This window comes from Xenorhabdus sp. XBWT (assembly GCF_059072735.1).
Genome location: NZ_CM180990.1, coordinates 3287277 through 3748649 on the forward strand (window position 1 = coordinate 3287277; position 461373 = coordinate 3748649).

Annotated in this window: 375 protein-coding genes, 6 tRNA genes, 3 rRNA genes, 14 pseudogenes and 1 other annotated feature (2 of these 399 running past the window's edge); of the genes and pseudogenes, 179 read left to right on the forward strand and 219 right to left on the reverse strand. The window is 44.0% G+C overall.

The genetic code is table 11. From position 1 onward, the window contains the following. The 19 genes and pseudogenes from ftsA to leuO form a co-directional block, all read right to left on the reverse strand. Positions 1 to 951, reverse strand: partial view of a cell division protein FtsA gene (ftsA, locus tag AC5JQI_RS14345; protein ID WP_323854706.1) — the 5' portion only. The gene continues 306 nt to the left of window position 1, outside the view; the window shows 951 of its 1257 coding nt (coding positions 1-951); it begins with the start codon at positions 949 to 951; its stop codon lies off the left edge, out of view. 32 nt (positions 952 to 983) lie between these two features. Then, positions 984 to 1799 carry a cell division protein FtsQ gene (ftsQ, locus tag AC5JQI_RS14350; protein ID WP_493912659.1) on the reverse strand — a complete coding sequence of 272 codons (816 nt, stop codon included), beginning with the start codon at positions 1797 to 1799 and terminating at the stop codon, positions 984 to 986. A gap of 1 nt (position 1800) precedes the next feature. After that, complete coding sequence (locus AC5JQI_RS14355; protein WP_493912660.1) at positions 1801 to 2721, reverse strand: D-alanine--D-alanine ligase; 921 nt, start codon at positions 2719 to 2721, stop codon at positions 1801 to 1803. Continuing rightward, positions 2714 to 4189 (reverse strand): UDP-N-acetylmuramate--L-alanine ligase, encoded by a 1476-nt coding sequence (gene murC / locus AC5JQI_RS14360; protein ID WP_493912661.1) that lies wholly within the window; start codon positions 4187 to 4189, stop codon positions 2714 to 2716. Before murC ends, AC5JQI_RS14355 begins: the two co-directional genes overlap by 8 nt. Positions 4190 to 4247: 58 nt before the next feature. Continuing rightward, a complete protein-coding gene (gene murG, locus AC5JQI_RS14365; protein WP_493912662.1) occupies positions 4248 to 5339 on the reverse strand; it encodes an undecaprenyldiphospho-muramoylpentapeptide beta-N-acetylglucosaminyltransferase in 1092 nt (363 codons plus the stop codon). Continuing rightward, entirely contained in the window at positions 5336 to 6529 is a 1194-nt protein-coding gene (ftsW, locus tag AC5JQI_RS14370; RefSeq protein WP_493912663.1) for a cell division protein FtsW, read from the reverse strand. The genes murG and ftsW overlap by 4 nt, the downstream gene beginning before the upstream one ends. After that, positions 6529 to 7839, reverse strand: a complete 1311-nt coding sequence (gene murD / locus AC5JQI_RS14375; protein ID WP_493914692.1) for a UDP-N-acetylmuramoyl-L-alanine--D-glutamate ligase — start codon at positions 7837 to 7839, stop codon at positions 6529 to 6531. The genes ftsW and murD overlap by 1 nt, the downstream gene beginning before the upstream one ends. A 17-nt stretch (positions 7840 to 7856) precedes the next feature. Then, positions 7857 to 8939: a phospho-N-acetylmuramoyl-pentapeptide-transferase gene (gene mraY, locus AC5JQI_RS14380; protein ID WP_323854699.1), complete on the reverse strand. Its 1083-nt coding sequence runs from the start codon at positions 8937 to 8939 to the stop codon at positions 7857 to 7859. Further along, entirely contained in the window at positions 8933 to 10315 is a 1383-nt protein-coding gene (murF, locus tag AC5JQI_RS14385; protein ID WP_493912664.1) for a UDP-N-acetylmuramoyl-tripeptide--D-alanyl-D-alanine ligase, read from the reverse strand. The genes mraY and murF overlap by 7 nt, the downstream gene beginning before the upstream one ends. Beyond that, positions 10312 to 11799: a UDP-N-acetylmuramoyl-L-alanyl-D-glutamate--2,6-diaminopimelate ligase gene (gene murE, locus AC5JQI_RS14390; RefSeq protein ID WP_493912665.1), complete on the reverse strand. Its 1488-nt coding sequence runs from the start codon at positions 11797 to 11799 to the stop codon at positions 10312 to 10314. Before murE ends, murF begins: the two co-directional genes overlap by 4 nt. Beyond that, positions 11786 to 13568 (reverse strand): annotated as a pseudogene (locus AC5JQI_RS14395) (peptidoglycan glycosyltransferase FtsI). Before AC5JQI_RS14395 ends, murE begins: the two are co-directional and overlap by 14 nt. 27 nt (positions 13569 to 13595) lie before the next feature. Beyond that, positions 13596 to 13913: a cell division protein FtsL gene (ftsL, locus tag AC5JQI_RS14400; protein WP_323854695.1), complete on the reverse strand. Its 318-nt coding sequence runs from the start codon at positions 13911 to 13913 to the stop codon at positions 13596 to 13598. Next, positions 13913 to 14857 (reverse strand): 16S rRNA (cytosine(1402)-N(4))-methyltransferase RsmH, encoded by a 945-nt coding sequence (rsmH, locus tag AC5JQI_RS14405; protein ID WP_493912666.1) that lies wholly within the window; start codon positions 14855 to 14857, stop codon positions 13913 to 13915. Before rsmH ends, ftsL begins: the two co-directional genes overlap by 1 nt. A 2-nt stretch (positions 14858 to 14859) precedes the next feature. Next, positions 14860 to 15318: a division/cell wall cluster transcriptional repressor MraZ gene (gene mraZ / locus AC5JQI_RS14410; protein ID WP_493912667.1), complete on the reverse strand. Its 459-nt coding sequence runs from the start codon at positions 15316 to 15318 to the stop codon at positions 14860 to 14862. Between the two features lie 648 nt (positions 15319 to 15966). After that, entirely contained in the window at positions 15967 to 16974 is a 1008-nt protein-coding gene (cra, locus tag AC5JQI_RS14415; RefSeq protein WP_493912668.1) for a catabolite repressor/activator, read from the reverse strand. An 88-nt stretch (positions 16975 to 17062) separates the two neighbouring features. After that, the gene (ilvN, locus tag AC5JQI_RS14420; RefSeq protein WP_323854691.1) at positions 17063 to 17554 is read right to left on the reverse strand and encodes an acetolactate synthase small subunit; all 492 of its coding nucleotides are present in this window, start codon (positions 17552 to 17554) and stop codon (positions 17063 to 17065) included. Positions 17555 to 17556: 2 nt separating this feature from the next. After that, positions 17557 to 19284, reverse strand: coding sequence for an acetolactate synthase 3 large subunit (gene ilvI, locus AC5JQI_RS14425; RefSeq protein WP_493912669.1), 1728 nt, complete (start codon positions 19282 to 19284; stop codon positions 17557 to 17559). Positions 19285 to 19503: 219 nt separating this feature from the next. Next, a complete protein-coding gene (locus tag AC5JQI_RS14430; protein ID WP_493914693.1) occupies positions 19504 to 21303 on the reverse strand; it encodes an AMP-dependent synthetase/ligase in 1800 nt (599 codons plus the stop codon). A 314-nt stretch (positions 21304 to 21617) separates the two neighbouring features. Next, entirely contained in the window at positions 21618 to 22565 is a 948-nt protein-coding gene (gene leuO, locus AC5JQI_RS14435) for a transcriptional regulator LeuO (protein WP_493912670.1), read from the reverse strand. Between the two features lie 1094 nt (positions 22566 to 23659). Here leuO and leuA point away from each other — a divergent pair. From leuA to AC5JQI_RS14460, 5 genes and pseudogenes are all read left to right on the forward strand, one after another. After that, positions 23660 to 25261 carry a 2-isopropylmalate synthase gene (leuA, locus tag AC5JQI_RS14440; RefSeq protein WP_493912671.1) on the forward strand — a complete coding sequence of 534 codons (1602 nt, stop codon included), beginning with the start codon at positions 23660 to 23662 and terminating at the stop codon, positions 25259 to 25261. Between the two features lie 35 nt (positions 25262 to 25296). Continuing rightward, positions 25297 to 26403, forward strand: coding sequence for a 3-isopropylmalate dehydrogenase (gene leuB / locus AC5JQI_RS14445; RefSeq protein WP_493914694.1), 1107 nt, complete (start codon positions 25297 to 25299; stop codon positions 26401 to 26403). A gap of 224 nt (positions 26404 to 26627) precedes the next feature. Continuing rightward, positions 26628 to 26735 (forward strand): annotated as a pseudogene (locus tag AC5JQI_RS14450) (SgrR family transcriptional regulator); the annotation flags it as partial. 675 nt (positions 26736 to 27410) lie between these two features. After that, positions 27411 to 28091, forward strand: coding sequence for a DNA mismatch repair endonuclease MutH (mutH, locus tag AC5JQI_RS14455; RefSeq protein WP_493912672.1), 681 nt, complete (start codon positions 27411 to 27413; stop codon positions 28089 to 28091). Between the two features lie 26 nt (positions 28092 to 28117). After that, positions 28118 to 28264, forward strand: coding sequence for a hypothetical protein (locus AC5JQI_RS14460; protein ID WP_493914695.1), 147 nt, complete (start codon positions 28118 to 28120; stop codon positions 28262 to 28264). Between the two features lie 9 nt (positions 28265 to 28273). Here the strand turns inward: AC5JQI_RS14460 and AC5JQI_RS14465 are convergent, their stop codons facing one another. The 4 genes from AC5JQI_RS14465 to AC5JQI_RS14480 form a co-directional block, all read right to left on the reverse strand. Further along, positions 28274 to 28681, reverse strand: coding sequence for a hypothetical protein (locus AC5JQI_RS14465; protein WP_237385678.1), 408 nt, complete (start codon positions 28679 to 28681; stop codon positions 28274 to 28276). A gap of 221 nt (positions 28682 to 28902) precedes the next feature. After that, positions 28903 to 29409, reverse strand: coding sequence for a peptide deformylase (gene def, locus AC5JQI_RS14470; RefSeq protein WP_493912673.1), 507 nt, complete (start codon positions 29407 to 29409; stop codon positions 28903 to 28905). A gap of 493 nt (positions 29410 to 29902) precedes the next feature. After that, positions 29903 to 31087 carry a trans-sulfuration enzyme family protein gene (locus tag AC5JQI_RS14475; protein ID WP_493912674.1) on the reverse strand — a complete coding sequence of 395 codons (1185 nt, stop codon included), beginning with the start codon at positions 31085 to 31087 and terminating at the stop codon, positions 29903 to 29905. Positions 31088 to 31108: 21 nt separating this feature from the next. Further along, positions 31109 to 32479 (reverse strand): pyridoxal-phosphate dependent enzyme, encoded by a 1371-nt coding sequence (locus AC5JQI_RS14480; RefSeq protein ID WP_493912675.1) that lies wholly within the window; start codon positions 32477 to 32479, stop codon positions 31109 to 31111. Positions 32480 to 32858: 379 nt separating this feature from the next. On the opposite strand from AC5JQI_RS14480, the gene AC5JQI_RS14485 reads away from it, so the two are divergent. Both AC5JQI_RS14485 and AC5JQI_RS14490 read left to right on the forward strand, forming a co-directional pair. Continuing rightward, on the forward strand, positions 32859 to 33719 hold the full coding sequence (locus AC5JQI_RS14485; protein WP_493912676.1) for a lipase family protein: 861 nt from the start codon (positions 32859 to 32861) through the stop codon (positions 33717 to 33719). A gap of 100 nt (positions 33720 to 33819) precedes the next feature. Beyond that, positions 33820 to 34314 (forward strand): membrane-associated Zn-dependent protease 1, encoded by a 495-nt coding sequence (locus tag AC5JQI_RS14490; protein ID WP_493912677.1) that lies wholly within the window; start codon positions 33820 to 33822, stop codon positions 34312 to 34314. 280 nt (positions 34315 to 34594) lie between these two features. On the opposite strand, the gene galE is transcribed toward AC5JQI_RS14490, so the two are convergent. Continuing rightward, positions 34595 to 35614: a UDP-glucose 4-epimerase GalE gene (gene galE, locus AC5JQI_RS14495; RefSeq protein WP_493912678.1), complete on the reverse strand. Its 1020-nt coding sequence runs from the start codon at positions 35612 to 35614 to the stop codon at positions 34595 to 34597. 150 nt (positions 35615 to 35764) lie between these two features. Between galE and AC5JQI_RS14500 the strand changes: the two genes are divergently transcribed. After that, entirely contained in the window at positions 35765 to 36505 is a 741-nt protein-coding gene (locus tag AC5JQI_RS14500) for a 4'-phosphopantetheinyl transferase family protein (protein WP_493912679.1), read from the forward strand. An 87-nt stretch (positions 36506 to 36592) separates the two neighbouring features. On the opposite strand, the gene speB is transcribed toward AC5JQI_RS14500, so the two are convergent. Continuing rightward, positions 36593 to 37519, reverse strand: a complete 927-nt coding sequence (gene speB / locus AC5JQI_RS14505) for an agmatinase (protein WP_493912680.1) — start codon at positions 37517 to 37519, stop codon at positions 36593 to 36595. A 717-nt stretch (positions 37520 to 38236) separates the two neighbouring features. Here speB and AC5JQI_RS14510 point away from each other — a divergent pair. Continuing rightward, the gene (locus AC5JQI_RS14510) at positions 38237 to 39154 is read left to right on the forward strand and encodes a tail fiber protein (RefSeq protein ID WP_493912681.1); all 918 of its coding nucleotides are present in this window, start codon (positions 38237 to 38239) and stop codon (positions 39152 to 39154) included. 124 nt (positions 39155 to 39278) lie between these two features. Here the strand turns inward: AC5JQI_RS14510 and speA are convergent, their stop codons facing one another. Continuing rightward, positions 39279 to 41198: a biosynthetic arginine decarboxylase gene (gene speA, locus AC5JQI_RS14515; RefSeq protein WP_493912682.1), complete on the reverse strand. Its 1920-nt coding sequence runs from the start codon at positions 41196 to 41198 to the stop codon at positions 39279 to 39281. 763 nt (positions 41199 to 41961) lie between these two features. Between speA and metK the strand changes: the two genes are divergently transcribed. Together metK and AC5JQI_RS14525 are read left to right on the forward strand one after the other, a co-directional pair. After that, positions 41962 to 43116: a methionine adenosyltransferase gene (gene metK, locus AC5JQI_RS14520; protein ID WP_237385689.1), complete on the forward strand. Its 1155-nt coding sequence runs from the start codon at positions 41962 to 41964 to the stop codon at positions 43114 to 43116. A 178-nt stretch (positions 43117 to 43294) separates the two neighbouring features. After that, positions 43295 to 43795 (forward strand): SprT family zinc-dependent metalloprotease, encoded by a 501-nt coding sequence (locus AC5JQI_RS14525; protein ID WP_493912683.1) that lies wholly within the window; start codon positions 43295 to 43297, stop codon positions 43793 to 43795. Between the two features lie 115 nt (positions 43796 to 43910). Here the strand turns inward: AC5JQI_RS14525 and AC5JQI_RS14530 are convergent, their stop codons facing one another. Then, positions 43911 to 44258, reverse strand: coding sequence for a DUF6694 family lipoprotein (locus AC5JQI_RS14530; RefSeq protein WP_493912684.1), 348 nt, complete (start codon positions 44256 to 44258; stop codon positions 43911 to 43913). A 366-nt stretch (positions 44259 to 44624) separates the two neighbouring features. On the opposite strand from AC5JQI_RS14530, the gene AC5JQI_RS14535 reads away from it, so the two are divergent. Further along, complete coding sequence (locus tag AC5JQI_RS14535) at positions 44625 to 46109, forward strand: aldehyde dehydrogenase family protein (protein WP_493912685.1); 1485 nt, start codon at positions 44625 to 44627, stop codon at positions 46107 to 46109. A gap of 133 nt (positions 46110 to 46242) precedes the next feature. Here the strand turns inward: AC5JQI_RS14535 and AC5JQI_RS14540 are convergent, their stop codons facing one another. The 6 genes from AC5JQI_RS14540 to rlmD all read right to left on the reverse strand — a co-directional run bounded on the left by AC5JQI_RS14540 (position 46243) and on the right by rlmD (position 55740). Beyond that, a complete protein-coding gene (locus AC5JQI_RS14540; protein WP_493912686.1) occupies positions 46243 to 47628 on the reverse strand; it encodes an SLC13 family permease in 1386 nt (461 codons plus the stop codon). 350 nt (positions 47629 to 47978) lie between these two features. Next, positions 47979 to 49280 carry a phosphopyruvate hydratase gene (gene eno / locus AC5JQI_RS14545; RefSeq protein WP_493912687.1) on the reverse strand — a complete coding sequence of 434 codons (1302 nt, stop codon included), beginning with the start codon at positions 49278 to 49280 and terminating at the stop codon, positions 47979 to 47981. Positions 49281 to 49383: 103 nt separating this feature from the next. Next, the gene (gene pyrG / locus AC5JQI_RS14550; protein ID WP_493912688.1) at positions 49384 to 51021 is read right to left on the reverse strand and encodes a glutamine hydrolyzing CTP synthase; all 1638 of its coding nucleotides are present in this window, start codon (positions 51019 to 51021) and stop codon (positions 49384 to 49386) included. 261 nt (positions 51022 to 51282) lie between these two features. Further along, complete coding sequence (gene mazG / locus AC5JQI_RS14555; protein WP_493912689.1) at positions 51283 to 52083, reverse strand: nucleoside triphosphate pyrophosphohydrolase; 801 nt, start codon at positions 52081 to 52083, stop codon at positions 51283 to 51285. Positions 52084 to 52087: 4 nt separating this feature from the next. Then, positions 52088 to 54325: a GTP diphosphokinase gene (gene relA / locus AC5JQI_RS14560; protein ID WP_237385699.1), complete on the reverse strand. Its 2238-nt coding sequence runs from the start codon at positions 54323 to 54325 to the stop codon at positions 52088 to 52090. Between the two features lie 92 nt (positions 54326 to 54417). Further along, positions 54418 to 55740 carry a 23S rRNA (uracil(1939)-C(5))-methyltransferase RlmD gene (gene rlmD, locus AC5JQI_RS14565; RefSeq protein WP_493912690.1) on the reverse strand — a complete coding sequence of 441 codons (1323 nt, stop codon included), beginning with the start codon at positions 55738 to 55740 and terminating at the stop codon, positions 54418 to 54420. A 53-nt stretch (positions 55741 to 55793) separates the two neighbouring features. On the opposite strand from rlmD, the gene AC5JQI_RS14570 reads away from it, so the two are divergent. Next, positions 55794 to 58133, forward strand: coding sequence for an ATP-binding protein (locus tag AC5JQI_RS14570; protein ID WP_493912691.1), 2340 nt, complete (start codon positions 55794 to 55796; stop codon positions 58131 to 58133). Here the strand turns inward: AC5JQI_RS14570 and dgt are convergent. Then, positions 58126 to 59652, reverse strand: coding sequence for a dGTPase (dgt, locus tag AC5JQI_RS14575; RefSeq protein WP_493912692.1), 1527 nt, complete (start codon positions 59650 to 59652; stop codon positions 58126 to 58128). The genes AC5JQI_RS14570 and dgt overlap by 8 nt on opposite strands. 114 nt (positions 59653 to 59766) lie before the next feature. Between dgt and mtnN the strand changes: the two genes are divergently transcribed. The 3 genes from mtnN to AC5JQI_RS14590 are packed head-to-tail and all read left to right on the forward strand — an operon-like array spanning position 59767 to position 62308. Then, positions 59767 to 60465 (forward strand): 5'-methylthioadenosine/S-adenosylhomocysteine nucleosidase, encoded by a 699-nt coding sequence (mtnN, locus tag AC5JQI_RS14580; RefSeq protein ID WP_275384449.1) that lies wholly within the window; start codon positions 59767 to 59769, stop codon positions 60463 to 60465. A 27-nt stretch (positions 60466 to 60492) separates the two neighbouring features. Then, the gene (btuF, locus tag AC5JQI_RS14585) at positions 60493 to 61362 is read left to right on the forward strand and encodes a vitamin B12 ABC transporter substrate-binding protein BtuF (protein WP_493912693.1); all 870 of its coding nucleotides are present in this window, start codon (positions 60493 to 60495) and stop codon (positions 61360 to 61362) included. Positions 61363 to 61408: 46 nt separating this feature from the next. Beyond that, on the forward strand, positions 61409 to 62308 hold the full coding sequence (locus AC5JQI_RS14590; protein ID WP_323855813.1) for a DMT family transporter: 900 nt from the start codon (positions 61409 to 61411) through the stop codon (positions 62306 to 62308). A 122-nt stretch (positions 62309 to 62430) separates the two neighbouring features. Here AC5JQI_RS14590 and erpA read toward each other — a convergent pair whose 3' ends face one another. Next, the gene (erpA, locus tag AC5JQI_RS14595; RefSeq protein WP_237385706.1) at positions 62431 to 62775 is read right to left on the reverse strand and encodes an iron-sulfur cluster insertion protein ErpA; all 345 of its coding nucleotides are present in this window, start codon (positions 62773 to 62775) and stop codon (positions 62431 to 62433) included. Positions 62776 to 62993: 218 nt separating this feature from the next. On the opposite strand from erpA, the gene hemL reads away from it, so the two are divergent. Further along, the gene (hemL, locus tag AC5JQI_RS14600) at positions 62994 to 64277 is read left to right on the forward strand and encodes a glutamate-1-semialdehyde 2,1-aminomutase (RefSeq protein WP_493912694.1); all 1284 of its coding nucleotides are present in this window, start codon (positions 62994 to 62996) and stop codon (positions 64275 to 64277) included. A gap of 142 nt (positions 64278 to 64419) precedes the next feature. Here hemL and loiP read toward each other — a convergent pair whose 3' ends face one another. Beyond that, a complete protein-coding gene (gene loiP / locus AC5JQI_RS14605; protein WP_493912695.1) occupies positions 64420 to 65172 on the reverse strand; it encodes a metalloprotease LoiP in 753 nt (250 codons plus the stop codon). Positions 65173 to 65661: 489 nt separating this feature from the next. On the opposite strand from loiP, the gene AC5JQI_RS14610 reads away from it, so the two are divergent. Both AC5JQI_RS14610 and AC5JQI_RS14615 read left to right on the forward strand, forming a co-directional pair. Then, a complete protein-coding gene (locus tag AC5JQI_RS14610) occupies positions 65662 to 65796 on the forward strand; it encodes a hypothetical protein (protein WP_493912696.1) in 135 nt (44 codons plus the stop codon). A 467-nt stretch (positions 65797 to 66263) separates the two neighbouring features. After that, entirely contained in the window at positions 66264 to 68216 is a 1953-nt protein-coding gene (locus AC5JQI_RS14615; RefSeq protein WP_493912697.1) for a thioesterase domain-containing protein, read from the forward strand. 155 nt (positions 68217 to 68371) lie between these two features. Here AC5JQI_RS14615 and mrcB read toward each other — a convergent pair whose 3' ends face one another. Together mrcB and hrpB are read right to left on the reverse strand one after the other, a co-directional pair. Next, positions 68372 to 70846 carry a bifunctional glycosyl transferase/transpeptidase gene (gene mrcB / locus AC5JQI_RS14620; protein WP_493912698.1) on the reverse strand — a complete coding sequence of 825 codons (2475 nt, stop codon included), beginning with the start codon at positions 70844 to 70846 and terminating at the stop codon, positions 68372 to 68374. A 51-nt stretch (positions 70847 to 70897) separates the two neighbouring features. Beyond that, positions 70898 to 73393 carry an ATP-dependent helicase HrpB gene (hrpB, locus tag AC5JQI_RS14625; RefSeq protein WP_493912699.1) on the reverse strand — a complete coding sequence of 832 codons (2496 nt, stop codon included), beginning with the start codon at positions 73391 to 73393 and terminating at the stop codon, positions 70898 to 70900. 135 nt (positions 73394 to 73528) lie between these two features. Here hrpB and sfsA point away from each other — a divergent pair, with 135 nt between their 5' ends. From sfsA to panC, 7 genes are all read left to right on the forward strand, one after another. Continuing rightward, a complete protein-coding gene (gene sfsA, locus AC5JQI_RS14630; RefSeq protein WP_493912700.1) occupies positions 73529 to 74239 on the forward strand; it encodes a DNA/RNA nuclease SfsA in 711 nt (236 codons plus the stop codon). Positions 74240 to 74436: 197 nt separating this feature from the next. Continuing rightward, entirely contained in the window at positions 74437 to 74892 is a 456-nt protein-coding gene (gene dksA / locus AC5JQI_RS14635) for an RNA polymerase-binding protein DksA (RefSeq protein ID WP_047963537.1), read from the forward strand. 25 nt (positions 74893 to 74917) lie between these two features. Continuing rightward, positions 74918 to 75838 carry a tRNA glutamyl-Q(34) synthetase GluQRS gene (gene gluQRS, locus AC5JQI_RS14640; protein WP_493912701.1) on the forward strand — a complete coding sequence of 307 codons (921 nt, stop codon included), beginning with the start codon at positions 74918 to 74920 and terminating at the stop codon, positions 75836 to 75838. Between the two features lie 300 nt (positions 75839 to 76138). Beyond that, a complete protein-coding gene (gene pcnB, locus AC5JQI_RS14645) occupies positions 76139 to 77497 on the forward strand; it encodes a polynucleotide adenylyltransferase PcnB (RefSeq protein WP_237385729.1) in 1359 nt (452 codons plus the stop codon). 1 nt (position 77498) lies between these two features. Beyond that, on the forward strand, positions 77499 to 77990 hold the full coding sequence (gene folK, locus AC5JQI_RS14650; protein ID WP_493912702.1) for a 2-amino-4-hydroxy-6-hydroxymethyldihydropteridine diphosphokinase: 492 nt from the start codon (positions 77499 to 77501) through the stop codon (positions 77988 to 77990). 90 nt (positions 77991 to 78080) lie between these two features. Continuing rightward, positions 78081 to 78872, forward strand: coding sequence for a 3-methyl-2-oxobutanoate hydroxymethyltransferase (panB, locus tag AC5JQI_RS14655; RefSeq protein WP_493912703.1), 792 nt, complete (start codon positions 78081 to 78083; stop codon positions 78870 to 78872). 38 nt (positions 78873 to 78910) lie between these two features. Continuing rightward, positions 78911 to 79768, forward strand: coding sequence for a pantoate--beta-alanine ligase (panC, locus tag AC5JQI_RS14660; RefSeq protein ID WP_493912704.1), 858 nt, complete (start codon positions 78911 to 78913; stop codon positions 79766 to 79768). A 195-nt stretch (positions 79769 to 79963) separates the two neighbouring features. Here the strand turns inward: panC and AC5JQI_RS14665 are convergent, their stop codons facing one another. Both AC5JQI_RS14665 and AC5JQI_RS14670 read right to left on the reverse strand, forming a co-directional pair. After that, complete coding sequence (locus AC5JQI_RS14665; RefSeq protein ID WP_237385717.1) at positions 79964 to 80734, reverse strand: ABC transporter permease; 771 nt, start codon at positions 80732 to 80734, stop codon at positions 79964 to 79966. Then, on the reverse strand, positions 80731 to 81657 hold the full coding sequence (locus tag AC5JQI_RS14670; RefSeq protein WP_493912705.1) for an ABC transporter ATP-binding protein: 927 nt from the start codon (positions 81655 to 81657) through the stop codon (positions 80731 to 80733). Before AC5JQI_RS14670 ends, AC5JQI_RS14665 begins: the two co-directional genes overlap by 4 nt. Positions 81658 to 81838: 181 nt before the next feature. Between AC5JQI_RS14670 and can the strand changes: the two genes are divergently transcribed. Continuing rightward, positions 81839 to 82492 (forward strand): carbonate dehydratase, encoded by a 654-nt coding sequence (can, locus tag AC5JQI_RS14675; RefSeq protein WP_323856249.1) that lies wholly within the window; start codon positions 81839 to 81841, stop codon positions 82490 to 82492. Positions 82493 to 82755: 263 nt separating this feature from the next. Here can and hpt read toward each other — a convergent pair whose 3' ends face one another. Together hpt and AC5JQI_RS14685 are read right to left on the reverse strand one after the other, a co-directional pair. After that, entirely contained in the window at positions 82756 to 83301 is a 546-nt protein-coding gene (hpt, locus tag AC5JQI_RS14680) for a hypoxanthine phosphoribosyltransferase (RefSeq protein WP_237385720.1), read from the reverse strand. A 382-nt stretch (positions 83302 to 83683) separates the two neighbouring features. Next, positions 83684 to 83920, reverse strand: a complete 237-nt coding sequence (locus AC5JQI_RS14685; RefSeq protein ID WP_493914696.1) for a helix-turn-helix domain-containing protein — start codon at positions 83918 to 83920, stop codon at positions 83684 to 83686. On the opposite strand from AC5JQI_RS14685, the gene AC5JQI_RS14690 reads away from it, so the two are divergent. Next, complete coding sequence (locus AC5JQI_RS14690; RefSeq protein ID WP_493912706.1) at positions 83826 to 84023, forward strand: hypothetical protein; 198 nt, start codon at positions 83826 to 83828, stop codon at positions 84021 to 84023. The two genes, AC5JQI_RS14685 and AC5JQI_RS14690, sit on opposite strands and share 95 nt — an antisense overlap. Before the next feature lie 187 nt (positions 84024 to 84210). On the opposite strand, the gene AC5JQI_RS14695 is transcribed toward AC5JQI_RS14690, so the two are convergent. Together AC5JQI_RS14695 and AC5JQI_RS14700 are read right to left on the reverse strand one after the other, a co-directional pair. Then, positions 84211 to 84855 carry a tail fiber assembly protein gene (locus AC5JQI_RS14695; protein WP_493912707.1) on the reverse strand — a complete coding sequence of 215 codons (645 nt, stop codon included), beginning with the start codon at positions 84853 to 84855 and terminating at the stop codon, positions 84211 to 84213. Then, the gene (locus tag AC5JQI_RS14700; protein WP_493912708.1) at positions 84855 to 85814 is read right to left on the reverse strand and encodes a tail fiber protein; all 960 of its coding nucleotides are present in this window, start codon (positions 85812 to 85814) and stop codon (positions 84855 to 84857) included. The genes AC5JQI_RS14695 and AC5JQI_RS14700 overlap by 1 nt, the downstream gene beginning before the upstream one ends. A gap of 506 nt (positions 85815 to 86320) precedes the next feature. Here AC5JQI_RS14700 and AC5JQI_RS14705 point away from each other — a divergent pair. Then, complete coding sequence (locus AC5JQI_RS14705) at positions 86321 to 86668, forward strand: YacC family pilotin-like protein (protein WP_237385723.1); 348 nt, start codon at positions 86321 to 86323, stop codon at positions 86666 to 86668. A gap of 324 nt (positions 86669 to 86992) precedes the next feature. Here AC5JQI_RS14705 and AC5JQI_RS14710 read toward each other — a convergent pair whose 3' ends face one another. Next, entirely contained in the window at positions 86993 to 87541 is a 549-nt protein-coding gene (locus AC5JQI_RS14710) for a cysteine hydrolase family protein (RefSeq protein ID WP_275384573.1), read from the reverse strand. Positions 87542 to 87827: 286 nt separating this feature from the next. Beyond that, positions 87828 to 88664 carry a GNAT family protein gene (locus tag AC5JQI_RS14715; protein WP_493912709.1) on the reverse strand — a complete coding sequence of 279 codons (837 nt, stop codon included), beginning with the start codon at positions 88662 to 88664 and terminating at the stop codon, positions 87828 to 87830. Between the two features lie 364 nt (positions 88665 to 89028). On the opposite strand from AC5JQI_RS14715, the gene AC5JQI_RS14720 reads away from it, so the two are divergent. The 8 genes from AC5JQI_RS14720 (at position 89029) to AC5JQI_RS14755 (ending at position 99704) form a co-directional block, all read left to right on the forward strand. Beyond that, positions 89029 to 89658, forward strand: a complete 630-nt coding sequence (locus AC5JQI_RS14720) for a response regulator (RefSeq protein ID WP_493912710.1) — start codon at positions 89029 to 89031, stop codon at positions 89656 to 89658. A 3-nt stretch (positions 89659 to 89661) separates the two neighbouring features. Next, entirely contained in the window at positions 89662 to 91242 is a 1581-nt protein-coding gene (locus AC5JQI_RS14725) for an MASE1 domain-containing sensor histidine kinase (RefSeq protein ID WP_493912711.1), read from the forward strand. Between the two features lie 45 nt (positions 91243 to 91287). Then, positions 91288 to 92580: an MFS transporter gene (locus tag AC5JQI_RS14730; protein WP_493912712.1), complete on the forward strand. Its 1293-nt coding sequence runs from the start codon at positions 91288 to 91290 to the stop codon at positions 92578 to 92580. A gap of 859 nt (positions 92581 to 93439) precedes the next feature. Then, complete coding sequence (locus AC5JQI_RS14735) at positions 93440 to 94471, forward strand: ABC transporter substrate-binding protein (RefSeq protein WP_493912713.1); 1032 nt, start codon at positions 93440 to 93442, stop codon at positions 94469 to 94471. Positions 94472 to 94577: 106 nt separating this feature from the next. Continuing rightward, a complete protein-coding gene (locus AC5JQI_RS14740; protein WP_493912714.1) occupies positions 94578 to 96656 on the forward strand; it encodes an ABC transporter permease in 2079 nt (692 codons plus the stop codon). 15 nt (positions 96657 to 96671) lie between these two features. Then, a complete protein-coding gene (gene fbpC, locus AC5JQI_RS14745; protein WP_493912715.1) occupies positions 96672 to 97721 on the forward strand; it encodes a ferric ABC transporter ATP-binding protein in 1050 nt (349 codons plus the stop codon). A 33-nt stretch (positions 97722 to 97754) separates the two neighbouring features. Then, a complete protein-coding gene (locus AC5JQI_RS14750; protein WP_493914697.1) occupies positions 97755 to 97961 on the forward strand; it encodes a hypothetical protein in 207 nt (68 codons plus the stop codon). A 402-nt stretch (positions 97962 to 98363) separates the two neighbouring features. Further along, the gene (locus AC5JQI_RS14755; RefSeq protein ID WP_237386853.1) at positions 98364 to 99704 is read left to right on the forward strand and encodes an MATE family efflux transporter; all 1341 of its coding nucleotides are present in this window, start codon (positions 98364 to 98366) and stop codon (positions 99702 to 99704) included. 64 nt (positions 99705 to 99768) lie between these two features. Here the strand turns inward: AC5JQI_RS14755 and AC5JQI_RS14760 are convergent, their stop codons facing one another. The 3 genes from AC5JQI_RS14760 to AC5JQI_RS14770 are packed head-to-tail and all read right to left on the reverse strand — an operon-like array spanning position 99769 to position 101479. Further along, positions 99769 to 100428 (reverse strand): DUF799 domain-containing protein, encoded by a 660-nt coding sequence (locus tag AC5JQI_RS14760; RefSeq protein ID WP_493912716.1) that lies wholly within the window; start codon positions 100426 to 100428, stop codon positions 99769 to 99771. Next, a complete protein-coding gene (locus AC5JQI_RS14765) occupies positions 100428 to 100784 on the reverse strand; it encodes a DUF4810 domain-containing protein (protein WP_493912717.1) in 357 nt (118 codons plus the stop codon). The genes AC5JQI_RS14760 and AC5JQI_RS14765 overlap by 1 nt, the downstream gene beginning before the upstream one ends. 23 nt (positions 100785 to 100807) lie before the next feature. Next, positions 100808 to 101479, reverse strand: a complete 672-nt coding sequence (locus tag AC5JQI_RS14770; protein ID WP_237386856.1) for a CsgG/HfaB family protein — start codon at positions 101477 to 101479, stop codon at positions 100808 to 100810. A gap of 1251 nt (positions 101480 to 102730) precedes the next feature. Here AC5JQI_RS14770 and AC5JQI_RS14775 point away from each other — a divergent pair. Both AC5JQI_RS14775 and AC5JQI_RS14780 read left to right on the forward strand, forming a co-directional pair. Continuing rightward, positions 102731 to 104056 carry an SLC5/6 family protein gene (locus AC5JQI_RS14775; RefSeq protein ID WP_493912718.1) on the forward strand — a complete coding sequence of 442 codons (1326 nt, stop codon included), beginning with the start codon at positions 102731 to 102733 and terminating at the stop codon, positions 104054 to 104056. 1008 nt (positions 104057 to 105064) lie between these two features. Continuing rightward, positions 105065 to 105631, forward strand: a pseudogene (locus tag AC5JQI_RS14780) (tyrosine-type DNA invertase); the annotation flags it as partial. A 353-nt stretch (positions 105632 to 105984) separates the two neighbouring features. Here AC5JQI_RS14780 and yjiA read toward each other — a convergent pair. From yjiA to map, 5 genes are all read right to left on the reverse strand, one after another. Next, positions 105985 to 106947 (reverse strand): GTPase, encoded by a 963-nt coding sequence (yjiA, locus tag AC5JQI_RS14785; RefSeq protein ID WP_493912719.1) that lies wholly within the window; start codon positions 106945 to 106947, stop codon positions 105985 to 105987. Between the two features lie 57 nt (positions 106948 to 107004). Next, positions 107005 to 107208, reverse strand: a complete 204-nt coding sequence (locus tag AC5JQI_RS14790) for a YbdD/YjiX family protein (protein ID WP_047962587.1) — start codon at positions 107206 to 107208, stop codon at positions 107005 to 107007. A 157-nt stretch (positions 107209 to 107365) separates the two neighbouring features. Beyond that, positions 107366 to 109519 carry a carbon starvation CstA family protein gene (locus AC5JQI_RS14795; RefSeq protein ID WP_493912720.1) on the reverse strand — a complete coding sequence of 718 codons (2154 nt, stop codon included), beginning with the start codon at positions 109517 to 109519 and terminating at the stop codon, positions 107366 to 107368. A 269-nt stretch (positions 109520 to 109788) separates the two neighbouring features. Beyond that, a complete protein-coding gene (locus AC5JQI_RS14800) occupies positions 109789 to 111213 on the reverse strand; it encodes a phosphoethanolamine transferase (RefSeq protein ID WP_493912721.1) in 1425 nt (474 codons plus the stop codon). 416 nt (positions 111214 to 111629) lie between these two features. Beyond that, entirely contained in the window at positions 111630 to 112421 is a 792-nt protein-coding gene (gene map, locus AC5JQI_RS14805) for a type I methionyl aminopeptidase (RefSeq protein WP_493912722.1), read from the reverse strand. Between the two features lie 544 nt (positions 112422 to 112965). Here map and mutS point away from each other — a divergent pair. Together mutS and miaE are read left to right on the forward strand one after the other, a co-directional pair. Beyond that, a complete protein-coding gene (gene mutS, locus AC5JQI_RS14810) occupies positions 112966 to 115527 on the forward strand; it encodes a DNA mismatch repair protein MutS (RefSeq protein WP_493914698.1) in 2562 nt (853 codons plus the stop codon). Between the two features lie 63 nt (positions 115528 to 115590). Further along, a pseudogene (miaE, locus tag AC5JQI_RS14815) lies at positions 115591 to 116040 on the forward strand (tRNA isopentenyl-2-thiomethyl-A-37 hydroxylase MiaE); the annotation flags it as partial. A gap of 238 nt (positions 116041 to 116278) precedes the next feature. On the opposite strand, the gene rpoS reads toward miaE, so the two are convergent. The 5 genes from rpoS to AC5JQI_RS14840 all read right to left on the reverse strand — a co-directional run bounded on the left by rpoS (position 116279) and on the right by AC5JQI_RS14840 (position 121052). Continuing rightward, positions 116279 to 117274, reverse strand: a complete 996-nt coding sequence (rpoS, locus tag AC5JQI_RS14820) for an RNA polymerase sigma factor RpoS (RefSeq protein ID WP_493912723.1) — start codon at positions 117272 to 117274, stop codon at positions 116279 to 116281. Between the two features lie 53 nt (positions 117275 to 117327). Then, positions 117328 to 118401 (reverse strand): murein hydrolase activator NlpD, encoded by a 1074-nt coding sequence (gene nlpD / locus AC5JQI_RS14825; protein ID WP_493912724.1) that lies wholly within the window; start codon positions 118399 to 118401, stop codon positions 117328 to 117330. Between the two features lie 152 nt (positions 118402 to 118553). Then, positions 118554 to 119180 carry a protein-L-isoaspartate(D-aspartate) O-methyltransferase gene (locus AC5JQI_RS14830; protein ID WP_493912725.1) on the reverse strand — a complete coding sequence of 209 codons (627 nt, stop codon included), beginning with the start codon at positions 119178 to 119180 and terminating at the stop codon, positions 118554 to 118556. Then, positions 119174 to 119938, reverse strand: a complete 765-nt coding sequence (surE, locus tag AC5JQI_RS14835; RefSeq protein ID WP_323853378.1) for a 5'/3'-nucleotidase SurE — start codon at positions 119936 to 119938, stop codon at positions 119174 to 119176. The genes AC5JQI_RS14830 and surE overlap by 7 nt, the downstream gene beginning before the upstream one ends. A gap of 832 nt (positions 119939 to 120770) precedes the next feature. Then, positions 120771 to 121052: a gp53-like domain-containing protein gene (locus tag AC5JQI_RS14840; RefSeq protein WP_275368504.1), complete on the reverse strand. Its 282-nt coding sequence runs from the start codon at positions 121050 to 121052 to the stop codon at positions 120771 to 120773. A 427-nt stretch (positions 121053 to 121479) separates the two neighbouring features. Between AC5JQI_RS14840 and rhuM the strand changes: the two genes are divergently transcribed. After that, positions 121480 to 122487, forward strand: coding sequence for a RhuM family protein (gene rhuM, locus AC5JQI_RS14845; protein ID WP_493912726.1), 1008 nt, complete (start codon positions 121480 to 121482; stop codon positions 122485 to 122487). A 244-nt stretch (positions 122488 to 122731) separates the two neighbouring features. On the opposite strand, the gene AC5JQI_RS14850 is transcribed toward rhuM, so the two are convergent. From AC5JQI_RS14850 to AC5JQI_RS14885, 8 genes are all read right to left on the reverse strand, one after another. Next, entirely contained in the window at positions 122732 to 123154 is a 423-nt protein-coding gene (locus tag AC5JQI_RS14850; RefSeq protein WP_493912727.1) for a tail fiber assembly protein, read from the reverse strand. Position 123155: 1 nt separating this feature from the next. Continuing rightward, complete coding sequence (locus tag AC5JQI_RS14855; RefSeq protein ID WP_493912728.1) at positions 123156 to 124424, reverse strand: phage tail protein; 1269 nt, start codon at positions 124422 to 124424, stop codon at positions 123156 to 123158. Continuing rightward, positions 124424 to 125017, reverse strand: a complete 594-nt coding sequence (locus AC5JQI_RS14860; RefSeq protein ID WP_275374777.1) for a DUF2612 domain-containing protein — start codon at positions 125015 to 125017, stop codon at positions 124424 to 124426. Before AC5JQI_RS14860 ends, AC5JQI_RS14855 begins: the two co-directional genes overlap by 1 nt. 1 nt (position 125018) lies before the next feature. Next, complete coding sequence (locus AC5JQI_RS14865; protein ID WP_275374778.1) at positions 125019 to 126260, reverse strand: baseplate J/gp47 family protein; 1242 nt, start codon at positions 126258 to 126260, stop codon at positions 125019 to 125021. Further along, the gene (locus tag AC5JQI_RS14870; RefSeq protein ID WP_493912729.1) at positions 126257 to 126613 is read right to left on the reverse strand and encodes a contractile injection system sheath initiator; all 357 of its coding nucleotides are present in this window, start codon (positions 126611 to 126613) and stop codon (positions 126257 to 126259) included. The genes AC5JQI_RS14865 and AC5JQI_RS14870 overlap by 4 nt, the downstream gene beginning before the upstream one ends. Positions 126614 to 127516: 903 nt before the next feature. After that, positions 127517 to 128380 (reverse strand): DNA adenine methylase, encoded by an 864-nt coding sequence (locus AC5JQI_RS14875; protein ID WP_493914699.1) that lies wholly within the window; start codon positions 128378 to 128380, stop codon positions 127517 to 127519. Between the two features lie 66 nt (positions 128381 to 128446). Next, positions 128447 to 130189, reverse strand: a complete 1743-nt coding sequence (locus AC5JQI_RS14880; RefSeq protein ID WP_493912730.1) for an AAA family ATPase — start codon at positions 130187 to 130189, stop codon at positions 128447 to 128449. 51 nt (positions 130190 to 130240) lie between these two features. Then, positions 130241 to 130486, reverse strand: a complete 246-nt coding sequence (locus AC5JQI_RS14885; protein ID WP_493912731.1) for an Arc family DNA-binding protein — start codon at positions 130484 to 130486, stop codon at positions 130241 to 130243. A gap of 112 nt (positions 130487 to 130598) precedes the next feature. On the opposite strand from AC5JQI_RS14885, the gene AC5JQI_RS14890 reads away from it, so the two are divergent. Together AC5JQI_RS14890 and AC5JQI_RS14895 are read left to right on the forward strand one after the other, a co-directional pair. Beyond that, positions 130599 to 130754, forward strand: a complete 156-nt coding sequence (locus AC5JQI_RS14890; protein ID WP_493912732.1) for an Arc family DNA-binding protein — start codon at positions 130599 to 130601, stop codon at positions 130752 to 130754. 75 nt (positions 130755 to 130829) lie between these two features. Then, positions 130830 to 131225: pseudogene (locus AC5JQI_RS14895) on the forward strand (BRO-N domain-containing protein); the annotation flags it as partial. A gap of 480 nt (positions 131226 to 131705) precedes the next feature. Here AC5JQI_RS14895 and AC5JQI_RS14900 read toward each other — a convergent pair. The 3 genes from AC5JQI_RS14900 to AC5JQI_RS14910 are packed head-to-tail and all read right to left on the reverse strand — an operon-like array spanning position 131706 to position 133329. Further along, entirely contained in the window at positions 131706 to 132458 is a 753-nt protein-coding gene (locus tag AC5JQI_RS14900; RefSeq protein WP_493912733.1) for a hypothetical protein, read from the reverse strand. 5 nt (positions 132459 to 132463) lie between these two features. Then, a complete protein-coding gene (locus tag AC5JQI_RS14905) occupies positions 132464 to 133156 on the reverse strand; it encodes an oxidoreductase (protein ID WP_493912734.1) in 693 nt (230 codons plus the stop codon). Further along, positions 133156 to 133329 carry a hypothetical protein gene (locus tag AC5JQI_RS14910; protein WP_493912735.1) on the reverse strand — a complete coding sequence of 58 codons (174 nt, stop codon included), beginning with the start codon at positions 133327 to 133329 and terminating at the stop codon, positions 133156 to 133158. The genes AC5JQI_RS14905 and AC5JQI_RS14910 overlap by 1 nt, the downstream gene beginning before the upstream one ends. Positions 133330 to 133516: 187 nt before the next feature. Between AC5JQI_RS14910 and AC5JQI_RS14915 the strand changes: the two genes are divergently transcribed. Next, the gene (locus tag AC5JQI_RS14915) at positions 133517 to 133735 is read left to right on the forward strand and encodes a helix-turn-helix transcriptional regulator (RefSeq protein ID WP_493912736.1); all 219 of its coding nucleotides are present in this window, start codon (positions 133517 to 133519) and stop codon (positions 133733 to 133735) included. Here the strand turns inward: AC5JQI_RS14915 and AC5JQI_RS14920 are convergent. The 12 genes from AC5JQI_RS14920 to cysJ form a co-directional block, all read right to left on the reverse strand. Further along, on the reverse strand, positions 133703 to 134905 hold the full coding sequence (locus tag AC5JQI_RS14920) for a tyrosine-type recombinase/integrase (RefSeq protein WP_493912737.1): 1203 nt from the start codon (positions 134903 to 134905) through the stop codon (positions 133703 to 133705). The genes AC5JQI_RS14915 and AC5JQI_RS14920 overlap by 33 nt on opposite strands. A 164-nt stretch (positions 134906 to 135069) precedes the next feature. Then, complete coding sequence (gene truD, locus AC5JQI_RS14925) at positions 135070 to 136119, reverse strand: tRNA pseudouridine(13) synthase TruD (protein ID WP_493912738.1); 1050 nt, start codon at positions 136117 to 136119, stop codon at positions 135070 to 135072. A 2-nt stretch (positions 136120 to 136121) separates the two neighbouring features. After that, a complete protein-coding gene (gene ispF / locus AC5JQI_RS14930) occupies positions 136122 to 136595 on the reverse strand; it encodes a 2-C-methyl-D-erythritol 2,4-cyclodiphosphate synthase (RefSeq protein WP_323853374.1) in 474 nt (157 codons plus the stop codon). Then, positions 136592 to 137416 (reverse strand): 2-C-methyl-D-erythritol 4-phosphate cytidylyltransferase, encoded by an 825-nt coding sequence (gene ispD / locus AC5JQI_RS14935; protein ID WP_493912739.1) that lies wholly within the window; start codon positions 137414 to 137416, stop codon positions 136592 to 136594. Before ispD ends, ispF begins: the two co-directional genes overlap by 4 nt. Before the next feature lie 30 nt (positions 137417 to 137446). Continuing rightward, positions 137447 to 137740 (reverse strand): cell division protein FtsB, encoded by a 294-nt coding sequence (gene ftsB / locus AC5JQI_RS14940; RefSeq protein ID WP_493912740.1) that lies wholly within the window; start codon positions 137738 to 137740, stop codon positions 137447 to 137449. A 381-nt stretch (positions 137741 to 138121) separates the two neighbouring features. After that, positions 138122 to 138763, reverse strand: coding sequence for an adenylyl-sulfate kinase (gene cysC, locus AC5JQI_RS14945; protein ID WP_493912741.1), 642 nt, complete (start codon positions 138761 to 138763; stop codon positions 138122 to 138124). After that, a complete protein-coding gene (cysN, locus tag AC5JQI_RS14950) occupies positions 138764 to 140206 on the reverse strand; it encodes a sulfate adenylyltransferase subunit CysN (RefSeq protein ID WP_237386870.1) in 1443 nt (480 codons plus the stop codon). It abuts the gene before it with no gap. 11 nt (positions 140207 to 140217) lie between these two features. Further along, the gene (gene cysD, locus AC5JQI_RS14955) at positions 140218 to 141126 is read right to left on the reverse strand and encodes a sulfate adenylyltransferase subunit CysD (RefSeq protein ID WP_493912742.1); all 909 of its coding nucleotides are present in this window, start codon (positions 141124 to 141126) and stop codon (positions 140218 to 140220) included. 10 nt (positions 141127 to 141136) lie between these two features. After that, the gene (gene cysG / locus AC5JQI_RS14960) at positions 141137 to 142591 is read right to left on the reverse strand and encodes a siroheme synthase CysG (protein WP_493914700.1); all 1455 of its coding nucleotides are present in this window, start codon (positions 142589 to 142591) and stop codon (positions 141137 to 141139) included. Between the two features lie 266 nt (positions 142592 to 142857). Then, positions 142858 to 143592: a phosphoadenylyl-sulfate reductase gene (locus AC5JQI_RS14965; protein WP_493912743.1), complete on the reverse strand. Its 735-nt coding sequence runs from the start codon at positions 143590 to 143592 to the stop codon at positions 142858 to 142860. Then, positions 143589 to 145337: an assimilatory sulfite reductase (NADPH) hemoprotein subunit gene (cysI, locus tag AC5JQI_RS14970; RefSeq protein ID WP_493912744.1), complete on the reverse strand. Its 1749-nt coding sequence runs from the start codon at positions 145335 to 145337 to the stop codon at positions 143589 to 143591. The genes AC5JQI_RS14965 and cysI overlap by 4 nt, the downstream gene beginning before the upstream one ends. Before the next feature lies 1 nt (position 145338). Further along, positions 145339 to 147162, reverse strand: coding sequence for an NADPH-dependent assimilatory sulfite reductase flavoprotein subunit (cysJ, locus tag AC5JQI_RS14975; RefSeq protein ID WP_493912745.1), 1824 nt, complete (start codon positions 147160 to 147162; stop codon positions 145339 to 145341). Between the two features lie 279 nt (positions 147163 to 147441). On the opposite strand from cysJ, the gene queD reads away from it, so the two are divergent. Beyond that, a complete protein-coding gene (queD, locus tag AC5JQI_RS14980; protein WP_493912746.1) occupies positions 147442 to 147804 on the forward strand; it encodes a 6-carboxytetrahydropterin synthase QueD in 363 nt (120 codons plus the stop codon). Positions 147805 to 147838: 34 nt separating this feature from the next. On the opposite strand, the gene queE is transcribed toward queD, so the two are convergent. Beyond that, positions 147839 to 148510 (reverse strand): 7-carboxy-7-deazaguanine synthase QueE, encoded by a 672-nt coding sequence (gene queE, locus AC5JQI_RS14985; RefSeq protein WP_237386876.1) that lies wholly within the window; start codon positions 148508 to 148510, stop codon positions 147839 to 147841. A gap of 169 nt (positions 148511 to 148679) precedes the next feature. Between queE and AC5JQI_RS14990 the strand changes: the two genes are divergently transcribed. Further along, entirely contained in the window at positions 148680 to 150065 is a 1386-nt protein-coding gene (locus AC5JQI_RS14990) for an amino acid permease (RefSeq protein ID WP_493912747.1), read from the forward strand. A gap of 92 nt (positions 150066 to 150157) precedes the next feature. Here AC5JQI_RS14990 and AC5JQI_RS14995 read toward each other — a convergent pair whose 3' ends face one another. From AC5JQI_RS14995 to pepQ, 11 genes are all read right to left on the reverse strand, one after another. Next, complete coding sequence (locus AC5JQI_RS14995) at positions 150158 to 150997, reverse strand: endonuclease/exonuclease/phosphatase family protein (RefSeq protein ID WP_493912748.1); 840 nt, start codon at positions 150995 to 150997, stop codon at positions 150158 to 150160. A gap of 538 nt (positions 150998 to 151535) precedes the next feature. Beyond that, positions 151536 to 151612: transfer RNA gene (locus AC5JQI_RS15000), tRNA-Asp, on the reverse strand. 55 nt (positions 151613 to 151667) lie between these two features. Beyond that, a 5S ribosomal RNA gene (gene rrf / locus AC5JQI_RS15005) occupies positions 151668 to 151783 on the reverse strand. A gap of 92 nt (positions 151784 to 151875) precedes the next feature. Then, positions 151876 to 154785: ribosomal RNA gene (locus AC5JQI_RS15010) — 23S ribosomal RNA — on the reverse strand. Positions 154786 to 154957: 172 nt separating this feature from the next. Continuing rightward, a tRNA-Ala gene (locus AC5JQI_RS15015) sits at positions 154958 to 155033 on the reverse strand. A gap of 104 nt (positions 155034 to 155137) precedes the next feature. Further along, positions 155138 to 155214 (reverse strand) — tRNA-Ile (locus AC5JQI_RS15020). A 68-nt stretch (positions 155215 to 155282) separates the two neighbouring features. After that, positions 155283 to 156825: ribosomal RNA gene (locus AC5JQI_RS15025) — 16S ribosomal RNA — on the reverse strand. The 16S, 23S and 5S rRNA genes sit together here with 3 tRNA genes alongside, the layout of an rRNA operon. A gap of 411 nt (positions 156826 to 157236) precedes the next feature. Next, entirely contained in the window at positions 157237 to 157761 is a 525-nt protein-coding gene (gene hemG / locus AC5JQI_RS15030) for a menaquinone-dependent protoporphyrinogen IX dehydrogenase (protein ID WP_237388179.1), read from the reverse strand. 141 nt (positions 157762 to 157902) lie between these two features. Further along, the gene (trkH, locus tag AC5JQI_RS15035; protein WP_493912749.1) at positions 157903 to 159354 is read right to left on the reverse strand and encodes a Trk system potassium transporter TrkH; all 1452 of its coding nucleotides are present in this window, start codon (positions 159352 to 159354) and stop codon (positions 157903 to 157905) included. 36 nt (positions 159355 to 159390) lie between these two features. Then, on the reverse strand, positions 159391 to 160002 hold the full coding sequence (locus tag AC5JQI_RS15040) for an IMPACT family protein (RefSeq protein ID WP_493912750.1): 612 nt from the start codon (positions 160000 to 160002) through the stop codon (positions 159391 to 159393). Then, positions 160002 to 161336, reverse strand: coding sequence for a Xaa-Pro dipeptidase (gene pepQ, locus AC5JQI_RS15045; RefSeq protein ID WP_493912751.1), 1335 nt, complete (start codon positions 161334 to 161336; stop codon positions 160002 to 160004). The genes AC5JQI_RS15040 and pepQ overlap by 1 nt, the downstream gene beginning before the upstream one ends. A gap of 271 nt (positions 161337 to 161607) precedes the next feature. Here pepQ and fadB point away from each other — a divergent pair, with 271 nt between their 5' ends. Further along, positions 161608 to 163794, forward strand: coding sequence for a fatty acid oxidation complex subunit alpha FadB (gene fadB, locus AC5JQI_RS15050; RefSeq protein ID WP_493912752.1), 2187 nt, complete (start codon positions 161608 to 161610; stop codon positions 163792 to 163794). Positions 163795 to 163805: 11 nt separating this feature from the next. After that, a complete protein-coding gene (fadA, locus tag AC5JQI_RS15055; protein ID WP_493912753.1) occupies positions 163806 to 164969 on the forward strand; it encodes an acetyl-CoA C-acyltransferase FadA in 1164 nt (387 codons plus the stop codon). A gap of 151 nt (positions 164970 to 165120) precedes the next feature. Here the strand turns inward: fadA and fre are convergent, their stop codons facing one another. After that, on the reverse strand, positions 165121 to 165822 hold the full coding sequence (fre, locus tag AC5JQI_RS15060; protein ID WP_493912754.1) for an NAD(P)H-flavin reductase: 702 nt from the start codon (positions 165820 to 165822) through the stop codon (positions 165121 to 165123). Between the two features lie 10 nt (positions 165823 to 165832). Then, a complete protein-coding gene (gene ubiD, locus AC5JQI_RS15065) occupies positions 165833 to 167305 on the reverse strand; it encodes a 4-hydroxy-3-polyprenylbenzoate decarboxylase (protein WP_493912755.1) in 1473 nt (490 codons plus the stop codon). 694 nt (positions 167306 to 167999) lie between these two features. On the opposite strand from ubiD, the gene rfaH reads away from it, so the two are divergent. Then, positions 168000 to 168488 carry a transcription/translation regulatory transformer protein RfaH gene (rfaH, locus tag AC5JQI_RS15070; protein WP_493912756.1) on the forward strand — a complete coding sequence of 163 codons (489 nt, stop codon included), beginning with the start codon at positions 168000 to 168002 and terminating at the stop codon, positions 168486 to 168488. Between the two features lie 82 nt (positions 168489 to 168570). Here rfaH and hemB read toward each other — a convergent pair whose 3' ends face one another. The 13 genes and pseudogenes from hemB to AC5JQI_RS15135 form a co-directional block, all read right to left on the reverse strand. Beyond that, complete coding sequence (gene hemB / locus AC5JQI_RS15075) at positions 168571 to 169587, reverse strand: porphobilinogen synthase (protein ID WP_493912757.1); 1017 nt, start codon at positions 169585 to 169587, stop codon at positions 168571 to 168573. Positions 169588 to 169704: 117 nt separating this feature from the next. Then, the gene (tatC, locus tag AC5JQI_RS15080; protein ID WP_493912758.1) at positions 169705 to 170493 is read right to left on the reverse strand and encodes a Sec-independent protein translocase subunit TatC; all 789 of its coding nucleotides are present in this window, start codon (positions 170491 to 170493) and stop codon (positions 169705 to 169707) included. Positions 170494 to 170496: 3 nt separating this feature from the next. Further along, complete coding sequence (gene tatB / locus AC5JQI_RS15085) at positions 170497 to 170964, reverse strand: Sec-independent protein translocase protein TatB (RefSeq protein ID WP_493912759.1); 468 nt, start codon at positions 170962 to 170964, stop codon at positions 170497 to 170499. Between the two features lie 3 nt (positions 170965 to 170967). After that, positions 170968 to 171240, reverse strand: coding sequence for a Sec-independent protein translocase subunit TatA (tatA, locus tag AC5JQI_RS15090; RefSeq protein WP_493912760.1), 273 nt, complete (start codon positions 171238 to 171240; stop codon positions 170968 to 170970). 161 nt (positions 171241 to 171401) lie between these two features. After that, complete coding sequence (gene ubiB / locus AC5JQI_RS15095; protein ID WP_493912761.1) at positions 171402 to 173039, reverse strand: ubiquinone biosynthesis regulatory protein kinase UbiB; 1638 nt, start codon at positions 173037 to 173039, stop codon at positions 171402 to 171404. Further along, the gene (locus AC5JQI_RS15100) at positions 173026 to 173709 is read right to left on the reverse strand and encodes a ubiquinone biosynthesis accessory factor UbiJ (protein ID WP_493912762.1); all 684 of its coding nucleotides are present in this window, start codon (positions 173707 to 173709) and stop codon (positions 173026 to 173028) included. Before AC5JQI_RS15100 ends, ubiB begins: the two co-directional genes overlap by 14 nt. A 1-nt stretch (position 173710) precedes the next feature. Next, positions 173711 to 174466, reverse strand: a complete 756-nt coding sequence (gene ubiE, locus AC5JQI_RS15105; protein WP_493912763.1) for a bifunctional demethylmenaquinone methyltransferase/2-methoxy-6-polyprenyl-1,4-benzoquinol methylase UbiE — start codon at positions 174464 to 174466, stop codon at positions 173711 to 173713. A gap of 75 nt (positions 174467 to 174541) precedes the next feature. After that, a complete protein-coding gene (gene rmuC / locus AC5JQI_RS15110) occupies positions 174542 to 175897 on the reverse strand; it encodes a DNA recombination protein RmuC (RefSeq protein ID WP_493912764.1) in 1356 nt (451 codons plus the stop codon). Between the two features lie 246 nt (positions 175898 to 176143). Beyond that, positions 176144 to 176707 carry a DedA family protein gene (locus AC5JQI_RS15115; RefSeq protein WP_493912765.1) on the reverse strand — a complete coding sequence of 188 codons (564 nt, stop codon included), beginning with the start codon at positions 176705 to 176707 and terminating at the stop codon, positions 176144 to 176146. A 42-nt stretch (positions 176708 to 176749) separates the two neighbouring features. Next, a complete protein-coding gene (locus AC5JQI_RS15120; RefSeq protein WP_493912766.1) occupies positions 176750 to 177532 on the reverse strand; it encodes a tyrosine-protein phosphatase in 783 nt (260 codons plus the stop codon). A 221-nt stretch (positions 177533 to 177753) separates the two neighbouring features. Continuing rightward, positions 177754 to 178509 (reverse strand): uridine phosphorylase, encoded by a 756-nt coding sequence (gene udp / locus AC5JQI_RS15125; RefSeq protein ID WP_493912767.1) that lies wholly within the window; start codon positions 178507 to 178509, stop codon positions 177754 to 177756. A 252-nt stretch (positions 178510 to 178761) separates the two neighbouring features. Next, complete coding sequence (locus AC5JQI_RS15130) at positions 178762 to 180147, reverse strand: GntP family permease (protein ID WP_493914701.1); 1386 nt, start codon at positions 180145 to 180147, stop codon at positions 178762 to 178764. Positions 180148 to 180481: 334 nt separating this feature from the next. After that, positions 180482 to 180975: pseudogene (locus tag AC5JQI_RS15135) on the reverse strand (NAD(P)-binding domain-containing protein). A 369-nt stretch (positions 180976 to 181344) separates the two neighbouring features. Between AC5JQI_RS15135 and AC5JQI_RS15140 the strand changes: the two are divergent. Further along, complete coding sequence (locus AC5JQI_RS15140) at positions 181345 to 181533, forward strand: hypothetical protein (protein ID WP_493912768.1); 189 nt, start codon at positions 181345 to 181347, stop codon at positions 181531 to 181533. Positions 181534 to 181593: 60 nt separating this feature from the next. Here the strand turns inward: AC5JQI_RS15140 and metE are convergent, their stop codons facing one another. Further along, positions 181594 to 183876 carry a 5-methyltetrahydropteroyltriglutamate--homocysteine S-methyltransferase gene (gene metE / locus AC5JQI_RS15145; protein WP_493912769.1) on the reverse strand — a complete coding sequence of 761 codons (2283 nt, stop codon included), beginning with the start codon at positions 183874 to 183876 and terminating at the stop codon, positions 181594 to 181596. A gap of 108 nt (positions 183877 to 183984) precedes the next feature. On the opposite strand from metE, the gene metR reads away from it, so the two are divergent. Beyond that, complete coding sequence (metR, locus tag AC5JQI_RS15150) at positions 183985 to 184941, forward strand: HTH-type transcriptional regulator MetR (RefSeq protein ID WP_493912770.1); 957 nt, start codon at positions 183985 to 183987, stop codon at positions 184939 to 184941. Here the strand turns inward: metR and AC5JQI_RS15155 are convergent. The 3 genes from AC5JQI_RS15155 to AC5JQI_RS15165 all read right to left on the reverse strand — a co-directional run bounded on the left by AC5JQI_RS15155 (position 184826) and on the right by AC5JQI_RS15165 (position 189074). Beyond that, positions 184826 to 185725 (reverse strand): carboxylate/amino acid/amine transporter, encoded by a 900-nt coding sequence (locus AC5JQI_RS15155; protein WP_237388058.1) that lies wholly within the window; start codon positions 185723 to 185725, stop codon positions 184826 to 184828. The two genes, metR and AC5JQI_RS15155, sit on opposite strands and share 116 nt — an antisense overlap. Positions 185726 to 185748: 23 nt before the next feature. Further along, a complete protein-coding gene (locus tag AC5JQI_RS15160; RefSeq protein WP_493912771.1) occupies positions 185749 to 187398 on the reverse strand; it encodes a Na+/H+ antiporter in 1650 nt (549 codons plus the stop codon). A 329-nt stretch (positions 187399 to 187727) separates the two neighbouring features. Further along, complete coding sequence (locus tag AC5JQI_RS15165) at positions 187728 to 189074, reverse strand: NCS2 family permease (RefSeq protein ID WP_493912772.1); 1347 nt, start codon at positions 189072 to 189074, stop codon at positions 187728 to 187730. Between the two features lie 752 nt (positions 189075 to 189826). Here AC5JQI_RS15165 and AC5JQI_RS15170 point away from each other — a divergent pair. The 4 genes from AC5JQI_RS15170 (at position 189827) to glk (ending at position 193766) form a co-directional block, all read left to right on the forward strand. Then, complete coding sequence (locus AC5JQI_RS15170) at positions 189827 to 190582, forward strand: hypothetical protein (RefSeq protein ID WP_493912773.1); 756 nt, start codon at positions 189827 to 189829, stop codon at positions 190580 to 190582. Next, positions 190563 to 191213 carry an RES family NAD+ phosphorylase gene (locus AC5JQI_RS15175; RefSeq protein ID WP_493912774.1) on the forward strand — a complete coding sequence of 217 codons (651 nt, stop codon included), beginning with the start codon at positions 190563 to 190565 and terminating at the stop codon, positions 191211 to 191213. Before AC5JQI_RS15170 ends, AC5JQI_RS15175 begins: the two co-directional genes overlap by 20 nt. 93 nt (positions 191214 to 191306) lie before the next feature. After that, positions 191307 to 192569: a YbiU family protein gene (locus AC5JQI_RS15180; protein WP_493912775.1), complete on the forward strand. Its 1263-nt coding sequence runs from the start codon at positions 191307 to 191309 to the stop codon at positions 192567 to 192569. 228 nt (positions 192570 to 192797) lie between these two features. Beyond that, entirely contained in the window at positions 192798 to 193766 is a 969-nt protein-coding gene (gene glk, locus AC5JQI_RS15185) for a glucokinase (RefSeq protein WP_493912776.1), read from the forward strand. A 79-nt stretch (positions 193767 to 193845) separates the two neighbouring features. Here glk and AC5JQI_RS15190 read toward each other — a convergent pair whose 3' ends face one another. The 3 genes from AC5JQI_RS15190 to ssb1 form a co-directional block, all read right to left on the reverse strand. Continuing rightward, positions 193846 to 195036: an MFS transporter gene (locus AC5JQI_RS15190; RefSeq protein WP_493912777.1), complete on the reverse strand. Its 1191-nt coding sequence runs from the start codon at positions 195034 to 195036 to the stop codon at positions 193846 to 193848. 160 nt (positions 195037 to 195196) lie between these two features. Next, positions 195197 to 196408 carry an L-tyrosine/L-tryptophan isonitrile synthase family protein gene (locus AC5JQI_RS15195; RefSeq protein ID WP_493912778.1) on the reverse strand — a complete coding sequence of 404 codons (1212 nt, stop codon included), beginning with the start codon at positions 196406 to 196408 and terminating at the stop codon, positions 195197 to 195199. Positions 196409 to 197233: 825 nt separating this feature from the next. Further along, on the reverse strand, positions 197234 to 197767 hold the full coding sequence (ssb1, locus tag AC5JQI_RS15200) for a single-stranded DNA-binding protein SSB1 (protein WP_493912779.1): 534 nt from the start codon (positions 197765 to 197767) through the stop codon (positions 197234 to 197236). Between the two features lie 250 nt (positions 197768 to 198017). Here ssb1 and uvrA point away from each other — a divergent pair, with 250 nt between their 5' ends. From uvrA to AC5JQI_RS15215, 3 genes are all read left to right on the forward strand, one after another. Further along, a complete protein-coding gene (gene uvrA / locus AC5JQI_RS15205) occupies positions 198018 to 200849 on the forward strand; it encodes an excinuclease ABC subunit UvrA (RefSeq protein WP_493912780.1) in 2832 nt (943 codons plus the stop codon). A 268-nt stretch (positions 200850 to 201117) separates the two neighbouring features. Next, a complete protein-coding gene (locus tag AC5JQI_RS15210) occupies positions 201118 to 201270 on the forward strand; it encodes a DUF5993 family protein (RefSeq protein WP_493914702.1) in 153 nt (50 codons plus the stop codon). Positions 201271 to 201282: 12 nt separating this feature from the next. Next, positions 201283 to 201849, forward strand: a complete 567-nt coding sequence (locus tag AC5JQI_RS15215; protein WP_237388126.1) for a disulfide bond formation protein B — start codon at positions 201283 to 201285, stop codon at positions 201847 to 201849. A 90-nt stretch (positions 201850 to 201939) separates the two neighbouring features. Here AC5JQI_RS15215 and AC5JQI_RS15220 read toward each other — a convergent pair whose 3' ends face one another. Together AC5JQI_RS15220 and tnpC (AC5JQI_RS15225) are read right to left on the reverse strand one after the other, a co-directional pair. Next, complete coding sequence (locus tag AC5JQI_RS15220; protein WP_493912781.1) at positions 201940 to 202170, reverse strand: ATP-binding protein; 231 nt, start codon at positions 202168 to 202170, stop codon at positions 201940 to 201942. Further along, positions 202146 to 202862 (reverse strand): annotated as a pseudogene (gene tnpC / locus AC5JQI_RS15225) (IS66 family transposase); the annotation flags it as partial. The gene AC5JQI_RS15220 and the pseudogene tnpC (AC5JQI_RS15225), both read right to left, overlap by 25 nt. Before the next feature lie 59 nt (positions 202863 to 202921). On the opposite strand from tnpC (AC5JQI_RS15225), the gene AC5JQI_RS15230 reads away from it, so the two are divergent. After that, the gene (locus AC5JQI_RS15230) at positions 202922 to 204043 is read left to right on the forward strand and encodes an ISAs1 family transposase (RefSeq protein ID WP_493912134.1); all 1122 of its coding nucleotides are present in this window, start codon (positions 202922 to 202924) and stop codon (positions 204041 to 204043) included. Between the two features lie 28 nt (positions 204044 to 204071). On the opposite strand, the pseudogene tnpC (AC5JQI_RS15235) reads toward AC5JQI_RS15230, so the two are convergent. The 6 genes and pseudogenes from tnpC (AC5JQI_RS15235) to dnaB all read right to left on the reverse strand — a co-directional run. Continuing rightward, a pseudogene (gene tnpC, locus AC5JQI_RS15235) lies at positions 204072 to 204866 on the reverse strand (IS66 family transposase); the annotation flags it as partial. A 70-nt stretch (positions 204867 to 204936) separates the two neighbouring features. After that, on the reverse strand, positions 204937 to 205290 hold the full coding sequence (gene tnpB / locus AC5JQI_RS15240; RefSeq protein ID WP_275358884.1) for an IS66 family insertion sequence element accessory protein TnpB: 354 nt from the start codon (positions 205288 to 205290) through the stop codon (positions 204937 to 204939). Beyond that, positions 205287 to 205616 (reverse strand): IS66 family insertion sequence element accessory protein TnpA, encoded by a 330-nt coding sequence (gene tnpA, locus AC5JQI_RS15245; RefSeq protein WP_493912782.1) that lies wholly within the window; start codon positions 205614 to 205616, stop codon positions 205287 to 205289. Before tnpA (AC5JQI_RS15245) ends, tnpB (AC5JQI_RS15240) begins: the two co-directional genes overlap by 4 nt. Positions 205617 to 205903: 287 nt before the next feature. Then, positions 205904 to 207097, reverse strand: coding sequence for an amino acid aminotransferase (locus tag AC5JQI_RS15250; protein WP_493912783.1), 1194 nt, complete (start codon positions 207095 to 207097; stop codon positions 205904 to 205906). 65 nt (positions 207098 to 207162) lie between these two features. Beyond that, complete coding sequence (alr, locus tag AC5JQI_RS15255) at positions 207163 to 208242, reverse strand: alanine racemase (RefSeq protein WP_493912784.1); 1080 nt, start codon at positions 208240 to 208242, stop codon at positions 207163 to 207165. 108 nt (positions 208243 to 208350) lie between these two features. Next, positions 208351 to 209760 carry a replicative DNA helicase gene (gene dnaB / locus AC5JQI_RS15260; RefSeq protein ID WP_237388121.1) on the reverse strand — a complete coding sequence of 470 codons (1410 nt, stop codon included), beginning with the start codon at positions 209758 to 209760 and terminating at the stop codon, positions 208351 to 208353. 182 nt (positions 209761 to 209942) lie between these two features. On the opposite strand from dnaB, the gene AC5JQI_RS15265 reads away from it, so the two are divergent. Then, the gene (locus AC5JQI_RS15265) at positions 209943 to 210926 is read left to right on the forward strand and encodes a quinone oxidoreductase (RefSeq protein ID WP_493912785.1); all 984 of its coding nucleotides are present in this window, start codon (positions 209943 to 209945) and stop codon (positions 210924 to 210926) included. Positions 210927 to 210946: 20 nt separating this feature from the next. Here the strand turns inward: AC5JQI_RS15265 and dusA are convergent, their stop codons facing one another. Beyond that, positions 210947 to 211984, reverse strand: a complete 1038-nt coding sequence (gene dusA / locus AC5JQI_RS15270) for a tRNA dihydrouridine(20/20a) synthase DusA (RefSeq protein WP_493912786.1) — start codon at positions 211982 to 211984, stop codon at positions 210947 to 210949. Positions 211985 to 212071: 87 nt separating this feature from the next. Between dusA and AC5JQI_RS15275 the strand changes: the two are divergent. Further along, positions 212072 to 213162, forward strand: a pseudogene (locus AC5JQI_RS15275) (tyrosine-type recombinase/integrase). 478 nt (positions 213163 to 213640) lie between these two features. Here the strand turns inward: AC5JQI_RS15275 and AC5JQI_RS15280 are convergent. Beyond that, positions 213641 to 213928: a gp53-like domain-containing protein gene (locus AC5JQI_RS15280; protein WP_493912787.1), complete on the reverse strand. Its 288-nt coding sequence runs from the start codon at positions 213926 to 213928 to the stop codon at positions 213641 to 213643. 563 nt (positions 213929 to 214491) lie between these two features. Here AC5JQI_RS15280 and AC5JQI_RS15285 point away from each other — a divergent pair. After that, positions 214492 to 215529 carry an IS630 family transposase gene (locus AC5JQI_RS15285; protein WP_493912788.1) on the forward strand — a complete coding sequence of 346 codons (1038 nt, stop codon included), beginning with the start codon at positions 214492 to 214494 and terminating at the stop codon, positions 215527 to 215529. Here AC5JQI_RS15285 and AC5JQI_RS15290 read toward each other — a convergent pair. Further along, the gene (locus AC5JQI_RS15290; protein WP_493912789.1) at positions 215526 to 215906 is read right to left on the reverse strand and encodes a beta-ketoacyl synthase N-terminal-like domain-containing protein; all 381 of its coding nucleotides are present in this window, start codon (positions 215904 to 215906) and stop codon (positions 215526 to 215528) included. The genes AC5JQI_RS15285 and AC5JQI_RS15290 overlap by 4 nt on opposite strands. A gap of 136 nt (positions 215907 to 216042) precedes the next feature. Between AC5JQI_RS15290 and AC5JQI_RS15295 the strand changes: the two genes are divergently transcribed. After that, on the forward strand, positions 216043 to 216366 hold the full coding sequence (locus AC5JQI_RS15295) for an IS630 transposase-related protein (protein ID WP_493912790.1): 324 nt from the start codon (positions 216043 to 216045) through the stop codon (positions 216364 to 216366). 28 nt (positions 216367 to 216394) lie between these two features. Further along, positions 216395 to 216883, forward strand: a pseudogene (locus tag AC5JQI_RS15300) (IS630 family transposase); the annotation flags it as partial. A 124-nt stretch (positions 216884 to 217007) separates the two neighbouring features. Here AC5JQI_RS15300 and AC5JQI_RS15305 read toward each other — a convergent pair. Beyond that, positions 217008 to 218384, reverse strand: coding sequence for an IS4 family transposase (locus tag AC5JQI_RS15305; RefSeq protein WP_493914703.1), 1377 nt, complete (start codon positions 218382 to 218384; stop codon positions 217008 to 217010). A gap of 87 nt (positions 218385 to 218471) precedes the next feature. Here AC5JQI_RS15305 and AC5JQI_RS15310 point away from each other — a divergent pair, with 87 nt between their 5' ends. Genes AC5JQI_RS15310 through AC5JQI_RS15325 form a run of 4 tightly spaced genes read left to right on the forward strand, consistent with a single transcriptional unit; the run spans position 218472 to position 220060 of the window. Next, positions 218472 to 218783 (forward strand): ISAs1 family transposase, encoded by a 312-nt coding sequence (locus AC5JQI_RS15310; RefSeq protein WP_493912791.1) that lies wholly within the window; start codon positions 218472 to 218474, stop codon positions 218781 to 218783. Between the two features lie 32 nt (positions 218784 to 218815). Then, positions 218816 to 218950, forward strand: coding sequence for a hypothetical protein (locus AC5JQI_RS15315; protein WP_493912792.1), 135 nt, complete (start codon positions 218816 to 218818; stop codon positions 218948 to 218950). 38 nt (positions 218951 to 218988) lie between these two features. Next, positions 218989 to 219204: an Ig-like domain-containing protein gene (locus AC5JQI_RS15320; RefSeq protein WP_493912793.1), complete on the forward strand. Its 216-nt coding sequence runs from the start codon at positions 218989 to 218991 to the stop codon at positions 219202 to 219204. Between the two features lie 4 nt (positions 219205 to 219208). Continuing rightward, positions 219209 to 220060, forward strand: coding sequence for an Ig-like domain-containing protein (locus AC5JQI_RS15325; RefSeq protein ID WP_493912794.1), 852 nt, complete (start codon positions 219209 to 219211; stop codon positions 220058 to 220060). A gap of 338 nt (positions 220061 to 220398) precedes the next feature. On the opposite strand, the pseudogene tnpC (AC5JQI_RS15330) reads toward AC5JQI_RS15325, so the two are convergent. From tnpC (AC5JQI_RS15330) to AC5JQI_RS15405, 16 genes and pseudogenes are all read right to left on the reverse strand, one after another. Then, positions 220399 to 221655 (reverse strand): annotated as a pseudogene (tnpC, locus tag AC5JQI_RS15330) (IS66 family transposase); the annotation flags it as partial. A gap of 70 nt (positions 221656 to 221725) precedes the next feature. Further along, a complete protein-coding gene (gene tnpB / locus AC5JQI_RS15335; RefSeq protein WP_275358884.1) occupies positions 221726 to 222079 on the reverse strand; it encodes an IS66 family insertion sequence element accessory protein TnpB in 354 nt (117 codons plus the stop codon). Beyond that, a complete protein-coding gene (tnpA, locus tag AC5JQI_RS15340) occupies positions 222076 to 222405 on the reverse strand; it encodes an IS66 family insertion sequence element accessory protein TnpA (RefSeq protein WP_493912782.1) in 330 nt (109 codons plus the stop codon). The genes tnpB (AC5JQI_RS15335) and tnpA (AC5JQI_RS15340) overlap by 4 nt, the downstream gene beginning before the upstream one ends. An 893-nt stretch (positions 222406 to 223298) precedes the next feature. Beyond that, positions 223299 to 223817, reverse strand: a complete 519-nt coding sequence (locus AC5JQI_RS15345) for a GNAT family N-acetyltransferase (RefSeq protein ID WP_493907575.1) — start codon at positions 223815 to 223817, stop codon at positions 223299 to 223301. A gap of 120 nt (positions 223818 to 223937) precedes the next feature. Then, positions 223938 to 224705: a thioesterase II family protein gene (locus AC5JQI_RS15350; RefSeq protein WP_493907576.1), complete on the reverse strand. Its 768-nt coding sequence runs from the start codon at positions 224703 to 224705 to the stop codon at positions 223938 to 223940. A gap of 16 nt (positions 224706 to 224721) precedes the next feature. Beyond that, complete coding sequence (locus tag AC5JQI_RS15355) at positions 224722 to 225591, reverse strand: alpha/beta hydrolase (RefSeq protein ID WP_493912795.1); 870 nt, start codon at positions 225589 to 225591, stop codon at positions 224722 to 224724. Between the two features lie 5 nt (positions 225592 to 225596). Continuing rightward, on the reverse strand, positions 225597 to 235187 hold the full coding sequence (locus AC5JQI_RS15360; protein WP_493912796.1) for an amino acid adenylation domain-containing protein: 9591 nt from the start codon (positions 235185 to 235187) through the stop codon (positions 225597 to 225599). A 52-nt stretch (positions 235188 to 235239) separates the two neighbouring features. After that, the gene (locus AC5JQI_RS15365; protein ID WP_493912797.1) at positions 235240 to 236457 is read right to left on the reverse strand and encodes an MFS transporter; all 1218 of its coding nucleotides are present in this window, start codon (positions 236455 to 236457) and stop codon (positions 235240 to 235242) included. A gap of 45 nt (positions 236458 to 236502) precedes the next feature. Beyond that, a complete protein-coding gene (locus tag AC5JQI_RS15370) occupies positions 236503 to 237711 on the reverse strand; it encodes a MupA/Atu3671 family FMN-dependent luciferase-like monooxygenase (RefSeq protein WP_493912798.1) in 1209 nt (402 codons plus the stop codon). 37 nt (positions 237712 to 237748) lie between these two features. Further along, the gene (locus AC5JQI_RS15375) at positions 237749 to 238276 is read right to left on the reverse strand and encodes a sterol desaturase family protein (protein WP_493907581.1); all 528 of its coding nucleotides are present in this window, start codon (positions 238274 to 238276) and stop codon (positions 237749 to 237751) included. A gap of 17 nt (positions 238277 to 238293) precedes the next feature. Further along, the gene (locus AC5JQI_RS15380; protein ID WP_493912799.1) at positions 238294 to 242307 is read right to left on the reverse strand and encodes a non-ribosomal peptide synthetase; all 4014 of its coding nucleotides are present in this window, start codon (positions 242305 to 242307) and stop codon (positions 238294 to 238296) included. 53 nt (positions 242308 to 242360) lie between these two features. Next, positions 242361 to 245438, reverse strand: a complete 3078-nt coding sequence (locus tag AC5JQI_RS15385) for a type I polyketide synthase (RefSeq protein ID WP_493912800.1) — start codon at positions 245436 to 245438, stop codon at positions 242361 to 242363. 801 nt (positions 245439 to 246239) lie between these two features. After that, positions 246240 to 248018, reverse strand: a complete 1779-nt coding sequence (locus AC5JQI_RS15390; protein WP_493914704.1) for a toprim domain-containing protein — start codon at positions 248016 to 248018, stop codon at positions 246240 to 246242. A gap of 18 nt (positions 248019 to 248036) precedes the next feature. Then, positions 248037 to 248678 (reverse strand): primase-helicase zinc-binding domain-containing protein, encoded by a 642-nt coding sequence (locus tag AC5JQI_RS15395; RefSeq protein WP_493912801.1) that lies wholly within the window; start codon positions 248676 to 248678, stop codon positions 248037 to 248039. A gap of 233 nt (positions 248679 to 248911) precedes the next feature. Further along, positions 248912 to 249118, reverse strand: coding sequence for a helix-turn-helix transcriptional regulator (locus AC5JQI_RS15400; protein ID WP_493912802.1), 207 nt, complete (start codon positions 249116 to 249118; stop codon positions 248912 to 248914). Between the two features lie 142 nt (positions 249119 to 249260). Continuing rightward, positions 249261 to 250529 (reverse strand): tyrosine-type recombinase/integrase, encoded by a 1269-nt coding sequence (locus AC5JQI_RS15405; protein ID WP_493912803.1) that lies wholly within the window; start codon positions 250527 to 250529, stop codon positions 249261 to 249263. A gap of 283 nt (positions 250530 to 250812) precedes the next feature. Here AC5JQI_RS15405 and AC5JQI_RS15410 point away from each other — a divergent pair, with 283 nt between their 5' ends. From AC5JQI_RS15410 to ssb, 14 genes are all read left to right on the forward strand, one after another. Continuing rightward, positions 250813 to 251700, forward strand: coding sequence for a ParA family protein (locus tag AC5JQI_RS15410; protein ID WP_493912804.1), 888 nt, complete (start codon positions 250813 to 250815; stop codon positions 251698 to 251700). Beyond that, positions 251697 to 252086, forward strand: coding sequence for a hypothetical protein (locus AC5JQI_RS15415; protein ID WP_493912805.1), 390 nt, complete (start codon positions 251697 to 251699; stop codon positions 252084 to 252086). Before AC5JQI_RS15410 ends, AC5JQI_RS15415 begins: the two co-directional genes overlap by 4 nt. After that, positions 252070 to 253446 carry an SPI-7-type island replicative DNA helicase gene (gene dnaB-PI, locus AC5JQI_RS15420; protein ID WP_493912806.1) on the forward strand — a complete coding sequence of 459 codons (1377 nt, stop codon included), beginning with the start codon at positions 252070 to 252072 and terminating at the stop codon, positions 253444 to 253446. Before AC5JQI_RS15415 ends, dnaB-PI begins: the two co-directional genes overlap by 17 nt. A gap of 3 nt (positions 253447 to 253449) precedes the next feature. Continuing rightward, the gene (locus tag AC5JQI_RS15425; protein ID WP_493914705.1) at positions 253450 to 255030 is read left to right on the forward strand and encodes a ParB family protein; all 1581 of its coding nucleotides are present in this window, start codon (positions 253450 to 253452) and stop codon (positions 255028 to 255030) included. A gap of 80 nt (positions 255031 to 255110) precedes the next feature. Beyond that, positions 255111 to 255692, forward strand: a complete 582-nt coding sequence (locus tag AC5JQI_RS15430; RefSeq protein ID WP_493912807.1) for a DUF2857 domain-containing protein — start codon at positions 255111 to 255113, stop codon at positions 255690 to 255692. 20 nt (positions 255693 to 255712) lie between these two features. After that, on the forward strand, positions 255713 to 255970 hold the full coding sequence (locus tag AC5JQI_RS15435; protein ID WP_012988060.1) for a ParE family toxin-like protein: 258 nt from the start codon (positions 255713 to 255715) through the stop codon (positions 255968 to 255970). A 95-nt stretch (positions 255971 to 256065) separates the two neighbouring features. Next, entirely contained in the window at positions 256066 to 257289 is a 1224-nt protein-coding gene (locus AC5JQI_RS15440; protein ID WP_493912808.1) for an STY4528 family pathogenicity island replication protein, read from the forward strand. A 669-nt stretch (positions 257290 to 257958) separates the two neighbouring features. Continuing rightward, positions 257959 to 258684: a PFL_4669 family integrating conjugative element protein gene (locus tag AC5JQI_RS15445; protein ID WP_493912809.1), complete on the forward strand. Its 726-nt coding sequence runs from the start codon at positions 257959 to 257961 to the stop codon at positions 258682 to 258684. 1 nt (position 258685) lies between these two features. Beyond that, positions 258686 to 260680 carry a DNA topoisomerase III gene (locus AC5JQI_RS15450; protein WP_493912810.1) on the forward strand — a complete coding sequence of 665 codons (1995 nt, stop codon included), beginning with the start codon at positions 258686 to 258688 and terminating at the stop codon, positions 260678 to 260680. Positions 260681 to 260768: 88 nt separating this feature from the next. Further along, the gene (locus tag AC5JQI_RS15455) at positions 260769 to 261065 is read left to right on the forward strand and encodes a hypothetical protein (protein ID WP_493912811.1); all 297 of its coding nucleotides are present in this window, start codon (positions 260769 to 260771) and stop codon (positions 261063 to 261065) included. 84 nt (positions 261066 to 261149) lie between these two features. Beyond that, the gene (locus AC5JQI_RS15460) at positions 261150 to 261614 is read left to right on the forward strand and encodes an STY4534 family ICE replication protein (RefSeq protein WP_275365610.1); all 465 of its coding nucleotides are present in this window, start codon (positions 261150 to 261152) and stop codon (positions 261612 to 261614) included. Positions 261615 to 261773: 159 nt separating this feature from the next. Further along, complete coding sequence (locus AC5JQI_RS15465; RefSeq protein ID WP_493912134.1) at positions 261774 to 262895, forward strand: ISAs1 family transposase; 1122 nt, start codon at positions 261774 to 261776, stop codon at positions 262893 to 262895. Between the two features lie 14 nt (positions 262896 to 262909). Beyond that, positions 262910 to 263113, forward strand: a complete 204-nt coding sequence (locus tag AC5JQI_RS15470; RefSeq protein ID WP_493912812.1) for a hypothetical protein — start codon at positions 262910 to 262912, stop codon at positions 263111 to 263113. A gap of 17 nt (positions 263114 to 263130) precedes the next feature. After that, on the forward strand, positions 263131 to 263643 hold the full coding sequence (ssb, locus tag AC5JQI_RS15475) for a single-stranded DNA-binding protein (protein WP_493914706.1): 513 nt from the start codon (positions 263131 to 263133) through the stop codon (positions 263641 to 263643). A gap of 282 nt (positions 263644 to 263925) precedes the next feature. On the opposite strand, the gene AC5JQI_RS15480 is transcribed toward ssb, so the two are convergent. Next, on the reverse strand, positions 263926 to 264975 hold the full coding sequence (locus AC5JQI_RS15480; RefSeq protein ID WP_493912813.1) for an Abi family protein: 1050 nt from the start codon (positions 264973 to 264975) through the stop codon (positions 263926 to 263928). 626 nt (positions 264976 to 265601) lie between these two features. Between AC5JQI_RS15480 and AC5JQI_RS15485 the strand changes: the two genes are divergently transcribed. The 6 genes from AC5JQI_RS15485 (at position 265602) to AC5JQI_RS15510 (ending at position 270569) form a co-directional block, all read left to right on the forward strand. Beyond that, positions 265602 to 265886, forward strand: coding sequence for a helix-turn-helix domain-containing protein (locus tag AC5JQI_RS15485; RefSeq protein WP_493912814.1), 285 nt, complete (start codon positions 265602 to 265604; stop codon positions 265884 to 265886). A gap of 105 nt (positions 265887 to 265991) precedes the next feature. Continuing rightward, a complete protein-coding gene (gene pilL2, locus AC5JQI_RS15490; protein WP_493912815.1) occupies positions 265992 to 266528 on the forward strand; it encodes a PFGI-1 class ICE element type IV pilus protein PilL2 in 537 nt (178 codons plus the stop codon). Next, positions 266525 to 267223, forward strand: a complete 699-nt coding sequence (locus AC5JQI_RS15495; protein ID WP_493912816.1) for a TIGR03759 family integrating conjugative element protein — start codon at positions 266525 to 266527, stop codon at positions 267221 to 267223. Before pilL2 ends, AC5JQI_RS15495 begins: the two co-directional genes overlap by 4 nt. Further along, positions 267202 to 267741, forward strand: coding sequence for an integrating conjugative element protein (locus AC5JQI_RS15500; protein ID WP_493912817.1), 540 nt, complete (start codon positions 267202 to 267204; stop codon positions 267739 to 267741). The genes AC5JQI_RS15495 and AC5JQI_RS15500 overlap by 22 nt, the downstream gene beginning before the upstream one ends. Next, positions 267738 to 269801, forward strand: a complete 2064-nt coding sequence (traD, locus tag AC5JQI_RS15505) for a type IV conjugative transfer system coupling protein TraD (RefSeq protein ID WP_493912818.1) — start codon at positions 267738 to 267740, stop codon at positions 269799 to 269801. The genes AC5JQI_RS15500 and traD overlap by 4 nt, the downstream gene beginning before the upstream one ends. Before the next feature lie 9 nt (positions 269802 to 269810). After that, positions 269811 to 270569 carry a TIGR03747 family integrating conjugative element membrane protein gene (locus AC5JQI_RS15510; RefSeq protein WP_493912819.1) on the forward strand — a complete coding sequence of 253 codons (759 nt, stop codon included), beginning with the start codon at positions 269811 to 269813 and terminating at the stop codon, positions 270567 to 270569. Positions 270570 to 270656: 87 nt separating this feature from the next. Here the strand turns inward: AC5JQI_RS15510 and AC5JQI_RS15515 are convergent, their stop codons facing one another. Next, a complete protein-coding gene (locus AC5JQI_RS15515) occupies positions 270657 to 271349 on the reverse strand; it encodes a DUF5710 domain-containing protein (RefSeq protein ID WP_493912820.1) in 693 nt (230 codons plus the stop codon). 273 nt (positions 271350 to 271622) lie between these two features. On the opposite strand from AC5JQI_RS15515, the gene AC5JQI_RS15520 reads away from it, so the two are divergent. The 12 genes from AC5JQI_RS15520 (at position 271623) to AC5JQI_RS15575 (ending at position 283326) form a co-directional block, all read left to right on the forward strand. Continuing rightward, positions 271623 to 271952, forward strand: coding sequence for an integrative conjugative element protein, RAQPRD family (locus AC5JQI_RS15520; protein ID WP_013185220.1), 330 nt, complete (start codon positions 271623 to 271625; stop codon positions 271950 to 271952). Further along, a complete protein-coding gene (locus AC5JQI_RS15525; RefSeq protein WP_012988041.1) occupies positions 271949 to 272185 on the forward strand; it encodes a TIGR03758 family integrating conjugative element protein in 237 nt (78 codons plus the stop codon). Before AC5JQI_RS15520 ends, AC5JQI_RS15525 begins: the two co-directional genes overlap by 4 nt. A gap of 71 nt (positions 272186 to 272256) precedes the next feature. Further along, positions 272257 to 272598, forward strand: coding sequence for a TIGR03745 family integrating conjugative element membrane protein (locus tag AC5JQI_RS15530; protein ID WP_167335072.1), 342 nt, complete (start codon positions 272257 to 272259; stop codon positions 272596 to 272598). A gap of 10 nt (positions 272599 to 272608) precedes the next feature. Beyond that, positions 272609 to 272983, forward strand: a complete 375-nt coding sequence (locus AC5JQI_RS15535) for a TIGR03750 family conjugal transfer protein (RefSeq protein ID WP_041981913.1) — start codon at positions 272609 to 272611, stop codon at positions 272981 to 272983. Beyond that, positions 272980 to 273636, forward strand: a complete 657-nt coding sequence (locus AC5JQI_RS15540) for a PFL_4703 family integrating conjugative element protein (protein WP_493912821.1) — start codon at positions 272980 to 272982, stop codon at positions 273634 to 273636. Before AC5JQI_RS15535 ends, AC5JQI_RS15540 begins: the two co-directional genes overlap by 4 nt. After that, positions 273633 to 274469 carry a TIGR03749 family integrating conjugative element protein gene (locus AC5JQI_RS15545; protein WP_493912822.1) on the forward strand — a complete coding sequence of 279 codons (837 nt, stop codon included), beginning with the start codon at positions 273633 to 273635 and terminating at the stop codon, positions 274467 to 274469. The genes AC5JQI_RS15540 and AC5JQI_RS15545 overlap by 4 nt, the downstream gene beginning before the upstream one ends. Beyond that, positions 274459 to 275889, forward strand: a complete 1431-nt coding sequence (locus tag AC5JQI_RS15550; RefSeq protein ID WP_493912823.1) for a TIGR03752 family integrating conjugative element protein — start codon at positions 274459 to 274461, stop codon at positions 275887 to 275889. Before AC5JQI_RS15545 ends, AC5JQI_RS15550 begins: the two co-directional genes overlap by 11 nt. Continuing rightward, entirely contained in the window at positions 275889 to 276245 is a 357-nt protein-coding gene (locus AC5JQI_RS15555; RefSeq protein WP_013185146.1) for a hypothetical protein, read from the forward strand. Before AC5JQI_RS15550 ends, AC5JQI_RS15555 begins: the two co-directional genes overlap by 1 nt. Beyond that, positions 276233 to 276634: a TIGR03751 family conjugal transfer lipoprotein gene (locus tag AC5JQI_RS15560; RefSeq protein WP_012988034.1), complete on the forward strand. Its 402-nt coding sequence runs from the start codon at positions 276233 to 276235 to the stop codon at positions 276632 to 276634. Before AC5JQI_RS15555 ends, AC5JQI_RS15560 begins: the two co-directional genes overlap by 13 nt. After that, a complete protein-coding gene (locus AC5JQI_RS15565) occupies positions 276634 to 279399 on the forward strand; it encodes a conjugative transfer ATPase (protein ID WP_493912824.1) in 2766 nt (921 codons plus the stop codon). Before AC5JQI_RS15560 ends, AC5JQI_RS15565 begins: the two co-directional genes overlap by 1 nt. A gap of 99 nt (positions 279400 to 279498) precedes the next feature. Next, complete coding sequence (locus AC5JQI_RS15570; protein WP_041981917.1) at positions 279499 to 279972, forward strand: hypothetical protein; 474 nt, start codon at positions 279499 to 279501, stop codon at positions 279970 to 279972. Positions 279973 to 280068: 96 nt separating this feature from the next. Further along, entirely contained in the window at positions 280069 to 283326 is a 3258-nt protein-coding gene (locus tag AC5JQI_RS15575; protein ID WP_493912825.1) for an Ig-like domain-containing protein, read from the forward strand. Positions 283327 to 283541: 215 nt separating this feature from the next. On the opposite strand, the gene AC5JQI_RS15580 is transcribed toward AC5JQI_RS15575, so the two are convergent. From AC5JQI_RS15580 to AC5JQI_RS15600, 5 genes are all read right to left on the reverse strand, one after another. Next, positions 283542 to 284333, reverse strand: coding sequence for a hypothetical protein (locus tag AC5JQI_RS15580; RefSeq protein WP_493912826.1), 792 nt, complete (start codon positions 284331 to 284333; stop codon positions 283542 to 283544). 172 nt (positions 284334 to 284505) lie between these two features. Continuing rightward, positions 284506 to 285042 (reverse strand): hypothetical protein, encoded by a 537-nt coding sequence (locus AC5JQI_RS15585; RefSeq protein ID WP_155270955.1) that lies wholly within the window; start codon positions 285040 to 285042, stop codon positions 284506 to 284508. Next, positions 285042 to 289460 (reverse strand): AHH domain-containing protein, encoded by a 4419-nt coding sequence (locus AC5JQI_RS15590; protein WP_493912827.1) that lies wholly within the window; start codon positions 289458 to 289460, stop codon positions 285042 to 285044. Before AC5JQI_RS15590 ends, AC5JQI_RS15585 begins: the two co-directional genes overlap by 1 nt. A 12-nt stretch (positions 289461 to 289472) precedes the next feature. Continuing rightward, positions 289473 to 289892, reverse strand: coding sequence for a DUF1795 domain-containing protein (locus AC5JQI_RS15595; protein ID WP_493912828.1), 420 nt, complete (start codon positions 289890 to 289892; stop codon positions 289473 to 289475). 98 nt (positions 289893 to 289990) lie between these two features. Beyond that, on the reverse strand, positions 289991 to 292078 hold the full coding sequence (locus AC5JQI_RS15600; RefSeq protein ID WP_493912829.1) for a type VI secretion system Vgr family protein: 2088 nt from the start codon (positions 292076 to 292078) through the stop codon (positions 289991 to 289993). Positions 292079 to 292481: 403 nt separating this feature from the next. Between AC5JQI_RS15600 and AC5JQI_RS15605 the strand changes: the two genes are divergently transcribed. The 8 genes from AC5JQI_RS15605 to AC5JQI_RS15640 all read left to right on the forward strand — a co-directional run bounded on the left by AC5JQI_RS15605 (position 292482) and on the right by AC5JQI_RS15640 (position 299873). Then, positions 292482 to 292880, forward strand: a complete 399-nt coding sequence (locus AC5JQI_RS15605; RefSeq protein ID WP_493914707.1) for a TIGR03757 family integrating conjugative element protein — start codon at positions 292482 to 292484, stop codon at positions 292878 to 292880. After that, positions 292877 to 293833 (forward strand): TIGR03756 family integrating conjugative element protein, encoded by a 957-nt coding sequence (locus tag AC5JQI_RS15610; RefSeq protein WP_493912830.1) that lies wholly within the window; start codon positions 292877 to 292879, stop codon positions 293831 to 293833. The genes AC5JQI_RS15605 and AC5JQI_RS15610 overlap by 4 nt, the downstream gene beginning before the upstream one ends. Before the next feature lie 12 nt (positions 293834 to 293845). Continuing rightward, positions 293846 to 295279: an integrating conjugative element protein gene (locus AC5JQI_RS15615; protein ID WP_493912831.1), complete on the forward strand. Its 1434-nt coding sequence runs from the start codon at positions 293846 to 293848 to the stop codon at positions 295277 to 295279. A gap of 8 nt (positions 295280 to 295287) precedes the next feature. After that, positions 295288 to 295623, forward strand: coding sequence for a hypothetical protein (locus AC5JQI_RS15620; protein ID WP_493912832.1), 336 nt, complete (start codon positions 295288 to 295290; stop codon positions 295621 to 295623). Next, positions 295620 to 297134, forward strand: coding sequence for a conjugal transfer protein TraG N-terminal domain-containing protein (locus tag AC5JQI_RS15625; RefSeq protein WP_493912833.1), 1515 nt, complete (start codon positions 295620 to 295622; stop codon positions 297132 to 297134). Before AC5JQI_RS15620 ends, AC5JQI_RS15625 begins: the two co-directional genes overlap by 4 nt. Positions 297135 to 297704: 570 nt before the next feature. Continuing rightward, positions 297705 to 298127 (forward strand): hypothetical protein, encoded by a 423-nt coding sequence (locus AC5JQI_RS15630; RefSeq protein WP_010846570.1) that lies wholly within the window; start codon positions 297705 to 297707, stop codon positions 298125 to 298127. Between the two features lie 146 nt (positions 298128 to 298273). Next, on the forward strand, positions 298274 to 298471 hold the full coding sequence (locus AC5JQI_RS15635; protein WP_147299001.1) for a hypothetical protein: 198 nt from the start codon (positions 298274 to 298276) through the stop codon (positions 298469 to 298471). Between the two features lie 484 nt (positions 298472 to 298955). Continuing rightward, positions 298956 to 299873: an integrase domain-containing protein gene (locus AC5JQI_RS15640; protein WP_493914708.1), complete on the forward strand. Its 918-nt coding sequence runs from the start codon at positions 298956 to 298958 to the stop codon at positions 299871 to 299873. 363 nt (positions 299874 to 300236) lie between these two features. Here the strand turns inward: AC5JQI_RS15640 and AC5JQI_RS15645 are convergent, their stop codons facing one another. Next, positions 300237 to 300821 carry a hypothetical protein gene (locus tag AC5JQI_RS15645; RefSeq protein WP_493912834.1) on the reverse strand — a complete coding sequence of 195 codons (585 nt, stop codon included), beginning with the start codon at positions 300819 to 300821 and terminating at the stop codon, positions 300237 to 300239. Positions 300822 to 301341: 520 nt separating this feature from the next. Here AC5JQI_RS15645 and AC5JQI_RS15650 point away from each other — a divergent pair. Then, on the forward strand, positions 301342 to 301476 hold the full coding sequence (locus AC5JQI_RS15650; RefSeq protein WP_493912835.1) for a hypothetical protein: 135 nt from the start codon (positions 301342 to 301344) through the stop codon (positions 301474 to 301476). Between the two features lie 238 nt (positions 301477 to 301714). Here the strand turns inward: AC5JQI_RS15650 and AC5JQI_RS15655 are convergent, their stop codons facing one another. Beyond that, positions 301715 to 301981 carry a helix-turn-helix domain-containing protein gene (locus AC5JQI_RS15655; protein ID WP_493907573.1) on the reverse strand — a complete coding sequence of 89 codons (267 nt, stop codon included), beginning with the start codon at positions 301979 to 301981 and terminating at the stop codon, positions 301715 to 301717. Between the two features lie 687 nt (positions 301982 to 302668). Here AC5JQI_RS15655 and AC5JQI_RS15660 point away from each other — a divergent pair. The 6 genes from AC5JQI_RS15660 to AC5JQI_RS15685 all read left to right on the forward strand — a co-directional run bounded on the left by AC5JQI_RS15660 (position 302669) and on the right by AC5JQI_RS15685 (position 310601). After that, positions 302669 to 302854, forward strand: a complete 186-nt coding sequence (locus tag AC5JQI_RS15660; protein ID WP_162781333.1) for a hypothetical protein — start codon at positions 302669 to 302671, stop codon at positions 302852 to 302854. A 553-nt stretch (positions 302855 to 303407) separates the two neighbouring features. After that, entirely contained in the window at positions 303408 to 305159 is a 1752-nt protein-coding gene (gene tssF, locus AC5JQI_RS15665; RefSeq protein WP_493912836.1) for a type VI secretion system baseplate subunit TssF, read from the forward strand. A 33-nt stretch (positions 305160 to 305192) separates the two neighbouring features. Next, positions 305193 to 307220, forward strand: a complete 2028-nt coding sequence (gene tssI / locus AC5JQI_RS15670; protein WP_493912837.1) for a type VI secretion system tip protein TssI/VgrG — start codon at positions 305193 to 305195, stop codon at positions 307218 to 307220. After that, on the forward strand, positions 307217 to 308014 hold the full coding sequence (locus AC5JQI_RS15675; RefSeq protein ID WP_493912838.1) for a DUF4123 domain-containing protein: 798 nt from the start codon (positions 307217 to 307219) through the stop codon (positions 308012 to 308014). Before tssI ends, AC5JQI_RS15675 begins: the two co-directional genes overlap by 4 nt. A gap of 5 nt (positions 308015 to 308019) precedes the next feature. Further along, a complete protein-coding gene (locus AC5JQI_RS15680) occupies positions 308020 to 309969 on the forward strand; it encodes a T6SS phospholipase effector Tle1-like catalytic domain-containing protein (RefSeq protein ID WP_162781413.1) in 1950 nt (649 codons plus the stop codon). Then, entirely contained in the window at positions 309969 to 310601 is a 633-nt protein-coding gene (locus AC5JQI_RS15685; protein ID WP_162781414.1) for a DUF2931 family protein, read from the forward strand. Before AC5JQI_RS15680 ends, AC5JQI_RS15685 begins: the two co-directional genes overlap by 1 nt. Before the next feature lie 415 nt (positions 310602 to 311016). Here AC5JQI_RS15685 and AC5JQI_RS15690 read toward each other — a convergent pair whose 3' ends face one another. The 10 genes from AC5JQI_RS15690 to aspA all read right to left on the reverse strand — a co-directional run bounded on the left by AC5JQI_RS15690 (position 311017) and on the right by aspA (position 323183). Beyond that, positions 311017 to 313122, reverse strand: a complete 2106-nt coding sequence (locus AC5JQI_RS15690) for an AAA family ATPase (RefSeq protein ID WP_493912839.1) — start codon at positions 313120 to 313122, stop codon at positions 311017 to 311019. 111 nt (positions 313123 to 313233) lie between these two features. After that, positions 313234 to 313440 (reverse strand): helix-turn-helix transcriptional regulator, encoded by a 207-nt coding sequence (locus tag AC5JQI_RS15695; RefSeq protein ID WP_493912840.1) that lies wholly within the window; start codon positions 313438 to 313440, stop codon positions 313234 to 313236. Positions 313441 to 313582: 142 nt separating this feature from the next. Further along, entirely contained in the window at positions 313583 to 314851 is a 1269-nt protein-coding gene (locus tag AC5JQI_RS15700; protein WP_493912841.1) for a tyrosine-type recombinase/integrase, read from the reverse strand. A 165-nt stretch (positions 314852 to 315016) separates the two neighbouring features. Beyond that, a tRNA-Phe gene (locus tag AC5JQI_RS15705) sits at positions 315017 to 315092 on the reverse strand. A 129-nt stretch (positions 315093 to 315221) separates the two neighbouring features. After that, a complete protein-coding gene (gene dicD, locus AC5JQI_RS15710) occupies positions 315222 to 315794 on the reverse strand; it encodes a division control transcriptional repressor DicD (RefSeq protein WP_237385390.1) in 573 nt (190 codons plus the stop codon). 18 nt (positions 315795 to 315812) lie between these two features. Further along, entirely contained in the window at positions 315813 to 317597 is a 1785-nt protein-coding gene (locus tag AC5JQI_RS15715; RefSeq protein WP_493912842.1) for a protein-disulfide reductase DsbD, read from the reverse strand. A 209-nt stretch (positions 317598 to 317806) separates the two neighbouring features. Further along, positions 317807 to 319108, reverse strand: coding sequence for an anaerobic C4-dicarboxylate transporter (locus AC5JQI_RS15720; protein WP_237385388.1), 1302 nt, complete (start codon positions 319106 to 319108; stop codon positions 317807 to 317809). Between the two features lie 435 nt (positions 319109 to 319543). Next, positions 319544 to 320455, reverse strand: a complete 912-nt coding sequence (locus AC5JQI_RS15725) for an AEC family transporter (RefSeq protein WP_493912843.1) — start codon at positions 320453 to 320455, stop codon at positions 319544 to 319546. A 56-nt stretch (positions 320456 to 320511) separates the two neighbouring features. After that, complete coding sequence (locus AC5JQI_RS15730) at positions 320512 to 321414, reverse strand: TauD/TfdA family dioxygenase (RefSeq protein ID WP_493912844.1); 903 nt, start codon at positions 321412 to 321414, stop codon at positions 320512 to 320514. 344 nt (positions 321415 to 321758) lie between these two features. Further along, positions 321759 to 323183, reverse strand: coding sequence for an aspartate ammonia-lyase (aspA, locus tag AC5JQI_RS15735; protein ID WP_493912845.1), 1425 nt, complete (start codon positions 323181 to 323183; stop codon positions 321759 to 321761). A gap of 354 nt (positions 323184 to 323537) precedes the next feature. On the opposite strand from aspA, the gene AC5JQI_RS15740 reads away from it, so the two are divergent. The 4 genes from AC5JQI_RS15740 (at position 323538) to AC5JQI_RS15755 (ending at position 326739) form a co-directional block, all read left to right on the forward strand. Continuing rightward, entirely contained in the window at positions 323538 to 324068 is a 531-nt protein-coding gene (locus AC5JQI_RS15740) for an FxsA family protein (protein WP_237385384.1), read from the forward strand. Between the two features lie 175 nt (positions 324069 to 324243). After that, positions 324244 to 324537 (forward strand): co-chaperone GroES, encoded by a 294-nt coding sequence (locus AC5JQI_RS15745; protein WP_323855783.1) that lies wholly within the window; start codon positions 324244 to 324246, stop codon positions 324535 to 324537. Positions 324538 to 324592: 55 nt separating this feature from the next. After that, positions 324593 to 326239: a chaperonin GroEL gene (gene groL, locus AC5JQI_RS15750; protein ID WP_323855782.1), complete on the forward strand. Its 1647-nt coding sequence runs from the start codon at positions 324593 to 324595 to the stop codon at positions 326237 to 326239. Positions 326240 to 326397: 158 nt separating this feature from the next. Next, a complete protein-coding gene (locus tag AC5JQI_RS15755; protein ID WP_237385382.1) occupies positions 326398 to 326739 on the forward strand; it encodes a DUF4156 domain-containing protein in 342 nt (113 codons plus the stop codon). A 254-nt stretch (positions 326740 to 326993) separates the two neighbouring features. On the opposite strand, the gene epmB is transcribed toward AC5JQI_RS15755, so the two are convergent. After that, on the reverse strand, positions 326994 to 328025 hold the full coding sequence (epmB, locus tag AC5JQI_RS15760; protein WP_493912846.1) for an EF-P beta-lysylation protein EpmB: 1032 nt from the start codon (positions 328023 to 328025) through the stop codon (positions 326994 to 326996). A gap of 40 nt (positions 328026 to 328065) precedes the next feature. Between epmB and efp the strand changes: the two genes are divergently transcribed. Together efp and sugE are read left to right on the forward strand one after the other, a co-directional pair. Beyond that, positions 328066 to 328632: an elongation factor P gene (gene efp / locus AC5JQI_RS15765; protein ID WP_237385380.1), complete on the forward strand. Its 567-nt coding sequence runs from the start codon at positions 328066 to 328068 to the stop codon at positions 328630 to 328632. Between the two features lie 204 nt (positions 328633 to 328836). Continuing rightward, positions 328837 to 329151 carry a quaternary ammonium compound efflux SMR transporter SugE gene (gene sugE / locus AC5JQI_RS15770; protein WP_092551336.1) on the forward strand — a complete coding sequence of 105 codons (315 nt, stop codon included), beginning with the start codon at positions 328837 to 328839 and terminating at the stop codon, positions 329149 to 329151. A gap of 44 nt (positions 329152 to 329195) precedes the next feature. Here sugE and AC5JQI_RS15775 read toward each other — a convergent pair whose 3' ends face one another. After that, positions 329196 to 329408 carry a helix-turn-helix domain-containing protein gene (locus AC5JQI_RS15775; protein WP_092551339.1) on the reverse strand — a complete coding sequence of 71 codons (213 nt, stop codon included), beginning with the start codon at positions 329406 to 329408 and terminating at the stop codon, positions 329196 to 329198. A 218-nt stretch (positions 329409 to 329626) separates the two neighbouring features. On the opposite strand from AC5JQI_RS15775, the gene AC5JQI_RS15780 reads away from it, so the two are divergent. Further along, the gene (locus AC5JQI_RS15780) at positions 329627 to 329797 is read left to right on the forward strand and encodes a helix-turn-helix domain-containing protein (protein WP_323855777.1); all 171 of its coding nucleotides are present in this window, start codon (positions 329627 to 329629) and stop codon (positions 329795 to 329797) included. Positions 329798 to 330088: 291 nt separating this feature from the next. Then, on the forward strand, positions 330089 to 330874 hold the full coding sequence (locus tag AC5JQI_RS15785; RefSeq protein ID WP_493914709.1) for a sulfite exporter TauE/SafE family protein: 786 nt from the start codon (positions 330089 to 330091) through the stop codon (positions 330872 to 330874). A gap of 95 nt (positions 330875 to 330969) precedes the next feature. On the opposite strand, the gene uriH is transcribed toward AC5JQI_RS15785, so the two are convergent. Beyond that, positions 330970 to 331920: a uridine-preferring nucleoside hydrolase UriH gene (uriH, locus tag AC5JQI_RS15790; RefSeq protein ID WP_493912847.1), complete on the reverse strand. Its 951-nt coding sequence runs from the start codon at positions 331918 to 331920 to the stop codon at positions 330970 to 330972. Between the two features lie 480 nt (positions 331921 to 332400). Here uriH and AC5JQI_RS15795 point away from each other — a divergent pair, with 480 nt between their 5' ends. The 5 genes from AC5JQI_RS15795 to AC5JQI_RS15815 all read left to right on the forward strand — a co-directional run bounded on the left by AC5JQI_RS15795 (position 332401) and on the right by AC5JQI_RS15815 (position 337772). Continuing rightward, positions 332401 to 333702, forward strand: coding sequence for an NAD(P)/FAD-dependent oxidoreductase (locus tag AC5JQI_RS15795; RefSeq protein ID WP_493912848.1), 1302 nt, complete (start codon positions 332401 to 332403; stop codon positions 333700 to 333702). Between the two features lie 66 nt (positions 333703 to 333768). Then, positions 333769 to 334149, forward strand: a complete 381-nt coding sequence (locus AC5JQI_RS15800) for a cupin domain-containing protein (protein ID WP_237385376.1) — start codon at positions 333769 to 333771, stop codon at positions 334147 to 334149. A 15-nt stretch (positions 334150 to 334164) separates the two neighbouring features. Continuing rightward, the gene (locus tag AC5JQI_RS15805; protein WP_493912849.1) at positions 334165 to 335658 is read left to right on the forward strand and encodes an aldehyde dehydrogenase family protein; all 1494 of its coding nucleotides are present in this window, start codon (positions 334165 to 334167) and stop codon (positions 335656 to 335658) included. 194 nt (positions 335659 to 335852) lie between these two features. Beyond that, on the forward strand, positions 335853 to 337289 hold the full coding sequence (gene phoA, locus AC5JQI_RS15810) for an alkaline phosphatase (protein WP_237385374.1): 1437 nt from the start codon (positions 335853 to 335855) through the stop codon (positions 337287 to 337289). 246 nt (positions 337290 to 337535) lie between these two features. Further along, positions 337536 to 337772: a DUF1435 family protein gene (locus tag AC5JQI_RS15815; RefSeq protein WP_493912850.1), complete on the forward strand. Its 237-nt coding sequence runs from the start codon at positions 337536 to 337538 to the stop codon at positions 337770 to 337772. Between the two features lie 91 nt (positions 337773 to 337863). Here the strand turns inward: AC5JQI_RS15815 and AC5JQI_RS15820 are convergent. The 3 genes from AC5JQI_RS15820 to rsmC all read right to left on the reverse strand — a co-directional run bounded on the left by AC5JQI_RS15820 (position 337864) and on the right by rsmC (position 339323). After that, positions 337864 to 337950, reverse strand: a tRNA-Leu gene (locus AC5JQI_RS15820). A gap of 46 nt (positions 337951 to 337996) precedes the next feature. Next, a tRNA-Leu gene (locus AC5JQI_RS15825) sits at positions 337997 to 338083 on the reverse strand. A 226-nt stretch (positions 338084 to 338309) separates the two neighbouring features. After that, positions 338310 to 339323 (reverse strand): 16S rRNA (guanine(1207)-N(2))-methyltransferase RsmC, encoded by a 1014-nt coding sequence (gene rsmC, locus AC5JQI_RS15830; RefSeq protein WP_493912851.1) that lies wholly within the window; start codon positions 339321 to 339323, stop codon positions 338310 to 338312. Positions 339324 to 339465: 142 nt separating this feature from the next. Here rsmC and AC5JQI_RS15835 point away from each other — a divergent pair, with 142 nt between their 5' ends. The 18 genes from AC5JQI_RS15835 to AC5JQI_RS15920 all read left to right on the forward strand — a co-directional run bounded on the left by AC5JQI_RS15835 (position 339466) and on the right by AC5JQI_RS15920 (position 358936). After that, positions 339466 to 339876, forward strand: a complete 411-nt coding sequence (locus AC5JQI_RS15835; protein WP_493912852.1) for a DNA polymerase III subunit psi — start codon at positions 339466 to 339468, stop codon at positions 339874 to 339876. Continuing rightward, entirely contained in the window at positions 339845 to 340297 is a 453-nt protein-coding gene (rimI, locus tag AC5JQI_RS15840) for a ribosomal protein S18-alanine N-acetyltransferase (protein ID WP_493912853.1), read from the forward strand. Before AC5JQI_RS15835 ends, rimI begins: the two co-directional genes overlap by 32 nt. A gap of 392 nt (positions 340298 to 340689) precedes the next feature. Continuing rightward, the gene (gene prfC / locus AC5JQI_RS15845) at positions 340690 to 342279 is read left to right on the forward strand and encodes a peptide chain release factor 3 (protein WP_493912854.1); all 1590 of its coding nucleotides are present in this window, start codon (positions 340690 to 340692) and stop codon (positions 342277 to 342279) included. A gap of 193 nt (positions 342280 to 342472) precedes the next feature. Continuing rightward, on the forward strand, positions 342473 to 342874 hold the full coding sequence (locus AC5JQI_RS15850) for a BON domain-containing protein (protein ID WP_493912855.1): 402 nt from the start codon (positions 342473 to 342475) through the stop codon (positions 342872 to 342874). 224 nt (positions 342875 to 343098) lie between these two features. Then, entirely contained in the window at positions 343099 to 343248 is a 150-nt protein-coding gene (locus AC5JQI_RS15855; protein ID WP_493912856.1) for a hypothetical protein, read from the forward strand. 116 nt (positions 343249 to 343364) lie between these two features. Then, complete coding sequence (locus AC5JQI_RS15860; RefSeq protein WP_493912857.1) at positions 343365 to 344477, forward strand: patatin-like phospholipase family protein; 1113 nt, start codon at positions 343365 to 343367, stop codon at positions 344475 to 344477. A gap of 22 nt (positions 344478 to 344499) precedes the next feature. Then, complete coding sequence (locus AC5JQI_RS15865; RefSeq protein WP_493912858.1) at positions 344500 to 345270, forward strand: TatD family hydrolase; 771 nt, start codon at positions 344500 to 344502, stop codon at positions 345268 to 345270. A gap of 350 nt (positions 345271 to 345620) precedes the next feature. After that, positions 345621 to 346886, forward strand: a complete 1266-nt coding sequence (locus tag AC5JQI_RS15870; RefSeq protein WP_493914710.1) for a NupC/NupG family nucleoside CNT transporter — start codon at positions 345621 to 345623, stop codon at positions 346884 to 346886. Positions 346887 to 347365: 479 nt separating this feature from the next. Then, positions 347366 to 348145, forward strand: coding sequence for a deoxyribose-phosphate aldolase (gene deoC, locus AC5JQI_RS15875; RefSeq protein ID WP_493912859.1), 780 nt, complete (start codon positions 347366 to 347368; stop codon positions 348143 to 348145). Between the two features lie 84 nt (positions 348146 to 348229). Further along, positions 348230 to 349570: a thymidine phosphorylase gene (gene deoA, locus AC5JQI_RS15880; protein ID WP_493912860.1), complete on the forward strand. Its 1341-nt coding sequence runs from the start codon at positions 348230 to 348232 to the stop codon at positions 349568 to 349570. Positions 349571 to 349648: 78 nt separating this feature from the next. Then, positions 349649 to 350872, forward strand: coding sequence for a phosphopentomutase (deoB, locus tag AC5JQI_RS15885; protein WP_493912861.1), 1224 nt, complete (start codon positions 349649 to 349651; stop codon positions 350870 to 350872). 76 nt (positions 350873 to 350948) lie between these two features. Beyond that, entirely contained in the window at positions 350949 to 351665 is a 717-nt protein-coding gene (deoD, locus tag AC5JQI_RS15890; RefSeq protein ID WP_493912862.1) for a purine-nucleoside phosphorylase, read from the forward strand. A 728-nt stretch (positions 351666 to 352393) separates the two neighbouring features. Then, on the forward strand, positions 352394 to 352936 hold the full coding sequence (locus AC5JQI_RS15895; RefSeq protein ID WP_493912863.1) for a fimbrial protein: 543 nt from the start codon (positions 352394 to 352396) through the stop codon (positions 352934 to 352936). Positions 352937 to 353484: 548 nt separating this feature from the next. Next, a complete protein-coding gene (locus AC5JQI_RS15900; RefSeq protein ID WP_493914711.1) occupies positions 353485 to 356187 on the forward strand; it encodes an outer membrane usher protein in 2703 nt (900 codons plus the stop codon). 129 nt (positions 356188 to 356316) lie between these two features. After that, on the forward strand, positions 356317 to 357075 hold the full coding sequence (locus AC5JQI_RS15905) for a fimbria/pilus periplasmic chaperone (protein ID WP_493912864.1): 759 nt from the start codon (positions 356317 to 356319) through the stop codon (positions 357073 to 357075). A gap of 117 nt (positions 357076 to 357192) precedes the next feature. Then, on the forward strand, positions 357193 to 357744 hold the full coding sequence (locus tag AC5JQI_RS15910; protein ID WP_493912865.1) for a fimbrial protein: 552 nt from the start codon (positions 357193 to 357195) through the stop codon (positions 357742 to 357744). Between the two features lie 65 nt (positions 357745 to 357809). After that, positions 357810 to 358643, forward strand: a complete 834-nt coding sequence (locus AC5JQI_RS15915; protein WP_493912866.1) for an MrpH family fimbial adhesin — start codon at positions 357810 to 357812, stop codon at positions 358641 to 358643. 29 nt (positions 358644 to 358672) lie between these two features. Next, positions 358673 to 358936, forward strand: coding sequence for a helix-turn-helix domain-containing protein (locus AC5JQI_RS15920; protein ID WP_493914712.1), 264 nt, complete (start codon positions 358673 to 358675; stop codon positions 358934 to 358936). A gap of 368 nt (positions 358937 to 359304) precedes the next feature. Here the strand turns inward: AC5JQI_RS15920 and AC5JQI_RS15925 are convergent, their stop codons facing one another. The 4 genes from AC5JQI_RS15925 to dapB all read right to left on the reverse strand — a co-directional run bounded on the left by AC5JQI_RS15925 (position 359305) and on the right by dapB (position 365902). Continuing rightward, positions 359305 to 359982 carry a tyrosine-type DNA invertase gene (locus tag AC5JQI_RS15925; protein WP_493914713.1) on the reverse strand — a complete coding sequence of 226 codons (678 nt, stop codon included), beginning with the start codon at positions 359980 to 359982 and terminating at the stop codon, positions 359305 to 359307. Positions 359983 to 360236: 254 nt separating this feature from the next. Continuing rightward, a complete protein-coding gene (carB, locus tag AC5JQI_RS15930; RefSeq protein ID WP_493912867.1) occupies positions 360237 to 363461 on the reverse strand; it encodes a carbamoyl-phosphate synthase large subunit in 3225 nt (1074 codons plus the stop codon). Between the two features lie 16 nt (positions 363462 to 363477). Beyond that, positions 363478 to 364644: a glutamine-hydrolyzing carbamoyl-phosphate synthase small subunit gene (gene carA, locus AC5JQI_RS15935; protein WP_493912868.1), complete on the reverse strand. Its 1167-nt coding sequence runs from the start codon at positions 364642 to 364644 to the stop codon at positions 363478 to 363480. A gap of 436 nt (positions 364645 to 365080) precedes the next feature. Beyond that, positions 365081 to 365902 (reverse strand): 4-hydroxy-tetrahydrodipicolinate reductase, encoded by an 822-nt coding sequence (dapB, locus tag AC5JQI_RS15940; protein WP_493912869.1) that lies wholly within the window; start codon positions 365900 to 365902, stop codon positions 365081 to 365083. 442 nt (positions 365903 to 366344) lie between these two features. Here dapB and AC5JQI_RS15945 point away from each other — a divergent pair, with 442 nt between their 5' ends. The 4 genes from AC5JQI_RS15945 (at position 366345) to AC5JQI_RS15960 (ending at position 369551) form a co-directional block, all read left to right on the forward strand. After that, a complete protein-coding gene (locus AC5JQI_RS15945; protein WP_493912870.1) occupies positions 366345 to 367190 on the forward strand; it encodes an AraC family transcriptional regulator in 846 nt (281 codons plus the stop codon). Positions 367191 to 367411: 221 nt separating this feature from the next. After that, positions 367412 to 368065 carry an AzlC family ABC transporter permease gene (locus AC5JQI_RS15950; RefSeq protein ID WP_493914714.1) on the forward strand — a complete coding sequence of 218 codons (654 nt, stop codon included), beginning with the start codon at positions 367412 to 367414 and terminating at the stop codon, positions 368063 to 368065. Positions 368066 to 368122: 57 nt separating this feature from the next. Then, on the forward strand, positions 368123 to 368380 hold the full coding sequence (locus tag AC5JQI_RS15955; RefSeq protein ID WP_493914715.1) for an AzlD domain-containing protein: 258 nt from the start codon (positions 368123 to 368125) through the stop codon (positions 368378 to 368380). Positions 368381 to 368393: 13 nt separating this feature from the next. Continuing rightward, on the forward strand, positions 368394 to 369551 hold the full coding sequence (locus AC5JQI_RS15960; RefSeq protein ID WP_493912871.1) for a hypothetical protein: 1158 nt from the start codon (positions 368394 to 368396) through the stop codon (positions 369549 to 369551). Positions 369552 to 369946: 395 nt separating this feature from the next. Here AC5JQI_RS15960 and ispH read toward each other — a convergent pair whose 3' ends face one another. From ispH to ribF, 5 genes are all read right to left on the reverse strand, one after another. Next, positions 369947 to 370900, reverse strand: a complete 954-nt coding sequence (ispH, locus tag AC5JQI_RS15965) for a 4-hydroxy-3-methylbut-2-enyl diphosphate reductase (RefSeq protein ID WP_493912872.1) — start codon at positions 370898 to 370900, stop codon at positions 369947 to 369949. Continuing rightward, a complete protein-coding gene (fkpB, locus tag AC5JQI_RS15970; RefSeq protein ID WP_237385349.1) occupies positions 370881 to 371351 on the reverse strand; it encodes an FKBP-type peptidyl-prolyl cis-trans isomerase in 471 nt (156 codons plus the stop codon). Before fkpB ends, ispH begins: the two co-directional genes overlap by 20 nt. A 290-nt stretch (positions 371352 to 371641) precedes the next feature. After that, positions 371642 to 372148 carry a signal peptidase II gene (lspA, locus tag AC5JQI_RS15975; RefSeq protein WP_237385348.1) on the reverse strand — a complete coding sequence of 169 codons (507 nt, stop codon included), beginning with the start codon at positions 372146 to 372148 and terminating at the stop codon, positions 371642 to 371644. Continuing rightward, positions 372148 to 374961 (reverse strand): isoleucine--tRNA ligase, encoded by a 2814-nt coding sequence (ileS, locus tag AC5JQI_RS15980; RefSeq protein ID WP_493912873.1) that lies wholly within the window; start codon positions 374959 to 374961, stop codon positions 372148 to 372150. Before ileS ends, lspA begins: the two co-directional genes overlap by 1 nt. Before the next feature lie 92 nt (positions 374962 to 375053). Then, positions 375054 to 375998 carry a bifunctional riboflavin kinase/FAD synthetase gene (gene ribF / locus AC5JQI_RS15985; protein WP_493912874.1) on the reverse strand — a complete coding sequence of 315 codons (945 nt, stop codon included), beginning with the start codon at positions 375996 to 375998 and terminating at the stop codon, positions 375054 to 375056. Between the two features lie 349 nt (positions 375999 to 376347). On the opposite strand from ribF, the gene rpsT reads away from it, so the two are divergent. Beyond that, entirely contained in the window at positions 376348 to 376608 is a 261-nt protein-coding gene (gene rpsT / locus AC5JQI_RS15990; RefSeq protein ID WP_237385345.1) for a 30S ribosomal protein S20, read from the forward strand. Positions 376609 to 376701: 93 nt separating this feature from the next. On the opposite strand, the gene nhaR is transcribed toward rpsT, so the two are convergent. Both nhaR and nhaA read right to left on the reverse strand, forming a co-directional pair. Next, on the reverse strand, positions 376702 to 377628 hold the full coding sequence (nhaR, locus tag AC5JQI_RS15995) for a transcriptional activator NhaR (RefSeq protein ID WP_237385344.1): 927 nt from the start codon (positions 377626 to 377628) through the stop codon (positions 376702 to 376704). 213 nt (positions 377629 to 377841) lie between these two features. Further along, positions 377842 to 379020 (reverse strand): Na+/H+ antiporter NhaA, encoded by a 1179-nt coding sequence (gene nhaA / locus AC5JQI_RS16000; protein ID WP_493912875.1) that lies wholly within the window; start codon positions 379018 to 379020, stop codon positions 377842 to 377844. Positions 379021 to 379227: 207 nt separating this feature from the next. Here nhaA and AC5JQI_RS16005 point away from each other — a divergent pair, with 207 nt between their 5' ends. Continuing rightward, the gene (locus AC5JQI_RS16005) at positions 379228 to 380073 is read left to right on the forward strand and encodes a DMT family transporter (protein WP_493912876.1); all 846 of its coding nucleotides are present in this window, start codon (positions 379228 to 379230) and stop codon (positions 380071 to 380073) included. Positions 380074 to 380322: 249 nt separating this feature from the next. Here the strand turns inward: AC5JQI_RS16005 and AC5JQI_RS16010 are convergent, their stop codons facing one another. The 5 genes from AC5JQI_RS16010 to dnaK form a co-directional block, all read right to left on the reverse strand. Next, positions 380323 to 380859: a hypothetical protein gene (locus AC5JQI_RS16010; protein ID WP_493912877.1), complete on the reverse strand. Its 537-nt coding sequence runs from the start codon at positions 380857 to 380859 to the stop codon at positions 380323 to 380325. Then, positions 380859 to 381140 carry a hypothetical protein gene (locus AC5JQI_RS16015; protein ID WP_493912878.1) on the reverse strand — a complete coding sequence of 94 codons (282 nt, stop codon included), beginning with the start codon at positions 381138 to 381140 and terminating at the stop codon, positions 380859 to 380861. The genes AC5JQI_RS16010 and AC5JQI_RS16015 overlap by 1 nt, the downstream gene beginning before the upstream one ends. A 102-nt stretch (positions 381141 to 381242) precedes the next feature. After that, entirely contained in the window at positions 381243 to 382280 is a 1038-nt protein-coding gene (locus AC5JQI_RS16020; protein ID WP_493912879.1) for an IS630 family transposase, read from the reverse strand. A gap of 233 nt (positions 382281 to 382513) precedes the next feature. Next, a complete protein-coding gene (gene dnaJ / locus AC5JQI_RS16025) occupies positions 382514 to 383650 on the reverse strand; it encodes a molecular chaperone DnaJ (protein WP_493912880.1) in 1137 nt (378 codons plus the stop codon). A gap of 104 nt (positions 383651 to 383754) precedes the next feature. Further along, entirely contained in the window at positions 383755 to 385665 is a 1911-nt protein-coding gene (dnaK, locus tag AC5JQI_RS16030; protein ID WP_493912881.1) for a molecular chaperone DnaK, read from the reverse strand. A 349-nt stretch (positions 385666 to 386014) separates the two neighbouring features. On the opposite strand from dnaK, the gene satP reads away from it, so the two are divergent. After that, entirely contained in the window at positions 386015 to 386587 is a 573-nt protein-coding gene (gene satP, locus AC5JQI_RS16035; RefSeq protein WP_493912882.1) for an acetate uptake transporter, read from the forward strand. Between the two features lie 90 nt (positions 386588 to 386677). On the opposite strand, the gene AC5JQI_RS16040 is transcribed toward satP, so the two are convergent. The 10 genes from AC5JQI_RS16040 to AC5JQI_RS16085 form a co-directional block, all read right to left on the reverse strand. After that, a complete protein-coding gene (locus AC5JQI_RS16040) occupies positions 386678 to 387949 on the reverse strand; it encodes an MFS transporter (RefSeq protein WP_493912883.1) in 1272 nt (423 codons plus the stop codon). Positions 387950 to 388229: 280 nt separating this feature from the next. Further along, positions 388230 to 388805: a flavoprotein gene (locus AC5JQI_RS16045; RefSeq protein ID WP_237386814.1), complete on the reverse strand. Its 576-nt coding sequence runs from the start codon at positions 388803 to 388805 to the stop codon at positions 388230 to 388232. A gap of 68 nt (positions 388806 to 388873) precedes the next feature. Then, on the reverse strand, positions 388874 to 389716 hold the full coding sequence (locus AC5JQI_RS16050; protein ID WP_493912884.1) for a metallophosphoesterase family protein: 843 nt from the start codon (positions 389714 to 389716) through the stop codon (positions 388874 to 388876). 49 nt (positions 389717 to 389765) lie between these two features. Continuing rightward, positions 389766 to 390230, reverse strand: coding sequence for a group II truncated hemoglobin (locus tag AC5JQI_RS16055; protein WP_092548403.1), 465 nt, complete (start codon positions 390228 to 390230; stop codon positions 389766 to 389768). Positions 390231 to 390308: 78 nt separating this feature from the next. After that, complete coding sequence (locus AC5JQI_RS16060; protein ID WP_493912885.1) at positions 390309 to 391178, reverse strand: GNAT family N-acetyltransferase; 870 nt, start codon at positions 391176 to 391178, stop codon at positions 390309 to 390311. 140 nt (positions 391179 to 391318) lie between these two features. After that, positions 391319 to 392455, reverse strand: coding sequence for an acyl-CoA dehydrogenase family protein (locus AC5JQI_RS16065; protein ID WP_493912886.1), 1137 nt, complete (start codon positions 392453 to 392455; stop codon positions 391319 to 391321). 2 nt (positions 392456 to 392457) lie between these two features. Beyond that, positions 392458 to 393189 (reverse strand): thioesterase II family protein, encoded by a 732-nt coding sequence (locus AC5JQI_RS16070; RefSeq protein WP_493912887.1) that lies wholly within the window; start codon positions 393187 to 393189, stop codon positions 392458 to 392460. Then, positions 393179 to 394837, reverse strand: a complete 1659-nt coding sequence (locus AC5JQI_RS16075) for a GMC family oxidoreductase (RefSeq protein ID WP_493912888.1) — start codon at positions 394835 to 394837, stop codon at positions 393179 to 393181. The genes AC5JQI_RS16070 and AC5JQI_RS16075 overlap by 11 nt, the downstream gene beginning before the upstream one ends. Next, positions 394834 to 398226 (reverse strand): non-ribosomal peptide synthetase, encoded by a 3393-nt coding sequence (locus AC5JQI_RS16080; protein ID WP_493912889.1) that lies wholly within the window; start codon positions 398224 to 398226, stop codon positions 394834 to 394836. Before AC5JQI_RS16080 ends, AC5JQI_RS16075 begins: the two co-directional genes overlap by 4 nt. 554 nt (positions 398227 to 398780) lie before the next feature. Further along, positions 398781 to 399959, reverse strand: coding sequence for a Cmx/CmrA family chloramphenicol efflux MFS transporter (locus tag AC5JQI_RS16085; RefSeq protein ID WP_493912890.1), 1179 nt, complete (start codon positions 399957 to 399959; stop codon positions 398781 to 398783). Between the two features lie 292 nt (positions 399960 to 400251). Between AC5JQI_RS16085 and AC5JQI_RS16090 the strand changes: the two genes are divergently transcribed. Both AC5JQI_RS16090 and AC5JQI_RS16095 read left to right on the forward strand, forming a co-directional pair. Further along, a complete protein-coding gene (locus AC5JQI_RS16090; RefSeq protein ID WP_493912891.1) occupies positions 400252 to 401142 on the forward strand; it encodes a GNAT family N-acetyltransferase in 891 nt (296 codons plus the stop codon). 72 nt (positions 401143 to 401214) lie between these two features. Then, on the forward strand, positions 401215 to 402762 hold the full coding sequence (locus tag AC5JQI_RS16095; RefSeq protein ID WP_493912892.1) for an AMP-binding protein: 1548 nt from the start codon (positions 401215 to 401217) through the stop codon (positions 402760 to 402762). 719 nt (positions 402763 to 403481) lie between these two features. Here AC5JQI_RS16095 and AC5JQI_RS16100 read toward each other — a convergent pair. After that, a complete protein-coding gene (locus tag AC5JQI_RS16100) occupies positions 403482 to 403700 on the reverse strand; it encodes a plasmid pRiA4b ORF-3 family protein (protein ID WP_493912893.1) in 219 nt (72 codons plus the stop codon). Between the two features lie 74 nt (positions 403701 to 403774). Between AC5JQI_RS16100 and AC5JQI_RS16105 the strand changes: the two genes are divergently transcribed. Further along, the gene (locus AC5JQI_RS16105) at positions 403775 to 403927 is read left to right on the forward strand and encodes a hypothetical protein (protein WP_493912894.1); all 153 of its coding nucleotides are present in this window, start codon (positions 403775 to 403777) and stop codon (positions 403925 to 403927) included. Positions 403928 to 404051: 124 nt separating this feature from the next. Here AC5JQI_RS16105 and AC5JQI_RS16110 read toward each other — a convergent pair whose 3' ends face one another. Then, on the reverse strand, positions 404052 to 404549 hold the full coding sequence (locus AC5JQI_RS16110; RefSeq protein WP_493912895.1) for a DUF2938 domain-containing protein: 498 nt from the start codon (positions 404547 to 404549) through the stop codon (positions 404052 to 404054). A 240-nt stretch (positions 404550 to 404789) separates the two neighbouring features. Between AC5JQI_RS16110 and AC5JQI_RS16115 the strand changes: the two genes are divergently transcribed. From AC5JQI_RS16115 to AC5JQI_RS16125, 3 genes and pseudogenes are all read left to right on the forward strand, one after another. After that, positions 404790 to 405437 (forward strand): ArsR/SmtB family transcription factor, encoded by a 648-nt coding sequence (locus tag AC5JQI_RS16115; protein WP_493912896.1) that lies wholly within the window; start codon positions 404790 to 404792, stop codon positions 405435 to 405437. Between the two features lie 249 nt (positions 405438 to 405686). Then, a pseudogene (locus tag AC5JQI_RS16120) lies at positions 405687 to 407188 on the forward strand (PTS transporter subunit EIIC). A 69-nt stretch (positions 407189 to 407257) separates the two neighbouring features. Then, entirely contained in the window at positions 407258 to 408658 is a 1401-nt protein-coding gene (locus tag AC5JQI_RS16125) for a glycoside hydrolase family 1 protein (RefSeq protein ID WP_493912897.1), read from the forward strand. Between the two features lie 102 nt (positions 408659 to 408760). Here AC5JQI_RS16125 and mog read toward each other — a convergent pair whose 3' ends face one another. Both mog and tal read right to left on the reverse strand, forming a co-directional pair. Then, positions 408761 to 409336: a molybdopterin adenylyltransferase gene (gene mog / locus AC5JQI_RS16130; RefSeq protein ID WP_493912898.1), complete on the reverse strand. Its 576-nt coding sequence runs from the start codon at positions 409334 to 409336 to the stop codon at positions 408761 to 408763. Between the two features lie 73 nt (positions 409337 to 409409). Continuing rightward, positions 409410 to 410363, reverse strand: a complete 954-nt coding sequence (gene tal, locus AC5JQI_RS16135) for a transaldolase (protein WP_493912899.1) — start codon at positions 410361 to 410363, stop codon at positions 409410 to 409412. A gap of 183 nt (positions 410364 to 410546) precedes the next feature. Between tal and yaaA the strand changes: the two genes are divergently transcribed. Beyond that, a complete protein-coding gene (gene yaaA / locus AC5JQI_RS16140) occupies positions 410547 to 411323 on the forward strand; it encodes a peroxide stress protein YaaA (protein ID WP_493912900.1) in 777 nt (258 codons plus the stop codon). Positions 411324 to 411378: 55 nt separating this feature from the next. On the opposite strand, the gene thrC is transcribed toward yaaA, so the two are convergent. The 3 genes from thrC to thrA are packed head-to-tail and all read right to left on the reverse strand — an operon-like array spanning position 411379 to position 416065. Beyond that, positions 411379 to 412671, reverse strand: a complete 1293-nt coding sequence (gene thrC / locus AC5JQI_RS16145) for a threonine synthase (protein ID WP_493912901.1) — start codon at positions 412669 to 412671, stop codon at positions 411379 to 411381. 2 nt (positions 412672 to 412673) lie between these two features. Continuing rightward, positions 412674 to 413606, reverse strand: coding sequence for a homoserine kinase (gene thrB, locus AC5JQI_RS16150; protein ID WP_493912902.1), 933 nt, complete (start codon positions 413604 to 413606; stop codon positions 412674 to 412676). Then, positions 413606 to 416065: a bifunctional aspartate kinase/homoserine dehydrogenase I gene (gene thrA / locus AC5JQI_RS16155; protein ID WP_493912903.1), complete on the reverse strand. Its 2460-nt coding sequence runs from the start codon at positions 416063 to 416065 to the stop codon at positions 413606 to 413608. Before thrA ends, thrB begins: the two co-directional genes overlap by 1 nt. Before the next feature lie 30 nt (positions 416066 to 416095). Beyond that, positions 416096 to 416211, reverse strand: a sequence feature (Thr leader region). Between the two features lie 688 nt (positions 416212 to 416899). On the opposite strand from thrA, the gene arcA reads away from it, so the two are divergent. Beyond that, positions 416900 to 417616, forward strand: a complete 717-nt coding sequence (gene arcA / locus AC5JQI_RS16160) for a two-component system response regulator ArcA (RefSeq protein ID WP_092553118.1) — start codon at positions 416900 to 416902, stop codon at positions 417614 to 417616. A gap of 102 nt (positions 417617 to 417718) precedes the next feature. Here arcA and creA read toward each other — a convergent pair whose 3' ends face one another. Further along, on the reverse strand, positions 417719 to 418195 hold the full coding sequence (gene creA, locus AC5JQI_RS16165) for a protein CreA (protein ID WP_237386831.1): 477 nt from the start codon (positions 418193 to 418195) through the stop codon (positions 417719 to 417721). Positions 418196 to 418948: 753 nt separating this feature from the next. On the opposite strand from creA, the gene robA reads away from it, so the two are divergent. Beyond that, positions 418949 to 419830, forward strand: coding sequence for an MDR efflux pump AcrAB transcriptional activator RobA (gene robA / locus AC5JQI_RS16170; RefSeq protein ID WP_493912904.1), 882 nt, complete (start codon positions 418949 to 418951; stop codon positions 419828 to 419830). Here robA and gpmB read toward each other — a convergent pair. Continuing rightward, on the reverse strand, positions 419827 to 420474 hold the full coding sequence (gene gpmB / locus AC5JQI_RS16175; RefSeq protein ID WP_493912905.1) for a 2,3-diphosphoglycerate-dependent phosphoglycerate mutase GpmB: 648 nt from the start codon (positions 420472 to 420474) through the stop codon (positions 419827 to 419829). The two genes, robA and gpmB, sit on opposite strands and share 4 nt — an antisense overlap. 55 nt (positions 420475 to 420529) lie before the next feature. Between gpmB and yjjX the strand changes: the two genes are divergently transcribed. Continuing rightward, entirely contained in the window at positions 420530 to 421063 is a 534-nt protein-coding gene (yjjX, locus tag AC5JQI_RS16180; RefSeq protein ID WP_237386834.1) for an inosine/xanthosine triphosphatase, read from the forward strand. Positions 421064 to 421235: 172 nt separating this feature from the next. Here yjjX and trpR read toward each other — a convergent pair whose 3' ends face one another. After that, entirely contained in the window at positions 421236 to 421556 is a 321-nt protein-coding gene (trpR, locus tag AC5JQI_RS16185) for a trp operon repressor (RefSeq protein WP_323853341.1), read from the reverse strand. Between the two features lie 57 nt (positions 421557 to 421613). After that, a complete protein-coding gene (gene sltY / locus AC5JQI_RS16190; protein WP_493912906.1) occupies positions 421614 to 423533 on the reverse strand; it encodes a murein transglycosylase in 1920 nt (639 codons plus the stop codon). A gap of 420 nt (positions 423534 to 423953) precedes the next feature. On the opposite strand from sltY, the gene ettA reads away from it, so the two are divergent. Continuing rightward, a complete protein-coding gene (gene ettA, locus AC5JQI_RS16195) occupies positions 423954 to 425621 on the forward strand; it encodes an energy-dependent translational throttle protein EttA (RefSeq protein WP_493912907.1) in 1668 nt (555 codons plus the stop codon). Positions 425622 to 425672: 51 nt separating this feature from the next. Here ettA and AC5JQI_RS16200 read toward each other — a convergent pair whose 3' ends face one another. The 4 genes from AC5JQI_RS16200 to serB all read right to left on the reverse strand — a co-directional run bounded on the left by AC5JQI_RS16200 (position 425673) and on the right by serB (position 431138). Further along, positions 425673 to 426404, reverse strand: a complete 732-nt coding sequence (locus AC5JQI_RS16200) for an ATP-binding cassette domain-containing protein (RefSeq protein ID WP_493912908.1) — start codon at positions 426402 to 426404, stop codon at positions 425673 to 425675. A gap of 681 nt (positions 426405 to 427085) precedes the next feature. Continuing rightward, complete coding sequence (gene nadR / locus AC5JQI_RS16205) at positions 427086 to 428312, reverse strand: multifunctional transcriptional regulator/nicotinamide-nucleotide adenylyltransferase/ribosylnicotinamide kinase NadR (RefSeq protein ID WP_493912909.1); 1227 nt, start codon at positions 428310 to 428312, stop codon at positions 427086 to 427088. Positions 428313 to 428708: 396 nt separating this feature from the next. Next, positions 428709 to 430094 (reverse strand): DNA repair protein RadA, encoded by a 1386-nt coding sequence (gene radA / locus AC5JQI_RS16210; protein ID WP_493912910.1) that lies wholly within the window; start codon positions 430092 to 430094, stop codon positions 428709 to 428711. Between the two features lie 66 nt (positions 430095 to 430160). Further along, the gene (gene serB / locus AC5JQI_RS16215; protein ID WP_323853346.1) at positions 430161 to 431138 is read right to left on the reverse strand and encodes a phosphoserine phosphatase; all 978 of its coding nucleotides are present in this window, start codon (positions 431136 to 431138) and stop codon (positions 430161 to 430163) included. Between the two features lie 115 nt (positions 431139 to 431253). On the opposite strand from serB, the gene AC5JQI_RS16220 reads away from it, so the two are divergent. Further along, positions 431254 to 431913 (forward strand): YtjB family periplasmic protein, encoded by a 660-nt coding sequence (locus AC5JQI_RS16220; RefSeq protein WP_493912911.1) that lies wholly within the window; start codon positions 431254 to 431256, stop codon positions 431911 to 431913. Positions 431914 to 432615: 702 nt separating this feature from the next. Here the strand turns inward: AC5JQI_RS16220 and dkgA are convergent. From dkgA to metC, 4 genes and pseudogenes are all read right to left on the reverse strand, one after another. Beyond that, positions 432616 to 433446, reverse strand: a complete 831-nt coding sequence (gene dkgA / locus AC5JQI_RS16225; RefSeq protein WP_493912912.1) for a 2,5-didehydrogluconate reductase DkgA — start codon at positions 433444 to 433446, stop codon at positions 432616 to 432618. Between the two features lie 25 nt (positions 433447 to 433471). Then, positions 433472 to 433696 (reverse strand): annotated as a pseudogene (locus AC5JQI_RS16230) (NADH-dependent alcohol dehydrogenase); the annotation flags it as partial. 327 nt (positions 433697 to 434023) lie between these two features. Continuing rightward, the gene (locus AC5JQI_RS16235; protein WP_493914716.1) at positions 434024 to 434695 is read right to left on the reverse strand and encodes a DedA family protein; all 672 of its coding nucleotides are present in this window, start codon (positions 434693 to 434695) and stop codon (positions 434024 to 434026) included. 168 nt (positions 434696 to 434863) lie between these two features. Then, positions 434864 to 436057, reverse strand: coding sequence for a cystathionine beta-lyase (metC, locus tag AC5JQI_RS16240; protein WP_493912913.1), 1194 nt, complete (start codon positions 436055 to 436057; stop codon positions 434864 to 434866). Positions 436058 to 436465: 408 nt separating this feature from the next. Here metC and exbB point away from each other — a divergent pair, with 408 nt between their 5' ends. The 4 genes from exbB to AC5JQI_RS16260 all read left to right on the forward strand — a co-directional run bounded on the left by exbB (position 436466) and on the right by AC5JQI_RS16260 (position 440789). Next, positions 436466 to 437476 (forward strand): tonB-system energizer ExbB, encoded by a 1011-nt coding sequence (gene exbB, locus AC5JQI_RS16245; protein WP_493912914.1) that lies wholly within the window; start codon positions 436466 to 436468, stop codon positions 437474 to 437476. 6 nt (positions 437477 to 437482) lie between these two features. Continuing rightward, the gene (gene exbD / locus AC5JQI_RS16250; protein WP_237387813.1) at positions 437483 to 437908 is read left to right on the forward strand and encodes a TonB system transport protein ExbD; all 426 of its coding nucleotides are present in this window, start codon (positions 437483 to 437485) and stop codon (positions 437906 to 437908) included. 566 nt (positions 437909 to 438474) lie between these two features. After that, positions 438475 to 439701 (forward strand): alpha-xenorhabdolysin family binary toxin subunit A, encoded by a 1227-nt coding sequence (locus AC5JQI_RS16255; protein ID WP_493912915.1) that lies wholly within the window; start codon positions 438475 to 438477, stop codon positions 439699 to 439701. Positions 439702 to 439742: 41 nt separating this feature from the next. After that, positions 439743 to 440789: an alpha-xenorhabdolysin family binary toxin subunit B gene (locus AC5JQI_RS16260; RefSeq protein ID WP_493912916.1), complete on the forward strand. Its 1047-nt coding sequence runs from the start codon at positions 439743 to 439745 to the stop codon at positions 440787 to 440789. 98 nt (positions 440790 to 440887) lie between these two features. Here AC5JQI_RS16260 and AC5JQI_RS16265 read toward each other — a convergent pair whose 3' ends face one another. Beyond that, positions 440888 to 441526 carry a TetR/AcrR family transcriptional regulator gene (locus AC5JQI_RS16265; protein ID WP_493912917.1) on the reverse strand — a complete coding sequence of 213 codons (639 nt, stop codon included), beginning with the start codon at positions 441524 to 441526 and terminating at the stop codon, positions 440888 to 440890. A gap of 539 nt (positions 441527 to 442065) precedes the next feature. Between AC5JQI_RS16265 and AC5JQI_RS16270 the strand changes: the two genes are divergently transcribed. Beyond that, the gene (locus AC5JQI_RS16270) at positions 442066 to 443214 is read left to right on the forward strand and encodes a porin (RefSeq protein WP_493912918.1); all 1149 of its coding nucleotides are present in this window, start codon (positions 442066 to 442068) and stop codon (positions 443212 to 443214) included. A gap of 103 nt (positions 443215 to 443317) precedes the next feature. Here the strand turns inward: AC5JQI_RS16270 and rdgC are convergent, their stop codons facing one another. Next, positions 443318 to 444229, reverse strand: coding sequence for a recombination-associated protein RdgC (rdgC, locus tag AC5JQI_RS16275; RefSeq protein ID WP_493912919.1), 912 nt, complete (start codon positions 444227 to 444229; stop codon positions 443318 to 443320). Between the two features lie 192 nt (positions 444230 to 444421). Between rdgC and mak the strand changes: the two genes are divergently transcribed. From mak to AC5JQI_RS16315, 8 genes are all read left to right on the forward strand, one after another. Further along, positions 444422 to 445330: a fructokinase gene (gene mak, locus AC5JQI_RS16280; protein ID WP_493912920.1), complete on the forward strand. Its 909-nt coding sequence runs from the start codon at positions 444422 to 444424 to the stop codon at positions 445328 to 445330. 988 nt (positions 445331 to 446318) lie between these two features. Continuing rightward, the gene (locus AC5JQI_RS16285; RefSeq protein WP_493912921.1) at positions 446319 to 447503 is read left to right on the forward strand and encodes a porin; all 1185 of its coding nucleotides are present in this window, start codon (positions 446319 to 446321) and stop codon (positions 447501 to 447503) included. 69 nt (positions 447504 to 447572) lie between these two features. Beyond that, positions 447573 to 449528, forward strand: coding sequence for a bifunctional 2',3'-cyclic-nucleotide 2'-phosphodiesterase/3'-nucleotidase (locus AC5JQI_RS16290; RefSeq protein ID WP_493912922.1), 1956 nt, complete (start codon positions 447573 to 447575; stop codon positions 449526 to 449528). A gap of 76 nt (positions 449529 to 449604) precedes the next feature. Then, positions 449605 to 450402: a ribonuclease T2 family protein gene (locus AC5JQI_RS16295; RefSeq protein WP_493912923.1), complete on the forward strand. Its 798-nt coding sequence runs from the start codon at positions 449605 to 449607 to the stop codon at positions 450400 to 450402. Positions 450403 to 450406: 4 nt separating this feature from the next. After that, on the forward strand, positions 450407 to 452044 hold the full coding sequence (locus AC5JQI_RS16300) for a bifunctional metallophosphatase/5'-nucleotidase (protein WP_493912924.1): 1638 nt from the start codon (positions 450407 to 450409) through the stop codon (positions 452042 to 452044). Positions 452045 to 452302: 258 nt separating this feature from the next. Next, positions 452303 to 453952 carry an ABC transporter substrate-binding protein gene (locus AC5JQI_RS16305; protein ID WP_493912925.1) on the forward strand — a complete coding sequence of 550 codons (1650 nt, stop codon included), beginning with the start codon at positions 452303 to 452305 and terminating at the stop codon, positions 453950 to 453952. A 124-nt stretch (positions 453953 to 454076) separates the two neighbouring features. After that, positions 454077 to 455711: an ABC transporter substrate-binding protein gene (locus AC5JQI_RS16310; protein ID WP_493912926.1), complete on the forward strand. Its 1635-nt coding sequence runs from the start codon at positions 454077 to 454079 to the stop codon at positions 455709 to 455711. A 301-nt stretch (positions 455712 to 456012) separates the two neighbouring features. After that, entirely contained in the window at positions 456013 to 457641 is a 1629-nt protein-coding gene (locus AC5JQI_RS16315) for an ABC transporter substrate-binding protein (protein ID WP_493912927.1), read from the forward strand. A gap of 127 nt (positions 457642 to 457768) precedes the next feature. Here the strand turns inward: AC5JQI_RS16315 and AC5JQI_RS16320 are convergent, their stop codons facing one another. The 3 genes and pseudogenes from AC5JQI_RS16320 to AC5JQI_RS16330 form a co-directional block, all read right to left on the reverse strand. Further along, on the reverse strand, positions 457769 to 458206 hold the full coding sequence (locus tag AC5JQI_RS16320; RefSeq protein ID WP_493912928.1) for a VapA/VapB family virulence-associated protein: 438 nt from the start codon (positions 458204 to 458206) through the stop codon (positions 457769 to 457771). 344 nt (positions 458207 to 458550) lie between these two features. Further along, a pseudogene (locus tag AC5JQI_RS16325) lies at positions 458551 to 458648 on the reverse strand (IS1595 family transposase); the annotation flags it as partial. 263 nt (positions 458649 to 458911) lie between these two features. Then, positions 458912 to 461373, reverse strand: the 3' portion of a protein-coding gene (locus AC5JQI_RS16330) for an AAA family ATPase (RefSeq protein ID WP_493912929.1). 1225 nt of this gene lie beyond the right edge of the window; only the last 2462 of its 3687 coding nucleotides appear in the window; its start codon lies beyond the right edge, outside the window; its stop codon occupies positions 458912 to 458914.

Consider the following 461373-nt stretch of genomic DNA (forward strand, 5'->3'; position numbering starts at 1 on the left):
TTCCTGCAATCGCAAAATTTCATCATTCACTAAATTCAGCAGTTCGGTATAACGGGGTTCTATTACTTCCGCCAGTGTCTGACGCTGCAAGCTACGGGGAGGCCGTCCTCCCACACTTGGGACTTCCACGCTCTCATCTTTGCTCACTATTGAACCCAATGCGCATCCATGACGAACCTTGATGGTTTCAGCATCACTTGGGGGGGTACCAAACGCATAGGCGATATCACTGGTAACAACATTTCCTGCATAAGGAATAACCTTGGTATGACGCAATGCACCGCCGGTATATACAGCGATATCCATCGTTCCACCGCCGATATCAACAACACATACCCCAAGTTCTTTTTCGTCTTCCGTTAATACAGCATAACTTGCTGCCAGTCCGGCAAAAATAAGTTGGTCAACTTTCAGCCCACAACGTTCAACAGCTTTTACAATATTTTTTGCCATGTCGTTATGACAGGTAATCAAGTGAACTTTCGCCTGCATACGCACACCAGAAAGCCCAACTGGATTTTTAATCCCTTCCTGATAGTCGATCGCGTATTCCTGTGGGATTACATGCAAAATACGGTGCTCATCACGAACACGAACCGATTTGGCTGTATGGACAACACTGTCCACATCATCTTGTGTCACTTCTTCTTCCGAAATCGGCACCATACCAATTTCGTTCTGACAACTAATATGCTTGCCGGAAAGCGCCAAATAGACCGACGAGATCTGGCAATCTGCCATCAGTTCAGCCTGATCTATTGCACGTTGGACGCACTTAACAACCGATTCAAGATCGTTGACACCACCTTTATCCATGCCACGGGATGGGCAACTTCCTACTCCGATAATATTAACCATACCATCGGGCAGAATTTCACCAACCAGGGCAGATACTTTTGCTGTCCCGATTTCAAGACCAACTACCAATTTTCTGTCCGTTGATTTGATCATCGTTATTCTGCCTGTCTCTGTATTATTACCAGTCACTGTTTGTTTTCTTGCCCGTTCATTGAAACTGGCGTATCAGTTAATAAAGGAGCCCAACCAACCGCAGCACCGCTGTCATAACGTAAATCGATATAAGTCACGCGTTTTTCCGTGTTTTTCAACAACACAGGATAAAGTTCAATAAAACGTTTTATTCGCTCCATATTATCTCGATTTCCTAACTCTAACCGGATATCGTTATCCAGTATCAATTGCCAGGAATTACGCGCTGTCATGATCACCGTTTTCAATTTTATTTGATGCGTTGAAAGGAAAGCTGTCATTGTGCTATATCCTTCCAATACATCTTTTTCTTTGCTTTCAGGACCATACAGCATCGGGTATTGCCCATTAATACTGCGTTCCATGGGCAAACTAAACACCCGACCTTCTGCATCCAGCATTTGCGTATCGTTCCAGCGCGCATAAGGCACGTATTCTACCAGATGTATTTTCAGTTCATCAGGCCATTGTTTACGCACAGTAACTTGCCGAATCCATGGCAGTTGTTCAATATTTTCCTGAATGACATTGACATCCTGTGTCATAAATGTTCCTGGGGTTCCCAGAGACAAAATAGCCTGCCTGACATCATCATTCGTGGTGTAATGGCGTTCACCGGTTAACACCAGTTTTGAAAGCGGTAATCGACTAGAGTCTTTCATCCAGTCCAGTGTCATCCAACCCCCCCATATGATGGTGCCGATTACCATCAGGAAGAAGATAATCCCTATCAGATGATAACCATTACTGGGGCGTATCCCCTGAGCTTCGATCTCCCGCTCCCGGATATTCCGGGCTGCCTGTGACATATCAATCAGCCAATTCCAAAATTCTCGCTACAAGTTGGGAAAAACTGAGTCCGGCCTGACGCGCAGCAATTGGTACCAAACTATGACTGGTCATGCCCGGAGAGGTATTTGCCTCTAACAGATAGAAATTACCCTTGCCATCATCCATGATATCAACGCGTCCCCAGCCACTGCATCCCAGCGCTTTATATGCCCTTGATGCGATATCTATCAATTCCTGCTCTTTTTCGATACTCAAGCCACTTGGACAAAAGTATTGTGTTTCGTTGGAAATATATTTCGCATCGTAGTCATAAAACACATCCGGAGCCTGAATCCGGATAGAAGGAAGAGCTTCATCACCCAAAAAACCCACGGTATATTCAGGGCCAAACAACCATTCCTCAATCAATATATTGCTGTCATATTTGAATGCCAGTTCTAATGCATCACGCAGCTCGGAATAGTCATTCACTTTGGTCATGCCCACACTGGAACCTTCCAGATTTGGTTTGACCATTAACGGTAGACCTAATTCTCGGACATAATCTTTGAGTTGAAAATCACTAAGTTGTTTAAAATTTTGAAAATTAATCGCAACATAAGAAGAAATAGGCAGTTTTGCTCCCTGCCATAGCTGTTTTGTACGCAATTTGTCCATTGACAAAGCTGATGCCATCACACCACTGCCTGTGTAAGGAAGCTGTAAAAACTCCAGTAAACCTTGCAGAGTACCATCTTCACCACCACGGCCATGCAAAGCGATAAAAACTTTACTGAACCCCTCTTCTTTGAGTTTAGTCACATCAAAGTCTTTTGTATCGACTGAATAAGCATTAATGCCCGCTTCTTTCAGCCCAGCCAAAACTGACTGCCCTGATTGCAGTGAAACTTCACGTTCAGCAGACGTTCCGCCCAACAAAACTGCGACTTTATCAACCATGATGCTCTCCCTCATTAAAAGATGGCTGCAATTTTGTTTCAGCCAGATTGCGCGCTATTTTACCGATATTACCGGCACCCTGAACCAAAACTAAGTCATTGTTTTCCATCACCCGTGACAGTATGGATGAAATTTGCTCTGAATCTGACACAAAAATTGGTTCCAATTTCCCACGGCTACGGATAGTCCGGCATAAAGAACGACTATCTGCCCCTGGGATCGGGGTTTCACCTGCGGTATATACATCCAGCATCAATAGAACATCTACCTGACTTAAAACATTAGCGAAATCATCATATAAATCACGGGTTCTCGTATAACGATGTGGCTGAAATACCATCACAATACGTTTATCCGTCCAGCCAGCCCGTGCAGCTTTGATCGTGGCATCAACTTCGGTTGGGTGATGGCCATAATCATCAACCAACATCACGCCACCTTCTTTGTTATTGATATGTTTGAGGGCAAATTCCCCCAGAAAATCAAATCGGCGTCCCGTTCCCTGAAACTCTGCCAGCGCTGTCAGAATTGCGGCATCATTAATGCCTTCTTCTGTTGCTACTGCTACCGCTGCCGTCGCATTCAATGCGTTGTGGCGTCCCGGGGCATTTAACACTACATGCAGGTCTGGCAGGTCGTTACGGCTGATAGTGAAAAATCCCTGAGCGCCTTTCTGTTCATAATGGGTAATACGGACATCCGCTTCTTCACTGAACCCGTAAGTCGTAATATAACGCCCAATACGGGGAATCAATTCCTTCACGACAGGATCATCAATGCACATCACTGCACGACCATAAAACGGCAGGTTATGCAGAAAATTAACGAACGTCTGTTTCAGATTTTCGAAATTTCCCTGATAGGTGTCCATGTGATCAGCTTCAATATTGGTGACAACCGCCATCATAGGCTGCAAATGCAGGAATGAAGCGTCGCTTTCATCTGCTTCCGCTATCAGGTAACGGCTGCTGCCTAAACGTGCATGTGTACCCGCCGCTTTTACCAAACCGCCATTGACGAATGTCGGATCAAGACCCGCCTGTGCATAGATGCCCGCAATCATTGCGGTTGTCGTGGTTTTTCCATGTGTTCCCGCGATAGCAATACCGTGGCGGTAACGCATCAGCTCTGCCAGCATTTCTGCGCGGCGGATTACCGGAATGCGGGCTTCACGAGCCGCCATAATCTCAGGGTTATCCGCAGGAATGGCAGTGGATGCAACCACAACACTGGCACCCCGTACATTTTCCGGACGGTGATTAAAATAAATGTTTGCACCCAGTGCAATCAGCTGTTGTGTGACTGGGTTGGGTGCCAGATCAGAACCGCTTATCTGATAACCTTCATTAGCCAACACCTCGGCGATGCCACCCATGCCAGCACCACCAATGCCGACAAAGTGGATATGCCTGACTTTTCTCATCTCAGGCACTGAAGCTCTTAATTTCGCCAACTGTTGTGTATTCACGTTTTAATCTTCACTCGTTATGTTTACGTCACCGTTCTACTTTCTACTTACTAGAACGCTATTTAGAACTAGAACGGCTTGAATGATTTTCAACAGCATCAATCAGCGCTGCTGCCACACGCTCAGTTGCATTGATAATGGCGACTGAGCGTGACTTTTCTGCCATCTCCAGTAATTGCGGGCGTTGCCACTGCATTAACAGTTCTGCTACGGCATCTGCCGTAAATGTAGGCTGCTCGAGTATCTTCGCGGCTCCCACTTTTTCCAATGGCAAAGCATTCCAATACTGCTGGCGATCTTTATGTTGAAATGGAACAAAGATCGCGGGTAAACCCGCAGCAGAAATTTCGCTGACCGTCAGAGCGCCAGAACGGCACACCACAATATCTGCCCACGCATAAGCCTGCGCCATATCATCAATAAATTCAGTCACTTTGAATTCAGATTTAACTGAATTTTCATATTTTTTCTGTGTTTCTTCCTGAGCACCTTTTCCGGCCTGATGCCATAGTGTGATTTTATTCCCCAAACGAGCTGCTACTTCTGGCATGATTTGGTTCAAAATCCTTGCACCCTGACTTCCCCCGACAACCAGAACCCGCACAGGGCCTTCACGTCCGGTCAAACGCTGCTCAGGTACGGGTAGAGCCAGTACATCTTCCCGTACAGGGTTACCGACAACCGGTGCGTTAGGAAATGCGCCCGGAAAGGCCTGTAAAACCGTTTTTGCGATTTTAGCCAACCAGCGATTGGTCAGCCCCGCAATACCATTTTGTTCATGTAATACAACCGGAATGCCACATAACCATGCGGCTATTCCACCCGGCCCAGAAACATATCCGCCCATTCCCAGTACAACATCCGGCTGGTAACGTTGCATAATGGCTTTTGCCTGCCGGATTGCCTTAAAAATTCTTATAGGAGCGGCCAGCAATGCTTTGATTCCTTTGCCCCTCAATCCTGAAATTTGAATAAATTCGATATCAATACCATGTTTCGGCACTAAATCGGCTTCCATGCGATCAGAGGTTCCCAACCAGCGGATTTCCCACCCCTGCTCTTTTAAATGATGGGCAACCGCCAGTCCCGGAAACACATGACCGCCCGTACCACCTGCCATCACCATTAATCGCCGGTTTTTGCCACTCATTTAGGGCTCCTTACGAACGCCTGTGCTTTCGCCAGACGTACTTCATAATCAATTCGCAATAACAACACGATAGCCGTTGACATCACAATCAGACTCGAACCACCGTAACTCACCAGAGGCAAAGTCAGACCTTTTGTTGGCAATATACCCGCCGCTGCCCCTACATTGATGAATGCCTGAAAGCTGAACCAGATACCGATTGCACAAGCCAGAAAACCAGAAAACCGTTGATCAAGCTGTAATGCCCGGTGACCAATCATCATTGCGCGGAAAGCGACGAAGAATACCATTGCCAACACTAAAACCACACCGAAATAACCTAATTCCTCAGCAATAATTGAGAAAATAAAATCAGTATGCGCTTCAGGCAGATACTCCAATTTCTGAACTGAATTTCCCAAGCCTTGCCCGAAGAAATCTCCGCGACCAAATGCCATTAATGACTGGGTTAACTGATAACCGCTACCGAACGGATCCTCCCACGGATTCAGAAAAGAGGTCACCCTGCGTATACGGTAAGGCTCAGCGATAATCAGTACGCAAACGGCAAATATTCCGCAACCAATGATGGCAAGGAATTGCCACAACTTCGCACCCGCCAGAAACAGTAATGTCAGTGTTGTGACAAACAATACAATCACGGTTCCCAAATCAGGCTGAGCCAGCAGTAAAATAGCCAATGCAATCATGACCCCCATCGGCTTGCAGAATCCCCAGAAATTGTTTCTCACTTCCTCTACTTTTCTGACCAGATAGCTGGAAAGGTAACAAAAAAGCGATAATTTCGATAATTCAGCAGGCTGAATACGCAATGGGCCTATCGCTACCCAACGTGATGCGCCATTAACTGAGCTACCGACAAAGAGCACCACAACTAACATCATGATTGTGCCGAACAACATGACATAGCTGTAACGTTGCCAGAACGCCATTGGAATGCGCAGTGTGATCAAAGACAAGAAAAAGCACAGCCCCAAGTAAATCGCATCACGTTGCGCAAAGATAAACGGATCTTTAGCAAGACGTTGACCAACAGGCATTGAGGCTGATGTCACCATGATAAAACCGATCACAGTCAACCCCAATATCATCCAGACCAGGGTACGATCATACATGACGATATCTGTGGTATCGGCTTCCACATTTCCCGCCAGCCAATTTTTAAATTTACCGAAGCCTGGAGTGGTCATCAGCCTAGCTCCTCTGCCAAACGGGCAAATTCATGGCCACGATGTTCGAACCCACTGAATTGATCAAAACTCGCACAGGCGGGAGACAGCAGTACCATATCGCCAGCGACCAGCCTGGATGCGATTTCTCTCATTGCCTGTTCCATCGTTTCTATCAGTGTTGCGATTTCAGGACGCAGTTGCGCCAGCTGCATCCCATCACGGCCGAAACAGTAAAGACGAATATTATTCGCCGATATGTAGGGCTTAAGCGGAGCAAAATCAGCCGCTTTTCCATCTCCACCGACTAAAAGATAGAGCGTACCTTCTACTTTCAATCCACTGAGAGCGGCTTGTGTGCTACCGACATTGGTTGCCTTGGAGTCATTGACCCAGCGAACGCCATTTCTCATATGGACGACCTGAAAACGGTGTTCCAGACCTGAAAATGCACGCAATGCCTGAATACTGGCTTCACGAGGAATACCTACAGCATCTGCCAGTACCAATGCCGCCAGCCCGTTAGCATAATTATGTTGCCCGGCCAACTGCATTTCACGGGTTACCAGAACGGGACATTGATTGACCACCAATTGTTGATGCTCACTATCAAGCTGATAATCACCGCTATCCACACCAAAGCTGATATAGCCGCTACTCTTGCTTTCTATCGGCCAGGTCAGTTCATCCAGCGCATTCACTACGCATACTTTTGCTTGATCATAGATACGCAGTTTCGCCGCACGGTATTGTGATACCCCTTTAGGGTAACGAACCATATGGTCTTCAGTCACATTCAGCACGGTTGCGGCTGCGGCTTTGAGACTGTAAGTGGTTTCGAGCTGAAAACTGGAAAGCTCCAATACATACAATTGGCAAGGTTTTTTCAGTAATTCCAGTGCAGGAACCCCGATATTTCCGCCCACACCAACTTGCCATCCGGCTTCTTTTGCCATCGCACCCACTAACATGGTCACGGTGCTTTTACCGTTTGAACCCGTTATGGCAACAATCGGTGCCGTTGCCACACGACAAAACAGCTCAATATCACCGATAATTTCAACACCAGCATCCGCCGCTGCTTGTAATTCAGGGGTTGCCAACGCAATCCCCGGGCTGATAACAATTAAATCAGCATTCATCAGCCATTGGGCATTTAAACTTCCAGTGTGACACTCAACGTCATCAGGCAGCCTATCGCTGCCCGGGGGTACTATACGGGTATCCATCACGCGCGGAATCACACCACGTGTGATGAAAAAATCAACGCAGGAAAGGCCCGTAAGGCCCAACCCGACGATAACGATTTTTTTATCCCCGTATTTAGTCATGAATAACTCAGCCATGATTAACGTACCTTCAGCGTTGCCAGACCAATCAGTACCAGCATCAAAGAAATAATCCAAAAGCGCACAATAACACGTGGTTCCGGCCAGCCTTTCAATTCATAATGATGGTGAATAGGTGCCATGCGGAAAATCCGTTGTCCACGCAGTTTGAACGATCCAACCTGCAAAATGACAGACAGTGTTTCTACCACAAACACTCCGCCCATGATGACCAGCAGGAATTCCTGACGCAGCAAAACTGCGATGGTTCCCAACGCACCGCCAAGAGCCAATGAGCCAACATCACCCATGAAGACTTGGGCTGGATAGGTGTTGAACCATAAGAAGCCCAATCCAGCACCAACAATTGCAGTACAGACAATTACCAACTCACCCGCATGATTCAGGTAAGGAATATGCAAATAGTTGGCAAAATTCACATTGCCTGTTGCCCATGCCACTAATGCAAAACCCGCTGCGACCAAGACAGTAGGCATGATAGCCAGACCATCCAGACCATCGGTCAAATTCACTGCATTACTGGTTCCCACTATCACGAAATAGGCCAGCAAAATGTAAAGCAATCCGAGTTGTGGCATGACTTCTTTGAAGAACGGCACGACTAATTGTGTCGCTGGAGTACCTTTGCCAATGCTGTACATTACAAACGCCACACCCAATGCCAATACGGATTGCCAGAAATACTTCCAACGGGCAATCAGCCCCTTGGTATCTTTGCGAACAACTTTCCGATAGTCGTCCACAAACCCCACAATGCCGTAACCTACCAACACCACTAGTACGCACCAAACATATGGGTTATCCAGACGTGCCCACAACAAAATAGAAATGGTGATGGAAAACAGGATCAGCAATCCTCCCATCGTTGGCGTTCCACGCTTGCTGAAGTGGGATTCTGGGCCGTTGTCACGTACAACCTGGCCTATCTGCAATTTTTGCAGATAAGAAATCAAGGTTGGCCCCATCCACAATGCGATAAACAGTGCTGTAAGCAAGCCGACGATAGCTCTGAACGTCAGATAGGAAAAGACGTTAAAACCGGTATGATACTGAACCAGATACTCGGCTAGCCAAACTAACATTGGAAGTTCTCCTTCAGTGTGTTCACTACCTCTTCCATTGCGGTACTGCGTGAACCTTTGATTAGTATTGAAATCATTTCGTGTTGTTCCAGTAAAGAGAGCAACGTTGCAATTAATTCAGCCTTACTTGCGAAATGCTGCCCTCGACCACTTGAGGCGCTAATATGGGAGCTGAGAGTACCGACGCTAAATACCTTATCGATATCTGTCGATGCCACCGCTTCTCCCACCTCACGGTGACATTCAATTGCCTGCTCCCCAAGCTCTCCCATATCGCCAACAACCATGACGCGGTAACCGGACATCTGTGATAACACATTCGCAGCGGCAATCATGGAGCCTGTATTGGCGTTATAGGTATCATCCAGCACCACTTTTCCCGCTGCAAGATGGGTGGGGAATAAACGCCCCGAAACAGCCTTAAGCTCCGATAACCCGACACGAATATCCTCCAGCGATGCACCAACAGAAATTGCCAGAGCACTGGCAGCCAGCGCATTGGCAATATTATGCCTTCCCGGCAATGGCAATATCAGGTTGATATTTCCGACTGGGGTATGGAGACAAAAATGCGTTGCCAGTGGTTGTTCCGAAATTTCTGTCGCGTAAAAATCAGCGTCAGCTGTAGGGGCAACGGAGAAACACCACACTCTCTGCTGTTTATTGATGCTGTGCTGCCAATTATCCCAATCATTACTCTCCAGATTGATTATGGCTGTCCCGCCTGGATCAAGGCCTTCAAAAATCTCGCCTTTTGCTTTTGCAACGCCAGAAAGAGAACCGAATCCCTCAAGATGAGCAGAAAACAGATTATTGACCAACGCACTTTCAGGACGAGTCATTTCAGTGGTATAAGCAATCTCACCAATATGGTTGGCACCTAGCTCAATGACGGCAAATTGGTGGTCGTCAGTGAGTCTGAACAGCGTCAATGGCACGCCAATATCATTATTGAAGTTACCAGAGGTATAAAGCGTATTACCGCATTGACGCAGAATAGCCGCTGTCATCTCTTTTACGGATGTTTTTCCTGATGATCCAGTCAAAGCCACAACTCGTGCCTTACTTTGCTGACGAACCCAACCCGCCAGTTTTCCCATCGCCAGACGAGTGTCTTTCACCACCACCTGCGGGCAGCCAATATCAAGACGACGACTGACTAATAAGGCTCCTGCGCCCTGCTTAACTACATCGGCAGCGAAATCATGGGCATCAAATTTTTCGCCTTTTAAGGCAATAAACAAACCTCCACTTACGATTTTGCGGCTATCAGTTTCTACTGTATTAATTCGGAGAACAGCAGATTGTTGTTCAGTTACGTGGTGTAAAGTGCCATCAGTTAATTGTGCCAGTTGCTGGAGTGTCAGTGGGATCATGCGATTACCCCCAGCAAACGAGATACGGTCAGGCGATCTGAGTAATCCAAACGGCGATTGCCGATCAGTTGGTAATCTTCATGGCCTTTACCTGCAACCAGAACAACATCGTCTTCGGTTGCCTGCATAATGGCACTGGTAACAGCCTCAACACGCCCATAAATTGCCATCGCCCGTCCCGGATCGATAAATCCAGCCAGAATATCCGCTACAATTGCTTGTGGTTCCTCACTGCGGGGATTGTCATCAGTAACAACCACACGATCCGCCCCCTGTTCTGCAACCCCTCCCATCAGCGGACGCTTGCCTTTGTCACGATCACCGCCACAACCAAATACGCACCAGAGTTGCCCTTTACAGTGCAGCCGAGCAGCAGACAATGCTTTTTCCAAAGCATCCGGTGTATGGGCGTAATCGACAACAACAGTAGGGCGACCCGCAGCAGTAAAAACTTCCATGCGACCACAAACGGGTTCCAGACAAGATGCGGTTGCCAGTAATTTGTCCAAGGGATATTCCAATGACAGCAAAGTAGCCAGTGCCAATAACAAATTACTGACATTGAATGCGCCCATTAAAGGACTACTCAGCGTTCCATTTCCCCAACTTGAGCTAAACGCAATGGATGCGCCTTTGTCGTGATAATTCACCTCTTCGGCTGATAACCAACGCCCAAGCCAATTTTCAGGCAAACGGTTTTCCATCGTAACGGCAACAGCCTCAGGTAAGCGAGACAACCACTTCTGCCCTACCCCATCATCAGCATTGATGATTTTCTGTTTCACATCATAGCGGCTAAACAGCATCCATTTAGCATTTTCGTAATTTTCCATATCACCATGATAATCAAGGTGATCTCGGCTTAAATTAGTGAAAATGGCAGCTTGAAATGGCAATGCAGCCACCCTTCCCTGAATCAGTCCATGTGAAGAAACTTCCATCGCGGCAAAAGTTGCGTTTTGATTAACGAGTTGCTGTAAATCAAGCTGAATATCAACAGCAGAACCGGTAGTATTTTCGCTTAGCACAACCATGCCCAGCAGGCCATTTCCCACCGTCCCCATCACAGCGCTGGTTTCTCCAAGCCCCTGGCTCCATTGCGCCAGCAATTGTGTTGTTGTCGTTTTCCCGTTGGTTCCGGTAACACCCACCAATTTTAGTTTATTACCAGGATGTTGATAAAATTCACCAGCCAGTTTTGACAATTTATTATTTAAATCATTCAAATAGATAACAGGCACACCATGCATTTTCTGTATCGTGCCGTTATCCATTTTTCCTTTCGCTTCTGCAATCACCGCAGCAACACCTTGAGCGATGGCTTGAGGAATATATTTTCGACCATCTGTCTGATGCCCCTGAACGGCAACAAACAGATCTCCGGCAGCCGCCTTACGGCTGTCTAATGTCATTTCGCGCAGCGGAAGCCCCGGTGTATCAACACCCCATGGAGCCAGTAAATCGCGTAAATTACGATCTGCCACTTTTATCCTCTTTATTTATTAATCACAAATTCGTTTTTATCACCTACAGGCAATGCATCTGGTTCAACATTCATCGTACGCAGAACACTACTCATGATGGAGCCGAAGATAGGCGCTGCAACCGCACCGCCATAATATTTACCTGCTTGTGGCTCATTAATAATCACAACCAGTGAAAACCGTGGATTACTCGCAGGTGCAACCCCCGCAGTATAAGAAATATGTTTATTATTTAGATAATTGCCATCCGGCCCGACTTTTCTTGCCGTACCGGTTTTAATTGCAATGCGATAGCCTTTTATTGCCGCCCGTACACCACCGCCGCCTGGTAATGCGACGCTTTCCATCATGTGCACTACTGTTCGCATAATGTGCTCAGGAAATACCCGGATTCCCGGTACAGGAGGATCAACTTTGGTAATTGACAATGGGCGATAAACGCCCAAGCTACCTATCGTTGCATAGACACGCGCTAACTGTAACGGAGTTACCATTAGCCCATAGCCGAAAGAAAAGGTGGCCCTATCAAGATCAGACCACCGTTGTTTATTTATTGGAAATAAGCCACTACTTTCTCCGACCAGCCCCAAATTGGTCGGCTTTCCCATTCCAAAGCGTGAATAGACATCTACCAGCTCTGAAGCGGGCATCGCTAACGCCAGTTTAGAGACACCAACGTTACTCGATTTCTGTAGAATTCCGGTGATGGTTAATTCAGAACGTGGGGCAACGTCTTTAATCTCGTGTCCTCTAGAACCATACGTTAATCGATAGGGTCTGGTATCCAACACCGTATTTTCTTTGACAATTCCACTATTCAGTGCACTCATCACCACCAGAGGTTTGATCGTGGAGCCCGGCTCAAAAGTATCGGTGATAGCGCGATTACGCATCGCATCTTTCGGTGTTCCGGCTAAATTATTCGGGTTATAAGAAGGGCTGTTTGCCATCGCCAATACTTCACCCGTATTAACATCAACCAGCACGGCCGTACCAGATTCAGCTTTGTTCAATGCAACAGCCTTAGTCAGCTCACGATAGACCAAAGTCTGAAGGCGTTCGTCAATGCTAAGCATCAGATCATGAGCCGCCCTGCTATCTGTAGATGCAATATCTTCAATCACCCGCCCCGTACGATCTTTACGAACAGTCCGGCTTCCCGGCATACCTGTCAGCCAGCTATCAAAGCTTTTTTCAATCCCCTCAATTCCCTTCCCGTCAATGTTAGTTACCCCAATAATATGCGCCGTGACCTGACCTGCCGGATAATAACGGCGAGATTCCTGACGCAAATAGATACCGGATAATTTCAATTTCTGAATATAATCACCGATGGAGGGGTTAACTTGTCGGGCAAGATAAACAAAGCGCCCATTGGGATAGTCACTGATTTTTCGGGTTAATTGTTCCAAAGGAATAGAAAGTGCATCAGCCAGTGCCTTCCAGCGGGAATCGTCTGTAATTCCGCCTTTTTCAAACACCTCTTTGGGATCTGCCCAGATAGCATCAACGGGTACACTGACAGCCAGTGGACGCCCATTGCGATCGTTTATCATGCCCCGGGCGGTCGGAATAGATTGGACTCGCAAAGAACGCGAGTCACCTTCTTTTACCAAACGATCTGGATTGATGATCTGCAAATAAGCAACACGAATCAAAAGCCCGATTAAAGCAAACCCAATGCCCCAACACAGCAAGGCAAAACGCCAGCTTACAAAACTTGCTTTATCTTCTTGCTTTTTCGACTTTAAAGAGCGTGCAGCTTTCATCGCCTACCTTTTGGTTGTCAACTGGACTCAATGAGTAATCACAATGTTTTCTTTTGCTGGATCAACGTGTTGCATCTGCAAATTTTGAGTTGCAATTCTTTCAACCCGACTGTGATCACCCAGAGCATTCTCTTCAAGGAGCAGGTTACGCCATTCAATATCCTGAGCATCAAGCTGAATTACCTGACGCTCCTTTTCCGCAGTCAATAAACGGGTTTCATGTGCGACCGTCACAACACCAATGGCTGAAACTACAACAGACACCAGTAAAACTAGTGGGAGCTTGGCATTACGAAGTAAATCTTTGCCAATAACCCCGACTAGGCCATGACGTTCACCAACCATTATTCACCCGCCTTTTCAGCAAACCGCAAAACCGAGCTTCGCGCTCTTGGATTTGCAGCCACTTCATCCTCTGAAGGCTTCATTTTGCCAATCGATTTCAAGCTTCGTCCTCCCAGCGCTTTTAATTGTGCATCAGTGAGAGGCAAACCGACTGGAACTTGTGGTCCTTGACTGTTTTGCCGGATAAAACGCTTCACCATGCGATCTTCCAACGAGTGGAAACTGATGACAGATAATCGCCCCTGTGGTGCCAGAACGCGCAATGCACCATCCAATGCACGTTCAATCTCTTCCAGTTCACTGTTTATGTAAATCCTAATAGCCTGAAAGCTGCGTGTTGCCGGATGTTTGTGCTTTTCCTTAACAGGGCTTGCCTGAGCGATAAGTTCTGCCAGTTCCCGTGTTCGCGTAATCGGTTGTTCCTGATTGCGTGTCACGATAGCCTTTGCAATACGCTTGGCAAAACGTTCTTCACCAAATGTTTTCAGCACCCAAGCGATGTCTTCTGCTTCCGCTTTCATCAGCCACTCTGAGGCAGATAGCCCGCGTGTAGGGTCCATTCGCATATCCAATGGCCCATCACGCATAAATGAAAAGCCGCGCTCAGGATCATCCAGTTGTGGGGAAGAAACCCCTAAATCCAACAATACGCCATTAATTTTTCCAACCAAACCTGCGTTTTCCACATAAGTTGCCAATTCAGAAAATGGCCCGTGTGTGATAGAAAAGCGTTCGTCTGTAATGGTCTTTGAAGCTTCAATGGCTTGTGGGTCACGATCAATCGCCATTAAACGCCCATTTGGTCCCAAGTTAGATAAAATCAGACGAGAATGTCCCCCCCGCCCGAATGTTCCATCTATATAAATTCCATCTTCTTGAATATTCAGTCCATTGACAGCTTCATCCAGTAATACACTGGTATGCTTAAAATGACTATTTGCCATGTTTATAGTGATAAATCCTGTAGCCTTGCAGATAAAGGTTCTTGTGTGGACTGCTCAGCCGCAATATCACTTTGTATTTGCTGATACCAAACTTGCTCATCCCACAATTCAAATTTATTAAATTGCCCAACCAGCATGACTTCTTTTGTTAGCCTTGCATGCTGACGCAATGTATTAGCTAATAAAAGACGCCCTGCATTGTCCATTTGACATTCACTGGCATGTCCCAATAACAAACGTTGAACACGACGTTCGGTTGGATTCATGCTGGATAAGCGAGATAATTTTTCTTCGATGATTTCCCATTCGGGTAATGTATAAAGCAACAAGCACGGCTGATGGAGATCAATGGTACAAACCATTTGACCTACAGACTCCTCATTCAGCGTTTCTCTATATCGGGCAGGTACAGTGAGCCGCCCTTTATTATCGAGATTAACCAGCGTTGCTCCACGAAACATACTCAGGTTACCCCTTGATGGCCGAAATCTCCACATTATCCCACAAATCACCACTATTAAGAGTTTACGGATGGTATGAAAACCTTGTCAAGCCAGAGCCGGTGCGCTTTAGCTAGATTTACAGAAAGATTCAGGAGAAAAAAAGAAGGATTTTTCGGTTATAACTATATTAAGAATGTATAACACCATGATAATTTTGAATAATTTAATAAGCCTGAAGAAAGCCTTCTTAGACTGTGAGCTTAGAACAAAAAATTACCACTTAAATTAATTTATGCAAGTCACATCTCATCGATGATCAATTGTTAACCGCATAAAATCTATCAATAACAGAGATATATTTAGATAATAATAACATTAAAAATAATAATAATATGAAACTTAATGCTCGAAATTGGATTAAAAGCCATTAAATATCAAACGAATAATGAGAAACACTAAAATAAAAAGTAAACCACATAAATGGAATGGTATTTAGTGAGCAATTTTTCGCTTTGTTAATTTTAATAATGTGTTATCAGTTATAGTGGTCACTATACTCTATTTAGGAAAATTTTAGTCAGAATAGTCTCAAAATTACATCAACACATGTATTTTAGTAATTTAGATAGAGCAAATAGTACCCTCATCTTCAATGAGGGTACTCAATCAGGCTTTACGGCTCAACTTACCACGACGGCATAAATGACGGCGCATTCTGGTTATTCCGGGAGTTGGGCGTTGTTTTTCATCCAAACTGGCCAATACCAATTCAAGGGCACGCTCAGCCACGTCACGATGACGCTGTGCCACAGACAAGACCGGACATTCAAGAAAATCGAGCAGCTCATGATCACCAAATGTAGCAATAACCAACTGGCTCGGTAAGCGACCGCTGCGCTTGAGAATGGTATCCATGACTCCCTGAAGCAACGCAAACGAAGTAGTATACAGCGCCTGAGGAACCGGGTTGGCTTCCAGCCATAAAGCAAAGGCTTCAGCCGCCGCTTCACGCTCATAACTATTCGCATACAAATAATTTACTTCACGTGGGTCATGCTGCCATGATTCACGAAAACCCTGTTCACGCAAAAAACTGACTGATAATTCAGGCAATGCCCCCAAATAAAGTACAGATTCTGCCGGAAATTGTCGCAATTCCTGTGCCAGCATTTTTGCATCTTCAAGATCATCCCCAACAACACTGATAAAATGCTCACTGTCCAATGCACGGTCAAGCGCGATGATAGGCAATGAACGGTTTGCCCAGCGCTGGTAGAAAGGATGTTCGGGGGGCAAGGCCGTGGAAACAATAATAGCATCAACCTGACGTTGCAGAAGGTGCTCAACGCAGCGCATTTCATTATCAGATTGGTCTTCAGAACATGCAATCAAGAGCTGATATCCACGCTGGCGCGCCTGACGTTCAAGATAATTGGCAATCCGAGTGTAACTCGTATTTTCCAAATCGGGTATGACTAAACCAATTGAACGGGTGCGCCCTGCCCTAAGACCAGCTGCTACAGCATTAGGATGATAATTGTGCTCTCTGACCACCACCATCACTTTTTCTACTGTTTTATCACTGACCCGATACTGCTTGGCTTTGCCATTTATAACATAACTGGCCGTAGTACGTGAAACACCTGCTAAGCGGGCGATCTCATCCAGTTTCACATTAACCCCTCAGTAATATGATGAAAAAGCCCTACTTTACAGTAGGGCTCAGTAAATATCTGTATTTTAACCCGCAGATTACGATTTTTCATCGCATAATTTTATCTCCACGGGAGACACCAACAATACCTGAACGCGCAACTTCCACAATTTCAGCCACATCCCTCACCGAATCAAGGAATGCATCCAATTTCTCACTCGTGCCAACTAATTGGACGGTATATAGCGTTGATGTGACATCAACAATCTGCCCGCGAAAAATGTCCGTACTGCGCTTAACCTCTTCCCGACCATATCCGCTGGCTTGTAGCTTCACCAGCATAATTTCACGCTCAACATGAGGCCCTGCCGTTAATTCATTAACTCGCAGCACATCCACCAATTTATGCAGTTGCTTCTCAATTTGTTCCAGTACCTTAGCATCACCTTTGGTCTGGATCGTCATACGTGACAATGTTGGGTCTTCAGTCGGCGCGACTGTCAGACTTTCGATATTATAACCCCGCTGAGAAAACAAACCAATCACGCGGGATAATGCTCCCGATTCGTTTTCAAGTAATACAGACAAAATCCGGCGCATGATCAGGTCCTCTCTGTTTTGCTTAACCACATTTCATCCATCGCTCCTCCACGGATTTGCATTGGATAAACGTGCTCTGTTTCATCAACGGTCACATCCACAAAGACCAGACGCTGGTTTGCCGTGACTTCAGTTAGTGCTTCGGCTAGTTTCGTTTCTAACTCGTCGTAAGTTTGGATAGCAATGCCAATATGACCGTAAGCTTCCGCCAATTTGACGAAATCCGGCAAAGATTCCATATAAGATTGAGAATGACGACCCGCATATATTATATCCTGCCACTGTTTTACCATTCCCAAGAAACGGTTATTCAGGTTCAGCACCAAAACAGGCAGGCCATATTGCAAAGCGGTGGACAATTCCTGAATATTCATCTGGATACTGCCATCACCAGTCACACATACCACTGTAGCATCAGGTTTTGCCAACTTCACACCGAGCGCGGCAGGCAGGCCAAATCCCATGGTTCCCAAACCACCGGAATTGATCCACTGTCTCGGTTTGTCAAATGGATAATGCAGGGCTGCAAACATCTGGTGCTGACCAACATCTGACGCGATATATGCTTTCCCGTCAGTTAGGCGGTAAAGCGTTTGAATTACAGCTTGCGGTTTGATCTTCACAGTAGTGCGATCATAATCAAGACACTTGCGGGTACGCCACTGATCGATGGAAAGCCACCAGTCTTTCAGAGCATCCGGATCCTGGGTATCTTCTGTGGAATCCAGTAACTCCAACATTTGGCCGAGTACCTGTTTGGCATCCCCGACGATAGGGATATCCGCCCTCACCGTTTTCGAAATTGAAGTCGGGTCGATATCAATGTGTAACACAGTGGCCTCTGGGCAATATTTGTCCAGATTATTGGTTGTACGATCATCGAAACGTACTCCCACCGCAAAAATCACATCGGAATTGTGCATGGCTTTATTCGCTTCAAAAGTACCGTGCATTCCCAACATTCCCAGATTTTGCCGATGAGTTGCGGGAAATGCCCCCAATCCCATTAATGAACTAACGACGGGAATATGAAAATGCTCAGCCAGCTTCATCAATTCCGCTGAACATTCCGAATTGATGGCGCCTCCCCCCACATAAATCACGGGTTTCTTCGCATCCAACAAGGTTTTCAATACACGCTTAATCTGTCTTTTATGCCCCTGTACAGTGGGATTGTAAGAGCGCATTTTGATTTTTTCAGGGTACACATACGGGAATTTCAATGCAGGATTAACGGTATCTTTGGGAAAGTCGATAACAACAGGCCCGGGTCGGCCAGTCGCAGCCAGATAGAAAGCTTTTTTAATTGTGCTTGGGATATCTTCTGCTTTTTTCACCAGAAAACTGTGTTTTACAATCGGGCGGGAAATTCCCACCATATCGCATTCCTGAAAAGCATCATTGCCTATCAGGGAACTGGCAACCTGACCAGACAGAACCACCATGGGAATTGAATCCATGTATGCCGTTGCGATTCCCGTGATGGCATTTGTTGCTCCTGGCCCGGATGTTACCAAAACAACCCCGACTTTTCCGGTAGAACGAGTATACCCATCCGCCATATGGACAGCACCCTGTTCATGGCGAACCAGAATATGCTCGATTCCTCCAACCGTATGCAGGGCATCGTAGATATCCAAGACCGCCCCGCCCGGATAACCGAACACATGTTCGACACCCTGATCGATTAACGATCTGACGACCATTTCGGCTCCTGACAACATCTCCATTGAGTTTGCCTCCAGGCTCTGTTTGCAAGTTAATTGTCGGAATTTCATAAAGTTATTACTAAAAGTAGCCTTACTTATTCCATTTCTATTTATATGAGTTTCTAACGCTATCCTATAACGTTAAGTCAACTAACATAACGTTAGATACAAACCTTAGCAAACATGAATTCACATACTGAAAACATTTTTTTAATGGAAAGCCGGTTTTTTTATCTGTCTTCAACTCCGATACATAGACTCAATTTCGCGCTGATAACGTTGTGAAATAACCTTGCGACGTAATTTCAATGTCGGCGTTAATTCCCCTTTCTCCATAGAAAAAGCTTCTGGCAAAAGAATGAATTGTTTAACTTGATGGAACTTAGCGATATTTTTCTGTTTTTCCTTCAAACGCTTTTCAAACAGTTCAATAATTTGATGATTACGCAATAATTCCAGCCGATCCCGATAATGGAGATGAATAGATTTTGCGTACTCTTCCAGCGTTTCATAGCTGGGGACAATCAGTGCAGAAACAAATTGGCGGGCATCGGCAATAACTGCAATATGCTCAATAAAGCGATCTTGTCCCAACATTCCTTCAATCATTTGTGGGGCGATATATTTACCTGTTGATGTCTTCATTAAATCTTTCAGACGTTCAGTGATAAACAGATTGCCGTCCTCATCTAATCCGCCGGCATCGCCTGTACGCAACCAGCCATCTTCAGTAAAAGTATGGACAGTCTCTTCGGGACGATTGAAATAGCCTTTCATCACAATAGGGCCGCGTACCTGAATTTCTCCTCCGGTACTGATACGGACATCAACACCGGGTAATGGGGTGCCAATTGAGCCTAAAAAATAAGATTTTTCTTCCCAGCAAGACACCGTGGCGCAGGTTTCGGTCATGCCATAGCCATATTTAATGTTAAGTCCAAGGGACAGAAAGAAACGGGCAATTTCATCGTCGAGGCGAGCACCCGCCACAGGCAGAAAACGTATTCGTCCGCCCAACAAATTACGCAGTTTGTTCAACACCAGTCTGTCAGCTAATTGGTAACTACAACGAGTGAATGGACACCCTTTTTTATTCTGCTGTTGACGCATCCAGCGGCTTTCTCCCCGTTTCAAAGCCCAATTGAAAATCATCCTGCTTATAAAAGGTGCTCGGGAGACTTTCTCCGAGATAGCGCTGTACACTTTTTCATAAAAACGGGGAACAGAGCACATGACCGTTGGACGCACATCAGTCATTGCCTCACGCACAAAATTTGTATCAGTCAAATAGACATTCAGGGCACCAGTGTGCATGACATAGTAACTCCATGCACGTTCAAAGATATGAGATAAAGGCAGAAAACAGAGTGACACATCCTGTTTGGTTAATGTCAATCTTTGGTCATGCAGGTAAAGTTGTGCGGCAATATTGTGATAGTCCAGCATCACTCCCTTTGGCTCTCCCGTTGTACCGGAGGTATAGATCAAAGTGAAAAGATCATTGAGGTTTTGATCTTTAATACGGCGCTCAAGCTCTGGCTGAAATTGTGCATTATCATTGGCTATAAAGGTAGATAAATACTGTGCCTGCGGACACGCTTTCAAATCCACAGATTCATCCATAACAATAAGATGAGTGAGTTTGGGACACAGTTCTATCAGTGTCACTGCGATATCATATTGCTCTTGCCCACCAATAAATAGTACACGTGCTTCCGCATCATTAAGAATGAATGCTGCCTGTTCTCGGGTACTGGTTGAGTAAAGCGGAACTGTCACAGCCCGAAGCTTGAGGATGGCTAAATCACTCAATGACCACGCCATACAATTATTCGCAAATATACCGACTTTTCCCTGTACTTCCACATCCAGAAATAATAATGCTTTTGCTATAGCTTCAGTGGTATGTTTGACCTCCCGCCAACTCATTTCAAGTTGTTTCGATGGAGACCATTGCTGAAAAGCAATTTTTTCCGGATATTCATTGGCTTGCTGCTGCAATCGATTAACCAAATGATAGGAATGCAGAGAATCTGTTATCACAATATATTCCTGTATAAATATTTCAGTTCAGCATATTCAGCAAGCATACCGCCTACTTTTCAGCTTACAGATGTTAGCTATTTCTGCGCAGTCTACCCATTCCCAGTAAAAGGGGAAAGCGTATTTTCAATATCTTCTCCCTCAGAAGGGGAAAATATTTACAGAATTTACCGAACAAGTATGGATAATCAGAGATAAATATTGCGGCAAAGGCGCAACTTGGAAGAGGACAGATATATTCCACCAAAGAAAATGTTGGCCAAGAGCCCTACCCCGACAACATCTTGGGATAGGCTCTAGCGTGTTTTATTTTATTCTCGTTCACCAAGATGGCTCAGTAGCGATTTCATCCACTGATGACCTTTATCCCGATCTGTTGAGCTATGCCAAATCAAATAGCAAGGACGAGAAATTTGACCATTAGGTAAAGGAACCGAACAAATATTTAACTGTTCGGAATAATGTTCAACCATCCATTTTGGCACGATAGCCACTAAATAAGTCTGAGAGACAATATTCAATACACTATTTAAGTCCGTTCCTTGATAAGAAACAGAACGCAATAATTCATTACCTTCATAGTAAGGTTTACTGAATGAATCTACATTATCCAATGCAACAATGGCATGTCTTTCTTCCAACAATTGTTGCTGAGTAATTAGCTTCCCAATTCTTGGGTGATGTTTAGAAACTGCCAGAACCAATTCATCATTAAACAACGGATAATTATTGAAATCAGACTGTTCTAATTGGGTATAACTGAGAACGAATTCTATTTCCTGATATTTTAATTGTTTCTCTATATCATCACTAATTTGTGTTCTAATGACAACTTCGATATTTGAAGAATGTTTTTTAATTTTCCCGACGATTTGAGCAGCCAAGCGAATATCAAGAGGGCTACAAATAGAAAGATTAAACACCCTTGTACTGTTATTGGGATCAAATCCTACCCCGGGCAATTCATTATGAACGATTTGAAGTGCCTGTCTGAGTGGCCCGAAAAGCTGTTTTGCTCTAGCAGTTGGCTGAATGCCCCGACCGTAACGGACAAATAATTCATCATCAAACATCGTCTTCAAACGTGCCACAGCATTACTGACAGCCGGCTGTGACATTCCCAACACCTGAGCTGCGCGCGTGATATTCTGCATCTGCATTACAGCATCAAAAACAGTAAGCAAATTAAGATCAACACTACGCAGTTGAACATCGCATGATTCTTTTCTTCCTGTAGTTACTAAATTGTATTCAGTCATTATTTCACTCCACTAAACTTATAGCAGTGATCTCATTAAATAATGGCAGATTGACCGTTCGAAAACGCAACATTTTGACATCAAAAACAGTCCTACCAATTAATAAGATCAATTACCTCAATTCTTGTAAATTAAATTGAGATTCATCCTTGTACAAAAAAATAAATATGTATAACCAATGTTTTATTATTTACGTATTCGTAATATTTTTAGAAGCATGAATATCAATGCGTTATATATGAATAGAAATAACTCATCTTACATTAACAACTTACGTTCAAAACGTTCAGTCAATAATGACAAAATGAGTGTCAGAAAAAAATTCATAATAAAATTACTGTATTACAACTATTTATCAGAACTTTCTATTAATATTATCTATTGGGAAAATGCTCTGAAGTATTAATCAGAAATTCGCTTTTCCAATATATTGATATACGACTTATTAATATTCTATATAGTTATGATTTCTTAATCTAGACACACTATGGTGAACATTCATCTTATCCTTGTTCCTTAGAACCTCGTATCTGCATTTAGACAATCATATTTAATCAATTGATTTAAACTCTAGGTTTAAAAGCGATCAGATTAAAAACGGCAATCGCATAAAAATCACATAAAAACGACTGTACAAAACAACAGATACTACATTTAGTATCCATCAGAGCCGGATTTTACTCCATATATAGATATGAAAAATAGATAAAAACATCGCTAAAAATGTAAAAAATAGTCACCAAGCCCAAAATATACCCAATTAGGAATCAACAACGAACAGGATTCACACTAAATCTCTACTCATATAGCTTGACATTATTTTTAAAATAAAGTATCTATAAAAAATGCACTGATAATTAAAAGTCAATTAACAAATTTATAAAGGTTAGCTTACATGATTCACTTAATTCGCCTACTCAGCCTACTACTAATCGCCTTTAATGTGCGCGGTGTGCTGGTAGGTGAAAAACAAAGTTAAGTTAACCTCCATCAGAAAGCAAAAAACCCGCGCACCGCGCGGGTTTTTTTTACCTGCTCGGCGCCTGAAAAAACAAAACATCATCGCTTAACCTATTTGACAGGAGCACAACAACATGAGCCAGCAAGTTATCATCTTCGATACCACATTGCGTGATGGAGAACAGGCATTACAAGCCAGCCTGAGTGTAAAAGAGAAACTTCAAATCGCTTATGCGTTGGAAAGGTTGGGAGTCGATATTATTGAAGCTGGTTTTCCTGTTTCTTCTCCGGGAGATTTTCAATCCGTTCAAACAATCGCACGTGAAATTAAAAATAGCCGTATCTGTGCTTTATCCCGTTGTGTTGACAATGATATTGATGTCGCCGCCGAAGCCTTGAAAGTCGCCGAAGCCTTTCGTCTGCACATGGTATTGGCTACCTCCAGTCTGCATGTTGAACATAAATTAAAAAGAACTTTTGATGATGTTGTTGAAATGGCAGTTCGCTCCATCAAACGGGCACGTAATTACACCGATGACGTCGAATTTTCCTGTGAAGATGCTGGTCGCACAAATATCGACAACTTATGCAGAATTGTCGAACAGGCAATCAAGGCAGGTGCAACCACAGTCAATATTCCCGACACCGTGGGTTACACCACGCCTTATCAATTCGGCGGGATTATCCGTACCTTATTTGAGCGTGTACCCAATATTGATAAAGCGATTATTTCTGTTCATTGCCATGATGATTTGGGCATGTCCGCAGCTAACTCAATTACCGCAGTTCAGGCTGGTGCCCGACAGATCGAAGGCACGATCAATGGGTTGGGGGAACGCGCCGGTAACTGTTCGCTGGAAGAGGTGATCATGACGATCAAAACACGCCAGCAAATGTTAGGAGTTCATACCAATATCAACCATCAAGAAATCTACCGTACCAGCCAATTGGTTAGCCAAATTTGCAATACCCCTATCCCTGCCCATAAAGCCGTTGTTGGTAGTAATGCGTTTGCCCACTCTTCTGGCATCCATCAGGATGGTGTTCTGAAAAATCGTGAAACTTATGAGATCATGACACCAGAATCCATCGGACTGAAAGATACTCAATTAAATCTGACCTCACGTTCTGGACGGGCGGCAGTGAAACACCGCATGTCAGAAATGGGCTATCTGGAAAATGATTATGATCTGGACTCCTTGTATCAAGCGTTCTTAAAATTGGCAGACAAAAAAGGACAAGTGTTTGATTACGATTTGGAAGCATTGGTGTTCATCAATCAACAACAGCAAACACATGAACATTACCGACTGGATTATTTCAGCATCCAGTCCGGAACCAATGTCGTACCTACGGCAACCGTACGCCTGGCCTGCGGTGATAAAGTCAAATCTGAAGCCTCTACGGGTAACGGTACTGTTGATGCTATTTATCAGGCCATCGGCCGCATTACGGATTATCCGTTTAAATTAATCTCCTACCAATTATCCGGCAAGGGGCATGGGAAAGATGCCCTCGGTCAAGTTGATATTATCGTGGAATGTTTTGGGCGTCGCTTCCACGGAATGGGGCTGGAAACAGATATCATTGAATCTTCAGCCAGAGCCATGATCCACGTCTTGAACAGCATCTGGCAGGCAGAACAAGTAGAAAAAGAGAAGCTGCGTATATCTCAGTGTAATACTCAAAATAACAACTCTAACGATACTCAAGACAACTCTAAGGAAACTGCATAATCATGTCTTCAAGCCAATCTATTTCAAATAATGTTATGTCAAACAAGCAAGATACAAATCACTATCATATTGCTGTTTTGCCCGGTGATGGCATTGGCCCCGAAGTCATGAAGCAAGCCTATAAGGTGTTGGATGCAATCCGCCATCGCTTCAATATTCGCATTACAACCAGTGAATATGATGTAGGAGGGATCGCCATTGATCGCCATGGCACTCCCTTACCTCAAGAAACTATCGATGGTTGTGAAAAATCTGATTCCATCCTGTTTGGTTCTGTGGGAGGCCCGAAATGGGAGCATTTACCGCCCTCAAAACAACCTGAACGTGGTGCATTATTGTCATTACGCAAGCATTTTAAATTGTTCAGTAACTTACGCCCGGCGCGTTTATACACTGGGTTAGAATCATTTTGCCCGCTTCGTCAGGATATCGCCGCAAAAGGCTTTGATATTTTATGCGTCCGAGAATTGACTGGCGGCATTTACTTCGGTCAACCCAAAGGACGTGAAGGCGAAGGAAAATATGAGCGCGCTTTTGATACTGAGATCTACCATCGTTTTGAAATAGAGCGAATCGCACGCATTGCGTTTGAATCTGCTCGTAAACGCCGCCATAAAATCACGTCAATTGATAAAGCGAATGTTCTGCAAAGTTCTGTGTTATGGCGTGAAATCGTCAGTGAAATCGCTAAAAATTATCCCGATGTTGAGATCAATCATATGTATATTGATAACGCTACCATGCAATTGATCAAAGATCCGGCACAGTTTGATGTCTTGCTATGCTCCAATATATTTGGCGATATTTTATCCGATGAATGCGCCATGATCACGGGTTCAATGGGAATGCTGCCCTCTGCCAGCCTGAATGAAAAAGGCTTCGGCTTATATGAGCCAGCAGGTGGATCAGCGCCTGATATTGCGGGTAAAAATATTGCTAACCCGATAGCCCAAATTTTATCTCTGGCACTTTTGCTGCGTTATAGTTTTGGGCGCAATGATGCCGCAGATACCATTGAACAAGCTATCAATCAGGCTTTGGAACAGAATTATCGCACCGCAGATTTAGCGGGTAATGACAAAACCATTGGTACCGATGAAATGGGCGATATCATTGCAAATTTGATTGCAGAGAAAATGTAAAGACATGCCACTTTTTCTTCGCTAACGTAGCCTCCCTTCTCTGTATAATACACCCATTAAAAAAGGCCAGTAAGACAACTTACTGGCTGGCAAAATACCATTATTCAAAAAATCGGGAGTCAGGAAGAGAAGTTCGCTCTTCTGAACTACTTTAATTCCTATTCATTATCCGTTTAATATAAGAAAACAACATTTGATGAAAAAATCAGCAGAGTTCCTCTTTTATGTCGAACACTTGCTTACAACAACCATTCATTCGGCTATGGCGTCACTACCAAGGCAAAAAGAGCGAAACGACCTTTCAATCTCTGGCAGAAATTCTGCATTACCCACGTCAACGAAGAATGAGAGAGGTGAAAATGAATGCCTTTGGGTGGTTTGATTTCAAATCTGCCTGGTTTAGGCTTTCGGAAGGATAATTCACAGAAAAAACTAAAGTTATAAACATTATTTGTCTGGCAACAACCATTTTATTCACTTTTTCTGTGGATATGTATGTGAAAAAGTGAGGGGTAAAACGGGTATACTTTTATTGAGTGTTTTATCACCCTTCTTAAGGGTAAATAAATAACTATTATTTTTCATTATGTTAATAGATTTTACGCCCCTTTTTACAATACATATCATTCATCAGAAATTTCAATCTTTCTCACACTGAGTAAATTTCAACCAATGATGATTTTATCCACAGGATATGCCTTTTAGTTAAACAAAAATCGACTATTTTTGTAGAAAAAGCCATTCATTAGAGCTGTAAATCAAACCAGTGATCTCACTTTTTATCACTTATCCCATAAATCTGTGGATAACATGGTGTAAGATCCTGTTTATTATCACTGGGAATAGGTGAACAATCATAACAAGCTTATTTTTAATACTGAGAACATAAATGAAAAGATCTTTTATATCATGCTATTATCAAAAACATTAGTGTAATGATAAATTAATAATGATTTACAATAATCCTCATGGACATTTTTTAACCAGAAAAAAATATACTCAATAACATGTACTTTACATCCCCGATACCACCTGAAAACGAACAGCAATTACTCGAACGGGCTCACGCTTTGGCAGGTTTATCCATGGGTGAACTGGCTGAATTCGCTAAACTGCCTATACCTCCTAATTTAAAGCGTGATAAAGGTTGGGTAGGTATGTTACTTGAATATTATTTAGGCGCAAATGCAGGCAGCAGGCCCGAACAGGATTTTCAACATATTGGTATTGAATTGAAAACGATCCCTGTGGACAGCAAAGGTACTCCATTGGAAACAACCTTTGTCTGTATCGCCCCTTTAACGGGTAACAGTGGTATTACATGGGAAAATTGTCATGTCAGACGCAAACTATCCCGCGTCTTATGGATACCTGTTGAGGGAGAAAGAAGTATCCCGCTTTCTGAACGCCATGTAGGTTCACCCCTGCTTTGGAACCCAAGTGCCATAGAAGAAGAGTTGCTGCGAAACGATTGGGAAGAGCTGATGGATCTTATTGTATTGGGCAAAGTCGAGAGCATTACAGCCCGTCATGGTGAAGTATTGCAATTACGCCCCAAAGCGGCTAACAGCCGGGTACTGACCGAAGCAATTGGAGAATATGGTCAACCAATAATGACACTGCCCAGAGGCTTTTATCTGAAGAAAAATTTTACAGCACCATTATTGGCTCGCCATTTTTTCTTGTAGCACAGTATAAAATTCCAGCCCTAACGATCTGGTTTTTTGATAGAAATAACCATAAATCTAACCATGCTGGAACACTTACTCAGTCAGGTGCAACTCCCGGTTATTTGGAAACTACCCATAATCCGTTTGGCCTTATTCGGTGGCCAACCAAGTGGCCACCTTACTCACTTTGATGCGGGTAACTAATTGCTCTGTTTTGTTTTCAGTTTAAAATCAAATTTAGTACTATTAACTCTATCTATAGCAAGGTCTAACTGAGATTCAGGAGAGACTTTCATTGAAGTAATGTCAACAAACCCAGATGACGGATGGTAACTAAGATAAATAGTGCCAACCAGTGGATAACTGCGATTGCCCCTGTTTTTGATATAAAAGGCACAGGCAATCTCATTACTGCTGGCAGTTGATGGAATATTGACATATTCCATTTTGCTGCCAATTTTAACTGAGGAAATTTCAGCGTCTCTGATCCCCTCCGCATCCAATATCATCAAATAAGTACCTGTTTCAGCATCAGTCGTATCTATCAGGTTCAAATCTATGGAAAAATTAGGTAGTTGGTAATATGTAATATCACTTTTTAAGATCACAATAATTCCCCTGATTATATGATGACTATCAAATTATTCAAATTCCATCAGATATACTTTTTAACTTTAAAACTCACTATTGTATTCAAAATGGAATTTTAAACTTTATTATTCATATTTATCATTAATAATTTAAATAACAGCAATATATAAAATCACAATTTCTAATCATGTGACAATTTCGTTATGAAATCATCACACCTTTTCAATACCATTATCCACTAATTCTTTCTGCTAATTATATATTTTTTCACTTTTTTCAGTGCCATTTGTCTCTTTAATGGCGACAAATAATCAGTAAAAATAATGCCATGCAAATGATCGATTTCATGCTGCATAACAATTGCTAAAAAATCCCCGCTTTCTATCGTAATCGTTTTACCGTGTCGGTCGAATGCTTCTACCTTCACTTTTTCAAAACGCTCAACATCTGCGTAATACCCCGGTATCGATAAGCAGCCCTCTTGATTCACCACGCGACGCTCTTTTTCAACAATCTTGGGATTAACCAAAACCATCGGCTGATCTCGGTTTGGAGAGAGATCAATGATCAATACTGCTTCTTTTCGTCCAACCTGCGGTGCCGCCAAGCCAATTCCATTGTCCGTGTTATACATAGTCTCCAACATGTCATCGATCAGTGTTTGAACACTATCAAAATCAGTGACATCAACACATTTTTGCCTCAGCCTTTCATCTGGGATTGTGAGTATATCTAGAATTGCCATAACTTATTATCCTCTTCTGACACCTTTGCTCATCTATACTCCATGAATTTCAAAATACAGCACGACGATAAGGGAACAAATCCCCAGAAACATAGTCTAACTATCGTGGCTGAGATGAGTAGGCACAGCCAACAAAGCTGCAATTTGAAAAACGAAGTGTATAGACATATACATCTGGTTGATTCAAATATATCTGATCCTCAATAAGATATCATCAATTATTTAAATAGCTTTCCCCAAAAAACAAAATAAACAAATACAATATTTTATCTATAGCCCTAAATATATTTATTCTTTATCATAATCAATTTACTTCATCACCTTACTTTAAGATAAAAGAAACCCTAACTTATTCTAAACATTAGAGGGAACTTATTTTTAAGGGAATCTATCCGTAATAAAATAATAAAAAATGCCAACTGATAAAAATCGGCTGGCACACTGTTTTTGATTACGCTCGTGGTTATTTATTTGGTTTTTAATCAGTTGGATATTATAAATCTGCTTTTTCAAACGCCTGAACTAAATCAGCAATCAAATCATCAACATTCTCAATGCCTACAGAAATGCGGATCAACTGAGGTGTAATACCTGATGCCAGACGTCTTTCCAGTGGAATGGATGCATGAGTCATATTAAACGGCTGACCTATAAGGCTTTCCACGCCCCCCAAACTTTCTGCCAGTGTGAATAGCTGTAATTCTTTAATAACTCGGCGTGTATAATCTTCATCGCCTCTCAGAACAACAGAGATCATGCCGCCAAAGCCTCGCATCTGGCGTTTTGCCAGCTCATGCTGAGGATGAGAAGTCAGGCCGGGATAGTACACTTTCTCGATTTGCGGCTGCTGCTCCAGCCAATGTGCTATTTTCTCTGCGCTGGAAATATGACGTTCCATGCGCAATGCCAATGTCCGAATGCCACGCAGGACAAGAAAGCTACTGAACGGATCAAGAATGCCACCAATGGAATTTTGCAAAAACGCGACCTGTTCTGCCAATTCAGCATTGTTGCCCACGACAGCCAGACCAGCGACTACATCGGAATGACCATTCAGATATTTAGTTGCAGAGTGAACAACAATATCAAAACCCAAATCAAGTGGGCGCTGGATATAAGGGGATGCAAAGGTATTATCCGCAACACTGATAATATTATGGCGCTGTGCAATCTGCGCAATGGCTGCCAAATCCGCTAATTTCAACAACGGATTGGTCGGAGTTTCTACCCAAATCATTTTAGTATCAGGCTGGATCGCGGCTTCCAGAGCGGCGGTATCCCCTGCCTGAACATAAGTGACACGCAAGCCGGCCGTGCGGCAGCGCACTTTCTCCAATAATCGGTAAGTTCCGCCATAGAGATCATCCACGGCAATCATATGGCTATCTTTATCAAGTAACTCCAGAATGGTTGAACTGGCGGCAAGACCAGAACCAAACGCATAACCACGAGTCCCATTCTCTAATTCAGCAATCGCACTTTCCAGCGCATCACGTGTCGGGTTTCCACTGCGGGAATATTCATACCCTGTATGCTGCCCCGGTGCAGGTTGGGCATAAGTGGATGTGGCATAGATTGCAGGCATGACAGCTCCCGTATGGTCAGGAGAATAACCTACGTGAACGCTTTTTGTATCAAATTTAATCTTATTAAACTTAGTCCTATCAAACTTAGTCATTAATTTATTCCTGAAAAGAGATTAATTGAGTTGTTGACGCCATGCGTTCAGCACATCGGTACGAGTAACAAGACCAAGGAATTGACTATTATCATCAACAATCAAAGCGACATGGCCTGCATCAAAGGTTGCGATCAATTGATCCAATGGTGCTTTTTTATTAAGTGTATGAATCTGACTGGTCATCGCTTGAGTGACAGGCAGTGAGAAATTGTGAGAGTCAGCTTGAATAGTGTGCATGAGATCCCATTCATCAATAATTCCAACAACCTGGTCATTTTCAATCACTGGCAACTGTGAAATATCATATAAACGCATACGACCATAAGTGACTTGCAAAGTATCTTGTGGTGAAACTGAAACTGTTGCCCCTTCCCGATAACGATAAGTGATGTAATCACTCAAATCATTTTCTTGTGGCTGTGAACGCAGTCCTTGTTCTAATAACCAGTAATCATTGAACATTTTCGACAGATATTTGTTGCCACTGTCACAGGCAAGCGTTACTACACGTTTCGGTGTTGTCTGTGCCCGGCAGTAGCGCAGTGCGGCAGCAAGCAGAGTTCCTGAAGAGGAGCCTGCCAAAATCCCTTCGGTCAGTAACAAATCACGGGCGCTGGAAAAAGCTTCTGAATCGCTAATACGATAGGCATGATGGATTTGGGAAAAATCGCCAAGCGGTGGAACAAAATCCTCTCCGATACCTTCGACAAACCAGCTACCCGCTTCGTCATAATGACCGTGCTCAACATAATCGGCAAGAATAGAACCTTTAGGATCGGCGAGGACAAATTCGGTCTGGGGAGAAATTTCTTTAAAATACTGACTTAACCCTCCCAGAGTACCGCCGGAGCCGACACCAACGACCACAGCATCCACATTCTGTTCCATTTGTTGCCAAATTTCTGGGCCGGTACTCATGACATGAGCAGCGGAATTGGCAGGATTGTTGAATTGGTCAATATAATACGCACCACTAATTTCTTTCGACAGACGCAGCGCGTAATCCTGATAATACTCTGGATGCCCTTTTCCCACATCAGAGCGTGTCAGGCGAACATCGGTTCCCAGTGCTCGCAGATGATAAATTTTCTCCCTGCTCATTTTATCGGGCACGACCAGAATCAGTTTATAGCCTTTCATCGCAGCAACCAGTGCCAACCCAATGCCTGTATTACCCGCCGTAGCTTCAATGATAGTCCCTCCCGGCTTCAACACTCCTTGTTTTTCAGCTTGCTCAATCATTGAAAGCGCAACACGATCTTTAATCGATCCCCCCGGATTTTGATTCTCTAACTTAATAAATAACTGGCATGGTCCCGTATCCAGATGAGTGAGTTCCAGTAATGGAGTATTCCCTATAAGTTCAAGAACCGAACGTGATGCTGCCATATTAGCCTCTTGAGAATCGGTAAAATTTACAAATAAAACGTTCAGATTGGGAGAGAATACCGCTGCATAGCAATTGATTTGAAAGAACAAATAAAAACTACATATAATAAAAAGTAATTAGTTAATTCAATATTGATAGATCAAACATGAACTACAGATTATTTTTCTGATCATCTGATAATATTCAGTGTCTGAAAAATACGGCTGACGAAATTCACATCACTGTCATTTCAATCAATTATTTAAAAACATAATCTCAATAACTTCCTCTTCAGCCTATGTGTCCCCTTTATTTTAGCAAACCCATAAAAATGACATACAATCAGATCAAATAATGCAAACAATTTATTAACAACAAGAATAAACAAAAGAGGCGATTATGTATACATATCGGGAAGCCGCCAATCTTGCAGCATTAGTGTTATATGCTGCTGAAATGAATGATCAATATTACAATAATCCTGTACCACCAGCCGACCCGCGCATTAAAGAAGACGGATGGAAAGTGATAGCGTATATTTCGGCCGATGATACTTCATTCTCAGTAAAGACCCGCCAAGGGATGTTACCGAAGCATGTCTGCTACGGTTACGTTGCAAAAAAAAATAAATTCCTGAATGAATATGTTGTTGCCATACGCGGGACAGACCCCACCATTTTGCTGGAAGATATTCATGACGGACTGATTGACCACACTTCTCCGTGGGCCAAGTTTCCGACAATAGAAGTAAGCAGAGGATTTTTCAGCATTTACGACTCAATGAAATTGATAACTGTTGATCCTGAGTTTCCCGGTGATTACAGCAATCTCAATCTGGCAAAGGCAATGACACAATTGGTAGGAATCAATGGCCGATTTACAATAACAGCTCACAGTCTTGGCTCCGCTATAGCATCCTATCTCATGTATGAGATTGGCTCCAGCATCCCCAATCATTCAGCCTGTTTATTCGCCTGCCCAAGGCCCGGAAATAGTGAGTTTTCCCAGCATATTACCAGGAATTTCAGCAAGTTTGATGTATTCAACTATGTAGACGATGTTATTCCTCATTTACCCCCTGAAATATTAGGATATTCATCACTGGCGCACATTCAGGAGTTTAACACCCAAACCAATATAGATATTTCCGATGGCCCATTATGCAGCCACTATTTAATCAATTACATTGCCAGACTGGATTTTGATGTATTCAAAAGAGTCATAAAAAACGGTGATATTGATTCTTGTATCAACCTATAACTACCGTTCTGGCTAAGTCAGAGAACTTGATTTTTTTGCCAACCACTGCAATACCTATCCCAGTTAGGAAATATCAGCAACTGATAATAGGAGCATAAAGATGAAGTGGTATGGTAATACATTGCGTAGACATACATTGCGTAGTTATGCATATGGTGCAATGTTAGTAGCAGGCAGCCTGTTCACACCGGCATTATGGGCAAAAGGGGAAGTGCATCTGTTGTTTCATATGGGATTGGGGGCCAATGGCAAATCCTTTGTGGGCGGTACACTGCAAAACAAAGGTGATCAACCTGTGGCAGGCGGGTATATCAACGTGTTGTTCTATAAAGAGAAATGCGAACCAGATACACCAATATTGTATTCATTTGAGTCATTGGCTCCGGGAGAAAAAAAAGAGTTTCGCATCCCAATGAATAGCCCGCTGAGTGGCTATCGTGTAATTGGTTTTGGCGCTTATGATGATATGGGATTTCCTCTTCCTGCCGTAGATGAAACAGCAAAAATCATTCAAGAACGTGAACCCAGCGAGCGGAAGGCATGCCAGACAGCACGAAAAAACATACCTGATCCTAACAACGACACCAGCAAATAAGGCAGAAACCCCAAAATCATAATATTGGCTTTTTTGGACGCTCATCAGGATGGTTTATTTTTATAAACCATCCTTTTTGTTAACTCATATTTCTGCGATTTAAAAATTTATTGGTTAAATTTTCTTTCCGTATTTATGCGTAAAAATGCAAATCCATCCCTGCCTTTATGTGGAAAATTAACAGGATTGAATTGCATCTTTGGCATAATGGGATTCTTTCTATTTTCACCATATCCATCAAAGGATTAAAAAGTGCTTATTATTTCACTTGATAACCATTTTATTTCACTTGATAACCATTGGGATTCTGAGATTGCCAGCGCCACGCATCGGTGGTCATTTCCACTACCGTGCGATTTGCCTTCCAGCCCAATTCACGCTCTGCCTTTTCTGGGCTTGACCAACATTCGGCAATATCTCCCGGACGGCGGGGACATATTTCATAAGGAATAAGTTTGCCACAAGCATGACTGAAAGCGTTCACCATTTCTAATACACTTGTGCCTTTCCCTGTACCCAAATTGTAAATATGCAGACCTGATTTTTTGCCAACGGCATTCAATGCAGCAATATGCCCGTCGGCTAAATCCATAACATGGATATAATCACGTACCCCCGTCCCATCAGGTGTCGGATAATCATTACCATAAACTGACAGTTTTTCCCGGCGGCCCACCGCAACCTGAGCAATATAAGGCATCAGATTGTTGGGAATACCTTGTGGATCTTCCCCCAGAGAGCCTGAAGGGTGAGCGCCAACCGGATTGAAATAACGCAGCAGCACAACAGACCAATCACTTTCTGCATGATGGAGATCAGACAAGCAGCGCTCAACCATATATTTACTGGTGCCATAAGGGTTGGTGGTATTACCTACCATCGACTGTTCGGTAATGGGTACTACTTCCGGATCGCCATATACTGTCGCAGAAGAACTAAAAATGATACTTTTTACACCCGCTTTATGCATGCTGCGTACTAACACCAATGTACCGTTGACATTGTTGTCATAATATTCGATAGGTTTGTCGACAGATTCTCCGACCGCTTTTAAACCAGCGAAATGAATAACTGACTGAATTTGATGGCGGGAGAAAATCGCATCAAGGAATGATTCATCACGAATGTCCCCTTCATAAAACAGTGGCTTCACGCCAGTTAATGCCTCAATGCGAGCCAACACTTCACGATTGGCATTACACAGGTTATCAATGATAATCGGTGTCATTCCTGCTTCAATCATTTGAACACAAGTATGACTACCAATATACCCCATGCCACCTGTCACTAATATTTCCACATTAACCTCTTTTTAAAAATGATTACAACTGAGAGTATAAAAAGAGTCAGCACATTAGTGAACTAAAACTAAAATATGGCAGAATCAGGCAATAATCGTTTTTGAATAGCTCGCTACCCAATAATCACAATCAGTAATAAAATACCGATAATGAAAACAATCAACTTTACCTCTACTCAAGCCACTGCCGAAAATATGCGTTTTTTCAAAGAGCTAAAAATAGGTTCACTGCCTGAGCATCCTAAAACTCATGTTATGCTGGCCTATTTTGATCAAGCTTCCTATCAAGATACATTATTTGACGAACATAACATCACGTTCCCGGATCAATTACAAAATGCTGTTAATAAACGACGGGCAGAATATCTGGCGGCGCGGTACTGTACACAGCAATTATTGAATAACTTAGGCTACTTTGGCTTTCAGGTAACAAATGCCAAAGATCGTTCCCCAATCTGGCCTGACAATATTTGCGGCTCTATTTCCCATTCAGTTAACTGTGCCATTGCCTTCATCGCTTTTTATGATGATTATCAGATAATTGGCGTGGATATTGAGCAAGAGATCAAATCAGATACTGTCGAAAGTGTTTCAGCCAGCATCATCAATAATGCCGAAGTTGCATTATTGAAAAATTGTGCATTAACTTTCGAGCAGGCATTCACTCTTGCCTTTTCCATCAAAGAGAGCTTGTTCAAAGCACTTTATCCCCATGTAAAATGCTTTTTTGATTTTCATGCGGCTGAAATTACATCAATTGATTGCAATACTCACACGATGAGCATCAAACTGCTGCAAACATTATCCGATAAGTATCGAAACGGCTCGCAATTTAACGGACAGTTCGTTCTCATGCCGCAACAGCAAGTTCTGACGTATATTGTGGAGTAACAGATTTCGCTTGCAAAAAAGAGGGCCTTTTAAATAAAGGCTCACCTTTAGATGAGCCTTTAAAAAAACATTTACAAAATTAGTGCATTAGAAATCTTTCTTAGAAGCCTGCAAATACAGCAATTCCAATCCAATTGTCGCCGCTGCCAGCGCCGTGATCTCAGATTGATCATACGCAGGAGCCACTTCCACTACGTCCATTCCGACAATATTCAACGGTTGTAAGGCTCGTACTATTTTCAATGCACGATCTGAAGTCAATCCCCCAATGACTGGCGTCCCTGTGCCCGGTGCAAATGCCGGATCAAGGCAATCAATATCGAAAGTCAGGTAAATCGGCAAATCACCAACCACAGCTTTAATCTGCTCAACAATGTCATTAACACCGCGATCATTGACCTGCCCGGCATCCAGTACAGTGAAACCATTATCAGTATCGTGTTCAGTGCGGATACCTATTTGTACTGAATGATGAGGATCTATCAACCCTTCATTTGGTGCATGATGAAACATCGTACCATGATCAAATTTGCTGCCATTTGGATAAGTATCCGTATGGGCATCAAAATGGATCAGCGCCATTTTGCCGAAATGTTTCGCATGGGCACGCAACAATGGCAACGTGACAAAATGATCACCGCCAAAAGACAGCATACGCTTGCCCGATGCCAGTACCTTTTCAGCATGTGCCTGCAACTTATCGCTCATATCCTCGGCATCACCGAAGTTAAATACCAGATCACCGCAATCCACCACTTTCAGGCGTTTACGTAAGCTAAAGTTCCATGGCCAACGGCTGCTTTCCCATGCCAGATTAGTCGATACCTGACGAATGGCAGCTGGCCCGTGGCGGCTACCCGCGCGTCCCGATGTTGCCATATCGAAAGGTACTCCAGTAATTACCCATTCAGCATCACTGGAATAAGGTTGAAAATTCAATGGGAAACGTAAGAAACCGAAAGCATTTGAAACCAAAGAGTTATCAACTTGGTTTCCTAAGGAGCTAATACTCATGACATATCCTCAAAAGTCCCATACTGACTTATTACCAACATCCAATATTGACAATACTCAATGATTGGCAGTAACCAGTGACACAAAGCTTATTTATACTAGAAGATCAATCTTCCAAATACGCTAGCATTTTAAATTTAAAATAAAATGTTAGCAATCAACCCGAAACTGAAGAAACGAATGGATACACACTCTTATACAAACAAGGATAAGTCTCCAAAGAATCTCAGTTCAGCAAATTATCATAGATTAATCATATAGTATTAGACATGTTTTCTTCTTACCAGAACTTTAAGAAAGTTTATTTCAAGAAAATAGCAAATAAATAGGTAAACCATCTGTGAAGATGACCAATTATTTTAAGATGAAGAATGAACAACAAACTTAACCAGGATAATAATTATCACAAAAAACAGAAAGAAAGTTGGCAAATATTATTATTAATTGTGTCAAACTTTATCGGTAGTCAGAAATAGATTTTAATAATGTTCAACCCATCATTTTATGCCATCCTAACGTTGGAGTAAGCAACTCACTCAGTTTAATAAAATAATTAAATGTATTTTACTAATGCATAATCTCAATTATTGATGAATCTATTTTATTGATATTCACAAACAGAAAGTAATACCACATTTATATTACTAAGGAAATTTTCAGTTCGATTTCCTTCACCAAACTCGCAATGTGCATTGTTGATAAAATGAGGGATTAATTATGAATTCTCAAAATAATAAGCCTGATATAATATCTTCAGAAGAAGATGAATTTGTGATAGTACCGACACGTAAGTATATTGAAGCATCAATTGAAGAACATGCCAAAAGCAGAAATCATCCAGATGCAACACTGACAGCAAAAGGATTTGTTATCCTGAGTAGTGCCGTGGATAGCGATAATGAAATTTATGCCGCAACCCCCAAGGCAATAAAAACAGCTTATGATCAAGCAAATATTGCCAATCAGAACGCTATCAATGCAAATAACAACGTTAATACCCGATTAGAAAAAAGTCAGAATGGCGCAGACATTCCTGATAAAACGGAATTCGTAAAAAATATTGGGTTAACAGAAACAGTAGGGCGGGCAAAAAATGCCGCCACTATTGACACAATATATCCTGTCGGCATTGTTTTATGGTTTGCCCAAAATCAAGATCCAAATAAACTATTTTCTGGTACAACATGGAAATATATTGGTGAAAACAAAACGATCAGATTAGCCTCTCCAGATGGTTCCAATATCTTATCAACCGGAGGAAATGATTCTATCACTCTGACTGCGGCACAAATACCCGCTCATAGCCATACATTCTCTGCAACAACCAGTTCATTTGATTATGGAACTAAAGTCACGAATATTGCCGGTGATCATGACCATGATAGTGGATGGGGAGAATCAAAAAACAGTCGTTATGGACATTATGACAGCACCAATGATAATTACGGTTCCGGTGACTCAGACTGGGATAATTACAAATTTAACACCAGTACAAATGGTGCTCACCAGCACAAAATTCATATTGGCAGCCATGCTCATACGGTATCAGGCACAACATCAAGCGTGGGCAATGGGGAAGTTATCAATATTACCAACTCCTATGTCATGTTGATGGGATGGTATAGAACAGCATAAAAACCTACATGAACAAGGATGTTCAGTAAACATAGTCTCAATACGTCTATATTCCCTATCAATATAAAAAATAGTCATTCTAAATCAAATAACTATCTTGACTCAGAATGACTATTAATGAAGGTCAATGACTAATCAGGGCTATATCTTCTAAATAAGTGTAACCATAAAGGCCACTTTCAAACTCTTGCAGGAATTGCGCTTGCAAACCTTCATCCAAGTCAGTTGATTTCACCTGATCACGGAAGCGGGTCAGCAATACCTGCGGCTCCAATTTGACATATTGGAGCATATTGGCAACAGAATCACCCTCTTCGCTCTGCTGATAAGTCACTTCACCATTTTCTGAAACGTAAACATCAATGGCTGCTGTATCACCAAACAGATTGTGCATATTGCCCAGAATTTCCTGATATGCGCCTACCATAAAGAAGCCAATCAATGGCGGATTATCCGGATCATAAGCCGGCATTGGCATTGTTGTTGCCACACCATCTCCATCGACATAATGATCAATAGTACCATCTGAATCACAGGTGATATCCAACAGAACAGCGCGACGATCCAGCGGCTTATCCAGCCCTTCAATTGGCAGGACAGGGAATAGCTGATCAATCCCCCACGCATCGGGCATAGACTGGAACAACGAGAAATTCACGTAGAGTTTATCCGCCATACGTTCCTGCAATTCATCAATGATAGGACGATGAGCACGGTTGCTTGGGTCAAGATTCTGCTGAATGTGGCGACAGATATTTAAGTACAGTTCTTCTGCCCATGCCCGTTCTGACAGATTCAGTATGCCATGGGAATATTGGGTATGAACATCATGCAGATCAAACTGGCTGTCATGGAGCCATTCACGCAGTGAGCGGCGGCTACCGTCAGACTGCATTTCCAGCCATGTATTCCATAAACTGGTCAATGGACGTGGAGCATCTTTTGCCGGCGGTGTTGTTTCGGTGAACTCGTTACGTTCCACCCCAATGACATTGGAAACCAGAACCGTATGATGAGCTGTCAATGCACGACCGGATTCAGTAATAACCGTTGGATGGGGAAGTCCGTGCTCTTCACAAGCATCGCCAATACCCCATATAACGTTATTTGCGTACTCATTCAAACCATAGTTAACTGAGCATTCTGACTGGGAGCGTGTACCTTCATAATCAACACCCAATCCGCCACCAACGTCAAAACACTGAATATTGACACCCAATTTAGACAGCTCGACATAAAAATGGGCAGACTCACGTACCCCTGTTGCTATATCTCGGATATTTGCCAACTGGGAACCCAAATGGAAATGTAACAATTGCAGGCTGTCCAACCGACCCGAAGAGCGCAGAATTTCAATCAATTGCAATACTTGTGACGCAGCCAGACCAAACTTGGATTTTTCACCACCGCTGGCCTGCCATTTGCCTGAACCCTGACATGCCAGACGCGCCCGTACCCCTAAACGTGGGATCACGTTGAGTCGTTTGGCTTCTTCCAACACTAGCTCAATTTCAGACATTTTCTCGATAACCAGATACACTTTATGTCCCAGTTTTTCACCGATCAGAGCCAGACGAATATATTCACGATCTTTGTAGCCGTTACAGACAATTACAGTACCTGTCATGCCAGCATGAGCCAACACCGCCATAAGCTCTGCCTTAGAGCCTGCTTCCAACCCAACGGGTTCATCAGCATTTGCCAGTGTTTCAATAACACGACGCTGCTGATTAACCTTAATTGGATAAACCAGAAAATAATCCCCTTTATAGCCATAAGATTCACGGGCACGCTTAAACGCCGCATTGATAGAACGTAGGCGGTGCTGCAAGATCTGGGGAAAACAAAACAGTGCAGGTAAACGCAATTGTTCTTTTTCTTCCTGAACTTTCTTCACCAGATCGGCAAGTTCAACTTGGGTTTCCGGTAAATCAGGATTTGGACAAACACTGACATTACCCAGATCATTGACATAGTAATAGTTGCCGCCCCAGTATGCGATGTTGTAAGTCTGTCGCATTTTGCGTGCGATATTATCTTTCATGGCAGTCTCCTTTATGGAGTCGAGGTTTGCCTTCACCTGTAGTCAATAACCCAAGGCACTATTTTATCGTGCGTATCTTGCGCATTAAAAAATGTCAGGGAACAGCATTCTCTTAAATTATAGAAACGTTTAGAGGGAACTAAACAATATATTTACTGTGTGAAAATATGATTGCCAACTCGATATTGCCTGCTTATCTATATGCGACGGGTAACATCGAAATGATTTCATATTTGAAAGAAAGGAACAGGATGTGGATACATCAATGGCATAATGTGGCTGTTGGCCGTTAACAATCAGCAGATAATGGTTCATAACCCCATTCACCCCACATGGTTTACTTATCGCAAACCGTTTCTCAATTGAGAAGCAGGACATAGGCTCATATCCTGCAAATGCCTGTAACCTGAAATGAATAAACTGATTCAGTTACGCGCGCAGTTTATACCTGTAATCCAATCAAATTGCAAAATGAAATTTATCTATGTTCTTCATCTTTTAAGCAGCGGCTTTATTGACTCTGTTCCCGATTCCAGTCACATACAAGGATAGTATAAGGATAGTTATACCCATCACCTTTCAAATTGCAGCTTTGTTGGCTGCATTCACCCCCATTTTCAGAAAAGAAAATTAAGATGTCACATAATGAAAGACATTTAAAACTAAAAAGACTGGTAACCTTAGTAAGAGTGCCTTAAAATAGCCATCTAGATGGTAAAACATCCGCCCTTAAACCAAAATTATATTTAAGGTATAAAATATAATGACTACACATCTTTTCACTTCTGAGTCTGTTTCAGAAGGACATCCAGATAAAATTGCCGATCAAATTTCCGATGCCGTCCTTGATGCGATTTTAGAACAAGATCCCAAGGCTCGTGTTGCCTGTGAAACTTATGTTAAAACTGGCATGGTCATGGTTGGTGGCGAAATCACTACTAGTGCATGGGTTGATATTGAAGAAATTACTCGTCGTACAGTCCGCGAAATAGGCTATACCAGTTCTGATATGGGCTTTGATGCCAGCTCATGTGCGGTTATAAGCGCGATTGGTAAACAATCACCTGATATTAACCAAGGTGTTGACCGGGCCGATCCACTGGAGCAAGGCGCAGGTGATCAGGGCTTGATGTTTGGTTATGCCACTAACGAAACTGATGTTTTAATGCCAGCACCTATTACATATGCACACCGTTTGGTTGAACGTCAGGCTGAAGTCCGTAAAAACGGCACCCTGCCGTGGTTGCGTCCTGATGCGAAAAGTCAGGTTACATTCCAGTATGATAACGGTAAAATTGTTGGTATTGATGCTGTCGTGCTTTCTACCCAGCACTCCGAAGACATCAATCAAAAAGCACTGCAAGAAGCCGTGATGGATGAAATCATCAAGCCGGTACTGCCGACTGAATGGCTCACTCCGATGACCAAATACTTCATAAACCCAACAGGCCGTTTCGTCATTGGTGGCCCGATGGGTGACTGTGGTCTGACTGGGCGTAAAATCATCGTAGATACCTACGGTGGTATGGCCCGTCATGGTGGTGGGGCATTCTCAGGTAAAGATCCATCTAAAGTTGACCGTTCTGCTGCCTATGCTGCTCGTTACGTTGCCAAAAACATCGTTGCAGCAGGTTTGGCTGATCGCTGTGAAATCCAAGTTTCTTACGCCATCGGAGTGGCAGAGCCAACCTCTATCATGGTGGAAACATTCGGCACTGAGAAAGTTCCAACGTCAACACTGATTCAATTAGTGCGTGAGTTCTTTGATCTACGTCCTTACGGCCTGATCAAGATGCTGGATCTGCTGCATCCGATCTATCGCGATACTGCGGCATACGGTCATTTTGGTCGTGAGCAGTTCCCGTGGGAAGCAACAGATAAAGCTGAAATTTTACGCTCATCAGCAGGTTTGAAATAATCCTTTGCTAATCAATGAAGCCCGCTTCATCCTTGCGGGCTTTGTTATTATCAATCAGCTCATTATGAAAGTTTGAAATATAATCATCCTCTTTTAAGTTGCAAAACAGCAAGTTGAAAGATAAGAGATAAATCCTGAAAAGTAAGATAAAAAATTAAAAATACAATATGCAGCCGTGATGAAACCTGTCAGAGTTCCCCTCTTCTTACAGCAAGCCGTTATGCGCACCATACGACAAAAACTGGCACAGGCAAGCAATTTTTTTCAAGAAACCTTTCCTGAGCCTAGCGTCACCTACCGCCAGCGAGGCACGATAGCGGGCTGTGCCCGATTACAAGATTGGGAAATCCGCCTGAATCCGATTTTGCTGATCGAAAACCAGCAAGCATTCATTGATGAAGTTCTCCCTCATGAACTTGCTCATTTGTTGGCTTATCATCAGTTTGGTCAAGTAGCTCCACACGGGAAAGAGTGGCGTTTTATCATGGAAACAGTGCTTAAAGTATCAGCTAATCGGACACATCAGTTCTCTGTTAATTCTGTGCGCAGCCAAATATTCACTTATTATTGTCGCTGTCGGCAACATGAGCTAACAATCAGACAACACAATAAAATCCTCAGAGGAAAAAGTTGCTATATTTGTCGCCAATGTGGAGAAAAATTAAAACTCCCCAAATAATAAAATCAGTAAGATGCTCCAGCATCAGGGCATCTTATTTATATCCAATCAATTTCAAAATGCTGCTTTATTGATTGCACTGCAACTTGCAATCCATTGGATATAACTTTCTAATTCATTCAGTAGCAATGTTCGTTACTTTGAGTTCTTCAGCTTCCGCTATAATTTGATCTGCTGATTTCCCATGAAGTGATCGGTAGAATTTTTGTTCTAAATTTTCAATATCACTATGATGAATATTTCCGCTCTTATCATTCTTAAATAATTCATCAAAATCAATACTGTTAATCATAGTAATATTCAATGAATCATCAAATTTTAGTTTTTTATCTTCTGATAAAGTATCTCTGATTTTTTCAATCGATGTCTTTACCGCTATTTCGTTCGAACCGTCAATCTTAGGATGATTATCACACCCCGTTAATGCAAAACCCAGTAAACAAGTTAACAACAATTTTTTCATGATCACCCCCACCTGATACGAATAAGACAATCATAGCAGAAGATGACTATATACGCTTCCCTAATAAAAACTTATCTTATATAAACAGTTTAATTTATAATTTTATTATTTATTTATTGAATTACCTCTGCATTATTAACGAATTAAATTTATTAATTTGTTAGGTTGATATATTTCTAATTTTTAATTTAACTTATATTCCCAATAGATTTCGATATAACAATAAGTTAAGATTTGTAAACCTCATTTATTGATAAGCCTCTTTTACATTTAGATTCATTTTTGTTAGAAAATTAAGACTTAATCCGATAATCACTTTTGAATATATGTCCTAGCATATAAGAAACAAAGTACCCGGAGAATATAATGAAAAAGTTACATGATATCGCAAAAGAACTGTTACCCGCTAAATCTTACAAGATGTTGATTAACGGTCAGTGGGTTGATAGCCTTTCGAAAAATACGATGAAAAGCTATAATCCGGCAACAGGTGAATTACTGACAGAATATGCAGCGGGTAATGCCGATGATATTGAACTTGCCGTTAAAGCTGCCCAAAAAGCCTTACCTGAATGGAGCAAAATCTCTCCCGTAGAAAGGCAATCTCTGTTACTGAAAATTGCTGATCTGCTGGAAGCTGAAGCCGAACGCTTTATTGCTCTTGAAACACTGGATGGCGGTAAAACACAAGCGTTATGTCGTAATTTTGATATTCCTTTCTCTATTGATCATTTCCGCTATTTTGCAGGCGTGATCCGAGCGCATTCTGATGCCTCCGATATTATCGATAAAGATACTCTTAGCCTGGTGATTAGAGAACCCATTGGGGTCGTCGGGCAAATTATTCCATGGAACTTCCCATTATTAATGGCAGCCTGGAAAATTGCCCCTGCTCTTGCCGCAGGTAATACTATTATCATCAATCCCGCAAGCCTAACTCCAATCACTCTGCTTGAACTGGGACGTATCCTGAATGAAGTTCTGCCTGCGGGCGTTGTCAATATCGTCACAGGACGTGGCTCAGTCGTCGGCCAAGCAATCCTAGACCATGAAGGCATTAGCAAAGTAGCCTTTACCGGATCAACAGAAGTCGGATACAACGTTGCTGCCGCAGCGGCAAAAAAACTTATTCCTGCGACTCTAGAATTAGGGGGTAAGTCTGCCAATATCGTCTTCCCTGATGCCAATATGAAAAAAGCAGTTAAATATGCTGCTAACGCGATTTTGCTCAATCAAGGGCAAGCCTGTGAATCCGGTGCTCGCCTGTTCTTGCATAAAGATATTCACGATGAATTCCTGAAATCACTGAAAACAGTGTTCGAATCAGTCAATGTGGGTGATCCCATGCTGTTAGAAACTGAAATGGGTAGCCAAGTCAGTGAAGAACAGATGAACACTATTTTAGCTTACATCGACCTTGCAAAACAGGAAGGTGCAACCGTTCTGACTGGTGGAAAGCGCATAACAGGTGAAGGATATGATGATGGCTTTTTTATCCAGCCAACGATCCTCACTAATGTGACCAATAATATGCGGGTTGCGCAGGAAGAAATTTTCGGGCCTGTGCTGTGTGTTATGCCATTCAGTGATGAAGAGGAAGTCATCGACATGGCCAATGACTCCGAATATGGTCTGGCGGGAGCTGTATGGACACAGGATATTAACCGCGCCCTGCGTGTTGCTAAGGCAGTGAAAACGGGTCGTATGTGGATTAATACCTATCACGAGCTGCCCGCCCATACTCCGTTTGGGGGTTATAAAAAATCAGGGCTTGGGCGTGAAACTCACAAAATGATATTGGATGCTTACACTGAAGTGAAAAATATCTATATCAGCACAAAAGAAGAGTAATGGGCTAACAATAAGAATAACTGAAAAAAATCGCCATCTGTGAAGATGGCGATTCAATATCACTAATTTATTAATTAAAATATAGAGAACAACTAAAACCTCTTTGATATTATTTACATTACTTATTGAGTGATTAAACCCAGAAGAACCAGGCAACCACAGAAATAATGGCAATACATGCCACGTTCAGCACCATGCCCACTTTGACCATTTCCACTTGCTTGATATAACCAGAGCCGTAAACAATCGCGTTAGGCGGTGTCGCTACAGGCAGCATAAATGCACAGGATGCACCGATACCAATAATCATGGTCAAGACCATGACTGGCATTCCCAATGCTTCTGCAACCGTGGCAAAAATAGGTACAAGTAATGCAGCACTCGCCGTATTACTGGAAAATTCTGTCAGAATGATAATAAACGTAGTAACGGCAACGATGATCACAAACCATGGGCTTGCACCGAAAGTCGTCGCTATGCTATTCGCCATCACTTCACTGGCTCCAGAGTCTTTCAAGACAGCACTCAACGTCAAACCGCCACCGAACAGCATCAACACGCCCCATTCAGTATTGTTTTGAATCTGTGACCACGTTGAGACACCGGTGATACCAATCAGGATAGCCGCGCTTACTGCAATAATTGTATCCAGCTCTTTCACACCACCAAGTGCGTCGCTGATAAATGAACTGAAAATCCAGCACACAACGGTCAGCAGGAAAATGATCATGGCGATAATACGCTTACCTTTCCATTCCAACTGTTCCAGTTCCAGATCAAATTTGTGGTTCAGATTTGGGCGCAACATGATGTACATCACCCCAACCATAACAGGCATCAGAATAATGACCATTGGCACACCGTATTTCATCCACGTGATGAAATCCATGCCCAATTGTGCAGCAGCGATAGCATTGGGTGGGCTACCTACCAATGTACCCAATCCACCGATACTAGCACTATATGCCACTCCTAACAGTACAAACACAAAGGTATTACGCTCAGAGCGTACATCCAGATTTGCCAGAATACCGAGAACCAGTGGCAGCATCATCGCAGCAGTTGCAGTATTACTGATCCACATTGAAAGTAGTGCTGTAATACCAAATATCAGCATTACCGCCACAGACAAACGTCCACGGGCAATCATCAGCAGGCGGTTAGCAATCAATCTGTCCAGACCTTGGATATGTAGCGCCGTTGCTAATGCAAAACCACCGAAAAACAAAAAGATAATCGGGTTTGCAAAAGATTTCAGCGCGTCATTGGTCCCCATCAACCCCATACCAACGGCCAGAATTGGAATACACAATGCAGTAATCGTGACGTGAATGGCTTCAGTCAGCCATAACACACCAACAAATGCCATCAATGCCAGACCTGCGTTTGCTTTCTCTCCATAAGGCAAAAACTTAAGCAGCACTACAAGCAAGATGATATCCAGCGCAAGTATAATTAAACCTCTTTTATTTAAAGGGGTAGGCCCAACCGCTGGGGTTAAAGATTCAGAAGCGTCCATGAAGACTCCATAAAACAATGAAACATTACTCAGTAATGTAAAAAGATAATTGATGAATCATTGCCATAAATGTTAAAGAATTACATTACATGTGAAATAATAAGGAGTATCAACAAGGAATAAAATACGAGTTGTGTGATTTTGGGATCTATTACGCGGGATTTGTCTAATTACCGAATGGATGATCAAAAAATAAACTTAATTTTTGCTTTTATGTTAATTTTTTATATCTTAATTGTGCATAAAATCCTATTTTAAATAAAATTTTCTTTCTTTAAAAAGGCGAAAGGGTTTTAACCTCTTTCGCCGAAATATAAATAATATTTAACTTTATTGGACTAAGCTGGCAATTATGCTTGACCTTTTACTTCTTTCAGACCGTTGAAAGGTGCACGGTTACCCAGAGCTTCTTCAATCCGGATCAGCTGATTATATTTAGCAACACGGTCAGAGCGGCTCATAGAACCTGTTTTAATTTGACCTGCTGCGGTACCTACTGCCAAGTCAGCAATAGTTGCATCTTCAGTTTCACCAGAGCGGTGAGAGATGACCGCAGTATAACCAGCATTTTTTGCCATCTTGATTGCAGCCAGAGTTTCAGTCAGAGAACCGATCTGGTTGAATTTGATCAGGATAGAGTTTGCAATGCCTTTTTCGATACCTTCTTTCAGGATCTTGGTGTTGGTTACAAACAGATCGTCACCGACCAACTGGATTTTGTCGCCCAGTATTTTAGTTTGGTAAGCAAAACCCTCCCAATCAGATTCATTCAGACCATCTTCGATGGAAACGATTGGGTATTCTTTAGTCAAACCTTCCAGATAATGGGTAAATTCCTGAGAAGTGAACGTCTTGCCTTCGCCCTTCAGTTCATAGTTACCTGTTTCTTCGTTATAGAATTCAGAAGCGGCGCAATCCATTGCCAGAGTAATGTCTTTACCCAGCACATAACCTGCTTTCTCAACTGCTTCTTTAATCGCTGCCAGCGCTGCTGCGTTAGATTCCAGGTTTGGCGCATAGCCACCTTCATCACCCACCGCAGTGTTCATGCCTTTCGCTTTCAATACTTTTGCCAGATTGTGGAATACTTCAGAACCTATACGTACAGCTTCTTTCAGAGAGCTTGCACCAACTGGCTGAATCATGAATTCCTGGATATCGACATTGTTGTCAGCATGCTCACCACCGTTGATGATATTCATCATTGGCAGAGGCATAGAGAATTTCCCCGGAGTACCGTTCAGCTCGGCAATGTGCTCGTACAGAGGCATACCTTTCGCTGCTGCTGCTGCTTTGGCGTTCGCGAGAGAAACAGCCAAAATCGCGTTAGCACCGAAGTTAGATTTATTTTCAGTACCATCCAGCTCAATCATGATCTTGTCGATGTTAGCCTGATCTTTCGCATCTTGACCAACCAGAGCCTGTGCAATTGGACCGTTGACCGCAGAGATAGCTTTCAAGACACCTTTACCCATGAAGCGAGATTTATCGCCATCACGCAGTTCCAACGCTTCGCGCGAACCTGTTGATGCACCTGATGGCGCAGCAGCCAGACCAACAAAACCACCTTCCAGATGCACTTCTGCTTCTACAGTTGGGTTACCACGGGAGTCGATAATTTCACGGCCAAGCACTTTAACGATTTTGGACATTAGGTTTTCCTCAAGTCACAAGTTAAATTCCGGGCAACAGATTGAAACCAAAAAGCCATTAACCTACAGCATTCGATTTAAAACCAACCAATTGCCCCATATCTTATTTCAACAGGCCTTTCTGATATTTGCCTGCGGCTTCAACAAAACCAGCAAATAACGGATGGCCATCGCGAGGCGTTGAAGTGAATTCTGGGTGGAACTGGCACGCTACAAACCACGGGTGCGCTGGGTTCTCAATAATTTCTACCAGTTTGTTGTCAATTGAACGGCCAGCCACACGCAAGCCTGCATCTTCAATACGTTTCAACAACAAATTGTTCACTTCATAGCGATGACGGTGACGTTCAATGATGTCATCCTGACCATAAAGTTTACGTACCAGACTACCTTCAGTCAGATGGCACAACTGACCACCAACACGCATCGTCCCACCGAGATCGCCCTCTTCACTACGTAATTCTAGATTGCCGTTCTCATCACGCCATTCGGTGATCAGACCAACAACAGGTAACTTACATTCAGGCTCGAATTCAGTCGAGTTAGCGCCTGCCAATCCCGCAACATTGCGAGAAAACTCAATCAGGGCAACCTGCATTCCCAGACAAATTCCCAAATATGGAACCTTGTTTTCACGGGCATAACGTGCAGTCATGATCTTGCCTTCGATACCACGACCACCGAATCCGCCTGGTACCAGAATCGCATCCAAGCCTTTCAGAATATCAACACCACGAGTTTCAACATCCTGTGAATCGATCAACTTGATGTTGACGGTCAGGCGGTTTTTCAGCCCGCCATGTTTCAGTGCTTCAATCACTGATTTATAAGCATCTGGCAATTCAACGTATTTACCTACCATCCCAATGGTTACTTCGCCCGATGGATTGGCTTCCTCATAAATGACCTGTTCCCATTCGGACAGATCAGCTTCCGGGCGTTCGAGGCTGAATCGTTTACAAATATAATCATCTAAGCCCTGAGATTTCAAGAGGGCTGGGATTTTATAAATGGAATCAACATCTTTTAAAGAGATAACCGCTTTCTCCGGGACGTTACAGAAAAGCGCAATTTTTGCACGCTCATTGGCAGGGATAACGCGGTCTGAACGGCAGATCAGCACGTCTGGCTGAATACCAATGGACAGCAATTCCTTAACGGAATGCTGGGTCGGCTTAGTTTTCACTTCACCCGCTGCCGCCATGTAAGGCACCAGAGTCAGATGCATGAATAGGGTATTTTCGCGGCCTACTTCCACTGCCATCTGGCGAATAGCTTCAAGGAATGGCAGAGATTCGATATCACCAACAGTACCGCCGATTTCCACCAGCACAACGTCATGACCTTCTGCGCCACGGATGATGCGGTCTTTGATTTCATTGGTAATGTGAGGGATAACCTGGATGGTTGCACCCAGATAATCGCCGCGGCGTTCTTTGCGCAGAACTTCGGAATAGACACGGCCAGTCGTGAAGTTATTGCGGCGTGTCATTTTGGTTCGGATGAAACGTTCGTAATGACCTAAATCGAGATCAGTTTCAGCGCCATCTTCGGTTACGAAAACTTCCCCGTGTTGGGTTGGACTCATTGTACCCGGATCAACGTTGATGTACGGGTCCAGTTTCATAATGGTGACATTGAGTCCACGGGCTTCGAGTATAGCCGCCAAAGAGGCTGCGGCAATGCCTTTACCCAGAGAGGATACGACCCCGCCGGTCACAAAAATATAATTAGTTTTCATGCTGAACCTGAAAGTTTAGGTTTAAAAGGATGATGAATATAACAGGACGGGAAAGCAGTATACCCTAACCTTAAATGCGCTACAAACCATCTGAACAGGCTAAAGTGCCCCGAAATGAGTAACACCACAAAACGAATGCACTACTTTCTATTTAAATTCAGCAAGTTATTAGTATGAAATTTTTTCACCCGACTCAGGTTATTCAGCTATTCATTCGACATCCTTTTCGCTTTTCACTCGTTATTTGCCGTTATCGCTGCCTTATGACTGCTGCTTTTTGACTCGTTGCCACATTTCTTCCATCTCATCCAGTGTCGCTGTTTCCAGTGACAATCCTTTGTCTAGGATCAGTTTTTCGACGTTGCGGAAACGATTTTCAAATTTATGGCAGGCTTTTTGTAGTGCCATTTCCGGCTTATGCCCCAAATGACGGGATAAATTGACCACTGAAAACAGCAAATCTCCCAGCTCTTCTTCCAGTCGGGATTCATCAACCACGACCTGTTTCGCTTCATCCATGACTTCATCAATTTCTTCATAGACTTTGCCCAGTACCGGGCCAAGGGTATCCCAATCAAAACCGACCGAAGCACAGCGTTTCTGAATTTTATAGGCTTTCATTAACGCCGGCAGACTGGCGGGAATATCATCCAGCACCGAATGCTGATTTTTCTCCGACCTTTCTGCGGTTTTGCGCTGTTCCCAGCTTCCTATCGCTTCTTCGCTGCTGATCCCCGTTTGTTGATGGAAAATATGGGGATGGCGGCGCTCCAGTTTGTCACATACTGCCTCGCAGAGATCATCGAAATCAAACTGTTGCTGTTCTTGAGCCATCTGAGCATAAAATACAATATGGAACAGCAAATCCCCCAACTCTTCTTTTAGGGCATTACTGTCATTGCGCTCAATCGCATCAAGCACTTCATACGTTTCTTCCAGCGTATAAGGGGCAATCGTCGCAGAAGTTTGCGCTTTGTCCCAAGGGCAGCCATTCTGGGGATGGCGCAATTGCGCCATAATCCCCTTAAGTCGTTCTATAGTTTCTGTTTTCATGTTGTCCATATCATCAATTACCGTGTAAACGTCTGGCTTCAATCACATCAGGCAATTGATTAAGTTTCGCCAATACCCGCCCGAGTACTTGTAAGTTATAAATTTCAATGTTCATATCAATGGTGGCAAGCTGCTGCTTAACATCACTACGGCTGCTGACACCCAATACATTGACTTTTTCATTGGCAAGGATAGTTGTGATATCACGCAATAATCCGCTGCGATCATTGGCAAGCACCCGAACCACAAGGGAATAGCCACTGGAGTAACTTTCTCCCCATACCGCATCAACAATCCGCTCTGGTGAACTGGCTTCCAATTCTGTCAGTTGGTCACAATCAGAACGATGGATGGAAATCCCGCGCCCACGGGTGATAAACCCGATGATCTCATCACCGGGGATAGGCTGGCAGCAACGGGCAATGTGATGCATTAAGTTACCCACCCCTTCTACGACAATACGGCCATTGTCTCTGGTTGTATTGTGCGGTGTATAGGATTTGTTTTCCAGATTGCGAAGCGCTTCGCGATCCTCTTCTTCCGCCGTGATTTTATTGAATTTACTTTGCAGAAAATTCATCAACTGGTGGATACGGATGTCACCAACACCAATGCCTGCCAGCACTTCTTCCAACGAATGGACGTTATAACGGGCAATCAGTTCTTTCTCAGCTTCCTTAACCGTGATCCCTAAATGCGCCAGCTCATTGTCCAGCATTTGCCTACCGGCAATAATATTCTTATCGCGATCCTGCTTACGGAACCAGTTATGGATTTTCGCCCGACCACGGCTGGTAGTGACATAGCCAAGGTTAGGATTAAGCCAATCACGGCTTGGGTTAGGCTGTTTCTGGGTGATGATTTCTATCTGATCGCCCATCTGGAGCTGATAACTGAACGGTACAATGCGTCCCCCGATTTTCGCCCCGATACAACGATGCCCGACATCACTGTGGATATGGTAGGCAAAATCCAACGGCGTAGAGCCGATTGGCAGGTCAATCACATCACCTTTTGGCGTAAAGACATAAACGCGATCATCAAATACCTGACTGCGCACTTCATCCAGCATCTCGCCGGTATCCGCCATTTCTTCCTGCCATGCGATCAGTTTACGCAACCACGCAATGCGGCTTTCATAACTGCCAGATTTGCCACCGCCAATCGCAGCGCCTTCTTTGTATTTCCAATGGGCAGCTACCCCAAGTTCAGAATCGTCATGCATCTGACGGGTTCGGATTTGGATTTCAAGGGTTTTTCCATTTGGCCCCAAGACGACAGTATGAATGGACTGATAACCATTCGGTTTCGGGTTAGCAACGTAATCGTCAAATTCATCCGGCAAATGACGGTAGTGAGTATGTACTATCCCCAAAGCCGCGTAGCAATCTTGCAAACGTTCGACAACAATCCGAACAGCACGTACATCAAACAGCTCATCAAAAGAGAGGGATTTCTTCTGCATTTTTCTCCAGATGCTGTAAATATGCTTGGGACGGCCATATATCTCACCGCGGACTCCCTCTTTCAGCATGTACTTACGCAGAGTTGTAATGAATTTCTCGATATATTGTTCGCGATCAATCCGGCGTTCATGCAGCAGTTTGGCAATTTTTTTATATTCATCAGGATGCAAATAACGGAAACAAAAATCTTCCAGCTCCCATTTCAACTGCCCAATCCCCAGACGATTGGCGAGAGGTGCATAGATATTGGAACACTCTTTAGCCGCCAGTACTCTCTCATCTTCACTGGCATCCTTTACCTCCCGCAAATGGGCAATGCGTTCTGCCAGCTTGATAATGACACAGCGAAAATCTTCTACCATTGCCAACAGCATCCGGCGAACATTATCGACCTGTGCTGAACAAGTAGAGTCAGTATGTGTCGCTTTTAGCTGACGAATGGCGTCCATTTCCAGTACACCATTGACCAGATTCGTAATGGACTTACCAAAAGTCTCCGTCACTGTTTCGCTATCGATCAGCTTAGAATTAAGGATGGGAAAAAGTAGCGCGGCGCGCATACTGTCATTGTCCATACTCAATGTGGACAAAATTTCCACCATTTCCACACCGCGCCACAACAGCAATTCCGCATCGGGGTGATTTTGGACTTTTTCGTGACAGTAATGCCATGTTTCAGCCAATTTTTCACTGGATTGTGGGTTAGTAATATTTAAACTTGCGATCCACTTATCGACAGCAAATTCACCTGCCGGTGTGAGATGCGCACTTCTTACCGCAACCATAATTTCTCCCTACTCGATAGCCCTTGGCTCACGACTGACAATTAGCTCACAACTAACTCAACTAAGACTAACGCGACTAATGACTAATAAAACTAATAATTAATAAATAGCGCCATGGACTCCAAATGACCGGTGTGCGGAAACATATCCAGCATCCGCACACTGACAAGCTGATAACCCGCCTCCAACATAACCTTGCTGTCCCGCGCCAGTGTTGTGGGGTTACAGGAAACGTAAACCACTTTTTCGGGAGCCAGTTTTACAATATGTGACATGACGCCAGCGGCACCTGCGCGGGCTGGGTCTAACAACACTTTATTGAATCCCAGCGCTGCCCAAGGCTGCTGGTGAATATCTGACTCCAGATTTTCATGAAAAAAATCGACATTGTTAAGTTCATTAAGCTGAGCATTATATTGCCCACTCGAAACCAGAGCAGCAACACCTTCTACACCAACCACAGCCTGTACTTTAGTAGCCATTGGCAGGGTAAAGTTCCCCATACCACAAAACAGATCCAATACTCTGTCCGTTGGCTGCAAATCCAGCCACGCCAATGCCTGCGCTACCATTTGTTGATTAACTTCATCATTAACCTGAATAAAGTCCCGCGGGCTGAACACCAATTTCAGTCCATCGACCTGATACCACGGCTCAGCCTGCTCTGCTATCAATGGTTCAAGCTGCTTTTCATCACCTGCCAAATAGACTTTTACATTATTCTGCACCGAAAAAGTGCGCAGGGCGTCCTTATCTTCGTACTTTAGGGGATCAAGATGACGCAATACAATTAATGGGCCGTTATCCGCCAGCACCAACTCAACGTGTCCCAACCGCTTAACTGCGTTCAGGCTATTCAGGCATTGAGATAAAGGCAGCAATAATTGTTCCAATTCAGGGCGCATGACAGGGCAGTGGTTAATATTCACTAAATCATTGGTCTGATTTTGGCGAAATCCCATCAATAAAGTGCGTTGTTTGACGTTATATTGCAGGCCGAGCCGGGCACGGCGCCGATAACCATATTCAGGGCTGTGGATGATGGGATGTGCACTGATATTAATACCCGTCTCCCGCCGGATAAGGTGTTCCAACACACTGGCCTTGGTACTGGCTTGCAGTTCTGTGGCAATATGTTGCTGCTGGCATCCGCCACACACTTTAAAATGCGGGCAGTGAGGTGCCACACGATACGGGCTGTCTGATATCCGTTTCACTACTTTAGCTTTGGCAAACTGGCGTTTTTCCTCTGTCAGTTGGATCTGAGCCTGCTCACCCGGCAATAACCCTGAAATAAAAATAGTTTTTCCCTGATGATGGGCAATGCCTTGCCCTTGAGCATCAAGGTTATCTGCGGCAACGGAGATAATGCCTCGGTTTACGGAACGACGATTTGGGGAGTAAAATTGCACCATGATTCTGACTGACGTTGAAAAATTGAGTTATGATTTTCCCACAATGGACGCCTATGACCAAATATAGCCTACGCACCCGTATGATGAGCCTGATATTGGTTCCTGTTTTACTGGTCGGAACGCTTGTGAGTATATCATTTATCTCATACCGCTATTACGAGTTGAAGATCCTGATAGTCCGAAGTGGGATCAGCATTATTGAACCCCTATCTATCGCCAGCGAAGTTGGCATTAATCTGGACAATCACAGGCGCGTCAAGTCATTGATAAACAGCCTGCACCGCCGTAACTCTGAAATTGTCAGGGCAATTGCGATTTTCGATGAACACCATAAATTATTTGATATTTCGAATAACAAATATAATGTCAATTACCTGAGACTCACACCCGATGAACTGATCCCAACGACATTATCCAAGACAGAGTATGGCAATAGCATCATCCTGAAGATGCCGATTATCTCAGAAATACAGCCTTCTAATCAGCAGGACAATCCCTCCAGCAATACTCAGCCCATCGGTTATATCGCGATTGATTTGGATTTACGCGTCGCCCAGCTTCAGCAATACAAAGAGATTGCCACCGCCATTATCCTGTTGATTCTGTGTCTGGGAGGAACAGCCCTGTTTGCTCATGTTCTGGTGCGCAAAGTAACCCAACCCCTGAACTGCATGGTCAAAGCCGTGGATCGCATTCGACAAGGGCAGTTGAACAGCCGTGTGACAGGTGCTATGCCGGGAGAATTGGCCGCGCTTCAAAATGGTATCAATACCGTGGCTGAATCGCTTTCGAAGTATAAAAACGAGATGCAGCTCCATATTGATCAAGCTACTTCTGATCTGCAAATCACAATGGAACAGTTGGAAATCCAGAATGTGGAACTGACCATCGCCAAAAAGCGGGCACAAGAGGCCGTCAGGATCAAAACCGAATTTTTGGCCAATATGTCCCATGAATTGCGCACACCACTCAACGGTGTCATTGGCTTTACCCGCCAAATGTTAAAGACCCCCATAACCTCCCGACAGATGGAATATCTGTATGTTATTGATCGTTCAGCAAACAACCTGCTGAAAATCATCAATGACATTTTGGATTTCTCACGGCTGGAATCCAATAAATTGGTGCTGGATCAAGTCCCTTTTCTGCTGCGCGATACCGTCAATGAAGTTATTGAATTACTTACTCCCGCTGCCAGTGTGAAAAATTTGCTATTGAATCATCATATTGATGAAAAACTGCCTAATCTGATGATTGGCGATCCCATTCGCCTACAACAAATACTCACAAATCTTATTGGCAATGCGATTAAATTTACCGATAAAGGCTACGTAGCACTGAATATCAAATTACGCCAGCAACAGCACCACCTTGTACAGATTGATTTTTCCATAGCGGACACAGGTATCGGCATAAAACCGGAATACCGTCCGATTTTGTTCCAAGCCTTCAATCAGGCAGATGCCAGTATTACCCGCCATTATGGAGGAACGGGACTAGGCCTGAGCATTACCAAGAAACTCGTCAATGAGATGAAGGGTGAGATTGATTTCACCAGTGAAATTGCCAAAGGCACAGTGTTCTATTTTGATATCTGGTTGGAAAAAGAAGAATGCTTATTCGGATCACTACCGAAGCTTGTGCCCGTTCCTTCAATAGTAACGCGTTTACCGATAACTGTAATGGCTGTGGATGACAATCCCGCAAACTTAAAATTGATTGGCACTCTATTAAATGAGCAAGTTGAGAATACCCTACTGTGCAGCAGTGGCATGGAAGCGTTGGAAACAGCAAAAAAACACGCTCTGGATCTGATTTTGATGGATATTCAAATGGCTGATATGGACGGTATTCAAGCTTCTGAACAGATCCATCAATTGCCTCAGCATAGAGAAACACCGATTATCGCCGTCACCGCCTTTGCTTGTAGTGAGGCAAAAAATGCGCCGTTTATTGACTGCCTTTCTAAGCCGTTGGATGAAAACCGTCTGAAAGCCTTGCTGAATCAACACAGCCAGCAGAAAAAGCCACCCGTCATTGATTGGGGTATAGCGTTACAACAAGCCGCCGGCAAGGAATCATTGGCACGAGAGATGCTGGAAATACTGGTACAATCTTTGCCTGAGATGAAAAGCATGATTGAACGGGCTTTATCTAACGATGGCGAATTGCCTCGCAAACACTTTCAGCACTGCGTTCATCAATTACACGGTAGCTGTTGCTATAACGGTGTCCCAAAACTAAAAGCGATTTGCGAATTCGTCGAAAAGCAACTTCAACAAGATATTGCTTTGGCCGATCTTGAGCCGGAATTGCTGGAGTTTATGGATGAAATTAATCACGTAATTGCCGCAGCCCCTGATATATTCAGAGCCACCAAACCCCTTATTTAGTTACCATAAACTTGCGGTATTCTTCGTAGGCATAATGGTCTGTCATACCACTGATATAATCTTGAATCAGACGCGCCCGATAATAAAATTCGAGTATATCTTTTTCAGTTTCATCAGTGGCAACAATTCCTTCTACCGATTCGCTATAAGCCAGACGATGCTTCGCAGAAAGTTTGTGCAACAAGCGCGTTTCAATAAAATATTTTTTGTGGAAATTATTCTGATTCAGTTCGATAAAGTCTTGCCGGGACAGCTCCAGCAAAGGGCTATATACATCCAGTAATCCGTTAATAATCCGGTAACCCTGCAATTCCAGCTCTTCCACTTCAGGATGATTGAAAACCCGTTTACGCGTAACATTTTTCAAGGTTTTCAACAAACGGTGTTCATCTCCCTTCCCTTCCAACAAGGCGTGGTTAAATGTACCTGCATAAATTTCGGGTAAATTTTCAATAAACAATCTGGCAGTATAAGGAACCAGTTTCCCCGTGATAAATACCCGCAGGTACATAAAAAACTGTTCGTGAATATTGCGACGAGCTTCGTTATTGGTTGTTTTTTTGTGGGCTTGCATTACCGTGGCTTCGAATAAGTCACCTTTCCTGTGTCCCCCCTGTTCATCCCACTCTTTTTTCAGGTATTCCAGTAATTGATCAACGTTAAAGATGCCCTTTTCAACAGCATCATCTAAATCCGCAATGCAATAGGAGATATCATCTGCGGCTTCCATAATGTATGTCAGGGGAAAGCGGCAAAAATCCCCCATTTGCAGCTCTTTTCTCAGCTCACGAATAAAACTATCTTCCGACCAGTAATAACCCGGTTTCTTCATGAGGTAACTGAATTCAAGAGGGTTCCTTTCCAGACTGTATGCCGGGCCGGTATATTTCAGGATACAGCCTATTTGGGCATAAGTGAGATTCATCCGGAGCAGATTATGCGCCAGACGGATAGCCTGAGCATTGCCTTCAAACTGGCATAAGTCTTTGCGCAATTGCCGACGGAATAAGTCTTTTTTCTCGTCACCGCTCAGGAGCAATGCCGCGACGTTACAACCATCCTGCCGATCTTTCATTTTGAGTGAATAATCAGGGTCTAATCGGCGGGAAAACCAATCTTTAATCGCCGCTTCACCAAAATGGCCGAATGGGGGATTACCAATATCGTGCATCAGGCAGGCCATTTCTATCAGACTTTCAAAGGCAAGTAACCGCTCACTCAACCCATATTTTTTCAGCAAATTTTGTTTTGTCAGCTCCGAAATAATCGTTTTTGAGATATAACGTCCTATTTGCTGAACTTCGAGAGAATGCGTCAACCGACTACGCACGGCAGCATTACGCTCAAGTGGAAATACCTGCGTTTTCTGCTGCAATCGCCGAATAGCGGCTGAGTTGATAATCCGCCCCCGATCACTTTCAAATTGGCGAGTTACATGTTCCTCATCATCAGGGTGGATAGAAGCGTTGCTGAACTTACGCTGGTAATTCAGCTTCTGTTTGAAATCAATCTTAGACATTAATCCCCCCATGCCGAATGAAACGATTATTTAGAATAGGAATCTCCGGTAAATCACTATTCAATGATACACTTCCCGACTCAAATCAGCCCATTAATAAGCGAGTATGACACAATGAAAGTAGGCGTAATAGGTGCAATGGAACAAGAAGTGACTCTATTGCGTGACCAGATTGAAGGTCTGCAAATATTGTCACGAGGCGGTTGTGAAATCTATACCGGCAAACTGAATGGCGTTGATATCGCCTTACTGAAATCCGGTATCGGTAAAGTCTCAGCGGCACTTGGAACCACTTTGTTGATTGAACATTGCCAGCCAGATATCGTGATCAACACAGGTTCAGCAGGCGGCCTTGACCCTAAGTTGAAAGTGGGGGATATCGTAATTTCCGAAGAAGTCCGCTACCACGATGCTGATCTTACCGCTTTTGGTTATGAATCAGGACAGATGGCACAATGTCCACCCGCTTTTATTGCTGATAAACAATTAATCACTCTGGCAGAAAAGTGTATCCAATCCCTTGAGCTGAATGCCATTCGTGGTCTGGTTTGCAGCGGTGATGCCTTTATCAATGGCTCAGAACCACTGGCACGTATTCGAGCAACTTTCCCGAAAGTCGCTGCGGTTGAAATGGAGGCAGCAGCGATTGGTCATGTTTGCCACCAATATAAAGTCCCGTTTGTTGTCGTCCGTGCCATCTCTGATGTTGCCGATCAAGAATCCCATATCAGCTTTGATGAGTTTTTGGCTATCGCCGCCCGTGAATCCACACGGATGGTCAACGCCATGCTGTCCGAACTCAGCAAGCAGTAAATCATCATTTAAAGTGGAGCATGAATAATGAAATCATTTTTGAACATTGCCCCTCACCGATCTATTTGGCTGGCCTTTTCATTTCTTCTATATGGTTTTTTATATAGCTTTTTATATGGTTTCAGTGCTCCACTTTATGCCGCCGCTTCCCGCGTTATCAGCCTTGCGCCATCAACAACAGAGCTTGCTTACGCGGCAGGGCTGGGCGATCAGCTTATTGCAGTCAGTGCTTACTCCGATTATCCCGAAGCAGCCAAAAACCTGGAACAAGTCGCGGATTGGCAAGGCATTAATGTAGAACGGATTATCGCACTGAAACCTGACCTGATTCTGGCATGGCGTGGTGGCAATCCCCAGCGTCCGCTGGAACAACTGGCCGCTTTGGGTATTCCGATTTTTTATTCTGATGTGAAAAAAGTAGAAGATGTCGCGGCAGAGCTGGAGCGTCTTGCTGACTATAGCCCAAGTCCCGATATAGCCAAGAAATCCGCTTCAGATATTCGTCAGGCGTTCAATCAATTAAAACAGGATTATGCCAACCAGTCCCCTAAACGGGTATTTTTACAGTTTGGCATGAATCCTATTTTTACGTCATCTGATCACACTATTCAAAGTGAGATTGTCTCCACATGCGGTGGCAAAAATATTTTTGCTGACAGCCCTGTTCCGTGGCCACAGGTTAATCGTGAGCAAGTACTTACCCGCAAACCGGAAGTAATAGTAATGGGCGGTACGGAAGAGCATAAACAACGGATCGCAGATTTCTGGCAACCACAAATGAATATCAAAATCATCGCACTCAATGATGACTGGTTTAGCCGTGCAGGGCCAAGGGTTATTCTAGCCACAGAGCAACTTTGTAAGCAGTTAAGTTATTCCAACAATCAAGCAAAATAGGACAATATTCGGTTGTCCTGCTTCTTATTTGGATGGACTCAAAAATATGAATAACGCTTTTTACCAGAGGGCTGAATTTTATGCTCTCACTGCCGCTGCGCTTAATGGCACTATCGGCGTGCTGACTCATTTCGGCCTGAATTCAGGGATCAGCCACCATCAGGTCGCATTCTGGAAATGTTTTATTGCCTTCCTGATCCTGCTGGTATACTGCTTAATTAAGCCCTCTGAACGACGTACATTTTTTGCTTTACGCCATAAGAGCCTGCAATTTGCCATCCTCGCCTTCTTTGGCATTTTTTGCCTGTATTTTTTCGAAACCTGGGCGTTTAAAGAAGCACCCGTTCCATTAGTCTCTTTTCTGGTCTATGCGGCCGGTGGTATTACACTCATTCTTTCATCTCTGTTTTTAGGTGAAAAAATTGGACTCAATAAATGTTTATCATTTGTGTTCATCATCATCGGTGTTTACTGCCTGTTTAATTTCGCGGAACAAACTTCCAGTAGTTATCTCGGCATTGTGCTGGCCCTGTTGGGTGGATTGGGATACGCCCTCTTCATTTTTCTCTCAAAACTGATGAACATCGGCAGCGGGATATCAGTACTGCTCTGGCTGTTTGGTTTCGGTACTGTCTTCCTTGCTATTCCTGCAATATATGAAGGATTGCAAATTCCTTCGGGTATTGCTCTGCTGATGATTTTGGGGCTGGTATTTTTGCCATCAATTGGCGGATTTTACTTTACAACCAAAGCAGTAGAGAAAGGAGAAGCGAGTAGCGTACAGATTACGGAAACCAGCGAGCCGCTGTTTTCAACCCTGTTCGCATTTGTATTCATTGGGGAAACATTAGGATGGATGGGCACACTAGGGGCGTTTTTCATTATGTCCGGTTTAGTGGTCAGTATTCTTAAAAAATCCCACCAACCACAATTGCTTTCGTCGTAGATATACACGACAAATTTCGAATTATGGATCGAAAAAAAGAATAGGTATCAAGATACTGAAAATACTTTGCAAAATAGCCGCCTGTAAAGGAGGCTATTTATTGCAATGGAAAACAATTTCAATTAGACACTGAAAGAGGAGCCACAGCCACAAGTTGTTTTTGCATTTGGATTAGTGACGATAAAACGAGAACCTTCCAGCCCTTCCGTATAATCCACACAACCGCCTACCAGGTATTGCAGGCTCATCGGGTCAATCACCAGTTCAACCCCTTGTTTCTGAATTGTCATATCACCTTCGTTAATTTGGTCATCGAAAGTGAAACCATACTGGAAACCACTACAGCCCCCACCTGTAATATAGACCCGCAGGCGCAGATTCGGGTTATCTTCATCGGCAACCAGTACTTTGACTTTATTGGCTGCAGCATCAGTAAACTGCAAAGGCAATCCAGCATCATCGCTCATATTTTTGCTCCAGTCCGGTTTTCCGGTAAAAATTCTCGAAAGTTCATTTTACACTTTCTGATCAATTGTCGGCAATTATCCAATACCTGACTCATTCGTTCAAGTTTTGCCACACGAATGCAACAAGGTAAATCCTTCTCATTATTTGGCTTCCCCATTAGGGTGCTTTAGAATGGCATACCCCTATCTGTACCGTTATCTTTCAGGAGCTTTAATTAATGAGCCAGTCCGAAACACTTTACTCTCAGGCAAAACATGTGATCCCCGGCGGTGTCAATTCACCTGTACGTGCTTTTAATGGTGTTGGCGGTACGCCTGTCTTTATTGAGCGTGCCGATGGTGCCTACCTTTATGATGTCGATAACAACGCTTATATCGATTATGTCGGTTCATGGGGACCGATGGTGCTCGGACATAACCATCCGGCTATCCGCAATGCTGTCATTGAAGCCGCTGAACATGGATTAAGTTTTGGCGCGCCAACCGCTGCCGAAGTAGAAATGGCAAAACGGGTAACAGAACTTGTACCTTCCATGGATATGGTTCGCATGGTGAACTCAGGTACAGAAGCCACCATGAGTGCCATCCGTCTGGCTCGCGGTTATACCCAACGTGATAAAATCATTAAATTTGAAGGTTGTTACCATGGTCACGCTGATTGTCTGCTGGTAAAAGCAGGATCTGGCGCCCTGACTATTGGTCAGCCTAACTCTCCGGGCGTTCCTGCTGATTTTGCTAAGCATACCCTGACTTGTGTCTACAATGACCTGAATTCCGTCCGCGAAGCCTTCGAAAAATATCCAGAAGAAATTGCGTGTATCATCGTAGAACCTGTCGCAGGTAACATGAATTGTATTCCACCAATGCCGGAATTTCTGCCGGGTCTGCGTAAGCTGTGTGATGAGTTCGGTGCCCTGCTGATTATTGATGAAGTCATGACAGGCTTCCGTGTCGCTCTGGGCGGGGCACAAGAATATTACGATGTTAAGCCGGATCTCACTTCTCTTGGTAAAATCATTGGTGGCGGGATGCCTGTCGGTGCTTTTGGTGGTCGTCTGGCGATCATGGAAAAGCTGGCACCAACCGGCCCTGTTTATCAGGCAGGAACCCTTTCTGGTAACCCAATCGCAATGGCTGCGGGTCTGGCTTGCCTGAAAGAAGTTGCTCAAGCGGGCGTTCATCAGCGTTTGAGCGAACTGACCGGAAAATTGGCTTCTGGATTTAAAAACACAGCATCAGAAGCCGGCATTCCACTGGTTGTTAATCACGTTGGTGGCATGTTCGGTATTTTCTTTACCGATGCGGAGAGTGTCACCTGCTACCAGGATGTCATGAAATGTGATGTTGAACGCTTTAAGCAGTTCTTCCACCTAATGCTGGATGAGGGGGTTTATCTGGCTCCTTCCGCGTTTGAAGCAGGCTTTATGTCCATCGCTCATTCCGATGAAGATATCCAGAGTACCATTGACGCGGCAGCACGCTGCTTTGCTAAATTGAAGTAAATTATCCTATTGTTCATATAGTTAAAATCTGAATAAGATTTCAGGACAATAGAGCACCTAAAGAGAACTCAGTCCGATTTTTGCGATCTGATCAATTGCCAAATCCAAACAGATCACTAACCGGACTGAGTAATCAAACATTTTATTTCTTGTCTGCTACGATACGCTCACGAATGTGTTTAGCACGTTCCTGTGAAGGTGGGTGTGAATCAAACATGCTGCTTTTACCACTGCCCAGTTTAGCCAGTTTCTCGAAGCCGGTTGCTAAACCTTCAGTTTTGACACCGCGTTTTTTCATCAGATCATAAGAGAAGTCATCAGCCTGACTTTCCTGATGCTGTGAGAACTGCGAGTTGATCAGTTTTTGACCCATGGCGGCAAATTGAGAGTTGCTCAGCTGCCCTGCCACACCACCGGCTGATGCAGCTGCGGTACGTGCTGCAACTGCTGCATAAGCAACCTGCATTGCTTTACGAGAGTGGCCCAGTGCAACGTGACCCATTTCATGACCCAGAACGCCTTCGACTTCGTTGTCATTCATCATGTCCATCAGGCCGCTGTATACACGCACACAACCGTTAGCCATTGCCCAAGCGTTCACATCCTTAGTCAGATAAACTTTATAGTTAACCGGTGTACCGCCAACTTCGTTACCTAATGCTTTGGCAATTTTGTTCAGACGTTTAGTATACTGGCTGGATGCTGGTGCAATTTTATTCTGTGCATCCATTTCTTTACATGTTTGGTTAGTTAACTGTTTGACATCTGAATCACTCAGCGTCGCAGCCTGGAATAATTGCATTCCAGATTTAGCCAGCATTCCCTGATCAATATTCTTACAACCCGTCAGAATTACAGCAGAAACTGCTACTGCAACAAGAGTTTTAATTTTCATAAAATTGTTTTTTCCTTTGCAATACATGCAACTATTATATGTAAAAGCATTAAATAGTCTTCCAAAATTGTAGATGACTTCCTTACTCCCCGCATCGAGATGAGTAAGAATCTTCATAAATTGAGTGTATAACTATTATGACAATTTATTTAAAAGACTATAAATTTTGCTAAAAATAATAACAAAAATAAACCCTAATATTTATAATTATGTGAATTTGATAACATTTTAAATAAAAAAATCAATGAATGAATCGAGTGATTCAATCTAAATTTACTTAACCAAATAATTTTTCGTCTGTCTGATTAATTATTTTGACATTATTCTGTACGATCGACTAAGAACCTATCCCAAAAGGAATTGTCAGTCTGTAATGGGCTGTTTCTGAAAAGACAGGCATATAGCAAGCAATAAATGGTTCCATTTTCTTTGTGTTCAGTCATCGCTGTGAACCGAACATTCAGTCGTGCAAAAAAGAAGAGATAATAGATGAATATACAATTCAAAGTTTATCGCTCGGTTGTGAAAAAGATGTATAGCGGGATGTACCGATTCCAACTACTTGTACAGATTCGTTGGGAGAAAAAAGTTGAAAACCATGAAGAAATGTTGCATCTGGTATGAAACATTATTGTCTTTCTAAAAGTCTATTTAAATAGACTTTTAGAAAGACAATAACAATTACTTCAAAGAAAAACACCTTACAAAATATCTATAGTCCAAAATTGAAAATGTAAATAGAAAATTAATTACAACCAATCATCAACAAACTCATTATAACCAAAAAGAATAAAAGAAATCTACCCATAAAAAAATTGTTAACAATCATATGAATATATTTTATTTATTATAAAATCCACGTTCACTAAGACTATTTAACACTTAATACTTATTCGACATGTAAAAATAATTAAATTAATTTAGCGTTGTCTATTTTGCACACTATTTTATTGGCGTTTATTACTTTTGCAATTCATTGAAAGTTCATTTTTTACGCATCACACAAGTTAAAGTTAATCAAAGTTAATAATTCTCGTCTTTCCAAACCGAATATCGGACTGGGTTTAAACTATTACACAGGAGAAATGAGTATGTTACCCAATAACAACAATAACCATCCTCTGAAAATTTCCCCAACGATTGATAACGATAACTCTTTTCCTTTGAATGCATTGGGGGAGATTGAGTCTTGCCTCACCCTCTGCCCCGATATGCGTGAAGCTATGGTGCTGATTCGTACAGACGAAGAGGATCAAAAATGTCTCATCGCCTATCAACTACTGACTCGTATGCAGGAGCAAAATATGGAAACTCCATTGGCAACATTGTTAACTTATTCAACACTGATTGAACCAGCCTTAGCCGTGGGTGAGCGGACATCCTCGCCAAGCGACATTTTTGATGCTAATCCTGTGCCATTAAGCCCTAAAGGGAATTTACTGCCACTATTTTTCGTACACGAGTCATCCGGTGATCCGCTGGTCTATTCACCTTTGGCAACTTTGCTTCCTCCTGAACTTCCTGTTTACGCCTTGCAGGCGCTTGGTCTCCACACACTTTCCAATCCGCCAACATCTATTGAAGCGCTGGCTAGCTGCCATATTCAAGCTATTCGCCGTGTTCAGCCCCATGGCCCTTATCACCTCGCAGGATGGTCAATGGGAGGCGTCATCGCCTATGAAATCGCTCAACAGTTAATCAACAGCAAGGAAGACGTGGCATTTATCGGCATAATCGATGCAGTCAATCCCGCCCAGCAAAAAACAGCCCTTGATGACACAATGGATAAAACCCAAAAACGCATTCATATAATGGCAGAGTTCCTGCACAAACTTATGGCACCGACCGATGCATTAGAATCAGAGGAACTTCGCCATCTCGAGGATATCGAACAATTTTTTGAACTGTGCGTTGAACGAAAATGGCTACCTGCTGGTATTACACGAGAAGATTTCTTCCTACGTGTATACACAACCGAGCTGCTAATGCAGCTTAAAACAGCTTATGTTCCATCAGCATCACCGTTGCCCATTCATCTCTATACAACTGACAGCACGGTTAATGGAGATAAATGGCGAGGTTGGAAGGGTATTGTGAGTAATACATCGGTCATTCATCCTATCGGGGGTACACATTACACGATCATGCAATTTCCTTTGCGCAATCAAATAGCTGATTCGATCACCGGAATTCTGTTGCCGGCTCTCACTTACGATCCCCTCGTGATCATCCAAGGTGATAAAAATGATACTCAAATATATTCACCGCTGTTCTGTCTTCCTGGTGCCGGCGCCAGCGCTTCCTGCTTCCTTGAGCTAGCGCTATCATTCCCGTCATCCCTGCCCGTCTATGCCTTACAGGCGCGCGGACTGACTACTCCCGAACTGCCGCCTTATACCAGCATTGAAGGGGCTGCCAATGATTACATTAAGAAGATCCGACAAACACAGCCAACAGGCCCTTATCACCTATTAGGCCACTCTTTTGGGGGCTGGATTGCCTTTGAAATCGCGTTACAACTACAGGCTCAAGGGGAACAGGTCGCTAATTTGATTCTTCTCGATACCAATGCACCTGCTCCACAAAACTGCCATTTCAGGTCATACAATCGTATTGAAACATTGATAAAGTTAATTAAACTCTACAACATGATGATAAGCCAACCACTGCCGCTTACGAAGCAGGATTTAGAAGGGTTAACTCATAATGAACAGATTCTCTGTCTGCACCAAGCTCTGGTACATGCTCGGTTATTCACGACCAACTCTCCCGTTTCATTGCTAGAGGGGGTTGTTCAGGTTATGCAAGCCAATCTGAATACATGTTATACACCTCGTGCCCAATATGATGGCTGTGTTCATTTCATCAACGCAAAAGAGAAAAACATAGATGAAATTCAAGACAGTGTGAGCCAGTGGGAAAATTATGCCTCTCAGTTAGATACAATGCTGGCATCCGGTAACCATATGACCATGTTGTCTATGCCACACGTCAGACAGCTTGCCCCAGAACTATGGCAAAATTTAAATGGCATGGAAGACTGAAATGTTATTTCTATGACCAGAAAAGCAAAGCATTTTATCTGGCAGACGATTAATGTCCTTGCTGACTACTTTCGAAATTGTCTACTGCATGACCGAAGGTATAAGTTCCCCACCAAAAATTAGGAGGGGAACTTATTTTCTTACGGATTCAATGATTACTGACTAAACATTTCCCGCAACCAACCCGGAGCTTCTTCTCCATTCTCCTCTATCGGCTGTTGCACCGACTGCTGGCATAAGCCCTCTGGATTGTCTGTCCAAACCGGCAATATCCTGATGCCATTACCAGCGCAGTTGAAACTTCCATCTTCATTGACCGACATATCCACAATACCTTCCGGTGGACGGTTGTTCAGCATCAGTGGCGTTTCATTTTCCAAGTAACGGCGGTAAATCGTCATCGCCCCCGTCGCGCCCGTCAAATTGGTTGGGCCATTGTTATCGCGCCCTGTCCAGACAATTGTGACTTCTTTGCCATCAATTCCCGTAAACCAACTGTCACGAAGATCATTGGTAGTACCGGTTTTCCCCGCCAAATTATATTTGCCGTATTTTCCGGTCAGTGAACGGCCTGTACCCCGAGCCACGACTTGCTGCATACCATATAGTGTCAGATAAGCAGCCTGTGGCGGCACAGCTCGCTCAGCCTGTGGATAGCTCTGGTAAACCACGGTACCGTCTTCAGTAATGATAGAACGCAGTGCAGAGAGTTTAGCCCGATTACCGCCACTGCCAATGGTCTGGAACTCTTGCGCCATTTCCATTGGCGTCAGGTTAATCGCGCCCAGCAACATGGCAGGAACCTGCTGGATCTCTTTCGCCGGAATACCCAGTGAAATTAAGGTGCTGGTAATGCGATCCAATCCAACATCCAGCCCCAGATTCACTGTTGAGATATTTATCGAACGTGCCAACGCATCAACCAACATCACCCGTCCGCTGAAGGTACGGCTAAAGTTCCTTGGTTCCCAGGATTTCCCCCCCGTCAGAGGGACAGAAATGGGTTCATCCGCCAGCCAGGTATTCAGGCGATATTTATCTGGCTGGCTCAATGCTGCCAGATAAGTCGCAGGCTTAGCTAAAGAACCAATCAAGCGGCGGGCATCCAACGCCCGGTTAAATCCTGCATATTGGGGTTGGGAACCACCAACCATCGCGCGAACTTCGCCGCTGAAGCGATCCACAACAACCATCGCACCTTCAAGGTCTTTGATCTTTCGCGTTTTTCGCAGAGCGGCGACACCTTCTTCCACCGATTTTTCTGCCGCATCCTGTGAAACAGGGTCTAAGGTAGTAAAAATTTTTACACCTGATAAATCATTAATTTTATCACCTAACTTTTCCTGCAATTCCTGACGAACTAACTGCATAAAAGCAGGTTGTGGTGTAAGCCCCTCATTTTTCGGTTTTACCCCGAGTGGGCGGGCACTCAAAAGATCATACAATTCCTGATCGATAATATTTCGATTCTGGAGTATTTTCAGAACAATATTGCGGCGTTCCAGTGCTCTTTTCGGATTGCGCCACGGATTATATACCGATGCTCCTTTCACCATACCCACCAGCAATGCCAGCTGATCCAAACCTAGTTCATCAATCGGGCGCCCGAAATAGTACTGACTCGCTAAAGGGAAACCACGGATCTGTTCATCACCGCTTTGCCCCAAATAGATTTCGTTCAAGTACAATTCAAGAATGCGATCCTTGTTATAACGTGCATCCATCAGTAAAGCCATAAGCGCTTCATTCGCTTTTCGAGTCAGAGTTCGCTCATTGGAAAGGAACAGGTTTTTTACCAATTGCTGCGTCAGAGTACTCCCCCCCTGTACCGCACGTCCCGCTGTCAGGTTAGCCAATATAGCGCGAGCGATGGAAAGTGGTCTGACTCCATCGTGTTCATAAAAATAACGATCTTCTGTTTCCAATAAAGTCTGAACCAGTAAATCGGGAAAGCCTGAACGCGGGACAAACAGACGTTGTTCACCGTTCGGCGATTGCATCATTGTAATTAATTTTGGATCAAGGCGGAAAAAACCAAACTGACGCTGGTTTTCCATATTTTCAATACTGGTAAGATGGTTATTATCAAAGGATAACCGAGCCTGAATCTGTCCCTCTTTACCATCAGGGAAATCAAATGGCCGACGCAACATTTCAATGCTGTTTCCCGTGACAACAAACTCACCGGCACGGGTCGCTTTTGTTACTTTCCGGTACTGCATACCTTCCAGCAAATGAATCATTTCGTCCCTGCTGTAATTCATACCCGGTTCAAGATTGACCATCCGACCATATACTGCTGCGGGTAAATCCCAGACTTTACCATCAATGCGCTGGCGAATTTTGTTATCCAGATAGAAGCCATAAATAACAATAATTACCGCCAGCACAATAAAAACTTTTAGCAGAAACCACAAAATCCAGTTTCCCCGATTCTTGGAAGGCCGGCTCTTCGGTGGGCGGGTATTCCTCCCTTTTTTCGTCATGACTTCATCCTCATCGTCGTCAAAATCATCATTTTCATAATCATCATAGTTATCCCGCCGATTGCGCTTTTTTGATGTTCGCCCACGACGAAGTCCTGATTTTTTACCCTTGCGTCCGATTGGCTGACGATCATCATCAGACATACCGAATTCTCCACATATTTATTTAAGGCAGTTGTATGAATAAAAATTCGATTACATATATTTTTTCACGCGCCTTGTTGGCGCAGTATTGGCAGGATCATCTGGCCATAAGTGTTTAGGATAGCGCCCTTTCATCTCTTTTTGCACTTCACGGTAGGCTCCCCGCCAAAATGCAGCAAGATCTTGTGTTATCTGCAATGGCCGATGGGCAGGGGACAACAACTCAATGACAACCAGAATTCGTCCTTTCGCCAATACTGGATTTTGCTGCTCCCCATACATTTCCTGCATCCTGACGGACAAAACAGGCGGCTTATCACTAAAATACTGGATAGTGATCCTGCTTCCAGTTGGCACAGTGTAATTAGTAGGCAATTCATTATCCAGCATTTGCCGTTGCTGCCAGTCAAGTAACCCCATCAGACAAGTTGATAATTCAATCTGACGTAATCCTTTCAAGTCAATAACGCCTCCCAGAGCAGGAAGCAGCCACTGTTCGAGGGAATTCAGCAAAGCGGTGTCATCAACCGCAGGCCATTCTACTTCTGGCAGCCATTCTGTTGCCCTTTGTAAGCGTGTGCGCAACTGTAATGCTTCTGATGACCAATTCAATGCCGACACACCTTCCTGCCGAATCCAATTCAGCAAAGCATCATGTAATTCTGCTTCCGACGGTTTTGCCAAAGGCTGTGCTCTGACGATTAAACGTCCGCACTGCAAACGCCGCCATGCACGCAGCGAACCTTTACTATCATCCCACTCGACGGCTGTATGTTCAGTAAACAGAGACGGCGATTGCCGTACAATCTGTTCGATATTTAATGAACAGGCAAGTAAAACTCGGGCATCGGGGCTTTTACTGCCCTGCTGTAATAAAGGAGCAATCAACCAAGCCTCTCCCGAAAGGAGTTCTTCACGTTCCAGTGCGATCCCCAATCCATTGGCTAACTGAAAACGCCCAAGATTATCACGGTTTTTGGCTATCCGATCTGGAAATCCCTGCACCAATAATTCAGGTACCAGCCTGAGGTTAATATTTTCATCACAACCATCAAAGCGCGGCTTTTCATCTTTGTCCGCAACATTTCTGATCAGTTGGTTAGCCCGTTGCCGCCAGTGACGCTGGTTTGATGTCATCCAATAAATAAGATCAGGTTGCCCGTGACGCGGCGGTTCTTCCAAAATAGCAACCAATTTTGCTGCGGTTGCCAGCACTGCGCTGTTCTGTTCTTTATCCGCATACTCTTTACCAGCAGACAGAATAGCCGCCAAACGCGGCTCACTGCCGGATTCCGCCATTTGCCGACCACGGGCAGTCAATTGTTGTTTCTCATCCAATGCCCCCAATTTTAGCAGCAAGGATTGCGCAACGGCCAAAGCCGGTTGCGGCGGATTATCCAGCCAATGAAGCTGAGAACTGTCACGGCATCCCCATTGCAATAAAGAAAGCAACAGACTGCTCAGATCTGAATGCAGGATCTCCGGCTCGCTGTATTCTGTAGCTCTTTCCGCCTGCTCCTGACTAAATAAATGCCAGCAGATACCAGACTCTAATCGGCCGGCCCGCCCTGCCCGCTGAACCATTGATGCCTGGCTGATTCTCTGGGTAATCAAACGAGTCAGGCCATGTTTTGGTTCAAATCGGCTGGTACGCTCAAGACCGCTATCGACCACCAGACGAATGCCTTCAATCGTTAAACTGGTTTCAGCAATGTTGGTTGCCAGCACAACTTTACGCATTCCCGCTGGAGCCGGAGCTATTGCCTTGTGTTGGTCTGATAACGATAGCGCGCCGTATAGCGGACACAATAACGTATCGTCATTGATCTTACCTTCCAAGTGTGAAAAAACACGCTGAATCTCCCCAACACCAGGCAAAAACAGCAACAATGAACCCGCCTCTTGCTGCAATAAACGTAATACCACCGACGCAACAGATTGCTCAAAAGACTGATGGGCAGAAATCGGATGATATGATCTCTCGACCGGGTAACTGCGTCCTTCTGACACAATCACTGGTGCGTCCGGCAATAAAGAAGAAAGACGCTGATTATCCAATGTCGCTGACATCACTAAGATACGCAGATCGTCGCGCAATCCTTCCTGCACATCCAGCAACAACGCCAGTGCCAGATCGGCCTGTAAACTGCGTTCATGAAATTCATCAAGGATCACGAGAGAGACATCACTCAATTCGGGATCTTGCTGAAGCATTCGCGTTAAAATCCCCTCCGTCACAACTTCAAGCCGTGTAGAAGCACTGACTTTAGTGTCTGAACGCATCCGATAACCCACAGTCATCCCAACAGGTTCATTCAGTTGTTCAGCAAGGCGTTCAGCGACACTGCGTGCGGCAATGCGCCGTGGTTCCAACATAATAATACGACCGGGCAATTGTGCCTGATTTAAAATCGCCAGTGGCAATCCTGTCGATTTTCCGGCTCCTGTTGGCGCATGTAACAGCACCTGTTTCGACGTTTGCAATTCATCAATAACTGATTCCACTACATCATAAACGGGTAATGAGTTATAAGTTGGTAATAACAAAGAATCACCATAATGGATTAACTTTCAATAAGTGCCATTGTAGCATTGGCACATTTGATTTCATTTCATTGAATTTCAGCTCATTGAAGTTATCGACTCTTTATAATGTCGGCCACTGGTTATGAAGGAAGGTTTATGGAATTTTCACCCGCTCTAAAGTCCGCTATTTTAATTCGCCGTTATAAACGCTTTCTTGCGGATGTCCTTACGCCAGAAGGAGAAACGCTCACTATACATTGTGCCAATACTGGCGCAATGACAGGCTGTGCTACACCGGGAGATACCGTGTGGTATTCCACATCGGACAATCCCAAACGCAAATATCCGAATAGCTGGGAGCTGACTCAGACTCAAACTGGACACTGGATCTGTGTCAATACGCTCAGAGCCAATGAGTTGGCCTATCAGGCCATTGAAAATAATGTAATTTCGGAATTATCCGGTTATGAGCACATCAATCGTGAAGTGGGCTATGGAAAAGAGAAAAGCCGCATAGATTTATTGTTACAGTCAAAACAAAGAGTTAATTGTTATATTGAAGTAAAGTCAGTGACATTATTAGAGGGGAATTATGGTTTTTTCCCCGATACCGTAACAATTCGAGGGCAAAAACATTTACGTGAGCTATCATTGATAGCACAACAAGGTCAGCGTGCTGTCCTGTTATTTGTCGTTTTACACTCTGGAGTCAGTCAGGTTACGGTAGCAAAACATATTGACCATGATTATGCTTTTCTTTTGGAACAAGCGTGTAATTCTGGAGTCGAAATAATTTGTTATAAGGCCAATATGACAGAAAACAGGATGGTTATAAGTGACAAATTACCTTTTTTATCAATAGGATAATTTGTAAACAGATCATACTGGCGAGAGTGGTTTTGCAATATATTTAAGCAGTAAACATGTCTGTCTTCACACCATTGCAAAACTAATGGCAGGAACAATTGCCAACCTCGCAGTCATCTGTTATTTATAGCGGCCTATTTTTTTCCCCCCTGCTGTTGGGGGGGCCGTTTGATAGTGCGTGTGTAAGGAGAAGCATTATGCAAGAAGGGCAAAAACGCAAAACCTCGTCCTTGAGCATTCTCGCCATCGCTGGGGTAGAACCTTACCAGGAAAAGCCAGGCGAAGAATACATGAACGATGCCCAGTTAGAGCATTTCAAGCTGATTCTGGAAGCATGGCGCAATCAACTCAGGGATGAAGTAGACCGTACTGTATCTCATATGCAAGATGAGGCAGCGAACTTCCCTGATCCAGTTGACCGTGCAGCGCAAGAAGAAGAGTTCAGTCTTGAATTACGTAATCGGGATCGTGAGCGTAAATTGATCAAAAAGATCGAGAAAACGCTGAAAAAAGTTGAAGAAGACGACTTCGGCTATTGTGAATCCTGTGGGGTTGAAATCGGCATCCGCCGTTTAGAAGCTCGCCCAACAGCCGATTTATGTATTGACTGTAAAACGTTAGCCGAAATTCGCGAAAAGCAAATGGCTGGCTAACCAATAGGGCTAAATACGGCGCCCAATGGCGCCGTATGCTCCCTATAATGATCCTGATATGACTCAATCTGAACATTCTTCGTTATATGTTGGGCGATTCGCCCCATCTCCTTCAGGTGATCTTCATTTCGGTTCCCTCGTCACAGCTTTGGGCAGTTATCTGCAAGCCCGTGCCTGTCACGGAAAATGGCTGATGCGTATTGATGATATCGATCCTCCCAGAGAAATTTCCGGAGCAGCCTGTCGGATATTGAAATCCCTTGAACATTATGGGTTCTGCTGGGATGGGGATGTTCTTTATCAATCCCAACGCCATGAAGCCTACCGTGCCATCCTTAATCAATTAAAACAGCAGCAAAAGAGCTATTGCTGTGCTTGTAGCCGCCAGCGCATTCAGCAATTGGGCGGTTTTTATGATGGTCACTGCCAACATTTGCATCTATCCGAGCACCATGCCGCAATCCGCCTGAAGCAGCACCATCCGGTATATGGTTTTCGCGATAAATTACAGGGTTACATCACCGTTCCCGCAGCGATGGCGAAAGAAGATTTCATCATTCATCGCAAAGATAGTTTATTCGCCTATAATCTTGTCGTTGTTATTGATGATAACTATCAGGGCATCACTGAAATTGTCAGGGGAGCCGATTTAATTGAACCAACAGTCCGCCAGCTTTCTCTGTATCAGCATTTGAATTTTAAAACGCCAGATTATGTACATTTGCCTCTCGTACTTAATAAAGAGGGAATTAAACTCTCTAAGCAAAATCATGCCCAACCGATTCCTTTGGGTGATCCAAGGCCATTGCTTATTGATGCGCTATCATTTTTAAATCAACCCATTATCGCGGGCTGGCAAGACCTCACCACATATCAATTGCTACAGCAGGCTATCGTTGGTTGGAATATAAATGTGGTTCCGCCTAAAAACATAACCAATCGCTAATTTAAATAAAGTGTTTCTATTGGCATTGTAAGCATTCTCAAAAAATGTCCAGTAAGTTATGATTGGCGGCTGTTTTTTGTTTTAATTGATTAGTCACTATCGAGGTGTACCATTTTTAACCGAGTAGCAACTTTCTGCCGTAATCTGTTGATCCGTGATAACGGGGTAAAAAGCAACACACAGGTAGTCAGTGAAAGGCCAGTCACCGTATCTGACCGTTCTGCTCAAACAGAGAGCAGTTCTCCGCGCAAACGCCGCAGAGAAAATAATTCATCTTCATCACATGCCTATAAAGACAAAATGAAGAAAAAATCCGTAAAGGCAAAGCCTTCGGACTCCCCGATCACTGTGATCCCGCGGGAGCAGCATCCAATCTCACGCAAGGATATCAGTGATAATGCACTGAAGGTTCTGTATCGCCTGAATAAATCAGGTTTTCAAGCTTATCTGGTCGGTGGCGGGGTTCGTGACTTACTGCTGCATAAAAAGCCCAAAGATTTCGATATAGCGACCAATGCTACGCCAGAGCAAGTTCGTAAGCTATTCCGTAACTGCCGCCTTGTCGGACGGCGCTTTCGACTTGCCCATATCATGTTTGGGCCTGATGTGATTGAAGTAGCCACCTTCCGCGGGCCTCACGATCAAGTTGAAAGCAACGACCGGAATCAATCACATAAAGCACAGAGCGGCATGTTACTACGCGATAATATCTTCGGTTCAGTCGAAGAGGATGCCGTTCGTCGCGATTTTACGATCAATAGTCTCTACTATGGCATTGAAGATTTCGCCCTGCGGGATTATGTCGGCGGGATAGCAGATATGGAAGCAGGCATCATTCGCCTTATTGGTGATCCTGAAACACGGTATCGGGAAGATCCTGTCCGTATGCTGCGTGCCGTCCGTTTCGCCAGCAAGCTGAACATGACTATCGAGCCGGCGACTGCTGAACCGATCTCTCGCCTTGCGTTCCTGTTGAGCGATATTCCATCAGCGCGCCTGTTCGAAGAGTCTCTTAAGTTATTACAGTCAGGGCAAGGCTACAGCACCTATAAACTGCTTTGTGAATATCATTTGTTCCAACCATTGTTTCCTTTGATTCAACGTGGTTTCAGCCACGGTGGTCATTCACCAATGGAAAAATTGCTGGTGCAGGTGCTGAAAAATACTGACCACCGCATCCAGAACGATCAACGAGTTAATCCCGCTTTCTTATTCGCAGCCATGCTGTGGTATCCGTTGATTGAGCATGCAGAGAAACTGTCACAGGAAGGCGGCTTACAGTATTATGATGCTTTTGCGCTAGCAATGAATGACATACTTGATGAACAGTGTCGCTCGATTGCTATTCCAAAACGCTATACCACAACCATGCGCGATATTTGGTTACTCCAGCTTCGCCTGCCGCGTCGTCAAGGAAAGCGGGCAAATAAACTAATGGAACATCCAAAATTCCGTGCTGCATATGATTTACTGGAATTGCGTGCCAGCATTGAGCCGCGCTATGAACTGAAAGAACTGGTACATTGGTGGGCAGAATTTCAACAGTCAACGCCTCCCCAACAACGCTCAATGATCTCAGCGCTGGGCAGTGAACTCATTCGCCGCAAAACACGTCCCCGCCGTGTTGGACGCATTCGCCAGAATAGGAACAATAGCTAATATGACGCGTGTTTATATCGCTATTGGCAGCAATCTGTCCTCTCCTTTGCAGCAAGTCGATAACGCTCTTGCTGCTCTGGCAATGATCCCTGACACTACTTTTGTTGCCCGATCATCTTATTATCGAACCAAACCAATGGGACCACAGGATCAACCAGATTTCCTCAACCTTGCCGTCGCACTGGATACTCAATTGCCAGCAGAAACATTGCTTGATCACATGCAGGCAATCGAACTGGCACAGGGCCGGGTTCGCAAAGATGAGCGTTGGGGACCAAGAACTCTCGATCTGGATATCATGTTGTTTGGTGACCATATAATCAACACTGAACGCCTGATTATTCCCCATTATGGTTTAAAACAGCGCGAATTTATGCTTTATCCACTCGCAGAAATTGCTCCAGACCTTGTATTCCCCGATGGAGAAATATTGGCAGAACGATTAAAGCAAGTTCCAGAAAATGACCTGACTTTTTGGTTGGATACCCAATAAATTTCGAATAGCAGCACAACCAACAACAAAGCAACAACTTGAAAAATAATGGGGATAACTATTCAGGGGATAACAACTCAGGAGAATATAATGAAACCAACAACTCTGGCTGACCTGCGCCAGCTAAAAAAAGAAAAACACAAGTTTGCGACTATCACCGCTTACGATGCCAGTTTCGCCCAGCTTTTCGCCGAACAGGGCATTAATGTCATGCTCATTGGTGATTCACTCGGTATGACTGTACAAGGATTTGACTCTACCTTGCCTGTCACCGTTGAAGATATCTCTTACCACACCCGAAGCGTTCGCACTGGTGTCTCTCACGCTTTTCTTATCGCAGATATGCCCTTCATGAGTTATGCCACCCCAGAACAAAGTTTTGACAATGCAGCAGTATTAATGCGGGCAGGAGCCAATATGGTCAAAATTGAGGGTGGAGACTGGCTGTGTGATACCGTTAAGATGCTGACCGAGCGTGCCGTTCCAGTCTGTGGACACTTGGGGCTGACACCACAATCGGTCAATGTACTTGGTGGTTATAAAGTTCAGGGACGTAGTGAAGATTCTGCCCAGAAATTACTTAATGATGCCATTGCATTGGAAAAAGCGGGTATGCAGTTACTCGTACTGGAATGCGTTCCAATCGAATTGGCAAGACGTGTTACCGAAGCGCTGGAAATTCCGGTCATTGGCATTGGAGCCGGTAACCTGACTGACGGACAAATTTTAGTTATGCACGATGCTCTGGGTATCACTGCAAGAGCACCTAAATTTGCCAAAGATTTCCTCAAAGAAACAGGTAATATACGGGATGCCATCCGTCTGTATATCGAACAGGTAGAAAGCGGTATCTATCCCAGCGAAGAACACTCATTCAAGTAATTATTCCCAGCATGACTGCTAATTAAAGGAGTACAGCAATGCTGATTATAGAAACCATCCCTCTTTTGCGTCGTGAAATCCGCCGTTGGCATCAGGCAGGCAAACGCATAGCCTTTGTTCCTACTATGGGTAATCTGCATGATGGCCACATGGCACTGGTTGATACCGCCAAAGCACAAGCCGATGTCGTTATTGTCAGTATCTTCGTCAATCCGATGCAATTTGAGCGAAAAGACGATCTGGTCAATTACCCACGAACTTTACAGGAAGATTGCGAAAAATTGAACCTTCGCAAGGTTGAACTTGTTTTCGCTCCCGGTGCCAGTGAAATGTATCCCAATGACTTAAATGACAACCAGACTTTTGTCGAAGTGCCGGAGCTTTCTTATATGCTCGAAGGCACCAACCGCCCGGGTCATTTCCGCGGTGTCACCACGGTTGTCAGTAAATTGTTTAATCTGATCCAACCTGATCTCGTTTATTTCGGTGAAAAAGACTTTCAGCAATTAAAAATTATCCGCCAAATGATTGCAGATATGGCTTACGACATTACGCTGGTTCCCGTGCCTATTGTCCGTGATAAAAACGGATTGGCATTGAGTTCACGTAATAATCTCCTGTCTGATGAGGAGAAAAAAATTGCACCTTTGCTGAATAAAATTATGCAGTCTATCGCAGAAAAATTGCAGCATGGTGAACAAAATACAGAACAATTAATTGAATTGGCATCTGCACACCTGCGGGAAGCAGGTTTTATGCCGGATGAGTTGTTTATCCGCGATGCAGAAAATCTGGCTCCACTGACAACACAAAGCAAAAAAGCCGTGATCCTGATGGCCGCATGGTTAGGGCAAACACGATTGATTGATAATCAGCAAGTTGATTTGGCTATCTGATTTTTCATTGTGGAATATGTGTATACCCAATGTGTTTCGAGATACAACGCAACGGTAAGAGAGCGACAAATTCGTCGGGAACGAATTTGCCCAGCCAAAGGCTGGTCTCTGGTAAGAGGCAGGAGCCTCTCATTAATCCCCAGTCAAATAGCTAACTATGTGACTGGGGTGGATCGGAATATTACATTTTTATTGTTAAGTTCTCAAACCCCGGCCTGATTCAATTAAATACCAAGCCAACCCATAGAATCCGATAATAAATGCGCCCAACATTCCTAACGTCATCCCCAGTGAAACATCAGCAATACCGAGAAAACCATAACGAAAGCCACTGACCATATAGACTATCGGGTTCAGCTTCGATACAACCTGCCAAAAGGCAGGCAACAGGGTAAGCGAATAAAATACACCACCCAAGTAAGTCAGAGGGGTCAGAACAAAGGTAGGGATAATGCTGATATCATCGAAAGTCTTCGCAAAAATAGCATTTAACAACCCAGCCAACGAAAATAGAATGGATGTTGCCAACAAGGTAATGACAATCATTCCCCATGAATGCATCTGTAGCGGTATAAACAATAAGGAAACCAGTGTCACCAGTATTCCAACACAAATACCACGCGCTACTCCGCCGCCAACAAACCCAGCAATAATAATATGGGTTGGAACCGGCGCAACCAGCAGTTCTTCAATACTGCGCTGGAACTTAGCACCAAAGAACGAAGAAGAGACATTTGAGTAGGAGTTGGTGATCACTGACATCATAATCAACCCCGGCACAATAAACTGCATATAATCAACTCCACCCATTTCACCAATACGGGAACCAACCAAATTACCGAAGATGACAAAATAAAGGGACATGGTGATCACAGGCGGCAGTAATGTCTGTACCCAGATACGCCCAAAGCGAGTAATTTCTTTAATCCAGATGGTTTTCAGAGCCACCCAATACAGTTGGATCATGCTCTCTCTCCTTGATTATTATTGGTCAAACCAACAAACAGTTCTTCAAGGCGATTCGCCTTATTACGCATACTGCTGATTTGAATACCCTGCGTATTCAGTTGGGAGAAAATATCATTCAATCCCTGCCCACATTTTACATCCACTTCCAGTGTTTCGGTATCGACCAAACGATAATCGTAACCTTCAATGACAGGCATTGTTCCTTTCTCTGCTAAATCAAACAAGAACGTCTCCACTTCGAGTTGGCTGAGCAGATCTTTCATGCTGGTATTCTCGACCAATTCACCATGCTGAATAATGCCGATATTTCGGCACAGCATTTCGGCTTCTTCCAGATAATGAGTCGTCAGAATGATAGTGGTTCCCTGCGCATTCAGATCTTTCAAATACTCCCACATAGATCTGCGCAGTTCGATATCGACCCCCGCCGTAGGTTCATCAAGGATCAGCAACTTCGGTTGGTGCATAAGAGCACGGGCAATCATCAGGCGCCGTTTCATGCCGCCAGACAAACGGATGGCCCGTACGTTACGCTTCTCCCATAAATCCAGTTGAGTAAGGTAAGTTTTAGCCCGATCCTGTGCCACATGACGCGGAACACCATAATATCCCGCCTGATTCAGTACAATTTGAATCACTGTCTCGAATGGATTGAAATTAAATTCTTGTGGAACAAGACCAAGTTGCCGTTTGGCATTAACGAGATTTGCATCAATATCGTAGCCAAATACTTTGGCCTGACCGCTGCTCTTATTAACCAATGAACTGATAATACCAATTGTGGTGGATTTCCCAGCGCCATTTGGCCCCAAGAGCGCGTAGAAATCTCCCGCTTCGACATGCAAATCAATTCCCCGCAGTGCTTTCACCCCCCCTTCATAGGTCTTCGTGAGCTGCGTTAATTCCAGTGCATAAACCATAAGTAAAAGACACCTTTATTCTTTACTATTTTTGAGTGTAAGATGGAAATTATGCCATTATTTTTCCTGTATTTCTTTGCAATGACAGGGATCAAATAAAAAACATTCTTCAATTAAATATTAAATTCTCAATTAATGTTGTATATGATTCTATCTCAAAACCGTTGCCAGGCTATTAATTATGATGAGAAAAATTGAAGAGCTTTTTGCCAGGAACAAACAGTGGTCACAATCCGTAAATGAAGAAAACCCTCATTTTTTCAAGGAATTATCAAAAGCACAAAAACCTCATTTTCTATGGATAGGCTGTTCTGATAGCCGAGTTCCTGCTGAAAAATTGATAGATGCCGCACCTGGTGATCTTTTTGTTCACCGAAATGTCGCTAATCTGGTTATCCATACCGATTTAAACTGTTTATCAGTTGTACAATATGCTGTTGATGCTTTGCAGGTTGAACACATCATCATTTGTGGCCACTACGGCTGCGGTGGGATTGAAGCTGCTGTGAATGGCACTGAATTAGGTTTAATCAATAACTGGCTGCTCCACATTCGCGATTTATGGTACAAGCATAGCTCTATGCTTGGTGAACTACCACCCAACGAACGATTGAATCGCTTGTGCGAATTAAATGTGATTGAACAAGTTTATAACCTCGGTCACTCAACCATTATGCAATCTGCGTGGAAACGTGGGCAGAAAGTAATGATTCACGGGTGGGTATATGGTTTAAAAGATGGCGAGCTGCATGATCTGGATATTACAGCTGACAGCCGTGAAAAACTGGAACTCAATTATCGTCAGGCTATTTCCAAACTTTCTCAAATCAAATGACAACCTATACCCATTGGATTTCAAGATGCAGCGCGACGGCAAGGAACGAATCCCCTGGAGCATAGATAACTATGTGACCGGGGTGAGTGAGCGCAGCCAACAAAGCTGCAACTTGAAAGATGTAAGGTATATACCCTTCATCTTTCAGGTTGTAATTCAAAATCCCTTGGTTATGGAATAGTAGGTTAGTTTAAAAAAACAAATGGCAGCTCTCCGCTGCCATTTGCTCACCACTTTAAAAATGATTTCTGCTTACTACAAAATCAATCTTCCAGCAGAGTAACGTGCCCAATATAAGGCAGATGACGGTAATGCTGTGCATAATCAATACCGTAACCGATTACAAACTTATCTTCAATCGAATAACCAACCCACTCAACTGGAACATCGACTTCACGACGAGATGGTTTATTCAGCAAAGTACAAATTGCCAGTGAGTTTGGCCCACGCAGTTCCAAAATCTCACGGATTTTTTTCAGTGTATTGCCTGAATCGATAATGTCTTCAACAATCAACACATCTTTACCACGAATATCTTCATCCAAATCTTTGAGGATTTTCACATCGCGGGTAGAACTCATCTCATTGCCATAGCTGGATGCAGTCATAAAATCCACTTCATGAGGAACCTGTATTTCACGGCATAAATCTGCCATAAAGATAAACGATCCTCTCAACAGACCAACCAGCACGAGTTCACGATCGCTATTGCGATAGTGTTCTGTAATTTGTTGTCCCAGCTCAGCAATACGCTGCTTAATCTCCTGTTCGGAGATCATAACTTCTACAATATGTTTTAGTTCACTCATAACTATTTATTTTTAAACAAAAATTAAAATAAAATCATGTGTCTTTTTACGAAAAGTGATACACCGATTGATATACCTTTCATCACACAAAGACGCACATACACAAAAACATGAGAACAAAATATTTGCAAAGCATATCAGAATTTACCACCTACAGTAAAAGAGGGGTTGAATCTATGACGACCTACAAATATTGTTGCCAATGAGTAGATCAGAACACTAAACGTTCTGGCCTTGTGATAGGAAGTTGCGATGAATTTCGTCGGAAGGTATTAAAGATTGCGGTTACAGATAGCCAATTGTGCCACCTCATCAAACAAATAACACAGTAGGTAATTAGATGAGATGACTATTTCCCTGATGTTTTCCGGTATTAGAATAATTATTTTGATGATTTATCGCGAACTTTACGCTCAATAAGATTACCGTCCATATCAAAATAACGGCCAGGACAGATTTCAGATGGATGAATGTTGAGATAATTAGCGATAATCCATTCGCCTTTAGGCCAAGGACGTAACAACGTGCTGGCTAATGTGGAAGAACTCAGTCCTATTTCACGGGATACTGCCGCTAAGGTTGTATCACGTTTACGTAATGCAGCAATAGGTAGAAAAATCCTACCAGTGGGTAGCTATATACAAGGCTGCGAAACCTTACCATCGGATTTTGCCAATGGCGGGGCTACTTTAATGAATTGGTTTATCAAATTCAATAAGTGAACCAGTAAAACAGCTTAACTTTTTCGTTATCTTCCGTTAAATGTGTTAAGGTGCTGCTGCTATTGTGCACTTAAAATAAATGCAAACTCTTCATTCTCAATCTGCTATGTGCCAAAACGCATCAGGAATTTTTGATATTTCCGAAAGGTATCGGTTAGACATCCATGTCCAGATTGGCATGAGTTCATCAGTAATGATGTCTGAGGTTAAATATTCTGTCATCAGGTGGCTCCGGCCAGATGACATCAGGAGCAGTGGAACAGTCGACCCGGTTGAGCAACACTCGGTATTTACGCCATGCAATGAGTGCAGATTTTTCGGCATTAGTGGCAATACCTAAATAAACGGCATCCTGTAGTGGAGCAATTCGATGGAACACCTCAATTAGCAATTGCCGTTTCTGAGATTCTGTCTGTTGTATTTCGTGCTGATTTTGTGCTTCAACATCCGTCACCCATTGTGTTCCATTCCATTTATCAAAAGGAGTTTTCGGCTCCAGTAGCGTTAGTTCTGTGGGAATATCCCCAATTTCTGTTATCACAATGTGCTTACGCGTCTGAGTATAGTATGCTGTTTTACCCCGGTAATCTGGCACATACTCCCATGATTTGTGGGCAATTGTTCGACAAATCACCTTATTCGGAATTTTGAGCAGTTTGGGTTCATCCAGATACGATCCTGCAGATAAAGTAACACCAACAAAGGTTCGTTCCAGTTTTGTTCCAATATATTCCCAGTTTACCATACTCGAGCAATAAACCTGTATCCAGCCGTAGAACAAAGCAAATCCATTTTTATCAAATTGTATCGGTGGTTCTGTAAGATGAACCATTACCTTCCCCTTACTAAAAATAGTACCGCAACGTTTTTCATCCTATTTTCAGCCGATGTCGGAACAACATAAGATGCACGAAATTCCCGATCCTCATAAATGTAGCCGTTATCCCCAAATGCATCAGAGTAAACGTGGCTTCCCCGACCTTCCTCAATGGTGGAGAATACTCCGGTTGTATTATCGGAAACCTCATCTGTTTTGCGACCACCTGTTCTAATTACTCCTGTAATATCTCTGATAGCATCGGCCTGAAATGATCCCAACGCCCTCCCCGCTTCCGAATCAACTCCTCCGGTTTTATCCCAGCCACGAGGCACATAACCCCGCCAGTCTGGCAGACAGCCCGAAGGATAGTGTTTGAGTAATTCAGGATATTTATCAGGGTCAATTTGTCCGCCTTCCATCGGTAAGAAGTTATTCGGATGTGGTAGGTCACTGCACCACATTAAAATGCCACCGATGGGAACTGCCAATAACTCAGCATCTTCTTTTTTGATGTGCTGACTAATCAGCATAGTTGTCACATTTTGGCTCATCACAACGTCATTAGATGATCCTACTTGTTGAACAATAGCTGATTTTTGCAAGGCATTTTCCGCCTGATTAACTGTATTTCGTAATCCGAGATTGTTTACAAAAGCATCTTTGCTCGGGATGTCTGCTCCATTCTGCTTTTTCTCCAAATAGTGATTGGAATTATTATTGAGGGCATTTTGATTGGCAGTATTAGCTAGATCATATGCCACTTTCACTGCTTTTGGTGTTGCCGCCATAGTTTCACTATCACTACCTACCTCATTGCTCAGGATAACAAATCCTTTATCTTGTAGTGTTGCATCTGGATGGTTTCGGCTCTGAGCGTGCTCTTCTATTACTTCTTTGGTATATGCCGGTGTTGTAACGAGCACAAGGCTGTTATCGTCTAATACCTTTGGTTCAGATTTTTTATCTTGCATAGTTATTCCCTCATTTAATCAACAATAAATATTGCTAAATAATATGAAGACGATGGGATACTTCTCCGACTGTGAACATCAATAAAATAGGCTCATCAATACCGGAAAATACAGCTTGACTAAATTCAGCTGGTGAATTGCATGTTTTGATGACAGGATGGCATAAAATAACAGATGATAAATTAATTAAATTTATAAATTGGATGATAAGGCTTGGTGTATTCAAAAGTGAAATACTTCACATTGAAAATGGTTGAAATATCAACCATTATAATTCCTTAGAGTATTAATAATGCTCAATATTTCACCATCAGCAATCATAGTCGGAGAATCCTTTTTAACGCTCTATCCTATCAGAACAAATCACATTCATTAATGCACCGTTAAATTTTTTAATGATATAAAAAATGGTAATTTTCCCAACTTTAAGGAAATAAAGTTTGGCTAACTGAGATATTAATATGTTAATTTAGGCAAAACGGTAGAAAATCAGTATAATAGAAATTATGCAAAAAATTGCCTTACTCACATACATTCTGGTTTTGTTTGGTTTTGCGCAACCCGCACACGCCCTGACCGAAAATGAAGCTGAAGATCTAGCAGATCTGACAGCGGTCTATATGTACCTGAAATATGACTGTGGCTATAGCCAAATCCCAGATCGTGAGATCAGACGCACAATTATCTATTTTGCCCAACGTAAAAAGCTGGATCTCAGTAATTATGATGGTCAGTTAATGGAAAAACTGAATCAATTAGGATACAACGATTTGAAGGGAATAAACCTGCCCCATGAGGTTAAATGTCGTTCGCTTGCACGGCACTCTCTCAGTCTACTCGCCTATGTAAAATAGCTCCCTTTTAAGGGCATTTCAGATAAATTCTGCGATGCAACTAAATTAATATAGCTGGCTATTATGTATTCCCAATCCCGGTGAACGTCATAATGGAGGAAAATCGTAACATGCCACAGAAAGAAATTTGGTATGAAACATTGCATTCCAATTTCGGCCAGTATTTCCAAGATATACCCAATAAATTTCAAATACAGGGCTATCTCCTTCATCTTTCAAGAGTAGTTTTTGATCGACACCCCTGCTACACACTTAAACATGTTCCCGAGGATTCGTTTCCTTACCTTCGTGCTACATCTTGCCATCCATCAGGTACAGCACTTTTTATTCTGACGGGACACCCAATACCGTACTCGTGATGATTTCAGCATCATAAATAGTTTTCAAATAATCAAGAGCGGCTTCTTCGTCGACTCCCGAGAAGGCACAAACAGCATCGGACAAAATTTTGATGTCATAACCCCGAATAAATGCACTATAGGCCGTATGCCGGACACAGCAATGGGTATGTTGCCCCGTCAGAACAACTTCTGTAACACCATATTTATCAAAAATCTCTTCCAGATCAGTTCCGTCAAAAGCGCTATAAAAACGCTTGGGAGAAATAATTTCACGCTCTAAACCAATGGGTGCCAGTGCTTCGACAACTTCAGCACCCCACGTTCCCTCTAAGGCATGTTTTCCCCAAATATCTATTTCCCGATCACCCACATGATGTGCATCATTGGAGTAGACTATCAACCAATCGGGTCTATTTCTGACATATTCGAGCGTCCGCTGGATCACAGGAATAATTTTCATGACCTTCTCTTCATTGGCGATAACTCCTGTTACAAAATCATTTAACATGTCAATTATGATAAGCCCTTTCATTTGTAAAACCTTCTTTATTTCTATATTAGGATTTTTTGACAAACACAATAAAAAAGAACAATACCTATGTTAGATTAAATACAAATCACTAAAATATAAAAACATTTGTTATACTTTCATTCAAGTAAAAAAAGAGCGAACATTAAATTCGTCAAATAAGTTATAAATATAATAATTTATTTCCAATAATTCCTATAAAGACGTTGACTAGGGTGAGTAAACATAGTCAACAAATCCACAACTTGAAAGATAACGGGTATAACTACTAATCATTATTGAATGTTATTCAGCAATATCCTTTATATAAATAACCGCCATGGCTAGGTGAAAATAGCCATAAGTGACTTTCGCTAGGTTTCAATTTCATATCAACAGCTTGATCATTAGTAAATTTAGTGAATCCCATCCTCGCATAAACATTATCGGAAAGTATTTTACTATTATTTTTCACTGGGACTCTCAGGTTTCCTGAACATCCAAATTCATAAGATTTATTAACTGCTTGTTCTACTAATAAAGAAGCACAATTCTGGATCCCCGGATGAGTAACCAATAAATGTATTTCAGGATATAGCGGCTCATTCTCTTGAAAAGTATCATCTTTATCATAATAAAAGAGGGTTAATAGTAACATACCGATAGGTACACTGCCTATATAGCATACAAAATAATTATATCTATCAGGATGATTCATGATCATTGGCGATTTCTTTAATGTCACAGCCATACCCGATGCAACCTCCTTTGTAAAATTGCATCGTATTTCCCATAATTTTTGTTTATCCATTTCTTCTGTTTTATTTTTTTCTCTCTGTTCTTCTTCTGTTTTCTCATATAGTACATCTTCTTCCTCATACATTACTTCCTTAGATTTAGATGTATTACAAAACCACCCTTCAGTCTGAAGTGAACACATGAAATTATCAATACATTGTAACGCTTGTTGTTTACTAACTTCTTTAACAACAGGAATATATCCATTAATCAATCTAGGATTCTGGTAAGCTACATTCGTATTCAATACCTCTTCTGGAGGTAAGGTACTAAATGATCTCCGACGAGATAATTTTTTGTGCGAAACAAAAGGCATGTAGCTATTGAATGAATTATTTCTCTTTAACATAACTTCCTCTCCCAAAAAACATTTTGAAAACACTAACTTTATAAATAAGATAATTATAATAACCCCCTCCTATAAATAAAATGTAATTTAACTTATTAAAACCAAAAAACTCAATTAAAAAAATTAAAATAATTTTAACAAGATCATTAAAATACATTGATAAATTTAAACAAAATAAATTCATTCACACTCACATCTATACAGATAACTAAAAACAATTAAAATCAATATAATTTAGCCACTTTACAATTAAATTTGTTATCTGACCAACAAATTTAATTGATTTATTTGAATAGATTTTATTTTGTGAACATTATGATATATAACTTAACTTATAATAATCACTCTACAATATATAATAAAAATGAAGATAAAAATTGCTCTCATTGATGATCATGTTGTGGTTCGTTCAGGCTTTGCACAATTATTGACACTTGAAGACGATATTTCAATCGTCGGTCAATACAGTAGTACCAGTGAAGCTTGGCCCGACTTGTTAAAAAAGAGGATCGATATCGTCATCATGGATATCTCTATGCCGGATGAAAGTGGCTTACAACTCCTCGCCCGGCTGCGCCCAAAGTATCCGGAGTTTCGCACAATTATGCTCAGTATTTATGACACTGCCGCTCTTGTACAAAGTGCGTTAGATTCAGGTGCTCGTGGTTATCTGACAAAATGCTGTGGACCAGAAGAATTAATCGAAGCAGTACGAACAGTTCATAAAGGCGAAATTTACCTCTGCGCCGATGCAATGAAAGCATTACGCCAAAAACCTCAAGAGACGAGGGTATTACAAACGCTAACATCACGGGAACGGGAAATTTTTAACCTATTGATCAATGGTATTAGCGTAAAAAAAATTGCCGAACAACTTGAACTGAGTCCCAAAACAGTGCATGTTCACCGTGCTAATATTCTTGGCAAACTACGGTGTGATTCTACTATTGAACTTGTCCATTATGCATTACAACATCAAATCATTACAGGTTAATAGATGAATTGGAAAACACGTTTCGGTTTGCAGTCTCTATTTTTATTTATTTTTTACTCACTTGCTTGGATTTCTCTATGGGCCATTAGTTTTTATTTGCACGAGGACGGACAACAAGCAGTGCTTTTGTTGCCACAAGGATTGAGACTGGTGCTTATGATCCTGCTATGGCGGCGTTACTTACCATTCCTTATTATCAGTGAAACCTGTATATTGTCATGGTTAAATAACGAACAGTTAATTACAAACTCAGTTATACTATTTTCACCCATCATTAGTTTAATCACTGTTTTTATGATTCAACAAATATGGAAACGTTATTCTCTTTATTGGCAACAACTTTCTATCCTGCTAATTGGCGTTATTATTAATAGTTTGCTACAAACTTTCTTCCTGAGTTTTTCACTATCATCTAAAGTAAATCTTTTTTTTCTCGCTTCAATCACTGGAGGAGTTCTCTTATCCCCATTTGTTTATCTGATTTATATCTACCTGTATGAACAAAGTTTAGAAAACAATCAATTCACGGATAATTCACTCTATCCACAACTGCAATCTTCTTTTTTTATGTGGTGTTTTTTATTTAGCTTACTAGGGATCAGTGGACACTTTTTTTTGTCACCGAAAATTGAAGGACTTTTATCAATTCTGGTCTTTATTCCTAATGTTTTCATGGCCTATCGCTATGGCTGGCAAGGAGGTGTCTTTTCTGCATTATTAGGCAGTTTGATAGTTACCTTTGCTCGTCAATCCAGTGGCTCATTTAGTGAACTTCAAGAATTGGAAATATTTTTGACTACTCAAGCATTATTAGGAATCGGACTTGGCATCGCTATCAGTCGTCAGCAACAGCTGGCAAGTAATCTGAATCACTATCGTGGACGATTGGAAAAAGAATTAATAGCACGCTATACCTTAATGCAAAATTTAGTACATATTGAAGAAGATATCCGTAAAAATATTGCCAGAGAATTACATGATGAAATAGGGCAAAATATTACTGCAATTCAGATTCAATCAACTTTAGTAAAACGTACAGCCACCTCACCACTGATAATAAAATCAGCGGAACAAATCAAATACCTATCTCAACAAATTCATCAAGCCACCCGTCAACTGCTACGTGAACTACGCCCACCAGCTTTAGATGAAATGTCATTTGAACAAGCTATTCGCCATCTGGTAAACGAATTTGCTTTTGAGGAACAAAACATTATTTGCCAATTTGATTATCAACTTTCACAAGAGCCGAAAAACAGTACCATCACTTTAACTCTTTATCGACTTGTTCAAGAACTACTGAACAATATCAGCAAACATGCCAATGCCAGTGCCATTACGATCACATTAAGGCAAAAAGAAAACTTAATTCAACTCCAGATTAGTGATAATGGAATTGGTATCATAGATGATAAGAAAAATACAGGGTTTGGCTTGAAAGGTATTGAAGAACGAGTTCGCGTATTTGGTGGAAATTGGAGCTTAGATACTCAACAAGGAACGCATATTATTGTTAATCTTCCCATAAACTCAGATGAGTGCATTCAATCATCAAGAATTATTTCTAACGTACTAAAACTATAGCCTAAGTCTTTTATTACCATTTATTTATTTTCATGGAGATTTATTATGCAATCCAATAGCAATGACCAGATTTCTCATAATTATAGCTATTGGAGAAACTATCTATTGATATCAATGATTGTTGGTTATGCTGCGTTTCAACTAACACGTAAAAGTTTGAATATTGCTATGCCTGAAATGCAAGTAGAGCTAACTCTAAATAAGGATGATATCGGTTGGATAGCAAGTCTATTTTATCTTGCTTATGGTTGTTCAAAATTTGTATCAGGCGTTTTTCATGACCATACTGGCTATCGCTGGTTCATGGGGGCAGGATTATTGATTACGGGAATACTTAATATCATTTTTACATTTTGCTCATCATTAACAGCTTTGTTAATTGTCTGGACACTAAATGGCTTTTTTCAGGGATGGGGTTGGCCTCCTTGCGCCCGATTACTGACTCACTGGTATTCACACAATGAACGAGGATTTTGGTGGGGGTGTTGGAACATATCTATAAATATAAGCGGAATTCTTCTGACACTGTTATCAACATTCTTAACAGATTATAGCTGGAGAGTTGCATTACTGCTACCAGGGATTATTAGCATTATATTAGGAATCTGGTTATGCCAACAGTTACTAGGAATACCACAGGAGCATAATTTACCAAGTATTGGAACCTGGCGCCAAGATAAAATGGAACTGAGACAAGAACGATTATCTCCGCCAATGCCAATGATGAAAATTCTACAAAAAACTATTCTATTTAATCGCACTATTTGGCTTCTGGGATGCTCCTACATTTTGGTCTATTTCATTAGAATCGCAATACATGATTGGGGAAATCTTTGGTTATCAGAAAAACATGGTGCTAATTTGTTCAATACTAATATTACCCTTTCACTATTTGAACTAGGTGGACTGTTAGGAGCATTTTGTTCAGGGTGGGGATCTGATATATTCTTTCGGAGCCGACGAGTACCAATGATTTTGCTGTTTTCTATTGGATTATTTTTTTCAGTAACCGCACTTTGGCTTATTCCTATACAAAATTACATCTTACTATCTACTTGTATTTTCAGTATTGGTTTTTTTGTTTTCGGCCCACAAATGCTAATTGGACTAGCAGCAACAGAACATTGTCACAAGAAAGCTGCTGGCACGGTTACTGGGTATTTAGGCCTATATGCCTATCTTAGTGCAGCCATTGCAGGTTGGCCATTGAGCCAGATAATTAACCACTATGACTGGTCTGGAATGTTTGCTTTGCTTACTCTTGCCGCTGCATTAATGGGTTTATTGCTAATGCCGATTTTAATAACAGATATTAATAAATATGATAATATACCTTGACAAGAACACTATCTTACAGGTTATTACTCACATCTGACGAATTTGGTATAGAGTTAAAAATAGAAGTCATGAGTGTCGATCCCTTTGCATCTTATGCGCTTCTATTATCAAATAAAGGCTAAAAACCACTTTAGCATGACAAATAAAACCATCTTGTCATAAACAGGTTTTCATAATAGTGATACCCTCACCTCACCATACGAAGCGTAAGGAAGTGATATACAATTTTGGAATGCTATTTCTTCAAATTTCACTTTATATTTCCCTTTGTATGATTTAAATTTTGCCTTTACTTAGTTGATGTTTTTTTCCACAGAGAAGTATTACTATAAATTGAAGAGTATTTTGCAACCACCTAAACATTAAATATTACATCAAGCATAGATATTTTAAAATAATTTTTAATTTCAATACCTATTACTAGGTGATTAGCATAAAAATAAGGCATCAAATAGTCTTACTTATACATAAAATTTAAAATAATATTTTTTAACACATCCTTTCTTTCCAAAATGGATAGACATTCTAAAACCAAACCCAAAACTAATTACACCCATTAAAAAAACAACAAAAATCAAAATAAAATCCTATTAATCAATAAATTATAAAAAATTAAATTAACATTTAATATTCAAAAATCCTTTTAAAATAAAACTCTACTCAGTGAAGACCATTAAAAATGTTATCTGGTTTGCAAATTCACTCTATTCATTTGCATAAAATGATTAACCTCATCATGATACTATACGAATGAATTAGCAGGACTCTATTTTTAAATCAAATTAACAGTAAGAATTTCGTTTATTAATATTCAATTAATTCACCCTAAGTAGATATACTGAACATAAGGACATTGTTAATGAAACTCAATTATCTGACTGCACTCATCGCAGTAGGATTAGCAGCCATCACCCTAACCAGTAATGCCCAAGCAGCAGGTCGGTTAATTGTTTATTGCAGTGGTACCAATGCACTATGTGAAATAGAAACACGTGCATTTGGAGAGAAATATAATGTCAAAACCACTTTTATTCGCAACGGAACAGGTAGCACACTAGCCAAAATCGAAGCAGAAAAACGTAACCCACAAGCAGATGTATGGTATGGCGGTACACTCGACCCTCACTCTCAATCAGGTGAGCTAGATCTTCTTCAACCTTATCAGTCACCCAATCTATCTCAAATAATGCCTCAGTTCCGCGATCCCGCAAAACGCAAAGGTAATTACACTTCTGCGGTTTATATGGGGATTTTAGGTTTTGGTGTGAATACAGAGCGCTTGAAAGAAAAAAATTTGCCTATACCAACCTGCTGGAAAGATCTGACCAAACCTGAATATAAAGGTGAAATCCAAATTGCTGATCCGCAAAGTTCCGGTACTTCTTATACTGCACTTGCAACATTCATCCAATTATGGGGAGAAAACGAAGCTTTTGATTACTTAAAAAAAATAAATAGCAATATTTCCCAATACACTAAATCAGGTATTGCTCCCGCCCGTAATACTGCACGTGGTGAAACAGCTATTGGGATTGGATTCCTGCATGATTACTCACTGGAAGTTGAAAATGGCGCCCCTATGAAACTGATTGCCCCCTGTGAAGGCACTGGCTATGAAATCGGTGGTGTCAGCATCATCAAAAATGCTCGCAATATGGATAACGCCAAATTGTTTGTTGATTGGGTACTTTCCAAAGAAGCTCAAGAACTAAGTTGGAAAAAAGGTCAGTCTTACCAGATCCTCACCAATATTACGGCTGAGTCCTCCCCTATGACACTGAACCCCGCTGAATTGAACCTTATCAATTATGATATAGATAAATATGGTTCCAATGAAATACGTAAGAGTCTGATCAATAAATGGCTCACTGAAGTCAAAATGAGAAAATAACCCCAAATAATCAATAAAATCTATTCGGGCAACGAACCATAAACATATGTTCGCTGCCTGAGCATGTAATTTATGTACTTTCTTTATAAAATTTATTGGGGGAATTATGTCTCATACCCTTACTTTGCTACACAAGCAGGTTCGGGATTCTGTTTTCTGGTGGGTTATGCTGGCATGGCTGTCATTTGCCTTGCTGCCATCATGGAGCCTGGATTACGGCCTTTTTGATTCTACACAAGAAGAATTATTGTCAGCTTACGGCTGGTACAGTATCAATATCAGCATATTATGGTTTCTGCTACCATCAATATTGTTATTTCGCCCACGTTTTTCCACCACATGTGACACACAGCAGCGCCACTATTTTAATGCAGGATATACCCTATTATGTATATTGTTCATTATCATTAGTGCAACATTAAGTGATCGTGGGCTTGGTTATGCCACAGTTGGTCTGTTTATCGCTTTGGGTGCAATCATTACTCTCTCCCTTTCCCGACTGGAATGGCTTGGTGGTGATAATTTCGTCATCGGTTCTCTGGTGTCTATCATTGCATTGATTGGCGTATTTATTCTTTTTCCCAGCATTGCCATCTTCATCCCCATGTTTACGGATGAGTCCGGTAATTTCGCACCACTTGAATTTCTATCAATACTTGGGCAACCCCATATCCTGAAAATTATCGCCAACTCTGTACTGCTTTCCGTTGCTGTGGGGCTGGGTTGTACGTTTTTTGGATTGGTACTGGCAATTTACACTGCCAGAATTGCTAAACGCTCAGCTATCATTGGGCGAGTATTCTCTATCTTACCGATTGTGACACCACCATTTGTTGTCGGATTAGGTGTAACACTAATGATGGGACGTTCCGGTTATATCACGGAATTTCTTTCTACATGGTTTGGTTTAACTAATACTAACTGGTTATATGGTTTTACCGGAATCTGGATTGCCCAAGTACTGGCATTTACACCAATGGCATTTATGATCTTGGATGGTGCCATCAAGACAATCCATCCTTCTCTGGAAGAGGCTTCCTATACTCTGCGAGCTAACCGCTACCAAACTTTCTTACATGTTTTTATACCCCTGCTGAAACCTGCCCTCGCTAATGCTTTCTTGATTGTCATTGTTCAATCTTTGGCTGATTTCAGTAATCCATTAGTTTTGGGTGGTAACTTTGATGTACTCGCCACTCAGATTTACTTCTACATTACAGGTTCACAGCTTGATTATCATGCTGCCAGTACATTAGGTGCATCACTACTGGTTTTCTCGCTTTTAGTTTTCTGTGTCCAATATATGTGGATAGGTAAACGTTCCTATGTCACCGTTTCCGGTAAATCCTACCGTGGAGATATACAGCCTTTGCCATCCTCACTGACTTGGATCGTTTGTACTACCCTGTTTATCTGGGTAACGTTTAATATCCTGCTATATGGCAGCATTTTCTATGGTAGTTTTACCGTAAACTGGGGAGTGGATTACACACTTACACTGGATAATTTCATCAAATTATTTGGTCAGGGAATGAGTGACGGTGCATGGCCCTCTCTACTGGATACATTACTGTATGCGGGTATTGCTGCACCAATTACCGCTATTTTTGGGCTATTAATCGCTTATATTGTGGTGCGCCAACAATTCCGAGGCAAGAAAGTCATTGAGTTTACTACTATGCTCTGTTTTGCTGTTCCTGGTACGGTGGCAGGGATATCTTATCTTCTGGCATTCAATAATGCGCCATTCTATCTGACAGGTACTGCATTTATAATCATCATCTCCATGACTATGCGAAACGTTCCCGTCGGCATTCGTGCAGGTATTGCCGGACTTGGGCAAATCGATAAATCACTGGACGAAGCCTCTCTCAGCTTACGGGCTGGCTCAATGAGAACCATTCTTTATATTCTATTGCCACTTTTACGTCCGGCTATCTTATCTGCGCTGATTTATAGCTTTGTCCGTGCTATTACCACGGTCAGTGCCATCATATTTTTGGTAACCCCCGATACGCGTGTAGCAACAGCTTATATTTTGAATCGAGTTGAAGATGGCGAGTATGGTTTAGCTATCGCATATGGCTCCATTCTTATTGTAGTCATGCTGGCGGTCATTTTCTTATTTGACTATTTAGTTGGCGAAACGCGTGTTTCTCGCTCAAAAGCCCAAAATACCCAATAATCACGGAGTGATAATATGACTCAGCAACATTTTGTCGAATTAAAAAATGTGATCAAACGTTTCGGTGATAACACCGTCATTGATTCACTAGATTTATCTATTTCTCAAGGGAGTATGGTCACTTTATTAGGACCATCAGGGTGTGGTAAAACGACCGTGCTCAGATTAGTGGCAGGATTAGAGAAACCGACTGAAGGTAACATTTTCATCGATGGAGAAGATGTTACTGACCGTTCTATCCAACAAAGGGATATTTGCATGGTATTCCAGTCATATGCCCTTTTTCCACATATGTCATTGGGAGAAAATATTGGTTTCGGATTGAAAATGCTGGGGCGACCAAAAGCAGAGATCCGCGAACGAGTCCAAGAAGCCTTGGAATTGGTGGATTTGAGCGGGTTTGAACATCGTTATGTTGATCAGATCTCCGGAGGGCAACAACAGCGTATTGCTTTGGCACGTGCACTTATCCTGAAACCCAAGGTTCTGTTATTCGATGAACCTCTCAGCAATCTTGATGCTAACCTGCGCCGCAGTATGCGTGAGAAAATCCGTGAATTACAGCAACAATTCAACATTACCTCACTCTATGTTACGCATGACCAAACTGAAGCTTTTGCAGTTTCTGATACCGTGCTGGTTATGAATAAGGGAAAGATCATACAAATTGGCTCACCACAAGAGCTTTACCGCCAACCTGCATCAAAATTTATGGCCAATTTTATGGGAGATGCCAATATCTTCCCTGCGATACAAGGTTCTGACTACATAGATATTTTTCAAAATCGTCTACCACGTCCCGCTAATTTCACAACAACACAAACATCAATTACTGTTGGTGTTCGCCCTGAAGCAATTACACTGAATCAGCAGGGATGTGAAAGCCAACGTTGCAAAGTTAATCACGTCGCGTATATGGGATCACAATATGAGGTGACGGTTGATTGGAACGGACAAACACTATTGTTGCAAGTCAATGCCACACAATTGCAACCAAGGGTGGGCGAAGATTATTATCTGGAAATCCATCCAATCGGAATGTTTATGTTGGAAGGAGAAAAATAAGGGTAGGTTAAAGTAAAAAACATATCTTCCCTTATTTCTGAAAAAGGATTTTCAACATTAGATTTCAAAGATAATCTCTTCTGGGATCCTGAAGCAATCCAAGAGATTATTGATGTTTTTGCAGTTAACTTTATTGAAACTGAAAACAGGAGACTAATCAAGAGTCCTCACTATATTAATTCACCCGAATTTTTCCATCAAGTTATTAATTTATATAAGGAAATAATCACAATAATTTAATAGGACAAATATCCTAATTAAAGAAAATTCAATTGCCAAACATGGTTGTACTAACCTAAAAAAGCATAGATAGTTTAATTAAACTGTAATATCAGGAAACATCAGAACTTCCCATTAATAGCAAAAATATTAACACTGAAATTAACAAACTGGTTAAATGATAAAACAACAATAATTAGCCATTCGTTAGATTATCTTTAGATAATCTCTCCACAATACCAAACTCCTGCGGCAATTAGCACAGGAGTTTTTTTCCTAACTAAATTTTTCGCAATTCACAATGATAAATCATCTATTCTGCCTATCAACTCATCACTAAACCCTGTAGAATCATCTACACTTTCTGGGTATGTCACACCGCAAAAAGACCATTAATTTCACTTCTAATAATAGGTTTTCACAATGCATCAGTCTGATGTTGTTGATCGCTCGCTTTTTTCATTAAGCTGGCCAATTTTCATTGATATCTTTCTGCATATGGCGACGTTATTGATCAATACATATATGGTCAGCCATATTTCTTCTTCTTATCTCGCTGCAATGGGTGTAGGTAATCATGTTTTTGATCTCTTTATTACTATTTTCAACTTTATTAGCGTGGGTTGCAGTGTTGTCATTGCACAATATCTGGGTTCAGGAAAACGTGATAAAGCCAGTCAGGCAATTCATATTTCCATTGCGTTTAATTTTGTGCTGGGTTTCAGTTGTGCGCTGATCACGGTTTTTTTCGGTTATAAGATCCTGCATATCATGAATCTGCCGGAAAATCTGAGGGAAGATGGATTCGCGTATTTGCATATTCTCGGTATTTGCCTGATACCTGAAGCTATTTCGATTATTCTGGCGGCCTGTTTACGGGTTTATGGCAAGTCAAAAACAGCCATGTATGTCACGTTAATTGCCAACTTGCTCACTATTGTCGGCAATATGATTGTTCTATACGGATTCTTCGGATTACCTCAATATGGGCTGGAAGGCGTGGCATGGTCTACGGTATTTGGTCGTACTGTTGCGGTTATTTTACTTTGCGGGTTACTGTTCTACGGCCTGAGAATCAAACTAGAGTTCAAATTGCTTATACACTGGTCTAGAAATATGCTGAACAAAATTCTGCATATCGGTTTGCCTGCCGCTGGTGAAAACCTGGTGTGGATACTGCAATATATGACTGCGCAAGCATTTATTGGTTTGATGGGAGAAACTTCTCTGGCAGCGCAAACGCTATATTTTCAGTTATCGCTGTTCATTATGCTGTTTGGTATTTCAACCAGTATCGGCAATGAAATTATGGTCGGTCACCTTGTCGGAGCAAAACGCTTCGAGGATGCTTATATTAGAGGGCTAAAAAGCCTGCGGATAGGTGTTATTGTTACCGTCGGTGTTGTTTTGGCGTTCTGGATTTTCAGGGAGCCTCTCCTTGAGATCATGACGGAAGACAGGAAGATTATTGAGCTGCTGCTTCCACTGTTCCTGCTTTCCGTCTTTCTGGAGCCGGGACGTACTTTCAATATTGTGATGGTCAATGCTTTGCGTGCTTCTGGCGATGCCCGTTTCCCACTCTATACCGCGATGATTTTTATGTGGGGTATCTCTATTCCTGTCGGTTATTTTCTCGGAATTACGATGGGCATGGGAATTTTGGGGATCTGGATCGGATTTTTCTGCGATGAATGGATTCGAGGGTTAGTTAACGCCTGGCGCTGGAAATCTAAAAAATGGCAAACCAAGCGATTGGATGTCTGATTTAAACACCATAATAAAAAAATGCCGCAAATATATCTGCGGCATTTTTTTATTCAGTAAAAATTTATAACTGTTCTTTACCATAGAACTCTGAACGAGGTCCATACAGCAAACGACCATTCCCTCCTGCACCTAACAGACGATTACTGGTAATACCTGCGATATTATGACCTTTGTCCGTGACAGTATTCGCAATCTGGGCGATAGCCGCCGATATCAGCATTCCAACCAAACCACCGCTGGAATAATTATCGTTCTCTGTGGAAGACGCCGTCGCAACACCACTCCACAGTGATTGGCCTGTACGCAAATCAACCAAACGGGCTGTCGCACTGACACGAGTATCGCTGTTTATAATTAGGTATTGTGTACCGTAGTCAGTGATAGTCAGATAAAGAGCGGAGTCTGCACCAAAAATATCATGCAGTTTCTTATAGCTGAGGTTATGGATATCCTGCGCTTCATTCATCCCATTTTGACGGAATGTTTCTTCAACTACCGCAACGGGGTAAACATAATAGCCTGATTCCGCCAATGGATAAGTGACCTGAGAGATTAAGCTGCCAGAAGCCTGCACCTCTACCGATTTATTCACGGCAGGCAGAACCAAAATGGATTTAGGTTTACTTTCTCTCAGTGCTGAATAATCATACGGTTTATGTTGGACACATCCAGTCAGTACCAATAATAATAAGGCACCGATTGCCCCCAAAAAACGGTTCATTATTTAGCTCCTTTATTCTTGCTCAACAGAAAATCCATGTAAGGTGCTGACTCTGGAAACAGTTTTTTCTCTATATCAAACTGCTGGAAAGCATCCTCAATATTACCCGTTGTGCTATAAAGCAGCCCCATTTGAGCATGTAACCCAGGTGGAACAGGCTTATCTTTAGCCTTGGCTTGTTCGATAACTTTCTGCAATGCCTGAAGCTGTTCTTGTGGCCCTGTTTTATCCTGCTGATAATATTGATACAGAGTTGGCTGATAATCACCCCATACATACAGGGTTTTAGGTGCTTTGACACATCCTGCCAACAATAGTATTCCCAACAACATTCCCGTCTTTTTCATCGAAGACATGTAACTCGCTTCCCCATACAAAATTAGTTAGCCGGCTTCCATGCACCATTTTCGATGCCAGCCACCAGATCATTGATTGCTTCGCGGATCGCTAAATCCAATACCTTGCCGTTCAGGGTAGAATCGTAGCTGGAAGTACCGCCAAACCCAATGATTTCACGGCTGGACAGTTTATACTCTCCTGCTCCCGCGGAAGAGAACACAACTTCAGAAGTCTCTACATTCACTACGTTCAGCATCACTTTTGCATAAGCAACCTGGGATTTACCGCGTCCTAAAATGCCCCATAATTGATGGTCGCCCACTTCTTTACGACCAAACTCGGTTACCGAACCCGTAATAATGTAATTAGCCCCTTTTAATTTCTGAGTTTTGCCTTGTAAACCCGCTTCCGCTTTCAATTCAGCCATATTGGTACGTTCCAGTACATTAAAACGGCTAGTTTGTTGTAAGTGGGTTACGAGTATCGTTTTTGACTGATTTCCTAAACGATCAATACCATCAGAAAAAATACCGTTCTGGTAGCTTGAGCGGTTTTCAAATTTACCTACCGCAATTGGGCTACGAATTCCGGTATAGGTAGTTTTATAAGAAGAAACTTTTTGTACTTGTAGTGTTGACGAAGATTCTGTCGCACACCCAGCCAACATAAGAGAAGCCAGGCAAAGTGAGGCTAATGTGAGTTTGCTTTTCATTATTATGTCTTCCTGAATGAATGATCAAATAAGCCTGTCCGATTTCTTATCTACCCCTTGGCTTTCACATTGCTGCATAATCAACAAAGCAGCAATGTGAAAGCCAAGGGGTATACAGGCGTATACCGATAGCATAAAACCACAGAATAATAAATATTGTTATAGGAAAAGTCTATTTAATTAAATACAAATGTATACTTTCCATTCACCGTGCCAATATATCATTGGCATTAATCCCATTGCTTTGTAAAGGAATTATCCGTTTAACACTGTTTTGAATATTCGCTGAAGGATTATCTGGAGAGTTAATTCCAATTTTCGTTATTCAATAAAACAATGAAAAGATCACCAAGAACAATCCACTTTAATTGTCAATAACAGACTAATTAACATACAAAACTTATCGCTTGTCACTTAAATACCCATCATCCTATTGAAAAATAGCATAAAAATTAAATTGACATTTCTCTCCTAACGATAAAAATATAGACATCATCGATATCATAGTTACGACAGACAAACCCCATACTCTTGATAGAAATATCACATAAACCCCAATAATCTTCATAAGTAAATAGCAAAAAATAAAACTGATGCTATTTGTAGAACAATAAAATCCTATGGATTATCATTTATTCCACAAAGAGTCATTTAATTACTTTTCAAAATAATCATTGTGAAACATTAAAAATCTTCCATAAGAATATGCATGAGTAAATGAGAAAACTATTAAGTCCATTTTTTTAAAACAAATACCTATTCCAATGTGTTAAACATCTCAGCAGATAACAAAACCCACAATAGTAGAATGGCATATTGATTGAATATGCGCTCTTATTTCTAATTAATATACTCAATTATAATCACGTATTGCTCAATTTCACTGATAAAAAATTCTAGATTAATATGCTGAATTACAGCATAATATTAAAAATAAAAAGGATTTTATACTGATGGGATGTATTGAACAGATGCATGCATGATAAAGTACACAACTTTTTTGCACAGTTTCCCTTTGTGATTTCTCATTGAAAACAATAAATAGCGATTTTTTCATTATTGAAGAGGTTGTTCTCTCAAAAGTCGTATCAGATGGAATGGTGAGGGAAATTTCTTCTCCTCAGAATATTTCCTATCAACACACGATAATTTCATTACTAAAAAAGTGGTTATTTAGTGTTTACGTGCTGTATTTCTCCCTGTACCTGTTCAATACCTATTACAACACCAAAGATGTAAGCAAGAGCTATTATGAAAACAGCAATAAAAAACAATGATGTCACACCCCACTTATCTCTGGCTGCCAAACGAGCCAATTTGACAGAAGACGAATGGAGAAAAGCGATACTATTCGATCGTACCGATATGGGCTGGGTCATCATGAGTATTGGCATGGCTATCGGGGCTGGAATTGTTTTCCTGCCTGTTCAGGTTGGGCTGATGGGATTGTGGGTTTTCCTGCTTTCTTCCGTTATTGGTTACCCCGCCATGTATCTTTTTCAGCGACTTTTCATCAACACCCTCGCAGAGTCACCGGAATGCAAGGATTATCCCAGTGTTATCAGTGGGTATCTCGGTAAAAACTGGGGCATTTTATTGGGAGTGCTCTATTTTATTATGCTGGTGATCTGGATGTTTGTTTATTCCATCGCCATAACTAATGATAGTGCGTCTTATCTGCAAACATTTGGCGTTACCGATGAATTAATGTCTAAAAATCCATTTTATGGGTTGGTGTTAATCTGTGTTTTAGTCGCTATTTCCTCTCGAGGTGAACAATTACTGTTCAAGATATCCAGCCTGATGGTAATGACAAAATTATTTGTTGTCGCATCCTTGGGGTTATCCATGATAGGCATGTGGCATTTGTATAATATCGGGGCATTACCCCCTATCGGGCTATTGATCAAACAAGCCATTATTACATTACCTTTTACACTTACCTCTATTCTGTTCATTCAAACGTTAAGTCCGATGGTGATTTCTTATCGCAATCGTGAACAAAATCGCGAAGTTGCCCGCCACAAGGCACTGAGGGCGATGAATATCTCCTTTGGTGTGCTATTTTGTACCGTGTTTTTCTATGCAGTCTCTTTTACGCTGGCAATGGGACATGATGAAGCTCTCAAAGCCTATGAACAAAATATTTCTGCGCTGGCGATTGCCGCTCAATTCTTTCCTGGTGGCTGGGTCATTGGCGTTAGTGTCATGCTTAATATCTTCGCTGTGATGACCGCTTTCTTTGGTGTTTATCTCGGTTTCCGTGAGGCCAGTCAGGGCATTGCCATGAATATTCTTAGCCGCCTGATACCTAGCGAAAAAATCAATGAAAAATGGGTGCAAAAAGGCATCATGATTTTTGCCATCTTGTTGGCATGGTGTGCCATTATCCTGAATGCGCCAGTGTTGAGCTTTACTTCCATTTGTAGCCCAATATTTGGCATCGTTGGCTGCCTAATCCCTACCTATTTGGTCTACAAAGTCCCTAGCCTTAATCACTATAAAGGGGTATCACTCATCTTGATCATCTTTACTGGGATCTTATTATGCATCTCCCCTTTTCTGGCCTTCTCCTGATATAGGACAGGTTCATATAATAAGAAGGTAAGTGCCTGAAAAAACCAATTACGATCAGTTTTTTATTAAGTTTTGTTTATGTGATTCAAAAACAGAACACACGGTTGTGGAGTCATTTTATCCATGCAATAAACTGATATACAAATCATCGAAATTACGGCGCATAAGGTAAGTTTTACTGAAGTAATCTGATGAGGCCAAAATTTTCTATTTGTGGATTTTTTGGTCTTATCCCTGCCATATTCTGCGACACTTAATTCAGCAAATAATCATTATAATAATGAAATTATATTTAATTAATCATTACAGTAATCTATTGACCTAAACTTGGCTAATTGAATAAAAAACAATTATCTTATCAAATTTTGACCACAATAATATACAATGTAAATAATAAAAAACGATACAAATTTAACTTAAATTAAGCACATTACGATAATCCATTTTCCAGCATCTCTCTTAAATTAGCTAAGACTCTTTCTTTGATTATGTGTTCACCTCATGGTGATTAGAATAAAAACCCAGTTAATGATTGAAAACCAAAATATTACACTAAAAATAATATGGGAAAGGTATATTTCAATCAAATATAGCGCGTTATCTAAACAACTTAGATAAATCATTTACTTTTTTAGCTAAATGCAGTAAAAATACACACTCAATACACCTAAAAGGAACTTTGGAAGAATAAAAAACTAAAAACAAAATCGACCTGAACAATTAGTTGTAAAGTTCAATAGATAAGTTTTTTTATGTGGAATTATATTTATGATTGTCCCATTCTGTACACCAAGGATTACATATCACACGTTTATACAAACTTAATTAGTATTTTCATTAAAATAAGACAAACAGAAGCAGCAAATTTTTTATTTGCAGTATTCCAATTAAATTAATCTGGTATTTTGCCAATCATATTCAAAAAACACTGATGGATTATTGTATTCAGTTGGTTTAAATACCTTGCTATTTACAATTAATCTAATTTGATGTCATAGGAATGATAATTTCATGAAGCAACGTAAATTTTTAACCCGATACGAAATAGACGCAATTTTGGCAGAAACAAAACAAGGACGTCACGCAGAAAGGGATTACTGCATGCTATTAATGTGTTTTATTCATGGGTTTAGGGTAAGTGAGCTGTGCAATCTGCGTTTATCTGATCTTGATCTAAACTCAGCGATTATTCATATCAGACGGTTAAAAGGTGGTCTTTCAACCACACATCCTTTGATTCCAGAAGAAATTGAAGCATTAAAGAAATGGCTTAATATTCGCCAAAAATGGCGGGAAGCGGATTCTCCTTGGGTATTCCTCTCCCAAAAATCCGGGCCAGTTTCACGGCAGCAAGTTTATGGATTGCTAAAACGTTATGGAAAAAAGGCTTCAGTCAGTGTCTCTCCACATCCTCATATGTTAAGACATGCTTGTGGCTATGCATTAGCTGATCTCGGTCGGGATACACGTTTGATTCAGGATTATCTTGGACATCGCAACATTTCACATACTGTGATTTACACCGCCAGTAATGTGAAGCGTTTTTCCAGAATTTGGGAGACTCAATCTAAATAAATATTTATTTTTCTCTACTTCTTTTACTAACATGACTTGTTATTGCAACAATCTCCACTTATTACTCTGTGGAGATTGCAGGTGGATACAATAGGCTATTTCACCATGACCTAACGTGAGTCAGTATTTTATACTTATGATAAATTCAGTTTATGAATAGGTTTTATTTTTATTGTTTTATATTTGTTAAAATAACCGTTGGATTTTTACATAAAATTAAACCTAATAACTAGAATATATAATATAAGTTTCTATTTAAACACGAGCAGCGAATTTATACAGGCTATTTCACTGCTCAATAATGAATAAAAAATGAGCAGTTATAATTTGGTAATCAATTGCTCCACACATCATTATTCTACAAACAACTCCACAAATTTTTCACGAATTTTCTGTTCAGGCAGCTCCATGCCAATAAAAACCAACATACTCTCACGGACTTCTTCAGTACACCATTCCCTGTCCCAATCAGCACTATACAGGCGTTGTACCCCTTGAAACAGTAATCGGCGAGACTCACCTTTGATGGCAAGTATGCCTTTGTAACGCAGTAAATTGTCCGCGAAGCTCAGTAACAACTCTTCCATCAAGTCCGAAATGTCGGATAACTCAACTGGGTTAGGCAAATTAACAATAATTGACCGAATAATGTTTTGTTGTTCAGGTACAAATCGGTATATCGGTGTCGAAACAGTCAGCTTATCATTCAGTATGAAGCCTTCAATATCGAACAATATGTTTAGATCTGCATCACCTTGAATGACTTTATGAATAGGTGCTCTGGCGTTGATTCTCTGCAAACGTTCAATTAAGGCATCATGGGCTGGAGCAATATCTGTTTTCGTCAGAATAACCCTATCGGCGTATCCCACCTGAGCTTGCGTAATGGAGAAACGATCTAATTGTTGTTCTGCATGGACTGCATCCACCAATGTGATAACTCCATCCAATAAAAAACGCTGGCACAGTACTTCATGGGAAAAAAAAGTTTGGGTAATCGGGCCGGGATCAGCCATACCGGTACATTCAATAATCAGACGGTCAAAGTAGATTTGCCCTTTATCCATGCTATCCAGTAAATCCAGCAGGGCATCTTCCAATTCACTTGAACGGCTACAACAAATGCACCCATTGCTTAATGTTTTGATCTGGGTTGCTCGATTGCCAATCAACTCATTATCGATAGGAACTTCACCAAATTCATTTTCAATGACGGCGATTTTATAACCATGATTGGCATTGAGAATATGACGCAGTAGCGTCGTTTTGCCTGAACCCAAAAAACCGGTCAGGATTGTAACTGATATTGGTTGCATTGTAGTTTCCCACTGGTTATTCGTTTTTCTTTCTGTTCATGGCACTATCCGTGTTTATTAACAACAGCGCATACCCCCCTTTCCATCACCGCCATAGCGGGCATTCTGACGTTCACGGAAAAATTCCTCATAGGTCATATAAGGTTTATCAGGATGATTTTCCTTCATATGCTGTACATAAGTGTCGTAATCAGGGACGCCCACCAACATGCGGGCAGCCTGCCCCAAATATTTGCCAGCCCGGCCAAGATTACCAAACATAATCGCTCTCCAAAAAAATACCCCACATAATACAAAGCTGATTATGCGGGGTACATACCCTTCGTCTTTCAAACTGTAGCTTTGTTGGCTGCAACCCGAAACTCATTAGGTATAACTATTACTGATTCACTTGGTCTACATCAACTTAAGTATCAAATCAGTGCGTAGAAGAAACTTTTACCCCACCTTCCGGAACTGGAATATAAGAAGTTTCGTTATCAGTGCGCTCTGGGTTTTTACTCGCTTTTATCGCAGTTTTGATACCATAAATAATGATGCTATACACTACCACAAAGAACACGATACTTAAGCCCGCATTAGTATAGTTGTTCACAACAATATGGTTCATGTTACTAATTTGCTGAGCAGTCAATTCTGCACCACCTTCTGCAATCCGTTGCTTATACTCTTTCGCCAGGAATAAGAAACCTTCGAGCCGTGGATCATCACTGAATAATTTCAGTCCCAATGCCCATGTTGTACAAATCAGCAGCCAGACCGCAGGGATCACCGTTACCCAAATGTATTTGGTGCGTTTCATCTTGATCAGTACAACAGTTCCCAACACCAGCGCAACGGCTGCCAACATCTGGTTAGAGATACCAAACAGAGGCCACAGACTCTTAACGCCGCCCAATGGATCAACGACACCTTGATACAGCAAATATCCCCAAAGCCCCACACAACCTGCAGTACCGATAATACCGGCAATCAGGGAATCAGTTTTTTTCAGGAATGGTACAAAGTTACCCAAAAGATCCTGCAACATGAAACGACCAGAACGTGTACCTGCATCCAGAGCCGTCAGAATAAACAGTGCTTCAAACAGAATACCAAAGTGATACCAGAATCCCATATCCGCTGTCGGGATAATCTGGTGGAAGACGTGTGCGATACCCACCGCCAAAGTTGGTGCGCCTCCTGCACGGTTCAGAACAGAGGGTTCACCAATGTCTTTTGCCGTTTGCAGAATTTGCTCAGGTGAAATCACAAAACCCCAAGAACTTACAGTCGCTGCCGCATGGGTTGTTACTTCTTTCAAAGATTCCATGATCATCGGAGCTTCTGCCGTGCCCAAATTATGCAAATCAGGCATGGTAATACCCAACGCTGCCGGAGGTGTATTCATGGCAAAGTACAGACCCGGCTCGATGATAGATGCAGCAATCAATGCCATGATCGCAACAAATGATTCCATCAACATCGCACCATAACCAATGAAACGTGCATCTTTTTCGTTTGCCAGCAATTTAGGCGTCGTTCCCGAAGAAATCAGAGCATGGAAACCAGATACCGCACCGCAGGCAATGGTAATGAACAGGTATGGGAACAATGTGCCTTTCCAGACTGGCCCTGTACCATCAATGTATTGTGTTACGGCAGGCATTTTCAGCTCAGGGTTCAGGATAACAATCCCGATCGCAAGGCCAACAATCACCCCAATTTTCAGGAACGTCGCCAGATAGTCACGCGGTGCCAGAATTAACCATACTGGCAGCAATGCGGAGATAAATGCATAACCAATCAACGCATAAGTAATGGTAGTATCTTTGAAAGTCAGCGCTGGTCCCCAATAAGGGTCAGCCGCAACAACACCACCAAACCAAATAGCAGCAACCAGCATGATAATGCCAATCACGGAGACTTCACCTACACTCCCCGGACGGATATATCGCATGTAGATCCCCATGAAAAGCGCGATCGGTACCGTTGAGCAAACGGTAAATACGCCCCATGGGCTTTCCGCCAATGCTTTCACGACAATCAAGGCCAGCACTGCCAGAATGATGATCATAATTAAGAAGCAACCAAACAAGGCTATTGTACCCGGTACACGCCCCATTTCTTCTTTGATGATCTCACCCAATGATGCACCATTGCGGCGGGAAGAGATAAACAGCACCATAAAGTCCTGTACCGCACCGGCAAGCACCACTCCGGCCAAGAGCCACAAGGTTCCCGGCAGATATCCCACCTGTGCCGCCAATACAGGCCCCACCAACGGCCCCGCACCTGCAATGGCTGCAAAGTGATGACCAAACAAGACATTTTTATTGGTAGGAACGTAGTTCAACCCATCATTATTAACGACAGCAGGCGTTGCCCGTGTGGCATCCAGCTTCATCACTTTGGTTGCGATATAAAGGCTGTAATACCGATAAGCAACCAAATAAACCGCTACGGAAGCAACAATAATCCATAAGGCACTAACGTGCTCTCCCCGGCGGAGCGCAACAACGCCAAGACAAAATGCACCAATTATCCCCAATATCATCCAGGGGATATGTTTTAACAATTTATTATTGTTCATAATACTTCCTTTCCAAGGTAAGACGAACAGCAAGTCATCATTTAATTTTTACTTCCTTTTCCATAAACCGACTATCTGATAGCCGGAAGGAAGCCATCCCCATGAAGGGCATATACTCCTCGCCACACTGCACTATGATATAAAACTCTCCCTGCAATATAGGAAGGATCTGAGCCAGCGGTTGAATACCCTATTAAGCGGTCAGAATCCTTCTATCAGTGGTTCTTGCTGAGGAAAAACGAATCAGATTTTGTGAGATCACTCACTGCTTATAAAACGGGGTCAATAGTGTCGTCTTTTAATTGATTAAAGCCTTTATATTCGCCATCAAATGAAATTATTGTATGCTGGTTCTGGCATTCTTGGTTAGAAAACCAATTACATTCGGATACCAAACGAGGTTCTTTTATCCCCAGCCATGTGGATAACATAGATAAAAGATACAAACCGCTGCGATGTGCATCTATCGTATTTTTAGCAGAATAATCGTAACCGGTGATGATAAATGGAACTTGATAGTTTTGCTGATTATCATCACTATGCGTCAGATTCTCGTCATTCGTGTTCTTTTGCACAAATGACAATCCATGATCCGCAAAATAGAGCATCGTCCACTGTAATTGGTTCTGTTTGGCAATATTTTCAATTTGAGCCAGCAGGCTATCCGTATTGTAGATACTCTGGATATAACATGAAATATTTTTCGAATGGAAATAGGTCGTGTACTGCTCATCGGTTCTGGCACAAGGTTGTGGATGCGATCCCATTAAGTGAATGACAATCAACTTCCTCTGTTTATCTTTCGTCAATGCGTTACGAATGGCAGGCAACAGATTTTCATCCGGCATATAGCTACGATCATCTGAACTGCCTTCCTTTAAAAAAGTATAATGATTAGCCTGCTGCCCAATCATCGCTACGGGAGAATCAAACCCACCTTTCATACCTTGGTTAGAAAGCCAGTAAGTTTCAAATCCCGCTTTTCTCGCCAGTGAAATGATACTGTTATTCAATTGAGTTTCATTTACTGTACTGATTGCCAAAGAATTCGTCAGTGACAACTGTGTCGATGGTGCGGCAGAAATATAATGGGTTAATATTGTTGCATTCGCATTATTTAACCATGGCGTGTTTTTATCAGGAAAACCATAGGCATTCAGGAAATCTTTTCGGACACTTTCCCCAATCACCATAATGTATGTATCGTATTTTTCTTCCTTAATAACAGGTTGCCAGTCATCTTTATTCTTAATAATCTTGGCAAATCGGCTATTTTCTGACATGACTTTTGTGTAGCTATGATAAGCATCACTGAAAAAACGAACTTCAGGTAAACTGGTGTTCAAAAGCTCCGAGTCATTTTCAAAGCCCGATTTAATATACCCTTTAACTGGTGACCAAAAAGCCGGAATGAAGAACAGTGCAAATAACCATTTTTTCCCTTTCCCCGATAATGTGATGTTTAATTTGAAGGCAAATATCATCAGGATAAAAATAGTGATAGTGGTCAAGTAAGTTGAAGCCGAAAGCCCACTAATATATTCCAAAGTTTCATACTGATTGGTATAGATTAATGATCCTACTGCGTTGATATCCGGATAACCGTAATTGAGACCAATTGGAGTATAAATCATTCCTACAATGGAAAAAAAAGCTATCAGGAAGATATAGGCTCTTTTACTGACAACAGACATAAATAAAAAGAATGCGAAGGCACTGAAAACATATATCAACTTTAATTGATAACCTAAGCATTTATGCATTAAAAAAATCAGGAAGAAAAGAGCTATAAAGCAATAAGAGTTCTTATTTTTATACAATAAAGACATAGTAACCCTGTAATTTTATATAAGATTAGATAAACTTCTTTAAATCTATTTTACTGAATAAGATCAAATTTTGGATATTAACTAAAGTTCAACATAATTCAAATTTAACCAAAGGCAAAGATAAAGATAGATCTACCCAAATCCGTTAAACCAAAACCAATTTATTTCAAGTTGCAGCGCGAGGAAAAAGAAACACTTCCCCCAACCATCTGACTATTTAACCGGGGGGAAGAGTGTAACCAACAAGGCAGCAACTTAAAAGATAAAGGAGTCCCTACTCACTAGATTTCAAAAAATGCACGCTCGTCATCCCGTAGGGTCAGCACCTTAAAACCGTCACGAGTGACCAAGATTGTATGTTCAAACTGAGCCGATAGCCGGCGATCTTTGGTCGTTACTGTCCAGCCATCTTTATGCAGCTTCACGTCTTTTTTACCTTGGTTAATCATGGGTTCAATCGTGAAAGTCATTCCTTCTTCCAACACGATCCCTTCACCCCTTTTGCCATAATGTAAAACTTGTGGCTCCTCATGCATCGAACAGCCAATACCATGACCACAATATTCACGTACTACAGAGTAATTATTCGCTTCAGCATGCTTCTGTATCTCATGACCGATATCGCCCAAAGTGATACCCGGCTTCACAAGCTTAATCGCCTTATACAGACATTCCTGAGTCACATCGACCAAGCGTTGGGCATGGGAAGATACATCGCCGACACAGAATGTAATACTACTGTCACCGTAGTATCCCTCTTTTTTAACGGTCACATCGACATTAACAATATCCCCATTCTTTAGTTTCTTTTCAGAAGGCCAGCCATGACAAACAACATGATTTACAGAAGTATTTACCGTATAGGGAAAGCCATATTGCCCCAGATTACCCGGTATCGCATCAAGGGTATTGATAATGTAATCATGGCAAAATGAATCAATTTCAAGGGTCGTTATACCTGGCACAATAAGCGAACGAACCGCTTCAAGTACCTGTCCTGTCATGCGCCCCGCGATTTCCATTTTCTTTATTTCATCGGATTCTTTTATCAATATGCCGTTACTTCTTGTCATGTATTTTTCTCTTTATGCAAGTTATACCTTACATCTTTCAAGTCGCAGCTTTGTTGGCTGCATCCTGAAATCCATTAGATATGTGTAGGTTCCTTTTTAATAATGCACTTACATTAGTACGCAACTCAAGCCAACATTTATTGCAGATTTTTCTAAAAAAATTTGAATTAAAATCTATCTAATCTGCCAACAACCCCCTTTAATTGGCTCCAACGCGAATCAAATATCCAGTATCTTGTAATACTTTAATATTACGTTCTGTGGTAATGGAAGATTGAGTCGCTTCGCAATCCTGCTGAATAGTCAAAAAATCTGATACATTCCTGCGAGTAATCCTGATAACCTACCGACCACATCGTCTTAATCTAATCCACAGATGAATCACACAGATTATCAGTGATAAGATAGTGTTTTCGCCTAGGATGAGATTCATTAGTGTGCCATCCTTAGCTGATTATATTTAGGTTTTATCATTTAGATGGGTTGACTGAGCATCAATGGCCCAACTGAGTCAACAGGAATAGTAAAATTGAATCAAATCAATATGAAAGAATCACCAGCAAAGGATTTAGATAGCCATACCCCCATGATGCAGCAGTATCTGCGCCTGAAAGCACAGCACCCGGATATCCTGCTGCTTTATCGGATGGGGGATTTTTATGAGTTATTCTATGACGATGCCAAAAAGGCCGCGAAGTTATTGGATATTTCCCTAACCAAACGTGGGCAATCGGCAGGTCAGCCCATTCCTATGGCGGGTGTTCCTTATCATGCGATTGAAAACTATTTGGCAAAGTTGGTACAGCTGGGTGAATCGGCAGCGATCTGTGAACAGGTCGGAGATCCTGCCAGCAGTAAAGGCCCTGTTGAACGTAAAGTTGTCCGTATTGTGACACCCGGCACAGTAACTGATGAAGCCTTGCTACAAGAGAGACAGGATAATCTTCTGGCTGCTATCTGGCATGATAATCAAGGTTTCGGTTATGCGACTCTGGATATTACTTCTGGTCGCTTCCAGATTTCCGAAATGGCTGACCAAGATACTATTGCCGCAGAATTGCAACGTACCCGTCCCGCAGAACTGCTCTATCCCGAAACGTTTGGTCATATAACACTGATTGAACGCTGTCATGGGCTGCGTCGACGCCCAATGTGGGAATTTGAACTGGATACGGCAAGACAGCAACTGAATTTACAGTTTGGTACTCGTGACCTGATTGGCTTTGGCGTGGAAAAAGCGGCGCTCGCCCTGCGTGCAGCTGGCTGTTTACTGCAATATGTAAAAGACACCCAGCGCACCAGCCTGCCCCATATCCGCAGTATTACGATGGAGCGTCCGCAGGAAACAGTCATTATGGATGCCGCAACCCGCCGTAATCTGGAATTGACGCAAAATCTATCAGGCGGTATCGAAAATACTCTGGCATCTGTACTCGATCAGTGTGTGACCCCGATGGGCAGCCGTATGCTAAAACGTTGGTTGCATACGCCAATTCGTAATAAAGATATACTGGAAAATCGCCAGCAAGCCATTTCTGCATTACAAGATATTGGTTATGAATTGCAGCCGTTTTTGCGTCAAGTCGGTGACTTAGAGCGTGTACTCGCCCGTCTTGCACTCCGTTCGGCTCGTCCCCGTGATCTGGCCAGAATGCGCCACTCTTTCCAGCAATTGCCAGATATTCACCAAATCATGGAGTCCTCTGAGTCCCCTTATATTCAGGCGCTACAGCAACGTGTGGGGAATTTTGATGAGTTACAGGTGCTATTGGAAAATGCAGTTGTCGAAACACCGCCTGTTCTGGTGCGTGACGGTGGCGTGATTGCTACTGGCTATAATGCTGAGCTGGATGAGTGGCGGGCACTGGCAGATGGTGCCACCGATTATCTGGATCGACTGGAGATCCGCGAGCGTGAAAAACTTGGCATTGATACTTTGAAAGTCGGCTTCAATGCCATACATGGTTACTATATCCAAGTCAGCCGTGGACAAAGCCATTTAGTGCCAATTCATTATGTCCGCCGTCAAACACTGAAAAATGCAGAGCGCTATATTATTCCTGAGTTAAAGGAATATGAAGATAAGGTTCTGACCTCCAAAGGCAAAGCGCTTGCTATTGAGAAAGCCCTGTATGAAGAACTGTTTGATTTGTTACTGCCGCATCTGGCCGAATTACAAACCAGTGCTGAAGCGCTGGCAGAACTGGATGTGCTGTCAAATCTTGCCGAACGCGCAGAAACCCTGAATTACACCTGCCCAACCCTGACGGATAAAGTTGGTATTCAAATCACTGGCGGTCGTCATCCCGTTGTTGAGCAAGTGTTGAGTGAACCCTTTATTTCTAACCCATTGATGCTCGCGTCACAACGTCGCTTGCTTATCATCACGGGGCCGAATATGGGGGGGAAAAGTACTTATATGCGTCAGGCAGCTTTAATTACGTTGCTGACATATATCGGGAGTTTTGTACCAGCTGAGAAAGCGGTTATTGGCCCGGTAGATCGCATCTTCACCCGTGTGGGCGCTTCCGATGATCTGGCATCAGGCCGCTCTACGTTTATGGTGGAAATGACTGAAACCGCCAATATTCTGCACAACGCCACCGAATACAGTCTGGTTTTGATGGATGAGATCGGGCGCGGTACTTCAACTTATGATGGCTTATCGCTTGCTTGGGCTTGTGCCGAAAGTCTGTCTAACCGCATCAAGGCAATGACTCTGTTTGCAACCCACTATTTTGAACTGACAACGTTGCCGGAAAAACTGGAAGGCGTCGTCAATATTCATCTGGATGCCGTTGAGCATGGTGACACAATTGCTTTCATGCACAGTGTACAAGAAGGTGCTGCCAGCAAAAGTTATGGACTGGCAGTAGCTTCTTTGGCAGGTGTCCCCCGTGATGTGATTAAGCGCGCACGGCAGAAACTAAAAGAGCTGGAATCACTCTCCAATCATGCAACGGCAAGCCATGTCGATACACCGCAATTAACCTTGCTGGCAGAAGATACACCTCCGGCAGTTGAAGCGTTGGAAAACCTGAATCCAGATACGCTGACCCCACGTCAGGCACTGGAGTGGATTTATCGTCTGAAGGATATGGTGTAGTCATGGAAGGCGCAGCTATGGAAGACATAGCAAGATGGGGTAACGCTAAAGTTTGATAACAGCCTGTTAGCGCCCATTTATCAGTTTCTACAGTGTGAGACGCCCGATCAGTGGGTAAAAAAAGCCCGGCAGCCGGAAAGCCTGCCGGTTTTACTGAGTGATCATATGTTGTGCGAATTGAAAGCTGCCCAAAGTGCCAAGTTTTTAATTCGCAAATATGCTGCCGATCCTGAGAGTGCCGATGCACTGCTGACATGGTTTCGACCCTGCGAAAATTTTGCCTATAAAAAATTAGGGATATACATTCACTAAAGGGAAAAAATCAAGTCACCAAACAAATTACCGCCTGTAAAAAATCACCGTATGGTAATGATTTAATTTACAAAATGGTGCTGTTAATTAAGGAAGAGTTACACCACTTTTATCAAATACTGGAAATAATAGATGCCTGAGGGATAGGCTATGACAATATCAGCGCCAGCCGCTACGCTAAGTCACTGTTTCAGCATCTCCAGGGGATTAATGAAAGGCTCCTGCCTTTCACCGGAGGCCAACCTTTGGCTGGGCAAATTCGTTCCCGACGAATTTGTCATTCCCTTGCCGTCGGGCTGCATCTTGAAACCCAATAGGTATAAAAGATAAAGTTATAATGAAAATATAAGTAACTTAATAAATAAAAGGTGGGCCTAATTAGCCCACCTTCAGATTACCACCTAAATATACCGTGTTTTTTCGAACCGGGTATAAATAATTAAGTACGGAATAATGATTCTAAATTCAGGCCTTGGGTATGCAATATATCTCTAAGGCGACGCAACCCTTCAACTTGAATTTGACGAACTCTCTCCCTTGTTAATCCTATTTCTCGCCCAACATCTTCTAATGTTTCTGCTTCGTATCCAAGTAAACCGAAACGACGTGCCAAAACTTCACGCTGTTTTGCGTTCAGTTCAAACAACCATTTCACGATGCTCCTTTTCATATCATCATCTTGAATGGTTGTTTCAGGTCCTGAGTCGTTTTCATCAGATAAAATATCTAATAATGCTTTATCTGAATCGCCACTAATTGGTGTATCGACAGAAGTAATGCGTTCGTTAAGCCGCATCATACGACTTACATCTTCAACTGGTTTATCCAGTTTTTCCGCAATTTCTTCAACACTGGGTTCATGATCCAATTTGTGTGCCAGTTCTCTTGCAGTACGTAAATAGACATTTAATTCTTTGACTATGTGAATAGGAAGACGAATTGTGCGGGTTTGATTCATGATGGCACGTTCAATAGTTTGACGTATCCACCATGTTGCATAAGTGGAAAAACGAAATCCCCTTTCAGGATCAAATTTTTCTACCGCACGAATAAGCCCAAGGTTCCCTTCTTCAATCAGATCTAGCAGAGCTAATCCACGATTACTATATCGACGGGATATTTTGACGACCAAACGCAAATTACTTTCAATCATACGCTGGCGCGCCGCAATATCTCCACGCAGTGCTCTTCTAGAGAAAAGAACCTCTTCCTCTGCTGTCAGCAGAGGGGAAAAACCTATCTCTCCGAGATAAAGTTGTGTTGCATCAAGAACTCTTTGGTTTACACCTTGCAACAAATCCAAATCTTCATCAAGATTGGTTACATCATCCCCATCTTTCAGCAACGCTTCATCAAAGTCATCGGCTTCCATGCCACTTTCGTCTAAATCCGCATCATCATACAACTTATTAACTTTAAGCGTACTTTGGCTCATCAGCTGCTCCTACCCATGATAATGCGGGCAGGAATTTCAGATCCTGCCCCGGTTTATCGCTGCGAAAGATAACGCAGCGGGTTTACGGATTTTCCCTTGTAGCGAATTTCAAAATGTAATCTCACGGAACTTGTTCCGGTACTACCCATGGTGGCAATTTTTTGCCCCGCTTGGACATCCTGCTGCTCACGTACCAACATAGTGTCGTTGTGAGCATAGGCGCTCAGGTAGTCATCGTTATGTTTTATAATTATTAAATTTCCATATCCGCGTAACGCATTCCCAGCATAAACTACTTTGCCACTGGCAGTTGAAAATACGGGCTGGCCACGACTCCCCGCAATATCAATGCCTTTATTTCCTCCCTGAGAATCAGAGAAGCCTTCAAGAATCTTTCCTTCCGCAGGCCATCTCCAGCTACTACTACTAATAGTGCCAAGATTGTCAGCACCATTTATACCCGTATTAGTTGCTGTAGGTGCTTTTAATGCGGCACTGTCACTATCAGAAATAGTTGCTCTTGGCAACATTTTTCTTGTGCTAGGTCTATCAACGTTTGCAGGATACGCATTAATTTTTTGAAAATCAACCTGCTTAATTTTAGATTGGGTACTATTTGATGCTATTAATACACCATTCTTGGAGTTTATATTATCCATTCTCAGGACTTGACCAACATTTAAACTATAAGGCTCTGAAATATTGTTTTTGAGAGATAAGTCACGATAATCATGACCCGTAATCCAAGCTATGTAAAATAGTGTATCGCCATGTTTGACTGTATAGGTATTGCCGTTATAGCTGCCTTTCGGGATGTTTTCGTAGTTACGGCTATAGGTAATTCTTCCTTGATGTGAACTCACATTAGCAGCAGGATTCACTGGCTGGCGGTTTTCTACAGCACGATTCTCTGGCGTACTATTTTTTGAAATGATTGCAGGAGAAGACGGCATAGGAGTCGAAATTGATGACGGTCTGGAGGATATTCCTCCGTTTTTTTCCCTATTATCAATATTCACTATTGGAGCCGGACGATTTGGTGTATTGCTACAACCAACCAATATACTCCCTATAAATATATTGATGATTATCCACTTTATTTTTTTCATTGGGTTTCCTAAATTCATACCTTATTCCCCCACAAAGGCAAATATAAGTACTAATAATGATGATTTATAAAGAAATTTAGAATTACAAAAGATTTAAAGCGAGATATTTTGCTCAGCTTAAAACAAAATGACAGCCAATTTTAAAATTACGCCTCAAATAAATCAGCTGATTATGCTAGCTCGCCTTGAATTAGAGGTACAAAACGGACAGATTCGACAACTTCGCTATGAAAATCATTTCCATAACGATGCACCACTTTCAATGACTGAGAACTCTCGCCAACAGGTAAAACCATGACACCACCATCAGCAAGCTGATGAAGCAAAGCTTGTGGAATTTCTGGTGGTGCTGCTGTAACAATTATGGCATCGAATGGGCCTTTTGACGGCCATCCATTCCAACCATCGCTGTGACGAGTTGAGATATTGTGTAGGTCGAGTTGCTTCAACCTCCGCTTTGCCTGCCATTGCAATCCCTTGATACGCTCCACGGAGAAAACATGTTTAGCCAGATGAGCAAGTATCGCTGTCTGATAGCCAGACCCTGTCCCAATTTCCAACACATTGGATTCAGGCGTTAAATTCAGCAATTCTGTCATGCGGGCAACAATATAAGGCTGAGATATAGTTTGCCCATGTCCAATGGGCAAAGCTGTATTTTCATAGGCTTTGTGTGCAAGAGCTTCATCAACAAAACATTCCCGAGGAACGCTGGCCATGATTTCCAGCAAGTGCTCGTCATGTATACCTTGCTGGCGTAATTGAACCAGCAAATTTTTCACTGCCCGGCTCAGCATTCCCCAATATCCCCGACCTTTGCCAACCAATCGTTTATCAGTTCATATGCTTTGTAAGCCGTCAAATCCACCTGCAAAGGAGTTATAGATACAAATCCTTCTTCTACCGCAGCAAAATCTGTTTCAGGCCCTGCATCATTTTTTTCACCCGGAGGACCTATCCAATAGAGCATATTGCCTTTGGGATCTTGTAAAGTATGGACTTCTTCCGCAGCACAGCGGCTGCCGCATCGCGTTACCCGAAAGCCTTTGATTTGTTCAAACGGAATATCAGGCACATTGATATTCAAAATATTACCCGCTCTCAATGGGAATTGTTGCAGCAAAGTCAATAACTTTACTGTCACCTCTGCTGCGGTTTCATAATGTCTGTCACCATTTAGAGATACCGCGAGTGCGGGTAACCCTAAATGACGACCTTCCATCGCAGCCGCAACTGTGCCGGAATAAATCACGTCATCACCAAGATTAGGGCCACAGTTGATCCCTGAAACGACGATATCAGGGCGGGGACGAACTAATTTATTTACACCCAAATAGACACAATCAGTCGGTGTACCTTCCTGGACAGAAATATCACCATTATTCAGTGTATTAATACGCAAGGAACGATCCAGCGTTAAAGAATTAGACGCACCGCTACGGTTACGATCAGGTGCAACCACCTGAACATGATAGTGTTTACGTAATGTTGCCGCTAAAGTTTGAATTCCCGGAGCGGTGACACCATCATCGTTACTCAGCAATATCCGCAGCATTGAATTATCTCGTTGATTTTATTGATACAAATGTAAGTATGCACTATATATTGTCCTGCATGTTGTCCTATTTGATTGAAGTAACCAATAATTAGGCAATGCAATGCTTGACTGTTAAGAAATCGATTGATCTTAGCAGAGGATGCTTACCTATATAAAGGAAAGAATCTAATGAAATGAGTTGCAATTACAAGCAGCATAGGTTAGCACACCCACCCCACCAATGATGCAGTGGTTGGGAGGGATATCAATTTAACATATGGGATAATCCGTATGTACTGGACGGCTTAAACTCAAGCTCTCTACTGTGGTGATTTCCCCTATAGTTGATTAACTCTTTGGTTCTTTCGAGGTCCTCACTTTGACCACCCGAGACATCTCTTCCGTAAATTCGTCTTTATTTCAACTGTTGGGAAAATCCCAATGGCTACTTTATGTGCTGGACAAAAAGAATAAATTCATTGTGTTTCAATGTATTACTTGGACATAACGGGCTGGACAAAAAGAGTTAACTTATTGTTTTTAAGGTTTGTTTTTGAGCGCAAGGGGTCTGGACAAAACAACTTAACCCTTTGTTTCTGGCTCATTCTTTTGTGCGCACCTCTTGATGAGTGAGTGAAAGGGGAGAATTGTCCTTTTTAACGTAACCTGTTGATTTTGCTTATTCTGTCACAGGAACGGAAATAAAAGATATCCGGGATAATTGCCATTACGACTTTAGGCAGGAGTTAGAAAAAATAAAACAGTTAAAATTATCTCGTACAGCCATATTATTAAGCCAGAAAGTATTCTGGCTTTTAGTTTTTCTGTTCTTGATAAAATAAATCTTATATTAATAACCTATAGCAAACCAATAAGCTTCTTTCTCTGCCGAATAGCCTTGATATGTAAATCCTGACGTTGATAAACTTTGAGCAACAATATTTATTTGGCTCGACCCATTAGTACTTGCTAAAGTTAATTGCACATTAAAACAGGCAGTAGAGAATAGAGTGGGAAAATCAACATTAGTTTGATCTGTTGCCCTATTTATAGTTCCCCATTGGTAAGTTATACCTGTCGAGCCACATTTCCACCAACCATTTTTACTTTTTAATGCGATATTATTATTCATAATTTCCTCTCAATATGTATAATTATAATATAATCCATTGAAAACCTCTCAATACAATATGTATAACATCATAAGAAATAATATATTTCAATATATATTTTTTATGGGACTTTAAGGAAAAATGTAATGTATTTATTAGTTTACATCTCTAAATAGGAAAACATAAAATCCAATCTCATGAAATATCCAGACATTATTCATACATACTATTTTTATCAGCTTTCTGAAAAAATATTAAATTACCACATCAATAATATAAGTTATTGAAACAGTATTAATTTGAAACAATATTTTTTATTGCATCCTGTGTGAATTAATTACGCCGTTATCTCACAGATTAGGGAGTTTCTGATCAACAGATTATTGAGAGTGATAATATATTTGTCGCTATGTTCTATTGAAATCAATTAACTATAGGGAATTCTGCATGAGTGCCGATCAACGCTTTAGTCTGGTAGTCTTTCAAAAAGAAAATGAGCTAATTGATTTCAAGATACATCGGGATACGCAAGAAATATGGGCTACAACTAAAGAAATAGCACAGCTATATGATGTTGATAAAGACACTATTTCTTACCACATTCGCAATATTTTTCAAGATGGTGAGTTAGAGGAAAAAGCAACTACCGAAGATTTTCAGGTAGTTCAAAATGAAAAAAATAGGCAAGTCCGCAGAATTTTAACCCACTATAATTTAGATATCATTATTTCCGTCGGTTATAGGGTGAGTGCCAAAAGAGCAATACATTTTCGTCAATGGGCAACTCAAACACTGAGAACTTATCTTGAACAAGGTTATATCCTTAACGAAAAAGCTCTCAGTGAATCACCGGAAAAAGTCAACAAATTAGCAGCAAAAGTTCGCGAAATAAGATCTGGAGAAAAGCAGGTTTACGCTAAGGTACGTGAATGCTTTAAGATTAGCGCTTCTGACTACAATCCCTCATCTCAAGAAGTCAGAACTTTTTACGCTCTCCTGCAAGACAAATTTCATCATGCTGTGACAGGAATGACTAGCTCAAAGTTAATTCTTGATAGGGCAAATCATCGTGAAGATAACATGGGTCTTTACTCCATAATCGGAACTTTTCCCACTAAAAAAGAAATTGAAGTTGGTAAAAATTATCTCAGGCCTGATGAGTTATATCGCTTACATCTACTTTCTGAGCAATTTCTGCTTTACGCAGAATCTACAGCCCTTCAAGGGAAGGCGATGACAATGCACTCACTTCACGCTCAACTAGACAGGTTGCTAACTTTAAATGACTACGATGTTTTCCCTGGGTATCGAGATTACCTAAAAGACACAGCATTAGATCATGCAAGACAAGAATTTGAAAGATATAAGAAAAAGAAAATAATTGAAGATGCTGGCTATATATATGATGAAGAGCTTGTAGAGTTAGGCGAATATAATTTTCTTTTTGAAGAATAACCCCCAGCCCTCCCACGAGGGCTTTTCTCTATCACGAACCTCAATCATCCCCAGCCTTACACCCCACTACCCGCTAATCTCCCCTATGGGCTATTTGGCACTATGCTCCTGCGGAGGATCAGATGCCAATACCTGTTTCTGATTCCACACCGAATCTTCCGGCATCTGGACACGGACAGAAATAGACCTGCCAGCCGGAATATCACAGGATTCGCCATCGTGAAAGGGGCACTTAGCCCCATGCTTACTTCGGCTGTTCCGGCCATGCGATATCGGGGGAGGTTGAGCAATCCACCCGATTGAGCAGTACCCGATATTTACGCCAGTCGGTGAGTGTGGATTTTTCGGCATCGGTTGCCATGTCCAAATCAACGGCATCCTGCAGTGGAGTGATCACCGTTGAGGCCTGCGCCATTAAATGACGTTTTTCTCGTTCGGCTTGTTGCTGGCATTCTTCCAGTGTCGGAGGGGGAATGTCACCCCATGTTGGTAACCCATTCGGGCCAGCAATACGTATTTTTCCTGCGGGCGGCATATTTCCTGCAAATTCGTTAAAAACAGTCTCACTGACCGTAACGCCGTCATCCGGCCACGTCCCCATCTCCAGATAACGAGGTTTTAGCTCATTCAAACAAAATACATTGGCTTTCGCACTGTATGTGTACATTTCAATACCCCACGGCAATCCAGTTAAACCGAACTTGTGTCCCTACACGCGCATAGCTAAACGACTCATTAGACAACTGGTTATGATCCAGTTGCATTATCGTCGCGTCACTATAAATATTCGAACCCGATAACGTCATTTGCACAAAAGCGGTTGTTTCGGGAAAACGCATTGGCAGGACAACACGCCCTTCTGACGGTGTATCTATCACTCTCCCCCATTGCAGGATGATACCGGTATCCCCGCATTTCCACCAGCCGGAGGACGATTTATTCGCCGTGTTTCGGCGAAGGTTACCAATATTGCTAAGAATGTCACTAATGGTAGCCAGCTGGCCGTCTTTCTCAGGGAAATCCAGTGTATATCGTCGCTGTTTGTTGGGGGTATCTGCGTAAATCGTCAGACGCTTTCCCTGAGTCGCTTCAAAACCAATGAGGTGCGCATCATTAGAAATAAATCGCATTCCCGGTAATTGATCCCCGCTGATGAGCGTCAGATAACCAATAGAGGCATGTTTTGCACTGGAAACCGGCAGGGCATTTTTCGCCTGATTAACCGTATCCCGTAATTCAAGATTGTTGATAAAAGCCGCCTTATCCTGAATGTCTGTGCCGTTCTGGTTTTTCTCCAGACGAGAATTAGCATTGTCATACGCTTCCTTAACCGCTTTCGGGGTCGCTGCCTGTGTTTCGTTGTTGCTGTCTACCGCGTTATCGAGCTGGACAATGCCGCGCTGGGTGAGTGAGGCATCAGGGAGTTTATCCAGCGTCGAAATAGCCCCTAATCCCAAGTTACTACGCGCAGTCGCTTTATTGATAACATCTGCTAGGTTGTTGGATTTCTGCAAAAACAACCCTTCAGGATCGGTGAGCATGCTTTTCCAACCTGCGGCGGCTGCGCTGTCTGGGTCCGTCATATTCCCATCAACAGTATTCCACCAAATTTTTTTACCATCTGCACCGAGCACTACAGCACCCGCACTATATCCTCGAATAGCCTGACAGAACTCCGCATTGAATGTGTATAGCCCACCTGATTGCAAATAACGCAGCGCTGCCGTGATATCGTTCAAGAGGCCATTAAAATCCTGACCGTGCGGTGGTACTCCACCAGCGGAAATCGGCGTCATTGTGGATGGAGGAAATCCACTGTCATACGCTGCATTGCCGTTAGATTTAGTATGCTCTGTCGCTGCATTCGGAATCACGTTTTTATCGCCAGCACTGGCAAATGGAACTAAAATCTGACGTGGTTTATCATTTAATTTCATTATTGTTGTACCTTTTGGATAATTGAGACACTGACCCCAGCAGGGTATGGCAACGCATCTGATGATTGGACTATTCCTAGTTCAGCTATAGATAACTCAAACTCAAATATGTAGCTCATTCGCAGACCTCCATCATTTTTTACATACGCCCGTCCGCTATTACCAAACATATAAACCAACATGCGATTAATGTTCGGGATGGTGCAATCGGTAATGTTTGACATTGCTTTCATCATGATGAGTTTTCGATACATTGCGTCTGTTAGTTCGACTGTTTTTGTCGATGCTCCGCCCCCGTAAAACGGCGCCTGATTAAATGGAAGTGGATCAGAACGTTCCGGCACCGAATGACGCGCCTCGTTGAATCCCAGATATTGAAAATCATCCCGAACAGTCAATAGACGATTGACGCCCACAATACGCCCCCACACATCTAACCCGTAGGTTTCTGCGGTTTCGATATTCCAAATCAAGTCATAAAAATTATCGATAAACTTATCGGGGGATACTGCGGAATTGAAACTATTAATGATGGAATTCAATTTAGGACTGGCGGCGTATTGGGCGAGTATAGTCTCGGCCACATTTTTCACATTAGACCTCCACCATATTAACCGTAATATTGGAACTATCTAGCGTAGGAATTTCATCAATGCCAAAACTTACAGCGGCATCATAATGGGTGGCATTCCTGCTTAGGGTAATGCTGACAATATCAATGTTTGCCTGATCAATATTATAGACGCCGGAGTAATAGCGTCCGGCATATAATGTTGTTCCTATTCGTGCTCGCGTCCCGCCATCAATACCATTAAACGCGTCTTGAACTGCATTCACGACCAATTCATTAATATTCGATGACAGGAATTCATTTTTCCGCAAATCAATCCGCACAGAGACTCCAATTGGCTTGACTGTTTCCCATTTGATTGTGTACTCAGGATATGGATGCGTATAACCATCTTTATCTACTATCGTGTGTTCAGTGTTGCCACACATATCAATGCCCGGAGGACCGCTGTTCCAAATTGCATTAGCAATGTCATCCGCTTTCCCTCCGTATACCCCTACATAAATTGAATGTGGTAATAATGGATAGTTGGATGTCCCCATGTTTTTTGTAAAGCCACTATTATTAGAAATGACATACGCGTCAACCAAGCCAGCGACTTCCAGTACTGCGGCGCGGATGGCTCCTAACGTATTTCTGGCGTTACGGGCAACAGACTGTCGGCGACGATATTCAAAATTAGCTCGGCTTTCCTCATTTGCCCCCAGCACACCAGCAGCCTCATTACGAATTCCAGACCAACCGGGTACAGAACTGTATATCGTATCCAGATCCCCAATTTGGCATGGTATTGGGCCAGTAGAGGAATTCTGAAAAACAACATCCACGGAACCTGTGGCGGGAATAGTTGCACTGTTTAGCGCATGATACAGGTAGCCTGTTTTATCACGCGCGATACTGCCTGCCGGAATTACCGTTCCGACCATACCGGTGCATTTTGCCGTTACCGTTGTTCCTGATGCCGGGATTCTGTCCAGAAAATAAATCCGTCCGATAGCATCCTGAAAACGACCAGAGGCGTAATCTGGGTTTATCTGGTTCACGATAGCCAGCAACTGGTCGTTTTTATCAGCAATAATAGCCGAGTCACTCACCGCAATTTGCCCCTGTGGTGACGTCAGGCTGGTACTCATTTGCCCGCCCAGAGCCGTAGATAGGTCACTAAGACGCCCGTTCAATATGTCAATTTCATCAGGCACCAGCAAACCCGTTTTGGTAAATGTTACTGACGGGACACTGGTTGATAAATTTACTGTTTTCGTCATAGATTCACCGTCAATTGGTCAAAATTACTGTCTGTGATAGTCATCACACCATTAATACTTCGATGTGCATCACTCACCGCTGTACATGACGCAGACTGAACGTAAGGCAATTTGAGAGCCTCTTGTTCCATCTTGGCATTGATAAGCTGCGTACCCGGCCAATGCCCAAGGATGCGCTGATAATATGTAATACCCAGAGTTGTGTCATACCAGCACTCACCTAAGAATGTACTGCATGCACACGCAGCGTCTTGCGCCACAGCATAAGGATTTTGGGTGATAGCCAGATTTCCTAAATCATCCAGCATGACATCCCACTCATCCGCATTAAGAAGCAAAGAGCATGTCTGCATTCAATCCTCCACCCCATCAAAGGGGATATTGAGACGTAAAAAAACCGCACGAGGCGGCCTTAGATGTGAAAAAGGCTACGCAATGCGCAGCCTTGAATTCATGGGGTTATTTATTGCAGAGTATATATTCTAACAATAGAGACTCTTGTTACAGCGCCATTATCCGACCCAAATACCCTTTGTTTTGATGTTAAAGGCTGGCCTGAATTTTCAGGCACAAACTGCGTTAAAAATGGCAAGAGCGCTAAATGGACTGGTCTTGTTATCGTTTCTGAAGATGGTGAATCGTATGGGCGAGACTCTACTAATTTCCGCGTCATGAACCCAATCATCACGGATGAGAGAATAGAATACCAGATAGAATGGTCTCGTGGGAACGAATGGCGCACTATGCAGAACGTAGTCATCAACCGACTTACTGGTGGCGCCGTGAGCCACTTTGTCACTGAACATGGTGGAGACAGTTACCAGTGCCGGATTGCAAAAAAATCAATTTAAATCAATAAAATATGTAATTTATTTATCTTTAGCAATCAATGTAAACCATCCTTGATAGTAACTACAAAATAAGCCCCATCACGGGGCTTTTTTTATGGATTGCTTTCTTATAATGCTCTAATATATAAAAGTTTTTACTTAAAACATTATGGATAAAAAATGAAAAATAAGAAGCAGACAATTATAATTGCAGTTGTTGCATTCGTGGTTATGTTCTTCTATCTCTTATCAAAAAATCTAGCTTCAATGTAATCATAAAGCCCCGTGATGGGGCTACCAGTTCATATTTTATGACTTGTATCTAATCTTTTTAGATATAGTGATTAAAGTTAAAACTAATAATAATTGAGATAAAAAGAATGTCTTTTAGCTCGAAATTTAATCACCACACTTTGCAACTTAACTTTACTCATATTTATAATTAGATGGATCTCTAGTGTTTGGAACATTAAGTTCCTCACTAAAAAACATTAATTCAAGCCCTTTCCTTTTTTTTTGAACACTATAATTCAGTTCATAATTTAATGCCTTGCATTTCGTATACATTTTTTGTATTTCAGGTACGTCATCATAAGAAACTACCCACGGAGACTTTATTTCATTAATAATCTTATCAGCAATGGACACATGATCATCATGTATATAGTGATTTTCATACAACCCCTCCCCTTTCACATAGTAAGGAGGGTCTATATATGTAAGCGAGTTTTCAGGCAGCTTTTTTACAACTTCATCGATAAAATCTATGGCGTCTAAATTGTATACTGATACCTTGTTGCTATTATCACCTATTGCTTTGATTCTTTTAATCAAATTATCTTTGTTAAATCTTGCATCTAACTTCCAGTTACCTTCTTGTTTTTTGCCACCAATGACACCACCAAGTAAAATACCTGAACGGTTAGTACGGTTAAGAAAGAAGGCGGAAAAACCCAATGTAAGCAAATCGCTTGAGTCTAACTTACTCATTACATCTCTTTGCTTGTACCATTCATCTATGGTGATATTAGTACTCTCTATCAGCGAGCATAACTTATCATTGTTATATAACACTGAGTACCAGAAAGCATACACAGCTGGATTAATATCATTTAAATAAATATGGTTAACATATTTATGAGCTAATAAGTTCAAAGCCAGACCAGCTCCACCTGCGAATGGCTCTGCATAATGGCATTCCTTAAGCTCATTTTTATCTATGATCCCCTTGAAATACTGAGTAAGCTTTCCCTTTCCTCCAGGGTACCTTAGTGGGGTATTAAAACGCATATCATTTCCCTCTATTTTTTCCATAGCTTACCAGTAAAAGAATTTTATGGCCACAAAATTAAAACCTTATTTTTCAATGAAATAAGAGTCAATGGTAACACTACTAACATGATGCCCATTTAACAGCGCTGACTTCAATGACTTCGTTATTTTTTCGGCAAAAATTGCAGCATCCTTTTTGTTTCTTCTAGCCCAAACTGCATATGGATTAAACTCTATCTTTCCTGAAATCAATTTTTCAACTTTGTCATGGGTATTGAAACCCTTAAAAAGATCACGAAGTTTATTTTTTTCTTCTTTATCATTTTTATGCATGCTTATGTAATCAAGTAGATTTATTTGTTCACCTTCGATTCTAAGTCTGCTAATGATGTCATTACATATCGACTTAAAGTAAGGCTTAGTAAATCGTATTGGATTATTTTTCCAAAAAACATCATCAGCAGGTAAGTTGTATAAAAACTCAAATAACAACTGATCTGGCGCTAAGTTAGTCGGCAAAAAAACAAGGTTATTGTTTCCTAATATCTTTTCTAGTTTTTTACTTTCTTGCTCAGTTACATCACCATCTAAGATAATGATACTTTTAGATGTGAACTCAGGAACTTTACAGTAAATTAAATCAATATATTTACTGCAGCTCATTGATATTTCTTTTAATGGCCGAGTAATTTTATTTATTAACCTATTTCTTATTAATGCTGAATACATCTGATATGCTTGCTTATCTTCAAAATAAACATTTATTTTTGGTAATGATAAATCATCATCTATTTCAATAGTTTCAACATGTAAGTCAGAGTTTATATCTAGCCAAGTACAATTTTCCTTTGCTTCTAATTTACCATAAGTATCAGTTAGATAAATTACTTTGTAATTCCCTTCTCTATCCTCTTGAGACAACGTATGCAATGTTTCTATCAATGTTGGAGAATGAGTCGTAAATACAACCTGTAAATTATATTTTCTACATTCTTGTTCTAGTACTTCAATCAATCTTCTTTGTGCGGCAGGGAACAGACCAGCATCTGCCTCATCAATTAGAAGGAGGCCTCCATGATAATCACTATATTCGGCCTTTAATTTTCTAAATGATAATAATGACTGAATTATTTGACCTATATTATCTTCACCTACAGATACTGACTCATGGTCATACAAATCAGAATGCATAACCATGGAATTAATAGTGCCTGTGGTTCCAGTTAAGATACTTACATCATCCTTTCCGGTTAGATACTGATACAATCTTTTTATTTCATTCTTATTTTCATCTAGAAATGAAGTGTTAGTAGCATCATATTCATCTCTTGAAGTTATAGGTAGAAGCCTTTTAAGGCTTAAAAAAATAACTGGATGAGTAATGTTTCTACTGCTATCGCGCCATTCAACTGTAGTATTATTTCTAACAACAGGTCTAGCTTGAGCTCTATCAGAGTAATTATAAATTTTTAGCTCCAGTTTTGGCGGGGTAACACCTGTATATGCATCATATACTGATAGTTTTACATGCATATCTCCGCCTCTATCATGCTTTTCTGAAAACCGAAAGTGCTCAGAAAAATCAGACTTGAAACTCTTTCCAGCCAAAGATTTATAACTACTTAATTTTATGCTTGGTTCTACAGAAACATCTTCTCTAAAACTAAATATTTGAGCCAAGATACCTAAAATGGTGGATTTGGATGTTCCATTCTTACCGCAAATTGCAGTAATTCTTTTGCCAAAATTTATTTTTACATCTTCCAACCCTCTGAACTTAACTACCTCAATAGAGTTTACTCTGGTTGGATTTTTAGCCTTCTTCATTAATTCTCCTTGCCATAGATTATTATTCAATGAGAGAGCATCAAGTAATTATTATTTCTTTTCTTCATACATCTTCTTGACGGTTTCCATAAACAACTCTTTGAATTTGTCTGATTCAATCTGCGCGAGTTCATCTATGCTCTTTGGGTTCTCATCTTCATCTACGGCAGCCTGTAAAATCATGACCATTTCAGAGTTGAGAGAGCGCCCGTGTTTCTTGGCTCTTTCGGTCAGTTTTTCCTTTAATTCGTCAGGCATTCTGATGCTGTATGGGCTTATGTCTCTAACTCTTTTCATTGAATCCAACCATTAATTATATTGATATCAAATTGTATTCACTTTCCTCTTGACAAGGTAGATTCACAATAATATCTTTGTGATATCAAAAAGAATCACAAAAGAGGTAATCATGAAAGAGGATAAGGCAGCATACACATTAAGAATGTCCGTAGATCTAAAGAATCTACTTCAAAAAATTGCTAAACAAGAAGGACGGTCGTTCAATTCAGAGGTTGTACAACGAGTAATCAAAACGTTAAAAGACGAAGGACTTATCAATGCCTAAAACAGTGAAGCCCCAACTACGGCAAATAGTCAGGGCTTCAATAAATCGTCTAATACCATTCCAAGGAAAATAGACATGTTAAGTATAGCAATTAGTGAAACACATAACACCAATCAGTTAACTTTCCGTGACACAGCTTTTAATACAGTGTCTCATGCTAATGATATTTGGCTTACTGCTCCTGAGTTAGCTAAAGCGTTACAGTACAAGAAAACAGACGCAGTAACACAGATTTATGATCGCAATTCCGATGAGTTTACACCTGCTATGACAATGACCCTCAAATTGAGTGTCAACGGAATAAACAATAGCTTACGTAAAAAACTGGTTAGAGTCTTCTCTCTCAGAGGCGCTCATTTGATAGCTATGTTTTCCAAGACAGATGTAGCCAAAGAGTTTCGAAAATGGGTTCTGGATATTCTTGATCGTGAGGTTGGGAAAGAGTCACAAGTGATAAAGCCCAAAACCCGCCGCTCAACAGCGAGTCAGTTAACACCGTTGCGCCAAACCGCCGAGCGTTTAATCACGACTGGCCTTGGTAGGATTTACCCTGATATCTGGAAGCTGGTTCATGAGCATTTCGAGATCAAGCATATTACCCAGCTTGAACCAACGCAGATAGCCGAAGCCATAGAGTTCTTAAATGTGCTGGAGGGTGAATATCTTGGCAAAGAAGAACTACCATCACCCCAATCTACAAAAATGGACTTGTCGCTTGAACTAAACAACATCGGAGTGATTTACGCGCAACTCAAAAAAATGACTGATATATGGAAAGAGTCGATATATCCAGCATTAGAGTTAGTGAACTCACCGATCGCTTCTAAGTTCCACACTTATTTATGGGATGTTTCTGGAGCCGCTTATTCGACGAAGTGTGCAATTGAGCGAAAGGCTAAGAAGTTACTGAACTAACCCCAAGCCACGGATGGCTAAACCTCGATACAGTGACTACAATTTACCGTTATCTATCAGCCTATGATAAGTGGTCAAATCCGCCCCTCCCGAATCCATGCAAGAAATAATTTGTCTTGTTCTACCTTCATAGTCACTATTCGAGTAAATTATTCTGGCGGCTATTGGATTAACTTTATAGTACTGAACAACAGCTCCAATTTCTTTGTCTGTCAGAAGTAACTCTTCCCCAAGCCGGACGTATTCATAACCTTTCCCTGTTTTTGAGTTCAGCATCATATTGCGCCCAGTTGAGGCTATAGAGGAAAAAAACATGAACTTCGCTTGAATCTCGCAAAGATTCCTTAGCTTCTTCATATCTACATACGAATTATCTTTACTTGGTGATTCAATTCTTTTCTTCCACCTATCATCATCTGTTTTTTTCCTTGCCTCAGTCGCAGAAACTGTTTCGGTCTGGTAAAACTCATATGTGCATTCAGCGTTAACTTTGATGGTATTTTCGAGACTAAAACACTTAGACACCAAGCTTTTCTTGAACGAGTCCGGCTCAGAAGCTTCCTTTATTTCACGTAAGTAATCATCTTTTCTTTTTGAAAACTGCTTAATTTCACGGCCATGCAAATAAACATTTTTTTCTGCCTGTGCAGCACGAGTGAGATAATTAAACCGTTGTTCGTCAGTCGTTACGCTATTTCGTTCTTTTCCTAATGCTGTATTCTCCTCAGAGATAGAGCATCCAGATAGGAGCAATACTGTGGAGATTGCAACCAATAGTTTTCTTTCCATTACCTCTACTCCGGCTTGTTGGTTTTTGAACCGCCTGATTCTACACCACCATGCACATGTGACGAAAGTTTAACCCCATTACCTGTGATCTCACCCTTGGCATCAATAGAGCCACCGAACTTAGCATCACCACCGTGACTACCACCGCCCTGTGTTACAGCGCCGTTCAGCGTGATAACGGGGGCATTTACAGTATAGGAGGTGTTTGCTGTTACTTCGACTTGAGGTGCGTTAACGTTAATCTTATTTGGTGAAACGATATTTATCTGATTGTCAGCGAACTCAACATACTGTGTTGGCTCAGAGTTCAGTACGCCGCCAAGATAGATAGCATTAGACATATTGTGAAACCTTTTTGCGCCCGGCATTGCTGGTTTTCTAGTGACCTTTACCACACTGATATCTCTATCACATATGGCAATCACGCCAATATCACCTACTACTGGATTCATAATCACAGCACTACCACCACGCTGTAGTCGCCAGAAAGGAACTCCGTAAACAATCCCTTTGTTTACTGGCTCACCATCACCTGTCACTTCATAAACCATTGGCTCCACATCTACAGTATCCTTATCGACATTAATGACGCGAGACAAAGTTATAAAATGGTGGCGACCAAGAAATTGACGCATGATGAAATCTTGAACATTTGCATCAGTATTCATGTCGGTTGGATCGATATTCAGCTTACCCATTATTTATTCTCCTTTCCCATAGGTTTTAATATACATGAGGTGTTCCACTGTCCACCCTCAATCCAAGACGTTAAATGATGTTCGGCTTGCGTAGCTATATAGACAGCATTGGCATCAGGTAACGATGTTTCTAGTTCTACTTTTCGCCCAATGACAAGCTCTGGTTCAAACATAGTGGTAATGCTCAACCCCCGCCCCGTAAAAACCGGATACCCAAATATGACGACAAAGCAGTTACCGCAATTCTCGATAAATACACCCTCAAATTTAAACCACTCATGACAGAGTACCAGCAGAGAAAATCAACAGCCAAGAATTGGCTGCGTCAATATATAGTGGATTTGCAGAAGGAGATTAGAAATGGATAAGTTATTAAACAGAAAGCAAGTTTGTGATGTTCTGTCACTCAGTAGGGCGACCCTATACAGAAAAATTGAGAGTGGACTAATACCAAAGCCGCTAAAAGATGGCCGCAGTTCAAAATGGAAAGAGAGTGATTTACAACCTTATATCGACTCTCTTAATCGTGGATTTAGCACTAGGGTATCAAGAAAAAGCACCCCCACTTGCAATACTTAACAGATGCTCCTCCCATGCTTCCATCATTTCCCGCCTTTCATTTAGATACTCGGCATGGTTGTATGCAGCAACGGATCTGTTTTGTTCAGCATGTGCTAATTGCTTTTCTATGACTTCGCGCCTGAAACCCATTTCATATAGAGTGGTTGATGCAGTGGCGCGAAAGTCGTGGCATGTTATATATTTGGAGCCAAATCCCATATACTCAATAGCTCTATTTAACGTACTCTCACCGAGAGGTTTATTTGGGGTATTAATACCGGGGAAAATTAATCTTTGCTCGTTATTGCCAAACAAAATCTCAAGTTTCCTAAAGGTCGATAGCATTCGATCAGTTAGAGGGACACTATGAGAACGCTTCATCTTCATTCGTTCGGCCTTTATGATCCAGAGCTTATTATCAAAATCAATTTCATCCCAAGTTGACTTTCGTAGTTCTGCTTGACGAACGAACACAAACGGCAATATGCTCAATGCCAGTCTTGTCTGGGGATAAACTCTGGCTTGTTCCAATCTTTCAAAATAAAGCTTAATCTCTTCATTGGAAAGGCAACGCGAGTGACTGGTTTTGGGGCGAATAATTGCACCTTTCAAGGCTGCTGCTGGATCATATTCAGCTCTAAGTGTTGACACTGCATAACAGAAAATAGCGGAACACCATTGTCTAATTTTTAACGCTGATGAAGCTGAACCTCTCTCCTCCATTGATTTTAAAACTTTCAGAATGTCGTGGGCGTTAACTTCTTTGATGGGTTTATCGCCAAATGCTGGATAGCAGTTTTTATCCAAGAACGTTTTTACTTGCTCGAGCGTTCCTCCTTCCCAGTTAACCTCTTTTTTTTCCATCCATTCTAAGGCAATGATCTTGAAAGTATTCCCCTTTTCAATTTCAACTAGGTGCTTTTCTTTCCTCCTAATCTCTGTAGGGTTGAGTCCTTTTTTTACCTGTTCTTTTGCCCAATCACGTTCTTTTCTGGCATCAGCCAAACCAATATAAGGGTACTCCCCAATAGTGTATCGATTGTCTTTAGTTGGAGTTAACCAAAAACGATACCTCCAGAACTTACCACCGGTGGGACGAACTTCAAGGTATAACCCATTACCATCAGGCAATTTATAAGGCTTGTCTTTAGGCTTGGCATTTTTGATTTTAGTATCTGTTAATGGCATGACAGGACAACTCCGGACAAGATAATGTTGTCCTGTAAGTTGTCCTGTTTTTTGTGAGCTGTCAAGATATGAGTTGAGATGTATTGAGACTAGCAAGCCTTATCTATCTTGGTATTATAGCAATACCTGAGATGTAGTGAGATTGCATGATATGCTAGTGCAGATTACTCCGCAATATCCACAACGTTATTTTGGTCCTGATTGATCAATTCTCTGACAACGCTGGTTGCAAAGCTACCGGATGGCAGTGAAAAATGGAGAGTAACAGTGTGTTCATCCAACCATTCCCAATTCAGGTTTTGCGGTTTTACCAGAATTGCCCTGCGGGTACTCTCTACACGTTCACGTTTAACCAGCGCCCAAAATGACTCATAGCCCAATAAACACTGCTGTTCAAAACCCAGAGCCTGATCCTGTGTTCCCAACACCTTGTCACCCGGTAAAGGTGCAGTTATTTGTAATTCTCCATCCATAACCCGCTGCTGTAATACCGCCAATTCAGGCTCATCAGCCACAAACCAGCTACCACGTCCGGTTAGTTGCAAAGCGTCACCATTTTTTACCTGTCGGTGTTCATCCAATTCGATACGTGTACTGGCAATGGCATTAAACATAGCGCTGCGGCAGGCAGAGAGGTAAAAACTACGCCGATTACGTTCTTTGACCTGAATTTCATTAGCAGCCCAGCGCTGAGCCTGTACGAGATTTTGTCCATCACGTCCAAAACGCTGCTCGCCAAAATAATTTGGAACACCACCCTGTGATATTTGCTGCAAACGTTTTTCCACAGATTGCCGGTCTGAAATTGCTCTTAACACCAGAGTAAAATCATTACCTTTCAATGCGCCAATCCGTAATTTTCGTTTCTGGCGGGAAGTAGCCAGTACTTCACAACCTTCAAGCTGGAATGCAGTTAAATCCGGATCTTGTTTTCCCGGTAAGTGCAGACAGAACCACTGTTCTGTAACCGCATTGCGATCTTTTAATCCTGCATAACTCACAGAACGAGCCGGAATTTTTGCAAAGCGGGCAAGGTGATCAGCTACAAACTGAGTGTTACATCCCGTCTTGCGGATATGTACTATCAAGTGTTCACCTTCTCCATCAGGAGAAAATCCCAGATCTTCACGAACAATAAAATCTTCTGGTAAGGCTTTGACAACGCCAGTCGCTTCCGGTTGGCCATAAAGCCAATGTAATTCACTTAATGTCATGCTTATTCCTTTACCAGCAAAGCCACTGCTTCACAGGCAATACCTTCTTTACGACCAATAAATCCCAGTTTTTCTGTGGTTGTTGCTTTAACGTTAATATCATCCATATGGCATTCAAGATCTTCTGCCAGATTGACTCGCATCTGGGGAATATGAGGTAGCATTTTCGGGGCCTGTGCAATAATGGTGATATCCAGATTCCCAATCCGGTAACCTTTTGCACGGATACGGCGGTAGGCTTCTTTCAGCAGTTCACGGCTATCTGCCCCTTTAAAGGCAGGGTCGGTATCAGGAAACAATTTACCAATATCACCCAGTGCGGCCGCGCCCAACAGGGCGTCAGTGGCAGCATGTAAAGCAACGTCACCGTCTGAATGGGCAATGAGTCCTTGCTCATAAGGAATACGAACACCCCCAATAACCAACGGTCCTTCTCCGCCAAATTTATGCACATCAAAACCGTGTCCAATTCTCATACGATAGATTCCTTAAATTTTCGGGATAGGTAAAACTCAGCCAATGCCAAATCTTCAGGTTGAGTGACTTTAATATTGTCTGCTCGTCCATTAATTAATACAGGATGATAACCGCAATACTCCAGTGCCGAAGATTCATCGGTGATACAGGCATTTTCTGCAAGTGATTTGATCAGGCAATCACGTAATAGCTGCAAAGGGAATAGCTGTGGGGTCAGGGCATGCCAAAGCCCATTGCGGTCAACGGTATGGTCAATGGCAGAATGGTAATTTGTGGGTAATTCTTCTTCTGATGGCGGCATCATACGTTTCATGGTATCCCTCACCGGTGATGCCAGAAGGCCACCACACACATCAGGAAACTCTTCGCTTTGATCAATCAACCGTAGCAAATTATCAAGGTCACTTCCATGAAGGCAGGGACGGGCTGCATCGTGTACTAAAACCCAGATCTGTCTGTCTGTCGGCAAACCAGATAAGTAATCCAACCCAGACAATACGGAATCTGCCCGTTCCTCTCCGCCCTTCACTGTGGTAATGCGTGGATCTGAAGCGATACTCAGTTGTTCGAATTGTGTATCAGCAGGATTCAGAGCAACAATGATGCTCTGAATACGGGGATGTTCAAGCAATGCAGCTAAAGTATGTTCAAGGATAGTTTTGCCGGCAACCTTGAGATACTGTTTTGGGCAATCTGATTTCATCCGGCTACCAATGCCCGCAGCCGGGATCAATGCAACTATTTCAGAAAAAGCATTGTCGGCAAGAGAACTATCAGCAAGAGAGCTATCAGTAGGAGAATGATACGTTGAATTATTCATTTCAATTAATTTGTTTTTCTGATTCAAAGACTATTGTGCACTTTGTTTCGAGGTATCCGGCACCATACGGTAAAAGGATTCTCCCGGCTTAATCATGCCTAATTCATTACGGGCACGCTCTTCAATCGCTTCTTGCCCCCCTTTAAGATCTTTGATTTCAGCAAATAGCTGATCATTGCGTGTCTTAAGCTTAAGGTTATCGACCTCTTGCTTATCAACCTCAGACTTAACCCGCACATAATCGTGAATGCCATTTTTGCCGAACCACAGCGAATACTGTAACCAACCAAGTATAAGCAGCAATAGTAGCGTTAGTTTGCCCATCTCCCCCCCTGAAAACCCGCTAATCATCCCACAACTGAAAGCATGACGCCACTCACTCTCCAAAACTGCTTATAAAACATGCTCGAAAGACATGGTAATAAGATGTAATGGAAACCAAGGGAATTAAATGTCTGTGTACCCTTTGTCTTCCAATTAATAACTGTGTTGCTGAAACTCGAAATTCATTGGGTATATACACAATGGATTTCAAGTTGCATCGCGACGGCAAGAGAGCAAATCCCCGGGAGCATAGATAACTATGTGACCGGGGTGAGCGAGCGCAGCCAACAAAGAGGCAGCTTGAAAGACGAAGTGTATAGAAACACATTATTCCACTCTCAATAATAATGTGTTTCATGATGATTTGTTCAGGGGAGAGAATTAAGCAGGCAAAATACCATCGCTTTTCAGTATAAAAAGCAATTTTCCGATCAATGCTTCCACTGGCTGTGAACCATCCAAATAAATATCAGGCTGTTCAGGTGTTTCATAAACAGCATCAATGCCCGTGAAATTACGCAGTTCTCCTGCTCGTGCTTTTTTATATAGCCCTTTGGGATCACGGGCTTCGCACACTTCTAATGGTGTATCGACATACACTTCAATAAATTGCCCCTCTTGCATGAGTTCACGTACTTTTTGCCTTTCTGCTCTATTGGGGGAAATAAATGCTGTCAATACAACCAATCCAGCATCAACCATCAATTTAGAGACTTCTCCGACACGTCGGATATTCTCCCATCTATCCGCTTCGGAAAACCCCAAATCACTACACAGGCCATGACGTACATTGTCACCATCCAGCAGGTAAGTTTTGATCCCCTGCAAAAACAAGGTCTGTTCCAGTGCTCCCGCAAGGGTGGATTTCCCAGAACCGGATAGCCCGGTGAACCAAATTACAAATGCTGGATGCCCATTCGCAGTTTCCCGTTGTTTCCTATCCAAGGCATGTGAATGCCAGACAATATCAAGGGAAACGATATCCGAAGCAACAGATGAAACGGGTGTTTTATCCTGAGACACTTATTTTCCCCCCAGTAAGTCACGAGCGCCCCAATGTGGAAAATGGCGGCGGACTAATCGGTTGAACTCCAGTTCAAATTCACTGTATTCCCTGGATTCTTCGTAAACATCGGTTTGAACTTCACGTACTAATCCGGCTCCGACAGTGACGTTAGTCAAGCGGTCAATAAGTATAATTCCGCCGATATCCTCATTTTGTGCATAGCTGTCAAGCAATAGTGGTTCATCAAATGAGAATTCCACCAGCCCAATCGCATTCAGCGGCAATTCAACTGCAACTTTCTGCGTCAAGTTGTTAATATCTACCTGATATTGGACATTATCGACTTTTCCTCGGCTCTTTCTGCCTGCGACTTTGATATCCAAACTTTGCCCCTGAATCAATGGCTGCTCTGACATCCATACAACATCAACCAAAGCATGACGGCTGGTCTTCATTTGATCTTCAAAGGCAATCAACAGATCTCCACGACTGATATCAATTTCATCTTTTAATACAACAGTGATCGCTTCCCCAGGTACAGCAAATGGCAGATCACCACTAAAAGTGACTATTCTTTCCACCGTAGAAACTGAACCTGATGGCATAACTTTGATTTTTTGGCCTTGGCGTAAAACTCCTGATGATAAAGTACCGCTGTATCCACGAAAATCGAGATCCGGACGGTTAACATATTGCACAGGAAAACGCAGGGGTTGTTCTGCCAATTTTGTCTGTACATCCACTCTCTCAAGAATATTCAGTAAAGTTTCCCCGGTATGCCATGCCATTTTTTCGCTACGAGTAACAATGTTATCTCCTTCCAATGCCGAAATTGGAACGAAATAAATACTTAGGTTGGCGGGTAATTGAGCGGCAAAATTCAAGTAATCCTGTTTGATCTGCTCAAATATCTCTTGTCGATAGCCCAGCAAATCCATTTTATTCACCGCCACAACCAGATGGCGGATACCCAGCAAGGTGCTGATAAAACTGTGGCGGCGAGTTTGTTCTTGAACACCTTTTCGCGCATCAATCAGCAAAATAGAGAGATCACTGGTTGAAGCACCTGTCGCCATATTACGGGTATATTGTTCATGCCCCGGTGTATCCGCAATGATGAATTTACGTGTTTCCGTGGAGAAATAACGGTATGCCACGTCAATGGTGATGCCTTGTTCCCGCTCAGCGGCTAACCCATCAACCAATAATGCCAAATCCAGTTTTTCGCCCTGAGTTCCGATCCGCTTGCTGTCACTTTGTAGCGTCGCAAGCTGATCTTCATAAATTTGGCGGGTGTCATGCAGCAAACGGCCAATCAATGTGCTTTTCCCATCATCAACGCTACCGCAGGTTAAAAAGCGCAGCAATCCTTTATCCTGCTGTGCATGCAGGTAAGCTTCAACACCACCTTGCTGTTTAATCTGGCTGGCGATGATTTCGTTGTGTGCAACTGCTGGCATATTTGAACTCCTTAAAAATAACCCTGACGCTTTTTCAGCTCCATCGATCCGGACTGATCACTGTCAATCAATCGCCCCTGTCGTTCACTGGTTGTCGATATCAACATTTCTTCTATGATTTCTGGCAATGTTTCTGCTTCCGATTCCACAGCGCCTGTCAGCGGCCAACAGCCAAGTGTTCTGAAACGTACTTTACGCTGGCTGATGACTTCTCCAGATTTTAAATCTATGCGATCATCATCAACCATAATCAACGTTCCTTCGCGCTGTACAACCGGGCGAGGTTTGGCGAAATAAAGGGGAACGATATCTATCTGTTCCAGATAGATATATTGCCAGATATCCAGCTCAGTCCAGTTGGATAGCGGGAATACGCGAATGCTTTCCCCTTTGTTGATCTGACCGTTATAGTTACGCCAAAGCTCCGGACGCTGGTTTTTGGGATCCCAGCGGTGGGAACGGTCACGGAATGAATAAATACGTTCTTTAGCCCGCGATTTTTCTTCATCTCGCCGTGCTCCACCGAATGCGGCATCAAATCCATATTTATCCAGTGCCTGTTTCAGCCCTTCTGTTTTCATAATGTCAGTATGTTTTGCACTGCCATGAATAAAAGGGTTAATCCCCAGCGATTCTCCTTGCGGATTACGGTAAGCCAGTAATTCAAAACCATATTTTTCCGCAGTGCGATCGCGGAAGTCATACATATCCCGAAATTTCCAGCCGGTATCCACGTGCAATAAAGGAAAAGGCAATTTTCCCGGATAGAATGCCTTGCGCGCGAGATGCAACATCACTGAGGAATCTTTTCCAATCGAATATAGCATCACAGGATTAGCAAATTCAGCCGCCACTTCCCGAATGATATGAATGCTTTCAGCTTCAAGTTGCTGTAGATGTGTCAATCTTTTTTCGTCCATTGACTGTTCCTTATGCGAAATCAATAACAGCTGGGCGACTTACTTGAACTCCAGCGTTTTCTTGATCAATCAGTTGAATTTGATCAACGGACTGCTGCCTAAACCATGCTATCTGGTGGTGGAGTTGAACCACCTCTCCTACCACAAGCAAAGCAGGCGATGGTGCTTTCTGCGCCAACCGTTCCAGTTCAGATAACGTTCCGGTCAACACTTGCTGTTCAGGGCGGGTACCACAACCAATCACGGCAACGGGAGTATTGGGATCTCGACCATGTAAAATCAATTTCTGGCTGATCAAAGCAGATTTCATGATGCCCATGTAAATTGCCAGAGTTTGGTTGCCCCGCGCGAGTGCAGGCCAATCCAGTTCATTGCCATTTTCACGGCAATGTCCTGTAATAAAAGTGACGCTTTGTGAATGCTCCCTGTGGGTCAATGGAATGCCGGCATAAGCCGAAGCACCTACCGCCGCAGTAATTCCGGGAACAACATGAAAAGGTATCTCTGCCTCTGCTGCAACAAGTAGCTCTTCTCCTCCTCGACCAAAAATAAACGGATCACCACCTTTCAGGCGAACCACTTTTTTCCCCTGATTCGCTAATTTGATGATCAGGGCATTAGTTTCTTCTTGTGGAACGGAATGGTTTCCTGCTCTTTTGCCAACACAGATTTTGTCTGCATCGCGGCGCACTAACTCCAGAATTTCTGCACTCACCAGATGGTCATAAAGTACAACGTCAGCTTGCTGGATGACTTGCAGACCTTTTAACGTCAGTAACCCCGGGTCTCCCGGCCCTGCGCCGACCAAAGCCAGTTCTCCTTGTGTCTGAATCTGAGTTTGCACCAATTGTTGTTCGAGTTGCTCTTCTGCTTGTTGTAATTGCCCATTGGCTATCAGTGTGGAAAAGCGTCCATTAAAGGCCTTTTCCCAAAAGTGGCGCCGCTGACGGATGGAAGCCAGCCGCTGTTTCACCCGTTTACGCCAGTTTCCTGCAATTTTTGCCATTGTGCCAAGATGAAATGGCAGTAAGGTTTCCAGTTTTTCTCGCAGTAATTTTGTCAATACCGGGGATTTTCCTGCCGATGAAATTGCTACGATTACCGGAGAGCGATCGATGATTGATGGAAAGATTGCTGAACAAAGAGGTTGATTATCAACAACATTGACTAAAATAGCGTGACTGTTGGCTTCCGCAAAAATATGCTGGTTGAGTTCGTGATCATCAGTGGCTGCAATCACTAAAAACACCCCATCAAGATATTCTGTTTTAAATGTTCCTTCCCGCCACTCAAATTCCCCCTTTTGATAACGTTTCTGGAGTTCAACATGTAATTCAGGGGCAACAATCGTTAATGCTGCCCCTGTACTCAACAATAAGCCCGCCTTGCGGGAAGCGATTTCTCCTCCCCCCACCAGCAGTACAGATCGGGATTTAAGCTCAACAAATAAGGGTAAATAGTCCACAATGAGATCATCCAGTATTAGAGCTAATATCATACATAAGCTCTTAATTATTATGATTGCTAGATAATAAATATATGGGGCTGCGATCAGGTTATGAAATGTCAAAAAGGAATTATTTGTTCCTGAATCGCATAAGGTAAATTTTCTAACTCGTCATAAAGTCAATTAAGTAAGATATTCACGATAATATTAAGAAAAGACAGCGCTTTTTTATAAAGCCGCTGCCCAATAAAATTCATTACAAAGCGTAATATTAATTTAGTTTTTTAGCTTTCGTGCAAGCCACATTCACGTTTTAAACCCAAAAACCGGGTTTGTTCTTCGCTCATGCCCAATTCCCATTTTTGGGTTGTATGAGTATCTCCTACAGAAAGGTAACCTTGCTCCCATAGTGGATGGTATTCAAGGCCATGTTGTGTCAGGTATTGATGCACTCGCTGGTTATTCCAGTCAATAATTGGCAGAATTTTGAAAACCCCTCGCTGGATTGCCAATACTGGCAAATTAGCGCGGCTTTCTGATTGCTGACGTCGCAAACCAGAGAACCAACTTTGTGCTTGCAGCGTGTTCAATGCACGGTTCATCGGTTCGACTTTGTTGATCTGGTTATAACGTTCAATGCCTTCTATTCCTTGCTCCCATAATTTGCCATAACGTGCTTCTTGCCAGATAGGAGAATGTTCTGCACGAAAAATCTTTAAGTTCAATTTAAGCTTTTCGGTTAGTTTATCGATAAATTGATAGGTTTCAGGGAATAAATACCCTGTATCAGTGAGGATCACAGGAATATCAGGATATTCCTGTGTCACGAGATGCAAGCAAACTGCCGCCTGAATACCAAAGCTGGAAGAAAGTACAAATTCGCCGGATATATGCTCCAATGCCCAACGAACACGCTCACGGGCATTCAGAAATTCCAGTTGTTGATTAGTTTCAGCCAGCAATGAGGTTTGCTGCTCCTTTGTCAACAGTATCAGCTCTGATAGATTTAAACGACTCATACGGCCTCCTGCCAATCGTAAAAATCGACCGCTGAATTCAGTACCGGCTTGATAACATCAGTGCGGATCAGGAAATCACCAAAACATTCATCGACACTACGTTCTTGTGCCCAGCGACCAATTAATTCATCCAGTATCTCCATGATCTCTAATGATGTGATATTTTCCTTGTACATACGAGGGATTCTGCTGCCAATTCGGTTTCCACCCAAATGCAAGTTGTAGCGGTCAACGGCTTTACCCACCAGACCAACTTCTGCCAGCATCGCTCTGCCACATCCATTCGGACAACCTGTCACACGTAATATGATCTCTTCGTCACCAACACCATGTTTTTCCATTAACGCATCAACATGGTCAATAAAAGCCGGCAAGAAACGTTCTGCTTCAGCCATTGCCAATGGGCAAGTAGGAAACGAGACGCAAGCCATGGAATGATGCCGTAAGGTTGTCACGCTATCATCAACCAGGCCATGAGCGCGGGCTATTTCTTCAATCCGCGTTTTTTCGCTTTCCGGTATCCCCGCTACAATCAGGTTTTGGTTGGCGGTTAGTCGAAAATCTCCTTGATGGATTTTCGCAATTTCTGCGATCCCCGTTTTCAACGGATTACCGGGATAATCCAATAAACGGCCATTCTCAATAAACAGGGTTAAATGCCATTGATCGTCAATACCTTTTAACCAACCAATTTGATCACCCCGGCCAGTGAATTTATACGGTCGGACTGTTTCAAATTTCACGCCAGCACGCTTTTCAACTTCTTGTCTGAAAGTTTCAACGCCTACGCGCTCAAGGGTATATTTGGTTTTGGCGTTTTTGCGGTCAGTTCGATTACCCCAATCACGTTGAGTTGTGACTATTGCCTCCGCAATTGCCAATGTGTGTTCCAATGCAATGAAGCCAAATTCACTCGCCAACCGCGGAAAGGTTTTTTTGTCACCATGAGTCATGGCTAACCCCCCGCCCACCAGCACGTTAAAACCAATTAATTGGTCATTTTCCGCGATGGCGACAAAGTTCATATCATTAGCATGCAAATCCACATCATTTTGCGGCGGAATAACTACCGATGTCTTGAATTTACGTGGCAAATAGGTTGCACCAAGAATAGGCTCTTCGTCAGTTGTTACGATTTTTTCTTTATCCAGCCAGATTTCAGCATATGCGCTGGTGCGCGGTAACAGATGTTCTGATATCTTTTTCGCCCATTCATAAGCCTGTTGGTGTAAGACAGATTGCACCGGATTGGATGTGCACAGTACGTTACGGTTGACATCATTGGCAGTTGCCAATGAATCCAGCCCTATTTGTGCCAATAATTGATGCGCAGGTTTCAGATTGTCCTTCAAAATACCATGAAACTGAAACGTCTGTCGGTTGGTCAATCGAATGCTTCCGTATAACGTATTTTCTGTCGCAAATCGATCAATGCCCAGCCACTGGCTCGGGGTAATAATGCCTCCCGGCAAGCGGCACCGCAGCATCATTGCATGGCGTGGTTCAAGTTTTTGTTCTGCGCGCTCAGCCCTGATGTCACGATCATCTTGCTGATACATACCGTGAAAGCGGATGAGGAGAAAATTATCCCCCTCAAACCCGCCTGTCAGCCCATTCTTCAAATCTTCACTGATAGTTCCCCGCAGATAATTACTCTCTAATTTCATACGTTCACTGTCTGCGAGTTTACCTTCAACGATCAAAGGAACTATCTTTTCATTGTTTTCATTATTCACATTGCTCATATTAGTAAACATCCCTCTGATAGCGGCGCTCAAGGCGCAACTCACTCAAGAATTCATCAGCCTGCTCAGCATCCATACCACCTTGTTGTGAAATAATCTCCAAGAGTGTTTGCTCTACGTCTTTTGCCATTCGATTCGCATCACCACAAACATACAGATGTGCACCATCTTTGAGCCAGCGCCAAATTTCTGCGCCCTGTTCATGCAGTTTGTCTTGTACATACACTTTATGTTGCTGATCTCGTGACCATGCCAGATCAATGCGAGTCAGCAAGCCATCTTTCACGTAGCGCTGGAATTCAACCTGATAAAGAAAATCTTCAACAAAATGTGGATTACCAAAAAACAGCCAGTTCTTACCTTCAGCGCCCTGACTGTCACGCTGTTGCAGGAATGCACGGAAAGGAGCAATTCCCGTCCCCGGACCAATCATGATGACGGGTGTATTAGGATTGGGGGGTAAGCGAAAATTGTTATTCTGCTCGATAAAAATTCTGATATTGTCGTCTTCCTGCAACCGATCAGCCAGATAACCTGATGCACCGCCAGTACGAACCCGCCCTTCAATATCATAGCAAACAACCCCCACAGTAATGTGGACTTCGTTTTCAACTTCAGCTTGTGAAGAAGAGATGGAATAGAGGCGTGGTGTCAGTGGACGCAACAAATCAATAAATTGCTGTGCTTCTGGGTGTGAAGCAAATTCCCTGACCATATCCACGATGGGTTTTTGCTGGGCATATTGCTGTAATGCCTGTTTGTCAGCCACTAATCCCAGTAATTTTTCATCTTTTGCTAATGCTGCGTATTTCTCAACAATCACTCCTGTATTTTGAGTCAGTTCTACACGACCGATCAGTGCTTCACGCAATGTGAATAACTGGTTATGTATATTGACCTGTTCTGAACCGTCTAACCAAAGTAATGCAATTAATTCATTCACCAAGATAGGATCGTTTTCATACCAAACACCAAGGGCATCCCCCGCCTGATAACTCAGACCAGAATCTCCCAGATCAATTTCAATATGACGCACATCTTTGTCAGATCCGCATCCTGTGATTTTTTGGTTGGTCAGCAGTGATGCTATCAGGGGTTTTTCTTTGGTATATGTCTCCTTCAATGCGCTTTCATTCACTGAGTTCAATTGCTCAGTTGAAACAACGGGTTGACCAGAAACAGGAGATTTCACGTGTACTGATAAGCGTTGTTTCAAAATATCCGTAATTTTCTGGCACCATTGCTCAGCTTGCTCTTGATATTCCACATCAGCATCAACACGATCCAGTAAGCGTTGCGCACCTAGTTCATTCAGTTTGTTGTCAAAATCTTTTCCTGCCTGACAGAAATTTTCATACGAAGTATCTCCCAGACCAAATACAGCATAAACAGTCTCTTTCATTGATGGAGCTTTTTTAGAATAGAGATATTTATAGAGTGCTACCGCTTCTTCGGCTGGTTCACCTTCACCTTGTGTTGAAGCAATAATAATCAATACCCGTTCTTGGGAAATTTGCTTAAACTTATAATCACCTGCATTCACCAAATTTACACTGAGATTCGCAGCCTTTAGCGAATCTCTAAGTTGTTCAGCTAAACGACGGGCATTACCTGTTTGTGATGCAGAAAGCAAAGTCACTGTTTCCTGCACAGGAACGGCAGATGTAGTTATCTCAGTTTGCGGCTGGTGGTTTACCATTCCCCAAAAATAACCAGATAACCAAGCTAATTGGTGTGGAGAAAAATCACTGATTGCGGTTTGCAGACGTGATAATTCTTCTGAAGAAACAGGTAAAAATGGAGTTAAAGGTGGTTTTGCGGTCATTGTCCAGTACCCTATGCTATAGCCAGTTTCCATGCTGTAAAAATTTATTAAAAAGTGTAGAAATCATAAACATGGAGTGTTTATCAGGTTATCCCAGATCAGGGTGAGTATTTAAAGAAAGGATTGCAATATCTCATAACCAAAACGCCTAACTTTATTTACAGATTTAATATATCGATAAAGTCGTTAAGTGTTGTGTCTTATTCCTCCAGAAAAATCGCGTTAAGCTGACAAAGTTCATGTAGAATAGCCGGCCTTTTGAATTCAGGGAAAAGCATCATGAGTACAACTATCTTTAAAGATTTTCAATTTGAAGCAGCTCACCACCTGCCACATGTTCCTGAAGGACATAAGTGTGGGCGTCTGCACGGACATTCATTTATGGTACGCCTGGAAATCACTGGGGAAGTCGACCCTTTTACTGGCTGGATCATGGATTTCGCCGATGTAAAAGCTGCATTTAAACCTATTTGGGAACAGCTCGATCACCACTATCTCAATGAAATTCATGGACTTGAAAATCCAACCAGCGAAGTCTTGGCCAAGTGGATATGGGGGCAGTTAAAACCAACATTATCCCAACTCAGTGCTGTGATGGTCAAAGAAACATGTAGCGCGGGTTGCATTTATCGTGGTGAGTAAGAATTCAGCACCAAAACTTGGTGCTGAATGAGTTTTAAGCGATATTCAAATATTTATGGGTCTGCATAGAAAAGCGCCAATTACGGGCAATACAAGTTTCTATGCACAGGCGGGTCGCTTCTTCTTTCTGGCTGATGGGTTGCAAAGCAATAATCGGAACAGGATTTCCATCAAGCATCGTTAGTAATTCATCCAAGGCTTCGATATCGCGTTCCCGTCCAACAGGATGTTTGATTTCATCTGCTCGCTTCATGGCTTCAGGCAAGACCTGACATCCACCACGCATTTTCACTTTTGGTGAAACGGTTACCCATGTTTTGTCAGAACACTGGATGGTATGTGTACCACTTGTTTCTATTTGACATTGATAACCTTCACTTTCTAATGTTTCGGTTAAAGGACGCAAATCATATAAACACGGTTCTCCCCCGGTAATGACAATATGGCGCGCACTGTAGCCTTGACGAGTGAAAATGTTAATTAGCTGTCTTGCTGTAGCCACTCCCCACAGATCACTGTCTTGCGTTTTCAGCAAAATGTTTTGCATCGGCTGCTGTTTATCAGCTTCTTTTTCCCACGTATGTTTGGTATCGCACCAACTACACCCTACCGGACATCCCTGTAAGCGAATGAAAACCGAAGGAACACCGGTAAACACTCCTTCTCCCTGTAAAGTTTGAAAGATTTCATTTATTGGGTAAATCATAAAAAAACTCTGGTTTTACTAAACTACCCGTTATTATTACAGATATCTATCCCGCGAACATCCTTCTTTATGGTAAGGTACGAGGTTGCTTTTACTGGCATCTGACGCCAGACAGAGCTTCGTATGCCTGAAATACTCTCTGGCATGAAAGGATAGATGGGAATAACGAATGCAAAATAATGAAAATCAGCTTAAACAGGGCCTAAGCGTGCGGCATATCCGCTTTATGGCTTTAGGCTCTGCGATAGGCACGGGGCTGTTTTATGGCTCAGCAGCAGCAATTCAGCAAGCTGGTCCCGCTGTATTGCTAGCCTATTTAATCGGCGGTGCTGCCGTATTTATTGTGATGAGAGCACTTGGCGAAATGGCTGTTCACCATCCCGTTTCCGGTTCTTTTTCACAATATGCCAGTCATTATCTGGGGCCTTTAGCTGGTTTCTTGACTGGTTGGATCTATGTTCTTGAAATGCTGTTTGTTTGCTTAGCTGATATTACTGCATTCGGCATGTATATGAAACTTTGGTTCCCTCATGTTGATCAATGGATTTGGGTTCTGGGTATTGTATGCCTTATTGGTGCCCTGAATTTATGCCACGTAAAAATTTTCGGCGAAATGGAGTTCTGGCTTTCTATCATTAAAGTTACTGCCATCATTGCCATGATTATCGGCGGGCTTGCCATTATGTTTTATGGTTTCGGACAATCCACTGAACATACTACTGGTCTGTCCAATTTATGGGAACATGGCGGTTTCATGCCAAATGGCATCAGTGGAGTAATAGCTTCGCTCGCTATTGTTATGTTCGCTTTTGGTGGTATAGAAGTTATTGGTATTACTGCCAGTGAAGCTAAAAATCCAGAAAAAACGATCCCTCAGGCAATCAATGCTGTCCCATTTCGTATCTTGATTTTCTATGTCATGACGCTGTGTATCCTGATGTGTATCTATCCATGGAATCAAATTGGTCAGGATGGAAGCCCATTCGTACAGATTTTCTCCAACCTGGGAATTAACTTCGCCGCGAATATCCTGAATGTCGTGGTGATTACAGCGGCTATTTCCGCTATTAACAGTGATATTTTTGGTGCTGGTAGAATGATGTATGGCATGGCTCAGGAAAGGCAGGCACCTGAGTCATTTAAAAAACTAACCCACAATGGTGTGCCGTGGATGACTGTCCTCGTCATGATTATAGTTTTGCTGTTTGGCGTGGTTTTAAATTACTTGATCCCTAAGGAAATATTTATCCTTATTGCATCTGTCGCTACATTTGCAACTGTCTGGGTATGGTTGATGATCTTAGTTTCCCACGTTGCTATGCGCCGCCAAATAAGTGCTGAAGAAACCAAGAAATTGAAGTTCCCTGTACCGATGTGGCCAATAGCTCCTACAATGACGATCTTCTTTATGATCAGTGTCATCGTATTGCTGGGTTATTTTGAACAAACAAGAGATGCATTATATGTCGGTCTAGGTTGGGTATTCGTTCTAGCCCTAGCTTATTTCTGTAGTGTGAAGAGAAAACTATCAATAGATCGCGGCTCTAATCAGTAAATGACTCATGTTTCGAAAAGCGTCGGAACTCACTGGCGCTTTTTTTATTTTTTACCGCAAGATCAATGAATCTCTTTGTCTATGAGGTAGTATCACAAAGAAAAATTCACCATCAGCGGGTTATGATCAGAAGCTCCCGTCATTACAACTGTCGCCCGCAACACTTTTAATTCCCGATAAAAAACAAAATCCAACGGTTTGCCAAAGACAATCGTTCTATGATCGTCATTAAAATACACTTCTTTTAATTGCATACGATGTGCAAAATGCTCCAATATTTTTAATCTCTGTCGGCTCCACGCATTAAAATCCCCAGCAAAAATCACAGGGCCATGATGTAAGCTTATATGAATACCGATGTTATTCAATTGTCGGCTATACACATCAACACCGAGGCTAAAGTTAATGGCATGCACGTTGATTACCATTAACTGGCGTTTATCTGGTAATGAATAAATAGTGATTAATGATGATTTAGATAACCTGAGTATCGGCTCTTTTTCACGAAGTGGGCAACAGTAAATCGGTGCAGATGACGCTAATGTCATTACGCCTGATGGATGCTGAGGTATGGCAAATGCAGGTACCTGATCAGCAACCAAACCACTAGCTATGACGAATTTTAATAGTTCAGGGGTTGTCTGAGCCTCTTGCAGTAAGATAAGGTTGCTCTTCTCAGTTAAAGAAGCCAAAACACTTTGCCATGATGGACGTTGTTGTTTATAGATATTCCAAATAGCAATAGAAATCTCATTATTGCTGGCAAGAAGCGGCTCTCCACATGGCAATGTAGCCTCTTCCAATAAATGTTTAGAGGTAGGAAAGACATGCTCCACAGGCTTCCCAGCTATATATCGCATGGTGTAATTTTTTTGTGTATAGCCTTTTTTGGCACGAATTTTTCTTACATAACTGTAACTATTTCTAATCAAGCTAACCCCCAACCTACTTTAATGTCATCTCCTCCGTTAATATGACATCTTAATAATCTATTTCAACCTATAAAACTCAAAAAAATTAACTTCATAATATAACAAAGTATTAGTTAATAAATTACTTTTAAAAACAAATATAAAAAGAATATTAATATGAAATTAAAAAGATAAACACCCATATATTTTATGGGAAATTTAGGTAAGCTAGTTAGTGACGTTGATTTTTCAAAATATAGAAAGCAATTCCACTGCATAAACAAAACTCATCTGAATTAAAAGAATCACCAGTTTTCGATTGATTTATTAAGTTTTTAATATAGTTATTTTGACTAAATTTAAAAAATTCTTCTATAATTATTCAACCCTTAACAATAGGTTGAATTTATAAGAAAAAAATGAATAGGCCAATGAGGTTTATCAAACACGAATGATATAACAAGTGATTCGAGCTTCTTTCAATCTGTTGGCTTTTGTTGCTTCGTGAAAAAAGAAAAACCCCCTGAGATTTCTCTCAGGGGGTTTTCTTGAAATACGGTGGCGGTGCGGACGGGACTCGAACCCGCGACCCCCGGCGTGACAGGCCGGTATTCTAACCAACTGAACTACCGCACCACCGAATTTCTTTAGCCTCGCTGCCTTTTGTGCCGGCAACGGCTGTTAACTAATTGTCTGGCAGTGCCCTACTCTCACATGGGGAGACCCCACACTACCATCGGCGCAACGGCGTTTCACTGCTGAGTTCGGCATGGGATCAGGTGGGACCACCGCGCTCTTGCCGCCAGACAAATCCTGTTTTCAATCCCGAACAAGCTGCTTCTTGTCATCTGAACCCCGTCTTCTCTCTCAACAACCCGCCAAAACACCTTCGGTGTTGTCAGGTTAAGCCGCACGGTTCATTAGTACCGGTTAGCTCAACGTATCACTACGCTTACACACCCGGCCTATCCACGTCCTCGTCTCGAACGTTCCTTCAGTGTCCTCAAGGGACAAGGGAAGACTCATCTCAAGGCAAGTTTCCCGCTTAGATGCTTTCAGCGGTTATCTTTTCCGCACGTAGCTACCGGGCAATGCCATTGGCATGACAACCCGAACACCAGTGGTGCGTCCACTCCGGTCCTCTCGTACTAGGAGCAGCCCCTTTCAATCTTCCAACGCCCACGGCAGATAGGGACCGAACTGTCTCACGACGTTCTAAACCCAGCTCGCGTACCACTTTAAACGGCGAACAGCCGTACCCTTGGGACCTACTTCAGCCCCAGGATGTGATGAGCCGACATCGAGGTGCCAAACACCGCCGTCGATATGAACTCTTGGGCGGTATCAGCCTGTTATCCCCGGAGTACCTTTTATCCGTTGAGCGATGGCCCTTCCATACAGAACCACCGGATCACTAAGACCTACTTTCGTACCTGCTCGAGCTGTCACTCTCGCAGTCAAGCTAGCTTATGCCTTTGCACTAACCTCACGATGTCCGACCGTGATTAGCTAACCTTCGTGCTCCTCCGTTACGCTTTGGGAGGAGACCGCCCCAGTCAAACTACCCACCAGACACTGTCCGCGACCCGGATAACGGGCCGGCGTTAGAACATCAAACATTCAAGGGTGGTATTTCAAGGATGGCTCCGTGCAGACTGGCGTCCGCACTTCACAGCCTCCCACCTATCCTACACATCAAGGCTCAAGGTTCAGTGTCAAGCTATAGTAAAGGTTCACGGGGTCTTTCCGTCTTGCCGCGGGTACACTGCATCTTCACAGCGAGTTCAATTTCACTGAGTCTCGGGTGGAGACAGCCTGGCCATCATTACGCCATTCGTGCAGGTCGGAACTTACCCGACAAGGAATTTCGCTACCTTAGGACCGTTATAGTTACGGCCGCCGTTTACTGGGGCTTCGATCAAGAGCGTCTCCCGGAGGATAACCCCATCAATTAACCTTCCAGCACCGGGCAGGCGTCACACCGTATACGTCCACTTTCGTGTTTGCACAGTGCTGTGTTTTTATTAAACAGTTGCAGCCAGCTGGTATCTGCGACTGGCCTCGGCTCCGGGCGCGTGTCCCTTCACCTACCGCCAGCGTGCCTTCTCCCGAAGTTACGGCACCATTTTGCCTAGTTCCTTCACCCGAGTTCTCTCAAGCGCCTGAGTATTCTCTACCTGACCACCTGTGTCGGTTTGGGGTACGATTCTGTGTGACCTGATGCTTAGAGGCTTTTCCTGGAAGCAGGGCATCAACCACTTCGGCACCGTAGTGCCTCGTTATCACGCCTCAGTGTTATCAGCGGTCCGGATTTACCAAAACCGCCCACCTACACGCTTTCACCGGGACGACCGTCGCCCGGCTGGCCTAGCCTTCTCCGTCCCCCCTTCGCAGTCACACCGAGTACAGGAATATTAACCTGTTTCCCATCGACTACGCCTGTCGGCCTCGCCTTAGGGGTCGACTCACCCTGCCCCGATTAACGTTGGACAGGAACCCTTGGTCTTCCGGCGAGCGGGTTTTTCACCCGCTTTATCGTTACTTATGTCAGCATTCGCACTTCTGATACCTCCAGCAAACCTCACGGTTCACCTTCGACGGCTTACAGAACGCTCCCCTACCCAACAACATTGACATGTTGCTGCCGCAGCTTCGGTGCATGGTTTAGCCCCGTTACATCTTCCGCGCAGGCCGACTCGACCAGTGAGCTATTACGCTTTCTTTAAATGGTGGCTGCTTCTAAGCCAACATCCTGGCTGTCTGAGCCTTCCCACTTCGTTTCCCACTTAACCATGACTTGGGGACCTTAGCTGGCGGTCTGGGTTGTTTCCCTCTTCACGACGGACGTTAGCACCCGCCGTGTGTCTCCCGTGATAACATTCTTCGGTATTCGCAGTTTGCATCGGGTTGGTAAGTCGGGATGACCCCCTAGCCGAAACAGTGCTCTACCCCCGAAGATGAGTTCACGAGGCGCTACCTAAATAGCTTTCGGGGAGAACCAGCTATCTCCCGGTTTGATTGGCCTTTCACCCCCAGCCACAAGTCATCCGCTAATTTTTCAACATTAGTCGGTTCGGTCCTCCAGTTAGTGTTACCCAACCTTCAACCTGCCCATGGCTAGCTCACCGGGTTTCGGGTCTATACCCTGCAACTTAACGCCCAGTTAAGACTCGGTTTCCCTGCGGCTCCCCTAAACGGTTAACCTTGCTACAGAATATAAGTCGCTGACCCATTATACAAAAGGTACGCAGTCACCCTGATAAATCAAGGCTCCCACTGCTTGTACGTACACGGTTTCAGGTTCTGTTTCACTCCCCTCGCCGGGGTTCTTTTCGCCTTTCCCTCACGGTACTGGTTCACTATCGGTCAGTCAGGAGTATTTAGCCTTGGAGGATGGTCCCCCCATGTTCAGACAGGATACCACGTGTCCCGCCCTACTCATCGAACTCACGGCCTGGGCATCTTCGTGTACGGGGCTATCACCCTTTACTGCGCGCCTTTCCAGGCGCTTCCACTGATGCACGGGCCGATGCTGGTTCTGGGCTGTTCCCCGTTCGCTCGCCGCTACTGGGGGAATCTCGGTTGATTTCTTTTCCTCGGGGTACTGAGATGTTTCAGTTCCCCCGGTTCGCTTCCTGCCCCTATGAATTCAGGGCAGGATAGTGCAACGGATTGCACTGGGTTTCCCCATTCGGACATCGCCGGCTATAACGGGTCATATCCCCTTACCGGCGCTTTTCGCAGATTAGCACGTCCTTCATCGCCTCTGACTGCCTAGGCATCCACCGTGTACGCTTATTCGCTTAACCTCACAACCCGAAGGTGTCTTCGGATGGAGTTTTTGAGAGATTCACCCGTGATTTCATGTAAAATCACGGGCCGTTTCAAATTTTCAGCTTGTTCCAGATTGTTAAAGAGCAAAGATTTCACAACACACTCAAACAATGTGTTCTGAAATCAGACAATTCGTGCGAAGAGATATGGTGGAGCTAAGCGGGATCGAACCGCTGACCTCCTGCGTGCAAGGCAGGCGCTCTCCCAGCTGAGCTATAGCCCCATTTGGATATCGTGATGCACAGTCATCTTGCGTAGCCAAGGCATAAACAGGCGAAGCTTATTGCAATAAGCGAGTCTGGTTATAATGCGGGATAAGCAAGATTTTGGTAGGCCTGAGTGGACTTGAACCACCGACCTCACCCTTATCAGGGGTGCGCTCTAACCACCTGAGCTACAAGCCTATGCCGATACCGTCTCTTCTTTCATCAGACAATCTGTGTGAGCACTTCACAATACTGCGCTCGTTTGGTAAGGAGGTGATCCAACCGCAGGTTCCCCTACGGTTACCTTGTTACGACTTCACCCCAGTCATGAATCACAAAGTGGTCAGCGCCCTCCCGAAGGTTAAGCTACCGACTTCTTTTGCAACCCACTCCCATGGTGTGACGGGCGGTGTGTACAAGGCCCGGGAACGTATTCACCGTAGCATTCTGATCTACGATTACTAGCGATTCCGACTTCATGGAGTCGAGTTGCAGACTCCAATCCGGACTACGACAGACTTTATGAGTTCCGCTTGCTCTCGCGAGGTCGCTTCTCTTTGTATCTGCCATTGTAGCACGTGTGTAGCCCTACTCGTAAGGGCCATGATGACTTGACGTCATCCCCACCTTCCTCCGGTTTATCACCGGCAGTCTCCCTTGAGTTCCCACCATCACGTGCTGGCAACAAAGGATAAGGGTTGCGCTCGTTGCGGGACTTAACCCAACATTTCACAACACGAGCTGACGACAGCCATGCAGCACCTGTCTCAGCGTTCCCGAAGGCACTCCTCTATCTCTAAAGGATTCGCTGGATGTCAAGAGTAGGTAAGGTTCTTCGCGTTGCATCGAATTAAACCACATGCTCCACCGCTTGTGCGGGCCCCCGTCAATTCATTTGAGTTTTAACCTTGCGGCCGTACTCCCCAGGCGGTCGATTTAACGCGTTAGCTCCGGAAGCCACGCCTCAAGGGCACAACCTCCAAATCGACATCGTTTACAGCGTGGACTACCAGGGTATCTAATCCTGTTTGCTCCCCACGCTTTCGCACCTGAGCGTCAGTCTTCGTCCAGGGGGCCGCCTTCGCCACCGGTATTCCTCCACATCTCTACGCATTTCACCGCTACACGTGGAATTCTACCCCCCTCTACGAGACTCTAGCCAACCAGTCTTAGATGCCGTTCCCGGGTTAAGCCCGGGGATTTCACATCTAACTTAATTGACCGCCTGCGTGCGCTTTACGCCCAGTAATTCCGATTAACGCTTGCACCCTCCGTATTACCGCGGCTGCTGGCACGGAGTTAGCCGGTGCTTCTTCTGCGGGTAACGTCAATCGTAAGCCGTATTAACGCTTACGCCTTCCTCCCCGCTGAAAGTACTTTACAACCCGAAGGCCTTCTTCATACACGCGGCATGGCTGCATCAGGCTTGCGCCCATTGTGCAATATTCCCCACTGCTGCCTCCCGTAGGAGTCTGGGCCGTGTCTCAGTCCCAGTGTGGCTGGTCATCCTCTCAGACCAGCTAGGGATCGTCGCCTAGGTGGGCCATTACCCCGCCTACTAGCTAATCCCATCTGGGTTCATCCGATGGCGTGAGGCCCGAAGGTCCCCCACTTTGCTCAAAAGAGGTCATGCGGTATTAGCCACCGTTTCCAGTGGTTATCCCCCTCCATCGGGCAGATCCCCAGACATTACTCACCCGTCCGCCGCTCGCCGGCAAAGAAGCACGCTTCTTCCCGCTGCCGCTCGACTTGCATGTGTTAGGCCTGCCGCCAGCGTTCAATCTGAGCCATGATCAAACTCTTCAATTAAAGTGTTTGATGCTCAAAGAATCATCCTGTTAGTTCGTAATGAATTAACTGTTGTTCACTCTTCAAGACTTGGTAATCTTTTTCGCCTTGCGGCGTGAGATACAGTCCTGCGAGTGCCCACACAGATTGTCTGATTAACTTGTTAAAGAGCGGGGCAACCGGGAAGTGGCTTCCGGGTTGCGAGGCTGCGTATCTTACGCTTTCCTCTGTCAGTGTCAAGCCTTATTTTTCAAGGCTTTTCACTTTGTCATCCCGACAGATTTGTGTGTTTGTCGTGACAACGGATGCGCATTATAGGGAGTTTTACGCCGCTGACAATAGTTTTTTTTCGATTTTTTTCCGTTCGCGTTTTTTTTATTCAAAACGCTGGAACAGCCATCAAAAAGGCTGTTTTTAAGGCGTCACATCACGCTATATTTGCAAAAATTCATCAGAAAAACGATCCACCTGTGCCCAGTCGGTATATTCGATTTCTTTTGTTGTGTCTGTTTCTCCCCCACTCATGCGCATGATGAATTGAATCATGATGCGATCTAACCACCGATAACGCGGATAAAGTAACGCTCCCGCAAAGACATTACATAAATCAGGTTGCCACGGACTTTTCATCAAAAACTTGCGTACATAAGCATTCGTTTCTGCGGTTCTTTTTTCTGGTTTTCTCGCCGTTAAGTTGACACCAAAGAAAGCAGTTTTCTTTTGGTTCAACTGTTTTTGGTGGCAAATAACAAATTGATGTAATGCAGAATTGAAATGCCCATAGCGTATTGATGCCCCTACCATGACTTTTTGATAAGGAGCCAGACTAATCTGTTTTACTGTCGCAAGATCTCTTAAGTCGCATTCGACCCCAGAACGACGGAGATTCTCTGCAATACGCGTAATAATTTTTTTGGTTTGTCCATCCTGAGTGGAATAGAGCAATAAACAACTCATAAGATACGCCCTTATTAAGTAGCGTTTCACCTATCAATTCTGTGAATCGCTACTTATACCCTTTACTTCTCAAGCGGCTTTAGTTGCTTCCTTACCTTGCCCCTGCTACTTGAAACCTAACGGGTATATAGAAATAGATAATTATTCACGCCAGAAAGTCGGTGTAAACAAGACTAATAATGTAAATACTTCTAAACGCCCAAATAACATGGTGACGACCAATATCCATTTAGCCATCGTATTCATAGTTGTGAAGTTGTCCGCAACAGCCCCTAACCCTGGTCCTAAGTTATTCAATGTTGCGGCTATGGCAGAAAAGGCAGAAAACTCATCCACGCCAGTTGCAATCAGTAACAGCATACTAATGATAAAAACTAACGCATAAGCAGAAAAGAATCCCCATACTGCTTCAATAATTCGTTCTGGTAATGCCCGATGCCCTAATTTAATGGTATACACCGCATTAGGATGCACCAATCGTTTTAACTCACGGGAACCTTGCAAAAATAGCAACAGGATACGAATCACTTTCAGACCTCCGCCCGTTGAGCCAGCACATCCTCCGATAAATGCAGAACATAGCAGCAAGAAAGGTAAGAATAGAGGCCAATTAGCGAAGCTATCCGTTGTGAATCCCGCGGTGGTTGCCATGGAGACAACCTGAAAGACAGCGTGATTAAGCGCTCCCAGCGCTGATTCGTAAACGGAATACTGCCACAATATCAGTATACAGATACTCAGTAATGACAACTGAATAGTAATGAACATGCGAAATTCTGGATCGCGCCAATACACTTTCAAACTTCGCCCAGAAAGAACGGCAAAATGCAGGCCAAAATTACAACCCGATATCAATAAGAAGATGGCAATAATAGTATTAATAACCGGGCTATTGAAAAAACCGATACTAGCATCATGCGTGGAGAATCCACCGATAGCAATTGTGGAAAAGCTATGGGAAATCGCATCAAATACTGACATTCCCGCAGCCCACAAAGCTATCGCACAGGCGATGGTCAGTAAAACATAAATCAGCCAAAGTGTTTTTGCTGTTTCTGCAATTCGAGGACGCATTTTATTATCTTTCAATGGCCCTGGCATTTCAGCTCGATAAAGCTGCATTCCTCCAACACCAAGTAAAGGCAATATCGCCACAGCCAACACGATGATCCCCATCCCACCCAACCATTGCAACATTTGGCGGTAAAACAGGATGGCTTTGGGAAGAGAATCAAGGCCAACAAGTGTTGTTGCCCCTGTCGTCGTCAAACCAGAGAATGATTCAAAAAAAGCATCGGTGACTGAAAGGTTAGGTTTTTCAGAAAAGATAAACGGTAATGCCCCAACACTACCCAGCACAGTCCAGAATAGAACGACTATCAAAAAGCCTTCTTTTGGCTTGAGGTCTCGTTTTTGATCTCGATTAGGTACCCATAATATTAAACCTATAACGAGAGCAAAAATGAATGTCTGGCTGAATGCCCTACCGGCACCATCACGGTAAATCAGTGCCACTAACCCTGGTATAATCATTGTGACAGAGAAAAGAATGACAAGTAGTCCAACAATGCGGGTTATGGCGCGAAAATGCATTCGGCTAGTTCCTTAGAAATCCGGTATAACAAAAAATTATGGTTTTGGTATTAAAGACAGGGCACCACGGCTTAGGTCCCGTAATTTATCACCTATCTTGCCAACAAGGGTAGCTGGCAGTGAAACTTGCAATGTAACATTTTCAGCATAATCACTGGCAATTACTTGCCCGGAGAATTGCTGTAACACTTGTTCCACCATTGAGATATGCGAATACTCACACTGTAATTGGTACAGTTTCTGGGGAACTTTATATTCCGTTTCCAGCAATTTCAGTGCTTGCTGCACACCATTTCCATAGGCTTTTACCAATCCACCCGTACCGAGTTTGATACCACCGAAATAGCGAACAGACACGGCAGTAATTTCTCCTAAATCACTCCCTATTAGCTGAGATATCATTGGTTTACCTGCGGTTCCTGTTGGTTCTCCATCATCGGAAAAACCCAGCTGTTGGGAATCATCCGGCGCACCAGCCACAAAAGCCCAGCAATGATGCCGGGCATCAGGATATTGTTCTTTGATACTTTGGATAAATAACTTCGCCTCATCCACCCCATTGGTATGTTCCAACAGGGTAATGAAACGACTCTTTTTTATCTCTTCAGTAAAGCTGACTGAAGCCGCAGGGATCAAATAAGGCTTCATTATGGCAATTGTAAATCTCTGGTCATATTTTCAATTTTTCCAGCGTGAATCACGATGTTATCTTCAATACGAATACCGCCATACGGTTTGAGCATATCAATTTTTTTCCAATCGAAATGCTGGCGATACTCACTTTCACGCCACGGTGCCAACAGGGTTTCAATGAAATAGAGACCCGGTTCGATGGTTAAAACCATCTTTGGCTCCAAGATACGGGTACAGCGCAGGTAAGGGTGCATTTCTGGAGCAGCCAAATGGACGCCGTTATCATCTTGCATAAACCCAGCAGTATCATGCACCTGCAAACCAAGTAAGTGACCAAGCCCGTGTGGAAAAAATGGTGTTGTCAGCCCTTTTTCGACCATACTCTCTTCACTGACCCCATGAATAATATCATGTTTTTTAAGCAATTTGGCTATACGATGATGCATATTAATATGGTACTCGGTATATCGGACACCTGTTTTAATTGTGCCGATAATCGCCTGCTGTTCTTCATTCAGATCTTTAATCAATGAGGCGAAATCGTTATTGGATTTTGCTGCATAGGTTCTGGTGATATCCGCGGCATAACCATTATATTCTGCTCCTGCATCAATCAAGAAGCTGCGAATCTCAGAAGGTACAGTCTGGCGTAATTTAGTGTAATGTAAAACTGACGCATTCTCATTCAAGGCAATAATATTATCATAAGGAACATCAGTATCACGGTGCCCTGTTGCCATCAAATAGAACATATTAATTTCGAATTCGCTAATGCCGGACAAAAATGCGTCATAAGCCGCCTGATGACCATTTACGGCAGTTTTTTGAGCTTCACGCATACAAGCTAGTTCATAATCTGTTTTATATGAGCGATGGTAACTCAAATAATTCAAGACTGCTTTTGGGTTGATATTCTTTTCAAGAATTCCCAAAGAATTAGCACGCTCAGTTTGTTCGCCAATATAGGCGACATTCTGTTTTGATAATCCACTCAATTGCGCATCGATATCATCAGCTTTTGCCAAATGAATCAGTTCCACGTCTTCAGTCCAGTAACTATTGGGTAACGAATCTACGCTATGCCAATAATCTACCGGAGAATAAAACCACAGTTTAGGTTTATTGATTCCATCAATCCATAACCAGCAGTTCGGAACTTTAGTCACAGGAACCCAAGCCTTAAAGTATGCATTCGCCTTGAAAGGATAATGGCTATCATCAAGAAAAACTCGTAATGATATACCAGAGTGAATAAGTAGGGCGTCAAGCTGGGTTCGTGCCAATATTTCACGGGCACGATTTTGTAATATTTTAATGTGTTCGTGGTACAGAGGTGCCAACTTTTCCATCTCAATAGCCTTTTTGGTTTTCTGGCAGGGGCTTAATATTACCACAATTCATTATATTGAGTGCCATCACATGAAAAGTTGCTTTCCCAGAAATTGATGACAATATTTATATTTTTCAAAACACTAATAAAAAATCTTACCTCCTGTCATAAATCTTACCTGTGATCTGTCCGACAAAAAATTAATCATTGGTTTGCATTAAATTAACACACTAATCACAATCAACACATCTGGTCATACCAGATGGTATGCACTCATTGAGGAGAATGACATGCTCTACCTAAGTGACACTATTCAAGTAAAATGGCTGAAAGATGGCATTGCAGAACTGATCTTCAATGCACCAGCTGCAATTAATAAATTAGATACAAAAACTGTTACTTCACTGGATAAAGCCGTTGCCACCCTTGAGCAACAAACAGAACTAAAAGGTCTGTTATTACGTTCTGAAAAACAAGCTTTTATTGTTGGTGCAGACATCACAGAATTTTTATCATTATTCAACGCACCAGCAAAAAAACTTCACGACCTACTGAATCTCGCCAATAGTATTTTTAACCGTATTGAAGATCTTCCTGTTCCTACCGTTTCTGCTATTAACGGTTATGCTCTTGGCGGTGGTTGTGAAACTGTGCTCTCAACTGATTTTCGTGTCGCAACCCCCGATGTCCGTATCGGGTTACCAGAAACTAAATTAGGCATTATGCCGGGCTTCGGTGGTTCTGTCCGTCTGCCACGTTTAATTGGTACAGATAATGCCCTCGAAATTATTACCGCAGGTAAAGATATCAGTGCTGAAGAAGCGCTGAAAAATGGTTTGGTTGATGCTATCGTTCCTGCCGAAAAGCTGGTTGACTCCGCCATTTCAATTCTGGAACAAGCTATTAAAGGAGATTTGGATTGGAAAGCCGTTCGTCAACCTAAACTAATGCCACTGAATCTCAATGAAATCGAACGTACCATGAGCTTTAACGTGGCAAAAGGCATGGTAATGAAAATTGCCGGTCCTCATTACCCAGCGCCAATCACTGCAGTTAAAACCATTGAAAAAGCCGCTACGCTAGGCCGTGATGAAGCTCTGAAATTAGAATCCGACAGTTTTGTTGCATTGGCTCACACCTCTGTTGCCCGTGCTTTAGTCGGTATTTTCCTGAATGACCAATATGTCAAAGGGCTGGCGAAAAAACACTTACAAACAGTCACAACACCTCAACATGCGGCCGTACTAGGCGCAGGGATCATGGGTGGCGGTATTGCCTATCAATCCGCTCGTAAGGGCATTCCTGTCCTGATGAAAGATATCAATCAAAAAGCGCTGGATTTAGGTATCAATGAAGCAGCCAAGTTACTGAATAAGCAATTTGAGCGCGGGCGTTTGGACGCCATGAAGATGGCTAAAATTTTGTCATCCATTCAACCAACCCTTAGTTATGCTGGTATTGAACAATCCCAGATTGTTGTCGAAGCCGTAGTTGAAAATCCTAAAGTTAAGTCTGCTGTTCTGGTAGAAGCAGAATCTCATATCAGCGATGAGTGTATTCTGGCTTCTAATACCTCCACAATTCCAATCACTGAATTGGCAAGGTCACTGAAGCGCCCGGAAAATTTCTGTGGAATGCATTTTTTCAATCCGGTGCATCGTATGCCACTGGTTGAAATCATTCGTGGAGAAAAAACATCGGATAAAACTATTTCAACGGTTATGGCTTACGCCAGCAAAATGGGCAAGACACCGATTGTCGTCAACGATTGCCCGGGCTTTTTTGTAAACCGCGTATTGTTCCCTTATTTGGCTGGTTTTGGCATGTTATTGCGGGATGGCGGTGATTTTCGTCAAATTGACAAAATCATGGAAAAAGAATTTGGCTGGCCAATGGGTCCTGCGTATCTCATCGATGTTGTCGGTATTGATACTGCTCACCATGCACAGGTTGTCATGGCACAAGGTTTCCCTGAGCGCATGAGCCGTAATTATCAAGATGCAATCGATGTATTGTTCGAAAATCAGCGTTATGGTCAGAAAAACGGCGTTGGTTTCTATAAATATACCCAGGATAAAAAAGGCAAACTGAAAAAAGGGCAAGATGAAGCTGTCGATCAGCTACTGGCAGGCATCAACCAACCAAAACATACTTTCTCCGGCGAAGAGATCATTGCTCGTACTATGATCCCAATGATTAACGAAGTCGTTCGCTGTTTGGAAGAAGGTATCATTTCTAGCCCAGCGGAAGCAGATATGGCACTGGTTTATGGTTTAGGCTTCCCTCCATTCCACGGTGGCGTTTTCCGCTATCTGGATACTATGGGAACCGCAGCCTACGTGAAAATGGCTGAAGGCTATGTCCACTTGGGCGCTCTCTATCACGTACCTGCTGGCCTGAAAGCAAAATCCGAAAGCAATGAAAGTTACTACCCTGCCCCAGCAGAACTTGCTGTTAATCCAGGTGAAAAAGTGTGAGGTCTGAAAACATGGAAAACATAGTTATTATTGATGGTATCCGTACCCCAATGGGGCGCTCAAAAGGTGGTGTATTCCGTCAGGTCCGTGCAGAAGATCTCTCCGCACATCTGATGAAGTCGTTACTTAAGCGCAATCCAGCCCTTCAGCCTGAACATATCGACGATATCTCTTGGGGATGTGTGCAACAGACTCTGGAGCAGGGGTTCAATATCGCCCGTAATGCCGCATTGCTGGCAGGCATTCCCCATTCAGTTCCCGCAGTGACCGTTAACCGCCTGTGTGGTTCTTCTATGCAGGCACTGCATGACGGTGCCCGCATGATCATGACTGGTGATGCCAGTATTGCAATGGTCGGCGGTGTTGAACACATGGGACATGTCCCCATGACACATGGTGTCGATTTTCATCCTAAATTAAGCCGCAACGTTGCAAAAGCAGCCGGTGTTATGGGTCTGACCGCAGAAATGCTGGCAAAAATGTACAGTATTAGCCGTGAAATGCAGGATGAATTCGCACTGCGTTCTCATCAACGCGCAGCACAAGCGACAAAATCCAAGGCTTTCGAGGGCGAAATCGCCGCCATGTACGGGCATGATGCCGACGGTAATATGAAACTCATCAATTTTGATGAAGTCATCCGCCCCGAGACTAATCTCAAAGATCTATCGGCTCTGCGACCTGTCTTTGATCCTATCACCGGGAGCGTCACCGCAGGTAACTCCTCTGCACTTTCCGATGGTGCATCAGCGATGCTGATAATGAGTGAAAGCAAAGCCAAAGAGTTAGGGCTAAAGCCTCGTGCCCGTATCCGCTCAATGGCAGTTGTTGGCTGCGATCCTTCTATCATGGGTTACGGCCCCGTACCTGCTACAAAAATGGCATTAAAAAAAGCCGGCTTAAGCCTTTCTGATATTGGCCTAATGGAATTGAACGAAGCATTTGCCGCGCAATCCTTAGCTTGTATTAAGGGGCTGAATCTGTTGGATAGTATGGATGACAGAATCAACCTGAATGGTGGTGCAATTGCTCTCGGTCATCCATTAGGATGCTCTGGTACTCGAATCACAACGACCCTGCTTAACCTGATGGAGCGCAAAGATGTTCAATTCGGGCTAGCAACCATGTGTATTGGGCTAGGCCAAGGCATTGCCACAATTATTGAAAGAGTATAGTTATCAAAAGTATCTGACGATTGAAATTTATTACTATTTTTCCCTTGTTTGTCTTATCTATTGCATCACTCTAATAAGTTTTTGCCGTAGTTTCCCGCCTGTCAGGGGCGGGTTTTATTTTTATCATTTTATTTTTTACAGGGAGAGTAAGTCAGATGAACTCAAACGCATCTCCATACATGCGATCAATAGACGCGTCACGTTCGCTACAGAACCGCTCACGGGCAATTTTGGTCATTTCAAAGCGACCAGCGATATAAATATCATGGTTTGCTAAACTACCAAAATCGTCTAAAACCGCACTCAGAACGGTGCCGGTTCTGCCTCTCCAGTGCTCATCAATCTGCTCAACGACAGGAACAACCGACAAATTGGGATAATTCTCACTCAATGCCTGCAATTCCCTTAAATCATAAAGGTGTTGCAGCTCACGACCTCCCCAATAGATTGAGATCTCACGGTTAGGATTTTTTTCCAATGCAGCCAGTAAGATAGAACGGGTATAAGAAAATCCGGTTCCTCCGGCAATCAACAACATAGGGTTTTCACTATCTTCACGAAACCATGCCTGACCATGGGGAATATCAATAGCAATCGTTCTTTGATCCAGTATTCTGTCCATTACCGCCATTGCATAGAGATTTAACTCAGAAGCCCCGATGTGCAGTTCAATCGTCTGTTTTTCTGATGGCGGTGATGCCATGGAAAAAGGACGCTTATCCCTTTCATCCATAACTACCATCAAATATTGCCCTGCGCGGAAAGAAAAAGGCGAATCAGGTAATAAACGAACCCGGTAAACTGTATCTGTAATGGAGTCAACCGATGTTACTTTACAGCTTAGTATTGTCATGCGTTCCCTCTTATCGCTTCAAAATATCTAATTGATCCCAAATTTCATCGACACGGCCCCGAATTTCATCGCTCATTACAATCGGACGCCCCCATTCCCTTTGTGTCTCTCCTGGCCACTTATTTGTTGCATCTAATCCCATTTTTGAGCCTAACCCAGAAATAGGGGAAGCAAAATCGAGATAGTCAATTGGTGTATTTTCCATTAAGACAGTATCTCTTTGCGGATCCATTCGCGTCGTTATTGCCCAGATAACATCATTCCAATCACGAGCATTGATGTCATCATCACAAACAATAACAAATTTTGTATACATAAACTGCCGCAGATAAGACCAAACCCCCATCATGACTCGCTTGGCATGACCTGTATATTGTTTTTTAATCGTAACGATAGCGAGCCGATAAGAACAACCTTCTGGCGGCAGGTAAAAATCCACAATTTCAGGAAATTGTTTTTGTAATATTGGCACCAGTACTTCATTTAACGCTACACCCAATACAGCGGGTTCATCCGGTGGACGTCCGGTATAAGTTGAATGATAAATGGCATCACTGCGCTGGGTAATATGAGTTATCGTAACTACCGGAAACATATCCACTTCATTGTAATAACCGGTATGATCACCATACGGCCCTTCCGGTGCCATTTCGCCGGGTTCAATGTAGCCTTCAAGGATAATTTCAGCACTTGCTGGTACTTCAAGATCATTAGAGATACATTTAACGACTTCTGTTTTATGCCCACGCAATAATCCAGCAAAAGCATATTCAGATAAAGTATCAGGGACTGGCGTAACCGCACCCAATATCGTGGCAGGATCTGCGCCCAATGCAACAGACACAGGGAAACGCTCTCCCGGATGAGCCTGACACCATTCCTGAAAATCGAGTGCTCCACCACGGTGAGATAACCAACGCATAATAAGTTTATTTTTACCCAATACTTGCTGGCGGTAGATACCCAAATTCTGACGCTCTTTATTAGGTCCTTTAGTTACCGTAAGCCCCCACGTAATCAATGGTGCAACATCTTCTGGCCAACAATGCATAACTGGAATCCGGGTAAGATCCACCTTATCATCTGCCCAAATCTGCTCCTGACAAGGCGCAGAATTGAGGCGCTTGGTCGGCATATTCAGAACCTGTTTGAATTTGGGCAATTTATCCACCAGATCACGAAACCCTTTTGGCGGCTCTGGCTCCTTAAGGAAAGCTAATAACTTACCAACATCGTGCAATGCCTTGACATCATCTTGCCCCATACCCATAGCAACCCGCTTAGGCGTTCCAAATAAATTGCACAGCACAGGCATCGAATATCCCTTAGGATTTTCAAATAACAAGGCAGGGCCGCCAGCACGAAGAGTACGATCTGCGATTTCAGTCATTTCCAGATAGGGATCAACTTCCATACGAATTCGTTTTAATTCACCAGATTGTTCCAATAAGGAAAGAAAGTCTCTTAGATCGCGGTATTTCATATTGTTCATTTGTGCCGATATTTAAGGAGGGAAGGACATTATAAGCCCTCCCATGAGGGTTACAAGGTAAACTCATAACTTGCCAAAAATCAATGAATTCAATGTAATCTTGTGGGGTAAACTCCTTAGATACAGCAGCATGGTACCCAATCAGCTAATGTCTGTGTATCAAATTGCTCAGGAATCGTTTTATTATGCTGGAAAACCTTAAAATCTTCGTTTTTTCACTAAAATAATGCGATTTTTCTCCTTTAATATGCAATCTGCTGTCTTCACGTAACATAGGTAATAAAAACTATCTACCTGTCACCTTTCAAGTTACAACTTTGTTGGCTGCTGTCGCTCTGCATCTCGAAATACATTGGATATTGAACGGGGATTAGGTTCCAAGAACATGGATTACAACCGATCTTTTGGGTAACTTAATCATTGGACATTATCAAGGAGTTTACCGTTACCTGAGGGGAATATTTTCATATTTTCTTTTCATTTACGAAATATTAGATAAAATTATCAATATCATCGTAATTGGCGATTTTTACACCTTAAGTAATACACAAATTTTTACTGGAGATAAATACCACTGGTTATAAAAACATAACTTATTCCTTCACATAACTTTTTAGCTTTATTGATGATCCACCAACACTGGTTTTGTTATGCTAGGCATTCTAAGCAATGGAGTGGAAATATTATGGGGAATTGGTATCTTCTTTACTGTAAACGAGGGCAAATCTCTCGAGCGATAGATAATTTGGAAAGGCAAAATGTTATCTGCCTGACACCTATAGCTAAAATCGAAAAAGTCATTCGGGGTAAACGAACAACCGTTAGTGAACCATTGTTTCCCAATTATCTTTTTGTACATTTTGATCCTGAAGTCATTCACACCACAACAGTTAATTCAACACGTGGAGTAAATCATTTCATACGGTTCAGTACTTATCCTGCCATTGTACCTCAGGCATTGATTGATGAATTGATGTCTATCACTGAACAGGATTATATTGCGCCTGAAACTCCAATAGCAGGAGATACTGTTCTGATTACTGAAGGAATTTTCGAGGGCATTCAAGCAATTTATAACGAACCGGATGGAGAAACCCGTTCAATTCTCCTCCTTAATATCCTCAATAAAGAAGTTTCTAAGGTTTTAGATAATAAGCAGTTCATCAAGATTTAATCAAAAAAACGGGCAGAATTGCCCGTTTTTATTTTTAGGGTACTCTAATACACAATCTTTACGGCCAAATAAACTCAGGCAATCAATATTTCTGCTCTTGCAGCCACCGCGCAACACGTTTGGCAAAATAAGTCAGAATACCATCTGCTCCCGCCCGTTTAAAACACAACAGTGACTCCATAATCGCAGGCTGTTCCTTCAACCAACCGTTTTGAATGGCAGCCATGTGCATCGCATACTCACCAGAAACTTGATAAGCAAATGTTGGTACACCAAAAGTATCTTTTACCCGACGAATTACATCCAAATATGGCATACCTGGTTTCACCATGACGCTATCTGCACCTTCCTGCAAATCTTGTGCGATTTCCTGCAATGCTTCATCACTGTTTGCAGGGTCCATTTGATAGGTCATTTTATTTCCACCTTTCAGATTAGAGCCAGAACCAATTGCATCTCTGAACGGGCCATAATAACAAGAAGCGTATTTAGCAGAATAAGCCATAATCTGGGTATTGATATAACCATCTATCTCAAGTTGATCACGAACAGCACCGATACGGCCATCCATCATATCACTTGGTGCAACAATTTCGGCTCCTGCTTCTGCATGGGATAATGCCTGCTTGACCAGAATATCTTTGGTAATGTCATTAATAACATAACCATCTTGATCAATGATGCCATCCTGCCCGTGAGTGGTGAATGGATCGAGCGCCACATCAGTCAGAAGCCCTAATTCAGGCACCGCATCTTTCAAAGCGCGAACAGAGCGCTGAATCAAACCATCTGGATTATAAGCTTCTTTCGCATCCAATGATTTTTTGTCTGCTTCAATGACCGGAAACAGAGACAAAACAGGAATACCCAGTCGGGCAATCTCTTCAGCTTCTTTCAGCAAAAGATCTATTGTCAGACGATACACTCCTGGCATGGAAGGTACTTCCTGGCGCTGATTAGTGCCTTCCATAACAAAAACAGGATAGATCAGGTCATTGACGGTAAGTTGATTCTCAGCAACCAAGCGGCGGGAAAAATCATGGCGGCGCACACGGCGCATACGACGACTAGGGAATGCCCCTGGAAATACATAGCTCATACTGCTCTCCTAATATAAAACTCAGCAACAATACACTGAGTTAATAGCCATCGCCCTTTACTAATGATATCAATATCATCAATCAGTTAGCGATAAACACAAATAGCCTAAACCGGATTATTTTTTTAGATCATCACTGATCTCATGCTCTGGTTCATCGTCCAGGTTGACTGATTTACATTTACCTGATTTACCAATATAGAATTGAGAAAGCAATATCCCTAATTCAAATAACAAATACATAGGAATAGCCAGCAAAGTTTGCGAGAAAACATCGGGTGGGGTTAACAACATACCAACCACGAACGCTCCTACCAAGATATAAGGGCGTTTTCTTTTCAGTGATTCTGGTGTTACTGCCCCACTCCAGCACAACAAAATAATGGCAATCGGTACTTCAAATGAAATACCAAAAGCCATAAATAACGCCATGACAAAGCTCAGGTAATTACTGATATCTGTCGAGATCACAACACCGATTGGCACTGTTTTAATAAAGAAACCAAACGCAATGGGAAAAACCACAAAATAAGCGAATGCCATTCCTATATAAAACAATAAACTGCTGGAAAATAGTAAAGGCATAATCAGACGACGCTCATGCTTATACAACGCCGGTGCAACAAATGCCCATACTTGATAAAGGATCATCGGTGCCGAAACAAAAATAGACACCATAATGGTCAGTTTTATTGGTATAAAGAAAGGTGAAGCAACATCCGTCGCAATCATATTTGCACCTTCAGGCAATTGTTCCATCAAAGGTGCAGCAATAAGACGATAAATGTCATTGGAAAAGTAAACCAATGCCAAAAAAACCACCAGCACAGTAATTAAGCTATTTAAAATCCGCTTACGTAGCTCAATCAGGTGGCTGATAAGAGGTTGTGTATTATCCACAGACATGTTTTAGTGTTTGCCCTTTGCTTGTTCAGGAGATCCATTTTGTTGCTGCTTTAGCGTTGGCACTGATTGCTCAGAATCCAACGGTTCTGGAAGCGGAAGTTTTACAGTCGGCGGAGAAACAGAAGAGTGAAAATGTGTTTCATCTTCCTCCAGTTCCCTAACTTCATCCGGTTTTAGCTGATAAGTGTTTCTCAACGATTCAGCCGCTTCTCTCAGTTCCTCCATTGATGCCTTCAATTCTGGGGACAACGACTGCATATCTGCTTTTTCTTCCATTTTTTTTAGGCTATCCTGAAGCTCTTGCAATTTCAGTTCTTGGGCTAGTTCATTCTGGACATTGGCCGCCAAAGAGCGCAATGCCCGTATCCACCCAACCACTGTTTTAACTGCAATAGGCAAACGTTCTGGCCCCAGAACAACCAAGCCAATAATCATCACCAGCAGTAGTTCACTAAAACCAATGTCAAACACAGTTTATACCTGCTCTTTATTCTTGCTCTCTGATTTTTCAGATTGTGCAGCAGTAGGCTTTTCAGCGATATTTTTGGTTTCGAAATCGGCATCATGGCTATTTTTTTCAGCCTGATTCAGTTTTTCACTTTTCTCATCATCATCGCTAATTGCCTTTTTGAAGCCTTTGATTGCAGCTCCCAAATCTGAACCCAAAGTACGCAGCTTATTAGTACCGAACAGCAATACGACAATGACAGCAATAATGAGCAATTGCCAAATACTTATACCACCCATACTGATTTACCTCTATTCATCGAAACACCACTAATAATTTCATTATCAACGACAAACTTTATGTTCAAAAATAATGCAATCATACCAAATGTAGTGATAAAGAAACCTTATACGTACTTTTAACCTTTGATGAGGTTTAGGTTTCATTTATATTTTAATTATTACTGACGTTTGCTTAACTTACGCCACCCTAATATCCACGATACAATTCCGGTACCCATCAATCCCCATGACAAATGTTCCTGCCCTGTGATAAAAAACAGGCTGCCACAAATAAACAATGTTGCCCCAATCCCCAGTAAATAAAGCGATTTACGCTGTTTAACCTGCTGATTTTTGAACTGTTGTGATATTTGGTCAATACTCACCTGTAAACGTCGGTGTTGCTGAAGTGTGCCATACACCAATTCAGGAAGTTCCGGTAATTTCTCCACCCAATAGGGGGCTTTTTCTTTAAAAGCACGAAAAATGGCTGGCATTCCGACCCGACTATGCACCCAATCTTCCAAAAACGGTTTTGCTGTTTTCCATAAATCAAGTTGGGGATAAAGCTGGCGTCCCAACCCTTCAACATACAATAGTGTTTTTTGCAGCAAAACCAATTGAGGCTGAATAGCCATATTAAAACGGCGGGCGGTATTAAAGAGATTCAATAAAACATGCCCAAATGAGATCTCAGCCAGCGGCTTTTCAAAAATCGGCTCACAAACAGTACGAATAGCGAATTCGAAATCTTCCACATTAGTATCAGCAGGAATCCAACCGGAATCAACATGCAGCTCAGCCACCCGACGATAATCACGATTGAAGAAAGCAATGAAGTTTTCCGCTAGATAGCGTTTATCGTCTTTATTCAAAGAACCCACTATACCGTAATCAATACCGATATAAGTCGGATCTTCCGGATTTTCATAACTGACAAAGATATTACCCGGGTGCATATCAGCATGAAAAAAGCTATCGCGAAATACTTGGGTGAAAAATACCTGAACACCGCGCTCAGCCAATAATTTCATATTCGTGTTCTGTGCCTTCAAAGCCGTAACATCAGACACAGGAATGCCGTAAATTCGCTCCATGACCAATACATTTTCCCGACAATAATCAGGATAAACTTCCGGCACATAAAGCATCGAGCTATCTTCAAAGTTCCGACGCAATTGAATCGCATTTGCGGCTTCACGCAACAAATTCAACTCATCAAGCAAAGTTTTCTCGTATTCACGCACGACTTCACGTGGCCGAAGACGACGACCATCAGGTAACAAAGGCACTAAGTTTGCCAAACGATACATTAGCCGTATATCCGCTTTGATAACAGGCAGGATATCTGGGCGAATGACTTTCAGAACGACTTCTTTGCCATTCTCTTTCAAACGGGCGGTATGTACCTGAGCAATGGATGCTGAAGCCAATGGTTTCGAGTCAAAATTCTCAAACCACGTTTCCAGAGAACCTTCTAATGCAGTTTCAATTGATTTTCGTGCCACCTCACCATCAAAGGAAACTACCCGATCTTGCAACATTGATAGTTGATCAGCAATCGCGGTAGGAAACAAATCCCGGCGAGTAGAGAGCATTTGACCAAACTTGATCCATACTGGGCCTAGTTCTTGCAATGCCAAACGCAGACGCTCACCAAGTGGTTTGTCCTTGTGCTGATTGGATATCCAAAACAGGAAATAGCGCCCGAAACGCAAAGGCCATGTCAGACGAATATTAGGAATAAGTTCGTCCAGACCATAAGAAAGAAAAACCCTGATGATAAAGTAAAGCCGTTTGATTTCACTGGGAGTCATATTTTCCCTCCAGTGCTGCCAACCGTTTTTCCATTTGAGTCAACTCATTGGCAACAGCATTGACCTCTTCACTGAAATAAGCCATTTCCAACGCACTTGGGGACATTTTCCATTCTTCTGTCAATGATTCAGTGAAATAAGCCTTCTTCCTTACAACTGTATTACTGGCAAACTTAATACCTTTCTTCATCATCCGGCTGATCCCTTCTGAGACAATATCACCAAGATAGGGAGAAAGGTAATGGGCGGGGTCCCACTCAGACATATCCAACAATGCTGCCCATTGTTGAATAACCTGCATATCTCCCTCAATGACAATTTCTCCACTGTTAATCAGCACTGAAAGACATTGGCGATCCCGCAATTTAAGTATTGCCGGTATTGTCGCTTTCATTGAGCAATCCGTAGGTTCCGGCCACTGACTCAAAACATCCACTTGTTTTTCACTAAATATCAGCACTAATGGTGCTTCAATTTCTTTCAATTCGATAGACAGTGTTTTTCCCACCAATCTCAAACGGGCGGGCCTTAATACGGCTTCACGGTACAATAGATGATTTAGGGTCGTTTCCAGAAAGGCTGTCAGAATCGGAAACAACACCTTATCCTTCGATACCATTGAGTTGGGTACCGTAGAATTCACACTATGGCTTGATGAAGGTGTTTCCATTTCAGAATTTGAATCCTTTATGCAGTGCAACGATCCCTCCTGTCATATTGCTATAAGAAACTTGATCAAAACCCGCTTCTTCCATCATGCTTTTTAACGTTTCCTGATCAGGGTGCATACGAATAGATTCAGTCAGATAACGGTAGCTATCCGCATCTTTGACAATCAATTGACCAATTCGAGGTAAAATATGGAATGAATACGCATCATAAACCTTGCTCAATGGCGCCAGCACAGGTTTGGAGAATTCCAGAACCAATAAGCGTCCGCCTGGTTTAAGCACTCGATACATTGAACACAGCGCTTTTTCTTTATCTGTGACATTACGCAAACCAAAAGAGATGGTAATACAGTCAAAATAATTATCCGGGAAAGGTAATACTTCTGCATTGGCCTGAACATAATTGACATTGCCGACGATGCCGATATCACGTAATTTTTCGCGCCCGACTTTCAACATTGAGTCGTTAATGTCTGCTAAAACGATCTGGCCTTGCTCACCTACAATACGGGAAAATTTTGCCGTCAGATCGCCAGTACCGCCAGCTAGATCAAGAACCTTATGACCTCGGCGGACACCACTTGCTTCAATAGTGAAACGCTTCCAGATACGATGAATACCAAATGACATCAAATCATTCATCAAGTCATATTTTACGGCTACAGAATGAAATACCTCTGCCACCATCTCTTTTTTTTCTTCTTTGGCTACGGTGCGGAAACCAAAATCAGTGGTTTCTTTTGATTGATCTGCCATGTTAATTGTCCGCTTTTTATTCAAAAAAATTTATAGCAAGTGTATCAGCCTTTCGGATAAAACCCTATCCAGACTTCACTCATTAACCTGCAATGATTGGAAAGATTTCTCAATCAACTGCGAATCAATAGGACGCTTCACATCTACACCTAAATCACGAAATCCTTCGGCTTGGCTAACCAGATTACCTCGTCCCTCGACCAGTTTTTTCATTGCAAAATTGTAACTTGCTTGTGCTTTATTGAGGCTCTGCCCCAGCCCTTGCATATCATCCACAAACAACCGCATTTTGTCATACATTCTGGCGGCTTTATCAGCTATCTGGCGCGCATTTTGGCTTTGGTATTCATAACGCCAAAGATTATTGATAGTACGAACCGCCACCAGCAAAGTAGATGGACTAACCAGCATAATATTATGTTTCAAGGCTTCATCCAGCAATTCAGGCGCCTGATTAAGTGCCACCAAATAAGCAGGTTCTACAGGAATAAACATCAGAACGTAATCCAGTGATCGCAAGCCAGGCAATTGCTGATAATCTTTCCGACTCAGATCTCGAATATGCCCTTTTATCGAATTGATATGTTCCTGTAATGCCTGCATCTGCTGCTGTTCATCATCACTGTTGAAATAGCGTTCATAAGCAACCAGTGACATTTTGGCATCAATAATGACATCTTTTCCTTGTGGCAAATGTACAATCACATCAGGCTGAAAACGCTCATTGTTTTCAGTTTTAATATTAACCTGAGTCTGAAATTCATACCCTTCACGCAAACCGGAAGCTTCAAGAATACGAGCCAGCACCATTTCCCCCCAATTACCCTGTATTTTGTTATCACCTTTCAGGGCCTTGGTAAGATTAATCGCCTCTTTTGCCATTTGTGCATTAAGCTGCTGAAGATTACGAATTTCATGAGTGAGAGTATGACGTTCACGGGCTTCTTGCCCAAAGCTGTCTTGCACCTGACGACGAAATCCTTCAAGTTGTTCACGAAATGGTGTCAGGAGATGAGTGAGATTTTGACGACTATATTCGTCGGTACGGCGCAGATTTTGTTCAAAAATACGATTAGCAAGATTTTCAAATTGGGTATTCAGGCGCTGTTCACTGTTGATCAGTAAACGTTGTTTTTCCTCTGCTGCCAATCTGCTCTCTTCAAGCCGAGTGCTTAATTCTCGTAATTCAGCTTCCTGGGCACTATTAATCTCACGCTGAGCTAACAATTCTTGGTTTAATTGATCACATTCAGTACGCCAATAGAGGGATTGTTCCGACTTTTCATGGCTAACAGCTAATTGGCTATATAATTCGCGAAGTTCCCGCTCTTTTTGTTGGATTCGCTGATGAACGGAAAGCCAGACGAAAACTCCCCCGCCCAGCAATCCGCTCAAACTGCCAATCAGCATATATAACCACTGGATTCCCACCTATACACCCTCGCTAACTTCATTGTCGCTATACCTGTCATCTTTCAAGTCGCAGCCAATAATAAAGCTACAACTTGAAATCTATCGGGTATAAATTCTGGTTAACTCTTTTGATTCAAAGCTGGTTTTTGATTCAAAGCTGGTTCAAGAACTTCAATGTAAGTTAAATAGATGCTGTATAGATGTCCAGAGTATTTACTGAGTTTATTTCAATTTGCAAAGCGGCTCGCAATTACTCCATCTGCTTTATCCCATCCATTCGGTCAGCCAGTGCAGACCAAATGCTCCCGGTGCTAAAATACCGAATGCCCAGATTAATGCAGATGTAAAATTAGCAAGCTGAAAATGACGTTGAGGCATGGCACAAATACCCGCTACCAACGGCACCGCTGCCCTTAGAGGGCCAAAGAACCGCCCAATGAACACTCCCCAAACGCCCCAACGTTCAAAAAATTGATGGCCGCGATCCAACGTTTGAGGGTGACGAGAAAGTGGCCACATTTTGCCGACATTTTCTTTATAGCGGAAACCAAACCAGTAAGAAAGCCAATCACCAAAAAAGGCTCCCGCTGCTGCGGCTATCCATATTGGCCAGAAATTCAATCCACTTTCACCAATCAAAGCCCCCAATCCCAACAAAATAATTGTTGCTGGCAACAGTAAGGAAATAAATGCGAGTGATTCACCAAATGCAAGAACGAAAATAATGGGAATCGCCCAAATTTCATGGGCTTTTACAAAGTTGGTGATCAATTCAATGATTTCATGCAGGTTCACATTAGTCTTTCCTGTGTTATCAGTGTCTGCCATAGGTTAGCCCTGTACTACCAAACCAATGCTAACCTAGCATTTTTATTCAAGAAAATAGGCCTGTAGCTTTTCACGGGCAGCAATATCAAGCCCGATATCTTTTTCCAGCCAAATATCCACACTGCCATAATGTTGATTAATACTATTCAGGGCTTTCAGCAAAAACTCTTCTCTGACCGAATAAACATAAGCAAATTTTTCAACTGTATTTTCACTCATGCTTTTTGCGTGTTCATTCAATAAATAGTCTCGGTATGGAGCCAGCGTGACATTAGTCAGCAAATAATCCTCCATCACCGTATCCAAATCGGCACCCAATGCCAATAAGACCAACGCAGAGCCAACCCCCGTTCTATCCTTACCGACCGCACAGTGTTGTACAATCCCGCCTTTTTCTGGTTGCAGCAATAATGTGGCTAGTGTTTTATAAGCTGGGTTGTTGAGCGGTAGTAATTCATACAGACGTGACATAAATACTTTCGCATCGAATTGTTCCAGTATCTCCTTATCCAGTTTATCCAGATTAGCATCTACTTCTTTAGAAAGCGGATTAGCCGGAGCGTGATGGTAATGTGCGCCATGCCATACCTGATCAGGTTTATCCATAATCTCACTGCTATCACGATAATCAATGATCTGAAAAAGGTTTTGATCCACTAAAATAGCCTGATCGTTTTCTGTCAGTCTGTCCAATGAACCGGAACGAAATAATAGCCCTGACTTGATCTTAGCGCCATTATTCAGAGTCTTGTTGCCTAAATCACGAAAGTTAATGCCGCCATTCAACGGAAGAAGTGAAGGATGGAGTAGAAATGTTGTGGTCATAATTACTCTTGTCAATGTAATAAATAATGATTTAAAAACAGATGGTTATTGATATTACTGGATTAGATTAATAGTTATTGGCGCACAACAGCCATTACGCAAATAATCATTAATGCAAAACGTTATGACATTATCAGATTTTAGAATGAAAGAAAGAGAAGATCGCACAAACGGCAGGGCCGGAATATTCCGGCCCTTAACAGAATCACTTGATAAAAGTATTACAGCAAGCGGCGAGCAGCTTCGACAACAATCCCCAAGGCATTGCTTTCTGTTTTCTTCAATAATTCAGCATCCGGTATTTCTTGTTGAGTACGATTAACAATAACACCTGCTACCATACCAGCACGCAGCCCTTGGCTTGCACACATTGTCAGCAATGTTGCTGATTCCATCTCAAAGTTCATTACACCCATTTCCTGCCACTCTTTCATGGAACCCTGGAAGCGACGGACAATACGGCCTGAATAAGTATCGTAACGCTCCTGCCCTGGGTAGAAGGTATCAGAAGAAGCCGTCACACCAACATGAGTTGTAGTACCGGATGATTTTGCTGCTTCATACAGAGCATTTGTACACTCAAAATCAGCCACGGCTGGGAATTCCATTGGAGCAAAGTGCAAGCTGGCACCATCTAAACGGACTGCGGCAGTTGTCACCAATACATCCCCTACATTGATGTGTGACTGGATTGCACCAGTCGTACCGATACGCAAGAAAGTACGTACGCCCAACTGGGCAAGTTCTTCCACCGCAATCGACGTTGAAGGGCCGCCGATACCCGTAGAGCAGACAATAACGGCTTTTCCGTCTATTTCTGCACGCCATGTTGTAAATTCACGATGAGAGGCCAGATGTACTGGGTTACCCATCAATCGTGCTATTTTTTCAACACGGTTAGGATCGCCTGGCACAATTGCCAGAGTCGCACCTTGCAGATCGCTTTTAGTGATACCTAAGTGAAATACATCAGACATATCGGACTCCTCAACGGACATGATTCAAAATATGGATACCTAAATTTAGTCAATACTCTGACATTTTTTAGTGATTAAAATCACTTTTAATTGATACAGACAAGAAACACATACATATATTTGTGATAAAAGTCACAAATAAAAAAGAAAATAATGTGGTGAGTATAATGCGGCAATGAAAACAATGTTCGAAGAACAATCACAAAGTCAGAAAACAGAAAAAACGCCCTTTACAGAGCGCTATTGCATGGATTACATCACAAGATTGAGAAGCAATACACCACACAGCCCAATCCCCCACGCAATTGTGGTAGGAATTGACCAGACGATAATCTGTTGCCTCACATTTTTAATGCCCATCATCCGGTTAACCACCCAGAAAAAACAATCATTGAAGTAGCTGAAAAACAGTGTTCCCATCACCGCAGCCTGAGCCGCTACCAACATATTAATGTCCGGTATCTGCTTGATAACCGGTGCTGAAATAGAAGCTGCGGTAATCATTGCTACCGTGCCAGAACCTTGGATTATGCGGATTAGTGTCGCAATGATAAATGGAATCAAGACTGGTGTTATTGGCAGGCCGGCAATATATTGCGCCAATATCGTCCCCGTCGAACTTTCATTTAACACAGCCCCCAATGAGCCTCCAGCCCCTGACACCAACAAAATAATACCTACAGTCTTTAATCCTTCCTCTAAATGTTCAATCACTTCGTGTTTGCTGGCTTTTGGAATGAGCGTATAAATAGCCAATAAGACACTGATTGCCAGCGCGATAATTGGTGAACCAAGGAACCCAAAAATCTGAAAATAGAAATCGTTTTCTTTCCCGGCAAAGACATCGGTTTTCAATAGCAAGCCATTAATTACACCGGCCAAAATAAGAACAATAGGCACAACAATAGGCAAAAGAGACAAAAATAAGCTCGGTAGTGATTTGTTAGATTTTTCTTCCATATAACGTTGATGAACTTGTTGCAAATTTTCTGCATTTTCTTCTGCATCATCAAGCTGGTATTCAGGATATTTAGTCTCCAACCACTTTGCATAGCAGGTAATACCTATAACACATGGAACGGCCAGTATCATACCTGCCAACATCATTGAGCCTATACTCACTCCGAATATCCCTGCCACACCAAGCGGTCCCGGGGTCGGGGGAACAATGTGGTGAGTCACTACCAGCCCTCCCGCCAGTGATACCCCCAGCGTCAATACATTGCGTTTACCTTTCTTTGCTAATGCTTTCACCAGCGGATAGAGGATCACAAAAGCCGAATTAACAAATATAGGGATACTGACAATATAACCGGTGATCGCCAGTGCCCATTCTTCACGCCGTTTACCCAACCATTTTATCAAGCTATAAGCGATCCGTTCAGTTGCGCCGGACACTTCCAATATCCGGCCCATCATGCTCCCTAATCCAATTACAATGCCGATACTACCTAATGTTGAACCAAATCCTTTGGCGATCACTTCTACAGCATTGCTCATAGTTAAGCCGCCAGAAGTCCCAGCAATTATCGCAGCAATCAACATGGCAAGCAGTACATGAATACGAGTGCGCAAGACCAAAAAAATCAGCGTAAATACCGCCACTCCCAATCCAATAATTGGAATGTAAAACTCCATCATAAAACCCCATTTCAATCTGTATTATTGGCGATAAATGCACGAATGACATCGCTGAAAGGATAACTGCTGGCCTAGAAGATTTAAACCACCAGTAATGATAATTCTCATCTAAAATCTCTTTTATTAATCCCTGAGAATTATTTTTTATTGTTCTTATTCATTAACAATTTTTTCAGTCTGATTTCTGAAAACACTACTTTTCTCCAAAAAATTTCCGTTCAAATCTATATTGGAAACGATTTTTCATCATGGAACGTTTACCGAGGTTTTCACAGAAAGTTATTCTCAAATAACAGGAAATAAAAGAGGTAATCAAGGTATGAGACTACAATCAATTAAAACCAAATTGACAGAGGACAAAATAATCGAGCCGTTGAAATAATTCAAAAGAACCAGAGACCATAATTGTTAATTGCCCCTGTGCAGCTTTCAATGCTCCTCCAGAAATCGGAGCATCAAGTACTTTGATATGGTATTTATTCGAACGATTGGCAAAACCTTGAGCCTGTTCAGCAAAGACAGTACTATGTAAAACAACTACTGTACCTGCCTTCAGTTGATTAACTAATGGTTTTTCTCCACCAAATAGTATTTGCTCGATTTGCGCACCATTGACCACAACCAATAAAAGTACATCTAGCTCCTTCCTCCATAGAACAGCATTCTTTGCGACATTTATTGCTCCCATCTGTTTAAGTTGCTCATAAGCTTGACATTCAGGTCAAAACCATAAGTTGGAATACCTTCCCTAATTAAGGACTGTGCGATTCCCATTCCCATCGCACCCAGCCCTATAACCCCTATTTTTTGTATTGAATTATTCATGAGGTTCCCTGGTGTTGTGTGACAATTTGTTACCTTTTTGATCTTCACATATATAATTTCACAAAAAAACGATAGATATCACATTCAAGGCTTATCTCCCTAAAGAATAAAAACATTCAATAAGTTGATTTTAAATAGATGATAGAAAAAACATTTCACATATTATTGTGATTAACATAAATAAAATTACTTTATTTCCGAATGCCCCCAATATCTAAAACTAGGCGTTTCTAAAATACTGTGCAACTGCAATAGTTAAATCTGAAATTCATCTTTATTTCATAGTATTCCCACTGCATTATTCCTGTAAATGCACATAATTAAGTGTTTTATCTGGTTAAACCGATAAGTCTCAACAAAAGGGGAGCTATGATGGGATTTTTTGATCAAATCACCAATATGCTGAGTGGCGGGAAAAACCAGCAACTCCAGCATATAATGGACTGGGTTGAAGGTAAGGGAGGAATAAGTGGACTAATTGAAAAATTTTCTCAGCAAAGACTGGATTGTACGATCCATTCGTGGATTAGTTCAAAAAATAAACTATTGGGTCAGTAATCCTTTGCGCCCGCCACATTTCATACTCTGTGGCGGGCAGTTTAATGGATCGTTTTTAAGTTAGTTATTCAGTGTAGAACGCAGGCGTTTTGCTGCTTCTACCATGTTCGACAATGATTGTCGAGTTTCTAACCAACCCCGGGTTTTCAGTCCACAGTCTGGGTTTACCCACAAACGTTCAACCGGGATACGGTCAGCCGCTTTACGCAGTAGCGCTTCAATCCATTCAACACTTGGTACGTTTGGTGAGTGAATGTCATACACACCAGGTCCAATTTCATTCGGATATGAGAAGTTCTCAAATGAATCCAATAACTCCATATCCGAGCGAGAGGTTTCAATGGTAATTACATCTGCATCCAGCGCTGCTATGGAAGGCATGATGTCATTGAACTCGCAATAACACATATGGGTGTGAATTTGTGTATCATCTTGCGCGATTGCGGCACTCAGTTTGAAAGCATCCACTGCCCACTCCAGATAAGCCTGCCACTCTTCTCTGCGTAGAGGTAACCCTTCACGCAATGCAGGTTCATCAATCTGAATGATACCAATACCTGCTTTCTGCAAATCATTAACTTCATCACGCAAGGCCAATGCGATCTGTTTAGCAATGGTTTCTCGGCTGACATCTTCCCTTGGGAATGACCAACAGAGAATCGTTACTGGCCCCGTTAACATTCCTTTCACTGGCTTATCTGTCAAGGATTGTGCATACGTTGCCCAATCTACCGTAATCGCTTCTGGGCGGCTGATATCACCAATGATTACAGGTGGTTTCACACAACGGGAACCGTAGCTTTGTACCCAACCATTTTGAGTGAAGACATAGCCATCAAAATGCTCACCGAAATATTCCACCATGTCATTACGCTCAGCTTCACCATGTACCAGCACATCCAGCCCCAGACTTTCCTGCTCTTGAATCGCCTGTTGGATATGTTCACTGATATTGGTCCGATAATACTGACCATCCACTCGGCCTTTTTTGAAATCGAGGCGCAGACTGCGAATTTCCGTTGTTTGTGGGAATGAGCCAATAGTGGTCGTTGGCCACAATGGTAAGTTATAACGTTGACGCTGAAGTTTAGCACGTTCTGAATATGTCTGATTACGTTCACTGTCTTGCGGCTTGATTGCAGCAAGGCGCTCAGCAACAGCCAGATTGTTTACTCTGGTGGAATTTTTCCGGGCACGAATGGGAGCGCTATAGGCATCCAGTTCAACCTGTTTACCACCTTCTGTCTCATTCAGTGCCTGTGACAGTAAAGACAGTTCCTCACATTTCTGTGATGCAAAAGCAAACCAACTTTTTACTTCTTCATCAAGCCCTGTTTCATCATTTAAATCAATCGGACTATGCAGTAATGAGCAAGAAGTACCAATCCACACATTTCTCTTACCTACCAATGGTGCGACAATCTGATATTTTTCACTCAAATCTGCGCGCCAGACATTACGACCGTTAATCACACCCAATGAAAGCAACCAATTTTCTGGCAAGAATTTATCCAGATTTTCAGGGGAATCTTTTCCTGCCACTAAATCAACATGCAAACCTTGTACTGGCAGTGATTTGATCGTTTCAATATTATGACCGATGCTATCGAAATAGGTCGTCAGCAGTAATTTCACCTGCCCCTCAAGCGCCTGATAAGCTGTTGGGAAAGCAGCGAGCCACTCTTCTGGTAATTCTAACACCAGCGCAGGCTCATCAATCTGTACCCATTCAACGCCGCGTTTTGCCAATTCAGCCAACACTTGTTGGTACACAGGAAGAATATCCGTTAATAAGGAGAGGCGATCGAAAACTTTGCCTTTCACTTTACCCAGCCATAAATAGGTTACAGGTCCCAAAAGAACAGGTTTTATTTTATGCCCCAACGCCAATGCTTCATCGACTTCATCCAGCAGTTGAGTCCAACCGAGTTTAAACTCCTGTCCTTCCTGAAATTCAGGAACGATATAGTGATAATTCGTGTTAAACCATTTAGTCATTTCTGAAGCGGCGGCTGGTGTACCTGTTGGTGCCCTGCCACGGGCTATGCGGAATAGAGTATCCAGATCAATGGAATCATCTTCTTCATTTCGATGACGTGGTGGAACATTGCCCAATAATAGACTTGTGGTCAATACTTGGTCATACCACGCAAAATCTCCAACAGGGACTAAATCAACACCCGCTTCTTTTTGTTGTTGCCAGTGACGTGCACGTAATTCACGACCCGTCTCCAGCAATTCTTGTCGAGAAATTTTGCCTGCCCAATAATTCTCTTGCGCCTTTTTTAGCTCTCTTTTCAAGCCGATACGTGGAAAGCCTAATGTATGATTCAAAACCGTCATGTCGTCACCCGTGAAATTTTAGCCGTCTAGATGTTTACACTTCTATAATCAACAGGTAGTGTATAAACCACAAGCGCAAATTATTCATCATTAACTTGAAGGTTTTTCATGATCGAAATAAAACATTTAAAAACGTTACAGGCATTGAATCATTGTGGGTCATTGGCCGCTGCTGCGAATTACCTGCATCAAACTCAATCCGCTCTTTCTCACCAATTCAGTGAGTTAGAACACCGTTTGGGATTCAAGCTGTTCATTCGTAAGAGCCAACCTCTTCAGCTAACACCTCAGGGTGAAGTGTTATTAAGGCTTGCGGATCAAGTATTGCCTTTGGTCACTGCTTCCCTGCGTGAATGCTATGAGCCAGAAAAGACTAACCTACGCATCGCTATTGAATGTCATAGCTGTATTCAATGGCTAACGCCTGCACTTAAGCATTTTCGTGAAAGTTGGCCGCAGGTTAATGTAGATTTTAAATCCGGTGTAACATTTGATCCTCAGCCAGCACTACAGCAACGGGAACTGGATATTGTCCTGACATCAGACATTATTGCAGACAGCAATCTGCACTATACACCACTGTTTGACTATGAAGTGAAACTAGTGGTTGCACCGGATCATCCATTGGCAAATAAACGCGATATTCACCCACAGGATCTTGCTTCTGAAACTCTGCTGATCTATCCCGTCCAACGGCAACGGTTTGACATCTGGCGGCGTTTTCTCCAACCCGCAGGGGTGACGCCGACATTGAAAACTGTCGATAATACCTTATTGTTGATCCAAATGGTGGCAGCTCGTCTGGGTATTGCTGCATTACCACACTGGGCAGTAGAAACATTCGAAAGGCAAGGGTTAGTTGTAACCCAGACACTGGGAGAAGGATTATGGAGCAGATTGTACGCTGCCAACCGAGAAGGAGAACAACGCCAACCTGCCATTGATACATTTATTCGTTCTGCGCGCCAGCACGCGGTGGGCAATCTGCCATTTGTGAAACAGGTTTCAGTATCCAGCGATGATGCACCCAAAGTGAGGCAACAATCAGGCTGCCTCCAATGCTAAAGCTCAGCCAATCAGGGTGCTGCTGCCAAATTGCGAAATTAACCAACAACCCTGCCGGAACCAGCATATTATTCATAATAGCCAGTGTTCCGGCATCTACTTGGGTCGCACCATAGTTCCACATAAAGTAGCCAATACCAGATGCACCAACGCCTAACCAAATCAGGACGCCCCATTGTAACTGTGTTGTCGGTAGTTTTTGCGGATCGCCAAACAACAACCAACCAATGATAGCGACAACACACGCTCCCAGATAGAACCATGAGAAAGCGATTCGCTGCGGGATCGGATGGACTTCCATCAAACGCTTATAACCAACCTGACCAATGGCAAAGAAAATATTTGCCAATTGTACCAATATCAAACCAATCCAGAAGGATTCGCTTAGTCGGTCATATCGAATAATTGCAGCTCCCGCCACAGCCAGCAAAGAACTCAGAGCATAGCCCCAACGCAGCCGATTACGCCCCATCAAATCATAAATCAGTGTGACATAGAGCGGTGTCATGATGGTAAACAGCAAAAATTCTGCCACAGTTAAATAGTGATAGGCATGAAATACAAACAAATACATCACGCCAAGCTGACAAGCGCCGATTGCCATATATAGTGTAATGACTTTCAACGATAACCCACGCCAACGCAAAAATGGCAAGAATACCATTGCAGCCAGGACTACCCTGACAAGCACAGAAAACCAGCTATCAACCTGACCAGAAAGATAAACCCCGATCAGGCTAAATGAAGCGGCCCATAAAAATGTTGTGATCGTTAACAGCCACATGATTTATTGATTTTTACCTACTTTTATTGTTCTTTTCCCACTAAAAGCGCTTCCAGCAAATCAAGATCATGCAGCAGCGTTTGTAGTGTCTCATTACTAACTTTACGAGTTGCACGCAGATGATACAGTTCACCGCGTTCAGCCCTTAATGCTGTTAAGCGGAAGCGTTGTTCCAACTCCTCAACCATCAGATTATGCTCGGCTTCATCCGTGCCGGCTGTGCGACGCCGCAAATAACCGGTAACACGGGAAGCAACCTCGCTAATAACCTCCGCATCCAGTTTTTCTTCCGTGTTGACAGACAAACGCTCTTCCATTTTATTCATACTGACAATCGCAACTTTAGCCATTGCGGCTTTTGCCATTCTGATTTCATTGAGATCAGCCATCTTATCGCCGACTTTCATACCACGCAGCAGCAAAGGTAATGCGATAACGCCCACAAACAGGGAAAGCAAAATCACACCGGCGGAAATGAAAATCAACTGATAACGTGCCGGGAACGGATCACCATCTGGCAAGAACAAAGGAACAGATAGCGCACCTGCCAGCGTAATTGCTCCACGAACACCAGCAAATGAAGCTAACCACAATTCACGGATAGTGTAAGAAGCAAATTCCAGTGGTTTCTTTTTCATAAACACTTTGCTGGTATTTTTCATCAGCCATAACCAGACAAATCGAAGTAATACCAGCGCACCATAAATGATGCCCACAGCGGAGAATAGCATCCAGGTTTCAACATTCGGATCAAGATCAGCCTGAGCCACAGAAGTTTCCCAAATGTCTGGTAACTGTAACCCCAACATGACGAATACAAGGCCGTTAAAGACGAAAGCCAGCATCCCCCATACGTTATCGGCACGTAAACGCATATCCAATGGCGCATTGCGGATCACGCCCGCTTTACTGATTGTCATACCAGCAGCAACCGCAGCCAGAATACCTGAAAAACCGATATGCTCAGCAATCATATAAGAGGCAAATGGCAACAACATCATGAACATGATTTGCGTTGCCGGATCATCTCCACTCCAGCGGCTCATCAATCTCAGTGATTTACTGTACACCAATGTAACACCAATACCAGAAAGCAACCCACCAACCGCAACTTTGAAAAACTCCAATGTTGCGCCAGTGACGGTAAAGGCCATCGTTCCCATGGCAATCGCCACCGCAAATTTAAGAGCTACCAGGCCAGAAGCATCATTCATCAATGCTTCTCCTTCCAGTACACTCATCATATTTTTGGGGATGCTTCCTCTTCCAACAATTGATGACAGTGCCACCGCATCAGTTGGTGATAAGACTGCCGCCAGTGCAAAAGCAGCAATAAGTGAGATACTCGGCAGCAACATATGAATCAAATAGCCAATGCCAACAACCGTCACCAATACCAGTACTAAAACTAAAATGAATATTTCACGCCCATGCTGAAAGAATTCTCTGGTTGGAGTTTTCCAGCCATCAACAAACAACAAAGGAGGGATAAGTAAAACGAGGAATAATTCGGGATCGAAAGTAACGTGTAAACCAAAATGAGGCCAGGCCAGCAGTGCTCCCATTGCTATTTGCACTATCGGCAAGGGGACACGGAACGGAATCATTTTAGTAAGAACACCAGAAACTGACACCACCAAAATCAAGATCAAGATAGTAAAGAATATTTCCATGTTACCCTTACAAATTGCCAAAAATCCGTCAGTGAAGAGATTGTGACTTTTTTTTCCCCCTAATAATAGCGCTATTAACCATAATCATTGCAGTTATTAAAGAAAATCAAAAAACAATCACATTATGAATCAATGACCAGTGAATCATTTGTCTATTTTATACTTATCGGCGGGGTCATGTTGAAAAATTAGGAAATTTTGATGGGTATATCCAATAAACTTCAAGTTGCAACACATAAATCAGCAAATTGAAAAATAGAAGGCATTTTTATCGTGAGGACAATGCGCAAACGTTGACTGTTTGCGCACAATTTTTTAATTAATTTTAATTAAATAGCCCAATCCGCCGCATAAAAAACAACCAGCGCAATAGCAAGAATCACAGTTCCAATATTCAGCTTACGCCATTCACCTGAGAAAATACGCCCGGCAACCAACGTACTAAAGCCCAACATAATGCCTGTCACAATGTTGCAAGTCAGTACAATAAACACTGCACACAGCAAGCCGGACATCGCACTGACAAAATCATTGAAGTCCAGTTTCCGTACATTACTCAACATCAATAACCCGACATACATCAAAGCAGGAGCCGTGGCATATGCAGGAACTAAATACGATAATGGTGACAGGAATAAAATCAATAGAAATAAAATACCAACGACAGAAGCAGTTAAACCCGTTCTGCCACCAACAGCCGTTCCAGCGGCAGATTCAATGTAAACCCCAGCCGGAGAAGAGCCTATAGCTCCCGCGAAAATACTACAGGCAGAATCAGCGGTCAGAGCTTTACCACCACTGATAATCTGGCCTCTCTTATCCAACAGGTTCGCCTGACTGGCTACTGCCTGGATGGTTCCTGTGGCATCAAATATCGCCGTCATTACCAACGCCAGAAGGCTCGGTAACACAGCCGGCTGTAACGCGCCGATAATATCCATACTGAACATCAGGGACAAACCGTCTTCCCCTAAAGTGGGAACTTTAAAAAATCCTTGATATTTTACGGCCGGGTCAAAAATCAAACCGATAATTGAAATCGTGATAATCACCAATACAATACCGCCCGGTACTTTTCTCCGCTCCAATCCAATAGTTGCTGCTAACCCCAAGAGCGTCATAATCACGGGAAAAGTCGTCAATGAACCGAACGCAACAGGCAAACCTTCATGGGGATTCTTAATCACCAACCCAACACCATTGGCTGCAATCAGCAGTAAAAATAACCCGATACCAATCCCTGTTCCATGTGCAATATCCATGGGGATATTACGTAAAATCCACGCTCTTACACCCGTCACCGAAATCAGTGTAAACAGGCATCCCATTAAGAAAACTGCGCCAAGCGCCACAGGAATACTTACCTGTTGTCCTAAAACCAAACTGAATGCAGTAAATGTACACAATGAAAGCGCACAACCAATTGCCATTGGCAGATTAACCCACAATCCCATCAATAATGAGCCAACACCGGTTACCAGACAGACAGAAATAAATACGGCAGCATGAGGGAATCCGGCTTGTCCAAGCATGCCCGGCACCACAATAACGGAATAAACCATCGCCAAAAATGTCGTCAACCCAGCAAGAATTTCCTGACGCACAGTCGATCCACGTTCAGTAATCTTAAAATACTTATCGAGCTTGCATTGAGTTGGTACCTGCATACCAGACATGTGTTTCCCCTGCTTTATGTTGAATATTTTGCATTGAAAATGTATCACTATCTTCCCCCGTACTCATCCAACGAAAACGATTACGTCACTAAATAATAAAGATCAGTGCTGTACTAGTTGGTTCAGGCATTCACTTGCGCAATCGTTTGGCTTTTCAGGTAAAAAAATAGTGAGGAAATTTGAGGCGGATGATTATCCAGTGAATCGGGGAGGAGAATCAAGCGGTAATCACAAAAAGCTGAAGATTTTCCTATTCCACTACCCGACAAAGCAGGTTTTGATTTTGTTGAAAGCAATAACACCAACGTTCTCTCATAAAGGGCAATAATCTTCTTAAGCAGACTGCGTCTATTAAAATTCTTTCTTCACCTTTAAATAAAAAAATATAGTGTCACAAAAAATCAAAAAACATCATCCTTTCTGGAAGAATTTTATTTTCTAAAACTCCAATTTATATCCACAGTAAATATAAATTTTCATAATATTTTATATCCTTTGTCTTTCAATTTACCGCTTTGCTTGTCGGAAACATTGCAATTGTTTATATTTTGTGCGAACCTGCGATATAATTGATATAAACCATATCAACAATCTCTATACCCCATCGATTTCAAGTGTCAACACGGGGAACAAGCCCCAAGCGCATAACCAAACTAATTATGCAGCTAATTTATTGATTTAAATTAAAAATAACCGACGATAGAAAAGATGACGGGTATACGTTATATGCAAATACCAATAAGGGGTCTAGAGTGAATGCCAAGGTAACAAGAAAAAGCAGAGCAAAGGAGAAAACGCTCAGCTTAGGTTACGTTTCCCTTCTTGATGTTCTTTCGTATCAGCAAGAACACATTGAGCATATTCATGTCACAGAAATACCGCCTAACGAAGCAGATCGTTTTTTAATTGTTGAATTACCGGAAGAAACCGCCGGAGAACTTGATGTCAGGGATCTACGTATTGCCCTGCTAAGTGCGTTAAATACCGCTACTTCCATAAAACGCAGATCTTTCCCTGACAAATCGCCTTCTCGGATGATCAAGTCCGAATTTTATGTTCATTCAGATGATATTAGTGGGGAAAATTCAAAAGACTCCTGGAGAACATCAAACCGAAAAGATCGGATTGAAGCACTGAAAAATTCAATTCTTGAAGAGTCAAAATGGCTTCCAGCCTATGAACTCAGTCAATCTGCGGGTTTTTCTCTGCTCAACCCCAGTGCAACTCCCAACCGCTGGAAAAAAACTAAAAAAATCTTTGCGGTTTCAGTCAAGGGAAAGGATTTATACCCGCAATATGCACTGGATGAAGGAGGGCTACCGATCCCCATCATCAAAAATATTATTGAAGTTTTTGATGGAAAAAAAACATCTTGGGGCATGGCAATTTGGTTTAGTACTCCTAATTCGTGGTTAGGAAAAGAAAAGCCAAAAGACGTTTTGGCAAACCGCCCGAATGATGTATTAAATGCGGCAAGGCAGGAAGCTGATGGGCCATTGCACGGTTAGTTCCCTGAATCAAAGAACTGTCAAAACGGGAATCTGGAAAGCCCGGTGTCCGATTGAACGTATTCATCATCAGGCATACAAAGGCACTGAGTTTAACCCAGGAAAAGGAAACGCCAGATTCAGCCCCTGCCAAAATGCGCAAGGTGAACCTATTCCCACTATCTATGGTGGTGAGAATATTGCCGTTGCTGTGATGGAAACCATCTATCATGACGTGCCGGCAGGATGCAATAATCTGCCTTTTGATCTGGGTAAGTTGGATACGCTTGTCTACAGCCAACTAATGCCTGATGTCGATCTCATCATTGTAGATATCAATGTAAGAGTATTGCGGAAGTGGGGCTACGAGCCAAAAGATATTTTATTTTCCGAAGCTGAAAATTATACCCACACTCAAGAAATCGCGGGCCGGATCTACCAAGATAATCCCACGGCTCAGGCAATAATTTGGGCATCAAAACAACATGGTGATAAGGCGATAATGCTATTTGGCGATCGGCTTAAAGAAAACGAGCTGACAGTATCCGTTGAATCACAGCCACTCTGGTCATCTAACCAAGTGATAAAAGCTATAGATCTGCTGGCAGATGAAATGGGGCTGATAACTTATAATAGTCAAGATATTATTTGATCTCAGTATCAAAACAAAAAGAAGTTGTAACCACAGTTTGAGTCTACTACATCCCAAAACACATCAGTCATGATGAACATAATAGGATCTGCTATGGACACATCTTTTATCTCTTCTCTCTTCCCTGATAACTACCACCAGAATATTCGTCATATGAAACAAACCATGCGCAAGCAAATTGGTGATGTCGAAGGTTTGTTCAAACAGGTTTGTGACAAAATAGACCAAGCGCTGGCTGCCGCTCAGGAAGATGAAAAAAATATCGGTAGTGCTTGGCCAGAGATTCACTGGCAGGACTTAATAGAAAATCGAATTACGGCAGAGACCATACAAAAAATTAAACGCCGTGGATGTTTGGTTGTCAGACAGAATTTCCCCCGTCAGACCGCACTTGCATGGGATAAATCCATGCTTGAGTATCTTGAGATAAATAATTTTGATGGTGTTTATCATGGCACAGGTGATAACTACTTCAGCAACCTTGAAGCATCCCGTCCGGAAATTTATCCCATTTATTGGTCTCAGGCACAGATGCAGGCCCGGCAAAGTGAAGAAATTGCGCAAGTACAATCTTTTCTCAATCGTCTGTGGAAATTTGAATCGAATGGCGCACGCTGGTTTGAACCAGATATCAGCATGATTTACCCTGATCGCATTCGCCGTCGGCCACCAGGAACTACATCCAAAGGGCTTGATGCACATACTGATTCCGGGGCTTTGGAACGTTGGCTACATCCTGCTTATCAAAAAGTGTTCAGGCATATTTTCAATAACCAATTCACAAAATACGATCCTTGGGATGCAGCATACCGCCCAGAAATGAATGAATACGAACTGGATAACGTAACCCGATGTTCGATTTTTCGCACTTTTCAGGGCTGGACGGCACTATCGGATATGGCTCTCAATCAGGGGCTTTTGCATGTTGTTCCTGTACCAGAAGCGATGGCCTATTTATTGTTACGTCCTTTGCTAAATGATGTGCCTGATGACGAGCTTTGCGGTGTTGCCTCCGGTAAAGCCCTGCCAGCTTCCGAAAAATGGCACCCCCACCTCGTCCGCGGGCTATACAGCATTCCATCTCTGCAAGCCGGTGATTCTGTCTGGTGGCACTGTGATCTTATCCATTCCGTTGCACCAGTGGTAAATCAGCAAGGCTGGGGGAATGTGATGTATATTCCCGCCGCTCCTCTGTGTGAAAGGAATCTGGCTTATGCGCATAAGGTAGCCATATCACTTAAAAATGGCACATCTCCGGCTGATTTTCCTCACGAAGATTATGAAAAGAACTGGAAAAACCGCTTTACTCCTGCTGAGTTAAACCCTATCGGACTACGCGGGCTTGGTTTGAATTAAACCGTTAACCTGACACCGACTCGCGGGTTGATTGTTGAGCATAATAGTGAATCATGGGCCGCCAGCCTATTGAAAAAAGAGCAATTCAGGCTAAATAATGGCTTTTACCAGACTAATAATACATTTTATACGCCTTTACGCCTGACCTTGTGTAAAATCCCCTCAATTCGGCTTTTGACTGGTTCATTAGGATATAGACCATTTCTATAAGACTTAAGGAGATAAAACATGACAACTTATGCTCTGGTAGGCGATATCGGCGGTACAAATGCACGGCTGGCATTATGTGATGTAGATACTGGGCAACTGAGCGCAGTCGAATTCTATCCCTGTGCGCATTATGCATCGCTTGAAATTGTTATCCGCCAGTATCTGAAACAGCAAAACTGTGCCGTCAAATATGGCTGCATCGCAATTGCTTGTCCGGTGACAGAGGATGTTATCAGCATGACCAATCACAGTTGGCGTTTTTCGGTCAGCCAAATGAAAACATCTCTGGGATGGGAACGTTTTGAGGTCATTAATGATTTTACCGCTGTCTCCCTTGCAATTCCGGTTCTGGGTGCAGATGACATGATAAAGATTGGCGGAAAACAACCTCAGTCCAAGCGACCAATCGCAGTTTATGGTGCGGGTACAGGGTTGGGAGTCGCACATCTTGTTCATACGGGAAACCAATGGATGAGCCTGCCCGGTGAAGGTGGTCATGTCGATTTTGCGCCCGATAGTGTGGACGAAGATCATATGCTGAATGTATTGCGGGAAGAATATGGTCATGTCTCAGCAGAGCGTGTCCTTTCAGGGCCTGGATTAGTCAATATCTATCGTTCTCTGATGAAACTGAACGGTCAGCCAGTAGAAGAAATTACCCCTCGTGATATTTCAGATCGCGCTCTGAGTAGCAACTGTCCTATCTGCAAGCGTACACTGGAAATTTTCTGTGCCGCATTAGGGCGTTTTGGCGGGAATTTAGCACTGAATATGGGTGCATTTGGTGGTGTCTACATTGCAGGTGGAATTGTCCCGCGCTTCCTTGATTTCTTCCAAAAATCGGGGTTTCGCAAGGGATTTGAGAGCAAAGGCCGATTTACAAATTATTTACAAGATATTCCTGTCTATCTGATTACCCATGATAAACCGGGATTATTGGGCGCGGGTTCTTATATCCGCCAATCGCTGGGAAAATCGATTGGGTAAATAAGTTCATTTTATACTTGCTCATGCTATTTAAATGAAAGTGGAAAGCCTCACAACAGTGGGGCTTCAAGAGAAAAAGTCAATCCGGTTTACCGGCAAATTTCGATGTTAAAAGTATCCGAATAAAAAGTAATGCAATAGTCAGCAACGTCATCACTGTTACAACAAAAACTAACCCTTTCCAACCCAGTGATTCGTAAATTCCCCCAGATGCAAGCGCAAACACCATTGATGCAGCAGCCAAAAGCGTTTCACTTGCCCCTTGAACACGAACTTTATTGATACCATCAGACATGCTGTTGATAAGATGAGTTCCGCCCAAAAACATGAAGTTCCACCCTATTCCAGCAAAGATCAACGGCGCTCCGAGAATAACTATTTTTGTTTCATTGGTCAGCCCAATCAGAAAACCGACAAGATTCAAAAAAGCTCCCAAGAGAATAATATTATTCGCTCCCATTTTTGATATAAGCATACCGGTGATGACACCGGGCGCGAACATAGCGACAAGATGGACACCAACTAGCATACCTGTTTCTGAATCGTCCATACCATAGCCTACCGAGGCAATTGAGGCAGGTGACATGACTATCATCATAATTGCATGACCCAGTACCATCGCCGTAATGCCAAACAATAAAGGCCGATTTTTGGCAATAAAAGAGAATCCTGATGATTTACCGGCATTATCTTCTGTTGAACTGACTGAATATCCAAGACCCGCTTCAAGTGCTGCAAATGCAAGAACCGCGACCCCTCCAATAACGGACACAATCACATATATTCCGATAAACGGAAGATCAAAACCCAGCCCATCTCCTTTCCCGTAAAGTTCGCTACCAATAACAACACCAATTATCCCTGAAGCCAGCAATAAAGAACTTGCTGTTGCAGCCCGGTTCTTGGGAACACTTTCTGCTGCGGCATATCGTAGAAAATTAATGCCAATCATCGCGATGCCAATCAAGAAATGCCCTCCGAGCAGAAGCAGGAAGCTGTTTAAATAAATCGAAACCGCGGAAGCTCCTCCACCAAATACCATTGCTATACTGGCCAGAATAAATCCGCTTCTCCGCCCATAACGTGCCATGAAGTTCGAAAATGGAATTGAACAAACACTTCCGGCTGCCATTTGTATAGCAATAGGCAAAGTCGCAAGCCAGGCCAATGGAGCAAGATGCAGGCCAGCCAACCCTCCTACAGTGAAAAGTAGCGGTACCGCACTCTCTAATGCGATATTTCCCAAAATAATTAAGATAAGATTATGCATGAATAATCCTCTGGAGATACTAATAAGTACAACACATATATCTCTAATGACCTGAACTGCTTTTACCGTGACGGAAGATTTTCTTATAAAGCCTCATTATTTGATTATCTTCCGTATTGATATGTCAGGTCATAGAGTAACAATCTTATCCTGATTTTTATTAAGAGTTCGATTCCTGCAATAAAGTCGTCATATTCTCCAACGTATCAGCATCTACATAAAAATCACTTACCCCCCGATGATTAATAATTCTCATTCTCTTACCATGTTGGTGGATTTCTTGTTCAATACTCATTCGCCAAATATTTTTCCGGTGTTCAATAACGGCAATACCGTGATAAGGAAGATAAGGTGAATGACTCTTATAATCAGGATATATCCTGACACCAATTAATGGTAACGTCTTGTGATGAATAGTGGCTCGGATTGCATTAGGAAACAAAAGCTTTTCCCATCGAATACTCGCCATTGCTTCTTTCATCGCTCTATAATGAATGAAAGCAGTATGAACTCTATTCATAACTTCATTCTTTGTTTCCAAATCAGGAAAAATGAAATCACAAAACATATCCTTCTTTTGATTATATGTCAGAGATAAATCTGATATGTTAACAGTACTCCCAACACTTGCGTGGAAACGAATTGCCTCCTCATGACTAATTCCAAAAGATGGATTTGATGTGAATGTTTTCAAATGGTTTGATAAAGCACTGTCATAATCATCCTGAAGTAATGCGACTATATTAGATATATCAAAAATGTTAACTATCTCATTTATCTTTCTTATTTTAGTGAATTCTTTTAGATCCCTGATATATTTTTCTGCTGCAACCATTGGGTCACCAAAAATCCCCGCATAAAATGTAGCATCCGAAAGAATGGTAAAACGTATTTTTATTCCTGTATTTTCTTCAAGATACGTTGAAACTTTCGCAAGGTGCAATAAAGACACCTCTTCAGCCATAGTCAAAGAAGTAATATCATGTCTTTTCTGCCAGTTACTAATAACACAAAAGACAGGAAGGATGATATCAATTTCTCCTCTCTCATTTATACTAGACTTGATTTTCGATAATGTCTCCAGACAGGATGAAAAAATAGTTTTCGAATTAAACTGGATAACCGGATGATTGAGATAATCCCGAACCAGAACGTGCAAAGGGGTATCTTTTTTTCTTTTCTCTTTCCACCACTGATCAGAGGGTAACTCTTTAGAAATAGAACACTTATTAAGTAATGCCTCACGTAAATCTGCTGAAATTAAATTACCATTAGACATCATATCAGGTTCAGACTCCGGCCATCCAAATTGACCAAACATAAGTGAATCTTCAATGATTGAACCATTTGTGCTAACAGATACATTTTTCAATTTATCCTCCTAAATAATTATAGGTACATCCCGTAAAATGTATGGATTCTTGAATAACTCTGTATTTAGCTTCTAGAGCGCTTTTATCATCTGTAAAGGCGTGTTATCCCCAATATAGATTGGAGTATTTCTGATTAGATAGTCAGACACATCTGCACAATGCTTTCTCAGATTCTTCTCTTCTCCCTGATAGGAATGATGGCTCCTAAGCTAAGAAGCAGAATAGAGAAGCAAAAGAAGAATAACGAACAATAACTAAGGAGGGCTATATCATTATCTGAAAAGTGACGATTATCATTTGTGTGCTTTCTTGGCTCATTAATATATTTTATTATTTTCATGATAATTGAAAATTAAAACACACAAAAACAATATTTATTTAAAAATAAAATAATATTGAAAAATAATAGCACTTCGAAGGGAACTTAATGCTGTTTTTATAATATAATAAATTCCTCCGAACGTAGCTTTGCAAGTGATTTACTTCAGGAATTTTTACGCCAGACTTGTTAACTAACTTACCTTTTCGTTATATTATGACATTATCAGTGGATTAAATTATTTGCTATTTCATTCATTATCTGTAAAAAAATCAAGGTAATTAATAAAAACTTTATATAACCAATGGATTTCAAGATGCAGCGTGACGGCAAGGGAATGAACCCCCAAGAGCATAGCTAACTATGTGACTGGGGTGAGTGAGTGCAGCCAACAAAGCTGCAACTTGAAAGACGACAGGTGACGGCAGGTATAGTTACATAAAATAAAAACCCCGTATAAACGGGGTGTTAGATTCAATTATTTACCGAATTTCCGAAATCAAATTTAAAATGGAATATCATCATCGAAATCCATTGGTGGCTCATTACTCTGTGGTGCAGAAGACTGAGACTGAGCCGGACGAGATGGCGCACCGCCACCACTGAATTGCTGAGATGCCTGTGGCTGTTGTGGCTGTTGTGGCTGCCCCCAACCGCTTTGTGCCGGAGCAGCTTCTTGCCCTGCACCACCACGGCCGCCCAGCATTTGCATTGTACCACCAACATTTACCACAATTTCAGTGGTGTAACGATCCTGACCGCTCTGATCCTGCCACTTACGGGTCTGCAAAGAACCTTCGATATAGACCTGAGAACCTTTGCGCAGATATTCACCTGCAACTTCTGCCAGTTTACCGAAGAGCACTACACGGTGCCATTCGGTTTTTTCCCTCATCTCACCGGTTTGCTTGTCACGCCAGCTCTCAGACGTTGCCAGAGTAATGTTGGCGACTGCACCTCCGTTCGGCATATAGCGAACTTCCGGGTCCTGCCCCAAATTACCCACTAAAATAACTTTGTTTACGCCTCTGCTGGCCATTGGGAATACTCCTGATGAAATGAATTTTGCTAAAAACGGACTTCTCTAATTATAAGCAAAGTAGTTTACCATGCGAGGGCTAAGTTTAAAGATATACCCGTTATATTATACTTTGCGAAGCGCATCGTACTTTACATTGTAATGGTTACAGCATGATTTCCCATCTAATACTGTATATCCATTCAGCAACGTTTGTGCAATAATAACGCGTTTACGTATTTTGCTCTATCAATAATCTGAGAAGTGGTATATGGATAACATCGAAGTTCGGGGCGCCCGCACCCATAATCTCAAGAATATCAATTTGGTAATTCCCCGTGACAAGCTAATCGTCATTACTGGGCTATCCGGCTCCGGTAAATCATCCCTGGCTTTCGATACTCTTTATGCCGAGGGTCAGCGGCGCTATGTGGAATCGCTCTCTGCATATGCCCGCCAGTTTTTATCACTGATGGAAAAACCGGATGTCGATCATATCGAAGGGCTGTCTCCGGCGATTTCCATTGAGCAAAAGTCTACTTCCCATAACCCGCGTTCTACGGTCGGGACAATTACTGAAATTCACGATTATCTTCGCCTGCTGTTTGCGCGCGTGGGTGAACCGCGCTGCCCCGAGCACGATATCACTCTGGCGGCGCAAACGATAAGCCAGATGGTGGATAATGTACTGGCATTGCCGGAAAGCCAACGCCTGATGTTGCTGGCCCCTGTCGTCAAGGAGCGCAAGGGTGAGCACACCAAACTGCTGGATAACCTCGCTGCACAAGGCTATATCCGCGCCCGTATTGATGGTGAAGTCTGTGACCTTTCTGATCCACCTAAACTTGAATTGCAGAAAAAACATACCATTGAAGTGGTTATAGATCGTTTCAAGGTACGAGCCGATCTCTCCCAACGGCTGGCAGAATCATTCGAAACCGCACTGGAGCTTTCCGGCGGTACGGCAGTCATTGCTAATATGGATGATGAACAGGCCGAAGAACTGATCTTCTCCGCCAATTTTGCCTGTTCAATCTGTGGCTATAGTATGAGCGAACTGGAACCACGCCTGTTTTCCTTCAACAATCCTGCCGGTGCCTGCCCGACTTGTGACGGTTTAGGCGTTCAGCAATTTTTCGATCCTGTACGTGTTGTTCAGAATGGTGATATATCCCTTGCTGGTGGCGCAATACGTGGCTGGGATCGCCGTAATTTTTACTACTTCCAGATGCTGAGATCACTGGCAGAACATTATAAATTCGATATCGAAGTGCCATTTAATCAGTTAAGTTCTGTGATTAGGAAAGTGGTTTTATATGGCTCAGGAAAAGAATCCGTCGAATTTAAATATACCAATGATCGCGGCGATGTGACCGTTCGTAACCACCCGTTCGAAGGTGTCCTGCACAATATGGAGCGCCGCTATAAAGAAACGGAATCTACTGCGGTACGGGAAGAGCTGGCAAAATATATCAGCAATCGTTCCTGCGTCTCTTGTGACGGAACCCGACTGCGCAAAGAAGCCCGCTATGTCTTTATTGAAAGCACCACGCTGCCCCAGATTTCTGATTTCAGCATCGGTCATGCGATGGAATTTTTCCAAAATATTAAACTGAGTGGGCAACGCGCCAAAATTGCTGAAAAAGTTTTGAAAGAGATCCGTGATCGCCTGAAATTTCTGGTTAATGTTGGATTGAATTACCTGACGCTCTCCCGTTCAGCAGAAACACTTTCAGGCGGTGAAGCCCAGCGTATTCGTTTAGCCAGCCAAATTGGTGCAGGTCTTGTCGGCGTAATGTATGTGCTGGATGAACCCTCCATCGGCCTGCATCAGCGGGATAATGAACGTTTGTTGGAAACGTTGCTGCATCTGCGCAATCTGGGTAATACCGTTATTGTGGTCGAACACGATGAAGATGCCATCCGTGCAGCTGATCATATTATCGATATCGGGCCTGGCGCGGGTGTGCATGGAGGTGAGATTGTTGCCGAAGGGACTCTTTCCAATATTATGGAAAGTGAAAAATCTCTCACCGGAAAATTCCTGAGTGGTGAACGCAAAATTGCCATTCCAGAGCAGCGTGTGCCTACCAATCCTGACAAGATACTAAAATTGATTGGAGCAAAAGGCAATAATCTGAAAAAGGTAACACTAAAACTGCCAGTCGGCTTGTTTACCTGTATCACCGGCGTTTCTGGTTCCGGTAAATCAACGCTGATCAACGATACACTCTTCCCTATAGCACAGCGCCAGCTAAACGGGGCAACAAACATTAATCCTGCCTCTTATATCGATGTTGAAGGGCTGGAGCATTTTGATAAGGTCATTGATATAGACCAAAGCCCTATTGGCAGAACCCCTCGTTCAAACCCCGCTACTTATACTGGTATATTTACGCCTGTGAGAGAATTATTTTCAGGTGTTCCTGAATCTCGTGCCCGTGGCTATACACCGGGACGTTTCAGTTTCAACGTAAAAGGCGGACGCTGTGAAGCCTGCCAGGGCGATGGTGTGATTAAGGTTGAAATGCACTTTCTGCCTGATGTTTATGTACCTTGCGATCAGTGTAAGAGCAAACGCTATAACCGTGAAACGCTGGAAATCAAATATAAAGGCAAGAATATTAATGAAGTTCTGAATATGACCATTGAAGAGGCACGGGAATTTTTCGATGCTGTCCCTGCTCTCTCCCGTAAACTGCAAACCTTGATAGATGTCGGTCTTTCCTATATTCGTCTGGGGCAATCGGCAACAACACTGTCAGGCGGGGAAGCACAACGGGTAAAACTGGCACGGGAACTCTCTAAGAGAGGTACAGGCCAGACACTGTATATCCTTGATGAACCGACGACCGGTTTGCATTTTGCGGATATTCAGCAGTTACTGTCTGTCCTGCATCAACTTCGGGATCAGGGAAACACAATTGTTGTGATTGAGCATAATCTGGATGTGATTAAAACGGCTGACTGGATTGTCGATCTCGGCCCTGAAGGAGGGAGCGGTGGTGGTGAAATACTGGTATCGGGAACACCAGAAGAAGTGGCCCAATGTCAGGAATCGCATACGGCTCGTTTTTTGAAACCGATACTTGAGCGTGACTAACCTACTGTAGTCACTAAACGTGTCCTATCTATATTATCCTCCCCCACACAATGGGGGGGATTTCACCTATTTGTTAACCAATTACTGACCAAATGCATTTTTATGCGTACAAAAAAGCATTTTCTTGCAGCCATTTTTAATGAAATAACCTTTCGTAAATCAGTATGGTATTGTTGATCTAATATTAATACTGATCACATTTTTCATGCACAAATGACATAATGGCATATCATATGCCTAAAACTTATAATGGAGATTAAATATGTATATGTTTTTACCTTTTTTAATTGCGTTACTTATAATTGCCTCGGTAATTACACGCAAGAAAAAGCTGACATACTCACTTTGGTTTGCTTTATTAATCATCACGGTATTTTGGTTTCAATATCATGCCACTGATGCACTGAATCTTTCCTTTTGATCGGAGGCTGTAATGAATAATACAATATCAACACAACGTGATATTAATCTCGCGACGAGCTTAAATATTCTCGGTCTATTCGGTATCAGTGTTATTTTGATAGTCGCATTTTATTATCAATTAGCACGTTTTGAACTTCCCTGCCCATTATGTTTATTGCAACGTGCCGGCATTATAATGATTGGTTTCGGATTTTTGTTTAATATTTACTTCGGTATAAAAAATACCCATTACAGTCTTTCAATTATTGGCTGTATTGTAACTGGCTTCGTTGCCATGCGTCAGGTTTCTCTTCATATCCTGCCAGGTGATACAGGATATGGTTCAACTTTCTTCGGGTTACACTTTTATACTTGGGCTGCAATCGTATCAATTCTGACCATTATTGCCATCGCGGTAATTATGCCTCTGAAAACAGGCAATACCGACTCTGCAAGATACACTCCACCAATGTTGGGCAAAATTGCCATGGGGTTATTCGCATTTTTGATCGCTGCCAATTTGATTTCTACCATTCTGGAATGTGGCGGTGGGCAGTGTGATGATAACCCAACGTTCTATGAGTTGTTGAAAAAGTAACACTTCATATTATTAATAATAGAGCAGGAAGGCTAATGCATTTCCTCAGCCTTCCACTTTCAACAAAAACCACAGAATGATATTCCGTCATTATCGATTCAATAATACCGAATCAATGAAATAACAAACTTCATGTGCTTCTTCAGGTGTCGGAATTTCCAATTTAGCAAGCATCCGATCCAATACCTTATCCGGTACAACATACTGACGATGACTATTTTGTTGCCGCCAGCGTTTATAGTCTGTCTCAATATAAACAATCCTGACTTTGGCGTTATAGCTCACGTAAGCGTCAACTAAACCCCACCTTGCTTTTTCCATGGCAGCAGTTTTTCCAGATCCGGGGCGGGCTGGCATAACTCATCCAAACAGGTCATGACATAATCGAAGGGGATCAGGCCATTGGCTTTGGCCGTTTCAATGACACTGTAGAGGATCGCACTCGCCTGCGCACCGCGCGGGGTATGGCTGAACAGCCACGCCTTTCGCCCGATGACAAACGGTTTGATCGCCCTTTCTGCCCGGTTATTGTCGATCGACAAACGACCATCCTCCCGATAGCGGATCAGTTTGGGCCATTGATTACTCAGGTAAGTCACGGCCTCACCCAGCTTGCTTTTGGGGATCACCTGAGATTGGGTTTTAACCAGCCAGGCCGATAACTTATCCCAGATAGGAAGCGCTTTTTCCTGGCGGATCCGGTATTTTTCGGCCGGGCTTAACCCCTTGATCTGATGCTCAACCCGGTACAGTGACTGGATCAGGCTCAGCGCGATATCGGCTTTGCCCGTTTTGTTTTTTCCCTGCGCCTGCTTCGCTTCCATAAATTTACGACGGGCATGGGCCATGCAACCGACCAGCCGGGCACCGGTCTGCTCATAGCCTTGATAGCCATCCACCTGCAGATAACCTTGAAAACCGGCGAGATAGTCAGCAGCGCAGGTGCCTGAACGGCTGGCCTGGTGGTCATACAGCACAATATTCGGTGTGAGCGCCGCCGGTTCGGGGGTATCCAGGGGTTACGCATGAAAATATTTAGTGGATAATTCCCTCATTTTTAGAGGGAATGCAGATGAAAAAATTAGTGGATGTCTTTTCTGATTTTCCAGACCCGCGTTGTCAGGGAAAGATCAGGCACCGTTTTATTGATATCTTAGTGATTGCGGTATGTGCTGTCATTGCCGGCGCTAACGCCTGGACCGATATTGAACAGTATGGTCAACTAAAAAAGGATTGGCTGGGTTCATTTCTTCCGCTCAAAGGCGGTATTCCGTCACATGATACTTTCCGGCGCTGTTTCAGTTTATTAAATCCCCGCCTCTTTGAACGCCATTTTTATCAGTGGGTTTCTCATGATGTTTCTTCAGAAAAGCGGGCGATCATTGCGATTGATGGTAAAAGTTTACGCCATTCGTTTGACAAGAAAATTGAACAAAGCCCATTACATGTGGTAAGTGCATTCTCCGTTGAGAAAGGGCTTAGCTTATGTCAGTGTGCTGTAGACGGAAAATCAAACGAAATTAAGGCCATCCCCACATTATTATCGATGCTTTCCTTGAAAGGCCATCTCGTGACGCTTGATGCGATGGGCTGTCAACGCACGATTGCCCAGCAATTACGCGAGAGCGGAGCCGATTATATTTTGTCCCTTAAAGGCAATCAGGGAAAAACCTTTTCGGAAGCGGTTAACTATTTTCAACAACAACGGGCAACACAAAAACCTTATCTGAAACCTGACCATGATGAATTTGAAGATAGCCATGGGCGTACCGTCAGACGACGCGGATGGGTTCTACCGCTGACACCAGAAACAAAACACTTAGGCTCCTGGCCAGATATTCAGGCTCTTCTGGTCACAGAAACAATACGGCAAGAACAATATTCTGAAACAGTCACCTCTTATTTTCGTTATTATTTAAGTAGTTGTCAGGACGCTCCTGCCTTTCAGTTAGCAGCCATTCGGAAACATTGGGCTATTGAAAATAGCTTACACTGGGTGCTGGATGTCACTTTTCGGGAAGATGATTCACGGATGAGAGAGCAGATCGCCACAAGAATATTTGCCCAATTACGTAAAATGGCGCTCAATATCGTTAAACGGGATACCAACAATAAGTTGAGTTTGAGTGCCCGAAGGAAATCAGCCGGGTGGGATAATGGCTACATGGAAGCCCTGTTATTTAATCAATTTTAGCCTACCAAAATTTCATGCGTAACCCCTGGGGGGTATCAGTGCCCACACAATAGACCCACATGTAATGGGTCGTTTTTTCAGACGTCACCCCCTTCACCGGGGTTTCATCCGCATGGAGAACCGGTTGTTGCAACAGCGTTTCCCTGAACCTGGTCACCAAAGGCGCAAACAACTGCGCGGATTTTACTATCCAGTCACTCTGGGTCTGGCGGCTGAGGTCAATGCCATACTGTTTGAACACACTTTCCTGACGGTACAGCGGTAACCCATACTGATATTTACTGGTGATAAGCTGGCTGAGCAGGCTGCTGGTCGCCATGCCTTTCTTGATGGGCATCGCTGGCAGGGAGGCTTGTTTGACAGGCGTCTGAATGCCGGATTTTTCACATTCACGGCAGGCGTATTTGGGGCGGACATGCTCAACCACCCTGATTTGAGCGGGAATGAACAACAGTTTTTCACTGCGATCTGCCCCCATCTGATGCAACCTGCCGCCACAGCACGCACACTGTTTTTCTTCCTCGGCGATATCATGGAACACGGTTTCGCGCGGTAAATCTTTGGGCAGGGGGTTGCGTGTCGGCTTACGGCGGGGAGGTGTGAGGGTTTCCTGTGCGGCGGCCGTTTCAGCCGGCAGCGCAATTTCTTCCGCTTCGTTAAACAACTCCCCCTGGCCGGGGAACGCTTCCGAGGAAGCCCCAAACCGTTTTTGTTGGGCTAAACGGAACGGCTCTTCCAAAAAGGCCAGCCGCTGCGACTGCTTAATCAGCAGCCGTTTCAGTTCAGCGGGGTCATTGGGCAGGGCATCAATATCAATTTTCATGGGGACATTTTATGCCATCCCCGGCGAAAAAGCGTAATTAATGCCCGTTGGTTTGATGATCATCAAGGGATCAGGCGACATGGCAATCCTGGACGGAGAAGGGCTGGTGCCCGATGACCTCATAACCCGATAACAACCCGTGCAGTTGCTGCTCTGTCAGGGTCAGGGAGGCACTGTTGACGGCGGTGGGCCATTTGAATTTCGCGTTCTCCAGCCGTTTGTACCAGAGCGCAAACCCGGTTTTATCCCAGTAGAGGATTTTGAGTTTATCCCGCTTCTTGTTGCAAAAGAGGAATAACGCGGTTTGCGTCGGCGACAGTTGCATTTCCAGCTCTACCCAGACCGCCAGCCCGTTGATGGATTTTCGGAAGTCGATAAATGAGCGGCACAAATACACCTCCGGCACATCCACAAACATTTTCATGCGGCGAGCCCCCGAATAATCGCAATGATAACATGCTTATCCGTGCCGGCAGGAAAACGCAGTGTGCCCTGTGGTGTCTCAAATAAGATGGGGAGTGGGCTGGATGAGGCGGATTTTTTCTGAGCGGTGCTGACGTTAATAAAAGCAGACGGTGAAGCCAGCCCAGACGGCTTTTCCGGTGGATGGGAGGTGCGTTGGCGGTGGTGATAGAACCGGGTGGTCGACACACCGATTTTTTGGCAAAACTGCGGGACCGTCAGTTCGGATTTTTTCTGCTGTTCAAACAGGTCCCGCCACTCGGCTTGAGTAAACCTGGATTGGCTCATGTGAGTTTTTTCCATCATCAGAATAGGTGAAACTATTTTAATCAATGGATTTATCCTGGCTAGGTGGGGTTCCCCGTACGCTTACTAGCTCACGAACAGTTTAATCAGTTGCTGACGCATTTGTGCTGTCAGATTAGTCGCATTCCAGATGAAATTTTGTCTTGTTATGCGGGATATTCTGTATTTGTTAACTCCGCAAATTTCATATAATCTCTGTGTCTAAATGGTAATATGCCCCTGCCCATCATTAGAACAGGGGAATTTTTAATTCTATAGGTGATAATCCACTAATTTACCCCAGCAAATGCCTCTGCAATGCGTAGCACGTTATGATGATTCACGCCAGCCATACAAACACGGCCAGAACCGACCAGATAGACACCAAACTCTTCACGCAATCGATCGACCTGTTCCTGACTGAATCCGGTATAGCTGAACATACCACGCTGTTTCAGTAGGTAGTCAAAATTTTTCTCTGGCAAGGATTTTTTCAGGGCATTGACTAAAACTGTCCGCATTTCCCGAATGCGTAAACGCATTTGTTCAACTTCTTCCAGCCACTGTTTTTTTAATTCTGGATGACTCAATATTCTGGCAACAACCTGAGCACCAAAATTAGGTGGGCTAGAATAAATTCGACGCACACTCGCTTTCAATTGTCCCAAGACACATTCCGCTACTTTTGCGTCATCACAGACAACGGATAACCCACCAACACGCTCACCATACAGTGAAAAAATTTTCGAAAATGAATTACTAATCAGACAAGGCAGCTCTGCATCTGCCATCGCACGGATTGCATAGGCATCATCTTCCATACCATCTGCAAATCCCTGATAGGCGATATCAAGGAAAGGGATCAATTCCCGCTCTTGAGCAATCTGAATCACCTGATCCCATTGGTCATTAGTTAGATCTGAGCCTGTTGGGTTATGGCAGCAAGGGTGCATCAAAATAATACTTTTTGCTGGTAGTTGTTTGAATGTAGACAGCATTTCGTCAAATTTTACCCCTTTGGTTTTGTCATCAAAATAGGGATAATAATTTACCTTTGTTCCTGCTCCAGCAAAAATGGAAGCATGGTTTTCCCAGGTTGGATCACTGCACCATACTTCAGAATCCGGGAAATAACGGTGTAAGAAATCTGCACCCACTTTCAATGCTCCTGATCCCCCTACTGTTTGAATGGTTGCGATGTGTTTCTGATTTAACAATGGATGATCTTTGCCAAATAGCAATTCCTGAATTGCCACGCGATAGGCAAATAATCCTTCCATCGGAAGATAAAGAGAAGCAGACTGAGGCAGAACGCTCATTTGTTTTTCAGCAATTGCAACAGCCTGCAATTGGGGGGTTATACCTTGTTCATCGTAATAAAGACCGACGCTCAAATTAATTTTTTCTTCTCTAGGATCGTTATTAAATGCTTCCAATAACGATAGGATAGGATCACCTGCGTATGTATCAATATTCTGGAACACTACGTTATACTCCCTGCTGCTGAATTATGTGAAAAACGCATTAGCAGACAATATAACTTAGTGCATTACTCGTCTAGATATTCCATTGCAACACGTGAAGTCAATTTAGTCATTAACTCGTAAGCACTAACTCCAGAGTGCTCCGCAATTTTTTCTACAGGCAGGAGTCTGCCCCAAAGAATTACTTCATCCCCGACTTTTTCCAGACAATCAGGCCCTAAATCTACAGTAACCATATCCATGGAAACACGACCAACAATCGGTACTTTCCGGCCGTTGATAAATACTGGCGTGCCGGCTGGCGCACTGCGGGGATAGCCATCACCGTATCCCATAGCCACTACGCCAAGACAGGTATCACGCTCGCTGCTCCATGTACCGCCATATCCCACCGATTCTCCCGCTTTATGCTTACGTACCGCGATTAAGCTGGATTTTAACGTCATAGCTGGGATCAAGTTGAAGTCAGCCGCAGTTTTATCCGCCATTGGCGAGGCTCCGTACATCATGATGCCAGGGCGAACCCAATCTAAATGAGCTTGTGACCACAGCAAAATCCCCCCTGATGCAGCAATGGATTTCTCACCGGCTTTATCCGCAGCGAATGCCATAAAGCGATCGATTTGTTGTTGGGTTGTCTCTACGGTAGGTTCATCCGCCCGGCTAAAATGGCTGATGATATTAATAGGTTGTTCAACGTTATGACAACGGCTCAGGCGTTGATAAAAAGCTTCCGCTTCATCAATTCTGATGCCCAGCCGATGCATACCTGTATCCAGTTTCATCCATACTTTAACCGGATGGGACAAATCCGCCTGCTCCAATGCTTCGAGCTGCTCAATACTATGCACCACAGTTTCAATATGATTGACGACCAACACAGGTAAATCAGTCGCCTCAAAAAAACCTTCTAATAGTAAAATTGGCTTGACGACCCCGCCGCTTCGCAAGGCAAGCGCTTCCCCAATCCGGGCAACACCGAAACAGTTAGCGTCTTCCATTGTGTGCGCAATTTCTAATAAACCATGTCCATAGGCGTTTGCTTTCACAACTGCAATCACGTTACTGTCAGGAGCTTGTACCCTGACTTGTTGCAGATTATGTCGCAGAGCGCGGCGGTCTATAACAGCAGTTGCCGCTTTCATTTTGTCCCCTTCTTTTATGATGTTCCTGTCCGGTTTAATCAATAACTGCCTACCCTCATAGACACCGATGATTACAAATCATTGGAATATGGGAAATAGGCGCTAGGTTTATTCATCACTGTAGCTCGGACCTGCATAGTTATCGAAGCGTGACCATTGACCATTAAAAGTCAACCTTACCGTACCGATAGGGCCATTACGCTGTTTACCAAGGATAATTTCTGCCACACCTTTCAATTCACTATTGTCGTGATATACCTCGTCACGATAGATAAACATGATCAAATCGGCATCCTGCTCAATGGAGCCTGATTCACGCAGGTCGGAGTTAACCGGACGCTTATCGGCCCGCTGTTCCAAACTACGGTTAAGCTGAGATAATGCAACAACCGGAACTTGAAGCTCTTTTGCCAACGCTTTCAAAGAACGGGATATTTCGGCAATTTCCAGTGTTCGGTTATCAGATAACGAAGGTACCCGCATCAATTGCAGGTAGTCGATCATAATCAAGCTAAGTCCGCCATGTTCGCGGAAAACTCGTCTCGCACGGGAACGCACTTCTGTTGGAGTCAAACCAGATGAATCATCAATATACATATTACGTTTTTCCAGCAATATCCCCATGGTGCTGGAAATACGAGCCCAATCTTCATCATCAAGCTGACCGGTACGAATACGCGTTTGATCCACTCGGGAAAGGGATGCCAGCATACGCATCATGATCTGATTGCCAGGCATCTCAAGACTGAAAATCAGAACAGGTTTATCCTGCATCATCGCTGCGTTTTCACACAGGTTCATCGCAAAAGTGGTTTTCCCCATTGAGGGACGTGCAGCGACAATGATTAAGTCTGATTTTTGCAACCCTGCGGTCTTTTTATCCAGATTTTGATACCCTGTAGAAACGCCTGTAACACCATCGTGCGGACGCTGATAGAGCAGTTCAATTCGCTCAACGGTTTCTTCAAGGATCTGCTCAATACCTTTCGGACCTTCATCTTTGTTTGCCCGATTTTCTGCAATCTGGAATACCCGTGATTCTGCCAGATCCAACAGCTCTTCACTGGTTCTCCCTTGCGGATCATACCCCGCATCCGCAATTTCATTTGCCACGGCTATCATGTCACGAACGACGGCTCGCTCACGGACAATATCAGCATACGCATTGATATTCGCGGCACTTGGTGTGTTTTTTGACAGTTCAGCCAGATAGGAAAACCCGCCGACATTATCGAGTTCACCATTCAGTTCAAGAGATTCCGATAATGTAATCAAGTCAATGGGTTTACCCGTTTCGAGTAAACGCTGCATTTCGGAGAAAATACGTCTGTGTGGTCGGCTGAAAAAATCATTGCTGGTGACCCGCTCGGAAACATTATCCCAACGTTCGTTATCCAGCATCAAACCGCCCAACACGGATTGCTCTGCTTCCAAAGAGTGTGGTGGAAGTTTCAGCCCTTCCACTTGGCGATCTTTTGGTTCAGCCATACTGTTGTTAGTTGGTTTTTTTCCAGCCATGTATACCGCATCAATCCACTAAACAAGAACAAAATAGGGAATCAGTATACGCCATGAAAACAGCCTTGAGTAATTATATATAGTCTGTAATGATTTCGGGCACATTTACGTCTGTTTGCACTATTTTCATTGCAAACATGCGAAGCTCTTCCCAGTATTTATAACATGATGAGAGAGTTACCATGGCAAAACGTATTGAATTTTCCACTACTGGCAGCCCAGAAGTACTCCGATATTGTGACTTTGTACCTGTAGCCCCTGCACCTGATGAAGTACAAGTCCAAAATAAAGCCATTGGTATTAATTATATTGATACCTATGTTCGCGGTGGGTTATATCCTACCACCAGCTTACCATCCGGCCTTGGTATGGAAGCTGCGGGTATTGCCACCAAAGTTGGCGCGAATGTAACATCAATTAAAGTGGGTGATCGCGTAGCTTATGCGCAATCTGCCGTTGGTGCTTACAGTGAAGTGCATAACGTGCAGGAACACAGGCTCGCTCTCCTGCCTGATTCGATTTCATTTGAGCAAGCGGCAGCATCACTTTTGAAAGGCCTAACGGTTTACTATTTATTTCACCAAACCTATCAAATTCAAAAAGATGAAACTTTCTTGTTCCATGCCGCAGCTGGTGGTGTCGGGCTGATTGCGTGCCAGTGGGCAAAAGCGTTGGGGGCAAAGTTGATTGGAACTGTGGGTTCTAATGAAAAAGCCGAACTTGCAAAAGCCGCGGGTGCATGGCAAATCATCAATTACAACCATGAGAATATCGTCGAACGCGTTTTAGAGATCACTGGAGGAGGAAAAGTCAGTGTCGTTTATGATTCTGTAGGTAAAGCTACATGGTTAGATTCACTGGACTGTCTCAAACGGCGTGGTTTGATGGTTAGCTTTGGTAATGCTTCCGGGCCAGTGACCGGCGTCGATTTAGGTCTGCTCAATCAAAAAGGCTCTTTGTTCGTCACTCGCCCCTCAGTTAACGGCTATATCACAACCCGTGAGGAATTGAACGAAGCCAGCAATGCCCTGTTTGATTTGATCGCCACTGGCAAAATCAAAATCGATACACCAGAAAGCCAAAAGTTTTCATTGAGCGAAGCTGCAACCGCACATCAAGCATTGGAAAGCCGCTTAACTCACGGCTCCAGCTTACTGATCCCTTGATAACTTTAATGAAGAGCGGACTACATCCGCTCTGTTACCATTTCTAGCGCTTTTTCAACGACCATAATACCGGAGCCGGGTTTATGGGCATTCTCACTCAAATAACGACGCCATTGACGCGCACCAGGAATTCCCTGAAAAATCCCCAAGATATGACGAGTGATATGTCCTAAATAAGTACCATTAGACAATTCTTGTTCTATATAAGGATAAAGCGCCTTAACCACATTAATCGTATTCGTGACTGGTGCTGTTTGATCAAATAATTCACGATCCACATGTGCCAGAATAGATGGATTCTGGTAAGCCTCTCGTCCAATCATCACACCATCCACGTATTGCAAATGCTGTTTCGCTTCTTCCAATGACTTAATACCGCCGTTAATGGAAAACGTCAATTGAGGGAAATCTTTCTTTAATTGATAGACCCGTGGATAATCCAATGGTGGAATTTCGCGGTTTTCTTTTGGACTGAGACCAGATAACCACGCCTTGCGCGCATGGATAACAAAATTATCGCAATCGCTGTTTTCTACGACAGTATCAATAAAATCACACAAAAACTCGTAGCTATCTTGCTCATCAATCCCAATGCGGGTTTTAATGGTAACGGGAATATCCACTACATCCTGCATGGCTTTAACGCAATCAGCCACCAGCGCCGCATCTCCCATCAGACAGGCACCAAAACGACCATTCTGCACACGGTCAGAGGGACAACCAACATTCAAATTGATTTCATCATAACCCCGTTCCTGCGCAATCTTGGCACACTGTGCCAATGCCTGAGGCTCACTGCCACCCAATTGCAAGGCCAACGGATTCTCCTGCTCGTTATAAGCCAGATAATCCCCTTTTCCATGAATAATCGCCCCCGTTGTCACCATTTCCGTGTAAAGCAGCGCTTCTTTACTTAATAAGCGGTGGAAATAACGACAATGACGGTCTGTCCAGTCTAACATGGGGGCAACGGAGAAGCGGGAAGGCTTGAATTTCCCGTTACCCGTTGGTATGCAATTGAATTTACTATGTTTTTTAGTTTGTATATTTTCGTGCATTTAAGGTCATTTTAGGCAATTTTTTTATTACCAGCACCCCAAACAGCGCCCCATTAATATGGGGACATGAATAGGAGGGCATCAAAGATGGCCTACTATAGCATAGAAAAACGTCCCCGCGCAGATAGCACAGTTCGTTACCGTTGCACCGTTGGTGTTAAGTCTGGTGGTAAATATATTTACAGAGAGAACCGCACATTTGGAAAACAGTCCCATGCCAAAACATGGGGTGCCATGCGGGTAGCTAAACTGGAACAAAACGGAGTCCCCGCGCAAAATGATACCGAAGATTTAACAGTTGGTGATCTACTGCATAAATATATCAACGACCCTGATTTGGGTGGAAAGGCAGGAAGAACTAAAAAATATGTGCTAAATATGCTCTTAGATAGTGACTTAGCAAAATTAGTTCTTTCTGAATTATCAGTGAGTCATGTTATTGAGTATTGCAAGCAAAGATACTCTACGGGCATTACTCCCTCAACCATTAATCATGATGTCAGTTACTTAACATCGGTATTAAAATCAGCCAAACCAATCTATAACATAGATTACGTCTCAAATCCCGCATATGAAGCGCGACCTTTATTGCTTCAAATGGGATTAATAGGTAAATCTAAACGCCGCAGCAGAAGGCCTATGCTGGATGAAATTGACAGGCTTATTGAAGGCTTACGTAAACGCAGTAACCATAGGGAAGGGAAAATCCCCTATGAAGAAATTTTGAATTTTTCAATCCTGAGCTGCATGCGTATCGGAGAGGTATGTAAAATTAGATGGGATAATATAGATGAAAAACAAAAATCAGTTATTGTAAGGGACAGGAAAGACCCTAGAAAAAAACTGGCAATCACATGACCGTTCCATTACTGGGGGAAGCATGGGAAATAGTTCAACGCCAACCCAAAAAAAGCGAGTTGATTTTCCCCTATAACTCAAGAAGCGTCACGGCTGGATTTCAGAGGGTTCGCAATAAGCTGGGTATTGGCGATCTCCGTTACCATGACATGCGCAGAGAAGGAGCAAGCCGCTTGTTCGAAGCGGGGTTCTCAATTGAAGAGGTAGCCCAAGTTACAGGGCATCGCTCATTAAATGTATTGTGGCAGGTATACACAGAATTGTACCCGCAATCACTGCATGAAAAATTCAATAAGCTTATGAAACAAAAAGAAGAGTAATCACCACAGGGCAGAACCCTGCCCTTTAACATATGGGATAATTCCGTATGTACTGGACGGCTTAAACTCAAGCTCTCATCGTGCAGTAAGCACAGCAAAGTCCGATGATCGAATAGCAGTTCTTGCCTCAGCCAATGAAGTAACCGATTGATTTTGCCGAGGCCGTCACTTTGGCTTCATCAGGTTGCTTAATACTTAATCACTCCGTTTGAAACGGAAGCATGATCTGCACCATGCAGGAAATAAGATATATCAAGGAGTTTAAAGGGGAGAATTGTCCTTTTTAACGTAACCTGTTGATTTTTCTTATTTCCGTCACAGGAACGGAAATAAAAGATATCCGCGAGAATTGCCATTACGATTTTAGGCAGGAGTTGGAAAAAATAAAACAGTTAAAATTATCTCGTACAGCCATATTATTAAGCCAGAAAGTATTCTGGCTTTTAGTTTTTCTGTTCTTGATAAAATAAATCTTATATTAATAACCTATAGCAAACCAATAAGATTTTACTTCTCCAAAATTGGCGTGGTATGTAAATCCTGATGTAGATATATCCCGAGCAACTATATTTTCTCTACTTATTCCATCAATTTCTGATAGGGTTAATTGCACATTAAAACAAACATTAGTAAATAAAACAGGGAAATAAACACGGGTTTCTTTGGTTTCATTAGCTACTCTATCTACAACTCCCCATTGATGGATTATCCCCGTAGAGCCACATTTCCACCAACCATTTTGAAGTTTTAACGCTGTATTATACATAATTCCTCTCAACATGTGTAATTAGAATATAATAAAAGCCATTAAAAACCTCTCAATACGATATGTATAACATCATAGGAAATAGTATATTTAAATATATATTTTTTATAAGTCCTTACGGAAAAATTAAATATTTTTATTGAAATAAACACCTTACGAAGAAATATAAACAATCATATTTTAATAATCCAAAAAAAAATAGTGCGAACATTATGCATTAGCAATTCCATGCATAACAATTAATTAAATAGAATTATTATAAATTTCTATTCAATAACTCTAAACATAAAACCAAATCACACTAAATATTTAGATATTAGTCATGATTACTATTTTTATTAGCTTTCTGAAAAAAAATGTAAAATTACCATATCAATAACATAAACTATCTGAACAGTATTGAATTGAAACAATATTTTTTATTGCATCCTGTGTGAATTAATTACGCCGCTATCTCACAGATTAGGCAATTTCTGAAAGCATTCGCGGGGGGGGGGGGGGTTTATACCAATCTCCTTTGAAGATGCTTGATTTCTTATCCAAACCCGATCATGCTTGCAACCATGAAAATTCATCTGACACCAGAACAAAAACATGCCCTCGAATTGATGCATGATACAACGCGCGACAGTCGAGTTTGTGATCGCATCAAGGCGGTGCTTTTGGCGTCAGAGGGCTGGACTGCTCAGATGATTGCACAGGCCTTGCGTATTCATGAAAGTACGGTAAGCCGTCACCTAAAAGATTTTATCGCTCAGGAAAAGCTCACCCCGGAAAATGGCGGTTCTGAAAGCCATCTCTCTGCCGAACAAACCGCCGACTTGATTGATTATTTGACGACAAATTTGATGCATACCACCGCCCAAATTGTGGCTTACGTCCGAGCACGTTGGCAGGTGTCTTTCAGCGTGGGCGGAATGACGAAATGGCTTCACCGCCAGGGTTTCAGCTACAAAAAGCCAAAGGGAGTGCCTCATAAATTCGATGCGGATCAACAGCAACAATTTATTGATGACTACCAGTCTCTTAAAGACCGGGCGGGTCAAAATGAACCTATCCTATTTATTGAGGCGGTGCATCCTTCACAGTCCGCAAAGCTCAGCTATGGTTGGATGAAAGCAGGGAAAAATCAGGTAAAAGTGGTCGAAACCACCGGCAGCCGTACCCGTCTCAATATTCTGGGTGCCCTCAATTTACAACGAATTGAAGACACCGTGATCCGTGAATATCCAAGTATCAATGCTGAAAACATCGCGTATTTCTTCGGGGCGCTCCGGGAAACTTACCCGCTTTCGCAAAAAATCCATATTATTCTGGATGGGGCGGGTTACCACCGAGCAGAATTAGTGAAAGAGATGGCGTATGTCCTTAATATTGAATTGCATTACCTACCGCCTTACAGCCCGAATCTCAATCCGATAGAGCGATTGTGGAAGTATATGAATGAGCAAGTACGTAACAATGTTTATTTTCCGGATGCGAAGACATTCCGTGAAACCCTTCGTCACTTTTTTCATGTCACGTTGCCAGAAAAAGCGAAAGAACTCACGACTCGACTTACTGACAACTTTCAGATTTTAAAACCCGCACCTTCAAGTTAGATTGGTATAGAACGCTTATAACCGTCAGCATTGATGAAAACATCACTCACCGAACCATGAATTTCCGCCCCCAGCTGCAAAGCCAGTTCATCATCCATCAACACGATATACTGGCTGGATTCGGCCACCACAAAACCACAGCTGTTGCCAAACGGTCGGCTGCTATTACGCCAGTTTGCCATATCTGTTTCATCGACACGGCAAAGCTTGCTTTCCGTCGCCAGTGCGCTCATAGCTTCAAAACCTTCGATCACTTCCGAGGTAATTGGTGCTTCCGCGCTCCCGACAATCGCAACACGGACTCTGCCAGCCTGAATGTCTTCAATCGTCTGTGAGTTCAATTGATGGATAGCGTTGCATCGACCAGTTGAACTCACAGCACATTCAGGTTATACAGAAATGTAGCGCAGGCTCCCAGAGTAGCACTGGTATGACCAACATTCCCCAAGACATATAGCAGAATCATAATACTGTGTCATAATACCTAAATCCCAATGACAAGGTAGAATTGAGATGGGTTACAGTCTAGATTTTCGAAGAAGAGTACTGGCATACAAAGACAAGCATGCATTGACATTCGAGCAAACCTGCGACCACTTTGAGGTCTCTATCCGCACTCTGTTCCGGTGGTGCAATAAAATAGAACCCTGTATGACACGTGATAAGCCGCCCACGAAAATCAGTGATGAAACACTTATCGCCGATGTCAAAAATTATCCCGATGATTATCAATGGGAAAGAGCAAAACGTCTGGGTGTCTCACAATCGGCTATCCATTACGCCCTGAAACGACTCAAAATAACCGTCAAAAAAAACGCACAAACACCCCGCCGCTGACGAACACGCGCGTCAGGTATTTGGCGAGCGTATCCGCCATCATGAGCAGGCGGGCAAACAGATTGTTTATCTGGATGAAAGCGGCTTTGAGCAGTCCATGCCACGTACGCATGGCTATTCGTTAAAAGGGTCCCGCTGTTTTGGTTTACATGACTGGCAGCACAAAGGCCGCCTTAATGCCATTAGTGCTATCATTAAAAATACCTTTGTGACCTTAAGTTTGTTTGCCGGAACCCTTAATGCGAATGTGTTTCATGCCTGGATGACACAAGATTTGTTGCCGAAGCTCCCTAAGGGGACAGTGATTGTGATGGATAATGCCCCTTTCCATAAACGCGGTGACACGCGACAAGCGATAACCGATCACGGATGCCAGTTAGAATGGATTCCGCCTTACAGCCCAGATTTAAATCCTATCGAAAACAAATGGGCTGAAACAAAAGCAACAAGAAGACGAGAAAGATGCTCTATTGATGAGCTGTTTACAGAGCATGTGACTTATGTCTTATTATATTGATTCTGCTATATGACCTCGTTTCGCACGGTTTATCCCCGTACTTACGGGGAACACGCCCCTTTGCTCTCATCTGGGCAATAATGTTACGGTTTATCCCCGTACTTACCTGTCTCTTGGTCACATCTTAGAGATCAAGAGACTTGGCCAGTAAATAACCTTCAGCGAGGGTCTGTAGCATAAACCAGCCTTCCCATAGCCTTTCCCACCCAACGCGACCGTTACGTTTCGAATCATTCCAGCCGGCGAGTTTACCCAGACTGATATAGGCCCAGTGGACGCTTGGGGCGGTTTTAGGTGGCTTTGTCTTCGCCTGCTTCGACCACAGTAACTTCCACGCAAGCGGACTCAGAAGCGTTTCACAGCTTTGCTGTTCCGCTTCTTTTCTGTTCAGGCCCAGATAGCGCAGTTGATGCACCCGTACGGCGATAAAGGCCAGGATGACAACCATTTTTTCCAGGTTGTCCTTGCTTTGCATTCGCAACCCTTCAACCTGCGTTCCGCCGCTTTTCCACGCCTTGTGGAACTCCTCAATCAGCCCGCGTTTTTCATAGTAATCCAGTACCCGTTTGGCCTCTTCCTGATTGTGCACGGGTTCTGACGTCAACAGGTGCCAGCAAAGCGCTTTGTCATGGTTGATTTCCTGACAGGACACATAGTACAGCGCGACCGACTCGCCGGGTTTTTTAACCGGCATTTTGACCGTCACGGGGGCATAACGGATTTCACAAATAGCCTCACGCGCCTTGCGAGCACCGCGCTGGGCAACGTGAACCCTTCTTTCTCCCGCAGGCTGTAAAGCCCCGTTAAAGGTGTACAGCGTTTCTTCGCTTTCTTCCAGACGGCGGTCTTGCATTGAGCGGAGGACAAAACGGTGTTGGTTCGTGACCTTATAGGTCAGGTATTCAATGACATCCGATTCACGATCACAGACGCTAATGACCTTCGCCATATCGGGGCCCAAGCGAGCTGCCATTGCCCGTGAAGCTGCTTCCCACTTATGGCTTTCTTTTTCCTCATAAGCGCGGCTATGGCGGTGTTTTTTCTTGCCATAATCCCTGATGTCTCTCACCCAGCGTTTTTGCTCAATCAACCCCACAACTTGTTGTTGACGAGGCGAAAAAAGCAGCACCGAGTGCGCCAGCATACCCGTGGGTTTTTGGCTGGAAGAGGTATACCCCATTTCATCCCTGACGGTCTCGTGCGTGAAACTCAGTGTGGTGGTATCTTCCAGTGCGAGCAGGCAGTCATAGGATTTGGCCTGCTCCGCCGTGGCAGCAAAGCCCGCCTCGGCTATCGCCCCGGCTTCAATATTCTCATTACGGATAAAGCGGTAAGCGGCCTCAATATCGGCCGGGGTTTTTAACGATTGCACAATCGATTGTCCTATATGATTAGCGAGCGATGACGTGAACTTAACCAAGCGTTTTGTCCGTCGGTGATCGCCCAGATTTGCCCGGGAGAATGTGTCTTTTGCCCATTGTTCCGCCTCCGTTAAAAACAGGCCAGCTTACCTCAATTTATGGTTTTATCCTGAGATCTATTATTGAGGCAAACGTTCAAAAAAATCCCTCAATTTTTATTGAGGGATTTGTGTATAAGAGACAGGAGTACAGAGGGGGATCATGGTCGTATCGAACAGCGTCAGGTGTGGCTGATCAACGATGTCAATTGGTTGAAGGAACGGTATCCTCAGTGGCAGACGTTGGGCGGGATAGCGGTGGTGGAGTCCTGGCGGGAAGCACAGGGAAAACCCGAAAGTTACGAGAGACGTTACTACATCACCAGTCATAGCGATAAGCCAGCCGACTTTATCGCGTATGCGATACGCAGTCACTGGCATATTGAAACGAAGTTGCACTGGCAGCTGGAGTCAGTTTTGGTGAAGACAGACAGCGCCTGAGAAGTGGTCATGCCGCTGAAAACATTGCTTTAATGAATAAAATAGCGCTTAACCTGTTGAAAAATGAGAAAACGGTTAAAGTGGGTGTGAAAACCAAGCGCCAGAAAGCGGGATGGGATAATGACTATATGTTGAAAGTGCTTACGATGGGTTTTACGTCAGTCTAATTTAGACCCGTTTGCCCTGCGACGGGCAGGAAGCCATCGTGCTGACCGCGATTGTTGAAGATATACTGAGGTTACCGGTTGAAAATCAGGCCATCATCTGGCATACCGACAACGGCGTCCTGTCATCAGCAGAGACCCGAACCGACTCGCAGGGATTGGCACAAGTTCAACTGACCAGCACCGTTGCCGGTGAGCACCGGGTATGGATCCAGGTTGATGATAAGACGGTGACCACCCCCGACGCTCTGGTTTGATGACGTGCTGACCTCCACCCTGCATGCAGATAAAACCCGCATTATTGCCAATGGTCAGGATAGCATCACATTGACCGTGATGGTGAAAAACCTGACCGGACAGCCCGCCGTCGGTATTCCTGTCTGGTGGCGTTCGGACAACGGTCACTTTACAGACGCTCAGATTGAAACCGATGAAAACGGCGAAGCCCGCGCGACACTGATCAGCCAGAAGGCAGACACCGCTTCAGTGACGGCCATTATTGATGACCAGGCGGTTATTCCACCCACAGTCGACTTTATCCCGCCATTACATATTGCCGATACCGTTGCCGTTGACAGTCAGGGCGGTAATGCTAACCAGAAATCCTTTGGTACCCGTGGGCCTTCAGTTTTCTGGCGCGGCGCGAAATTCCGCATCATCATCGCCGATAATACAGGCCGGGTGAACTGGCAGAGTGATGATTCTCCGGCGGTCACAGTATCCGGTGATACGGTGGTCGTACAGCAACGTCCTGATGGTGTGAGACTGACAGGTACCGATGAAGCAGGGCAGCAGGTGGTACTGACCTTAACAAGCGATACCTGGTTCGAGCGTTCAGGCATAACGAAAGATTTTTATTTTAATGCAACGCAAATTTGTCAATCTCTCAGCAGCCAGATTGCGCCCAAATATGCACTTGAACGGCTTTATGAAGAGTGGGGGAATTTTTATCACTATGAGGGCTGGGTGAGGGAGTTTTATGTGGTCTCCACAGATTATCTTTCTGCCAGTTCCGGTTCTATGGATGCGCAGACAAAATGGGCATTCTGGGCAGAATCGGATAGCTGGACGCGTAATGCCTGGCATCGGCTGGCATTTGCGTGTGGAAGCTAAGGCGGTTCTGTGTTTACGTGATTTTGCTTGATTTGCCAGCGTTGTCTGATCTTGCCAAATTGATCCATGAAGTTGCTCTTTCCTCCTGTCAGGGGATAGACTCCGTTTGAGGTAATGGCGGAGTCTGTTTGGCAGGTGGAATATGCAATGTCATTGGTTTGATCTTTCTATAGCAACAGGCCAGACCAGAAGATAAATATTCTTCTGACGCTTTATCACATGAGTTTCTCATCCTGAATATGGCTCATATTCATAAAAACTTCGCATAAACTCACATTTTTAGGCACAATAGCGCTGATATCATATTTTTTTGGACTAAAAAGAAAGGGAAAAAGATCCCGGCCATCCTCCAGATAGCGGATCAGTTTGGGCCATTGGTTGCCCAGGTAAGTGACGGCCTCACCCAGCTTGCTTTTGGGGAGCATCTGAGATTGGGTCTTGATCAGCCAGGCCGATAATTTATCCAGAATGGGGAGCGCTTTTTCCTGTCGGAGCCGGTATTTTTCGGCCGGGCTTAACCCCTTGATTTGCTGCTCTACCCGGTAAAGTGACTGGATCAGACTCAGCGCGAGATCAGCTTTGCCCGTTTTGTTTTTTCCCTGCACCTGCTTCGCCGACATAAATTTTCGGCGGGCATGAGCCATGCAGCCGACCAGCCGGGCGCCGGTCTGCTCATAGCCCTGATAGCCATCCACGTGCAAGTACCCCTGAAAACCCGCCAGATAGCCAGCGGCGCAGGTCCCTGAGCGGCTGGTCTGGTGGTCATACAGCACGATATTCGGCGTATTCGACTGGCGGTCGGGGGCATCGGTGCCCGCGCAATAGACCCACATGTAATGGGTCGTTTTTTCAGACGTCACCCCCTTCACCGGGGTTTCATCCGCATGGAGAACCGGTTGTTGCAACAGCGTTTCCCTGAACCTGGTCACCAAAGGCGCAAACAACTGCGCGGATTTTACTATCCAGTCACTCTGGGTCTGGCGGCTGAGGTCAATGCCATACTGTTTGAACACACTTTCCTGACGGTACAGCGGTAACCCATACTGATATTTACTGGTGATAAGCTGGCTGAGCAGGCTGCTGGTCGCCATGCCTTTCTTGATGGGCATCGCTGGCAGGGAGGCTTGTTTGACAGGCGTCTGAATGCCGGATTTTTCACATTCACGGCAGGCGTATTTGGGGCGGACATGCTCAACCACCCTGATTTGAGCGGGAATGAACAACAGTTTTTCACTGCGATCTGCCCCCATCTGATGCAACCTGCCGCCACAGCACGCACACTGTTTTTCTTCCTCGGCGATATCATGGAACACGGTTTCGCGCGGTAAATCTTTGGGCAGGGGGTTGCGTGTCGGCTTACGGCGGGGAGGTGTGAGGGTTTCCTGTGCGGCGGCCGTTTCAGCCGGCAGCGCAATTTCTTCCGCTTCGTTAAACAACTCCCCCTGGCCGGGGAACGCTTCCGAGGAAGCCCCAAACCGTTTTTGTTGGGCTAAACGGAACTGCTCTTCCAAAAAGGCCAGCCGCTGCGACTGCTTAATCAGCAGCCGTTTCAGTTCAGCGGGGTCATTGGGCAGGGCATCAATATCAATTTTCATGGGGACATTTTATGCCATCCCCGGCGAAAAAGCGTAATTAATGCCCGTTGGTTTGATGATCATCAAGGGATCAGGCGACATGGCAATCCTGGACGGAGAAGGGCTGGTGCCCGATGACCTCATAACCCGATAACAACCCGTGCAGTTGCTGCTCTGTCAGGGTCAGGGAGGCACTGTTGACGGCGGTGGGCCATTTGAATTTCGCGTTCTCCAGCCGTTTGTACCAGAGCGCAAACCCGGTTTTATCCCAGTAGAGGATTTTGAGTTTATCCCGCTTCTTGTTGCAAAAGAGGAATAACGCGGTTTGCGTCGGCGACAGTTGCATTTCCAGCTCTACCCAGACCGCCAGCCCGTTGATGGATTTTCGGAAGTCGATAAATGAGCGGCACAAATACACCTCCGGCACATCCACAAACATTTTCATGCGGCGAGCCCCCGAATAATCGCAATGATAACATGCTTATCCGTGCCGGCAGGAAAACGCAGTGTGCCCTGTGGTGTCTCAAATAAGATGGGGAGTGGGCTGGATGAGGCGGATTTTTTCTGAGCGGTGCTGACGTTAATAAAAGCAGACGGTGAAGCCAGCCCAGACGGCTTTTCCGGTGGATGGGAGGTGCGTTGGCGGTGGTGATAGAACCGGGTGGTCGACACACCGATTTTTTGGCAAAACTGCGGGACCGTCAGTTCGGATTTTTTCTGCTGTTCAAACAGGTCCCGCCACTCGGCTTGAGTAAACCTGGATTGGCTCATGTGAGTTTTTTCCATCATCAGAATAGGTGAAACTATTTTAATCAATGGATTTATCCTGGCTAGGTGGGGTTCCCCGTACGCTTACGGTCAATGGCTTATTTCGAGCGGTTTCATTGAGTAATTCGGAGTTCAAATGGGTTGTAAAGGCAGGCCGGACGTGCTCTGGACGTTGGCCGCTTAGCGGCGTCACTTGGTAATAGCGCAGCTCATACTCAAGTGGCGCCGCACAGTATTCGGAACGTTATCGTGAGTTAATCAAAGTGTGGATTAAGATCGTGCAAGGTTAAATTGTGATGGTAAACGTGGCAGGGGACTGCTCTAAGTGTGGTAAGCCGGTGAATCCAAAAACCGGATAACTTTCATCGCCAGACGATGGGTTATTGTCCAACGATATCTGCTTCCAAAAGTGCGCAGATGTACCGCAATCTTGCTCTCCCTTGCAGGCTACGGGAGTTTTGTTTTGCCACTTAATGCTGATTCTTACAGGCAATGGATCATAGATAACAATTAAATATTCTATCGATTGAGTTGAGTGGGGTCAAATTTTTGCTTGATAATAAGAGATAAGGGGCTAAATAAGTGTCCAATACTTCTTGATTTCTAAAATAAAAAAGCGCGAAATAATATTAACCATTGCGATCATATAGATATCTTTTATAAAACAAATTATTAATATTGATGCAGATTGGCGGAGCACAACAAAAAGTTAATCAACCACACTTTCACACCAATACTGCTTGCTTAAGAAAGATAGAAGTACTAACTATCATTTTCTCTATTTGAAGTAATGACGGGCTCTCCAAATTTCCTTTTTCAGCATTTTTTTGAATAGTTATTCAAAAAAATGCTGAAAAAGTAGGTAATATACATTCGTGTAGACTTTCTCCGTAACCCTAAAAGATCTCTTTATAATAAATTACCGTACCATCATAGTTGCCGTTTGAACTTAACGCAAAACCAGGAATAACTCCTACGCGTGTGAAACCACGTTTCGCGTATAATTTTTCAGAGACATCGCCCTCTCTGGTATCCAGTACTAATAGCCTTAAACCGATATTTGTTGATACTTCCTCGGCTTTTAACATAAGTAATGCTCCAATTCCCGCGGAACGACAGGCTTTTTTTACCATGAGTTTCTCGATTTCCCCCCGGTGTTTACCGTTATCTTTTTTTGTTAGCCCAATTTGAACACTCCCAACAATTTCAGTGTCTTTCAGCGCAATCAGGAGTCGGCAATTTTCATCTTTAAGCTGAGCATCTACACCATTCCAATATCCAACTGCACTCTCTCTTTTCAGCGGAGCAATAAAACCGATAGAGGCACCATTATCAACGCAGTCAGTCAATAGTGTAATCAGTTTATTTGTATAATTTTTGCTCGATTTAATTTCTTTAATTTCAATATCACTCATATTTTTTTCTCTTATAGTTAAATTAGTGTAATTTGACACTATAGTTATTCTTCGTTACTTGGATTTATACTTTATGTCATATTATGTTGTTTTTGTTATATATTTACTTGAGGATATTACTCAGCCAATACAACCTTTATTCAATAGTATTGCGGAAACTATACAATTAATATGTCCAGCAACGCTGTTAGGATTACTGTGAATATAGAAATGTCCGCCTTCCACACGCTTAACATCAATAGGTGAACAGAAATATTTTTGCCAGGCATAAACCGCCTCCAGCGGTGTCCGTTCATCACGGGTTCCGTACAAAATGGTGGCAGGGAAATTAAAGCGGGTGTTCTGATTCACCGTATGAGCATAAGAAAGCCCGAAGTCTGCTCTCAGCATCGGAATCAGCAAATTCATCAGCCCTCTGTTCTCGATAATAGCCTGAGGCGTTCCCCCCATCTGACCAAGTTTCTCAACAAAATCCTCATCCGGCAATTCATGAATCGGATCGGCGTGATTACGCAGATGGAGCGCTCTGGCACCGGAGCAGATCATATGGCACGGCGGATTATCCTGCCGCGTTTGGTGTAACGCGCTCTCAAACGCCAGCCGTGTGCCGAAGCTGTGGCCAAACAGGATATAAGGCTTGGTACAAACCTCGGACAGCACCTGATAAATAAAAGACTTCATTGAGGGCCAGTCCTTTATCGGCGGGTCGCTGAATTGTGTTCCTCTGCCGGGAAGCTGAACAGAAATAATTTCTGCATCAGGATGAACCAGCTTATCGTAGGGCCGGTAAACCGAAGCACTGCCCCCTGCATAGCTAAAGCAGATCAATCTGAGGCGTGCAGCATGATGCGGACGTATATAACAAATCGCGTTATTCTCTGCGGACACAGTAACTCTCCTGCGTTTAGCGCTTATCGCAATGCTGATGCTGAAACCAGGCAACAACCTCACTAAAAGGTTTCTGATTGGGTTGCTGCCAAAACTGATTATGCCGGTATAGCCCTTTAATCAGCACTGGCTCAACCTGTTCATTCCTGATTGCCGCCAGCCGCTGAAAATGTCCGGCGTCAATCTCTTCGTCATTTTCGATATGAAGAAGAAAAATAGGTACCTGAATATCCTTCAGTCGTTTCTTTGAGTCAAAATAATTAGGTAACAAAAAAGGCATATACGCCAGAACAGGATATTTCTCGTACACCACTTCTTTCAACGATGAAAAAGTTGAAACCAGCCCAATGGCGCAAATGTAAGGTTGTACCTGCGCAAGACTATCCAGCAGTACCGCTCCGCCCATCGAAAAACCCAGCAGAAACTTCTCACCGGTTGCCTTACGGGAAAACAGATCGCTGATGGCCGACACATCATGCGGCCAGCCGTCAATGTCGTCAGCAGGCGCACTCAAACCATAGCCGGAATAGTCAAAAATCATGACATTAAATCCGCTACCGGTTAATACGCTAATCGCCTTAATCCAGTCATCGAGCGTTTCATCCTGTCCGTGAAAGATAAGAACACTCTTATCTTTCACGGCTTTTTGTGACCCCGGCACAGCCGGAATCCACCAGTAACTGATGGATTTACCCGCACCGGACAGAACATTCCCCTGTTCATAGGGGAGTCCTGATGCTGAAGGATAGGCTGAAAGTGTTTTTTTATTTTTCAGCAGTTTTGCCGTAAGTACCTCCGTCAGTTCAGCTCTGACGAACCAGGCGGCAAAAATACCCGCTAAACACAGCAACAGTACGATATAACGCTTTTTCTTCAGAATCTGCATAACCGTTATTCCAGGGAAGACCCGGCCTCGGCATTCATGCCACGTCTGCGCCCCAGCATCTGCTTACGCCGGTCAGCCCGTATTCTGGCACTTTGAACCACATTCTCGCCCGGCTCAGAGTTGTCTCCAATAGCCATTGCCAGCGTTTCAATGGTGGGATATTTAAACAGCGTGACGAGCTCCAGCGTCTTATCAAACTCACGCGTAATATCACTTCTGACCTGCATCAGCAGCAGAGAATGACCGCCAATATCGAAAAAGCGGTCACGCCGCCCAAATCCATCGTGCCCCAATGCCTGACGCCAGATAGCATGAAGACGTTTTTCCAGTTCATTCTGCGGCGGGACGATGTTTCTCTGACTCGCCGGTTGCAGGCTGATGTTCGCATCGGGCAGCGCTTTACGATCTACCTTACCGTTAACCGTCAGCGGGAGGCGCTCAATGGCAATAACGACTGCGGGCACCATGACTGAGTCCAGCCGCGTGCGCACATAATCCAAAACTTTTCCACCAATAGCTGAATCAGCAGAAACAACGTAAGCGGCAAGGGCTTTTTCACCATTAGTCCGGACAAAAGGTAAAACCACTGCATCGGTGACAGAAGGTGCTTCCCTCACTGCCAGCTGTACTTCCGACAGCTCAATGCGTACCCCGCAAATTTTAACCTGATCGTCTTTACGCCCTGCGAGATGCAGTACGCCATTGGCATTGAGGTAACCCAGATCGCCGGTATGATAGCCAATCAGCCTGTTTTGCCCAGATGAAAGATCCCTGAAAGGATAGACATAGCCACTGACAAGATAACCCTTTGAGGCATAGGGCGTTTTAATTACCACTTCACCTATTTCCCCGATACCGCAAGGTTCTCCCTGTGGCGTAATGAGATCAAAACTTGCGCCGTCAATGGGCCTGCCAACGGGAAGTACCGTAGAAACAGCAGTTGTCATATCAGCGTCAAAGAAGAACTTCGCCATTGTGGTTTCTGTCGGGCCATACAGATTGGTTACTACCGAGGCCGGGTTAACCCTTTGCTGCCACTGTTTCACCGTTGCCTGAGTTAACGGTTCTCCGGCAAAAAAGACGCGGCGTAAAGAAGGCAGAGAAATATCGGTTTCTTTCTGATTCAGCCAAAAACCTGCAATACTCGGCACAGTATGAAAATAGCTGATGGATTCCTGCCGCATCCAGGCGAACAACGGTTGCGGAGACAACTCAGTATTTGCCGGAGGAATGCAGAGTGTCGCGCCGGAACACAACGGCAGGAATACATCACGCAGTACAACGTCAAAACCGTAGCTGGTAAGGTGTGCCCCTCTTTCTCCTGGCGCAATCTGATAATGCTGACGTTGCCACATCAAAAAGCCCGCCAGCCCGCCCTGATGACCAAGAATGCCTTTGGGTTTACCGGTAGTGCCTGATGTGAAGAAAATATAGGCCGCATCATTAGCGTCAATGTTTACTGACGTAAACAGATCTGCCGCAGACAATGTCCCCCTGGTTATTCCGTCAGCCACAATAGCAATCCGGCAGGTAATCGCCTTAAGCGCTGATGGAATTTGCTCATCACCTATCCACAGCAACAGCCGTGGTTCAGCCTGTTGCAAAATCTGTTCAAAACGCTGCGATGAAGCTGATTTATCCAGCGTCAGTAAAACGCCTCCTCCAAGGACAACCGCCAGCATCGACGAAATAAATCCCACGCTTCTGTCACCAGCAATTGCCACAACGTCACCCTGTGAGAAACCATTTTGCGCCATTAACTCCGCAACGCGCGCTGCATTCGCAAACAAGTCATGATAAGAGCATGCAACACGATTGCAGCTCACCGCCGTTAGCTGCGGATAATGATGCAATGAAGAGAGCAAGAGTTCTGCCAATACCGGAGATTCAGAAGGCGTATTCAGTTCGCAGTGATAACACTGAGATGCCAAAGCCGTCACCAGACTAAAATCGCCCAGTTTGCGCTGCTGTTGCTCTATCACCTGCGCAAGTAATTCACTTAACTGGTGGGACATCTCCTGAATAAGCTGACCGTCCAGCACATCAGCCTGGTAATGCCAGCGCAGCGTAAGCCCTTCCGGTGTTTCAACGGCATATAGCGTCAGAGGATATTTCGCTTTAGCTAAAAGATTCGGCTCTTCCCTGAGCGTTAAATCACCAATAACCATCTCTTGTGAGAGACCTTCATTCCAGTTAAGCATGACATCAAACAGAGGGCTACGGTGCATATGCCGTTCTGGATTAACCAGTTCAACAATGCGTTCAAACGACATATCCTGATGCTCAAATGCCTCCAGGCAAAGGGTTCTGACCTGCCGGAGAAATTCAGAAAACGGCACTGCCGCACCCGGCGTCAGACGCACCGGAAGCACATTGATAAAGCAGCCAAGCATGGATTCTGTTTGCCGTTGCTGACGTCCGGCGATAGGCATACCAATAATTAAATCTTCCTGCGAAGAGTGGCGGTGCAGCAATAACGCATACAATCCCAGCACCAGCATAAACGGCGTCACCTGATGCGCGGCGGCAAACCTAAGCACATTCTGATAAAACGCGCTGTCAACCTGCTGCTCAAACATTTCGCTGCGTTCACTGATGCACTGGCCAATTTTAGCGGCTGGTAAGGTCAGCGGCGTTATTTCTCCCTGTAACTGTTTCTGCCAGTATTCAGATAACGTCTTGTAACGTTCACTGCTAAGCTGTTCGCCCTGCCACTGCGCAAAATCACAGTAATCAATAGCAAAGTGCGGCTGACGTCTGAATGCCTCCGGCTGTTCATAAGCCTGTTTTAACTGTTCAACAAACAGCCTTAACGACCAGCCATCGCTGATAATATGATGGATATTCACCAGCAGATATTTGCTGTGCTGAGCAGTTTCTATTAGCGTGACGCGCAACAAAGGCTCATCATTAAGCTGAAATGCGTGCCCTTGTTCCGCAGCCTTAAGGCGTTCAAGCTCACGTAAGTTCTGTTGCGCATCTTCGGAAGTAAGACGCAGAGTAGTTAGCTGTATTTCCTGCCCCTGATCGAAATACTGCTGCGGCCAGTCGCCACGAATAAAACGTGTACGCAAAACGGCGTTTCGCGCCACTACGGCAGCCATTGCCGCGTTCAACCGCCCACTGTCCAGAGGGCCCTGAATCTGATAGCAGCCAAAAATATTGAAGGAGACATCATCTGGATTGAGCTGCGACAGAAACCAGATACGCTTCTGAGCATCCGAAAGCGGGAAATCTGAGGGCTGTTTTCTTTTCACAATCACCTGCGGGTGATGCTCTTCGTCCTGCCGGCAGGCATTGCCGTCAATGATTTTGGCCATCCGGTTCAGCGACTGCACATCAAAAATCTGCGCCAGGGTGATAACCTCTCCCCAACGGTTGCGAATACGGGTTAACAACTGGGTGGTAAGAATCGAGTTACCGCCGAGAGCAAAGAATCGGGCATTAAGGCTAATCCGGTCACATTCAATGCCCAGCAAGCCAGACCATATTTCGGCCAGCACCTGCTCTGTCGCCGTTTGCGGAGTCTGATAACCCTCCTGCTTTGCCAGCAAATCAACATCAGGTAAGGCGCTGCGGTTCACTTTACCGTTAGGAGAAAGCGGCAGTGCTTCCATCCATTTATAGCCTGCGGGTAACATAAATTTAGGCAGCACTGTTTGTAAATACGCATGTAGTTGTGCCGTGGCAACACTGATGTCTACAGGTTTCTCTTCCGTAGTGAAATAAGCATGAAGCTGAGTCTGTCTCTGTTCATCATCACGGGCAACCACGGCAGCTCCGGTGACGCAGGTAAACTGTGTGATGTGCTGTTCAATTTCACCCAGCTCGATACGGAATCCTCTGATCTTGATTTGGCTGTCCGTCCGGCCGTGATACGCCAGATTACCGTCCGGCAGATAGCTCACCAGATCGCCAGTGCGGTAAAGTATATCATCCCTGTCCGGACCAAAAGGATTAGGAATAAACTTTTCAGCCGTCAGCTCCGGCCGTCCCAGATATCCCAGCCCTACGCCGGTACCACCAATATAAAGTTCGCCAATGCTACCGGGCGGTAACAGCTGCTGATGCGCATTCAGGACATAAAATTGTGTATTGGGAAGCGGGCGTCCGATTGGCGGAGCGGTTTCATCAGCAGCAATCACATGATAAGACACCACGTCAGTACATTCCGTTGGGCCATAGGAGTTTACCAGCTCGCAATCCGTCTGGTTCAGCCAGGGGTGTAGTCGTTTCATGGTGATGCTTTCACCGCCGAGATACACTTGTTTCAGGCTGACCAGCAGCGTAAAGGCGTCATCTCCTTCCACCAAAGGATAAAACGCACTCGGCGCACAGTTAATGCGTGTTACCCGGTGCTGAAAAACCAGTTGCTTAAGGGCGTCAGCATCATAATAAGGGCTATCGTTCAATACTAACCTGCCACCAGTCATTAACGTTGACCAGATGTTTTTCTGGGTTAAATCGAACGAAATTGAACTCATCAGCAGCGTACAATCTTCTGCGGGCTGAGCAATCCTACCGGTATACCAGCGCAGCAAGTTCTGTACCCCGCGGTGAACCACCTGTGCTGCTTTGGGTTTCCCGGTAGAACCGGAAGTATAGATGGTGTACAGTCGCTGTTTCTTCGCACTGAGTGGCGGAAGCTGCGGATTTTTTCCGCTGAAATGCCGCCAAGACTCAGGATCAGAAACATTGATGAGGATAATCGATAATGTCTCCGCCTGCGGTGCAATCATCTCTGCCGTAGCATCATCCACAAACAGGAAACGAATTCTACTGTCCTGAATCAGGTACTGGATACGATCCTGCGGATAACACGGATCGATGGGCACATAAGCAGCCTGCGCCTTAACAATCCCCAGAACGCAGCAAATCAGGGCGGAAGAAGGTCTCACACACAAACCAATTAATTCATTGGCGTTTACCCCCGCATTAATCAAACAGTGCGCCAGCTGGTTAGCTTGTGTATTCAGCACCCGGTAGCTCAGCGACTCGTCCCCGCAGATTACCGCCGTTGCTTTACCCTGAAGCTGAGTCTGGTATTCAATCCGGCTCAAGATATCTCCGTCATCCGGAAGCGCCTGCGCGGTTGCGTTTAAGGTATGAATCTGGCGGTATGCTTCGTCCACCGGCAAAATTTCCAGCGCGCCTAACGCACTTTCCGGTTTGGTAACCGCCTCTTCCAGTAATCTGACAAAGCAATGACTCATCAGCTCAATGGTCTCCGCCGAAAAAAGATCCCGGTTATATTCGAGCGTGAAGTTAATACCCTGTGCATGTTCAGCGGCGTTCAGCTGCAACTCAAATTTGGCAAACCGGCCCGGCTGACGCATAAGTTCAAAGGTCACGCCGGATTGTGAATGCACCGAAAAATCTTGTGGATCCATGCTGAACATAATCTGGAAAATTGGAGAATGCTGTACCGAACGTTCTGGGTTTAACGTCTCAACCAGCAGCTCAAAGGGCACTTCCTGGTTTGAGAAAGCATCAATATTAACTTTGCGTACCTGAGCCAGCAGATCCAGAAAGCTCGCATTCTCATTACACTGTACCCGCAGCGCTAGACTATTGACGAAAAACCCTACCAGCGTTTCCAGCTCTTTCTGGGAACGGTTGGCTACCGGTGTGCCAATCACAATATCCGATTGCCCGCTGTAACGCTCAAGCAACGCCACAAAAGCTGCGTGCAAAACCATAAACAGCGTTGCCAGTTGCTGCTGACCCATCTGCCGCAAACGTGCCACTAATGCAGCATCAATAGAGAAGCGTTTTTCCGCACCGGAAAAGCCTTGAATGGCTGGACGTTCAAAATCCAGCGGCAAACCATGTACTCTTGGGCTGTCATGCAGCTGTTGCTTCCAGTAAGCGAGTTGGGGTTTAAGTTTATCCGCCGTCAGCCACTCACGCTGCCAGCAGGAATAATCCGCATAAGTGACACTTAACGGAGCTAAATCAACCAGTAAGCCTTGCGCTCCGGCATCATACAGCCTGACAAACTCATCCAGCAAAATCCCCATTGACCAGCCATCGGAAGCGATATGATGAACGTTGAACAGCAACCAGCCCTCATATTCTGCGGTGTGAATATATGAAACTCGAAGCATAGGAGTTTGCTCAAGGCTGAAAGGCGTGACGGCATCGCGCTCAATATGAGCAGACAGCATCGCCTGTTTTTGTTCCTGCGGGGATACCGTCCAGTTTTCAATACTGACCTGAAATTCAACTGGGTTAACAATACGCTGGTTAACATCACCCCCGGCGCTAAAAAACTGAGTTCTGAGCGGTTCATGCCTGTCTACCAGCTTTTGCAGCACCTGTTCAGCTAACCGGACATCAAACGGCCCGCCAACGCGGAGAACAGCGGGCAGATTATAGTGTGCATTACCGCTTTCGAGCTGGTCCAGCAACCATAAACGCCGCTGAGAAAATGAGGCCGGATATTCATAATATTCTGCCTGCTCTCTTTTATGATGCACTACTGCCGGGCGTACAATCTGGTGGGAGAAGCTGTCAATGCGCGCCGCTAAATCCCGCAATACCGGATATGTGAAAGTCTCTATCAGATTCAGTTCTATACCCAGACGGGCACGTACTTCATTTTGCACCTGCATCAGCAACAGAGAATGCCCACCAAGCTCAAAGAAATGGCTGTTAAGGCCAATACGTTGTTTATCCAGATTAAGTAATCCCGACCAAATTTCACATAACTGCTTTTGGGTTACGGTAACCGGCGCTTCAAACGCCTGCCCGGTCACCATCAGATCGATACCAGGTAGCGCTTTACGGTTTACTTTACCGTTGGGCGAAAGCGGAATCACTGCCAGCACTTTATATCCCGCAGGCTGCATATAATCGGGTAAGACCTGCTGCAAATGCTGTTTTACCCTTTCGGTCACTGCCGCTTCACCGCTCTCGCTCAGGTTTTCGGTAACCGTGAAATAGGCTAATAGGATTTTTTGTCCCCGCTGATCGTCTTTGGCGATCACCACTGCATTATTCACTGCGGGATCGCACGCAATTTGTTCTTCAATCTCGCCAAGCTCAATTCTCAGGCCACGAATTTTAACCTGATCGTCTATTCTGCCCAAATAATCAATATTGCCATCTTTTTCATAACGCACCAAATCACCAGTGCGGTAAAGCCGGTTCACACCATCAGCTTTAATAAAGTCGGCAATAAACTTTTCACTGCTCAGTTCTGGTTTACCCAGATAGCCTTGAGCCAGCTGAACGCCGCCGAGATACAGCTCTCCTGCAAACCCCATGGGCAGGCGTTTTTGACGGATATTAAGAATGTGGCACTGTGTATTATCAATCGGTGTACCGATAGGGATACGGGCATAGTGCTGCTGCGGCAATCCCTGCCAGCAGGTAACGTCAATTGAGGCTTCCGTTGGCCCGTAAAGATTGGTAACGGTGGCAAAAGGCAAAATCTGCCTTGTCTGCTCATAGGTTCCGGCTTTTAACGTTTCACCGCTGCATACGATATTCTTCAGGCTGGTTGCCGTGTTTGCCTCACCACACTCCAGAAAAAGCTGAAGCATAGAGGGCACAAAATGAACAATGGTCACCTTATGCTGACTGATTAGCTGCGTCAGATAGTTAGGATCTTTATGGCCTCCGGCTTTAGCAAACAGGATACGCGCACCGCATATTACGCCCCAGAACAGTTCCCAGACGGACACATCAAAACCAAACGGCGTTTTTTGCAAAATGGTATCGCTGGCATCCAGTTGAAAATAGTCCTGCATCCACGCCAGACGGTTTACCACTCCGTGATGTTCGAGCATGACACCTTTGGGATTCCCCGTTGAACCGGAGGTATAAATAATGTAGGCAACATGACGTGAGTTTTGACGTTTTTTAAGCCCAGCGGTATCCGCCACAATATTATTGAGATGTAACCGGGTTTCTTCATCATCAAGCACAATCAGATTTTCAGCGCTGACACAGCTCCAGCTTTCCGCCTTCATCCGGTTTTTGCCATCTACGATCAGCCTGTCTACCGCGGCATCCGAAATGATATATTGCAGACGGCTGTCGGGGTAGTCAGTGTCTAGTGGTACATAGGCCGCTCCAGCTTTCACAATCCCAAGAATACCAGTCAGCATATACACTGAACGATCCAGAAAGATGCCTACACGGTCGCCCTGCTTTACTCCCTTTTCACATAAATAAGTGGCAAACGCGTTAACCTGTTGATGAAGCTGCGCAAAGGTAAGCTGTGTGTTCTGGTCAATGGCGGCTATCTGATGCGGTGTTTTTTCGGCCTGACGGTCAAAAAGATCGCTCAGCGTACTGATTTCGTCAAAGACCCTGTCTGTGTTATTCAGCTCATCTAATGCCGCCCTCTGTTGCTCACTCAATAATAAAATAGCATTCACAGGCTGATACAAATTTTCAATCAGCTGTTCGAAAACACCATTCACGGTACGGGCGATGTGCTGGGCATACTCTGTTCCCCTCGGATGAGAGCATAAAATATGCAACGTATGCACATCACTGCGGTAGAGGTAAAACTGGATAGCAAACGGATTCTCACTGGTGAAGGAGGAAATAAACTCAACCGCTTTATTCGTCATGATATGCTGAGAGTAACCGTGATAATTATAAATAGCGCGGTATCCCTCTTTATTCAGCCCCAGCTGTGAAGCTTTGAACTGAGAGAGCTTTTCCATCCCTTTTCTGGATTTTTGTCCTTTTACGGCGGCGGCGAACCATTGTGACAGCGTTTCGTTTCGCCCAACAGCAGGTAAAATGAATGGCGTAATGGCACAAAAGCTCCCCAAAACGCCTCTGGCTCCCTCAGTACGATAATTCACCACCTCATCCATCAAAAGCTGGCCATCAAGGTTATAAAGCTCAATCAGCGCAAAACCGAATAAGCATTTAAATAAAAATGATTCAGTAACTTTGAGCTGACGACATATCGCTTTAATCCGGTCACTGTGCAAAACCTCAGACTTTACCAATTCTGTATTGCCCAACTTCACCTGATCGGCTTCATCAATGACGGGCTGAACACTGGCGGTTAGTAATGTCCAGTAGTCAACCACTGCCTGCGTGTCAAAACCGTCTAAATACGGATGTTGAGAACTAATGAGTAGCTCCAGCTTATCTCGATGATCATATTCTTCCCCCCGATGGTGCCGGAGAGCAATATCCATCAACATGTTGGTTAGTGATACTACTGCCTCACCGTCAAACAGAATATGGTGGCTGGCTACCAGCAATTCGTATCCCTGAGTTTTGTGAATTAAATAAACGCGTACCAGCGGTGCCGAAAAAGAAAATGAGGCTTTGACCCAGTTGGTGATGTGCTGTGAGGTCACTGCGCTGCTGTGCCGCTTTATAAAGTGATACTCAATACTGGTTTCAGGCACCATATCCCTGTTTTCAGTTAACCAAACCGGCTGGCTTAATTTACGCACCACCGGCTCCAGCGTTGCCAGCGCAAATTCAATGTCTTTCGGAGTGATTCCAGCTTTAATACGGCAATGAAGGCCAATACCATAGTTTTGTTTTGTGGCTGATTTATCATCAAGATAGATATCTTGTTGCACAGGAGACAGCATAGACAGTTCGTTCATCATTAACGGATACTCATAAGATCGAAGCAACGCGGCGAAAGTAGGATCACCGCGGTCATTTGTTATACATTTTTTCTTGGATTTTAGGCTGCGCCACATCAGACGCCCGGATATGCTTCAGGGCCAGCCAGGTCGCACAGGCGGCGCATATCACTCCGCACAAAAGGCTCCATACATAGCCCAGGTGGTCGTAAACCAGACCAAACAGCATGGGCCCCAGCGTACTGCCGATGAGTACGATGGTGGACATCAGCCCCAGTACAGCGCCGACATTGCCATAGCTCAGTTTGCTGATGGTTGAGGGAACGGTGATATTCACCACCGCTGAACTTAACCCGATAAAACAACTGAGCAGAATCAGCGAAACGGCGTTAGAAGCAAAAATCACCAAACCAAAAGCAGGCAGCACAATAAAACAAGCCAGTGCCAGAGAAGGCATACTGTTGAGCCATTTGGCTTTACCCATGGCGATAAAGATCTGCACTGAAAGCAGAGAGAGTCCAAAGGTCAGCATCAGGTTAGACACATCCGTTGATGTCCATCCCAGTGCGCTTTCCGACCATACGGGAATAATCCCCATGAGCAGCCCGAAGCTCATAGCAATCAGCATTTTAATCAGCGCAAAATCCCGCACTTTTGCGTTGGTACGAAAGGTTTTAAACACCTCTTTATAAGGTGAGCGTTTCTTATGGGAAAGATGGTACTCGGTGATTTTACCTTTAAAGGTAAAAGCAATAATCACCGGAATCAGGCTGCTGACAACCGCCGCCACAATCAGCATATCCGTCCTGGGATTGGCGAATTCCAGATGCCCCGCCAAAGCCGCAAAGGCGGGGCCAAGAATCAATCCCAGCGTAGAGCCAATTCTGAGTCTGGCAAGCCCGGTACTTCTGTCGGACTCAGAAGACATTTCTGAAATGATCGACTCAAAAATCACCAGATTTGAACTCATAAACCCCACAACAGCGCGTATGACAAACAAGGCCGCTAATGATGATGCCCACAGCAGCGCCCAGTTTCCCAGCGCTATGGCCGTCAGGCTGATTAACAGCAACACCACGCGGGGTATATTATCAGCCAGTTTACCCAGCACCGGAGAACCCAAAGCGCCGCCAATAAACTGGATACTTAACAGGGCACCAACCCAAAAAGCATTGGCGCCAAGATCCATCACAATAAAAGGAAGAACGGGTAACAAAATACCAATGGCAAAAGAATCCAGCATGGTAGCCGTCATAATGCCAAAATAGACAGAGCGGTGATTGTTCGGCACAGCTTACTCTCCAGATAGTACGTAGCAGGTTTCATTTATGGGCATTTAAGCCTGAAGTATTGTGCTTTGTCTTTTTTTAAACAGGGATTTCAGTTCTGCCAGATCGGTCAGTCCGTTAATGATCTCTCGCTGAGAAAGCCCGAAATCTACTAGGCAGGCAATCTCATCGATGCCAAGCCTGTAGAGTTTTTCAACCATCATCACGCATTTCTGCTTTGACCCCATCAGTGAGGTCTGGGAAAAATGCTTTTCAAACGCGTAATTGATCAGCGTTTCTCGGTCGTTATCAATAACATCCCGCACCGTCTGGTTGTTGTTTTTAAACGGATTCAGAGTATCATTCTGGTTGATGTATTCATTAAGAAAACCTTTTAGCGGCTCCCTGACTTTTTGTTTCACCTCTTCATCTGTTTCACCGACGAACGTATGTACCATTACAGAGACGATCCCACTTGCAGCATCATATCCGCCAGCTTCCAGCGTATTGCGGTACAGCATGATGTTTTCTTTCAGGCTTTCAAAGCTGTGGTTAGTTAATGAACACAACACATTCAGCCCCATTTCACCGGCTTTGCGCCAGGTTTCCGGGTTACCGCTGGAGGTCAAAAACATGGGCAACACCGGCTGAACGGGTCTTGGCAGGGTTAAAATTTCTACCGGTTTACCAGTGACATCGGTACGGGTGATTTTTTCGCCCTGCCACAGGTGTTTGATCAGCTCAACGTTTTCAAATAGTTGCTGCCTGCGTTTTTCATACAGTTCCGGCGCTAAAACATAATCTGCCGGATGCCAACCGGTAGCGAGAGAAATGGCGGCCCGTCCGTTTGACAGGTTATCCACCACGGCCCACTCTTCCGCCACCCGGATCGGATTATGCAACGGAATAATCACGCTTCCGGCACGCAGTTGAATCTGTTCGGTCACCATTGCTAACGCAGCGCTCAAAATAGACGGATTGGGAAACAATCCGCCAACGGGCTGTAAATGACGCTCCGGAGTGACTATCGCGCTGAATCCACTCTTATCCGCATATTTTGCCGCTTCAATCAGCAGATCATATTTTCCCGGTTCATTGGTTGAACCGTTTCCTGAGAAAAATATCAGGGAGAAATCCATTCCCCTTTCCTGGAGACCTTGTGATATCGCAAAGGGCTCAGCCTGATTAGCACTGATTTTCATCATCCTGGCTTTTTGCAGTAACTTCTCTTTTTGCTCCGGGGTAAGGCTTTTCACTTTATCTTCAATACTCGACATCACCGTAGCTCCAACAAGATGCATTTTTTGGTTTCACTCAATCGTTAACCGAGGCTTTTGAATTGCTCAGGCGGCGCATTTGGCGCTTTTCCTGAACGGTTTTTTCATCCGTGTTAAACAGGTAATCCCACAGCGTAATAAAAAAGGAGTAGTTACATTTCAGGTTACGGTGGTGTTTCAGGTGGAATTTGCCAATCGGGATAAATTTGGTAATTTTTCCAGTAATTTTGGGGTTATGATCCAGAACATTGCGGCTCAGGAATACTTCATACACATAGTGAAATGCGAGCAAAATCGAGCCCGGCACCGGATCAAAAATAGTGATGACAACCAGCGGTAAGGTGAAGCAAATATAAACATCCATTGATGAACGCAAATCGCCAAACCAAAAGAAATAATCGTGCCACGGTGGCCAAAAACTATCATCGTACTTATAGGCATGATGTTTGAGATGAAAATGCGCCAGAAAATTGTACTTAAAGCGCTTATGCGCAAGTACATGAATCGTGTAAGAATAAAGCGTCCATAGCAAGAAATATCCTGACAGCTTAAGTAGTAGTTCCACTTTTATCTCCGATTTAATTATTCGGTCATTTCCATGTCTGACATCATCCCAATCTGGCTGATAATTTCTGCCACCTTCGGATGGTGAACAATGCCGAAATGGTCTGCGTCTACACGGTGTAAATTCACGTTATTCACCAGCGTTGGCCAGATTCCCAGCTCTTCATGCGAATCGCGTGCTCTGAACAGCACAACATTCTCGATGCTGATGGGACTGGCAGGCTTAGGATCATAATATTTGAAGGTTTCAACGGTGGACAGGTACACATCAAACAGATGACGGATGTGCTCATTGGGTGTTTCCTCCGGGATTAACGTCAGGCGGCGCAGCTCATCGCATACATCATCAAATGTGAAGGTTTTATCTTTCCAGGCAAGCATCTCTTCTTGACTGACGGATTTACCCGGTAATGCCGCTAACTGGAGCACAAAGTTAAACAGCACGGTTTTTTCATCCTTGACCCGCGTCTTGGTCAGATAGGTATCAACCATCGACAGCTCAATCACTTCTTCGCCCTGCTCCTGGAGTTTTCTGGCAATTTCATAGGCAATAAACCCCCCCATTGACCAGCCGCCAAGGCGATAAGGCCCGTGTTTGCGGACGCGCTGAATCTCCTGCAAATAGAGCTGCGCCATCTCTTCAACGGTTTTCATTGCATACTCTTTATGCGTCATGGCATACGCCTGTAGCGCATAAAAAGGTTGCTCGCTTCCCAGACGGCGGCTAAGGCTAAAGTAACAGCTGACGGTGCCGCCTACCGGATGGATATAAAACAGTGGAATGCCTTCACCCTTAGGCTGGAGCTTTATCAGACACTCATCGCTATCAGCCGGCAGAATCCCGTGTTTAAGCTGATCGAGTGCCACAGCCAGATCGCACAACTTTGGCATTTCAAATAGCAGACGCAGCGAAATCTGGATGTCCATGGCGCTTTTTATCCGGCTTACCAGCGTTGTGGCGATAAGGGAATTTCCGCCAATATCAAAGAAGGAGGCATCTGCACTTACACGCCCCGTGTTCAGCAATTCACACCATATCGCGGCAAGCTGTGTCTCATAACCGGCCCAGGGTTCAATGAACGTTTGACGGTGATGCGCCTGTACTTCCGGCAACGGCAACTGTTTCTGGTCGACTTTACCGTTGGTGGTCAGCGGAAAGTCATCCATCGGGATGAAAAATGCGGGAATCATATAATCCGGCAGTGTCTGCTTTAACTGCGAGCGCAGCAGACTTATGTCCTGCCCGTTATTTAACACTACATACGCAGCGATGGCATTGTCCTGCGCATTTTCCGGTTTATACACGCGGAGAAAGACCTTTCTTACGTCCTTGCAGACAAGAAGGTGTTTTTCCACTTCCCCTAACTCAACGCGGTTGCCGCGGATCTTCACCTGCTGATCGTCTCGGCTGTCAAACTCCAGCGTGCCGTCAAAGCGGATGCGGCCAATATCACCGGTTTTAAACAGCCTGCCTGGTTGAAAAGGATTAGGAATAAAATGGGCTTTAGTCAGTTCAGGATTGTTATAATACCCAAGCGCTACGCCGCGTCCGGCGATAAAGATGTTGCCATAAACTCCTTTGGGCGCAGGATTCATCTGGTCATCAAGGATATAGATTGTCACATTGTTTAGCGGTGAACCGATGGGCACGGTCTTACCTTCAAAATCGCTTTCGCTGTGGGAATACATTGACGCAGTACAGGTGGTTTCCGTCAGACCGTAATCATTAATCCAGCGTATTTTGCCTTGCGTCAGGTGTGACCAGTCACGCAGCGTGGTGGCTGAAACCTTTTCACCACCCACGATCACCAGCCTTAATGATTCCGGCAGCGACAGGCCATCATGGCGGCAGTCGGCAATAATATTGTTCCAGTGCGCGGTGGTTAAATTAAGGATGGAGATAGCGCGTTGCGCTAACCAGGCAATAAACGCTCTGGTTTCTTCGATACCATCATAATCCCAAAGAACCAGCGTGGCGCCCTGCATCAGGGTTGGAAAAATTTCTTGTACTGAGACATCAAAAGAAGGTGAAGTAAACTGCAACACCTTATCTTCAGGCACCAGCTCGAAGCGCTCGGCCATGTTTTCACAGTGGTTCACCAGGCTGTCATGACTGATCATAACCCCTTTAGGCTGCCCGGTAGAACCGGATGTAAAGATCACATACGCCAGATCAAGAGGATGCATCTGAGGGAAAGCCGGAGCCTCACTGGCTACAATGCCCTGTACTTTAAGCAGCGTTAAAACGTTCAGCACCCTAACCTCAGAGCCGAGCGGACAGACACTCGTTTCAGGCAACGTTGACAGCACCGCGCTAGTACGGCACTGTTCAACAATCCCATTCAGTCTTTCAGCAGGATGCGTTGGGTTTATCGGCACATACGCCGCACCGCAGCGTAAAATCGCCAGAAAAGCCACAATCATCTCAATATTACGGGCCGCCAGTACCGGCACCAGTGTCCCTGCCTTCACTCCTTCCTCCATCAGCTTTTGCGCTAAGTCATGAATCTGACAATCCAGTTCAGAGTAAGTCCGCGACTGCGTTCCGCTAATAAGTGCCACAGACTGCGGTGAGCGGGCAACGCGTTCTGCCCAGACTTCATTGAAGGTTTTCTTGCCCAGTTTCTCAAGCTGAGGCCCGACATAGGTTGCCAGCATGGCTTTTTCTTCTTCCGGAGACAGTAGGCTCAGTGACTTAACCGCCTTTTCTGGCTGAGCAACCAGTTTTTCCAGCAAAATTTTGAAGCGTTCAAGCAGATAGGCAATTGTCTCTTCGTTATATAAATCCGTGTTGAAATCCACCAGCAGCGTTAACGCGCTTCCGATATAAGAAAACGACAGAGTGAGTTCAAACGTGGTGGTTTTCTTATCAATTGTGAAAGGTGAAATGATCACGTTGGGGACAATTTCATTGCTGTTTTGTTCCGGTTCAAGAAACATCACCATGGTCTGAAAGAACAGATTGTGGTTTAAGTTTCTGTCGGGATTCAATTCAGCAACCAGTTTTTCATAGGGGATCTCCTGTCTGGCAAACGCACCAAAGGCAATCTTTCTGTTGCGTTGCAGCAAAGTCAGGAAGTCCGGATCGCCGGACAAATCAGACTTAAGCACCAGCGTATTGATAAACAGGCCAATCAAATCTTTCAGCTCAGGCTGATTGCGGGTAGTAATCGGCGTACCGATGTTGATATCTTCCTGATTGGTATATTTATGCAATAACACCTGATAAGCAGACACCAGCGTGATAAACAGGGTTACGGAATGCTGTTTGCTTAGCTCTGTCAGCTTATCCGTAAGCTGCTGAGAAAAGGTGATACGTTTGGTTGCGCCGTTATTGGTGACGTCCTGCCCGCGTGGCCGATCCATAGGCATTCTGAGTACAGGGATATCACCGGTGAGCTGCGCTTTCCAGTATTCAAGCTGCTTATCCAGTTCTCCCGTACGCAGCCTTTCATTTTGCCAGCAGGCGTAATCAGAAAACTGTACGGTCAGCGCCGGCAGCGTATTTTCCGCCCCTTCAACGCGTACGCGGTAAAAATGAAACAGCTCCTTCATTAACAGTTTCAGAGAGTCGAAGTCTGCAATGATGTGATGAATGGTGAACAGCATACGGAACTGTGTATCCGCAAGCTGATAAATTTCCATACGGAACATCGGCCCTTCATCCAACATGAACGGCACTTTTCCTGCTTTATTCATCTGCTCGCGGATGTACCCATTAACATCCTCCGCAACAGCGGGATCAACCTGATGCAGAGGAATTAGCAAATTCAGGTTTTCAGCAATATTCAGAAAAGGAACACCATCTTTGGCTTTAAATGATGTTCTCATGATTTCATGCCGCTGAACGATATCGGTTAATGCCAGCCGTAATCCGTTAACGTCTAAAGGTCCATTGATTTCAAAGGCAAAGTTGATATTAAAATGATTCAACGATTTATTGAGCTGGTGTAAAAACCAAATGCGGTACTGATCGGTTGATAAAGGCAACTGGCCGGGCCTTTCAATGCAGGATAAACGTAATTCAGGCATGATGATTTCTATATCCAATTAATAATGATAAGGATAATTCAAGTAAAACGGTGTTAAATGCGTTCAAGATCGATCTCTTCAGATTCCAGTAGTGCCTTGAGCAACGCCTCTTCGTCATCCTCTCCCTGAATACGTCGGATCTGCGCCGCGATACCGTTAATCGTTGGCTCATTGAACAGATCTTCGACGTTGAGCTCAATGCTGAACTGGTTTCGAACCTGTGAGATCAGTTGAATTGCCACCAGTGATGTGCCCCCAAGAGCAAAGAAATCGTCGTCGGCTGATAGGGTTTCCAGGCCAAACAAACCGTGCCAGATAATCATCAAACGCCCTTCGATATCCTCAGGCTGCACATTGTGATGATTTCCGGGGGATTGTGCGTTGCCGGAAATCTGCGAGAATGGAGAAACTGTCTGACCTCCATGTTCAGACGATATCTGATCGGCGTGCTGCGCCACCGGCGCGTCAAACGGCGTGGCATTGGCTCTGTCAATCCAATAGCGGTTGCGGTCAAACTGATAAGTGGGAAGAGGGACGCGTTTAACGCTGCCTTCTCCGCGAAGCGCGTTTAGATCCACATTTACGCCGCTGGTCCATAGCGTACCAGCGGCCCACAGCAGTTTGCTGTTTTCGGTGCTTTTATCTTTGGGATGTTTATGCAGGGTGACCACTTGAACCATTTTTGCCAGCAGCGGATTAGCGGCGACAAATCCCGTGATGTTTGTTCCCGGCCCCATATCCACGATCCGGGCATTTTGAAACTGCATTGCCCCCAAAAGACATTTATCAAACAGCACCGGAGAAACAATGTGGCTGGCCCAATAGGCAGGGCTGACGGCTTGTTGAGGTGTTAATACGTTACCGCTAAGATTGCTGAACAACGGCAGCGCTGGCTCATTCATACTGACCTGGGACAGGAAGTGCTCAAACTGCGCGGCAGCCTCGTTCATCATGGATGAATGGAAGGCATGTGAGGTGTGCAGTTCGCGTGTTTCCATGCCCTGGAGCTGGCAGATGCGGTTAAAACTTTGTACGGACGCCCGCGGGCCTGAAACCACACAGCTGTCCGGTGAATTTACGGCCGCAATGGAAAGATCCGAATAGGTTTCACTCAGCATCTCCACCGTACTGCGCTCAGCCGACACGGCGAGCATGTCCCCTTCCGGCATAGACTGCATCAGCTCAGCCCGTGTAATGACGACCCTGATTGCCGTGTGTAAATCAAAGACACCGGCAACAGTAGCCGCCACCAACTCACCGATGGAATGTCCCATTACGGCTGAAGGTTTGATATTCAGATGTTGCAGAAGCTGTACCTGAGCGTAACCAAATATAAAGATAGCCAGCTGAGCCAGTTCAGTCCGGGTGGTATCGATATCCTGTGTATCACTGGTGAACAACTCACGCAGCGGCAAATCACAACAGGTTTCTGCTATCTCAAGACAGCGCTCTGCCGCATCCTGAAATACGCCATTGTTTTTATATAATTCACGCCCCATCGACAGGAACTGACTGCCCTGACCGGGAAATGCAAAGATAACGGACGTATTCTCTGCGGCTTTATTTTCCACCGGACGTTGGGCTGAACTACGCTGCAAAATCCGCAGACTCTCATCGGCATCTGAAGCAACCCATGCTGCGCGATGAGTAAACGCATCACGTCCCTGAGACAGGGTGAACGCGACATCATCAAGGGAACTGACAAACTGCCCTGAAAAGTAGTCTTTTAACGCAACAAGCTGTGCCGACAGCGCGGTCTCTGTTTTTGCCGATGCCACCAGTAACTGCGGCTGCACGGAGGTCTTCTGTGTTTCAGGAGAGCGGTACTCTTCCAGTATCAGATGAGCGTTAGTGCCTCCCATGCCAAAGCTGCTAACGGCAGCCCGGCGTATACCTGCTTTGCTTAATGCCCAGGATTTGCATTCTGTACTTACCCGGAACGGCGTGTCTTCAAAAGCTATATTGGGATTGGGTTGGGAGAAATTAATGGTGGGCGGGAGGGTTTGGTTATACAGGGAGAGGCTGGCTTTAATCAGCCCCGCCACCCCAGAGGCTGCCCCTAAATGGCCGATGTTAGATTTCACCGAGCCGATGGCACAATACTGTTTTTTATCGGTATGGTCACTGTAGACGCTGGTCAGGGCGCTAATCTCAATCGGATCTCCCAGCGGAGTACCGGTGCCGTGCGCTTCAACCAGTTCGATTGTTTCCGCGCTGACGCCGGACATCTCAAGCGCCTCAGCAATCACCGCTGATTGACCTGCCGCCGATGGCGCTGTAAATCCGATTTTATCTGCGCCGTCATTGTTAATAGCGCTTCCCAGAATCACCGAATAGATGGTGTCGTTGTCCGCAATCGCATCTTCCAGCCTCTTGAGAATCACCACACCCAACCCATTACCAAAAACGGTGCCTTTGGTATCTGCATCAAAAGGCCGGCAATGTCCGTCTTTCGCTGTTAAACCGCCTTCCTGATATAGATACCCGACATTTTGCTCTGCCAGAACGGAAACACCTCCGGCAATAGCTATATCTGTCTCGCCCATAATCAGCGACTGGGCAGCGACATGCACAGAAACCAGGGAAGAAGAACAAGACGTTTGAATGGATAAACAAGGTCCGGTCAGATTAAGCTTATAGGCCAGCCGAGTTGCCAGATAATCCTTTTCATTACCGTGCCGGACTGCCATCTCCCCAACGGATGCCATTAATGCGGGGTTACTGTAAATATTCATCAAATAAGAGCTGGAAAATACACCAGCAAAAGCGCCAATACGTCCGTCATATTTAGCCGGTGTATAGCCTGCGTGTTCCATCCCTTTCCAGCACAGCTCCAAAAATAAACGCTGCTGCGGATCGAGGATTTCCGCCTCCCTCGTGGTCATTGAAAAAAACGGGGCATCAAATTTATCAATGTCCGGCACCACAAAAGCTTTTTTTACGTAATTATTATCCTTAATCTGCGCATCCGGTATATTTGCTCCCTTTAGTTTGTCATCCGTTAATACTGTTATAGGCTCTTCTTTATCCGTAATGAGCTGCCAAAAAGAGGCTATATCGTTTGCTCCTGGTACATTGATAGCAAAACCCACGATTGCCACGTCATTACCATTTCTTTCTATCTCTTCCATTGAAAATAACCTTAAGTGCTACATGTATAAATAAGGTAAATTAACAAATGTTAATTAACTGTGATGTATGTAACAAAAAAAAGGCTTTTAATAAAAATAATTACTAAATTAATTAACAATTATATATTCAGAATACGACTATACTAAATGGATTTCTATGGTCACTATATGAACGTACCCCGTTTGCAAGATAAAAGCATAGCGCCCAGTTTCTTGACAGAAAGTAAACGATTCTTCTGCTTGTGGTGTGGCTGCTGTAACTATAGTCTATATTGATATTGATCTTCTTATGTAGTGCAGTATCGCAGCTAAAGCTGATGGACTAAAGTCGGTGTTTTTAACTTTTTGAAATAATAAAACTAATTAATTAAATAAATAAGTTAATATTCATATAACACAGCAGATTAAAACTTCGCTAACGCGCTACGCTTGTCTTCTCCAATTTACCGGGCTAATGAATTAACCCGGTAAATTGGAGAGCTGAAAAACATCCGCCAGAAAAACTATTTTCATTAACCCCTCCCTATTAAAGAATTAGGAATAAAACTGTTCACCTGTAAATATTTTTATTTAAATTCATATTGTTAAAGGATGATGACTTGAAATTAAACTCATCACCACTCTTCACTCACCCCTTCACCTATAAATCATAAAAAGGTGAACAGAGGTGAAGACTTGTGAACAGTTTAAAAATAACTGTTCACTCTGCAATATGTTGATATATATAGTTTAAATTGCAGAGTGAACAGTGGTGAACACTTTTTACTATTTTTTAGGAAATCTTTATCGGTGTGAAAAAAACTATTCTTCTGGCAGGTTATCCCTTGTCAGTTTCGGCAGCCATTCGATGGCAGTGTCGATATTCAGATCCAGATTGCTGCGAATGCCCTGTTTGCTTTTCTTGCGCAGGTAATGCTGGTTGTATTCAGCCAGTGCGCCGGGCATATCCATACCGAATCGGGTCACGGAAACCGGTTTGTTCAGGTTGTTGCCTTTCATATAGGCAAGGTAGGCGTGATAGAGGTATTTACGGGGATTAAATGGCACGATTTCCGCATTGCCGATTAACAAACCATCAGCTTCATGAGAAGCCACCAGATAACCGCAAAAATCAACCAGTGGATCTGTACCGCGTTTGATATCCAAAGCCTCTTCGGATTTTTGTTGTTCCGCCAGTAAGCGCCTTGCAGTTTGTGGATCTGCAAACCGATGAAGCAGTTGCCGGATAATGACTGGCAGTTCTGCCGCGATTTTGTCCCGCAGAAGCGGATCGCGTTCGTTTTCCGGCACGACTTCGGAGAAATTGAAAATCACCCGACGCCGAGACACCCCGCCACTGCGATCACTGAAACTCATGGCGTTATTGTTCACCGCCAGCACCACAGCCGGAATACGAGTTGAATAGGGCTGTTTATGCTTTGGGTCAATAGCGACTTCATCCCCGCCTGTAATGGCCTTGATACCGGAGCCATCTCCCACATAGCGGGTCTGGTCGGGCAGGATAATCAGCGAATACCCGACAATCAGCGCCCGCTCCCGTGGGTTTCCCAGTGCGGCCATACTGGCAGAAACGGTATTGCCTTTGCCTGCCAGCATCGTGCAGATTTCAGCAAAAATGCTTTTGCCACTTCCTCCGGCACCGGTGACTTCCAGAAATAACTGCCAGTCGTAACGGTTCGCCAGCACCATAAACAGAGCGGCCAGCACTCTTTCTGCTTTATTTTCACAGTGGGCAGTTGCCCGATTAAGCCAGCTCCAGAACTGAGGCGCATGGCTATGCAGGGTTTCTCCCGAAACGGGGGAGTTGAATTCAACGTCGTTAGCAAGCAGCAGCCAGTCATGTTTGTGATGAGGCCGGAACTGACCGATTTTCAGGTCAAACACGCCATTACGGAACCCGATTAAATGGCGCTCTGGCGAGTTCATCATGGGAAGCTGTAATTTCAGTGCATCCACAGCAGCGCTGATACCGTGCGGTGAGTACGGCATTTTTTCTTCCATAAAAGCCGCCACCATTTCCCGCTGTAAATCGCGGTTACTGACCGGACACCAGACAATACCATCATAGTGATGAACGGTTTCCGAAGCGCCATCCAGTGCCAAATTACCGTCATAACGTGCCAGTAACACTTCTCCGCGCTGACTGGCGCCCATCTGACATAATGTTAGTTTTGACGATTCGGTATCATTGGGCTGAATCGCAGCTTTTTTCGTTATGGGTGCCGGTTGATAAAGCCCCTGAGCAAACGCCAGCTTTGCCATTTCTACACCGTGTTGTTGGCGGTAGTCGTCCCAATCGGCTTTATGCTCTGTTGGCGGTAACGTGATCCAACCATTCACTGCAAGAGCCGTTTTTTCTGCCGAGATTTTGCCGGTATTCACTTTCGGTTTACCGTGTTTATCCAGTTCGCCGGGGTGATGCCAGTCATTATCGGCGGCAATAATGATTTTCGTGTCCGGCCAGCGTTCTCTGATTGATTGGGCAACAGAGAGCAAATTGCCCGCATCCAGCGCGGCCAGAACAACACCTTCGTATAGCTGGTTAACCGTGAGTGCCGTGGCGTAACCTTCGGTAATGATGACGGTATCAGGGTTCTCTTACAGCGTTGATAAAGGAATAAACGCACCTTTTTTCTGGCTGCCGGTGAGGAGTTTTTTCTCGCCATTCGGTTTGATGATCTGCGCGCCTGTGACTATATTTTCCAGTGTTGCGAGTCGCAACACAGTTGAATTATCAGGCAATAACCGCTGATTAGGATAATGCAGCCCCTTTGCGGCCAGATAGGGCGATTGCCCGGCAACAGTTTGCGCCATCAGTACCGCCACTCTGTCAGCAATCGGCTGTATTGGGTAAAGGTTTTCTTTGGCTGGCTTGGGTTCGGGCAAAGGCAATGCCAACGCACCCGCAATGATTTTCGCCGCCTCAGTAATCGAAATCTTTTGGGTTCTTGCCACCAAATCCAGCCCATCACCGTAGTTTGGGATATCACACTGGCGGCAATGCCAGTTGCCATGATGGTGATCGTCAATGAAGTGGAAACGGTCGGTACCGCCGCAGACAGGGCAGGCGCCATGTTTACCCTTGGCCGGAACTTCAATACCACAGGCGGGTAGCAGATTTGCCCATGAATACATGGCTGATGTTTTCACGGTTTGGATCAGATCGCGCGTTTTTTGATGAGCGGATTTTTTTTGAACTGTAAATTCAGGGCGAGTTTGGGTATGCTGTGTCTCAGCCATCGTTTTTACCTCAATTAACGGTTGTTGGTCAGACGCCTCAGATGTGTAGCAGCACACTGGGGCGTTGTGTTTTTATACACTTCGTCTTTCAAGCTGCCTCTTTGTTGGCTGCGCTCATTCACCCCGGTCACATAGTGATCTATGTTCCCGGATTCATTCCCTTGCCGCCGCGATGCAACTCGAAATCCATTGTGTATATGTCAGGTTTCTTATGTCATATTCTTTTGTATACCTTATGCCGCGCGTGATCCCGCGATGCGTTGGGCAATCCAGTTATCTATTTCTGATTCAATAAACGCGATGGAGCGAGGGCCGATTTTAACCTGCTTCGGGAATTTCCCCTCGCTAATTAATTTGTAGATCCACGCCTTGCTGTAACCCGTTCGGCGCTGAACTTCCGGCAAACGGATAAGATTTTCCTTCAATGCTGTCACTGCCATATTCATTCTCCTGTTACCGAGTCCCTGAGCGCTCGTCGTGGACGTTATTGGATGACAGGCGAATTATTGAAAAAGCCCCCTTAAATGAACAGCGTTAATTGTTTATCTTACAATGAGAATTAATGGGTTAAATAATGCACTATCAGTTTTTGCTGTCGCGCAACGGTTTGGCAAAGTCATACGGTGTGATTGGCTTTTCCCTGTTCGCATTCAGATAATCCGCCCACCATTGCACCATCAGCCGCCGTTCGTCCAGATATTTGGAGGTGTGAATATACGCCGCTCTAACGTTGTTTCGTTCGATATGGCTTAACTGGCGCTCGATCGCGTCATCACTCCACAGGCCGGATTCACCCATTGCCCCACGCGCCATTGTGCGGAACCCGTGTCCGCAGACGTCGGTCTGGGTATCGTAGCCCATCGCCCGTAATGCCTTATTGACGGTGTTTTCACTCATGACTTTCGCGGAGTTATGATCGCTGGGGAATATCACGTCACAATTGCCACTGAGTGTGTGCAGGGTTGTGAACAGTGAAACCGCCTGATGACTCAGTGGCACGATATGATCGGTTTTCATTTTCATACCGCGTTCAGAAAAGCGAACGCCTTTAATGGGTTGGCGTGTGGCGGGAATTTTCCATACGGCATTTTCAAAGTCGATTTCCTGCCAGCGGGCAAACCGCAGCTCACTGGAACGGACAAACGTCAGCAATGCCAGCTCTACCGCGATTTTAGTCAGCAAGCGCCCGCGATAAGCCGATAAGCGGTTCAGAAAATCAGGCAAGGATTCATGAGGCAGGGCAGGGTGATGGCGGGATTTTGTGGTGGTGAGTGCTCCGGCCATATCGTTAGCCGGGTTGGATGCCAGAATATCGTTCTGAACGGCATAACGCATGATTGCGGTGATACGCTGGCGCAGCCGCTGTGCGATATTGTGCTTGCCCTGCTCATCAATGGCTTTAGCCGGTGCTAAAAGCTGGCTGGTACGTAATGTAGTGATATCACGGGCACCAATAGGGGGGAAAATATACTGTTCAAGGCTGCGCAATACTTTCTGGCGGTGGCTGTCGCTCCAGCGTTTGTTGCTGGCGTGCCATGCACGGGCGACCTGTTCAAAGGTGTTCACTTTGGCAGGCGAAGGAGCCCCTCTTTTTTCAGCCTTGGGATCGAGACCCTGCGCCATCAGCTTTTTGGCTTCATCGCGTTTAGCCCGTGCATCAGCTAAAGACACGGCCGGATAAACACCAAACGCCAGGCGGTCTTCTTTTTTATCGGCCGGGCGGTAATACTTCATTCGCCAGTATTTCGAGCCGCGTGACGAGACTTCTAAATAGAGACCGCCGCCATCGGCGAGTTTGTAGGTTTTTTCTTTGGGTTTTGCAGTTTCGATTTGTCGTGCATTAAGTTTCATTGTTAAGGGCATTCTCATAATCGAACGGTAAGTGCCCCGAATTATGCCCTTCGCTGCATCTTGATTGCAACAGATGAAACTGGACGTAAAAATAAGAATTGGTATTGATTTTACTGGATTTAGTATGAAATGTTTGACTGGGCTGGACTTCACTGGAAGTTGAAGTGGTGCCCGGACTCGGAATCGAACCAAGGACACGGGGATTTTCAATCCCCTGCCAGACTGATGAAAAATAAAACGTAATTTTTTTTAGCCTGCATACTTAACTGACTGAGTATGCAACATGATAATTCTTCCCATAATTTCCCCCAAAGGGGGCGAAGGTAAATCGACTCACGCCGCCAATCTGGCCGGCTTTTTTGCCGATGCCGGTTTACGCGTTCTCCTGATTGATGCGGATTACTCGCAACCCACGTCCAGCAGTATTTTTCCCCTGAGCTATGAAGCGCCCGCCGGACTGTATGAGTTGCTGATGCAAACGGTGGATCTGAACCAGTCTGAGCAGATCATTTCCCATTCGGTTATCAAAAACCTCGATATTCTGATCTCCAACGATCCGGATGAACTCCTGCCAACGGCGATGCTGCACGCGCCCGACGGGCGTTTGCGTCTGCGCAATGTCCTGCAACATCCCCTCTTCAGCCAGTACGATATTATTTTCATTGATTCCAAAGGGGCGACAGGCGTGATGAGTGAGCTGGTTGTACTGGCTGCCACGCAGGGCGTTCTGGGGGTTATCAAGCCTATTTTACCCGACGTCCGCGAGTTCCTGCGCGGCACCCTGCGGATGCTGACCCGGCTCCGGCCTTTTGAAAACTACGGTATCCGCCTGCCGGCTATCCAGATACTGGTCAACGGGATTGAAGGAACGAATCTCGACCGGGATACGCTGAGTGAACTGGCCGACATTATCAATAATCAACGCTATGACGCTTCCGCACTGGGCGGCAGGCAGGTTTATCAGTTGCTGGAAACCCGGATAGATCTGCTGGATATCTACAAACTGGGGCATGTCCGTGCCCAGCCCGTTCATCGCCTTGAGTATAAAACCACCCGAAAAAGCCCGGCTGCCGCGCAAACCATGCACCGCCTTGCCTGTGAGCTGGTGCCCTTATGGGCGGAAAAATTCGACGCGGTATTGACTGCGCAACCGACGGGAGACGCGCAATGAATGTTATCTGGCGGGCGGTTTGTTTTCGTTATGAGCGTGTTGAATTGCTGTTCAGTGATGATGAGTGGTTTGTGTTTGTGGATGCGCCGGATCGTGAAACCGCGCAGGCGAAACTTCAGGTTCTGTTGCCGGCTGTTCTCGACGTGTCTCCGGACGAGGTCGAACACTTTTATCCCCGCAATGAAGCGGAGCTGCGCAGGCAGGCCATGCGCCCCGATGCCTCTCCGGATTTGGCGTTGCTGGAATGTGGCTGGGAAAATGACCCGCCGCAGTATCTGACCCGTGAAGAGGTGCTGTTCTGGGTCTCTGCGCCTCATCTGCAACAGCGTTTAATCGCTGCCCTGAATGCGATCAGCAGGGAGGTCGCCGATGAATCTGCCGCATGAACATTTACAGATCATCAGTGAAGAGGCGCCCAGCTATGCGTATGCTGAAGTGGGGGTGTTGGGGGGGCTGATACTGGAGAATGAGCGTTGGGATAGCGTTGTCCAGCTATTGGCTGCCGACGATTTTTATTTCCCGGCACACCGGATAATATTTCAGGCCATCGCTGAACTGAGCGAAAAAAACTGTCCGTTCGACCTGATTACCCTGACCGATATGCTGACCCAGCGCGGGCAAATTGATCGGGCATGCGGTTTTGCTTATGTAGCGGAAGTATGCCAAAACACGCCGAGCGCCGCCAATATTGAGGAGTATGCCCGTATTGTGGCGGAAAAAAGCCGGTTACGTCAGTTACTGGCACTGGGAAAATCCCTCAGTGCTGACGTTTTTCAGCCGAATATTCAGTCTGATGCCCTGATAGAGCAGGCAGAAAGTCAGTTGTTTAATCTGGCTGAAAAAGGTTCGACCCGCCAACATCAGGAAATGACCCTGTTGCAGGGCGCAGACAGCCTGATTGCCCATCTGGAACGAATACAAGGCTCACAGGGAATAACCGGCACACCGACCGGATTTCAGGATCTTGATGAAAAAACCTGCGGCTTGCAGGCCGGTGATCTCATTTTGCTGGCTGCCCGCCCTTCGATGGGAAAAACCGCACTGGGGCTGGCGTTTTGTCTTGGTGCCCTGCGACACCGGGATGATGCGGTGGTACAGATTTTCAGTCTGGAAATGCCAGCGGCACAACTGATGCTGCGTCTCACTGCTATGGAAGGCGGGGTTTCTCTGAGTGCCCTGCGTAGCGGGATGCTGGATGATGAGCAGTGGGGGCGCATCAGCCAGAGCCTGGATCAGTTTGCCCGCTGGGATCATCGTCTGGTGATTGATGATTGCAGTCACCAGACGCCCGCATTATTACGTGCCCGTGCCCGCCGCTATACCCGCAAATACGGTAAACCCGCCCTGATTATGGTTGACTACCTCCAGCTGATGTGCGCGCCCGGACAGGAAAACCGGACACAGGAAATTGCCGATATCTCCCGTAACCTGAAAGCGTTAGGCAAAGAACTGGGCTGCCCGGTACTGGCGCTGTCCCAGCTTAACCGGCAGGTCGAAAACCGTTCCGATAAACGTCCTAACAATGGTGACCTGCGTGATTCCGGTTCACTGGAGCAGGATGCCGACCTGATATTGCACCTTTACCGCGATGAAGTTTATCACCCGGACACACCCGATACGGGTATCGCTGAAATCATTATTGGTAAGCAGCGTCAAGGTCCGACGGGCGTGGTTCGTGTGGGATTTGACGGCCAATATACGCGGTTTTCGGACTTATCAGCAGACCGTGATGGTTACGGGGGGTAAATGATGGCACGGCAACATCTTAATATGGGCAATGCCCTGTTACAACAAGGGCGCCAGGCCGCGGCGACACTCAGTGAACAACCCCCTGTGTCGGAAATGCCGATGGTACTGACACTGGACCAACTCCGCCCCAATCCGGATAACCCCCGCACCAGTCGGAATCCGCGTTACGACGATATCAAAGCCTCCATCAAAGCGCGCGGGCTGGATACGGTGCCGAAGGTCACCCGCGATCCGGAAGGTGATGATGTTTATATCTTCAGTGATGGCGGTAACACCCGTTATCAGGTTCTGTCTGAATTGTGGCAGGAAACCGGCGATGAGCGTTTTTACCGTGTTCACTGCCTGTTTAAACCGTGGCCGGGCAGATTGCAGTGTGTCATCGGGCATCTGGCGGAAAATGAACTGCGCGGTGAACTCAGTTTTATTGAAAAAGCATTAGGGATCAGCAAGGCCAGAGCCATTTACGAAGAGCAAAAGCAAAAAAGAATCACCTTGCGTGAATTGTCCGCGCAGCTGAATGCGGCCGGTTTTCCCGTCAGTGCCAGCCATATCAGCCGGATGGAAGATACCGTGCAATACCTGTATCCGTGGATACCTAATTTGCTGGCATCCGGGCTGGGAACCCCCCAGATACGTCCTTTATTGGTGCTGCGTCAGAATGCCGAGGCTGTCTGGCAGCAATATATCTTCAGTATAAACCCGGAACCTGCCGTCACCTTTGATGAAGTCTTTGGTACCTGTTGCCGCAAATTTGATGCACTGGAAGACTGGGCACCGGAGATGTTCCTTGATGAACTGATCGGTGATTTATTGCAGGTACTGCCGCATACGCAGCTGAATTATGACCGCTGGGTACTGGAACTCGATCCGAAGGAAAATAACCGCCGGCAGCTCTTTGGCGAACAGGCCACCCAGGTTGACGCTGTGCCAGTGCCGGAAAAGCCAACGCCTAAAGCGGATCGGGTTCGGGCGCCAGACAGGGAATTGAACCCGCGCCTAATGTCTCAACCCGTCACGGATGCGGTGCAGGCACCGGAGACAACATGTGCTCCGGTCGATAAGACACCCGTGCCTGCTCCGTCTTCCCGAAACACTCCGGTGATCCCGCCTTATCAGCCGGATAGTCCGCCTGAACCGGCGCTGTCTGAGCCTGAAGCTGACGATCTCCACTTTGCCCGGACCGGGCTGGAGCCGGTCAGTTCAGTCTGGCACATTTCCCCGATGCAGGACGATATCGAGCATCTGCAAAATATGGCGTTTCGCCTGGCGTTTGAACTGGCCGAAGTGATGGGCTGTGACCGTGATTTGCTGCCGGTATCGGATGAGCGGTCGGCGGGATTTTGCCTGATTGACGGGCCGGATGTTCATCCTTTTTCGTGTTTATTGCACTCCCTGACCGGGGAAATCTCGACTGACCGTCATGAACTGACGCTGACTGCCGTTCTGCTCGGCACCGCCGGACGGGAGGCGGTGCCATTACTGGATGACAGCCAGACCGTGAAGTTTCTGCGGCTGCTGCGAATTATCCGCCGCCTGCGTGAACTTCAGCGCGAAATTACACCGGAGATGTTGACGATGTAGCGATGCCGGTCCGGGGTGCCTGCTTTTCAGTGTGTTGTTCATTCATTGTGTTTTGACCGGCCTGATAATGGAGGAAGTGTATGAATCATTTATCGCAAGCGACCAACAGCCTGTTGTTGCAGTTGGTGATGGATTTGAAGAACGGCTATATCCGCCGTTGCGAAGCACTGGGGCTGGCCCCCTCGGAGATGCTGATGTTACAGAGCCTGACGATTGAGGATTTGCATTATCTGGGCAACAGCCCGGTATCGGTGCTGAGTGTACAGATTCATCACGCCAATCTGGCCCGCATCCTACATCAGGCGCGTATCGAACAGCAGCGGATACAACGCATTGACCGGGCACTGGAACTCAGCGGATCGATTGACCTGATGCACTATTTTTTTGGCCTGTCCAGTCTGGAGGTAGCGGCGCGCCGGCGTATTGCCGGTATTGCCGTGAAGTCGGGGCGGGTTTCAGTGCTGACGGAAGTGGAAAACAGTGACCTGTGGCAGCGCTGGCAGGCGGCAAAGATGAGGGATGCGGACAGTGCCGAAGGGCTGGATATCATGATGGACATGGCGGAGCATCATGATATTTCGCTGACGTCCGTCTGGAATGCCGTCAAAGAATGGCAGCAACAGGGTGCATCCGGATCGGTCTCTGTGAAAAAACAGGGATAAAACAAGTCATACAGGAAACGATGTCAGGAAAATTAACCGAAATCATGCCCGGCCTGCATGTGCCGGTAACGGCACCGCTGTCCTTTCGCCGTAAGGCGCAATATCAGGTGAAATGTTACCGGCGGGGTCAGCGTAATTACGTCCGGCTGAAGGAAAAAGGCACCGGGTATCTGAAAATTAACGTGGGGCTGTTCTGGCGGCTGTTAAGCCGTGACAGCGGGCAATCGTGGGAGCTGATGCACCACGAACGCTACAACAATGAAATTCGTAAATCGTAAATGTGACTGAAGTCGTGTCATTCTGCGCCTTGTGCAACGCCACAGGGTGCAGCCCTGACATTATTTTCACAGATTAACACCGGAGAGAAGGGATCATGATAACCCTGTCAGCAGACAGTTTAATTGCCCACACCATGGCCAAAATGAAAAGCCGTCTGGAACAACGTAACGGCGATGACGTTTCACAGCTGCGCAGTGGTCTGCTGTTTATGGGGAATATTCAGGATGCCTATCCCCGTCGCCTGTTACTGGATGATCGTCTGTCACCGCTGGATAAAACGGGCTGGATGATGATCCGTTTGTATGCGCAACAAAATGAAGGGGCGGTTTTCCCCAGCTACGATGAATTGCAGGTGCTGCTGGCCTCACCCTATAAAGGCAAAGCCTCCCGTGAAACCGTCAGCCGGGTATTACTGATGCTGCGAATAACCGGCTGGCTGAGTTTATGCAAGCGTATCCGCGATGAGCACGGGCGGGTGCGGGGCAATATCTATGCGCAACACGATGAACCGCTGACCTGCCGTGATGCCGAAATTCTCGATCCTCACTGGCTGGATACCGTGGCAGAAGCCTGTCGCAGCAAAAACCGCACTATCAGCCAGACGGCACGGGAGGTACTGACTGACATTAAAGAAGATCCACTGATGCGTCATCGTCACAGTCATATCCGTTTGCTGGAAGCGCGGCTGAATGCGGTGCAGACGCCACAGCAAAAGGTTATGAGGCAGGCGCTTCAACAGGGAAAACAGCAAACCGAACTCAGGGAAATGAAACCGGGTTCGGAAACCGAATCCGGTCAGTTAAAAGGGCAGAATAAGCTGGATTCGGAAACCGAACTCAGCATGAAATCAACGGTTTATCGTCAAACAACTAAACCGAACCGTTATGTACGTTCTTTCACACAGAGTGTGAATAAAAAAACATACGTCGATCCCCCGTCCGCTATTTTTCTGCCGGAAACGTTATGCAGGCAACTGGAGCCGGAAGATGGGGGGATGCTGAACAGCCAGTTGCAGGCACTGCCTGCTGAACAGGCGCAGACTGTGTTGATTTGTCTGGATAAGGCGTTACAGGCAGGCAAAATCGGTAATCCGGTCGGCTGGCTGCTGGCGATGATGAAACGGGCACGGGAGGGAAAACTGTATGTGCAGGCCGAACCGGCTGTCACGACGACAGCGGCTGCGAAGAAACCCGTTGAATTCACACGGGAAACGGCGCGTTCTGTTCCCCCCTCTTCACAAGCCCATGTCCGCAGTGTGGTGAAAGACATTCGTCAGCGGCTGGCGCAGGCAAAATATCACAGTGATGACAGGGGGTAAAACCGGGTTGTGTTGCCCGGAACAGCAATGATTAAAAATTATACGGGTGTGCCCGGGGCACAGGCGACTAAAAATTGTGCTGCCTTGTTTGAGGCAGGCAAGTCTGAAAATCTACCGTATTGTCTGAGATATCCGTGATTAAAAATTATACGGGTGTGCCCGGGGCACAGGCGACTAAAAATTGTACTGCCTTGTTTGAGGCAGGCAAGTCTGAAAATCTACCGTATTGCCTGAGATAGCCATGGTTAAAAATCATACTGGTGTGCCCGGGGCACAGGCGGCTAAAAATTGTACTGTCTTGTTTAAGGCAGGCAAGTCTGAAAATCTACCGTATTGCCTGAGATAGCAGTGGTTAAAAATCATACGGGTGTGCCCGGGGCACAGACGGCTAAAAATTGTACTGCCTTGCTTGAGGCAGGCAAATCTGAAAATCTATCATATTGGCTGAGATAGCAGTGGTTAAAAATCATACGGGTGTGCCCGGGGCACAGGCGGCTAAAAATTGTACTTTATTAGCCGGGTAACAAAGACGATAAAAAATAATCTTTTCTACGATCCCGAAAAGGGATCGTTTTTTCCTTTTTCCATAACTGATTATCCATTGAGTCGCAGACGTCTTTCCCCTGATAGTCCCACAGACATAAACCGACCAAACAGGAGTTGCTCTTTATGTCTGAACCTGATGAAAAAACCGCACCGTCGCCACCCCGTCGTGTCGGTGCACTGAAATCCGCATTAACCATTGAACTGCACACCCACTACGCGATCCGCCTCTGGGAAGGACGTAAAAAAGAAGACGTTACCGGCCGTCGTCAATACCCGGACATTATCGGCATGCCGCAGGTGATTAAACGCGCCGGCACCATCAGTGTGGATGCCGCTGCCGATAACCCGTATGCCGACAGCTGGCTGATTAAACTGGAACAGGCACTGGTGACGGCGTCGGCCAGTCTTCAGCAGAGTATTGCCACCTTGCAGGAGATCCTGAATGCCCTGCCGGCACAGATTACGTTATCCTCCGTCTCTTCCGTCGAACCGCTGAATATCGGCGTCTACAGTCATTCTCCGCTGGGTTACCGCTGTGTCTGGCTGCTGGTAGGTTTCGACCAGCTGGCGATGAAAACCTTTCAGGCCTTTCATTACGGTTTTATTTCCCGTTCAGAGCGGGATACGTTGCTGCATAACGGCAGCCGGGTGATCCGCCAGATTTATGGCCTGGTGCGCTCTTATCGTCCCCTGAAGGTGACCCGCGCAGATATTGAGGAAAAAACGCCGGCAGGTCTTGAAGCCATTAAATGGCTGGGCGAACCGGATCCCGATATTCTGTCGGGCCGGCTGCGTTCTGATTTTTCACCGCCCCTGCGCACGGTGGCTCAGGATGCGGGGAGGGGGTGATATGCCACTGTATTTATGTGAAAAGCCCTCTCAGGCCAGAGATATCGCCCGGGTGCTGGGCGTGAAGCAGCGCGGACAGGGCTATCTTTTTGGCGGCAGTATTACTGTCACCTGGGCTATCGGGCATTTGCTGGAAATGGCTGCACCCGAGCACTATGGCGAACAATTCGGCCCGCCGTGGCGCATGGAACCCCTGCCGGTGCTGCCTGCACAATGGCAGTGGACGGTGAAGAAAGAGACCGCCGATCAGTTTGCGGTGATCAGACAATTACTGAAACAGGCCGACGAAGTGATTATCGCCACCGATGCTGACCGTGAAGGGGAAGTGATTGCCCGGGAACTGCTGGAGTTCTGCTGTTTTACCGGTCCCGTCAGGCGGCTGTGGCTGTCCGCGCTGGATGAAACCAGTATCCGGCAGGCACTGGCCGCAATATTACCGGGGGAGCAAACCGAACCACTCTGGCAGGCCGGACTGGGGCGGGCACGGGCTGACTGGCTGATGGGGATCAATCTGACCCGCCTGTATACCCTGAAAGCGCAGGCACAGGGATTTGGTGAGGTGCTGTCCATCGGGCGGGTACAGACGCCGACACTGGCACTGGTCGTGAACCGCGACAACGATATTGCCCGGTTTGAGCCAAAACCCTACTGGCAGGTGATTGCCGCATTGCAAAAAAATGACATTGGCTTTCGGGTTAAATGGCTGCCTGCGCCCGACGACTGCGATGAAGAAAAACGCTGTATTAAGGAAGATATCGCTCAGAGTGTGGTTCAGTGCTGTCAGCAGGCACAAGATGCTGTGGTGACTGAACTCACGCAGAAACGGGAGAAAACCCCGCCGCCGCTCTGTTTTGATTTGGGGACGCTCCAGCAGGTGGCCTCCCGTCAGTGGGGAATGGGGGCTGGTCAGGTGCTGACGATTGCCCAGTCGTTGTATGAAACCCATAAAGCGACCACCTATCCGCGCACAGATTGCGGTTACCTGCCTGTCTCGATGCGGGAGGGCATTCCGGCCGTGTTCACTGCGCTGACCCGTACCGATCCTGCGATGAACGCCATTATCAGCCAGCTGGATGCCAGCACTCTCTCCCGAGTCTGGAATGACAGCCAAATCACGGCGCACCATGCCATTATTCCGACCCGCCATCCCTTTGATATGACGAAACTGACCGCGGATGAATTAAAGGTCTATCAGTTGATCCGCCAGTATTATCTGGCGCAGTTTCTGCCCGCGCAGGAAACGGATGTGACTGATGTGACATTCACTATCGGCGGGCAGGTATTTCAGGCGAAAGGGCGGGTCAGTGTGGTGACGGGCTGGAAGGCACTGTTTGCCGATGAAAAACAGGCACAGGATCAGGATGGCAATACCGCCCTGCCGGTACTGAAAAAAGCGGAAACCTGCCCGGTGATCCGTGCGGAAATACAGCCCCGGCAAACCCGGCCGCCTGCGCCTTTTACCGAAGGTACACTGATTGCAGCCATGAAAAATGCCGCTGCGTTTATCCACGATCCGCAGCTTAAAAAAGTGCTGCGGGAAAATGCCGGGCTGGGCACGGAGGCCACCCGGGCAGGTATCATTGAAGCCCTGTTTAAACGTCAGCTGCTGGCGCGAAAAAAGAAAAACCTGCATGCAACGCAGCTGGCGCAGGAGCTGATTGCCGGGCTGCCGGACGTCCTGACCCATCCGGGGATGACGGCACTCTGGGAACAGTCACTGGACGACATTGCCCGGGGCCGGGCCACACTGGATGACTTTATGCAGAAACAGGCGCAATGGCTGGCGCATTTAGTGGAAAAGGGCAAAACACAGCCGATCCGGTTTACCCTGCCGAAAACCCCGGCGTGCCCGCGCTGTGGCGGCCCGATGCAAAAACGGGCGGGAAAAACAACCCCGTTCTGGGGCTGCACTCGCTATCCGGCATGCAAAGGGATGCTGAACGCTAATGCGGTGACCGGCTCGCGAAAAAACCGGCGGGGAAATTCGCCGGACTGAAAATGGGATTAAGGATTGACCGCACGGACTGGTGCTTTAAAAATCATGCTGTTTTAGCCGAAAACTCCCGTAGCCTGAAAGGGAGCGCATGATTGCGGTACATCTGCCCACCTTTGAAAGCAGATATTGTCAGTCCAGTGGCAGTGAAGGTTTTTTATTCTTTATGAGTACGTCAGTAACGTCTATACACTTTGTCTTTCAAACTGCCTCTTTGTTGGCTGCGCTCGCTCACCCCGGTCACATAGTTATCTATGCTCCCGGGGATTATGAAAGGCTCCTGCCTTTCACCGGAGGTCAGCCTTTGGCTGGGCAAATTCGTTCCCGACGAATTTTTCATTCCCTTGCCGCCGCGATGCAACCTGAAATCCATTGTGTCGTCGTCTGACGCCCGACGGGAAAAATCATTCCCGTCAGGGAACCGGATTTTCTCCGTCACCCCTTATTTTTTTACCTCCGTGGAGAACATCGCATGTCTGAGAACACCACAGCCTTAACCAAAAATGACTATTTCAACCTGAATATTAAAGGACTGGGCTATCTGAATAACATCCGCCATGTCAGCACTGCCAGCGGGACGTTCCTGAGCTGTGTGATCAATGCGCTGAACGGGCCAAGTGATAACCCGGTTTATGTGCGTTTTGATATCACCGTGGTCGGCAAGGAAGCGACCAGTCTGATCGGTCGTTGCCAGAAATCCGTAGACGAGGACAAAAAAGTGTTGTTAGGCTTCACGTTAAGTAATCCCTCAACCGATATTTTTACCCTGAAACGCGGAGATCATGCCGGTGAACAGCGCGTCAGCCTGAAAGCCCGTCTGATCAAGGTCGACTGGATTAAAATCGGTCAGGAGAAAGTGTATCAGGCCGAACAATCCGACTCGATGCCGCCTCATAACGGCATCACGCAAAAAGAATATGCAGAGAACTCTTTCTGATATTCCGCTGAGCTGCCCTGAACGTTCAGGGCAGCTCTTTATTAATGACCAAAAATAAAAGGATATCGTGATGAATGCTGCACCGATTGGGTTTCTGGCCCAGGGGTTACGCATGAAAATATTTAGTGGATAATTCCCTCATTTTTAGAGGGAATGCAGATGAAAAAATTAGTGGATGTCTTTTCTGATTTTCCAGACCCGCGTTGTCAGGGAAAGATCAGGCACCGTTTTATTGATATCTTAGTGATTGCGGTATGTGCTGTCATTGCCGGCGCTAACGCCTGGACCGATATTGAACAGTATGGTCAACTAAAAAAGGATTGGCTGGGTTCATTTCTTCCGCTCAAAGGCGGTATTCCGTCACATGATACTTTCCGGCGCTGTTTCAGTTTATTAAATCCCCGCCTCTTTGAACGCCATTTTTATCAGTGGGTTTCTCATGATGTTTCTTCAGAAAAGCGGGCGATCATTGCGATTGATGGTAAAAGTTTACGCCATTCGTTTGACAAGAAAATTGAACAAAGCCCATTACATGTGGTAAGTGCATTCTCCGTTGAGAAAGGGCTTAGCTTATGTCAGTGTGCTGTAGACGGAAAATCAAACGAAATTAAGGCCATCCCCACATTATTATCGATGCTTTCCTTGAAAGGCCATCTCGTGACGCTTGATGCGATGGGCTGTCAACGCACGATTGCCCAGCAATTACGCGAGAGCGGAGCCGATTATATTTTGTCCCTTAAAGGCAATCAGGGAAAAACCTTTTCGGAAGCGGTTAACTATTTTCAACAACAACGGGCAACACAAAAACCTTATCTGAAACCTGACCATGATGAATTTGAAGATAGCCATGGGCGTACCGTCAGACGACGCGGATGGGTTCTACCGCTGACACCAGAAACAAAACACTTAGGCTCCTGGCCAGATATTCAGGCTCTTCTGGTCACAGAAACAATACGGCAAGAACAATATTCTGAAACAGTCACCTCTTATTTTCGTTATTATTTAAGTAGTTGTCAGGACGCTCCTGCCTTTCAGTTAGCAGCCATTCGGAAACATTGGGCTATTGAAAATAGCTTACACTGGGTGCTGGATGTCACTTTTCGGGAAGATGATTCACGGATGAGAGAGCAGATCGCCACAAGAATATTTGCCCAATTACGTAAAATGGCGCTCAATATCGTTAAACGGGATACCAACAATAAGTTGAGTTTGAGTGCCCGAAGGAAATCAGCCGGGTGGGATAATGGCTACATGGAAGCCCTGTTATTTAATCAATTTTAGCCTACCAAAATTTCATGCGTAACCCCTGGTTTCTGGCCCTGCAATATTGCCATAAACAACTGCCGTTAATCGTTTTGCGCCGCCGTGCGGGGTTTTATATCGGCACGATGGATGAAGGCATTCCCTGCTCTCGTGAGTCAGTGGAGTATTTTGCCCGGCGTGAACAGGCGGAGTTTGCCCTGAAACAGGGGCAATGGACACAACGTCAGTCAGTTTAACCGATAAGGAAATGGGTATGTCTTCACGCGGGATTAACAAAGTAATTTTAGTGGGTTATCTGGGGCAGGATCCGGAAATCCGTTACCTACCCGCCGGGGGTACCGTGGCAATGCTTTCAATGGCCACCTCAGATAACTGGCGGGATAAACAAACCGGTGAAATACGGGAGAAAACCGAATGGCACCGGGTGGTGATCTTCGGCAAGTTAGCAGAAATTGCCGAGGAATATTTGCAGAAAGGGACTCAGGTTTACATTGAAGGGCAACTGCAAACGCGTAAATGGCAGGATAATCAGGGTCAGGATCGCTATTCAACCGAAGTGGTGGTGAATGTGAATGGGTCAATGCAGATGCTGGGAAGTCGTGGAGATTCGAAGAGTGCAACAGCTCAGCAGGCGGAACATAAGCCAGCACAGCAGCAACTACCGTCTCAAGGCGCTAATCAGGAAAGCAAAAATACACGTGCGTTACAACCTTTAGCGTTACCGGAAAAAGAGGAAGCCGACTGGGATTCGGAGATCCCGTTCTGAGTGGAGTTTTTATCATTAACGTATTGCCCTGTTAAAACAGGGCCTATTTTTGTCATTAAGTAATTAATTTTCGCTATAGCTATATGGATGAAGTTTATGTGATATTTTTTTGGTTTTTTTAACTAACTCATAAGTTATTTTTCGATATATCAATGTGATGAATATTTCTTTCTTTTATTTAGCGGAGATTTACATTTATTTAACAAGAGTGGAAGGCCACATAGTTATAGGTTTGGCTCCTTTCGAAATTGCTGCCGAATTAATCAACCTTTGAAGTGCAATTTACACCTTGATGATTTTTTTTGCATTTGGATAGTGTACAGTGCTTGATTCCGGATAATATTTTACTAAATCATGTTCTTGATATACTCCTATATCACCATGAAGTTCTTCTTTATTTCCAAAAAATATGGCCTTATCTTTTTTGCTTTTTATTAAAATATGATTATCAGAAACATGAATGACCTCTCCTATATGAGACGTATCTAAAAATATGCGCTTTCCCCATTCTGGATTAATCGGTAGTGACTGTATTCCTCCGGGAAGCTGTTTATTTTTCCAGAGCGAATGGATATTGCATAATTTTGCCATTTTCTGATTGTTTTCGATGATATCCAGTAGTTTTAGATTAGAGGGATTTATCCAATAAATTACTTTTAAACAGCGTTCATAGTGCTCAATGACTTTGTTTATAACATCTTCAATTTGATAGGCTTTTTTATCACGCCATAGGGGTTCATGATGAGAAAGTCGGTTACGGATTTTATTAATTTCTTTTAGCTCATTACCGATGCTATTAATGGATAATGGGCGTTCTGTCTGGGTATTCAGTGCATTTGGGAAAACCAAACCTCGTAAACGTGGCCACAGTACCAAATACGTGTTCTTCTGGATATCAAAATCATTTCTAACCATAGAAACCCAGAAACCAAAGGTAAGTTTGGCAATAATATTTTCAGGTGTGTGAGGTTTTTTTTCTTTATTGAGTTGATTTATAGCCGTTTGAATACCTTTATAAGCGGTAGGATTATTTTGTTGTGTGAATGCAGTCACGAACCAACGGAGATCTATCTGGGATTTTTTCTCTTCCCAAACATGGCTGGCAAACTGGCGTTCAATGCGTTCTTCTTCATATTGAATATAGGATTGATAGATGGCATTGCGTAATGAAATTTCAATGATTTGTAATGCAGGTAAGAACACACTGGCCAGTTGTTTGTTCCACAGATAAATACCTAAGCACTGTTCAGGAGATGCTCCACCAAGGATTGGTAACTGATAGGTAGCAAATCTGGAGGCGGAGAGCGATTTAGTGATTGCTTCAATAGTCATTGTGTTGCGATGCTTATTTTTTATGAATTTGGTGTAGTATACTGTTGTTTTGTCTGAGTTTGTATGGCGAAAGTGCATGCGTTGACGCATTTTATTGAATGTTATATAATCTGTAACCAGAGGCAACTCTATTTGTGTAAGCACCCGCCCCTACTCATTTTTATTGATGGTCGGAGTGTGAAGAATATTTTTCGAAAAAAGCTCCTTCAGGAGCTTTTTTTGATCCGGGTTTGGAATATCTCCATGAACCATTAATAGATATTTTATTCTTCTTCATATTGAATATCAGGACAATATGGTAAATTTATCTGATTGATATTTAATGTTATTTTTGTGAATTGATTGGTTTTTACACCTAATTTACTTGTTAAACTTACACATTCGATTATTGAATTAGATAACGTAATTCGTTAAAGTAAAAAAGCTATCGGCAAAATCCGATAGTCGGGGATTAGCAACCCTGAAAGGTCAATCCACTGGTAGGTAGTTTCTACCAGTGTGCCTGCTATCATCCTTTCAATGGTGGTTCAGGCAGGGGAGGCTTCGGCCTCGCCGGATCGATTGACCTCCGGTATTGCTAACCCTGTCTGAACTACCACCAATAATCAAAAGAAGGGGAAGCAGGTATGACTATGACTCACACTCAGAAAGACTGGCACCCAGCCGAAATTATTTGTGCATTACGCAAACGAGGTACAACACTCGCCGCCGTCTCCCGCGAAGCCGGATTAAGCTCTTCAACTCTCGCTAACACCCTGTCACGCGCCTGGCCAAAAGGGGAATGGATCATTGCAAATTACCTCGACGTTCATCCCTCTGAAATTTGGCCGAGCCGTTATTTTGACCAATATGGTCAGTTGATTGAGCGTACCGTGCGCAAAGCGGTTTCAGCAGAATCTTTAGAACAATAAGCGGTAACGTTTTTATTTCCTAAAAGGCAGTTTCAGTTGTTGATTGAATAAATCCTGTTATTTCCTGCACATTGGCGCTTTGATTGCCGGGCAGGAATAACAGGAATGAAAATAACAGTATTCATTGGCGTCTTGGCCATTATCCTGACGGGTTGTCATGCCCCGTCAAAACCATCGCAATCTCAGCGTACTCCCGAAAACACGGTGTCAGTCATGCCGATCACACGTAATATTCAGCCCGTCTTACCTGATATTTATCAACATACGCGGGAAATCGTCCGCTATGGACGTTATCTGCTGGTCAGCACCGACCCGACAGAGGCACAGCGTGACCCGCTTTCACAGTTTATTGAAGTTCATATTCCGGCTTCTCAGCATCCCACCGTGGCGGATGCCCTGCGTGACGTGTTGCGCCAGTCGGGTTACTCGCTATGTGCGCCTGAAAAAACCAATGACATTTTATATCGCCAGCCGCTGCCGTTGGTGCATTATCAGTTAGCTCCCATCCGGCTGCGCACCGCTTTGCAGCTTATGGCAGGCCCGGCCTGGCAACTGGAGGTGGATGAAGTACAGCGTGTGGTTTGTCACCATCTGCGACAGGGGTATCAACTCCCGCAAGCTCAGCTGGAAGGGCGTTTATGAAACTGAACCGAATTGGTCTGATGGCGTGGATAGTGCTCAGCAGTCCGGCATGGGCAGAAACACTGGCACCCTTAACCTCGCAGCAAACGCATGTTGTGGAAAGCCAGAAGCAAACATTGAAAACACAGGCTGAGCAATGGGGATTGAATACGGAGGAATACCAGCGTTATCAGCAATTATTGAATGGGCCAAGGGGGATTCAGTCGCCGGGGCTTGACCCGTTGACAGCATTGGGTATTGAAGCGGAAAGTGAGGCTGACCGCCGCCGTTATGCTGAGCAGTGGGTCAAGGTGGAGTTTGCCCGTACTGAAAAAGAATTGCGCTTTCAGCGGGAAGTGGATGCCGCCTGGCAACGGTTATTTCCGGATGTGTTGCCGGTCAATATGGCGAAATCCGGTGAGGCCAAGGGGCGTTTGGCGTTGTTTGTCAAAATCAACGATTGCCCGCTGTGTGACGCCCGTTTAGCGGAAGCTCTGGCGTTGATGCAACCGGTTGACATCTATCTGGTCGACAGCAAGGGCAATGACGACACACTGCGACAATGGGCTAAAAATCATCGTATCCCCGTTGAACGGGTACGCAACCAGCAAATCACCCTGAATCATGATGCAGGATACTGGTTCCGGTTTGGGCAGGGTGTTATGCCGGTCTTATTGCGGCAGGGAGAACAAGGATGGCAGATCTCATCATTATGAAACGGCTGAGTGTATTTCCCGTTATCGGGATGCTCTGGCTCAATACCAGCCATGCGGAGCTGAACGTCATTGCCGATTTAGGCGGCAAAGATGCCTCGCCTTTTTATGAAAGCATTAATGCCCAGCAAAGCGATGACCCTGTGTCATCGGTGCAGTATTTCTCCTCCGAGATGGCAGGTGAAGCCGCTGTGTTGCCTGTCAGAACACCGGAACTGACGCCGGGAAAAGTCGCAAGCAGACCACTGCAACTGCCGGGAATTGGTGCCCTGTTTTTGATTGGGGATGATCCGGATTCACGCCAGTGGTTAAGCCAGAATGCGGCCATATTGATAAAACGGCATGCCGTGGGTCTGGTGGTGAATGTCAGGGACAGGGCGGGTTTGCAGTCACTGCGGGCATCAGCGCCGGATTTATTGTTATCGCCCGCCTCCGGCACCGAGCTGGCTCGCCGTCTGCAACTGCAACATTATCCGGTGTTGATCACCGACACCCAACTTTCCCAGCAGTTGTCACCATGAGCCGCCGTTATGTGGTTGAAGCCCTGCTGCGTCCTGCCATCGAGCTGAATACGGCGCTGGTCTCCGCCGTGGCCGCGTTTGTCTGTATCAGGGCACCCTGGGCCATCGCACTGGCACCTTCCGTCAGCTATGTCATGGCAGGCGGTTTTGCCGTACTGGCAATGATACGTACATGGCAGGGTATTCAGGTCATCCGTTATCGCAGAAACCTGCGTCGCCTGCCACGTTACCAGATGAGCACCAGGCAAATTCCCGTCAGTCACCGGCAGTTGTTTCTGGGCAGGGGATTTCGCTGGCAACAGAAGCATACCCAGCGTTTGCAGGATACGCGACGACCGGAGGTCGAACGATTTGTGCAACCGTCTCAGGCTTATCAGCTTGCCCGCGCACTGGAGCGTCGAACTGAATACCGTTGGCCGGCATTATCTGCGCTATTACGCAAAGACTCGCCATTTAATCCGGTACGTCCGCTGCCACCAGTGGGCGGTAATCCGGCACTCCACGGTATTGAACCACAGGAGACTGATGTTTTTATGGATCTGCGCGAACGGGTCGGGCATACGCTGGTGATGGGGACTACCCGTGTGGGAAAAACCCGGCTGGCTGAACTGCTTATCACGCAGGATATCCGGCGCGGTGAAGTGGTGATCGTCTTTGATCCCAAAGGCGACGCTGATCTGTTAAGGCGCATTTGGGCAGAAGCGCACCGCGCGGGTCGCGGCAATGAACTGTCCCTCTTTCATCTGGGCTGGCCGGAGATTTCGGCGCGTTATAACGCCGTCGGGCGGTTTGGCCGGGTGTCCGAAGTCGCTTCCCGTCTGGCCGGTCAGCTCAGCGGCGAAGGCAACAGCGCCGCGTTCCGTGAATTTGCCTGGCGGTTTGTCAATATTGTCGCCCGGGCTTTGGTGGCTCTGGGGCACCGGCCGGATTACCAGCTTATCACCCGCTACGTCAATAATATCAGCGAACTGTATCAGCGCTATGCCACCCGAATGATGGAGGAAAGACAGCCGGATCTGCTGGCGCAAATCAATCATTCCCTCAGCAAACTGAAAGAAAAAGACATTCCGCGCAATATGCAGGGGCAACCCGATGCCCTCCGGCTCTGGGCGATGGAAATGACGCTGAGTTCTGACGCAGGCAAGCAACTCTATGACCCGATTCTGGATGGTCTGCGTTCTGCCGTGCGTTATGACCGTACCTATTTTGATAAAATTGTCGCGTCCTTATTGCCGCTGCTGGAAAAACTGACCACAGGCAAAATTGCCGAACTGTTATCGCCGGATTACCTCAATATGACGGATCTACGGCCCATCTTTGACTGGGAGCAGGTGATCCGCAAAAACGGGATTGTTTATATCGGTCTGGATGCACTGTCTGACAGTGATGTGGCCTCAGCCGTGGGCAACAGTATGTTTGCGGATCTGGTCAGTGTCGCCGGGCAGATTTACAAATATGGGATGAATGCCGGATTGCCGGTTCGCCATGACGGGAAACTGGCGATTAATCTGCATTGTGATGAATTCAATGAACTGATGGGTGATGAATTTATTCCGCTGATCAACAAAGGTGGCGGCGCGGGGATGCAGGTCACGGCGTATACCCAGACCTCTTCTGATATCGAAGCCCGTATCGGCAGTCCGGCCAAAACCGCGCAGGTGGTGGGTAACTTCAATACCCTGATTATGCTGCGGGTGCGGGATAACCGGACGGCAGAACTGCTCACCAGCCAGCTTCCTGAAGTGGAAATCTACAGCAAGACGCTGGTATCGGGACATTCAGATATTGCTGATGTGGAACAGGGTCAGGATTTTACCTCTTCCACGCAGGACAGGGTAGGCACCGTCAAAACACCACTGATTACTCCCGCCGAAATGATTAACCTGCCAAAAGGGCAGGCATTCGCGTTACTGGAAGGCGGGCAATTGTGGAAAATCCGCATGCCTTTGCCAACGAGGGATGAGGATGATGCCCTGATGCCGGCCAGTTTGCAGAACATTGCCGAACAGATGCGCAGGCACTACCGCACCAGTGAAAACTGGTGGGAAGAGAAGGGATAGTTTCCGGTCATGGCACAGTCAGAAAATCAGTCCCGCCCATCTTCCCAACCGCCCCGCAAGCATGGCCTGTTGTATCGTCTGTTATGGGAATGCCCGTGGCAGCTCATTGGCTTTGTGGTGATGTCCTGGCTATTCAGCCTGTTACTGGAATATCTCGGTATGGCTTTTTTCTGGCCGGAACAGGGTGCCGCTCACAGTCAGACTATGATGAAGGCAGAGCTTAATTATCTCTCCTCGGAATTTACCCGAAGTCTGTTATTGACAGAACCTTCACAAACCGTTTTGGCATGGCTGGCACAGGTTTATCAGTGGCTGTTTGTGGACAGTGGTTTTATGAACTGGGTTCAAGGGCAGAGGCAATATCAGCTCCATAACAACAATGATTTTATGCGTGAATTCAATACGGTATTACATGGCATATCGGCGCATTTGCAAGAATATTGGCTGACCACGGTATTTATCACGATGGTGACGCTGATCCGGCTGGGGATCCTGCTGTTATCCGTGCCCCTGTTTGTAATGGTGGTGTTAGTGGCACTGGTCGACGGGCTGGGACGACGGGATTTGCGTCGCTACGGAGCCGGGTATGAATCCAGTTTTGTCTATCACCATGCCAAGCGAGGGATAAAACCGGCCTGCACGGTTCCCTGTGTACTGTATTTATCGTGGCCGGAGGTGGTGTATCCCACGGTAATCTTGTTGCCTGCGGCGATAGTGCTGGGCATAGCGATTGTGATAACAACATCCATGTTTAAGAAATATATTTAGACGCTGGATGCTGATGTGCAAAACGTTTTTTGTTTTGCACACCAGCGCCAGCAGACAAGCCGCTCAGCGGCGCGTCAGTCTTTCAAACTAATGCCGATACGTTGACGGCACATTCACCACCTGCGTCATCCATTCAAACCCGTCACACGCTTTACAAATACGGTTATCCTGCTTCGGGTCAAAATGGTAGTGATGATGCGAGATATCTTCACAATACCCCACAAACGGCTGATCGATACGATGCAGCTGAATAGCCGCCGCCTGCTCTTTGGCAGCAGGGAAAAACGCGCCGCCGACTTCGGCAAACAATTCGGTATCATCCTGTTGTGCGCCACAGTGTTCGCAATGGTTTATCCAGTGCTGCCGGCGCAGCCGTTGGCTGACGGCTTTGCGCAGAGTGTGATGAAAGCCGGGCAGTACGCTACGCACGAGAGAGGGAATATCAGCGATATAAAACAAAAATGCCGGGCTGTCCTGCTCGGTATAATCAACTTCTGTGCCGGGTTCATCGCCGTTATCCGCTTCCAGCAGTTGGTGCCCGGCTGGCAGCATAAACGCGGTCACCGTGGTGTGTTCATGACAGTGCGGGCAGGTCGTCCGGGTCTGGGCGAGATACCAGTATTCAGCGTGCACATTGTAGAACGGCAACCAGTTCATAAACGGCGTCGGGTCAACACTGTTATCGATATACCAGATTTGGGCGGCGGCATCCCAGCGTGCACCCAGCTTCCGTGCCTTTTCATATTCATCATCGGGGACGTTTAAATCAATCCGCAGCATGTGCTTTCCTTCATTCTTAAATCGTTAACCATACCCTTCATCTTTCAGGTTGCCTCTTTGTTGGCTGCGTTCACTCACCCCGGTCACATAGTAAACTATGCTCCCGGGGACTCACTCTCTTGCCGCCGCGATCCAACTTGAAATCTATTGGGTAAAATAAATTAGTCAGACTATTTAGCTAATTTTTACCAAAGCATAAAGAGTTTATTGCTGATTTGACCTAAAAAACCCCGCATCCTCGGCTTCCTGAAATCCATGATGAGGTGTGTGTTGATGCGTGGTGACTTTTCTTTGTCCCGTTCTGTCTGTCTGCTGGGGTTGACTGTGCTGTGTATGCCGCTTGCGCAGGCGGCCGAGAAAGACGAACTGGCGAGTGCAAAAAATCTGATTGAGCAGGTGCAGATGGCGCTGGAGCGTGCAAACCTCGCCGAAAAGCAGGCTGACACCCCAACCCGCCCTCGCTATGACTTTGATTACCTCCGTATCAAAGCGGATCTCAACACCATCAAAGCCGGTATCGATCACTATCTGACCCCTTCCCGCGCCCAGCAGCAGGCGTCAGGCACGCTATCCGGTCATTACCGTCAGGAACATCCGCAATGACGGAGGCACAACGCACTGCCTTTACCGTGGCCTCGGGGCATTTTGATATCACTTTTCTGTATCTGGTCTGCGTCGGATTTTTCCTGGCCACCCTGTTTCTCTGGGCGGCCTGGGCCGCAGTGGATGTCTGGCACGGCTGGGCGAATGAAAAAATACGTAACCAGACCATCAGCCAGTTTGCCCTGCGAACCGCCCTCTTACTGGTGGTCGCGGTCTGGATGTTTGCCAGCTGATGCAACGAACATAATGAACAAGGAATGGATTGAACATGAAGCCAATTTTTACCGTTTGCCGTCGTATCAGTATGCACCTGATAACCAGAATAAGTACCTTTCTTTTGCTGTCGGGTCTTTCCTGTCAATCAGCCCGGGCCGATTTGCCGGCTATCGAACCGCCAAAAAGTGGCGGCGGGGGCGGATTACTGGGACAGGTGAAAGGCTATGCGCAGGATGGCATTGTGATTGGCGGGCTGATCCTTTCGGCCGTCGCGTTCTTTAAGGTCGCGTCGGCGGCGGTTGAAACCTTCTCCGAAGTGCGGGACGGCAAAGCCACCTGGACACAATTCGGTTCTATCATCGTAGTCGGTGTGGTGCTGTTGGTTGCGGTGATTTGGCTGCTGGCGAAATCGGCTGGCATTATTTTTTAAGGTGCAATTTATGCAGACGATCCCTTTCCTGCCTGATCGCTTAAATGCCGAACCGATCGTATTCCGGGGATTCACCACACCGGAAATGGGGCTGGCCGCTTTGCTGGGGCTGGTGTTCGGGCTGATGGTGAGCCTTCCTTTTATCCCGTTAGCCGGCTGGGTCATGATACCGACGGGTATGCTGTTCATGCCCTTGTTATTGATTAGTTTTGGTGGGCGCTGGCTCGCGCAGCTTAAGCGCGGCAAACCGGAAAATTATCTCTGGCTGAAGCTGGAAGAGAAAAAACGCCGGCTGGGTATCGGTGATCCGGCATTGATTATTGCGGCTCAGGGCTGGTCGTTGCGCCGAAGCAGGCTGACTCATCGTAACGGGAGCCTGCGATGAGCCGGTTTCGTCATGCGCTGAAAAACCGTGACCAGCATATCCTGACCCTGCGGCTTGCCTGCGGGGTGCTGGTACTGGTCTTGCTGATCACGCTCACGGGCTGGATGGCCTCACCGCGCAATCTTACTATCCATAATCCGCCGGACTTACGCAGCGGCAGCACCCGCCCGTGGTGGGAAGTGCCGGCGCCGAGTGTCTACAGTTTTGCCTTTTATCTTTTCCAGCAACTGAATGCCTGGCCGAAAAACGGGGCACAGGACTACCCGGCCAAAATTGCGGCCTTATCGTCTTATCTGACCCCCGCCTGTCAGGATTTTTTGCAGGCGGATGCCAAAACCCGGGCCGACAGTGGTGAACTGCTCGACCGGGTGCGGGTGGTGTATGAAATTCCCGGCCGGGGCTACGGGGCGAAAAGTGTGACGGTGCATAACCGGGATCACTGGGTGGTGCGGCTGGATTTGGTGGCCGATGAATATTATCACGCCGAACCGGTCAAACGGGCGCTGGTGCGCTATCCCCTGAAAGTGGTGCGCTGGGAGGGGGATGCGGAGCGTAACCCCTTCGGGCTGGCGCTGGATTGTTACGACGGGATGCCACAGCGACTGAAAGCCATGCCACAACCTGTGGAAGAGAAAAAGGGGGTGTTCCAATGAAAAGATATCCATCTTGCTCTTCTGCCTGTTTCTGGCCGGGACTGGTCAGCCTTTTGTTGTTCAGCCTCGGTGCAAAGGCTGATGAACTGATGAAATGGGAACGCATTCCGTTACCGGTGACGCTGAAAGTGGGTCAGGAGCGAATTATTTTTGCTGACCGGAATGTCCGTGTTGGTTTGTCCCCGTCACTCAGCGATAAATTGCGCGTGCAGAGCGCAGGCGGCGCGGTTTACCTGAAAGCCAGTCATGCCTTTTCGCCAACCCGCCTGCAATTGCAGGACAGTGAAAACGGCGAAATTATCTTACTGGATATCACCGCTACCAAAACGGGGTCAACGGAACCCGTCCGCATTCTTTATCCGGATGAAAAAAGTTCTGCCCCAAAAGAGGGTGCACAGCTTCAGAGAAAATCAGTACCTTCGGCTCCCGTGCCTGTGGTATTAACCCGCTATGCCGCGCAGCAGCTGTATGCCCCGCTGCGTACCGTTGAGCCGGTTACGGGTATCCATCCGGTCAGTCTGCATTTACCCGGATCCATCACGACACTCTATCCTTCAGAACCGATTGCGGTTTCCCCGCTGGCTGGCTGGGGCGTGCAAAATTACGCGGTGGTAGCCCTGAAACTGCGTAATACGGTCAAACGCAACATCACGCTCGACCCACGGGCTTTGCAGGGACAGTTTGTGGCAGCGACGTTTCAGCATCGCTGGCTGGGCGAAGCAGGGACACCGGAAGATACCACAGTGCTGTATCTTGTGACCCGAGGACAGCCGGATAATGCCTTTATCCTTGAGCCGGTAACGGTGAAACCGGGAGGCCGTCATGCAGGTTAAATCCAACAGTCTGGTGAAAATCCTGGTGCCGGTGGTGCTGATGGTCGGCGGGTTTATCGGCATCAAAAGTTGCAGCTCAACAGACAGTACCGCACCCAACACACCCCAGAATAATGTTCTGTCCACGTTGTCACCGGAGGAGTTACAGGCGCTGGGTGTCGGCGGTGATACGCCGGAAGATACCTTGCGTACGCTGGTGGGAACACTCAATAAAGTGCGGTCAGAGCAGCAACGCTTAGGTCAGCAGAATGCCGATATCCTGAAAGAAAATGACCAGTTAAAAAATCAGCGTCAGGATGTCGCCGGTCAGATAGACGCGGCGGTAGCAGCTATCCGGCAGGACGATGAACAGCGCCGGCGTGAATTACAGGATGAACAGCAGGGATTGCTGGCACAGATTGATTTACTGACAGAACGGCTGAATTCAACGCCTTTGTCTGCGCCGGACAGTCCGATACCACTTGGGTCGGGAAGTATTCCGTATTCTGCCAATTCAGGCACAGGGCAGAATGAACTTATCTGGATAGCACCCGCCGATGAAAAACCGACAGACATGCAAATCCCCGGCAATGGAAAAGCCAAGGCACAATTTCCGGCCTCGTTTTTAAGTGAGCAGTCAGCCACAGGGCAAAATAAACCCCAAAGCCTATCGCTTCAAAACCCATCAAAGGAAGAAAATGACAAACCAGTCTATACCCTGCCTGAAAATGCCACGTTAGTGGGCAGTCAGGCCATGACGGCGTTATTAGGTCGGGTGCCAGTTAATGGCACAGTCACCGACCCCTATCCGTTTAAAATCCTTATCGGCAAAGATAACCTGACGGCCAACGGCATTGAACTGCCGGCGGTGGAAGGGGCGGTGGTGTCCGGCTCGGCCAGTGGTGACTGGACGCTTTCCTGCGTGCGCGGTCAGGTTAATTCCATCACGGTTGTCTTTCAGGACGGCACGGTGCGTACCCTGCCGGGCGCAGGGCAAAACACCCACAGCAGTGCGGACGGCATCGGCTGGCTGTCCGATGAAAACGGCATTCCCTGTATCAGCGGTGAACGCAAATCCAATGCCAGCACTTATCTGCCGACCCTGTTTGCCCTCTCGGCCATGAATTCGGCCGGCGATGCCCTGAGTGAAAGTCAGCGTACCGCCCAGACCAACGGCACAGGCGGTATCACGACCGCGTTAACGGGCAATGCCGGACAGGCGGCATTAGGCAAAGCGATGTCAGGTGGCATGAATGACCTGAGTGAATGGCTCAAACAGCGCTACAGCCAGACGTTTGATGCGGTTTACGTCCCGCCCGGTGCCCGTGTTGTGGTGCATATCACACAACGCCTGGCGATTGATTATGAAACGAAAGGACGTAAGGTGCGCTACGGCGTGAGTGAGACCGCCGAACGTGATAATCAGGAAGCATTAGATTAATGGAAAAGATCCCTTCTCAGTGGATATTCAGTGCGGGTTCCCCGTATTGCCTGCAAGTGCCGGTGACGTCACTGGCTGAACCGACACGGGTGCAGCTTTACTGGCGTGCGGTGCGTAAAAAAGAGAGTCGGTTGTACCTTTCAACCGGCAGAGAATGTCAGCCGTTGAGTGACGGAGATTTTACTGTCTTTCGCCTGACGGAAACCCAGTGGCAGGCGGTGGTAGAAGGCAAAGCCAGCATGGCGCCTGAACAATGGGTGCCTTTGCCCTTTACCTTATCAGAATTGGCAGTACATCCGGAATTTGCCATGTTTACTGCTCTTGGTATCCCGGAGGCCGCCGTATGCGGAAAATAAAATATTATTGGCTGTTGGGGTTGGCAGGGCTATTAGTCGGATGTACCACTTCGAAAGACGCCTTACTCCCTGCCGGAAAGCAGACAGTACTGGCAATGTGGCAGGGGAATAAGGCAGGTCATGCCACCGAATCGGCAAGGGAAACACTGCGCCGTTCTTTAACTGTATCTGAACGGCTCAGGGCTCTGGAAGAACCTTATCATTACAGCCGTTCAGCCGCGCAGGAAATCAGCCAGCAGTTTCCCCGCTTACCGAATCCCGATATGGTGATGTATATCTTCCCACATCTGGTTGCCGGCAATACGCCGATACCGGGCTACAGTACGGTATTTCCGTTTTACAGCCAAGTACAGTATGCCCTGCCGGGTGAACGCACGGAGGCACTGTAATGGAAAAACTCAAGGCACTGAACCGCCCCGGCAAACTGCGTGAAGCGGATGAAGCCGCCATTTATCAGGCCAATCCTTCTATTATTGATTACCTGCCCTGGGTGGAATATCTGGAAAAAGAACAATGCCTGCTGCTGGATGACGGGATTTCCGTCGGCGCGGTTTATCAAATTGAACCCATCGCCACCGAAGGCCGTCCTGCTGAGCGGTTGACTGAAATCCGGGATCAACTGGAAGATGCGATCCAGGACAGTCTGGAAGAGGACGATATTTCGCCATGGGTGGTGCAGTTTTTTTGTCAGGATGACGATGACCCTGCTGACTATCTCAACACCTTGCGGGGCTATGTGAAACCCTGGGCACAGGGAACACTGTTTACTGACGCCTTTCTGGCGGAATCTGAGCATCACCTGAACAGCATTGCCCGGCCTGACGGGATATTTCAGGACAGCTTAATCACCGGGCAGCCGTGGCGGGGCCAGCAGCGCCAGACCCGTATGGTGGTTTACCGCTGGCTGCCTGACGGGCGCAGATCCCCTGTCAACCATCTGACCTTATCGGCGGTGGCTGCGCTCAATCAGGTCTGCGAGCGGCTGGTTTCATCACTGGCTGCTGCCGGTGTGATTGCCCGCCGACAACATGGCGGGCAGATCCACCGTTGGTTGCTGCGTCATTTTAATCCGGCGCCGGATTGGGGGATGGCAAAAGCCGATTTTTACCGTACCGTCAGTTATGAAGCCCCTACACAATCGGATCTCCCCGTCAGTAATGACTTTGCCGAAAGCCTGTGGTTCACCCCGCCAGTGTCTGATCCCGACGCGGGCGTCTGGTGGTTTGACGGGTTGCCGCATAAAGCGGTGCTGGTTGAGCGTCTGCGCCGTCCGCCGGAACCGGGAACACTGACAGGCGAAGTGAAACGGGGCGACAATATCAATGCCCTGATGGACATGATGCCGGCAGGGACGGTGGTTTCGCTGACCATTGTGGCGCAGGCACAGGACCGACTGGAAGAGGACTTTACCCGGCTGTCGAAAAATGCGGTGGGAGAAAATACCGAATCATTGCGCGTCCGGCAAGATGTGCAGGAAGTGAAGAAACTTCTGGGGCGGCGGCATAAATTGTACCGCAGTGCGCTCACCTTTCTGGTGCGGGGCAGTGATCTGGATGATATCAACCACCGGGTGCATCAGTTATCCTCCACCCTGCTGACAGCGGGATTACAGCCCGTCCGGCCGGAATTCAGTGTGTCACCGCTGAATGCCTGGTTACGGGCACTGCCGATGTGCTTTAACCCGCAGAAAGACAAAAAACACGGGTACAGCCGCCTGACCTGGGTACAGCATCTGGCCGGGTTATTGCCGGTGACAGGCCGTTCGACCGGCACCGGGCATCCGGGGTTCAGTTTCTTTAACCGGGGCGGGGCACCGCTGACCTTTGATCCGATGAACAAACAGGATCGCACCCAGAATGCCCATTTACTGCTGTTTGGTCCGACCGGCGCGGGGAAATCCGCCACCCTGTGCGCCTCGCTCATCCAGTTAATGGCAGTACACCGGCCGCGTCTGTTTATTGTGGAGGCGGGAAACAGTTTTGGCTTGCTGGCCGATTACTATGAAAGTCTGGGGCTGACGGTCAATAAAATCGGTATCAGACCGGGTTGTGGCGTCAGTTTGGCGCTGTTTGCCGATGCACATCAACTGTTGCAACTGAATCTTGGGCAATTGCGCATTAATGAAGCCGATATCCCCGATACCGATGAACAACAAGAAGAGGAGGGGGATGAACAGCGCGATATCCTGGGCGAGATGGAAATTGCCGCCCGACTGATGATCACCGGTGGTGAGAAAAGAGAAGAAGAACGCCTGACCCGTTCTGATCGGGGTCTGATCCGTGAGGCCATTATGATGGCGGCGCAGACCAGCTTTGACGAAGCGCGTCAGATGGTGGCCTCGGATTTACAGAATGCCCTTTATGCCATCGCACGCAATCATCGGCAGGATGAACACGGGCAGCCGTTAATCACCGCATACCGACGGGCACGGGCGGATGAAATGGCCAGCGCTATGTCAATGTTTACACAAGGCTTTGAGGGTGAACTGTTTAACCGCCCCGGTACGCCGTGGCCGGAAGTGGATGTCACCCTGATTGATTTGGGGACACTGGCACGGGAGAATTACTCGGCGCAGATGGCGCTGGCGATGGTCTCGCTGATTAACAAAGTTAATAATCTGGCTGAACGGGATCAATATCAGGATCGCGAACTGCAACTGGTGATTGATGAAGGGCATATCACCACCACTAACCCGTTGTTATCACCCTATATGACTAAAGTGGTCAAAATGTGGCGTAAACTGGGGGCCTGGTTGTGGCTCGCCACCCAAAACTTGGCCGACTACCCCGACACCGCCGAAAAGATGCTGAATATGGCCGAATGGTGGTTATGTCTGACCATGCCACCGGATGAAGTGGAACAAATTGCCCGCTTTAAGAAGCTGACGGAAGAGCAAAAAGCGGTGCTGCTTTCTGCCAGTAAACTGCCCCGCTGTTATACCGAAGGGGTGGTGCTGGCGAAAAAAATTGAAGCCTTGTTTCGGGTGGTGCCACCGAGCCTCTATCTGGCGCTGGGGATGACGGAAAAAGAAGAAAAAGCCGAGCGACGGGCGTTAATGCGTGAGCATCAGTGCAGTGAACTGGAAGCCGCTGTTTTGGTGGCCAGAAAAATGGATATCGCACGGGGGTTAAAGGTTGCTTCCAGTTCTGTATGAACAAACAAGTCATTGATTATATTTTGAGATGGAATGTATCTAATGCCTTCATTTTTCACTACCTTGTTTATAATATCAAAAATTGAGATGAGTGCCTAAATGAGAGACCATCAATCAAATCGAGGAAAAAAGAAACTCTACCGTCGGGTAAATACAACAACACATCATGTTTATCATCATGGTGGTGAATACCGATGGGAACGTACCAAACAAAAATTGATCAGGGAAGATATGCCGCACTTCCTTCCCATGAAAAGTAAACACAGACGGGGCTTGGATTATACACCGTTGTTTATGTTTCTATTGAGTAAAGTTGGTGAACAATGGGATGTGATCTATAGTAAAGCCATTCAGAGATTAGATCGGGTAGATCCTGTATTTTGGATAGTCGCTCTACATGAAAATGATCAACGGGATTATATTCGCTGCGGTGAATCAAGTTATTATAACGGGCTGTTTGTCGATAAATCCGGTTTTTTAAGAAAGGTCAATCCCCACTTATCCGCAAAGGATATTCCTGTTCTGTGTCAATGTTGTACTCATACCTTTAATGGGGTTCAGATAAGCCGCTAATGCTTGTAATTTCTCCGATAAAAAAAAGAATTAAACGCAGTATTTGAGTCCTGTTTTCGGCATGTTACCGCTTTCACCATTAATGAAAAGGGTAACATGCCAGTGCACCAAAAAAGTCATTTCTTTCTGCTCAGTAAAGCAAAGTCCTTTGTTATCAGCCTATTGTGCCTGTTACTTAGCCTTAATAGTTATGCAGCTTCAGAACCTAACAATCGGAACGATACTACAATCCAGCTTGCGGAGATCACCTCCCAATGGGGGCAACTGACCCGCTCACACTCGTCCGGTGAAGCCGCAAAAACACTGGCAGCTCAGCAGTTCTCGTCCGCAGTGACATCAACACTGACTCCGTGGCTTAACCAATACGGCAATGCCCGCTTTACCTTACCTTTCGACAGCCGTTTTTCGTTAAAAGGCATTTCATTTGATTGGTTGTTACCCTGGTATAACGTTACTTCTGGCACGGCCTTCAGCCAGTTCGGGGTAAAAACCGATCACAGACAGACGACAACCTCGGTGGGTTTCGGTTATCGCTATCTAACCGATAACTGGTTATGGGGTGCTAATGCGTTCTGGGATGCACTATGGCCGGAGCAGCATCACCGTTACGGTATCGGGACAGAAGCCTGGCATGATAACGTCAAACTGTCTGCCAACCTTTACCAGCGCTTATCCGGCTGGAAAACATCCCGGCAAGTCACCGATTATGATGCACGACCCGCCAATGGCTGGGATATCCGGGTAGAAGGCGGGTTACCCGCGTTGCCGCACTGGGGCGGGCAGGTGATGTTTGAACAATACTACGGACAGCAAGTGGGTTTATTCGGTGACAACAAACGTCAGCACAATCCTTACAGCCTGACGGCCGGGCTGACATACACGCCAGTGCCGTTAGTTACATTGGGCGCGGATGTCCGGCAGGGAAAACAGGATCACCGGGATAACCGTTTTACGCTGGCACTCAATTATCAGCTGGGCGTCCCGCTGACACAACAGCTTGATCCCAGCGCCGTCGCGCCATTACGCAGCCTGACATTCAGACGGACAGATTTTGTCAACCGGAATCATAATATGGTGCTGGACTACCGCAAGCAGACGCTGATAACACTGGAATTTCCCGCTCAGCTTAAAGGCAATGCAGGCAAAATCATCACTTTTACGCCACGAATTATCTCCAAATATCCCCTTGCGCGTTTAGAAATCCGGGCCGATGAATTACAGCAAGCGGGCGGCAAAATTATTCACCAGACGCCTGATAAGGTTATGCTGCTTTTACCGAAAGCCACCGACAAAGTGATCCGGCTTTCCGGTATTGCCATTGACAGGCACGGCAATCGTTCCCGGCCATCGGAAACCATCATTTTTATCCAGCCGACGGAAACCCATGTGCAGGTCACCGCAAACCGGACGCAGGCAAGAGCGGACGGTCAGGACAGTGTGATGTATACCGTGATGGTGAAAGATCGCAACGGTGAGCCTGTTCCCGATCAAACAGTGAATTGGTCAAGTGATAAAGGCAAACTTTCACAAATCACACAGAAAACTGATGCACAGGGGCAGGCGGCAGTGTTGCTGCGCAGTCATCATCACGGTAAGCATAGCGTACAGGTCTCGGTCGGTGATAATGTCACTGTGGCTTTGCCGGTGCACTTCAGTGCGGTATTGAAACCTGTTATCACCGCAGACAAAACACAGGCCAGAGCCGATGGTAAAGATGCCGTGACGTTTACCGTTACCGTAAAGGATGCTGCTGGTATCCCCGTTCCTCACCTGTCCGTTAAGTGGCAAACCAGCCGGGGCAAATTCCTGACCTCGTCGTCAACAACCAATAATCACGGGCAGGCCACCGCCGCATTAGTCAGTTTACCCTCCGGTATTGCAGAAGTGTCGGTGATGGTGGGCGAAGAGACGATCACGGCATCATCGGTTGAATTTTTACCCGTACTTACCCATACGTTGACCTGTGACAAAAGTACAGCCATTGCCGATGGACAGGATAGTGTGCTTTGCACGGTTGACGCGCGTGATGCGGTTGACCAGCCGATGGCGGGGAGGGAAATCGTGTGGTCAACGGAACATGGCCAGATTGCCGATGAACAGGTTATCACCGACAGCAGGGGGAAAGCCCATGCTCGGGTTATCAGCCGGAAAGCCGGTGTCGCCCGTGTCCGCGCTGACATGTCAGGTACCATCATCACGGCGGGCGGGGTCACGTTTGAACGTCAGTTGCATTCCGTTATCATAGCGGATAAAACCCACGCCAGCGGAAATGGGCAGGATGCCATCGGGCTGACTGCGATTGTCGAAGATGCACAGGGGCTACCGATTGAAAATCAGGCTGTCATCTGGCACACCGACAACGGCGTCTTGTCATCGGCAGAGACCCGAACCGACTCACAGGGATTGACACAAATTCAACTGACCAGCACCGTTGCCGGGGAGCACCGGGTATGGATCCAGATTGATGATAAGACGGTGACCGCTCCGATGCTCTGGTTTGATGATGTGCTGACATCCACCCTGCGTGCAGATAAAACCCGCATTATTGCCAATGGTCAGGATAGCGTCACATTGACCGTGGCAGTGAAAAACCTGACCGGACAGCCCGCCGTCGGTATTCCTGTCTGGTGGCGTTCGGACAACGGCCACTTTACCGATGTTCAGATTGAAACCGATGAAAACGGCGAAGCCCGTGCGACACTGAGCAGCCAGAAGGCAGGCACCGCTTCAGTAACGGCCATTATTGATGACGAGGAGGTTATTTCACCCACAGTCGACTTTATCCCGCCATTACGTATTGCCGATACCGTCGCCGTTGACAGTCAGGGCGGTAATGCTAACCAGAAAGCCTTTGGTACCCGTGGGCCTTCAGTTTTCTGGAGTGGTGCGAAATTTCGCATTATCACCGCCGGTAATACAGGCCGGGTGAACTGGCAGAGTGATTCTCCGGCAGTCACGGTATCCGGTGATACGGTAGTCGTACAGCAACGCCCTGACGGCGTGAGACTGACAGGCACCGATGAAGCAGGGCAGCAGGTGGTACTGACCTTAACGAGCGATACCTGGTTTGAGCGCTCAGGCCTGACACAAGATTTTTATTTTAATGCCACGCAAATTTGTCAATCACTCGGCAGCCAGATTGCGCCCAAATATGCACTTGAACGGCTTTATGAAGAATGGGGAAACTTTTATCACTATGATGGCTGGGTGAGGGAATTTTATGTGGTCTCCACGGATTATCTTTCTGCCAGTTCCGGTTCAATGGATGTGCAGACAAAATGGGCATTCTGGGCAGAATCGGATAGCTGGATGCGAAATGCCTGGCATCGGCTGGCATTTGCGTGTGGAGGCTAAGGCGGTTCTGTGTTTACGTTATTTTGCTTGATCTGCCAGCGTTGTCTGATCTTGCCAATTTGATTCATGAACTTGTTCTTTCCTCCTGCCAGGGAATAGACTCCGTTTGAGGTAATGGCGGAGTCTGTTTGGCGGGTGGAATATGCAATATCATTGGTTTGATCTTTCTATAGCAACAGGCCAAACCAGAAGATAAATATTCTTCTGACGTTTTATCACATGATTTTCTCATCCTGAATATGGATCATATTCATAAAAACTTCGCATAAACTCACATTTTTAGGCACAATGGTGCTGATATCATATTTTTTTGGACTAAAAAGAAAGGGAAAAAGATCCCGGCCATTCTCAAGTTTTCTTGTTTTATCGAGCGATTCAAAGTAGTTGTAGATCTCCGATACCACTGTTTTATGTATTTCACTTTTAACTAAATCATCTCTCTGATATGGGCTTTCATAGTGTCCATAGTACAGTTTACGAAGATAAGGAATATTTTCCTCTTCGTCTTCATCCATGGGAGACCTGATGAAAGCCATAATTTCATCTGTGCGATCTTGCTTGACGCTGGTAAAAAAATCATTAATGCACTGTTGTAACTGAGGTGTGCATTTTCCCTGTGGTTTAGGTCGTTTTACTTCTTCAAACGTGGACTGTTCCGCCGACATGTTCAGCATATCCGTCATGATATTTTTAAATTCTTCCGGACACTGGGTTTGTTTCACTTCCGCATAAACACAGCGACCAAAATAACCGGAGTTGTGGGTGTAATTGTATTTTCTGATGGTCAGAACATAGGTTCCCGGCGGCGGTTCATACCCTCTGATTTCGGAGGATTCATAGGCGAATTTGAAGTAAATCCCGTTTTTTTTGTTATAACCGATCAGGTTTCTCGCAGCAGCAAAATCGGCGACAGTACACCCATGATCGCAATAGAAGGGGATTTCGCCATTAATGAAAAGAAACCAGCCTTCCGGAAAGGTGATTTCGTTTTGGATTGGGTTTCTCATGTATTGTCTTCTTTTTCAAAAATTATGATTGTTGTTATGAAGAGTATGTAATGTACTTGTTATATGAATCCAGTGATCACCGCAGAGCTAACATGACTTGGATATTTTTCAGGGTAAGAAAACCGGAAGATCACAAGGATTTTCCGGTTTTTTTGTTTATATACCTTCTTTATCAACTGATTTTTAATCTCTGTGGATTAAAAGCGACTATTTTTTTATCCTTAGTCATCCCACATGGATAAAAGCCTTCTTTATATATATTGAACATTTTTTCTAATAATGATTCATTTTTATTTCCTAATATATATCTTTGTATAGATAGCATTTTTAACTGATAGTATATATCATCTAAAATTTCAAAATAAAAATCGTCATACTCTGTGTTTATCTTTTTTATCTTGGATTTTCTATAAGATAATATTTTTTCTTCTTGTAAATCACCATATTCTTCGTCAATATCTTCTAAGTAATCTTCGGCTTCAGAATAGTTATCTTCTAAGGAAAACTCACCAACGTTATTTTCTATAAGATCTTGCCATACTAAGTATCCATCTGGAAGGTCTTGACTAAATGATAATTTTAGAGATTTATCTTTATCCTCCAATAAAATAACATCAGAAGATAACTGGCCCTTTCCTGATAAAAGGTCATCTAAAAATAAAAAACGCATTGGTTCAGTTACAAACTTCTTATTCAAGCCTTTCATCATTACACTCCTAAAATTTTATTCCACATGTCTAAAGCTATTTTATTACCTATCTTAGATTTTCCTTTCCAAATATCCTTAGCTCTGATCGGTGTTCCATTCATCATCCCTTTTTTAGCCAAGTTTTGTATATTAGCAACCTGTTTCGATATCTCCGTAACAGACTGATTTAGATCTATTTTGTCTAATGCATTTTTAATCGCTTTAGAGTAACCATTATGGTTACCTTGATGCCTTGCCATTGCACTAACACCTTTATCCACCTCTCTTAAAAAAATTCCATTTGCTGCATTGTCGATATCATACTTAATTTTTTTCAAGGCAGGATGACTAGCGTATTGTTTGGGAATAACATGATGAGCCTGATAACCACTCCATTTAGTTGAACGTGGTAACCCCATATCCGTCATCATATTTTTACCTAACTTGGTCGAGCATCCAGCCAAACCGAGTGGGTCAATCCAAGAAAGAGGATTTTCAACATACGCATATAAATTTTCACCACCCTGAATTCCCAGCGGATCTGGCGTCAGATACACACTCGCCTCTGGCAAGAAATATCTGAACCGATTATAGACTAAACCGCTCTCTGCATCGAGCCACTGGCCTGCAAACTGCATTTCCGGATTCAGTTCAGCATTTTCGCCAGCGGCTTTCAATTGCACTCCGTACAGGCTCTGTTGTGGCTGACGCCAGACGCGGTGGCCCTGCGGGTCAAACAGTGCCAGCGGTTCTCCGGTCGGGGCACAGACAGCATATTGCGTCTGCACCTCACCGGCAATCAGTTCACTGCGGTTTTCCGGGTTGGGGGTGAAGAATTGGATTTGTTGCGCCAGCAGCTGCCAGCCGTCAAACACCAGATGGCGAATGCTGTACAAACGATGATGGCGGTATTCACGGATTTCCGCTGGCTGGTCGCCGTCCCACAGGTATGTCGTCCGACTGCCAGATTGTTCGCAGACTTTCTCCGTGCGCCGCCCAAAGGCATCGTAGCGATAATCCCACTGCTGGCCACCCGGTGTCAGCACACCGATAAGCTGATTCTGGCTGTTCCAGCGAAATTTGGTCAGTTGCGCGCGATGACCTTCCTGCCACAGCTGCATCGCTGTCATCCGGCCTGCTTCGTCGTATTCGAACAGATGCTGCCCCGCCTGCCGCAACCGGTGTCCCTTCTGGTAGAGCCGTTCGTTGTCAATTTCCTGCCGACCGTCAAAACGGCGGGCAGGGTAACCGCAGGTATCATACTGATAATGCTCCCGCAGCCGCTCGCCGTCACTGACTGACGTGACCTGGCCGTTGCTGTTGACCACATAACGCAGCCACTGCCGTTCATCGTTGGCGGCCACCAGATTGAGGGCGGTGTCATAGTGATATTCACGGTCTAAACCTGAGAGCGTCGGTTGTGGGATGTCTGCCAGATCACCGGTGTCGAAGAACTCTGGGCTGGTATTGCGGCCTGCGCGCTGCCAGCTCAGTTGCCCCATCAGGGTATGTTCCTGACGCAGAATGAAGCCTTTGTCCGACTGGCGGTAGCATTCGTGTCCGTCTTCGTTCCGTTCAAACGAGAGCCGGTGCCCGCCATGGATGTTGAGCAGACTCAGTTCGCCTGTTTTGTTTGCCTGCGTGGTGGTGGTCCACTGGCCGCCATCCGGCATGAGCAGGGTGCGCGTTACCTGCGTATTGTCCGGGTAATCGCGTGTGATATTGCCGTATGCCTGAGTTTCGCGGACAAGGCGGTCTTTATCATCGTATTCAAAGGTCAGTGGTTCAGCATCCGGCGCGGTCACTTCAAGTAAGCGCCCCAGAATATCGTAAGCGTAAATGGTGGTGCCTTCCGGCGTGTGCATCGCGGTCATCTGCCCGGCGGCATCATAGTCATAGCGGGTGACCTGATTCAGTGCATCCCGCTTTTCAATGCAGTTGCCATTGCCGTCATAGGCATAATGCCATTGCGTCCCGGCGTAGTCGGTCTCCGTGGTCACCCGCCCGTCGGCATCCAGCTGATAACGGTAGCTTTCCCCCTGGGGGTTAATGACTTCCAGCAGTTGCAGGCTGTCAGGGTCATAGCGGTACTGCCAGCGGTGGCCTTCACCGTCAAGGCGGCTAACCGGCAGGTCAAACGGCCCGTATTCAATCTGCCATTCCACGCCCTGGGCATCTGTCCATCGGGTCAGGTTGCCGTGGCGGTCATGGCGGAAGCGCTCCAGACTATTGTTGGGGCGGTCACTTAAGGCGATGCGGTGATGGCGGTCATATTCCCACGACCATAAGGCCCCGCCGCCCGATGACAGCCGCTGCAACCGGTCATGGCTGTCGTAACCCAGCCGCAGGCTGCGGTTTTCCTCATCAAACAGCCGGCTCAGCCGCTGATGGTCATCGTATTCCCAGGTCCGCTGATTGCCTTCTTCATCTTCGGCTTTCGTTACCAGTCCGAATGCATTGCGGTTCAGGGTGGTTTTGCTGCCGTCAGGGGCAATAAAGCACTCGGCATGACCTTTATCATCGTATTGCTGCCACCAGACCCGCCCCAGCGGGTCGGTCATGCTGGCCAGCCGGTCATCCTCATCGTAGTGATACTGCCACACGGCACCGCCGGCATCGGTAAATGCCGTGACCAGCCCGGTATCCGCCAGATAATCCAGTTGCAGAACCTGCCCTTCAGGCAAAATCTGCCGCCGCAGGTTGCCCCATTCATCGTATTCATACCGGGTGACATGACCGCACGGCGTTTCGACCTGAGTGACCTGTTGCTCCATGTTATAATGCCAGGTAGTAGTATGGCCCTGTGGCGTGGCGGAGCGGGTAATACCGGGTTCATAGGTCAGCCGGACGGGGTAATAGCCCCCGCTGCCGACGCTTTCAATGCAGCGCCCCTGTGCATCATACACATAGTCCACCGCGGTCTGGTCACCGTCTGACCAGCGTTTAATCCATCCCTGTGCATTGTATTCATAGAACAGGTGAAATTGCTGGGTACTGTCCGCTTCCGCCAGCCAGCCATTGTCGTGATAGTCATAGCGCACCAGCACGTCATTGAGACCACTGTCGCAGCGGCGGATGTCGGCCAGCCATCCGTCTTCACGATACAGTAATACCAGCTCAGGACCGTCGCTGTGAGTGACTCGGTTTAGCTGATACTGTTCGTCATAATGAAACTCAATGGTGTTACCGTTGCGGTCACGCAGAGCAGCCAGTTGCCAGCGCTGTGTGTCGGTGGTTGCTGAAATGCCTGGCTGGGTAAAATATTTTCTGACCGGCTGATTACGTTCGGTCAATACGAAGCCCTGTTGTTGCCGGCTCAGGGTAAATTCCGGGTGCTCCGGATTGATACTGTGGTCTACGCTTTGGGGCAGGGCGAAGTGCAGGGAGGCGCCTTCCAGCGTCAGAACTTCTATCCGGTCGCCGGTGACGATGACGGCTTCGGAGAAGCTGTCCAGCCAGTTTTCACCCAGTAAGCCCCGTAATCCCGGTGACCAGCTGCGGGTGAAGGTCAGCGGTATCGTTTGTCCCAGTTCAAGCTCGGTGCGCTGGTCAGACAGGCTGCCGGTGGTCACGTCTATCGGGTCGCCCGAGAAGAATTTTTTAGTTGCCTGGGTGTAACGCTTGACTCCTTTGTTGGCTTTAAACGCTGTTTTGGCACACACCAGCGTTTTGCCCTTCAGGACATTGCTGGCTTTTTTGGCACCCAGTTTCGCCCCGGCCAGCACCGCCTGCCGGCCGGTTTTGGTCAGCAGTTTGCCGACGCCTTTTATCAGCCCGCGTGTCGGGGGTACCAGAAATTCCACCGCCACCAGTAATGCCCGCTGCCAGCCGGAGAATTCTTCTTCAATTTCGAGGTAAGTCCCCTGACCGGAGCCGATAAAAACCTTGCTTGCACCCCCTTTGATGGCGGCACCACACACCAGTTTGTCGCCGACCCGCGCCGCCGGCTGGCCGTTGATAAACACCGACTCACTGCCCTGCGCTATCAACGGTGGCGCAGGGTGTTTGCTGCACTTGGCCATGTCTACCGTCGCACGCGCGGCCGGTTTCCCTTCAATCATGACGTTACCGGAGCCACTGTCCAGCATCCCGTCCGGCGAGCCGAAGCTGTCAACGAAGTTCGTGACAGCAGAACTGGCCGCCGCGATGGCATCGCTGGCCAGATAGGTTAACCCGCTGCCGGCGGCCGCCACAATGAGAGTGGCCCCCAGTCCGCCAGTGCCCGCAACCAGCAATCCCACCGCCCCGAAAATAGCTGCCCCAATCAGGGCACCGGCCACCGCCCCCATCAGGGCACCAAAGAAGCTCTTATGCTGGATGGGGTCGCCTTTGCGTGCGGCTGCCGGTCCTCTGGCACCACCCGCAGGCGGCAGTGGCGGCCGGGCATGGGTGGCCCCGACCCGGGCAATCCGGGTAATAATTTCATCACCTAATCCCATATCGGCCTCTCCTTATGCCGCCTGGAAACTGCTTACCACCGCCAGTAAAGCCTCCCGCTGCCCGGTATTAAAGAGCTGTGGGGAAGTCAGGTTAAACGCCAGCAGCTGGCTGCCCCGGATTTGCAGGACCACCGTCTGGTGCATTTCCCCTTCCGGGCTTTGCCACTGGTAATCCAGCCGCCACGCCATATCGCCACTGAGTTCGGTTTGCAGCCGCTGGTGCTCCTGATACCCCGGCAGGTGGGTCACAAACTGCGTCAGTGTCTGTTCATAATAAGTATTGCTGTCGGTGCCTGCCGGCACCGGGGTGCGGTTAATCACCAGATTGACGCCGCTGTCATCCGGCAGCACAAACACGTGCATCGATTCGTCACGCCAGCCGGCGGGAATGTTCAGGGTGCCTTCGTTCATCTGGTAGGGTTGTGTGCTCATGGGTTTTCCTTTTCACTCTTTTTGTATAATCAATATTCAGCCCGCCGCAGAAAAATTCTGTGGCGTGGATTTCAGTCTTGTTGCCGGACTGCCCGGTATCAGTTCAGGGTGATGACTTCTTTTCCGTTAATAATGACGGTGTTACCGGTAATATGGATATTGCCATCGGTATCAATCGAGATGCTCCCTTTAGTGTTGCCGATGGTGATGCCGCTTTCAGTGGACTGAATGGTGATTTGCCCTTTGACACTGAGTACGCTGGTTTTTTCCACGGTGACCTGCCGTGTCCCGATACTGCTCACTTCCATGCCGACCACTTCCTTATGACGGTCAGCCCGTACACTGATGGCCTGGTTGTGTCCGACGCTTTCGGTATGGTCGTGCATTACGCGGGTGCTGCGGTCATTGAGCACGGTGGTGTCCATGTCCTTCTGTGCGTGCAGTGACAGCTTTTCACTGCCTTTGGCATCCTCAAACAGCAGCTCGTTATATCCCTCGCCTTTGTGGGTTTTTGAGCGGAAGGCCATCTGGGTTTTGCTGCCCGGCAGCCCGCCCGGCGGGATGTTACTCGCATGGTAGGTTCTGCCGGTGACAATAGGTTGATCCGGATCGCCGTGCAGAAAATCCACGACCACTTCCTGACCGATACGTGGGATAGCGAGCATGCCCCAGCCCTGTCCCGCCCACGGCTGGGTCACCCGGATCCAGCAGGAACTCTGGTCATCAGATTTGCCGTAGCGATCCCACGGGAACTGGAGGCGGATACGCCCGTACTGGTCACAGAAGATTTCTTCCCCGGCCGGTCCCACCACTTTGGCAATCTGTGGGCCGTCAATACCCGGTTTCGGCAGCGGCGTCGGCCGCCAGTGCTGGTTATGGCGGATGAAGCTGAACTGGCTGTGCAATGTGGTGCCGCTGTCACCGGTGGCCGTTTCCAGGGCGCCCGGCTGGTTGCCAGTGTGACTCGCACTCACCACCTGCCACGGCTGATTCAGGTCGTCACGCGGGTGGTTGGTCAGAATGAACAGTTTCCCCGGCTGGATGGCAATCGCGTGACCGTGCCCTTGTCCGGTGATCGCATCGTTACGCAACGCTTCCAGCCGGTAGCGGGTGAAGGCTTTGCCATGGGCTTCGTCCTTGAACCGGCCGGGGTAGTCATAGTGCTCGTAATACTGCTCCTGTAGCTGTTCGTCCTTCATCTGTTCACGAAATTCGGCCGGCCATGCCGGATTTTTGAAGGTGTAGTCCTTCAGCTCAACCCTGGCCGGGCGTACCTGCGCACTGCTGGTGAAGCTGGTCACCGACGGCTCGCCGGTGGTACTGATGTCACCCGGCTGATAAGGCAGCATAATGCCCGGCGGCACTGAACCGGCGTCGTCGGCGAACACCAGCGTGTTGCGACCGTTGCCGCATTCAAAGAAGTAGAAGATGCCTTCTTCCGCCGTCAGCCGTTGCAGGAAGTCAAAGTCGCTTTCCTGATACTGGACACAGAATTCCCGTGCCGGGTGCGGCTGGCGCAGGCTGAAGACCACATCACGAATGCCGTGCTCTTTAAGCAGGGTGGTGAGAATGGTCACGATATCCTGCTGCTGGAAGATGCGTGAGTTCTGCCGCAGGGAAGTGCGCCATAAATCCGGGCAAATCGTCATCTGGTAGGTGGTCTGGTGCAGCCCGGTGTTGCCCTGTTCAAAGCGGGCGACGCAGCCACTGAGACTGCGCTGTTCTTTGCCATTCTGCGTAATGGTGAGCGTTGCACTGCGATCGAGGACAGACGGGAAGTCAATTGCCGGATCAGCGCTCGCCAGCCTCACGTTGAGGGTAAAGAGCCGGGAGAATCCTTCGTTCAGCGTAAAATCGGTGACAACGAACGTCTGCGGCGGCAGGCTGGCTGCCGTCAGGGTAAATTGCAGGCCGCTCGGTGCTGAGCTTCCACCGCCGCCCGCCTGTTGCAGCGCCCTGGCTGCCCCGCTGTGTCCGGCCGCTGCTTGCTGCGCCAGACTCTGACCGCCGCTGAGCGGGCCGGCAAAACCACCGGGTTTCATCAGGCCACTTTTATCCGTCAGGCCAGCGGTACCGGCACCACCCAGCAGGCCTGATGCCTGTTTCGCCAGACCTGTCGCCTGCTTGCCTTTTTCCAGCAGGGGCAGTCCCTGCTGCAACTTCGTGAGGTGTTTCTTCATTGACATGGTGTCGTTTTCCTTATTTTTTGCTTGTTATCCTCAATGCTGTTTTCTGCGGGGGGTTCTTTTACTTACGCAGTCTGATGTCCGGACCAGCATTCACTGCGTTCAGGCAGAAAAATCCTGTTATTCATAACCATTTTTTTCTTATTATGATGAGGGGGAGATTGTTTTATCGGCATATTTTTCATTTAATTCATGACAAATTATGTCAGGGGATAAATTCGGACTGTTATTTTACCGATATAACGATGAATTTTATGAATGTGATACCCGTTTTATCGACATTTGGGAAAAATCTTAGCGGGTCGGTGCGTTTATTTTTCATTGTCAGAAAATCAATTAAGCGCTGACTTTTGCCGCGGCTTTCTTCAGGCTGGCCTGATGTTTTGCCATAGGGACGACGATGATGAAAAAACCGGGTTTACTGCTCCTGATGGGATGGATGGTGTCACTGTCCACCGGGGCCAAAACGGTGATCTATACCGACCGTCAGCACCCGCCGGTAAATCTGGCGTCGGGCAGCCACGTTGTCTGGCTGGATGCACCTGAACAACTTCAGCAGCAGCACTTTGCCCGGCTGCCTGCTGACCCAGGGCAGGCGATGGAACAGGCAAAAACGATGCTGCAATCACCCCAGTGGCGTGAGCAGGAACAGCAACTTATCAACGCTTATCGTGCTGTTGTCCATGCCTGGCAATTCGGTGTGTGCAAATACCCGGCGGTGGTGTTTGATGATCGTGATGTGGTGTATGGTACGGCCGATGTCGCCAAAGCGACGGCGCTCAGGGAGCAGTATCAGCCATGAATTCGTCACGCTTGGCTTTTCCGGTGGTTATCACGCTGGCCGCGGCGTTTACGCCTTTTTCACAAGCCACCCTCAATACCGCCCAAATCGTGGCCGGCAGTGTCTCGCCCGCCTGTATTCAGTGGCGGGTCAGCGGTATTTGTTACTGGCTGTTTTGTTCCTGGCATGGCTGCACGGTAAAAACCTCGGTCAAAGTGACCCATTTCCTGCCGCAGGCGGTGGTCTCCACCTATCATGCACCCGGTGGCAACCCGTGGTCTGAAATGGCGCAAATCAGCCCCTTATCCGGCGGGCTGGAAAATGCGTTATCCGGCCTGACCACCGGTGGGGGCAATCACACGGTTCAGGTTGCCGGGAAGCAGAGTACCCATCTGCGTTTCAAATACGCCGATGCCATCGGGCATCCCGCGACCACTCTGATTGGCGGACAAATCCCGGGGTATTCCTGTCGCAGTGCGGCCACACCGCTGATGCCCTATTTTCTCAGCACACTGGATACTGTCGCGTGGCGCAGCGGGTTGCCGGAGTCGCTTTATCCTGAAGCGCTTATCCCCGGTCTGCGAGAACTGGGCAGCCAGCTGGCAGGCAATATGTGGGGCAATCTCTATCCCCGTTCCGGTTTTGTCACGCAGACCGATGAAGATAAAGCCGCGGCGGTGGTGGCGCAGCGGGTGGCGGACATTATCACCCGTACCGGGCAGCCCCATGTTTATCAGCCACTGGCCGGGCAACGGCGTGACGGCTATTGGCCGCCGTCCCCGGTCACCGAAAATACCGGCACGAAAAACCACCAATGGCAACGGTTGTCACCAAAGTTAAGTCAGTCCTGTGCGGTGTTCCCGGATGGCCGCCACACAGCGGCGGCAGACAGCCATCAGGCGTATGCCCTGTGGCAGCCCTACAGCTGTTGCCAGCGGCGCGGGCAACGTTTTCTCGGCAGTACGGACCTATAAGGAAAAAACAGGATGATAAGAAAACCGGGACTGCTGATCGCGGGCGGGCTGGCACTCGTTACCGCTCAGGTTCAGGCATCAGAACGGTCGGTTTCCTTACCGGCCGTCAGTCACAGTGCACTGGGCTATGGTGCACAGAGCAGCGGGGCAGTCTCCGATACGCTGTTCTATACCCTCGGTGGCGGCTCGGTGATTTCTGAGCCGGCCAGCCGTGGAGGTTCAACCAGGCTGGCCGGGCTGGAGCTGGGCTGGCGTTCGGATTTGATGTGCGGCAATTTTGACCTGAAAACCACGGTCAGTAATCAGCTCAACGGTATCACGGCGGGCATGAAAAACCTGATGAGTGAAGTCATCCAGGGCGCCACCGGGGCGGTGGCCAGTCTCCCCGCCATGATAATCCAGCGGGCCAATCCGGGGCTGTATGACATGCTGACCAACGGGGTATTGCAGGCCAATGTGGCGTTCGACAAGGCGCAGTTCAATTGTCAGAACATGGCCAGACGGATGGGGGATTTTGCACAAAACAATAAATGGATGCAGTCTGCGGCGATGCAGGAATACAAGGCACAGGTTAACAGCGGGGATGCTGACGCGGTACGGGTCAATAATGCCGGCACCAAAGCCACCGGGACGGGCGGGCATCCGTGGATTGGCGGCCGGAAGCAGGGAGGAAAAGGGCAGAGTGCCATTCGACCGACCCGTGATTTAGCCAGCGCCGGGTTTAATATGATGAACCATCAGCCGGTACTGAGCACGGCCACCCTCCGACGTCAGGATTGCAGCGGCAGTAGTTGCAGCAAATTCAGCAGTGCGCGTGAGGCAGCAGAAGCGGTCGTCAACGTGCTGGGTGACCGTGCAATCCGTACTTGTGCCAATGCGGCGGAGTGCATCAGCGGCGGGGAGGCGCACCAGCCGGGGACAACGGTCGCGGGAACGGGGTTTGCCCCGATGCTGGAAGCCCATACCAAAACGAACGCCGAACAACTGGTGAAACTGATCAGCGGCACGGAGAAACCCACGCGGGTGAATTTCACCAAACTGAAAACCGGCAGTCTGGCCGTGACGCAAGGTGTCATTCAGGCGTTGCAGCGTGACCCCGATAAGGCCGCCCTGACTGCGCGTCTGGCGGGGGAGCTGGCGATGAGCGAGACCATTGAAACCGCGTTACTGATGCGCCGAATGCTGATCACCGGCATGTCCGAACCCAATGCGGCAGCACAATCGGAAGCGCTGGCAGAAGGCGACCGCCGGATTGCCGCACTGGACAGGGAAATTAATGCCCTGAAAAATGAAATGGAGCTGAAGCAGGCTCTTTCCCGTAATTCCATTCTGACCATTATTGAGCGTGATACGCAGCGTATTCACGCTCATCCGCAAAAACAGGTCGCGGACAGTCAGGATGCCCGTTTTTATCAGTTGGAAGCCCCCAACCGTGAGCGAAGGTAAGTTCGACGATGGCAAAAAAACGTGCAAGATTAAAACGAGGCATCGGATTATTACTGATTATCGCTTTGGCGATGGCTGTGACGTTAGCTACCGGCTGGGCAGGGATGAATTATCCCGAAACCCTGTCTGCCTTGAATCGCTGGCTGGTAAGGTATCAATCGCTTTGGCTGTTATGGCGATTAAGCCTTTACGGATGGCTGCTCTGGGGCGGTTGGAAAATCGGGCAAAGAGTGAAACATCAGGCGGAATATCGCACAACGCTGAGGCGGATGATGGTGGTCAGCCTGTTGTTTATCCTGCTGGGTGAATACGCCCTGTCAGCCAGTCAGGGAAGTGTGTCATGACCACGAACAGTTATCTGGAATATTTCCTGACCCTGCTCGGCTGGGTGGTGAATAATGGCCTGTGGCATATTCTGATTGCCACGGGGTTGTTTACCCTGCCGTTAGTGGTCAAAGTGATTGCCATTTGGCTGAAAGTGCGGGAGTGCGGGGAGGAAGAAGGCCCCAATGGATTGCAGTCACTGGCCCGGATTGAAAATACGCTCTACAGTGCGTTTTTCGTCATGGTTTTCTGCTGCGTGCCGTTGGTGAATGTCAGCTTCAGCACCCTCCAGTATGATACCGCCCGGGCCAAAAGCTGTGGCACCTGGACACCCGGTGCACCGGAGAACAGTGGTTATGCGGCGGTGATATCCAGTCTGAATAATCAAACGGCGGCAGTGCCGATTTGGTGGGCTATGGTGCATCGGTTATCCAAAGGGCTGACGCAGGCGGCGGTGGCCGCCATTCCCTGTCGGCCGGATTTACGGCAACTGCGTTTTGACGTGCAACATACCCGTATCAAGAGCCCGGCACTGGCGGCCGAGTTGCAGGATTTTACCCACGATTGTTATGCGTTGGCATTGTACCAGTGGCAACAACGCGATCCGGAACACACCAGCGACCCGATTATCCTGAATGATATCGGCTGGCTGGGCAGCCGTACATTTTTAGCCGGCGATTACCGGACGCTGCAATCGCGCACGCCCCGGGCTGATTTCCCATGGCAGGAGAGTCGAGACAACGGCCGGCCGTATACCGGGCAGGGCGGCTATCCGAGCTGTCAGGTCTGGTGGTCAGCCGCCAACATCGGCCTGAAAGATCGGGTACTGGCGCAGGCCGACCCGGGGTTGTGGCTGCGTCTGTCTGCGACACTGAAAATGTTGGGTAAAAACACGCCCGCTTATCAGGAAGCGGTGATCCGCCGTCTGGTCAGCCCGGTGAACCTGACGGTATCTCAAGCCGGCCAGGTGTATGCCGGTTATGGGGGTAATGCCGATCCCACGTTGTGGGATGGATCGACCCGGATAGGGGCCTCTGCTGGCGCACTGTTGGGGGGCTTACTGGCATATCCAATGTTCGATGCGGTACGCCAGGCCCTGCCGATGATGCAGGCGGTGATTTTGATGGCGTTGTATATCTTAATCCCGTTGCTGCTGTTGGTGGCCGCGTATGAGTTTAAGACCGTGTTTACCCTGACCTGTGTGATTTTTGCGTTGAATTTCCTGACCTTCTGGTGGGAACTGGCGCGCTGGCTGGACAGCCATTTGCTGGACGCCCTGTACGGCTCAGACACCCACAGCCTGTTTAATCTGGCGGGCATGCAGAACACCTCGGATGATTTAATCATGGGGCTGGTGATGGGGACGTTGTTTATTGTGCTGCCGATGATCTGGCTGGGGGCGCTGGCCTGGGCCGGCGTGCGGATGGGCGACGTCGGCGGCCTGATGAGTCAGGGCGTGGGACAGGTCAGGCAATCCGCTGGGATGTTTGGGCAGATGGTGATGCAGAAGATGATGTCGAAAGGAAAGTAGACAAACCCGTGTTTACAACGTCAGGGATACGCAGTTATCCCTGAATTGTCGTTTGGGTTTTAGGTCAATTTTCTATTTTTTTGCCTGTTTGATTTATTTATTATTGCCTCGTTCATGAAAAATAAAATAAAGATGTTTAACAAGATAGATAAATGAATCATTTAACGCCAATGCGTTATTGATTTAATTTATTCTATTTTATGATGCAGGTCGGTTTTATATTGGTTTTTGTGTCGTTATATTTCATATTGGGATTTTAATACGCAATATTCATGAGGTGACTCACAAAAAAGAGAATAAACCCATGCCATTTTATTTCATGTGACTTACACTGTAAACGCTGTAATACTTAACATGTTCTATATCAATAATGTCGTTTTAATGATAGTAGACGATTTATAGAAGCCTCAGTGGTTGAAGCCATTGAGGCTTCGCCGTTTAGTGTCATTAAATAAATGCGGGGGAAATTCGACTTACCGATTTAATTTAATTTTTTCGCTATTGAATTCAATATAAAAAGGATTAAATTGGAACGCCTTAAATATCGTCTGAAAATGTTCAGGGAAAGTCATGCGTGATATTGATAAAAATCATAAAAATAAGAAAGTTAAAAAACAATCCGATCATTTTATTCCTTACAAAACGACGTATGATTTGCGGTTAACAAAAAGAGAACCCAATTTAATCAACATACTGATGCAAGTTCAGGGGTATGAATATGGTTTTTTTACGGTGTTAGGTGTCCGCCCTTTATCACAACGCGGTAACCCGAAAAGCACATCCATTTATGTCGTGCGGTGCCGATGTGGTAAATACGCCGTCAGATCACTCAGGGCCATCAGAAACCCGGCGAATATGAATGATATGTGTGAGCATTGTCGTCACCTGTACAACCTGAGACGCAGAAACCACTTTCTTACTGAAGGGAAGGATGTTGATTTGTCAGAATTAACCGGCATTACCGATAAAAAGCCCCTGGACATTAAAGAATAAAGGAAGGGTATTACACTTGAGTATAAGTCTCTGGGCGCGTGAAAATCGTAGGGCAGAGATAATCGCACTGACATTGACCCGGTTTGATGCACACGCTACCATCGAAATGTAATTATCAGTGATCTGTTCGCCTGTGAGGATCACCCATGCGATGGCGAAACAAAGCTCCCGTAGCCTGCAAGGGAGCGCATTACCCTGTGGTACATCTGCGCACTTTTGGAAGCAGATATCGTCAGACAATAACCCGTCGTCCGACGATGAAAGTTATCCGGTGTGATTCACGACCGGCTTATCATGCAATACGAACAGCGCAGGCTTTGCGTTGTCCCGAATACCGACGATAAACGTCCTGAATGTTGTGCGGCGTCACTTGCGTAAAAGCAGCGCGATTACCAAGTGACGCCGTCAGGCGACCCACGTCCAGAGCACGTCTGGTCTGGCTTTACAACCAATTTGATCCACGCATTACTCAGGGAAGCCCGTTTCCACGAGTGCTTTTCTGCTTCTGAATTACTTTATTCCGTTTATTTTTTAACCCCGATGCCTTGCAACAGGCTGATGCCGTAAAAAAGGAGAGATTATCCACGTCAAGATAATGAGGCGTTCATCCTGATTGAATCAGGTACTGAACGGGGAGCATGTATCGCTGTGCTGAGCACGTCGCGAGCTCCTGCAAAAACTCAACACAATCTTCGCTCTGCTACACATTATCTGACGCACCACGGAACGGTGAACCTGAACCGACACGCAGGGACTGGTTTTTAAAATGAATAAAAAAACGAATGAAAAATGAATAAAAACAGAGGCAAAGTGACAGGAGATGCGGAGATGGCGCAGAAATCATCACGTTCAAAAGTTGAGCGGTTCAGGAAAGAATTTATCACTCACACCCGAAAAGCCGGCGGGAGTTTTGCCACGGTCGCTGACCGGGAGCGCATTGCCCGGCAGTTCCTCGACTATTTGAAAAACAACGGCATTAAACTCAGGCAAATGGATAGCCTCAAGGCGAAATATATTGAGCGCTATATTGCTCAGCGTAAGACTGACCATATCAGTCACCGGACACTGCAAAATGAGATGTCAGCACTGAGAGCGATTTTAGCGCAGGCCGGAAAGCTTAAGTTGGCTGCACCGGATAATCCGCATCTGAGCAACCGGGCACTCGGTATTGCGGATATGAGCCGCAAGGGCACGAAGGTTGCGCTGACACCGACAGCGTTCAGAGAAATTTTTCAGCAGGTCGAGCAAAAAGACCGGGGCGTGGCATCAGTGATGCAACTGGCCTATGTGCTGGGGTTGCGTACCAAAGAAGCCGTGGAAGCCGGTAAATCCTTAGCCACCTGGAAAAAAGCGCTGGAGAACGGTCATACGTCCGTGCGGGTGGTGTTTGGCACCAAAGGCGGGCGGCCGAGGCAGACGGTTATTCTGGATCGGGAAGCGCTGCAACACGCTATTGCCTATGCCGAGCGCGAACAGGCAGGGCGCAGCGGCAGATTAATTGATAAGCCCACGATCCATCAGGCGATAGATCGTTACCGTTACGTGGTCAGACGTGCCGGACTGGTGGGTAAGCAAGCGCCGCACAGCATGCGCTACCATTTTGCCCGGCAATCTGGTGAGTATTATAAAGTACAGGGTTTCAGTGAGCGGGAAGCGCTGGCACTGGTGTCAATGGATTTGGGACATGGTGATGGGCGGGGACGCTATATCCGGCAGGTGTATTACCAGAATATTGAGGGCGAATAACGGTATTGGCTGATACACGATTGGATGATTTTCTCATTAGAACATAAGAAATCAATCTTGGCACTTAGCCGGTTATTCATATGTCATATCTAACTCATTTCTGGGCAAAAATGAGTTATCCATAAGTTAACCCAGCAGCTGCTTTTGGTACAAGATTACCTGTCAAATTCGGTCATGTTCTACAACTAAAAGTGATTAAATCTAAATAATTTTGGATGCCAATTTGAATTCAGTCGATGCTCATATAAGTAATAACTCTACTGCTTATATCGGTTTATAAAGCACCATAATGAACTGCCCAAAAAGTTGGAGTTCAACTTTTTGGGGGAGTCATGAAATAAAAATATACTCTATATAATAAAATTAACAGAATTTTTCTTTTTTCTGTACAAATTCATAGAAAGAACTATCTGTTTTTATTTTTGGGCTGAATGATGGAGATAATAGTGCATCTAATTTATGGCAAAATGGTTTTATGCGGCCATTGGTATTAATATTAAAGTATGGACGGAAAATATTGTTGAATTTTAGTGTTAAATTGCATCCATGTATATGGTAACCAGCCCAGTCATGAAAATCGTATCCTACTAATATTGGTTTGTCTCTATCATAGAGTGATATAACAAGTATTCTTCCATTTTCTTTGTCAATGCCAATATATTTACCAATTGCCAAATCAAAGTATTCTAACTCTGTATGAGGAGAGAATATTTTATCATCAAAGGATTCTTTTAACTTATTTAGTTGTGATTTTGTTCTTGAAAAAACCAAACGATTAGATAAGAAAAAAGCAGCTATTACCATTGCGGAAAAGTAAGGCGTGGAACTAAAAAAATCCATGTGAAATAAATAATTTCCAATAATCGTTATGCATATTGGAACAATTATTATCTGTAAAATAAATACTACAGGAACGTATAATTTCCTTATGCTATTTATAAGCAGCATAGCTGATCTCCTTTATGAACAATGATATTTTGTATTTCCTATCATAATGTTCTTTATTGTTTTTTGTATTTTACATATTGATGGCGTTCAAGTCCATGGCCGAAACTAGCAAAAATATTTTTTGTGGCTCCCTACACGAATCCGAATTAGCTTATTTAGTTTGAAAATTACTTGGATAAAGTTTTGTTATTTGCTTATACGTTAGTTTAAATAATGCAAATTCAAGTGAGTAATGGGCTAACGAATCATTATTCTGCCTCAAATTGGGCATAAATAAGGTAGAGTAAATAACCAAAACGGGGTACATCGTGAAATGAGAATTGACTGAGTGGGCTCTGACTCACCCAAAAAGCCATTACGTTCCAGATATTATTTTCTGCCCCAGAAAATGAATTACCCATTGACCTTATGATTTCCGTTTATTAGCGTGGAAAAGTTTGTGAATGATCCCGTCGCTTGTGAGGATCACCTTCGGGCAGCGACAACAACACTCCTGTAGCCTGCAAGGGAGTACACCGATGTGTGGTACATCTGCGCCCCTTTGGAAGCAGATATCGTCAGTTATCTGGCGATGAAGGTCTCTTATCCATCATGGCCAACCGGCCAGTCACCCGGAGGCGGAATCGAAAGTCATTATAACTCGTTGAATACATAAAGTCTATTTTCTTATCTTCCGTTTATGCCCCTTTTAATGCCCCCGGATTATTTTGCTTGCTTTAGTTTTCCTATCTAACTGATTTAACTTATTTATATTGCTTGTTGTGTGCTTTTTCATCATGTTAAAGCAAAAAAGCCGTGAGGGTTAAAAATGGTCAAATTTGGCGGCCATTTCATACTCAGGGCTTCATATTAAAATTTATCATTTTTACGGGTTCGATCACAAATTAAAGCGGTTATTCCTGTGGTTTATTACGAACCTTGCGTTCAATAGGCTGACCATAGGGATCAAAATAACGGCTGGGCCAGATTTCCGAAGGATGGATACCAAGATAATCCGCTATGATCCATTCGCCTTTAGGCCACTGTCTGCTGAGTGCATTCGCTAGTGTTGATGAACTGAGTCCCGCTTCACGAGAAACCGCCGCTAAGGTTGTACCACGCTTACGCAATGCGGCAATAATATCGGCCTGATGCCAGTCATTTCTAACGTTGTTATTCATTCCCGCTACCCCTTCCATTCATTAATATTGATGGTGATGATTCAGACAGGGTTTGCACTACCGGGAACGATCGTCCGGCGAGGCCGAAGCCTCCCCTGCCTGAACCACCATTGAATAGGTGCGAGCAGGCACACTGGCAGAAACTTCCTACCAGTGGATCGTTCTAACAGGGGTGCAAATCCCTGACCATTAGATTTTGCTAATGGCGGGGATACTTTAACGGATTGTTTTATCTAACTCAATAACCGAACTGCTAAGTTGAACGGGTATAAACCCGCTTAGCATAATACCGGTGTATTTCAAGCTCAGTTGCCCCCTGCGCGACCAAACTGAGAGTTAAATCATTTGGTTGGTTAAGGCTCAGTGAATCCTGTCCTCAGTGATTGCACAAACTCAGAGGAGAATACGGACGGCTAAACCAATCTTTGTTGTTTATTCTCGTTCGTGATCGCTTCGCTATCCGTATTTCCCCTGTGTTTTTCAGACTTATTTTTACTCATTTTGAAACATTTCCTGCGTGTCGGTTAGGTTCACCGTTCCGTGTTGCGTCAGATAATGTGTAGCAGGGCGCGGGTTGTGTTGAGTTTTTGCAGGAGTTCGCTACGTGCTGAGCACGGCGATGGAGTACTCCCCGTTCAGAAGCCTGATAGCTCAGGCTGAACGCCTCATTAATCGTGACGTGGTGTGATGTCTCCTTTTTTACTGCATCGGCCTGTTGCAAGGCAGTGGGTGAAAAATAAACGGAATAAGTCGGTAAGAGGTGAAAAAGTGCCTGTGAAAGCGCTGTCACCCAGTAATACAGGGTTCAAATCGGTCGAAAAGCCAGTCTGGTTGTGCTCTGGACGTTTGCCGCCCGGCGGCGTCACTTGGTAATCACTCCGCTCATGCGCAAGTGACGCCGCGCAGTGTTCGGAACGTTTATCGTGCGTTAATCAAAACGTAGATTAAGATCGTGCAGGGTAAAGTTGTGATGGTAAACGTGGCAGGGATACTGCTCTGCGTGAATGATAAGCCGGTTAATTAAGAAACCGGATAACTTTCATCGCCGGACGGAGGTTTGTTGTCCAGTGATATCTGCTTCCAAAAGTGCGCAGATGTACCGCAATGTTTGCTCTCCCTTGCAGGCTACGGGAGTTTCATTTCGCCACCCGAAGGCGATCCTGACAGGCGATGGATCATTGTTGTAGAAAAAGATATTAACGGTCAGGTCGGATAGAGTCAAACTGTGGCTATTCTGCCATCTTTATTTTTGCCTGAATTCCCGTGCAAATTCCGCTGACAAGCCGATATTCCGCCAAAATCAGACGAAAATTAGATTTAATTGGTTAATTAATTTTATTGATTATTATATACAATTATAGACCAGACACCTCTGTTAATTCAGCATAATACCGATACCTGATGGATAAAACATAAGTTAAATTCAATGATAAACAACAAAGAATCTCTGTACCTGCAAGAGCGTGCCTACCTGCGGGAACTGGCTCAGCGCGTGGCAAAAGAATCACCCCATTTAACGGACTTTCTGGCAACGGCCCATGATCCCGATATTCAACGCCTTTTCGAAGCGTTTGCCCTGCTGATTGCCCGGTTACGGGATAAACTGGAGGATGATTTCCCCGAAATTACCCACGGTATTCTGTCCCGTGTCTGGCCGTTAGTCCTGTGCCCTGTCCCGCCCACCACGGTCATGCAATTTTGCCCTGCCGATGGCGAGCATCAGGGAGCCGCTGATATTCCCAAGAGCACTGCTGTTTCGGCGCAGTTGGACGGGCAGTTACTCAGCTTCAAAACCTGCCGACCTTTGCATATCGAACCCTTAACGGTGCGGGATCGCACGGTGAAAAAAACCGGCACCCTCAGCGAAATCATCCTGACCCTCTGTCAGACGGGACAGTCTTCACCGGTCTGGAAAAGTGGGGCACTCTCTTTTTTCCTCGGCACGGACATCGGGCGGGCGGCACAGCTCAGCCTGTGGCTTGATCAGCATATCTGTGAAATGAGTCTGAGAACACAGGGCGAACAACGCAGGCTGAACTGTTTTCCTTATGGCTGGCATGACCTGCTGGATAAGCCCATTCTACCGATGAAAAAGAGCACCTATACCGGCTTGCAAACGCTGGTTGAATATTATGCGCTGCCGCATCTGTATAACTTTGTCACGCTTGATATCAGCCGTGACTGTGCGGAAGTCCCGCTCAATGCGGATGGCACCTTTGAGCTGATTTTTCGTTTTGAAGGCGAACTGCCGCTGGATGATGTCAGTGATGCCTTTATGCTGGGCTGTGTTCCGGCCATTCATCTGGAAAACCGGATCAGTCCGCCCATTGCACTGAGTGCCGAAAATAACCGCTATCCCCTGCCATTGGGGGATTCTGTAAAATTGTTCCGGTTACGTGATATTCAGGTGCTCCAGCAACCCGATGATGATTCGCAACGGGGCTCGCCTTACCGCTATCTGCCGATAGAACAGTTTACGCCCGCAGCGGAACTGCTTGTCGGGGAAGAGCCGGATTATTTTTACTATCAGCTTCGTACCGAACGTGATTTGCTGGATCGCATTCAACACTGGTTGCATTTTTTTGACCTGACGGGCAAACCGGCTAATCATCTACCTGAACTCGCGGTTGCCTGCGATTTTACGGGCTACCATGGATCCGCAATGGCACTGGAAAAAGGCACTATCACGGTGATGCAGGAAGGTTCGCCTTCTCATCTCAGTGTGCACAATATCACGCCGGTCACCACGGATTACCCGCCGATGTTGCAGGACAATTCCGGCTGGCCGCTGCTTTCCTGCCTCGCCAGCCCGCCCGTTTTGTTGTTTACCACGGAAGGAATGCAGCATTTTCTCCGTCTGTTTGACTATTATGCCGAATTTAACCGCCCCCTGAGCCGCCATATCCAGCGGCATATCGACGGCATTATGCAGGTGGAAGAGAGCCTGACCGACCGAATGAAGATGGGCCGCCCCGTCCGGGGACATCTGTTGTCACTCACCCTGAATCCTGACTGCTACGCCAGTCCGGGGGAGATGTACCGTTTCTGTCGGTTAATTAATGACGCTATGGCGTGTTTTGTCAGCCAGTCCACCTTCGTCAAACTGGATGTATTTACCCCAAACCAAAAAGTTTTATGGCAATTCAAAGAAGTCTATGGGGCACGGATGGAGATGTAATTTATCAAGCAATCACAACAAGGAGCAAAAAACATGAATATAATGAACGGGCTGACGGCTGCCAAAAGTGGATTACGCTTTACTTTTCAGATAGCCGGCCTGCCTGAATCCACCTTTGCTGTGGGCGAGTTTTCCCTTCAGGAAGGGTTATCTGAACTGTTTACCCTCAACCTGACACTGGTTCAGTCCCTGCCCGACAACCCTTTTCGGCCAAAGCCGGAAATCGATTTAACCACGCTGTTGATGCAGGAAGCGGTGTTGCAGGTGTTTAACGGGGAAACGCTGCAACGCAAAATTACCGGCATTATCTCCCATGCCGACTGGGCGGGCACCGATGGTAATAAAACACTTTATACCGTGACGGTTCGGCCTGCGCTCTGGCGTCTGACGCTCAATCAGGACAGCCGGATTTTCCATCAGCGAAATGTCCCCGCCATCCTGAATGGCCTGCTGAAAAAGCATAAAGTGCGCGCCGATTCGAAGCTCTACGATACCCATCAGGACAGAGAATACGTGACCCAGAAACGGGAATCTGACTTTGGGTTTTTCAGCCGGCTGGCGGCGGAAGAAGGCATCAGTTTCTGGTTTGAGGATGAAACGCTGTTTTTCAGCGACAGCCATCTGGGGATGACGGCGGGACTGCCCCTACTTTACCAGCCCCAGCCGGAAACCGCGCACGGGACAGAGACGATTTATCAGGTGCGGCTAGGTGTCGGAATGAGTCCGCAGCGCAGTTTCCATAAAGATTTCAACCCGGAAAACCCGCGCTATCACCTCTCCCATATGCAAAGCAGCGAAGGCTTCTGCAACTTCGGCAGCAAAACCCCCTATACCGTGTTTGAAAGTTACGGGCGTTTTCAGAAAGATGCCGCCGCTAAACCGTTTCTCAAATACCGCCATGAAGCGCTGGATAACCAGAAAAAAACTGGCAGCGGCAACAGTAACTGTATCAAACTGATGCCGGGTAAGATTTTTGAGATAAAAAGTCACCCACATAAGTCACTGAATGCTCGCTGGCAGGTAGTTGGCATCAGCCATCACGGGCGCTGCCCGCAGGCACTGGGTGATAACAGCGGAGAAGGAACCACGCTCAGTAATCATTTCAGTTTTATTGATGGCCTTGCCGACTGGCGTCCGCCGTTCCACTACAAACCGCTCGCCGATGGCGATGAAACCGCGATGGTGGTCGGGCCGGAAGGGGAAGAGATTTTCGTCAATAAAGACGGCGCGATTAAAGTCCATTTTCACTGGAACCGCTACGACCAGCCCGATGATGGCGCGTCTTGTTGGGTGCGCGTCGCACAGGGCTGGAACGGTAACGGCTTCGGTTTTATGGCCATCCCGCGTATCGGTCAGGAAGTGATTATTTCCTATCTCAATGGTGATATTGATCGGCCCATCGTCACCGGCTGTGTTTACAATGGCCTGAACCGCCCGCCGTTGGATTTACCCGCCCAGAAAACCCGCACAACTTTCAAGACCAAAACCCATAAAGGCAAAGGCTTTAACGAACTGCGTTTTGAGGATGCCAAAGACAGCGAAGAAATTTATCTTCACGGTCAGAAAGATTTTACCGCGCATATTGAAAATGATGCCCGCTGGCATATCAAACACGACCAGAAACAACGTATCGATAACAACCGTTATCACGAAATCCTCGCCGATGACCACCATCAGGTCGCCGGTTCGCGCAAAATCACCACCGAAGGCGATGTCTCCCACCGGATTGCGGGCAGCCAGCATATTCAGACGGGGGATGCCACGGTGATTGACAGCGGGCAGGAAATCCACCTGAAAAGCGGCGGTAAGGTGGTGCTGGAAGCGGCTTCGGAAATCACGCTGAAAGTGGGTGGCAGCTTTCTCAAAGTCACACCGGGCGGGATTTTGTCTTCACCGATTAATGTCGGGCAGGGTTCAGGCGGCAGTGGTCGCAGGCTGGCACTGCAATTACCGGAGGGCGTGGCACCATTGCCGGAAGTGGAATTCCTCGCCAAACCGGCCTGTGCCATTCTCGCACAGCAAGAGGAAAACTGGATTATCACGGGAGCAGAAGAAGCATGATGAAATCGACCGATTGGAAAAACTGGCTGTCACATCAGGACCGAGGGGAGTGTTATTTTCTGGTCAACAGTCTGGCGGAACCGAACCCCGTCCAGACCTTTTACCTCAATGGCTGGGCAGAGCAGGCTTTTCCGCTCTACAGCGGCACGCCGATGAATGCCATGCTGGCACAAAGCCCGTGGCTGATTCAACCCAAAACAAAATGCCTGCCGGAATTGGCTGTATTGCTGGATAAACACGCATTCAGTGATGTCAGTTGGGGCTGGGGCTATCGCAGCACATTGCCGTGGTCATTTCAGTTAGAACACTGGCGTTTACATCAACAGGTTTTACTGCGCGGGCAAGAGGTGGTTTTACGTCTGATGGATAACCGTATTTTCACGCCTTTGCTGCCCGCCCTGCAACCGGGTGACTGGCGTGAACTCTTAACCCCGGTCAATGAACTGATGATCGATACTCCTGAGCCAGTTTGCTATTACCGACCCGAAAATTGTGCTCAGGAATTAAACACGAATTTATTTGTGCTGGGCGAGCACCTGATTGAAGCGCGTTACTCAACCGATACAGCCCTCAAGAATTTGGCCTACTCCTTAAGTTGCCAGCTTTGGGAGGAAAACCCCGAATTGGCGCTGACACTGGATGAACCGGAAGGGCAATTGCAAAACAGTCTTGTAGCGTGGCTGAAGCAGGCGAGAGATGAAAAACAAAACCTGAACAAACTTACCGTTGGACACTTTATTACCGATAACCCACAGGTTGCGTTTAGCAAGGAAATTAAGATTAATTTAGGATGAAAAGAATGAGCCAGTTAGAACAAACGGATTGCATTGATTGCCAAAAGATACTGAAACAGTGGGTTGAATTTCAGCTTGTAGATGAAGAAGGCAAACCACTGGTTGGAATGCCTTATAAATTGAAAAGCCGAGGGAATAAAAGCATAGTGCGAACGGGGACTACAGATGGAAATGGAATATTACGGGAAGCAGATCTTCCCCCCATGCCTGTGACTCTATCTGTTACAGCACAGCCTCTTGCCGATGAAATAGTTACACGAACACCTCGTCAGCAAACTGGCGAAGTCAATTCTCCTGTAAAGCCAACGGCTATATTGGACGGGAATGAATACCAATATATTACGTTGGGTATGCTCAGTGACGCATACCCGAAGATTAAAGGCTGGCAGGAGCAGGAATTAAAAAATTCTGAACATTTTTGCGGTTCAACGTTACAGGGACTGTCAACCCACCAGCTCAAGAGACGGCATGTGCTGGAAATAAGGGGAATTGAACGTGGTATTACCTTAACAATAGGTGTCTTTTTTGATGGTACAGGGAATAATACCGAAAATATTAATGAACGTCTTTTTTGTGTTCCGGAAACAGCGGGAATAAAGCAACAGGTTGCAAGTTGTTCTTTCAATCAATTTGGCTTACCTGGTGATACCTCACGGATCAGTTATGATGGTTACTATACCAATGTACATTTTTTGCATGAATTATATAAAAATGATGAGATAGATGAAAATTCACGCCAAATCAAAGTGTATATCGAAGGTATCGGTACACAGGCGGGAGAATCAGACAGTGTGGTGGGTTATGGCTTAGGGATAGGGGAAACCGGTGTTCATGCTAAAACTGAAATGGCCATTCAGAAAATTAAAACTGAAATGACTAAACAACTTGTTGCTATACAATCTAATGTTAAATGTCTTCAGTTCGATATTATTGGCTTTAGCCGGGGAGCAGCAGCTGCGCGCCATTTTGCTAACCGGGTCTTTCATCATGATCCTGTTCTGGAAAATGCCTTAACTGAATGTTTTAATCAACGGCGTTATCTGAATAAGTCCTCTTATCCCACAGGGAAAAACCGCTTTTTGGGTATTTTTGATACCGTTGCGGCAATTGGTACATTAAGCAATGGACTTAATCCTCATACTGCCGATACGGGCGAAGTTGATATCCGCTTGCCCGCAGGCATTGCAGAGCATATTTTCCATATTACGGCTATGAATGAATGCCGTTATAACTTTTCTTCAAATAGCGTTAAACCGGATTATCCGGAACTCATATTTCCGGGGGCGCATTCAGATATTGGTGGTGGATATAATCCCACTGAAACAGAACATCTATTTATTACCCGACCACGCAGCATAAAGGTAGATGAAAGTACTCCTGAGCACACTACCTGGATTTATAAAAAAGCGCAGGATGAATTATCTCAAATGGCCGATTATCCGGCGATTGCCCCGCTACTTATCGGCAACAATGAAAATATAAAAGTGGAAGCATGGAAAAACAACCAATTTTACCCCCGTAATGATCTGGAACGTTTCCAAAAGCAAGTAGCCGCAGCGGTAGTGTTGCACCGTGAGATTACCAATGACTGGTCTAAAGTGGTTATGCGGGTAATGCAGGATGCCGCCCAAGAGGCAAAAGTGGTCTTCACTACTCCCGAAAGTAATGATGAAAATTACAAGCTCCCGCCGGAACTGGATTCACTGGCAGAAAAGGCTATTGAACAGGGGCGAGCGGTTCGACAAGAAAAGCCATTAACTCCTTTTAGTGTTGAAGAATTGGCGTTGATCCAGACTAAATATGTCCACTGTTCATCACACTGGAATTCGGTGGTGATAAAAGACGAAAATATTCAAGGAGGTGTTAATGCTATAGAATTAATCAGCTTTGTTAACCGTCCTTGTGAAAAATGGCACCGAGCCATTTTTGATATTACCGGTAAGGAAATTTTATAATGGAAAGAAAATATTTAATAGCATTGCTTAGTCTTGGAATAATATGTGGATTAACTGCTTGTGGATCTTTCTCATCTAGAGCACCATCAGTATCTTTTCAACCAATTATGTATAGCAATGCCCCACTGACTGATGAAAAATGGAACTTTAGATTTACCACACCTAGGTATTCTCCAATTTATGTTAGCTCGGTTCATTTTCTGAACGAAAATAATAGTGTTATACGAACATTTATGCCTGTTCAACCCCATTCAGATCAGGATACTCTAAGAGTAAATAACGCTGTCAATAATAACCAACATGAGGTTTTACCCTATGGATTAGTCGTCTGTTGGAATCCGATAGTCAAGAAACAAACTACCCAAACCATCCAAACAAATTTCATTGTTAGGCAACAAACTCATCAAGGTACTCATAAACCTATTAAGTATTCCAATGATGAAAAAGAATTATTCTATTATAAAAACCTTTTTAATATAAAACTGTCATCTTGGGAAAACCTCCTTATGGAGTTCTACAGTTTCGATAAAAATAACGGAAATATTATGCTACTAGCCAGTGGCAAAGGTGAATCGGTTTCTGGTGATAACATGACGATTTGCCGGGATAAAACAAACCACCCTGATGGTTAAGGTGAATATTCTGAACGTATCAAAAACTTTATCAAAGGGAAAAAGTACCCTTACGGAGAGTGGTAAAGCGGTCACTTTGAGTTTTTCGCTTGATAGTTAGACGCTAATTTTTAGGGTATCACTGACGCGCTGCGCTTGTCTTCTCCATGTTACCGGGCTAATACATTAACCCGGCAACATGGAGAGCTGAAAAATACCTGCCAGAAAAGAGGATAACTCCTCATCATTCCTCATTTTTCGCCTCACTTTTTAATTTCCTCACTGCAAAAACAGGTGAGGAATTTGGATTTTTTTATCCTTAAAAATCAATATCTTTTGTATTCCTCACTTTTTCCGTATATATACGAGAAAAGTGAGGAATATGGCGAGGTGAAAAATTCCGTTCCTCACCGCTCCTCACTTTCTGACTCACTTTTTAATCTTCATTGTTCTGGTTAACAAGGGCGAGTTCCTGCCCATTCCGGGTAATCAGTCCGTCATGCTCTAACTTGGTTAACCAACGGCTGAAATTTTTCACATTCACTCCCATCGCCTTTAAATCATCACGCACAAGGGCAATGGAACAGGGTTCTTTCAGGACAGTGCGTGAACGTATACACTGCCATAATGCCGTGTGGTTATCGGTTTTATTGGCGATGAGTCCGATCTCTTCTTCTTCAACCGGATCGCGCGGCCTGTCAATCAGAGCCAGTGATGTAATATCTTCACCGTCTTTATCGGTAAAGAGTTCAACCACGCGCAGGTCATAGGCTTGGGTTTCCGGCTCTTCGGCGTCTTTCATTTTGGTGCAGGTGATAACCAGTGCGCCGCCTTTTTTTTCCTCCCGGTTGATCCGGTATTCAACATCCAGCGCAGCCCGAAACGCACTGGAACCCCTTGCGCCTTTGCTTTCATCTTTGCCGGAATGGTGCACAACCAGAATGCTGGCTCCTGTTTTGGCTTTCAGTTCGTCACAGCCCCGGACGAATGCGCCCATGTCTTTGGAATCATTCTCATCAGCTCCGCCAAAACAGCGGGCAAGGGTATCCAGAATTATCAGACGCACAGGCTGACCCGTTTCAGATTCAACCTGCTGGGCAGCAATCACCAGTTCATGCACTTCGGCGGGCGAGGCCGGAAAGACGGGCGTATTGATCAGGTACATATTTTCAACAGCCTGACCATTAACGATTTCCCATGCTTTGATGCGCCGTGGCACGCCGATCCCGCCTTCACCAACAACATACAGCACGGAACCCTGAGCAACCTGTTTACCTGCCCATGCCTTGCCTGTGGCAATATGACAGCCCCAGGCTCCCGCCAGAAAACTTTTATATGAACCGCTCGCCCCGTAAATGCTGCACAGGGAATGTGCCGGGATAATGCCTTTAACCACGTAGTCTAACTGAGCATCAAATCCTGCCGAACCCACTGACAACGGTAATTTTGTTTTGCGCTTTGGATAAATGCTTTCGACATTATCATAATGACAATTTTCTATTGTATGGCGATTCATGGGTTCTCCTGCCCGATATAACCCGTTACTGAATACCTGCTTTGCTGCTTCAAGGCCGTATTGCTGGCGATAATCATCCCAGTCGGCTTTATGTTCTGTCGGCGGTAATGTGAGCCAGCCATTCACTGCAATAGCCACTTTTTCTGCCGAGATTTTGCCGGTATTCACTTTCGGTTTGCCGTTTTTATCCAGTTCGCCGGGGTGATGCCAGTCGTTATCAGCGGCAAGAATGATTTTTGTGTCCGGCCAGCGTTCCCTGACTGATTGGGCAACGGAGAGCAAATTGCCCGCATCCAGTGCGGCCAGAACAGCACCGTTACAGAGTTGGTTCACCGTGAGTGCCGTGGCGTAACCTTCGGTAATGATGACGGTATCAGGGTTCTTTTCCAGCGTTGATAAAGGAATAAACGCGCCTTTCTTCTGGCTGCCGGTGAGTAATTTTTTCTCACCATTCGGTTTGATGATCTGTGCCCCTGTGACTTTTCCGTCCAGTGTTGTGAGTTGCAACACAGCTGAATTATCAGGCAATAACCGCTGGTTAGGATAATGCAGCCCCTTTGCAGTCAGATAGGGCGATTGCCCGGCAACAGTTTGTGCCATCAGTGCTGCCACTCTGTCGGCAATGGGTTGTATTGGGTGCAGGTTTTCTTTGGCGGGCTTGGGTTCGGGCAGAGGCAATGCCAACGATCCAGCAATGATTTTCGCCGCCTCAGTAATCGAAATCTTTTGGGTTCTTGCTACTAAATCCAGTCCATCTCCATAGTTCGGCGTGTCACACTGGCGGCAATGCCAGTTACCGTGATGGTGATCATCAAGAAAGTGGAAACGGTCAGTACCACCGCAAATAGGGCAGGCGCCATGTTTACCTTTTGCCGGAACGTCAATACCACAGGCAGGCAGCAGATTTGCCCATGAATACATAGCCGATGTTTTCACGGTCTGGATCAGGTCGAGCGGTTTTTGACTGCCGGATTTTTTTTGAACTGTAAATTCAGGGCGAGTTTGGGTATGCTGTGTCTCAGCCATCGTTTTTTACCTTACTAAACGGTTATTGGTGAAACGCCTCGCAGTGTGTGCCGCACTTCGGGGCGTTGTGTTTTTATGTAATGTTTCTTATGTCATATTCTTTTGTGTCCCTTATGCCACGCGTGATTCCGCGATGCGTTGGGCAATCCAGTTATCTATTTCTGATTCAATAAACGCGATGGAGCGGGGGCCGATTTTGACCTGCTTCGGGAATTCCCCGTCACCAATCAGTTTGTAAATCCACGCTTTGCTGTAACCCGTTCGGCGCTGCACTTCCGGCAAACGGATAAGATTTTCCTTCAATGCTGTCACTGCCATATTCATTCTCCTGTTACTGAGTCCCTGAGCGCTCATCGTGGACGTTATTGGATGACAGGCGAATTATTGAAAAAGCCCCCTTAAATGAACAGCGTTAATTGTTTCTCTCACAATGAGAATTAATGGGTTAAATAATGCACTATCAGTTTTTGCTGCCGCGCAGCGGTTTGGCGAAGTCATAGGGTGTAATGGGCTTTTCCCGGTTGGCATCCAGATAATCCGCCCACCACTGCACCATCAGCCGCCGTTCGTCCAGATGCTTGGAGGTGTGAATATAGGCCGCCCGGACATTGTTTCTTTCAATATGGCTTAACTGACGCTCGATCGCATCATCACTCCACAGGCCGGATTCCCCCATCGCACCACGTGCCATCGTGCGGAACCCGTGTCCGCAGACGTCGGTCTGGGTGTCGTAGCCCATCGCCCGTAATGCCTTATTGACGGTGTTTTCACTCATGACTTTCGCGGAGTTATGATCGCTGGGGAATATCACGTCACCATTGCCACTGAGTGTGTGCAGGGTTGTGAACAGTGAAACCGCCTGATGACTCAGGGGCACGATATGATCGGTTTTCATTTTCATACCGCGTTCAGAAAAGCGAACGCCTTTAATGGGTTGGCGTGTGGCGGGAATTTTCCATACGGCATTTTCAAAGTCGATTTCCTGCCAGCGGGCAAACCGCAGCTCACTGGAACGGACAAACGTCAGCAATGCCAGCTCTACCGCGATTTTGGTCAGCAAGCGCCCGCGATAAGCTGATAAACGGGTCAGAAAATCAGGTAAGGCTTCATGAGGCAGGGCGGGGTGATGACGGGATTTTACGGTGGAAAGTGCGCCTGCCATGTCATTAGCCGGGTTGGATTCCAGAATGTCATTCTGGACGGCGTAGCGCATGATAGCAGTGATACGCTGGCGCAGCCGCTGGGCGATATCGTGTTTGTCCTGCTCATCAATGGCCTTGACGGGCGCTAAAAGCTGGCTGGTGCGTAATGTGGTAATATCTCTGGCGCCGATATGGGGGAAAATATATTGCTCAAGGCTGCGCAGGATTTTTTGACGGTGGCTGTCGCTCCAGCGTTTATTGCTGGCGTGCCATGCACGGGCGACCTGTTCAAAGGTGTTCACTTTGGCAGGCGAGGGAGCACCTCTTTTTTCAGCTTTGGGATCGAGGCCCTGTGCCATCAGCTTTTTGGCTTCATCGCGTTTAGCCCGCGCATCAGCTAAAGACACGGCCGGATAGACACCAAACGCCAGACGGTCTTCTTTCTTATCGGTCGGGCGGTAATATTTCATGCGCCAGTATTTTGACCCACGTGACGAGATTTCTAAATAGAGACCACCGCCATCGGCGAGTTTGTAGGTTTTTTCTTTGGGTTTTGCAGTTTCGATTTGTCGTGCATTAAGTTTCATTGTTAAGGGCATTCTCATAATCGAACGGTAAGTGCCCCGAATTATGCCCTTCGCTGCATCTTGATTGCAACAGATGAAACTGGACGTAAAAATAAGAATTGGTATTGATTTTACTGGATTTAGTATGAAATGTTTGACTGGGCTGGACTTCACTGGAAGTTGAAGTGGTGCCCGGAGGCGGAATCGAACCACCGACACGGGGATTTTCAATCCCCTGCTCTACCGACTGAGCTATCCGGGCTAACGGGGCGCATTAAACCGTATTCATGCTAATCCGTCAAACACTTTTTGCGAAAAAATGATGAAAACTGATTATTTGATGTATTTTTATACCAATCTAGTGTGGTTATTTAGCTTTGACTGCTTTTTATTAACTTAATGCACCATTTTTTCGGCATTTTGCGATAGTTAGAATATCCTGCGTCAGCAGTTTTGCTGTGATGACATCTTCAATATCTCTTTTTACTAATAGTTTACTGAGACATCCTTCAAGGATGAGTTCCATCTGTTTCGCTACTTGCTCGTTATCGTCTATATCGAGTTGTTGCAATAACGCTGATGTGTAATGGAAAGAGTTTTGTTTTTGCAGCTCTGCCAATTGGTGAATCGGATGATCTATGTCAGGGAAAGCACTGCAAGCGGCAATAAACAAACAGCCCGGATAGCGTTGTTCCTGCACTTTTTCTTGAAGTGTATCGTAACGCGCCAATAATTTCTGTTCAGGGCTTAGCACTTCGTCCAGCAGGATTTGGCGCTGCCAAATTTCAATCTGTTGGCTGTGATAACGCAAGCAGTCATAGAGCAGAGCTTCTCGGTCAGGCCAAAAATTTTTTATATGGCCCATATCAATATCAAGGGGTGTTAAAAGTGTCTCCAATGATGCAGACAGACCATATTGTTCCAGTAAGTTCAGGACATGGCTAAGCACATATTCGCGTTGCACAATGGTTCTCCTTTCAGGTTATTTTTGTTGTATACCCTTTGGGTATATGTGCTGTACGTGTTGGCTAAAACGTTCCGCATTCATGAATCCATTGACTCTAGAATCGGTTATTTCATTCCCTTGAACGTCAAAAAACAAAATAGTCGGAAGCCCCAGTACCTTCAATTTTTGCAGTAATTCTTTCTGTTTTGGCCCGTTATCCGTGACATCTGCCTGTAGCATAAGGAATTGGCTCAATTGTGTCTGTACTTGTGGGTCACTGAAAGTATATTTTTCAAACTCTTTGCAGGCAGCGCACCAGTCAGCGTACAAATCCAACATAATCGGTTGATGGCGATTTTCAGCTAAAATTTGGCTTAATTCTTGCCAATCATTTACTCGCTGGAATTTTATTATTGTTTTTTGTTGCTCTATTGTAGGGGTTCCCCATACCCAATCTTGTAAAGGGCGCGCAGCAATAAGGGCCAGAGCCAGTAAAATTATCTGTAAGGTACGAAGCCAACCGTTTTTGCTGTGCAATGTTATTGCGAAAGCCCAAATAAGGAAAGCAATCGTCAACATACTCCATAATCGGACACCCCATATATCGCCAAGTACCCGTTCCAGCAAGAATACTGGCAGCGCCAGAATAATGAATCCGAAACCTTCCTTAACGTACTGCATCCACGGGCCACTGCGAGGCAGGAGTTTATGACCGAATAACGTGACAGCGATAAGTGGCAAGCCCATTCCAAATGCGTAGAGATAAAGAGTAAGGCCTCCAACCAGTGTATTACCACTTTGGGCAATATAGAGCAAGATGGCACTGAGTGGTGCGGTGGTGCAGGGGGAAGCAATAAGCCCTGCCAAGGCTCCCATAAAAAATACGCCAATGTAAGAACCACTTTGTTGTTGATTGCTCCAATCCACCAAGCGAGTTTGGACAGAAGAAGGAAGTTGCAGTGAATATAATCCAAACATAGATAAGGCCAGCAAAATAAACAGTACTGATAGCCCGATCAGAATATAAGGGTTTTGTAGGGCTGCCTGAAATTGTAAACCGGCAGCAGCAACGACTAATCCAAGTATCGTATAAGTGAGTGCCATCCCCTGGACATAGCTTACGGCAAGCCAAAAGATCCGTTTCATACTTTCGGGGCGTTTCTGGCCCAGAATAATGCTGGAAATCAGTGGATACATCGGCAGTATACAAGGAGTAAAAGCGATGCCAATGCCAATCAACAAAGCCCATAGCGGAGAGAATGGAACATCATGATCTTTGGTCTGGATATCTTTCTGTTGCGGCTGTGCTTTTGAAGATACTGTTTCTTGAGATGTTGCTATATCTGATGATGCTACGGTTTCGTTATTGGGTGATGTTGAAGTAATAACGGCTTGTAATGGCACGCTCAGGGTTTCTGGAGGATAACAATAACCCGCTTCAGCACATCCCTGATAAGTCACTTGAAGAGAAGAATCATTGGTGGCGGATAGTACAGGGACATCAATACGCGCAGATTGAAAATAAACTTCTGTTTTCCCAAAAAACTCATCCTCATGATCTACGCCCTTGGCATACGAGATGTTACCTAACGCTGCTTGATTGGGCATGATGCTGAACTGTTTTCGGTAGAGGTAATAACCCGGTTTGATATCCCAGTTCAGGGTGAGTTTATTTTCTTTTTGCTGAAAATCAAACATAAATGCTTGATCAGCAGGGAGGTAGAAATTTTGCCCTTGTTGTTCAAACAGCGCGCTGGCCTTGATAGGAGAAAGAGCGATACTGCTGAACAGCAGAAACAAAATGAAAATACGTTTCATCATAAGCAATCTTTGACCCGCCTGTATCGTAGGTTTGATTCGTAAAATTTATGGGAATCTGCACTATAACCGATGATGCCCATAGCAGAAAGTCACTTGGTTAATATTAATACTATGCTATTTTTGGGTAGGGAAAGATTTTGAGGCAGGAATATCTCAGGGGCATTGTCAGCCCCTGAGATAATGTTATTCAAATAATAGGTATTGCAAAGTTACAAGATGATACCACCCAACAGAAAACCGAATGTGACGGCGAATACAACGGCAATAGTCCCGGGAATAAAGAACGGGTGATTGAATACAAAACGCCCGATACGGGTAGTTCCGGTATCATCCATCTGTACGGCTGCAACCAGAGTAGGATAAGTTGGTAGAATAAACAGGCCCGAAACCGCAGGGAAAGATGCAATTGCAGTTAATGGCATAACATGCAGCGCCAGTGCCATTGGCATTAAAGCTTTTGCTGTAGCTGCTTGTGAATAGAGCAAAGCTGAACAGAAGAAGAAAATAACTGCCAGCAGCCATGGTTGAGCATGAATTAAACTTCCCGCAGTTTCTTTGATCCAGTCCATGTTAGCTTGAACAAATGTATCCCCCAACCATGCGACTCCCATAATACAGATACATGCGCTCATTCCAGCTTTAAAGGTACTGGAATTTAAAATAGCATCGGTATTAACAGAACAAACAACAGTTGTGAGGGTAGCAATACTTAACATGATGATAAGGATCGCACTGGTGGTATTCATAAGTGGTTTTTCGATTAAGCCAATACTTGGGCTATTAATAATCGCATAAGTAACAATCCCAATGACTCCTAATAGAAACAGCAGTACAGAGAGTTTAGCTTTTGGTTTGATATCAATCTTATGGCTGCTGCGTAGTTCAACGAGACCATCCGCAAGGCGTTGCTGGTAAATAGGATCGTTAGACAATTTGGCATCTAAAAACCATGAGACGATGAATGACATCAAAATAATCGCAGCAAATGACGAAGGAATTATTACCATCAACATGTGAATATAACTGATACCCTGCCTTTCCATAATAAAAGACATATAGACGACTGCGGCGGAGATTGGCGAAGAGGTAAGCCCAATTTGTGCGGCTACGACAGCTGTTGATAGTGGTCGGCATGGTTTGATGCCTTGTTCTTTTGCTACTTCGGCAATTACGGGTTGTGTTGCCAGAGAGATATTTCCTGTTCCGGCCAACAGCGTCAAACAATAAGTGACGATTGGTGCGAGGATAGTGATATATTTCGGATTTCTGCGCAGTAGTTTCTCTGTTTGTTGAACCAGATAATCTAGCCCTCCGGCGACTTGCATAACAGAAATAGCAGCGATAACTCCCATGATGATTGAAATAACGTCAAATGGAATATTACCCGGTTTGACACCGATTGCAGACAGAACTAAGACCCCAAGTCCTCCAGCAAAGCCAATACCGATTCCCCCTAATCGTGCTCCCAAAAAAATGGCCAGCAGAACGATAATTAATTCTACGGCTAACATATTACGTACCCCTTGAGTTTTTAATGTTGTGAAAATTTATTGTTAAATTTTTGTATAATTAATAAAGATAAAAACTTTGTATTATATTTAGCCATCATCAGAAAATTTAACTTTATATGTCGAATATTTTTATTTATTGATTGATTAATTTAATAGAGATTACATCATTATATATTGTTTTAACACAAACTTTTTGTGTTTTTATAAGTATAAATTACGTTTTATTTTTGATATAAAGGTTGGTTATAGTTAAAAGAAAAAAATTTTCTTAAATCATCACAAGTGATTTTAATGTAAAATTTATGTTGCATTTAATATGCAAAATTGCGAGATATGTAATATTGTTTTGGTTGTTATAATATGAACTATAATATAGTTCATATTATTTTTTGATTTCCATTCAAATGAGTATGATTCTGAAAGTGATGGTTAATATTAACTGATAATATTGCCAAACATGACTATAGAAATGGGGACAGTAATAACGGAAAGTATTGTACTTAACATGACTGAAAAAGCAGCTTTTTCAGGATGTAAATTAAGGTTACTTGCAATAACAACTACATTACCAGCCATAGGCGTGGCTAACATTAATGCTATTACAGTTAATAAATCATCAGGAACTTGAATTATATAATAAAAGAATGATATTCCAACAATAGGGTATATTAGGTGTTTCCATAGTATTGAGAAAAAGGAAAATTTCCAATCAATCTCTATCTTATAAAAAGAAGATAGGGTAATTCCAATAACCATCATGCCAAGAACGCTATAAGCACCTTTAAAATTTTCTAGCGTGGAGATCAGTATTGAATTTAATGTGATATCACTGCCTTTAAAAAGCACACCTAAAATTGCAGAATAAATGATGGGTAATTTAATTATTTTTATTAGGCATTCTTTTGTGGTTAAATGACCTTTGGCTGTAATGAAATAACCTACTGTGAATTCATATAGGTTGATACCTATTATGATGAAGATGGTAATAGCTATTTGGTTGGGGTTGAAAATGGCAAAAGCTATTGGTAATGCAAAATAGCCCGTGTTGCCTGTTCCTCCCGCAAATCCAAAGAGATTGGATTTATTACAACTCCATAAGATTTTCCCTATAGAATAAGCGATAAATGCAGCAAGTGATGCCGTTAAAAAACTTGCAATTGAATATGAGAAATAAGTTAAATCGGAAGGTGATTGTATTATTGAAATGAAAATAACAACAGGGGATATAACATATATTAACAATGATGATATATCTTTTGTTTTTAAATCCAATTTTTTACCGATAAAAAAACCTATTAATGTGATAAGTATTAATAATAATACTCTAAGCATAACTTCAAAAAACATAAATCACCTAAATTTTTATAAAATATTAAGCCTACAATATTAGTAGGCTTATAGTTTTAGCAAGTTAATTCTAGTACAGTCGCTGTTGGAATTATGGATGAGCCATAACACCGTTGAAGCCAACGCTCACCTTTGACTTCCCCTCGGCCATGAACACATCTTAAGTTATTGAAAATAACCATATTTCCAGGATTCCATTCTTGAGTAAAAACAACTTCATCAATGGCATCATGTAAGCTAACTAATGCTTTTTGCGCTTTTTCATTTATACCTATTGTATTATGGAATGCTACTTTCATTTCATAAATTCCATCAATACGATCTAGTACAGATGTGTTAACTTTTTTCAAATTAACATTAAATGTGGCAGGAGCAGTATGAACATATAACTTACTCATTAATGTGTCTATTTCAGCCTCGGAAATTTTTTCTAAGGCTTCGCTAAGTGAAGCTAATCTTGTTCCTGTTTTATATTTATCAGCCAAACACATTAATGATAATGTATGTGGTCTCAGGTTTCTATTTAAGTAGGCTGCGTCAGTGTGATAATCAAATTCTACTGTTCCATTGCTGGATGGTATATCTTCTTTAGATTTAACAGGAACAATTTCGTGGACAAGGGCTCCATCTTTTTCTTCCTTGTATGAGAATGGATTGAAGCCTAATGCGTTACTTATCCCGAGAATACTAAGCTCTGAGATAATTCCTTTTTCTTTCGAGACAGTTCCGTCAGTTGGAACGGAAGGTATGGTTTTATCTATAGGGATATTAGTAAATTGGATATATCCTTTTCCGTAGTTAATTTCATCACGAAGAATTTGAATGTCAGGTAGAAATTTCTCAGAAATTTCTTTACTCATAATAATTAATTCTTTGTTAATTTCTTTTACGTTTTCAACTATTCCGTAAAGCTCCTCTTGCCATAATTGACATACTTCATGAGGTATAGCTATCTTCACGATTTTATCCTTGCCATTAATATATATTATGCGTATTTGGTTTGTTGATAATACAATATTTTTTATTTTTGTAACTAAACAATAAATGTCGTTATGTAATGATTTTTATTATAACGCTTTGAATTTAAACAACACAATATTAATATATAGTTAAAATATTCACTTATATTTATTGTTTTATAAGTAAAATATTACTTATTGTGAATATTAAAAATATATTTGTTCATTATTAAGGTTGAGAAAGTAAAAATAGAATGATTCATATGATGAATTAAAAAGGCACGCTTCCGGTTGGAATTGCGTGCCTCAATAATTAAGACGACTTCGTTATTATAATTATTTAATTAGTCATCAAAACGTTTTGCTTTATAAGTTGGATGTTTTAGGTTCTCAACGGAGAAAATATCATCTAACTCAGCTTCGGTCAGCAAACCGCGTTCCAGCACAACTTCACGAACGCTCTTGCCGGTTTCAGCACAGATCTTGCCTACGATATCGCCATTATGGTGGCCAATGAATGGGTTCAGATAAGTCACGATACCGATAGAGTTGAATACGAAGCTTTCGCATACTGCTTTGTTAGCAGTGATGCCGTCGATACACTTCTCAACCAGATTGCGGCATGCGTTGCCCAAAATGGTCATAGATTCAAACATCGCCTGACCAATCGCTGGTTCCATAACGTTAAGCTGCAACTGGCCTGCTTCTGCTGCCATTGTGATGCAAATATCATTGCCAATAACCTTGAAACAAACCTGGTTTACAACTTCTGGCACAACTGGGTTTACTTTAGCTGGCATGATGGAAGAACCAGCCTGCAATTCTGGCAGATTGATTTCATTCAAGCCAGCACGAGGGCCAGAAGAAAGCAGACGCAAGTCGTTACAAATTTTGGACATCTTAACAGCCAGACGTTTCAACGCACCGTGAACCATAACATAAGCGCCGCAGTCGGAAGTCGCTTCTATCAAATCTTCTGCTGGAACACAAGGTAATCCTGTGACTTCGGCCAGTTTTTCAACAACCAATTTCTGGTAACCTGGAGCCGTGTTCAAGCCTGTACCGATAGCCGTTGCGCCAAGGTTTACTTCCAGCAGCAGTTCTGCCGTACGGGTGATGTTCTTGATTTCTTCTTTCAGCAACATGGAGAAAGCGCGGAATTCTTGTCCCAGAGTCATTGGAACAGCATCTTGCAGCTGGGTACGGCCCATTTTCAGGATGTCGTCGAATTCAACGCCTTTCTTGTCAAAGCCTGCTTTCAGCAACTCAATAGAATCAATTAATTGCATCATTGAGTTATAGACAGCAACACGGAAACCAGTAGGGTAAGCATCATTGGTTGACTGGCTTTTGTTCAGGTGATCATTGGGATTCAGATACTCATATTCACCTTTTGGATAACCCATCAATTCTAGGCCGATATTTGCCAATACTTCATTGGTATTCATGTTCAGTGAAGTACCAGCGCCACCCTGAAAGACATCAACAGGGAATTGATCCATACATTTGCCTGTGTTGAGAACTTCATCACATGCCTTGACAATAATGTCCGCAATTTTTCCAGGGATAGTATGAAGTTCTTTGTTCGCCAGTGCTGCTGCTTTCTTCACCATTACCATGCCACGGATGAACTCAGGGACATCGTTGATGGTACGGTCACTGATATAGAAGTTTTCAATCGCACGTAGAGTGTGAATACCGTAGTAGGCTTCACCGGGGACTTCTCGTTTACCTAACAGGTCTTCTTCGATACGAATGTTGTTTGACATGAGAACCTTCTTAAATTAGATACGTTTTTTTGCTGTTTTATTACGTGTTTGTTGAGAATTAACGTTGCCGGCAACAATTGGCATGATATTAATCACTTATCACGAAATTGTCGGCGCGATCATATGTTGATTTATTAGAAATGCCTTGAACCTGGATCACTTTATAGTGCTATTTTATTAATGAAATAACATATGTGTGACCGAAGTCACGATTACTTGTGTGGAAAGTTAAGTATCCGAAGTATTGAAAACCGTTACTGTTACCCCCACATTACGTGATCTAATCCCATATTGTCTGATTTCACATAATGTGAATGATAAATAATGTGGACTAAATAATGAAAGGAGAACCACGTGCGTTGGCTCCCACTTATTCTGATATGCCTGCTGGTTTACATTGAGTCTGTCCTGTTTGTTCGCATTGCCTCCGAAGTCGGGGTTTTGTTGACTCTGTTGCTGGTTATTCTTACATCTTGTCTTGGTGTGTCTCTTGTACGTAATCAGGGCATCAAGAATTTTATGTCTATGCAGCAAAAAATTGCGGCAGGTGAAAGCCCTGCGGAAGAAGCCGTTAAAAGTGTTTCTTTGGTAATAGCAGGATTTTTGCTGATACTGCCCGGTTTCTTTACCGACTTTTGCGGATTGCTGCTGTTGCTCTCTCCCGTACAGAAACTTATAACAGCCAAGTTATTACCTCATATCAAACTTTACCGCCCGAATACTTTTTATGGCTCAAACCATCGTGGTGATTCAGGTCAGAATGGGCAAACTTTTGAAGGGGAATATGAACGCAGGCGGGATGATGCCTCCTATACATTGGATGAGCATAAATCAGCTGATCAGAAAAAAAACGGCGAATATGGCAATTCGAACGACAAAAGTTAGTTGTTTTTGTTTTGGCTAAAATTTCAGTGGATAAGAAAAAAGTAAAATATTTTTGTCATCCACCCTTGAAGTACTGGTCTTAAGCCCCAATTTGTAGCTTCATGGTACTGGTTCTGTTGGGTTCTGGTATCAATCCTCTTACCTGATATGGACTTTATTTATAGGAGATCTCTCAATGAAAATTCGTCCATTACATGATCGCGTTATCGTCAAACGTACAGAAGTTGAATCAAAATCCGCTGGCGGGATTGTTCTGACCGGCTCTGCTGCGGGCAAATCTACCCGTGGGGAAATTCTGGCTGTTGGCAATGGTCGCATCCTTGAAAATGGGGAAGTGAAAGCGCTGGATGTAAAAGTGGGTGATATCGTCATTTTTAATGAAGGTTACGGCGTTAAAACAGAAAAGATCGATAATGAAGAAGTGTTGATCATGTCTGAAAGCGACATTCTGGCAATTGTTGAAGCGTAATTGAATATCTTGCGCTTAGATCTTCTTAATTGAATGAATTTAAAGGAAAGACACAATGGCAGCTAAAGACGTAAAATTTGGTAATGATGCTCGCAGCAAAATGCTGCGCGGCGTAAATGTACTGGCTGATGCAGTTAAAGTAACTCTGGGTCCTAAAGGTCGTAACGTAGTTCTGGATAAATCTTTCGGTGCACCTGTTATCACTAAAGACGGTGTATCTGTAGCGCGTGAAATCGAATTAGAAGACAAATTCGAAAACATGGGTGCGCAGATGGTTAAAGAAGTTGCCTCTAAAGCCAACGATGCAGCAGGCGATGGTACGACTACTGCAACCGTACTGGCTCAAGCTATCGTCACCGAAGGTCTGAAAGCTGTTGCTGCTGGTATGAACCCAATGGATCTGAAACGCGGTATCGATAAAGCCGTTATTTCTGCCGTTGAAGAACTGAAAAAACTGTCCGTACCTTGCTCTGATTCCACTGCTATTGCGCAGGTTGGTACAATCTCTGCTAACGCCGACGAAACTGTAGGTAAACTGATCGCGGAAGCGATGGACAAAGTCGGCAAAGAAGGTGTAATCACCGTTGAAGAAGGTACTGGTCTGGAAGACGAACTGGATGTTGTTGAAGGCATGCAGTTCGATCGTGGTTACCTATCTCCTTACTTCATCAACAAACCAGAATCAGGTTCTGTTGAACTGGAAAATCCATACATCCTGTTGGTTGATAAGAAAATCTCTAACATCCGCGAACTGCTGCCAGTTCTGGAAGGCGTAGCTAAAGCAAGCAAGCCTTTGATGATCATCGCTGAAGATGTGGAAGGTGAAGCACTGGCAACTTTGGTTGTTAACAACATGCGTGGCATCGTGAAAGTGGCTGCGGTTAAAGCACCAGGTTTCGGTGATCGCCGTAAAGCCATGTTGCAAGATATCGCTACTCTGACCAACGGTACTGTCATCTCTGAAGAGATCGGTCTGGAGCTGGAAAAAGCAACTCTGGAAGATCTGGGTCAGGCAAAACGCGTTGTTATCAACAAAGATACTACAACTATCATTGATGGTGTAGGCGAAGAAGGCACGATTGCTGCTCGTGTTACTCAAATTCGTCAGCAGATCGAAGAATCAACTTCTGACTATGACCGTGAAAAACTGCAAGAGCGCGTAGCTAAACTGGCTGGCGGTGTTGCTGTAATCAAAGTTGGTGCAGCAACTGAAGTTGAAATGAAAGAAAAACGCGCTCGTGTCGATGATGCTCTGCATGCAACTCGCGCAGCTGTAGAAGAAGGCGTTGTTGCTGGTGGTGGTGTTGCTCTGGTGCGTGTTGCCAGTGCTATCTCTGAACTGACCGGCGATAATGAAGATCAGAACGTAGGTATTCGCGTTGCACTGCGTGCAATGGAAGCGCCAATGCGTCAGATCGTAGACAACTCTGGAGAAGAGCCATCTGTTGTTGTGAACAACGTGAAAGCAGGTGAAGGCAACTACGGTTATAACGCGGCAACTGAACTGTACGGCGATATGATCGATATGGGTATCTTGGATCCAACCAAAGTAACCCGTTCTGCATTGCAATTCGCAGCTTCTATCGCTAGCCTGATGATTACCACTGAAGCCATGGTGACTGAACTGCCTAAAGATGACAAAGCTGACTTAGGTGCAGCTGGTGGCATGGGCGGTATGGGTGGAATGGGCGGCATGATGTAATGCTGTTCATCCTGCCGATGGAATTACCCATCCGATAGGATAAAAACTTTGAAGGCGAGCAGAAAAAACTGCTCGCCTTTTTATTTTTTGTCTTAATTGAATTCAAAAGGATATATTTATCATTATGGTAGAAGTTCCTATAACCAATGAGGGAAGTTATGAGAATTAAAATTTGGCTTGGAGCATCAGTACTGTTGCTGGCAGGCTGTACAACAAATCATCAATTAACCAATGCTGGCGCTAATGTGCGTTTTGTGGATGCTCAACCAGGCAGTGAATGTCAGCGGTTAGGTGAAATTGCGGGTACTCAAAGCAATTGGCTCAATGGGATCAGCAATGAGGGCAGTTCTATGCGTAGTGCCGCCAATGATTTACGCAATAAAGCCGCTGAAATTGGTGGAAACGTTATTTATGGTGTAAATAGTCCATCTGAAAATTTGCTGGGTAGCTTTGTACCTCTTGATAGCAAAATGGTCGGTCAGGTCTATAAATGCCCTTAGTCATATTAACTTCAATAAATTAGTCATTACTGACTGAAAAATAAAAGATATAGCCCCGTAGATGAGACGGTGTTGTTATCCGTATGTGGATGTGAAAAATCGATGGGGTCAGTGATAAGTCGGTTTGGGCAATGCTTAAGAAACATCTTATTAAACCAGATTCGCATGTACGTTTGGTTTCTGTGCGTTGCCCATTCCTGAAAATTTTAAGAAATGACATTAACCAGAATCAGTGATCCGTGGGTTGTTTAATATCACTGGTCTTGCTTCAACCCTAAATCCAGAGGTGTTTTGCTGGGTTCACCCCCAATTTCCCTTGTCAGGCGCGGAACCAAATAACCAGATACTTTCGTCAATAATTCCCGCATGATGGTTTTTGCTTCTTCATCACCTACCAGAAAATGGGCTGCACCTTGAACTTTATCCAGAACATGGATGTAGTAAGGTAAAATCCCCGCGTTGAATAATGCATTACTTAAATCAGCTAACGTATCAGCATTATCATTGATGTCACGTAACATCACGCTTTGATTTAGCAGTGTTATTCCGGCCTGTTTTAGTCGTATCATGCTTTCTCGAACGGCATCATCAATTTCATTTGCATGGTTGATATGGGTCACCATGATGACCTGCAAATTGGACAGGGCTAAACGATTACACAGTGAAAGCGTGATTCGATCAGGGATCACAACTGGCAGGCGTGTATGGATCCGTAATCGTTTAATATGAGGAATGGATTCAATGCGGCTAATTAACCAATCCAGCTCATGATCTTTTGCCATTAATGGATCACCTCCAGAGAAGATAATTTCATCAATTTCTGGATGTTGTTCAATATAATCCAATGCAATTTGCCAGTTATTTTTATTGCCCTTGTTATCTTCATAAGGGAAATGACGGCGAAAACAATAACGGCAATTGACAGCACATCCTCCTTTTACCAATAACAAGGCCCGATTGCGATATTTGTGCAACAGGCCAGGCACAACGCTTTGCTGTTCCTCCAATGGATCGGTGGAAAAACCAGAGGTTGTAGCAAATTCTTCCCGGGCAGTCAGGACTTGCAATAACAGAGGATCACGGGGATCACCTTTTTTCATTCGTGTGAGAAACGTTCTTGGCACACGCAGAGGAAACAAACGCCTTGCTTCAGTACCTTCTTTTAGTATTGCATGCGTGTTCAGGGATAATAATTGTAATAACTCACTGGGATCAGTAATAACATCCGCAAGTTGTTTTAGCCAGACTTCTCTGACAGGGTGAATATGGGTTATAATGTGTGCCATTTTTTGGCTAAGCCATTTTGTTAAAAATTAGAGGATCTCCATGGCTACTTATAGTACCAATGAATTCCGTTCAGGTCTTAAAATCATGTTAGATGGCGAGCCGTGCGCTATTCTTGACAGTGAATTTGTTAAACCAGGTAAAGGTCAGGCATTTGCCCGTGTTCGTATTCGTAAGCTGATTTCTGGTAAATTGCTAGAAAAAACTTTTAAATCAACAGATTCTGTTGAAAGTGCAGATGTCATGGATGCCAACCTAACTTATTTGTACAACGACGGTGAGTTCTGGCATTTCATGAACAACGAAACTTTCGAGCAGCTGGCTGCGGATGAGAAAGCCGTTGGTGATAATGCAAAATGGCTGATCGATCAGGCAGAATGTATTCTGACTCTGTGGAATGGTCGTCCTATCGCTGTCACTCCACCAAATTTCGTTGAACTGGAAATAATTGATACCGATCCGGGCCTGAAAGGTGATACCGCAGGTACTGGTGGTAAACCAGCAACTTTGAGCACTGGTGCGGTAGTAAAAGTACCTCTGTTTGTACAGATCGGTGAAGTCATTAAAGTTGATACCCGTTCTAACGAATACGTTTCTCGCGTAAAATAATCGAGTTTTGTTATTCTAGAAAAACCGTAGCCTCTTCGTCTAGTGGCTGCGGTTTTTTTATTGTGTTCTACCAGACGTTATCATTGAAGCCATTAAAGGGGATGGCTATAATTCTTTTTCATTTCTTATCGTTATCTGGGACGGCCCGGATAAACGTCATCTCATTGGGGACGACCCCATTTGTCATCAGATAAAGGGAAAATCATGTCTTGGTTGATCCTTCTCATTGCTGGTTTATTAGAAGTGGTTTGGGCGGTAGGCCTAAAATATACCCAAGGTTTTTCACGTTTGATACCGAGTTTGATTACAATTAGTGCAATGGTTACCAGTGTGGGGTTGTTGGCTTATGCCATGAAAAATCTACCAGTAGGCACTGCGTATGCTGTATGGACTGGTATTGGTGCGGTGGGAACAGCAATTTTCGGCATAATGGTACTGGGGGAATCAGCAAATTTTTTCAGAGTGTTTAGCCTTGCTTTGATTGTCTTGGGGATTATAGGCTTGAAGCTAGCGAGCTGATTATTGATGAATGAACCCAGCATTACGCTGGGTTCTATTTTGGTTCATTTTTTTGCATAGCGCGACGGCCATATTTCTTCTGGCGTGCGCTCCAACGCAGTTGCAATAAGACGTTCACCTTTTGGCCAGTGACGTTGCAATGCATTGGCAAGAGTTGATGATGCCAGTCCTGCATCCCGTGATACCTCTGACAATGTTGTTCCACGTTTTTTCAGTTCAGCGATGATATCAGCGGAATGCCAGTCTTTTTTTTCCATTCTTGGGATCTCCAATTATCTATCATTTTTTCAATTAAAAAGTTAGTAATTAATCAGTAGACTATAAGTCACATATCATAGCATAACTCAGATTGAAACGTGACTCATAGTCCGTGGTCGGATAAGTAACACGAATCGATACTTATCGGATGAAAAAATCGAACAACATCAGATCCCTTTTTGGGCAAAGAATTAGACATCTCAGGAAAGCAGCAGGAATGTCACAGGAGGCTTTTGCCGATAAATGTGGATTGGATAGAACCTATGTCAGCGGCATTGAACGTGGTGTCAGAAATCCTACCTTAGAAATTATTTATGTAATCGCCAATGGATTGCAGATTGAACTAAATGAATTGTTTGATTTTGAGGCGATATCTCTCCCCCATTAAAGCCGCTCAGACATATCCAATATTCTCCTTGTCTTTCAGGCAGCAGCATTGTTAGCTACACTCACTCACCCCAGTCACATAGTTATCTATGTGACTGGGGATTTTCTTTCAAGACATACGCGCTGCAACGCGACATCAATCGGATATATTGCAATTTTGCTTGTTACAGGGTATTGGCATTCTTATTCAGTTTTTGAATATGATATTTGTTTTTGTCATATTATTGAGCAATGCTGTGTGGAATTTGGTGGGCAGGTAAGCTTTGATTAAATTTCAGCCGGAAATAAGATGATGTTATTGATCCCTGAGCTTGCAATTGGAGCGGTTGTTGGTTTGATTATCAGCACTACTGGTGTTGGCGGTGGAGTGATAGTTTTGCCAATCCTCACCTACTTTTTTGGATTAGATGCACTGACCGCTGTAGCAACAGCCAATCTTTTATCAATGTTGATGAAAATATCATCTTCTTATATGCACTTTCGTATGGGTAATATTCCCCTGCGCCAATCTTTTGTGATCCTGCTGATTATGATACCTGGTACGGTACTGGCGAGTTATGGGGTCACTTTATTAAGTCATTTAAGTCACGCTAAGGTTCAGATTGAGTGGGGAGTTAATCTGCTGGTTGTCTTGGCTATCTTGTTTTCTCTTTACCTTTTTTATCGCCGGATACAGCAACCGCAAAAATCAGGAAGTCAGACTCATTCGCCGTCCGGGCTGATTAAACCTCTTTTACTGCCCGGCTCAGGTGCCGGATTGGTGCTGGGAGCGACAGGAGTGGGGGGCGGTATTGTTGTGTTGCCATTGCTGTTACGTTATTCGCAGATGAATATTAAACAGGCGATTGGAGCTTCTCTTTTTATCACGATGATGTTATCTGGTTCATCTGCTTTTGCTTATGCACATGGTAGTCATACTGATTGGAAGCTGGCACTGGTGCTGTTTGCTGGTTCATTGTTGGCTATTCCTTTTGCCAATTACTTGATGAAGCTCTTATCTGATAAAGTCTTTCAGTACGCCACTTTGTTTCTGATTTTATGCAGTGCTGTTCTGATGGGGTTCCGCTTAGTTGGTTAGAAATCCTTTTGACCGTCAGAAAAGCAGACATTGCTTTAATGGTCAAAAGGAGATAATGAGTTTGATCATTCAAATCGGTCAGCTTGCTTGAGTGATCAGTAAGTTGTTTCGCCGATATTTTTTAAGGCATTGATGATTAGCTGCCAAAATTTAGCATGATCCAATTTAACTGCCACTTGCGTATGACAGTCTTCAGGTGGAGGGTTACGAAAATCTGCAACTGTCATTCCTGTTGTTAATTTTCCCGTTAATTCGATATCAATGGGAACTTTTTGGGTAGTCATGACGGTTGGATCGATTACATAGGCCACTGCGCAGGGATCATGCACTGGAGGATAGTTGAAACCTTGATGCATACGATATTGCTCCCCGTAAAATTTGAGTGCATCTAAAACGAACTGGGCAGAATGAGTTTTAATCTGGGTGATTGCCTCAATAATATCAGGTGTCGCTTGAGCCTGGTGTGTCAGGTCTAAACCGACCATCGTCAGTGGCCAATTCTCATTAAAAACAATGTGAGCAGCCTCTGGGTCGATGGTAATATTGAACTCTGCAACAGCACTTTGGTTACCTTTGTGATAACCACCGCCCATCAATACGACTTCTTTTACTCGCTCAACAATATAGGGTGCCTTGCGTACCGCCATGGCGATATTTGTCAAACCGGCAGTAGGAACCAGCGTCACGGTTTTGGGTGGATTCTTCATGATTACATCAATAATTAAATCAACCGCATGACGAGTATCCAACTTCATTGCTGGCTCAGGCAAGATAGGGCCATCCAGACCACTTTCGCCATGAATGTCCGGCGCAGTTTTGATCTCCCGTACAAGTGGTCGGTGGCATCCTGCTGCAAAAGGAACGTTATGAATGTTGGCGATACGGGCGATACAAAGAGCATTATGGGTTACTTTGTCCAAAGTTTGGTTGCCAACAACAGTTGTGACGGCCAGTAGCTCAATATTCGGATTTCCGTGTGCAAGCAATAGAGCAATGGCATCATCATGCCCGGGATCGCAATCAAGGATAATTTTCTTGGGTAGCATATTTGTTCCTTTCAGTGATTATACTCTTCATCTTTCACGTTGCTGGTTTGTTAATCACGCTCACTTATCCCAGATAATTAGTTGTAAATACAAATTAATTATTATGATACAAGTGCAATTCTCTATTCCCAGAATAATTCACCGTAGGAAAAAATTTCTCAGCAGGCTATCACAAAACGATAATGTAAAAATTATAAATTGTTAATTAAGCATTGCGAATTTGTGATTTAATTAACATATAAACAATAAATGATTTGAGCATTTTAAGTACATATGTTTCATATATAACATATAAAAATGCATGAATAGTTGATTATTCAATTATTATTAACTTATTAATAATTTGGTTTTTTATTGTTTTGTTAATACATCTGAATAACCAATATTCAACGGATGTGACAAACGTCCCTGAAAACACAGAATAGTCAGTTGATTGGCTGTAATTGTCAGGGGATAAAACAGATGCTCACGGGGTATAATATGAATAATCAAATAGATTCATTGACATATTATGCGGCAACTAAAAAATATGATCTCCGCTTCCCAATACTGACAGAAGACTTGGATGTTGATGTTGTTATCATTGGTGGCGGTTTCTCTGGTATCAATACAGCGTTGGAACTGGCGGAAAAAGGCATCACCAATATCGCTATTTTGGAAGGTCGGACACTGGGATATGGGGGTACCGGCCGCAATGGTGGCCAGGTAATGACGGGGATTGGTCATGATCTCGAGAAGATCAAACGCCATATCGGAGAAAAAGGGTTAGAAACCGTATTTAAAATCAGCAACTTGGGCGCAGGAATTATTCGTGATCGAATAGCTAAATATGATATTAAGGCTGATTTTTGCCGTGGCTATGCTTATCTTGGCTGGAACCCACGCCATGAAAAGACGTTACAAGGTTGGTTGAAAGAATTTCGCTTGGCTTCTCCCGATGAAGAAATCGAGTTTTATGCTGGTGCTGATGTTAAAAAAATTATCGGCTCAGATCGCTATACCTGTGCATTAAAACATATGGGGGGCGGGCATGTTCATTCACTTAACTTACTGTTAGGTGAAGCCAAAGCAGTGACGGAATATGGCGTCAGAATTTTCGAAAACAGTCAGGTTTTGAGTGTGGAGTATGGCCCAAGGGTTACAGTACGTACGGCGACGGGTTCGGTTCGAGCCAATAAAATGTTGTGGGCATGTAACGCATTTTTGAATGGGCTTGAACCTACTATCTACAGAAAAACGATCAATACCTACGCTTTTCAACTGATGACAGAAAAACTGTCAGACGAGCTTATCGAAAAGATCAGCCCGATTCGTGGAGCGTACAGTGATATAAGCCCTATCATCGACTACTATCGTGTGACCAAAGATAATCGCCTGCTATATGGTAGTGCGACACAGCTTATTGAGTATATTCCTTCTAATTTAAAAGCATGGAACCGCAAAATCATGCTGAAAACCTTCCCTTATCTGCAAGATGTAAAAATAGAACTGGCATGGGGTGGACCAATGGCTTGCAGCGTCAATCTATTCCCACAAATTGGTTCTCTGCCTAACCATAAAAATGTGTTCTATGTACAAGGATATTCAGGTTTTGGTGTGACTCCGAGTCATATTATCTGCAAGATTCTGGCGGAAGGAATGAGCGAAGGATCTGATCGTTATTCGCTACTAAGTTCTATTCCACATCTTAATGTTATCGGGAAAGATAAATTGAGAAATGTACTTTTCTCTGCTGGCAAGATTTGGCATCAAGCTTCTGGTTATTGGACAGGGCGCCTTTAATTTTATCTCTGTTTAACGTTTTTCTTTTCTCCATTTTTGAACGGTAAATTTTGAAAGGTAAAAGTTATGATAAAGCCATTAATGTTAGATAACGCACTTCCTGAATTAATGCCTATCGGCAGTGTCACCAATCTTGGTTCTATTGTCGTGGAAGGTGATCCACAAGTGAGTGGGGCAATGATCCACGGAGAGCCGACAGATAATTTGACGTGCGGTATTTTTACCTGCACTAAAGGTAAATTCAAAATGACTTATCCCTTCGATGAAATGGCAACAGTTCATGAAGGTTCAGTAAAACTGACGGATGTCAAAACAGGGGTGATGATTGAGTACCATAAAGGTGACTCGTGGTTTGCGGCGAAGGGAACTGAAGTGCTGTGGGAAATCACCAGTGAGCGTTTTGTCAAACATTATATGGCTTGTATAAACGCGCAAATATCAGGCTAGACAGAGGAAAAGATAATGAGTGAGATTCATTTGCTGGAGTCCGTTGCGGCTTTTTTGCAACGCTCTCACGGTCATTATATTAATGGCATCTCTGTTCTTGGGCATGGAAATGCCACTTTCTCCATCGTTAACCCTGCATCCGGCGAAACAATAGCTACGGTTAATCAAGGAGGGGACGCAGAAATTGATCAGGCAATGCAGGCTGCATCGAACGCGTTCCATGGCATATGGGCACAAACTTCTCCGATGGAGCGGGGAAATTGTTTGAATCGCCTTGCTGACTTACTGCAAAAGAATAGTGAAGAATTGGCTCAACTTGAAAGTCTGTGTTCGGGTAAACCCATCCAATTATCTCGTATGCTTGACGTCGGGGCATCCGCCGATTACTTACGTTACTTTGCAGGATGGTCAAGCAAAATCAGCGGTGAAACCCTGAATGTTTCGTTACCATCGTTTAAGGGAGAAAAATATACTGCGTTTACTCGTCGTAAGCCTGTTGGTGTCGTGGTTGGCATTATTCCGTGGAATTTCTCCATAATGATCTCTATCTGGAAATTGGGAGCGGCATTGACCAGTGGCTGTACGATTGTGCTTAAACCCAGTGAATATACGCCCTTAACCATGCTCCGTGTAGCAGAGCTGGCAAAAGAGGCGGGCATTCCAGATGGCGTGATTAACATCGTCAATGGTTCCGGCCCTCGTGTTGGATCATCCCTGATAAACCATCCTCAATGTTCCAAAGTGACTTTTACAGGATCAGTTCCGACAGGAGTGATCGTGGGTAAATCTGCGCTGGAGCAAGGAATGAAGCGCACAACACTGGAGCTTGGAGGCAAAAACGCGGCTGCTTTCCTGTCTGATATGGCAGTTGAAAAAATTGTCGATGGCATCCTGGAAGCGGGATATGTCTATCAGGGGCAAATTTGTGCTGCTGCGGAACGTTTCTATATTCCATCAATTCACATGGATGCCGTCTTGGAATTATTGTCTGAACGTCTGTCAGCCATGAAAATTGGCTCTCCCCTCGACGAATCAACAGAAATGGGACCATTGGCGAATAAGCCGCACTACGAAAAAATTCTCTCTTTGTTTGAGCAAGCACGTCAGGATGGCTGTGAAATTGTGTATGGAGGCTATGCGCTGGAAAGGCCGGGATTTTTTGTCGCGCCAACGATTGTCAGAGCCAATAGCCCTGAAGATACATTGATGAAAGAAGAGACATTCGGGCCGATTGGTACTTTCCTCAGTTATGATGATGAGGAAGAGCTGATTACCATGATGAATTCAACACCATTTGGTTTGTCTGCCAGTTTATGGACGAATGACCTAAGTAAAGCGATGCGCATGACACCTCGCATTGAGGCTGGGATTCTATGGATCAATATGCACACATTCCTGGATCCCGCAGTCCCATTCGGAGGCATGAAATCTTCAGGAATTGGTCGTGAGTTTGGTAGTGCGTTTATTGAACACTACACCGAACTTAAGTCAGTCATGATACGTTATTGATGGACTAGATTGACTATATCGGCAGAACGTTGCGTGGCTTTTGGCTGCTGTGGCGCTCTGCCTTATTTTTGAAGAACGTTTCCTGTCATCATAATGTCGTCATAGATTCAAATAATTGTCATGTGACATATCTATTATCCAAGCAATTCAAAGTAATGATTTTTTACTACTTATCTGATTGCAAGGAAAACACTATGTCGCCTAATTATGAAAAAATTCTGCTTGCTGCTGTGGTTACTGTATTGATGGCAGGAGCCACTGTACCTGCATGGGCTACCAGCGATTCGAACCATATCGCGCAACAGCGTGCAGCACAGGGCAACATTACAGAATTTGGTGGTGCACGCCGTCTCACACAGGATCAGACAGAAACACTTAAAGCTGCTTTAAGCAACACCAAGGCTAAGAATGTGATCCTATTTATCGGTGACGGCATGGGTGATTCTGAAATTACCATCGCCCGTAATTACGCAGAAGGTGCTGGTGGATTCTTTAAAGGGATTGATGCCTTGCCATTTACCGGACAATACACTCATTATTCGCTGGATAAGAAAACGCAAAAACCCAACTATGTTACAGACTCTGCGGCTTCCGCTACAGCTTGGGCTACGGGAGTAAAAACCTATAACGGCGCATTGGGAATTGATGTTTTTGGTAAAGCTCACTCATCTCTTTTGGAATTGGCCAAAAGAAACGGTAAAGCAACAGGGAATGTGACCACGGCTGAAATTCAGGATGCAACGCCAGCGGCTTTGTATGCTCATGTTACGGGGCGTAAATGCTATGGGCCAGAAATAACTTTGCAGAAATGTCCTTCTGATGCATTGGGAAATGGGGGTAAAGGCTCTATTACGGAACAGTTACTGGTAGCACGCGCTGATATTACATTGGGTGGCGGGGCAAAATCCTTTATTCAGAAATCAGTATCCGGTGCCAATGCAGGAAAAACATTGCAACAACAGGCACTAGATTTAGGATATCAGTGGATAACTGACGCTAAGTCGTTATCCGCCATCAAAGAAGCTAATCAACAAAAGCCTCTGTTAGGTTTATTCCATGATGGAAATATGAACGTCGCCTGGGAAGGACCAAAAGCAGTTTATCACGGTAATATCAATGAAAAGCCAGTAAAGTGCAAGGCGAATGCTAAATTAGACCCTAATGCCCCGACGTTGGAACAAATGACAGAGAAGGCGATTGATTTACTGAAAGAGAATAAAAATGGCTTTTTCCTGCAAGTTGAAAGTGCCTCAATTGATAAACAGGATCACAATGCCAATCCTTGTGCCCAGATTGGTGAAACCGTTGCTTTAGATAAGGCAGTACAAGTTGGTCTTAAATTTGCGAAAGAGTATGGTGATACTTTGGTGATTGTGACTGCCGATCACGCGCACTCCAGCCAGATCATTGAACCTGATGTGAAATCAACGGGTTTAACCCGTTCACTGATCACTAAAGATGGTGCAGTTATGACGGTAAATTACGGTAATTCAGAAGGAAACAGTCAAGAACATACAGGTGCACAACTACGTGTTGCCGCTTATGGCCCATATGCTGCCAATGTCGTGGGTTTGACTGATCAAACGGATCTGTTCTTTACCATACGTGATGCGATGAATTTAAAACAATAATGGTAATAAATGGGAAGAATACGTCAGTTATTCCGACAGGAATTCCCGAATCTTGAACGCGCTGAATTAACAACGCGGGGAGCATTATCCCGCGTTTTTTCTTGAAAATTATCTCTGATAATTTCTGTCATTTATTTCCCGCATATGATTAAATCTCCATTATACTTGATATTGATAATCATTATCATTTAATGGGGTATTATGATTAGGGCAAAGCGGAATTTAAAGCTGATATTTTGGCAAAGGATGACGGGGTTCTGGGGCATACTGTTGTCCAGCCTGATAGTATCAGTGTTAGTTGTGTCAGTATTAGTCCTTGCGGGGGCAGGAATAGAACAATTCAAGGCCAGTATTCAGGTCGCGATGCTTTTGACGCTTGTACTATTGTTTCATCGTAATGCGCGTCATTTCTTGTTGTTTCCTGCTGGTATCGCTGTTATGTGTAGTTTGTTTGGCAGTTTTCGTTATTTAGGATATTTTTGAAGTAAATCATTGGATAACAGACAGAAAAAAGAACTGAAACTAATAAAAAGCGGAAAAAATAGAAGAGAGAAAGACAGAAAAAATGAAACAGTGGTGCGAAGGGGGGGACTTGAACCCCCACGTCCGTAAGGACACTAACACCTGAAGCTAGCGCGTCTACCAATTCCGCCACCCTCGCAGGTACTGTCATTTATCCGATTTATTTAACTGCTAGTTGTCTGATTTGGTGCGAAGGGGGGGACTTGAACCCCCACGTCCGTAAGAACACTAACACCTGAAGCTAGCGCGTCTACCAATTCCGCCACCCTCGCATATATCAGACACTATCACTCAAATGGATAGCATGGAGGCGCATTCTAGAGATTTTATAGCTGGCGTCAATCATTATTTAGTGGAAAAAAGAGTGATTGGTGTAAAAATCGACAGGTTGATATTCAGGCGGAGACTAAGAAGAAATAAAGAGAAAATAGAGAAAAACGGCATTGCCTGCCCATAAAATCGGAGCAGGCAAAACAGAGATCGTATTTGACGCCTGAGTTATCTCTTCGTTGCCTGATAAACTTTAAATTTACCTGTCTGAGCAATGACTTTATGGTTGCCAAAAGTTTTATCCAACAGGCTAGGATAAGGCAGGAAAGCGTTTGCAACGATCCGGAACTGCCCACCTGATTTTAGATAGCTTGGCGCCATGCGGATCATATCCTCGGTTGCAGTCAAAGTAGTTTTCAACCCATCGTGGAATGGAGGATTAGAAATAATCCAGTCAAATTTCTCTTCAATAGCAGAATATACATTGCTGGTAACAACATTACCTTCCAGCTTATTGGCTTTCAATGTTGCCTTACTGGATGTAATAGCGGCAGCATTGACATCGCTCAGGGTCAGAGTCAAATCAGGGTTTTTCTTACCCAAAACAGTTGCCAAAACCCCTGAACCACAGGCGATATCCAAAAGACTGCCAGAAATAGGCGCATCAAATGTCGAAAGTAGCAAGCGACTGCCGATATCCAAATCGTCTTGGCTGAACACACCGGGCAATGTATTGATGGTGGCATCACCTACCTGATAACTGTTCCACCAATTGTTTTGATCAAACTGAACCTGATTTTTAAGCTGACCATAAAACAGGCTACAGCGGCGGGCGGTATCAATTTTGTGGAAAGTTGCAATGCCTTCCATTAATTTATCAACACTACGTACACCACTGCGATTTTCACCCACAATAAAAATATCTGTTCCAGTAGGCAGAATGGAAAACAGGCTACGTAGCTGGAAACGTGCTTCCTGTTTGCTTTTTGGCCAGTAATAAATCAGCGTATCGCACCCTTTAATAAATGCGCTGTCTGCTACAAGACCAAACTGAGCACTGTCGCCGAGTTGACGGATCAGAGATTGCCAGTGGTGGTATTGGTTAGTATGCACACGAACACTTGCTGCTTCGATTTCCGTTGCGAGATTGTCCTGTAAATCACCGGCGAAAAGCAGATGATGTGAGCTAAATTGCTCATGATGGCGCAGGATAACTTCGCTGGCCGGGGTTAATACTGACATCTATGTATAGCTCCTTATAAATCTTTATCCAAGTATCAATACCAGTTGTGCAGAACTAAAGTGCCATGCTAATTGGCGCTAAGTTAAGCCCTCTGATAATATATTACCTGTTATTTTCTTATGACAGATGGAATAAAACACGATGACGAAGCGTGACAGATTACTCTCCCGATTGGGGATCACTCAATGGGTTTTGCGCAGCCCGATGGCGTTGCAAGGTGAATTATCTGTCCTCATCCCTGATTCAACCCGTCTATTGATCATTGCTCATGATCATATCGACTTAAGTCATTCATTGTTTGCTGATATTTTCACAGCCATGGGAATTAACGCCTCATTGGTATATTGCATCACGACAAAAGATGTTGAGCTACTTTCGGAATCAATCCACTGCCCATGTTGGCTGTTGGGAGTTGATATTACCTTATCAATACAAGGGATTTCTTTGAGAAGCTCGGCATTAAATGACTTATCTCTTGATGGGAATGCAAAACGCGCTCTTTGGCAACAAATTTACCATTATGAAGAATATTTCTCTATTAACTCCCGTTGATCTTCCCTTGGCATTTCAAATAGAACAAGCCAGCCACACGTTTCCATGGAGTGAAAAAACATTTTACTCCAATCAGGGAGAACGCTACCTCAACTATAAAATAACGTTGAACGACCGGATTATCGGCTTTGCGATAACGCAATATGTCATGGACGAAGCCACCCTATTTAATATCGCCATTTATCCTGAGTATCAATCAAAAGGTTATGGCAGGGAATTGCTGGCTTATCTCATCAATATATTGCCTGAAAAGCAAATAAACACACTATGGCTTGAAGTACGGAGTTCCAATCGGCCTGCAATCCGTTTATATGAGGATTTGGGCTTCAATGAAGTCTCCATCCGCAAGAATTATTATCCGACTGCCGCGGGAAAGGAAGATGCCATTATTATGGCGTTGCCGTTGTTTGGTGAAATCTGACAGAGATTCATTGTTTTTCATTGGCTGATTTATATTCTTTCACATAGGGGAAAGCACGGCAATCAGACAATCAATAAAGCAGCGTATTTAAAGTTATAAATCAGGTGAATTATTCACTAGCGAGTCTTTTTTAGCTTTGGGAAGCCGCGCAACGATTGATAAAGTGCTTTCGCGTTTAGTTGAAATGTATGAGAGTGATTTCTTTTTACTATATCCAGTTTTGCTAAAATCGATTTATAGACATAGCCCGACAATCATTGATTGTTTATAGTACCAAGTTCAGCGAAAATAAGCGCCAATTACGATTAACACAACGGATTTGAAGGCGGAGGCCAGCAGAGGCCGCTTCCTAAATGATATCAATCCGTATATAAACTAGAAGATCCCAATTGATGTCAAATTCCCCATTTCTGCAAGAAGTCGCTAAACGGCGCACCTTTGCAATCATTTCTCACCCAGATGCGGGTAAAACCACTATTACCGAAAAAGTATTACTGTTCGGACAGGCAATCCAGAAAGCGGGGACGGTAAAAGGCCGTGGTTCTAACCAACACGCTAAATCAGACTGGATGGAGATGGAAAAACAGCGCGGTATTTCGATTACTACTTCCGTGATGCAGTTCCCTTATGCAGATTGTCTGGTTAACTTACTGGATACCCCGGGACACGAAGACTTCTCCGAAGATACTTATCGTACTTTAACCGCTGTTGACTGTTGTTTGATGGTGATTGATGCCGCGAAAGGGGTTGAGGATCGTACCCGTAAGCTGATGGAAGTTACCCGTCTGCGTGACACGCCAATTCTGACATTCATGAACAAGCTCGATCGTGATATCCGTGATCCGATGGAACTGATGGATGAAGTGGAAAACGAGCTGAAGATCGCCTGTAGCCCGATTACATGGCCTGTTGGCTGCGGTAAATCTTTCAAGGGTGTTTATCATCTTTACCTTGATGAAACTTACCTGTATCAATCTGGTCAAGGTCATACAATTCAGGAAGTCCGCACTATCAAGGGTCTGGATAATTCTGAACTGGATGCGGCGATAGGTGAAGAGCTGGCGAATCAATTGCGTGAAGAGCTGGAACTGGTCAAGGGTGCATCCCATGAATTTGATCAGGATGCTTTTTTACAAGGTGAACTGACACCAGTATTTTTTGGTACAGCATTGGGTAACTTTGGTGTTGATCATATGTTGGATGGCCTTGTTAAATGGGCTCCGACTCCGATGCCTCGACAGACTGACGCACGTAAAGTCACCGCAAGTGAAGAAAAATTCACTGGGTTTGTTTTCAAAATTCAGGCCAATATGGACCCGAAACACCGTGACCGTGTGGCATTTTTGCGTGTTGTTTCCGGTAAATATGAAAAAGGCATGAAACTGCGCCAAGTGCGCATCAAGAAAGATGTCGTTATTTCTGACGCCCTGACTTTTATGGCAGGAGATCGCGCTCATGTTGAGGATGCCTATCCGGGAGACATTATCGGTCTGCACAATCATGGCACGATCCAGATTGGAGATACCTTTACCCAAGGTGAAGAGCTGAAATTTACCGGTATTCCTAACTTTGCCCCAGAACTGTTCCGCCGTATTCGTTTACGTGATCCATTGAAACAGAAGCAATTGCTGAAAGGTCTGGTTCAATTATCCGAAGAAGGAGCAGTGCAGGTCTTCCGTCCGTTGATGAATAACGATCTGATTGTCGGTGCAGTCGGTGTACTTCAGTTTGATGTTGTTGTTGCTCGTTTGAAGAGTGAATACAACGTTGAAGCACTGTATGAGCCTGTTAATGTTTCTACCGCCCGCTGGGTAGAATGCAACGATGTGAAGAAACTGGAAGAGTTCAAGCGTAAGAATGAGCAGAACTTGGCTCTTGATGGTGGTGATAACTTAACCTACATTGCACCTACGATGGTTAATTTAAACCTGACCAGTGAACGCTATCCTGACATTGATTTCCGTAAGACACGGGAACATTAATATTTTTCCGGGTCAACTCTCCTGTTGGCCCTTAATTTTCAATATATATTCTCTGTATTATTCTTCAATTTAAGAATAACTCTCTGCTTTAAGGAAAATATTCGTTATTTTTTGTAAAGCTGATTTTATCGCCACTGTCTAATTGACATACTGTTCTAGTACAGTTCTAGTTTATATTAAAAAAGGTGGTAGGATGAAAAATATCAAATTTGCACATTCGCTACTGGCTGTTGTTCTAGGCTCGGTACTCGTTATTGGTAATGCTCTGGCAACCGAATCCTCTTCAGGAAAAACAGAGGAAAGTAAGGGGCAGAAAATCGATAAATCCATAGACAATACAGGGAAAAAAATAGATCACACTTTTCAGAATGCAGATGCTTACTTGGACGATAGTGCTGTCACAGCAAAAGTGAAAGGAAAGCTACTGGAGCACAAAGGAATAAATAGCAATGAAATTTCCGTGAAAACCGAAAAAGGCATTGTTTATCTTTCTGGTTTTGTCAAAGACAAACATCAAGCAGCGGAAATTGCTGAAATTGCTCATGGCGTGAAAGGTGTCAAATCTGTTAAGAGTACTATAGAAATTAAGAAATAACTGACATTCTAAAAAGGGTGGCTAATAGTAAGCCACTCTTTTTTTATTGTCATTCAGGCGAAATATTGCCCAACGATGCTATAAATCCCCGGTCTGGCTTTGGCTGACTTCAGACGTGACATTCCCTCCTTAATAAATATTAATATTTAGGCAAGTCTCGACAGGTTCAGAAATTGCTACAACAAACAATAGAAATATTTAAGGATAGGTGAGATGCTGTTTCCATGGCGCTGATAGTTGTCCTCGACAAAATGACTCCTGCTAAACTTACTCATGGCATAGGGATTTCTCCTGAGCAGGAAGTTCGTCTCATCGTATATTCTGTCTCCAAAGAGCATGATCTGCGTAAGGCAGGTATGAGCAGAAGATTCTAAATATAAAGTGTTTAATACAAGCTAACAAATTAATCACTTATGTAACAATATACTCATGATATTCAGCAAATGTATTATGCTTTGATATTATTATTGGCTTTTAGAGGGGGAGAATAGTGGGGAAACATATTCGAATAACGCTGGGTAATATAGAACCTTTGGCTTATAACTCGCAGATCAAACCCGGGAAAATTGCTCTCGTTTGTGAAGGTGGTGGTCAGAGAGGTATTTTTACCGCTGGTGTTTTAGATGAGTTTCTTCGCCTTGGTTTTAATCCGTTTGAATTGTTTCTCGGAACGTCGGCAGGTGCTCAAAATCTTTCTGCTTATATTTGTGGTCAACGAGGCTATGCACGTAAAATCATCAATCGTTATACAACCGATCCCGCTTTTTTTAATCCCCTGCGTTTTGTTCGTGGTGGGCATCTGATCGATTTGGATTGGTATATGGATACCATATCCGAACAATTACCGCTTAATATCCCTGTTGGGATACGCCAATTTGATGCAGGACGTGAATTTTACATGTGTGCCTGTCGTGCTGATAATTTTAAACCTGATTATTTGCATCCTAATGACAAAAATTGGATGGACATATTGAAGGCTTCCAGCGCTATTCCGGGATTTTATCGTAATGGCGTTACCCTTGATGATGTTGTTTATCAAGATGGAGGTATTTGCGATGCGATACCCGTTCAAGAAGCCTATCTCCGTGGTGCGGATACAATTGTTGTAATCCGGACAGTTCCTTCACAGCTTTACTATACACCCCAGTGGTTCAAGCGTATGGAGCGTTGGTTGGAAGACAGCAGTCTGCAAAAAATGGTTAAGATGGTTAATCTCCATGCCAACAGTTACCGCCGGACGCAAAAATTTATCGAAAATCCACCGGATGATGTGCAGATCTTCGAAATCTATCCGCCAGCCCCATTGGCGACAATGGCATTGGGAAGCCGAATTAGTGTATTGAATCAGAATTATCATTTGGGGAGACGCTGCGGGCGATATTTTTTGGCAACTATTGGGCATACGTTTGTGGACGGAAAATTTGGGCATATTGAACGTAAAAGCTATGGTGTATGTCGCAGCGGATTAAATTCAGATAGTGTCAATCATAGCTGCTTTCGGCGGAACCATTTCCTGAATCACACCAATCCTCTGATAGTGGGGGCACCTGCCTCTGATGTGATAGACAACACACAGGCAACAGAGCAAGATCATGATGGATAATTTGGATAATTTGGATAATTAGATGTTTATTGATACACATTGCCACTTTGATTTTTCGCCTTTTGCTGGCGATGAAATAAAAAGTCTGGAACAAGCCAGAAAAGTGGGTGTAGAAAAAATTATTGTGCCCACGGTAAGCCAAATAAATTTCCAGCGGGTTGCTGCATTGGCAGAGGCTTATCCTTCAATTTATGCTGCGTTCGGTTTACATCCGCTTTATATCCGTCAACATCAAAATGCACATTTGGATGAGTTGAACCAACAGTTACAGAAAAAAAGCGCCAAATGTGTGGCGGTAGGCGAGATAGGCCTAGACCTTTATATGCCTGAACCGCAGTTTGAGATGCAAAAAAGTGTATTGGAAGCACAGCTGAAGCTGGCCAAACAGTATGATTTACCCGCGATACTTCATTCCAGAAAAAGTCATGATCAATTGGTCGCAATTTTACGAAAACATAAATTGCCACGTACTGGTGTGATTCATGGTTTTGCAGGAAGCTTCTCACAAGCCAAGGCTTTTATTAGCCTGGGATTTTATATTGGCGTAGGAGGAACCATTACTTATGACAGAACACAAAAGACACGTAATACTATTTCACAGCTACCCTTGTCATCATTAGTGTTGGAAACTGATTCGCCTGATATGCCTCTGGCAGGATCCCAAGGCCAACCCAATCGACCTGAAAAAGTTGCACAAGTTTTTTCAGTACTGTGTGAATTGCGTACAGAATCACCGGATGAGATTGCCAATCAAATTTATCATAATAGTAGAGTACTATTTTCACTGGGCTGATTTTAATAGGCAAAACTCATTGAGTTTTTTAGCTGTGGATTTATATAATCGGTTTTCATTAAACATTAATAATATTTAACTTATATTCTCTGCTTATTTATTCTTTTTTTTACCTTTTTTCCCGCTAAATTATCTAGTCCCACCGAAACTAGGCGGATTTATGTGATGTGTATCTCATTTTTCGTTTTTATATTACTTTTTGCTGTATTAAATTGTGATGTTAGTTGCTTGTTCCTTTTTAGTACTAGGTATAATCAGCACACACACAATGTCAGTAGGAAATTACAAAAAAACTGACATATTTTTTATTATTCATTCAGTGAACAGGGATTCTTCCAATGCAACTCCTTATGAGCCTGGTCGGGATGGCAGTGCTGATTTTTATCGCAGTACTCTTCTCCAGTAACTATCGAGCTATTAAAATCCGTACTGTCCTGGGCGCCTTCCTGATTCAGATTGCTATTGGGGCATTTGTACTTTATGTACCCGCTGGTAAAGACATTCTGGGAGGAATGTCAGAAGGCGTTTCCAATGTGATTGGATATGGCCAGAAAGGAACAGACTTTATTTTTGGCGGATTGGTTTCCGACAAAATGTTTGAACTGTTTGGTGGCGGTGGTTTTGTTTTTGCCCTGCGTGTTCTGCCGGTAATTGTTTTCTTCTCCTCACTTATTGCCGTGCTTTATTATATGGGCGTTATGCAGCTTATCATCAAAATCTTGGGTGGTGGCTTGCAGAAAATACTGGGAACATCCCGGACTGAATCTTTGTCTGCGACCGCGAATATTTTCGTAGGTCAAACCGAAGCCCCTCTGGTTGTTCGTCCTTATATTTCTACCATGACCCAATCTGAGCTGTTCGCTGTTATGTGCGGTGGCTTGGCCTCTGTAGCGGGTTCAGTATTGGCGGGCTATGCCTCTATGGGTGTTCCATTGGAATACCTGATTGCAGCTTCATTTATGGCGGCACCGGGTGGTCTGCTGTTTGCGAAACTGATGGTGCCTGAAACCGAAGAAACACATGATACTACTGATGCGATGTCACTGGTTGCAGCAGAAGAGCGTCCGGCAAATATCATTGATGCGGCCGCATCAGGTGCAGCATCTGGTATGCAATTGGCTCTGAACGTCGGTGCAATGTTGTTGGCATTCACCGCATTGATCGCTTTGTTAAACGGTATTCTGGGCGGTATCGGCGGTTGGTTCGATTATCCTCAATTATCCATGGAACTGGTACTGGGCTGGGCTTTTGCACCAATTGCTTATCTGATCGGGGTTCCGTGGCATGAAGCGACTATTGCAGGCTCTTTCATCGGCCAGAAACTGGTAGTCAATGAATTCGTCGCATTCATGAACTTTGGTGAATACCTGAAACCTGACAATATTGTTCAGGCCGCAGGCCTGCAAGTACTTTCCGAACATACCAAAGCCATTATCTCCTTTGCTCTGTGTGGCTTCGCTAACTTGTCTTCTGTGGCTATTCTTCTGGGCGGCTTGGGCGGTATGGCACCAAACCGTCGCGGCGATATTGCTCGTTTCGGCTTGAAAGCTGTATTGGCAGGCTCACTCTCTAACTTGATGAGTGCAACTATTGCTGGGTTCTTCCTCTCTCTGTAAAACGTAGGAAGCGTAGCACTCAGGAAGCGTGTATCAAATTGAATGCAGGTGAGATTTCTCACCTGCATTTGTTTTTCCCAACGCTATTTAATGTGACTTTTTTCACATTAAAATGTTTTCGTTTGCAAACCATATTTTATTAGTGTGATTTGAAGCACTAATTATTGGACATTTACATGTTCAAATAATGATATTCAAAGACTTAATGAATCAAGTTGATATCTGTGGGGTCATGCAAGAAGAAAGCCAGTATAGTGCAGAAATATTGCACAAAAATAGTGCGGAGAGAAGGAATTCAGTTGTTGCATCGTGTATTATCGTAGCAGCATCTTCAAGGAACTAAGTCCGCTCGCCAACAAACGAACATGTTGATTGTTAAGGACGTTAACTGTTAAAGATAACCGCGTTCGTTCAAAATAATCGTACAAAAGAAGATGTGAACTGATTCAGTCACGATAATAATACCGTTGGAGAGTTTTATGACCGATTTAACCGTCGCTGCCCAGCGCGCGCTGAGTCTGATGGATTTAACTACGCTTAATGATGATGATACAGATGAGAAAGTGACAGCACTTTGTCGTCAGGCAAACAGCCCTGCCGGACAAACGGTCGCCGTCTGTATCTACCCGCGTTTTATTCCTGTGGCGCGCAAGGTATTGCGTGAACAGGGAACCCCCGATATCCGCATTGCCACTGTTACCAACTTCCCACACGGTAATGATGATATTGACATTGCACTGGCTGAAACTCGTGCTGCCATCGCTTATGGTGCTGATGAAGTGGATGTTGTTTTTCCTTATCGTGCATTGATGGCTGGCCATGAACAGATTGGTTTCGATTTGGTAAAAGCCTGCAAAACTGCCTGTGCTGAATCAGGTGTCTGGCTAAAAGTGATTATTGAAACAGGCGAATTAAAAGAAGCAGAACTGATTCGCAAAGCCTCTGAAATCTCGATCAAAGCAGGTGCGGATTTCATCAAAACTTCAACGGGGAAAGTTCCCGTTAATGCAACACTTGAGAGTGCTGAAATCATGTTAACTGTCATCCGCGATATGGGCGTAGGTGACAACGTTGGTTTTAAACCCGCAGGTGGTGTACGCACAGCCGAAGAAGCGGCACAGTATCTTGCTCTGGCTGAGCACATTATGGGAGACAAATGGACTGACTCTCGCCATTTCCGTTTTGGTGCTTCCAGTTTATTGGGAAGTTTGCTGAACACACTTGGACACCAGAGCCAGAAGCAGAGTAGTGTTTATTGAGATCAATAATAATTCATTAAATGCCCGCTAAAATAGTGTGCATTACTGCCATTCTTTTCAAATAATAATGATTGGGAGGTAGCTTTGTTTTTGGCACAGGAAATTATTCGCAAAAAGCGTGATGGTCATCCACTGAGCGAAGACGAGATCCGTTTCTTTATTAACGGAATCAGTGATAATACGGTTTCTGAAGGGCAGATTGCTGCGCTGGCAATGACTATTTATTTCCATGATATGACAGTGGAGGAACGCGTTGCCTTGACTTTGGCAATACGTGATTCTGGTACAGTTTTAAATTGGAAAGCATTGAATTTGTCCGGCCCGATTGTTGATAAGCACTCGACAGGCGGTGTAGGAGATGTCACATCCCTGATGCTTGGCCCGATGGTGGCGGCTTGCGGAGGATATGTACCGATGATCTCTGGACGTGGTTTAGGGCATACCGGAGGAACACTGGATAAATTGGAATCCATCCCCGGTTTTGACATTTTTCCTGATGAGCATCGTTTCTGTGACATTATTCGGGATGTGGGTGTTGCCATCATCGGACAGACCAGCTCATTGGCTCCTGCGGATAAACGTCTTTATGCAACGCGTGATATCACTGCGACTGTTGATTCTATCCCTTTGATTACTGCGTCCATCTTAGGTAAAAAATTGACTGAAGGATTGGATGCACTGGTTATGGATGTGAAAGTAGGTTCCGGGGCATTTATGCCAACTTACAAACAATCGGAACAACTGGCTGAATCCATCGTCAAGGTAGCGAATGGCGCAGGCTGCAAAACAACCGCGTTGCTGACGGATATGAACCAAGTTCTGGCATCCAGTGCGGGCAACGCGCTGGAAGTTCGTGAAGCGGTTCAATTTCTGACAGGAGAATACCGTAATCCCCGGTTATTTGAAGTGACAATGGCTCTGTCTGCCGAAATGTTAGTTTCAGGTAATCTGGCAATCGATCGTGATGATGCACGCCGTAAACTACAAATGGTGCTGGACAACGGCAACGCGGCTGAAATATTTGGTCGTATGGTGGCTGCACAAAAAGGGCCGACTGATTTTGTCGAAAATTATGCCCGTTACCTGCCAACAGCAGAATTTAGTAAGCCAGTATTGGCTGGGCAAAATGGCATAGTTGCAGAAATGGATACCCGTGCGTTGGGCATGTCTGTTGTTGCATTGGGAGGAGGGCGTCGTAAGGCGACTGATCCTATTAATTACAGTGTGGGGCTGAGTGATATTGTTACGCTGGATATGCAGGTGAATGCAGATACCCCTCTGGCAGTGATTCATGCTAATAGTGAAAATGCTTGGCATGAAGCCGCAGAAGCTGTGCGTAACGCTTTTGTCTTGGAAAAAATGACCTTAGAAAAAAACGAAACAAAAGCTGCCACACCGATGGTTTATCGCCGTATCAGTGGATAAACCAAATAAGAATCAAAAATAGATTTTAATAGCCGACAGTTTCCGCATTGATAGCGTGAATTGACGCAGGAGAAAATTATGAAACGTACATTCATCATGGTATTGGATTCCTTTGGTATCGGTGCAAGCGCAGATGCTGCAAAGTTTGGTGATGAGGGGTCTAACACTTTAGGGCACATTGCTGAGCAATGTGCCCGTGGTGAGGCTGATATCGGCCGTAAAGGACCATTGCACCTGCCAAACCTGAGTCGTTTGGGATTGGGTAAGGCGATGGAAGAGTCTTGTGGAACTTTTCCAATTGGTTTGGATAAAGATGCCGACATTATTGGTGCCTATGGTTATGCGAGTGAACTTTCTTCTGGTAAAGACACGCCATCAGGTCACTGGGAAATTGCGGGTGTCCCTGTTTTATTCGACTGGGGCTATTTTCAGGACGAAGAGAACAGTTTCCCGCAGGAATTACTGGATAGACTGGTTGAGCGTGCCAACCTTCCGGGATATCTGGGTAACTGTCACTCTTCCGGTACCGTGATTCTGGATAATCTGGGTGAAGAACACATGAAAACCGGTAAACCGATTTTCTATACCTCTGCAGATTCTGTTTTCCAGATTGCCTGCCATGAAGAATCATTCGGTTTGGATCGCCTGTATGAACTGTGTGAAATCGCTCGTGAAGAGCTGAATATTGGTGAATACAACATTGGCCGTGTCATAGCCCGCCCATTTGTTGGGGATAAAGCGGGTAACTTCCAGCGTACAGGTAACCGTCATGACTTGGCTGTTGAGCCACCTGCCCCAACCATGCTGAAAAAATTGGTTGATGAGAAACAAGGTGAAGTGGTTTCTATTGGTAAGATTGCAGACATTTATGCAAACGTGGGTATCACCAAAAAGGTTAAGGCAACGGGCATTGATGCTCTGTTTGATGCTTCACTGATTGAAATGGAGCAGGCAGGGGATAACACCATCGTATTTACCAACTTTGTTGATTTCGACTCTTCTTACGGCCACCGCCGTGATGTAGCGGGTTATGCGGCAGCACTGGAATTATTTGACCGTCGTCTGCCGGAAATGCTGAAACTGGTTAAAGAGGATGACATTCTGATCTTTACCGCTGACCATGGTTGTGACCCGACTTGGGAAGGTACTGATCATACTCGGGAACATATTCCGGTTCTGGTTTACGGACCTAAAGTTAAACCCGGTTCATTAGGGCATCGCGAAACATTTGCTGACATTGGTCAGACAGTTGCAAAATATTTCAATCTATCACCAATGGATTACGGCAAAGCGATGTTTTAATTTTTTGGGAAGCCAATTGGCTTCCCTCGATTTTTATCCATTTACATATATGTAATAAAAACAAGGAAATAAACTTATGGCCACCCCACATATTAATGCTGAGATGGGCGATTTTGCTGATGTTGTTTTGATGCCAGGCGATCCACTGCGTGCAAAATATATTGCGGAAACTTTCTTGGAAGATGCCCGTCAGGTTAATAATGTTCGCGGTATGCTGGGTTTCACCGGTACTTACAAAGGTCGCCGTATCTCTGTTATGGGGCATGGTATGGGTATTCCATCCTGTTCTATTTACGCCAAAGAATTGATCACTGAATTTGGTGTTGAGAAAATCATTCGTATTGGCTCCTGTGGTGCTGTCAGTGAAGACATTAAAATCCGTGATATTGTGATTGGCATGGGAGCATGTACCGATTCCAAAGTAAACCGTCAGCGTTTTAAAGATCACGATTTCGCTGCAATTGCGGACTTTGAACTGGTTCGTAATGCGGTTGATGCAGCTAAAGCGAAAAATATCGATGCCCGCGTTGGTAATATCTTCTCTGTAGATTTGTTCTATACACCAGACCCACAAATGTTCGACGTAATGGAAAAATACGGCATTCTGGGCGTTGAAATGGAAGCTGCAGGTATTTACGGTGTGGCAGCTGAATTTGGTGCAAAAGCACTGACTATTTGTACTGTTTCTGACCATATCCGTACTGGCGAACAAATAACGGCTGAAGAACGCCAACTGACGTTTAATAACATGATCGAGATTGCGCTTGAATCCATTTTATTGGGTGATAATTAAAAAAGCGTAAATAGTTTTAGCATTTCATTAGAAAAAGATAAGCCCTTTCCAATATTGGAAAGGGCTTTTTATTTTCCAGTCATATAGTAATCATAGGTATTTTCTTAAAAATAGAGTTCACATATCTATTTAATTTGGTGTTTTATTCATTCATTTTTTGATTAAAAAATGAATGAAAATAATATATTCAACAAAATCAAAATTATTTTTTAGAATTGATATTTTGTATAAATAATTAGCTTGGTAATTATCTTACCTTGTTAAATATTTTTGTTTTATTTTGATTTAATCAATTAATTAAATATTAAAATCTAAATATTGTTATTATTTTGATATAATAGCACAAACCCTACCTTCGGGATGATAAAATAGAGCAATAAAGCAACGCCAATTAAGATTCTGAACTACTAAACATCATCCGATATAATTTAGCCAAATAATCTAAAAATAAAAAAATATCAGTAATATATACTACTCATTAGACATGGTTTTTTGTAAAAACTCATATTTTATATGACGTTAAAGCACATAAGTAGTTTTATCAGCTGAAATTTGACTTAAGATATGTTCTGTTGAATTATATTGGCGGTTTGGTTCATTTTGACAACTTATGAATCGTGTCAAAAAACTAAATAATCATTCGCCTAAGTGTCAGAAATTAATTTCTGTGCTTCGGCTTCCTTTTGGCTATTAGTATCTATTTTACAATTAAAGGCATAAGTTAAATTATGAAACTTAACAAATTGGCGATGGTTTTAGGTTTTGGTGTGGCTTTAACTGCTGGTGCGGCAAATGCCGTTAATCAAGGTAGTGGCACAGTGAAATTCACTGGTTCTATCATTGATGCACCTTGCTCAATCAAAAATAACAACGTTGAAGTTAATCTGGGACAAATTTCTAGCCATATCCTTAAAGATGGTGGTCGTTCAGAATCTCATTTCTTCAAAATTGAATTAGAAAACTGTACTGATCAAACTAAAAATGGTCTGGTAACGACTTTCACTGGGCAGAACAATTATGGTGTAACTTCTCAAGGCCTGTTGGGTATTGAAGGAACTGCAAAAGGTGCTGCAATTGCTATCACTAATGCGGCCGGCAAAATCATCCCCTTGGGAGATAAATCTGACGTGATGTCTTTGTCTGAAGGTAACAACGATCTACATTTCGCAGCTTACCTGCAAGGTATTAACTCATCTGATGGCGAAGGCAAAAACTTAGTTGTTCCAGGTAACTTCACTGCTATTGCTAACTTCTCTTTAAACTACCTGTAATATAGCAAATTAGCTGGCAATTTTTAGGTTGTATATCAGGAAGCTCGTTTTCGCCTTGGTATTGGGTTTCCTGATAATATATCTTGGGTATTTCTGAGATTAATTTACTACTCAGAGTGTGATCACAATATTCTGTAACAGGATCTGTTTTATTGATATATGTTAATATTATTGGCAATTGAGTTAGCAAAGTGTGCCATTAATAGGAGCTGTCTCTATAGATGTGAATTGAAATACTTTTTTATTTATTTAATCTACCTAAGGTGTTCTCTATTGGTTGTATCCGGAAAATAAAAATTTTCCATTCTGAGATAACTTTTAATGGCATACCGATGGTGACATGTTTCCTCTGCTTCCCGCGGTATAGTAAAACCGGTGAAGCACAGACAGAGAACGTAACATATTACAGATAAGCAGGACATGTGGCTATCTCTGCAACCCCAATATCGATCAGAGTCCTCAATTTAGATCGATGAACTTTAATGATGCCATGCATTAGGTGATAAACCTTAACGCTTATAAACTCGGCAGTATCAGATAGCGGATAAATTAAAACTGGATTATTAACGATTCATTGTTCAGAGGATGCTATGGCTTTGTTTTCAGGTTCTATGAATCATGGTTTTTCATTCATTAATAGAAAAACAAACAGTGAGAGAAAAAATTTCTTTAATAAAAATAAAGTGACTAATAAAAAAAAGATAATTAATAAAATAAAAAAAAGGCATTCAACATTCGAAGTTAAACCTCTTTCTGCTTTTTTACTGTTTGTGCTATCTGGTATTCAAGTGGCTTATTCTAAGCCATCGATTGAATTTAATACAGGCGCGCTGGATATCAATGAACTCTCCAGTATTGATTTGGAGAAATTTGCACGTGCAGGTTATATCATGCCGGGTAATTATATTATGGCTGTCCGGATGAATAATAATGAATTTCCTGATACGTATTCTATTGATTTCATTGCGCCAGATGATGATCCACAAGCTAGTGAAGCCTGTTTATCCCCTGAATTAGTTAAGCAAATAACTTTGAAGCGGGAATGGATAGAAAAACTGGGATGGCAGAATGATGGAAAATGCCTTGATATCAATACATTGCCAGGTATATCAGCCAGAGGTGAACTGGCTACTTATACACTGTATTTAGTTGTTCCTAAAATCTATCTGGAATATGACTTACCGGACTGGGACCCTCCTTCACGCTGGGATGAAGGGATTTCTGGTTTGTTGTTTGACTACAATTTAAACGCACAAACATCCAAACCAGCTCAGGGCAGAAACAACCAGCAGATCAGTGCTAACGGAATCGCGGGTATGAACGCTGGGGCGTGGCGCTTTCGGGCTGATTGGCAGGCCAGATATAACCGCTTCAAATCCAAAGATAGTAAATTAGGGAATTCTGGTGACAGAGAACGTGATTGGGATTGGAATCGTTACTACGTGTATCGTGCAATTCCACGTTTGGACGCGAAATTAACATTGGGAGAGGATTACCTCAACTCTAATATTTTCGATAGCTTCCGCTATACCGGCGTCAGTCTAGTGACTGATGAAAATATGTTACCACCGAATTTGCGTGGCTATGCTCCTGAAGTTACCGGTGTTGCCAGAACCAATGCTAAGGTGACGATCAGCCAGCAGGGAAGAGTTATCTATGAAACTCAGGTTGCTTCCGGTCCATTCCGTATTCAGGATCTCAGAGATGCAGTGTCAGGAACACTGGATGTCAGGGTCGAAGAGCAAGACGGGGGTGTACAGCAATTTCAGGTCAACACAGCGACCATTCCTTATCTGACACGTCCTGGACGAGTGCAATATAAATTTATTGGTGGGCAATCTACCGATGATAAACATCGCCGGGAAGGACCTGCATTTGGTCTGGGCGAATTCTCATGGGGTATTAACAACGGCTGGTCACTGTATGGTGGTCTTTTGGCGGCGGGAGATTATAACGCCTTGTCATTGGGGATCGGCCGTGACTTGATGATGTTTGGTGCACTATCATTTGACATGACGGAATCAAGGGCAAAACTATCGGGGGAAAATAAAACCTTCACAGGTGGCTCTTATCGTCTCAGTTATTCGAAACGTTTTGATGAATACAACAGTCAAGTGACATTTGCCGGATATCGTTTTTCTGAACGTGATTTCATGAGCATGGGGCAGTATATCGATCGCCGCTATCGCAATATTTCCTCTGACAGTGGAAAAGAACTGTATACCATTATTTTCAATAAACAATTCCCTGATATCGGTCTTAGCGCCCATTTTAACTATAGCCATCAAACCTACTGGAACCGACCAACGAACGATCGCTATAACATCTCTCTATCCAAATATCTGGATATTGGGCGGTATAAAAACATCAACGTCAACTTATCAGCCTACCGCAACAATTTTGATAATAAAAAAGATGACGGCATGTACCTGAGCCTTTCCATTCCATGGGGAGAAAGCGCTACTCTCAGTTATAACGGGATGGTTAATCGTCAGGGCAACGCGCATACAGTGGGGTATTTTGATCGCATTGATGATCGCAATAACTATCGCATTTCAGCGGGGACAACTATTGGCGGCAGGGCATCAGCCGATGGATATTACACCCATTATGGCGATAAAGCATTACTGACAGCTAGTGCCAGTTATCAGGATGGTGGCAATACTGCCGCGGCACTTGGTCTACAAGGTGGAATAACTGTAACAGCAAAAGGTGCTGCCCTACATCGCACCAATATGCCTGGTGCGACTCGTCTGATGGTGGATACGGAAGGTGTCAGCAGTGTTCCTATCCGGGGATTCGGTTCAGCGGTTCATACCAATCACTTTGGAAAAGCAGTGCTGACAGATGTGAACCACTATTATCGCAATAAGGCACATATTGACTTAGATAACCTGCCGGATGATGTGGAAGCACTGCGTTCTGTGCAGCAGGCAACTCTGACAGAAGGCGCGATTGGTTATCGCAAATTTCAGGTGATGTCAGGCATTAAAGCGATGACAGTTATTCGTCTGCCCGATGGTTCATTCCCTCCTTTTGGGGCATCTGTCATGAATGCAGCCCAACGGGAAATCGGGATTCTAAGTGATGATGGATTTGCTTACCTGAGTGGAATGAATCAGGGTGAAAAACTGACAATACATTGGGATGGAAGTGCTCAATGTGAGATAACGGTGCCAGATGAAATTTCAGCAGAATCTTTATCTTCACTTTTATTACCTTGCCAGTTTTTAATGGATGATAGTAAGTAAAATGTAATGATTTGATCAAAAAAATCGTTATTAAATAGAGTATTATAATTGTTTAAAATGAAAAGTACGGTTATTAGCTGGTTCAGCAATATAAATATGAGCCTCTTTTTAGTATGAGCAAATGACACTATGAAACTGAAAAAAATTCTAATGATAACTGCCATAACGGTAACGGGCTTGATGTCAATTAATCAGGCAATGGCAGCACTAGCGTTGGATCGTACTCGCGTGATTTTTAATGGGGAGATGAAATCAGTCAGTCTGAACATTGAGAACCAGCATCTTGATTTGCCTTATTTGGCACAGGCATGGATTGAAGATGAGCAGGGAAATAAGATCAATGGCCCGCTTGTGGTTGTTCCACCAGTACAGCGTGTTGAAGCTGGAGAAAAGAGTCAAGTCAAAATACAGACACTGCCAGCGATAGCTCAATTACCACAAGACAGAGAAAGTCTATTTTATTTTAACGTTCGCGAAATTCCGCCACGCAGTGAGAAAGCGAATGTATTGCAAATTGCTTTACAAACACGGATTAAGTTGTTCTACCGCCCAGAAACCGTGATTGCACGTCGTATTGATATTGATAATCCATGGCAGGAAAAACTCACTTTAATCCGTGAAGGAAATCAATATGTGGTGAATAACCCAACACCTTATTACGTCACTATTTCAGAAGCATCGAACAAAGTGAATGGAAATAGTGTCGAGGGATTCCAGCCTTTAATGTTGGCCCCCAGAAGCAATGAAAAGCTTGGAGGAACAATTAATGCATTAGGTAATTCACCAGTCCTGACTTATATCAATGATTATGGTGGACGTCCACAGTTAACATTCAATTGTAGTGGCAATAATTGCGTGGTGAAAAAAGTTGTGACTGATGAAAGCTGATTGGGTTGTCTTGGTGATGTCTTATCAATTGAAAAGTTGATAGGACATTAAGCCAGAACTAACCGGGCCGTATAAGCCTTCTTTGGGTAAGTGGTTGGATAAAGTCGGGTAAATGAAATGAGTTCGTTAAGTATCAAACTATCCAGATATGTATTGTCGGTACTGTTTCTTTTAGGCATTGCTAGCCAGCATAGCGCATATGCAAACGATAACCTGCGCCAAAATGTCAGGATTACGCTCACTGTACTCGCTCCTACATGTTCTATTAAGACAGAAGATCAAAATATGGAAGTAGATTTTGGGAATATTCTTAACAGTGATCTTTATCTGAAACACCGTACAGACAGCCGGCAATTTAATTTGCGTTTAGAGGATTGTGATCCCCGCATTACAAATAGACTCAAAATTAAATTTTTAGGTGAGACAAGCAAAGAATTACCGGGTTTATTAGCATTTAGTTTGGCTGGCTTAGCGATTGGAATGGAAAAAACTGATGGTACGCCAATACCGTTTAATAAAACCAGTGAATTCCAGTTATTAGCCAATAGTAAAAATAATGTAATTCCACTCCGGGCATTTGTACAAGCTGAACCTAATGCTATTCAAAGTAAAAAGATTGGTATTGGTGAATTTACTGCAATTGCAACTTTTGAAGTTAATTACGACTAGTCATGCTGACTGGTTTTTCATCTACGATATTTAGCCAGAATTTGATGCCATTTGGAAAATAAGTTATGTGCCATATTAAAAAATCGTTGTTGAAACTAGTAGCCTTGTTGTTTTTATTAAGTACCACACAGGTTTATGGTGGGGCTTATGTTATGCCGATTAGTATTGAGGAAGAAAGGGGTCGAACTTACGCGACCATGGAAATAATTGCTTGGACAGAGGAAGAAGGTATTCCTAATCCTTGTTATGGGTGGAGCCAATGTTATGTCGGACCTGATGTACAGTATCAGGATAATAACCCTGGTATGCAGGGGGCTTGTAAGGATACCGATTCATGTTTGAAAAATGCGCATCTATATCAGACAACTGCTGATGTAATGAGAGCTTATAAAAAGAAGTTTGCTTTACCTTTCAAAACAAGATTTCCGATTATGCCCCTGAATTCTAAATGTGTAGGGCTGTTTTATGCTAACAGGACATTTCCCGGCTTTGGTGATGCCAGGCAGTATCCTGGTTCAACTTGCGGCAAATTACCCCCACACAAACAGGTCTGTGAAATAAGTGTCCCTTCTGAAATTGCATATGGGGAGTTAACAGCCCCAGAAGTCGATAATGCAACTCGTTCGGTTACTGGACAAGTCCGCTGTAAGCTTACCGGTGAGATCGAAGTAATAGGTATGTCAAAAAATAGACAAGCAAAAATATATTTGGATTCCGAACAACAACTTTATTCCACATTACAGATTAATGATAAAGAAGGATTAAAAGGTGCACGTATTTTTACAAGAAAAGGTTATGTCGCACAGAATTTTACGCTGACATCAAAGCTACATGCGCTTTCACAACCCAAAGCAGGTAAGTATGAAGGAACTGCAATCATTTTATTAAGTTATAATTAAACTGAGAGTAAAATATTATGCACGTCAGTATGCTGGTAGGAAAAAGAATCCAAATGAAAAGAAAAGAAATTGGAGTGACAGCAGCAGAGCTGGCAGACAAAATTGGAGTGAGCCATCAGCAATTGTCACGTTATGAACGCGGAACCAATAAAATTAGTCTGGAACATCTGGTCTCTATTTCCATTGCTTTGAATACCCCTGCCGACTGGTTTTTAGAGGATTGCTTTACACCCCCTAAAGTTCAAATGAATAATCAATATTCCTGTGTAGCGGAAACAATATTAGGTTTATAGTATCTAAGATATATTGTATCCAACATAGATTGCACCAGACATATATTGATATCGAACAGAAAAGAAGATTAATATAGCAGCAATCCAAGCCATTCCTGAAAAGGAATGGCTTTTTCATTAAATATCTATTAGGAAACATAAGATAATAACGCGTCAAATGGTTAACATTTAGTACCAAACTGTTAACTCAAGATGATTAACCTTAATTTTGATATTATATTAGTTAATTATCCCAACATAATTAATGGGTTTGATTTATATAACTTTCGATGTCGCACAATTTAAATTTATTCTTAACCGAATGGTAAAAGGAAAAAACTATGATGAGGAAAAAACAGGATATGGTGTTCCGGTAGGAGAGGTTTTTTTTAAGGATTAATCAAACAGTTATATTGATTTTTTCGAATAGAGAGAAGGTTAATGGAGGCGAAAAAATGGAATAATTTATTGGTTAACAGTTTGGTACTAATTGTAGACAATTTTCGTTTTCCTTTTTCTTGCCATATCGTCTCAAAACGACCCGCATTACTCGCGGTATAGCGGACAGTGTGACGAATATTGCGGTGGCCTAAATAGTCTTGAATCAAACGAGTATCCACTCCATTGTCTGCCAATGCGTAGCCACAAGAATGCCTCAGCATGTGCGGATTCGCGCAAACTGCTAAATCAGCTTTTAAACTCGTTTGTCGAATGATTTTGTAAAATTGCTGACGTGACATACGTGTTCCTGTTCTCGACAAGAATAGCCACTCACTCTGATCACTATTTTTATAGCGTTGGCGCAGGGAAAGCCATTTTCGTATGAGTTGAATTTCTCGGGCTACCATTGGGTGAATTGTGGAAAAACCATTTTTCAGGCGTTGTATACGTAGCTTTTTCCCTTCTAGATCCACATCGGAAAGTGTTAATCCGAGCAACTCTGACACCCGGAATCCATGAATAAAACCCATGAATATCATGCAGGTATTACGATCAGAATGAGGATGTTTCTCCAACTCTTTGAGCAAGGTTTCAATTTCCGAGTGGGTTAAATATTTACGTTTCAATATAATGTTTGACACAGTATTTGACTCCTGATGATTATCAAAGATACCTATTATTATTGTCGCTGATTATTCACATAGTTCAATGTTAAGCATCATTAATAAGCAAAACATCTCCTCTTCGCCTTTTAAGCTGCAACTCGAAATCCTTTGGATATAAAATGAAACGGCTTCCTTACTCGTTGGATTTCCAACTTTGAGGAAGCCGTTTTTTCAGGGAAATACCGTTAAAACAGAGGGTATTTTATCTGTTCAATTTATTTCACAATCTTGGCATGCATTTCCTGTACAGAAATAACCCGCTCAGTAGGATCTGCACTCAGTGCCATAGTTGTTGCAAAACCCCCATTCAGCGTTGTGTCATAATGCACTTTATATTGTAGTGCACTGCGACGCAGCAGTTTTGAATCTTCAATCGCCTGACGACCGGCGGTGGTATTGACGATATAGTCATATTCACCGTTTTTGATTCTGTCCTGAATATGTGGACGCCCTTCGTAAACTTTATTCACCAGGCGTGGGTTGATTCCCGCTTCACCTAATACAATCGCTGTACCGTGAGTCGCATCCAGCTCAAAGCCTTGTTTAAGTAACTTAGCCGCTAAATCGACGATGCGTCCTTTATCTTCCTCGCGAACAGACAGCAATGCACGGCCCTGTTTGCTCATGGTAGAGTTACTGCCCAGCATTGCTTTTGAGAAAGCTTCGGCAAAGGTACGACCAACACCCATTACTTCACCTGTAGAACGCATTTCTGGTCCCAGAATCGGGTCAACCCCCGGGAATTTATTGAATGGCAATACAACTTCTTTCACGGAGTAATAAGGTGGAATGATTTCCTTAGTTGCGCCCTGTTGAAGCAGAGATTGGCCTGCCATCACGCGTGCAGCCACTTTTGCCAGCGGCAGCCCCGTTGCTTTGGATACGAATGGTACAGTACGTGCCGCACGTGGATTCACTTCAATCAGGTAGACTTCGTTATCTTTCACCGCAAATTGGACGTTCATTAAACCACGGACACGCAGTTCAAAAGCCAGTTTTTCAACTTGCTGACGCATAACATCCTGAATTTCTCTGCTTAAAGTATAAGCTGGCAGAGAACAGGCAGAATCACCGGAGTGGACACCCGCTTGCTCAATATGTTCCATGATGCCGCCGATCAGAACGCGTTCACCGTCACAGATAGCATCAACGTCTACTTCAACGGCATCATCAAGGAAGCGATCCAGCAGAACCGGTGCATCGTTGGATACACTTACCGCAGTCTGGAAGTAACGGCGCAAGTCAGATTCGTCATACACGATTTCCATCGCGCGTCCACCCAATACATAAGATGGGCGAACAACCAGCGGATAGCCAATTGCATTACCTTTTTCAACCGCTTGTTCGATAGTGCTGACCGTCGCGTTAGCCGGCTGTTTCAGGCCAAGACGGTTAACAGCTTGTTGGAAACGTTCACGATCTTCTGCACGATCAATCGCATCAGGGCTGGTGCCGATAATGGGTACACCCGCCGCTTCCAGCTCACGTGCCAGTTTCAGCGGAGTCTGCCCGCCATACTGAACGATAACGCCTTTTGGTTGTTCAACACGCACGATTTCCAGTACGTCTTCCAGTGTGACAGGCTCAAAGTAAAGACGGTTGGAAGTATCATAATCTGTTGAAACAGTTTCTGGATTACAGTTCACCATGATGGTTTCATAACCATCTTGACGCAGAGCCAGCGAAGCATGTACACAGCAGTAATCGAATTCAATGCCTTGCCCGATACGGTTAGGACCACCGCCCAATACCATGATTTTGGGCTTGTCGTTATTCGGGTTCGCTTCACATTCATCTTCGTATGTGGAATACATGTAAGCAGTATCGGTGGCGAATTCTGCCGCACAGGTATCAACACGCTTATAAACAGGGTACAGCTTGTAATCATGACGCAGCTTGCGGATTTCTTTACCAGAAATTCCCACGAGTTTTGCCAAATGTGCATCGGCAAAACCTTTGCGCTTGAGGTGGCGCAGGAAATCAAAAGTCAGGCCGTTTACGCCTTGCTCTGCAACTTGTTCTTCCAGACGAATCAACTCTTCAATTTGCACCAGAAACCAGCGATCGATATTCGTCAGATTGAAGATACCATCAACGGACATTCCCGCACGGAAAGCATCAGCAACATACCAAATACGCTCAGCTCCTGCACTTTTCAGTTCACTGCGGATTTTGGTCAGTGACTGTGGATCATCCAAATTGACTTTCGGATCGAATCCGGTCGCCCCGACTTCCAGACCACGCAGCGCTTTCTGCAAGGACTCCTGGAAAGTACGACCAATTGCCATCACTTCACCGACAGATTTCATCTGAGTGGTCAGACGATCATTGCTGCCCGCGAATTTTTCGAAGTTGAAGCGAGGAATTTTCGTCACAACATAGTCGATGGATGGTTCAAAAGACGCCGGGGTACGTCCGCCTGTGATGTCATTCATCAATTCATCAAGGGTATAGCCGACCGCCAGTTTTGCTGCAATTTTCGCAATTGGGAAACCCGTGGCTTTGGAAGCCAGCGCGGATGAACGAGATACACGTGGGTTCATCTCAATGACAATCAGGCGGCCATTTTTCGGGTTCACCGAAAACTGTACGTTTGAACCACCGGTTTCAACGCCGATTTCACGCAATACCGCCATAGAAGCATTACGCATAACCTGATATTCTTTATCAGTCAGCGTTTGTGCAGGTGCGACAGTGATGGAGTCACCGGTATGAATACCCATCGGGTCGAAGTTTTCAATGGAGCAGATGATGATGCAGTTATCATTTTTATCTCGCACCACTTCCATTTCATACTCTTTCCAACCAATCAGGGATTCATCGATCAGCAGTTCATTAGTTGGGGAGAGATCTAAACCGCGTTCGCAGATTTCTTCAAATTCTTCACGGTTGTAAGCGATACCGCCACCTGTTCCGCCCATGGTAAAAGAAGGGCGGATGATACAAGGGAAACCAACATCTTCGGCCACCGCCAATGCTTCTTCCATCGTATGTGCGATACCAGAACGGGCAGTATCCAGACCAATTTTTTTCATGGCCTTGTCAAAACGCTGGCGATCTTCTGCTTTATCAATCGCATCAGCAGTGGCACCAATCATGGTCACGCCGAATTCGGTCAGCACGCCCTGACGTTCCAGCTCCAATGCGCAATTCAGGGCAGTTTGCCCACCCATGGTTGGCAGGATTGCATCCGGGCGTTCTTTTTCAATGATTTTGCGCACGACTTCCCAGTGAATTGGCTCGATGTAAGTTGCATCTGCCATTTCAGGGTCGGTCATGATAGTTGCTGGGTTCGAGTTCACCAGAATGACACGATAGCCTTCTTCGCGCAGGGCCTTACAGGCCTGTGCACCGGAGTAGTCAAATTCACAAGCCTGACCGATAACAATCGGGCCAGCGCCTAAAATCAGGATACTTTTAATATCAGTACGTTTTGCCATTTTTTTCTTCTCCTGATTATTTAGTGTTCTGGGCGTTGGTCTGGCAATATTGTTCAATTAATTCGATAAAGTGATCGAACAATGAGGCAGTTTCATGTGGGCCTGGGCTGGCTTCAGGGTGCCCCTGAAAACTGAATGCAGGTTTGTCGGTGCGATGAATGCCTTGCAATGTGCCGTCGAAGAGTGATTTATGCGTTACGCGCAGGTTGGCTGGCAGTGAGCCTTCATCAACCGCGAAACCGTGGTTCTGTGCGGTGATCATCACAACATTGCGATCCAGATCTTTAACCGGATGGTTACCACCGTGATGACCAAATTTCATTTTCACGGTTTTTGCGCCACTGGCCAGTGCCAACAATTGATGGCCCAGGCAGATACCAAATACAGGAATGTCGGTAGTCAGGAAGGTTTTGATTGCTTCTATGGCATAGTCACATGGTTCTGGGTCACCAGGGCCGTTGGACAGGAAAATGCCATCTGGCGCCATTTTCAGTACTTCATCTGCGGAAGTTTTTGCCGGTACAACGGTAACGCGGCAGCCACGATCTACCAGCATACGCAGGATGTTACGTTTAACACCAAAATCATAGGCTACAATATGGTAAGGCAGTTCTTGTTCTTTGCGAGCTTCCGGCAGCCCATCTGTCAATGTCCAGCTTTCCTGTATCCACTGGTAAGCTTGCGCCACTGTGACTTCTTTCGCGAGATCCATGCCCTTCAAGCCCGGGAATGATTTTGCTTTTTCCAATGCAACTTCAACTTGGGCACCTGCTTCATTACCTGCGATGATACAGCCATTCTGCGTGCCTTTTTCTCTTAACAAGCGGGTCAGCTTGCGTGTATCGATATCAGCGATGGCAACAATATTGTGACGTTTCAGATAATCAGACAGGTTTTCTTCACTGCGGAAGTTGCTGGCCACTAAAGGTAAATCACGAATAACGAGGCCTTGGGCTTGGATGGTGGGAGATTCTTCATCAGCAGCATTGATGCCGACATTACCAATATGGGGATAAGTAAGAGTAACAATTTGGCGGGAATAGGAAGGGTCGGTAAGTATTTCTTGATATCCGGTCATTGAGGTATTGAAGACCACTTCTCCAACAGCCACACCTTCTGCACCGATGGCGCGACCGTGAAATTGGGTTCCATCTTCCAGAACCAATATAGCTGACTTAATCAAAACGCCCTCCAGAATGAATAATCAGTCGTACATATTGCATATTAATTCATGATTAATGTTTAAAATCAATATTAATCGTGATTTTTGTTAAAATTTTGGCAAATTGCGCGCATTCTAATGATGAGAGGTGGAATTGTCTACAAAAAATGGCATTTTCATTGACTTTTTTATAGCGCTCAGTCCCAAATCAAGCAAATGCAGCTGAAAAGAATAAGGAAAGTAGGCATAAATAATCGATTAATATGAAAGAAAATTTTAAAATTAAAAAAATGTGCTTTTTTTCTAACTTATCGAAAATAAGTCAACAAAAAGACACCCCGCCCCTATAGAAAAAGGCATTAACTTTGATTTTTAAATAAAATCACTCCTAAGCCATTTAATTGCAGTTTTATTGTTTTAATTAACTGCATTTACAATGGCTTATATATTTTATTTATCAAATATCATCAAGCTTTAGAACATCTTTCATATTATAAAGCCCATTATTTCTATCCGTTAACCACATTGAAGCCTTAACAGCTCCATTAGCAAAGGTCATTCGGCTGGAAGCCCTGTGGCTAATTTCTATGCGCTCACCAATATCTGCAAAGATCGCTGTATGTTCTCCAACAATATCTCCGGCTCGTATGGTGGCAAATCCGATGCTTTTCGGATCACGTTCCCCGGTATGGCCTTCGCGGGCATAGACTGCACAGGTTTTGAGATCACGGCCCAGCGCATTAGCGATGGACTCACCCATTGCAAGGGCGGTTCCTGATGGTGCATCAACTTTATGGCGATGGTGGGCTTCAATGATTTCAATATCAGTATACTCTCCCATCACGGTGGCAGCTTTTTCCAGTAATTTTAGTACCAGATTGACCCCGACACTAAAATTCGCGGCAAAAACAATGGAAATTTCACGGGAAGCGTCTTCAATAGCCTGTTTGCCGGCCTCATCAAAACCTGTCGTACCAATGACCATTGATTTGCGGTATTGTCGGCAAATAGCGAGATAAGTTAATGTACCTTCTGGACGGGTAAAATCGATCAATACATCAAAATGTTCGATAACATGGTGTAAGTCATCATTGATAATTATCCCGTTTTTACCGATACCCGCCAGTTCTCCGGCATCAGTTCCCACCAATGAAGAACCGGGACGTTCCAATGCTGCACCAAGTGTAACGCCATCCAATTGCTGGACAGCCTGAATAAGATTGCGTCCCATGCGCCCACTCGCGCCGACAATAGCAATGCGAATATCTGTATCAGCCATAAGGCCCTCTCTGTAAATCGTTTTTAACTGAGGTAACAAAGAAAATTGCTTTACAGCTTAACTGTCAGGAGATGGCTGCACCAGTCTTATAGTCAGACAATTAGAAAAACAGGGATCAGGCAGGAAATTATAAAAAGGACTAAACAGCTAAGTGTTCTAACTATGTGACCAGAGTGAGTGAACGCAACCAACAAAGCAGCAACTTGAAAGATGACGGGTATATCAGATTTGATAGTGCAATATTATTATATGTATCGTTAAATTTCAGAGTTTGACAATAAATTATAAAACACATTTACTTCAATTTGAGTAGCAATTTTATACAAAAATAGGTAACTGTTTTGTCAAGTTCCTTTCAGTATAAGAATAGGTTTCAATTTATAATTATACCCAATGGATTTTGAGCGGTGATCTGAAAGACGAAGGCTATAGGTGATTATTTATGGCTAAGCAGGAAAATATAAAAGAAAGTACCCATTTCTTTCATCTGAAAGAATTTAATGGATTGGAGATGCTTAGGGCAAAATACCATAATAAAGTGTTTTCCCGCCATGTGCACGAAGCTTTTTGTATCGGTGTTATAGAAGAAGGAGCCCAGCGTTTCCACCGTACAGGAATAGAGTATATTGCACCTAAAGGCGATATTATTCTGATCAACGCAGATGAAATCCATACAGGATCTTCTGCTGTACAAACGGGATGGTCATATCAGGCAATATACCCATCACCTGAATTACTGCGTTCGTTGTCACGGGATTTTAAATACTCAAGTGGCTCAATCCCTTGGTTTCCTTCTGCTGTTGTACACGATCCCGGTTTATCCGAGCAGTTGCGTATGACGTTTAATCTCTTGGTTCAGAATGGCAATACTTTGCTCAAAGAAACTATGCTGCTTTCTTCACTTGCCTGGTTAATCATGCGATATGGTCAGACATATATTACTGGGCCGGAATTATCGGATGCAGAAAAACAGATATTCGTGATCAAAGAATATATTAATGCTTATGCAGAAAATGATATATCTCTCAATCAATTAGCGGAAATGGCACAATTGAGTCCATGGCATTTTTTGCGGCAATTCAAGAAAATCATAGGAGTAACCCCACATGTTTACCTGATCTTAGCTCGTTTACGCATGGCGCGAAGGTTATTGATTGAAGGTAATTCCATATTGAATGTTGCCATCCACTGTGGTTTTTCAGATCAAAGCCATTTTAACCGCCATTTTAAAAATGCAATGGGTATTACTCCCGGTATGTTTGTACGTTCCTTGCAAAAATCTTATTAACTTCTTTAAAACATTTTCTCTCTAAATAATTTTATCAGTGCATTAACAAATTATTTAATCGCAATTTTATTCAATATTCCGGCTTTAACTATTTGTAAGCTGATTTTCTAATGACTAGCTTTCAACTTATTGATGTAGATTACGTTATGGAAAAATCATTCTCCGATTCGAATATTGATATTCAGTCGAAAGCTTCTCCCTGGAGGGGATTTTGGTCAGGCATGTATAATATGTTGCCGCTTTGCTTATCAGTTATCCCTTGGGGGATATTGGTGGGTTCTGTTGCTGTACAATCTGGCCTGACTTTAGGTCAAAGTATTAGTATGTCAGCTATTTTATTTGCAGGGGCGGCACAGTTAGTGGCTTTGGGGTTATTGTCATCAGGTGCGAGTATATTTACCATTATTATTTCTGTCTTCTTTATTACAGCTCAGCATTTTCTATATGGCTTGACATTGCGTGAATATGTTTCGGTGTTAAAAGCTCGTTATCGGTTACCAATCGGCTTTTTACTAACAGACGAGTTGTTTGCCCTTAGTAGTGCCCAGAAAAATAAACAGACTTTAACGCCCGGTTATATGATTGGTGCTGGTTTATGTTTTTATTTGTGTTGGAATCTGTTTAGTTTGTTGGGGATTTTTATGGCTTCCTCTATCCCTGATCTTGCAAAATATCATCTGGATTTTTCTATTGTTGCTACTTTTATCACTATTGTTGTACCTATGATTAAAAAGCTTAGCGTGATTTTAGGGGTTTGTTTTTCTTTGTTTTTATCTATGTTGTTATCTTACTTACATGTTGAGGGGGCAATTATTATTGCAGGTGTGAGTGGCATGTTCTTTTCTGTATTTATTGCTAGATTGGCGAAGGAATAAATAATGAGCTGGACATTGATTTTTACTTTAGCCGGTATTATTTTTTAAAATAGATATATTTTTTTAGAACCTAAAATGCCAATAAAGTTACCAAGAATATTAAATGAGTCACTTAAATATTCCGCACCGTGCTTACTTATTGCAATATGTGGCCCCATTATATTAATGGAACATGGAGAATTAAGAGAGTTACCCAATAATCCGTATCTATGGGGAGCGTTGCTGACGACTATATTTGCTTTTTTTATTCGTAATATTGTTGTTTGCGTTATTGTTAGTCTGATCGCGTTTTATATTTTATCCGTTATCTTATAGATAGGAGAGAATTATGAAAACAGGAAACGAAGTTTATAAGGAGTCTACTGATATTCGAAATACTTATAGAATCTTACCTTTTCAAGGCGCATGGACTTGGCTGACGGGAAAAGATATTCCTGATAGGAAGCCATTATGGAAATCAAGTTCTATTGAAATGATTTTCTGGTCACTTAGCTGGATTGTTGTTGGTACATTACTTATCCACTGGTCGCTTACCAGCGAAATGTCACTGTTTTTTACTATTGTTATCTATGCCATAGGTGTTTTATTTTCTGCTTCAGGTGCTAGATATGTTGTTGCCACAATTATTCATCAAGGTGTACATGGCAATTTACTATCAATTCAAACAGGTAATAAAATACTATGTGAAATTTTTTCAACAATATTGATTACCCAACCTTATGATTCATATCGTAAATTTCATATCTATGAGCATCATGGCAAAGATTTTTCAACAATAGAGGATAAAGATCTCGCTGCAATATATAAATTAGGCTTTATCCCTGGAAAGTCTAAAAACCGGCTTTATCTGAATTTACTTTTAACTTTACTTAGCCCATATTTTCATTTGTCATATTTTATCGGTAGAATTAAATCAAATTTAGTAGGCGTTCCAAAATATAGATTTATTATGACAATCATTCAACTCATGGTATTAGGTTATCTAATTTGGTATTTAGGTATCGTTTCTTTTCTTCTCATGATCGTTGTTCCTTATGTCATAGTTTACCAAATAGCATCATTATTACATTTAATAACAGAGCATGTCTGGCTATTACGTAAAGAAAAAGAAACTATTCGTGATAGTCATATCAATAATTCTCTAGGTCGTTTCTGTGGTTCACCTTGCCCCAAGAGTTTTGCCTTAAAATATTGGTCTCAGTGGGTAGTTTGGTCTATCGCACACTTATTCTATCATCTGCCTATTAGAATGCTGGTAGTACAAGGGTCACTCGTATGCCATGACTGGCATCATCGAGTAAGTAGTGTGAAAGACTGGTATAATTATGCGGCATTAAGGGAAGCTAATGCTGAAAAATTAGCGGAAGAAGGTATTTATGATTACACCGAATTTTGGGGTTTTCATAATTGTTTGGATTATGTATTAACAATGATAAATCAGGCTGAATTAGTAGAGATTAGTGATTTAAAATATAGACTTAATTAAATAAAACATCATTAATTAGTATTGTAAGAAATAATTAACGTTAATTTATTAACAACAATAATTTATTATTAATAAGGGTTTGTATCTAATGGATAAATCGTTAGGTCTATCATTAGTAGATTAGATTATTATGATAGACCTATTTGATATTTCATTGACGGAGTTATTTCAAAATCTATTGGGAAATTAGTTATTCTTGCCTATCTATTCTTCTGCCTCTGGCAATTCGCATGAACATCTTTTAGGTATTACTTTATTTGAAACGGCTTTTTGTCGGAAAATTATATCGGAATCGATTACTGACAACTGTAACTATCAACCGAAAATTTCCAACTCGAAAAAGCCGAGTTGGAGTTTACATATGCTGAAATTATTGCCCTCAAGCGAATCCAGTGTTAATTTACTTCTTTCACTTCAACACGCAATTCTTTTGGTACTTCGAAGACAATATTTTCTTCACGGCCACTTAGTTCGTTAACTGTTTCTGCGCCAAGAATTTTCAGGCGATCAACCACTTGTTGCACCAAAATATCAGGCGCAGATGCGCCCGCTGTGACACCGACTGCACTCACACCTTTGACCCACTCTTCTTGTATATCATCGGCAGAATCAATCAAATAAGCAGGTTTTCCCATACGTTGTGCAAGTTCGGCCAAGCGATTTGAGTTTGATGAATTTTTGGATCCAACGACTAAAACCACATCAGCGCCATCAGCCAAATCACGCACTGCTTCCTGACGATTGGTTGTGGCATAACAGATGTCATCTTTGCGTGGGCCGACAATATTCGGGAAACGGGCATTGAGTGCATCAATCACTTCTGAAGTGTCGTCAACAGAAAGCGTGGTTTGTGTCATAAAGCAGAGGTTATTTTCATCTTTGACTTGCAGTTTCCACACATCTTCCGGTGATTCCACCAGATACATGCCACCTTCAGGGTTATTGTATTGGCCCATGGTGCCTTCCACTTCCGGGTGACCTGCATGTCCAATTAGAATCGCTTCTTTACCTTTGCGGCTCGCCCTTGCAACTTCCATATGAACTTTAGTTACCAACGGACAGGTCGCATCAAACAGCATGGTGAGCTCACGGGAGCGGGCTTCTGCGCGAATAGCCTGAGAAACGCCGTGTGCAGAGAAAATCAGAATGGCACCATCAGGCACTTCTGAAATTTCTTCAATGAAGATAGCCCCACGCTTTCTTAGATTATCGACGACATAACGGTTATGTACGACTTCATGGCGAACATAAATCGGGGCACCGTATAGTTCCAGCGCCCGTTCTACAATGCTGATGGCACGATCAACACCAGCACAAAAACCACGAGGGTTAGCCAGCAATATTTGCATGGGTTTCCTCCCACTGAGGGTCAATTTCCAACACTTCAATTTCAAAAGTGATGTTTTGTTCAGCCAGTGGATGATTAAAATCAACAGTAATAGAACCTTCAGCCACTTCTTTGATAAATCCCGGCATTTCACTGCCGTTCATGGCTGTAAATAACATAATGGTTCCTGCTTCCGGGATACCGGAGTCAGCAAAATCACGTGGAGTGAAGTACTGTACTAAGTCAGGGTTGTGTTTACCGAAAACGGTTTCCCCCGCCAGCGTGAATTGATGTTTATCACCAACTTTCAGACCAAGAAGCTGCTGTTCCAGAGGGGCAGAGAGGCTACCATCACCAAGACGGAATAATGCTGGCTTGCCTTGACTGTAAGTCGAGTCTGCCGTTGAGCCATCATCCAGCTTTAATGTGAAGTGTAATAAAACCGCACTGTGCATTTGCACCTGCATTGACATGTTGCTCAAACCTTCTACTGTAAATGATTGCAAGTATACCAACATTGGGTATATACCCGTCGTCTTTCAAGTTGCAGCTTTGTTGGCTGCGCTCACTCATCCCAGTCACATAGTTAGCTATGCTCCTGGGATTCATTCCCTTGCCGTCGCGCTGCATCTTGAAATCCATTGGGTATAGATGAAATTACCAGCCCCAATTTTATTAACCGGAGCTGATTTATTATCATTTTCAATGACTATATTTTTTTCAATGACTATGTTTTCTTCAATGACTATGTTTTCTTCAATGGCTAAGTTTTCGATACTGATTTTTTGTCATCTGGGCTGATAAAGCTCTCGATGATAATGAGAGCAGCCCCGATACAGATTGCAGAATCGGCGATATTAAAAGTAGGCCAGTGCCATTCCCCAACATAAAAATCGATGAAATCGATAACAAAGCCATGTACCAGACGATCAAACAAATTCCCCAATGCCCCACCAATCACTAAGGCGTAGGCGATATTGCTCAGTTTTTGCTTAGCACTGGAACGATACATCATCACCAGAAGCACAACGGTGATGGATATTGCCACCAAAGCAAAGAACCAGCGTTGCCAGCCACCTTTGTCTGCCAGAAAGCTGAAAGCCGCGCCAAAATTCTGGGCATACATCAGATTGAAAGAAGGTATCAACGGGATAGATTCATACAACGAGAAATACTGCAACACGAAGTGTTTGCTTCCCAAATCCAATATCAATACCACAACAACCAGCCAAAGCCAGCGGAGTCCAGTGGAGCAAATGGGTTTATTCATCAGGCAAATTTACGCTCTTCACCGTTGCCGGCAACGTTAGTCACACAGCGGCCACAAAGTTCTGCATGTTCCGCCACCACTCCCACATTTGTAGCATAGTGCCAGCAACGTGGGCATTTCTCACCGACAGCTTTGCGGAAAGCTACTTTTAGACCAGCCAGTTCGCTTTGTTGTGCGGTGTCTCCGGCTGTAGTGTAAGCAGCAACTTCAGCTTGAGAAGTCAGTAGTACAAAACGCAATTCGTCGGACAGTTTGTTGAGTTTTTCTGCCAGCGCTTCATCTGCATAGAGTGTGATAGCCGCTTCCAGTGAACTGCGGATATGTTTATCAGCACGAGCCTGTTCCAGAACTTTGTTGACTTCACCACGTACTGCCAACAGATCTGCCCAGAAAGCATCGTTCATATCTTCGCCGTCAGCCAGACCAAACAGCCCTTCATACCACTCTTCGGTAAAGACATATTGAGCACGTTCGCCCGGCAATTCATTCCAGATTTCGTCAGCAGTGAAGGAGAGGATTGGTGCCATCCAGCGAACCAGTGCTTCTGCAATATGGAATAATGCGGTCTGACAGCTACGGCGGGCAAGGCTATCACCTTTCGCGGTGTACTGGCGATCTTTGATGATATCCAAATAGAATGAACCCATTTCCACGGAGCAGAACTGCATCAAACGCTGAACCACAGAGTGGAAATCATATTCATCATAGTATTTGAGGATATCAGCCTGTGCTGCTTGAGCACGGCCTACTGCCCAGCGATCCAGAACAACCATCTCTTCTGTTTTCACCATGTGTTGCTCCGGATTGAAGCCATTCAGGTTTGCCAGCAGGAAGCGAGAGGTGTTGCGGATACGGCGGTAAGCATCAGCGGAACGTTTCAGTATTTCATCAGAAACCGCGATCTCACCAGTATAATCAGTAGATGCTACCCATAAGCGCAGGATATCCGCACCCAGTTTGTTCATTACATCTTGTGGGCTGACGGTATTACCGATGGATTTGGACATTTTGCGTCCTTGCTCATCAACGGTGAATCCATGAGTCAGCACTTGACGATAAGGTGCTTTGCCTTTGATAGCAGTAGACAGCATCAGTGAGGACATGAACCAGCCACGGTGCTGGTCAGAACCTTCCATATAAAGGTCAGCGGACTTGCCGTTGAATTCTGGACGCGCATCCACAACGGAGGAGTGGGTACTTCCTGAATCAAACCAGACATCCAGCGTATCTGGGGCTTTAGTGTAATCGGCTGCTTCATCACCCAATAGTTCTGCTGCGTCCAGATCCCACCATGCCTGAATACCATCCACTTCAATCCGTTTGGCAACTTCTTCGATCAATTCAACAGTGCGCGGATGTGGTTCTTGTGTCTCTTTATGAACGAACAGGGACATCGGTACACCCCATGTACGCTGACGAGAGATACACCAGTCCGGACGGTTTTCGACCATTGATTCAATACGTGCTTGCCCCCAGCCCGGAATCCACTGTACACCTTTGATTTCTTTCATTGACTGGGTACGCAGACCGTTCTGATCCATGCTGATAAACCATTGTGGTGTTGCACGGAAGATGATCGGCTTTTTATGGCGCCAGCAGCAAGGGTAGCTGTGCTGAATTTTTTTCAGGCTCAGTAGGGCGCCTTTTTCTTTCAGCAGTTCAACGATGATATCGTTCGCTTTGAAAACAAACATGCCATCCAGTGACGGATATGTGCCAGAAATATAGCAACCATTCGGGCCAACCGGATTAGCGATTTCAAGATCATATTTCAGGCTGATGGAATAGTCATCAGGGCCATGGCCGCCAGCGGTATGCACTGCACCGGTACCTGCTTCCAGTGTAACGTGATCACCGAGGATAGCAGGAACATCGTAGTCCATAAATGGGTGCTTAAAGCGCATCAGTTCCAGATCAGCACCTGTACAATCGCTGACAACTTCCCATGAAGTAATACCTGCCCGTTGCATAACCTGTTCGACCAGTTCAGCCGCCAGAATCAGGCATTCGTTATCAATTTTAACTAATTGGTAGGTGATTTCGGAATTTAATGAAATTGCACGGTTTGCTGGCAATGTCCACGGCGTGGTTGTCCAGATAACCAGAGAAACTGGCAGACCTTGTGGTTTTACACCAAATTTGGCGTATACGGCATCAGCATCAACGGCAGGGAAACTGACATCAATGGAAGGGGAGGTCTTATCGTAGTATTCCACTTCGGCTTCAGCGAGGGAAGAGCCGCAGTCAGTACACCAATGAACAGGTTTTACGCCTTTCAGCAAATGACCATTTTTGATGATACGACCCAATGCACGAATGATGTCTGCTTCAGTTTTGAAATCCATAGTCAGGTAAGGTTTATCCCAGTCGCCCAGAACGCCCAGACGTTTGAAGTCCGTTTTCTGTGCTTCAACCTGAGTCATGGCATATTTACGGCACTCAGCCCGGAATTCAGCGGCGGAAAATTTTTCCCCTGGCTTACCGATGATTTGCTCAACCTTGAGCTCAATTGGCAAACCATGGCAGTCCCAACCTGGAATATAAGGCGAATCAAAACCTGATAATCCTTTGGATTTAATAACAATATCTTTGAGAATTTTATTAACTGAGTGACCAATATGAATATTGCCATTTGCATAAGGAGGGCCGTCATGCAAAATAAACGTTTTCTTACCAGATTTTGCTTTTCTGATTGCCTGATACAAACCTTCTTTGTACCAACGTTTCAACATATCTGGTTCGCGCTTGGCTAAATCCCCACGCATGGGGAACCCTGTTTCCGGTAAATTCAGGGTGTCTTTATAGTCACTCATTATTGATTCTCAGCTCCAATTTTCCGCTATATCCCTTGTCTTTCATATTGCTGCCTTTATTTTGTTGGCTGCAATTTGAAATTCATTGGGTATCAGGTATATGACTCGGATCGCTGCAAGAGATAATCCCTTGCGGCAACCACATCATTTGCGATTTGCTGTTTTAGCGCATCAAGCGACGCAAACCGCTGTTCATCACGCAATTTTTTACGTAATACCACATCAATATGATGCCCATACAAATCCATTTGGGTATCAATCAAATGCACTTCAAGCTGCTGGCTTTGGCCGGCAACTGTAGGACGATTGCCTATATTTGCAACACCCGGCAAAGGGGTATCGCCCAATCCGTGGACTTCTACAGCATAAACGCCCTTAACTGGTGCCACTAAACGTTTTAATGGCAGGTTGGCTGTGGGAAACCCGATGGTACGTCCCAATTTATTACCATGAACGACTCTGCCACTTATGCTGTAAGGATGTCCCAGTAATGTTTCAGCCAATGCCAGATCATTACTTTGCAGTGCCTGACGAATGGCTGTACTGCTGATCCTAAGGCCACTGTCACAAAAACTATCTGTGCTGGCGACATCAAACTTGTATTGTTTACCTGCCTGCTGCAAATAATGGAAATCTCCGAGGCGATTCTTGCCAAAGCGGAAATCATCACCTATTGCCAGAAACTTAACACCCAGTTTTTCAACGAGCAACTTTGAAACAAAAGATTCCGGTGAGTTGGATGCAAAATACTTGTCAAATTTTACGCATAACAGATAATCAACGCCATTTTGGGCCAGATATTTTATTTTATCTCTCAGCCTCGTCAGGCGGGCTGGTGCTTTATCTGCCGCAAAAACTTCCAGAGGCTGCGGTTCGAAAATCATGACCATCGTCGGTAATCCGAGACGCTGCCCTTCTTGCTTCAAGTGTTTTAATAAAGCCTGATGCCCTCGATGGACACCATCAAAATTACCAATCGTCAGCACGCAACCATGGTGACGCGACTGGATATTGTGTATACCGCGAATTAGCTCCATAGCTGGCTCAATACCGTGGAAATTGCCGGATTATACCTTGTACAAAGCGCAAGGTTAACCCACGATCACAAAGGGTTTTAATTAATAACCTGATTCATACAATAAAAATAGGCCAGATGCCCGAAAAATATTTAATTTATCTCATTTCTCTGAGATTCATTCTGTTTTTTTCTTGCGAAGGACTGTATTCCCTCTCAGTAAGCTGATAAAATCCTGCACTATCACAACGTAACCAGCGTCGCCGTACAACGACGCTTATTTGCACAAATCCATTGACAAAAGAAGGCTGAACAGGCATATTCCTCGGCCTTTGAATTGTCCTCGATAGAATATATTTGGGAGTTGGACCTTGGCTAATATCAAATCAGCTAAGAAACGCGCCGTACAGTCTGAGAAACGCCGTCAGCACAACGCAAGCCGTCGTTCTATGGTGCGTACTTTTATCAAGAAAGTATACGCGGCTATCGCTGCTGGCGATAAAGAAACTGCACAGAAAGCATTCAATGACATGCAACCAATTGTTGATCGTCACGCCTGCAAGGGTCTGATCCACAAAAATAAAGCAGCACGTCATAAATCTGCTCTGGCAGCACAAATCAAAGCAATGTAATTATTTGTTTTGGTTATGCTAAAAAAAACCGGCTATAAGCCGGTTTTTTTGTATCTGCAGGTTTTTTAATTTAAAGGTCTTAATATTCTAGTTCTAACGTAATCTTTCAGGACTACTTTTGGGAGGTGAGCTAAATAAAGTCGAGAAATCTTTATTGCATACTCGCTGAACTGCCGGATGTTGGATCATACGCTCTGCAAAAATGACGTAATACTCTTCCTGTACAGTATCCAGCCGGCCTATTTCGACAATATCACTATCAGCAAAAATATCATTGGCATAGAAGGAAGGCGCAATGAAAATAGCGTTATGGTACATACCAAATGCTTTCATCAGTGCGGCATCATCAAATTCACCCAGTACCTCAACCTGAAGGTTTTTATTGCGTATCCATGTCAGTAGCTTTCTGCCCAGCATGGAGCGGCGACCAGGGATCAGCAAACGGCGCTCTTCCAAACATTCTGGAAACGGTTTTTCTGGGATTGGTTGACGGCAGTAAAAACTGATTTTACATTCACCCAGCTTCACTGAGAATAATCCTTCTTGCTGAGAAGAATCCACCGGACAATCTGACAGGATCATGTCCAGTTTATGCTGACTGAGTTGTTCAAGCAGCATTTCATGTGTTGATTCAAAACAGCGTAAGTGAATTTTCTCATGTTCCACAACAGCGGTTTCCAGCACTTTGCTGACTAAACGCTTGGACAGAGCATCAGCGACACCAACATCAAACAGTAGATTTGATTCTCGGCTGTAAGTAACGATATCCAGCATTTCCTGACTGAGCGTAAACATTTTATCCGCATAACGGAAAATCAATTGTCCCAGTTCAGAAGGTACCAAACCTCTTCCCTGTCGCTTGAATAATTTTCCATCCAGACGTTCTTCCAGTGCCTTGATCTGCCCAGTAATGGTCTGCGGCGTCAGATATAGCGCCTCTGCTGCACCCACAACAGAACCTTCTTTGCAAACATGCCAAAAATAATAGAGGTGATTAAAGTTTAAATGTGAAACCCGCATATATTTATCCTTGTGTATGCCTCTTTAATACCCTTTATTGGGCATATGACAGCCGTGACTATACATTTCAGGCTGCCAGATCATGGCATTCTCCTATTTTCTATTGATAAAAAATAATCGCGGCAGCCATGGCTAATGTTGTACCGCGAATATTAAAAGGGTGAATTAGTTCGGAAATTGTTTATGTATCTGTGTTTAAATTAATCTATACATTTACTTTTGGCTACGTTTTTTCTTTGGCAACAGTGTGCTTAATAATCCATAACCAACGACGGCAGCAGTGGTGGAGCCAATCAATATGCCTAAACGTGCATAAGTACTGAAAGCGTCATTTAGACCTTCAAATGCCAGTCCAGAAATAAAGATAGACATAGTAAAACCGATCCCACACAGTACAGAAACGGCGAATATTTGCTCCATACCAATTTTTTCCGGTAATTTTGCAATGCCTAGTTTGACTGAAATCCAGCTAAACAGGAAAATGCCCAATGGCTTGCCGATAAACAGACCAAGGGCAATGCCTACAGGCAACATGCTTGTTAAACCATCCATTGTGACGCCCTGTAATGAGACTCCCGCATTAGCAAAGGCAAACAGTGGCAGAATCAAATACGCCACCCAAGGATGAAGTTCATGTTCCAGAACTTCTGAAGGTGAATTCCCTTTTTTGTCGTGCAGAGGGATCAAAAACCCAACGATAACGCCAGCCAGAGTCGCATGAACCCCAGATTTTAGGATGCAAACCCACAAAATAATACCGACAATCAGATAATTAGATGTTTTAGCTACTCCTTTCCAGTTCATCCAGACAAGAAGTGCGATCATGGCCGCAGAGAGTCCAAGTGCTCCCAAAGAAACGCTCTTGGTATAGAACAAAGCAATAATGACGATAACACCTAAGTCATCAATAATTGCCAGAGCAAGCAAAAATACTTTTAACGCTGTGGGAACTCGTTTTCCCAACAATGCCATGATCCCGAGTGCAAACGCGATATCCGTTGCTGCGGGAATTGCCCAGCCTTGTCGCGTGATGTCATCACTGCCATTAAACAGCAAATAGATCAGTGCCGGAGCCAGCATTCCGCCAAGTGCAGCAATGGCAGGAAAAATCGCTTTGTCACGACCTGCAAGCGAACCTTCCATGAGTTCCCGCTTCACTTCCAGACCGACAATCAGGAAGAATATTGCCATTAATCCATCATTTATCCATAGCAATAACGGTTTGTTGATTTCCAACGCAGCAAATTGAACTGCAACAGGAAGATTGAGAAATTGATGATAAATACCCTGCAATGGCGTATTTGCCATAACCAGCGCAATAAGGGCCGCAATGATGAGAAAAATTCCACCAGCTGCCTCCAATTTCAAGAATTGGCGAATAATTGCAGTCATGAATAGGTAACCTTTGAAATTGATCGGTGTCGCTAATGTTATGATAGTTATGATATCGGAAAAAACAGATTATCTGTGCAATTACTGTAGATAAAATCGAATAATTTCAATCTGAAAATAACAGTTTTGGGATCATTGATAAAATGTATTAAATAGTAGAAGATGTTTTTTCCATCAACTATGCTAACAATGTGAGTAACATCCTCTATGACAACCTTGGTTTTCTTGTTTGTTATCGGCGCAGCTCTATTGCATGCCAGTTGGAATACTTTAGTAAAAATTAGTGTTGATCGGTTCTTGGGTATTTCGATTATTGTCTTTTTTGCCGGCATGATTGCGACATTAGGACTATTTTGGGTTGGATTGCCGACATTGTCCTCCCTGCCGTGGTTAATATTATCTGCGATCTTACATACGGCTTATTGTCTGTTTTTAAGCCGCTCTTATACGACAGGAGACTTGGGGCAGGTATATCCCATTGCCAGAGGTTGTGCGCCATTAATCACGGCTTTATTGAGCTGGCTTATCTTGCGGGAAATGTTACCGCCGCTTGCCATGTTGGGCGTGGCCTTCATTGTTGTGGGGATTATGTTAATTGCATTTCCACAAGGGAAAAAATCCTGGCAACTAGATCGCAAGACATTGATTGCCGCCATCACAACCTCCGTATTTACCGCGGGTTATACCTTAACCGATGGCGCAGGCTCCCGTGCCAGCGAGAATACCTTGAGCTATATTTTATGGTTGTTTGCGATTAATGGCTGGATCATGGGCGTAATGATGTATTGCAAATATTGGCATCGTGCTGGCAGGGAGCTTCGCCAATATTGGCAACAAGGGTTATTGGGCGGAATGATGCAGTTATCCAGTTATGGCATTGTTATTTGGGCAATGAGTCAGGCTCCTATTGTTTTGGTTGCCGCCTTACGTGAAATCAGCGTGTTGTTTGCGATGTTATTGTCTGTCGTTATCTTACGGGAACCGTTTAGCAAGATGCGGTTATTAGCTTGTGTTGTGATTGTAGCAGGGGTTATTAGGACTAAATTGGGGTAAAAACCTTTGTAGTGAGCACATGAAAATGCAATGACTTGCCGCTTCCAGGTAAGAAATAATTTCTGATTCGTAGCAAAGCTTCGCCAATTGGTGTGCAATTTCACCGTTAAACAGTAATTCGACCTGACAACGACAAGCAGTAAATCACCAATGGCCTTTTTTCTATCTGAATTAAAACGTTACTGCTTAAGAGTCCGTTATGAGTAATAAATAGGAACTTTTGGAGAGTCCAATTCGTTTTTGGTAATTTCATGGATGGAAGTATTCAAAGTGAGTACTATTGAATACAACTGCACCATCAGGTTTTATAATAGCCTGATGTAATACCTGCTTTTCACTCTGACACATCATATTATATGTATTTCTATATTTAGGATAACCCGGATCTTCCAATAACGGATATTTTGGTTTATGTACTGAAGGAGCAGGAGCTTGTCCTAAGGCTAAATACTTTCCATCCTCTGCCCAGCGATCCATTCTTGTTTTCCAATGGATATCATAATTTTCAGATAAACAAACTATATTTGCCCATGGATCGCATATCCACGCTCCATCTGGAATCTTATTGTACTTTTTGTACAGTGGGTTCATTTTTTTATCTTGAAACTCGTAATCATAGGTATGCGGAGGATAATAAAACATGACAAAACAGTGATCATACTGTGATAGAGGGATAGGAGAAATAATCTCAATGTAAATAGGCTGAATTTCTCCTGATGTCTCTGCAGTAAAAGAATTTTTATATAAATTATATATATCACTTGCTCTTTCTTTTGCCAGATACATCAATACAGCAATAGAATATTCATTACAATTTCCAACCAATAAATCATTATGTTTTTTTCTTCCAGTATAACTTTATATTTTTCATCTACGTTTGTCTGCCAGTATAATTTTGTTTTTAATTCTGCGGATTTTTGCTCTCTAGCGTAGCAATTTTTTCTAGAATATCTTTCTGGCCGATCTCCTGATTGATGTTCAGGGTTTAAATAAGATATATTTGCAGGTTTACTTGGAAAAATGCCGTAAGTATGTGTAATTGCTTGTCTTAATATATTCCAAATCATTTTAATACTCTCAATACTCTCATTGTTGTTGCATTATGCTTAAACCATATTGTTTTTGTATGGATATTTAAGAATGATACTCTCCACTCTTTTTATACCAATCTAACTTGAAGGTGCGGGTTTTAAAATCTGAAAATTATCAGTCAGTCGAGTCGTCAGTTCTTTCGTTTTTTCTGGCAACGTGACATGAAAAAAGTGATGAAGGGTTTCACGAAATGTCTTCGCATTCGGAAAATAGACATTGTTACACACTTGCTCATTCATATACTTCCACAATCGCTCTATCGGATTGAGGTTTGGGCTGTAAGGCGGTAGGTAATGCAATTCAATATTCAGGACATACGCAATATCTTTCACCAACTCGGCTCGGTGGTAACCCGCCCCATCCAGAATAATGTGGATTTTTTGCGAAAGCGGGTAAGTTTCCCGGAGCGCCCCGAAAAAATACGCGATGCTTTCAGCATTGATACTCGGATATTCACGGATCACGGTGTCTTCAATTCGTTGTAAATTGAGGGCACCCAGAATATTAAGACGGGTACGACTGCCGGTGGTTTCGACCACTTTTACCTGATTTTTTCCTGCTTTCATCCAGCCATAGCTGAGCTTTGTGGACTGTGAAGGATGCACCGCATCAATAAATAGGATAGGTTCATTTTGACCCGCCCGGTCTTTAAGAGACTGGTAGTCATCAATAAATTGTTGCTGTTGATCCGCATCGAATTTATGAGGCACTCCCTTTGGCTTTTTGTAGCTGAAACCCTGGCGGTGAAGCCATTTCGTCATTCCGCCCACGCTGAAAGACACCTGCCAACGTGCTCGGACGTAAGCCACAATTTGGGCGGTGGTATGCATCAAATTTGTCGTCAAATAATCAATCAAGTCGGCGGTTTGTTCGGCAGAGAGATGGCTTTCAGAACCGCCATTTTCCGGGGTGAGCTTTTCCTGAGCGATAAAATCTTTTAGGTGACGGCTTACCGTACTTTCATGAATACGCAAGGCCTGTGCAATCATCTGAGCAGTCCAGCCCTCTGACGCCAAAAGCACCGCCTTGATGCGATCACAAACTCGACTGTCGCGCGTTGTATCATGCATCAATTCGAGGGCATGTTTTTGTTCTGGTGTCAGATGAATTTTCATGGTTGCAAGCATGATCGGGTTTGGATAAGAAATCAAGCATCTTCAAAGGAGATTGGTATAGATAAAATGCAACACTTATAAAATAACAGCATATTTAAAAATAATTGAGAAATAAAATAATTTAATTATTTGAAAAAACAAATAAATTAATAAATAAAAAATCCCCCTGAGCATCAACAAATTAAAAGGTTGATCAGGAGGATTTATAGTTAGATTTTTTGCAATGTATAAAATTACTTCGTCAAATCATCAAAAAATTTCTTCACGCCATCAAGGAAGCTCTTGGAGCGAGGGCTGTTGGTTTCACCACTTTTTCCGCCAAAAGATTCACCCAGTTTACGCATCAGCTCTTTCTGCTCTTCATTCAGCTTAACCGGAGTTTCCACGACAACACGACACAGCAGGTCACCTTGCACACCACCGCGGACAGATTTAACACCTTTACCTTTCATGCGGAACAGTTTACTGGTCTGAGTTTCCGCAGGAATTTTCAGGCTGACACGACCATCTAGGGTCGGAACTTCAATTTCACCACCCAATGCCGCAGTTGCGAAGTTGATCGGTACTTCACAATAAAGGTTGCTGTCTTCGCGCTCAAAAATATGGTGCGCTTTGACTTGAACCTGTACATATAAATCACCTGATGGTGCACCATTTTCACCGGCTTCACCTTCACCGCTCAAACGAATGCGATCATCTGTATCTACACCGGCAGGGATCTTAACAGACAGGGTTTTGTATTTTTCAACACGACCGTGTCCATGACATTTACCGCAAGGATCTTTGATGATTTTTCCGCGCCCGTGGCACTGAGGACAAGGCTGCTGAACCGCGAAGAATCCTTGGCGCATTTGCACTTGACCTGCACCGCGACAGGTTGGGCAGGTTTCTGGGCTGGTGCCTGTTTTTGCGCCGCTACCATGGCAGTTATCACAGGATTCTAATGTTGGAATGCGGATCTCTTTGGTCACACCACGGACAGCTTCTTCAAGTGTCAGTTCCATGTTGTAACGCAGGTCTGAACCACGGCTGGCGCGCTGTTGACGACGACCGCCACCGAAAATATCTCCGAAAACGTCACCAAAAACATCACTAAAGTCAGCTCCACCACCGAAACCGCCAGCACCACCGCCCATGCCTCCCTGTTCAAAGGCAGCATGACCATATTGGTCATAAGCAGCGCGTTTTTGAGAATCTGTCAGGATTTCATACGCTTCTTTAATTTCTTTGAATTTGCTTTCTGCTTCTTTATCGCCCTGATTACGATCGGGGTGATATTTCATTGCCAGCCGTTTATAGGCTTTTTTTATCTCTTTTTCGTCTGTGGTTTTGGAAACGCCCAAAACTTCGTAATAATCTTTTTTTGCCATTATATTATTTACCCTTAACACGTACGCACGGGCGTAGAGTTACCTCAACGCCCGTGCCAGTTAACAAGTAACAGGCGCCCTGTTACCTTGCCCGCTAAGGGCTATTATTTTTTGTCTTTAACTTCTTCGAATTCAGCGTCTACAACGTCGTCTTCTTTCTTCGCATTGCCTGCACCTGCGTCAGCAGCACCAGCCTGAGCTTGTTGCTGTGCGATTTCCAGAAGTTTCTGGGATGCTTCAACCAGAGCCTGAATCTTCGCTTCGATTTCAGCTTTATCTTCGGCTTTCGCCGCAGTTTCCAGCTCAGAAGATGCTTTCTCGATTGCTGCTTTTTCGTCAGCAGTCAGTTTGTCACCAGCTTCTTCAACTTGTTTACGGGTACCGTGGATCAGTTGGTCTGCTTGGTTGCGAACCTGAACCAGCTCTTCAAACTTACGGTCAGCTTCTGCGTTTGCTTCTGCATCGCGTACCATCTGTTGGATTTCTTCTTCGTTCAGACCAGAAGATGCCTTGATGGTGATGTTCTGCTCACGACCAGAGTTTTTGTCTTTCGCAGAAACGTGCAGGATACCGTCAGCATCAATGTCGAAAGTGACTTCGATCTGCGGAGTACCGCGCATTGCTGGCTGAATGCCGTCAAGGTTGAACTGACCCAGTGATTTGTTATCGTTGGCACGTTTACGCTCACCTTGCAGTACATGGATGGTTACTGCGGACTGATTGTCTTCTGCTGTAGAGAACACTTGGCTATGCTTGGTTGGAATAGTGGTGTTCTTAGTAATCAGGGACGTCATCACGCCGCCCATGGTTTCGATACCCAAGGACAGTGGAGTTACGTCCAGTAGCAGAACGTCTTTCACGTCACCTGCCAGTACGCCACCCTGAACGGCTGCGCCCATCGCAACTGCTTCATCTGGGTTGACATCTTTACGTGGCTCTTTGCCGAAGAAATCTGCAACTGCTTTCTGTACCATTGGCATACGAGTCTGACCACCAACCAGAATCACGTCCTGAACGTCAGATACAGACAGGCCAGCGTCATTCAGAGCTACTTTCAGTGGCTCGATAGAACGTTTAACCAGATCTTCAACCAAAGATTCCAGTTTTGCACGAGTTACTTTAACGTTCATGTGCTTAGGACCAGTCGCGTCTGCGGTGATATATGGCAGATTCACGTCAGTTTGCTGTGCGGAAGAAAGTTCGATTTTCGCTTTTTCAGCTGCTTCTTTCAGACGTTGCATTGCCAGTGGGTCGTTACGCAGATCAATACCTTGTTCTTTCTTGAATTCGTCAACCAGGTAGTTGATCATACGGCTGTCGAAGTCTTCACCACCCAAGTGAGTATCACCATTGGTTGCCAGAACTTCATACGTTTTTTCGCCATCAACTTCGTCGATTTCGATGATAGAGATATCGAAAGTACCGCCACCCAAGTCATAAACTGCGATGGTACGGTTGCCGATTTCTTTGTCCAGACCATAAGCCAGAGCAGCAGCGGTTGGTTCGTTGATGATACGCTTCACTTCCAGACCTGCGATACGGCCAGCATCTTTAGTTGCCTGACGCTGTGCATCGTTGAAGTATGCCGGAACGGTGATAACAGCTTCGGTTATTGGCTCACCCAGATAATCTTCTGCTGTTTTCTTCATTTTCTTCAGAACTTCAGCTGAAACCTGAGGTGGTGCCATTTTCTGGTTTTTCACTTCCAGCCATGCATCGCCGTTATCCGCAGCTATGATTTTATATGGCATAATAGATACGTCACGCTGAACTTCTTCGTCTGGAAAACGACGACCGATCAAACGCTTGATGGCGAACAGCGTATTTTGCGGGTTAGTAACAGCCTGACGTTTAGCTGGTTGACCAACCAGAGTTTCACCATCCTGAGTATACGCGATGATAGAAGGTGTGGTGCGGTCACCCTCGCTGTTTTCAAGCACACGAGTGGTTGTGCCGTCCATAATTGCTACACAAGAGTTGGTAGTTCCCAAGTCGATACCAATGATTTTACCCATCTAAACGCCTCCACAAAGAATTCATATATTCGGTCAAGTTACTAAGCTATATGAGGACGAATGTTTTCTTTTCAATGGCACTGATGGCCAGAAATTCCTCATTTTATATTTTCAGCTAATGCCGGAATATCGGTAGTAACTGTAGTTGAGACTTAGATGGGGTCATTCATCCCATCATCAAGGGGGAGACTGAAAAAAATTTGAGGTTTGATAAATTTTTTTTTCTCAGACCATTGTGTAGTTGATGCCATCACATTATGATTCGCCGCCTTTTATGATTTCTTGGCACCGGAAACCGCCGTCAGAAATTTTTTAATATTTTGTTTTATTTGTATTTTCTAGGGGAAGTATGCATTCTACTAAGTTGGCGAACCCAGGCCCATTGGGTTTAATGGGTTTTGGCATGACCACCATTTTGTTGAATTTGCACAACGCAGGTTTTTTCCCATTGACCTCAGTTATCCTGAGCATGGGAATTTTTTATGGTGGTTTGGCTCAAGTGCTGGCTGGCATTTTTGAGTACAAAAAAGGGAATACTTTTGCTGCAACCGCATTTACTTCATACGGTATGTTCTGGTTGAGTTTGATTGGCTTGCTTTTCCTGCCAACAATGGGATTGGCTGAAACAACCAGCCATGAATTCCTCGGCGTTTATCTGGCCCTGTGGGGAATTTTCACCCTGTTCATGTTCTTTGGTACGTTGAAAGCAAACCGTGCCCTGCAATTTGTGTTTGCCAGCCTGACGCTGCTGTTCGCATTGTTGGCGATTGGTAATATCACGGGTAATGCGGCCATCTTGACCTTTGCTGGTTTTGAGGGTGTTATCTGTGGCGCAAGTGCTTTCTATCTGGCAATGGCGGAAGTTCTGAATGAACAATACGGCCGTACTATTTTGCCGATTGGTGAAGTGAAGCACGCTTAGCCATTTTGAGACAGGATGAGCATAAATACTCATCCTGTTCTTTAGAAATAGTTAGTTCATCTTAATTCTTCATTATCGGCTTGCACTTTCTCACATGCCTTTTTTCCTCAAATAAACCCCCAATAAGATACCGATAGCCGATAAGGACATCATATAGTAGGCGGGTGCCTGTGAAGTATATTTCAGCAGTAAGGTCACAAGGATCGGTGTCAATCCGCCAAAAATGGCATAAGCCAGATTATATGAAAATGAAATGCCGCTGAAGCGCACTTCTGGCGGATAGCTCTTGACCATGACGAACGGCGCGGCTCCGATCACGCCAACAGACAGCCCGACGATAGCATAAGCGCTAAATAATGTGAGTGGTTCATCGCTGATATTATGGTAGAAAGTCCAACTTGTGGCGGCCAAAAGAAGACAACCGACAATTAAAACGATACCAGCTCCCCACTTATCACATAAATATCCGACAGATACACAGCCAATCGCCAATGAGATGATGGCCAGACTATTTGCTTTCAGGGTAAGCGACTGTTCCAGATGAAATACCGTCTGCATATAAGTTGGTGTCATTAAGATGATGACAACGATGCCAGCGGAGAGTAACCAAGTCAGCAGCATAGAAATTATAACGGCGCGTTTGTGATTAAAAACCACGGACTTCAGCGGCATTTCTTCTGTCAATACCTTGCGTTCCTGCATTTCTTTGAAGATAGGTGTTTCATGTAACCAACGGCGCAGGTACACAGCACACAGGCCGAAAATCCCGCCCAGAAAGAATGGCAGACGCCAGGCCCAGTCCAAGACTTCTTGTCTGATATAAATAGATGTAATGATGGTTGCCACAAGAGAACCGAATAAAATTCCCATGGTCAGGCCTGCTGTAAGAACACCACACGCAAATCCAATGCGCTTATGGGGAACATGTTCTGCTACAAAAACCCATGCACCGGGAACTTCCCCGCCAATGGCAGCACCCTGCATCACACGCATGAATAAAAGCAGCAGGGGAGCAGCGATGCCAATAGAATCATAGGTAGGCAGCATCCCGATGGCCAGTGTTGGTACAGCCATCAGGAAAATACTGAGTGAAAACATTTTCTTACGTCCGACCAAATCACCAAAATGAGCCATGATGATTCCACCTAAGGGCCGGGCTAAATAACCCGCAGCAAAAATGCCAAAGGTTTGCAGTTGCCTAAGCCATTCAGGTATATCCGCAGGGAAAAATAGCGTACCAAGCGTAACGGCAAAAAAGACGAAGATAATAAAATCATAAAACTCCAAAGCACCACCCAGGGCAGCCAGAAACAGAGTTTTATAGTCTTGGTTGTTTAATGAACGATTTTGATATTGTGACATAAGTTACCGATTTATAGTTATAAAATAAGATTATCATGGCTATTTTCAATCACCTTGTTGCGATTTGGCTAGGTGAAAATATAACTTATGCTATATTAAAAGATGTTTATTCTACAATTTTTTAAATGAAGCCATTATGGTGATATGTAGGTTAAATTTTCTCAAAATGGCTTTAATGGCGAGCTACCAGAGGATTTGGCGAGGGAAGAGTAAGAATCCTATTTGTTGATTAACTATTCTGCTGGGTAAGGATTACTGAACACTCTTCCACAGATAAAAGTTATTTCGGTAAATATTGTTTTAACAGAGAAATAACCGTTTCAGTGTCCGGCAGTGAAGGATGCCCGACCATCCGTTGTAGGGACGCATCAAAGTTTTCATGCCATACAGGTTCAATAACGTGGTAGCTATCATTACGTAACTGGTTAATATTTCGGCGTGTTGCATCTTTTTCCCACATGACACTACCCATGACAGGAAAAAACAAAACAGGAAATGTGGAGGCCAGAACGACTGTCGTTAATCGGTTGGTTGCACCGCCATGGGCAACAGTTGCCAGTGTGTTTGCAGTTGCAGGTAGAACTGCCATGAGGTCATGATCCGCAACAATGCGTGAAGGTTTATCTGTTGGCCAGTCTTGTGGTTTTTCTCCGCTGATAACTCGATCGGCATAGAGGGCAACCGTTTCAGCTGGCAAAAAGGTAGTGGCGCTGTTTGTCATCATTACCGTTAGAGTACAGTCGATCGTAGCCTTAATAGCTAAAAGGTATCTGGGAAGAAGGGTGATATCGACGGAGCCGGTTGTCCCAATCAGAATCCGCGGTTTTATCTGTTGAATCATTTCATCATTTTTCATGGGTAAATTAGCCTTTTATTATCAGAATGGCTGGTTAGCTAAAATAACGGGTTAGTTAAAATAAATAGTCAGCGATACTCGTTTGCATGTTCCAGTAATCCATCCAGTTCCACTAAGTAAGAGCATTTGCGATGTTCTTGCCAATCCCGTGGATACCCCAACGAAACTTCAATATGGATAATATTTTGAATATATTCGATATTTGGAATGTGTAGATGACCGTATACCACCATGCGTATTCCTTTTCTCGATGCCCACTGATGAGTTTTTTCACTACCGCACCAAATGGAAAATTCGGTATTGCGTAAAGATTCGAGGGGTTTTCGGATGATGGGAAAGTGGCTCATCAGGATGATGTCTTCATCATCTGGAATGATATTCAAACGTTTTTCGGTATATTGAATACGCTCTCGGCACCAATCGATAATACTTTTGTGGGGATAGGTTTTCAGGAAGAACTCGTCAGAACTAATGACACCACACCGACGGGCGCGTTCGATAGCCTGATCAGCTGTATAGTCAAAGGTGTTTCTGAATGAATAGTCGTACAACGTAAAGATAGGGGCAATGGTAACAGTTGAACCATCCCTCATGCGATAACGGCAGAACTCATCTTCAGGGGTGAGAACGTTATATTTTCGGCAGATATTGACCAAATGTTCATAACGCAGGACACCGGGTAACTTTAATGGATCTTTGGGGGTACACCAAAGTTCATGATTACCCGGTGTCCAAACAACTTGGGCAAACCGTTGGGACAGTGTACTGATAACCCATGTAAAGTCTGATTCCTGCTCTGCAATATCGCCGGCAAGCAAGAGCCAATCATTGGGCGTGGTTGGCCTTAATGATTCAACCAGCAAACGATTTGCAGCATGGGATACATGTAAGTCACTGATAGCCAACAGCATGCTTTCACCTCACTATCGCTAAATGTCCTTTAAGGATTAGAGCAAAAAATTAGGGCGTTCCCGGAGGGGCGTCTCCCCAACCCCATTTTGGTACAGTTTCGCGGCGTGATGGCTTTGCATCCGGCTGGGAATTAGCCTCAGCCCTGCGGGAACCCCATTCGATATAGCCTGCGAATGCTGCGCGAAATTCAGGATCGGACGGTAAACCGACTTCATCGGCAGCCAGCATAAGTAAATCGACCCATCTTTTCCGCTGTTCAGGTTGAATACTCCTACCCCGGTGACGGCTCAGCATGACTTTGAATCCACCACGTTCATTGGTATAGCGTTCTTCTCCGCCGAGCACTTCTTCCAGCCACATAGCGACATGGCCGGGGTGGTCTGATTTCATGTTCTCGAACAGCGGGGCCAGCAGTTCATCTTGTTCAACCTTGGCATAAAAGGTGTCCATCAATTTCATGAGCACCTCACGGCCTCCCATCCATTCAAATAAGGTTGGTGTTTCATTTGCCATAACATAACCTCTATATATGAGTACGTTAACGATATTAATGATCCTGTGATTCAGACAAGGACGGTGTCTGAATACTTATCATCCCAATTCCAACGAACTAATTGCCTTGACTTTATCTTGCCGTCCCTTGGGTACAGCATTGCCTTTGTACATCCTGTATGTATTAAAGAGTCCCCGTAGCCCATATTCGTGAGCCAGCAGGAGAAAGTCGTTGTTATCAGATTCAGGAACATCGACTGATATGTGTTCTCCGGCAGGAACCAGCGCAAATGCAGTAAGAGCGAGAGTTTCGACAGCTTCTGGATTGTCAGCGTAAAAAGGCCCAATCCGATAGCCGTTATGAGACTTACGGATACCGATGACGCCGGAAATTCCTGTTTTGGAATAGGTACAAAACCCATGGCGCTGCTCTCCCCAAAACCAATTAGAAAGCAATGTATCCCGATAGACGCCGGTGCATTCGGCATCGTATTGAATGACGTCAGCGATATTGGCTGGTGTAATCGGGATCGCGCCTGTCGGCGGGATAATTTTTTGCGTAATGGAGCCAGAAAGCCGGACATTGCGATAATGGGTGACAAACCCTCTTTTTTCATAGATCTGAATTTTATCCCAATTACCATCACACCCAATCGTGCGATGTTCTGCATAGGCAATGGTTGGTTTCCATATTCTTGCAGCGCAAACATGATGACGAAATTCTGGTGCAATGATGAAATTGCCGCCAAACGAATAATTATCTGAATACTTGACCATCGATATTGATGCAATTGGTTGTTCATCACGATAGGCAATAAAAAAGGCATTCGGGTCTACATTAAAGAAATTAGATGTATCGCCTATGCACATATCCCAATTTTCGGCCTCTGCCCAGCCAAGAACAATGGAGTTCCATTGTCTGGCATTTACCGATCGGATGAGACATGTTTTGCTGCTCTTCTCATTCATAACCAATATATCCTCTCGAATAGGGTAGGATGTAAGAGCCTACCGGAATAGGCTCTCAGTGTTGGGAACTTCAGAGCTATTTGTAGCAATTCATCGGCCTATCTTTGCGTTTGCGGCATGACTAAGCACTAAATTGAATACTAAAGTCCCATGGATTTACTGATAATTTCTTGCAATACCTCGCTGGTTCCACCGTAAATAGTTTGAGCGCGGCTATTCAGCCAATTCTTGCCGGCAACGGAATCGCGCATATATCCCATCCCGCCATGTAATTGCAGACAACGATCTGCCACTTTCATCTGAAGTTCAGTTGTCCATAACTTGATGCGGGCTGCATCCACTAAGCTGAAAAGGCCTTGGTTAAAAAGATCAGTGGCGTGATCAAGATAAACGCGGGCAATTTTTACTTCGGTATCCAGTTGAGCGAGGACAAAACGGTTGTACTGAAAGGAACCAATGGACTGATTAAAGGCTTTTCTTTCTTTCACATATTCCAGTGTGGCTTGCAAAATATTTTCGGCACTGGCAACCGCCACCGTTGAAATGCTGAGACGTTCACGAGGCATTGCTGACATGAAGTAATAGTTGCCGAGGTTTTCACGGCCAATCAGATTAGTCGCAGGTACTTTGCAGTCATGGAAAAAGAGTTCAGCTGTATCACTGCCGTTCCAGCCAATTTTTTTCAAGGGTTCTCCTCTGGAGAAACCCGGCATGCCCCGCTCTATTGCCAACAAACTGATACCCTGACCTTGCTGTCCTTCTTCAGTTTTGACAGCAACGACGATTAAATCCGCATTAATACCATTGGTAATGTAGGTCTTGCCGCCATTAACCAGATAATAATCCCCTTGCCGCGTAGCCACGGTTTGGAGATCTGCGGTATTGGAACCCCCATTTGGCTCTGTCATGGCAATAGCTGCGACCTGTTTTCCGCTACATAGATCCGGCAACCATCTCTTTTTCTGATCGGTGTTACCGAGAGCAAAAATGTAGCTGGTGGTAACATCATTGTGGGCCACGATACCCGGTACGGTGACACCGGCTTTGATGAGCTCTTCTGTCAGAATCACTGCGAATCGATAATCGTGTTTTCCCAGTCCTCCGAATTCGGGGCTGACACTGATACCCAGTAATCCTGACCTCCCCAGTTTTTCCCAGAAAGAGCGCTCAACCAGTCCGTTTTCTTCCCATACCTGATGCCCAGGTACGATTTCACGTTCAAGAAACTCACGGCAAGACTTCCGGTAATTCTCGAAATTATCAGTCTCAATACGCATATTCACTCCAGATTCTTTGTCAGCAGTATTTGCTTAATGGCATCCCAGTGTTGGTACACAGCGAAGTGATCCCCTTCGATACGGATGAGCGAAGTATCGTGAGAAGTGTAATTTTTCCAGTCTTCCATATCTGCCAACGTGACATAGATGTCATTGGTGGCTGAAACAAGTGCCAGCGGATAATTCACTTGTATATTGTCAATCTGGGGAAATTGGCTGCGTATCAGGTAATCACTGCGCAATTGCTTGATGATTGGTTTTATCAGAGCAGGTTCGTTCAAGATGGCTTCGGGTGTCCCTTGGTCTTCTTTGATTTTTTGGATTAACTGTTCATCCGTCCATTGATGGCGCTCATCTTGCTGTTGAAGATGTGGAGGTACGGAACTAGAAATCACGCCAAATAGAGGAGAAATACCATAGTTTTTCACTAATACGTGACCAACCGCGATACTCAGCACCCCACCAAAGCTGTGACCAAAGGTGATCCATTCAGTAATACCCTGAGCCTGTTTCTGCCGGAGATCGTTCCAGATATCAGACGCCAGCCGTTCAGCCAGTAAATCGAGATCGTCTATTTCCGGCTCTTTAGCCAGATAACCGCGACCCGGGATCGCGACTGGTTGCAAAATTGCGGCATTAGTCGCCATCAGATCATTCAACCAAGGGCGATAAATTGCTGTTGTAGCTCCCGCGTGTGGAAAGGCATAAATGACCCGTCTGCGCTTAATATCCATTTGCCCTCCGTTCGCTGGTGGTTTCCTTCTCAAGCAAGAAACTGACAATACGTTCAGCGACCATGATGGTTGTCAGATTAGTCGGCATGGAAGGAATAGTGGGAAACAGAGACGCATCGGCAACTGTTACACCTTTGATGCCACGTACCTGTCCATTTTCTTGGGTTGCACTATCCGGATCACCGTCGGCACCCATTCTGAGCGTGCCGGAAGCATGCCAGCCCGGATTGACCAGATTCTTAATCGCACTGTTCATGATTTCGTCGTTATAAATCATGGAGTGAGACCAAAATTGAATGCCGTCAAGGAAGGAATCGACTTCTGGATGCTGTAAAACTTCCCAAATTTTGCGTACGCCGCCCACAAGACGGGCGATATCTGCCGTACTGCGAGTGAGGGGCAGATCAATTTCGGGCAGTGCTGTCAAATCGGCACTACTGATAAAAACGCGCCCCAGTGCCTGCGGGCGCATCAGCATCACAGACGCTCCAACCAACATGGGATAAGCAACGCGATCTCTGAAACCCGGCACGGTATCGCTGGCAACATTATTCAGCAGACCAATTTGTACATCGACTTTTGCGTCATAACCACTGCTGATACGGGCCGCAATTTGACGCCACGGCAGACCTGTTGTACAGACTCCCGCTTTGGGAAGGGCCCATAATACGACTGACGCATGATCCGTTAAATTTCTGCCAACGGCGGGTACTTCCGCAACAATCGGAATATCCAATGAATTCAGATGGTCGGGATCACCCACGCCTGATCGTTGTAACAACGCAGCTGAGCCAATGGCACCGGCGCAGAGAACGATATGTTCTGCTCGATAAATCAGCTCTTTTCCTGCCCGAATAACTTTTACACCAGAAGCGACAGTACCGTTAAAGGTAATCTGTGCAGCCAGCGCATCAGTCATAATGTGCAGATTTTCTCTCTGCAAAACCGGCTCAAGGTATGAACGATAGACATCCACCCTTTCGGCACCATTGATGACATTGGCAGGAACAGGGCCTACGGCGGGTTTTTCACCGACATTAAGGTCATCGGCATAAGGGACGCCAGACTGTTCGCAGGCATGGGCAAAAGCCATATCAAGGGGATGGATCTCACCATTTGGAGGTCTGCGCAGACACATTGGCCCTTGTGAGCCATGATTGTCATCATTGATATAATCGACATCATTCTCCAGATGCTTGAACCACGGCAGAACTTGCTCCCAAGACCAATTGGGACAACCCATTTTTACCCATTGTTCGAAATCGCTCGGAAAACCTCTCAGGGCGATGGCACCGTTAACCGCAGAGGAGCCGCCGAGTACTTTTCCTACCCGATAATTGAATGGCCTGCGTCCTTTATGTTTACGGGTCGCCTGCTTGTCTTTCTGCGTAGGCACAGAAGATGGAATGAGATCAGTGAACCGATCTTCATTGCGTACATTAGCCTCATAATCCCAGTTATACCCCTCCAGTACCAAGCGTGAAGCGTCTCTGAGCGGGCTGGCAGGGTTGTGAACATCGGAAGTGTGGCCTGCTTCAATCAGCAGTACGGACTTCATGCCATTTTCAGACAGGCGTGATGCAGCTACGCATCCCGCCGAACCTCCGCCCACGATAATGTAATCGTAATAATCGTGTGTCTTGGTCATAGGTTATTCACCGCTTGAGATTGAATGATTGTCTCGATAATGCGAGAAAAAGACTGAATATTGGAGTTCATGAACAGTCCTTCAATAATGTCTTGTTCGCCTACCGGCGTGATCTTAAATTCCTGCCTCAATGCACTGAGCAAGCCTACGGCATGAAGTGAATCACCACCAATATCAAAAAAGCCATCGGTGACATCAAAATCATCATGCTGAAGTTGTGCCTGCCAGAGTTTAAGGATCTTTGCTTCTATCTCATTAGTCGGTTCAACCATGGAATCGGTGTTCTCTTCGGTATCAGACCAGGGGTGAGGCAGTGACTTACGGTCAATTTTTCCATTACTGGTTAATGGCATGTGGGACAGCAGGATGTAATAACTGGGTACCATATAAGAGGGCAATGTTTTCCGCGCCAGTTCCCTTAGTTGATCCTGAAAATGGCTAGGCTCGTGCAAAGTCTCTGCATTGACCGGAACAATATAGGAGACGATATGCCGTTGGCCGGTTTTGGCATGGACAGGGGCGTCAATAACGACATGGCTGGTATTTTGGTGAGCCAGAAGACAAGCTTCAATTTCACCCAATTCAATGCGATATCCATTGATTTTTACCTGATTATCTTCACGTCCCAGAATTTCTATCAATCCATTCGCGATATAGCGCCCCAAGTCTCCCGTTCTGTACAACCGCTCACCTGTAATGGGATGAGTAATAAAGCGCAGTGCAGTTTTTTCGGTATCTCCCAAATAACCCTGAGTCACGCCGTCTCCGCCGATATAGAGTTCTCCTGTGACCCATTTGGGACAGGGGAGAAACCAATTGTTCAAAACATGGAAGGTCTGGTTTGCCAGCGGTTTGCCATAGGGAATGCTTTTCCAGTTTTTATCTGTTTTTTCAATTGGATAATGTATCGACCAGATAGAACCTTCGGTGGCTCCGCCAAGACTGATGATCGCCGTATTCGGTAGATTTTCCCGAATGCGTTCTGGCAGATCGACAGGTATCCAATCGCCGCTCATGAGGATTAGCCTGAGTTTTGTTTCGGCCAATGCAGAGCCATTTCTGTCTACCAGCACTTTGACGGGAGCGGGAACGCTATCCCAGATAGTGATTTGATGTTCGACCAGCAACTCCAGCCAGATTTTCGGGTCATTGGCAGTTTCAGGCATTGCGAAGATAACTTTTCCTCCCACGCCCAATAGCCCGAAATAGTCATAGACAGACAAATCGAAGCCTGCCGGTGCAACAGATAATACTGTGTCTTGTTCTGTCACTTGGAATTTATGATTAATATCAAGCACCGTATTTGCAGCATTACGATGGGAAGCCATAACCCCTTTAGGCTCTCCGGTTGAGCCGGAGGTAAAGATGACATAGGCCAGATCATCCAGCCCCTGCTTTGAGGTCATTTGCCCTATATCCATAGCATTATGCATGGGGCATTCATCCAGATTGATCCGGAGTACATCGGCAAATTCATCCTGTTTAAACACTGTGCTGGCAGTAATGATACATTTTGCTGTACACCGGTTAAGCAGGCTCATGCGGCGTTCCGCGGGAAGCTGAGGATCGATTGCCACATAAGCTGCACCTGACATAAGGGCACCCAATAATCCGATAACTAAATCCGGGCTTTGTGGCATGGATACCGCGACAATATCATTGGGATTAATCTGGACAGAAGTGCAAATTTGCTGTGCGATTGCTCCGGCTTTGTTCACCATTTCCGAGTAGGTGATTTGATTTTCTCCCTGCACAAGTGCAATTGCATCAGGGAATTTTTCCGCAGCATGCAAAATCATTTCATGCAGAAGCTTCATGTCAAAATCGGTATCCGTTGCATTGGCTGCCACCCGTTCTGCCAGATCGGATTCAGGTAACTGCACCAATGATGAAGTCTTATCCCATGATGAATCATCTTCCGCACAAGCTGTAAGCAGCGTCAGATAAGCGTCCAGCATAGCTTCCACCATACCGTCAGGGAATAGTTCGTTGACTGTGTTCCAGTTAATTTGGACAAGCCCATCAACGCGGACAATTTGGTTTTCCAGCCACACCTGTGGGGTTTGATTGCTGCTATAGACTTGCGTGGCTTCCGCCCAGCCCACATTTGTTACAACCTCATCTAAATCAGAGGTGAGTGTATTGCTGAATATGACAGGCGCTGCCGCTGCACGGCTGCCGTGGTTGCGTCGGGTCAGTTCCCGTAAAACCTGAACGCCATTGTAGGAAGAATGCCAGCGATTCATCATCAAATCAGTCTGGATCTGTATTACACGTTCGCTAAGGCTTTCTGTCTCAGTTCCATGTATTCCCAGCAACATGGGTTGCAGGAAATTACCGACCACATTCTCAATGCCAGCAAAATAGGAACGGCGCCCAAACTGAGTGATAGTCAGTGTGAAAGCCTGACGCTTCGACCATTGACGCAGCACTTCTGCATACATGCCTAGGAATACAGATTCCAGCGTCAGTTTGCGCAATTCCGCTTTTTTCTTGAGCGCCAGTAGTGTTTCAGCATTGATTTTTCGACTGTAACGCTTGAAAGAAGGCGGAGAAATCAACTCAGGGACGTTTTTCAGAGGCAGTTCAGGCGACGGGGGCAGACTCTCAATTTTCTGTTCCCAATAGGCTTTATCACGCAGCCCTTGGGGTTGCCCCTGTAAATAACGTTCCGATTTGATATAACTGCGAAAATCCATGTTGTCAGGTAAAGTGTGTAGGCCATGCCCCTGATAAACTTGCCACCAATCACGCAGTATTACACGGACACTATGTAGATCCACAAACATCAAATCAAAATAGATATGCAGGCGGGTAATACCATCACTCAGTCTTGTTGCCCGTATATTGAATGTCGGTGCTTTATCCACTGGCAGTAATTGCGTCTCCATTTCGTGGCGGATCATTGCCAGTTGTTCGTCTTTTTCTGATGCAGTCCATGTCCTGCCATCTTGAGTAGAAATGGTATAGATCAACGGGGAAGGTAAAATTCGTTGCTGCCCATCCAAAGATAAAGTGGCTCGTAACATGGGATGATATTCAATGATTTTATTCAGAGCATCATTGAGTGCCGTGATATCTAAAGAAGTCATATCCCATTCGGTATACAGGCAACTGGTTAGTCCACCCAATTCCAAGCCGGGGTTACGGCCTATCAAATAAGCATATTGAATATCCGTTAATGGAAAGTCTTCTGTTTCAGAGGTTTCCACATGTATTGTTATTGGAATAGGGAGATTTAATGGTAATATATTATTGAGTATATCCTTAATCTGTTGTGTTAATTGAGAAATTTCCATTTCTGTATTTTCATTTTCTTGTTTATATAATTCAGGAAAAATAGAAAATTGTAATCCAGATTCTTTTAATGCCTTTAGAAAAAGCTGCATACAGTAGCTCCTACATTTTACCGAGGATTTAAAGTTTCTCTATGTAATATTCTATTTTGCTTATTGTTTTTTATTACTGAAATAAAACATCATGAAAACATAAATAAACGAATTGGTTAGATGTTGGATTTTACCTGAATAGTATTTGGCATCTAACGTTAATTCAATAAATTTATAACTATAGAACATATCTAATAACTGCTTGTAATAAACAATTTTTATTTGTTGACTTTTTTTTTCTTATTAACCGATTGAATAAGTTGTAGTTTTTATTTTTTGTGGGTGTGAATTTTGTGTTTGGGTAAATCATTGAATTTACTTTTTTATGGGAAATAGAGTTCAAAAAGCGTTTCAAAATTATAGGCGTAAATATTATATTGATACTGAAGGTGATAAAGAATATGCTACTGTGATTTATTCTTAAATATGAACTTAATTGGAAGGAAATTCTAAGTTCAGGTTATGGTAACAAATTCACAACAGCATACTTAATGATAAGCGATTCAGGGATATTGTTCTGCAAGAGTGATAATCCAGATATAAGTTAATTACACCTAATATTTCTTATTATGCAAATGGGCATCAAGCAGGATTGGAATAAGGGCGACTAACGCAAGTAGTGCACTAACCCAACCAACTGAAGGTAACCCATAACCCGCTTTTATGGCTAATCCACCCAATAAGGGAGCCAAAGTAATTCCAAGCTGGAAAGCAGACACATTGGTTGCTCCGGCCAATGTTGGAGCACCCGCTGCGATCGTGTAAACTCTATTCATTACCGCAGGATTAACAACGAAGCCAAACATACCGAGCAGAAATACTAGGCCAATTGTCATGATCAAATTTTCGGCTAAAAAACCCAATGCAATAGAGATAGCAATAACGCCAATTGTTCCAATAACGAGTGTACTGAAAGGGGACTTATCGGCTGTACGACCACCTATAGTTAACCCGATAAAAGCACCAATACCAAAAAGGGAGAGGACAGCCGGAAGCCAAGTGACAGCTAACTTACTTGCATCAATAAGTAGCGCACCTAAGTAGCTAAATGTTGCCATATAGGCTGCTGTGGTTAGTACGGTCGTACAATAAGCAATCCATAGTTTGGGTTGAGCCATCACTTTTAATTCAGTATGTAATGCAGGTATCTGTTCCTGCTGTATTTCAGGCAACATAAACCACAATGCAATTGCTGTAACTGATGTCGCTGCTGCAATGGCCCAAAACCCTGCACGCCATCCAGCAATATCACTAATCATAGTTCCAAGCGGCCCCCCAACAACCATTGCCAAACTCAATCCGCTCACCACAATAGATAATGCTCTTGCGGTACTATCCTTAGCCACCAGATTGACCGCTGTTGTTGCAGCAACCGCCCAAAATCCAGCATAAGCCACACCACTCACAATACGAGAAATGAGTAATGGCCAATAGTCCTGTGAAAACATCCCAATGGTAGTTGCTGCGACAAATAACGCCTGGCTTACTAGTAAAGTTGCACGTCTAGGCCAGTGTAGTGTTGCAACTGCCAGAGGTGGTGCACCGAGCAAAACACCTATAGCAAAAGCTGAAATTAACATACCTGCAGATGGTAAAGAAACTTGCAAATCCTCAGCAATTTTTGGCAACACACCTGAGATTAAAAATTCAGAGCTTCCCATTGCGAACAAACTTAGGCCAAGGAGGTAAACGGCTATAGGGATACTTGATTGAGTGACATTTGAAATAGACATTGTGAACTCCAGAATTGTTGACTAAAGATAGACTACAACATTATTATTCAATTAAACAATTTAATGTTTTTATGTCAAACTTTATTTATCAAAAATAAGGGTTCAAAAATAACGGGAAAGCAACATATTTGGCCCATCATGCGGGTTAAGCAGACTAATTCATTTTCTAATTGTTGATAAATTACCTCGAACAGTAACAGGAAAAATAAACCATACTGAACTTCTAAATCTTATCAGTCATTCTTTAAGAAATTAATTTTAACTCCAATAATTAATAAGGAAATATTCAATTATGGATTCACCAAAAAAAAATTTAGAATTTATAACTGATCTAGATGGATTTACAGTTACCAAAGCAACGATTCAAGATTGGAATCATGTAGTCAAATGGGGAAACAGAGAGGGATGGAATATTGGTTATAATGATTCAAAATGCATGTATTCAATTGATAATAATGGATTGTTCATTGGATGGCTTGGCGATCAAGCTATTGCTGCTGTTTCTCTTATAAATCATTCAGAACAATATTCCATATGGGGAAATTATCTGGTTATTCCCGAATTTAGAAGAAACGGTTATGGCAAAGCTATATGTAAAATTGCCAGAAATCATGCGGGTGATCGTAATATAGGGTCTAATGCAATGCCTGAAATGGTCCCAAATTACATGAAATCGGGATTAACACCCATTTACAATGTTATCCACTACATTGGAAAACCACGATGGATAACGCCAAATATAAAAGAAATAATTCCAGTAGAACCACATTATCTTGATAAAATTATACAGTATGATGCTCTATATTTTCCGACATCGCGGCAGCCTTTTCTAAAACAATGGTTATTTACCGATGGTCACATAACTTATGTAAAAATTGTCAATGGGGAAATTTATGGTTATGGTGTGATTCGTCCTGCACCAAATGGTTATCGTATTGGACCGTTAGTAGCAACATCTCCAATAGATGCTGAAGAATTATTTAATACTCTAACTTCATGTTTACCTCTAACCACCCAAGTGTCTATCTTTGTACCCGAATATGTACATGATGAATCATTTATTTATTTTTTGCGAAAAAGAGAGTTATTTGAGCAATTTCATGTTGTATATATGCACAAAGGAATTCTTCAAAAGAATATTCCAAGCTCTATATATGCCCTTTCTAACTTAGAACTGGGATAAATGTTCCAATTGAGATTAATATACTCCTTTTAGTTAAGCATTCAGGTTTTATATAACCAATTAATTGTGGGCATGATTTATGGTTTTCATCTTGAAAATTTACATAAGGGGAAAATGATGTTACTAAATCAACCAACACAGAATAAAATTAGCAATGCTGTATTACCCTATAGTACTGGTGCTCTCATTGAGAGATGTGGATTAATATATAGTCAAAAGACCGCAGTTATATTTCATAACCATAAAATTACTTATCGTGAACAAATAGCTTATATTCGTCAAAGTGGGCGAGCGCTGTTACGATTAGGGATGAATAAAGGTGATAGAGTTGCCTTACTGATCGCTGATAGCCCTCAGCTATTGAATATTTATTTTGGAGCTTTATGGGCAGGCTTAGTTGTGGTTCCTTTATTTCCTAAAGGAAGTTTTACTGATCACGATTTTATTATCAAGGATTCAGGAGCACGGGCTGTAATACATGATGGGCGTATATATGATGCAGATGCAGAATTAGTGTTATGCGTAGAAAATTTTATCTATTTAGCTAATCAACAATCATCTGAATCAGGAATGCCACATGTCAGTCCAATGGATCTTTATGGGATTTTTTACACGGGGGGAGTAGATGGTCGTTTAAAAGGGACACTGCACACTCATGGCAGCTACTTGTCAGCAATAGTAGGCCAAATGATAGATATCGGATTTGGAGAGCAAGAACGTTTTGCCCATGTAGCTCCAATTACTCATGCAGGAGGAATGTTCATACTTCCAATATGGATGAAAGGTGGAACTAATGTATTACTCGGTAGATTCGATCCTGAGCTATTGATACATACAATCACTATAAAAAAAATCACGGCAACAATGATGGTTCCAACCATGATGTACATACTGATGGATTATTTACGCAATAGTCGTAAGAAACTATCCTCCATTTCCAACATTATCTACGGCGTTTCACCATTTCGACAGGAGCAGTTATTACAAGCGTTGGATATTTTTGGCCCCATATTTACACAATTTTATGGTATGGTGGAAGCACCAAACCAGATTACCGTACTAAATAAATCAGATCATCAGCAAGCATTAAAAACAGGTAATATGGCACGTTTAACATCTTTAGGTAAGCCAGTGACTTTAGCCGATATTAATCTTGTTGATGATTCAGGGAAAAATACATCTTCTGGTGAAATTATTATCCGTGGCCCACATATCACATCGGGTTACTGGAATCGCCCAGAAGAAACCACAGATAGTTTACGTGATGGCTGGTTATATACAGGTGACATTGCAACTATAGATGAGCAAGGATTTCTATATTTAGTTAAACGTAATAAAGAGATTATTATTTCGGGAGGATATCATGTTTATATTAAACATGTTGAGAATATATTGCTCCAACATCCCTTTGTATACAATGTAGCAGTATTCGGTGTACCTGATAATAAATGGGGAGAATTAGTCAAGGCTGTCGTTGTACTTAAGCAACAAGATGCAATATCAGCTATAGAATTGATTAATTGGTCTAAAGAACGCTTAGGGCCTGTATTTACTCCTAAGGTAATAGAAATAGTAGATTTTATTCCAATTATAAAAAAGAATGGAGTTCATGGAATATGATTATATGAATCCAAGTTATATTTTGTGTTTTTATGGGCATTAAGTAGTTTTCATAATAGCGAGAGTTTACAATCTTGTCCCGCGCGTCGCGCGGGACAAGATTTACTCCTATCATTTTGACCAATTCAGAGAGAAGAAAGCGTAACGCAAAGAGCTTGTCGACAGCCTGCTGGATACACAGCTCAGGGGGAATGCTTTTGCAAACTGGAGCAAATCTTTGTAGGCTGTATGTGGGCTAACGTTTGTCATGGTGGTCGCTTGGTAAAGCGTTTTTCACGAACTAACAGATCCCATAATAAAACAGTATCTTGCTCTTCAATGTGGCTTTTTCTCAGCCGCACGGCATCACATCTGATTGCTGCTGGTGTTAGTGAAGAGGCGATAATGAAAAACATCCAGAAATAGTGAGTTACAACAATGGCAAAATTCAGTTATTGGTTAACAAGACTTTTATTTTTCATTCTCGCTATTTTTTCTGAACCTCCCATTGCTAAATAAGCTATATGGACACCGACTTAATTCAAGTGGGTGAGTAAATTTTTCTGACAATGTAGTCGCAAACATATATTCGTACATGAACTCCCGCGTATGTGCAAGATAAGTTCGTCGGGTGGCGGTCATAACTGCGTTCGTACATTCGGCTTGAGACCATAAAAATCTGTGGGGCACTTATGCAGCAATCTTTTCTGTCCAAGAATGCTCCGTTTGGTCACCTAATTTTATGCCCGGATATCAGGAAACCCGATCCCGCCGGAGTAGGAAATGCCGTAATTTTTGCCATAAATACGGAATTGATGCAGATGATCATCCTGCCATCCCTGCACGATCTGAATGATATAGTGCAAAGCCGCTAAAGAAATCTCGCCTGACAATCTGAATCGGTGCCAGACCATTGGGCTGATACCTAGGAGGGCTACTTTCACAATATAAGATTTCATGGGGAGGTGTCTGATAGAATGATGTTCCTTTGCTCATTCTATCGTCGATTTAACACCTTGCCCCACAGATTTTTATGGTCTCGTCAAAATTGATGGAAAAGGCCGGAGAGACCATCGAACAGATTTTACATTGGTCATCCTGGCGACGACGACACCAATACTCGGCACAACAATGTCATTATCGTCGTCGGGATAACCTGATGATTACAGAGCGTTTACGACTGTAGTACTAAAGGACAAAGTCTTTACTGAGTTTGAAGTCACCAGTATTGCCTGTTGAAGACATGAATTGAAAATATATCTTCCGTCGATAAATAACCCAAATTTATCGACGGTGATTCAGAAATAAGATTAAGAAAATAATGTTAATAAGAGCGCAGCTAAATACAACCCAACACCATAAGAAGTATGTGCCATTAGGCTCCTGAACCTGGCTGTATTAGGTGCCGGGGTTTTGGAGGCAGCAATCCCTATTCCCATACCGGGTTGCAGAATGAAAAAAGGAGCCACTAAAGTCACGATACCTGTAATTAAGGCAGGCAAAAATGTTGGATTTTTTGCCCAATCCAAACCCCAAACAAATAACAGTAACCCAGCGAAAATGATGCCAATCAAATAGTGGGCGAACCAGCCGATTCCACTTTCATTTTTCACGGGTTCAGCTTGCATAATGTTTGTATGGGTAAATTGCCCTTTTGGAATGTGTCCAAGCCAGCGCCCCACCATTCCATAGTTCAGCGAGGAAATGCCGAAAAAGCGTTTCACAAAAATAGCCCAGAGATCCATGACAACCGTCGCTCCGGCACCAATCAATACAGAATAAACAATAAACTCCAGTCCTTCATTCATGTGTTACTATCCTCCGAATACAATAATCATCACTCACCGTTAGTCAGTTATACCCTTTATCTTTCAAGTCCATGTTGCCGCAGAACTCACTCTGCTGCATTGTCGGCGGCGCTTACTCACTTCTGCTATCGCGTTGCCTTTTGAAACTCACTGGATATATGTTGGCACTCGAAATGCCTGAAAAACTCTGATATTATCATACTCAATAAATTCATTGAATGTAATAGTGTTGGAAGTCTGATGTCAATGTTTGATAAGCAACTCTTTGTTGAGATTGCGGAAATAGCCAAAGTGCTGGGAAATACTCATCGCCTCACACTGCTTGAGTGTCTGGTTGATACTGAGCAATCCGTGGAAAGCCTGTCGGAGCTTTCCGGTCTGTCGATTGCCAATACTTCCCAGCATCTTCAGCATCTCAAACGATCGGGGCTGCTTCAATCCCGCAAATCGGGCAAACACGTGCTTTATCGCTGGGGTGAAGGGCCTGTCATGGAAATTATCTCTGTGCTCCAGCAATATGCTGAATTTAATCGCACAGAAATGCGCAGGTTGATCGATGATACGAACAATCAGGAGGCGATTTCCTGGGAAGAGCTGTTGGATAGGATCAAACAAAAGAGCATGACCTTATTGGATGTCAGGCCAAAAGATGAGTTTGAACAGGGCCATTTGCCCAATGCCATCAATATTCCGGTTGATGAACTGGAAAACCGGCTGGGTGAATTAACGTCTTATCAGGATTTGATCGCCTATTGCCGTGGTCCTTATTGCGTGCTTTCTGCCAACGCTCTTGCATTGCTCCGTGCCAAAGGTATTAAAGCGCGTAGATTTAAAAAGGGATTTTCGGGATGGAAAGAGGCGGGAATGCGCATTGAGGTAAAACCGTAGGACGAATTTTTACTTAATCGCAATTATCAAAATAATAGCGGTTAATATGTCATCTAGCGATCACAATCACATTTTTATCGTCTGCAAATTGAGGTGTATCCAAAAGCAGATAAAATTGAAAATAGATTGTTACTGCGTATGCAGGCAAAACCTGACAGCGACTCTCTCTATGGTGTGGGGGATAGCGTTGTCAGGTTTTTTTTATCTGGATTTTGGTGCAGATGCAATGCGGAAAACGAGGGAAGTGGCATGAATTATCAGATACTGGCCCAAGAAATAGTTACTGGCGTTGGCGGTAAAGAGAATATCGTCAGTCTTGTCCATTGTGCGACCCGGCTACGTTTTAAACTACAGGATCATGAACGTGCTGATATCAACAAACTAAAAGCCCACCCTGATATTATTACGGTTATTGAAAGTGGAGGGCAATTTCAGGTTGTGATTGGCAATGAAGTCAAAGATGTCTATCAGGCTGTCCAGCAAATAATGAGTCCCACCAATGAAGAAAAACTGGCAACAAAATCAACGGGAAAGAAAGACAATTTATTCAACCATTTTATAGATATCATTTCCGGTATTTTTACTCCTTTTTTAGGTGTCATGGCTGCTTCCGGTATCTTAAAAGGTCTGCTTGCAGTTGCTGTTACATTGAATTGGTTATCACCTGATAGCGGTACTTATCATATCTGGTATGCAGCCAGCGATGCGCTGTTTTACTTTTTTCCTCTATTGCTCGGTTATACGGCAGGTAAAAAATTTGGCGGCAATCCCTTTATTACAATGGGAATTGGTGGCGCATTAGTGCATCCCTTAATCATTTCTGCTTTTGAAACATCGACTGTTGTCGGCAGTACAATTGAATACTTTATGGGAATTCCACTCTCATTGTTGAATTACAGCTCGTCAGTAATCCCAATTATTCTTGCTTCTTGGTTAAGCTGCAAAGTAGAGAAAAAACTAGATGCCTATCTTCCGGCTGCAATCAAAACTTTTGTTACCCCCCTTGTTTGTCTGATGTTGATTGTTCCCCTTGTATTTATTGTCATCGGGCCTGCTGCGACATGGTTAAGTCAATTATTGGCGTATGGTTATCAGGCCATATATGGATTTGCACCAGCTCTGGCAGGAGCAATTATGGGCGCTATCTGGCAAGTTTGTGTCATGTTTGGTCTGCATTGGGGACTCGTGCCAATCATGATCAATAACCTGACAGTTTTGGGACACGATACATTAGCCCCTTTGCTATTGCCTGCCATAATAGGGCAAACGGGGGCGGCCTTGGGGGTTTTCTTGCGCACCCGAGATGCCAAATTGAAAGTATTATCTGGTTCTGCTGTTACCGCAGGTATTTTTGGTATCACTGAACCTGCGGTTTATGGGGTAACTCTCCCTTACCGACGGCCGTTTATTTTTGGTTGTATCGCTGGTGCTATTGGTGGCTCTGTTATTGGTTATTATCAAAGCGCCATCTACTCAATGGGGCTGATTAATATTTTCACCTTCACTCAAATGATCCCTCCATCAGGCATTGATGACACATTATGGGGGGCAATTATTGGTACGTTGCTGGCGTTTATCATTTCTACCCTTTTGACCTGGATGTTTGGCCTGCCTGCCATCACCAATCTACCCACAAAAAAGCAGGGGAGGCATTAATCCAATTTGACAGACAGGCAATTCTGGATGCCGGGTTTGATCTTACAACCCCGATTATTGTCAGTAACAGTGAGGATTATTCATCTATTGAGTGAATTACTGCATCAAAAGTGGAAAAAGGTTCACCATTGTTATTCGTTAAGTATTCATAAGAGGAAATTTGAATGAAACGATTCCCAATGCATTTTTTGTGGGGAGGCGCCCTTGCCGCCAATCAAGTTGAAGGTGCTTATTTGACGGATGGAAAAGGTCTGTCTGTATCAGATGTTATGCCTAAGGGCATTATTGGCCCTGTTATTGAACGTGGCGCGTCAAATGAAACCCCATACCTGAAAGATATTTCCATCGATTTTTACCACCGTTATCCCGAAGATGTCGCTTTATTTGCAGAAATGGGTTTTAAATGCCTGCGGACATCTATCGCATGGAGCCGCATTTTTCCAAATGGTGATGAGGTGCAGCCCAACGAAGCAGGGCTGGCGTTTTATGACAGATTATTTGATGAAATGGCAAAGTACGGTATTCAGCCTTTGATCACGCTATCCCATTATGAAATGCCGTGGATGTTGGTGAAAAAATATGGCGGATGGGGCAATCGTAAGCTGATCGATTTCTTTGAGCATTACGCACGTACTGTATTTACCCGCTACCAGAAGAAAGTGAAATTATGGCTGACATTCAATGAGATCAATATGTCTCTGCATGAGCCACTGACAGGCGTCGGGTTACCGAGAGACAGTAGCCAGTCTGAAATCTATCAGGCTATCCACCATCAGTTAGTTGCCAGTGCCCGCGTGGTGAAGCAGTGCCGGAAAATCATTCCTGATGCCCAAATTGGTAATATGTTGCTTGGTGATTTAATGTATCCATTAACGTGTAAACCGGAGGATGTTCTGGCGACTCTTCAGCAAAATCAAAAATGGTTATTTTTTGGTGATGTTCAAAGTCGAGGGAGCTATCCGGGTTATATATTGCGTTATTTCCGCGAAAATGGCATTGAGTTGAATATTACTGAGCAAGATCGACTGGATTTGAAAAACACAGTCGATTTTATTTCGTTCAGTTATTACATGAGTGGCTGTACAACAGCGGATGAATCGGAATACCTGAAAGAGCAGGGCAATATCCTGCATATGATAACCAATCCTCATTTGCCCAGCTCAGAGTGGGGATGGCAGATAGATCCCCTCGGTTTGCGCACTGTATTGAATCTATTGTGGGATCGTTACCAGAAGCCCTTATTCATTGTTGAGAATGGATTGGGGGCTAAAGATACGCCAGAAGCAGATGGTAGTATTCAGGATGACTATCGTATTCAATACCTTAACGATCATCTTATTCAGGTCAAGGAAGCCATTGAAGATGGTGTGGATGTGATGGGATATACCAGCTGGGGGGCGATTGATTTAGTGAGTGCTTCGAAAGGTGAGATAACCAAACGCTACGGTTATATCTACGTTGATCAGAATGAGCAGGGAACAGGTTCGTTGGAACGTCGCCGCAAGAAAAGCTTCCATTGGTATAAACAGGTGATTGAAACTAATGGTCACAGCTTGAGCGAATAAGCGGGTTTATACCCAATTTTGATTTGTCCGCAAAGGTTCTGAGCAGGTTCAGAACCTTTCAGGAGATCGCCTTTTGCTGGCAAAAATTAAAATCAACAGATATTAACGACGGGCACTTTTTGGCCTGAATGCAGCCACAACGGATTCATCAGTTTCCACGTAAGGGCCGTCCAGAAGCTGGATGCAGTAAGGAACACTGGCAAAAACCCCTGATACAAGCACCTTGCCATTCTCGTCTTTCAAGCCTTCGAGTGTCTCTGCGATGGCTTTTGGTTGGCCGGGAAGATTCAAAATCAACGCGTGATTGCGGATTACGCCTACTTGACGGGACAGAATCGCTGTTGGTACAAATTGAAGGCTGATTTGCCGCATCTGTTCACCGAAGCCGGGCATTTCACGATCGGCAATCGCAAGCGTTGCATCTGGTGTGACATCGCGGCGTGCCGGCCCTGTTCCGCCTGTGGTCAGCACCAGATGACATCCCAATTCATCGACCAATTCACACAGGGTTTGCTCAATAAGCAGTTGTTCATCAGGAATGAGACGAGTTTCTACGCTAAAAGGTGTGCTAATTGCTTCACTCAGCCACGTTTCCAGCGCAGGTAAGCCCTTGTCCTGATAGATACCAGTTGAAGCCCGATCAGAAACAGATACGAGACCAATGCGCAATATATTCATACGAACCTCAGTTAAACAAAAGGCGACATAACAAGTCGCCTTTGTACAAGGAAAAACAGCGTATCGCTTGAAATTACAGCAGATCGGCGATCATGTTTTCAAGTTTGCCCTGATCTATTGCAAACTTACGGATGCCTTCCGCCAGTTTTTCAGTTGCCATCGCATCTTGGTGGTGATCCCAATAAAACTCAGCTTCAGTCATTGGTTCTGGGCGTGCCTTGATTTCGCCTTCATAACCCAGCTTGCATTCAACTTCGCCTTCTGCTTCAGACAATTCTTTCAGCAGAGCAGGAGAAATGGTCAGGCGGTCACAACCAGCCAGTTCCAGAATTTCGCCAGAGTTACGGAAACTTGCGCCCATTACGACAGTGTTGTAGCCGTGCTCTTTGTAGTACTGATAAATTTCAGCAACAGAAATCACACCTGGATCTTCGTGTGGTGCGAACTCTTTCTTGTCACCATTTGCTTTGTACCAGTCAAGAATACGGCCAACGAATGGAGAAATCAGGTAAACGCCAGCTTCCGCGCAAGCACGCGCTTGTGCGAAGGAGAACAGCAGGGTCAGGTTACAATTGATGCCTTCTTTTTCCAGTTGTTCCGCAGAACGGATTCCCTGCCATGTGGAGGCCAGTTTGATCAGGATGCGATCATTGCTGATACCCGCTTCGTTGTACAGTTTGATCAGGCGTTTTGCTTTCGCTACGCTGGCTTCGGTGTCATAAGACAGACGGGCATCAACTTCTGTGGAAATGCGGCCAGGGATCAGTTTCAGAATTTCCAGACCAATGTTGACTGCCAATTTATCGCCAGCATCAATAATTTGTTGCTCACGAGAATCGCTTTGACCACGCGCCCATGTAACGGCTTCGTCGATCAATTGGCGATATTCTGGGATTTGAGCTGCATTCAAAATCAGAGAAGGGTTGGTGGTCGCATCTTGCGGCTGATACAGTTTCATAGCTGCAATATCCCCGGTATCTGCTACTACTGTTGTCAGTTTACGCAGGGAAGTCAGTTTATCGGTCATGTTTAATATCTCATCGTTATACATACGTAAAATATTTGGTAATGTTGCCTCGCCATCTCATGATAATAACATGCCCAAGCGCGGCTGTACCAATTCCAACGAGGCAATAAAACGAATTCGTTGAAACCATTGCGATAAAGCAGATAATAAACTCTCACGAAAGTATCTGGTTAGGAAAAAATAATGCTTATTACTATTTCACCTGCAAAAACACTCGATTATGAAAGCACGCTCCCGACAGAGAAATATAGTCAGCCTGCATTGCTGGAGGAATCTCAGCAATTGATTGATGTCTGCCAAACTTTAACACTTTCGCAAATCAGTAGCTTAATGAGTATTAGTGATAAATTGGCGGGTTTGAATGCTGCCCGTTTTGGTGAATGGCAGCCAAATTTCACACCGGAAAATGCCCGTCAGGCGATTTTGGCGTTTAAAGGCGATGTTTATACCGGTATGCAGGCAGAAACTTTCTCAGCTGAAGATTTTGATTTTGCCCAGACGCATTTGAGAATTTTATCCGGCCTGTATGGTGTTTTGCGTCCTCTCGATCTGATGCAGCCTTACCGTTTGGAAATGGGCATTAAGCTGGAAAATCCGCGTGGCAAAGATCTGTATAAGTTTTGGGGTGATCGCATCACTGAAAACCTGAATGCAGCATTGAAACAGCAAGGTGATGATGTTCTGGTGAATTTGGCATCGGATGAGTATTTCAAATCAGTAAATAGCAAAAAGCTGGCAGCTAAGATTATCAAGCCTGTTTTTCTGGATGAAAAAAATGGCAAGTATAAAGTTATTAGTTTTTATGCTAAAAAAGCCCGCGGGCTAATGAGCCGTTTCATTATTCAGAACCAATTGGCTGACCCTGTACGGCTGGTGGAGTTTAATTTGGAAGGTTATGCTTTTGATGAGTCTCTTTCCAAAGGAAATGAGTTGGTATTTAAACGTCCTGAGCAGCATTAAGCAACCAAATAGAGGCATCACTCCACCACACGTGGATGGAGTGATAAATACAGTGTTATTCCGGTGCCCTTTCCATCAGGAATTCACGCAAGGTTGAGAAGTCAGCAGGTAAGAAGTGAGATAACAAGGCCAAATCTGCCCGTTCTGCCAATTCTGCTGGCAACGGCAGAGGTTGACCGAGGATCACTTCAACGCTGTCCTTGAATTTGGCTGGATGAGCAGTGCCCAGGAATAAGCCGTATTCTCCTTCCTGTAATTGATCACGTAAAATACGATAAGCAATAGCGGCATGTGGTTCAGAAATATAGCCTTTTGCCGCCAGATCTTGCATAGTGCTTTGCGTGATTTCATCATCGACAACCCCGTTTGCCAGATCACTCAATACCCAGCCTTTGCGTTTGAACAGCTCTTCAATGCGCGGCCAGTTATTGGGTTGGCTGACATCCATTGCATTGGACAGCGTTGCGACAGTCTTGTTTGGCTGCCATTCACCTTTTGCCAAATAACGGGGAACCGTGTCATTGACATTGGTTGCCGCGATGAAACGTTTCACCGGCAGTCCCATTGATTTTGCCAGCAGCCCCGCAGTCAGATTACCAAAGTTGCCGCTTGGCACTGAAATGACTAATTGTTCACGTTTCTCAGCAGGGATTTGTGCAACAGCTTCAAAGTAATAACAGATTTGAGCCAGCAGCCGGCTGATATTAATTGAGTTGGCTGAATTGAGATGCAAGGCGTGTTTCAGCTCTTCATCATCAAACGCTTGTTTGACCAATGCCTGACAAGCATCGAAATCACCGTTGATAGCAACAGTATGGATATTGCCACCCAGTGTGCAGAAGAGTTTTTCCTGCAATGGGCTGATTTTCCCTTCGGGATACAGAATCACGACTTGTACATTATCCAGGCCATAGAAAGCATGGGCAACAGCGGCACCAGTATCACCGGATGTCGCAGTCAAAATAGTGACGGGCTGTTTTCCGGCGATTTGTGCAAGGACTTGTGCCATGAAACGACCACCGAAATCTTTGAAGGCCAAAGTAGGGCCGTGATAAAGCTCCAGTGAGGCGATATCGTTTTCGACATTTGTTACGGGGGCAGGGAAAGCAAATGCGCTTTTAACTCTATCGGCTAATTGCTCCGCGGAAATTTCATCACCAATAAAGGCAGAAAGAATTTGCTGACTGCGACTGACAAAATCTAATTTTAATAATTCATCAATTTTGTCACGACTGAATTCCGGTAAATATTGTGGAAAAAAGAGTCCCTGCTGTTTGCCTAATCCCTGTTTTACCGCCTGAGAAAAACTGACCTGCTCGCTGCTGTCTTTTAAGTTATATAATTTCATGATTACCCTACCTGTCGTGCGCCTGCGAGATCCAGACGGCAAATATGTACAAAGCCTTCATCATTCTGTACGTAATGCTGTTGCAGCCATTGTGCGACTTCTTCGGCTACCGTCATTTCATTACAAATTGCAAAGAGTGTTGGGCCTGAACCGGAAATACCGCATGTCAGCGCCCCCAGTTTTTTGACCGTATCACGTGCGCTGGCAAATCCGGGTAAGAGCTGCGCACGATAAGGTTCCGCAACAACATCTTTCATTAATTCGGCAGCCAGTTCTGATTGCTGGGTATGGCAGGCATGAATGAATCCTGCAAAATGACGTCCGTGCTCAATAATGTCCTGACGGGAATAGTGCTGTGGCAGGATAGCACGGGCTTCTGATGTTGATACTTTGATGCCGGGGTAAGCCATTACCCACAACCAATCATCAAATGCAGGGATTGGCTGGCAGAATGGCGCTTCCTGTGACAAGAGCAACTGCAATCCGCCTAAATAGCAGGGGGCAACGTTATCATAGTGAACGCCGCCGGAAAGTCGCCCTTCTAACTCTCCCATCATATCCAGCAATTGGTCACGGTTAAACGGACGGTCAGCGTACTCGTTCAATGCCACTAAACCAGCCACCACAGAACAGGCACTGGAACCCAGCCCAGAACCAATTGGCATGTTTTTTTCCAATATCATAGCAACAGGCAGTTCTTTTCCCAGCCGCTGACAAAAAAGTTGCCAGCATTGGTAGACAATATTGTGTTCGGGATTGGTAGGTAATTTACCGACAAATCGTCCTTTATTATTCAGTCTGAAACTTTCAGATCCACTGACGGAAACACAATCCCCAAGCAACGAGCCATCAACAGGGGAAACGGCGGCGCCGAGCACATCAAATCCGACGCCAACGTTCCCTATAGAGGCAGGTGCATAAATCCTGACTACCATTAAACCCCCAATTTCCATGACAGAGTGCGTAATATATCAGCAAAAACGCCGGCTGCCGTTACATCATTCCCCGCACCATAACCACGCAGTACGAGTGGGATAGGTTGATAATAACGGGTGTAGAAAGCCAACGCATTTTCGCCATTTTTGACTTTGTAAAGTGGATCATTACCATCAACAGCAACAATTTTCACCGTACAACGGCCTTGTTCAATGAGACCAACATAGCGCAAAACTTTCCCTTGTTCTGCGGCATCAGCAGCACGTTGACTGAATGCTTGATCCAGTTGAGGCAAACGTTGCAAGAAATTATCAACATTACCATTGGCATCGAATGAAGCCGGCAATACTGGCTCAACATGGATATCTTCCAATTCCAGTTCATAACCAGCCTCACGTGCCAAAATCAGCAGCTTGCGGGCGACATCCATGCCAGAGAGATCGTCCCGTGGATCGGGTTCCGTGAAACCTTTCTCTTTTGCCAGCAAAGTAGCCTGTGAAAGTGTCATACCTTCATCCAGCATTCCGAAGATATAAGAGAGTGAACCAGACAGAATTCCGCTGAATTGCACTAATTCATCTCCCGCATTGAGGAGGTTCTGCAAGTTTTCAATAACAGGCAGACCGGCTCCTACATTAGTGTCATACAAAAATTTGCGCTTCGATTTCCCTGCTGCCTGACGGATTTGGTGGTAATAATCCATAGTCAGGGTGTTGGCTTTTTTATTCGGTGTGACAATGTTAAAACCATCATTGAGGAAGCTGACATATTGTTCCGCGATCGCCTGATTAGAAGTGCAGTCGACAATAACTGGATTCAGAAGGTGATACTCTTTTTCGAGGCGGATAAGACGACTCAGGCTAAACGGCTCAGTGGCTTCTGAGAGCGCCTGCTGCCAGTTATCCAGACAGATACCCTGCATATCGGTCAACAGAGCGCGGGAGTTGGCGATCCCACAGACACGTAAATCAATATGTTTTTGTTTGAGCCATGCCTGCTGGCGGCGGATCTGTTCTATCAACGCACCACCCACACCACCCACACCGATAACGAAGACTTCAACAACTTGCCCGGTGTTGAACAACATCTGGTGGCAGAGCCTAACTGCTGTGGTTGCCGCATTATTTTCAATTACGGCAGAAATGGAACGCTCAGAAGAACCCTGTGCAATAGCAATAATATTAATGTTGGCTCGTGTTAATGCAGAGAAAAAGCGAGCAGAAATTCCGCGTTGAGTACGCATACCATCCCCAACGACAGAAATTATGGCAAGGTTATCCATCACATCAATGGGATCAAGCACGCCATCTTTCAGTTCCAGATAAAACTCTTCTGTCAGGGCCTTCTGCGCTTTTGTCAGCTCGTTTTGTGGTACGCAGAAACTGATGCTGTACTCTGAGGACGACTGTGTGATTAACACGACAGAAATGCCTTTGCGGGACATAACGGAAAATACCCGTGCGGCCATCCCAACCATGCCTTTCATTCCGGGGCCGGAGACATTGATCATCGCCATGTGATTCAGGTTGGTAATGCCCTTGATAGGCATGCTGTCATCGTGTTGGCCATTACCAATGAAAGTACCCGGTGCGTAGCGATTGGCAGTGTTCTTAATGAGGCAAGGAATTTGAAATTGGGCGATGGGGGAAATGGTGCGTGGATGGAGAACTTTCGCACCGAAATAAGATAATTCCATTGCTTCTTGATACGACATGCTTTTCAGTAAGCGTGCATCGGCAACAACCCTCGGATCACAAGTATAAACGCCATCAACATCAGTCCAGATCTCACAACAATCTGCCTGTAAACAAGCTGCCAGCACGGCGGCTGAATAATCAGAACCGTTGCGCCCCAGTACCACTAATTCTCCATTTTCATTACCAGCGGTAAAACCGGCCATGAGGATAATATGGTCAGAAGGAATATTAAGTTCAGCAATGCGCTTGGAAGATTCATGAATATCAACTGTCGATTCGAGAGTATAACCATACGCCAATAGGCTTTTGACGGGATCAATGACAGTTACTTTGTAATCACGGGCCTGTAACAGCGCTTCCATAATAGCGATGGACAGCTTTTCACCACAACAGATCAGTGCCGCATTGATGCTATCTGGACATTGTTTTAACAGGGAAATGCCATGCAAAGTCTGTTTCAGATTAGCAAATTCGCGTTCCACCATGCTTTTCAGGCGTTCATAATCGAATCCCGCTTGATGTTTTTTCAACCCTGACAACAAATCATTGAAGATTTGGGCAGCATCGCTGATATTGGAAACAACATCCTGCCCTGAAACCGTTTTCTCAATCATTGCCACAAGATGGTTGGTGATTTTTGCTGGTGCAGAGAGTACCAGGGCAACTTGCCCAAGGGATAGCTCATTTTCGGCGATGTCTGCAACACTCAGTACACGCTGGTAATTGGCAACTGAAGTGCCCCCAAATTTCAATACTCGCATTAACTTTATCTCTCCGGCCTGATTTTTGTCCAAAAAAAAGCCCGTATCTTGTGGGATACGGGCTTTCTATTTTGTGTATACGCGTTAGCCCGCACCGCAACTTGTCGTTCCGGTGGTAATCGTAGTAATGGTTTTTGTAGTAACCATTTTTTTCGGGCTGTAGTGACGCATAATTTTCCTGTCTGTCTTTTTGTATTCGTTTGGCCCTATATTGGTTAAATTAAAGTGTGGTCAATGTCAAATATTTTTTATGGAGAAAGAAGAAAAAAACGTCATTTTCTGTATTGTAATGATTCAAAGTATGACAAAAAAGGCAACTCATTATCTGGTTTTATGAGTTATTCCCCAGCATTTAATTTTACAAAAAACATATTTTGTAATTATTTTGTCTTTATGATAAAAACATGCGCATTTGGACGTTTGAGTGTTGAATTAATCCTCCCAACCATTCAAATAGCCTTATGTTAGTTAACATATTTTATTCAATTTAATAACAAATGCACCAAAGTAAAATTAACAATTACAATCAATGTTAACGTGCTACAATTGATTTTGATATGTATCAACAAAAGTTAGTTTTTTTTAGAAGGCAAATGCATTACTAGCTGTTATATTGCTGTTAATAGACTAATATAGGGCCTTGTTTAAATCGGGTTTTTTCGGGTATGTACCCTCCAAAAAAAGCGACGCTGGCTTTTAGCGTAAAACATATCAAAAGTTTACTTGGGCATAGGCTGGTTTTCTGTTATTCAGAACAAGATCAGAATTTTTTCTATTTATAACAACAGCTTATGTCATACGGATTCTGTTTTTTAGCGATTTTAGGTAGCAACCATGCAAACCCCGCACATTTTGATTGTTGAAGACGAAATTGTCACACGCAATACCCTTAAAAGCATTTTTGAAGCTGAAGGGTATGTCGTTTATGAAGCCACTGACGGTTCAGAAATGCACAACATTCTGTCAGATAACGATATCAATTTAGTGATTATGGATATTAATCTGCCAGGTAAAAATGGGTTACTCCTTGCCCGTGAATTACGTGAGCAGGCGAATGTCGCACTGATGTTCTTGACTGGCCGTGACAATGAGGTGGATAAAATCCTTGGTCTAGAAATCGGTGCTGATGACTATATAACCAAGCCATTTAATCCGCGTGAGTTAACCATTCGTGCACGGAATTTGCTTTCACGGACAATGAATCTGAGTCATTCTGGCGAAGAACGTCGTCAGGTTGAAAGCTATAAATTCAATGGATGGGGGCTGGATATCAACAGCCGTTCTCTGGTTAGCCCTATGGGTGATCAGTATAAACTACCACGCAGTGAGTTCCGTGCGATGCTGCACTTCTGTGAGAATCCAGGAAAAATCCAGACTCGTGCAGAATTGCTGAAAAAGATGACAGGCCGCGAACTGAAACCTCACGATCGTACTGTGGACGTTACTATTCGTCGTATCCGTAAACATTTTGAATCGACACCCGATACTCCAGAAATCATTGCGACTATCCACGGCGAAGGTTACCGTTTCTGTGGTGACTTAGAAGACTAATTCACACCGTTACAGGTAAATACCGTTTCTGTCAAAAAGCCCCGGATGTTTTACAACATCAGGGCTTTTCTTATGCTTAACGGTCAATTTTCAGCGGAATATTTACTCTTTCCACGGCATAATTGGCACGGCACTGATCGCATTCTTCGGAGAACCGTCAATCACTTTATCAGAGTAAGTTAAATAGATAAGTGAGTTACGTTTAGAGTCGTAGAAACGGACAACTTGAAGCTTTTTAAATACCAAAGAAGTGCGTTTCTGGAAAACAACTTGTCCTTTTTTGGACGAATTCTTGATTTTGTCTGCCAATTCTATTGAGCCAACTTGCTGGCAGGATATGGCAGCATCAGATGTATCTTCCGCTAATCCTAAACCTCCCTTGATGCCCCCCGTTTTTGACCGACTCAAATAACAAGTGACATTTTTAACATCTGGATCATCAAAGGCTTCGATCACAATTTTGTTATCAGGGCCAAAAAGCTTGAATACGGTGTCAACAGAACCGATCTCTTCAGCATGCAGAATTACAGGGGAAAAGAGCAAGGTAGCTGCTATCACTATTTTCTTGATTATTACCATATTTAACCCACTTGAATTAAATAAATACAGTGAAAATATCTGTCATTCACATATAATCTAAGTAAATGGTTTTAATTAGAACATTTCCACTGTAAATATATCTATAATGAAAAATTACGGCATTATAGCTGAATAGACGTCCAAGACGAGTAAGTGGTGGTCTTGAAATCTATCTCTGCCGCTGATTTTACTTTCGCAAGCAATTGTTATTAGCATAAACACCGTTTTTAGAAAGTTGTCAAGGTCACTGGAACTAGAGCAATATTCATCACGTACGTCGATAATTTTATTTTAATTCAATTAATTATCTAATTAACCAAGACAATGCTTGACATATTGTTGAATCTGCTATTAATTTATTCCAAGATTAAACTTGTTTAATTTGGTTGTTGTTGTTTGATTTACAACATAAATTCAACAATAAGCCTATTTGAATAGGACTGCCTTTTAGATACTATTTTCATGTTAATAATATACAGAGTGATAATAAGGATTGATTAATAATTAACTACAGTGAAAACAAGGTTATCGTGGTAAGAGGTAAAGACAGTATTTGAAAGTAACCCTCTATGTGCCAAACGAGAGTTAGTGGTCTAAAATTCATGTTTTTTATCTTTGGAGAAAGATAGGTGTTGATTATCAATCAAATTACACAATATATCTATTTTTAGAAAAATATTTTTGTTTTCAATTTAATAAATTGTTTCATATTAATATTTGTTTTCTTTCTGTCTTGATGACTTAGGGAGATGTATGGACCAAACCAACATTATTCGGGATCTGCTGCATTGGTTGGATAATAATTTAGATCGTCCACTATCCCTCGATAACGTTGCAGCAAAAGCTGGTTACTCCAAATGGCACTTACAACGCATGTTCAAGGACGTGACGGGTCAGGCAATTGGCTCTTATATCCGCGCAAGAAGATTATCCCGAGCTGCCATTGCATTACGTTTAACCAGCCGCCCAATTCTAGACATTGCTCTGCAATATCGTTTTGATTCACAACAAACTTTCACGAGGGCTTTCAAAAAACAATTTGATCGGACTCCGGCATCCTATCGCCGGAGTGAAGAGTGGTGCGCAACGGGGATATGCCCCCCGATTTTGTTGGACAATAAACCGTTGCCTGCGCACAAATTCGTTACATTAGAAGATAAACTGCTTCTCGGCACAGAGCATACTTGCAGCTTTGGGCTGGAAGAATGGTCAACAGCTTGTCAGAGTTTGCGCCATGACTTTTGGATTAACTATCTACAGGATGCTGAGGTATTGCCCCCCAGACTTTACGGATTGCACCATACTACTCTCAGTGCAGAGAATGAAGATGAACACACCGTGCTCTATACCACAGCGATAGAGCCAGAATACGCGACCTTTAATACCAGGGATAGTCGTCCGGTTCCTTTGCCGGGCGGGGATTATATTTCATTCAGTTATTTCGGTGACAAAGAACAAGTACAGGATTTCCTTTTTACAGTTTACAGCGTTTGTCTGCCTAAATTGAATATCACTCGCAGGAAGGGATATGATGTCGAGCGATACTATCTCACCAATCTTGACTGGAAGAATATGGAGGATGAGACTCAAAGCCATGTTACGGAATTTGAGTATCTCATCCCAATCGAACATTAATTCTGTAATTTGTCCAAGGCGGGCAGATCAAGATGTGTGATATCGCCCGCTGTTTCAATGATCCAACCCGGAGCCAGCCATGGGCTATTCTGGTAATCTACCCGTGAAATAGAGCAGTTTCTCAACCTCAGGCGACGTTCTGAATTGGCAGGAAGACCCAGAACCGAGCAGAGCAGACTCACAAGAGCCATGCCATGACTGACTAGCAGCGGGCGGCTGCCTGTCGGCAGGTTGAGGCAATTTTCCAGTGCGGCCCGCATGCGGATTGCCAATTCGCTCATCGATTCACCTTCTGGTATCCGCCCATTCGGTGTACCATCGACCAGACTTTTACGCCAGGATTCCTCTTCTGATGTGAGGGAATTCAGTTCGCGATTCTCCAGTACCCCCATATGTAACTCCCGCAAACGCGGCTCCAGTATTACCTCACATCCACAGGCTTCAGCGATGATTTCTGCTGTTTGACGTGTTCGACCGAGGTCACTGGTGATAATATGGGTAATGTTCTCTGATTTTATTCTTTGAGCGACTAAGTGAGCCTGGCTGCGGCCAATTTCAGTCAAAGGACTGTCAGATTGCCCCTGAATACGACGAGCCACGTTCCATTCGGTTTCGCCATGACGAACAAGATAGACCTGTAACATATTTAATTTCCGTTATACTGCATCATGAAATAATTCAAAGGATAATTTATTTATTATGTACCACGTTATTGCAGCAACAACTAACCCTGCGAAAATAAAAGCGATTAGCCTTGCATTCGATGATGTATTTGGCCCAGGCACTTACCGTATAGAAGATGTCAACGTAGACAGCAGCGTACCTCAACAACCTATTGGTAATACTGAAACCCGCACAGGTGCCCGTCATCGAGTCATGGCTGCCCGCCAAGTCAGACCTGAAGCGGATTTTTGGGTTGGCGTTGAAGCTGGAATTGAAGATGACATGACGTTTGCTTGGATGGTCATTGAGCATAAACAAATTCGGGGAGAATCTCGTTCTGCCAGTCTGATGCTGCCTGACAAAGTATTGGAAGGTATTCGTGAGGGACGCGAGCTTGGTCACGAAATGGCTGACGTGGCTGGCATCGACAATATTAAGCAGCAAGGTGGTGCAATCGGCTTTTTTACCAACGGTATTCTGACCCGCACCAGCGTTTATCATCAAGCTCTGATATTGGCTCTTGTACCTATCCATCATGAAATTTACAAAGAGTTGAATAACCCATTTTAGCAGCATACTCAATGACATCGTAGCTTGGGAATAATTGGGGTCACGATTGTATGACCCCAATAGTTAATTCAGCTGTTATTTTTCAATGACTATAACTCATCATTTATCCCTTTAGTTTTTCTAGCCACAGTTCTGTTGACCGCAACCCGAAATCCACTGGGTGTCATAACCGCTATTTTAATAACTGTGCCTCTAGCCAGTTTTTCACATGAGCCGGGGCTGATTTTAAGCTATTGGAGCCACGAGTGATGGTTGCAATACCGACACTCAGCTCGTTTTTCAGCTCTCTCTGACTCATTTGCCCACGCATCAATTCCTGAATAATCCGAACCCGGGTAGACAAGGCGGTTCGTTCATCGGGAGTCAATAATAGCTGTAAAATAGAATGTTGCAAATTTTGTTCAAATGCGGTTTGTAACAACGCAACAAAAGCGAGCCAGTCATCACTATCTTCCGGCGATAGTGCCGGATCAATTAAATGATTTTGTGTCATATATTAATTGCCATACTATTGAACTAGTACGGCAGCATATCATATTTATTTGTCAAATTAATAACGTCTCTGCCATTCAGCCTTGGTCAGTATGTTCGACATTTTCCCCATAAAATTGTGGTAGAACATATCATAAGCAAGGACGTTTTTAACATAAGAGCGTGTTTCAGTGAAAGGAATGCTCTCAATAAAAGCGATCGGATCAAGGTGCCCGGAGGTATTGGCCAACCAACGAACAACATTTGTAGGGCCTGCGTTATAGGCGGCGCTGGCGAGAATGCGGTTATTGTCAAAACGTTGGTAAACCGAATCCAGATAGGCAGTGCCAATCTTAATATTCATGGCCGGGTTCATTAATTGGCTACTGCTGACATAGCCTTGAATCTTTTTACTCTTCACTGTATGTTCTGCGGTTTTTGGCATGATTTGCATTAACCCACTGGCACCTTTAGAGGAACGAGCCTGTGGATTCCATGCACTTTCCTGACGGGCGATCGCCATCGCATAACTTGGTGAAATATCTTTGTCTGATGTAAAGTTTGCAAATTCGTTGCGCCATGCCAATGGGAAACGTTCTTCAAGATGATCCCACATTTTTCCCGTGATAGTCGCTTGAACACTGAACGCAGGCCAGTGCTGCTCAAACGCATAGCGTGCCAATTGTTCCTGCTTCAGTTGACCTTGCGAGGAAACCAAACTAACCCATTCTGAGAGAGCCAGATCATGCATATTCCAGTGCAGTAACTCACGGATGCGCCGAATTTCTGGCATATTAGAAATAGAAGAATCAGGTTTTTCTGCCTTATTAATGATCAGAGGATAGGGTATATGCAGTTTTTGGGCTGCTACCATGGGATAGAAACCGCGGTGTTCTGTCAGCTTACGTAATATAGCATTGCCTTCAGCTGTTTTTCCTTGTTTGAACAAGAGAACCGCACTCCAATATCGCCACTCATCTTGCTGTAAAGTCGTTTTTGGCAACAAGGTTAACCATTTTCCAAGATCTGCATAATCGTCATCCCTCAATGCTAAGCGGGCACGGCGTTCAAGCAACTTGATAGATTGTGAATTACGAATACTATCGTCCCGCCATTTTGCCTGTTCCTGCGTAATATCCCCCATCAATTGCCATGCAACGATATCTTTTAGTTGCTGCCTCTCGGTGTCATTCATTTTTTGCGCCCGAGCAAATACGGGAATACTTACTCTGGCCAGTTCAGCATTTTCACGGGCAAAACGAGAAAAGATTGTCATGATAACCGAACGGGTAAAATCCGTTGGTGTTGTAGTTGTGGCAAATCGCTCAATCAGCGCCGGATTTTGTTGCAGCTTGATCAAACTTGATCCTAAACCTCGATAATCTAACGGCAAGCGTTTGACCAGATAGGTAACGAGAGTGACGTTATTCTCTTTCAGCGCCAATTCGATACGCTGCAAAATTAAATGCGCAGATAAATATCCATCTTGTTCCCAGACATCAAACAGTTTATTGCAATTATCTGGCAATGAGTTGCCACTTAGCCAAATCGATTCGGCTCCTTTCCATGCAACCTGCTGGTGGCCTGTAGCCCATTGAGCAAAGTAATAGTTACAGCTTTCTGCTACTGTACTTGGGGGATTGGGACTGAATGCCAGAATACCCGGCCAATCGCCATTACTTGCCAGTACATCAATAAATCGTGAGTTCAGAGAACGTGCTGGCGGCAGAGTAGGGTAAGTATGAATAAAATGTTGAATTTGCTGTGGAGTGGCAAGCACCAGATCTTGAGTTAATTGACGATATTCAAGATAGGGATAGAGGGGATAATTTTTCAACGTGGGCATCAGATGTGCGACTTTCACCATATTCTTTGCATCCCACGCTTGTTTTATCTCTTGATATCGCTGACGTTGAACGCTCAGAGAATCAGTATGTGCCGCTCCCGTAACAACAGAAAGCATACCCACAGCCATTGCAAAATACTGCCACTTACTCATTGCCACAACCCCTTCAGAAGACGACTATCAAGGATCAGATGAACAGTGCCCAAATGAACAATGCCAACCACATAGCTAAAATGCTATGTAATTATAATCATATTATTGATGTGATTTATTACAACTTATGGGGTATAAAAGATACAAATTGGGAAAATGTTTATTTTATAAAGCCATGGATAACCCTATTGGTATTCCATTCAGTAGTGAATACAATCAACGATTTGGAACGGCAATAGCATTCATACATAGACGTTCCGCACAGATAATTTTTTACCGTTTGCGTCCATAGAAGGTTTGTATTTAATCCTAATCGGGTAACAACACGATACGTAAAATTTAGGGTAAAATACGCCATCCAAGCCCCATAAGCGCAAATGAATTTCAAAAATTTCCTGATTAACTAAAAGGTAAACTACATTGGCTCAATATGTTTATAGTATGCATCGGGTTGGCAAAATTGTTCCCCCGAAAAGGCATATTCTGAAAAATATTTCTCTAAGTTTTTTCCCCGGAGCAAAAATTGGTGTTCTTGGTCTCAATGGTGCAGGTAAATCAACCTTACTGCGCATCATGGCGGGTATTGATAAAGATATTGAGGGAGAAGCTCGCCCACAACCAGGCATTAAAATTGGCTATCTGCCACAGGAACCAAAACTCAATCCTGAAAATACTGTTCGTGAAGCAGTAGAAGAAGCGGTCAGCGAAGTCAAAAATGCTCTGACGCGTCTTGATGAAGTTTATGCAGCTTATGCTGATCCTGATGCGGATTTCGATAAACTGGCTAAAGAACAAGGCGAACTGGAAGCGATTATCCAATCCCATGACGGGCATAATCTGGATAACCAGCTTGAGCGAGCGGCTGATGCCCTGCGCTTACCAGCCTGGGATGCCAAAATCGAACATTTGTCCGGTGGTGAGCGCCGCCGTGTAGCAATCTGCCGCTTGTTGCTGGAAAAACCAGACATGCTGCTGCTCGACGAACCAACCAACCACCTTGATGCTGAGTCTGTTGCATGGCTGGAACGCTTCCTGCACGATTACGAAGGCACTGTGGTTGCGATTACCCATGACCGTTACTTCCTTGATAACGTGGCTGGCTGGATCTTGGAACTTGACCGTGGTGAAGGGATTCCATGGGAAGGTAATTACTCCTCGTGGCTGGAACAAAAAGATGCCCGTCTGGCACAGGAAGCTTCGTCAGAAGCTGCTCGCCGTAAATCCATTGAGAAAGAACTTGAGTGGGTACGCCAAAATCCGAAAGGACGTCAGGCAAAAGGTAAGGCGCGTCTGGCCCGCTTTGAGGAACTTAATAACGTTGAGTACCAGAAGCGCAACGAAACCAGTGAGTTGTTTATTCCACCTGGCCCACGCTTAGGTGACAAGGTGCTGGAAGTGACCAACCTAACCAAATCTTATGGTGATCGTGTTCTGATCGATGATTTGAGCTTCTCTCTGCCAAAAGGCGCGATTGTCGGGATCATCGGACCGAACGGTGCGGGTAAATCGACTTTGTTCCGTATGTTGTCGGCTCAAGAACAGCCGGATTCTGGTTCCATTACACTGGGTGAAACCGTGAAACTGGCTTCTGTTGAGCAGTTCCGCGACAATATGGATGACAGCAAAACCGTTTGGGAAGAAGTTTCTGGCGGTCAAGATATCATGCGTATCGGCAACTTTGAAATACCAAGCCGTGCCTACGTTGGACGTTTTAACTTCAAAGGCGTAGATCAAGGTAAGCGCGTTGGTGAATTGTCTGGTGGTGAGCGTGGCCGTCTGCATTTATCCAAGCTGTTGCAAGTGGGCGGCAACATGCTGTTGCTTGATGAACCAACCAACGATTTGGATATTGAAACTCTGCGCGCATTGGAAAACGCCCTGCTGGAATTCCCGGGCTGCGCAATGGTTATTTCCCATGACCGTTGGTTCCTTGACCGTATAGCAACACATATCATCGATTATCAAGATGAAGGTAAAGTATCCTTTTTTGAAGGGAACTTTAGCGAATACGAAGATTATAAAAAGCGGACAATGGGAGCTGAAGCACTGGAGCCTCACCGTATTAAATATAAAAAGATCAGTAAATAATCCAGATAGAAAAAAACGGCCTGATATCAGGCCGTTTTTCCAAATTTACAGCTAGTTACTACACAAAACGCGTCGTTCTTGGAAAGATTCATAAGTCTTAACAGCCTTTCCACTTGCTAAAGTGATAACGCTATCTGCATGCTTCAACAGGCGGTTATCTTGGGAGGCAATTACAACCGTACCTTTCTGTTCATGTGCTATAAATTTAAAGATATTAATGAATGTCTGAAATGCCTGATGATCTAGGTTACGCGTAGGATCATCTGCAAATAAATATTCAGGCCTTCTCACAATGGCTTTTGCTATCGCAGCCAATTGCTTTTCGTTTTCAGACAGTTCCCCTGGGTAATAGCGGCTTTTATCGCCTAATTTCACTATATCTAACGATTTCTGCGCGATCTTTTCTGCTTGTTCACTAGAAAGCGATAATCCATAAGAATTTGATAATAACAAGTTATCTAATAGTGTGAGTTCACTAAATAAATTAAAACCCTGAAAAATAAACCCACTATTTTGGGCGTGAAACTGCCCTAATTCTACATCATTCATTAGTTTCAACTTGTTATTATTAATTAATACATCTCCTTGATCTGGTTGTAACATACCCGATGTAATCGACAGTACGGTGCTGTTAGTCGATGCCTTCGGCCCTGTTATCAAAGTAATTTCACCTGGTATAATAGAAAATGTGATATCTGAAATCATTTCATGATTAACTGTAGTATCAGTTAAACCATATGAAATATTGATAACTTCAATCGATTTAAATTGATTTAAGTTCATATTCTCAACACAATTAGGTTAAAAGATTAAAGCTTTTTCCTTAACATATGCTGTCTAAATTCATTCACAATAACACTAATATCCTTATAGCATTGTGCGAATAAAAATAGTTTATATTCGAAACATCTTAGCTAAAAATACACTCATCTTATGTCAATTATTATTTACAATGACTATATAATACATGAGATGTTTCTTAATCTTAGAATAAAAAATCAAGAATATTAATTAATTATGACTACAACAAAAACTGCGTTAAATAAAAATAGTATAAATTCTTATGTATTTATTCCAATTTGGTAATAAGGAAAAAAGTCATTATATATTTTATTAATATTTTAATGTTATTTTTACATTGCCTCCATTACTGATTAAATACACCTGTATTATTTATGGGTTTATTAATAACTAATAAATTTTATATAAATAAGTCAATAGGTCTATTCATTAAATGACTTATTTCTCTACAATTCAAGTTAAAACAGTAAATTTTTAGCATCAAAAAATATTATTATCACAATTTATTTTATTACCGCATGTAAAAAATAACCACAATGAACATTTAATTAACCATTAAAACGAAATAAACACATAATGATAAAAGTTACTATGGAAAATAAATCATTATCAATTAATAGTGATAATAATATAAGGCAGATCTATTTTATAGATAAATGTTAGTTACTCCATTAACATGTGTTGAACCAGTTCAACACAACGTAAAAAACGTTGATCATAGTCTGGTGAATTGACACAAACATAATCGATGTTATTTGTCTTCAACAAGCTCTCAAGTAAATGTTGAAATTCCTTGCGATCCCGTTGAGTGCCTAAACTCCTTAAACCATCAGCCACCCAAGGGGTGTTGTTTTCTAAAAGGATAACTAAATCAAACCGATATTCATCAATCATTGCCTGAACAAATGGGTGTTCTTTTCCTTCATAGCGTTTGCAAAAGGCTTGTGTTGTAACAAAATCAGTGTCAATAAATGTAACTTTGTTGGCATATTTAACTGAAAAATCAATATATTGAGCTTGACCTAATGCAATTTTATCGTAATCTGAATATTGCAAGGCCATTTCATCTCCTCCTAAATGGGAGAACACGTATTCACGCCCATATTCCCATGCGCTGGTGGTGTTAAATATATTGGCCAGCTTATTCACCAATGTTGATTTTCCACTCGATTCTCCGCCCAGAATGGCAACAGTACGCACAAAGAATGGTTTTACTTCTGTTGGAATATACTCCCAATAGCGGAAAGGAGCCTGACGAATTTGGCTGCCACTGATGTTCATAAATGAGCGCTGTGGGTCAATGAGCACGGTTTCAATGCCGAAATACTCCTTGTAGCGGGCAGCATCCTGCTCTTCACTGGAATAGATGTAGTTAGGATTGATCCCTTTTCCTGCCATAAATGTTTTTACACCTTGACTCCACGCCTTCCAGCCATTTGGGTAAGGTTCCATCCCGTGTTCATCAAATGCATGGATACGAATGTTTTTTTGATACTTGAACGTTTGCAATAACCATCTTAAACGGTCACTTACAGTGGGTTGCTGAGACATCGAACTATTGATAAATAACTCACGATCACGAACTTCATCAAAACAAAGAACGACGTGTAATTCGTCAACTTGACTGCATGCGCGTTGAATCAAATAAATATGTCCGGTATGCAACGGGTAAAATTTACCAAACAAAACACCGACTGTTTTCTTTTCCATGGGATACGCCAATCCTAGATATTGATGGAGTGAAGCAAGTTTCTGTGCGCTCGGGCTTTTTATTTTATCGTTAATAAGCTGACTTAAGTAACCTTTTGTCATGCCACTGGCATCAGCAACTTGCTGTAACGTGTAACCTGCTTGTTTGATGGCTTCTTTCAAGTAGTTAAACTGTCCCATATAATCCCCTTGATGTTTAATATATTAAACAAAATAACATGCTTATCATGAAAGTAAAAATAAAAGTGGTTGTTTATTGATGTTTTGGGATGAAATACTGTCATTTTGGCAATTGTAGAAATTTAAAATCAGATAATCAAGGATATGTATAAAATAAGAAAGACAAATACTAAATTATCAGCTTAATTGTAATATGTCTTCTGCATATTTATAAGTTTTTTCCTATCGCTATGTAACAATAAATATAACCATTGGCGGTTTGAATAAACGAAATAATATGGTGAGTAACTCACTGATTTTTTTTATTGCCTGCCTCATTTAGTATGATGAGGTCAGGCAAATAATATGTTCAGTAATTAAGAAAAAAACTTAGGTCTTCATGTAATAACCAACAAATTAATCATCCAGCTCATCCAAAATGGATAAAGCATCAGCTAGTTTCTTGACTCCAAATACTTTCATATCTGGTAATGCTTTTTTCGGCATATTAGCGTGAGGCACAATAGCTCGTTTAAAACCGTGTTTGGCGGCTTCTGAAATACGATCCTGACCGCTGGGGACGGGACGAATTTCTCCTGCCAGCCCCACTTCACCGAATACCACCAAATCACGGGGTAAAGGACGATTGCGGAAACTGGAAACCAAAGAGAGCAATAACGCGAGATCAGCACTTGTTTCCGTTACCTTCACACCACCTACGACATTAACAAAAACATCTTGGTCAGCCATTTGTAAACCGCCGTGTCGATGCAAAACCGCCAGCAGAATAGCCAGCCTATTTTGTTCAAGCCCCACTGCTACACGACGTGGGTTTGGCATCATGGAATGGTCTACGAGTGCCTGAATTTCAACTAGCAAGGGACGAGTACCTTCCCACACAATCATGACGGAACTGCCTGCTGTAATTTCATCACCACGGCTCAGGAAAATGGCAGAAGGGTTATTCACTTCCCGTAATCCCTGTTCAGTCATGGCGAAAACACCCAACTCATTTACAGCCCCGAAGCGGTTTTTATGGCTGCGGAGAGTACGGAAGCGGGAATCTGCCTCGCCATCCAGCATGACAGAACAGTCTATACAATGCTCGAGCACTTTAGGGCCGGCCAAGGAACCATCCTTTGTTACATGACCAACCATGATAATGGCAACGCCACGGGTTTTGGCAAATCGGGTCAGGTATGCTGCTGTTTCCCTGACCTGCGCTACACTGCCCGGCGAGGATTGAATATCTGCCATGTGCATGACCTGAATTGAGTCAATTACCATGAGCTTTGGTTGCTCTTGCTCTGCAATCAAGCAAATTTGTTCAATGCTGGTTTCTGACAACATGTTCAGTTTATCGGTCGGCAACCCTAACCTATGTGCCCGCATTGCCACCTGCTGCAATGATTCTTCACCCGTCACATACAGGGTTTTCATCTGAGCCGATAACTGGCACATGGTTTGTAAAAGTAGGGTACTTTTCCCCGCCCCGGGATTACCACCAATCAAAATGGCACTACCGGGAACCACTCCCCCACCGAGAACGCGGTCAAATTCTTTAAACCCGGTTGAAAAGCGCGGTAACTCTTCCAGACTAATCTCTGAAAGTTTTTGGACCTTACTGATTCCCGTATCACCGGCATAACCGCTGAAACGTTCATTGCGAGAGGATGAGGCTGCGGCCAAACGTACTTCCGTAATGGTATTCCATGCGTGGCATGCGGTGCATTGCCCTTGCCAGCGGGGATAATCCGCGCCACATTCGTTACAGACAAATGCCCGTTTTGCTGCTTTTGCCACTTTCTCCTCCCTTCATATGATTACTTTTTGGCTCAAACTGAAATTCAACACCTATTGGGTATGCCATTAACGCTCTTCGTGTTTCAAACCACCACTCAAAACACACAAAACTCCCATCAAATCACCATGCCGAATAGAAACCTTAGCCTGAGCATATACCTTAGGTTTTGCATGATAAGCAATGCCCAACCCGGCTTTACGGATCATTTTCAGATCATTGGCACCATCCCCAATGGCAACGGTTTGGCTCAATGGAATACCCAATTCTTTTGTCAGTCTTATCAACGTGGTTGCTTTATATTTTGCATCGACAATAGGTCCTTTGACTTTGCCGGTCAGTTTGCCATCTTTTACCTCAAGCTGGTTAGCGACAGCAGCAAAAAGACGTAGCTTCTGGCGAAGATTATCGGCGAAGTATGTAAAGCCGCCAGATGCAATTGCGACATGCCAATCCAGCGATTGCAACTTGCGAACAAGGCTGGTTAACCCCGGCATAAGAGGGAGTGTTTCCATTACTTGCTGTAAGATTGAGGCATCAGCGCCTGCAAGTTGGGCTACTCGTTCATGCAGGCTTTCTGAAAAATCCAGTTCGCCTTGCATCGCACGCTCGGTGATTTCAGCCACTTTATCGCCAACTCCCGCCAAACGAGCAATTTCATCAATACACTCGATCTGGATAGCTGTTGAATCCATATCCATTACTAACAGGCCGGGTGAACGCAGACGCGGGATTTGTCCCAATGGAACAACATCTAGGTAGCATTCATCTGCCAGTCGTTTAATGCGAGGAGAGAGACTGCCGGCAATGCGGACAACTTGATAATCATCAATACGCCATGAAGATACGACTACAATGGCTGCGCCAAGACGGTGCTGAAAATTGCTGATGCGTTGTTTATCCAAACCACGCCCATACAGCAACCAACCGCTATCTCCGGCTCGGTAATCCAGTGGCATGACTTCATCACCACTGAGAGATAATGGTAACCCAGGCCATTTATGGATCTCATCCGGTAAGTAGCGATAAGCCAGATTATTAGACATGTACATTGACTCCTGTAATTCCATGTAATTTTGGCAGGCAAAAAGCGCTTTTCAAACTATCCTATCAATACTGCATCTGGCAACATGTGCTTTTTGATCACGGGATGGGATAACTATGATAAAAGCAAAACTAAAGTTTCGACTGCACAAAACGGCTATTATTTTAATATGCATAGCATTGCTGGTACTGCTGATGCAGGGGGTTTCCTATTTTAGCCGTGCTCAGCAACAGGCTCATATGGATCAGTTTGAAGAACTGGCGAAAACATTGGCAAAACAGGTTGCATTCAGCTTGTCTGATTATATGAAGAATGGCAGTAAAGATCTTAATAATAAAAAAATTGTAGTTAACTTGGACTATCTGACGAGCAAAAGCCGTATTTTAGATGCCAGTGTTTATTTGGAGAATGGAACGCAGATAGCACGGAGTGGAGAACCGATTTCGGTCCGTGAACGATTATCATTGGAGGGTAAAAAATCCAGTGGTTACTTTAACCAACAGATTGTTGTACCGATACCCGGAGAAAGCCATCCAAAAGGTTTTCTTCGCCTGACACTAGATACTCACAGATTGGCAACGGAAGCCAAGCAGGTTGATAACACCACTAACTTACTCAGGATCATGATTTTGTTATCTCTGGCAATTGGCTTTATTCTGGCCCATAACCTACTGCAATTGACTCCCAGCCGCTGGCAACAATCACCCTATCTTTTGACCGCGAATACCAAATCTTCTAATGAAGAAGAAACGAAATGCGAAAATTCTCAACGGTAAGACAGGATTATCGTTGGGTGAAGATAGTCTCTTTATCGGAGGAAGAGAAATTAATAATTCTCATGAGTCAAACTTTCCATAGTACCGCTTGAAGCAAATGGAGTAGATCATAGCGTGTATCAATGCAATCACAATCTCACCGTAAAGCACTATAGGGTTATGTGATATTGCAATATTCACAACTGGGATTTTATCAAAGCGAAAGACATACATATGAAAAGCAATTGCCGTTATTGCAAGCATAATTCCCGATGCGTTGTGGTAGATATAGCTTGATAATAGGAACCATTTTAATACGAAGAAAAAAGGAATAAGCATAAGAAAAGAGATAACTACATAAATCATTGTTATTTCCTTAAGTTTGTTTGAGGTTTCAATAAAAAAGGGGATTCAATTTTTTAAATTAACCTTTGTAATTACTGGACATTAATTTAATGGGCCTCTTATTTATCATCGTAAAGTAAGCTTATATCATTAAATATACATAAATAATAAATATAGTTACTATTAGAAATATAGATTTAACCAATGAATTATGATGATTTAGCAGCGTCTATTGCCTTGATATATGTACCTGAATCCTGCTGAAAAACAGGATTCAGGCCAGTTGGAATGGTTTGAACGGGGTGAGTGGATATAAATTTGAGTTTTCCAGATAGACTTATTTTACGTTGAGTATTTTTTAAATTGGTTAATTATTTTTCAAAATTGATTGTAAGTATCAGGATTTGGCCCTATTCGCTTACCTATATCCAATTCAGCCATGGCAGTGAGATCTTCTTTCTCCAGTCTAAAATCAAACACATCAAAATTTTCTTTAATGCGAGAAGGCGTAACAGATTTAGGAATAACAATCATGCCGCACTCAAGATGCCAGCGAATCACAATCTGCGCTGGTGTTTTACCATATTTAATTGCTAACAGTTCAACTAGCGATGAGTCAAAGACGCCTTTTCCACCACGAGATAGCGGACTCCAGGATTCAGTTGTAATGTGATGGGTTGCGTTCCATGAATGGAGCTGCCGTTGCTGCATCAGGGGATGCAATTCAATTTGGTTGATAACAGGAATCACGCCGGTTTCTAACATCACTTTTTGCAAATGCTCAATATGGAAATTACAAACACCAATGCTGCGGACCAGTCCTTCTTTTTTCAGCTCAATGAGCTGTTTCCAAGCATCGACGTAATGATCCTGTTCGGGAACAGGCCATTGAATGAGATAAAGATCAACGTAATCCAGTTGGAGTTTATCCAGGCTTTCCTGTAGTGCAGTGCTGACATCCAGATGACGATTATTCCAAAGTTTCGTGGTAACAAAAATTTCGTCTCGAGGGATATCACTTTCTTTTAAGGCTTTTCCTACACCTGTTTCGTTATGATAAATTGCCGCTGTATCAATGGAACGATAACCCACTTCTAACGCGGTGTGGATAGCCTTAACAACTTGTTCATTACTCGCTTGCCAAACCCCAAGCCCCAATTGTGGCATATGGTTATCATCAACGAGTTTAATAATTGTTTGCTGACCCATTCTAACCTCCTTCAGATTTGGAATTTCAGATGGGCACCTCATAAATACGCTGACTGACATCAATCGTAATGTTTTGGTATCCACCGAGAGAAACCAAACCTTACTGTTCTAATTTTTTGATCATGGCTGGAATAGAATTGCCATCAAGTTGATAATCAGAAAGGTGGGTTTTAACGCCCATACTTTCAAAAAACTGACGAGTGGCATGGATAGTTTTGTTAATTCGTTCTTCTTCAGAACCCTGCGCAACCCCGGTCTCTAAAACATCATTCGGTGGGTGGGTGTAGTGTAAAGTTTTGCATAATGATAACGCCCTCACTAACAGTAATCATGTAACTCTTTGACTATAATAGTAAATATACCATTATTTTATTTGTAATGCTTCATTGTTGGAGTAGTCCATTCCGCCCGGCAAAAGTTACACAGTATATAAATTTTGTCATTATTCAAACTATTGACTGCAATAGTGCTTGTTGGAATGGACCCGGATTGTTTGATCTTTTTGGTTAATATTGATTATTTTTGGTTAATAAATAGAAGTATGCTTCTTATAAGAAAGTTAACACGGCAAGTATATTTACTGACCTTTTTTTGATGATGTTTTCTTGTGACGCCAGTACATCAATAGAGAAGCGGACAGCCCACTGAGCAGCAGAATAACAGGTAAAATCATCAAAATATTCATGACCAGATCTTGATGTGCTTTGACGAAAGGAATCTGATTCAAGATATAGCCAAAGCCGACAACAATAATGACCCATAAAAAACCACTTAACCAGTTAAAAAATTGAAAGCGTTTATTATTTAGACCAGAAATACCGGCAAAGGTTGGCAGGAGAGTGCGAATAAAAGCTAAAAAACGTCCTATGAGCAAAGCGGACAGGCCATGTTTGGCGAAGAGTTGATTGGCTCGTTGGCGATATTGTAGCGGAAGTTGGGCCAGCCAGTTCTTGACAAGATGAGTATTCCCGAGCCAGCGACCCTGCAAATATCCCAACCAAGAACCCAGACTGGCAGCGATGGTGAGTAGGACAAGTGTGGGAATAAAGCTCATGACGCCTTTAGCTATCAAGGCACCAGAAAGAACCAGCAGAGTATCACCAGGTAAAAAGGCGGCGGGTAACAACCCGTTTTCCAGTACCAGTGTGAAAAAGAGGACACCATAAATCACCCAAATAATATCGGGGTTGGCAAGTTGGTTAAAATCATGATGCCAGAGTGCATGCACGATCTCGCTTAACATTTCCATCATTTATCCTGTAAATTTGCGAGTAAACTAGTTAACAAAATGGATCCAGCTCAGTGTACCGCAAAATGAGGAGATGGGGATTGATTTGATTCAGCATATGGAAAACCGCAGTTGTCTGTAATAGAAAGAAAGACAACCACGGTTTTAGTGAATCACTTTGTCTGAAATTTAACGGCCTTTCAGGCGAACAAAACCTGCTTCCAGATCATCGATCAAGTCTTGCAGATTTTCCAATCCTATATGAAGGCGGATCAACGTGCCGGTTTTTTTCGATAAATCATACTGGTGCAGTGCTCTGAGCGCTTTGGGGTGGACTTCTAAAATCAATGACTCAAACCCTCCCCATGAATACGCCATTTTGAAATGCTTCATGTTATCCAGATAATCAGAAACTTGTTCAGGGGTAAGCTGGGTATTCAGGAAAAAAGAAAATAACCCGCAAGCACCGGTGAAATCGCGCTTAAAGTAAATATGTCCCGGGCAAGAAGGCAGGGCGGGGTGATTCACCTCAGCAACTTCCGGCTGTTGTGCGAGCCACTTGGCAACTTTAATGCTGTTTTCTTCATGTTGCTTGAGGCGAGCAGCCAGCGTATGTAATCCACGGGTTGCCATATAAACGGTATCAGGATCAGCAACTTGCCCCATCAGATAAGATCTCTCTCTGAGTTGTTCCCAACATCGCGCATTAGCAACTGCTGTTCCCAGCATTCCGTCGGAGTGACCAATGATATATTTTGTGGCAGATTGAATGGAAATATCGACACCAAACTCCAGAGCTTTAAACAGAATGCCGACCGCCCATGTATTATCAATCATAATAACAATCTCAGGATTGACCTGACGGGCGGCTCGTACAATGGCGGGAACATCTTGTACTTCCATTGTCAGTGAACCGGGTGATTCAAGAAAGAGCACGGTAGTATTTGGCTTAATAAGCGAAGCGATACCTTCACCGATCATCGGATCAAAATAATCAGTGGAAACTCCCATTTTTTGCAGAACTTTATTGCAAAAAAGCTGTGTTGGCTCATATGCATTGCCTGTTACCAGAACATGATCGCCTGTCTTTACGAAAGACAGGATAGAATTAGTAATGGCGGCCGTACCGGAAGGATAAAGTGCGCAACCCGCGCCGCCTTCAAGCTCGGTCATCGCATCCCGAAAGGCAAAATGCGTCATTGTTCCACGGCGACCATAGACTAATGTATTTTTATGGTGGTTATTCAAAGCATGATGCATATCTTCAACGGTATTGAAAATGACAGATGATGTACGTTGAATTATGGTATTAACGGCACCTTGCGTATATTTCTTTTCTCTTCCTGCATTGACCAATAAGGTTTCCAGTTTTTTTTCAGTCATGGCATCCCACCCCTTAATTGATTTTTTTGTTTATTGCCCGGAGACTAAATAAAACTTGTTCAAGTAAATGATTAGCAAGTTAAAAGATTTAAGACAGATTTGCCAAAGAGATTCGGGCAACTTGAGGAAAATTCACAGTGTTCCGCTGAAGGGAAACCAGAAGAGACTAGCGAAAGTATAACGTTAATTGGAACTTTTTCATTAAATAGTAATGATAATTACTATCAAATCGCTCAATGTCTGATATCATTTGCGGCGGACTTTTCCCCTAAAACGGTTAAGAAGCACAGTGGGTAACAAGCACTGTGGTAAGAGGCATGGCTCAGGTCATATTAGGATTAGCAAGATGAGTAAACGCTATTCATTGCTAAGTAACAGAATCTATAAGAAAGAGAGTAAGGCTAACTGATGCGTAATTTGACAGCTTCTATTCTATTGGCACTCGGATTAACAAGTTCAGCATGGGCTGATACGGCACCGTCAACATCGGCTGCTGCGCCAGAAAATCAGGTTGCTGCTGCTCAGGTAGCCGCTCCGGCAACTGCGCAATCGTCCGCTAACGATCAGAAAACGGATGTACCACCAAGCACAGGCACACAAACTGTAGAGGGTAATGCGGCAGAAAGTAACGGGGCAGAAGGTAACGCGGCCGAAAGTGTGACGGCCGAAACCACAGTAACCGAAACTGTCATTCCACCGATTGAAAACACGTCCAGTGGTTTTGCAACAGATTTGTCTGTTTGGGGTATGTACCAGAATGCGGACGCAGTAGTAAAAAGCGTCATGGTAGGCTTAGTGATTGCTTCTATCATCACATGGGCGCTGTTTTTCTCCAAAGGGATTGAATTGTCAATGGCTCGCCGCCGTTTGCGCAAAGAACAACTGGCCTTGGCTGATGTCGCTAATTTGGATGCGGCAACAAAAATTGCCACAGATTTTGGCAAGCAGAGCATCAGCCGCCTGCTGTTGAATGAAGCACAGTCAGAACGTGTCCTGTCTGCTGAAAGTACTGATAAGGAAGGCATCAAAGAACGTACTTCATTTCGTATGGAGCGCGCAGTTGCTACCATTAGCCGCCATATGGGGCGTGGTAATGGCTATCTGGCAACCATCGGTGCAATTTCCCCATTTGTGGGTCTGTTCGGGACAGTTTGGGGGATCATGAACAGCTTTATTGGTATTGCACATTCACAAACCACAAATCTGGCTGTAGTTGCACCGGGTATTGCAGAAGCATTGCTGGCAACAGCTCTGGGCTTGGTGGCTGCAATCCCTGCGGTAGTGATTTATAACATCTTTGCCCGAGTCATTTCATCATACCGTGGGCAAGTAGGAGACATGGCTGCTCAGGCAATCTTGTTGCTGGGGCGTGATCTTGATCTGGCTGACAGTAAAGCTGAAAAAACAGAAGCAAGGTAAGAAATTATGGCAATGCGTCTTAATGAAGATTTGGACGATAGCGGTGAACTGCATGAAATTAACGTCACGCCATTTATTGACGTGATGTTGGTGCTGCTGATTATTTTCATGGTAGCGGCACCTCTGGCAACGGTAGATATTAAAGTCGATTTGCCTGCATCATCAGCTAAACCACAACCAAGACCAGAAAAACCCGTATTCCTGACCGTGAAAGCGGATCATCAGCTTTATGTCGGTGATAAGCAGATTGATCGCGATAGCTTATCTTCAGTATTGGATCAGACTACACAATCCAACAAAGACACCACGATCTTCTTTCAGGCAGATAAAACCGTGGATTATGAAACTTTGATGAGTGTGATGGACTCCCTGCGTAAAGCGGGTTACCTCAAAATTGGATTGGTAGGAATGGAAGCTGTTGCCGCTCAATAACTATATTAATTATCTTCTCATTAGTTACTGAGTTGATTATCTGATAAATCAAATTGCCCGAATAGCTAAATCGGGCAGTTTGATATCCTAAATTTCCTGTCTTTCATGAGTTATATACCCATTCGCAAAACTTTTTTTCTCAATATTCATTGGATATAATTAATATAAACCATCTTATAAATAATATGGCGAATAAATTTAAAAATCACATCGAAATCAGAAAAACAACAAATTTAAAGATAAAAATACATATAATAATATGTTTTTATCATTTACGTTGAACAAATATGTTATTTTTACAATAAATATTAATGGTGAAATTAAAAGTGATTCTTACTATAAAATTAATAAGCGAAAAGTAAATTTAATTTCACTTGTGTCGATATGCGTTAATAATAAAAACAAAACAAATAATATAATTAAATTAAAGTTCATTTATAGACAAATCATTATCATTTATGCCAACAGAAATGTAATTATTCATATTTTAAGTGTATTAAAATAAAAGTATTCTCAGGTGATAAGAGCCGAAGTTATATTAAATTAAAATCAGGTCATCAACACTAATGGAGAACTATATGTCATTAAATCAAGCTGTAGCAGAAAAACAGATTCCTGTATCAGAAGTTCCCGCAGTCACTTTAAAAATGTTGACCAGCCAAGCAGAAGGAGTCGCCCGCCCGGGAGGGATCTTTACTAAAGGAGATCTCATTAACATTAAATTATATGTTAAATATGGTTTAGAGCTTCCTTTTACTTTGGAAGGGGTAAAAGAATATATCGGTTATAACGATATTGATATTGATGGTTTAAAACCTGCAAAGATGACATCTTTGTTTAAAGAAATTCACGACCATGCTCTTAGCTGGAGTAGTGTGGAAAGTAAGGTTCAGCAACAGAGTATCGATCTGGAAAATGCAGGAGAACAAATTACCCTAACGGGAGATGAAATAATCAGTATTATTGACCAGATGCCGATTATTGAACGTGTAAAGGCGAAATTAGGTGATTTAACTGATAAGCAATTGGCTGAAATAAAATATACCAATGATGATAAAGAGATAGCAGTTGAATTGGGGAATATCCTCGAAAGTATGAAGAAAGATATTAAAAAACAGCAGGAAAATACCCAAGAGGTAAAAACTGTGGTATCTGACTTTAAACTTAAACTGATTGGCGGTGAATTATCGGACGGTACAATTGCTCAGGGGTTGCAGCCACAGGTCAAGAGTAAGAAAAAACTTATGGACGAAAATAATCTCTCTATCACTATCAAAGATCTGCAAGATAAGATCGATGAGAAAAACAAAGAGATTGATCAACTTCAAAAGGACTACGATAAATATGTGGGCTTGGCATTTTCCGGAATGGCGGGTGGTCTGATTGGCTGGGCGATTACCGGCGGGATCTTTGGTGACAAGGCAGAAAAAGCGCGGAAACAGAAAAATAAGCTGATTGATGAAGTCAAAGAGTTACAAGATCAAGTTAAAGGTAAAAGTGCATTACAAACTTCAATTCAAAACCTGTCCCTAAATTTTTCTGGCATTAACACCAGTATGCTGGATGCAGAAGAGGCCTTAAATCACTTAGATTTCATGTGGAACATGATGCTAATGCAAATTACGGCTTCCAAAGAGAAATTCGACGATATTAATGATGCACTGAAGCTGACTTCTTTTGTTTTAACATTTAAGCAAGTTATTAATCCTTGGAGAGACGTTCAAGGCTCAGCCGCCCGATTAATTGAAACTTTCGATGAAGCATTGGCGGAATACAGAAAACTCTATAGCTAATTTATTCTTTAAATAACTTATAAATAAGAAAGGAACAGAAAATGTCTGAAAATATTACCTTACCAAAAGAAAACATGTATCCGGATATTAAAGCCATGAATCATGCGGTAAATACAATTTGGCTTTTGGCACAGCGACAAACTTCAGGTATTGAAATTATTGGTGATAAAGTCAAACGAATCAGCCTTTATAGCCGTGAATTTGATGAAATGGTACGCGATTCTCTGGCACAGTTGACTCCGACACTCAAGCAACTGACTTCTGATACTGCATTCCAAACTATTACTGAAATTGATGCTGCACTGTCTGATCCCTCTCTGAGTGAAGATGATCGTCAGGCTTTAATACTAGAACGCAATAATTTAATCCAGAGTTTATCAAAAGATATTAATAATGTTATTGTCAATTTCACTGACAGAGCCAATAAACTGACAAACAAAATCAGCGATATTAGCAATATGGTGATTACAGAGCGTCTGCAAGATCTTCTTACGCAAACGGAATTACAAAAGACAGAGTTGCAAACTGATATCGATGAAAAAATAGAAAAGAAAAATAAACTGGATGCTGATCGGGCTAAAATTATCGAAAGTCAGGATGTTATTCGAGAGAATAATATTGCGGACATGTTTAAAGATTTTATCCCCAGCGCTGAAGATATTGATGGTCTGGATTTCACCCAGCCTAAAAAAGAAGCTATCAAACAGGCAATTAAACAAGGTGCTGAGATAGCCAGAAAAATTTTGGGTAAAGTCTCTGAAGGATTGAAATATATCGATTTGGCTAATGCCAGAATGAAATTGAGCGACCAAATTGATCAATTGGTAAAAGAGACTGACGTGGTGAAAACTAAAATGCGGGAACTTGATCTACGTCTTTCTGGTATAAGAGATGTGATGCAAATCGATGTAGAACGCACTATTTTGCTTTCTGAAGCAGTGAAAATAGAACAGGCATGGACTGAGTTCGCTAATCAACTGTATAAATTGCTTGACAATGAAATCAATCAACATGATCTGATCAGCTTGGTAAACGGTCAATTGGATTTCTTGGATAACTTGGCATCTCAGTACAATATGTTGAAATAATAGATTTATTTTTTATCCAATGAAAAAGCCGTAGAGAAGGCGCTGATATTGTTGTATTTCAGCGCCGAGATTAAATTAAATTTGCTGTAAAATAATGACTATTTCTCTACAATCCCGTGTTCCAGTAATGTAAGAGCTGCACGAATACGTGGCGTGATATCCGTTTCTGGCAGGGGAGGAAGGATGCCCAATGCCATTTGCCTGAGTGGTTCTGAAATAACCATCGAAATCACCAATTCACTGATGATATAAAAATCCATTTTTTTCAGAAATCCTTGTTGATATTGGAGTTCAAGCCAATTAGCCAGAATATTATGACTCCTTTTTATACCACTTTGCTGATATTTATCTAAAAATGTTTCACGGTGAGGAAAGTCGGATTGTAATAATTTAAATAAGCCTACGGCATCGATAGATAATGATTTATCAGCTATTTCAGCTAAATATAATTTCAATAGATTGAGAACTTGCCGGGAATTATTTGCTTTTCTCTTAAAGACAGGAATGAAATTATCCGTCCAGCGCATGACAATTTTCTTAATCAGATCTTCTCGATTTTTGACAAAACGGTAGAGTGTTTTTTTGGCAATACCGGATTTCGTAGCAACTACATCCATGGTTGTTTTGTTATAGCCTTGATTAATAAGGAGTGAAAGTGTGACTTCATGAATTTTATGCCATATTTCCTGTTCTGGAATTGTGGGACGGCCTCGTGGACGTGAAGGATTTTCTGCCATTTTAGCACCTTATAAGTTGTTAATATTTGTACGGCACTGGCGTGATTCCATTAAGAAACATAACTTATTTATTTAAATTAAATGGAAGAACTAAATCACGTTTCATCAAATACAGAACTTAAAGGTGCTTGTCAACAATATCAATTAATTATTATTACTCAGTCCATTATAAATAGAGTAAAAATTATAAATTAACGTAGAAATACTCCATTTATTATATGAATAAGAATTTTTATTATTTTATTTAAACATTTTAACTTACTGTTTTAAATAACTAATTAAGATAGTTAATGATATATAGTTATTTAGCGTCTCTTTATGATGTGACATTCTTCACAGGACGGCATTTTTTGCCAAGTTTTGTTAGCAAAAAGTTTCATTAAATCTTAGTATCTTCAATGTTCGTTACAAATTTAACATTTAAATAACGAAACGTGTAAAACATTCCGCTCCCCTGATTCTTTATTCCAGAAAATTTTTTCTTGGGATGTGCGTTTTTTAGCGGTGGCGAAAATAACAATACCAATGAGGACACGATAATGATAAGACACAACGCAATAGCAATGGCACTTCCGGTACTTCTCATTACTGGGGCAGCAAATGCCGCTGAAATTTATAATAAGGATGGTAATAAGATTGATTTATATGGAAAGGCAGATGTCCAGAGAACATTCTCCAAGGCAAAATCACAGGATGGTGATGGTTCTGTCGGTCGTATAGGTATCAGAGGTACAAGCCAAATTACGGATAAATTATCCGGTTACGGACGCTGGGAATTCAATATGGGAGCGAATGGCGTGGAAACGGAAAGCGGTAAAAATACCAGAACCCGTTATGCTTTCGCTGGCCTGACATACAGCAAATTCGGTTCACTGGATTATGGACGTAATATGGGGGTGGTTTATGATGCCAACTCATGGACGGATGCGTTGCCTGTGTTTGGTGGGGATTCTATGGCTGCGACGGATAACTTTATGATGGGGCGTTCGACAGGCTTGTTAACATACCGTAATTCAGACTTTTTCGGCTTGGTAGATGGTTTTAAATTTGCTTTGCAGTATCAAGCAAGGAATGATAACGGAACAAGAAATAGCCGTAGTGATGTTTCAAGACAGAACGGGGATGGTTTTGGTCTTTCCAGCTCTTATGAGCTTGGTAATGGTATCAGTATTGGTGCTTCCTATGGCAATTCTAACCGTACTTCAGCACAAAAACTGGGTGCTGATAACGCTAAGCCTCTGGCTAAAGGGAACAAAGCGGAAGCATGGATCGTCTCTACCAAATATGACCGGAACAATGTTTATCTGGCGGCTATGTACGGTGAAACCCGTAACTTAACCAGATTTGGCAGTTCTGTAGACAATCACACCATGTTTGCCAATAAAACCCAAAACATCGAGCTGACTGCGCAATACCAGTTTAATTTTGGTTTGCGCCCATCCGTTGCTTTTGTCTATTCCAAGGGTAAAGATCTGGGCAAGGACTTGGCTGACAAGATAATACTGACAGACAAGGGTTCGGAAGATTTGGTGAAGTATGTTTCAATCGGTGCCTCCTATGATTTCAATAAAAATATGGGCACTTATGCTGAATACCAATTCAATTTGTTGAAAGACAATGATTTCACCAAAAAGGCTAATATCAGTACTGATGATGTCTTCGGTGTTGGTTTGGTTTACCGCTTCTAATTGAGATGGCAGGGCTGTTGAAAACAGGCAACTGAAAAACAGCGAGAGTTATTTCGTCGAACTGCCTCAATGGATATGACCGTTGTAGGCAGTTCGTCAGTTATTATCTTTCCGCTTCACCACCCAGCGCATCAATGGTGTTTTTAATAAGTGCAGTTAATTCACCTGTCATCAAGGTAAAATCGGCATCGAACCGTTGGGCGACATCTTCACGATCGATATCATCGTTTTGGTCACGTAAGGTTTCGCTGAACTTGATCCGTTTGAGAGAACCATCATCTGACAGCATAAACTGAATGCGTTCTTCCCAATCCAATGCCAGTTTGGTGACGTATTTGCCGGATTCAATGTGTGTCGCAATTTCATCTGATACTAATTCTTGTTTCTTGCAGCGGATGACTCCACCTTCTTCCAGAATGGCTTTTAGCTCAGCTTCATCCATCAGGGCATAACCCGCAGGCAAATGACCGGAACGCACCCATTCAGTTAAAGTCAGTTCAATAGGATCGGTAAATGTCAGGGGAACGACCGGCAATGATCCCAGCGTTTTTCTCAGCAATGCCAGATTGTCTTCAGCACGCTTTGCACTTGCGGCATCTACGATAATCAGATTGTTAACGATATCGATCCAGATATAGGTCTGGCTGAAACGGCTGAATGCCCTTGGCAGCAAGGTATGGATCACTTCATCTTTCAGAGAATCTTTTTCTGTTTTTTTCAGCTTACGGTGCTGTTCGCCTTCCAGGCGGGTTATTTTAGACTGTAATTCCTGCTTAATTACAGGGGAAGGCAGCATTTTTTCTTCTTTTCGAGCGCAGATTAAGATCTGATTGCCGGAAGCATGAGTCAACGCTTCACCGTGGGAACCCATTGGGGAAACCCAACCCGTTTTCATCATATCTTGACTACCGCACGGGGTGAATGCCAATGGGCTTAATTGTTTTTCCAGTTCATCCGCAGAAAGAGAAATCTCTCGGTTTAAACGGTAAATCATTAAATTTTTGAACCATAACATGCAGTTACCCTATATTATTGCGCATCGTGACAAAGGTCATCTTAAAACATAAGGGTGCATAATAACGAATCATGTGACGAAGCCCTAGAACTTCATCAGTTTCATATAATAACTTCCTTATTTTCATATAATAAAAAAGCATCATCACACTAAGAGCCGGCCTCATTAGGCTTTAAATAGAAAAGGTAAGTTATGCGTATAGGTATTGATCTCGGTGGAACTAAGATTGAGGTGATTGCGTTAGGCGATCAGGGTGAAGAATTGTTTCGTAAGCGGGTGGCTACCCCCCGTAATGATTATCAGAAAACATTGGCCGCGATTGTTGGGTTGATCACTGATGCAGAACAGGCAACAGGACAGCAAGGAACCGTCGGAATTGGTATACCGGGTGCGATTTCACCTTTTACGGGAAAAGTAAAAAACGCCAATTCAGTCTGGATGAATGGTCAGGTATTGGATAAAGATATTGCTGCTTTGCTGGGACGAGAAGTACGTATCGCCAATGATGCGAATTGTCTGGCGGTGTCAGAAGCCACTGACGGCGCAGGAGCCGGAATGCCGGTGGTATTTGCTGTTATTATTGGCACGGGTTGTGGCTCCGGGATTGCATTTAATGGCAGCGCACACGCGGGTGGCAATGGTCTGGCTGGCGAATGGGGGCATAATCCGTTGCCGTGGATGGATGAGGAAGATCGGGCATATCAGGCTGAAGTCCCCTGTTTCTGTGGTAAGCAGGGATGTACCGAAACATTTGTATCGGGAACCGGATTCATGACCGACTACTTCCGCTTGAGTGGTGTCAAGAAAAAAGGGCAAGAAATTATGGAAGCTTTGGCACAGGAAGATGAATTTGCAGAATTAGCAATGTGTCGTTATGAAAGACGCTTGGCAAGAGCTTTGGCACAAGTGATCAACTTACTGGACCCAGATGTGATTGTACTGGGCGGCGGAATGAGTAACGTTGTTCGTCTTTACCAAACGTTGCCGGAGCTAGTGAAAGAGTGGGTTTTTGGCGGAGAGTGTGCAACCCCGATCAGAAAAGCTGTGCATGGTGATTCCAGTGGTGTGCGTGGTGCCGCTTGGTTGTGGCCTCAGGAATAGCCGCGTATTCCTGTCAGTGCTAATAGGAATCGGTTAAAATTATCCGAATTCGATATCCTCAATAGATTTCAAGTTGTGGGCAGAGTGAAAAAGGGTCGACCAAACCGCAACTTGAAATATGAATAATCATAATAAAAGCCTCTCTCTGTAAATCTGTACTGTTGCAGATATTCTGGACATAAATGCTTACTTTTCCTCTCTGTGAAAAAGTAAAATTTTTATTAAAGGTTAACTTAAGTGAGATTTTTAACCTTAACCATTAATTAACTTCCCATGTTACGTATAATAATGAGAATAATAAATCAATCAATGCATCATATTTATAATGGAGACTTTATAGATAACGGAAAATATATTTACTTATTGACATGTGAAGAGTTATATCTAACTTTAAAATTATTAATAATTTCGATGATAAAAAAGCAATTATTAAATAAAATAATAAATGATAAAAATCTGCTGAATCAAATTGTTTTTAATGACATGAAAAACAAATACTTTTATCTGTTTTTTATCAATATATGCGTGATAAAAACGATTGCGGTAATGTTGTGTGATAAAAATCACATAATATTGTAATAATTAATCTCTATATTTTTGTTAATGTGGATTTCTTCACGAAAAATACGGTTTTTTTAGGTTATTATTAATAGGTGGAATAAACTGAGTCAGCGTATATAAGGGATTAAATTTAATTCTTCAAGCGCTTTATTGGTTAAAAATAAAACGAAACCTTGTTACATCTCATTTTGATTATTGACGTCATCCTTGTGTTGATAAAACTCTCAACGGGAAGCTGTAATAAAGAAAAAGATAGTTTCAAATAGTATTCAGAATTTGTCATTTTTTTGAGCGATTTTCTTTTTGCGAAAAATCGTGACGGGTATCTATTGCCCTGAATATATTGCAGCCTGTTCTGCGATAGGGAGGTTTTTTGCCTAAAAGAAAATCAAATTATTAAATTTAATATTTTGTGAGTGTCTTATTTATGGGAAGCATAAAGCCGTTAGCCGCTTTAATTGGATTGCTGGTTATATCTGGTAGTGCCAATGCAGTTACTGTGTATAATGACAAGGGAACGAAGGTAGATCTGACTGGGGAACTCCGTATGAAAACAACGGTAACCAGCGGCGATCGTGATATTCGTATTAAAGATGATGGTAGTCGTATCGGCGTTAACGCTAACCATGAGCTGACCAAAGACATTAAAGTCTTCGGCAGAATGGAATGGGGTTCTGATACCCAAAAATCCAATAGTGAAAATAATAAGACGGGCTTTGAAATGTATAACCGTGTCGGTTATATCGGCGCTTCTCATCGTGACGTTGGTGAAGTGAGAGTCGGTCGTACTTATATTCCTATCGACTGGGTAAAAAAATCCAGCTACGGCTATGGCAATACCGGAGTATTTTATTTTGGCGATGTATTGAGTAGTTCTACAGGTTATAGCAAAAACGGTGTTGGGAGAAATAACTTCCTCACTCGCTTACCTCAAACTATTTTCTTCCAAACTAACAGTTATAAAGGTTTTCATCTCGCTGCAACCTACAGCGGTAAATCAGGCTCTGATAACGAACGCAATCACGGTGATATTCGCAACGCTTATTCGGTGGTCGGTTTTTATAAATCAGATTTCGGCTTAGTAGCCAATGCTGGTTATTCTCAGGCAACAGGAGAGAGTTCAAAATCAGACGGAAGTAAAGAAAAAAGTACCGTCGATGCGGGATTGGCTTCACCCAAAGATAGTTTGCTGGCTTTCGGTGTTGAATATTATTTCCCTGGACGTGAATTTTCCATTGGCTTGGATTATGGTCTGGCTCGTTCTGAAAATTCAGGATTAGTGTATCAAGAAGAAAGTGATACAAAGCTACAGAGCAAATCTGTCAAAGGTGACTGGAAAGCCAACCTTTACGGTCTGGGTGTAAAGTGGCATTGGGATAAAATTGGCAGTGGTATGTATGCGGGATATTACCTGCGCGATGGTGACGCCAATACATTTAACTATCAAAAACAAACTTACACGGTTGGTTTAGACAAACGTTTTGCAGTTTCTAAGAGCAATAACCTGATTCTGTTTATTGAAATGGCATATGATGATGCCCGTAGTGACAATCCGGTATACAAAGATAAAAAACAAACCATTTTGGGAACAGGAGTCCGTTTGTCTTTTTAATTAAGCAAAATTCCATAGGGAGAATCTCACTGGGGATTCTCCCATAATCATTCTATAAAAGGGCATAGCATGATGAAGAATGTGTTGAGAGTATCAACATTGTCCATGTTGGTGGCATTTAATGTGAATGCGGCGACAGTTGATCTGCGGGTAATGGAAACCTCAGATATTCACAGCAATCTGATGGATTTCGATTACTTTAAAGATAAATCCACTGAGCAATTTGGTCTGGTTCGTGCCGCGGACTTAATCAACGCGGCGAAAGCAGAAGCAACCAATGCGATTCTGGTTGATAACGGTGACTTGATTCAGGGTAGCCCACTGGCAGATTACATGGCGGCAAAAGGCCTGAAACAAGGGGATGTTCATCCTGCCCACCAATTGATGAACACCATGGGATACACCGTAGGCAACTTTGGTAACCATGAATTCAACTTTGGTCTGGATTACCTGAAACAGGCCATTGCCGGTGCCGAATTCCCTTATATCAACGCCAATATCATGGATGCCAAAACCGGCAAAAACTACTTCACTCCTTATATTATCGTTGATACTCCGGTAAAAAGCCGCGATGGCAAAGAGCATACTATCAAAATTGGCTATATCGGTTTTGTTCCGCCACAGATAAGCATCTGGGACAAAGCTAATCTGGATGGCAAAGTCACTGTTGACGACATTACTGAAACAGCAAAAAAATTCGTGCCTCAAATGAAAAAAGAGGGCGCTGACCTGATTATTGCTATTCCGCATTCCGGTTTTTCCCAAGAACCTTATAAAGCGATGGCAGAAAACTCTGTTTATTATCTGAGTGAAGTACCGGGCATCAATGCCATTATGTTTGGTCATGCCCATGGCGTGTTCCCAAGCAAAGAATATGCAGAGGTCAAGGGCGTTGATGTTGCCAACGGAACGATCAACGGTATTCCTGCCGTGATGCCGGGTCAGTGGGGCGACCATCTGGGTGTTGTTGATATGGTTATCAATAATGACAGTGGCCAATGGAAAGTTGAATCGGCCAAAGCAGAAGCCCGCCCTATCTTTGACAAAATACAGAAAAAAGCCTTGGTTGAGCGCGATAGCAAACTGGCTTCCATCATCGAAAAAGATCATCAGGCAACCCGGGATTTCGTGGGTAAATTTATAGGTAAAGCCTCTGCCAACATGTACAGCTATCTGGCACTGATCCAAAGCGATCCCACTGTTCAGATCGTCAATGATGCTCAAGTGGATTACACCAAACGCTTTATTCAGGGAGATCCAAATCTGGACGGAATTCCTGTTCTGGCGGCGGCGGCACCTTTCAAAGCAGGCGGGCGCAAAAATGCACCGGCTGATTTTGTGGAAGTGGAAAAAGGGGATCTGACTTTTCGTAACGCGGCGGATCTGTATCTCTATCCAAATACGCTGGTGGTTGTTAAAGCAACAGGTGCAGATGTTGTTGAATGGCTGGAATGCTCTGCGGGCATGTTTAACCAAATCGATCCAAATTCCACCAAGCCACAGGAATTGCTGAATTGGGATGGTTTCCGTACTTATAATTTCGACACCATTACTGGTGTTAACTATAAGGTAGACCTGACCCAGCCGGCAAAATATGACACTGATTGCCAGCTTACCAATAAAGGTGCGAATCGCATCAAAGGCGTGACCTATCAGGGCAAGCCGATTGATCCGGAAGCTACATTCCTGGTAGCCACCAATAACTACCGTGGTTACGGTGGTAAATTCGCGGGAACAGGTGAAAATCACATCGCATTCGCTTCACCGGATGAGAACCGTACCATCCTGGCTTCTTACATTTCCAGAGTCACCAAAGAGAAAGGCGTAGTATCAACACAGGCTGAAAAAAACTGGTCATTCCTGCCAATCAAGACTGATAAAAAACTGGATGTCCGCTTTGAAACTTCACCATCAGAAAAAGCGGCGAAATTTATTAAAGAACACGCTCAATATCCAGTGAAATACCTGAAAAATGATGATATCGGTTTTGCAATATATCAAATTGATCTGACAGAGAAAAAATAAACCTTAGCTGTCCTGATGCCTGTTTCCGGTCTTATCGGGGGCAGGCAGATTGTTTATCTGATGATGGATTGATTCTATGTATCTTCTAAAATCTGTTTTTTTTCTAAAGCTGTTACCATTCGTTTTGGCATTGGTGTCAGCGGGATGTGCCACTTCGCCTGAAAGCAGTGAACCCTTGCGAGCACAAACCAATCTGGTAGGAGGTGCTGCCTGTGTAGTGCCAGAACAGCCAACGGTCAATTACGATTATGATGCCAAAACTGATCATTATGGTCAGAACGATCAGTCTGCAACGGATTATTTTAAGTTGGCAGTTAACTATTCCCCTGCATTTTGTGATTACAAAAGAAACAAAATAAAACGCCTGGAACACGAGAATCAGAAAGATAAAGCGCAGAGTGAATATGAAAAATTCAGACTGCAATGTTTCTCTGATAATAAATTTGGCTGGATACTGCATGGCTTATGGGCGGAAACCTGTGATGGGAAATCCATGGAAGAGTGCCGCGACTGGTCAGATATCCGAAAACACCCGCGTTTGTGCAAAGGTGATTTGCCAGCACTGGATTACCAAACCATCAAACCTTACCTATGCACTTCTCCCGGCATAGATTTGCTGCAAGCGGAATGGGAAAAGCATGGTGTTTGTGCCTTTGATACTGCTAAAAACTATTTCAGCAAACAGCAGGAACTTTTCAACAAATTAGTTCTGCCGGAAGGCCGTCCTTCCAATGAAGAACTGATCCAATTCCTGCAAGAATATAATCCTGTATTGAAAGGTAGACATATTCAGATTAGTCGTGACGAATTCTATATCTGCTATAGCAAGAATTTTGAAGTGATTGATTGTCCGAAGCCTGAACATAAGAGATAGCAAAATGAATTATAAATATAAATTACTTCCGATTGCGATTGGCGCAGCATTGTTAGTGGGATGTGCAACCAAACCCGTCCATGATCCAGAAAATATCGTGGATGTCCGGGTTCTGGGCCTGAATGATTTTCATGGAGCATTGAAATCCCCCGGCCCTGACCAGCCGGGCGGCATTGAGCATCTGGCAACTTTGATTAAAGAGCTGAAACAAGAGAACCCGAACAACGTTGTTGTTGCGGCAGGGGATATGATCGGTGCCAGCCCGTTGCTTTCTTCCATGTTCCATGATGAACCCAGTATCGAAGCCTTATCTCTTGCCGGACTGGACGCGACTTCCGTCGGTAACCATGAATTCGACAAAGGCAAGGATGAGCTGTTGCGTAAGCAGAATGGCGGTTGTCATCCGGTGACAGGCTGTCAGGGACCAAAACCGTTTAAGGGGGCGGATTTCCAATATCTGTCTGCCAATGTCACAGTCAACGCAACAGGAAAAACACTGTTCCCTGAATACGTTATCAAAGAATTTGACGGTGTTCCGGTTGCCTTTATCGGGCTGACACTGGAAGGTACTCCTGCCATTGTGACACCGCAAGGCACAGAGGGGCTGACTTTCTCCAACGAAGTGAAAACTATCAACGCACTGGTGCCGGAATTGCAGAAAAAAGGCGTGAAAGCGATAGGGGTTTTGATCCACGAAGGCGCAGCACAGAAACGTGACGGCGGGAAAATTGATGTTAACGCCTGTAATGACGTGACTGGTAAAATACTGGAGATCGTCAGCCATCTGGATAAAGAGGTGGATTTTGTGATCAGCGGTCATACCCATCAGGCGTATAACTGTGTCATTAACGGCAAATCAGTGACTTCTGCCGAATCCAATGGTGCATTGCTGACCCGATTGGATCTGAAATTGGATAAAAATACAAAAGATGTGGTGGATTTCAAAGCTAAAAATATTTGGGTTGATAACCGTAAATATGTCAAAGATCCCAAAATCAGTGAATTACTGTCATCCTACGAAAAAATAGCTACGCCGCTGGCAAACCGCGTTATCGGTAAACTGGAAAGCAACCTGACTAAAGAGAGCACAAATAGCGGGGAATCTGCGCTGGGCAAAGTGATCGCTGATGCGCATTTATATGCCACTACAGCCAAAGAGCATGGCGGAGCAGAGATAGCATTCGTCAATAATGGTGGTATCCGCGCACCGATGGATGCAGGAGACGTAACTTATAACGCGATTTATACCGTCCAGCCTTTTTCCAATATGATGGTGACCAAAACACTGACTGGCGAGCAGATCAAACGACTACTGGAACAACAATGGGATCGTACTCGTCCGCAAGTTTTGTTGATATCACACAGCTTCCAATATTTATGGGATAGCACCAAACCTGTGGGAAATCGCGTGATTGCAAGCTCGATGAAAATCAATAGTAAGCTTGTTGATATGAAAGCGAAATACCGCGTAGCATCCAATGAATATCTGGCAACGGGAGGCAGTAGCTTCTCTGTATTTAAAGAAGGCACCGATCCGGTATATAGCGTACCTGATGTAGATGCCGTAATTAAATACTTCACGGAAAAATCGCCAATTCAATATCCTAAACAGGATCGGATTATTGATATCGGTGCAAAATAATGTGACAACGGTAAAAGTTAACGCAGATCGCGGTAGCTAAAATAAATAGATCAAAGATACTGTAACGGTGTTTGATCCAGATTATAAGAGCAACGATAATTATTATTATGCGTTGCTCTTATATATTTAACCCATACTCATTTTTATAGACAGTGCTAATTAATAGAAGATATTATTTAATTAAGTAATATTTATGCCGATGATGATTATAAGGTGATAGTGATAAATGTAATGATTATTTAAATAACAGAAACAGTTATGGAGACGATTAATATGCAGAAAACGATGGCAAGGCTAATAAAAAATAAAATTGCCAAAGTATTAACCTGTTCTATCAGTCTAATACTGGGAAGTACAACATTATCTTATGCTGCTGTTATTCCCCCCAATGTTCAATTAGCGGATAAGCAAGAAATAACTCGCAATAACTTTTCCGAACCCGGTTCTTTAGATCCACATAAATCTGAATCTAGCTCCGAATTTGATATTTTACAGGATTTTTTTGAACGTTTGATTGATACGGATAATGAAGGGGATATTATCCCCGCTTTGGCTGAACGTTGGGAAACCAAAGATAATAAAACGTGGGTCTTCCATTTAAGAAAAGGAGTTAAATGGTCTGATGGTACACCGGTTACAGCCCATGATGTGGTCTTCTCTTTCCGACGGCTGGTCACGCCTGACACCATCTCTCCTTACGGTAGCTATCTTATTCAAGCTAAAATTGTAAATGCACAAGATGTGCTATCAGGTAAGAAAAAACCGGAAGAGCTGGGTGTCAAAGCGCTGGATGACGAAACAATAGAAATTACACTTGACAGGCCCAAAGCAGGTTTTCTGCAAATGTTGGCACATCCGTCCATGTCTCCAGTCAGTGAAAAAGTTGTCAAAAAACACGGTATTAAATGGACGCAGCCACAATTTTTTGTCAGTAATGGCCCTTTCAAACTCTCTGAATGGATAGTGAATGAAAAAATTGTCGGTGTCAGAAATTCCCATTATTGGGATGATAAAAATACCGTCATTAATAAAATAACTCATCTGCCATTGTCAGATTATAAGGCTGATTTTAACCGTTATCTGACAGGTGAGATTGATATATCCAATGGTGGGCCATCAGAATTCCTGCCTCTGATTAAAGAGAAATATGGCGATCAACTCCATGTCAGGCCCATTATTGGAGTCTATTATTATCTGTTCAATACGCAAAAACCGCCATTTAATGATGTTCGGGTCAGGCAAGCACTGGCATTAGCCGTGGACAGAAACATTATTACTGACAAGGTATTGGGTAATGGTCAAAAGCCCGCCTATGATGTGGTAGCGCCTGGCACCGGAGGGATTTATTTAAAACATCCTGAATTTGCTTCATGGACACAAGAACAACGTATTGCAAAAGCGAAAGAGTTACTGAATGAGGCGGGCTTTAACGAAAAGAATCCCCTCAAGCTTACCCTGCTGTATAACACCTCTGATGCCCATAAAAAAATTGCCATTGCTGCCAGCTCGACGTGGAGAAAAAATTTGGATGTGAACGTCATTTTACAAAATCAGGAATCTAAGACACAGAATGTGAGTATGACTCAAGGAGACTTTGAAGTGACGAGATATGCATGGAATGCGGATTATAATAATACGACCAGCTTTTTAGACATTTTCACTTCAGGAAATACGAATAATCATATGAGATATCAAAATGAGGAATTTGATAAATGGGCTTTAAAAGCTGATGAAACTAATGATCCGGCCGATTATCAACAGGCTATTGATATTCTTAATAAAGATATGCCTGCCATTCCAGTCTACTATTATATGCGGGTTAAATTAATCAAACCTTATGTTGGTGGTGTAGAGATTGATTCACTGGGAGGTATTAAGACAAAAAATCTTTATATTATAAAACACTAATCTTTAGTAATAAGAGCCTATTTAAGCAGGCTCTTATTACTTAATAAAGTTAATTCAAGTCATATTTAAAATAAAATGGTAGCGTAATGTAATAGCAAAAAATCAATTAACGGAGGTTCAAAAAATGAAAAAAATCATGTCAGGTTTAATGAAAAATAAATTAATTAAAATTCTTACCTGTTCGATAGGAATGTTATTAATAAATATTATTCCATCTTATGCAGCCGTTGTTCCACCGGGCACGCAATTGGCTGAGAAACAAGAGATTGTACGTAATAATGGCTCTTTTCCCGCCTCTTTGGATGTACATAAAGTAGAAAGTAATGTTGAACTGAATATCATTCATGATTTTTTTGATGGTTTGGTCTACACCGATAACAAAGGTAAAATTATTCCCCGTTTGGCGGAACGTTGGGAAACCAGCGATAACCAAACGTGGATCTTCCATATAAGAAAAGGTGCAAAATGGTCTGATGGCATCCCCATCACTGCTCATGATGTGGTGTTTAGCTGGCGTCGATTGCTTGATCCAGAAATGGGATCGCCTTATGGTAGCTATCTCGGCACTGCCCACGTGACTAATGCAAATGACATATTGTCAGGTAAGAAAAAAGCAGAAGAACTTGGTGTTAAAGCGCTGGATAATTCCACTCTGGAAGTAAAGCTGGATAAACCAGTGGCTTATTTCTTACAGATGTTAACCCATCCGATTTTAGTGCCTATTAGCGAAAAGGTTGTCCAAAAATACGGTGATAAATGGACGCATCCTGATAATTTTGTTGGCAGCGGGGCATTCAAATTATCTGAATGGAAAGTGAATGAAAACGTGATAGGTATCAGGAATACTCATTATTGGGATAATGAAAACACAATAATCAATAAAGTCACTTATCTTGCCCTTGTATCAGAAAAATCAGACTTAAACCGTTATCTTGCAGGGGAAATTGATATTACCTTTACCATTCCTTTGGACTCCTTTACATCATTAAAGAAAACGTTGGGCAATCAGGTTCATATTGACCCGATGCTAAGCACTTATTATTACGTCTTTAATACCAAAAAACCGCCATTTGATGATGTCAGAGTCAGAAAAGCATTAAGTTTAGCCATTGATAGAGAAGTGATTGCTGAAAAGATATTGGGAATGGGGCAACTTCCCGCTTACAGTATTCTTCCGCCCAATATTGGTGGGATCACATTAACCCCGCCAGAATATGCTTCATGGACACAAGCACAGCGGATTAAAAAAGCCAAAGAACTCTTGAATGAAGCAGGTTTTAACGAGAAAACCCCCCTCAAATTTGATTTGCTTTATAACACGAGAGAATCACATAAAAAAATTGCCATTGCCGTCACCTCCATGTGGAAAAAGAACCTTGGTGTTCAGGCCGACTTACAAAACCAGGAGTGGAAAGTAATGTTGGATAATATGCACCAGAATAAATTTGATGTTGTCAGATACGCATGGACAGCAGATTACAATAGCCCAATGTCTTTCCTGGATACTTTCCTGACAGGAAGCAGCCATAACATACCGCTATATGAAAATAGTCATTTTGACCATATGGTGATTAAAGCTGGTGAAACTAATGACACGGCTTATTATAAAAAATCGATGGATATTTTCAATAATGATATGCCAGTGATCCCTGTTTATCATTATGTTATTAATCGCATGGTTAAACCGTATGTTGGTGGGTTCTATGTAAGCCCAATGGATTATGTTTCTACAAAAGATCTCTATATTATTAAACATTAAAAATAAATTATATACCCATTGGATTTCAAGATGCAGCGCGACGGCAAGGGAATGACAAATTCGTCGGGAACGAATTTGCCCAGCCAAAGGCTGGCCTCCGGTGAAAGGCAGGAGCCTTTCATTAATCCCCTGAAGCATAGATAACTATGTGACCGGGGTGAGTGAGCGCAACCAACAAAGCGGCAACTTGAAAGACGATAGGTATAGCCTGTTTTAACAGGCTATAATTATAGGTATCGATAAGTTATCAAAGTTCTAATTTGGATAAATAAGAATAAATACAATTATGGAGGGTGAAAATATGATAAAAATCACCAATATTAAAAAAATAAAACTATTAACTTGTGTCATTGCATTAATATGGGGGAATATCTCACTATCTTATGCAGCGGTTGTCCCGGAGGGAATGCAATTAGCTGATAAACAGGAAATTGTGCGTGATAATATTTCAGAACCCGCCTCATTGGATGTCCATAAAGTTTCCAGCGATACTGAATTTGATATCATTCACGATTTTTTTGACGGATTAGTTTCTACTAACAGGCAAGGCAATATTGAACCGAGATTGGCGGAGCGTTGGGAAACTGAAGATAATAAAACATGGATTTTCCATTTAAGAAAAGGGATCAAGTGGTCAGACGGTACACCCATTACAGCACATGATGTGGTGTTTAGTTGGCGGCGTTTAGTTACCCCAGATATTGTTTCGCCTTACGGTAGCTATCTTGGTGATGCGGCTATTATTAATGCTAACGATGTACTCAGAGGTAAAAAGAAAAGGGAAGAGTTGGGTATTAAGGCACTGGATGATATGACGATAGAAGTCAAATTGGAAAGACCAAAGGGCGACTTCCTACAGATATTAACCCATTCTGTTATGGTCCCTCTTAATGAGAAGGCAATAAAAAAGTATGGCGATAAATGGACAAGACCAGAAAATTTTATCGGTAGTGGACCTTTTAAATTGTCTGATTGGAGAGTCAATGAAAGAGTTATTGGTATAAGAAACTCTCATTATTGGGATGATAAAAATACAATTATAGATAAAGTCACTTATCTTGTTACCGGTTCGGAAAAGGGGGCTTTAAATCGTTACTTATCGGGAGAAATACATTTCACTAAATCAATTTCATTAGAATCTTTTGAATCATTGAAAAAAACAATGAATGACCAAATAAATATATCACCTAAGCTTGGAAGCTATTTCTACGAATTTAATAACAAGAAACCACCATTTGATAATATTAAAGTAAGACAAGCACTAAACTTAGCCGTAGATAGAGAAGTTATTGCATATAAAGTGTTAAGGCAGGGACAGAAACCGGCATATACGATTATGCCACCAAATATCGGAGGGGTGAATTTTACAGAACCAGATTATGCTTCGTGGACACAGGAGCAGCGTATTGCCAAAGCAAAAGAGTTGCTGAATGAAGCAGGATTTGGCAAAGATAACCCTCTGAAATTTAACCTTCTCTATAATACTCATGAATCGCATAAAAAAATTGCTATTGCAGTGAGTTCTATGTGGAAAAAGAACCTTGGCGTTGATGTCACTTTGCAAAATCAAGAATGGAAAGTAATGCTAGATAATATGCATCAAGGAAAGTTCGAAGTGATCAGAAGAGCCTGGATTGCGGATTATAATAGCCCAATGACATTTTTAGATATGTATAAGTCAGGGCAAGTCAAAAATACAGCATTATACGAGAATAGTGATTACGATTTTTTAATTAAAAAAGCCGGAGAGTTTAATAATAAATCATACCAGCAGCAAGGGCTGGATCTTATTACCCAAGAATCTCCAGTGATACCTATTTATTATTATGTTAATGTCAGAATGGTAAAGACCTATATTGGAGGGTTTTATGCTAGCCCGACGGGATATGTATCGACAAAAGATCTTTATATTATCAAGTATAAAAAATAATTATACTCAATAAATTTCAAGCTGCATCTGATAAAGTTGCAGCTTGAAAATAAAAAATATATACCCAATGGATTTCAAAAACCAGCGCGTCGGTAAGCGAGCGAGAAAATAATAATTTTTAAATTTATTAAGACCAATGACCGCTACCTTTACCTACACCTATCATTGGTTTTCCAATTCCTTCAAAATACCCAACAGGTAAATACGATGAATTTAAAAAGGTTATAGAAACTCCACCTGCCGTATCACCTATAATATAATTATTTCCTTCTTCAATAAGTGTGTCAATATCAGCTAGAATATAACCATCAAAGCTTGATATACCTAATGATTCTACTCCCCAAGCTGCCCCTTTAAATTTTTTTTCAATATCAAGAGATAATTCAAGAGTTGTGTAAAAAATATCACTATCTAGATATGCGGTGCCCGAATAACTACCCATACTAAAGTTTAATAATTTTTCTTTAATATTATTAATGGTGTTGTCATCCAGTTTTCCAGCCAGGATTTTGGTGATGTTTTTGAAGGTTTCTAACCTATTTTCTATAGAGAATGAATTTTTCATAAAATTAAACCTGTGTGTTTTTTAGTAATGAATTGATTAAATAATATAATGAATTACCAGTTTTATAGCTAAGTGTTGATTTCATTATTTTATATTAACAATAATGCGTTATGTGATTTTATCAAAAAGGTTTTTTATTTATTATAAATATAGATTACTCTCCGTCTTTTAGTTTTATTTAATAGGATTTACTTTCCACAAAGGTATAGATTTAAACCTATTTAAATGTGAATGTTTATAGTTGATGCTTTAAATATTACTTATACTAAAAGTATAGTATGAGTAATAGTATTTTCAACAAAAAATAAATTTTTTGGGGCTGTCCTAGATAATAGCTAAATATTTCACTTAACTATTTGTTTTAAAAGAGTTAATTGTTTTTTATCCCCGGAGTGTTAAATCGCCACCCACATTCCTTCAGATATAGGTCAAAATGAGCCTCGCAGCTAACGATCTTTGCACGAAGCAGCTGTAACAGTGGCTAGCCATCAGCTCATGTTGAATTCCCTTTTGCCATTGACTGACTGTCTTTTTTTCCCCACATGTGGGGACCCTGTATTTATCTCATTCGCGTTATTGACGATATTTTATTTTAGCCCCAAATTAGATGGTGGTGGATGAGGTCTCGATCGTATCAAAGTTGTTTTTTTAGCTTCTGGCAATTGGATCGTTCAGATGATTGCCAAACTTTAGTCATTCATGTAATTAAGTCAAAACCCGAAACTCTGGCGCTAATTGGCTGAAACCCAATCCATTATTTTTTTCTACCTTAATTTGAACAGGGATACGCTCTTTTAATGCCTCTACATGGCTTATTATCCCAATAGTTTTCCCTGACGCATTAAGGTGATCCAAAGCATCCAGAGCGATATCAAGAGTTTCAGGATCCAGTGTGCCAAAACCTTCATCAAGGAACAAAGATTCTATCTGTGTTTTGTTGCTCACCAGATCAGACAAGGCGAGAGCAAGGGCAAGGCTGACAAGAAAACTTTCCCCACCGGAAAGGGTTTTGGTATCCCGAACTGCATCCGCCTGCCAGATATCAACAACTTGTAATTCCAACCCGCCGTCATCTTTACGTTGTAAGTAGTAACGACCATGTAATTTTTCCAATCGGATATTTGCCAGATGTACAAGATGATCTAATGTCAACCCTTGGGCAAAACGACGGAATTTAGCGCCATCAGCGGAACCAATAAGATTATTGAGATAACTCCAGTCATTATAATTTTGTTGTGAGAGTGCGATTTGCGCCAGTAACTGTTGTTGTTGCTGTCGGCGGGTTGCATCGCTGTTGAGCAGGATTCTGACCTCGCCTTGTTGCTGGTTATTGTGTTTTAACTTAGCTTCAGCCCCGGTCTGCATGGTTAATAATTGCTCGGCCTCATACTGCTCAGACAATTGCGGCTGTGTTTCCGTATGCTGCTGTAATGCAACTTCAGATCCATGATGTCGGGTTCTGGCTTGCAATTGTTGTTGTTCAAGTTTTTCTTGTAACTGTTGCAATTTTTCCCGTTGTTCCGGCTCCAATAAAACACGCTCAAAGGATGGTTGATCAAGAAAACCTTGTTGTGCTAATCCGGACTGGAAGTGGTTAACGGCAAGTTTATGGCTGGATTCAGCTGAGGTGTGGCTTTTTTCAATTTCACTGGCAGCGCCAGTTAATTGGCTCATTTTATTTTGTAATTGTTGTAAGTGAGAAGCAGCCTGTTTGTGAGCAGTTTCAAGTTCATTGGTTTTTTGTTGTAAGCCCTGACGAACGTCAGTAATGGTTTGCTCACCAAATAAATTGTGACGTTCCTGACGGGTTTGCTCCAATAACTGTTTTTGTTGCTGTTGTTGCTCATTCAAGCCATGAAGGTGGATGGCAAGCTTATTTTTTTGCTTTTCCAATTCATTGAGTTGGCTTTGCAGGGCTGCTTGTTCTTTTTGTAGTTGCTGCCATCTTTCGCGTGAATCGCGGTAATTTTTTAATTCTTGTTCACGTTGTTGCAGCCATTTTTCTGCTTCTTGGTAAGAAGGCAGTGTGAAAGGCGTCGATTGCAATTCAGTATTTAATTGTTGTGCTGTTACCGCATAATCAGCTTCTGTCTGACAAATCTCTGCAGTTTTTTCTGACAATTTTTTTTGAGCGGTATCCAGCTTGAATTTAGCCAGTTCAATATTCTTTTCGTATGTTTGAGATTGTTCACGGTTGGCGGTTAGCGTTTTTTCCGCTGTTTGATAGATTTTTTCTGCCTGCGAAAGTGCTTGCTGTTGGCTCAGATATTGCTGATAAGCGAATTGTCGCTGGCTGATAAAGTGATTAACCGATTCTGTATCCATCAGTAAGTCAATGGACTGTAATAACTGGCAATGATGCTCCCACTGTTTAGTGAATCCCGTCAATGTATCGTTGAATTGCGCGATATTTTGCTGCAATTGTTCGCAATGTTGTTGCTGGATCTGCTGTTTTTGCTGTAGCGCTGTCCGATTTTCTTGCAGTTGCCCAATTTGTTGGCGCAGGCTTTTCAATCGTTCCTCTGACTGCGGCAAGGCAATACTCTGGTATTCACTAATTAGGGGATGGTGAGTTGAACCACAAAGTGGGCAGGATTCCCCTTCTTTTAATAGTGCTCGTTCTTTTTCCAGACTGACAATCCGTTGTTCTAAGCGTATACGATTGTCGAGATCGTCATAATGTTGCTGTTTTTCTGCTAATTGTTGGTTGGCAGTAGCGATCTGATCCGGCAAGAGTTTGAGGCACTCCTGAGATTGTATTAGTTTGGTTTGATCGTCTGCGATCGCTCTGTCTAATTGCTGGATCTGGGGCAGCAAGATCTCCAGCTGATTCTGTGATGTCAGTTGTTTCTGATAATTTTCTATATTTTTCTGTAACTGTTCCAACGGATGCTTTTGTTGCAAAACAGTGAGTTGGTTTTCAACCTTGATAAGGTTATTGCGCAATATTTGGTTTTGTTCTTGCTGTTTAGCCAATTCTGCATTCAGCTTGTTTAAATGATCGGTTTCGTGAGTGATCTCTCGGGTAATTTGCTGGGTATTTTGCGTGAATTGGTTTATTTTCGTCTGTCGTTCTTGCTGACGGGTAATTAATTGCTTCCATTCAGCCAGCTTGCTGTCCAAATTGTGGTAATAGGGATGTTGCTCGTAATAGGACTCCAGCTTTT

Coding starts and splice junctions, on each gene's coding strand:
- loiP (WP_493912695.1), bottom strand. CDS start 65,172: ATGAAAATTAAAACTCTTGTTGCAGTAGCAGTTTCTGCTGTAATTCTG.
- deoC (WP_493912859.1), top strand. CDS start 347,366: ATGACCGATTTAACCGTCGCTGCCCAGCGCGCGCTGAGTCTGATGGAT.
- creA (WP_237386831.1), bottom strand. CDS start 418,195: ATGGTAATAATCAAGAAAATAGTGATAGCAGCTACCTTGCTCTTTTCC.
- panC (WP_493912704.1), top strand. CDS start 78,911: ATGCTGATTATAGAAACCATCCCTCTTTTGCGTCGTGAAATCCGCCGT.
- murF (WP_493912664.1), bottom strand. CDS start 10,315: ATGATCCCACTGACACTCCAGCAACTGGCACAATTAACTGATGGCACT.
- AC5JQI_RS14885 (WP_493912731.1), bottom strand. CDS start 130,486: ATGAAAAGAGTTAGAGACATAAGCCCATACAGCATCAGAATGCCTGAC.
- AC5JQI_RS15630 (WP_010846570.1), top strand. CDS start 297,705: ATGCGTGATATTGATAAAAATCATAAAAATAAGAAAGTTAAAAAACAA.
- AC5JQI_RS15655 (WP_493907573.1), bottom strand. CDS start 301,981: ATGAATAACAACGTTAGAAATGACTGGCATCAGGCCGATATTATTGCC.
- satP (WP_493912882.1), top strand. CDS start 386,015: ATGCATTCTACTAAGTTGGCGAACCCAGGCCCATTGGGTTTAATGGGT.
- AC5JQI_RS16235 (WP_493914716.1), bottom strand. CDS start 434,695: ATGGAAATGTTAAGCGAGATCGTGCATGCACTCTGGCATCATGATTTT.
- mazG (WP_493912689.1), bottom strand. CDS start 52,083: ATGGACAACATGAAAACAGAAACTATAGAACGACTTAAGGGGATTATG.
- AC5JQI_RS14765 (WP_493912717.1), bottom strand. CDS start 100,784: ATGTCTTCGATGAAAAAGACGGGAATGTTGTTGGGAATACTATTGTTG.
- AC5JQI_RS14965 (WP_493912743.1), bottom strand. CDS start 143,592: ATGAGTCGTTTAAATCTATCAGAGCTGATACTGTTGACAAAGGAGCAG.
- rdgC (WP_493912919.1), bottom strand. CDS start 444,229: ATGTTATGGTTCAAAAATTTAATGATTTACCGTTTAAACCGAGAGATT.
- tnpA (WP_493912782.1), bottom strand. CDS start 222,405: ATGAGCCAATCCAGGTTTACTCAAGCCGAGTGGCGGGACCTGTTTGAA.
- AC5JQI_RS16040 (WP_493912883.1), bottom strand. CDS start 387,949: ATGTCACAATATCAAAATCGTTCATTAAACAACCAAGACTATAAAACT.
- AC5JQI_RS15410 (WP_493912804.1), top strand. CDS start 250,813: ATGATAATTCTTCCCATAATTTCCCCCAAAGGGGGCGAAGGTAAATCG.
- phoA (WP_237385374.1), top strand. CDS start 335,853: ATGTCGCCTAATTATGAAAAAATTCTGCTTGCTGCTGTGGTTACTGTA.
- AC5JQI_RS15450 (WP_493912810.1), top strand. CDS start 258,686: ATGCCACTGTATTTATGTGAAAAGCCCTCTCAGGCCAGAGATATCGCC.
- AC5JQI_RS15575 (WP_493912825.1), top strand. CDS start 280,069: ATGCCAGTGCACCAAAAAAGTCATTTCTTTCTGCTCAGTAAAGCAAAG.
- exbB (WP_493912914.1), top strand. CDS start 436,466: ATGCGTAATTTGACAGCTTCTATTCTATTGGCACTCGGATTAACAAGT.
- can (WP_323856249.1), top strand. CDS start 81,839: ATGATGAGAAAAATTGAAGAGCTTTTTGCCAGGAACAAACAGTGGTCA.
- fadB (WP_493912752.1), top strand. CDS start 161,608: ATGCTCTACCTAAGTGACACTATTCAAGTAAAATGGCTGAAAGATGGC.
- dgt (WP_493912692.1), bottom strand. CDS start 59,652: ATGTCTAAGATTGATTTCAAACAGAAGCTGAATTACCAGCGTAAGTTC.
- rfaH (WP_493912756.1), top strand. CDS start 168,000: ATGGGGAATTGGTATCTTCTTTACTGTAAACGAGGGCAAATCTCTCGA.
- map (WP_493912722.1), bottom strand. CDS start 112,421: ATGACAAGAAGTAACGGCATATTGATAAAAGAATCCGATGAAATAAAG.
- AC5JQI_RS15345 (WP_493907575.1), bottom strand. CDS start 223,817: ATGAGTGATATTGAAATTAAAGAAATTAAATCGAGCAAAAATTATACA.
- AC5JQI_RS14760 (WP_493912716.1), bottom strand. CDS start 100,428: ATGAACCGTTTTTTGGGGGCAATCGGTGCCTTATTATTATTGGTACTG.
- mak (WP_493912920.1), top strand. CDS start 444,422: ATGCGTATAGGTATTGATCTCGGTGGAACTAAGATTGAGGTGATTGCG.
- eno (WP_493912687.1), bottom strand. CDS start 49,280: ATGTCCAAAATCGTTAAAGTGCTTGGCCGTGAAATTATCGACTCCCGT.
- AC5JQI_RS15850 (WP_493912855.1), top strand. CDS start 342,473: ATGAAAAATATCAAATTTGCACATTCGCTACTGGCTGTTGTTCTAGGC.
- AC5JQI_RS15510 (WP_493912819.1), top strand. CDS start 269,811: ATGGCACAGTCAGAAAATCAGTCCCGCCCATCTTCCCAACCGCCCCGC.
- sfsA (WP_493912700.1), top strand. CDS start 73,529: ATGGAATTTTCACCCGCTCTAAAGTCCGCTATTTTAATTCGCCGTTAT.
- AC5JQI_RS15960 (WP_493912871.1), top strand. CDS start 368,394: ATGAAAACAGGAAACGAAGTTTATAAGGAGTCTACTGATATTCGAAAT.
- cysD (WP_493912742.1), bottom strand. CDS start 141,126: ATGGACGAAAAAAGATTGACACATCTACAGCAACTTGAAGCTGAAAGC.
- AC5JQI_RS15565 (WP_493912824.1), top strand. CDS start 276,634: ATGGAAAAACTCAAGGCACTGAACCGCCCCGGCAAACTGCGTGAAGCG.
- AC5JQI_RS14485 (WP_493912676.1), top strand. CDS start 32,859: ATGTATACATATCGGGAAGCCGCCAATCTTGCAGCATTAGTGTTATAT.
- mutH (WP_493912672.1), top strand. CDS start 27,411: ATGTACTTTACATCCCCGATACCACCTGAAAACGAACAGCAATTACTC.
- arcA (WP_092553118.1), top strand. CDS start 416,900: ATGCAAACCCCGCACATTTTGATTGTTGAAGACGAAATTGTCACACGC.
- AC5JQI_RS15160 (WP_493912771.1), bottom strand. CDS start 187,398: ATGGAAATATTCTTTACTATCTTGATCTTGATTTTGGTGGTGTCAGTT.
- AC5JQI_RS15395 (WP_493912801.1), bottom strand. CDS start 248,678: ATGGCTGAGACACAGCATACCCAAACTCGCCCTGAATTTACAGTTCAA.
- AC5JQI_RS16010 (WP_493912877.1), bottom strand. CDS start 380,859: ATGTATCTGGCAAAAGAAAGAGCAAGTGATATATATAATTTATATAAA.
- AC5JQI_RS14720 (WP_493912710.1), top strand. CDS start 89,029: ATGAAGATAAAAATTGCTCTCATTGATGATCATGTTGTGGTTCGTTCA.
- ispH (WP_493912872.1), bottom strand. CDS start 370,900: ATGCAAATATTGCTGGCTAACCCTCGTGGTTTTTGTGCTGGTGTTGAT.
- udp (WP_493912767.1), bottom strand. CDS start 178,509: ATGTCTGATGTATTTCACTTAGGTATCACTAAAAGCGATCTGCAAGGT.
- AC5JQI_RS15780 (WP_323855777.1), top strand. CDS start 329,627: ATGTCACAGGAGGCTTTTGCCGATAAATGTGGATTGGATAGAACCTAT.
- prfC (WP_493912854.1), top strand. CDS start 340,690: ATGTCAAATTCCCCATTTCTGCAAGAAGTCGCTAAACGGCGCACCTTT.
- serB (WP_323853346.1), bottom strand. CDS start 431,138: ATGTCTAATAATCTGGCTTATCGCTACTTACCGGATGAGATCCATAAA.
- AC5JQI_RS15140 (WP_493912768.1), top strand. CDS start 181,345: ATGATGGGATTTTTTGATCAAATCACCAATATGCTGAGTGGCGGGAAA.
- AC5JQI_RS15360 (WP_493912796.1), bottom strand. CDS start 235,187: ATGATGAACGAACTGTCTATGCTGTCTCCTGTGCAACAAGATATCTAT.
- AC5JQI_RS15645 (WP_493912834.1), bottom strand. CDS start 300,821: ATGCTGCTTATAAATAGCATAAGGAAATTATACGTTCCTGTAGTATTT.
- AC5JQI_RS16115 (WP_493912896.1), top strand. CDS start 404,790: ATGTCAATGTTTGATAAGCAACTCTTTGTTGAGATTGCGGAAATAGCC.
- AC5JQI_RS15585 (WP_155270955.1), bottom strand. CDS start 285,042: ATGATGAAAGGCTTGAATAAGAAGTTTGTAACTGAACCAATGCGTTTT.
- dnaJ (WP_493912880.1), bottom strand. CDS start 383,650: ATGGCAAAAAAAGATTATTACGAAGTTTTGGGCGTTTCCAAAACCACA.
- AC5JQI_RS15525 (WP_012988041.1), top strand. CDS start 271,949: ATGACGGAGGCACAACGCACTGCCTTTACCGTGGCCTCGGGGCATTTT.
- tnpA (WP_493912782.1), bottom strand. CDS start 205,616: ATGAGCCAATCCAGGTTTACTCAAGCCGAGTGGCGGGACCTGTTTGAA.
- AC5JQI_RS16090 (WP_493912891.1), top strand. CDS start 400,252: ATGGATTCACCAAAAAAAAATTTAGAATTTATAACTGATCTAGATGGA.
- AC5JQI_RS16310 (WP_493912926.1), top strand. CDS start 454,077: ATGAAAAAAATCATGTCAGGTTTAATGAAAAATAAATTAATTAAAATT.
- AC5JQI_RS16315 (WP_493912927.1), top strand. CDS start 456,013: ATGATAAAAATCACCAATATTAAAAAAATAAAACTATTAACTTGTGTC.
- AC5JQI_RS15605 (WP_493914707.1), top strand. CDS start 292,482: ATGAAAAAACCGGGTTTACTGCTCCTGATGGGATGGATGGTGTCACTG.
- AC5JQI_RS15425 (WP_493914705.1), top strand. CDS start 253,450: ATGGCACGGCAACATCTTAATATGGGCAATGCCCTGTTACAACAAGGG.
- AC5JQI_RS15805 (WP_493912849.1), top strand. CDS start 334,165: ATGAGTGAGATTCATTTGCTGGAGTCCGTTGCGGCTTTTTTGCAACGC.
- ftsL (WP_323854695.1), bottom strand. CDS start 13,913: ATGGTTGGTGAACGTCATGGCCTAGTCGGGGTTATTGGCAAAGATTTA.
- dnaB (WP_237388121.1), bottom strand. CDS start 209,760: ATGGCTGGAAAAAAACCAACTAACAACAGTATGGCTGAACCAAAAGAT.
- AC5JQI_RS14610 (WP_493912696.1), top strand. CDS start 65,662: ATGAATATACAATTCAAAGTTTATCGCTCGGTTGTGAAAAAGATGTAT.
- AC5JQI_RS14755 (WP_237386853.1), top strand. CDS start 98,364: ATGCATCAGTCTGATGTTGTTGATCGCTCGCTTTTTTCATTAAGCTGG.
- AC5JQI_RS15680 (WP_162781413.1), top strand. CDS start 308,020: ATGAGCCAGTTAGAACAAACGGATTGCATTGATTGCCAAAAGATACTG.
- AC5JQI_RS14800 (WP_493912721.1), bottom strand. CDS start 111,213: ATGTCTGTTGTCAGTAAAAGAGCCTATATCTTCCTGATAGCTTTTTTT.
- ilvN (WP_323854691.1), bottom strand. CDS start 17,554: ATGCGCCGGATTTTGTCTGTATTACTTGAAAACGAATCGGGAGCATTA.
- AC5JQI_RS15560 (WP_012988034.1), top strand. CDS start 276,233: ATGCGGAAAATAAAATATTATTGGCTGTTGGGGTTGGCAGGGCTATTA.
- AC5JQI_RS15620 (WP_493912832.1), top strand. CDS start 295,288: ATGGCAAAAAAACGTGCAAGATTAAAACGAGGCATCGGATTATTACTG.
- AC5JQI_RS16110 (WP_493912895.1), bottom strand. CDS start 404,549: ATGAATGAAGGACTGGAGTTTATTGTTTATTCTGTATTGATTGGTGCC.
- AC5JQI_RS16220 (WP_493912911.1), top strand. CDS start 431,254: ATGATAAAAGCAAAACTAAAGTTTCGACTGCACAAAACGGCTATTATT.
- AC5JQI_RS15600 (WP_493912829.1), bottom strand. CDS start 292,078: ATGTCAATGAAGAAACACCTCACGAAGTTGCAGCAGGGACTGCCCCTG.
- AC5JQI_RS15465 (WP_493912134.1), top strand. CDS start 261,774: ATGAAAAAATTAGTGGATGTCTTTTCTGATTTTCCAGACCCGCGTTGT.
- dkgA (WP_493912912.1), bottom strand. CDS start 433,446: ATGGGTCAGCAAACAATTATTAAACTCGTTGATGATAACCATATGCCA.
- AC5JQI_RS15460 (WP_275365610.1), top strand. CDS start 261,150: ATGTCTGAGAACACCACAGCCTTAACCAAAAATGACTATTTCAACCTG.
- AC5JQI_RS14570 (WP_493912691.1), top strand. CDS start 55,794: ATGACCAAATATAGCCTACGCACCCGTATGATGAGCCTGATATTGGTT.
- lspA (WP_237385348.1), bottom strand. CDS start 372,148: ATGAATAAACCCATTTGCTCCACTGGACTCCGCTGGCTTTGGCTGGTT.
- sltY (WP_493912906.1), bottom strand. CDS start 423,533: ATGAGTAAGTGGCAGTATTTTGCAATGGCTGTGGGTATGCTTTCTGTT.
- murG (WP_493912662.1), bottom strand. CDS start 5,339: ATGAGTGGCAAAAACCGGCGATTAATGGTGATGGCAGGTGGTACGGGC.
- AC5JQI_RS15675 (WP_493912838.1), top strand. CDS start 307,217: ATGATGAAATCGACCGATTGGAAAAACTGGCTGTCACATCAGGACCGA.
- mraZ (WP_493912667.1), bottom strand. CDS start 15,318: ATGTTTCGTGGAGCAACGCTGGTTAATCTCGATAATAAAGGGCGGCTC.
- leuA (WP_493912671.1), top strand. CDS start 23,660: ATGAGCCAGCAAGTTATCATCTTCGATACCACATTGCGTGATGGAGAA.
- AC5JQI_RS15285 (WP_493912788.1), top strand. CDS start 214,492: ATGAAAATTCATCTGACACCAGAACAAAAACATGCCCTCGAATTGATG.
- deoB (WP_493912861.1), top strand. CDS start 349,649: ATGAAACGTACATTCATCATGGTATTGGATTCCTTTGGTATCGGTGCA.
- AC5JQI_RS14510 (WP_493912681.1), top strand. CDS start 38,237: ATGAATTCTCAAAATAATAAGCCTGATATAATATCTTCAGAAGAAGAT.
- fadA (WP_493912753.1), top strand. CDS start 163,806: ATGGAAAACATAGTTATTATTGATGGTATCCGTACCCCAATGGGGCGC.
- mrcB (WP_493912698.1), bottom strand. CDS start 70,846: ATGTCTGATGATGATCGTCAGCCAATCGGACGCAAGGGTAAAAAATCA.
- AC5JQI_RS14900 (WP_493912733.1), bottom strand. CDS start 132,458: ATGGAAAGAAAACTATTGGTTGCAATCTCCACAGTATTGCTCCTATCT.
- AC5JQI_RS15280 (WP_493912787.1), bottom strand. CDS start 213,928: ATGTATAATACAGCGTTAAAACTTCAAAATGGTTGGTGGAAATGTGGC.
- rlmD (WP_493912690.1), bottom strand. CDS start 55,740: ATGGTGCAATTTTACTCCCCAAATCGTCGTTCCGTAAACCGAGGCATT.
- dnaK (WP_493912881.1), bottom strand. CDS start 385,665: ATGGGTAAAATCATTGGTATCGACTTGGGAACTACCAACTCTTGTGTA.
- AC5JQI_RS16080 (WP_493912889.1), bottom strand. CDS start 398,226: ATGCAGCTTTTTCTAAAGGCATTAAAAGAATCTGGATTACAATTTTCT.
- AC5JQI_RS15175 (WP_493912774.1), top strand. CDS start 190,563: ATGGGCCATTGCACGGTTAGTTCCCTGAATCAAAGAACTGTCAAAACG.
- speB (WP_493912680.1), bottom strand. CDS start 37,519: ATGAGTATTAGCTCCTTAGGAAACCAAGTTGATAACTCTTTGGTTTCA.
- AC5JQI_RS15530 (WP_167335072.1), top strand. CDS start 272,257: ATGCACCTGATAACCAGAATAAGTACCTTTCTTTTGCTGTCGGGTCTT.
- alr (WP_493912784.1), bottom strand. CDS start 208,242: ATGAAAGCGGCAACTGCTGTTATAGACCGCCGCGCTCTGCGACATAAT.
- AC5JQI_RS15715 (WP_493912842.1), bottom strand. CDS start 317,597: ATGATGAAACGTATTTTCATTTTGTTTCTGCTGTTCAGCAGTATCGCT.
- efp (WP_237385380.1), top strand. CDS start 328,066: ATGGCTACTTATAGTACCAATGAATTCCGTTCAGGTCTTAAAATCATG.
- AC5JQI_RS15855 (WP_493912856.1), top strand. CDS start 343,099: ATGGCGCTGATAGTTGTCCTCGACAAAATGACTCCTGCTAAACTTACT.
- AC5JQI_RS15385 (WP_493912800.1), bottom strand. CDS start 245,438: ATGGAAGAGATAGAAAGAAATGGTAATGACGTGGCAATCGTGGGTTTT.
- AC5JQI_RS15945 (WP_493912870.1), top strand. CDS start 366,345: ATGGCTAAGCAGGAAAATATAAAAGAAAGTACCCATTTCTTTCATCTG.
- AC5JQI_RS16270 (WP_493912918.1), top strand. CDS start 442,066: ATGATAAGACACAACGCAATAGCAATGGCACTTCCGGTACTTCTCATT.
- AC5JQI_RS14840 (WP_275368504.1), bottom strand. CDS start 121,052: ATGAATAATAATATCGCATTAAAAAGTAAAAATGGTTGGTGGAAATGT.
- relA (WP_237385699.1), bottom strand. CDS start 54,325: ATGGTTGCGGTAAGAAGTGCGCATCTCACACCGGCAGGTGAATTTGCT.
- metC (WP_493912913.1), bottom strand. CDS start 436,057: ATGACTGAAAAAAAACTGGAAACCTTATTGGTCAATGCAGGAAGAGAA.
- yjjX (WP_237386834.1), top strand. CDS start 420,530: ATGTACCACGTTATTGCAGCAACAACTAACCCTGCGAAAATAAAAGCG.
- sugE (WP_092551336.1), top strand. CDS start 328,837: ATGTCTTGGTTGATCCTTCTCATTGCTGGTTTATTAGAAGTGGTTTGG.
- AC5JQI_RS15640 (WP_493914708.1), top strand. CDS start 298,956: ATGGCGCAGAAATCATCACGTTCAAAAGTTGAGCGGTTCAGGAAAGAA.
- AC5JQI_RS16105 (WP_493912894.1), top strand. CDS start 403,775: ATGGTCTCGTCAAAATTGATGGAAAAGGCCGGAGAGACCATCGAACAG.
- rsmC (WP_493912851.1), bottom strand. CDS start 339,323: ATGTCAGTATTAACCCCGGCCAGCGAAGTTATCCTGCGCCATCATGAG.
- tnpB (WP_275358884.1), bottom strand. CDS start 222,079: ATGAAAATGTTTGTGGATGTGCCGGAGGTGTATTTGTGCCGCTCATTT.
- dnaB-PI (WP_493912806.1), top strand. CDS start 252,070: ATGAATCTGCCGCATGAACATTTACAGATCATCAGTGAAGAGGCGCCC.
- AC5JQI_RS15405 (WP_493912803.1), bottom strand. CDS start 250,529: ATGAAACTTAATGCACGACAAATCGAAACTGCAAAACCCAAAGAAAAA.
- pepQ (WP_493912751.1), bottom strand. CDS start 161,336: ATGGAAAAGTTGGCACCTCTGTACCACGAACACATTAAAATATTACAA.
- AC5JQI_RS15165 (WP_493912772.1), bottom strand. CDS start 189,074: ATGTCTGGTATGCAGGTACCAACTCAATGCAAGCTCGATAAGTATTTT.
- hemB (WP_493912757.1), bottom strand. CDS start 169,587: ATGAGCTATGTATTTCCAGGGGCATTCCCTAGTCGTCGTATGCGCCGT.
- AC5JQI_RS14830 (WP_493912725.1), bottom strand. CDS start 119,180: ATGCTGAGCCGGGCAGTGAAAAATTTGCTGGTTCAATTACGCCAGCAA.
- trkH (WP_493912749.1), bottom strand. CDS start 159,354: ATGCATTTTCGCGCCATAACCCGCATTGTTGGACTACTTGTCATTCTT.
- AC5JQI_RS14875 (WP_493914699.1), bottom strand. CDS start 128,380: ATGCGTTTTAATACCCCACTAAGGTACCCTGGAGGAAAGGGAAAGCTT.
- tatA (WP_493912760.1), bottom strand. CDS start 171,240: ATGGGTGGTATAAGTATTTGGCAATTGCTCATTATTGCTGTCATTGTC.
- leuO (WP_493912670.1), bottom strand. CDS start 22,565: ATGACTGAATACAATTTAGTAACTACAGGAAGAAAAGAATCATGCGAT.
- mutS (WP_493914698.1), top strand. CDS start 112,966: ATGAAAGAATCACCAGCAAAGGATTTAGATAGCCATACCCCCATGATG.
- hpt (WP_237385720.1), bottom strand. CDS start 83,301: ATGAGTGAACTAAAACATATTGTAGAAGTTATGATCTCCGAACAGGAG.
- AC5JQI_RS15230 (WP_493912134.1), top strand. CDS start 202,922: ATGAAAAAATTAGTGGATGTCTTTTCTGATTTTCCAGACCCGCGTTGT.
- def (WP_493912673.1), bottom strand. CDS start 29,409: ATGGCAATTCTAGATATACTCACAATCCCAGATGAAAGGCTGAGGCAA.
- AC5JQI_RS15220 (WP_493912781.1), bottom strand. CDS start 202,170: ATGGAAAAAGCAAGGTGGGGTTTAGTTGACGCTTACGTGAGCTATAAC.
- AC5JQI_RS16075 (WP_493912888.1), bottom strand. CDS start 394,837: ATGACCAAGACACACGATTATTACGATTACATTATCGTGGGCGGAGGT.
- AC5JQI_RS15295 (WP_493912790.1), top strand. CDS start 216,043: ATGGGTTACAGTCTAGATTTTCGAAGAAGAGTACTGGCATACAAAGAC.
- rhuM (WP_493912726.1), top strand. CDS start 121,480: ATGAGTGCCGATCAACGCTTTAGTCTGGTAGTCTTTCAAAAAGAAAAT.
- epmB (WP_493912846.1), bottom strand. CDS start 328,025: ATGGCACACATTATAACCCATATTCACCCTGTCAGAGAAGTCTGGCTA.
- AC5JQI_RS14770 (WP_237386856.1), bottom strand. CDS start 101,479: ATGAAAAGCAAACTCACATTAGCCTCACTTTGCCTGGCTTCTCTTATG.
- tssI (WP_493912837.1), top strand. CDS start 305,193: ATGAATATAATGAACGGGCTGACGGCTGCCAAAAGTGGATTACGCTTT.
- AC5JQI_RS15100 (WP_493912762.1), bottom strand. CDS start 173,709: ATGGAAACACCTTCATCAAGCCATAGTGTGAATTCTACGGTACCCAAC.
- mtnN (WP_275384449.1), top strand. CDS start 59,767: ATGAAAGTAGGCGTAATAGGTGCAATGGAACAAGAAGTGACTCTATTG.
- panB (WP_493912703.1), top strand. CDS start 78,081: ATGAAACCAACAACTCTGGCTGACCTGCGCCAGCTAAAAAAAGAAAAA.
- AC5JQI_RS15545 (WP_493912822.1), top strand. CDS start 273,633: ATGAAAAGATATCCATCTTGCTCTTCTGCCTGTTTCTGGCCGGGACTG.
- traD (WP_493912818.1), top strand. CDS start 267,738: ATGAGCCGCCGTTATGTGGTTGAAGCCCTGCTGCGTCCTGCCATCGAG.
- groL (WP_323855782.1), top strand. CDS start 324,593: ATGGCAGCTAAAGACGTAAAATTTGGTAATGATGCTCGCAGCAAAATG.
- AC5JQI_RS16300 (WP_493912924.1), top strand. CDS start 450,407: ATGAATTATAAATATAAATTACTTCCGATTGCGATTGGCGCAGCATTG.
- AC5JQI_RS15370 (WP_493912798.1), bottom strand. CDS start 237,711: ATGTCGAGTATTGAAGATAAAGTGAAAAGCCTTACCCCGGAGCAAAAA.
- AC5JQI_RS15445 (WP_493912809.1), top strand. CDS start 257,959: ATGTCTGAACCTGATGAAAAAACCGCACCGTCGCCACCCCGTCGTGTC.
- AC5JQI_RS16200 (WP_493912908.1), bottom strand. CDS start 426,404: ATGAACTTAAATCAATTTAAATCGATTGAAGTTATCAATATTTCATAT.
- metE (WP_493912769.1), bottom strand. CDS start 183,876: ATGACGGTTTTGAATCATACATTAGGCTTTCCACGTATCGGCTTGAAA.
- AC5JQI_RS14790 (WP_047962587.1), bottom strand. CDS start 107,208: ATGTTTGGTAATCTTGGCCGGGCTGGCAAATATTTGGGGCAGGCTGCC.
- fkpB (WP_237385349.1), bottom strand. CDS start 371,351: ATGTCAATGCAGGTGCAAATGCACAGTGCGGTTTTATTACACTTCACA.
- nhaR (WP_237385344.1), bottom strand. CDS start 377,628: ATGCGGGTTTCACATTTAAACTTTAATCACCTCTATTATTTTTGGCAT.
- AC5JQI_RS14990 (WP_493912747.1), top strand. CDS start 148,680: ATGCAAAATAATGAAAATCAGCTTAAACAGGGCCTAAGCGTGCGGCAT.
- AC5JQI_RS15400 (WP_493912802.1), bottom strand. CDS start 249,118: ATGGCAGTGACAGCATTGAAGGAAAATCTTATCCGTTTGCCGGAAGTT.
- AC5JQI_RS14730 (WP_493912712.1), top strand. CDS start 91,288: ATGCAATCCAATAGCAATGACCAGATTTCTCATAATTATAGCTATTGG.
- rpoS (WP_493912723.1), bottom strand. CDS start 117,274: ATGAGCCAAAGTACGCTTAAAGTTAATAAGTTGTATGATGATGCGGAT.
- AC5JQI_RS15190 (WP_493912777.1), bottom strand. CDS start 195,036: ATGCATAATCTTATCTTAATTATTTTGGGAAATATCGCATTAGAGAGT.
- erpA (WP_237385706.1), bottom strand. CDS start 62,775: ATGAGCGATGATGCTGGATTGCCTTTGCAGTTTACTGATGCTGCAGCC.
- uvrA (WP_493912780.1), top strand. CDS start 198,018: ATGGATAACATCGAAGTTCGGGGCGCCCGCACCCATAATCTCAAGAAT.
- ssb1 (WP_493912779.1), bottom strand. CDS start 197,767: ATGGCCAGCAGAGGCGTAAACAAAGTTATTTTAGTGGGTAATTTGGGG.
- ubiE (WP_493912763.1), bottom strand. CDS start 174,466: ATGGCAGATCAATCAAAAGAAACCACTGATTTTGGTTTCCGCACCGTA.
- AC5JQI_RS15800 (WP_237385376.1), top strand. CDS start 333,769: ATGATAAAGCCATTAATGTTAGATAACGCACTTCCTGAATTAATGCCT.
- AC5JQI_RS15455 (WP_493912811.1), top strand. CDS start 260,769: ATGATTGCGGTACATCTGCCCACCTTTGAAAGCAGATATTGTCAGTCC.
- cysN (WP_237386870.1), bottom strand. CDS start 140,206: ATGCCAGCAGTTGCACACAACGAAATCATCGCCAGCCAGATTAAACAG.
- AC5JQI_RS14915 (WP_493912736.1), top strand. CDS start 133,517: ATGGATAAGTTATTAAACAGAAAGCAAGTTTGTGATGTTCTGTCACTC.
- pcnB (WP_237385729.1), top strand. CDS start 76,139: ATGAAGAAAAAATCCGTAAAGGCAAAGCCTTCGGACTCCCCGATCACT.
- ispD (WP_493912739.1), bottom strand. CDS start 137,416: ATGAATAATTCAACGTATCATTCTCCTACTGATAGCTCTCTTGCTGAT.
- AC5JQI_RS14905 (WP_493912734.1), bottom strand. CDS start 133,156: ATGGGTAAGCTGAATATCGATCCAACCGACATGAATACTGATGCAAAT.
- AC5JQI_RS15480 (WP_493912813.1), bottom strand. CDS start 264,975: ATGACTATTGAAGCAATCACTAAATCGCTCTCCGCCTCCAGATTTGCT.
- AC5JQI_RS16295 (WP_493912923.1), top strand. CDS start 449,605: ATGTATCTTCTAAAATCTGTTTTTTTTCTAAAGCTGTTACCATTCGTT.
- btuF (WP_493912693.1), top strand. CDS start 60,493: ATGAAATCATTTTTGAACATTGCCCCTCACCGATCTATTTGGCTGGCC.
- AC5JQI_RS16095 (WP_493912892.1), top strand. CDS start 401,215: ATGATTTATGGTTTTCATCTTGAAAATTTACATAAGGGGAAAATGATG.
- AC5JQI_RS16260 (WP_493912916.1), top strand. CDS start 439,743: ATGTCTGAAAATATTACCTTACCAAAAGAAAACATGTATCCGGATATT.
- glk (WP_493912776.1), top strand. CDS start 192,798: ATGACAACTTATGCTCTGGTAGGCGATATCGGCGGTACAAATGCACGG.
- AC5JQI_RS15745 (WP_323855783.1), top strand. CDS start 324,244: ATGAAAATTCGTCCATTACATGATCGCGTTATCGTCAAACGTACAGAA.
- tatC (WP_493912758.1), bottom strand. CDS start 170,493: ATGTCTGTGGATAATACACAACCTCTTATCAGCCACCTGATTGAGCTA.
- speA (WP_493912682.1), bottom strand. CDS start 41,198: ATGAAAGATAATATCGCACGCAAAATGCGACAGACTTACAACATCGCA.
- AC5JQI_RS14670 (WP_493912705.1), bottom strand. CDS start 81,657: ATGGTTTATGCACTGGAATTAACGCAGCTCACGAAGACCTATGAAGGG.
- ssb (WP_493914706.1), top strand. CDS start 263,131: ATGTCTTCACGCGGGATTAACAAAGTAATTTTAGTGGGTTATCTGGGG.
- AC5JQI_RS15905 (WP_493912864.1), top strand. CDS start 356,317: ATGAAACTGAAAAAAATTCTAATGATAACTGCCATAACGGTAACGGGC.
- AC5JQI_RS14475 (WP_493912674.1), bottom strand. CDS start 31,087: ATGACTAAGTTTGATAGGACTAAGTTTAATAAGATTAAATTTGATACA.
- fre (WP_493912754.1), bottom strand. CDS start 165,822: ATGACAATACTAAGCTGTAAAGTAACATCGGTTGACTCCATTACAGAT.
- AC5JQI_RS16070 (WP_493912887.1), bottom strand. CDS start 393,189: ATGGATATTAAGCGCAGACGGGTCATTTATGCCTTTCCACACGCGGGA.
- mog (WP_493912898.1), bottom strand. CDS start 409,336: ATGAATATATTGCGCATTGGTCTCGTATCTGTTTCTGATCGGGCTTCA.
- AC5JQI_RS15540 (WP_493912821.1), top strand. CDS start 272,980: ATGAGCCGGTTTCGTCATGCGCTGAAAAACCGTGACCAGCATATCCTG.
- AC5JQI_RS15415 (WP_493912805.1), top strand. CDS start 251,697: ATGAATGTTATCTGGCGGGCGGTTTGTTTTCGTTATGAGCGTGTTGAA.
- AC5JQI_RS14715 (WP_493912709.1), bottom strand. CDS start 88,664: ATGTTAAAGAGAAATAATTCATTCAATAGCTACATGCCTTTTGTTTCG.
- AC5JQI_RS15485 (WP_493912814.1), top strand. CDS start 265,602: ATGACTATGACTCACACTCAGAAAGACTGGCACCCAGCCGAAATTATT.
- AC5JQI_RS14880 (WP_493912730.1), bottom strand. CDS start 130,189: ATGAAGAAGGCTAAAAATCCAACCAGAGTAAACTCTATTGAGGTAGTT.
- dapB (WP_493912869.1), bottom strand. CDS start 365,902: ATGGCTGATACAGATATTCGCATTGCTATTGTCGGCGCGAGTGGGCGC.
- AC5JQI_RS15950 (WP_493914714.1), top strand. CDS start 367,412: ATGTATAATATGTTGCCGCTTTGCTTATCAGTTATCCCTTGGGGGATA.
- AC5JQI_RS15590 (WP_493912827.1), bottom strand. CDS start 289,460: ATGGGATTAGGTGATGAAATTATTACCCGGATTGCCCGGGTCGGGGCC.
- AC5JQI_RS15720 (WP_237385388.1), bottom strand. CDS start 319,108: ATGTTAGCCGTAGAATTAATTATCGTTCTGCTGGCCATTTTTTTGGGA.
- ubiD (WP_493912755.1), bottom strand. CDS start 167,305: ATGAAATACCGCGATCTAAGAGACTTTCTTTCCTTATTGGAACAATCT.
- AC5JQI_RS15495 (WP_493912816.1), top strand. CDS start 266,525: ATGAAACTGAACCGAATTGGTCTGATGGCGTGGATAGTGCTCAGCAGT.
- exbD (WP_237387813.1), top strand. CDS start 437,483: ATGGCAATGCGTCTTAATGAAGATTTGGACGATAGCGGTGAACTGCAT.
- pyrG (WP_493912688.1), bottom strand. CDS start 51,021: ATGAAAACTAATTATATTTTTGTGACCGGCGGGGTCGTATCCTCTCTG.
- AC5JQI_RS15580 (WP_493912826.1), bottom strand. CDS start 284,333: ATGAGAAACCCAATCCAAAACGAAATCACCTTTCCGGAAGGCTGGTTT.
- AC5JQI_RS14540 (WP_493912686.1), bottom strand. CDS start 47,628: ATGGACGCTTCTGAATCTTTAACCCCAGCGGTTGGGCCTACCCCTTTA.
- AC5JQI_RS14525 (WP_493912683.1), top strand. CDS start 43,295: ATGAAACCTGTCAGAGTTCCCCTCTTCTTACAGCAAGCCGTTATGCGC.
- AC5JQI_RS15695 (WP_493912840.1), bottom strand. CDS start 313,440: ATGGCAGTGACAGCATTGAAGGAAAATCTTATCCGTTTGCCGGAAGTG.
- AC5JQI_RS16065 (WP_493912886.1), bottom strand. CDS start 392,455: ATGCGTATTGAGACTGATAATTTCGAGAATTACCGGAAGTCTTGCCGT.
- AC5JQI_RS14870 (WP_493912729.1), bottom strand. CDS start 126,613: ATGCAGACATGCTCTTTGCTTCTTAATGCGGATGAGTGGGATGTCATG.
- ubiB (WP_493912761.1), bottom strand. CDS start 173,039: ATGACTCCCAGTGAAATCAAACGGCTTTACTTTATCATCAGGGTTTTT.
- AC5JQI_RS14775 (WP_493912718.1), top strand. CDS start 102,731: ATGAAAACAGCAATAAAAAACAATGATGTCACACCCCACTTATCTCTG.
- ftsB (WP_493912740.1), bottom strand. CDS start 137,740: ATGGGCAAACTAACGCTACTATTGCTGCTTATACTTGGTTGGTTACAG.
- AC5JQI_RS15430 (WP_493912807.1), top strand. CDS start 255,111: ATGAATCATTTATCGCAAGCGACCAACAGCCTGTTGTTGCAGTTGGTG.
- AC5JQI_RS15610 (WP_493912830.1), top strand. CDS start 292,877: ATGAATTCGTCACGCTTGGCTTTTCCGGTGGTTATCACGCTGGCCGCG.
- AC5JQI_RS14695 (WP_493912707.1), bottom strand. CDS start 84,855: ATGGTTCATCTTACAGAACCACCGATACAATTTGATAAAAATGGATTT.
- AC5JQI_RS15660 (WP_162781333.1), top strand. CDS start 302,669: ATGTCTCCTTTTTTACTGCATCGGCCTGTTGCAAGGCAGTGGGTGAAA.
- AC5JQI_RS15835 (WP_493912852.1), top strand. CDS start 339,466: ATGACGAAGCGTGACAGATTACTCTCCCGATTGGGGATCACTCAATGG.
- AC5JQI_RS14700 (WP_493912708.1), bottom strand. CDS start 85,814: ATGCAAGATAAAAAATCTGAACCAAAGGTATTAGACGATAACAGCCTT.
- AC5JQI_RS16050 (WP_493912884.1), bottom strand. CDS start 389,716: ATGCTGTTGGCTATCAGTGACTTACATGTATCCCATGCTGCAAATCGT.
- AC5JQI_RS14590 (WP_323855813.1), top strand. CDS start 61,409: ATGAATAACGCTTTTTACCAGAGGGCTGAATTTTATGCTCTCACTGCC.
- AC5JQI_RS14480 (WP_493912675.1), bottom strand. CDS start 32,479: ATGGCAGCATCACGTTCGGTTCTTGAACTTATAGGGAATACTCCATTA.
- AC5JQI_RS15520 (WP_013185220.1), top strand. CDS start 271,623: ATGCGTGGTGACTTTTCTTTGTCCCGTTCTGTCTGTCTGCTGGGGTTG.
- fbpC (WP_493912715.1), top strand. CDS start 96,672: ATGACTCAGCAACATTTTGTCGAATTAAAAAATGTGATCAAACGTTTC.
- AC5JQI_RS15130 (WP_493914701.1), bottom strand. CDS start 180,147: ATGGAGTTTTACATTCCAATTATTGGATTGGGAGTGGCGGTATTTACG.
- trpR (WP_323853341.1), bottom strand. CDS start 421,556: ATGACACAAAATCATTTAATTGATCCGGCACTATCGCCGGAAGATAGT.
- AC5JQI_RS15570 (WP_041981917.1), top strand. CDS start 279,499: ATGAGAGACCATCAATCAAATCGAGGAAAAAAGAAACTCTACCGTCGG.
- AC5JQI_RS14490 (WP_493912677.1), top strand. CDS start 33,820: ATGAAGTGGTATGGTAATACATTGCGTAGACATACATTGCGTAGTTAT.
- AC5JQI_RS16255 (WP_493912915.1), top strand. CDS start 438,475: ATGGAGAACTATATGTCATTAAATCAAGCTGTAGCAGAAAAACAGATT.
- AC5JQI_RS15635 (WP_147299001.1), top strand. CDS start 298,274: ATGCGATGGCGAAACAAAGCTCCCGTAGCCTGCAAGGGAGCGCATTAC.
- AC5JQI_RS14530 (WP_493912684.1), bottom strand. CDS start 44,258: ATGAAAAAATTGTTGTTAACTTGTTTACTGGGTTTTGCATTAACGGGG.
- uriH (WP_493912847.1), bottom strand. CDS start 331,920: ATGCTACCCAAGAAAATTATCCTTGATTGCGATCCCGGGCATGATGAT.
- queD (WP_493912746.1), top strand. CDS start 147,442: ATGAGTACAACTATCTTTAAAGATTTTCAATTTGAAGCAGCTCACCAC.
- AC5JQI_RS15920 (WP_493914712.1), top strand. CDS start 358,673: ATGCTGGTAGGAAAAAGAATCCAAATGAAAAGAAAAGAAATTGGAGTG.
- leuB (WP_493914694.1), top strand. CDS start 25,297: ATGTCAAACAAGCAAGATACAAATCACTATCATATTGCTGTTTTGCCC.
- AC5JQI_RS15515 (WP_493912820.1), bottom strand. CDS start 271,349: ATGCTGCGGATTGATTTAAACGTCCCCGATGATGAATATGAAAAGGCA.
- tssF (WP_493912836.1), top strand. CDS start 303,408: ATGATAAACAACAAAGAATCTCTGTACCTGCAAGAGCGTGCCTACCTG.
- dksA (WP_047963537.1), top strand. CDS start 74,437: ATGCAAGAAGGGCAAAAACGCAAAACCTCGTCCTTGAGCATTCTCGCC.
- yjiA (WP_493912719.1), bottom strand. CDS start 106,947: ATGCAACCAATATCAGTTACAATCCTGACCGGTTTTTTGGGTTCAGGC.
- tnpB (WP_275358884.1), bottom strand. CDS start 205,290: ATGAAAATGTTTGTGGATGTGCCGGAGGTGTATTTGTGCCGCTCATTT.
- pilL2 (WP_493912815.1), top strand. CDS start 265,992: ATGAAAATAACAGTATTCATTGGCGTCTTGGCCATTATCCTGACGGGT.
- yaaA (WP_493912900.1), top strand. CDS start 410,547: ATGCTTATTACTATTTCACCTGCAAAAACACTCGATTATGAAAGCACG.
- AC5JQI_RS16060 (WP_493912885.1), bottom strand. CDS start 391,178: ATGAATGAGAAGAGCAGCAAAACATGTCTCATCCGATCGGTAAATGCC.
- metR (WP_493912770.1), top strand. CDS start 183,985: ATGATCGAAATAAAACATTTAAAAACGTTACAGGCATTGAATCATTGT.
- mraY (WP_323854699.1), bottom strand. CDS start 8,939: ATGTTAGTTTGGCTAGCCGAGTATCTGGTTCAGTATCATACCGGTTTT.
- AC5JQI_RS15115 (WP_493912765.1), bottom strand. CDS start 176,707: ATGGCAGACACTGATAACACAGGAAAGACTAATGTGAACCTGCATGAA.
- AC5JQI_RS14740 (WP_493912714.1), top strand. CDS start 94,578: ATGTCTCATACCCTTACTTTGCTACACAAGCAGGTTCGGGATTCTGTT.
- AC5JQI_RS14735 (WP_493912713.1), top strand. CDS start 93,440: ATGAAACTCAATTATCTGACTGCACTCATCGCAGTAGGATTAGCAGCC.
- AC5JQI_RS16290 (WP_493912922.1), top strand. CDS start 447,573: ATGATGAAGAATGTGTTGAGAGTATCAACATTGTCCATGTTGGTGGCA.
- AC5JQI_RS15725 (WP_493912843.1), bottom strand. CDS start 320,455: ATGTTTTTTGAAGTTATGCTTAGAGTATTATTATTAATACTTATCACA.
- thrB (WP_493912902.1), bottom strand. CDS start 413,606: ATGGTAGTCAGGATTTATGCACCTGCCTCTATAGGGAACGTTGGCGTC.
- AC5JQI_RS15895 (WP_493912863.1), top strand. CDS start 352,394: ATGAAACTTAACAAATTGGCGATGGTTTTAGGTTTTGGTGTGGCTTTA.
- AC5JQI_RS14725 (WP_493912711.1), top strand. CDS start 89,662: ATGAATTGGAAAACACGTTTCGGTTTGCAGTCTCTATTTTTATTTATT.
- AC5JQI_RS14665 (WP_237385717.1), bottom strand. CDS start 80,734: ATGATCCAACTGTATTGGGTGGCTCTGAAAACCATCTGGATTAAAGAA.
- AC5JQI_RS16015 (WP_493912878.1), bottom strand. CDS start 381,140: ATGATTTGGAATATATTAAGACAAGCAATTACACATACTTACGGCATT.
- ftsW (WP_493912663.1), bottom strand. CDS start 6,529: ATGACCACTCCAGGCTTCGGTAAATTTAAAAATTGGCTGGCGGGAAAT.
- hemG (WP_237388179.1), bottom strand. CDS start 157,761: ATGAGTTGTTTATTGCTCTATTCCACTCAGGATGGACAAACCAAAAAA.
- AC5JQI_RS16285 (WP_493912921.1), top strand. CDS start 446,319: ATGGGAAGCATAAAGCCGTTAGCCGCTTTAATTGGATTGCTGGTTATA.
- AC5JQI_RS15785 (WP_493914709.1), top strand. CDS start 330,089: ATGTTATTGATCCCTGAGCTTGCAATTGGAGCGGTTGTTGGTTTGATT.
- AC5JQI_RS15040 (WP_493912750.1), bottom strand. CDS start 160,002: ATGAAGCCTTATTTGATCCCTGCGGCTTCAGTCAGCTTTACTGAAGAG.
- AC5JQI_RS15355 (WP_493912795.1), bottom strand. CDS start 225,591: ATGCAGATTCTGAAGAAAAAGCGTTATATCGTACTGTTGCTGTGTTTA.
- aspA (WP_493912845.1), bottom strand. CDS start 323,183: ATGTCAAACAACATTCGTATCGAAGAAGACCTGTTAGGTAAACGAGAA.
- AC5JQI_RS15550 (WP_493912823.1), top strand. CDS start 274,459: ATGCAGGTTAAATCCAACAGTCTGGTGAAAATCCTGGTGCCGGTGGTG.
- AC5JQI_RS15815 (WP_493912850.1), top strand. CDS start 337,536: ATGACGGGGTTCTGGGGCATACTGTTGTCCAGCCTGATAGTATCAGTG.
- AC5JQI_RS15265 (WP_493912785.1), top strand. CDS start 209,943: ATGGCAAAACGTATTGAATTTTCCACTACTGGCAGCCCAGAAGTACTC.
- AC5JQI_RS15870 (WP_493914710.1), top strand. CDS start 345,621: ATGAGCCTGGTCGGGATGGCAGTGCTGATTTTTATCGCAGTACTCTTC.
- AC5JQI_RS15615 (WP_493912831.1), top strand. CDS start 293,846: ATGATAAGAAAACCGGGACTGCTGATCGCGGGCGGGCTGGCACTCGTT.
- AC5JQI_RS14890 (WP_493912732.1), top strand. CDS start 130,599: ATGAAAGAGGATAAGGCAGCATACACATTAAGAATGTCCGTAGATCTA.
- gluQRS (WP_493912701.1), top strand. CDS start 74,918: ATGGCGCCGTATGCTCCCTATAATGATCCTGATATGACTCAATCTGAA.
- AC5JQI_RS15180 (WP_493912775.1), top strand. CDS start 191,307: ATGGACACATCTTTTATCTCTTCTCTCTTCCCTGATAACTACCACCAG.
- AC5JQI_RS15470 (WP_493912812.1), top strand. CDS start 262,910: ATGCGTAACCCCTGGTTTCTGGCCCTGCAATATTGCCATAAACAACTG.
- AC5JQI_RS16045 (WP_237386814.1), bottom strand. CDS start 388,805: ATGAAAAATGATGAAATGATTCAACAGATAAAACCGCGGATTCTGATT.
- AC5JQI_RS15595 (WP_493912828.1), bottom strand. CDS start 289,892: ATGAGCACACAACCCTACCAGATGAACGAAGGCACCCTGAACATTCCC.
- AC5JQI_RS14795 (WP_493912720.1), bottom strand. CDS start 109,519: ATGAACAATAATAAATTGTTAAAACATATCCCCTGGATGATATTGGGG.
- robA (WP_493912904.1), top strand. CDS start 418,949: ATGGACCAAACCAACATTATTCGGGATCTGCTGCATTGGTTGGATAAT.
- truD (WP_493912738.1), bottom strand. CDS start 136,119: ATGACATTAAGTGAATTACATTGGCTTTATGGCCAACCGGAAGCGACT.
- AC5JQI_RS15795 (WP_493912848.1), top strand. CDS start 332,401: ATGAATAATCAAATAGATTCATTGACATATTATGCGGCAACTAAAAAA.
- AC5JQI_RS15535 (WP_041981913.1), top strand. CDS start 272,609: ATGCAGACGATCCCTTTCCTGCCTGATCGCTTAAATGCCGAACCGATC.
- AC5JQI_RS15440 (WP_493912808.1), top strand. CDS start 256,066: ATGATAACCCTGTCAGCAGACAGTTTAATTGCCCACACCATGGCCAAA.
- AC5JQI_RS14910 (WP_493912735.1), bottom strand. CDS start 133,329: ATGTTTGAACCAGAGCTTGTCATTGGGCGAAAAGTAGAACTAGAAACA.
- AC5JQI_RS15555 (WP_013185146.1), top strand. CDS start 275,889: ATGGAAAAGATCCCTTCTCAGTGGATATTCAGTGCGGGTTCCCCGTAT.
- nhaA (WP_493912875.1), bottom strand. CDS start 379,020: ATGACTGCAATTATTCGCCAATTCTTGAAATTGGAGGCAGCTGGTGGA.
- rsmH (WP_493912666.1), bottom strand. CDS start 14,857: ATGGCAAATAGTCATTTTAAGCATACCAGTGTATTACTGGATGAAGCT.
- queE (WP_237386876.1), bottom strand. CDS start 148,510: ATGATTTACCCAATAAATGAAATCTTTCAAACTTTACAGGGAGAAGGA.
- murD (WP_493914692.1), bottom strand. CDS start 7,839: ATGACTAAATACGGGGATAAAAAAATCGTTATCGTCGGGTTGGGCCTT.
- AC5JQI_RS16320 (WP_493912928.1), bottom strand. CDS start 458,206: ATGAAAAATTCATTCTCTATAGAAAATAGGTTAGAAACCTTCAAAAAC.
- AC5JQI_RS15755 (WP_237385382.1), top strand. CDS start 326,398: ATGAGAATTAAAATTTGGCTTGGAGCATCAGTACTGTTGCTGGCAGGC.
- AC5JQI_RS14705 (WP_237385723.1), top strand. CDS start 86,321: ATGCAAAAAATTGCCTTACTCACATACATTCTGGTTTTGTTTGGTTTT.
- AC5JQI_RS15625 (WP_493912833.1), top strand. CDS start 295,620: ATGACCACGAACAGTTATCTGGAATATTTCCTGACCCTGCTCGGCTGG.
- AC5JQI_RS14710 (WP_275384573.1), bottom strand. CDS start 87,541: ATGAAAGGGCTTATCATAATTGACATGTTAAATGATTTTGTAACAGGA.
- AC5JQI_RS14850 (WP_493912727.1), bottom strand. CDS start 123,154: ATGTACACATACAGTGCGAAAGCCAATGTATTTTGTTTGAATGAGCTA.
- AC5JQI_RS15315 (WP_493912792.1), top strand. CDS start 218,816: ATGAATAAAATAGCGCTTAACCTGTTGAAAAATGAGAAAACGGTTAAA.
- AC5JQI_RS15865 (WP_493912858.1), top strand. CDS start 344,500: ATGTTTATTGATACACATTGCCACTTTGATTTTTCGCCTTTTGCTGGC.
- deoD (WP_493912862.1), top strand. CDS start 350,949: ATGGCCACCCCACATATTAATGCTGAGATGGGCGATTTTGCTGATGTT.
- dusA (WP_493912786.1), bottom strand. CDS start 211,984: ATGCACGAAAATATACAAACTAAAAAACATAGTAAATTCAATTGCATA.
- AC5JQI_RS14355 (WP_493912660.1), bottom strand. CDS start 2,721: ATGGTTGATAAAGTCGCAGTTTTGTTGGGCGGAACGTCTGCTGAACGT.
- AC5JQI_RS15685 (WP_162781414.1), top strand. CDS start 309,969: ATGGAAAGAAAATATTTAATAGCATTGCTTAGTCTTGGAATAATATGT.
- AC5JQI_RS14865 (WP_275374778.1), bottom strand. CDS start 126,260: ATGACGAAAACAGTAAATTTATCAACCAGTGTCCCGTCAGTAACATTT.
- AC5JQI_RS14500 (WP_493912679.1), top strand. CDS start 35,765: ATGAAAACAATCAACTTTACCTCTACTCAAGCCACTGCCGAAAATATG.
- AC5JQI_RS15690 (WP_493912839.1), bottom strand. CDS start 313,122: ATGGCTGAGACACAGCATACCCAAACTCGCCCTGAATTTACAGTTCAA.
- hemL (WP_493912694.1), top strand. CDS start 62,994: ATGAGCCAGTCCGAAACACTTTACTCTCAGGCAAAACATGTGATCCCC.
- AC5JQI_RS15120 (WP_493912766.1), bottom strand. CDS start 177,532: ATGACCACAACATTTCTACTCCATCCTTCACTTCTTCCGTTGAATGGC.
- AC5JQI_RS15775 (WP_092551339.1), bottom strand. CDS start 329,408: ATGGAAAAAAAAGACTGGCATTCCGCTGATATCATCGCTGAACTGAAA.
- gpmB (WP_493912905.1), bottom strand. CDS start 420,474: ATGTTACAGGTCTATCTTGTTCGTCATGGCGAAACCGAATGGAACGTG.
- AC5JQI_RS16020 (WP_493912879.1), bottom strand. CDS start 382,280: ATGAAAATTCATCTGACACCAGAACAAAAACATGCCCTCGAATTGATG.
- nadR (WP_493912909.1), bottom strand. CDS start 428,312: ATGGGACAGTTTAACTACTTGAAAGAAGCCATCAAACAAGCAGGTTAC.
- AC5JQI_RS15215 (WP_237388126.1), top strand. CDS start 201,283: ATGAATAATACAATATCAACACAACGTGATATTAATCTCGCGACGAGC.
- AC5JQI_RS15210 (WP_493914702.1), top strand. CDS start 201,118: ATGTTTTTACCTTTTTTAATTGCGTTACTTATAATTGCCTCGGTAATT.
- metK (WP_237385689.1), top strand. CDS start 41,962: ATGACTACACATCTTTTCACTTCTGAGTCTGTTTCAGAAGGACATCCA.
- thrC (WP_493912901.1), bottom strand. CDS start 412,671: ATGAAATTATATAACTTAAAAGACAGCAGCGAGCAGGTCAGTTTTTCT.
- AC5JQI_RS15380 (WP_493912799.1), bottom strand. CDS start 242,307: ATGCCTGAATTACGTTTATCCTGCATTGAAAGGCCCGGCCAGTTGCCT.
- ispF (WP_323853374.1), bottom strand. CDS start 136,595: ATGAGAATTGGACACGGTTTTGATGTGCATAAATTTGGCGGAGAAGGA.
- cysJ (WP_493912745.1), bottom strand. CDS start 147,162: ATGACCGCAAAACCACCTTTAACTCCATTTTTACCTGTTTCTTCAGAA.
- AC5JQI_RS14920 (WP_493912737.1), bottom strand. CDS start 134,905: ATGCCATTAACAGATACTAAAATCAAAAATGCCAAGCCTAAAGACAAG.
- thrA (WP_493912903.1), bottom strand. CDS start 416,065: ATGCGAGTATTGAAATTTGGGGGCACTTCAGTTGCCAATTACCAGCGT.
- cysI (WP_493912744.1), bottom strand. CDS start 145,337: ATGAGCAATGTGAATAATGAAAACAATGAAAAGATAGTTCCTTTGATC.
- AC5JQI_RS14855 (WP_493912728.1), bottom strand. CDS start 124,424: ATGAAATTAAATGATAAACCACGTCAGATTTTAGTTCCATTTGCCAGT.
- folK (WP_493912702.1), top strand. CDS start 77,499: ATGACGCGTGTTTATATCGCTATTGGCAGCAATCTGTCCTCTCCTTTG.
- AC5JQI_RS16265 (WP_493912917.1), bottom strand. CDS start 441,526: ATGGCAGAAAATCCTTCACGTCCACGAGGCCGTCCCACAATTCCAGAA.
- AC5JQI_RS16085 (WP_493912890.1), bottom strand. CDS start 399,959: ATGTCTATTTCAAATGTCACTCAATCAAGTATCCCTATAGCCGTTTAC.
- AC5JQI_RS15910 (WP_493912865.1), top strand. CDS start 357,193: ATGAGTTCGTTAAGTATCAAACTATCCAGATATGTATTGTCGGTACTG.
- AC5JQI_RS14535 (WP_493912685.1), top strand. CDS start 44,625: ATGAAAAAGTTACATGATATCGCAAAAGAACTGTTACCCGCTAAATCT.
- ileS (WP_493912873.1), bottom strand. CDS start 374,961: ATGAGTGACTATAAAGACACCCTGAATTTACCGGAAACAGGGTTCCCC.
- AC5JQI_RS16100 (WP_493912893.1), bottom strand. CDS start 403,700: ATGAAATCTTATATTGTGAAAGTAGCCCTCCTAGGTATCAGCCCAATG.
- AC5JQI_RS15700 (WP_493912841.1), bottom strand. CDS start 314,851: ATGAAACTTAATGCACGACAAATCGAAACTGCAAAACCCAAAGAAAAA.
- ilvI (WP_493912669.1), bottom strand. CDS start 19,284: ATGGAGATGTTGTCAGGAGCCGAAATGGTCGTCAGATCGTTAATCGAT.
- ribF (WP_493912874.1), bottom strand. CDS start 375,998: ATGGAGCTAATTCGCGGTATACACAATATCCAGTCGCGTCACCATGGT.
- AC5JQI_RS15435 (WP_012988060.1), top strand. CDS start 255,713: ATGTCAGGAAAATTAACCGAAATCATGCCCGGCCTGCATGTGCCGGTA.
- AC5JQI_RS15500 (WP_493912817.1), top strand. CDS start 267,202: ATGGCAGATCTCATCATTATGAAACGGCTGAGTGTATTTCCCGTTATC.
- rimI (WP_493912853.1), top strand. CDS start 339,845: ATGAAGAATATTTCTCTATTAACTCCCGTTGATCTTCCCTTGGCATTT.
- ftsQ (WP_493912659.1), bottom strand. CDS start 1,799: ATGTCACAGGCAGCCCGGAATATCCGGGAGCGGGAGATCGAAGCTCAG.
- AC5JQI_RS16055 (WP_092548403.1), bottom strand. CDS start 390,230: ATGGCAAATGAAACACCAACCTTATTTGAATGGATGGGAGGCCGTGAG.
- nlpD (WP_493912724.1), bottom strand. CDS start 118,401: ATGAATTTAGGAAACCCAATGAAAAAAATAAAGTGGATAATCATCAAT.
- carB (WP_493912867.1), bottom strand. CDS start 363,461: ATGGCAAAACGTACTGATATTAAAAGTATCCTGATTTTAGGCGCTGGC.
- tal (WP_493912899.1), bottom strand. CDS start 410,363: ATGACCGATAAACTGACTTCCCTGCGTAAACTGACAACAGTAGTAGCA.
- AC5JQI_RS16305 (WP_493912925.1), top strand. CDS start 452,303: ATGGAGACGATTAATATGCAGAAAACGATGGCAAGGCTAATAAAAAAT.
- AC5JQI_RS15915 (WP_493912866.1), top strand. CDS start 357,810: ATGTGCCATATTAAAAAATCGTTGTTGAAACTAGTAGCCTTGTTGTTT.
- AC5JQI_RS14615 (WP_493912697.1), top strand. CDS start 66,264: ATGTTACCCAATAACAACAATAACCATCCTCTGAAAATTTCCCCAACG.
- surE (WP_323853378.1), bottom strand. CDS start 119,938: ATGCTGCGGATATTGCTGAGTAACGATGATGGTGTCACCGCTCCGGGA.
- AC5JQI_RS15155 (WP_237388058.1), bottom strand. CDS start 185,725: ATGTGGCTGTTAACGATCACAACATTTTTATGGGCCGCTTCATTTAGC.
- AC5JQI_RS16125 (WP_493912897.1), top strand. CDS start 407,258: ATGAAACGATTCCCAATGCATTTTTTGTGGGGAGGCGCCCTTGCCGCC.
- AC5JQI_RS16005 (WP_493912876.1), top strand. CDS start 379,228: ATGACAACCTTGGTTTTCTTGTTTGTTATCGGCGCAGCTCTATTGCAT.